At 71.2% G+C, this 344,981-nt stretch carries 295 protein-coding genes, 4 tRNA genes and 3 pseudogenes; 131 read left to right on the top strand and 171 right to left on the bottom strand.

Annotated features, from left to right (window positions below):
* The 9 genes from HT134_RS26165 to HT134_RS26125 form a co-directional block, all read right to left on the bottom strand.
* The coding region (locus tag HT134_RS26165) for a type IV secretion system protein (RefSeq protein ID WP_175603077.1) at window positions 1-1,948 on the bottom strand (1,948 nt) is incomplete at its 3' end.
* A complete protein-coding gene (locus HT134_RS26160) occupies window positions 1,945-4,419 on the bottom strand; it encodes an ATP-binding protein (RefSeq protein ID WP_175603076.1) in 2,475 nt (824 codons plus the stop codon). The genes HT134_RS26165 and HT134_RS26160, both read right to left, overlap by 4 nt.
* Window positions 4,420-4,466: 47 nt before the next feature.
* Window positions 4,467-8,063: a TcpE family conjugal transfer membrane protein gene (locus tag HT134_RS26155; RefSeq protein WP_175603075.1), complete on the bottom strand. Its 3,597-nt coding sequence runs from the start codon at window positions 8,061-8,063 to the stop codon at window positions 4,467-4,469.
* A 55-nt stretch (window positions 8,064-8,118) separates the two neighbouring features.
* The gene (locus HT134_RS26150) at window positions 8,119-8,364 is read right to left on the bottom strand and encodes a hypothetical protein (RefSeq protein WP_205303807.1); all 246 of its coding nucleotides are present in this window, start codon (window positions 8,362-8,364) and stop codon (window positions 8,119-8,121) included.
* An 81-nt stretch (window positions 8,365-8,445) separates the two neighbouring features.
* Entirely contained in the window at window positions 8,446-9,162 is a 717-nt protein-coding gene (locus tag HT134_RS26145) for a conjugal transfer protein (RefSeq protein ID WP_246365318.1), read from the bottom strand.
* A gap of 747 nt (window positions 9,163-9,909) precedes the next feature.
* The gene (locus HT134_RS26140) at window positions 9,910-10,275 is read right to left on the bottom strand and encodes a hypothetical protein (protein WP_175603073.1); all 366 of its coding nucleotides are present in this window, start codon (window positions 10,273-10,275) and stop codon (window positions 9,910-9,912) included.
* A gap of 96 nt (window positions 10,276-10,371) precedes the next feature.
* Window positions 10,372-11,022, bottom strand: a complete 651-nt coding sequence (locus HT134_RS26135) for a flavin reductase family protein (protein WP_175603072.1) — start codon at window positions 11,020-11,022, stop codon at window positions 10,372-10,374.
* A gap of 128 nt (window positions 11,023-11,150) precedes the next feature.
* Window positions 11,151-12,227 carry a redox-regulated ATPase YchF gene (gene ychF / locus HT134_RS26130; RefSeq protein WP_175603071.1) on the bottom strand — a complete coding sequence of 359 codons (1,077 nt, stop codon included), beginning with the start codon at window positions 12,225-12,227 and terminating at the stop codon, window positions 11,151-11,153.
* 82 nt (window positions 12,228-12,309) lie between these two features.
* Complete coding sequence (locus HT134_RS26125) at window positions 12,310-13,044, bottom strand: hypothetical protein (RefSeq protein ID WP_175603070.1); 735 nt, start codon at window positions 13,042-13,044, stop codon at window positions 12,310-12,312.
* 81 nt (window positions 13,045-13,125) lie between these two features.
* On the opposite strand from HT134_RS26125, the gene HT134_RS26120 reads away from it, so the two are divergent.
* Window positions 13,126-14,382: a DNA recombination protein RmuC gene (locus HT134_RS26120; protein WP_175603069.1), complete on the top strand. Its 1,257-nt coding sequence runs from the start codon at window positions 13,126-13,128 to the stop codon at window positions 14,380-14,382.
* Window positions 14,383-14,426: 44 nt separating this feature from the next.
* The gene (locus HT134_RS26115) at window positions 14,427-14,918 is read left to right on the top strand and encodes a DUF6542 domain-containing protein (RefSeq protein WP_175603123.1); all 492 of its coding nucleotides are present in this window, start codon (window positions 14,427-14,429) and stop codon (window positions 14,916-14,918) included.
* 52 nt (window positions 14,919-14,970) lie between these two features.
* Here the strand turns inward: HT134_RS26115 and HT134_RS26110 are convergent, their stop codons facing one another.
* Window positions 14,971-15,930 (bottom strand): 4-hydroxy-3-methylbut-2-enyl diphosphate reductase, encoded by a 960-nt coding sequence (locus HT134_RS26110; protein ID WP_175603068.1) that lies wholly within the window; start codon window positions 15,928-15,930, stop codon window positions 14,971-14,973.
* A gap of 100 nt (window positions 15,931-16,030) precedes the next feature.
* Here HT134_RS26110 and HT134_RS26105 point away from each other — a divergent pair, with 100 nt between their 5' ends.
* Window positions 16,031-17,323, top strand: coding sequence for a DUF8129 domain-containing protein (locus tag HT134_RS26105; RefSeq protein WP_175603067.1), 1,293 nt, complete (start codon window positions 16,031-16,033; stop codon window positions 17,321-17,323).
* A 26-nt stretch (window positions 17,324-17,349) separates the two neighbouring features.
* Window positions 17,350-18,645 carry an exodeoxyribonuclease VII large subunit gene (gene xseA / locus HT134_RS26100; RefSeq protein ID WP_246365313.1) on the top strand — a complete coding sequence of 432 codons (1,296 nt, stop codon included), beginning with the start codon at window positions 17,350-17,352 and terminating at the stop codon, window positions 18,643-18,645.
* An 82-nt stretch (window positions 18,646-18,727) separates the two neighbouring features.
* On the opposite strand, the gene HT134_RS26095 is transcribed toward xseA, so the two are convergent.
* Window positions 18,728-19,357, bottom strand: a complete 630-nt coding sequence (locus HT134_RS26095; RefSeq protein ID WP_312888430.1) for a TetR/AcrR family transcriptional regulator — start codon at window positions 19,355-19,357, stop codon at window positions 18,728-18,730.
* A gap of 111 nt (window positions 19,358-19,468) precedes the next feature.
* Here HT134_RS26095 and HT134_RS26090 point away from each other — a divergent pair, with 111 nt between their 5' ends.
* Window positions 19,469-19,882, top strand: a complete 414-nt coding sequence (locus HT134_RS26090; RefSeq protein ID WP_175603065.1) for a nitroreductase family deazaflavin-dependent oxidoreductase — start codon at window positions 19,469-19,471, stop codon at window positions 19,880-19,882.
* A 122-nt stretch (window positions 19,883-20,004) separates the two neighbouring features.
* On the opposite strand, the gene HT134_RS26085 is transcribed toward HT134_RS26090, so the two are convergent.
* The 3 genes from HT134_RS26085 to HT134_RS26075 all read right to left on the bottom strand — a co-directional run bounded on the left by HT134_RS26085 (window position 20,005) and on the right by HT134_RS26075 (window position 21,467).
* Window positions 20,005-20,241, bottom strand: a complete 237-nt coding sequence (locus tag HT134_RS26085) for an exodeoxyribonuclease VII small subunit (RefSeq protein WP_175603064.1) — start codon at window positions 20,239-20,241, stop codon at window positions 20,005-20,007.
* Between the two features lie 72 nt (window positions 20,242-20,313).
* Entirely contained in the window at window positions 20,314-20,844 is a 531-nt protein-coding gene (locus tag HT134_RS26080; protein WP_175603063.1) for a DUF4245 domain-containing protein, read from the bottom strand.
* Between the two features lie 11 nt (window positions 20,845-20,855).
* Window positions 20,856-21,467, bottom strand: a complete 612-nt coding sequence (locus HT134_RS26075) for a TetR/AcrR family transcriptional regulator (protein WP_175603062.1) — start codon at window positions 21,465-21,467, stop codon at window positions 20,856-20,858.
* A gap of 234 nt (window positions 21,468-21,701) precedes the next feature.
* Between HT134_RS26075 and glpX the strand changes: the two genes are divergently transcribed.
* Window positions 21,702-22,736: a class II fructose-bisphosphatase gene (gene glpX / locus HT134_RS26070; protein WP_175603061.1), complete on the top strand. Its 1,035-nt coding sequence runs from the start codon at window positions 21,702-21,704 to the stop codon at window positions 22,734-22,736.
* 97 nt (window positions 22,737-22,833) lie between these two features.
* Here the strand turns inward: glpX and HT134_RS26065 are convergent, their stop codons facing one another.
* Window positions 22,834-23,481: a DUF1707 SHOCT-like domain-containing protein gene (locus HT134_RS26065; protein WP_175603060.1), complete on the bottom strand. Its 648-nt coding sequence runs from the start codon at window positions 23,479-23,481 to the stop codon at window positions 22,834-22,836.
* A gap of 184 nt (window positions 23,482-23,665) precedes the next feature.
* Between HT134_RS26065 and HT134_RS26060 the strand changes: the two genes are divergently transcribed.
* A complete protein-coding gene (locus tag HT134_RS26060) occupies window positions 23,666-24,298 on the top strand; it encodes a DUF998 domain-containing protein (protein ID WP_175603059.1) in 633 nt (210 codons plus the stop codon).
* A 102-nt stretch (window positions 24,299-24,400) separates the two neighbouring features.
* The gene (locus tag HT134_RS26055) at window positions 24,401-25,558 is read left to right on the top strand and encodes an MFS transporter (protein ID WP_175603058.1); all 1,158 of its coding nucleotides are present in this window, start codon (window positions 24,401-24,403) and stop codon (window positions 25,556-25,558) included.
* A 54-nt stretch (window positions 25,559-25,612) separates the two neighbouring features.
* On the opposite strand, the gene HT134_RS26050 is transcribed toward HT134_RS26055, so the two are convergent.
* Window positions 25,613-27,127, bottom strand: a complete 1,515-nt coding sequence (locus tag HT134_RS26050; protein WP_175603057.1) for an aminotransferase-like domain-containing protein — start codon at window positions 27,125-27,127, stop codon at window positions 25,613-25,615.
* Between the two features lie 69 nt (window positions 27,128-27,196).
* Here HT134_RS26050 and HT134_RS26045 point away from each other — a divergent pair, with 69 nt between their 5' ends.
* Window positions 27,197-28,102 (top strand): DMT family transporter, encoded by a 906-nt coding sequence (locus tag HT134_RS26045; protein ID WP_175603056.1) that lies wholly within the window; start codon window positions 27,197-27,199, stop codon window positions 28,100-28,102.
* A gap of 59 nt (window positions 28,103-28,161) precedes the next feature.
* Window positions 28,162-29,814, top strand: coding sequence for a fumarate hydratase (locus HT134_RS26040; protein WP_175603055.1), 1,653 nt, complete (start codon window positions 28,162-28,164; stop codon window positions 29,812-29,814).
* A gap of 129 nt (window positions 29,815-29,943) precedes the next feature.
* Here HT134_RS26040 and HT134_RS26035 read toward each other — a convergent pair whose 3' ends face one another.
* Window positions 29,944-30,132: a DUF5999 family protein gene (locus HT134_RS26035; protein ID WP_175603054.1), complete on the bottom strand. Its 189-nt coding sequence runs from the start codon at window positions 30,130-30,132 to the stop codon at window positions 29,944-29,946.
* Window positions 30,133-30,825: 693 nt separating this feature from the next.
* Between HT134_RS26035 and HT134_RS26030 the strand changes: the two genes are divergently transcribed.
* The 3 genes from HT134_RS26030 to HT134_RS26020 all read left to right on the top strand — a co-directional run bounded on the left by HT134_RS26030 (window position 30,826) and on the right by HT134_RS26020 (window position 35,099).
* Entirely contained in the window at window positions 30,826-31,971 is a 1,146-nt protein-coding gene (locus HT134_RS26030) for a serine/threonine-protein kinase (protein ID WP_175603053.1), read from the top strand.
* A gap of 34 nt (window positions 31,972-32,005) precedes the next feature.
* Window positions 32,006-33,634: a serine/threonine-protein kinase gene (locus tag HT134_RS26025; protein ID WP_175603052.1), complete on the top strand. Its 1,629-nt coding sequence runs from the start codon at window positions 32,006-32,008 to the stop codon at window positions 33,632-33,634.
* A 67-nt stretch (window positions 33,635-33,701) separates the two neighbouring features.
* A complete protein-coding gene (locus HT134_RS26020) occupies window positions 33,702-35,099 on the top strand; it encodes a class II fumarate hydratase (protein WP_175603051.1) in 1,398 nt (465 codons plus the stop codon).
* Window positions 35,100-35,111: 12 nt separating this feature from the next.
* On the opposite strand, the gene trpD is transcribed toward HT134_RS26020, so the two are convergent.
* On the bottom strand, window positions 35,112-36,143 hold the full coding sequence (trpD, locus tag HT134_RS26015) for an anthranilate phosphoribosyltransferase (RefSeq protein ID WP_175603050.1): 1,032 nt from the start codon (window positions 36,141-36,143) through the stop codon (window positions 35,112-35,114).
* A 244-nt stretch (window positions 36,144-36,387) separates the two neighbouring features.
* Here trpD and HT134_RS26010 point away from each other — a divergent pair, with 244 nt between their 5' ends.
* From HT134_RS26010 to HT134_RS25990, 5 genes are read left to right on the top strand one after another with little or no spacing between them, the layout of a single operon-like run.
* Window positions 36,388-37,149, top strand: a complete 762-nt coding sequence (locus HT134_RS26010) for an SDR family oxidoreductase (RefSeq protein WP_175603049.1) — start codon at window positions 36,388-36,390, stop codon at window positions 37,147-37,149.
* A gap of 7 nt (window positions 37,150-37,156) precedes the next feature.
* Window positions 37,157-39,085, top strand: coding sequence for a helix-turn-helix domain-containing protein (locus HT134_RS26005; RefSeq protein ID WP_175603048.1), 1,929 nt, complete (start codon window positions 37,157-37,159; stop codon window positions 39,083-39,085).
* A 54-nt stretch (window positions 39,086-39,139) separates the two neighbouring features.
* Window positions 39,140-40,411 carry an MFS transporter gene (locus HT134_RS26000; RefSeq protein WP_175603047.1) on the top strand — a complete coding sequence of 424 codons (1,272 nt, stop codon included), beginning with the start codon at window positions 39,140-39,142 and terminating at the stop codon, window positions 40,409-40,411.
* A complete protein-coding gene (locus HT134_RS25995; RefSeq protein ID WP_175603046.1) occupies window positions 40,408-41,430 on the top strand; it encodes an alpha/beta fold hydrolase in 1,023 nt (340 codons plus the stop codon). The genes HT134_RS26000 and HT134_RS25995 overlap by 4 nt, the downstream gene beginning before the upstream one ends.
* Entirely contained in the window at window positions 41,430-42,593 is a 1,164-nt protein-coding gene (locus HT134_RS25990) for an alpha/beta hydrolase family protein (protein WP_175603045.1), read from the top strand. The genes HT134_RS25995 and HT134_RS25990 overlap by 1 nt, the downstream gene beginning before the upstream one ends.
* A 24-nt stretch (window positions 42,594-42,617) precedes the next feature.
* Here HT134_RS25990 and HT134_RS25985 read toward each other — a convergent pair whose 3' ends face one another.
* Both HT134_RS25985 and HT134_RS25980 read right to left on the bottom strand, forming a co-directional pair.
* The gene (locus HT134_RS25985; RefSeq protein WP_175603044.1) at window positions 42,618-44,615 is read right to left on the bottom strand and encodes a glycosyltransferase family 2 protein; all 1,998 of its coding nucleotides are present in this window, start codon (window positions 44,613-44,615) and stop codon (window positions 42,618-42,620) included.
* A gap of 70 nt (window positions 44,616-44,685) precedes the next feature.
* Window positions 44,686-45,333 (bottom strand): aggregation-promoting factor C-terminal-like domain-containing protein, encoded by a 648-nt coding sequence (locus HT134_RS25980; protein WP_312888429.1) that lies wholly within the window; start codon window positions 45,331-45,333, stop codon window positions 44,686-44,688.
* Between the two features lie 336 nt (window positions 45,334-45,669).
* Between HT134_RS25980 and HT134_RS25975 the strand changes: the two genes are divergently transcribed.
* Genes HT134_RS25975 through HT134_RS25965 form a run of 3 tightly spaced genes read left to right on the top strand, consistent with a single transcriptional unit; the run spans window position 45,670 to window position 48,319 of the window.
* Window positions 45,670-46,344, top strand: a complete 675-nt coding sequence (locus HT134_RS25975; protein WP_175603042.1) for a response regulator — start codon at window positions 45,670-45,672, stop codon at window positions 46,342-46,344.
* Window positions 46,341-47,777, top strand: a complete 1,437-nt coding sequence (locus HT134_RS25970; protein WP_217708331.1) for an ATP-binding protein — start codon at window positions 46,341-46,343, stop codon at window positions 47,775-47,777. The genes HT134_RS25975 and HT134_RS25970 overlap by 4 nt, the downstream gene beginning before the upstream one ends.
* Window positions 47,774-48,319, top strand: coding sequence for a hypothetical protein (locus HT134_RS25965; protein WP_175603041.1), 546 nt, complete (start codon window positions 47,774-47,776; stop codon window positions 48,317-48,319). The genes HT134_RS25970 and HT134_RS25965 overlap by 4 nt, the downstream gene beginning before the upstream one ends.
* Before the next feature lie 6 nt (window positions 48,320-48,325).
* Here HT134_RS25965 and phoH2 read toward each other — a convergent pair whose 3' ends face one another.
* The 9 genes from phoH2 to HT134_RS25920 all read right to left on the bottom strand — a co-directional run bounded on the left by phoH2 (window position 48,326) and on the right by HT134_RS25920 (window position 57,300).
* Window positions 48,326-49,645: an RNA 5'-3' helicase PhoH2 gene (gene phoH2, locus HT134_RS25960; RefSeq protein WP_376768110.1), complete on the bottom strand. Its 1,320-nt coding sequence runs from the start codon at window positions 49,643-49,645 to the stop codon at window positions 48,326-48,328.
* A gap of 207 nt (window positions 49,646-49,852) precedes the next feature.
* Window positions 49,853-50,614, bottom strand: coding sequence for an isoprenyl transferase (locus HT134_RS25955; protein WP_175603040.1), 762 nt, complete (start codon window positions 50,612-50,614; stop codon window positions 49,853-49,855).
* 55 nt (window positions 50,615-50,669) lie between these two features.
* Entirely contained in the window at window positions 50,670-51,146 is a 477-nt protein-coding gene (locus HT134_RS25950) for a hypothetical protein (protein ID WP_217708330.1), read from the bottom strand.
* 142 nt (window positions 51,147-51,288) lie between these two features.
* The gene (locus tag HT134_RS25945) at window positions 51,289-52,116 is read right to left on the bottom strand and encodes an amidohydrolase family protein (protein WP_175603038.1); all 828 of its coding nucleotides are present in this window, start codon (window positions 52,114-52,116) and stop codon (window positions 51,289-51,291) included.
* A gap of 116 nt (window positions 52,117-52,232) precedes the next feature.
* Window positions 52,233-54,026, bottom strand: coding sequence for a phosphoenolpyruvate carboxykinase (GTP) (locus tag HT134_RS25940; protein ID WP_175603037.1), 1,794 nt, complete (start codon window positions 54,024-54,026; stop codon window positions 52,233-52,235).
* A 250-nt stretch (window positions 54,027-54,276) separates the two neighbouring features.
* Window positions 54,277-54,798 (bottom strand): ATP-binding transcription factor AbmR, encoded by a 522-nt coding sequence (gene abmR, locus HT134_RS25935; RefSeq protein WP_175603036.1) that lies wholly within the window; start codon window positions 54,796-54,798, stop codon window positions 54,277-54,279.
* Window positions 54,799-54,866: 68 nt separating this feature from the next.
* Window positions 54,867-56,015, bottom strand: coding sequence for a C40 family peptidase (locus HT134_RS47750; protein ID WP_312888428.1), 1,149 nt, complete (start codon window positions 56,013-56,015; stop codon window positions 54,867-54,869).
* A 260-nt stretch (window positions 56,016-56,275) separates the two neighbouring features.
* Window positions 56,276-56,776, bottom strand: coding sequence for a transcription elongation factor GreA (greA, locus tag HT134_RS25925; RefSeq protein ID WP_113704807.1), 501 nt, complete (start codon window positions 56,774-56,776; stop codon window positions 56,276-56,278).
* Window positions 56,777-56,880: 104 nt separating this feature from the next.
* Complete coding sequence (locus tag HT134_RS25920; RefSeq protein WP_175603035.1) at window positions 56,881-57,300, bottom strand: DUF4307 domain-containing protein; 420 nt, start codon at window positions 57,298-57,300, stop codon at window positions 56,881-56,883.
* 134 nt (window positions 57,301-57,434) lie between these two features.
* On the opposite strand from HT134_RS25920, the gene mca reads away from it, so the two are divergent.
* From mca to HT134_RS25905, 3 genes are all read left to right on the top strand, one after another.
* Window positions 57,435-58,319 carry a mycothiol conjugate amidase Mca gene (gene mca, locus HT134_RS25915; RefSeq protein ID WP_175603034.1) on the top strand — a complete coding sequence of 295 codons (885 nt, stop codon included), beginning with the start codon at window positions 57,435-57,437 and terminating at the stop codon, window positions 58,317-58,319.
* Window positions 58,320-58,413: 94 nt separating this feature from the next.
* Window positions 58,414-58,578: a hypothetical protein gene (locus HT134_RS25910; protein ID WP_175603033.1), complete on the top strand. Its 165-nt coding sequence runs from the start codon at window positions 58,414-58,416 to the stop codon at window positions 58,576-58,578.
* Complete coding sequence (locus tag HT134_RS25905) at window positions 58,579-58,869, top strand: GNAT family N-acetyltransferase (RefSeq protein WP_175603032.1); 291 nt, start codon at window positions 58,579-58,581, stop codon at window positions 58,867-58,869.
* Between the two features lie 6 nt (window positions 58,870-58,875).
* On the opposite strand, the gene HT134_RS25900 is transcribed toward HT134_RS25905, so the two are convergent.
* The gene (locus tag HT134_RS25900; protein WP_175603031.1) at window positions 58,876-60,036 is read right to left on the bottom strand and encodes a hypothetical protein; all 1,161 of its coding nucleotides are present in this window, start codon (window positions 60,034-60,036) and stop codon (window positions 58,876-58,878) included.
* Between the two features lie 104 nt (window positions 60,037-60,140).
* On the opposite strand from HT134_RS25900, the gene HT134_RS25895 reads away from it, so the two are divergent.
* Entirely contained in the window at window positions 60,141-62,108 is a 1,968-nt protein-coding gene (locus HT134_RS25895; protein WP_246365302.1) for a thioredoxin domain-containing protein, read from the top strand.
* Window positions 62,109-62,183: 75 nt separating this feature from the next.
* Here HT134_RS25895 and HT134_RS25890 read toward each other — a convergent pair whose 3' ends face one another.
* Window positions 62,184-64,307: a transglycosylase domain-containing protein gene (locus HT134_RS25890; protein WP_175603029.1), complete on the bottom strand. Its 2,124-nt coding sequence runs from the start codon at window positions 64,305-64,307 to the stop codon at window positions 62,184-62,186.
* Window positions 64,308-64,388: 81 nt separating this feature from the next.
* Window positions 64,389-64,886 carry an Lrp/AsnC family transcriptional regulator gene (locus HT134_RS25885; protein ID WP_175603028.1) on the bottom strand — a complete coding sequence of 166 codons (498 nt, stop codon included), beginning with the start codon at window positions 64,884-64,886 and terminating at the stop codon, window positions 64,389-64,391.
* Window positions 64,887-64,989: 103 nt separating this feature from the next.
* Here HT134_RS25885 and hppD point away from each other — a divergent pair, with 103 nt between their 5' ends.
* Entirely contained in the window at window positions 64,990-66,099 is a 1,110-nt protein-coding gene (gene hppD / locus HT134_RS25880; RefSeq protein WP_175603027.1) for a 4-hydroxyphenylpyruvate dioxygenase, read from the top strand.
* Between the two features lie 99 nt (window positions 66,100-66,198).
* Complete coding sequence (locus tag HT134_RS25875; protein WP_175603026.1) at window positions 66,199-67,629, top strand: M1 family metallopeptidase; 1,431 nt, start codon at window positions 66,199-66,201, stop codon at window positions 67,627-67,629.
* 12 nt (window positions 67,630-67,641) lie between these two features.
* Here HT134_RS25875 and HT134_RS25870 read toward each other — a convergent pair whose 3' ends face one another.
* Together HT134_RS25870 and HT134_RS25865 are read right to left on the bottom strand one after the other, a co-directional pair.
* A complete protein-coding gene (locus HT134_RS25870; RefSeq protein WP_175603025.1) occupies window positions 67,642-68,265 on the bottom strand; it encodes a hypothetical protein in 624 nt (207 codons plus the stop codon).
* Window positions 68,262-68,813 (bottom strand): RNA polymerase sigma factor, encoded by a 552-nt coding sequence (locus tag HT134_RS25865; protein WP_175603024.1) that lies wholly within the window; start codon window positions 68,811-68,813, stop codon window positions 68,262-68,264. The genes HT134_RS25870 and HT134_RS25865 overlap by 4 nt, the downstream gene beginning before the upstream one ends.
* Window positions 68,814-68,998: 185 nt before the next feature.
* Here HT134_RS25865 and HT134_RS25860 point away from each other — a divergent pair, with 185 nt between their 5' ends.
* Window positions 68,999-70,174 (top strand): hypothetical protein, encoded by a 1,176-nt coding sequence (locus HT134_RS25860; RefSeq protein WP_175603023.1) that lies wholly within the window; start codon window positions 68,999-69,001, stop codon window positions 70,172-70,174.
* Here HT134_RS25860 and HT134_RS45970 read toward each other — a convergent pair.
* Together HT134_RS45970 and HT134_RS25845 are read right to left on the bottom strand one after the other, a co-directional pair.
* Window positions 70,111-71,601, bottom strand: coding sequence for an ROK family protein (locus HT134_RS45970; protein ID WP_312888426.1), 1,491 nt, complete (start codon window positions 71,599-71,601; stop codon window positions 70,111-70,113). The genes HT134_RS25860 and HT134_RS45970 overlap by 64 nt on opposite strands.
* Window positions 71,598-72,776, bottom strand: a complete 1,179-nt coding sequence (locus tag HT134_RS25845; RefSeq protein ID WP_175603119.1) for an FIST signal transduction protein — start codon at window positions 72,774-72,776, stop codon at window positions 71,598-71,600. Before HT134_RS25845 ends, HT134_RS45970 begins: the two co-directional genes overlap by 4 nt.
* A 141-nt stretch (window positions 72,777-72,917) precedes the next feature.
* Here HT134_RS25845 and HT134_RS25840 point away from each other — a divergent pair, with 141 nt between their 5' ends.
* From HT134_RS25840 to HT134_RS25830, 3 genes are all read left to right on the top strand, one after another.
* A complete protein-coding gene (locus HT134_RS25840) occupies window positions 72,918-74,339 on the top strand; it encodes a sigma 54-interacting transcriptional regulator (RefSeq protein ID WP_376768111.1) in 1,422 nt (473 codons plus the stop codon).
* A gap of 63 nt (window positions 74,340-74,402) precedes the next feature.
* Window positions 74,403-75,152, top strand: coding sequence for a hypothetical protein (locus tag HT134_RS25835; protein WP_175603021.1), 750 nt, complete (start codon window positions 74,403-74,405; stop codon window positions 75,150-75,152).
* 30 nt (window positions 75,153-75,182) lie between these two features.
* Entirely contained in the window at window positions 75,183-77,150 is a 1,968-nt protein-coding gene (locus HT134_RS25830) for a vWA domain-containing protein (RefSeq protein ID WP_175603020.1), read from the top strand.
* 23 nt (window positions 77,151-77,173) lie between these two features.
* Here the strand turns inward: HT134_RS25830 and HT134_RS25825 are convergent, their stop codons facing one another.
* A complete protein-coding gene (locus HT134_RS25825) occupies window positions 77,174-77,596 on the bottom strand; it encodes a DUF6292 family protein (protein WP_312888425.1) in 423 nt (140 codons plus the stop codon).
* Between the two features lie 140 nt (window positions 77,597-77,736).
* Here HT134_RS25825 and HT134_RS25820 point away from each other — a divergent pair, with 140 nt between their 5' ends.
* Both HT134_RS25820 and HT134_RS25815 read left to right on the top strand, forming a co-directional pair.
* Window positions 77,737-77,880: a hypothetical protein gene (locus tag HT134_RS25820; protein WP_175603019.1), complete on the top strand. Its 144-nt coding sequence runs from the start codon at window positions 77,737-77,739 to the stop codon at window positions 77,878-77,880.
* A 10-nt stretch (window positions 77,881-77,890) separates the two neighbouring features.
* Window positions 77,891-78,322 carry a DUF2269 family protein gene (locus HT134_RS25815; RefSeq protein WP_175603018.1) on the top strand — a complete coding sequence of 144 codons (432 nt, stop codon included), beginning with the start codon at window positions 77,891-77,893 and terminating at the stop codon, window positions 78,320-78,322.
* A 25-nt stretch (window positions 78,323-78,347) separates the two neighbouring features.
* On the opposite strand, the gene HT134_RS25810 is transcribed toward HT134_RS25815, so the two are convergent.
* Both HT134_RS25810 and HT134_RS25805 read right to left on the bottom strand, forming a co-directional pair.
* A complete protein-coding gene (locus HT134_RS25810) occupies window positions 78,348-79,487 on the bottom strand; it encodes a cystathionine gamma-synthase (protein WP_175603017.1) in 1,140 nt (379 codons plus the stop codon).
* A 27-nt stretch (window positions 79,488-79,514) separates the two neighbouring features.
* The gene (locus tag HT134_RS25805) at window positions 79,515-79,724 is read right to left on the bottom strand and encodes a hypothetical protein (protein ID WP_175603016.1); all 210 of its coding nucleotides are present in this window, start codon (window positions 79,722-79,724) and stop codon (window positions 79,515-79,517) included.
* A gap of 212 nt (window positions 79,725-79,936) precedes the next feature.
* Here HT134_RS25805 and HT134_RS48150 point away from each other — a divergent pair.
* Window positions 79,937-80,941, top strand: a pseudogene (locus tag HT134_RS48150) (sensor histidine kinase); the annotation flags it as partial.
* On the opposite strand, the gene HT134_RS25800 reads toward HT134_RS48150, so the two are convergent.
* A complete protein-coding gene (locus HT134_RS25800) occupies window positions 80,858-84,136 on the bottom strand; it encodes an AfsR/SARP family transcriptional regulator (protein ID WP_175603117.1) in 3,279 nt (1,092 codons plus the stop codon). The pseudogene HT134_RS48150 and the gene HT134_RS25800 sit on opposite strands and share 84 nt — an antisense overlap.
* A gap of 67 nt (window positions 84,137-84,203) precedes the next feature.
* Here HT134_RS25800 and HT134_RS25795 point away from each other — a divergent pair, with 67 nt between their 5' ends.
* Together HT134_RS25795 and HT134_RS25790 are read left to right on the top strand one after the other, a co-directional pair.
* Window positions 84,204-85,067, top strand: a complete 864-nt coding sequence (locus HT134_RS25795; protein ID WP_175603015.1) for an NAD(P)-dependent oxidoreductase — start codon at window positions 84,204-84,206, stop codon at window positions 85,065-85,067.
* A 37-nt stretch (window positions 85,068-85,104) separates the two neighbouring features.
* The gene (locus HT134_RS25790) at window positions 85,105-85,839 is read left to right on the top strand and encodes a dienelactone hydrolase family protein (protein WP_175603014.1); all 735 of its coding nucleotides are present in this window, start codon (window positions 85,105-85,107) and stop codon (window positions 85,837-85,839) included.
* A gap of 113 nt (window positions 85,840-85,952) precedes the next feature.
* On the opposite strand, the gene HT134_RS25785 is transcribed toward HT134_RS25790, so the two are convergent.
* Entirely contained in the window at window positions 85,953-87,323 is a 1,371-nt protein-coding gene (locus tag HT134_RS25785; RefSeq protein ID WP_175603013.1) for a cystathionine beta-synthase, read from the bottom strand.
* A 128-nt stretch (window positions 87,324-87,451) separates the two neighbouring features.
* Here HT134_RS25785 and HT134_RS25780 point away from each other — a divergent pair, with 128 nt between their 5' ends.
* The 3 genes from HT134_RS25780 to HT134_RS25770 all read left to right on the top strand — a co-directional run bounded on the left by HT134_RS25780 (window position 87,452) and on the right by HT134_RS25770 (window position 91,194).
* Window positions 87,452-88,435, top strand: coding sequence for an SGNH/GDSL hydrolase family protein (locus tag HT134_RS25780; protein ID WP_175603012.1), 984 nt, complete (start codon window positions 87,452-87,454; stop codon window positions 88,433-88,435).
* Between the two features lie 59 nt (window positions 88,436-88,494).
* On the top strand, window positions 88,495-89,862 hold the full coding sequence (locus HT134_RS25775) for an outer membrane protein assembly factor BamB family protein (protein WP_175603011.1): 1,368 nt from the start codon (window positions 88,495-88,497) through the stop codon (window positions 89,860-89,862).
* Window positions 89,863-89,976: 114 nt separating this feature from the next.
* The gene (locus HT134_RS25770; protein WP_175603010.1) at window positions 89,977-91,194 is read left to right on the top strand and encodes an acetyl-CoA C-acetyltransferase; all 1,218 of its coding nucleotides are present in this window, start codon (window positions 89,977-89,979) and stop codon (window positions 91,192-91,194) included.
* A gap of 122 nt (window positions 91,195-91,316) precedes the next feature.
* Here HT134_RS25770 and HT134_RS25765 read toward each other — a convergent pair whose 3' ends face one another.
* The 19 genes from HT134_RS25765 to HT134_RS25675 all read right to left on the bottom strand — a co-directional run bounded on the left by HT134_RS25765 (window position 91,317) and on the right by HT134_RS25675 (window position 110,972).
* Window positions 91,317-91,727 (bottom strand): PPOX class F420-dependent oxidoreductase, encoded by a 411-nt coding sequence (locus HT134_RS25765; RefSeq protein ID WP_175603009.1) that lies wholly within the window; start codon window positions 91,725-91,727, stop codon window positions 91,317-91,319.
* A gap of 53 nt (window positions 91,728-91,780) precedes the next feature.
* The gene (locus HT134_RS25760; protein ID WP_175592802.1) at window positions 91,781-92,014 is read right to left on the bottom strand and encodes a DUF4287 domain-containing protein; all 234 of its coding nucleotides are present in this window, start codon (window positions 92,012-92,014) and stop codon (window positions 91,781-91,783) included.
* A 174-nt stretch (window positions 92,015-92,188) separates the two neighbouring features.
* Window positions 92,189-92,980, bottom strand: a complete 792-nt coding sequence (locus HT134_RS25755; RefSeq protein ID WP_175603008.1) for a Bax inhibitor-1/YccA family protein — start codon at window positions 92,978-92,980, stop codon at window positions 92,189-92,191.
* Between the two features lie 179 nt (window positions 92,981-93,159).
* Window positions 93,160-93,232, bottom strand: a tRNA-Leu gene (locus tag HT134_RS25750).
* Between the two features lie 261 nt (window positions 93,233-93,493).
* Window positions 93,494-94,006: a glycine cleavage system transcriptional repressor gene (locus HT134_RS47740; RefSeq protein ID WP_175603007.1), complete on the bottom strand. Its 513-nt coding sequence runs from the start codon at window positions 94,004-94,006 to the stop codon at window positions 93,494-93,496.
* An 82-nt stretch (window positions 94,007-94,088) separates the two neighbouring features.
* Window positions 94,089-95,405, bottom strand: coding sequence for an NAD(P)/FAD-dependent oxidoreductase (locus HT134_RS25740; RefSeq protein ID WP_175603006.1), 1,317 nt, complete (start codon window positions 95,403-95,405; stop codon window positions 94,089-94,091).
* 92 nt (window positions 95,406-95,497) lie between these two features.
* On the bottom strand, window positions 95,498-96,292 hold the full coding sequence (locus tag HT134_RS25735; protein ID WP_175603005.1) for a uracil-DNA glycosylase: 795 nt from the start codon (window positions 96,290-96,292) through the stop codon (window positions 95,498-95,500).
* A gap of 18 nt (window positions 96,293-96,310) precedes the next feature.
* Entirely contained in the window at window positions 96,311-97,333 is a 1,023-nt protein-coding gene (locus HT134_RS25730) for a hypothetical protein (protein ID WP_175603004.1), read from the bottom strand.
* Entirely contained in the window at window positions 97,330-97,656 is a 327-nt protein-coding gene (locus HT134_RS25725; RefSeq protein WP_175592808.1) for a PadR family transcriptional regulator, read from the bottom strand. Before HT134_RS25725 ends, HT134_RS25730 begins: the two co-directional genes overlap by 4 nt.
* Window positions 97,657-97,758: 102 nt before the next feature.
* A complete protein-coding gene (locus HT134_RS25720; protein WP_175603003.1) occupies window positions 97,759-99,210 on the bottom strand; it encodes a hypothetical protein in 1,452 nt (483 codons plus the stop codon).
* 174 nt (window positions 99,211-99,384) lie between these two features.
* The gene (locus HT134_RS25715; RefSeq protein ID WP_175603002.1) at window positions 99,385-100,329 is read right to left on the bottom strand and encodes a Ppx/GppA phosphatase family protein; all 945 of its coding nucleotides are present in this window, start codon (window positions 100,327-100,329) and stop codon (window positions 99,385-99,387) included.
* Window positions 100,320-100,844 (bottom strand): DUF501 domain-containing protein, encoded by a 525-nt coding sequence (locus HT134_RS25710; protein WP_175603001.1) that lies wholly within the window; start codon window positions 100,842-100,844, stop codon window positions 100,320-100,322. Before HT134_RS25710 ends, HT134_RS25715 begins: the two co-directional genes overlap by 10 nt.
* Window positions 100,831-101,277, bottom strand: coding sequence for an FtsB family cell division protein (locus tag HT134_RS25705; protein ID WP_175603000.1), 447 nt, complete (start codon window positions 101,275-101,277; stop codon window positions 100,831-100,833). Before HT134_RS25705 ends, HT134_RS25710 begins: the two co-directional genes overlap by 14 nt.
* An 82-nt stretch (window positions 101,278-101,359) precedes the next feature.
* Entirely contained in the window at window positions 101,360-102,637 is a 1,278-nt protein-coding gene (gene eno, locus HT134_RS25700; protein WP_175602999.1) for a phosphopyruvate hydratase, read from the bottom strand.
* A 53-nt stretch (window positions 102,638-102,690) separates the two neighbouring features.
* On the bottom strand, window positions 102,691-105,276 hold the full coding sequence (locus HT134_RS45960) for a WD40 repeat domain-containing serine/threonine protein kinase (RefSeq protein ID WP_312888424.1): 2,586 nt from the start codon (window positions 105,274-105,276) through the stop codon (window positions 102,691-102,693).
* Between the two features lie 90 nt (window positions 105,277-105,366).
* Window positions 105,367-106,311, bottom strand: coding sequence for a nucleoside triphosphate pyrophosphohydrolase (locus tag HT134_RS25690; RefSeq protein WP_175602998.1), 945 nt, complete (start codon window positions 106,309-106,311; stop codon window positions 105,367-105,369).
* Between the two features lie 3 nt (window positions 106,312-106,314).
* Entirely contained in the window at window positions 106,315-106,953 is a 639-nt protein-coding gene (locus HT134_RS25685; RefSeq protein ID WP_175602997.1) for a SurA N-terminal domain-containing protein, read from the bottom strand.
* Between the two features lie 29 nt (window positions 106,954-106,982).
* Window positions 106,983-110,471 carry a transcription-repair coupling factor gene (mfd, locus tag HT134_RS25680; RefSeq protein WP_175602996.1) on the bottom strand — a complete coding sequence of 1,163 codons (3,489 nt, stop codon included), beginning with the start codon at window positions 110,469-110,471 and terminating at the stop codon, window positions 106,983-106,985.
* 72 nt (window positions 110,472-110,543) lie between these two features.
* The gene (locus tag HT134_RS25675) at window positions 110,544-110,972 is read right to left on the bottom strand and encodes a signal peptidase I (protein ID WP_175602995.1); all 429 of its coding nucleotides are present in this window, start codon (window positions 110,970-110,972) and stop codon (window positions 110,544-110,546) included.
* 75 nt (window positions 110,973-111,047) lie between these two features.
* On the opposite strand from HT134_RS25675, the gene HT134_RS25670 reads away from it, so the two are divergent.
* The 3 genes from HT134_RS25670 (at window position 111,048) to HT134_RS25660 (ending at window position 113,917) form a co-directional block, all read left to right on the top strand.
* Complete coding sequence (locus HT134_RS25670; RefSeq protein ID WP_312888423.1) at window positions 111,048-111,749, top strand: methyltransferase domain-containing protein; 702 nt, start codon at window positions 111,048-111,050, stop codon at window positions 111,747-111,749.
* Between the two features lie 69 nt (window positions 111,750-111,818).
* Window positions 111,819-113,039: an adenylyl-sulfate kinase gene (gene cysC, locus HT134_RS25665; RefSeq protein WP_175602993.1), complete on the top strand. Its 1,221-nt coding sequence runs from the start codon at window positions 111,819-111,821 to the stop codon at window positions 113,037-113,039.
* Window positions 113,036-113,917: a sulfite exporter TauE/SafE family protein gene (locus HT134_RS25660; protein ID WP_246365300.1), complete on the top strand. Its 882-nt coding sequence runs from the start codon at window positions 113,036-113,038 to the stop codon at window positions 113,915-113,917. The genes cysC and HT134_RS25660 overlap by 4 nt, the downstream gene beginning before the upstream one ends.
* On the opposite strand, the gene HT134_RS25655 is transcribed toward HT134_RS25660, so the two are convergent.
* A complete protein-coding gene (locus HT134_RS25655) occupies window positions 113,862-114,785 on the bottom strand; it encodes a glycoside hydrolase family 26 protein (RefSeq protein ID WP_312888422.1) in 924 nt (307 codons plus the stop codon). The two genes, HT134_RS25660 and HT134_RS25655, sit on opposite strands and share 56 nt — an antisense overlap.
* Before the next feature lie 660 nt (window positions 114,786-115,445).
* Between HT134_RS25655 and HT134_RS25650 the strand changes: the two genes are divergently transcribed.
* Genes HT134_RS25650 through HT134_RS25625 form a run of 6 tightly spaced genes read left to right on the top strand, consistent with a single transcriptional unit; the run spans window position 115,446 to window position 123,282 of the window.
* On the top strand, window positions 115,446-118,055 hold the full coding sequence (locus tag HT134_RS25650) for a Wzz/FepE/Etk N-terminal domain-containing protein (RefSeq protein WP_175602991.1): 2,610 nt from the start codon (window positions 115,446-115,448) through the stop codon (window positions 118,053-118,055).
* Complete coding sequence (locus HT134_RS25645; RefSeq protein WP_175602990.1) at window positions 118,052-119,320, top strand: hypothetical protein; 1,269 nt, start codon at window positions 118,052-118,054, stop codon at window positions 119,318-119,320. Before HT134_RS25650 ends, HT134_RS25645 begins: the two co-directional genes overlap by 4 nt.
* A complete protein-coding gene (locus HT134_RS25640; RefSeq protein ID WP_175602989.1) occupies window positions 119,317-120,240 on the top strand; it encodes a hypothetical protein in 924 nt (307 codons plus the stop codon). The genes HT134_RS25645 and HT134_RS25640 overlap by 4 nt, the downstream gene beginning before the upstream one ends.
* Complete coding sequence (locus tag HT134_RS25635) at window positions 120,237-121,091, top strand: sulfotransferase family protein (RefSeq protein WP_312888421.1); 855 nt, start codon at window positions 120,237-120,239, stop codon at window positions 121,089-121,091. Before HT134_RS25640 ends, HT134_RS25635 begins: the two co-directional genes overlap by 4 nt.
* The gene (locus HT134_RS25630) at window positions 121,079-122,383 is read left to right on the top strand and encodes a lipopolysaccharide biosynthesis protein (protein ID WP_175602988.1); all 1,305 of its coding nucleotides are present in this window, start codon (window positions 121,079-121,081) and stop codon (window positions 122,381-122,383) included. The genes HT134_RS25635 and HT134_RS25630 overlap by 13 nt, the downstream gene beginning before the upstream one ends.
* Entirely contained in the window at window positions 122,380-123,282 is a 903-nt protein-coding gene (locus tag HT134_RS25625) for a sulfotransferase (RefSeq protein WP_175602987.1), read from the top strand. The genes HT134_RS25630 and HT134_RS25625 overlap by 4 nt, the downstream gene beginning before the upstream one ends.
* A gap of 1 nt (window position 123,283) precedes the next feature.
* Here HT134_RS25625 and HT134_RS25620 read toward each other — a convergent pair whose 3' ends face one another.
* From HT134_RS25620 to HT134_RS25565, 12 genes are all read right to left on the bottom strand, one after another.
* The gene (locus HT134_RS25620; RefSeq protein ID WP_312888420.1) at window positions 123,284-124,249 is read right to left on the bottom strand and encodes a WecB/TagA/CpsF family glycosyltransferase; all 966 of its coding nucleotides are present in this window, start codon (window positions 124,247-124,249) and stop codon (window positions 123,284-123,286) included.
* 525 nt (window positions 124,250-124,774) lie between these two features.
* Window positions 124,775-125,704, bottom strand: a complete 930-nt coding sequence (locus HT134_RS25615) for a glycosyltransferase family 2 protein (protein WP_175602986.1) — start codon at window positions 125,702-125,704, stop codon at window positions 124,775-124,777.
* 90 nt (window positions 125,705-125,794) lie between these two features.
* Complete coding sequence (locus tag HT134_RS25610; RefSeq protein WP_175602985.1) at window positions 125,795-126,712, bottom strand: sulfotransferase family protein; 918 nt, start codon at window positions 126,710-126,712, stop codon at window positions 125,795-125,797.
* 289 nt (window positions 126,713-127,001) lie between these two features.
* A complete protein-coding gene (gene cysN, locus HT134_RS25605) occupies window positions 127,002-128,264 on the bottom strand; it encodes a sulfate adenylyltransferase subunit CysN (RefSeq protein WP_175602984.1) in 1,263 nt (420 codons plus the stop codon).
* A 4-nt stretch (window positions 128,265-128,268) separates the two neighbouring features.
* On the bottom strand, window positions 128,269-129,183 hold the full coding sequence (cysD, locus tag HT134_RS25600) for a sulfate adenylyltransferase subunit CysD (protein WP_175602983.1): 915 nt from the start codon (window positions 129,181-129,183) through the stop codon (window positions 128,269-128,271).
* An 18-nt stretch (window positions 129,184-129,201) separates the two neighbouring features.
* The gene (locus HT134_RS25595; RefSeq protein ID WP_175602982.1) at window positions 129,202-129,963 is read right to left on the bottom strand and encodes a 3'(2'),5'-bisphosphate nucleotidase CysQ; all 762 of its coding nucleotides are present in this window, start codon (window positions 129,961-129,963) and stop codon (window positions 129,202-129,204) included.
* Window positions 129,963-131,423, bottom strand: coding sequence for a sugar transferase (locus HT134_RS25590; RefSeq protein WP_312888418.1), 1,461 nt, complete (start codon window positions 131,421-131,423; stop codon window positions 129,963-129,965). The genes HT134_RS25595 and HT134_RS25590 overlap by 1 nt, the downstream gene beginning before the upstream one ends.
* A gap of 92 nt (window positions 131,424-131,515) precedes the next feature.
* Complete coding sequence (pth, locus tag HT134_RS25585; RefSeq protein ID WP_175602981.1) at window positions 131,516-132,100, bottom strand: aminoacyl-tRNA hydrolase; 585 nt, start codon at window positions 132,098-132,100, stop codon at window positions 131,516-131,518.
* 78 nt (window positions 132,101-132,178) lie between these two features.
* Window positions 132,179-132,802 (bottom strand): 50S ribosomal protein L25/general stress protein Ctc, encoded by a 624-nt coding sequence (locus tag HT134_RS25580; protein ID WP_175602980.1) that lies wholly within the window; start codon window positions 132,800-132,802, stop codon window positions 132,179-132,181.
* 99 nt (window positions 132,803-132,901) lie between these two features.
* A complete protein-coding gene (locus tag HT134_RS25575; RefSeq protein ID WP_175592834.1) occupies window positions 132,902-133,879 on the bottom strand; it encodes a ribose-phosphate diphosphokinase in 978 nt (325 codons plus the stop codon).
* A complete protein-coding gene (glmU, locus tag HT134_RS25570; protein ID WP_175602979.1) occupies window positions 133,876-135,342 on the bottom strand; it encodes a bifunctional UDP-N-acetylglucosamine diphosphorylase/glucosamine-1-phosphate N-acetyltransferase GlmU in 1,467 nt (488 codons plus the stop codon). Before glmU ends, HT134_RS25575 begins: the two co-directional genes overlap by 4 nt.
* A gap of 123 nt (window positions 135,343-135,465) precedes the next feature.
* Window positions 135,466-135,537 (bottom strand) — tRNA-Gln (locus tag HT134_RS25565).
* Window positions 135,538-135,830: 293 nt separating this feature from the next.
* Between HT134_RS25565 and HT134_RS25560 the strand changes: the two genes are divergently transcribed.
* The 4 genes from HT134_RS25560 (at window position 135,831) to HT134_RS25545 (ending at window position 140,790) form a co-directional block, all read left to right on the top strand.
* Complete coding sequence (locus HT134_RS25560) at window positions 135,831-136,769, top strand: acyl-CoA desaturase (RefSeq protein WP_175602978.1); 939 nt, start codon at window positions 135,831-135,833, stop codon at window positions 136,767-136,769.
* 79 nt (window positions 136,770-136,848) lie between these two features.
* Window positions 136,849-137,775, top strand: coding sequence for a TetR/AcrR family transcriptional regulator (locus HT134_RS25555; RefSeq protein ID WP_246365298.1), 927 nt, complete (start codon window positions 136,849-136,851; stop codon window positions 137,773-137,775).
* A 53-nt stretch (window positions 137,776-137,828) separates the two neighbouring features.
* Window positions 137,829-139,889, top strand: a complete 2,061-nt coding sequence (locus HT134_RS25550; protein ID WP_175602977.1) for an RNA degradosome polyphosphate kinase — start codon at window positions 137,829-137,831, stop codon at window positions 139,887-139,889.
* Window positions 139,879-140,790: an NUDIX hydrolase gene (locus tag HT134_RS25545; RefSeq protein ID WP_175602976.1), complete on the top strand. Its 912-nt coding sequence runs from the start codon at window positions 139,879-139,881 to the stop codon at window positions 140,788-140,790. Before HT134_RS25550 ends, HT134_RS25545 begins: the two co-directional genes overlap by 11 nt.
* A gap of 6 nt (window positions 140,791-140,796) precedes the next feature.
* On the opposite strand, the gene HT134_RS25540 is transcribed toward HT134_RS25545, so the two are convergent.
* Together HT134_RS25540 and HT134_RS25535 are read right to left on the bottom strand one after the other, a co-directional pair.
* Window positions 140,797-142,287, bottom strand: a complete 1,491-nt coding sequence (locus HT134_RS25540) for a CYTH and CHAD domain-containing protein (RefSeq protein WP_175602975.1) — start codon at window positions 142,285-142,287, stop codon at window positions 140,797-140,799.
* 73 nt (window positions 142,288-142,360) lie between these two features.
* A complete protein-coding gene (locus HT134_RS25535; RefSeq protein WP_217708323.1) occupies window positions 142,361-143,143 on the bottom strand; it encodes a trans-aconitate 2-methyltransferase in 783 nt (260 codons plus the stop codon).
* A gap of 56 nt (window positions 143,144-143,199) precedes the next feature.
* Between HT134_RS25535 and HT134_RS25530 the strand changes: the two genes are divergently transcribed.
* Window positions 143,200-143,700, top strand: a complete 501-nt coding sequence (locus tag HT134_RS25530) for a MarR family winged helix-turn-helix transcriptional regulator (RefSeq protein ID WP_175602974.1) — start codon at window positions 143,200-143,202, stop codon at window positions 143,698-143,700.
* A gap of 21 nt (window positions 143,701-143,721) precedes the next feature.
* On the opposite strand, the gene HT134_RS25525 is transcribed toward HT134_RS25530, so the two are convergent.
* Both HT134_RS25525 and HT134_RS25520 read right to left on the bottom strand, forming a co-directional pair.
* Complete coding sequence (locus tag HT134_RS25525) at window positions 143,722-145,548, bottom strand: ABC-F family ATP-binding cassette domain-containing protein (protein ID WP_175602973.1); 1,827 nt, start codon at window positions 145,546-145,548, stop codon at window positions 143,722-143,724.
* 273 nt (window positions 145,549-145,821) lie between these two features.
* Window positions 145,822-146,724 (bottom strand): 4-(cytidine 5'-diphospho)-2-C-methyl-D-erythritol kinase, encoded by a 903-nt coding sequence (locus tag HT134_RS25520; protein ID WP_175602972.1) that lies wholly within the window; start codon window positions 146,722-146,724, stop codon window positions 145,822-145,824.
* A 212-nt stretch (window positions 146,725-146,936) separates the two neighbouring features.
* Here HT134_RS25520 and HT134_RS25515 point away from each other — a divergent pair, with 212 nt between their 5' ends.
* Entirely contained in the window at window positions 146,937-147,761 is an 825-nt protein-coding gene (locus HT134_RS25515; protein ID WP_217708322.1) for an arginase family protein, read from the top strand.
* Between the two features lie 118 nt (window positions 147,762-147,879).
* Here HT134_RS25515 and HT134_RS25510 read toward each other — a convergent pair whose 3' ends face one another.
* On the bottom strand, window positions 147,880-148,449 hold the full coding sequence (locus HT134_RS25510; protein ID WP_312888417.1) for a GNAT family N-acetyltransferase: 570 nt from the start codon (window positions 148,447-148,449) through the stop codon (window positions 147,880-147,882).
* 581 nt (window positions 148,450-149,030) lie between these two features.
* On the opposite strand from HT134_RS25510, the gene HT134_RS25505 reads away from it, so the two are divergent.
* Complete coding sequence (locus tag HT134_RS25505) at window positions 149,031-149,432, top strand: hypothetical protein (protein WP_175602971.1); 402 nt, start codon at window positions 149,031-149,033, stop codon at window positions 149,430-149,432.
* A gap of 213 nt (window positions 149,433-149,645) precedes the next feature.
* Window positions 149,646-150,950 carry a serine hydrolase domain-containing protein gene (locus tag HT134_RS25500; protein WP_175602970.1) on the top strand — a complete coding sequence of 435 codons (1,305 nt, stop codon included), beginning with the start codon at window positions 149,646-149,648 and terminating at the stop codon, window positions 150,948-150,950.
* Window positions 150,951-151,407: 457 nt separating this feature from the next.
* Here the strand turns inward: HT134_RS25500 and HT134_RS25495 are convergent, their stop codons facing one another.
* From HT134_RS25495 to rsmA, 3 genes are all read right to left on the bottom strand, one after another.
* The gene (locus HT134_RS25495; protein ID WP_175602969.1) at window positions 151,408-151,932 is read right to left on the bottom strand and encodes a GNAT family N-acetyltransferase; all 525 of its coding nucleotides are present in this window, start codon (window positions 151,930-151,932) and stop codon (window positions 151,408-151,410) included.
* Window positions 151,933-152,203: 271 nt separating this feature from the next.
* Window positions 152,204-153,286 (bottom strand): C40 family peptidase, encoded by a 1,083-nt coding sequence (locus HT134_RS25490; protein ID WP_175602968.1) that lies wholly within the window; start codon window positions 153,284-153,286, stop codon window positions 152,204-152,206.
* Between the two features lie 408 nt (window positions 153,287-153,694).
* The gene (gene rsmA / locus HT134_RS25485; RefSeq protein WP_175602967.1) at window positions 153,695-154,579 is read right to left on the bottom strand and encodes a 16S rRNA (adenine(1518)-N(6)/adenine(1519)-N(6))-dimethyltransferase RsmA; all 885 of its coding nucleotides are present in this window, start codon (window positions 154,577-154,579) and stop codon (window positions 153,695-153,697) included.
* A gap of 46 nt (window positions 154,580-154,625) precedes the next feature.
* Here rsmA and HT134_RS25480 point away from each other — a divergent pair, with 46 nt between their 5' ends.
* Both HT134_RS25480 and HT134_RS25475 read left to right on the top strand, forming a co-directional pair.
* Entirely contained in the window at window positions 154,626-156,569 is a 1,944-nt protein-coding gene (locus HT134_RS25480; protein WP_312888416.1) for a serine/threonine-protein kinase, read from the top strand.
* Complete coding sequence (locus HT134_RS25475; RefSeq protein ID WP_175602966.1) at window positions 156,569-157,786, top strand: FG-GAP repeat protein; 1,218 nt, start codon at window positions 156,569-156,571, stop codon at window positions 157,784-157,786. The genes HT134_RS25480 and HT134_RS25475 overlap by 1 nt, the downstream gene beginning before the upstream one ends.
* Before the next feature lie 7 nt (window positions 157,787-157,793).
* Here the strand turns inward: HT134_RS25475 and HT134_RS25470 are convergent, their stop codons facing one another.
* Genes HT134_RS25470 through HT134_RS25460 form a run of 3 tightly spaced genes read right to left on the bottom strand, consistent with a single transcriptional unit; the run spans window position 157,794 to window position 161,773 of the window.
* Window positions 157,794-158,660, bottom strand: coding sequence for a TatD family hydrolase (locus HT134_RS25470; protein WP_312888415.1), 867 nt, complete (start codon window positions 158,658-158,660; stop codon window positions 157,794-157,796).
* A gap of 2 nt (window positions 158,661-158,662) precedes the next feature.
* On the bottom strand, window positions 158,663-160,444 hold the full coding sequence (gene metG / locus HT134_RS25465; RefSeq protein WP_175602964.1) for a methionine--tRNA ligase: 1,782 nt from the start codon (window positions 160,442-160,444) through the stop codon (window positions 158,663-158,665).
* A gap of 57 nt (window positions 160,445-160,501) precedes the next feature.
* Window positions 160,502-161,773: a glycosyltransferase family 2 protein gene (locus HT134_RS25460; protein ID WP_175602963.1), complete on the bottom strand. Its 1,272-nt coding sequence runs from the start codon at window positions 161,771-161,773 to the stop codon at window positions 160,502-160,504.
* 98 nt (window positions 161,774-161,871) lie between these two features.
* Here HT134_RS25460 and HT134_RS25455 point away from each other — a divergent pair, with 98 nt between their 5' ends.
* Window positions 161,872-163,413: a hypothetical protein gene (locus HT134_RS25455; protein ID WP_217708321.1), complete on the top strand. Its 1,542-nt coding sequence runs from the start codon at window positions 161,872-161,874 to the stop codon at window positions 163,411-163,413.
* Here HT134_RS25455 and HT134_RS25450 read toward each other — a convergent pair.
* Window positions 163,349-164,929, bottom strand: a complete 1,581-nt coding sequence (locus HT134_RS25450) for a dolichyl-phosphate-mannose--protein mannosyltransferase (RefSeq protein ID WP_312888412.1) — start codon at window positions 164,927-164,929, stop codon at window positions 163,349-163,351. The two genes, HT134_RS25455 and HT134_RS25450, sit on opposite strands and share 65 nt — an antisense overlap.
* A gap of 25 nt (window positions 164,930-164,954) precedes the next feature.
* On the bottom strand, window positions 164,955-165,788 hold the full coding sequence (gene rsmI / locus HT134_RS25445; protein WP_312888410.1) for a 16S rRNA (cytidine(1402)-2'-O)-methyltransferase: 834 nt from the start codon (window positions 165,786-165,788) through the stop codon (window positions 164,955-164,957).
* Window positions 165,789-165,865: 77 nt separating this feature from the next.
* Between rsmI and HT134_RS25440 the strand changes: the two genes are divergently transcribed.
* Both HT134_RS25440 and HT134_RS25435 read left to right on the top strand, forming a co-directional pair.
* A complete protein-coding gene (locus HT134_RS25440; RefSeq protein ID WP_175602961.1) occupies window positions 165,866-167,497 on the top strand; it encodes a dolichyl-phosphate-mannose--protein mannosyltransferase in 1,632 nt (543 codons plus the stop codon).
* A 110-nt stretch (window positions 167,498-167,607) separates the two neighbouring features.
* Entirely contained in the window at window positions 167,608-168,795 is a 1,188-nt protein-coding gene (locus HT134_RS25435; RefSeq protein WP_175602960.1) for a hypothetical protein, read from the top strand.
* Between the two features lie 12 nt (window positions 168,796-168,807).
* Here HT134_RS25435 and HT134_RS25430 read toward each other — a convergent pair whose 3' ends face one another.
* The gene (locus HT134_RS25430) at window positions 168,808-169,242 is read right to left on the bottom strand and encodes a MerR family transcriptional regulator (RefSeq protein WP_175602959.1); all 435 of its coding nucleotides are present in this window, start codon (window positions 169,240-169,242) and stop codon (window positions 168,808-168,810) included.
* A gap of 89 nt (window positions 169,243-169,331) precedes the next feature.
* Here HT134_RS25430 and HT134_RS25425 point away from each other — a divergent pair, with 89 nt between their 5' ends.
* Window positions 169,332-170,120: an MBL fold metallo-hydrolase gene (locus HT134_RS25425; RefSeq protein ID WP_175602958.1), complete on the top strand. Its 789-nt coding sequence runs from the start codon at window positions 169,332-169,334 to the stop codon at window positions 170,118-170,120.
* Here the strand turns inward: HT134_RS25425 and HT134_RS25420 are convergent.
* The 4 genes from HT134_RS25420 to HT134_RS25405 all read right to left on the bottom strand — a co-directional run bounded on the left by HT134_RS25420 (window position 170,117) and on the right by HT134_RS25405 (window position 176,786).
* Entirely contained in the window at window positions 170,117-172,720 is a 2,604-nt protein-coding gene (locus tag HT134_RS25420) for a DUF7824 domain-containing protein (protein ID WP_175602957.1), read from the bottom strand. The genes HT134_RS25425 and HT134_RS25420 overlap by 4 nt on opposite strands.
* 53 nt (window positions 172,721-172,773) lie before the next feature.
* The gene (locus HT134_RS25415; protein ID WP_175602956.1) at window positions 172,774-173,580 is read right to left on the bottom strand and encodes an SAM-dependent methyltransferase; all 807 of its coding nucleotides are present in this window, start codon (window positions 173,578-173,580) and stop codon (window positions 172,774-172,776) included.
* 19 nt (window positions 173,581-173,599) lie between these two features.
* Window positions 173,600-174,436, bottom strand: coding sequence for an SAM-dependent methyltransferase (locus HT134_RS25410; protein WP_312888408.1), 837 nt, complete (start codon window positions 174,434-174,436; stop codon window positions 173,600-173,602).
* Window positions 174,437-174,575: 139 nt separating this feature from the next.
* The gene (locus HT134_RS25405; protein WP_246365295.1) at window positions 174,576-176,786 is read right to left on the bottom strand and encodes a sensor histidine kinase; all 2,211 of its coding nucleotides are present in this window, start codon (window positions 176,784-176,786) and stop codon (window positions 174,576-174,578) included.
* A gap of 335 nt (window positions 176,787-177,121) precedes the next feature.
* On the opposite strand from HT134_RS25405, the gene HT134_RS25400 reads away from it, so the two are divergent.
* Together HT134_RS25400 and HT134_RS25395 are read left to right on the top strand one after the other, a co-directional pair.
* Entirely contained in the window at window positions 177,122-177,655 is a 534-nt protein-coding gene (locus HT134_RS25400; protein ID WP_175602954.1) for an ATP-binding protein, read from the top strand.
* A gap of 311 nt (window positions 177,656-177,966) precedes the next feature.
* Window positions 177,967-180,228: a polysaccharide lyase 8 family protein gene (locus HT134_RS25395; RefSeq protein WP_175602953.1), complete on the top strand. Its 2,262-nt coding sequence runs from the start codon at window positions 177,967-177,969 to the stop codon at window positions 180,226-180,228.
* Here HT134_RS25395 and HT134_RS25390 read toward each other — a convergent pair.
* A pseudogene (locus HT134_RS25390) lies at window positions 180,220-181,020 on the bottom strand (GlxA family transcriptional regulator); the annotation flags it as partial. The gene HT134_RS25395 and the pseudogene HT134_RS25390 sit on opposite strands and share 9 nt — an antisense overlap.
* A gap of 301 nt (window positions 181,021-181,321) precedes the next feature.
* On the opposite strand from HT134_RS25390, the gene HT134_RS25385 reads away from it, so the two are divergent.
* Window positions 181,322-181,969 (top strand): maleylpyruvate isomerase N-terminal domain-containing protein, encoded by a 648-nt coding sequence (locus HT134_RS25385; RefSeq protein ID WP_175602952.1) that lies wholly within the window; start codon window positions 181,322-181,324, stop codon window positions 181,967-181,969.
* Here the strand turns inward: HT134_RS25385 and HT134_RS25380 are convergent.
* Entirely contained in the window at window positions 181,915-182,325 is a 411-nt protein-coding gene (locus HT134_RS25380) for a MerR family transcriptional regulator (RefSeq protein ID WP_175602951.1), read from the bottom strand. The genes HT134_RS25385 and HT134_RS25380 overlap by 55 nt on opposite strands.
* A 55-nt stretch (window positions 182,326-182,380) precedes the next feature.
* Here HT134_RS25380 and HT134_RS25375 point away from each other — a divergent pair, with 55 nt between their 5' ends.
* Window positions 182,381-183,334 (top strand): oxidoreductase, encoded by a 954-nt coding sequence (locus tag HT134_RS25375; protein WP_175602950.1) that lies wholly within the window; start codon window positions 182,381-182,383, stop codon window positions 183,332-183,334.
* Window positions 183,335-183,346: 12 nt separating this feature from the next.
* On the opposite strand, the gene leuA is transcribed toward HT134_RS25375, so the two are convergent.
* Window positions 183,347-185,059: a 2-isopropylmalate synthase gene (gene leuA / locus HT134_RS25370; protein WP_217708358.1), complete on the bottom strand. Its 1,713-nt coding sequence runs from the start codon at window positions 185,057-185,059 to the stop codon at window positions 183,347-183,349.
* Between the two features lie 273 nt (window positions 185,060-185,332).
* On the opposite strand from leuA, the gene HT134_RS25365 reads away from it, so the two are divergent.
* Window positions 185,333-186,034, top strand: coding sequence for a FadR/GntR family transcriptional regulator (locus HT134_RS25365; RefSeq protein ID WP_175602948.1), 702 nt, complete (start codon window positions 185,333-185,335; stop codon window positions 186,032-186,034).
* Between the two features lie 10 nt (window positions 186,035-186,044).
* On the opposite strand, the gene HT134_RS25360 is transcribed toward HT134_RS25365, so the two are convergent.
* The gene (locus tag HT134_RS25360; RefSeq protein ID WP_175602947.1) at window positions 186,045-186,671 is read right to left on the bottom strand and encodes an NAD(P)-dependent oxidoreductase; all 627 of its coding nucleotides are present in this window, start codon (window positions 186,669-186,671) and stop codon (window positions 186,045-186,047) included.
* 34 nt (window positions 186,672-186,705) lie between these two features.
* The gene (locus HT134_RS25355; RefSeq protein WP_175602946.1) at window positions 186,706-187,161 is read right to left on the bottom strand and encodes an SgcJ/EcaC family oxidoreductase; all 456 of its coding nucleotides are present in this window, start codon (window positions 187,159-187,161) and stop codon (window positions 186,706-186,708) included.
* An 85-nt stretch (window positions 187,162-187,246) separates the two neighbouring features.
* Between HT134_RS25355 and HT134_RS25350 the strand changes: the two genes are divergently transcribed.
* Window positions 187,247-187,702, top strand: coding sequence for a MarR family winged helix-turn-helix transcriptional regulator (locus tag HT134_RS25350; RefSeq protein ID WP_246365294.1), 456 nt, complete (start codon window positions 187,247-187,249; stop codon window positions 187,700-187,702).
* Between the two features lie 140 nt (window positions 187,703-187,842).
* Here the strand turns inward: HT134_RS25350 and HT134_RS25345 are convergent, their stop codons facing one another.
* Window positions 187,843-188,043 carry a hypothetical protein gene (locus tag HT134_RS25345; RefSeq protein WP_175602945.1) on the bottom strand — a complete coding sequence of 67 codons (201 nt, stop codon included), beginning with the start codon at window positions 188,041-188,043 and terminating at the stop codon, window positions 187,843-187,845.
* A gap of 102 nt (window positions 188,044-188,145) precedes the next feature.
* On the opposite strand from HT134_RS25345, the gene HT134_RS25340 reads away from it, so the two are divergent.
* Window positions 188,146-188,856: a 2OG-Fe(II) oxygenase gene (locus HT134_RS25340; protein WP_175602944.1), complete on the top strand. Its 711-nt coding sequence runs from the start codon at window positions 188,146-188,148 to the stop codon at window positions 188,854-188,856.
* 21 nt (window positions 188,857-188,877) lie between these two features.
* Here the strand turns inward: HT134_RS25340 and HT134_RS25335 are convergent, their stop codons facing one another.
* Both HT134_RS25335 and HT134_RS25330 read right to left on the bottom strand, forming a co-directional pair.
* Window positions 188,878-189,525, bottom strand: a complete 648-nt coding sequence (locus tag HT134_RS25335) for a response regulator (protein WP_175602943.1) — start codon at window positions 189,523-189,525, stop codon at window positions 188,878-188,880.
* A 5-nt stretch (window positions 189,526-189,530) separates the two neighbouring features.
* Entirely contained in the window at window positions 189,531-190,904 is a 1,374-nt protein-coding gene (locus HT134_RS25330) for a sensor histidine kinase (RefSeq protein WP_175602942.1), read from the bottom strand.
* Window positions 190,905-190,992: 88 nt separating this feature from the next.
* Between HT134_RS25330 and HT134_RS25325 the strand changes: the two genes are divergently transcribed.
* Genes HT134_RS25325 through HT134_RS25315 form a run of 3 tightly spaced genes read left to right on the top strand, consistent with a single transcriptional unit; the run spans window position 190,993 to window position 193,523 of the window.
* A complete protein-coding gene (locus HT134_RS25325) occupies window positions 190,993-192,147 on the top strand; it encodes a hypothetical protein (RefSeq protein WP_217708320.1) in 1,155 nt (384 codons plus the stop codon).
* Between the two features lie 13 nt (window positions 192,148-192,160).
* A complete protein-coding gene (locus tag HT134_RS25320; protein WP_175602941.1) occupies window positions 192,161-192,763 on the top strand; it encodes a DinB family protein in 603 nt (200 codons plus the stop codon).
* 10 nt (window positions 192,764-192,773) lie between these two features.
* Complete coding sequence (locus HT134_RS25315; protein WP_217708319.1) at window positions 192,774-193,523, top strand: MBL fold metallo-hydrolase; 750 nt, start codon at window positions 192,774-192,776, stop codon at window positions 193,521-193,523.
* On the opposite strand, the gene HT134_RS25310 is transcribed toward HT134_RS25315, so the two are convergent.
* Window positions 193,520-193,696, bottom strand: coding sequence for a hypothetical protein (locus HT134_RS25310; RefSeq protein WP_175602940.1), 177 nt, complete (start codon window positions 193,694-193,696; stop codon window positions 193,520-193,522). The genes HT134_RS25315 and HT134_RS25310 overlap by 4 nt on opposite strands.
* Before the next feature lie 61 nt (window positions 193,697-193,757).
* Here HT134_RS25310 and HT134_RS25305 point away from each other — a divergent pair, with 61 nt between their 5' ends.
* From HT134_RS25305 to HT134_RS25295, 3 genes are all read left to right on the top strand, one after another.
* Window positions 193,758-194,318, top strand: a complete 561-nt coding sequence (locus HT134_RS25305; RefSeq protein ID WP_175602939.1) for a CGNR zinc finger domain-containing protein — start codon at window positions 193,758-193,760, stop codon at window positions 194,316-194,318.
* Window positions 194,319-194,372: 54 nt separating this feature from the next.
* A complete protein-coding gene (locus HT134_RS25300) occupies window positions 194,373-195,587 on the top strand; it encodes an MFS transporter (protein WP_175602938.1) in 1,215 nt (404 codons plus the stop codon).
* Window positions 195,588-195,658: 71 nt separating this feature from the next.
* Window positions 195,659-196,237: a 3'-5' exonuclease gene (locus HT134_RS25295; RefSeq protein WP_175602937.1), complete on the top strand. Its 579-nt coding sequence runs from the start codon at window positions 195,659-195,661 to the stop codon at window positions 196,235-196,237.
* Window positions 196,238-196,249: 12 nt separating this feature from the next.
* On the opposite strand, the gene HT134_RS25290 is transcribed toward HT134_RS25295, so the two are convergent.
* A complete protein-coding gene (locus tag HT134_RS25290; RefSeq protein WP_175602936.1) occupies window positions 196,250-197,434 on the bottom strand; it encodes an MFS transporter in 1,185 nt (394 codons plus the stop codon).
* 157 nt (window positions 197,435-197,591) lie between these two features.
* On the opposite strand from HT134_RS25290, the gene HT134_RS25285 reads away from it, so the two are divergent.
* Complete coding sequence (locus HT134_RS25285; RefSeq protein ID WP_175602935.1) at window positions 197,592-198,710, top strand: winged helix DNA-binding domain-containing protein; 1,119 nt, start codon at window positions 197,592-197,594, stop codon at window positions 198,708-198,710.
* A 34-nt stretch (window positions 198,711-198,744) separates the two neighbouring features.
* On the top strand, window positions 198,745-199,773 hold the full coding sequence (locus tag HT134_RS25280; RefSeq protein ID WP_246365293.1) for an ankyrin repeat domain-containing protein: 1,029 nt from the start codon (window positions 198,745-198,747) through the stop codon (window positions 199,771-199,773).
* 39 nt (window positions 199,774-199,812) lie between these two features.
* Here HT134_RS25280 and HT134_RS25275 read toward each other — a convergent pair whose 3' ends face one another.
* The 6 genes from HT134_RS25275 to HT134_RS25250 form a co-directional block, all read right to left on the bottom strand.
* Window positions 199,813-200,658, bottom strand: coding sequence for an NAD(P)H-binding protein (locus HT134_RS25275; RefSeq protein WP_175602934.1), 846 nt, complete (start codon window positions 200,656-200,658; stop codon window positions 199,813-199,815).
* Window positions 200,659-200,866: 208 nt separating this feature from the next.
* Window positions 200,867-201,322, bottom strand: a complete 456-nt coding sequence (locus tag HT134_RS25270; RefSeq protein ID WP_175602933.1) for a carboxymuconolactone decarboxylase family protein — start codon at window positions 201,320-201,322, stop codon at window positions 200,867-200,869.
* A 78-nt stretch (window positions 201,323-201,400) separates the two neighbouring features.
* Window positions 201,401-201,889, bottom strand: a complete 489-nt coding sequence (locus tag HT134_RS25265; protein WP_175602932.1) for an RrF2 family transcriptional regulator — start codon at window positions 201,887-201,889, stop codon at window positions 201,401-201,403.
* Window positions 201,876-202,130, bottom strand: a complete 255-nt coding sequence (locus HT134_RS25260) for a hypothetical protein (RefSeq protein ID WP_175602931.1) — start codon at window positions 202,128-202,130, stop codon at window positions 201,876-201,878. Before HT134_RS25260 ends, HT134_RS25265 begins: the two co-directional genes overlap by 14 nt.
* Window positions 202,131-202,442: 312 nt before the next feature.
* Window positions 202,443-202,823, bottom strand: coding sequence for a GntR family transcriptional regulator (locus HT134_RS25255; protein ID WP_175602930.1), 381 nt, complete (start codon window positions 202,821-202,823; stop codon window positions 202,443-202,445).
* Entirely contained in the window at window positions 202,820-203,614 is a 795-nt protein-coding gene (locus HT134_RS25250; protein WP_312888404.1) for a hypothetical protein, read from the bottom strand. Before HT134_RS25250 ends, HT134_RS25255 begins: the two co-directional genes overlap by 4 nt.
* A 260-nt stretch (window positions 203,615-203,874) precedes the next feature.
* Here HT134_RS25250 and HT134_RS25245 point away from each other — a divergent pair, with 260 nt between their 5' ends.
* The 3 genes from HT134_RS25245 to HT134_RS25235 all read left to right on the top strand — a co-directional run bounded on the left by HT134_RS25245 (window position 203,875) and on the right by HT134_RS25235 (window position 206,225).
* The gene (locus tag HT134_RS25245; RefSeq protein WP_175602928.1) at window positions 203,875-204,432 is read left to right on the top strand and encodes a dihydrofolate reductase family protein; all 558 of its coding nucleotides are present in this window, start codon (window positions 203,875-203,877) and stop codon (window positions 204,430-204,432) included.
* 135 nt (window positions 204,433-204,567) lie between these two features.
* Window positions 204,568-205,149: an HAD family hydrolase gene (locus HT134_RS47735; protein WP_217708318.1), complete on the top strand. Its 582-nt coding sequence runs from the start codon at window positions 204,568-204,570 to the stop codon at window positions 205,147-205,149.
* A gap of 281 nt (window positions 205,150-205,430) precedes the next feature.
* Window positions 205,431-206,225 carry an SDR family NAD(P)-dependent oxidoreductase gene (locus HT134_RS25235; protein ID WP_175602926.1) on the top strand — a complete coding sequence of 265 codons (795 nt, stop codon included), beginning with the start codon at window positions 205,431-205,433 and terminating at the stop codon, window positions 206,223-206,225.
* 157 nt (window positions 206,226-206,382) lie between these two features.
* Here HT134_RS25235 and HT134_RS25230 read toward each other — a convergent pair whose 3' ends face one another.
* Window positions 206,383-207,150: an alpha/beta fold hydrolase gene (locus HT134_RS25230; protein WP_175602925.1), complete on the bottom strand. Its 768-nt coding sequence runs from the start codon at window positions 207,148-207,150 to the stop codon at window positions 206,383-206,385.
* A 113-nt stretch (window positions 207,151-207,263) separates the two neighbouring features.
* Here HT134_RS25230 and HT134_RS25225 point away from each other — a divergent pair, with 113 nt between their 5' ends.
* A complete protein-coding gene (locus HT134_RS25225) occupies window positions 207,264-207,674 on the top strand; it encodes a winged helix-turn-helix transcriptional regulator (protein WP_175602924.1) in 411 nt (136 codons plus the stop codon).
* 245 nt (window positions 207,675-207,919) lie between these two features.
* On the opposite strand, the gene HT134_RS25220 is transcribed toward HT134_RS25225, so the two are convergent.
* Both HT134_RS25220 and HT134_RS25215 read right to left on the bottom strand, forming a co-directional pair.
* Entirely contained in the window at window positions 207,920-208,711 is a 792-nt protein-coding gene (locus tag HT134_RS25220) for a hypothetical protein (protein WP_175602923.1), read from the bottom strand.
* Between the two features lie 120 nt (window positions 208,712-208,831).
* Window positions 208,832-210,142, bottom strand: a complete 1,311-nt coding sequence (locus tag HT134_RS25215; RefSeq protein WP_175602922.1) for an MFS transporter — start codon at window positions 210,140-210,142, stop codon at window positions 208,832-208,834.
* Between the two features lie 282 nt (window positions 210,143-210,424).
* Between HT134_RS25215 and HT134_RS25210 the strand changes: the two genes are divergently transcribed.
* Complete coding sequence (locus HT134_RS25210; protein WP_175602921.1) at window positions 210,425-210,931, top strand: hypothetical protein; 507 nt, start codon at window positions 210,425-210,427, stop codon at window positions 210,929-210,931.
* A 367-nt stretch (window positions 210,932-211,298) separates the two neighbouring features.
* A complete protein-coding gene (locus HT134_RS25205; protein WP_312888403.1) occupies window positions 211,299-213,332 on the top strand; it encodes a bifunctional polysaccharide deacetylase/glycosyltransferase family 2 protein in 2,034 nt (677 codons plus the stop codon).
* A gap of 13 nt (window positions 213,333-213,345) precedes the next feature.
* Here the strand turns inward: HT134_RS25205 and HT134_RS25200 are convergent, their stop codons facing one another.
* Together HT134_RS25200 and HT134_RS25195 are read right to left on the bottom strand one after the other, a co-directional pair.
* Window positions 213,346-215,472: an alpha/beta hydrolase-fold protein gene (locus HT134_RS25200; RefSeq protein WP_175602920.1), complete on the bottom strand. Its 2,127-nt coding sequence runs from the start codon at window positions 215,470-215,472 to the stop codon at window positions 213,346-213,348.
* Between the two features lie 74 nt (window positions 215,473-215,546).
* Complete coding sequence (locus HT134_RS25195) at window positions 215,547-216,554, bottom strand: helix-turn-helix transcriptional regulator (protein WP_175602919.1); 1,008 nt, start codon at window positions 216,552-216,554, stop codon at window positions 215,547-215,549.
* A gap of 63 nt (window positions 216,555-216,617) precedes the next feature.
* Here HT134_RS25195 and HT134_RS25190 point away from each other — a divergent pair, with 63 nt between their 5' ends.
* On the top strand, window positions 216,618-217,766 hold the full coding sequence (locus HT134_RS25190; RefSeq protein WP_175602918.1) for an epoxide hydrolase family protein: 1,149 nt from the start codon (window positions 216,618-216,620) through the stop codon (window positions 217,764-217,766).
* Between the two features lie 13 nt (window positions 217,767-217,779).
* On the opposite strand, the gene HT134_RS25185 is transcribed toward HT134_RS25190, so the two are convergent.
* Window positions 217,780-218,013: an ABC transporter permease family protein gene (locus HT134_RS25185; RefSeq protein ID WP_175602917.1), complete on the bottom strand. Its 234-nt coding sequence runs from the start codon at window positions 218,011-218,013 to the stop codon at window positions 217,780-217,782.
* A gap of 23 nt (window positions 218,014-218,036) precedes the next feature.
* Here HT134_RS25185 and HT134_RS25180 point away from each other — a divergent pair, with 23 nt between their 5' ends.
* Window positions 218,037-218,381: a hypothetical protein gene (locus HT134_RS25180; protein ID WP_175602916.1), complete on the top strand. Its 345-nt coding sequence runs from the start codon at window positions 218,037-218,039 to the stop codon at window positions 218,379-218,381.
* A 52-nt stretch (window positions 218,382-218,433) separates the two neighbouring features.
* Window positions 218,434-219,432 (top strand): VOC family protein, encoded by a 999-nt coding sequence (locus tag HT134_RS25175; RefSeq protein ID WP_175602915.1) that lies wholly within the window; start codon window positions 218,434-218,436, stop codon window positions 219,430-219,432.
* Between the two features lie 6 nt (window positions 219,433-219,438).
* On the opposite strand, the gene HT134_RS25170 is transcribed toward HT134_RS25175, so the two are convergent.
* Together HT134_RS25170 and HT134_RS25165 are read right to left on the bottom strand one after the other, a co-directional pair.
* Window positions 219,439-219,888, bottom strand: a complete 450-nt coding sequence (locus HT134_RS25170) for a GNAT family N-acetyltransferase (RefSeq protein ID WP_175602914.1) — start codon at window positions 219,886-219,888, stop codon at window positions 219,439-219,441.
* Window positions 219,889-219,925: 37 nt separating this feature from the next.
* A complete protein-coding gene (locus HT134_RS25165) occupies window positions 219,926-220,873 on the bottom strand; it encodes a DUF2218 domain-containing protein (RefSeq protein WP_217708316.1) in 948 nt (315 codons plus the stop codon).
* A gap of 128 nt (window positions 220,874-221,001) precedes the next feature.
* Here HT134_RS25165 and HT134_RS25155 point away from each other — a divergent pair, with 128 nt between their 5' ends.
* A complete protein-coding gene (locus tag HT134_RS25155; protein ID WP_175602913.1) occupies window positions 221,002-221,520 on the top strand; it encodes an ArsR family transcriptional regulator in 519 nt (172 codons plus the stop codon).
* A gap of 51 nt (window positions 221,521-221,571) precedes the next feature.
* On the opposite strand, the gene HT134_RS25150 is transcribed toward HT134_RS25155, so the two are convergent.
* Both HT134_RS25150 and HT134_RS25145 read right to left on the bottom strand, forming a co-directional pair.
* The gene (locus HT134_RS25150) at window positions 221,572-222,087 is read right to left on the bottom strand and encodes a hypothetical protein (protein WP_175602912.1); all 516 of its coding nucleotides are present in this window, start codon (window positions 222,085-222,087) and stop codon (window positions 221,572-221,574) included.
* Window positions 222,088-222,116: 29 nt separating this feature from the next.
* Window positions 222,117-223,064 carry an NAD-dependent epimerase/dehydratase family protein gene (locus HT134_RS25145; protein ID WP_175602911.1) on the bottom strand — a complete coding sequence of 316 codons (948 nt, stop codon included), beginning with the start codon at window positions 223,062-223,064 and terminating at the stop codon, window positions 222,117-222,119.
* A gap of 98 nt (window positions 223,065-223,162) precedes the next feature.
* On the opposite strand from HT134_RS25145, the gene HT134_RS25140 reads away from it, so the two are divergent.
* Complete coding sequence (locus HT134_RS25140; RefSeq protein WP_175602910.1) at window positions 223,163-224,125, top strand: GlxA family transcriptional regulator; 963 nt, start codon at window positions 223,163-223,165, stop codon at window positions 224,123-224,125.
* Between the two features lies 1 nt (window position 224,126).
* Here the strand turns inward: HT134_RS25140 and HT134_RS25135 are convergent, their stop codons facing one another.
* Complete coding sequence (locus HT134_RS25135) at window positions 224,127-225,548, bottom strand: MFS transporter (protein WP_175602909.1); 1,422 nt, start codon at window positions 225,546-225,548, stop codon at window positions 224,127-224,129.
* A 119-nt stretch (window positions 225,549-225,667) separates the two neighbouring features.
* Between HT134_RS25135 and HT134_RS25130 the strand changes: the two genes are divergently transcribed.
* Entirely contained in the window at window positions 225,668-225,997 is a 330-nt protein-coding gene (locus tag HT134_RS25130) for an ArsR/SmtB family transcription factor (protein ID WP_175602908.1), read from the top strand.
* A 21-nt stretch (window positions 225,998-226,018) separates the two neighbouring features.
* Here the strand turns inward: HT134_RS25130 and HT134_RS25125 are convergent, their stop codons facing one another.
* Window positions 226,019-226,546, bottom strand: coding sequence for a MarR family winged helix-turn-helix transcriptional regulator (locus HT134_RS25125; RefSeq protein WP_312888401.1), 528 nt, complete (start codon window positions 226,544-226,546; stop codon window positions 226,019-226,021).
* Between the two features lie 122 nt (window positions 226,547-226,668).
* Between HT134_RS25125 and HT134_RS25120 the strand changes: the two genes are divergently transcribed.
* A complete protein-coding gene (locus tag HT134_RS25120; protein WP_175602907.1) occupies window positions 226,669-227,544 on the top strand; it encodes an NAD-dependent epimerase/dehydratase family protein in 876 nt (291 codons plus the stop codon).
* Between the two features lie 249 nt (window positions 227,545-227,793).
* Here the strand turns inward: HT134_RS25120 and HT134_RS25115 are convergent, their stop codons facing one another.
* Window positions 227,794-228,423 (bottom strand): TMEM175 family protein, encoded by a 630-nt coding sequence (locus HT134_RS25115; protein ID WP_175602906.1) that lies wholly within the window; start codon window positions 228,421-228,423, stop codon window positions 227,794-227,796.
* 40 nt (window positions 228,424-228,463) lie between these two features.
* Window positions 228,464-229,897, bottom strand: coding sequence for an aminotransferase-like domain-containing protein (locus HT134_RS25110; protein WP_175602905.1), 1,434 nt, complete (start codon window positions 229,895-229,897; stop codon window positions 228,464-228,466).
* Window positions 229,898-229,974: 77 nt separating this feature from the next.
* On the opposite strand from HT134_RS25110, the gene HT134_RS25105 reads away from it, so the two are divergent.
* Together HT134_RS25105 and HT134_RS25100 are read left to right on the top strand one after the other, a co-directional pair.
* A complete protein-coding gene (locus HT134_RS25105) occupies window positions 229,975-230,835 on the top strand; it encodes an SCO6745 family protein (RefSeq protein ID WP_175602904.1) in 861 nt (286 codons plus the stop codon).
* Window positions 230,832-231,602: a crotonase/enoyl-CoA hydratase family protein gene (locus HT134_RS25100; protein WP_175602903.1), complete on the top strand. Its 771-nt coding sequence runs from the start codon at window positions 230,832-230,834 to the stop codon at window positions 231,600-231,602. The genes HT134_RS25105 and HT134_RS25100 overlap by 4 nt, the downstream gene beginning before the upstream one ends.
* A 31-nt stretch (window positions 231,603-231,633) precedes the next feature.
* Here the strand turns inward: HT134_RS25100 and HT134_RS25095 are convergent, their stop codons facing one another.
* Both HT134_RS25095 and HT134_RS25090 read right to left on the bottom strand, forming a co-directional pair.
* Complete coding sequence (locus HT134_RS25095; protein ID WP_175602902.1) at window positions 231,634-233,133, bottom strand: sensor histidine kinase; 1,500 nt, start codon at window positions 233,131-233,133, stop codon at window positions 231,634-231,636.
* A gap of 8 nt (window positions 233,134-233,141) precedes the next feature.
* Window positions 233,142-233,861: a response regulator transcription factor gene (locus HT134_RS25090; protein WP_175602901.1), complete on the bottom strand. Its 720-nt coding sequence runs from the start codon at window positions 233,859-233,861 to the stop codon at window positions 233,142-233,144.
* Between the two features lie 105 nt (window positions 233,862-233,966).
* Here HT134_RS25090 and HT134_RS25085 point away from each other — a divergent pair, with 105 nt between their 5' ends.
* Window positions 233,967-234,860, top strand: coding sequence for a CE1 family esterase (locus HT134_RS25085; protein ID WP_175602900.1), 894 nt, complete (start codon window positions 233,967-233,969; stop codon window positions 234,858-234,860).
* Window positions 234,861-234,876: 16 nt separating this feature from the next.
* Here HT134_RS25085 and HT134_RS25080 read toward each other — a convergent pair whose 3' ends face one another.
* Window positions 234,877-235,569 (bottom strand): helix-turn-helix transcriptional regulator, encoded by a 693-nt coding sequence (locus tag HT134_RS25080; protein WP_175602899.1) that lies wholly within the window; start codon window positions 235,567-235,569, stop codon window positions 234,877-234,879.
* A 108-nt stretch (window positions 235,570-235,677) separates the two neighbouring features.
* On the opposite strand from HT134_RS25080, the gene folE reads away from it, so the two are divergent.
* Window positions 235,678-236,256, top strand: a complete 579-nt coding sequence (folE, locus tag HT134_RS25075) for a GTP cyclohydrolase I FolE (RefSeq protein ID WP_175602898.1) — start codon at window positions 235,678-235,680, stop codon at window positions 236,254-236,256.
* Window positions 236,257-236,281: 25 nt separating this feature from the next.
* The gene (locus tag HT134_RS25070; protein WP_175602897.1) at window positions 236,282-236,779 is read left to right on the top strand and encodes a hypothetical protein; all 498 of its coding nucleotides are present in this window, start codon (window positions 236,282-236,284) and stop codon (window positions 236,777-236,779) included.
* A gap of 239 nt (window positions 236,780-237,018) precedes the next feature.
* On the opposite strand, the gene HT134_RS25065 is transcribed toward HT134_RS25070, so the two are convergent.
* The 10 genes from HT134_RS25065 to HT134_RS25020 form a co-directional block, all read right to left on the bottom strand.
* Window positions 237,019-239,133 (bottom strand): TerD family protein, encoded by a 2,115-nt coding sequence (locus tag HT134_RS25065; protein ID WP_312888400.1) that lies wholly within the window; start codon window positions 239,131-239,133, stop codon window positions 237,019-237,021.
* A gap of 117 nt (window positions 239,134-239,250) precedes the next feature.
* On the bottom strand, window positions 239,251-239,712 hold the full coding sequence (locus HT134_RS25060; protein ID WP_175602895.1) for a hypothetical protein: 462 nt from the start codon (window positions 239,710-239,712) through the stop codon (window positions 239,251-239,253).
* Between the two features lie 96 nt (window positions 239,713-239,808).
* On the bottom strand, window positions 239,809-241,017 hold the full coding sequence (locus HT134_RS25055) for a cytochrome P450 (RefSeq protein ID WP_175602894.1): 1,209 nt from the start codon (window positions 241,015-241,017) through the stop codon (window positions 239,809-239,811).
* Window positions 241,018-241,051: 34 nt separating this feature from the next.
* Complete coding sequence (locus HT134_RS25050; RefSeq protein WP_175602893.1) at window positions 241,052-241,813, bottom strand: ABC transporter permease; 762 nt, start codon at window positions 241,811-241,813, stop codon at window positions 241,052-241,054.
* 27 nt (window positions 241,814-241,840) lie between these two features.
* Entirely contained in the window at window positions 241,841-242,605 is a 765-nt protein-coding gene (locus tag HT134_RS25045; protein WP_175602892.1) for an ABC transporter ATP-binding protein, read from the bottom strand.
* Between the two features lie 337 nt (window positions 242,606-242,942).
* Complete coding sequence (locus HT134_RS25040) at window positions 242,943-243,269, bottom strand: DUF1048 domain-containing protein (protein ID WP_175602891.1); 327 nt, start codon at window positions 243,267-243,269, stop codon at window positions 242,943-242,945.
* 1 nt (window position 243,270) lies between these two features.
* The gene (locus HT134_RS25035; protein WP_175602890.1) at window positions 243,271-243,627 is read right to left on the bottom strand and encodes a DUF1048 domain-containing protein; all 357 of its coding nucleotides are present in this window, start codon (window positions 243,625-243,627) and stop codon (window positions 243,271-243,273) included.
* Window positions 243,624-243,950 carry a PadR family transcriptional regulator gene (locus tag HT134_RS25030; protein WP_175602889.1) on the bottom strand — a complete coding sequence of 109 codons (327 nt, stop codon included), beginning with the start codon at window positions 243,948-243,950 and terminating at the stop codon, window positions 243,624-243,626. Before HT134_RS25030 ends, HT134_RS25035 begins: the two co-directional genes overlap by 4 nt.
* Window positions 243,951-244,100: 150 nt before the next feature.
* On the bottom strand, window positions 244,101-245,525 hold the full coding sequence (gene rox / locus HT134_RS25025; protein ID WP_312888433.1) for a rifampin monooxygenase: 1,425 nt from the start codon (window positions 245,523-245,525) through the stop codon (window positions 244,101-244,103).
* A gap of 280 nt (window positions 245,526-245,805) precedes the next feature.
* Window positions 245,806-246,288 (bottom strand): NUDIX hydrolase, encoded by a 483-nt coding sequence (locus tag HT134_RS25020; protein ID WP_217708315.1) that lies wholly within the window; start codon window positions 246,286-246,288, stop codon window positions 245,806-245,808.
* Here HT134_RS25020 and HT134_RS25015 point away from each other — a divergent pair.
* Window positions 246,247-246,558, top strand: coding sequence for a hypothetical protein (locus HT134_RS25015; protein ID WP_175602716.1), 312 nt, complete (start codon window positions 246,247-246,249; stop codon window positions 246,556-246,558). The genes HT134_RS25020 and HT134_RS25015 overlap by 42 nt on opposite strands.
* A gap of 62 nt (window positions 246,559-246,620) precedes the next feature.
* Complete coding sequence (locus tag HT134_RS25010; protein ID WP_175602886.1) at window positions 246,621-247,646, top strand: hypothetical protein; 1,026 nt, start codon at window positions 246,621-246,623, stop codon at window positions 247,644-247,646.
* Window positions 247,647-247,682: 36 nt separating this feature from the next.
* Here HT134_RS25010 and HT134_RS25005 read toward each other — a convergent pair whose 3' ends face one another.
* The gene (locus HT134_RS25005) at window positions 247,683-248,606 is read right to left on the bottom strand and encodes an endonuclease/exonuclease/phosphatase family protein (protein ID WP_175602885.1); all 924 of its coding nucleotides are present in this window, start codon (window positions 248,604-248,606) and stop codon (window positions 247,683-247,685) included.
* A gap of 191 nt (window positions 248,607-248,797) precedes the next feature.
* Between HT134_RS25005 and HT134_RS25000 the strand changes: the two genes are divergently transcribed.
* Window positions 248,798-251,074, top strand: coding sequence for a DMT family transporter (locus HT134_RS25000; protein WP_175602884.1), 2,277 nt, complete (start codon window positions 248,798-248,800; stop codon window positions 251,072-251,074).
* 745 nt (window positions 251,075-251,819) lie between these two features.
* Window positions 251,820-253,739, top strand: coding sequence for an ABC transporter ATP-binding protein (locus HT134_RS24995; protein WP_175602883.1), 1,920 nt, complete (start codon window positions 251,820-251,822; stop codon window positions 253,737-253,739).
* Between the two features lie 44 nt (window positions 253,740-253,783).
* Here HT134_RS24995 and HT134_RS24990 read toward each other — a convergent pair whose 3' ends face one another.
* Window positions 253,784-254,359, bottom strand: coding sequence for a DoxX family protein (locus HT134_RS24990; protein WP_175602882.1), 576 nt, complete (start codon window positions 254,357-254,359; stop codon window positions 253,784-253,786).
* 85 nt (window positions 254,360-254,444) lie between these two features.
* Complete coding sequence (locus tag HT134_RS24985) at window positions 254,445-254,801, bottom strand: VOC family protein (RefSeq protein ID WP_175602881.1); 357 nt, start codon at window positions 254,799-254,801, stop codon at window positions 254,445-254,447.
* Between the two features lie 111 nt (window positions 254,802-254,912).
* Here HT134_RS24985 and HT134_RS24980 point away from each other — a divergent pair, with 111 nt between their 5' ends.
* Together HT134_RS24980 and HT134_RS48145 are read left to right on the top strand one after the other, a co-directional pair.
* Window positions 254,913-257,723, top strand: coding sequence for an ATP-binding protein (locus tag HT134_RS24980; protein ID WP_175602880.1), 2,811 nt, complete (start codon window positions 254,913-254,915; stop codon window positions 257,721-257,723).
* A 31-nt stretch (window positions 257,724-257,754) separates the two neighbouring features.
* Complete coding sequence (locus HT134_RS48145; protein WP_175602879.1) at window positions 257,755-257,955, top strand: DUF2716 domain-containing protein; 201 nt, start codon at window positions 257,755-257,757, stop codon at window positions 257,953-257,955.
* 341 nt (window positions 257,956-258,296) lie between these two features.
* Here HT134_RS48145 and HT134_RS24970 read toward each other — a convergent pair whose 3' ends face one another.
* Together HT134_RS24970 and HT134_RS24965 are read right to left on the bottom strand one after the other, a co-directional pair.
* Window positions 258,297-258,656 carry a hypothetical protein gene (locus tag HT134_RS24970; RefSeq protein ID WP_175602878.1) on the bottom strand — a complete coding sequence of 120 codons (360 nt, stop codon included), beginning with the start codon at window positions 258,654-258,656 and terminating at the stop codon, window positions 258,297-258,299.
* Between the two features lie 228 nt (window positions 258,657-258,884).
* Complete coding sequence (locus tag HT134_RS24965) at window positions 258,885-259,769, bottom strand: tetratricopeptide repeat protein (RefSeq protein WP_175602877.1); 885 nt, start codon at window positions 259,767-259,769, stop codon at window positions 258,885-258,887.
* 179 nt (window positions 259,770-259,948) lie between these two features.
* Here HT134_RS24965 and HT134_RS24960 point away from each other — a divergent pair, with 179 nt between their 5' ends.
* On the top strand, window positions 259,949-260,329 hold the full coding sequence (locus HT134_RS24960; protein WP_175602876.1) for a hypothetical protein: 381 nt from the start codon (window positions 259,949-259,951) through the stop codon (window positions 260,327-260,329).
* Between the two features lie 79 nt (window positions 260,330-260,408).
* Here the strand turns inward: HT134_RS24960 and HT134_RS24955 are convergent, their stop codons facing one another.
* On the bottom strand, window positions 260,409-260,816 hold the full coding sequence (locus HT134_RS24955; RefSeq protein WP_175602875.1) for a hypothetical protein: 408 nt from the start codon (window positions 260,814-260,816) through the stop codon (window positions 260,409-260,411).
* A 294-nt stretch (window positions 260,817-261,110) separates the two neighbouring features.
* Between HT134_RS24955 and HT134_RS24950 the strand changes: the two genes are divergently transcribed.
* From HT134_RS24950 to HT134_RS24930, 5 genes are all read left to right on the top strand, one after another.
* On the top strand, window positions 261,111-262,604 hold the full coding sequence (locus tag HT134_RS24950; RefSeq protein WP_175602874.1) for a dihydrolipoyl dehydrogenase family protein: 1,494 nt from the start codon (window positions 261,111-261,113) through the stop codon (window positions 262,602-262,604).
* 120 nt (window positions 262,605-262,724) lie between these two features.
* Window positions 262,725-263,258 carry a hypothetical protein gene (locus HT134_RS24945; RefSeq protein WP_175602873.1) on the top strand — a complete coding sequence of 178 codons (534 nt, stop codon included), beginning with the start codon at window positions 262,725-262,727 and terminating at the stop codon, window positions 263,256-263,258.
* Between the two features lie 31 nt (window positions 263,259-263,289).
* Window positions 263,290-264,309, top strand: coding sequence for a hypothetical protein (locus HT134_RS24940; protein WP_175602872.1), 1,020 nt, complete (start codon window positions 263,290-263,292; stop codon window positions 264,307-264,309).
* Between the two features lie 22 nt (window positions 264,310-264,331).
* Complete coding sequence (locus HT134_RS24935; protein WP_175602871.1) at window positions 264,332-265,669, top strand: Dyp-type peroxidase; 1,338 nt, start codon at window positions 264,332-264,334, stop codon at window positions 265,667-265,669.
* Between the two features lie 53 nt (window positions 265,670-265,722).
* Window positions 265,723-266,607, top strand: coding sequence for a bile acid:sodium symporter family protein (locus HT134_RS24930; protein WP_175602870.1), 885 nt, complete (start codon window positions 265,723-265,725; stop codon window positions 266,605-266,607).
* Window positions 266,608-266,736: 129 nt separating this feature from the next.
* Here HT134_RS24930 and HT134_RS45940 read toward each other — a convergent pair whose 3' ends face one another.
* From HT134_RS45940 to HT134_RS24900, 6 genes are all read right to left on the bottom strand, one after another.
* Window positions 266,737-267,558 (bottom strand): carbohydrate ABC transporter permease, encoded by an 822-nt coding sequence (locus HT134_RS45940; RefSeq protein ID WP_217708314.1) that lies wholly within the window; start codon window positions 267,556-267,558, stop codon window positions 266,737-266,739.
* Window positions 267,555-268,454: a carbohydrate ABC transporter permease gene (locus HT134_RS24920; RefSeq protein WP_175602869.1), complete on the bottom strand. Its 900-nt coding sequence runs from the start codon at window positions 268,452-268,454 to the stop codon at window positions 267,555-267,557. The genes HT134_RS45940 and HT134_RS24920 overlap by 4 nt, the downstream gene beginning before the upstream one ends.
* Before the next feature lie 7 nt (window positions 268,455-268,461).
* Window positions 268,462-269,778, bottom strand: coding sequence for an ABC transporter substrate-binding protein (locus HT134_RS24915; protein WP_175602868.1), 1,317 nt, complete (start codon window positions 269,776-269,778; stop codon window positions 268,462-268,464).
* A 43-nt stretch (window positions 269,779-269,821) separates the two neighbouring features.
* The gene (locus tag HT134_RS24910; protein ID WP_217708313.1) at window positions 269,822-271,945 is read right to left on the bottom strand and encodes a glycoside hydrolase family 36 protein; all 2,124 of its coding nucleotides are present in this window, start codon (window positions 271,943-271,945) and stop codon (window positions 269,822-269,824) included.
* 111 nt (window positions 271,946-272,056) lie between these two features.
* Entirely contained in the window at window positions 272,057-273,070 is a 1,014-nt protein-coding gene (locus tag HT134_RS24905) for a LacI family DNA-binding transcriptional regulator (protein WP_217708312.1), read from the bottom strand.
* Between the two features lie 422 nt (window positions 273,071-273,492).
* Window positions 273,493-275,637: a helix-turn-helix transcriptional regulator gene (locus HT134_RS24900; protein ID WP_175602867.1), complete on the bottom strand. Its 2,145-nt coding sequence runs from the start codon at window positions 275,635-275,637 to the stop codon at window positions 273,493-273,495.
* Between the two features lie 66 nt (window positions 275,638-275,703).
* Between HT134_RS24900 and HT134_RS24895 the strand changes: the two genes are divergently transcribed.
* Window positions 275,704-276,771, top strand: a complete 1,068-nt coding sequence (locus HT134_RS24895) for an alkene reductase (protein ID WP_175602866.1) — start codon at window positions 275,704-275,706, stop codon at window positions 276,769-276,771.
* Window position 276,772: 1 nt separating this feature from the next.
* Window positions 276,773-277,204, top strand: coding sequence for a hemerythrin domain-containing protein (locus tag HT134_RS24890; protein ID WP_175602865.1), 432 nt, complete (start codon window positions 276,773-276,775; stop codon window positions 277,202-277,204).
* 162 nt (window positions 277,205-277,366) lie between these two features.
* Here the strand turns inward: HT134_RS24890 and HT134_RS24885 are convergent, their stop codons facing one another.
* On the bottom strand, window positions 277,367-277,894 hold the full coding sequence (locus tag HT134_RS24885) for an NUDIX hydrolase (RefSeq protein WP_175602864.1): 528 nt from the start codon (window positions 277,892-277,894) through the stop codon (window positions 277,367-277,369).
* Window positions 277,895-278,302: 408 nt separating this feature from the next.
* Between HT134_RS24885 and HT134_RS24880 the strand changes: the two genes are divergently transcribed.
* Together HT134_RS24880 and HT134_RS24875 are read left to right on the top strand one after the other, a co-directional pair.
* A complete protein-coding gene (locus tag HT134_RS24880) occupies window positions 278,303-278,509 on the top strand; it encodes a hypothetical protein (RefSeq protein ID WP_175602863.1) in 207 nt (68 codons plus the stop codon).
* A gap of 593 nt (window positions 278,510-279,102) precedes the next feature.
* Window positions 279,103-279,516, top strand: a complete 414-nt coding sequence (locus tag HT134_RS24875) for a hypothetical protein (RefSeq protein ID WP_175602862.1) — start codon at window positions 279,103-279,105, stop codon at window positions 279,514-279,516.
* Between the two features lie 42 nt (window positions 279,517-279,558).
* On the opposite strand, the gene HT134_RS24870 is transcribed toward HT134_RS24875, so the two are convergent.
* Together HT134_RS24870 and HT134_RS24865 are read right to left on the bottom strand one after the other, a co-directional pair.
* Window positions 279,559-280,026 (bottom strand): DUF6461 domain-containing protein, encoded by a 468-nt coding sequence (locus HT134_RS24870; RefSeq protein WP_175602861.1) that lies wholly within the window; start codon window positions 280,024-280,026, stop codon window positions 279,559-279,561.
* Between the two features lie 209 nt (window positions 280,027-280,235).
* Window positions 280,236-280,814 carry a TetR/AcrR family transcriptional regulator gene (locus tag HT134_RS24865; RefSeq protein WP_175602860.1) on the bottom strand — a complete coding sequence of 193 codons (579 nt, stop codon included), beginning with the start codon at window positions 280,812-280,814 and terminating at the stop codon, window positions 280,236-280,238.
* Between the two features lie 112 nt (window positions 280,815-280,926).
* Between HT134_RS24865 and HT134_RS24860 the strand changes: the two genes are divergently transcribed.
* Complete coding sequence (locus HT134_RS24860; protein WP_217708311.1) at window positions 280,927-282,006, top strand: amidohydrolase family protein; 1,080 nt, start codon at window positions 280,927-280,929, stop codon at window positions 282,004-282,006.
* Window positions 282,007-282,180: 174 nt separating this feature from the next.
* On the opposite strand, the gene HT134_RS24855 is transcribed toward HT134_RS24860, so the two are convergent.
* Window positions 282,181-282,552 (bottom strand): MerR family transcriptional regulator, encoded by a 372-nt coding sequence (locus HT134_RS24855; RefSeq protein ID WP_175602858.1) that lies wholly within the window; start codon window positions 282,550-282,552, stop codon window positions 282,181-282,183.
* Window positions 282,553-282,692: 140 nt separating this feature from the next.
* Between HT134_RS24855 and HT134_RS24850 the strand changes: the two genes are divergently transcribed.
* Complete coding sequence (locus HT134_RS24850; protein ID WP_175602857.1) at window positions 282,693-283,028, top strand: EthD domain-containing protein; 336 nt, start codon at window positions 282,693-282,695, stop codon at window positions 283,026-283,028.
* Window positions 283,029-283,308: 280 nt separating this feature from the next.
* Here HT134_RS24850 and HT134_RS24845 read toward each other — a convergent pair whose 3' ends face one another.
* Both HT134_RS24845 and HT134_RS24840 read right to left on the bottom strand, forming a co-directional pair.
* A complete protein-coding gene (locus tag HT134_RS24845; protein ID WP_175602856.1) occupies window positions 283,309-284,199 on the bottom strand; it encodes an alpha/beta hydrolase in 891 nt (296 codons plus the stop codon).
* A 61-nt stretch (window positions 284,200-284,260) separates the two neighbouring features.
* On the bottom strand, window positions 284,261-285,121 hold the full coding sequence (locus HT134_RS24840; protein ID WP_175603094.1) for an alpha/beta fold hydrolase: 861 nt from the start codon (window positions 285,119-285,121) through the stop codon (window positions 284,261-284,263).
* 62 nt (window positions 285,122-285,183) lie between these two features.
* On the opposite strand from HT134_RS24840, the gene HT134_RS24835 reads away from it, so the two are divergent.
* Entirely contained in the window at window positions 285,184-285,621 is a 438-nt protein-coding gene (locus HT134_RS24835; RefSeq protein ID WP_175602855.1) for a winged helix-turn-helix transcriptional regulator, read from the top strand.
* A gap of 142 nt (window positions 285,622-285,763) precedes the next feature.
* On the opposite strand, the pseudogene HT134_RS24830 reads toward HT134_RS24835, so the two are convergent.
* The 8 genes and pseudogenes from HT134_RS24830 to galU form a co-directional block, all read right to left on the bottom strand.
* Window positions 285,764-285,865, bottom strand: a pseudogene (locus HT134_RS24830) (IS5/IS1182 family transposase); the annotation flags it as partial.
* Window positions 285,866-285,939: 74 nt separating this feature from the next.
* A tRNA-Ala gene (locus HT134_RS24825) sits at window positions 285,940-286,013 on the bottom strand.
* 67 nt (window positions 286,014-286,080) lie between these two features.
* Window positions 286,081-286,743, bottom strand: a complete 663-nt coding sequence (sepX, locus tag HT134_RS24820) for a divisome protein SepX/GlpR (RefSeq protein WP_175602854.1) — start codon at window positions 286,741-286,743, stop codon at window positions 286,081-286,083.
* 124 nt (window positions 286,744-286,867) lie between these two features.
* Window positions 286,868-287,512: a GNAT family N-acetyltransferase gene (locus HT134_RS24815; RefSeq protein ID WP_175602853.1), complete on the bottom strand. Its 645-nt coding sequence runs from the start codon at window positions 287,510-287,512 to the stop codon at window positions 286,868-286,870.
* A 40-nt stretch (window positions 287,513-287,552) separates the two neighbouring features.
* A complete protein-coding gene (locus HT134_RS24810) occupies window positions 287,553-288,077 on the bottom strand; it encodes a MogA/MoaB family molybdenum cofactor biosynthesis protein (RefSeq protein WP_175602852.1) in 525 nt (174 codons plus the stop codon).
* Complete coding sequence (moaC, locus tag HT134_RS24805) at window positions 288,074-288,547, bottom strand: cyclic pyranopterin monophosphate synthase MoaC (protein WP_217708309.1); 474 nt, start codon at window positions 288,545-288,547, stop codon at window positions 288,074-288,076. Before moaC ends, HT134_RS24810 begins: the two co-directional genes overlap by 4 nt.
* Before the next feature lie 11 nt (window positions 288,548-288,558).
* Window positions 288,559-289,746, bottom strand: a complete 1,188-nt coding sequence (glp, locus tag HT134_RS24800; RefSeq protein WP_175602851.1) for a molybdotransferase-like divisome protein Glp — start codon at window positions 289,744-289,746, stop codon at window positions 288,559-288,561.
* A gap of 71 nt (window positions 289,747-289,817) precedes the next feature.
* Window positions 289,818-290,720 (bottom strand): UTP--glucose-1-phosphate uridylyltransferase GalU, encoded by a 903-nt coding sequence (gene galU, locus HT134_RS24795; RefSeq protein WP_175602850.1) that lies wholly within the window; start codon window positions 290,718-290,720, stop codon window positions 289,818-289,820.
* Window positions 290,721-290,744: 24 nt separating this feature from the next.
* Here galU and HT134_RS24790 point away from each other — a divergent pair, with 24 nt between their 5' ends.
* The 5 genes from HT134_RS24790 to HT134_RS24770 all read left to right on the top strand — a co-directional run bounded on the left by HT134_RS24790 (window position 290,745) and on the right by HT134_RS24770 (window position 295,152).
* Window positions 290,745-291,314, top strand: coding sequence for a 5-formyltetrahydrofolate cyclo-ligase (locus tag HT134_RS24790; protein ID WP_175602849.1), 570 nt, complete (start codon window positions 290,745-290,747; stop codon window positions 291,312-291,314).
* Between the two features lie 23 nt (window positions 291,315-291,337).
* The gene (locus HT134_RS24785; protein WP_175602848.1) at window positions 291,338-292,843 is read left to right on the top strand and encodes a potassium/proton antiporter; all 1,506 of its coding nucleotides are present in this window, start codon (window positions 291,338-291,340) and stop codon (window positions 292,841-292,843) included.
* A gap of 119 nt (window positions 292,844-292,962) precedes the next feature.
* Window positions 292,963-293,265, top strand: a complete 303-nt coding sequence (locus tag HT134_RS24780) for an FmdB family zinc ribbon protein (protein ID WP_175602847.1) — start codon at window positions 292,963-292,965, stop codon at window positions 293,263-293,265.
* Between the two features lie 598 nt (window positions 293,266-293,863).
* The gene (locus HT134_RS24775) at window positions 293,864-294,130 is read left to right on the top strand and encodes a hypothetical protein (RefSeq protein WP_175602846.1); all 267 of its coding nucleotides are present in this window, start codon (window positions 293,864-293,866) and stop codon (window positions 294,128-294,130) included.
* Window positions 294,131-294,846: 716 nt separating this feature from the next.
* Complete coding sequence (locus HT134_RS24770; RefSeq protein WP_175602845.1) at window positions 294,847-295,152, top strand: P-loop NTPase family protein; 306 nt, start codon at window positions 294,847-294,849, stop codon at window positions 295,150-295,152.
* Window positions 295,153-295,410: 258 nt separating this feature from the next.
* Here HT134_RS24770 and HT134_RS24765 read toward each other — a convergent pair whose 3' ends face one another.
* Complete coding sequence (locus HT134_RS24765) at window positions 295,411-297,378, bottom strand: MFS transporter (protein WP_175602844.1); 1,968 nt, start codon at window positions 297,376-297,378, stop codon at window positions 295,411-295,413.
* Window positions 297,379-297,521: 143 nt separating this feature from the next.
* Here HT134_RS24765 and HT134_RS24760 point away from each other — a divergent pair, with 143 nt between their 5' ends.
* Together HT134_RS24760 and HT134_RS24755 are read left to right on the top strand one after the other, a co-directional pair.
* Window positions 297,522-298,328, top strand: a complete 807-nt coding sequence (locus HT134_RS24760) for an S-methyl-5'-thioadenosine phosphorylase (protein WP_175602843.1) — start codon at window positions 297,522-297,524, stop codon at window positions 298,326-298,328.
* Complete coding sequence (locus HT134_RS24755) at window positions 298,325-299,101, top strand: SAF domain-containing protein (protein ID WP_246365283.1); 777 nt, start codon at window positions 298,325-298,327, stop codon at window positions 299,099-299,101. The genes HT134_RS24760 and HT134_RS24755 overlap by 4 nt, the downstream gene beginning before the upstream one ends.
* Before the next feature lie 221 nt (window positions 299,102-299,322).
* Here the strand turns inward: HT134_RS24755 and HT134_RS24750 are convergent, their stop codons facing one another.
* Entirely contained in the window at window positions 299,323-300,369 is a 1,047-nt protein-coding gene (locus HT134_RS24750) for a M15 family metallopeptidase (RefSeq protein ID WP_246365280.1), read from the bottom strand.
* Window positions 300,370-301,615: 1,246 nt separating this feature from the next.
* Between HT134_RS24750 and HT134_RS24745 the strand changes: the two genes are divergently transcribed.
* A tRNA-Arg gene (locus HT134_RS24745) sits at window positions 301,616-301,688 on the top strand.
* Window positions 301,689-302,038: 350 nt separating this feature from the next.
* Here the strand turns inward: HT134_RS24745 and HT134_RS24740 are convergent.
* Both HT134_RS24740 and HT134_RS48335 read right to left on the bottom strand, forming a co-directional pair.
* On the bottom strand, window positions 302,039-304,738 hold the full coding sequence (locus tag HT134_RS24740; RefSeq protein ID WP_175602842.1) for an AAA domain-containing protein: 2,700 nt from the start codon (window positions 304,736-304,738) through the stop codon (window positions 302,039-302,041).
* 684 nt (window positions 304,739-305,422) lie between these two features.
* Entirely contained in the window at window positions 305,423-306,760 is a 1,338-nt protein-coding gene (locus HT134_RS48335; protein WP_175602841.1) for a J domain-containing protein, read from the bottom strand.
* 799 nt (window positions 306,761-307,559) lie between these two features.
* On the opposite strand from HT134_RS48335, the gene HT134_RS24730 reads away from it, so the two are divergent.
* The 4 genes from HT134_RS24730 to HT134_RS24715 all read left to right on the top strand — a co-directional run bounded on the left by HT134_RS24730 (window position 307,560) and on the right by HT134_RS24715 (window position 309,440).
* Window positions 307,560-307,832 (top strand): hypothetical protein, encoded by a 273-nt coding sequence (locus HT134_RS24730; protein ID WP_217708308.1) that lies wholly within the window; start codon window positions 307,560-307,562, stop codon window positions 307,830-307,832.
* Between the two features lie 107 nt (window positions 307,833-307,939).
* The gene (locus tag HT134_RS24725; RefSeq protein ID WP_175602840.1) at window positions 307,940-308,620 is read left to right on the top strand and encodes an HAD family hydrolase; all 681 of its coding nucleotides are present in this window, start codon (window positions 307,940-307,942) and stop codon (window positions 308,618-308,620) included.
* Between the two features lie 57 nt (window positions 308,621-308,677).
* On the top strand, window positions 308,678-308,947 hold the full coding sequence (locus HT134_RS24720) for a GntR family transcriptional regulator (RefSeq protein ID WP_312888397.1): 270 nt from the start codon (window positions 308,678-308,680) through the stop codon (window positions 308,945-308,947).
* A gap of 10 nt (window positions 308,948-308,957) precedes the next feature.
* Window positions 308,958-309,440 carry an NUDIX hydrolase gene (locus HT134_RS24715; RefSeq protein WP_175602839.1) on the top strand — a complete coding sequence of 161 codons (483 nt, stop codon included), beginning with the start codon at window positions 308,958-308,960 and terminating at the stop codon, window positions 309,438-309,440.
* 251 nt (window positions 309,441-309,691) lie between these two features.
* On the opposite strand, the gene HT134_RS24710 is transcribed toward HT134_RS24715, so the two are convergent.
* From HT134_RS24710 to HT134_RS24700, 3 genes are all read right to left on the bottom strand, one after another.
* A complete protein-coding gene (locus tag HT134_RS24710; RefSeq protein ID WP_175602838.1) occupies window positions 309,692-311,050 on the bottom strand; it encodes an IS481 family transposase in 1,359 nt (452 codons plus the stop codon).
* A 2,066-nt stretch (window positions 311,051-313,116) separates the two neighbouring features.
* On the bottom strand, window positions 313,117-313,656 hold the full coding sequence (locus HT134_RS24705) for a hypothetical protein (protein WP_175602837.1): 540 nt from the start codon (window positions 313,654-313,656) through the stop codon (window positions 313,117-313,119).
* Window positions 313,653-314,756, bottom strand: a complete 1,104-nt coding sequence (locus HT134_RS24700) for a helix-turn-helix domain-containing protein (protein ID WP_217708307.1) — start codon at window positions 314,754-314,756, stop codon at window positions 313,653-313,655. Before HT134_RS24700 ends, HT134_RS24705 begins: the two co-directional genes overlap by 4 nt.
* Window positions 314,757-314,844: 88 nt before the next feature.
* On the opposite strand from HT134_RS24700, the gene drmD reads away from it, so the two are divergent.
* From drmD to drmC, 5 genes are read left to right on the top strand one after another with little or no spacing between them, the layout of a single operon-like run.
* Window positions 314,845-318,033 carry a DISARM system SNF2-like helicase DrmD gene (gene drmD / locus HT134_RS24695; RefSeq protein WP_175602836.1) on the top strand — a complete coding sequence of 1,063 codons (3,189 nt, stop codon included), beginning with the start codon at window positions 314,845-314,847 and terminating at the stop codon, window positions 318,031-318,033.
* Window positions 318,030-322,079 carry an Eco57I restriction-modification methylase domain-containing protein gene (locus HT134_RS24690; protein ID WP_175602835.1) on the top strand — a complete coding sequence of 1,350 codons (4,050 nt, stop codon included), beginning with the start codon at window positions 318,030-318,032 and terminating at the stop codon, window positions 322,077-322,079. The genes drmD and HT134_RS24690 overlap by 4 nt, the downstream gene beginning before the upstream one ends.
* On the top strand, window positions 322,076-325,795 hold the full coding sequence (gene drmA, locus HT134_RS24685) for a DISARM system helicase DrmA (protein WP_217708306.1): 3,720 nt from the start codon (window positions 322,076-322,078) through the stop codon (window positions 325,793-325,795). Before HT134_RS24690 ends, drmA begins: the two co-directional genes overlap by 4 nt.
* Window positions 325,785-327,809 (top strand): MrfA Zn-binding domain-containing protein, encoded by a 2,025-nt coding sequence (drmB, locus tag HT134_RS24680; protein WP_175602834.1) that lies wholly within the window; start codon window positions 325,785-325,787, stop codon window positions 327,807-327,809. Before drmA ends, drmB begins: the two co-directional genes overlap by 11 nt.
* A complete protein-coding gene (gene drmC, locus HT134_RS24675) occupies window positions 327,799-328,524 on the top strand; it encodes a DISARM system phospholipase D-like protein DrmC (protein ID WP_217708305.1) in 726 nt (241 codons plus the stop codon). Before drmB ends, drmC begins: the two co-directional genes overlap by 11 nt.
* A gap of 143 nt (window positions 328,525-328,667) precedes the next feature.
* Here the strand turns inward: drmC and HT134_RS24670 are convergent, their stop codons facing one another.
* The 4 genes from HT134_RS24670 to HT134_RS24655 all read right to left on the bottom strand — a co-directional run bounded on the left by HT134_RS24670 (window position 328,668) and on the right by HT134_RS24655 (window position 344,970).
* Entirely contained in the window at window positions 328,668-329,768 is a 1,101-nt protein-coding gene (locus HT134_RS24670; RefSeq protein ID WP_175602833.1) for a hypothetical protein, read from the bottom strand.
* Between the two features lie 320 nt (window positions 329,769-330,088).
* Window positions 330,089-333,457 (bottom strand): AAA family ATPase, encoded by a 3,369-nt coding sequence (locus tag HT134_RS24665; RefSeq protein WP_175602832.1) that lies wholly within the window; start codon window positions 333,455-333,457, stop codon window positions 330,089-330,091.
* 1,092 nt (window positions 333,458-334,549) lie between these two features.
* Window positions 334,550-335,842 (bottom strand): WD40 repeat domain-containing protein, encoded by a 1,293-nt coding sequence (locus tag HT134_RS24660; RefSeq protein ID WP_175602831.1) that lies wholly within the window; start codon window positions 335,840-335,842, stop codon window positions 334,550-334,552.
* 41 nt (window positions 335,843-335,883) lie between these two features.
* Entirely contained in the window at window positions 335,884-344,970 is a 9,087-nt protein-coding gene (locus tag HT134_RS24655) for an RHS repeat-associated core domain-containing protein (protein WP_175602830.1), read from the bottom strand.
* Between the last annotated feature and the right edge of the window lie 11 nt (window positions 344,971-344,981).

Here is a 344,981-nt window from a genome sequence, read left to right as displayed (position 1 = left end):
TGGAGAGCATGTCCGCATCCTGGATTCTGGCGCCGTGGTGGTCACCACCCCCTAGCAGGGCCGGGTGATCTTCGCCAGGAGGGCTTGGGAGCAGCAGTGGCTGAGGCCGCCCAAGCGGCCGGCGAGCGATATCTGTTCCGGCCGCGCCGCCCGCCGCCCGGGGACCACCGGCCGCCCCGGCGCCGCGCGCGCGGGCCGGAGTGCCGCCGAGGTTGAGCGGCGGCGCCGACCCCGGACGCGGCGCGGGCACCTGCCGGGACGCCGCCTTGCCGCCCTGCTGGTCGGTGCCGAGCGGAGCCGCCGTGGCGGGCACCCGCGTGCCCTGCTGCGTCGCGCCGGCCGCCGCCTCCTCGGCGCGGACCCGGCCCTGCGCGACCGCGCTCGCCGCGGCCGTCCCCGCCGCCGCGCCGGTCGCCGCGGCCTGGATGAGCGGCTCCGCCTTGCGCACGCCCCAGCGCCCGATACGGGCCGAGGCCACCGGCGGCAGCGCCACGGCCGACCGCTCCAGCGTGCGGGAGCTGGCCGCCTCGCCGAGCATCCGGGTGGCCAGCGTGTGGCCGTTCATGGACGCGAACAGGTGCTGGAACGGCCTGCGGTAGAAGAACACCGCGATCGTCAGCAGCGCCATGAACAGGATCTGCAGCCCCCACGGCATCGCCGTCGAGATGATCAGCGCGTAGCCGTACACGAGCACACCCAGCACCAGCGCCAGCACGGCCTGCCGGAGCAGCGTGCCGACGAGCATCTCCACCCAGCGCATCGCGATGATGCGCCCGCTGCCCGGGTGCACGCCGATCAGCAGGAACACCGGGCCGAGGATCAGCAGGAGCAGGAACCCGACCTTGAGCACCAGCAGCGAGACCGCCACCAGGAAGATCAGCACGCCCGCGACCAGGGCCGCGATGAGCGCGCCGATGGCCACGCCGAGCCGGGAGGTCCAGTCCTTGCCCTGGAAGATGGCGAAGCGCGGGTCGTTCTTGAGCTGTTCGGCGATCTCGGCGTACTTGGCCTGGTGCGCCGCCGCGTCGGCGGCCTGCTGGCCGGCCTGCGGCGCGGGGATCGCCTGCGTCTCCAGCATGAGCCGGCCGTAGTCGCGCACCACCGGCGCGTTCGGGTCGGCCGTGCCGAACAGGCCCACCAGCCACGGCTTGCAGACGAGCGTGGACCACAGGGCGTCGGCGTTCTGGTCGACGCCCGGCGTGCCGGTCTGGCCGTACCCGCCGGCCTTCACCACGGGGTTGGTCTGGCCGGGGCCGGGCAGGCAGGAGGCGCCGCCCGCGCCGGGCAGGCCGGAGAAGGCGGAGTTGACCACCTCGCCGGTCTTGTCCGTGACGACCTTGCCGAGGCCCGTGAAGTCACCCGGGCGGCTGAAGAACCAGGTGGCGACCGTGACCGCCAGCACCATCCAGATGACGCCCTCGGCCGTGGTCGTGGCCCGCTTCCGGATCAGCCCGTACCAGGCCAGCCAGATCGCGCCGAGGATCACGATCGGGCGGAGGAACGGCCAGTACATCGCCTCCGACAGGTTCGTCACGATGTCGTCCACCACGTCCTTGATGGACTGGAGCGGACCCTCCGTGGCGGCGGCCTGGTAGGTGGTGATCGTCACCCGGTCGATCGCCTTGGCCCACAGGAAGACCGTGTTGGCCCAGCCGTTGCCGAGGACGGCGACGATGTCGGAGCAGCCCAGGCCGTAGGTGTGCCAGAACTGGCCGCTCATGCCGAACTGCGCGTAGTTGGTCGGCGCCGCCGGAGCCGTGCCCTCGGGCTTCGGCGGCTGGATCATGCCGTCGACGCCGCTGCCGATCACCTCGGGGGTGAGCGCGGGCGACAGGTCGCACGGGCCCGCCGCGGCCGGCGACATGCCGCCCACCACGATCGGGACCACGAGAATGCCCGCGATCAGGGCCAGCGCGAGCGCGAGCCGCCTGGGTAGCCGGACCTTCATGACCGTACCTCCTGCGCTCGGCCCACTCCCCCTTGAAGATCATGCCCGCTGTCGCCGGGTTTGTCGTGGGTCGGATTCGTGTCGAGCCAGCGCAGCAGTTCCTCCGAGATCAGGTCCACTGCGATGCGGCCGGCCCGGCCGTCCAGATCACGGAAGATGCACTCGCCGTTGCCGAGCGAGCGCAGCACCGCCTTGTGCTCCTCCGACGGCTCCACCCCGAGCAGGGACATGACGTGGTCCACCTCGACGCGCTCGGTGGACCGGAACGCGAACACCGACGACAGGCAGTTGGTCACCTGTTCGTTGAGCAGGTCGCCGGCGTTCTGCGACACGAGGACGAGCGCGGTGTTGCGGGACCGGCCCATCCGGCTGACCTCGGGCACCAGCTTGGCGCCCTCCGGCGTGGACGTGATCGCCCACGCCTCGTCCAGGAAGATCGCCTTCGGGGCGCGGCGGTCGAGCCCGTTCATCAGCCGCCGCGCGAACTGTGACACCAGGTAGAGCAGCGCCACCGACAGCCGCTGCTCGTAGGAGTAGTCGTCGCGGCCGGTCGCCGCGTCCGGCAACGTCAGCCCGCCCAGCGTGAACACCGTCGTCCAGCCCTCGCTGTCGACCTGCTCGCCGCCCGACGGGTCGAAGCACAGCCTCGCCAGATGCATCTCCGACATGGAGCGCAGCACCGCGCCGAGGTTCTTGGAGGCCGCGTCGTCCGACTGCTCCAGGAACTCGACGACCTTGCCCAGCGACGGGTCCGGCTGGTTGGACACGGCGGCGACGGCCTGGATCATCGCCGACTCCCGCTCCTCCGACATGCGCGGCAGCAGCAGCCGCAGCGTCTCCGTGGCCATCGTCTTCTTGGCCGCGATGTCGTCGCCGAACGAGAACGGGTCCAGCAGCCCCGGCGCGGCCGAGCCGAGCGGGATGACGCGTGCCCTGCGACCCCGCTTCTGCAGCAGCTCCACCAGCGACTCGGCGTCGCCCTTCGGGTCGATCACCGCGACCGTCACGCCGCGCAGCGCCATCTGATAGATCATCAGCAGCGCGAGCGTGGTCTTGCCGCCGCCCGGCTCGCCGGTGATCGCGATGGCCGTCGGCCGGTTGCGGGTCGCCGCCACCAGCGGGTCGAAGTGCACGATGCTGCGCGCCCGGCCCACGGTCTCGCCGATGTACGGGCCGTGCCAGCCCTCGCTGCCCTCGCCGAGCCGGTCACCGAGATCGACCGTGGCCGTGGCCATGCCGCCCGCGATCGTGCGCAGCGGCTGGCGCTGGGCGTAGGCGTTGACCCGTACCTTCTCGCCCGGCAGCGCCTCGCAGAACAGCGAGAACTGGTCGCCGGTCGAGTTCACCACGTCGATGCCCATGTCGCGGTAGTGCTCGACGACCGCCTCCACCCGCTGCACGCAGATGTCCTCGGTCGGGGCCGCCACGATGAGCCGGTGCCAGCCGTATACGAAGGGCAGCCGCTCCTTGGTGATGCCATGCTCCAGCATGCGGGCGGCGTCGATCTGCTCGGCCAGCGCGATCGGCGCCTCGGCGCCGGCCTCGCGGATGTGGATGTCCATGTCGCGGGCGTGCGCCAGCTTGCGCGCGACGTCCTTGGACGCCTTCACCGGCGGGATCAGCCGCATCCGCGACGAGATCTCCACCGGGAACGGGAGCTGGTCGGCGAAGTGCAGCCACGGCTCGCCGTCCGGGAACGGCATGAGGTCGGGGAAACGGGCGAACGACAGGTGCGCCACGTACGAGTCGCCCTGCGGCTGCACGATGCGCAGCAGCGACCGGCCGTTGTGGATCTCCCCCTCCACCAGCGACTCGATCTCGCCCCTGCCCCAGCGCCGCTTCGGGCTCGCCGACGGCGGCGGGTCGCCGATGCCGCCGGCCGCCGCGTGCTGGAACAACCACGCCACCTCGACCGAGGTGGCGTGCCGGGCGTACAGGGCGCTGGAGGCCAGCGCCCTGCCGAGCCGCTCGGCCTGCTCGGTCCAGCGGGCGATCTCGCCGTCGGGCACGTGGTCGTCGTCGATGCCGAGCACCTTCTCGGTGCGCTGGTAGAAGCCGAACAGCTGCGACAGCACGCCGCCGCCGATCTGCCGGCCGCGCGGGCCCAGCCGTACGCCGAGGTAGACCTCCTTCGTCCAGAAGTCCTTCGCCCAGACGTGGCGGTACATCTCCTCCAGGTAGTCGCGCCAGCCCGGCCCCTCGTCGGAGGTGCCGTTCAGCGCCATCGCCCATTCGGCCGCCGGGTACGTGCGGTGCGCCACCCGCAGGTGGACCTCGGCGTCGGGCATCCGGATCGCGGCCAGCGCGATCGTGATGTTGGTGGCCAGCGCCTCGCGTTCGTCGGGGGTGACGAACTCGTAGCTGACCGTCGGCAGGCGGAAGTACGCCCATGCGCTGGTGTCGGTGAGCAGGATGCGGTCGTCGAAGTAGCGGACCGCGAGGCGCTGGTGCGCTCTGGACGCCCGGCTCATGCCACCCCCTCGGCGCATGAGCCGGGCGTCCCCGCTCGCTCGTTCACTTAACGTTCACCGATTCTCGTGCCCGGGGGGTCACTCGCCAACTCCTCTTCGCTCACTCGGACGGACTGTGCCGCGAAGCCCGCGACCACCACGCCGGCGAGGGCCAGGTAGGCCCGGCGCCCGGCCGCGCGCAACTGCCCCGGGTCGACGAGCTCGGCGCCCCCCGGCGCCAGGTCGTCCTCCCAGGGGACCCGGACGATGGCCCGGCACCTGCCACGGGCCACCGCCTCCGCCTGCTCGACGTCGGACATCGAGCGCCTGCTCACCCCGTTGACCACCATGACCGCCCGCCTGCGCAGGTCGGCGCAGCCGTGCCCGTCCAGCCACTCGAACGTCATCGCCACCGCCTCCGCCGCCTCCTCGCTCGCCGGGACCACGAGGACGAGCTGGTCCGCGTACGGCAGGACACGGGCGGCCAGCGCGGCGGCCGGGTCGATGACGGTCAGCTTGTAGTGGCGGTCGAGCAGGTGGATGACCTGGCCGAGGCGGTGGTCGGAGAAGAGCGTGCGGTCCGACAGGCGCCGCTCGGCGTCGGCGTCGTTGTCGGCCCCGATCACCTCCAGGCCGGAGGCGGTGCGGGTGGTGTAGCCCCGCATCGACAGGTAGCCGCCGACGTGGTCGAGCCCGGCCAGCAGCGAGGCCAGGGTCTCGGGGGTCTCGGGGGCCACCCTGCTGGTCAGGGTCTCGCCGCCGGTGTTGGCGTCGACGGCGATCACCTTGTCGTCGCGGTACCTCGCCAGGGTGTGGCCCAGCATCAGGGCCGTCGTGCTCTGGCCGGCGCCGCCGGTGCAGCCGAGGACCACGATCCTGCGGCTGCCGTTGAAGACGCCCCTCGCCCGGGCCTCGTCGATCTCGGACCCGTCGCTGCGCACCCCACCGCCGCCGACGACGACCTGGGCGATGCGCCGCCACCCGCCGGAGTCGCGCCCGACCACGGACTCGACCCTGCGCACGCGCCCCTCACGGGACCCGCCCCCGCCGACCCGCTGCACCGGCCGCCCACCGGACTGCCCGGCACCGCCGGCTCCCTCGACCGGCGCGACGGACGCCCGAGGACCACCCTCCCGAGACGTGGCGACCGTCTCACGCTCACCGGACGGGGGTGCGGCCTGCTCCCGGTCACCCGGCGCGGGGACAGTCTGCTCACGGTCACCTGCGGCAGGAGCGGCCCGCTCGCTGTCGCCGGGCGTGCGCGGATCCCCGTGCTCGCCCGTCGCGGGCGCCCTACGGTCTTCGGCCGCGGACGCGTCGCGGCTTTCACGCGCGGACGCGTCACGGCTTTCATGTGCGGACGCGTCACGGCTTTCATGTGCGGGGACATCGCGGCTTTCACGCGCGGACGCGTCACGGCTTTCACGCGCGGGGCCGTCGCGGTCCACGCGTACGGAGGCGTCGCGGTTCTCCGCCGCGGGCTGGTCGCGGTCCTCGGGCGGGGAGAGGTCGCGATCTCCGGGCGCGGGGGCGTCACTGCCGCCGGACGTCGGCGTCACGTCCTGGTCGTCGCCCGGCGCGGGGGTGACAGAGTCGCGGGCGTCCGGCTGCTTGGCGTCGGGGCCGCCGAGGACGGACGGGACGAGACGTACGGGCTTGGCGCCAGACCCCTGCGGTGGCCACACCTGCTGAGTGCCGGGCATCGGCGGCACCTGCCGGGGCGGCTGCCCCTTGCGGTGCTGCATGCGCGCCACCTCGTCGTCACGCGGCTCCGCGCTTCCCGACCGCCCTCCGGGGTGCCCGGCCGCCCCACCGGACGCGCCCGGAGCCACCGCGCCCGAGACCGACCCGCCCGGAGCAGCCGCCCCGCGAGCCTCGCCGCCTTCGGGAGACGGGATGACGTCGGGAGAGGGGGTGACGTCGGGAGAGGGGGTGACATTGGGAGACGGGGTGATCTCAGCAGAGGTGGAGGCGTCAGCGGGGCTGGAGACGTCGGCAGGCGCGGAGGCGTCCGCGGGCGGGGAAAGCTCATCAGGCGCGGAGACGTGGGCAGGTGCCGAGGCGTCCGCGGCCGAGGAGAGGTCAGCAAGCGAGGAGGCGTCGCCACGGGACCCCTCAGGCTCCGCCGACCCTCCGGGTGCACCGACGGACCCCGACACCTCCTGTGGCGCGGACGATGCGGGCGCGTCGGCTCGCGGGCCGGGCAGAGCGGACGAGCCCTGACCAGGCAGCGTGGACGTACCCTCACCAGGCAACGTGGACGTGCCCTCACCAGGCAACGTCGGCGAGCCCTCACCGGGCGGAGTGGACGCACCGGGGCCGGGCGGCGTGGGCGAGTCCGGGCCGGGCAGCGCCGGTGATCCGCCGCGTGAGGTCGAGCGCTGCGGGTCGGCGCTGGCCGCGAGCTTGCGCAGGCGGCGGAGGGCCTCCGTGTCGATGGGCTTGCCCACCACGGGCTCCTGACGGGCTCCGGAACGCTCGTCACGCCGCCCGGCACGCCCGCGCTCCCCGTCCCCAAGGACTCCGCCTCGCTCGCCTCCAGAGACCTCGACTCGCTCGCCTCCAGGGACCCCGACTCGCTCGTCCCCGGCGACTCCGCCTCGCTCATCGGCCCCCTGCGGAGCCCCAGGTCGGCGATTCCCGTCCTCGGCGAGCTCTCGGCGCCCCGACCGGCCACTGCCCTCTGCGGCGGGCTCCGGGCGTCCCGACGCACGGCCGCCCTCTCCCGCGACGTCCCGATCCTCCGACCGTCGGCCGCTTCCCGATCGGGTCGCTTCCCGGCGCTTCGACGGCCGGTCGCTTCCCTCCCCGGGCGCGCCGCCGTCCGCGAAGGGCACGTGCTCGTCCGAAGACCCAGAAGGCGCCGAGGACCTGGAAGACTCCACACCCTCCTCGCCGTACAGCTCGCCCCACCGCACCGGCGCGGACGTCTCCCCCCGTACGGTGACCTCGCCCTCCACGTGGACGTCGCCCCGTACCGTCACGTCCCCCCCGACCGTGACGTCGCCCCGGAGGGTGACCGTCGACGCCTCGCCCTGCACGGTCACCGGCTCGTCCCGGTGGCCGAGAGCGGGGGCCGTGCCGCGCCGGGCGGTGACGCCGCGGCCCGCGCGGCCCGCGGAGACGGCGGTGACGGGGGTGGGCTCGGCCACCGGAGCCTGTGCGGCGGCCGCGGCGGCGGCAGCGACGGCGGGGCGCACGGCGCGCGGCCCGGAGGGCGTCTCGACGGCCCGCGACCTGCGCTGCGCGGCGCCGGCCTTGCGGGCCTTCTTCGGGCGCTTCACGCGTACGGGAGCGGGCGCGGTGTGCCAGATGCGGCCGGAGAAGCTGACGGTCTCGGGCTCGGACATCGGCGAAAGGCGGTACCAGGCGCGCGGCTGCCCGAGGTAGCGAAGCTGGGACTCCAGCAGCTCGGTGAGCCGCTTACCCTCGATGACGGGGCGGGTGGACAGCCAGGTCACGATGCCCGGCGGCACCAGGAACAGCACGTGCCACGGCATCGCCACGGGCACGCCGATCAGCACGAGCAGGAGCGACCACGGGACGAAGACCCCGACGAACACGCCTATCCAGACGATCGGCAACGGCATCGGCAGCCGTAGGTCGTACAGCTTGTAGAGCCGCTTCTCGATGCGCCAGATGTTCGTGTACGTGGGCAGGTCCACGCGGTCCTCCTCTCCACCCGCTCGTTCATGACCGCCGTGGAGCGGTCTCAATCCTTTACTTGATGCCCAGCGCGCCCGCGATCGCCTTTGCCGTCACCTCGATGATGTTGGGCACGTAGAAGATCACACCGATGGCCACGGCCAGGATCAGGAACTGCACGAATCTGGTGATCTCGCGGGTGAAGAGGAAGAACAGCGCGACCACCGACACGACGACCAGGAACAGCGGAGCGAAGAAGGCGCGCAGGAAGTCGGCGAGCCCCTCGGTGTTGACGCCGGTCGGCGCGGGCGACGGCGTCATCTGGATCAGGTTGAGCACTATGGTCTTCAAGATCACTTCTTGTCCTCCCGGGGGGTGCCGATCAGCAGCGCGGTCGTGCGTCTATCCAACGGCCCGACCGGCGCCGCGGATGTCCTTGACGTACCACTTGTCGCCCTGCTTCTCGACGGTGAGGCGGTAGGCCTGCTCGATGCGGCCGCCCGTCGCGCTCGCGTCGGCGCCGGCGTCGGCCGACGGCGAGGCGCCGGGCACGACCCACACCACCACTGCCTCGACCTCTCGGGTGGCACCCCCCACAGGCACCACGAGATCCTGCAACCCGCCGAAGGTGAACGCGCCGCCGAAGCTCGGCACGCTCGCGCCGACGGCGAGGTAACGCTGCAACCCCGCGGCGTCCCCCGAGGCGTAGTCCTTGAAGAAGCCCTCCATCTGAGGCTTGAGCTCCGCCTCGGCGACGTCGTCGGTCTCGGCCGCGGCGACCTGGGGCAGGTCGGCGGGCGCGGGCGCGGGCAGGATCGCGGGCCTGCCCGAGACGACGAAGCGGCCGCCGGCGTCGTCGCCGGAGTAGTAGATCGGCACGGACAGCAGCATCCTGCGCGTGCCCGACTGGAAGGCGACCGAGACGACGGCGTTGTTGGCGTCGTCGGCCTTGATGTCGTACGGCTGGATGGCGACGGCGGCGAACTTGCCGTTGCCGTCCCATCCGAGCTGGGGCGCCATGCCCTCGGCCAGGAACGCGGCGAGCTTGCCCTGCCTGCTCGTGGCGTCGGCCGGGCTGAAATTCAGATAGACGCCGGCGAACTGGGCGGCGAACGCCATGCCACGCTGGGTGGGGAATCCGGTGCCCGTCGCGGGTGACGCATTGGGCGCTGGGGCGTTTTGCTGGGTAAACCGCTCAAATGGTGCACGGACCCCATTGACCACGATTACTACGATAAGCGCCCAGAGAATGGCGCGGCCCATCCAGACCAGCCAGCGCCCGCCGCCACCCGACCAGCGCCCGCGACGCGGACGCCGCGAGGGTGGCAGGTCGTAGTCGGAGAGCTCAGGGCGCGCCGAAAGCTCGGGGTCGCCAGCGATCCGAGGACCGTGCTGGACGGTTGACCTACGAGCCATCACGCCTCCGCTCGCGCCAATCCCCCCGGCTGGCGCGGTGTCGTCCGTTGCCGATCCCCATCATCCGTGGTGAAGCAGTCACCCTATCCGGTCTCCGCCATTGTTCCAGGAAAGCCACGCCCATGCTGCAGGCATCGCCGTCCGGGAGCAAACCGAGTACGCATGACTCCCCGGAGTGTTGGTTCTTGCGCCGAACGCGCGGAATAGGCATTTGACCAGGCCAGACGCCCTTTGTCGCATTACCCGGCGGCCAGAGGTTCCTGTCCAAATGGCGTAGGGACTGTCGCGACCTGCGCATTTGGTATAAGACGGGCAGGCCGCACGCCGCTGTGGGCGTGCGGCCTGGTCAGCGCCTCTACCGCGGGAGCAGAGCCGCCCGCAGGCGTTACGCGCTCCGCGTACGCGCCGCGTGCCGTCCCCTCCGCGAGTCGCGTCCCCTGACGGAACGGTTCAGGCGGCCGGCTCGGAGTCGCCCGCGGCGGACGAGCGCCGCACGGCGCGCACGTCCCGGGCCGGACTCGGCAGGTCACGCCCGGCCGCGGCCGGCAGGTCGCGGCCGACCGGAGCGGGCAGGTCGCGCCGGGGGACGGTGCGCTCCAGGGCGCCGCGCAGCTCGGCGAGCATGGCGGCGGCGTCGCGCTCGCGCACCCACGTCGCCAGCTCCTCCCGCTCGTCCGCCTTCCTGCGCAGGTACGCCTCGCGGTTCACGCGCAGGCCGTACATCAGCTCGACCCTGAGCAGGGCGAGCTCCTCCTCAAGGGTGATCCCCGTGAGCGAGGGTGCGGGACGTCGTTTCCGGATGATGCGACGGATCATGAGGGCCCTCCCGAGTCAGCGTGAACGCCGTGACGATTCGACGCCCAGGTGCCCAAAGTGGTTGACGCATCATCCTTTTCCCGGGTGGGGGAACCCTCAACCGCGCGCGGCGCCCTCCTCCGACTCCAGCCGGTGCGGCATCCGCCAGCCCTTGGCCAGACGCGACGGGCGCAGGTTGGACCCGCCGCCGAAGAACTCGCAGAACTTCATGATCAGCGGGTCCCAGCCCACCGGGTCCACGTAGTGCGTGCCGGGGATGATCAGCTCCTCGTCCACGTGCGCGCGCACCACCTTGACCTGGAAGGCTGTCGCGTTCCCGTCCGGGCCGCCGAACGGACGGCTCTCCTCCACGACGCATTCGAGCTGCACCGGGCACTCCAGCACCCTCGGCGCCTTCACCAGCTCGGCCGCCTGCTCGGTCAGCCCCGCCACCGCGAACTTGTTCCGCTCGTGCCGGTAGCCCTGCTCCACCCGGCGCTCGTTGATCACCGTGTTCGCGGTCAGCAACGCCAGCCGGTCCACGGCGTCCACCAGGGACGACGGCACCAGGTTGAGCACGCACTCCCGTTCACGGGCCAGGTTGGCCGAGGTCTGGGAGCTGTTGCCCACACCGAGCATGGCGTGCTCGCCCAGCCACCAGGCCGACGACATCGGCATGAGGTTGGCCGAGCCGTCCTCGTTGCGCGAGCCGATCAGCACCACCGGCGTGCCGAAGTACAGCACCTTCAGGTCGGAGATCGTGTGCATTACCGCTGGTCCTCAACTTCCGCATAGGGGTCGGTCGTGACGACTCTCCCCGATCCGGACGCGGGACGCCGGTGGAAATCGGACCTCGCGTACGCGCTCCGAGCGAAGCCTCGTGATCGTGTGCGGCCTCAGACGTTGAAGCGGAACTCCACCACGTCGCCGTCGCGCATGACGTAGTCCTTGCCCTCGATGCGCGCCTTGCCCAGCGAGCGGGCCTTGGCGATCGAGCCGGCCTCCATCAGGTCGTCGAACGAGACGACCTCGGCCTTGATGAAGCCACGCTGGAAGTCGGTGTGGATGACCCCGGCCGCCTCCGGCGCGGTCGCGCCCTTGCGGATCGTCCAGGCCCTGGTCTCCTTGGGCCCGGCCGTCAGGTAGGTCTGCAGGCCGAGCGTCTCGAAACCGACCCGGGCGAGCTGGGACAGGCCGGACTCCTCCTGGCCGACGGACTGGAGCAGTTCCAGCGCCTCCTCGTCGTCGAGCTCGACCAGCTCCGACTCGATCTTGGCGTCGAGGAACACCGCCTCGGCCGGGGCCACCAGGTCGGCGAGCTGGCCCCGCAGGTCGGCGTCCGTCAGCTCGTCGGCGTCGAGGTTGAAGACGTACAGGAACGGCTTGGCCGTCAGCAGGTGGAGCTCGCGCAGCCCCTCGCCGTCGAGCCCGCTCTCGAAGATGGTCTTGCCGGTCTCCAGGACCTTCAGCGCGCTCTCGGCGGCCTCCAGCGCGGCCTTCTTGTCCTTGTTGTTGCGCGCCTCCTTCTGCAGGCGCGGGATGGCCTTCTCGACCGTCTGCAGGTCGGCCATGATCAGCTCGGTGTTGATCGTCTCGATGTCGCGCTTGGGCGAGATCTCACCGTCGACGTGGGTCACGTCGGGGTCGCCGAAGACCCGGATCACCTGGCAGATCGCGTCGGTGTCGCGGATGTTGGCGAGGAACTGGTTGCCCCGGCCCTGGCCCTCGGAGGCGCCCTTGACCAGGCCGGCGATGTCGACGAACTCCACCTTGGCGGGCAGGATGCGCGCCGAGCCGAAGATCTCGGCCAGCTTGGGCAGCCGGTCGTCGGGCACGCCGACGATGCCCACGTTGGGCTCGATGGTGGCGAACGGGTAGTTGGCGGCCAGCGCGTTGCCGGTCTTGGTCAGCGCGTTGAACAGCGTGGACTTGCCCACGTTGGGCAGGCCGACGATGCCGATGGACAGGCTCATGCGTGCTCCTTGACCGGCCGCACGAGCCTCCGGCCGCTGCTGGTGGTGGTTGCCTGGCTGCGCTCGCTCACGTCCAGCGAGTCTACTTGCTGACGAGACGCAGGCAGGTCACCGGCCGGTAGGCCCCACGGGCCCGCAGGTAGCGCTGCGAGCCCTTCGGGCAGCTCTCCGGCCTGGTCTCGAACGAGGTCACCCGCGCCCACGCGCCGCGCGAGCGGCACCCCACCCGGGTGATCGCGGCCCGGTCCACCGTGTCGCCGGCCGGTCTGGCCACGCACATGCCGCGGTCCAGCACCTGGCCGCCCGGCCCCAGACAGGCGACGGGGCCGGTGCCGACCGTGTCCAGCGTGCCGGAGGGGCAGGCCGAGGCCCGCGTCTCGATGGCCAGGGCCCTGCCGTACCAGCCGCGCTGCGCGCAGGGCCGCTCGCGGCCGTCGAGCGTGACGCAGTCGCCCGCCCTGAGCATGCCCCCGCCGGCGCCCGGCGCGCCCAGGTGCGGGTCGAGGTAGGCGCGGACGCAGGCCGTGCGGCCGTCGCCGATCCGCACCACGTCGTCGGTGTCGTCGGGACAGCCGCCGTGGCCGGGCGGGTCGGCGGCGATGGCCAGCACCTCGTACTGCCCCCCGTTGCACGGCGTGAGGACGTATCCGGCGTCCGAGCCGTTCACGCAGGCGCCCGGCTCCCAGTGGAGCGGCGCTCTGGTCGCGTCAGGAGCGGTCGGCCCCGTGCGGACGGCCGTCCCCGCCAGCACGACCACGCCCGCCACCCCGAAGGCCGCCACGGCGAGCGACAGCGCCGCGCGCAAACCAGTAGTCATGTGGGTACTCTGCGTGACGGCCGGTGCCCGCGCAAGCGTGTCTGGCGGATCGGGCGGGGTGATCCTGCCATCATCGCTGTGATGGACGTCGTCTCGCTTCTCCTCGGACTCGCCGCCGGTCTCGCCATCGGCTTCATGATCGCCCGGACGAGGGCGGCGGTGCGGGTGGCCGAGGCGGAGGCGCGGGCCAGGACCGCGGGCGACAAGCTCGCCTACGTCGAGGAACAGCTCACCGAGCGCTTCCAGGCCCTGTCCACGCGCGCCCTCGACGTCAACAACCTGCGCTTCCTCGAACTCGCCGAGACCCGGCTGGCCGCCACCCGGGCCGAGGCCGCGGGCGACCTCGACCAGCGCAGGCAGGCGGTCGAGCACCTGGTCGAGCCGCTGAAGGACGCGCTCGCCCGGGTCGAGGCGCAGCTGCGCGACACCGAGGCGGGCCAGCGCGCCGCCCGCGCCGAGCTGGCCAAGCAGATGGAGTTCGTCCGGCAGAGCAGCCAGGAGCTGCGCGCCCAGACCACGGCCCTGGTCCGCGCCCTGCAGCGGCCCGAGGCGCGCGGCCGGTGGGGCGAGCTGCAGTTGCGCCGGGTCGCCGAGATCGCCGGCATGCAGCGCCACTGCGACTTCGACGAGCAGGTCACCGAGGGTTCCATGCGCCCCGACATGGTGGTGCGGCTGGCCGGGGGCAAGAACATCGTCGTCGACTCCAAGGTGTCGCTGGCCGCCTACCTGGAGGCCGCGGAGGCGTCCGACGAGTCGCTGGCCTCCGTGCGCCTCGACGCGCACGCCCGGCACGTCCGCGAGCACATCGACCGGCTGGCGAGCAAGTCCTACTGGCAGGCGTTCAACCCGTCGCCGGAGTTCGTCGTCCTGTTCATCCCCGGGGAGGCGTTCCTCGCCCCGGCGCTGGAGCGCGATCCCGGGCTGCTGGAGTACGCGATGACCCGGCGCGTGCACATCGCCACCCCGACCACGCTCATCACCATGCTGCGGACCGCGCACTACGCCTGGCAGCAGGCCGCGCTCAGCGAGAACGCCCGTGCCGTGTTCGAGCTGGGCAAGGAGCTGTACGAGCGGCTGGCGTCGCTGGGCAGGAACGTCGACACCCTCGGTAAGTCGCTCACCCGGGCCGTCGAGGCGTACAACAAGACCGTGGGATCCCTGGAGAGCCGCGTGCTGGTCAGCGCGCGCAAACTGCACGATCTGGGCGTCGTGGACGGCGAGCTGGGCTCGCCCGAGATGCTGGAGGGCCTGCCGAGGCCCCTCGCCTCACCCGAACTGCTGGAAACCCCGTCTCTGATTTCCCCGGTCAACGGTAAGTTGGCCAACGGATCGCAGTAAGGGGGCGGGGGCCAGTGAGTGAGAAGGGCAGGCGCTCGGGCGTGATGTTGACCGCCCGCGGCGCCATCGTGCTCGCCCTGGCCGTCACCGTGGCCGCCTACGCGCTGGCCGGGCAGCTCGACCTGGGCTTCCTGGTGGGCGCGGCGTTCGTGGCCGCCAGCCTGGTCGGCGTGCTGCTGGTCAACCCGCGCGACCTGCTGTCGCTGGTGGTGACGCCGCCGCTGGTGTTCTTCGCGGCGACGCTCGTCGTCGAGTTCGTCCGCGCGCTCGGCTCCCCCAACCTGGGGCAGTCGCTGGCGATCGGGCTGTACACGTCGCTCTCGGCGGGCGCGCCCTGGCTGTTCGCGGGCTCGGCCGTGGTGCTCGGCGTGGCCCTGCGGCGCGGGCTGCGCGACAACGTGCGCGAGCTGCGCGAGGAGTTGCGGGCGGGCGCCGAGGCGGCCCGCCCGTCACGCAAGCAGGCGTACGAGCCGGAACCCGAGGGCTACTTCGAGCCCCGGGTCTACGGCACGCCCCGGACGCAGACCGAGGACTGACCCCCAGGGGGACGGTCCGGTCGTCCGGGGGACGGTCCGGTCGCGAGCCGGGTCAGGAGACGCGCAGGTCCTTGCGCAGCTCGTGGGGCAGCGCGAAGCGCATGCTCTCCTGCACCGACTCGACCTGCTCCACGTCGCCGAACCCGTGGCGGGCCAGGTGGGCGAGCACCTCGTCCACCAGCTCCTCGGGCACCGAGGCGCCGCTGGTCAGGCCGACCGTGGTGACGCCCTCCAGCCACTCGTCGCGGATGAACGAGGCGTTGTCGACGAGGTAGGCGGCGTCGGCGCCGTGGTCCTTGGCCACCTCGACCAGGCGCTTGGAGTTGGAGGAGTTGTCGGAGCCGACGACGATGACCAGCTCGGCCTGCGCGGCGATCTCCTTCACCGCGACCTGGCGGTTCTGGGTGGCGTAGCAGATGTCGTCGCTCGGCGGGTCGATCAGCGTCGGGAAGCGCTCCTTGAGGCGGGCGACCGTCTCGGTGGTCTCGTCGACCGACAGCGTCGTCTGCGACAGCCAGACCAGCTTGGACGGGTCCTTCACCTGGACCTTGCCGACCGCGTCGAGGCCGTCGACGAGCTGGATGTGGTCGGGCGCCTCGCCGGAGGTGCCCTCCACCTCCTCGTGGCCCTCGTGGCCGATCAGCAGGATGTCGTAGTCCTGGGCGGCGAACCGTCTGGCCTCGTTGTGCACCTTGGTGACCAGCGGGCAGGTGGCGTCGATGGTGCGCAGCCCGCGCTGCCGGGCCTCACCGTGCACGGCCGGGGAGACGCCGTGGGCGGAGAACACCACGATCTCGCCCTCGGGCACCTCCTCGGTCTCCTCGACGAAGATGGCGCCCTTGGCCTCCAGCGTCTTGACGACGTGGGTGTTGTGGACGATCTGCTTACGGACGTAGATCGGCGCGCCGTACTGCTCCAGAGCCTTCTCGACCGCGACCACGGCCCGATCGACGCCGGCACAGTAGCCGCGGGGCTTGGCTACGAGGACTCTGCGGGAAGTACGGGGCTCCATACTTGGTAATGCTACGTGGAGGACGGGCAGGACCGCGCGTGCACGCCCGCTCGCCGTTTGCCACACTGGCCCTCCGATACAGACCTCCCAGGGAGACGTCATGTCCCTCAGCGACGTGATACGCAACATCGCCAAGACCGTCACCGACAAGGAGAAGGCCAAGGAGCTTCCTCTCATGGTCGTCCAGTCCACGTTGAGCGCCGCCGGGCAGGCGTTGCTGCTGGTGGACCGGGTGAAGAACTCCATCAAGGGGCTGGGCTCCAAGGAGGACGAGACCGAGACGCGGTCCCCGGCGGCGGCCGACGCCACGGCCGCGCCGGCCGAGGAGGAGCGGCCCGCCCGCAAGGAGCCCGTCATCTTCGCGCCGCGCCCGTCCGGAGCCGCCGAGAAGACCGGGGAGCAGAACGGCTCCGCCGCCAAGGCCAGGCCCGAGCCGGTGATCTTCACCCCGGCCAAGCCCGCCGCGGAGACCACGGCCGCGCCCGCCACCCCCGAGCCCGCCGCTGCCGAGCCCGCGGCCCCGGCCGCCGAGCCCGCGACTCCGAAGTCGAGCGCCGCCGAGCCCGTCACCGCCCCTGAGCCCGCCGCGGCGCCTGAGCCCGTCGCCGCGGCCGAGCCGGCGGCGGGCGCGGAGCCCGCCGAGCCCGCCAAGCCGGTCGCCGTGGAGCCCGAGCCCGCTCCCGCCGCCGAGGCCGAGCCGGAGGTCAAGCCGGAGACCGCCGCCGAGGCCAAGCCGGAGGCCGAAGCCGAGACGAAGACCGAGGCCGCGCCCGCGGTTGAGGTTGAGACGAAGGCCGCGGCCGCGCCCGAGGCTGAGGCCGAAGCCGCAACCGAGGCTGAGACGAAGGCGGAGGCCGCAACCGACGCGGAGGCCGCGCCCGCCGCCCCCGAGGCGGAGGCGAAGCCGAAGGCCGCCGCGAAGCGCACCGCCAAGCCCAAGGCAGAGGCCGAGCCCAAGACGGAAGCCAAGCCCAAGGCAGAGGCCACGCCGAAGGCAGACGCGAAGGCAGAGGCCAAGCCGAAGGCAGACGCGAAGGCGGAGGCCAAGCCGAAGGCCGCCGCCAAGGCCGCGAAGCCGGCGAAGGCCGCCAAGCCCGCCGCCGAGCCCGCGGCCCCGGCCGCCGAGCCGGCCGGCGCGCTCGCGGAGGCCGTCGCCGCGACCCCGGAGGCCGCCGCGATCGCCGAGGCCGACGCCGCCGCCGGCGCGACCACCCTCGCCGAGCCGCTGCCCGGCTACGCCGACCTGACCGTGGCCTCCCTGCGCGCCAGGATGCGCGGCAAGTCCGCCGAGCAGATCAGCGGTCTGCTGACGTACGAGCAGGCCACGGCCGGCCGCCCCGAGGTGATCAAGATGTTCGAGAACCGCCTGGCCAAGCTCCAGGCCGGGGAATAGCCGCCGCGGCCCCGTAGTCTTCCGGCATGACCACGAAGACCTCGCCCGAGTCCCCGCTGCCGATCCGCACCGTCCTGCAGATGGTGGGCGGCTGGATCGGCAAGCTGGGCACGGTCTGGGTGGAGGGCCAGATCACCGACCTGAGCGCGCGGGGCGGCACGGTGTTCCTGACGCTGCGCGACCCGGTGGCCAACGTCTCGGCCCGGGTCACCGCGCCACGCGGCGTGTACGAGGCGGCCGTGCCGCGTCCGGCCGACGGCGCCCGCGTGGTGGTCCACGTCAAACCCGACTTCTGGGTCAACCGGGGGTCTTTCGCCTTCACCGCGCTGGAGATCAGGCCGGTCGGGGTGGGCGAGCTGCTGGCCCGGCTGGAGCGGCTGCGCCAGTTGCTGGCCGCCGAGGGGCTGTTCAACACCGACCGCAAGCGGCGGCTGCCGTTCCTGCCGGGCACGGTGGGCCTGATCTGCGGGCGCGACTCGGCGGCGGAGCGCGACGTGCTGGAGAACTCCCGGCGCCGCTGGCCCGCCGTGCGCTTCAAGGTCGAGGAGGTCGCGGTCCAGGGGCCGTATGCCGTGGGCGAGGTCACCGAGGCGCTGCGGAAGCTGGACGCCGACTCCTCGGTGGACGTGATCGTCATCGCCCGGGGCGGCGGCTCGCTGGAGGACCTGCTGCCGTTCTCGGACGAGACGCTGGTACGGGCCGTGGCCGGCTGCCGTACCCCCGTGGTGAGCGCGATCGGCCACGAGCAGGACAGCCCGCTGCTGGACCTGGTGGCCGACGTGCGGGCCTCCACGCCCACCGACGCCGCGAAGAAGGTGGTGCCGGACGTCGGCGAGCAGCTCACGCTGGTGCGCCAGCTCCGCGACCGGGGGCGGCGGGTGCTGGGCGGCTGGCTCGACCGGGAGATGTCGTGGCTCACCTCGGCCCGCTCGCGGCCGTCGCTGGCCGACCCGGTGCGCGAGCTCGAACGGCGCGCGGAGCAGGTGGACGCGCTGCGCGACCGGGCCCGGCGCTCGCTGACGGGCTCGCTCGACCGGGCGGGTGACTCGCTGACGCATCTGCGCGCCCGGCTGGTGGCGCTGTCGCCGGCCGCCACGCTCGAACGCGGCTACGCCATCGTCCAGGACCCCTCGGGCGACGTCGTACGGCTGGCCAAGGACGTCTCGCCGGGGGCGCTGCTGACGATCCGGCTCACCGACGACCGGCTCTCGGTCCGGGCCCTGGGCCCGGACGCGGAGGACTCCCCCGAGAGCCCGCAGGACCCGCCGAAGCCCGCCAGAGCCCGCAAGCCCCGCGCCAAGCCCGCCGCCGACGAGGGCTGACGCCGACCAGAACGGGCGCCGACCAGAACGGGCGCCGACCGCCACTGGCAGGGACCGCCACTGGCGCAGACCGCGGCTTCCGCTACGCCTCGCCGGGACGCCCGCCCCGCGGGGCGTGGAGGACGGCCGTGATCAGGGCGTCGAGCCCGGCCTTGAACTCGTCGAGCGACCTGCCGCGCTCGACGAGCTGGGAGTGGATCAGGCGGGCGTTGACGGGGGCGAGCAGGGCGTTCGCGAAGAAGCCCGCGTCGAGATCGGGGCGCGCCTCGGCGAGCAGCGCCGCCACGTGCGTGTGGTGGATCCAGTACGGCCCGCTGTATCCCGCCTTGGACGCCCCCAGTTCGAGCTGCAGGTAGATGTCCTGCTGTGCCACCATCCGGTCCACCCGTGCCCGCAGGAAGGCGCGCAGGCGCGCGTCCGGGGGCGCGCCGGGGCCGACCGGCGGCGGCCCGGTCATGAACGCGGCCTGGAAGCGCCGCTCGTGCTCGTCGATGAGCGCCCACACCAGCCCGGTCCGGTGGCCGAAGCGGCGGTAGACCGTGCCGACGCCGACGCCGGCCTCGCGGGCGACCTCGTCCAGGGAGAGCTGGTGGGCGCCGCGCTCGGCGATGAGCCTGGAGGCGACGTCGAGGATGCGCCGGCGGTTACGGGCGGCGTCGGCGCGTTCGGGCTGGGGTTGCCCGAGGACGGGCAGGGGCTCGCGTCCGCACACGTCGCAGAGCATACCTCCGCCTTCTCCGCGGAACGGCTTGTAAGCGGAATTTTCTCCGCTTAGGCTGTGCTCCACTCAAGCGGAGAAGTTTCCGGTTCAAGGAGCGTGGTCATGGCCAACGATTTCAACCAGCAGGTGATCGACGAGTTCCGCGCCAACGGCGGCAAGGTCGGCGGGATGTTCGAGGGCGCCCCCCTGGTGCTGCTGACCACCACGGGCAGGAAGAGCGGCAAGCAGGTCACCACGCCGGTGATGTACCTGAAGGACGGCGAGCGGGTGATCGTGATCGCGTCCTACGCGGGCGCCGACCATCACCCCGCCTGGTACCACAACCTGGTCGCCAACCCCGAGGTCACGGCCGAGGTCGGCACCGAGACGTACCGCGCCAGGGCGGAGGTCGTGGAGGGCGAGGAGCGCGACCGGCTCTTCGCCCGGATGGTGGAGCAGGCACCGGGCTTCGCCGAGTACCAGAACAAGACCGAGCGCCGCATCCCCGTCGTCGCCCTGGACCTGCAGCCCGCCTGACGACCGGTGCATCGCCCGAAGCGGACAGCCCGCCTGACGACCGGTGCGCCACCCGAAGCGGACAGCCCGCCTGACGACCGGTGCGTCGCCCGCAACGGACAGGGCGCCGGGAGGGCGGGAGTCTAGAACGGGGCGTCGTCGTCGCGGGCGGCGCCCGCCTCGGTGCGGCGGGCCATCGCGGCGGCGAGCTTGACCCTGGCCCCCTGCAGCCACTCCTCGCAGATCGCGGCCAGCTTCTCGCCCCGCTCCCACAGCTCGATCGACTGCTCCAGGGTGAGCCCGCCGGTCTCCAGGCGGCGCACCACCTCGGTCAGCTCCTCGCGGGCCTGCTCGTATGAGGGCGTCTTGTCGTCTGCCACGTCACCACCCTAGAGTCACGGGCGCGCGGGCGCGCCCAGCCCCGCCGCCCGGCCCGGACCGGACGACGGCGGTCAGCTCTTGGGGCGCTGCTGGAGCGTGGCCGCCAGCTCGCCGAGCTCGGGCCAGTCGGCCGTGCCCGTGACCACCAGCGTCACGTCCGGCAGGACGCGCACCAGCGACCGCTGCTTCTTGTCCTCGCGGAAGCGGCGCTCCCACGTCTGCCCGGCCACCTGCTGGCCGCCGATCGCCTTGTCGGTGTTGGCCATGCGGCTGGCGAACCCGGCCGCCGGCTTCTCGTCGCTCTGCGCCAGCATGGCGTGCTCACGCTTGGCCGTAGCGTAGCCGATGGACAGGACCTGGGCGCCGTTCTCGCCCTTGGCGATGCGGTTGCTGTTGGGGATCCAGCCGGCCGGGTCCTGCTTGGGGGCCCACACCTGGTACGGCACGGTGCGGGCGAAGTTGGCGACGGTGATCGAGTAGTCGCGCCGGGGGATGTGCTCCTGGCGGCCCTGCGGTGCGACCAGCAGGAACAGGCCCGCCGCCCCCAGGCAGACGAACAGCGCTACCGCGTAGCCGTAGAACCCCTCAGTGAACCGTCGCACACCTGGCGAGATTACCCGCTGGCCGCGCCGGTCGCCGAAGCGGCCGGTCGGATCTGGCCGATGATGGCGAGCACGTCCTCGGCCAGGTCGCGGTCGCCGGTGCGCACGACCTCCGACACCGCCGCCGCGAGCGCGCCCGTGATCACCACGACCAGGGCGCCCTCGTCGTCGTCGAACAGGGCCGCGTTGCGCTCGGCCCACTTGCGCAGCCGGTCGCGCATGACCACCTCGAAGCCGGGCGGCCCGTCGCCGCGCAGGAACAGCGCGGCCACCTCCCGCTCCTCCAGGCACCCGTCGAGGTAGGCCCGGGCCGCGCGGATGAACACCTTCATCGGGTCGCTCTCACCCTCGGCCCGCGCCTCGCGCGCGGCCTGGCTGGTGCGCTGGGCCTGCTTGGCCTGGAACTCCTCGAACAGCGTGAGATAGAGGTCGGCCTTGCCGGAGAAGTGATGGTAGAGGCTGCCCACGCTGGCCTCGGCCCGGCCCACGACGTCGGTGACGCCGGCCTCGGCGAAGCCCTTGGAGACGAAGACCTCCTTGGCGGCCTTGAGTAGCGCGGTGCGCGTGGCAGCGCCCCGCTCGGAGGTGCGGGCTGTGACCGGCTGTTCCACATCGCTGCTCATGGCAGGCACATTATCCTCCGCTGTCCGGGGATACATGGGCAACCGGCATCCACCTGGCGGGGGTACACGGACGTGGCTTCCGGGACGGCTCGGCGCCGTCACCAGTGATCGTTCAGCGGGCGATCCGGGCACACGGGCCGGGCCCACCCGAGAACGGCCGCGCACCCATTTCTCGGTTGACCTTGGGTACGCAACTACCATCGAGTCAGTTGTCCACGAGGAGGGCCCGCCATCATGTCCGATCAGACGTCCGTACCCCCAGCGCTGGCGACGGGCGAGCACGCCCCCGACCGCAACCTCGCCCTGGAGCTGGTACGCGTCACCGAGGCGGCCGCGATGGCCGCCGCCCGCTGGGTCGGGCGGGGGGACAAGAACGGGGCGGACGGCGCCGCGGTCAACGCGATGCGCCAGCTGATCAACACGGTGTCCATGAACGGCGTGGTCGTCATCGGCGAGGGCGAGAAGGACGACGCCCCCATGCTGTTCAACGGCGAGCACGTCGGCGACGGCAGCGGGCCCGACTGCGACGTGGCGGTCGACCCCATCGACGGCACCCGGCTGACGGCGCTCGGCATGCCCGACGCCGTGTCGGTGATCGCGGTGAGCGAGCGCGGCTCGATGTACGACCCGTCGGCCGTCTTCTACATGGAGAAGCTGGTCACCGGGCCGGAGGCGGCCGACGTGGTGGACATCGAGGCGCCGGTCGCGGCCAACATCGCGGCGGTGGCCCGGGCCAAGGGCTGCTCGGCCTCCGACGTCACCGTCGTGGTGCTCGACCGGCCCCGGCACGAGCAGCTGGTCAAGGAGATCAGGGAGACCGGGGCGCGCATCAAGTTCATCGTGGACGGCGACGTGGCGGGGGCCATCATGGCCGGCCGCGTCGGCACGGGCATCGACCTCATGATGGGCATCGGCGGCACCCCCGAGGGCATCGTCGCGGCGTGCGCGCTCAAGTGCCTGGGCGGGGTCATCCAGGGCAAGCTGTGGCCGCGCGACGACGCCGAGCGCGGGCGGGCCGTCGACGCCGGGCACGACCTCGACAAGGTGCTCACCACCAACGACCTGGTCCGCTCCGACGACGTGTTCTTCGCCGCGACCGGCATCACGCAGGGTGAGCTGATGCAGGGCGTGCGCTACGGCAAGGGCGTGGCGATGACCAGCTCGCTGGTCATGCGCGGGCGCTCGGGCACGATTCGCAAGGTCGACAGCGAGCACCAGCTCTGGAAGCTGCGGGCCTACAGCGCGATCAACTTCGACACCGCGGGCTGAGGCACCGCGGGCTGGGACACCACGGGCTGGGACACCACGGGCTGAGGCACCGCGGTCCAGGCACCGCGGGTCCGGGGACCAGGGGCGGGCGGCCCCGTCAGCGGCGGCGCTTGCGGCGGGGTGGCTCCTTGACCTTGACGTCGCCGGCGAAGTTGGTGGTGCGCACCTCGACCACGGGCGCGCCCGGCTCGGTGGGCTGCTTGGTCAGCCGCACGGTCTTGTCCTTGGTCACCCGGATGACCTCCAGGTCCTCCGGCACGTGGATCTCCAGCCCGCCGAAGACGAGCGTGGCGTTGATCACGATGCGCCGGTTCTGGAGGATGGCGTCGCGCAGGTCGAGCTTGGTCGTGCCGAACATGGCGGTCACGTCCAGCTCGGCCGGCACCACCCAGCGCCCGCCGCGCTGCTCCTGCTTGAAGAACGCCGACACCGGCCGGCCGTCGAGCCGCAGCGGCTGCTCGTCGGCCGGGAGCAGGTCCTCGGTGAGGTGCGCGAGGTCGCCGAGGGTGCGGGCGGAGTAGAGGGTCCCGAGCCGCTCCTCCAGCTCCTCCAGGGTGATCCGGCCGTCGGCGTGGGCGTCCTGGAGCACCTGCGCGACGCGTTCGCGGTCGTCGTCGGAGGCGCGCAGCTCCTGCGGCTGGGGGGTGTCGGGCCGGGCGGGGCGCCGGGCACTGATCCACTCCTCGGCCAGTCGCTCGCCGACCTCCTGCAGGCGGGGCAGCCACGCTCCCGGGCGCTCGTTCACATCTCGACGATATCCGGCGCACGGCCCGCGTGCTCGCCTCCGCGGGTCCGGCCAAGGTGACGAGTCCGTACGAGTCCTGGTTTCGTACGGTCATGGGGTGCCAAGGGCGGAATCCGGCGCCGGGCCCGCCCGTTGACCGGAGCGGGGCCCGCCCGTACGGCGGCGGCCCGGAGGGAGGCGGCTGGTGCGGCACGCGGCGCGGTGGGGGCTCGGCGCGGTGGGCGCCGGCGTGGCGGTGGTCGCCGGGCTGGACCTGGCCGGCGCCGGGACGGGCGAGCTCAACCCGCTGCGCAGGACCATCAGCGAGCACGGCCTCGGCGCGTACGGCTGGGTCTTCGGCCTCGGCGTCGCGCTGCTCGCGGCGGGCTCGGCGGCGATCGGGGTCGCGCTGGCCCGCACGCGGCTCGCGGGGGTGTTCGGCACGCTGGCGCTGATGGCGTGGAGCGCGGGGCTGCTGGTGACGGCCTGGTTCCCCAAGCACGACTGGTCGGTCGGCCCGAGCCTGAGCGGCAGCATCCACCGGGTGGGGAGCCTGGTGGCCTTCCTCAGCCTGCCGGTGGCGGCGCTGGTCATCGCCCGTCCCTGGCGGCACGCCGGGCGGCGCGGTCCGGCGCTGGCCGCCTTCGGCCTGGGCCTGGGCTCGGTGCTGTGGGTCGCGGGGATCGTCGCGGTGGTGCTGGTGGGGGCGCGCAGCGGCCTGGCGTGGTGGCAGGTCATGCCGCTCGGCCTGGTGGAACGCGGTCTGGCGGTCACGGAGGTGGCCGCCGTGGTGGCGCTGGGTGTGTGCGCCCTGGCGAAAGGGCCGGTCGACCGCTAACCTGACCGCGCCTCACGTTTGCCGAACCTCCCCCGCTGAACCCCCACGCTTGAACCCCCACGCTTGAACCCCCCACGCTGAACCCCCCACCTGGAGGCCGCCGTGCCGACCCCCCGTGATTTCCAGGCCCGCATCGCCGCGTACGTCGCCTACGCCGTGCAGGGACTGTCGTTCGCGACCCTGCTCACCCAGGTCGCCAACCTGCAGAACCGGCACGGCCTCGACGAGGGCACGCTGACCCTGATCCTGCTGGTCGTGCCGGTCTTCGCGGGCGTCGGCAGCGTGGCCGCCGGCTCCTACGCCGCGCGGCGGGGCAGCAAGCCGCTGCTGCGGGCCGCGCAGCCGACCGTGGCCGCGGGCGTGGTGCTCGCCGGGCTCGCCCCGAACGTACCGGTACTGCTCGTCGCGCTGCTGGTGTTCGGGCTGGCGGTCGGCGCGGTCGACGCGGGCATCAACATGCAGGGCGTGGCGGTCGAGCGCCGGTACGGCCGCGCCGTGCTCAACGGCTTCCACTGCGTGTGGAGCGTGTTCAGCCTGTTCGGCGCGCTGTGGGCGTCGGCCGCGTCGGGGCTCGACCTCGGGGTGGTCATGAGCGTGCCGATGGTGCTGGCCGTGGCGGCCTCGCTCTACGCCGGGCCGCGGCTGTGCACGGCCGAGGAGGAGAAGGTCGAGCACGCGGAGGCGGCGCCCGGCGCGCGGTTCCCATGGCGGCCGATCATCCCGCTCTGCCTGGCGATGGGCTTCCTGTACGTCGGCGACGCCGCGGTCTCCAACTTCAGCACGGTCTTCATGAAGGACGTCCTGTCCGCCTCGCCCGGCGTGGTCCCGCTGGCCTACGCCGCCTACCAGGCCACGACGCTGGCCGTACGGCTCGGCGGCGACCTCGCGGTGCGCCGGTACGGCTCGGCGGCCATCGTGCGCATCGGCGGGGCCATCGCGACGCTCGGCTTCGTCGGCATCGTGGCCGCGCCCAGCCAGCCGCTGGCCATCGTGGCGTTCGGGCTGACCGGCGTGGGTCTGTCGGTGGTGGCGCCGCAGTCGTTCTCGGCGGCGGGCCGGCTGGACCCGGCGGGCACGGGGGTGGCCATCGCCCGGGTCAACCTGTTCAACTACGTGGGCTTCATCGTCGGCGCCGCGCTGGTGGGCGCGCTGGCCGACTCCTTCGACATGCGGATCGCGTTCGCCGCGCCGCTCGTGCTGGCCGGCGTGATCATCGTGCTGGCGAGGGGGTTCGAGCCCGCGGTCAAGACGGCGGCCTGACGCCGCACCCGCGGTCAGGACGGCGGCCCGGCTCCTCCCCCGCCGCCAAGGCGGTCAGCCCGCGTCGCCTCCCGACATGCGCAGCTTCAGCCCTCGTACGGCTTCCGCCGCCCGGTGGACCGGCAGCCGGGAGAAGCCCACCGCCACCGCCGGGCGGCCCGGCGCGAAGCGCATCGGGCCCACGGCCTCCATCGCGAGGCCCAGCTCCCGCGCCACCGCGACCACCCGTTCCTCGTCCCAGCCGGCCGGCAGGTCGAGATAGGCGTGCAGGCCCGCCTCGATGCCCCGGACGCGGACCTCGGGCAGGTGCTCGGCCAGCGCCCTGACCAGCGCGTCGCGGCGCCCCCGGTACTCCCGGCGCATGCGGCGCAGGTGCCGGTCGTAGCCGCCGGTGCGCAGGAAGGAGGCCAGCGCGTACTGCTCGATCACCGGCGAGCCGAGGTCGAACTCGCCGCGCGCCAGCCGGACCGCCCCGGCCAGCGCGGGCGGGGCCACGACCCAGCCGAGCCGCAGCCCCGGCGCCAGCGCCTTGCTCACGCTGCCCACCAGCACCACGCGGTCGGGAGCGAGCCCCTGCAGGCAGCCCACCGGGTCGCGGTCGTAGCGGAACTCGGCGTCGTAGTCGTCCTCCAGCACGATCGCGTCGGCCTCGCGGGCCCACTCCACGAGCGCGGCCCGCCTGCCGGGCGAGAGCACCACGCCCGTCGGGTACTGATGGGCGGGCGTGACCAGCACGGCCCGGGCCGGGAGGTCGCGCAGCGCCGCCACGTCGAGGCCCCGCCCGTCCACCGGCACCGGCAGCACGTCGGCCCCGGCGCGGCGCAGCAGGGGCACCTGCCGCTGGCTGGTCGGATCCTCCACGGCCAGCCCGAGCCGGCCACCGCGCCCGCCCGGCCTGATCCGGCCGTCCCGTCCGGCCGCCCCCGGACCACTCTCCCGTCGGGCCGTCCCCGGATCGCCGTCCCGCCGGGCTGTCCCGTGGCCACCGTCCCGTCGGGCCGCCCTGAGCCGGCTGTCGCGTTCGGCCAGCACGTGCAGCACCAGGCTGAGGCCCTGGGCGACGCCGCCCACGATGACGAGGTTCGCCGGGTCCACGTCGGCGGCGCGCACCCGCCGCAGGTAGCCGGCCAGCTCCTCGCGCAGCTCCGGGATGCCGGCCGGGTCGCCGTAGTCCAGGGCGTCGGAGGGGATGATGGCCAGGGCGTCGCGCAGCGCCGCCAGCCAGCGCTCGCGCGGGAAGTGGCCGAGGTCGGGCGAGGTCGCCCGGCTCTGGTAGTCGCAGTACGACTCCGGGAGCTCGGCCGTGACCGCGCGGCCACGGGTGGCGGCGGGGGCCACGCGGGTGCCCGAGCCGACCCGCGAGACGAGGAAGCCCTCCGCGACGAGCTGCTCGTACGCCTCGACCACCACCCCGCGCGACACCCCCAGGTCTGCCGCCAGGTCACGGCTGGACGGCAGGCGGTCGCCGGGGGCCAGGCGACCCGAGCAGACCGCGTCGCGCAGGCCGGAGGCCACCTGCGCGGCCACGCCGCCCCGCGCGTGGTCCAGCGGGACGTACAGATCGCCCATATTGGCCCCCATTCACAGCCGAGGATTGGACTGTTTGCGTGGACCATTGTCTCCCTAGCATCCTCGAACATGAGAAACGGTGTGCTCGGCGCCGCGTGCGCGATGTTCCTGGTGGGAACGCTGGCCGGGGTGTCCGGCCTGGTCAAGGACTATCCGGTGTACGGCGGGCAGGCGGTGCGCTACCTGGTCGCCGCGGTCGTGCTGCTGGCCATGGTCCGGGTCATGGGGCAGCGGTTCGTCCGGCTGATGCCGCGGGAGTGGGCGCTGCTCGCCGCGCTGTCGTTCACCGGCCTGGCGCTGTTCAACGTGTGCGTGACCGAGTCGGCCCGCGCCGCCGGGCCCGCGCTGGTCGGCACCGTGCTCGGCGCCGTGCCGCTGGCGCTCGCGCTGGCCGGCGGCCGGCCCGCGCCCCGGCTGCTCGCGGGCTCGGCGGTCGTGGTGGCGGGCGCGACGCTGGCCACCGGGCTCGGCAGCGGCAACCTGACCGGGCTGCTGTGGGCGCTCGGGGCGTTCGCCGGGGAGATCGCCTTCTCGCTGCTGGCCATCCCGCTGCTGCCGCGGCTGGGGGCGCTGCGGGTGAGCGCGTACTCGACCACGCTGGCCGTGCCCATGCTGGCCGCGATCGGGCTGGTCAAGGAGGGGCCCGGCATGCTGCGGGCGCCGAGCCTCGCGGAGGCGGCCGGGTTCGCCTACCTGGCGCTCGTGGTGACCGTGGTGGCGTTCTTCCTGTGGTACTCGGCGCTGCCGCGGCTCGGGCCGGGGCGGGCGGGGCTGTTCGCGGGGCTCATCCCGGTGGGGGCCATCGTGACGGGGGCGGTGCTGGGCATCGCGACGCCGTCCCGCTACGACCTGCTCGGCGCGGGGCTGGTCGTGGGCGGGATCGTCATCGGTCTCACCGCCCGCCGTCCCGCTCCGCCCGCCGCGTCGCCGGGCTCGCCGCGCTCCACGCCGCGCGTGGTCGCCGAGCGCACCTGACGGCCGGGCGGGAGCGCGCCTCGCGTGGGCGTACGCTTTGGGGGATCGAAAGGATGGGCATGGCCGAGTTCGACTACACCGATCTTCTCCCGTTGGGCGCCGACGACACCACGTACCGGCTGATCACATCGGAGGGGGTGCGGAGGGTCGAGGCGGCAGGCCGTACGTTCCTGGAGGTCGACCCCGAGGCGTTGCGGCTGCTCACCGAGACGGCCGTGCACGACATCTCCCACTTCCTGCGCTCGTCGCACCTGGCCCAGCTCCGCAAGATCATCGATGATCCGGAGGCCAGCGGCAACGACCGGTTCGTGGCGCTCGACCTGCTGAAGAACGCCTCCATCTCGGCCGGCGGCGTGCTGCCCATGTGCCAGGACACCGGCACCGCGATCGTCATGGGCAAGCGCGGCCGCCACGTGCTGACCGACGGCCGCGACGCCGAGCACATAGCCAAAGGCGTGTACGACGCCTACACCCGGCTCAACCTGCGCTACTCCCAGATGGCCCCGCTGACCATGTGGGAGGAGAAGAACACGGGCAGCAACCTGCCCGCCCAGATCGAGCTGTACGCCGAGGACCCCCACGGCCACCCCGACGAGTACAAGCTGCTGTTCATGGCCAAGGGCGGCGGGTCGGCCAACAAGTCGTTCCTGTACCAGGAGACCAAGGCGGTCCTCAACGAGAAGCGCATGCTGGCCTTCCTGGAGGAGAAGATCCGCTCCCTGGGCACCGCCGCGTGCCCGCCGTACCACCTGGCGATCGTCGTCGGCGGCACGTCGGCGGAGTACGCCCTGAAGACGGCCAAGTACGCCAGCGCCCGCTACCTCGACTCGATCCCCACCGAGGGCTCGCCCTCCGGGCACGGCTTCCGCGACCTGGAGATGGAGGCGAAGGTCTTCGAGCTGACCCAGAAGCTCGGCATCGGCGCCCAGTTCGGCGGCAAGTACTTCTGCCACGACGTGCGCGTCATCCGCCTGCCCCGCCACGGCGCCTCCTGCCCGGTGGCCATCGCCGTCTCCTGCTCGGCCGACCGGCAGGCACTGGCCAAGATCACGCCGGAGGGCGTCTTCCTGGAGCAGCTGGAGACCGACCCGGCCCGCTTCCTGCCGGAGACGACCGACGAGCACCTCTCCGACGACGTGGTCAGGATCGACCTCAACCGGCCCATGCCGGAGGTCCTCGCCGAGCTGACGAAGTACCCGGTGAAGACGCGGCTCTCGCTCACGGGCCCCCTCGTCGTGGCCCGCGACATCGCCCACGCCAAGATCGCCGAGCTGCTCGACAACGGCGGCGAGATGCCGCAGTACCTGAAGGACCACGCCGTCTACTACGCGGGTCCGGCCAAGACGCCCGAGGGCTACGCGTCGGGCTCCTTCGGGCCGACCACGGCCGGGCGGATGGACTCGTACGTGGAGCGCTTCCAGGCGGCCGGCGGGTCGATGGTCATGCTGGCCAAGGGCAACCGGTCGCGGCAGGTGACCGAGGCGTGCCAGAAGTACGGCGGCTTCTACCTGGGCTCCATCGGCGGCCCCGCGGCCCGGCTGGCGCAGGACTGCATCAAGAAGGTGGAGGTCCTGGAGTATCCCGAGCTGGGGATGGAGGCGGTGTGGAAGATCGAGGTGGAGGACTTCCCCGCGTTCATCGTGGTGGACGACAAGGGCGACGACTTCTTCACCGACCGCACCGGCCCGGTGCTGTCGATCGGCCGCCGCTGAGCCGGGCGCTCGGGCCGCTCCGAGCGCGCCGGTCCGAGCCGGCCGGCCTCACCTGAGCCGTGATGCCGTGATCAGGCCCCGCCGGCCCGCCGGCCGGGGCCTCACGGCCGCGTGCCCCCGGTAGGTCGTTCAGGCGAGCGCGGGGGCGCGGTGGGGCGCCACGACGGTGCCGTCGGGCAGCAGGAGGCCGGTGTCCTCGAAGAGCACGACGCCGTTGCAGAGCAGGCTCCAGCCCTGGTCGGGGTGGGCCGAGACCACGTGGGCCGCCTCACGGTCGGCCGATCCGGCCGCGGGGCAGGCGGGGAAGTGACTGCACATCGTGCACCTCTCAGAGGACGCTCCTGCGATGGGGGTTTTCAGAAGGGCAGCTTGCGCCCCGACGGCGTGCGAAGGTCGAGGGAGGGGCCGGCCGGCTTCCTCGGCCGGGGGCGAACCTGGGTCTGGCGCATCCTCATCACGTCCTTCGGGTGAAGCCGTCATGGTCGCTGACTTGGTCGTACCTCCGACGCGTGCTCCCCATTCTGCCGATCGTGGCGCACACTTTCCGGATTCTTGAGGAGTCGCCTCGTAAGTAGCTTCACTCTGCCCCCACCCCCTTACGACACCCTTACAACCGGCCTACCTCACCCCAGAGTTCCCCGCGTAACCCTGGCCCCCGCGGCACGACACCCTTTATCGGCGTAATAAGCATTTCTCCGCAGCCGGACGAGTCACCGCGAAACGGGCCCGGGACCTGGGCGAACGCCATTCCGCTCCGCCCGGGAAGGGACGGGAGCCCCGGCGGCGCCGGAGGGGACGGGCGGCGGGCGCGGAGGATCGGGGTGACGCGCGTCTCTTGCGGCGAGGCCACCCGGACCCCCACCATGTGGACGGGCACGACAGTTCGCGTGCCCGTGGGCGCGCTGAGCAGGCTCGCTGACCCGGCGAGTCAGACGGGTTGACTTGGATTCGCAACATTTTATCGGCCGGGCCTCTACTGGTCGGTTTACACAAATAGGTAAGCTGCCAGGCATGCGTGCGCCCTCCGGTTACCTTCTCGCCGCGCGCTACCGGCTCCTCGAACCTGTCGGACGCGGCGGCATGGGCACCGTGTGGCGGGCGCACGACGAGCTGCTCGACCGCTACGTCGCGGTCAAGGAGGTGCGCCTTCCGGCGGTGCTCGACGAGGAGCTGCGGGCCGAGTTGTGCGCCCGCACCGAGCGCGAGGGCCGGGCCACGGCGATGGTGGCGCACCCGTCGGTCATCACGGTGTTCGACGTGGTGACCGAGGACGACCGGCCGTGGATCGTCATGGAGCTGCTGAACGCGAGGTCCCTGGAGCAGCTGATCCAGCAGGAAGGACCGCTCCATCCCCGCCGCGTCGCGGAGATCGGCCGGCAGATCCTGGGCGCGCTGCGCGCCGTCCACGCCAAGGGCATCCTGCACCGCGACGTGAAGCCGAGCAACGTGCTCGTCACCGACGACCGGGCGGTGCTCACCGACTTCGGGCTGGCGGCCCTGGAGGGCGACGTCTCGATCACGCAGGCGGGCATCGTGCTGGGCTCGGCCGGCTACATCGCGCCGGAGCGGGTCCTCGGCGCCAAGGCCAGCCCTGCCGCCGACCTGTGGTCGCTCGGCGCGACCCTCTACACCGCCGTCGAGGGCCGCGGCCTGCACGGCAGGCGTACGGCAGCCGCCGCCCTGGCCGCGCTGACCAGCGGCGAGCCCATCCCCATGACCAAGGCCGGCCCGCTCGCGCCGGTGCTCGACGCGCTGCTCCGCATCGACCCGCAGACCCGCCTCGACTCCGTGCGCGCCTCGCTCATGCTGGCGCGCGTCGCGGCGGGCGGCTCGGCCGAGGAGCCGCTGGCCTCCCGCCGGCCCGCCCGGCAGACCCAGACCCGGCAGGCGCAGGCGGTGACCGTGCCGTCTTTTCCACGCCGGCCCGCGCACCGCGGGCTGCACCGGGCCGACGCCATGGGCCGCGCCGACACGATGGCGGCGCCGGTCCCGGTGCCCTCGCCCCGGCAGGAGCGCAGGTCCGGCGAGGGCGTCCATCGCCGGCGCGTGGAGCCCCGGCCGGCGGTTCCCTCGATTCCTGCCCGCTTCATGACGACGGTGATAAAGTTGTTCCTTCCTCGGCGGTTCTGGCCAAGAGAACTTCGCAAGCGAGGCTAAAGCACTTTCCAAGCGAAATAGATATCTTCTTCTCATGCCGGAACCACAGACACGTGTGCTCGCCGAGCGCTACGAGCTGATCTCGCCGCTCGGGCGGGGGACGATGGGCACGGTGTGGCGTGCCAGGGACCGCGCCCTGGGCCGCGAGGTGGCGGTCAAGGAGATCCGGCAGGACCCGGGCCTCACCGAGGAGCAGCGGGCCGAGCTGCGCGAACGCATGGTCCGCGAAGGTCGCATCGCCGCGCGCATCAGCCACCCGGCCGTCGCCGCCATCCACGACGTGCTCATCCACGACGACAGCCCCTGGATCATCATGGAGCTGGTCGAGGCGCGGTCCCTGGAGCAGGTCATCGACGAGGAGGGGCCGCTGCCGCCCCGGCTGGTCGCCGAGATCGGCGTCGACCTGCTCGGCGCGCTGCGCGCCGCGCACGCCCAGGGCATCACGCACCGCGACGTCAAGCCGGGCAACGTGCTCATCACCGAGACCGGCCGCGTGGTGCTGACCGACTTCGGCATCGCCAAGGCCGAGGGCGACCCCAAGCTCACCAAGACCGGCATGGTCATCGGCTCTCCCGGCTACACCGCGCCGGAGCGAGCGCGGGGCGAGTACACCGGCCCCGAGTCCGACATCTGGTCGCTGGGGGCGACGCTGTACTTCGCGGTCGAGGGGCGCCCCGCCTACGAGCGGGCCTCGATCGCCGAGACGCTCGCGGCGCTGCTGAGCGAGAACGCCGACCCGCCCACCCAGGCGGGACAGCTCGGGCCCGTGCTGACCGGGCTGCTGCACAAGGACCACAAGAAGCGGCTGAACGCGGCCAAGGCCGAGACCATGCTGCGGATGGTCGCCGACACGCCCACCCACGAGATACCGGTCATCACCGCCGAGAGCCTGACCGGTCAGGAGACCTCCGTGCCCGACGCCACCGATCCCGCCAGCGGCTCCAGGACGCCAGGGGCGTCCGGCCCCCAGCAGGGAGCGGGTGCGCGTCCTCAGGGCGGACGGCCGGCCGGCGCACCGGGCTCCGGCCCGCGGGGCGCCGCACCGCACACGGCACCGGGTTCCGGTCCGCAGAGCGCCGCACCGCACGGCGCGCCCGGCTCCGGCCCCCAGCGCGCCACACCGTACGGCGCGCCGGCGTCCGGCCCGCAGGGCGGCCCGGGCGGGCGCCCCGCCGCGCAGGGCCCCGGCGGTGAGGGCGGTCAGGCCGGGCTCGACCCCGAGCGCACCGTGAGCCTGAAGCGGCCCAAGACGCCGCTCCCGGGCCGCCCGCAGCCGGGCCCGCCCGTGGACGAGGGCGCCATGGCCACCCAGCGCGTCCAGACGCCACGGCCCTACAACGCACCCGGCCACCAGGTCTACCCGCCGGCGCAGCAGCCCGGACGTCCCGTTCCCCCGGGCGGCCCGCCCCCGAGGCCGGTGCCCGCCGGGCACGGCATGTCCCGCCCGGGGCCCGGCCAGGGGCTTCCGCCGGGCCCTCAGGGGCCGCAGGGCATGGCCATGGAACGACCGGACTCCAAGGGGCTCGGCACCGACCTGTTCGCCATCGCGGGGCCCGAGGAGCGCCCCACGGGCAACCGCACGGGCATGCTCATCCTCATGGGGGTGGCCGCGGCGGCCGCCGTCATGATCGCCATCCTCATCGTGGCCGTCCTGCAGGGCTGAGCACGCGCCGGGCCGGCCACGCGCGCCGGGCCCGCTTGAGCCGGACCTCGTGGGACAGACTGGGGGCATGAGCGAGTTCCGTATCGAAACAGACTCGATGGGCGAGGTGCGCGTGCCCGCCGGAGCCAGGTGGCGCGCGCAGACCCAGCGGGCGGTCGAGAACTTCCCGATCTCAGGACGGCCGCTGGAGCCGTCGCACATCGCCGCGCTCGGCCTCATCAAGGCCGTGGCCGCCGAGGTGAACGCCGAGCTGGGCGTCCTGGACAAGGACCTGGCCGAGGCGATCGCGCAGGCCGCGGCCGACGTCGCCGAGAACGAGCACGACGACCACTTCCCGATCGACGTCTTCCAGACGGGCTCCGGCACCTCGTCCAACATGAACGCCAACGAGGTGATCGCCCACCTGGCCCAGGAGCGGCTGGGCCGGCCGGTCCACCCCAACGACCACGTCAACGCCTCGCAGTCGTCCAACGACGTCTTCCCCACCTCCATCCACGTGGCGGCGGCGACCGAGGTGACCTACCACCTGCTGCCGTCGCTGGAGCACCTGGCGGCGAGCCTGCGGGCCAAGGCGCTCCAGTTCGACCAGGTGGTGAAGTCCGGACGGACCCACCTGATGGACGCGACGCCGGTGACGCTCGGACAGGAGTTCGGCGGCTACGCCTCGCAGATCGAGCACGGGCTGGTGCGGGTGAAGTCGGCGCTCGGCCACGTGCTGGAGCTGCCCCTCGGCGGCACGGCCGTGGGCACCGGCATCAACACCCCGCCCGGGTTCGCCGAGAAGGCCATCGCCAAGCTGCGCGAGGCGACCGGCATCCCGTTCCGCGAGGCGCTGGACCACTTCGAGGCGCAGAGCGCGCAGGACTCGATCGTCGAGCTGTCGGGCCAGCTCAAGGTGGTGGCGGTCGCCCTCAACAAGATCGCCAACGACCTGCGCTGGATGGGCTCCGGGCCGCGCGCCGGCCTGGGCGAGATCAACCTGCCCGACCTGCAGCCCGGCTCGTCCATCATGCCGGGCAAGGTCAACCCGGTGATCCCCGAGGCCACGACCATGGTCGCGGCGCAGGTCATCGGCAACGACGCCGCCATCACGTTCGCGGGCGCCTCGGGGACGTTCGAGCTGAACGTGCAGCTCCCGGTGATCGCGCGCAACATCCTGGAGTCGATCCGGCTGCTCGCCAACGTCTCCCGGCTGCTCGCCGACCGCTGCGTGGCGGGCATCACGGCCAACGTCGAGCGGATGCGCGAGTACGCGGAGTCCTCGCCGTCGATCGTCACGCCGCTCAACCGGTACGTCGGCTACGAGGAGGCAGCGAAGATCGCCAAGCAGGCGCTGGCCGAGCGCAAGACCATCCGCGAGGTGGTCGTCGAGCGCGGCCACGTGGCGTCCGGGAAGATCTCCGAGGAGCAGCTCGACGCGGTCCTCGACGTGCTGGCGATGACGAACTCCGCCGGGGAGGACTGACCGGGCCGGGGCTCAGCGGGTGGCGCGGGCCCAGCGGGTGAGGAGCGTGGCGGCGGCCCCCGACTCGACCGCGTCGGCCGCGCGCTTGCGGGCGGCCGCCAGGACCGGCGTCAGCTCGGCGGCCGGCGGTGTTCCGTCGGCGGCCACCAGCGCGGCGGCGGCGTTCAGCAGCACGATGTCGAGCACCGGCCCCGGCTCGCCCGCCAGGACCGCGCGGGCCACCGCGGCGTTGTGCTCGGCGTCGCCGCCGCGCAGGTCCTCCGTACGGGCCCGCGGGACGCCGAGGTGGGCCGGGTCGAACGGGGTCGCGGTGACCGTGCCCCGCCGTACCACCCAGATCGTGGACGGGCCGGTGGTGGTCAGCTCGTCGAGGCCGTCGTCGCCGCGGAAGACGAGCGAGGAGCAGCCGCGCTCGGCGAGCACGCCCGCGATCACCGGCGCCATGCGGGCGTCGGCCACGCCGACGGCCTGGGCGGCGGGCAGCGCCGGGTTGGTGATCGGGCCGAGGAAGTTGAAGAACGTGGGCACGCCGAGCTGGCGCCGTACGGGCGAGGCGTGTCTCATCGCCGGGTGGAAGGTCCCGGCGAAGCAGAAGGTGATGCCCACCTCCTCCGCGACCCGCACGACCTCGGCGGGCGGCAGCTCCACGCGTACGCCGAGCGCCTCCAGCACGTCGGCCGCGCCCGTCGTCGAGGAGGAGGCCCGGCCGCCGTGCTTGACCACCCGGGCCCCGGCCGCCGCGGCCACGACGGCCGCCATGGTGGAGATGTTCACCGTGCCCGCCCGGTCGCCGCCGGTGCCGACGAGGTCCACGGTCTCGCCCGGCACCCTGATCGCGTACGAGCGGGCCAGCATGCCGTCGGCCAGGCCGGTCACCTCGGCCACCGTCTCGCCCTTGGCGCGCAGGGCCACGGCGAAGGCCGCGATCTGGGCCTCGGTCGCCGCGCCGGACATGATCTGCTCCATCGCCCAGGCGCTCTCGTGCGCGCGCAGGGACGAGCCGTCGAGGAGCGTGCCGAGCAGGGAGGCCCAAGTGATCGTCATGTGAACGCCCTTTCGCTGGTCGAGGTGCTCGACGGGGGGCGTCCCGGACACGCGGGCGGCCGCCTCGTCGAGGCGGCCGGGATGCGTATGCGCGTGCGGGTCCGCCTAGGAGGCGGGCCACCACTGGTGCGAATACGCGGTCATGCCGCAGATCGTACCATCCGGCTTCACCCACATACCTGGATCATGATCTGTGTGGCCCGGCCCCATGCTGCGGGTCGAGCCCCGGGCTTAGGGTCGAGACATGGCGAACGAAGTGACCGGTGGGCTGTCGGGGCGGACCGCGCTGGTGACCGGGGCCGGCGGCGGCATCGGGGCCGCCTGCGCGCGGCGGCTGGCCGCCGCCGGGGCGCACGTGCTCGTCGTGGACCGTGACGGCGACGCCGCCGGGAAGGTGGCGGCCGGGATCGGCGGCACGGCCGTGGTCGCGGACCTGGGCGAGCCGGGCTTCGCCGAGCGGCTGCCCGCCGACGTGGACATCGTGGTCAACAACGCCGGGTTCCAGCACGTGGCGCCCATCGAGGAGTTCCCGCCCGAGGTGTTCTCCACCATGCTGCGGGTCATGGTCGAGGCGCCGTTCCTCATCGCGCGGCGGGTGCTGCCCGGCATGTACGCCCGGGAGTGGGGCCGGTTCGTCAACATCTCGTCGGTCCACGGGCTGCGCGCCTCGCCGTACAAGTCGGCCTACACGACGGCCAAGCACGCCCTGGAGGGGCTGTCCAAGACCATCGCGCTGGAGGGCGGCCCGCACGGGGTGACCTCGACCTGCGTCAACCCCGGGTACGTGCGCACCCGGCTCGTCGAGGACCAGATCGCCGACCAGGCCAGGGCGCACGGCATCGACCCCGGTAAGGTCGTCGAGGACATCATGCTGAGGCCCGCGGCGATCAAGCGCCTCATCGAGCCGGAGGAGGTGGCCGAGCTGGTCGCGTACCTGTGCGGGCCGGGCGGCTCGTTCATCACCGGCGTCTCGCTGCCCGTGGACGGCGGCTGGACGGCCCGATGACGCGCCTATGATCACCCGCTACCTGGAGCTGCTGGGGCGTGAGGCCTCGGCGGTGGAGTTCGAGGGGCCGATCATCGAGGCGCGGGCGGCCGGGGCCGACGCGGCGACGATCGAGGAGCTCGAACGCGCCAAGGTCGAGGCGCTCAAGGTGCGCGCGCTGCTGAGGCGGCGGGCCAGGCGCGAGGCGGAGCTGTCCGCCCTGTACGACACGGCCGGCGACCTGGCCGCGCTGCGCGACCTCGACGCGGTGCTGGAGGCGATCGTCCACCGGGCCAGGCAGCTCCTGGCCACCGACACGGCGTACATGACCCTGCACGACCCCGAGCGGGGCGACACCTACATGCGGGTCACCGACGGGTCGATCTCGGCGAAGTTCCGGGCGCTGCGGCTGGCCATGGGCGCCGGGCTCGGCGGGCTGGTGGCGCAGTCGGCCACCCCGTACGCGACGGCCGACTACTTCGCCGACGCCAGGTTCCGCCACAAGGACCACATCGACGAGGCCGTCCAGGAGGAGGGGCTCGTCGCGATCCTCGGCGTTCCGCTGCGGCTGGGGCAACGGGTGATCGGCGTGCTGATGGCCGCCGACCGCAGCGCCCGGCCGTTCCACCAGGAGGAGGTGTCGCTGCTGGCGAGCCTGGCGGCGCACGCGGCGGTCGCCATCGACAACGCCCGGCTGCTCCAGGAGACGCGCAACGCGCTGGAGGAGCTGTCCACCGCCCACCGCACCGCCCGCGCGCACGCCGAGGCGGTGGAGCGGGCCGCGCTCGCGCACGACCGGATGACCTCGGTGGTGCTGCGGGGCGGCGGCATCGAGGACGTGGCGGCCGTCGTGACCGACGTGCTGGGCGGGTCGCTGGCCGTGCTCGACGACCTGGGCCGGCCCATCGCCGGGCCGCTCGACGGCGCGGTGGGCGAGCTGGACGCGGGCGTGTTCGAGGCCGCGCAGGCGTCGCGGGCGCTGGGCCGTACGGTGCGCAGGGGCGATCTGCGGATCGCGTCGGTGGACGTCGGCGGGGAGCCGCTGTGCACGCTGGTGCTGCGCAGCGACGACGCCGACGAGCGGATCCTGGAGCGGGCGGCGCTGGTGTGCGCGCTGCTGCTGCTGTTCCGCCGGAGCGTGGCCGAGGCCGAGGGACGGGTGCGGGGCGAGCTGCTGGACGACCTGATCTCCCGCCCGGAGACGCCCGGCCTCGCGGACCGCGCGCGGCGGCTGGGCGTCGACCTGAGGGCGCCGCACGTGGTCGTGGTGGCGCGGCACGACGGGCAGCGGGAGCGGGCCGCGTTCTGGGCGTCGTCGCAGGCCGCGGTGCGGCGCGGGCTGGCCGCCGGCCGGGCGGGCGAGGTCGTGCTGCTGCTGCCCGGCGAGGACGCGGGGGCGCTCGCGCAGCGCGTCGCCGCCGAGCTGAGCGCCTCGCTGGGCTCCCCCGCCACGGCCGGCGCCTCCCGCGCCGACGGCACGGGAGCGGACGGCGGCACGGGAGCGGGCGGCGGCACGGGAGCGGACGGAGCGGGCGGCGGGGCCGTGCGGGCGGGCGTCGTCGCGGCGGCCTACCGGGAGGCGCGGCGGTGCGCGGAGGCGCTGGTCGCGCTGGGCCGGGCCGGCGACGGCGCGAGCGCCGCCGAGCTGGGCTTCGTCGGCCTGCTCATCGGCGAGGGCCGCGACGTGCGCGGCTTCGTCGGCTCGGTGCTCGGCCCGGTCGTCGACTACGACGCCCGCCGGGGCACCGCGCTGGCCGCCACGCTCGCCGCCTACTTCGGCACCGGCGGCTCACCCTCCCGTACGGCCGAGGCCATGCACATCCACGTCAACACGGTCACCCAGCGCCTCGACCGCATCGGCAAGCTCCTCGGCGAGGGCTGGTCCGACCCGGAGCGGGCCCTGGAGATCCAGCTCGCGCTCCGCCTGCACCGCCTCGGCCACACATCACAGCCGTAGACTGTGGGCTTCGCCCCCATATGAGTGACCCCCGTCACTCCCTAGCGTGACGGCATGGCCACTTCCATCAAGAAGGTCGTCGGCGCCAGCCTGATCGGCACCACCATCGAGTGGTACGACTTCTTCCTGTACGGCTCGGCAGCCGCCCTCGTGTTCAACAAGCTGTTCTTCCCCGAGGCCGATCCGCTGACCGGCACCCTCCTCGCGTTCCTCACCTACGCCGTCGGGTTCGTCGCCCGCCCCCTCGGCGGCCTGGTCTTCGGTCACTTCGGCGACCGGGTCGGCCGCAAGACCCTCCTGGTGGTCAGCCTGCTCATGATGGGCGCGGCCACGTTCCTCATCGGCTGCCTGCCCACGTACGTGAGCGTCGGCGCCGCCGCGCCGCTGCTGCTCACGACGCTGCGGCTGGTGCAGGGCTTCGCGCTCGGCGGCGAGTGGGGCGGCGCGGTCCTGATCGTCTCCGAGCACGGCGACGCCGAACGCCGCGGCTTCTGGGCCTCCTGGCCGCAGGCGGGCGCGCCCGGCGGCAACCTGCTGGCGACCGGCGTGCTGGCGATCCTGGCCGCCACGCAGTCGGACGCGGCGTTCCTGAGCTGGGGCTGGCGGGTGCCGTTCCTGCTGTCGGGCGTGCTGGTGCTGATCGGGCTGTGGATCCGGCTGTCGATCACCGAGTCGCCGGTCTTCCAGCAGGCCGAGCCCGAGCCGACCGCGCCGATCGTCGGCGTGCTGCGCCACCACTGGCGCGACGTGCTCATCGCCATCGGCGCGCGGCTGGCGGAGAACATCTCCTTCTACCTGCTCACGGTCTTCGTCATCACCTACGCCAAGACCACCGGCCTCGCGAACTCGACCGTGCTCAACGCGGTGCTGATCGCCTCGGCCATCCACTTCGTCACGATCCCGATGTGGGGCGCGCTGTCGGACCGGCTGGGCCGCCGCCCGATCTACCTGGCCGGCGCGGCCGGGATCGGGGTGTGGATCTTCGCGTTCTTCCCGCTCGTGGACACCGGCAACTTCCTGGCGATCACGCTGGCCGTCACGGTCGGGCTGCTCTTCCACGGCATGATGTACGGCCCGCAGGCGGCCTTCTTCTCCGAGCTGTTCGGCACGCGGATGAGGTACACGGGCGTGTCGATCGGCGCGCAGCTCTCGGCGATCGTGGCCGGCGCGCTGGCCCCGATCATCGCGGTGGCCCTGCTCAAGGACTTCGGCAGCAGCCTGCCGATCTCCGTCTACCTCGGCGCGGCGGCCGTCCTCACCCTCGTCGCCGTCTTCGCCGCCCGCGAGACCCAGGGCCGCGACCTCGCCGAGAAGGTGCGCGCGTGAGCACCCCGCCGGCGTTCGTCTCCACGCGGATCACCACGCCGCGGCTCACCCAGCACGTCGTCACCGTCGAGGGCCGCGGCGGCGCGCCGGTGCTGTTCGTCCACGGCAACGTCTCCTCCTCGGCGTTCTGGCACACGAGCATGGCCGCGCTGCCGGACGGCCTGCGCCCGATCGCGGTGGACCTGCGCGGCTTCGGCGGGACCGACCCGGAGCCGATCGACGCCACCCGGGGCCTGCGGGACTTCTCCGACGACCTGCTGGAGCTGGTGGACGCCCTGGAGCTGCCCGCCGTCCACCTCGTCGGCTGGAGCATGGGCGGCGGGATCGTGCTGCAGATGCTGCGCGAGCGGCCCGCGGCCGTGCGGTCCGTCACGCTGGTCAACCCCGTCTCGCCGTACGGCTTCGGCGGCACCGAGGGCCCGGACGGCCGGCTGACCCATCCGGACGGTGCCGGGTCGGGCGCGGGCGCGGTCAACCCGGAGTTCGTGGCCCGGCTGAAGGGCGGCGACCTGTCGGACGAGGACCCGGCCTCGCCGCGCTCGGTGTTCCGCTCCACGTACGTGGTGAGCCCGGTGGACGACGAGGACCGCTACGTCGCCGCCATGCTCACCACCCGGGTCGGCGACGACCACTACCCGGGCGACGCCGCCACCTCGCCCGCCTGGCCCGGCGTCGCGCCCGGCCGGCGCGGCGTGCTCAACGCGCTGGCGCCGACCCGCTTCCGCCTGGACGACCTGCACGAGATCACCCCCAAGCCGCCCGTCCTGTGGATCCGCGGCGCCGACGACGTGATCGTCTCCGACACGTCCCTGTTCGACCTGGCCCACCTGGGCGCCATCGGCGTGGTGCCCGGCTCCCCCGGCACCCCCGCGCAGCCCATGGTCGCCCAGACCCGGGCCGTGCTGGACCGCTACGGCCCGTACCACGAGGCGGTGCTGGACAAGTGCGGCCACAGCCCCCACCTGGAACGCCCCGACGACTTCCGGCGCCTGCTGGCCCGGCACCTCCTGGAGAACTGATGCTCGTCGCCCTCACCCTCGTCGCGAGCCTGCTCACGCCCTTACCCGCCGCGGCCCAGGCCGGGCCGCTGACCGTGCCGGGCGCCGAGCGCGCCGTCACGGCCGAGCTGGACGACCTCACCACCGCCGGCACCGCCCGCACCGGGCACACCGACCCGGCCGACTGGGCCGGCCTGCACTCGGCCGCCACGGTGAACCCCACCGGTGTCCCCGGCGTCCAGATCGACGGCTACTTCCCCGACACCTCCACCACCAACGCCACCCACGGCTGGAACCACGACGCCCAGTTCGTCATCAGGCTCCCCGAGCACTGGAACGGCGGCCTCGTCGTCGCCGGCACGCCGGGCAACCGGGAGCAGTACGCCAACGACTTCACGATCTCGGACTGGGTGCTGGCCAAGGGCTACGCCTTCGCCTCCACCGACAAAGGCAACACCGGCCTGAACTTCCACACCGACGGCCGGCGCCCCGGCGACGCCATCGCCGAGTGGAACGAGCGGGTCACCCAGCTCACCATCGCCGCCAAGGCCGTCGCCGCCCAGCGGTACGGCCGGGCCCCGAGGCGCACGTACATGGCCGGCATCTCCAACGGCGGCTACCTGGTCAGGTGGCAGCTGGAGAACCGCGGATGGCTCTACGACGGCGGCGTGGACTGGGAGGGCACGCTCTGGCGGGTCAAGGGCGACAACCTGCTGAACTACCTGCCGCAGGCGCTCAAGGCGTACCCGGACGAGGCCGGCGTGCGGCAGGCGGGCTTCGCGGCCGGGTCGGAGTTCCTGTGGCCGTTCCACCGGCAGTACTACTGGGAGCTCACCCAGCAGCTCTACCAGAAGGAGCTCGACCCGTCCTACGACGGCGCCGCGGCCGACTACGACTACGACGCGCGCCGTCCCTACGCGGCGGTCGCGAGGATCGCGCTGACCGGACGCATCACGAAGCCGCTGATCACGCTGCACGGCACGCTCGACTCGCTGCTGCCCATCGAGCGCGACTCCGACGTGTACGCGCGGATGGTCGGCCCGCACCGGCCCTTCCGCTACCACCGGGTGGAGGGCGGCAACCACCTCGACAGCCTGGTGGACGTCTACCCGGACCGGCTCAGGCCGATGCTGCCGGCCTTCCGCGACGCCTTCGCCGAGCTGGAGGAGTGGACCGGCCGGTAGGCGCCGGTCCTCCCGGTACCGGCGTCAGTCCTTCAGGTAGCGGTGCCTGCCCGCGCGTGCCAGCCGTACGAGGTGGCGGGCGCCCGGCAGGCGCCGGCCGATCCGGTGCAGGGCCGTGTCGCGGCCGAGCGGCGAGCGGCGGGCCGGGTCCACGGCGGCGGTGGGGCGCACCATGACGGCGCCCCGCCGGATCTCCAGCCCGAACCGCAGCCCCACCTCCTCCTCGGCGGTGCGCAGCGACGGCAGCCACCGGCCCGGCCCGAGCACGTCCGGCGGCGCGAACATCCGCCGGATCGGCAGCTTGGCCACGAGCTGGCCGGCGATGCGGCCGGCCAGGCCCGGCTCGACGAGGGCGGGCGCGCTCACCTCGCGCTCCCGGCGCCCGGTGCCGCGCAGCACCAGCTCCAGCGGCGGCCCGCCGCTCGGCGGCACGTACGGCACCGGCAGCACGACGTACAGGTGGCCTTCCTGCCGTCTGACGGTGACGCCCGGCGAGACCAGCGCGATGGACTCGGCGAACGAGCGCGGCTCGACGGCCAGGCCCAGCTCGCCCTCGTCGGTCCAGCAGGGCACCACCAGGCGCGTCCTCGGCCGCTCGGCCAGCACGCCCAGGCAGTTGAGCGGGCCCTCGGAGCGGCGCACGCGGCTGCGGGCCTGGTGCGCGCCGCCGTACATGCGGACGTGGACCTCCCACTGGCCGGAGCGCAGCGGCCGGCCCATGGCGGCCTCGGTGGCGTCCACGCGGGCCTCGCCGACGATGCGCACCCGGATGTGGCGGCGCCCGTCCTGGACGCGCTCCACCCGGTACGCCACGGGCAGGAAGTGGATGACGCCCGTCTCCGAGTGCCGGACGTAGACCTCGATGCGGGCCCGCTCGACCGCCTGGGTGACGTCGGTGACGCCGTCCGGCAGCAGCGTGGTGTCGAGCGAGCGGGGCGGGATCCAGTGCAGCCGGTCGCCGTCGGCGCGGAAGACGGTGGGCCGGCCGTCGCCGCTCAGCACCTCCACGGTGAGCCCGAGCACGAGCACCTGCCCGTCCCAGCGGACCTCGGTCAGATCGGCGCCCAGGCCCGCGCGGCGGGTGGAGTTGGCGAGCAGGACGAGCTGGTCGAGCCGGCCGGCCCGCAGCAGCGCCGCCACGGCGCGCAGGTGGACCGGCAGGTAGCGGTCGAGCCGCTCCGGGAAGCGCTCCAGCACCAGCTCCCTGAGCAGCGTGAAGTGCATGCCGCGGTCGATGGAGGAGCCGGCGAACCTGCTGGTGAGGAACGGGCGCAGCGCGGTCGAACGGAACCAGTAGGCGTACATGCGGTCGCGGTGGCGGCCCTCGCCGATGCGGGCGTCGATGCCGTCGAGCAGCTCGCGCAGCTCCGCCACGACCGTGGCGGGGTCCTCGTCGGGCTCGGGCCGCTCGCCCAGGTGACAGCAGACCTGCTCGGCCAGGACGGCGACGACCTTGGCCTCCAGGTAGGCGCGCACGGAGAACGCCTGCTCGGCGAGCTGGCCGCCGGGCACGGCGAAGGCGAGGGTGTGCTGCTCCAGGAACGCGCGCCGGTAGAGCTTGTGCGGGGTGAGGAGCGAGAAGAGCCGGTCGCGCAGGATGTCGGCGCGGGCCCGGCTCTGCTGGAAGGCGCCCATGGGCGGCCCGGTGTCGCGCGCGAGCCGCCCGACCAGGACGTCGGCGTCCGTCTCCACGGCCCGGTCGTACATGCGCTCCAGCGCCTCGCGGGCCAGCCGGTCGCCCTGGGACATCAGGTAGACGTACTCGCCCTTGGCCGCCGCGATGCCGACGTTGCGTCCCCTCATGGGCGAGCCGCTGTGCGGCAGGTGCAGGACGCGGACGTTGCGGCGTACGGCGGCGACGGTGTCGAGCCGTTCGGCGATCCCGTCGGTGGACCCGTCGTCCACGAAGATCACTTCGTAGTCGTCGGCGGGCAGCGTCTGGTCCAGGACGGACCGCAGGCACGCGTCGGCCGAATCACCCGGGTTGTGGACATCGACGATCACACTGACCTTCACAGCCATGGGCCCAGCGTGCGCCCGCCCGCGTGGACGGACGCGACGGCTTGCCGATTGCTGAGGGAAAGATGACCTGTCAGTACCAACCCGTGGACTGGGAGTGTCCCCAGGCCCCGCACGGCGTGCCGTAGCGGCCCTTGATGTAGCCGAGGCCCCACTTGATCTGGGTGGCCGCGTTGGTCTGCCAGTCGGCGCCGGCCGAGGCCATCTTGCTGCCGGGCAGGGACTGCGGGATGCCGTACGCGCCGGAGTAGCGGTTCATGGCCCGCTCGTTCCAGCCGCTCTCCTTCTGCCAGAGCCGTTCGAGGCAGCCCCACTGGTCGGCGCCGAAGCCGGCGCTGGCCAGCATGCTCCGGGCGATGGCCTTGTTGCTGCCCGGCGACGGGGTGCTGCCCGGCGGGAAGTTGGCGGGCGGGAAGCCGTTGCCGCCCGGGGCCTTCTTCTTGACCTCGACCCAGTCGAACCCGGTCTTCGCCCCGGAACGCGACGCCTTGAGCTTGTCGGCCCGGTACGCCTGGACCGCGGCCTCCTTGAGCTTGTCGGTCTTGGGGTCGGCGGCGGCGCTGAAGTCACCACCGGCCAGGGCGCCCATCTCGGGGAGCGACAGAGGCTCGGCCGCCTTGGGCGCGTTGGCGTTCTGGACGGCGCGGTAGGCGGTGAAGCCTCCGCCGCCGAGCACGACGACGGCCGCCAGGCCGATGCCGAGCACCCGCTTCGGGCTCACGCGCGAGGAACGGGCCGGTCGGCTTGCCGAGCGGGGGGTTTCGGGGGCGCGGCGCTCACTCAACTGCGGACCTGGGCTCACGAGCAATGAGCTTGCCCTGTCTTGGGGGGTGGTCCGCAACCGAAACGGGACATTCGGCAGGACAACACTGGCCCCACCAGCCACCTGGCGTGGAGTTTCCCATACGATGTGATTTTCGTCACACCTGACGCTGCCTTTTCCCGGGGCTGGGGCGGCCCTGACAGTGCCCCGTCTTTTTTGTGGTCGTGTGAGTGAGATGTCACAGTTCTATGACGCTCGTCTGATGCATCCCTCACCTGGGCGAATAATGTGCAGGTGGCCGGCATCCTCCTCATCGAAGACGACGCCTCCGTGCGCACAGCCCTGGAGCTGGCGCTGACACGGCAGGGGCACTCCGTCACCTCCTACGCCACCGGCGAGGAGGGCCTGGACCACATCAGGTCGCGCCGGCCCGAGATCGCCATCCTCGACGTCATGCTCCCGGGCATCGACGGGGTCGAGGTGTGCCGCCGCATCCGCCGGCTCGACCAGCTCCCCGTCATCCTGCTCACCGCCCGCGGCGACGACCTCGACATCGTGGTGGGCCTGGAGGCGGGGGCCGACGACTACGTGGTCAAGCCCGTCGAGCCGCGCGTGCTGGACGCCCGCATCCGCGCGATCCTGCGCCGCGCCGAGTCGGCGGCCTCCGACCGCATCACCTTCGGCGACCTCGTGATCGACCGGGGCGCGCTGAAGGTCACGCTGGCCGGCAAGGAGATCCACCTGACGCCGACCGAGCTGCGGCTGCTGCTGGAGCTGGTCCGCCACCCCGGCCAGGTGCTCAACCGGCGCTACCTGCTGCGGGAGGTGTGGGACCACACGCACGTCGCGGACTCCCGTCTGGTGGACGCCTGCGTGCAGCGCGTGCGCGCGAAGATCGAGCCGAAGCCGGCCGAGCCCGTGTTCATCCACACCGTGCGCGGATTCGGCTACCGGTTCAGCCCTCCATGATCAAGAAGTTGCTCGGACGCGTGGTCCGGCTGCCCACCGGGCTGCGCGCGCGGCTCGTCATCACGTTCACGCTGGTCGCCGTCACCGCCTCGGTCCTCGTCGCGACCATCGGCTTCGAGCTGGCCAAGACCGCGCTGGTCGAGCGGGCCGAGGACACCGCCGTGGACGTGGTCGAGCGCGAGCTGGACCGCATCGCGTTCCCGATCGGCCGGCTGCGGCCCGGCGAGGCGCCGCCCACCGCGAAGAACCTGGAGGAGCTCGGCCAGTCACTCGACGGCCCCGGCCGCGGCGTCGTCGTCGAGTACCGCGGCCTCCTCTACGCCGACGGCCCCATGACCATGGAGGACGTGCCCAACGAGCTGTACGGCCGGGCCAAGCAGAACATCGTCACCCAGCGCAGGGTCATCCACAACGAGCTGTGGCTCATCGTCGGCGCCGAGGTCTACCGGCGCGCCGGCACCGTCGCCGAGCCCACCGGGCTGCGCACGTTCGTCTTCTTCCCGCTGCGCGACGAGCAGAGCCGGCTCGCCACCCTGCGCAGCAAGCTGACCCAGGGCGGCGCCAGCATCGTCGCCATCGCCCTCGTCGTGGCGCTGCTGTCGGCCCGGCAGGTGCTGCTGCCGGTGCGCCGGCTGAGCGCGGCGGCCCAGGCGCTCGGCCAGGGCCGGCTCGACACCCGGCTGCCGGTCCACGGGCAGGACGAGCTGGCCGAGCTGACCGCCCGGTTCAACGACGCGGCGGCGGCGCTGGAGCTGAGCGTGTCGGAGCTGCGGGCGCTGGAGGCCATGTCGCGCCGGTTCGTCGCCGACGTCTCCCACGAGCTGCGCACCCCGCTGACCGCGATGACCGCCGTGGCGGACGTGCTCAACGACGACCTCGAACGGCTGCCCGACGACACGGCGCAGGCCGTCCGGCTCGTGCTCAGGGAGGTCGAGCGGCTGCGCGAGCTGATCGAGCACCTCATCGAGATCAGCCGCTTCGACGCCGGCACGGCCACGCTCAACCTGGAGCCGGTCAACGTCGCCGAGGCCATCCACGGCTGCCTGGACGTGCGGGGCTGGGGCGAGGAGGTGGGGGTGAGCGCCTCACCGGGCCTGACCGCCAGCCTGGACCCGCGCAGGTTCGACGTCATCGTGGCCAACCTCGTCGGCAACGCGCTCAAGCACGGCGGTGCGCCGGTCACGGTGAGCGCCAGGGGCACCGAGAACGGCCTGGAGGTGAAGGTGCGCGACCACGGCAGGGGCATACCGCCCGAGGCTCTTCCCCACGTCTTCGACCGCTTCTTCAAGGCGGGGGCCGGGCGCACCCGCAGCCAGGGCAGCGGCCTCGGCCTGGCCATCGCCCGGGCCAACGCCCAGCTCCACGGCGGCACGATCTCGGTGCGCCCGCAGACTCCGGGCACGCTGTTCACGGTCTGGCTGCCGCGCGCATGAGGGGCCGCGCGAGGAGGAAGTGCCACGGCCGGCGCGCGAGGGGCGCCCTGGTCCTGCTGACGGGGGTCATGCCGGTGGTGGCGGGCTGCGGCATCGCGCCGACCGACGCGCGGGAGGTGGCCAAGCCGCCGACCGTCCAGGTGCCGCCGCCGTCCAAGACCATCTACCTGCTCAAGGACGGCAGGCTGACCAAGGAGCCGGCCGACGTCGAGTCCGACACCGTGGAGAGCCTGCTGACGGCCCTGTTCGCGGCCTCCACGCAGCCGCTCCAGGACGGCCGTGACACCGCGCTGCGCGGCTTCACGCTGGAGGGCATCAAGGACTCCCTCAACCCGATCCGGCGCGACGAGGTGCAGCTCCCCCGCACCTCGACGCTCACGGTCATCGTCAAGGGCGAGGGCACGCTCTCGCGGCCCGCCAAGGCCCAGATCGTGTGCACGGCGCAGCAGGAGGCCGCGTTCGAGCAGGTCAAGATCGTCCACAGGTACGAGAACCGTCCCTCCACGGTGGAGGGACGGTTCATCTGCGGCGACCTGAAGTGAGTCCCGCTAGAGGGTGATGTCCTCCAGCATCTCGGTCACCAGGGCGGCGATCGGCGAGCGCTCGGAGCGCGTCAGCGTCACGTGGGCGAACAGCGGATGGCCCTTGAGCTTCTCCACCACGGCCACGACGCCGTCGTGCCGGCCGACGCGCAGGTTGTCGCGCTGGGCGATGTCGTGGGTGAGCACCACGCGGGAGTTGGCGCCGATGCGGCTCAGCACGGTCAGCAGCACCCCGCGCTCCAGCGACTGGGCCTCGTCCACGATCACGAACGCGTCGTGCAGCGACCGGCCGCGGATGTGGGTGAGCGGCAGCACCTCCAGCATGCCGCGGTCGTGCACCTCCTCGATCACCTCGGGCGTGGTGATCGCGCCCAGGGTGTCGTAGACCGCCTGACCCCACGGGCCCATCTTCTCGCCCTCGGTGCCGGGCAGGTAGCCGAGCTCCTGGCCGCCGACCGCGTAGATCGGCCGGAAGACGATCACCTTGCGGTGCTGGCGGCGCTCCAGCACCGCCTCCAGGCCCGCGCACAGCGCCAGCGCGGACTTGCCGGTGCCGGCCCGGCCGCCGAGCGAGACGATGCCGATGTCCGGGTCCATGAGCAGGTCCAGCGCGATCCGCTGCTCCGCCGAGCGGCCGTGCAGGCCGAACACCTCACGGTCGCCGCGCACCAGGCGCACCGACTTGTCGGGGAGCACGCGGCCGAGCGCCGAGCCCTTGCTCGACAGCAGCCGCAGACCCGTGTGGGTGGGCAGGTCCCTGGTCTCGTCGAGCTCGGCCGAGCCGTGCTCGAACAGGCTCTGGACGCCCTCGTCGGTCACCTGGACCTCGGCCATGCCGGTCCAGCCCGACTCCACGACCAGCTCCGCGCGGTACTCCTCGGCGGCCAGGCCGATCGAGGCAGCCTTGACCCGCATGGGCAGGTCCTTGGAGACCAGCACGACGTCGCAGCCCTCGGCGGCCAGGGCACGGGCCACCGTGAGGATGCGCGTGTCGTTGTCGCCCAGACGGAAGCCCACGGGCAGGATGGACGGGTCACTGTGGTTGAGCTCCACCCGGAGGGTGCCGTCCCCGGCCGGCATGGGCTCGTCCAGCCGGCCGTGTCTGACGCGCAGGTCGTCGAGGTAACGCAGAGCCTTGCGCGCGAAGTAGCCCAGTTCGGGGTGGTGCCGCTTCGCCTCCAGCTCGGTGATGACGACGATCGGGAGGACGACCTCGTGCTCGGCGAACCGGGTCATCGCCGCCGGGTCGGCGAGCAGGACCGAGGTGTCGAGCACGTACGTGCGCTTACCGGGCTGAGTGGACGGGTTGCTCGAGGACACTGCCACACGTTCTCCCCCGGGCGCCCCTGGCGGGGGGCACCCTGCAGACGAGGTGGGAATCGGACCGGACCCGTGTCCCCGGCCGCGACGTGCCGGCGACGCCGGATTCCGGCCCCCTCGGCAGGTGTCGGCGCAAGGATGGGGCCCTCTCCGGAGTGTCCGGCCTGTGGCCGGACACTTCCAACGTTACGTCTTGGATACCCAGATGTCGGGTCAGGAACCGTAACGCCGGTGCCTCGCGGCGTAGTCGCGCAGCGCCCGCAGGAAGTCGACCCTGCGGAAGTCAGGCCAGTAAGCCTCGTGGAAGTAGAACTCGGAGTGAGCGCTCTGCCAGAGCATGAAGCCGGACAGCCGCTGCTCGCCCGAGGTCCGGATGAGAAGGTCCGGGTCGGGCTGGCCGCGAGTGTAGAGATGCTCCGCGATGTGCTCCACATCGAGTACCTCGACGAGGTCCTCGATGCTGGCCCCCTTGCTGGCTTGCTCCTGGAGGAGTGAGCGCACCGCATCGGCAATCTCACGTCTTCCTCCATACCCAACTGCAACGTTCACAATCAGGCCAGGACGGTGCGATGTTGCTTCTTTCGCGTTTTTCAGGACATTGGCCGTCCGGTCGGGGAGCAGATCGAGCGCTCCGACCGGGCTGATGCGCCAGCCCTGGTCCACGAGCTCCTGCGTGACGTCCTCGATGATCCGCAGGAGCGGCTCCAGCTCCTCGCTGGGCCGGTTGAGGTTGTCGTTGGACAGCATCCACACCGTGACCACCTCGACGCCGCTCTCGCGGCACCAGGTCAGCAGCTCGGAGATCTTGTCCGCGCCCTTGCGGTGCCCGCGGGACACGTCGCGCATGCCCATCGCGCGGGCCCAGCGGCGGTTGCCGTCGATGATGACCCCGACATGCCGGGGGACGCTGTCCTTCGACAGCTTGGCCTCCAACCGGCGCTCGTACAGCCGGTAGACCAGGTCGCGCAGGCCCACGGAGTCCCTCCCCAGCGGTGCTGTGCCTCAGGTCGAATGACCTAACAGGCAATTATCACCGCGTTTCACGTGTGTCCGCGCCCTCATGGGATTTCCCGGGGCCGCCCAGACAGCCGTCGGCCTCGTCGACGAGCGTGTGCACGAAGCGCGCGAGCTCCGCTGAGGTGAGCACCGCCCGCATGCCGACGCCTTCCACGCCCCACGCCTCGACGATGGCGCGGCGCGTCAGCCGCCATCGCCCGGGCCGGTCACGCCCGGGGACCCAGAGCGGGATCGTGCGCAGGCAGCAGCGCAGCTCGCCGCCTCCCACCAGGGCCGACCTCGTACGGTACCGGAAGGCGAACAGCTCGCTGTCCGGCTCCTCCTCGGGGAACCTGTCGTCCGGATCGGGCCAGCGCGCGGCCTCGCCACGCCCGGCGCGGGCCTCGTCCACGCCGTGCGCCAGGCGCCGCAGCAGCCAGCCGCACCGCTCGCCCACGGTGCCGTACGGCGTGCCGTCGCGCGACAGCTCCAGGGTGATCTCGTACGGCATGCCGACGCTGTCCGTGCACGCGACGGGCGTGACGGTCAGGAAAGATCCATCGACACAGCGTAGTCCCCCCACACCGGCAGCTTTTCCATCCCAAACTTCCCTAAACCCAGGAAAACGCCTAGCCATAATCCCTGGGCCAAGATCACCCGATTCCGTAAAAACGCCGCGCGGTTTCCCCCAGGACCAGGTCCCGGTCCGTGCCTCCCAGCAGGGAGGACGTCACCTCCCAGACCGTCCGGTAGTCGGCGGCGAGCAGCGCCACCGGCCAGTCGCTGCCGGCCATCAGCCGCTCGGGGCCGAACGCCCCCACCGCGTGGTCCACGTACGGCCGCAGGTCCTCCACGGTCCAGTCGGCGTGGTCGGCCTCGGTCACCAGCCCCGACACCTTGGCGTACACGTTGGGCAGGGCCGCCACGCGCGTGATCTGCGAGGCCCACGGCTCCCACACGTGCTCCCTGACGCGCGGCTTGGACAGGTGGTCCACGACGACGCGCAGCCCGGGGTGGCGCTCGGCCAGCGTGACGACGTGGTCGAGGTGCCGGGGCAGCAGCGAGACCACGTCGAAGGTCAGCCCGGCCTCCGCCAGCAGGCCCAGCGACTCCAGCACGGTGTCCTGGACCAGCCAGTCGGGGTCCGGCTCGTCATGGATGAGGTGCCGGACCCCGCGAAACTTCGGATGTCTGACGTAGCGCTCGATGGCGCGGGCCGTCTCCTCCGGACGGGTGAGCGGCACCCAGCCGACCACCGCCGCCACGAAGTCGTGGGCATCGGCCAGGGCCAGCAGGGCGTCGGTCTCCGCGTACGAGTCGGCCGCCTGCACCAGCACCGTGGCCTCGACCCCGGTCACGGCCAGCTCGGGCGCCAGGTCGGCCGGCCGGTAGCTGCGGTACAGCACGCCCTGGTCCGGGGTCAGCCACGGGTAGGAGCCGGTCTCGAGGTCCCAGAAGTGCTGGTGCGCATCCACGATCACGCAGCAAAACCTAGGATGTCTGGCTCGCTCCGGCAAGACCTCCGAAGGCCACGCGGCCGGCCCGGCGCCGTTGACGGGCCGGCCGCGGAAGGCCGGGGGGTGGCTCTGGACGCGCGCTAGGACAGGCGGTCGAGCAGCGCGTTGTACTCGTCCCACAGCTCCTTGGGCAGATGGTCGCCGAAGGTGTCGAAGTGGGCGCGGATCTGCGCGGCCTCGTCCCGCCACACCTCCGGCTCCACCGACAGGAGCATGCGCAGGTCCTCCTCGGGCAGGTCGAGGCCCTCGGTGTCGAGCGTCTCGGGCACCAGGCCGATCGGCGTCTCGACGGCCGTCGCCTCACCGTTGAGGCGCTCGACGATCCACTTGAGCACCCGGCTGTTCTCGCCGAAGCCCGGCCAGACGAAGCGGCCGTCGGCGTCCTTGCGGAACCAGTTGACGTAGTAGATGCGCGGCAGCTTCGCGCCCTGGCGGCGGCCGATCTCCAGCCAGTGGCCGAAGTAGTCGCCCATGTTGTAACCGCAGAACGGCAGCATGGCGAACGGGTCGTAGCGCAGCTCGCCGACCTTGCCCTCGGCCGCGGCGGTCTTCTCGGAGGCGACGTTGGCTCCGAGGAAGACGCCGTGGTCCCAGCTCAGCGACTCCGTCACGAGCGGCACCGCGGTGGCGCGGCGCCCGCCGAACAGGATCGCCGAGATGGGCACGCCCTCGGGGTCCTGCCACTCCGGCGCGATGGTCGGGCATTGGGAGGCGGGCGTGGTGAAGCGGGCGTTGGGGTGGGCGGCCGGCTCGGCGCTGTCGGGCGTCCAGGAACGGCCCTTCCAGTCGGTGAGGTGCGCCGGCGGCTCGTCGGTGAGCCCCTCCCACCACACGTCGCCGTCGTCGGTCAGCGCGACGTTGGTGAAGATGCTGTTGCCCCAGAGCGTCCGGACCGCGTTGGCGTTGGTGATCTCGCCGGTGCCGGGGGCCACGCCGAAGAACCCGGCCTCCGGGTTGATCGCGCGCAGCGTGCCGTCCTTGCCGAACCGCATCCAGGCGATGTCGTCGCCGACGGTCTCGACCTTCCAGCCCGGGATCGTCGGCTGGAGCATGGCGAGGTTGGTCTTGCCGCAGGCGCTCGGGAAGGCCGCGGCGATGTAACGCGCCTCGCCGGAGGGCGGCGTGAGCTTGAGGATGAGCATGTGCTCGGCCATCCAGCCCTCGTCGCGGGCCATCGTGCTGGCGATGCGCAGCGCGTAGCACTTCTTGCCGAGCAGCGCGTTGCCGCCGTAGCCGGAGCCGTACGACCAGATCTCACGCGTCTCGGGGAAGTGGCTGATGTACTTGGTGGAGCTGCACGGCCAGGGCACGTCCTGCTGTCCCGGCTCCAGCGGCGCGCCGACGCTGTGGACGCAGCGCACGAACTCGCCGCGCTCCTCGATGAGCCGCAGCGCCCGCTCCCCCATCCGGGTCATGATCCGCATCGAGACGGCGACGTACGGCGAGTCGGTGATCTCCACGCCGAGCTGGGAGATCTCGCCGCCGAGCGGGCCCATGCAGAAGGGCACCACGTACATCGTCCGGCCGCGCATGCAGCCCTTGAACAGCTCGCCGAAGGTCGCGCGCATCTCCGCGGGCGCGATCCAGTTGTTCGTCGGCCCGGCGTCCTCCTCGCGCTCGGAGCAGATGAACGTGCGGTCCTCGACCCGCGCGACGTCGCTCGGGTCGGACTTGGCGTAGAAGCTGTTGGGCCGCTTGGCCAGACGGGTGAAGGCGCCCTGCTCGACGAGCAGGTTGGTCAGGCGGGTCCACTCCGCCTCCGAGCCGTCGCACCACTCGATCCGGTCGGGCTGGGTCAAGGCGGCGATCTCGTTCACCCAGGCAACCAATTCGGCATTGCTCGTCGGGGCGGGTACTTCGACGGAAAGCGACACGGCTACGGCTCCTCCACGGTGTTCAGGGCCCAGTCATCATTAACGACGAAGCCGTGTGAAAGCCAATTGGCATAGACCTTTTCACGTCGGCGTCGCCGCAGGCAGGGGCCTTGACGATTGGGGGAGCCTACCCATCACGAACGGTTTTAAAAGAAATTCCTCCGGCACCTCCACCGGCCTCCGAAGCATGGTCTAAACCAATTCCCGGAGTGGTATAAACCATTTCCCGATTCGTTTTCGCTGCGTGCTCTCAGTTCTGGACGTCGGGCCCGGAGGAGCGGACGCGGTCGACGTGGCTCAGGGCGTCGCGCAGATCCGCCAGCCACGTGTCGGTGTGCCGGCCGACCAGGCGTACGCACCAGGCGAGCGCGTCGCTGCGGCTGCGGGCCACGCCGGCGGCCACGAGCGTGTCGAGGACCTGCCGCTCCGACTGCCGCAGCCGGGTCATCACCGGCACGGAGAGAGTGGTGAACATCACAGTCTGCTCGCCGCAGGAGACGCCCCAGGACACCTTCTGCCGGAACCTGCGCTCGGCCTCGCGCGCGATCTCGATGCGGCGCTCCCGGGTCTCCTCCCTGAAGCGCAGGACGAGCCCCTCGACGAGGGCCGCCCGCTCCTCCTCCGGCGTCTCGCCGGACGGCTCGGGCAGCGTGCCGATGACCGCGATCTCCTCGCGGTCGCGGACGATCTCGGGCGCCCCGGTGAACCAGTCCTCGGGCAGGCGGCCGGTGAACCAGGCGCGTACCTGTGCGGTGCTTTCTACGCTTTCCATGTAATCAGAATTACACCATTGCTCGGCGTACGCACCCACCGGAGGGTATGAAGCGGATGACCGCGGGGTTACCTGACCCTGGCCGCGAGGGCAGGGCTGATCCGGACGACGCCGGCGAGGTTGCGCGTGTGCACCGGGCTGATCTTGACCACGTCGCCCGTGCGCGGCGCCTGGATCATCTTGCCGCCACCCCAGTAGATGGCCACGTGGGAGATGTAGCCGGGGTTGGTCGGGTCGCTGCGCCAGAAGATGAGGTCGCCGGGTTGCGCCTGTGACAGCGGCACCTGGGGGCCGGTCACCCACTGCTGGTGCGTGACACGCGGCATCTTGACCCCCGCCTGCGCGTAGGCCCACTGCACGAGGCCCGAGCAGTCGAACGTGTCGGGCCCCTCGGCGCCCCACACGTACGGCCGGCCGAGCTTCGAGGCCGCCGCCTTCAACGCCACGGTGATCTGCGCGGCCGAGACGAGCGCGCCGGCGGCCCACACCCGGGCCTGCTTCTTGGCCGGCGGCAGCACCGGGTTGACCATGGCCACCTGCGTGCCCTTGGGCAGCACCTTGAGCAGGGAGTCGCGCAGCTTCGCCGAGTTGGCCCTAGGCGCGCTGACGATCAGCGCGTTGTCGCGGGGCAGGCCGAGCCGCCGCCCGGTCTGCCGGGAGACGACGGCGTCCACCGCGCCGAAGCCCGTCGTGGCGTACGCGCCGATGCGCAGCGGACCGGCCGGGCCGTTCACGCGGCTGTGCAGCGACAGGCCGCCGTCGTTGCCGAGCACGAACGAGACCGCGACGTCACCCGCCGCCACGTTCTTCCACAGCGCGTCGGAGGCGGCCGTCACCTTCGGCGTGTAGGCCCGGAACGTGGAGGGATCGACCGCGAGAGTCTGCACCCGTTTGCCGTCGAGCGTGATGGAGGCCGCGTCGGCCAGCTCCAGCGCGCGCACGCCGCGTAAGCGGGCCACCTTCTCCAGCAGCTTCGTGGTGAACGGCTTGCGCGTGACAACGAACAGGTTGGGCTTGTGCAGCGTGCCCAGTGGCTTGACCTCGGGGGCCGGGCCGGACTCGGCGACCAGCGTCTGCCGGGGCGACGGCCTGTCCTGCGCGGGCGCCGTCGCCGCGGCCTGCCCCTGCCTCGGCGGCTGCTTCGGGGCGCGGGGCTGCGCCAGCAGCAGCACGTCGGCGGTCAGCACCGCGACCAGCGCCACCACGATGACCGGCACCAGCCGCGAGTGGTCACGCCGGCGGCGCGGAGGCGGCCCGTACGGGCCCTGCGGGTGGCCGTACGGGCCGTGCGGGCCATGTGGGCCGTAGGGCGGGTGCGGGCCGTACGGGCCCGGCGGATGGCCCTGTGGGTTCCGGGGCGCCGGGGACCGCAGCAGGTAGCTCAGGTCCTGCTTGATGGCCGAGCCGCGGCGCGGCCCCAGGGCAGCGGAAGACGCCGCCGGGCCGTCGTGGGCCCGGCGGTGCGTTTCTCCGGGAGTCAGTTCCCGATGTACGGCACGGCCTCGAGGATCTCGACCGTGTTCTGACGGCCGTTGGGCATGCTGTACGTGGCCTTCTCGCCGATCTTCTTGCCGTTGATCGCCGCCCCGAGCGGGGACTTGGGCGAGTACACGTCGATCGGGGCGCCGCTCTCCTCGCGGGAGGCGAGCAGGAAGGTCACCTCGTCGTCGTCGCCGACGAACCGGATCGTCACGGTCATGCCCGGGCCGACGATGCCCTCGGTCTTGGGAGCCTCCCCCACCTGCGCGTTGTCGAGGATCTGGCGGAGGTGGAAGATGCGGGCCTCCATCTTGCCCTGCTCGTCCTTGGCGGCGTGGTAGCCGCCGTTCTCCCGCAGATCACCCTCTTCGCGGGCGGCCTCGATCTTCTTGGCGATGTCGACGCGCCCTGGGCCCGAGAGATATTCGTACTCCGCCTTCAGGCGGTCGTACGCCTCCTGCGTCAGCCATGTGACGTTCTCATCGCGAGAGTCGGCCACGGGTTCTCCTTGCTTGCCTAGGGGCCCTGGAACACTGAGGACGCCTGTGCGGTCGAATTGCGAAAGGCTAACAAGCCGGCCGCGCCAACGCTTCCCCAAACGTCTTATTCTATGAGATTGCAGTACTGGATGTGGACTGAAGCGGCCTCGGCGGTGGTGTCCAGCCGCTCCTTGAGCTGCTTACTACCCTCTCCCGGCCCGATTCTTACGTCCTTGGTGCCCACCTCGGCATGCCCGGCGTCCAGGGCCCTGAGCTGACAGACCGCCGCGCGGTCGTCCGGCTTCGCCACGGTGAAGACGATCTCGGCCTGCCCGGGCTGCACGGTGAACGACACGACCTGCGCCACGGCGCCGGACGTGCTGCCGGTCATCGACCACATCACGTAGCCCCATCCGCCCGCGATGATGGCCACCAGCACGCCGATGACGACGTGCACGACGAGACGGCCGCCTCGCTTGGGACGGTCCGGGTAGTCGTCGGGCGTGCCGAGAACCGGCCCGTTCCCGACATCTCTCGTGGCCATGGCGGAATCTCCCTGCACTCCCTCAGCGTTATCCGAGACAATTGTCGCCCGCGGGGGCAGTGCCCTCGCGACCGCCCAGCAGAAAGTAACCTCTCTGGGCGCCTGTTCGGTCCGACTGAGGAGACATCGAGCCCGTGAGTGCACCGCTGAGGCTGATGGCCGTCCACGCCCACCCTGACGACGAGTCCAGCAAGGGCGCCGCGACGATGGCCCGCTATGTCCGCGAAGGCGTTGAGGTGCTGGTCTGTACCCTCACGGGCGGTGAGCGGGGCTCGGTGCTCAACCCGAAGATGGACCGGCCCGAGATCGTGGCCAACATCGCCGAGGTGCGCAAGGCCGAGATGGACCGGGCGCGCGAGATCCTCGGCGTGCGGCAGCAGTTCCTCGGCTTCGTCGACTCCGGCCTGCCGGAGAACGAGGACGAGGCGCTGCCCGAGGGCTGCTTCGCCCTGCAGAAGCTGGAGGACGCCTCCCGGCCGCTGGTCGCCGCCGTGCGCGAGTTCCGCCCGCACGTGATCATCACCTACGACGACGACGGCGGCTACCCGCACCCCGACCACATCATGACCAACAAGGTCTCGGTGGAGGCGTTCGACGCCGCGGGCGACCCCGACCGCTACCCGGGCACGGGCCAGCCGTGGCAGCCGCTGAAGCTCTACTACCAGATGGGCTTCACCAAGGAGCGGTTCGAGGCGCTGCACGAGGCCATGACCTCGCGCGGCATGGGCTCCCCGTACGCCGACTGGATCGCGCGCTGGGAGGACCGCCCGGCCAAGTGGCCGGTGACGACCCGCGTGCCGTGCGGCGACTACTTCGACATCCGCGACGAGGCGCTCAAGGCGCACGCCACCCAGATCGACCCCGACAGCTGGTGGTTCGTCTGCCCGCGCGAGCTGCAGCAGGAGATCTGGCCGACCGAGGACTACCACCTGGCCCGCTCGCTGGTCGACACCGACCTGCCCGAGGACGACCTGTTCACCGGCATCCACGCCGACGAGGTCTCGCCCGCCTGCCAGTGAGCCCGCCTGCCCGTGAGCCCGCCTGCCCGTGAGCCCGCCTGCTCGCTGACCGGCCCCTGGGCCGACCACGGCACCCCGGTGGCACACTGGAACGGTGACAGTTCTCGCAGCCGGTGACGTGAGCCCGGGCCTGCTCGGTTTCGTCGTCGTCGCCCTCATCGGGCTGGCCCTGTACTTCCTCATCAAGTCGATGAACAAGCAGATGTCGAAGATCAAGGTCCCGCACGAGGGCGACACGGACGACAGGAAAGCCGAGTAGATGGCCATCGAAGTAGTCGACGACCCGGCGCGGAGCCGGTTCGAGGTTCTCGTGGACGGCGAGGTGGCCGGGTTCGCCGACTACCGTCTGCTGCCCCAGAAGATCGTCTTCACCCACACCGAGGTGCGGCCCGAGCACGAGGGCCAGGGCCTGGCGGGCCGGCTGGTCGGCCACGCGCTCGACCTGAGCCGCGACACCGGCCTGCGGGTCGTCCCGCTCTGCCCGTACGTCGCGAAGTACATCGAGCGTCACCCCGAGTACAAGGACCTCCTGGCCCCCGAAGGGTCCTGAAGCCGGTCAGTACTCCTTCGGCGACCAGGCCCGCTCCAGGGCCAGCGGGAGCCCCCACCACCCGAGGGGCGTGAGCACGTCGTCGGCGTCCACGATGCCCAGCTGCCCCCACAGCGTCACCACGGGCGTGAAGAGCCGCTCGCTGCCGCGCAGCTCGTCGGGGTCGCTCATGTCGACCTCGGTCGTGATGTCCGGCGACTCGGCGATGAGCCGCGCGATCCGCTCCGGGGAGGCCAGCACGCCCGGGCCGAGCCGGACCAGCGCGGCGACCGCCGCGAGCCAGTCGGCGTACTGGATCTCGCACAGGGCGGCGAGCACCTGGTCCTCGTGGCTCACCTCGCCGTCCAGGTCGGTGAACTCCTCGACGGTGTCGTCCTCCTCCGACAAGTCGGAGATGGGCCCCGCGATGCCCGCGGCCACCGACAGCCACAGCTCCATGTCGTCGTCGGGCATCGGCCGGTCCTCGAACCCGGCGCAGGCCCGCAGCACGTTGGCCGGGTAGCCGGGCTGGCCGAGCAGCACCCGCAGCCGCGCCGCGACCCCCTCCAGGTCGGCGACCGGCAGCTCCGGCTGCCTGGGCAGGCCGGCGACGATGCGGCGCAGCTCGCTGAGCGCCGTCGCCTCCTGCTCCTCGAAGACGGCCATCAGCTCCTCGTTCTGCTCGTCGGCGACCGCGAAGCCCGGCACCCGGCCGTCGGGCAGCGGCGTGTTCAGCCACCGGTCCTGCAGCTCCTCGTACGCCCGCCGGGCCCGCTGGTCGCCCCGCAGCAGCGCGTCGGAGTCGATCTCGCCGGCCCGCACGCGCTCCTCCAGGTGACGCACGAGCCGCGAGAACATCTCCTCGCCCACCGGCCCGCGCTCGTCCTCCTCCGGCCAGATGAAGAAGCCCGGGGTCAGCAGGATGGGCTCGGTGCCGGTGGACTCGACCCAGCGCTGCACCTCGCCCACGGTGGCTACGCACGCCTCGATGAGCAGCAGGATCTCCTTGGCGGAGTCCCAGAAGACCGGCGACAGCGGGTTGCCCGCGGCGGCCATCGCGCGCCGCAGGTCGGGCAGCGCCACCAGCGCCATGCCCGACGGCACGGACAGCAGCGCCCGCGCCACGTCCCTGCGGGTCAGGTCCGTGACGCGGCGCCCGGCGTGGGCGCGCACGTACTCGAGGTCCACTCTCCGTAACCTACGCCTCCACGCCCGGGTACGCGCGCGAAGCCGGTATGTGGCCGGGAGCCGCGGGCAGGTAGGCCCCGTAGGGTGACCCCGGGGAGGTCATGATGAACCGCTTGAAGGACTCGACGAGCCCGTACCTGCTCCAGCACGCGGACAATCCGGTCGACTGGCATCCGTGGGGCGAGGAGGCGTTCGCCGAGGCGCGGCGGCGTGACGTGCCGCTGCTGGTCAGCGTCGGTTACTCGGCGTGCCACTGGTGCCATGTCATGGCGCACGAGAGTTTCGAGGACGCCGAGACGGCCCGGCTGATGAACGCGAACTTCGTCAACGTCAAGGTGGACCGCGAGGAGCGGCCCGACGTCGACGCCGTCTACATGGGCGCCACCCAGGCCATGACGGGCCAGGGCGGCTGGCCCATGACCGTGTTCGCCACCCCTGACGGCCATCCGTTCTACTGCGGCACGTACTTCCCGCGGCGCGACTTCCAGCGGCTGCTGGCGGCCGTGCACGAGGCGTGGACCGGCAAGCGCGAAGCGGTGCTGCGGCAGGGCTCCCAGGTGGTCTCGGCGCTCACCTCGCAGACGACGCTGCCCAGCGGGCCGCTGCCCACGGCCGAGACGCTGGAGCGGGCCATGGACGACCTGCGGGCCTCGTTCGACCCGGCGCACGGCGGCTTCGGCGGGGCGCCCAAGTTCCCGCCGTCGATGGTGCTGGAGTTCCTGCTGCGTTCGGGCGAGCGGGGGATGAGCGGCAAGACGCTCGACGCGATGGCGCGGGGCGGCATCTACGACCAGCTCGGCGGGGGGTTCGCCCGCTACAGCGTGGACGCGCGGTGGGTCGTGCCGCACTTCGAGAAGATGCTCTACGACAACGCCCTGCTCCTGCGGGTCTACACCCACTGGTGGAAGGCCGGCGGGGGCGAGCAGGCCCGGCGGGTCGCGCTGGAGACCGCCGAGTGGCTGCTGCGGGAGATGCGCACGCCCGAGGGCGGCTTCGCCTCGGCGCTCGACGCCGACAGCGAGGGCGAGGAGGGCAGGTTCTACGTCTGGACGCCGGAGCAGCTCGCCGAGGTGCTCGGCGCGGACGACGGCGCCTGGGCGGCCCGGGTCTTCTCCGTCACCGGCACGTTCGAGCACGGCACGTCGGTGCTCCAGCTCCTGGAGGACCCGGACGACGCCGAGCGCCTCGCGTCCGTGCGCGCCCGGCTGCTCGCCGCCCGGGAGAGACGGGTGCGCCCCGGGCGCGACGACAAGGTCGTGGCCTCCTGGAACGGCCTGGCCGTCGCGGCGCTGGCCGAGACCGGCGCGGTGTTCGACCGGCCCGACCTGGTCGAGGCCGCGGTGGGCGCGGCCACGCTGCTCGACCGCGTCCACCTGCGCGACGGCAGGCTGCTGCGCACCTCGCGCGACGGCCGGGCCGGGACGAACGCGGGGGTGCTGGAGGACTACGCGAACGTCGCCGAGGGTCTGATCGCGCTGCACGGCGTCACCGGCGACACCCGCTGGTTCCGGGCGGCCGGCACACTGCTCGACGCCGTGCTGGCCCGCTTCGCCGACGGGACCGGCGGGTTCTTCGACACCGCCGACGACGCCGAGCGGCTGTTCCAGCGACCCCAGGACCCCACGGACAACGCCACGCCGTCGGGGCAGTACGCCGCCGCGGGGGCGCTGCTGTCGTACGCGGCGCTGACCGGGTCGGAGCGGCACAGGGAGGCCGCGCACGCGGCGCTCGGCACCGTGTCGGTGCTGGCCGGCGCGCACGCGCGCTTCGCCGGTTGGGGGCTCGCGGTGGCCCGGGCGGCGCTGGACGGGCCGGTGGAGGTGGCGGTCGTGGGGCCGCCGGACGACGCGCGCACGCGGGCGCTGCACCACGAGGCGCTGCTGGCGGACGCGCCCGGCCTCGTCGTGGCCCTGGGGAGCCCCGGGGCCGACGCCGCGCAGGACGGCCCCGCCCTGCTGGAGGGGCGCGGGCTCGTGGGCGGGGCGCCCGCGGCGTACGTGTGCCGGGGGTTCACCTGCCGCATGCCGGTCACCACCCCCGAGGAGCTGCGCCGCGAGCTGTCCGGAAGCTGACCCCGGGGCCGCAGGCCTGTGCGAAGGAGACCTCAGGGCCGCCGGTCGGCCGCGGGATGGCCTCGAGGCCGCCGGCTAGCCGAAGGGGGTCCTCGCGGGGCCGCCCTGGTCGTCGGGCGGCCCGTCGGGGGTCTGCGGCTCCTGGGTGAAGCCGCCGCCGTCGTCCGGCAGGTCCGGCGGGCCCTGCTCGTCCGGCCGCCGCGTCTGCGGCGGCTCGGTGAACTCGGGCTGCGTGGTCTCGGGGGGCCCGCTCGGCTGGGGGGCGGGCGAGTCCCCGTTGTCGTCGGGGACGCGCGGGTCGCGCTGCCCGTACGGGTCGGCGTACGGCGAGGTGTAGGGGTCGCGGTAGCCGTAGTCGGACGGCTCCGGGAACTCCTCGACGGGCTTGCCGCGCATGGCCTCGGTCATGAACGCCCGCCACACCTGCGCCGGGAGCTGCCCGCCGAACTGCACGCCGTACCCGGGGATGGTGACCGTCTTGTTGTCGGAGCGGAACATGTCGACGGCGACCGCGAGCTGCGGCGTGAAGCCGTTGAACCAGACCGACTTCGACTCGTCGGTGGTGCCCGTCTTGCCGGCGACCGGGCGGTCGTCGAGCCGGGCCCCGGTGCCGGTGCCGTACTTGACGACCTGCTGGAGGGCGTAGGTGGTGTCGGCGGCGGCCTGCTCGCCGATCACCTGCCGGGACGCGGGCTTGACGACGTTCTTGACGCCCTTGCCGTCGGTGACGGACTTGACCACGTGCGCCTCCACGTGGACGCCCTTGTTGGCGAAGGTGGAGAAGCCCGACGCGTTCTGCACGGCGCTCACCGAGGCGACGCCCAGCGGGAACGTGGCCGCGGCCTGGTGCGGCTGGAGCTGCGCGGCGGGGATGCCGGCCGCCTCGGCGGTGGCGGCCACCTTGTCCAGGCCGACCTTCTGGCCGAGGTCCACGAACGCCGTGTTGACGGAGTTCTGGGCGGCCCGCACCAGGTCGATCGTGCCGTACGAGCGGCCGCCGTCGTTGGGGATCGGGTGCGTGGGGTCGGAGGCCACGCGCATCGGCGAGTTGCCGTTGACCTGGGTGGACAGGTCGTAGCCGTTGTTGAGCGCGGCGGCCAGCGTGTACGCCTTGAACGTGGAGCCGGCGGGCACCTTGGCCGAGAAGGCGTTGTCGTACCCGGTGAGCTTGGGGTTGCCGCCGTAGAAGGCGACGATCTCGCCCGTGGCCGGGTCGACGGCCGCGAGACCGGTGCGCACGGCCTTCGGGGTGGCGGCGGGCACGGTGTCCTTGACGGCCCGTTCGGCGGCCTGCATGAGCTTCTTGTCGAAGGTGGTGACGACCCGCAGGCCGCCGCTGTTGATGTCCTCGTCGCTGTAGCCGCGCCGGTTGAGCTCGGCGGTGACCTGGTCGAGCATGTACTGCGCCTGGCCCCTGAGCACGAACGGCTTCTTCGGCGCCTTCAGCGTGGGGAACGTCTGGGCCGCCGCCTCCTGGGCGCCGAGCGTGCCGGTCTGGCGCATCGCCTCGATCACGGCCCGCCAGCGGGTCTGAGCGGCCTCCAGGTCGGCGCCCTTGGGGTCGGCGAAACGGCTGGGCTGCTGGATCACCGAGGCGAGGTAGGCCCCCTCGGCCACGGTGAGCTTGCCGACGTCCTTGCCGAAGTACGCCTGGGCGGCCGCCTGGATGCCGTTGGCGCCGCGGCCGAAGTAGATGGTGTTGAGGTACTGCTCCAGCACCCAGTCCTTGGGCTTGGACTGGTCCACCTTGATCGAGATCATGATCTCTTTGATCTTGCGGGTGATGGAGCGTTCCTGGCTGAGCCCGCTGTAGTAGTTGCGCACGAGCTGCTGGGTGATGGTGGAGCCGCCCTGGAGCTGCTGGCCGGTGAGCGTGGACCACAGGGCGCGGCCGGTGCCCTTGACCGAGACGCCGGCGTCCTCGTAGAAGGAGCGGTTCTCGGCCGCGATGACCGCGTCGCGCACGTGCTGGGGCACCTGGGCCAGCTCGACGAGGCGGCGGTCCACGCCCTGCCGGGCGAGGACGCTCTTGCCGTCGCGGTAGTAGATGACCGAGCCCTGGGCCGTGGCCTGTTTCTGGGTGCTGTCGGGGATCGGCGTCATGGCGTACGCGATGCCGAACGCGACGATCGCGAGAAGGAGTCCGGCACCCCCGGCGATCAGCAACCGCTTGAGGATCCGACGTCTCCGCTTGACCATCCCACCACCGCTCCGCACCTCGCAAACCCCCGTATGCTGGGCGAACGTCAAGGTTAGACGACGGGCGACGATGCCTCGTCCCTACGGGGATCGTACGTACTGGTGCCCGCCGTGGCGCGGGACATCCTCCACCAGCGGGAGCACCCGGTAGGGAACGGGCGTGTCCAGGGCGATGACGGACGAGGTCCGGCGCACGCCCCGCACGTCCACGATCTGGTCGATGACCCGCTGGAGATCGGCGTTGGTGCGGGCCACGACCCGGCAGAGCAGGTCGCTGCCGCCGGTGATCGTGTGGACCTCCAGCACCTCGGGGATGCGCGCGAGGCCGTGCGACACCGGATCGTGCCCGGCCTCCTGCCTGATCTCCAGCGTGACGAACGCCGTGACGGTGTAGCCGAGGGCCGCGGGCGACACGTCGGGCCCGAACCCCGTGATCACTCCCCTGGCCAGCAGGCGGTCGAGCCGGGCCTGGACGGTGCCCCGGGCCACGCCGAGGCGGCGCGAGCACTCCAGCACGCCGAGGCGCGGCTCGGCGGCGAGCAGCCCGATGAGGCGGGCGTCGAGATCGTCGATCGTCATGGTGTACAGGAACTCCGGCGTTTTCGCTGACTCACTGGGCAGATTGTCCACTGATCCAAGCAACTCTTGCACAACCAGACCAGATAAGTCGAGATTTAATGGCATGACTGATGTCTTTCCGGTTAACGGCATGGACGCCGTGGTGTTCGCCGTCGGCAACGCCAAGCAGGCCGCTCACTACTACTCGACCGCCTTCGGCATGCGGCTGGTGGCCTACCGCGGGCCGGAGAACGGCAGCCGCGACGAGGTCGCCTACGTCCTGACCTCGGGCTCGGCCCGGTTCGAGCTGCGCTCCTCGATCCGGCCGGGCACCGACCTGGCCCGGCACGTGGCCGAGCACGGCGACGGCGTGATCGACCTCGCCCTGGACGTGCCCGACGTGGAGTCCGCCTACGCCCACGCCGTACGGCACGGCGCGCGGGGGCTCGTCGAGCCGTACACGGTGGAGGACGAGCGCGGCAAGGTGACGCTGGCCGCCATCGCCGCCTACGGCGAGACCCGCCACACGCTCGTGGACAGGTCCAACTACGGCGGCGTCTACCTGCCCGGCTACGAGCCCGCCGAGCCGCTCGTCGCGGCGCCCGCGGTCAAGAACGGCCGCCTGTTCCAGGCCGTGGACCACTGCGTGGGCAACGTCGAGCTCGGCAAGATGGACGAGTGGGTGGAGTTCTACCGCCGCGTCATGGGCTTCACCAACATGGCCGAGTTCGTCGGCGACGACATCGCCACCGAGTACTCCGCGCTCATGTCCAAGGTCGTGGCCGACGGCACCCGCAAGGTCAAGTTCCCGCTGAACGAGCCGGCCGTCAGCCGCAAGAAGTCGCAGATCGACGAGTACCTGGAGTTCTACGGCGGCCCCGGCGTCCAGCACATCGCGCTGGCCACCAACGACATCCTCACCACGGTCGACCACATGCGCGCGGCCGGCGTGCAGTTCCTCGACACGCCCGACTCGTACTACGACGACCCGGAGCTGCGGGCCCGGATCGGTCAGGTGCGGGCGCCCATCGAGGAGCTCAAGAAGCGCCGGATCCTGGTGGACCGCGACGAGGACGGCTACCTGCTGCAGATCTTCACCAAGCCGGTGCAGGACCGGCCGACCGTGTTCTTCGAGCTGATCGAGCGGCACGGCTCGCTGGGCTTCGGCAAGGGCAACTTCAAGGCGCTGTTCGAAGCCATCGAGCGCGAGCAGGACCGCCGGGGTAACCTCTGAGAGGTCCGAGCGTGACCGCGCCGAGGCCGCGGGGCTCCCCGCGCGCTCGTGACACCGCGTAAGCTACGTGTCACGCTACGAAGGGGGAGCGCGACTCCGATGAGGTTCACCCGCCAGGCGACCGCCGCGCTGGTCGCGCTCCTGACCCTGCCCGCCTGCGCGCCGAGCGACGGCGCCGCCGCCACCCCGGCGGCCTCCGGCAAGGGCAGACCCGCCCCCGTCGCCGACACCGGCGCGGGGGCGCCCGGCATCGGCGACGCCGACTTCCCGCTCGACGGCAACGGCGGCTACGACGTCGGCCACTACGGCGTCACGATCGGCTACACGCCCGCCACCAAGCACCTCGACGGCGTGACGACGATCGACGCCACGGCCACCCAGGCGCTGTCGCGCTTCAACCTCGACCTGCGCGGCCTGGAGGTCAGCGAGGTCACCGTCGACGGCGCCAAGGCCGCCTTCGACCGTCAGCGCGACGAGCTGGTCATCACCCCGGCCACGGCGCTCGTCAAGGGCGCCCGCTTCACGGTCAAGGTCACCTACGCCGGCGAGCCCAAGCCGGTCAAGGACCCGGCCAACCTCGGCACCTACGGCTTCATCCCGACGACCGACGGCGCGTTCGTGGCCTCCGAGCCGTCCGGCTCCAAGACCTGGTTCCCCAACAACGACCACCCGGCCGACAAGGCCACCTTCGACTTCCGGATCACCGTGCCGAAGGGCCTGACCGCCCTGGCCAACGGCGAGCTGACCGGCAAGACGGCCGCACCGGGCGGGCGCACCACGTTCACGTGGCGCGAGACCCACCCGATGGTCACCTACCTCGCCACGGCGACGCTCGGCAAGTTCGAGCTGCGCCAGGGCAGGACCCCGGGCGGCATCCCCAACGTCGCCGCCGTCGACCCCACCTACCACGACGCGCTGGGCAAGCTCTACCGCGTCTCCGGCGAGGTCACCGACTACTGGAGCAAGGTCTTCGGCCCCTACCCGTTCTCCGCGACCGGCGGCGTCGTCGACAACTTCTCCGCGGGCTACGCCCTGGAGAACCAGACCAAGCCGATGTACGGCGGCTTCGACCCCGACACCAGCATCATCGCCCACGAGCTGGCCCACCAGTGGTTCGGCGACAGCGTCAGCATCGAGCGCTGGAAGGACCTCTGGCTCAACGAGGGCTTCGCCACCTACGCCGAGTGGCTGTGGTCGGAGCACACCGGCGGGGCCACGGCCGAGGCGCTGTTCCGCCGGCAGTACGCCGTGAAGAACGACCCGATCTGGAAGTACCCGCCGGGACGGGCCAAGCCCGGCGACCTGTTCAACCAGTCCGTCTACCGGCGCGGTGCCATGACGCTGCAGGTGCTGCGCCGCGCCATCGGCGACGAGACGTTCTTCCGGCTGCTGCGCACCTGGGTGGCCGACCACAAGTACGGCAACGCCACCACGCCCGAGTTCGTCGCGCTGGCCGAGCGGCTGTCGGGCAAGCAGCTCGACACGCTGTTCGACGCCTGGCTCTTCCAGTCCAGCCGTCCCGAGACGTGACGGCGCGCGGGGTCAGCTGCCGGCCGGCGGCTGACCCCCGCCGTCGACGTCGTCCCAGCTCGGGTCCTTCACCACGACGCAAGGCTTGACCGGGCCCTCGATCACCAGGCCGGCGTACTGCCAGAGCGCCCGCGGCTTCTCCGGCCCGGAGGTCTGGTCCTCGTTCTCGGTGTACATGAGCACCAGCGTGCGGCCCTTCCCGATGTACCTGGGGTCGATGTCCACTCCCGCCTTGCGGTGGCGCACGGCCCGGCCGGAGATCGACTTGTCCCAGTCCTCGGGCTTCTTGGCCTCGCCTCCCGCGACGTGGCCCCTGTCCGCCTTGCACCAGGTGCCGGGCTTGAGATAGGTCACGTCGGCCGTGACGCCCATGCGCGCCAGGTCCGCCTCCAGCTTGTCGGCGTCCCTGAACTCCTTGATCTGGACCCGGATCGTGCCGTCGGTGTTCTTGGTCACCGCGTACGCGGGCGACTCGGTGCCGGTCAGCAGCGGCACGGCCACGGCCGCGGCGGCGGCCAGCCCGGCCACCGCCGTCCCCGCGAACAGCCGGCGGACGGTCACCCGGCGGCGGTGCTCCGCCCCGCGGGCGGCGACTTCGGCTTTCAGCTCCATCAGCAGGCGCTCCTCGAAACTCATCCTGTGGTTCCTTCCATGACGAGGGGGACGTCGCGCAGCACGCGGCGAGCGCGGTGCAGCCTGACCCGGGCGGTCCCCTGCCGGATGCCGAGGGCCTGCGCGGCCTCCGTGACGGTGAGCTGGTCGATGGCGACCAGCTCCAGCACGGCGCGCTCCCCTTCCGGCAGCCCGGCTATGGCCTCGAAGGCCCGCCTGGCCCTGCTCTCCGCGTCGATCCGCTCCTCCAGGCGGGCCACGTCGTCGGAGTCCAGCAGCCGCCGCCCGCTCACGCGGTCGGCCAGCCTCGACTCCCTGAACGCGCGGCGCCGCTCGGCCGAGAGCGTGTTCCGCGCCACGCCGTACAGCCACGCGATCTCGCTGCCCCGGCTCTCCCGGTAGGTGTGGGCGGAGTCGAGCACCGCCACGAACACCTCGGCGACCAGGTCGGCGACCGTGTGCGGGTCCTCCACCCGGCGGGCGAGGAAGCGAGTGATCGCGTCGACGTGCCGCCGGTAGAAGGCTTCGAAGGCCACGGGATCCGTGGCGATCTCCGCCTGTTTGCGACGCACCGGCCATGCTCCCTTCGTCGATCTACACCCCTGCTTGGAAGGAGCCCGCGGAAGCGTTACAAGCCTGACAGGAGTGACGTATGCCACGAATCACCCGCCGGTGGGCCGCCGTCACGTGCGCCTGCGGCTCACACACGCGGTTCGCGCGGGATCCGCCGGGCGCGGGAGCCTCTACCCTGGCCGTCATGCGCAAGATCGTGGCCCTCCTGGGCGTCGCTGTCGCGGGCGTCGTGGCGACCGGGTGCGGCGTGCCGGCCCCGCCTCCGGCGCCGGGCGTGCTGGGGCGGCAGCAGCAGGTCATGGCCGCGTGCATGAAGGGGCGGGGGCTGGCGTACACGCCGGCCGCGCCGGGGACCCCCGCGCCGCCGGCCGCCGACGAGCTGCGGCGCCGCTCGGGCGACTACGCGGCCATGCGCGAGTACCGGGCGCGGTACGGCTTCGGGGTCTTCGCCGCGCTCGTCCACCCGGAGGACCCGCTGGCGTACGTCCCGGAGACGCCTCCGCCGCCGGCGGCCCTCCCGGGCGCCGACCCGCTGCTCGCGACCGACCCCTCCGAACGGCCCGCCGTCTCCACCGCCGCGCCCGCGCCCACCCGCGCACCGGAGCCGCCCGCCATCGGCACCCCCACCATGGAGGCGCACGTGCCCGACAGCCCGGCGGGCACGCCCCCGGCCGTCGGGACGCCCGTCGCCGTCGAGCCCGGCACTCCCCCCGCGCGCGAGCGGGGGACGGACGGCAGCTCCGCCGACGCGTACGCCGCGGCCGGCGCCGAGTGCTACGTCAGCACCATCAGGCAGACCCTCGGCCGGGACGTCACCGACGCGGCCCACCTGCGCAGGAAGTACCTCCGGGCGCTCCGGCTGGCCTGGAAGAACGAGCTGGACACCGACCCGCAGCTGATGGGCCTGGCGGGGTCGTACGCCACCTGCCTGACCGGCAAGGGGTACAAGATCGACACCACGGCGCCGACCGAGCTGGCCACCCTGGAGCTCGACCGGTTCACCGCCCTCAAGGACACCCTGGAGGAGGCCGCGGCGCGCCGCCACAAGGACGGCCAGGGCGAGCGCGAGGTCGGCCGGGGCGACCTGCGGGGCAGCCGCGACGACCTCAAGGGCCGCCGCGACGCCACCAGGACCGGCCGCGGCACCGTCGAAGCGGGGGGACGGCCGTCCGCCGTCGTGGACGTGTCGGCCGAGGCGCCCCCGGCGCTCCCCGCGCGCCTCGCGAAGCCGTACCTGCGCCGGGAGATCGCCGCCGCCCTGGACGACCTGGAGTGCGGCAGGCGGTTCTTCGCCGTCTACCGGCCCAGGCAGGAGGCCGTGGCCGAGCGGCTGGCCGCGACCTGGGGGCTCGACCAGTAACGGTCGCCCGCGAGGACGAGCGCCGCCGCGCCGACCAGCCCGGCGTCCTGCCCGAGCGCGGCGGGCGTCACCCTGACCCGCCGGGCGAACCCCATCCGGGCGTGCGCGCGCAACGCCTCCTCCAGCGGCCCGAACAGCGGCTCACCGGCCTGCGCCACGCCGCCGCCGACCGTGACGAGGTCGAGGTCGCACAGGTGCGTGGCGGAGGCGATCGCGACGCCGAGGGCGTGCCCGGCGCGCCGCATGGCCGCCATCGCCACCTCGTCGCCCGCCCGCGCGTCCGCGGCGAGCGTCCGCGCGGTCACCTCGCGCTCCTCCCGGTACGCCCTCCCCGGGACGTCCTGAGGACGTCTCGGCAGGTCCCGGGGACGTCCCCCGAGGCGTCCCGGACGTCCTTCACCGTCTCCCCGACGTCCTCCGCGTCCCCAAGGACGTCCCGCGACGTCCTCAGGACGTCCCCCTCGACGTCCAGGAGGTCCGCCCACGTCCTCAAGACGTCCCCCTCGGCGTCCGGGACGTTCGCCCACGTCCTCAGGAGGTCCCCCTCGGTGTCCGGGACGTTCGCCCACGTGCTCAGGAGGTCCCTCTCGGCGTCCCCGGGGTCCCGCGACGTCCTCAGGACGTTCTCCGGGACGTCCGAGACGTCCCGGCCGCTCCCCGGGCGGTCCCTCCACGTCCGCGGGACGTCTCTTCCCGTCCCCCAGACGTCCCGGGAGGTCCGCCGGTACGCCGCCGCCCGGGACCCAGCCGCGGGCCAGCGCCCACGCCGTCAGCGCCGGTCCACGGGCCACCGCCTCCAGGCAGCCCCGCCCCCCGCACCCGCACGGCGGGCCGTCCACGGGCTGCACGACCACGTGGCCGATGTGCCCGGCGTTGCCGGTGCCGCCGTCCATGAGCCGGCCGCCCAGCACGAGCCCGCCGCCCACCCCGGTCGAGACGACCATCCCCAGCATGTCGCGCGTACCCTGGCCGGCGCCCCGCCAGTGCTCGGCCACGGCCACGCAGACCGCGTCGTTGTGGAGGCGTACCGGCACCCCGGGGAACCGTTCGGCCAGCCGGGCGCGCAACGGGAACCCCCGCCACCCCGGGATGTTGAGCGGCGAGACCTCGCCCGCGGGCCACCGCATCGGCCCGCCGCACCCGACCCCGACCCCCTCGACCGGCCCGGGAAACCCCACGGCCCCGACCCCCTCGACCGGCCCGGTGAACTCCACCGACCCGTCGAACGCACCCGTCAGAGGGCCGCGCGCGCTCACGAGGGCGCCCGGCGCGACCAGCGACTCCACGAGGCCGGAGAGCGTCTTCCACAGCGTCTCGGCGTCCGCCCCCTGCGGGGTCGCGACGCGCCGCGCCGCCAGCACCGCCCCGTCGTGACCGACCAACCCGGCGGCCAGCTTGGTGCCGCCGACGTCGATCGCGAGGATCACGCGCCGCCCGCCGCCCCCGACGAGAAGACGAGCACCGACGCGGTGAAGCCGTGCACGTGGTTGTGGCCGCCGACCGGTCCCACCTCCCCCGCCGCGAAGAAGCCGGCCATGCCGATCGGGCCGAGCGTCTCGCGCAGCGCCACCGGGTCGTGGTCGGCGCTGCCGAACATGGCCGAGCCCCGCCCGTTGCAGGAGAACAGCAGCGCGCCGTCCGCCTGCCCGAACTCGGCCTTGTGCGCGTCGAGCAGGTCGTACAGGTCCTCGTCGGCGGTGGCGGCGTCGCGCACCTGGAAGCGGACGGTACGCCCGACCTCCACGATGTCGCCGATGGCCACGGCCTCGTGCTCCGGGTCGATGCCGATCACGCCCCGGATGAGGAAGTCGCCGCGCTCGTGGCGCTCGGCGTACTCGTCGATCGCGATCCCGATCTGCAGGCCGGCGGCCACCAGCTCGCGGTCGTCCTCGTCCAGCTCGCTGACGATGTCCTCCAGGCGGGCCAGGGCGGGCTGCCCGGCGAGCTCCAGCAGGAGGTTGTCCTCGGCGCGGGTGACGACCATGGACGGACCGATGGGACGGCAGCCCTGGCTGACCACGGTGCGGATCCGCACGGGGCCGCTGAGCACGACGCCGATCGCGCCCTCGGTGTAGACCTCGCCGTCGGCGAACAGCCGGACGGAGCCGCGCCCGCCGACGCCGTTGGCCAGGCCGCCGATCAGCGGGAGGTCGCCGAGCACGTCGGCCGAGCGCTCGACGAACGCGTCGGTCGGGAACGAGTAGGGGTCGGCGAGCAGGATCGCCACGTGGTCGTCGGGGTTGCGGTCCGGCAGGCCGACCACCACGAACCGGTCCTCGGCGTTCAGGGTCTCCAGCGCGAAGGTCGTCAGCCGCGCCTCGCCGAGCGTGGCCGCCCAGGCGCTGACGGAGGGCGTCAGCTCGACCCCCTGCCCGCCGCCGATCACTCCCGTGGCGCTGCAGCCGATCACGTGGGCGTCGGGGGCGAGCGCCATCGCCCGCTGCCCGGCTCTCGCGACGTCGTCGGGGTCGTCGCCGCAGATGAAGAAACAGACCAGGTCGGCCTGCTCGCCGAGTCGTGACAGCGCCTGCCCGACGGCGCGCTCGGCGATCTCCTCAAGGTCCGCACCCACGGCGAGGCCGTCCGCGAAGCGGCTCGTCATCAGGGCCACGCTTCCCGCCTCCCTCGGCAGCTCCAAGTTCCCTAGGCTCCGATTCTCCCCACTAAAGGAACAAGCACGCACACAACGCGTCACTCAATCCTCAAGATCCGTAATCTGCGCCGGACGCGAAACCTCTGCCGCATTCGTGCCGGGGGACGTAGTCTCGATCCCGTGCATCAGCCTCTAAATCTCCGCGAGTTGCGAGAAAGCGGTCACGTTCATCGCACCGTGAAAGCAGAGGTCCGCGAGAACCTGCTGGCCAGGCTGAGGGCGGGCGAGCCCCGCTTTCCAGGCATCGTGGGCTTCGACGACACCGTCCTGCCCCACCTCGAGCGGGCGCTGCTCGCCGGGCACGACCTGGTCCTCCTCGGTGAGCGCGGCCAGGGCAAGACCCGGCTGATCCGCACGGTGACCGGGCTGCTCGACGAGTGGACCCCGGTCGTCGAGGGCTGTGAGATCAACGACCATCCGTACGCGCCGGTCTGCACGCGCTGCCGCGCCCTCGCCGAGGAGCTGGGCGACGAGCTGCCCGTCGCGTGGAAGCACCGGGACGAGCGCTACGGCGAGAAGCTGGCGACGCCCGACACGTCCGTGGGCGACCTGATCGGCGACGTCGACCCCATCAAGATCGCCGAGGGGCGGCGGCTGGGCGACCCGGAGACCGTCCACTACGGGCTGGTCCCGCGCACCAACCGGGGCGTCTTCTCCGTCAACGAGCTGCCCGACCTGGCCGAGCGCATCCAGGTCGCCCTGCTCAACGTGCTGGAAGAGCGCGACATCCAGGTACGCGGCTACAACCTGCGGCTCCCGCTGGACGTCCTGCTCATCGCCAGCGCCAACCCGGAGGACTACACCAACCGCGGCCGGATCATCACGCCGCTGAAGGACCGGTTCGGGGCGGAGGTGCGCACCCACTACCCGCTGACGGTCGAGGACGAGCTGGCGCTGATCCGGCAGGAGTCGACGCCCGACATCGGGGCCGACGTGCCGGAGCACCTGGTCGAGACCATCGCCCGGTTCACCCGCCTGGTCCGCGAGTCCACCTCCGTCGACGCCCGTTCGGGCGTCTCGGCGCGCTTCTCCATCGCCGCCGCCGAGACCGCGGCCGCCTCCGCCGTGCGCAGGGCCGCGATCACCGGCGAGGAGCGGCCGGTCACCCGGGTGTGCGACCTGCCCTGCGTGGTCCACAGCCTGCGCGGCAAGGTGGAGTTCGAGGTCAGCGAGGAGGGCCGGGAGACCGAAATCCTCGCCCACCTGCTGCGCCGGGCCACGGCCGAGACGTTCCGGAGCCGGCTGGGCGGGATGGACCTGTCGGCGCTGACCGACAAGTTCGCCCAGGGCAACCAGGTGGAGTCCGGCGCGCTGGTGCCGGCCGGCGAGCTGCTGCGCCGCATCGGCCCGGTCGAGGGCCTCGCCAAGATCATGTCGCGGCTGGGCATGGGCGAGGGCGAGGAGTCGCCGGGGCACGCGGCGGCGGCGCTGGAGTTCGCCCTGGAGGGCCTTTACCTCATGCGCCGGCTGTCCAAGGACGACCTCGACGGGATGACCGTCTACCGCACGTGAACATCGGGGGCCTCTCCCGCGTCAGAGTGGATGATCCAGCACTCTGACCGGGGGGACCCGCCCATGCGCCTGCTCGCCCACGCCACAGCCCTCGCCCTGTGCGCTCTCCTGTGCGCGCCCGCGGCGCCCGCCGCCGCCGCCACCACGACCGGACGGACGGAGGCGGTGTACGGCTACGCCTGGGCCGACGGCGCCGGCACGCTGCGCCTCACGCCCCGCGCCGCCAAGTACCGCCGGCCGCTGCACCGCTTCACGGCCCTCGCCGGCGCCCGGCCGCTCCGGCTCGCCTACACCGGGGCCGCCTACCGCCGCGTCACCGTGGCCTGCGACCTCAAGGAGACCGAGGGCCGGGTCGCGATCGACGGCAAGGGCCGCGGCACCACCCGGTGCACCCCCGACGACCTGGCCGACAGCCTCCGGCGCGGCCCGGTGCCGGTGCGCGTCGAGCACCGCGACGGACGGGCGGTCACGGTCAGCGAGGTCCTCGCCCAGCCGTCGCCGTCCCGGGTCGAACGGGGCACGCTCCGGTGGGCCGGGGACTCGGCCGTGCTGTTCACCCGCGCCGGCCGTACCGTGTGGCTCGGCCACACCGGGGCGGTGTCGTTCAGCCGCGTGACGCGCGGGTGCGGCGACAAGTGGCTGGCCGGCGCCCCCGTCAACGCCGGCCGGAACGGTCTCGGCCGCAAGAGCTGCACGGCGGCCGACCTGGTCAGGGCGCTCAAGGGCGCCCGGCACCCGGTGGCGGTCCAGATCGACTACGTGCCCGTCACCGAGGAGGTCCAGCAGGTCTGGGAGGTCTACGGGGACGCGTGAGCGGGCCCGTGGGGTTAGCGTGGGTCCGTGATGGCCTACCGCTATGGCGAGTACCACGACGGCCCCGACCCCCTGGCCCCGCCGTACGACGTGCGGGCGGCGCTGGACGAGATGGGCGACGCCATCCTGTCCGGCTCCACCCCCGTCCACGCCCTGCGTGACCTGCTCAAGCGCGGCCTGCCCGGCGCGCACGACCGCAAGGGCCTCGACGACATGCTGCGCGAGGTGCGCCGCCGCCGCCGCGAGCTGCGCGAGAGCGGCCGCCTCGACGGCACCCTCGAACATGCCCGCGCCCTGCTCGACAAGGCCATCGGCCAGGAGCGGGCCGAGCTGTTCCCCGACCCGTCCGACGACGCGCGGCTGCGCGAGAGCGAGCTCGACGCGCTGCCCGACGACACGGCGAGCGCCATCCAGGAGCTGAGCTCGTACGAGTGGCGCTCGGCCGCCGCCAGGCGGACGTTCGAGGAGCTGCGCGACCTGCTGCGGCGCGAGGTGCTCGACAGCCAGTTCCGGGGGCTGCGCGACGCGCTGGCCGACCCCGACCCGGCGGCCATGGAGCGGGTCCGGCAGATGATGGCCGACCTCAACGACATGCTCGACAAGGACGCCAGGGGCGAGCACACGCCAGACGACTTCGCCGCTTTCATGGACAAGTACGGCGACCTGTTCCCCGAGCACCCGCGCGACCTGGAGGAGCTCGTCGACATCCTGGCCCGCCGCGCCGCCGCCACGCAGCGCATGCTGGCCTCGATGACGCCCGCCCAGCGCGAGGAGCTCAACAACCTCATCAACCAGACGCTCGACCAGGCGGGGCTGTCCGACCAGATGCGCCGGCTCGGCGAGTCGCTCTACGCCCGCCGCCCCGACCTGGCCTGGAACACCCCCGAACGGCTCAGCGGCGAGGAGCCGCTGGGCATGGGCGACGCGGTCTCGGCGCTGGAGGAGCTGGCCGACCTGACCCGGCTGGAGTCGGCGCTGCGCCAGGACTACCCGGGGGCCCGGCTCGACGACATCGACGAGGCCGCGGTCCGCCGGGCCCTCGGCCGTTCGGCGGTGGACGACCTGGAGGCGCTGCGCCGGATCGAGCGCGAGCTGGAGGAGCAGGGCTACCTGCTGCGCCGCAGGGGAAAGCTGGAGCTCACCCCCAAGGCGGTGCGGCGGCTCGGCGAGACCGCGCTGCGCCGGGTGTTCTCCTCGCTGGACGCGGGACGGCGCGGCGACCACGACCAGCGCGACGCGGGCGCGGCGGGTGAGCTGACCGGCTCGTCGCGGCCGTGGCGCTTCGGCGACGAGCAGCCCATCGACGTGGTGCGCACGCTGGTCAACGGCGTCCGCAACGGCGGCCTGCGCCAGGCCCGGGGGACCGCGGGTTCCGCGGTGCGGCTGTCGGTGGACGACTTCGAGGTGGCCGAGACCGAGCGGCGCAGCGCAGCGGCCGTCTGCCTGCTGGTCGACCTGTCGTACTCGATGGCGTTGCGCGGCACCTGGGCGGCGGCCAAGCAGACCGCGCTGGCCCTGCAGGCGCTGGTGGCCTCGAAGTTCCCGCAGGACGCCGTGCAGATCATCGGGTTCTCCAACTACGCGCGCGTGCTGCAGCCGGACGAGCTGGCGGGCCTCGACTGGGACATGGTCCAGGGCACCAACCTGCACCACGCGCTGCTCATCGCGGGCCGCCACCTCGACCGGCACCCCGACTTCGAGCCGGTGGTGCTGGTGGTCACGGACGGCGAGCCGACGGCGCACCTGATGCGCAACGGGCACTCGGCGTTCGAGTGGCCGCCCTCGGCCGAGACGCTGGAGCTGACGCTGGCCGAGGTCGACAAGATGACCAGGCGGCGGGCGACGCTCAACGTCTTCATGCTGGCGGCCGACGAGCGGCTGAAGGAGTTCGTGGACGAGGTGGCCCGCAGGAACGGCGGGCGGGTCTTCTCCCCCAGCGCCGAGCGGCTCGGCGAGTACGTGGTCAGCGACTTCCTGCGGCTGCGCCGGGCCCGCTGACCTGGTCCGCCGGACCGGGACGGTCAGGCGTCGACGAGCCGGGTGTAGAAGTCGAGGGCGACGTCGAAGCCGTCGCGGCAGTTGCGGTGGGAGCGGTAGCAGGGGCGCCAGGCGGTGCTGGAGCCCACGCCCTCGCGGGCGTCGGTGAGCGCCGCCGGCACCCGCTCCGGCCGGGGCAGCAGCCCGCCGCCCAGGTAGCGGACGCCCGACAGCTCGGTGTGCCGGCCGGAGCCGCCGCCGACGTAGCGGCCGAGTCGCCAGCCGCTCTCCTCGTCCCACACCAGGGCGGTGCCGTCGGCGAGCCGCACGGTGACGGCGCGGGGGTCGCACGGACCCTCCCACCAGTCGGAGACCTCGGTGCCGAGCTGTTCGACGACGAGGCGCGCGTAGCAGGCCGGCTGCTTCAGCCATTCGTCGGTGTACGGCTCGACATGCCTGATGGCCACGGAAGACACCCCCATGTGTCCAAAGGGTGAGAAAAGTGGGACGGTCCCCAACCATACCCGGGCCGAACTTATTCCGTTGCCACACCGTCTAGTCATTACGGACGATATTTACGTCCGCGGCGGGGAAGGAGGGGAGCCAAATGTTCGCCATGATCGTATTGATCGTTCTCATGGTGGTGGCCGTGGTCGCCACCGAACTCGTCACGCGCTGCTCCCCCGACGGCAAAGACTGCGCCGAGGCGCCGCTGGGTGTCGAGCCCACGGTCGAGATCGCCGGGGACTAGTCTCAGCGACATGTCGTCCCTGCTTCTCTGGCTGCACATCGGCTTCGCGATCTTCACCGTGGGCCCGCTCACCGCGGTCACCATGGCCGCGCCCCGCGCCATCCGGGCCAAGAACGTGCCCGTCCTGCAGAACATCCAGCGCACGACCCGCATCTACGGCGTCGCGTCGCTGGGTGTCCTGGTGTTCGGCATCGCGCTCGGCGCGGCCGTGGGCGGCGCGATCCTCGGCAAGTGGTACATGACGGCGTCGATGACGCTGTTCATCGTGGCCATCGTGCTCATCGTGCTCATCGACCGCGACCTGCGCGCCGCCGTACGGGTGCTCGCCAGCCCCGACGCGCAGGACGACGCGAAGGTGCAGAACGGCCGGATCGCCGCCATCAGCGGGCTGCTGGCGGTGATCTGGCTCGTCATCCTCTTCCTGATGGTGGTGCCCAGGTAGGCGCCGGCCGCCCCGGGCGCCCGGGTCAGCCCAGCGCCCGGGTCAGGTCGGCGAGCAGGTCGTCGATCGTCTCGATGCCGACCGACAGCCGCACCAGGTCGGCGGGCACCTCCAGCGGCGAGCCGGCCGCGGACGCGTGCGTCATGCGGCCGGGGTGCTCGATCAGCGACTCGACGCCGCCCAGCGACTCGCCCAGCGTGAACAGCTCGGCCCGGTTGCACACCTCGACCGCCGCCTCCTCGCCGCCCTCGACGCGGAAGGACACCATGCCGCCGAACCGCTTCATCTGCTTGGCCGCCGCCTCGTGCCCCGGGTGCTCCTCCAGCCCCGGGTAGAGCACCTGGGTGACCCGCGGGTGGGCGAGCAGGAGGTCGACCACGCGCTCGGCGTTGTCGCAGTGGCGGTCCATGCGCACGCCGAGCGTCTTCAGCCCGCGCAGCGTGAGCCAGGAGTCGAACGGCCCGGCGACCGCGCCCATGGCGTTCTGGTGGTAGGCCAGCTCGTCGCCGAGCCCGCGGTCGGCCGCGATCAGGGCGCCGCCGACCACGTCGGAGTGGCCGCCGACGTACTTGGTGGTGGAGTGGACGACCACGTCGGCGCCCAGCGCCAGCGGCTGCTGGAGGTACGGCGAGGCGAAGGTGTTGTCCACGACCAGCAGCGACCCGTTGTCGTGGGCGAGCTGGGCCAGGGCCGCGATGTCGGCGATGCCGAGCAGCGGGTTGGTCGGCGTCTCCACCCACACGACGCGGGTCTTCTGCGTCATCGCCGACGCCACCGCGTCGAGGTCGCCGAGCGGCACCGGGTCGAAGTGGAGGTCCCAGCGGGAGTTGACCTTGGCGAACAGCCGGTAGGTGCCGCCGTAGGCGTCGTTGGGGATGATGACGTGGTCCTGCGGCTTGCACACCGTGCGCAGCAGGGTGTCCTCGGCCGCCAGGCCCGAGGCGAAGGCCAGCCCGCGCGCCCCGCCCTCGACCGCCGCCAGCGCCTCCTCCAGCGCCGTGCGCGTGGGGTTGGCCGAGCGACTGTACTCGTATCCGGAGCGCAGGCCGCCGACGCCGTCCTGCTTGTACGTGGACGTCGCGTAGATGGGCGGCACGACCGCGCCGGTCAGCGGGTCGGGCTCCTGACCTGCGTGGATCGCCAGGGTTTCGAAACCGTTCGTCATAGGCCCCACGGTAACGGACACCCGGCGTCAGGCGGCGGCGGGCTCGTGCCGGTCGTCGCGGTCCCGCTTCGCCAGCCGCAGCACCCGGGCCTCCTCGCGCGGCACCTCGATGTGGCGGCCGCTGCCGCCCTCCGCGTGCTCCCCGTTGATCCGCGAGAGCAGCACCGGGTCGGCCAGCGCGAGCAGCAGCGCGACACCCAGCCCGACACCCAGCAACGTGAATCCGATGACCACCATGGCCTCGTCCCCCTTTCGGACTCCTCCAGCATCCGCCGCCGGCCCCGGCCGCCGCCTCCGCTGAAGGGCCGGTCCTGGCCCGCGGCGCTCGGCCGAACGGCCGATACGGGCACTCCGACTTCCGGCCTAGGCTCCAGGGCGTGGCCGACGGCAAGCGCATCGTGTACTGGATCAGACGGCTGAGCGAGATCGCCGTGCTCGGCTGGCTGGGCATGATGCTGCTGCTGGACCTCGTCCTCGCGGCCAAGGACGGCGGGCCGCAGTGGCTCGTGCCCCTCGCGGGCGCCGCGGGCATGGTGGCGGTGGCGCTGCGCCGCCGGTGGCGGCTGGAGGGGTTCGCGGCGATGGCGGGCATGTCCGTCGCCGTCACGCTGGTCTTCGCGGCCACCTCCACGCCCGGCGCGCCCGGGTCGGCCGAGGCCGGCGCGCTGCTCGTCCTCACCATCGGCGTGCTGCGCCACGTGGAGCCGATCCGGCGGGCGGCCGTGCTGTGCGTCGTCACGCTGGTCGTGCTCATGGCCGAGGGCATCTGGCGCCTGGCCGACGGGAACGGGATCGCGTTCTCGTTCCTGCTGTTCGCCGGCTGGTCCACCGCCGCCGGCATCGGCGGCTACCTGCGTTTCCAGCAGGAACGCCGCAACGAGGCCGTCCACGCCGTACGCCGGTCGGAGCGCTTGGAGCTGGCCCGGGAGCTGCACGACCTCGTCGCCCACCACATCACCGGCATCGTGGTCCAGGCGCAGGCGGCCCGCACGGTCGCCGAGACGAAACCCGAAGCCGTGGTGCCCGCCCTCGACGCCATCGCCGGGGCCGGCGGCGACGCGCTCAGCGCCATGCGGCGCCTGGTCACGGTCCTGCGGGCGGAGGACGAGGCGGCCCGCACCCCCGGCACGTCGCTGACCGACCTGCGCGAGCTGACCGAGCGGTTCTCGGCGAACGGGCCGAGGGTGGCGTTCGAGATCGGGCAGGGCATCGACGACCGCACGCTGCCGCCCGAGGTGATGACCACGCTGCACCGGGTGCTGCGCGAGGCGCTGACCAACATCCGCAAGCACGCGCCGGGGGCGTCGTGGATCGAGGCGGGCCTGCGGCTGGCCGGCCAGGTAGCGGTCCTGCGGGTCAGCAACTTCGGGTCAGCGTCGGATCCGCGGCTCGCGCGGCTGGGCGGCGGGTTCGGCCTGGTCGGGATGGCCGAGCGGGTGGAGGCGCTCGGCGGCAGGCTGTACGCCGGGCCGACCCCCGAGGGCGCCTGGGAGGTGGTGGCCGAGTTCCCCCTCCCCTGAGCCGCGCCGTCCCGAGGCGTAGGCGTCCCACCACGCCGCCTCTCCGAGCGCTTCCCGTACCCGGGTGGTGATCCGGTCCACGTCGAGCCGCTCGGCGGCGGGCAGCGGCGCCCCCGCCTCCTCCCGCGCGGCCGCCGCCGCGCCCAGCAGGCGCGCCGCCTCGGCGTGGTCCCCCGCGAGGGACACCGCGCCCGCGAGCCCCTCCAGGGCCAGCGCCATCGCACGGGGGTCGCCGCTGGCCAGGGCGGCCTCGTGCCCGGCCCGCTGCCGGGCCAGCGCCGTCGCGGCGTCGCCGCGCTGCTCGGCGGCGAAGCCCAGCTCCGCCATGACGAACGCGATGCCGGGCGTCCCGCGCACCTCCCGCAGCCAGCCGAGCCACGGGGTGAGCAGCGCCTCCGCCTCCGCGTACCTGCCCTGCCGCCGGGCGCTCACCGCCAGGCCGAGCACGGCGTACTCCTCGGCCGACTTGTACGACTGCGCCACGGCCAGCCGCCGGGCCCGCTCGTGCCGCTCGTCGGCGGCGGCGTAGTCGCCGGCCAGCAGGGCGATCCGGCCCAGCGCCGACAGCTTGAAGGGCACCTCGAAGCCGAGCCGCTCGGCCAGGCGCAGCCCCTCCTCGCGCAGCCGGGCCGCCTCCGCGTGGTCGCCGCGGGCCTCGGCGAGCCGGTCGAGGGCGTCCATGGCCTCCATCCGGCCCCAGTCGTCGCCCAGCTCGGTGAACAGCGCGAGGCCGCGCTCGCTGTCGCGCCGCATCGCGTCCAGGTCGCCCCGGACCAGGGCCAGCTTGGCCCGCAGGGTCAGCGTGGCGGCGACGCCCCACCGGTCGCCCATCCCTTCGAACACGGCCAGCGCCCGGTCGGCGGCGGCCCGGTGCTCCTCCTGGTCGCCGTACGCCCACCGGACATGGCTGAGGAACCACGAGGCGAGGGCGTCGGCGTGGGCGTCGAGACCGGCGCACAGGACCTCGGGCGGGGTCTCGCCGCTGAGCAGCGTCATCCCGGCCAGCCACACGGACGCCACGGCGGCCTCGGCCGCCTGGCCGGACGAGCCGCCGCGAGCGGGCGCGGCCGACGTCCCGCCGGGGACGGTGGCGAGGGCGGCGGTCAGGGAACGGCGGGCCTCCCCCAGCCGGCCGCGCAGGTACCAGTACCAGGCCAGCGCGTTGACCAGGCGCAACGGCTCGGGCCCGGCCAGCGCGAGCCGCAGGTTGGCGGTTTCCAGGTCGAGCCGTTCCAGCCACTCCACCTGGCGCGGCCCGCGCAGCTCCGCCCGTACCGCCAGCTCCGTGTAGTGGCGGGCGTGCCGTTCCCTGATCGCGTCCAGCTCGCCCGCCTCGGCGAGCCGCTCGGCGCAGTACGCGGACACCGACTCCAGCAGCCGGTAACGCGGCCCCGGCGTGACCACGACCAGCGACCGGTCCACGAGCCGGGCCACGGCGTCCAGCACGTCCACGCCGGGCTCGGCGCAGACCTCCTCGGCGGCCTCCAGCGTGCAGCCGTCGGCGTGGACGGACAGCCGGCGCAGGACCACCCGCTCCGGCTCGGTCAGCAGCTCCCAGCTCCAGTCGATCGCGGCCCGGAGCGTCCGCTGCCGCGCGGGCGCGTCGCGCATGCCGGCGCTGAGCAGCCTGAACCGGTCGTCGAGCCGCTCGGCCACGCCCCGCACGCCCAGCGCGCGCACCCGCGTCGCCGCCAGCTCCAGGGCGAGCGGGATGCCGTCCAGGCGGCGGCAGATGGTGGCGACGGCGTCGTCCGGCTCGACGCCGGCGCGGGCCGCGAACAGCCGCACGGCCTCGGGCTCCGGCAGCGGCGCCACGGACAGCAGGCGCTCTCCCGTCACGCCCAGCGGCTCCTGGCTGGTGGCGAGGGCGCGCAGCCCGGGCGCCGCCTTCAGCAGCCGCGCCACCAGGCCGGCCGCGTCGGCCACGACGTGCTCGCAGTTGTCGAGCACGAGCAGGGCCCGCTTGCCGGCCAGGGCCCGCGCCAGGCGGGGCGGCAGCGGGCCGGCGCCGTCGTCGCGCACGCCCAGCACGGCCGCCACCGCCTCCGCGACGTCCCCGGCCCCCGCCAGCTCGACCAGCCACACCCCGTCGGGGAACTCCTCCGGGCCCGTGCGGGCCCGGGCCGCTTCGAGGGCGAGGCGGGTCTTGCCCACGCCGCCCGGCCCGGTCAGCGTCACCAGCCGGCTCGCGGCCAGCAGGTCCCGGACGGCGGCCAGCTCATCGCCCCGGCCGACGAGGTCGCTGAGAGCCGCGGGCAGGTTCGTGCCCGACGGGTGCTGCGTGCTGGTCAGGCGCGGCCGGTCGGAGGCGGTCGTGGGCGGGACGGGGACGGGCGCCGTCAGGACGGGCGCGGAGAGCCCCCTGAAGGGCCCCGCGAGGGCGCCGGCGGACAGGGCGGGGTCCTGGCGCAGGATGGCCGCGTGCAGCGCCCTGAGCTCCGGTGACGGGTCCAGCCCCAGCTCCTCGGCCAGGAGGTCGCGCAGCTCGCCGTAGCTGGCCAGGGCCTCGCTCTGCCGTCCGCGCCGGTAGAGCGCGAGGATGTGGAGCGCGCGCAGCCGTTCGCGCAGGGGGTGGAGGGCCACGAGACCCGCCAGGTCGGCGTCCTCGCCGAGCGCCAGCCGCGCCTCCGCCCGCTCTTCGAGGGCCGCCAGCCGCGCCTCCTCCAGGCGGGCGACCTCCGGCCGGGCGAAGCCCAGGTCGGCGAACTCCGCGTACGCGGGCCCGCGCCACAGCGCCAGCGCCTCCTCCAGCCGTGCCAGCCGCTCCCTCAGCGCCACGGCCTGCGCCTTCCCCGGCTCCGCCCGCGACGGGGAGCGGCCGACGAGGTCGAGGAAGCGGGACGCGTCGGTGTCCGCCGGCGCCAGGCGGTAACCCGCCGGCCCGTAGGTGATCAGCCCCGGCACCCCGAGCGCCCGCCGGAGCTGCGAGACCCGCGCCTGGAGCGTGCCCGCCGGGTTGCGCGGCAGCCGCTCGCCCCACAGGTCGTCGATGAGCCGGTCGACCGGCACCGGCCCGCCGCCGTGCGCCAGCAGGTCGGCCAGCAGGGCACGCACCTTCGGCTCGGCCACCCGGACCGGGCCGCCGTCGTCCGCCCACACCGCCAGCGGGCCGAGCACACCGAAACGCACCACGATGATTGCCAACCCGTAGCGGGCCCGAAGGAATTCCGTAGCGCCCGGGCGCAGGCTGGGCCGCATGAATGATGTGACGGTGATCGGCCTCGGGCCGATGGGTTCGACGATGGCGGCGACCTTCCTCGCCGCCGGCCACGACGTGACGGTGTGGAACCGCACGGCGAGCAAGGCCGAGCCGCTGGTGGCCAGGGGCGCCAGGCTCGCCGCCTCCCCCGGTGACTCGGGCGAGCTGCTGGTGATCAGCCAGCTCGACTACCAGGCGATGTACGACAGCCTCGGCGATCTGCGGCTGGACGGGAAGGTGCTGGTGAACCTCAGCTCCGGCACCCCGGAGGAGCTGAGGTCGGCGGCCCGGTGGGTGGCCGAGCGCGGCGGCACGCTGGTCACGGCCGGGATCATGGTGCCGCCTCCCGGCATCGGGCAGCCCGGCGCGTACGTCTTCTACAGCGGCCCCGAGGACGCCGTGGACCGGCACGCCGCGACGCTTAAGGCCCTGGGCGACGTCCACTACATGGGCGCCGACGAGGGTTTGGCGATGATGTTCTACCAGGCCCAGCTCCTGGTCTTCTGGTCGAGCCTGACCAGCTACATGCACGCGCTCGCGCTGCTCGGCACGGCCGGGGTCGAGCCCGCGGTGTTCCTGCCGTACGCCCGGGAGATGTTCACCCAGCTCGGCGGCGAGGGCCCGATGGGCTTCGCGAAGATCCTGGCCGAGGAGGTCGAGGCCGGGGTGTACCCGGGCGAGCTCAACAGCCTCACCATGCAGGCCGTCGGCATGGGCCACGTCGTCCACGCGCTGCGGGACGCGGGGGTGGAGACCACGGTGCCCGGCGCGCTGAAGGCGCTGTTCGAGCGGGCCGCCTTCGCGGAGGGGCGCGGCCACGAGGGTCTGGGCACCGTGTTCGAGTCCATCAAGAAGCCGTAACCGTCGCCGGGCGGCAGGCCTGTTACGTTACGTCCCGATGAGACACCAGGTGCGTGTTCCCCTGCCGGACGGCGGCTCCCTGACCGCGATGGTGGCGCTGCCCGACGGGGAGGCGCCGGCGGGAGGATGGCCGGGCGCCGTGGTCGTGCACGAGATCTACGGCGTCGAACCCGACATGCTCGACGTGGTGGACCTGTTCGCCGCGCACGGGTACGCGGCGGTGCTGCCCGACCTGTACAGCCACGGCAGCAGGGCCGGATGCCTGGCCCGGGCCATGCATCAGCTCACGACCGGCAGACCCGGCCGGCCGGCCGCCGACATCGACGCGACCCGGCGCTGGCTGGCCGGCCGCGACGACGTGGACGGCGACCGGCTCGGCGTGATCGGGTTCTGCATGGGCGGCGGGTTCGCCCTGGCGTACGCGGCGAGCGCGCCGCCCGGGGTGCGCGCCGCCTCGGTGAACTACGGCATGGTCCCCCGCGACCCGGAGGAGCTGCGGCCGGTGTGTCCGGTCGTGGGCTCCTACGGCGGTCGCGACCGGGGGTTCCGCTCGCACGGCGCCCGCCTGCGCGCGCACATGCGGGCGCTCGGCATCGAGCACGACGTCGAGATCTACCCGGCCGCCGGGCATTCCTTCATGACCGACGGCCACCACCCCGTCGCGCGGCTCGCGCTGTTCCCGCTGAGCCACGGCCACGTGGCCGCGGCGGCGGACGACGCGTGGCGGCGCACGTTCGCCTTCTTCGACGAACATGTCGCCGGCCACGCGTAGCGCCGCCGGGGAGCCGTCCCCGTGGCCGGCTCAGAGGTCGGCCCAGCGGGTCGGCCAGTGGTCGGCCAGCGGTCGGCCCAGCGGGTCGTCCAGCGGTCGGCCCCGTGGTCGGCTCAGTGGTTGGCGAGGAAGGCGAGCAGGTCCTGGCGGGTGATGAGCCCGGAGGGCTTGCCGTCCTCCAGCACCACCGCGGCGTCGGCCTTCTCCAGCGCCTCGACGGCCCGCGCCACCGGCTCGCCGCTGCCCAGCGTCGGCAGCGGCGCCGACATGTGCTCGGCGATCGGGTCGTCGGACGACAGCTTGCCGTGGTAGAGCGCCTCCAGCAGGTCGCGCTCGACGATCGAGCCGACGACCTCGGCGGCCATGACCGGCGGCTCCTCCTTCATGACCGGGAGCTGCGAGACGGAGTACTCGCGCATGATCGCGATGGCCGTGCCGACCGACTCGTGCGGGTGGGCGTGCACGAACTCGGGCATGTGCGCGCCCTTGCGCGCCAGCACGTCGCCGACCAGGCCCTCGTCCGAGGTCTCGGTCAGGAAGCCGTAGTCGGCCATCCAGTCGTCGTTGAAGATCTTGGACAGGTAGCCGCGCCCGCCGTCGGGCAGCAGCACGACCACGACGTCGTCGGGCCCGGCCTTGGCCGCGACCTGGAGGGCCGCGACCACGGCCATGCCGCACGAGCCGCCCACGAGCAGCCCCTCCTCGCGGGCGAGGCGGCGGGTCATGGTGAAGGAGTCCTTGTCGGACACCGCGATGATCTCGTCGCAGATCCCGGTGTCGTAGGTGGCGGGCCAGATGTCCTCGCCGACGCCCTCCACGAGGTACGGCCGGCCGGAGCCGCCGGAGTAGACCGAGCCCTCGGGGTCAGCCCCGATGATCTTCACTCGGCCGCCGGAGACCTCCTTGAGGTAACGCCCCGTGCCGCTGATCGTGCCGCCCGTGCCGATGCCGGCCACGAAGTGGGTGATCCTGCCCTCGGTCTGCTCCCACAGCTCGGGCCCCGTCGAGTGGTAGTGGGAGTCGGGGTTGTTGACGTTGGAGTACTGGTCGGGCTTCCAGGCGTTGGGCGTCTCCCGGGCGAGCCGGTCGGAGACCGAGTAGTAGGACTCGGGGTGGTCCGGGGCGACGGCGGTCGGGCAGACCACGACCTCGGCGCCGTAGGCCCGCAGCACCGCGATCTTGTCCTGGGCGACCTTGTCCGGCACCACGAACAGGCACCGGTAGCCCTGCTGCTGGGCCACGATGGCCAGGCCGACGCCCGTGTTGCCCGAGGTCGGCTCGACGATGACACCCCCGGGCCGCAGCTGGCCGGACGCCTCCGCGGCCTCGATCATGCGGACGGCGATCCGGTCCTTGACCGAACCACCGGGGTTGAAGTACTCGACCTTGGCGAGCACCTGGGCGGGCACCCCCGCGGAGACCTTGTGCAGCCTGACGAGCGGCGTGTTGCCCATGAGCTCGACCAGGGAATCGTGTACGCGCACCGAGGTGTTCACCTTCTTTGCCAAAGCTTGATCAGCTTGCCCGTCGCCGAGGACCCGTGGGGGTGGCGGGCGCTCGGCTAGTTTTCAAGCAAACGCTACCGCCGAGTTCGGATGAGGGGAGAACCCACATGGTCTGGGCAGCGGGGGTGGCGAGGGCCGCCCGGAAGATCGCCATCGCGGCGGCCCTCGGAGGCGGCGGCCTGACGGCCCTGGGAGCCACGGCGTACGGGCTGCTGCTCGTGGAGGGCCTGGTCGCGCGCAAGGCCATCGGCCGGCCGCACGGGCTGGACGGGCCGCCCTCCGACGGCCTCTACGGCGCCTACACCGGCCCGCCGGTGCGGCTGGTGATGCTGGGCGACTCCACCTCCATCGGGCTCGGCGTGAGCACTCCCGGCAGGACGCCGGGCGTGCTCATCGCGGAGGGCCTGGCGCACGTGGCCGAGCGGCCGGTGCGGCTGGACGTGCTCGGCAAGTCGGGCGCGCCGTCGGCGGCGCTGGCCGAACAGGTGGACCGGGCACTGCGCCTGGACCCGGACGTGGCGGTCATCTTCGTCGGCGCGAACGACGTGGTGACGCAGACGCCGCCCGCGATGGCCGTGCGCCACCTGGTCAAGGCCGTGCGGCGGCTGCGGGAGGCGGGCGCCGAGGTGGTCGTGGGCACCTGCCCGGACCTCGGCACCGTACGTCCCATCGCGCAGCCCCTGCGCTGGGTGACGCGGCGCTGGAGCCGCCAGCTCGCCGCGGCGCAGACCGTGGCCGTCGTGGACGCGGGCGGCCGGACGGTGGCGTTCGCCGACCTCCTGGGCCCGGAATTCGACACGAATCCGGGCGAGATGTTCGGACCGGATCGTTTCCATCCATCTGACCGAGGTTACGCCTCGGCCGCTTACGCGGTGCTACCTTCTGTATGCACTGCGTTGGGGTTGTGGCCCGAACCGCGACCCGCGCGCGGCGAAGGACTGCAACCGATTTACCTCGCGGCGGCCACGGCCGCGGAGGAGTCCGGCACCGAGGTTTCCGCGACCCGGGTCGCGGGGCGGGCGACGGGTCCCTATGGCAGATGGGTGACGTTGTTCCGCCGCCGCCCCGGCGAGATGGTCAACGACGCCTGACACCGGTCACCCTCCGCTCCTGGGCCGTCACCCCTCGTCCCCTTTGGAGTGGATGGACCGTGCTCCGGCCTCTCAAGCAACCCGCCCTCGCTCTCGCCGGCGCCCTCGCCGCGACCACGACCCTGGCCGGCTGCTCAGGCAGCGACGCGGCCACGGCGGCCTTCCCGGCCTGGCACGACGCCCAGGTCAACGTCGTCAGCCGGATGGTCACCGCCGGCGGGGTGGTCGCGGCCACGTCGATGAAGCCCGACGGCACGCTGGAGACCGTCGCCACCGGCCTGTCCGACGGCAAGCGGCTGTGGGCGCAGCCGGCCACGATGGCGGGCCGGCTGCCGGGCATGGGCGTCTCCGCCCCGGCCCTCGTGGACTTCCCCGGACAGGGCGGCGGGCGCGAGGCCGTGGTGGTGGCGCTCGACCCCGCGCACAAGGGCCGCTGGACCGCCACGCTCGTCGCCCGCGACGCCCGCACCGGCCGGCAGCGCTGGTCGCGGCCGATCCACTCGACCTTCGGCCCGCAGCGCTGCGGCCCGTACGTGTGCCTGGCCGAGAACACCGCCCTGGCCTCGGCGCGCGTGGTCGTGCTCGACCCGGCCACGGGGACGGTCAAGTGGAAGCTGCCGGGCATCGCCGAGGTCGAGTGGTCCGACGACGAGCGGGTGCTCATGCTGCGCCTCGCCGCCGAGCCGACGATCGAGTCGTACGAGCTGAAGACCGGCAAGCCGCAGTGGCAGCAGCCGATCGAGCAGGCGCTCGGCCCGGGCATCGACCTGTCGGGCGGCTGGGCGTTCGGCGCGGCCGGCCCCGACCTGGTCGGCTACCTCGCCCCCTACACCAACCCGCGCACGAAGAAGATGTCCACGTTCGGCCTGTTCTCGGTGAAGATCGCCGACGGCACGGTCAACTGGATGCGGCCGTCGGTGGTGCGCGTCTACCCGAGCGGCAGCCCCGGCTTCGCGCCGGTGGTGCGCCCGGTCGACCAGCGGGGCGGCTACGGCGGCTTCGCCCGGCTCGACGCCGGCACGGGGCGGGTGGTCGGCCAGATCACCGCCGCCGAGGTGCCCGGCTCGGGGTGGTGGCTGGCCTTCCCCGACCGCATGGACAAGCTGGGCTTCCTCAAGCACGGCGCGAAGGGCACGGTCTTCGACCTGGCCGCCGGCCGTCCGGTGCCGGTCGAGGAGGAGCGCGGCTGGTCGTTCTGCGTGACCGACCCCAAGCCGCTGCCGCTGCGCGGGCAGCCGGCCGGGTTCTACTCGGTGGCGTCCCTGTGCGAGTACGACCTCGCGACGGGCAAGCGGGTCTCCGGGGAGCAGCCCCCGCCGTCGTGGTTCACCGGCAGCCAGAACGGCTGGCGGCTGTGGCGCGACGAGAAGGGCGGCATGCGCGCCGTCAACGACAACACCGCCCCGGCGCCCGGCATGTACGGCTGACCGAAGTTCGCAGAGCGGCAAGAAGAGGCGGACATCTCATCACCGACGGGTCCCTGGCCCCTCCGCAGCGCTGGAATATAGTTCTGGTTAGAGTGCTGACAAAGGAGGGGCCACATGCCCGAGGCAGTCATCGTCGCCACCGCCCGCTCGCCCATCGGGCGTGCCTTCAAGGGGTCACTCAAGGACCTGCGGCCCGACGACATCACGGTGCAGATGATCCAGGCGGCGCTGGCCAAGGTGCCGCAGCTCGACCCCACGACGATCGACGACATCATGCTGGGCTGCGGACTGCCGGGCGGCGAGCAGGGCTTCAACATGGCCCGCGTGGTCGCCGTGCTGCTGGGGCTGGACAACGTGCCCGGCACCACGGTCACCCGCTACTGCTCGTCCTCGCTCCAGACCACGCGCATGGCCTTCCACGCGATCAAGGCGGGCGAGGGCGACGTGTTCGTCTCGGCCGGCGTGGAGATGGTCTCGCGGTTCGTCAAGGGCAACTCCGACTCGCTGCCCGAGACCCAGAACCCGGTCTTCGGTGAGGCCGTCGCGCGGACGAAGGCGTTCGGCGAGGGCGGCCACACCTGGCACGACCCGCGCGAGGACGGCCAGGTGCCCGACATCTACATCGCCATGGGCCAGACCGCCGAGAACCTCGCCCAGCTCAAGGGCGTCACCCGCCGCGAGCAGGACGAGTTCGGCGTCCGCTCCCAGAACCTCGCCGAGAAGGCGCTGGCCGACGGCTTCTGGCAGAAGGACATCACCCCGGTGACGCTGCCCGACGGCACCGTGGTGAGCAAGGACGACGGCCCGCGGCCCGGCACCACCTACGAGGGCGTGGCGGGGCTCAAGCCGGCCTTCCGCCCCGACGGCACGGTCACGGCCGGCAACTGCTGCCCGCTCAACGACGGCGCCGCCGCGGTGGTCGTCATGAGCGACGTGAAGGCGGCCGAGCTGGGCATCACCCCGCTGGCCCGCATCGTCTCGACCGGCGTGACGGGCCTGTCGCCGGAGATCATGGGGCTCGGGCCGGTGGAGGCGTCGCGGCAGGCGCTGGCCCGCGCCGGGATGGCGATCGAGGACGTGGACCTCGTGGAGATCAACGAGGCGTTCGCCGCCCAGGTCATCCCGTCGTACCGGGACCTCGGGATCGACCTCGACCGGCTGAACGTCAACGGCGGCGCCATCGCCGTGGGCCACCCGTTCGGCATGACCGGGGCCCGCATCACCTCCACGCTGATCAACAGCCTCCAGCACCACGACAAGACGATCGGCCTGGAGACGATGTGCGTGGGCGGCGGCCAGGGCATGGCGATGATCCTGGAGCGCCTCTCCTGAGCGCGTGACGGGCCCTGGCGGGCCCCCGGCCGCCCGGTGCTCACCGGGGCGGCCGGGGCCGTCCACCGTCCGACAGCGGGCCGCTCAGCCGTGGAGGCGCCGGGCGGGCGGGCGCGGGCCGGTCAGCCGTGGACGTCCGGGCCGGCGTGGGTGGGCGTGACGAGCAGGACGACCCGCCGCTCGCGCTCCATGGCGGCGCGGTAGTCGTCCCAGTCGGGATGCTCGCCCGAGACGTCCCGGTAGTAGGAGACCAGGTGGTCCATGGCCTCCGGCAGGCTGACGACGCGGGCCGTGCCGTCCACCTGCACCCACTCGCCGAAGAAGCCGTCGGTGAACGCGCAGATCGAGACCTGCGGGTCGCGGCGGGCATTCCGTGTCTTGACCGCCGTCTCCCGCGTGCTGATCACGATCCGCCCCTCGGCGTCCACTCCCACCAGCACCGGTGAGAGCTGCGGACGTCCGTCGGCGTGCCGGGTGTGCAGAACGGCGCGGTGGGCGCGCCGCAGGAAGTCGCGTGCCTTGTCCAGATCCATCTGTCCATGATGACGCGCCCGAGCCGGCGGCACGGGCGCGTCAGCGGGAGCCTCTAGATGAAGCCCATGCGGTTACGGCGGTGGCGCTCGTGCTCGTGGACGATGGCCGCGGCGTAACCGTGTGTCAGCCCGTGCTCCTGGGCGAGCCAGTTGGCCCGTTCGTCACACCTGAGGAACGATGGGCCGTTGTCGATGGCTTGGAACCACTCGGGGAGTTCGCGTCCCGTTATCGATGGGACCCTTGCGATCAGCTTCGTCTGCGTCTCCGGTGAGTGGTTCAAGGACATGGGCACCTCCACGGAATAAGGTCCTTTGCTTGACACTGCAACACTCAACCCGTGATCGCAACCCCCAAGTCGCCACCACTTCGTTACGCGGGGTTCATCATCGAGCGCTAAGCGAAGGGGCCCCGCCGGATCGGCGGGGCCCCTTCGAGGATCCGTGCGCGGCTGAGCCGGGGCTCAGTCGCTGTTGGTGAAGTAGCTGATGAAGCGCAGCACCTCGAGGTAGATCCAGACGAGGGTCAGCGTGAGGCCGAACGCGCACTGCCAGGCGAACTTCTCCGGAGCGCCCTGGCGGACGCCCTGCTCGACGGCGTCGAAGTCGAGCAGGAGGAAGAAGCAGCCGAGCAGGATCATCGCGATGCTGAAGACCCAGCCGATCGGGCTGTCGGTGCGCAGGCCGAGGCCGGTGCCGTTGAAGATGACGATCAGCCAGTTGACCAGCATGAGGCCGAGGGCCGCGACGCCCGCGGCGACGACGTACTTCACCAGCTTCGACGTGACGCGCACGATGCGCAGCGCGTAGACCGTCAGGACGGCGCCGAAGGCCAGCGCCGTGCCGAGGACCGCCGAGATCACGATGCCGGGGAAGTACCCCTCGAACACCCGGCTGATCGCCCCGAGGAACACGCCCTCGAAGAGCGCGTAACTCAGGATCAGGGCGGGGTTGGTGCTCTGCTTGAAGGAGGCGACCAGGCCGAGGACCAGGGCCACGATGGCCGCGCCCACGGCGACGCCCGTCGGCACGTTGAAGTACCAGGCGGCGGCCGCTCCCACGACGAGCGTGCCGAGGGTCATGAACCCGCGGACCACGACGTCGTCGAGCGTCATCGTGCGGAAGGCCGGCCGGGCCGGAGGCGCGTACGAGGGCGACTCGTACATGTCCTGCAACTGCGCGGGGGTCGGGGTGGGCGCGCCCCACCCGGCTGACTGCTGTCGTGTCCTGCTGAAAACCGGGTTCTTGCTCTCCATCGCTGCCCTCCTGTGCGCCGAGCCTAGGGGACGGGTCTCCGGCCGGGCCGGCTCGCGCTCAGATCTATGTGGTTTCGAGACTTCAACGCGATGACAACGAACGCGGGCTCCGGTGAGTTCCCGTGAGTTCCCGGATACCGTTCGTGAACGAAAAAGGCATTTCCCGTGGTAGAAGCAGGTGCCCCCGGCGGGATTCGAACCCGCACGTCAACCCTTTTAAGGGGTTTGCCTCTGCCATTGGGCTACGGGGGCGCCGCAATCATACGAAACGGACCATGCTTCCGTTGAGCACAACTTCGCATCATGAGTCACAATTGTGAAGTCTGCTGTGAAGGGATAGGGCTCCTGGCGCTGTGTCCAGGAAGGGCAGCCCCATCGCATGGTCCCGTAAGTGCGGAATACCCCCGGCCAAGGAGGCATCGGCTTCGATGGTGACGGGATCTCTCGTTCCTCGCAAGCAGTGCAGGTGAGGGCATCGAAGGCCGGTGCCGCCGGAGTTGACCGGCCCGCCTGTCACGGCCGGGCCGGTTCGACGGGACGGAAGGTGATCTCGGAGTCGAGGCCGGATCCGATGACCGCGAGATCACGCTCGAGCGCGCCGGTGTCGACCGCCCGGGGCAGTTCGACGTCGGCGATGAGCACGTACAGGTGCCCGGTCAGGCGGGTGCTCATGCCGGTGATGTTGCCGCCGACGGCGGCGAGCACGGTGCTGACGGCGGAGATGATGCCCGGCCGGTCGGGGCCGTGGAGGGTCAGCACGTAGCCGTGGCCGTTGGAGGCGCAGCCGAAGTGGCGGCGGGCCTCGACGGCGGCCGCGGTGACCACGAGGTCGTGGGCCCGCAGCCGTTTGGCGATCTCCTCGGCGTCGAGGTCGCCGGAGACCAGGAACATCATCGCGATGTGGCCGCCGAGCAGCGTCATCGTCGAGTCGGTGATGTTGGCACCGCACTCGGCCAGCGAGCCGGTGACCGCGGCGATGACTCCGGGCCGGTCGATCCCGAGCACGGTCACCGCTGAGAGCGCCACCCGCGCATCCCCTTTCGTTCGGCAGGACGCGGGCGCCGGAACGCCCCGGCGTGAGGACGCCGGGGCGCTGCCGTACGTGTGCTCAGTGACGCATCGTCGCGACGGCGGCGCGGAATCCGTCACGCGGGTGCTCGACCTCGCCGAGCGAGATCGTCTCCCGCTTGAAGAACAACGCCAGGGTCCAGTCGACGACGACGCGGACCTTGCGGTTCAGCGTCGGCACCCGCGACAGATGGTAGGTGCGGTGCATGAACCACGCAGGGAATCCGCGAAGCTTCACTCCGTAGACGTTGGCCACACCCTGGTGCAGGCCGAGACCGGCGACCGATCCCACATACTTGTGGCGGTAGTCGACCAGTTGCTCCCCGCGGAGATAGCGGATGATGTTGTCCGCGAGCACCTTCGCCTGCCGCACCGCGTGCTGGGCGTTGGGGGCGCAGTACTGACCGGGGTTGGTGACGTCGGGCACTCCCGCGACGTCGCCGGCGGCGAAGGCGTCGCGGGTGCCGGCCACGGTCAGCGCGGCGGTGGTCTTGATCCGGCCGCGCTCGTCGAGCGGCAGGTCGCTGGCGTTGACGACCACGCTCGGCTTGACGCCGGCGGTCCAGACGAGGGTGTCGGCCTCGAACTCCGAGCCGTCGGAGAGCACGACGTGGCCGTCGACGCACGACTCCAGGCGCGTGTCGAGCTTGACCTCGATGCCGCGCTCGCGCAGCTGCTCCAGCGTCCACCTGCCCATCTCGGGCCCGACCTCGGGCAGCACCCGGTTGGTGGCCTCGACCAGCACCCAGCGCAGGTCGGCGGGGGTGATGTTGCGGTAGTAGCGGGTGGAGTCCTTGGCCATGTCCTCCAGCTCGGCCAGCGCCTCGACGCCCGCGAAGCCGGCGCCGACCACGACGAAGGTGAGCGCCCGGCGGCGCACCTCGGGGTCGTCGGTGGACTCGGCCACGTCGAGCAGGTGCAGGACGCGGTTGCGCAGTGCGATGGCCTCGCCGACGGTCTTGAAGCCGATGCCGATGTCGGTGAGGCCGGGGATCGGCAGCGTCCGCGAGATGGAGCCGGCGGCCATCACGATGACGTCGTAGGAGACCTTGCGCGCCTCGCCCTCGGCGGGCTGGAAGGTCACCACGCGGGCGGCGTGGTCCACCTCCGTCACCGTGCCGTTGAGGATCCGCACCTTGGGCAGCACCCGGCGCAGGGGCGCGACCATGTGCCGGGGCGACAGGTTGCCCGCCGCGGCCTCCGGCAGGAACGGCTGGTAGGTCATGTAGGACTGGGGGTCGATGATCGTGATGCTGGCCTCGCCGTTGCGCAGTTCGTGGCCGAGCTTGCGCTGGAGGCGCAGAGCGGTGTACAGGCCGACGTAACCACCGCCGACGATCAAGATGTGCTTGTTCATCGTGAGGCCCATCCCTCGAAGAGCTTGTGAAAGCATTCACAAGCTTATGTCAGGGTGCCCCGAAAACTCCAATCCGTGACCAATGCAACGCGTCACATCGACAGCTCGCGGGCCCGCAGGAAGACGTCGTCGAGCATCCGGGCGGTCACGCGGCCGGTGAACGTGTTCTGCTGGCTGGGGTGGTAGCAGCCGAGCAGCGTCACCGGCGTGCCGTCGTACGCGATCTCGACCTCCGCCCCGTGCCCGAACGGCGGCCTGACCCGCGGCAGGGTGTACCCGGCCTCCTTCAGCGCGGGCCACCCGGCCTGCCAGGCGTAGCCGCCGAGCGCCACGATCACCCGCACCGACGGCGCGGTCAGCCGGATCTCCCGCGTCAGCCACGGGAAGCAGGCGGCCTTCTCCTCGGGGGTCGGCTTGTTGGCGGGCGGCGCGCACCGCACCGAGGCCACCACCCGCGTGCCGATCAGCCGCTGTCCGTCGCCCGCGTGCGTGCTCGTCTCCTGGGCGGCCAGGCCGCACCGGTGCAGCGAGGCGAACAGCCAGTCGCCGCTGCGGTCTCCGGTGAAGATGCGGCCGGTCCGGTTGCCCCCGTGGGCGGCGGGGGCGAGCCCGGTGACGAGGATCCGCGGGTGCTCGTCACCCCATCCCGGGACCGGCCGCCCCCAGTACGTCTCGTCCGCGAACGCGCGCCGCCTCACCCGGGCGACCTCTTCGCGCCACTCCACCAGGCGGGGACAGGCGCGGCAGACGGACTGCCGGGCCGTGAGCTCCGCGAGGGTGCTGCTGGTGGCGGCGAGGCGGCGCACGTCCGCGGGGTCCTGGGCGACCGGTGTGTCAGCGGTCGCCGGGTCGCCGGGCCATCCGGTGCCGGGAGGTACGAAGCTCATGCCTCCGATGGTGCCCGATCAGTGGGACCGCTTCGGCGTGGGCGTGGCGGCGGGCTTGCCGGTGGGGTCGTCGGTGGGGGTCTCGTCGGCGGGGTTCTCCTCGGCGGGGGTCGGCGTGGCCGTGACGTCGGCCGTCGTCTCCGGCCGCGTCGGCGGCACGCTCGGCATCGGCGAGGCCGGCGAGACCGAGGGGCACGGGGCAGCGCGGGTGACGCCGGACTCCCCGGTGGTGCCCTCGTCGGCGACCAGCGGCAGCGGGTAACGGTTGAGGATGACCTCGCCGCAGGACCGGTCGACGCTGTAGCCGTAGTTCTCGGGGTGGGTGACGACCGGGTTGCCGTCCTGGTCGTAGAGGTAGACGTCGGTCAGCGGAGTGCCGTCCTTGGCGTACGGCTTGATGTTGTAGACCTCGCCGTCCACCCCCGAGGCGGTCTCCATGATGACGCGGGGGTCCGCCCGGATGCTCTGCAGTTCCTCCTGGTAGCCGGCGAGATGCCCGGCGGTCACGAAGCCGCCGAACAGCCCCAGCCCGGCCACCACGTTGACGGCGACGGCCAGCAGGCGCGCCGCCCGGTCGCGGGCCCGCCTGCCGAACCACACCGACGCGCAGACGATCGCGACGACCACCACCCACTCGCCGGGGTTCACGGGAGCGATGTGGTCATGGCCGCCGCCCGCGAGGTTGAGCACCAGCAGGGCGACGACGTAGCCGCGCAGCAGCCACCAGCCCGGCCGTAAGTCGGGCAGGAAGCCCACCAGAGCGCGGTAGGGCGCCTGCCGGAGCAGCGTGGCGTGGAGGTCGCCCAGCCGCCTGCGGAGGTCCAGGCGGCGTCTCTGGCGGCCCGCCGGCCGGCCCCCGTAGGCGGCCGCGAGCTCCTCCGCGTAGGCGGCCGGCGGGCCCAGTCGCTCCTCCAGCGGCACGTCCGACTCGGCCGCGATCTCCGTCAGGTGGTCGTCCAGGTCCTCCAGCAGCTCCTCCCGGTCCGGGTGGCCGGCCAGGGCATCCCGTACGGCCTGCGCGTACGCTGCGATGCTTGTCATGCGTGTCCCTCCTTGACCAGGGAAGCCATGGTGGCGGCGAACGAGGCCCAGATCCCGGCGTAGGAGGCGTACATGCGCCTGCCGGTGTCGTTCAGCCCGTAGTACTTGCGGTGCGGCCCCTCGTCGGAGGCCACCACGTAGGAGTTGAGCGCGCCCGCCTTGAAGAGCCTGCGGAGCGTGCCGTAGACGGAGGCGTCGCCCACTTCCTCCAGCCCCGCCTCGCGCAGCCGGCGTACGACGTCGTAGCCGTAGCCGTCGCGCTCCGCCAGGACCGCGAGGACGGCCAGGTCGAGGACGCCCTTGAGGAGCTGGGTGCTATCCACGCATCGCACACTACTGTGGTTTGCGCAGTACTGCCAACAAGAGAAAACCGGATGGCGTCACGGGACGCCATCCGGTTCAGGTCAACCGGTGTGCCGAGCGGTTCAGCCGGCGACCGGCTTCGGGCAGACCGCCGAGAAGGCGGCGTTGCCGGAGGTGGCCGAGTTCGGGCTCACGACGACGAGCTCGATGTTGCCCTTGGTCTCGGTGGCACTGTGCGTGCCGCCGATGCCCCAGGTCACGTCGAGGCTGCCGTTCACCTCACGGGTGAGGTCGCCGCCGTCCTTCTGGCCGTTGACCAGCCAGTAGTACTTGACGGTGGTGGGACCCGTGCTGGTGAGGGTGGCCTTGAAGTCCACGCCGGGGCCGCGCTTGTCGGCGCACATGTCGTTGCGCTGGCCGGTCTGGGAGACCGCCGACACCGACACGGTGGGCTTCGGAGCCTGGCAGGCGGCGTACGACTGCGTGATCGAGTCGTGGCTGCCCGCGCCGGACACCATCAGCGTGATCTTGCCGCCCTTGGAGGCGTCACCCCGCTCCGCGAGCGTGACGGTCCGCGAACCGGCGGCGGAGAAGTACTCGTAACCGCTGTCCACGGCCTTGCCGTCGACCAGCCACGTGTACTCGACGCGCGCGCGGCCGGTGGAGCTCACCGTGGCGTGGGCGCCGACCTTGCAGTTGTTGTTGTTGGTCGCGGTCACCAGGTCGGTGGCCGAGACCCGGGTGGCCGGGGCCTCGTCCTCGCACAGGACCTTGTAGTAGGCCCGGTTGGAGGAGGTGCGGTCCGGACCGAGGATCTCCAGCTGCGCGTAGCCGCGCTGGCTCTCGCGCGGGGAGATGCCGAAGCCGACCCGCTTGCTGTCGTAGACCTTGGTCCGGCCGTAGTCGACGACCCGGCCGTTCAGCACCCAGCGGTACCGCACCCAGGCGGGGTCGCTGACCCGGATGACACCGGTGAAGTCGACCTTGTCACTGGAGGTGGCGCAGGTGCCGACGTAGCGGCTCGGGCTCGCCCAGACGCGCGCCTCGACCTCGGGGCCCTGCTCCTCCTCGATGACGATCGGCTTCTGGCAGCTGACCGAGAAGTAGCCCTTCTTGGAGATCGCCTTGCGCGGGCCGAGGACCTGGACGGCCTCCCAGCCCTTGACGTTCTCCTCGAACTTCAGCTTCTCGGAGACCTTGACGTACTTGGCCCCGTGGCCCTTGAGCTTGACCGTCTTGATCTTGCCCTTGGACCCGTCCCCGTGCAGCCAGCGGTAGGCCAGCGTGGTCTTGCCGTCGACGGCGACCTTGATCTTGGAGGACACGGTCACGTTGACGGGGCAGGACCCCTCGTAGTCGCCCGTGGAGGCCTTCGGCGTGGAGATCGAGACCTTGGGCGCCTTCGAGGCGGTCGCGGCGGCGGCCAGGGCCGCCTTGCCGGCGGCTGGCGCCGGAGCGGCGGCCGGGGTGGCGGCCTGGGCCGGGCTGGCGACCAGCGCCGCGACCATGCCCGCCAGCACGGTGGCGGAGGCGCCGAACGCCGCAGCCTTACGTGCTAAGGGAGAGGACTTCATGTGAGAGTGCTCCATTCCGTGAGGGAAAAGATGCGCTCGGGAACGGTCGCCACGCCGGCACCACCTGTGCACAGCAATATGGCAAAGCCCCCGTTTTGCCCCTTTACCTAAGCACAAAACTGATTGCACGCTCAACACGAACGCGAAGATGAAATGTCCGGATTTACCGGGTTTTCAGATCAGGGACCAGGCAATTCCATCCAAGATGTCGTGTTCACTGACCACGACCTGCGAAAACGCGAAACGCCGCACGATCCGATCCAGGATGAGCGCCCCCACGCCGATGACGTCCACCCGGCCGGGATGCATGACTGCAATCGCCGCCCGCTCACCATGGGTCATCGCCAGCAGCCGCCGCGTCACCTCGTGGACCTGCTCGGCGTCGATCCGCGCGTGGTGGATGCGGGCCGGGTCGTACTCCGGAAGGTCCAGGGCGATGCCCGCGACCGTCGTGACCGAGCCCGCCAGACCCACGAGCGTGTGCGCCCGCTCCACCGGCACCGCCTCGGTCACCTTGTCCAGCGCGTCGTCGATGTCGGCCAGCACGGCCTCCAGCGCGGCCTCGGACGGCGGGTCGCCGGCCTCGCGCAGGTGCCGCTCCGTCAGCCGCACGCAGCCGATGTCGACCGACAGGGCGGCCTCGGCGTGCGCCGAGCCGAGCACGAACTCGGTCGAGCCGCCGCCGATGTCCACCACGAGGTACGGCGGCATCGGCCCCTGGGGATGCTCGGTCTCGGGCGACAGGCGCACCAGCCCCCTGGTCGCGCCCGTGAACGACAGCTCCGCCTCCTCCGAGCCGGTCACCACCTCCGGGTCCACACCGAAGATCTCACGCACTCCGGCCGCGAACTCGTCGCGGTTGGCCGCGTCACGCGTCGCGCTCGTCGCCACGACCCTCGTGCGCACGGCACCGTGCTGGTCGATCAGCTTGCGGTACCCGCGCATCGCGCCGAACGTGCGCTCCAGCGCGTCGGCGGCCAGCCGGCCGGTCCGGTCGACGCCCTGCCCCAGGCGCACGATCTCCATCCGCCGCTCCACCTCGTGGAGCGTGTCGTCGGAGACGTCCGCGATGAGCAGGCGTACGGAGTTGGTGCCGCAGTCGATGGCGGCTACACGCATGGTCCGTCACTCCACCAGTCGGGGAGGGCATCGAGCGCCTCCCTGCCGAACGGGTTGCTCCCGGGGACCGCCAGCTCGTGCGCGACGAGCGCGTGCAGGCACTTGACCCGCAGCGGCATGCCCCCCGTGCTCTGCATGCCACGAGGAAGCGGTTCCATGCCCTCGTCCTCGGCCGCCTTGTCGCGCCTGGCGACGTAGTCGTCGTGCGCGGCCTGGTAGGCGGCGGCCAGCTCCGGGTCGTCGCCCAGCCTGGCCTGCATCTCCCGCATCAGGCCCGAGCCCTCCAGCGTGCCGATCGCCGAGGCCGCCCGCGGGCAGGTCAGGTAGTACAGGGTCGGGAACGGCGAGCCGTCCGGCAGGCGCGGCGCGGTCTCGACCACGTCGGGGTTGCCGCACGGGCAGCGGTGCGCCACCGCGCGCAGCCCCCGCGGCGGCCGGCCGAGCTGCCGGCGCACCGCCTCCACGTCCCGCTCGGCGACCCGGCCCTCGCCGGCCTCGTTCTCAGGGCTTTCCAACGCTCTCCTTCTCCCCCATCCCCGCCTCGCGGTTCGCCCCTGTGCCCACCTGGTGGCCCTTGCCCGAGTCGGCGGCCTCGACCGACCGCCAGAGCGTCTGGTACCACGGCGGCGGCGCGGCGGGCTGCTTGACCGTCGCGGGCGTCCTGCCCTCGTCGGCGTCCATCACCACGTAGCACTTCTCGCCGGCGCCGCAGTAGTGCAGCCGCTCCTTGGCCGTGCGCTTGATCCAGTTGGGGTCGCGGATCTGCTGCACCCGCGCCTCCAGCGTCCGCCGGTCCGCCTCGACCCGCGCCTTCTCCGCCTGCAGCGCCGCGATGGCGCGGCGCTGGGCGATGTACTCGCGCACAGGGTAGGCGAGGCTCATCGCGATCGCGCACACCACGACCGCGAGAATGGCGGCCCGGCCGGTCAGCTGCGGTCTCCTGGCCATGCTCCCCCTCACATCGAGCCCGCGTGGCGGGCCCGGGCACGGGCCCGCGGTCGATCGGCGGCCGCGGGGACCGTACCCGAAACTAGCGGCGGAAACGCGGGAAGGCCGCGCGACCCGCGTAACGGGCGGCGTCGTCGAGCAGTTCCTCGATGCGCAGGAGCTGGTTGTACTTGGCCACGCGGTCGGAGCGGGCCGGGGCGCCGGTCTTGATCTGGCCGCAGTTGACCGCGACCGCGAGGTCGGCGATCGTCGTGTCCTCGGTCTCGCCCGAGCGGTGGCTCATCATGCAGCGGTAGCCGTTGCGGTGGGCCAGGTCGACGGCGTCGAGCGTCTCGGACAGGGTGCCGATCTGGTTGACCTTGACCAGCAGGGCGTTGGCGGTGCCGCTGCCGATGCCGCGCTCCAGCCGCTCGGGGTTGGTCACGAACAGGTCGTCGCCGACGAGCTGGACCTTGTCGCCGAGGGCGTCGGTGATGGCCTTCCAGCCCTCCCAGTCCTCCTCGTCGAGCGGGTCCTCGATGGAGACGAGCGGGTAGTTGTCGACCAGCTCGGTGTAGAAGGCGATCAGCTCCTCGGCCGACATGCCCTTGCCGTCGATCGTGTAGACGCCGTCCTTGTGGAACTCGGAGGCCGCCACGTCGAGGGCCAGCGCGACGTCCTCGCCCGGGGTGTAGCCGGCCTTCTCGATGGCGACCAGGATGAGGTCGAGCGCGTCGCGGTTGGACGGCAGGTTGGGGGCGAAGCCGCCCTCGTCGCCGAGGCCCGTGGCGTAGCCCTTCTCCTTCAGCACGCTCTTGAGCGCGTGGTAGACCTCGGTGCCCATGCGCACCGCCTCGCGGAACGTCCCGGCGCCGATCGGCGCGATCATGAACTCCTGGATGTCCACGTTGGTGTCGGCGTGGGCGCCGCCGTTCAGGATGTTCATCATCGGCACGGGCAGGACGTGCGCGTTCGGGCCGCCGAGGTAGCGGAACAGCGGCAGCTCGGCGCTGTCGGCGGCGGCCTTGGCCACGGCCAGCGAGACGCCGAGGATGGCGTTGGCGCCCAGCTTGGACTTGTTGGGCGTCGCGTCCAGGTCGATCATGATCTGGTCGATGATGCGCTGGTCCTCGGCCTCGACGCCGTGGATCTCGTCGAAGATCTCGTCGGTGACGGCGAGCACGGCCTTCTCCACGCCCTTGCCGCCGTAGCGCTCGTCGCCGTCGCGCAGCTCCACGGCCTCGAACTGACCGGTGGAGGCGCCGCTCGGCACGGCCGCGCGGCCGCTGCTGCCGTCGTCGAGGACGACCTCGACCTCCACCGTGGGGTTGCCCCGGGAGTCGAGGATCTCGCGGGCGTAAACGACCTCGATGGTAGCCACGGGATGCGCTCCTAAGTCGAAAGGCAATATGCCTTCAGAGCCTATCGGTACCCCTACCTGTCGCCCCGCAGGGTCCACGCGCGCACGGCGCCCCCGACGGCCGCGACCAGGCCCGGACGCCCGTCCACCGGGCCCGCCGCCAGGGCCGTGACCGCGCCTCCCCCGGCTCCCGCGGACGTGCCGCCTCCAGGCTCGTCTCCTGGCGGCAGCAGGGTGGCGAGTTGTTCGCACGTGCGCGCGTCCCACACGCGCAGCCCGCCGCCGTCCGGCGCCGCGGCGAGGAGGGGGCGGCCGTCGGCCTCCGTGAGCGCCAGGGCGGCCGGGCTCGGCGCGTCCTCCGCCGGGACCCGGCACACCTGCCGCCCGGTCCGCGCGTCGTACACCGCGGCGCCCCCCTCTCCCTTGACGCTCACCGCGACGAGCGCGCCGTGGCTCACGATGCGGGAGACCGGGCCGCCCACCGGGACACTGACCGGCTCCGGGCGGTTCCACAGGTCGACGATCGTGAACGCCGTCGCCCCGGTGCCGAACGCCACCCGCGACCCGCTGCCCGGCCAGGCCACCCCGGTCACCCCGGCGGCGCCGGCGAAGAACCGGCCGGACTTGCGCCCGCTGAGCAGGTCCCACGCCTGCACCCTGCCGTCGGCGCAGCCGACCGCCGCCGCCGGGCCCTCCTCGCGGCTCACCACGGCCATCACGGCCGTCGCGACGGGGGGTCGTTCGCTCGCGCACGCCTCGAACGCCCGCACCGCCCCGTCCGCCGTCCGTCCGGCGTCGCTTGTGGCGGCACGGCGCGTCTCCGTGGTGAGGGTGTACGCGGCGGACTTGGCGGGCGCGCTGTCCTCACCCGTGGATGCGGCGGGCGTCATGACCGTGCCGGCGGTCGCGGCGGCGAGTGACGGGCTCCAGCGGGAGACGCGGCCGTCCACGCTCGCCCACACCACCGCGGGCGCCCCGCCCACCTCGGCGAACGCCAGCGAGGTGACGCCTCCGCCGTCCTCCGGCGCGGTGGTGGCCACCTTCCTGCCCGTGGCGACGTCCCAAAGCTCGACGGAGCCCGCCTCGGGAGCGACGGCCACGACGGTCCGGTCGCCGATCCGCCCGACCGCGAGCGCGGCGGCCACCTGACCGCTCAGGGGGATGCCTTCCTTCGGGCCGTACGCCTCGGCGACGCCCGTGCCCCCCGTGCCGCCTGACCGTCCGCTCCCCGACGCGGCCGGACGCTTCGGCGAGTCCGCGCCGCCCCAGTTCAGGCCCAGGGCCACGCCCCCGAGCACGAGCACGGCCAGCCCGCCCGCGGCCAGCGCCCGCCCCCGCCCGGTCACCGAGATCCCGCCCCGCTCCGCGCCCCGGCGGCCCGTCGGGTCCCACCGGTCCCGCCTCCCGCGCACGTCGAAGCGCCCGGCCCCTCCCCGCGGCGCCTCCGAACGCGCGTCCGCCCCTCCGCGTGCCCTGGAGGAGCGCCCGCCTCCCTCCCCAGGCACCTCGGCAGACCGCCCGTCCACCAACCACGACGCCTGAGAAGACCACCCGTCCACCAACCCGAGTGCCTCGTCAGGGCCCGTCATCCAGGAGCGCCGCCCGGCCCTCTCGGGCGTGCTCGTCCCGGAGGAGGCCGCCCGCCCGCGCCCGGCCTCCACCCGCCGCCCCTCTCCGGGCACGCCATCCCCCGACGAGCCGTCCCGCAGCGGGTCGTCCCGCAGCGGGTCGTCCCGGATCAGGCCGTCCCTCGACAGGCCATCCCCCAGCAGGTCCCCCGACAGGTCGTCTCTCAACGGGTCGTCCCCCAACGGGCCGTCCGCGAGGAGGTCGTCCGTCGCCCCCGACCGCGCGAGCCCGCCCTCCATCAGCGCCGACAGCACGTCGGCGGCCGAGGGCCGGGCGGCGGGCCGTTTGTCCAGGCAGGCCGCCAGCAGCGGGCGCAGCGGCTCGTCGATCCCCGACAGGTCGGGCTCCTCGGTGAGGACCCGGTGCATCACCGCGGGGATGGACTCCCCCGCGAACAGCGACCGCCCCGTGGCGGCGTACGCGATCGTGGCGGCCCAGCCGAACATGTCCGAGGCCGGCGTGGCCGGTTCGCCCGCGATCTGCTCGGGCGACATGTACCCGGGCGTGCCCACCACCGTGCTCGCCGAGGTGGTCGCCTCCATGACCTTGGCGATGCCGAAGTCGATCACACGGGGCCCGTCCGGCCCGCACAGGACGTTGGCCGGCTTGAAGTCGCGGTGGACGATCCCGGCCCGGTGGACGGCGCCCAGGGCGGCCACGGTGCCGACGGCCAGCCGGTCCAGCGCCCCGCCCGTCCGCGGCCCCTCGTCCTCCACCAGCTCGCGCAGCGACGGCCCGGGCACGTACTCGCTCACGATGTACGGCCGCCCGTCCAGCAGCCCCGAGTCGATGACCCTGGCGGTGCAGAACGCGGCGACCCTGCCCGCGATGACGCATTCCTGGAGGAAGCGCCGCGTGGCCCGGTCGTGGCCCATGAGCCGCGCGTGCAGCACCTTGACCGCGACCTGCCGGCCGTCGGCGTCCTCCCCCAGGTAGACGGTCCCCTGACCGCCGTCGCCGAGGCCGCCCAGGACGCGGTAGCCGCCGATCTCGCGTGGCTCCCCGGCGTGCAGGCCGCGTGGCTGAGGCACCCTTGATCACCCCCGTAACCCCGCGATCCTGACATTCCACCGCCGCCCGGCGCCACCGGATCAGCCGATCCGGGCGGGCGGCGGGGCGTGTCAGGACGGCGAGGAGGGGCCGGCCTCCCAGGCGAGCACCCGGTCGCGGTAGGCGCGGGCCGCCGCGCGCAGCTCCGCCTCGGGGTCCACCCCCGCCGCCTGCGCCCGGCGTACCAGGTCGAACAGCTCATGCCCGAGGCCCTGGCCGATCCCCGCGGCCAGCGCGTCGGGGGCGCCCCCGCGCCCGGCGCGCCGCAGGAGCTGGGCCGCGAGCGACAGCGCCGGCTGGCCCAGCGGCACCCCGTCCAGCACGGACGGCTCCTCGTTCCTGGCGGCCCGCTCGGCGGCCTTGATGGCCTCCCAGTTGTCGTTGACCTCGTCGGCGCTGTCGGCCCGCACCGCGCCGAAGACGTGCGGATGCCGCCGCACCAGCTTCTCGACGATGCCGGCGGCCACGTCGTCCACGTCGAAGCCCTCGGCCACCCGCGCGTGGAACACCACCTGGAGCAGCAGGTCGCCCAGCTCCTCGCGCAGCGCCGCGTCGTCCCCCTGCTCGATGGTCTCCAGCACCTCGTACGCCTCTTCGAGCAGGTACGGCACCAGCGACTCGTGGGTCTGCTTGCGGTCCCAGGGGCACTCGGTCCGCAGCCGGTCCATCACCGCGACGAGGTCGAGCACCCGGGCGCCCGGCAGGTCGTACGAGCCGGGCACGACCTCGATCACCGGCGGCTCGTCCAGGGCGATCGCGGCGTGCCCGACCGCCCGCATGAAGTCCTCGTCGTCCTCGGCCAGCCACACCACGGTGCCGGCGACGGCCTCGCGGGCCAGCCGCGCGGCGTCGGGCTCGACGAGCGTCACCTCGATCCCGGCCTCGGCGAGGTACGGGAGCTGGGGGTGGGACGCGGAGCCGGCCAGCACGCGGCCGGAGCGCAGCGCCTGCCACGCCTGGTGGCTGAGCAGCCCCGGGGCGACCCGGGGCGAGCTGGTGACGACGATCAGCGGCACGGGCTAGCCCTGCTGCTGCGCGGCGCCCTGCGTCGCGGCCTTGCCGAAGCGGCCGGCGTCGGCGAACAGGCCGGGGCTCTGCTGCGAGCGCTGCGTGTTGACCACCCCGTAGCGCGGGCTGTAAGTGATCTTGATGGCGCCGGCCTCCTTCTGGATCCGCTCGCTGCCGCGCTGCTGCGCCGCCTGGTCGGTGCCGCCGCCGTACTGGGCCATCAGCTTCTGCAGCCCCACCGAGACGCGCATGAAGCGGCGGCCGTTGCTGGGGGCCATGCCCTGGGAGACCATGTACTGCTCGAAGCTGCCGCCCTGCGCGGTGGCGCCGCTGATGGCCTGGTCCACCTCGGCGTCGGTGACGTTGACCTTGGCCTTCTCGATGAGCTGCTCGGCCTGCTCGATGTTGGCGAGCTGGTAGAGGACCACCTCGGTGGTGGAGCCCGGGATGCCGAGCGCCTGGGTGGTGAGCCCGGTCCTGGTCAGCGCGGCGTCGTACTCCTTGACGTTGCGCTTGAGGTCGCCCGCCGAGATGCGCTCGTTCCCGACGACGGCCGCGGCGCCGGCCTCCACGGGCGCGGAGCAGGCGGTCAGCGCGACGAGGCTCGCCCCTGCCGCGGCGGCGGCCACAGCCATTCGAATCGACTTCACTTACGTCCCTTTCCGACAAAAACCCGGCGCTAGCTTACCCGCATGGGCTCCAGGAACAGCGCCTCGACGAGATCACCACACCACTTGAGCAGGTCCAGGTCACGCAGCGGCTGCCCGCCGAGCGGCTTGGTCTTGGGCATGGGCACGAGCAGCGTCTCGGCCGCGTGCTTGTAGACGGCCTTCTTGTAGAGCCGGTCGAGCCGCACCTGCTGCGACTCGCGCAGGCTGACCGGGCCGAACTTGATGTTCTGGCCCTGCAGCGTGACGTCGGTGAGCCCGGCCTGGCGGGCCTTGAGCCGGAAGCGGGCGACCTCCAGCAGGTTGTCCACCTCGACGGGCGGCCGGCCGTAGCGGTCCGTGAGCTCCTCGCGCACCTCGTGGATGTGGATCTCCGTGGCGATCGCGGCGATCCGCTTGTACGCCTCCAGCCTCAGCCGCTCGGAGGTGACGTAGTCGTGCGGGATGTGCGCGTTGATCGGCAGCTCGACCTTGACGTCGTGGATCTCCTCCCGGGCCTCGACGCCGGACAGCTTCGCCTTCTGCTCCTCGACCGCCTCGGCCATCAGACGGACGTACAGGTCGAAGCCGACGCCCGCGATGAAGCCGGACTGCTCGGCGCCCAGCACGTTGCCCGCGCCGCGGATCTCCAGGTCCTTCATCGCGACGTACATGCCGGCGCCCATCTCGGTGTGCTGCGCGATGGTCGCCAGGCGCTCGTGGGCGGTCTCGGTGAGCGGCTTCTCCGGCGGGTACAGGAAGTACGCGTAGCCGCGCTCCCGGCCCCGGCCGACCCGGCCGCGGATCTGGTGGAGCTGCGACAGGCCGTAGTTGTCGGCCCGATCGACGATCAGGGTGTTGGCGTTGGGCACGTCGAGCCCCGACTCCACGATCGTGGTGGAGACGAGCAGGTCGTACTCCCGCTCCCAGAAGCCCACCATGATCTTCTCCAGCTGGTGCTCGTTCATCTGCCCGTGGGCCACGGCGACGCGCGCCTCGGGCACCAGCTCGCGCAGCCGCGCGGCCACCTTGTTGATGGAGGCCACGCGGTTGTGCACGAAGAAGATCTGGCCGTCGCGCATCAGCTCGCGCCGGATCGCCGCGGTGATCTGCTTCTCGTCGTACGGCCCGACGAAGGTGAGGATCGGGTGCCGCTCCTCCGGCGGCGTGAGGATGGTCGACATCTCGCGGATGCCGGTCAGGCCCATCTCCAGCGTGCGCGGGATCGGCGTGGCGGACATCGCCAGCACGTCGACCTGGGTGCGCAGGTGCTTCATGGCCTCCTTGTGCTCGACGCCGAAGCGCTGCTCCTCGTCGATGATGAGCAGGCCGAGGTCCTTGAAGCGCACCTCGGGGCTGAGCAGCCGGTGGGTGCCGATGACGACGTCCACGGACCCCGCGCGGAGCCCTTCGAGGGTGCCCTTGACCTCGGCGTCGGTCTGGAAGCGGGAGACCGGCTTGATGCTGATCGGGAAGCCCGAGAACCGCTCGGTGAACGTCGACAGGTGCTGCTGCACCAGCAGCGTGGTCGGCACGAGCACCGCCACCTGCTTGCCGTCCTGCACCGCCTTGAACGCGGCGCGCACGGCGATCTCGGTCTTGCCGTAGCCGACGTCGCCGCAGATCAGCCGGTCCATCGGGACGCCGCGCTCCATGTCGCGCTTGACCTCGTCGATGGCTTCGAGCTGGTCGCCCGTCTCGGCGTAGGGGAAGGCGTCCTCCATCTCGCGCTGCCACGGCGTGTCGGCGCCGAAGGCGTGGCCGGGCGAGGCCATGCGCGCGGAGTAGAGGCGGATCAGCTCGCCGGCGATCTCCTTGACGGCCTTCTTGGCCCGGGACTTGGCCTTGGCCCAGTCGGCGCCGCCCATCCGGTTGAGGGTGGGCGCCTCGCCGCCGACGTAGCGGGTGACCTCGTCGAGCTGGTCCGTGGGCACGTACAGGCGGTCGCCCTTGGCGTACTCGATGACGAGGTACTCGCGGGTGGCGCCCTGGACGGTGCGCTGCACCATCTCGACGTAGCGGCCGACGCCGTGCTGCTCGTGCACGACGTGGTCGCCGACCTTGAGCTGGAGCGGGTCGACCATGTTGCGCCGCCGGGACGGCAGGCGCCGCATGTCCTTGGTGGACGCCTTCTGGCCCACCAGGTCGAGGTGGGTGAGCACGGCCAGGCCGGGCGTGACGAAGCCGTGCTCGACGAGCCCGGTGGTGACGTGCACGACCTTGGGCTCCGGCGGCCGGTCGAGGTGGGTGTGCAGCCGGGCCGGCACGTCCACGCCCTTGAGCATCTCCACCAGGCGCTCGGCCGGGCCGTGGCCCTCGCTGATGAGCACGACCGCCTTGCCCTCGGCGAGCCAGCCCTTCACGTCGGCCAGCGCCCGCGCGGTGTCGCCCCGGTACGCCTCGGAGTCGTGCGCGTCGAGCTCGACGCCCTCGCCGAACGGCGCCAGCGACCACCACGGCTGCCCCAGCACGTCGGCGTGCAGGCGGATCTCCTCCAGCGTGCGGAACGCCGCCGCGCCGAGGTCGATCGGCGCCTCCCCGCCGGCCGCCGCGTTGATCCAGGACGCCTCCAGGAACTCCTGCGAGGTGTGCACGAGCTCCTCGGCACGTCCCCTGATGCGCTCGGGGTCGCACACGAACACCGCGGAGCGCGCGGGCAGGTGGTCGATCAGCAGGTCCATCTCGCCCGCCAGGACCGGCGCGAACGCCTCCATGCCCTCGACCGGCACGCCCTCGGCGAGCTGGTCGAGCACCTCGGCCAGCGCGGGGTACTGCCCGGCCAGCTCCCTGGCCCGCGCCCGCACCTCGCCGGTCAGCAGCAGCTCGCGGCAGGGCGGCGCGAAGAGCCCGCCCTCGGCCGCCTCCAGCGAGCGCTGGTCGGCCACCTTGAACCAGCGGACCTCCTCGACCGTGTCGCCCCAGAACTCCAGGCGCAGCGGGTGCTCCTCGGTCGGCGGGAAGACGTCGAGCAGGCCGCCGCGCACCGCGACCTCGCCGCGCCGCTCCACCATGTCGACGCGGTGGTAGCCGTTGTCGACCAGCCGCGCCACGACGTCCTCGAGGTCGGCGTCGTCGCCCGCCCGCAGCCGGATGGGCTCCAGGTCGCCGAGCCCCTTCATGATCGGCTGGAGCAGGGCGCGGACGGGCGCCACGACCACGCTGAGCGGCCCGGCCGCCGGGTCGTCCTTGACCGGGTGCGCCAGCCGTCTGAGCACCGCGAGCCGCTGGCCCACGGTGTCGCTGCGGGGCGAGAGCCGCTCGTGCGGCAAGGTCTCCCAGCCGGGGAAGACGGCGACGGCCGAGGGGTCGATGAGGCTGGTCAGCGCGGCGGCGAGGTCCTCGGCCTCGCGGCCGGTCGCGGTGATCGCGAGCACGGTGCGCTGGTCGTGGCCGGACAGCGCGGCCACGGCGAACGGGCGCAGCGCGGCGGGAGCGACCAGCGCGACGTCGCCGCCCTCTTCGAGAGCGGCGGCCAGCCCAGGGTCGGCGGCAACAAGGTCAAGCAGCCCGGTAAGACTCATCAGATACGCCCACAGCCCCACGACGGCAACACGACTACCCCCGGCCGGGTCTGGTCGCGGGGGTCTCAGCCATCAAGGGTACTTGGCGGCGTCGTCGCCCGGTGACCGCGCACCGGGACGCGCAAGGGGCTCCTCGGCCTCGGTGACCGCGTACCCGGGCACGGACGGCCAGCGCACGGTCAGGACCACCGACTCCTCCTCGGCCAGCCACGAGTGGTCCACCCCCGGCCCCCACACCACGTAGTCGCCGCGCCGCTCCAGCAGGACGCTGCGGCCGGGCAGCTCGACCCGGAACCGGCCCCTGATCAGGACGAGCAGCGCCGTGCGGCGCTCGCCGGTCACCCAGGCGGCCCGCTCCTCACCGGCCGGGTGGACGCCCCACTTGATCTCGACGTCCTCGCTGTGGCGAGGGTCGCCGTACGGCTTGAAGTGCCCGAGCAGCCAGCCGGCGTCGGCCGCGCCGTCGGCTCCGGCGTTCCCCACGTACACGGATTCCCCCATGTGGGGGCAGGCTAGCCCATCGCCGCGCGGGGCGCGCCGCCGAGCCCGTGCACGGAACGTCATATGATGACGACTGTGAGTAGCACGTCTGACTTGCGACCGGTCGCCGCGCCGCGCGACCTCTTCGCCCAGCGCCTTCGCGAGCAGTGGGCCGAGCAGCTCGGCCGCCGCCTCGACGTGCTGGTCGCCGGCTGCCTGCACGACGAGCCGCGGGTCCTCGACCGGATCGACACGCGCCTGACCGGCGTCGACGAGGATCTGCCGGCAACCAGGGCCGCGACCGCGGCGCGGGCCGATCTGCCCAGGTGCCTGCTGGGCGACCTGCGCTCGGCGCCGCTCCGGCCGCGGTCGTTCGACGTCGTGCAGGTGTCGTTCCTGCTGGAGCGCGTCCACCACGCCGAGCTGGTGCTCGACCGGCTGCTCCAGGCGCTGCGGCCGGGCGGGCTGGTCCTGCTGCGCATGCGCGACCGGCGCTCGGCGTACGGGCTGTGCGAGCGGCTGGCCCCGCGGTGGCTGCGCCGCCGGCTGACGGGGAACGACCTGCCGGCCGTGTATGAGCCGCTGATCTCGCGCGACGGCATCCACGCCTTCTGTCTGAGCCGCGGCCTGATGATCACCGACGACGACACCGCGGCGAGCGCGCCGGCGCCGGCCCCGCTGGGGCGCACCGCCATGACGCTGGCCGACCGGCTGACCCGCGGCCGTTGCCCCGCGACGCACGACGAGATCACCATGGTCATCAGGAAGCCGCAGAACCACTTCGCCCGGCTCATCTAGCGACACCCGCGGCACACCCGCTAGACTCCTTTCCTACCAATTCAATCGGAATAGTTGGGATGGCGAGACGTGGAGTGGACCCCCGAGGCGCGGGAGCTGGCCGACCTTGAGCTGCTGCTGTCCGGGGCGTTCGAGCCGCTGACGGGTTTCCTCGGCCACGACGACCTGCACGCGGTCCACGAGCGCGGCACGCTCGCCGACGGCACGCCGTGGCCGGTGCCCGTGACGCTGCACCTGCCCGAGGAGGCCGCTCCCGGCGACGAGGTCACGCTGCTCGACCCCGAGGGCGTCCCGCTCGCCGCGCTCACCGTGACCGAGCGCGGCCACGACGGCCTGGCCGCCGGTCCCGTCCGCGGTCTCGGCGCGGCCGAGCACGGGCCGTTCGCCCGGCTGCGGCGCACGCCCGCCGAGGTCCGCGCCCTGCTCGGCGACCGCCCCGCCCTGGTCGTCACGATGCGCGGCCCGCTGGACGAGCCCGCCCTCACCGAGGTGACGGCCACCGCCAAGGAGCTCGACGCGGTCGTCGTGCTCCTGCCCCTGTCGTACGGCGAGCCCGGCCCCGCCGTGGTCCGCGCCGCGCTGAAGGCCAAGGACCGGCTTCCCGAGGACACCCTGGTCGTGCCCGTGCCGCTCGCGCCGCGCGAGGAGCCCGAGCTCGACCTGGAGCTGCGCGAGCACGTCGCCACGGCCTACGGCGCGGCCGAGCACCTGGCCGGTCCCGAGCCGGTCAGCATCCCCGGGCCGCCGCACCGGCGCGGGCTCGTGGTGTTCTTCACCGGCCTGTCCGGCTCCGGCAAGTCCACGATCGCGCGCGGCCTGCGTGACGCGCTGCTGGAGCTGGGCAGCCGCACCGTCACCCATCTCGACGGCGACGTGGTGCGCGCCCTGCTGTCGAAGGGGCTGACGTTCTCCAAGGCCGACCGCGACCTCAACATCCGGCGCATCGGCTTCGTCGCCGCCGAGGCGGCCCGCCACGGCGGCCTGGCCATCTGCGCGCCCATCGCGCCCTACGCGGCCACCCGCGCGGAGGTGCGGGAGATGGCCGAGTCGGTGGGCGCCGACTTCCTCCTGGTCCACGTCGCCACCCCGCTGGAGGAGTGCGAGCGGCGTGACCGCAAGGGCCTGTACGCCAAGGCCCGCGCGGGGCTCATCCCCGAGTTCACCGGCGTCTCCGACCCCTACGAGGAGCCGGACGACGCCGACCTGGTCATCGACACCACGCACATCTCGATCGAGGCGGCCGTCTCCCAGGTGCTGGGGGCGCTGCGGAGCGGAGGATGGGTCCGTTGATCGACCTTCCCCTGATCGCCGGTTCGTTTCTCGTCGCCGTCGTCGTCGGCCTGACCGGCATGGGCGGCGGCGCCCTCATGACCCCGATGATGATGCTGTTCTTCAACGTGCCGCCGCTCGCGGCGGTCTCCAGCGACCTGGTGGCCTCGGCGGTGATGAAGCCCGTCGGCAGCGTCGTCCACCTGCGGCGCGGCACGGTCAACCTGCGGCTGGTCGGCTGGCTGTGCGCGGGGTCGGTGCCGGCGGCGTTCTGCGGGGTGTTCGTGGCGCGGGCGTTCGCGGTGGGCGACGGCGTGAAGTACGCCCTCGGCGTCGCGCTGCTGCTGGCGGTGGCGGGCCTGGCCGCGAAGGCCCTGCTGGGCGGGCGGGGCGGCACGGCGGAGGCGAGCGAGATCGTCGTACGCCCGATCCCGACCCTACTGGTCGGTACGGTAGGTGGCTTGATCGTCGGCGTGTCGTCCGTCGGGTCCGGCTCGCTCATCATCGTCGCGCTCATCGCGCTCTACCCCATGCTCAAGGCCAACCAGCTCGTCGGCACCGACCTCGTGCAGGCCGTGCCGCTGGTCACCTCGGCCGCCCTCGGCCACCTGCTCTTCGGCGACTTCCAGCTGCACCTCACGGTGTCGCTGCTCATCGGCTCGATCCCCGGCGTCTACCTCGGCGCCCGGATCTCCTCCCGGGCGCCCGGCGGTCTCATCAGGGCCGTGCTCGCGGTCGTGCTGCTCGCCTCCGCGCTCAAGCTGCTGAACGTCGGCAACACGCCCACCCTCTGGGCGCTGGCCGGGGCCGTCGCCGTCATCGCGGCCGGCCGGGTGTGGCAGGTCAGGGCAGCGGCACGGGCGTCGAGCGGAAGTGCGGATCTCGTGCGAGCGCGGTGAAGGCCCGGCCGGCCGCGGGTTCGGCGTCGAAGCGGGTGTCGCCGCGCGGCGCCCGTGGCGAGTCGAAGTACACCAGCGCCTTGATCTGCGGGTAGCGGCCCACCTGGGCGCGTACGGACTCGAAGAAGGCCCGCTGGAACGCCCGGTCCTCGCCCCGCAGGAACGCCCCCCACTCGGCCACCATGACCGGCTTGCCGGGGAAGCGGAGCTGCGTCCAGCGGTAGAAGCCCGGCCAGCGGGGGTAGTCGGGGCGGGTCTTGTTGACCAGGCCGTCGAAGTCGCGCACCCGGTCGTCGGCGTACGGGTCCATGGCGACCCAGTCGACCACGTCGTCCCCCGGGTAGAGCTTCTCGAACCACGGCTTCGACGCCCAGTTCGGGGCTCCCATGTACGTCATGACCGTGACCGCGTTGCGCACCCCCTTCTCGCGCAGCCGCAGCACCACGTGCCGGTACATCGCCGCGTAGTCGGCCGCCTCCATGCCCGAGCCGGGACCCGGCCGCACGTCGTCCTCGGGCTCGTGGTGGATCGTCAGGAAGAACCGGTCGGGGAACACGCGCCGGACGTGCTCCGCCAGGCGGTCGATCCGGCCGTCGACGGCGCCGTCGGCGATCTCGGCCCACGTACGGTCCACCGACGGCTTCCAGTTGACCAGCAGCAGCCGGGGATGGGCCGGGTCGCGGGCCACGTCGATCTCCCGGCGGGTCGGGAACAGCTCCTTGCCCCGGTGGTAGACGTGGACCACGTCGGCCCGCGCGCCCATGCGGGTCTCCGCGCGGTGCAGCGCCTTGTCGACGGGGGCGCCGGTGAAGATCTCAGGCGCCACGCCCCACCAGGCGCCGCAGGACGGGATGAGCTTGTCGGTCACGGCACAGGCGGGGGCCGTCGTGCCGCCTGGCCCGGACGGGGCCCCTGCCCCCCTCCCGGCCTCCTCTCCCCCGGCCCCGTCTTCCCCGGCCCCGTCTCGCCCGGGCGCGCCCGCTCCGGGCGTACGCGCGTCCGCGCCTTCTCCGGACGTACGCGTGGCCGCACCTGCCCGCGGGCCCATCGCCCCGCCGACGCCCCCGCAGCCCGTCGCGGCGACGAGGGCCGCCGCGACCACGAGCGCCACGGCCGCGGCCGCGCGGGCGGGACCCGCTCCCGCCTTCGGCTTCGTTCTTCGCATCCCACGCCGCATTTCATGTCGCATTTCATGTCACATTCTGGATGAATGACGTGAATTGTCAGATGGCGGCCCGACCGCCAGCCCCTCTCACCGGAAGACCTCCGGCACGTCAAAACTGAACCATGCCACGGGATTCTCGCGAACGTCAGCCGGTGTCGGTGTTCCCGCTGGTGGCCCCAGGTGCAAGCCCGCCGTTTCGCACCGAAATTTCGGTTTATGGGAGGGCAAACCACTGGCCTTAGCGCAGAAAATCTCGCGTATGCGGCTTGGGCGATATCCGTCCCGCCTATAGTGGACACACCTTCCGTCCGTGACGCACCGTCGCCGCTCGGCGACGCAACGCACACACCCCCAGGGAGCCTCATGAGCCTGCCGCCGGATCTCCCGGCCCGCCGGTCCGGCGCCGACCTGGGTGACCACCTGTCCCTGCTGAGCCGGCGCCGGCTCATCTTCGCCGGGTTCGTGCTGGCCGGCGGCGCGGCCGGGCTGGGCCTCATGCGGCTGACGCCGCCCGCCTACACCGCCACCACGCAGGTGCTCGTCGCCGCCGTGGGCGGCCAGGAGCAGGGCAACCAGGTGACCAACCGGCAGCGCGAGCCGCTCAACCTCGACACCGAGGCGCAGGTAGCCGCCTCGGCCGTCGTCGCCGCCCGGGCCGCCCGGCTGCTGAAGACCTCCGCGCTGGAGCCCGTCGAGGTGACCGTGCCGCCCAACTCCGCCGTGCTGTCGCTGTCCGTCACCGCCGCCACCCCCGACTCGGCGGCGGCCCAGTCGCGCGCCTACGCCGAGGCGTACCTGGCCAACCGCTCCGCCACCGCGCAGGCCGCGCTGGCGCTCCAGCAGAAGGCCCTGCTCGCCAAGCTCAAGCAGGTCAACGCCACGCTCGCCACCGTCACCCGGGAGCTGGAGACGCTCCGCAAGGGCACCGCCGAGCACATCCTGGCGACCCACCGGCAGAGCGTGCTCAACCGGCAGGTCTACAGCCTGACGCTCAAGTACGACGCGCTGAAGACCACGACCGTGACGCCCGGCTCGGTGATCAGCGACGCCGTGCCGCCCACCGATCCGGCGTCGCCCAGCCTGCCGCTGTTCCTGGGCACGGGCCTCATGCTGGGGCTCCTGCTGGGCGCGGGGGCCGCCATGCTCCGCGACCGCCTCGACACGCGGCTGCGCACCCCTGCCGACGTCGAGCGCCTGACGGGCCTCCCGGTCCTCGCCACCCTGCCCCGCGGCGACCGCGGCCCTGGTTCGGGCTCTGGCTCTGGCTCTGGCTCTGGCTCTGGCTCGGGGGACCCGGGTGTCGGCCGGGCAGCGCGCTCTGGAGGCGCGGGGTTCGCGATCACGGGCGGGGACGGCCCGGGATCACCGGCCACGGGCAGCCCGATCGCGGGCTCGCCGGCCGTCGACCTGTCGATCGCGGGCTCCTCGATCACCGGCTCTCCGGTCGCGGGCTTCTCGATCAGGAGTCGCTTCTCGGGCGCGGGTGACTTCTCGACCGCGGATGCGGAGGGCATGGGGTCTCCGACCGCGGGCGGCTTCTCCCTCGTGGATGCGGAGGGCACGGGAGCTCAGGCCGCGAGTGGCTTCTCCCTCGCGGGTGCGGAGGGCGCGGGGTCTCCGGTCGCGGATGGGTGGCGGTGCGCTGGGACGCCTCATGACGCGGATGGGGACGGCGCGTGGCATGCGGGCACGTCCCATGTCGCGAACGCCGGGGGCGGACCGCTCACGGACGTTGCTTATGGCGCGAGCGGCGCGAGCGGCTTGGGCGGTGTGGGCGGACGGCTCTTGGGCTCGGGCCCGGCTGCCGGGTCGGGTGGAGAGGGCGGACGGCTCTCGGGTCCGGGCCCGGCCGCGGCCACGAGCGGTGTGGGCGGACGGCTCGCTGGTCCGAGTCCGGGCGCGGCGACGAGCGGTGTGGGCGGGCGGCGCGCGGGCGCGGCTCGGGGAGGCGACAGGCAGGGCGGACGGCGCGCGAGTGCCTGGCGTGCGGGCGCCAAGGGCGCGCGCGGCGATCGGGCGGGAGGCGGGCAGGCCGGTGCGGCGCTCGCCGACGCGCTGCACGAGCTGGCCGGCGCGGCGATCGCGGCGTGTCCGGGCAAGCGGCTGCTGGTCCGCGCCGTGCCCGCCGACCTCGCCACGAGCACGGTGACGTCCTCACTGTCGGCGGGCACGCTGCTGTCGGTCCTGGACGGGTCCGACACGACCGACCTGGCCCGCGCGGACGCCGCGCTGCTGATGGTGGAGCTGGGCCGGGCGACGTCCACGGACGTGCTGGCCGCCGCACGCCACCTGAGCAGGCACGGGGTGCCCGTCATCGGCGTGGTGACCACGTACGGGGAGCCCGCGTCGCCATCCCTCACGCCGGGGCCCTCGCAGGCGGGGCTCGGAAAGCTGGTGGCCGGCTCCAGGCGTGACCCCGGGGCGTTCACCGACGGCGGCCCCCCGACCGACCCGAACGCGACCTTCCTGCGGCATCCCATGACGACCCCCTCCGACCCGACCGGATCCCGGGGCCGCGGAACGACCGCCCCCGTCCCGGCAGGCTTCGGCCACCCCGGCACGACGGGGCCGGGGACGCGAGCCGAGCAGACGGCGGAGACGACGAACGGGCGGACCTCGGACACGCGGAACAGGCGGACGTCCGAGGCACGGGACGGGCAGGCGTACCGGACGCGAAACAGGCAGACGTCCGAGACACGAGACGCCCGTGAGTTCGAGACACGAAACGGGCAGACGTCCGGGACGCGAGACGGGCGTGGGTTCGAGACACGAAACGGGCAGACGTCCGAGATACGAGACGGGCAGACGTCCGAGGCACCAGGCGGGCAGGCGTCCGGGACGAGGCCCAGGCATGCGGCGGAGCCGGAGGCCGGGCGCGGCGCGAGCCGCGGGCGGGAACGCGACACCGCAAGGGACCCCGGCCCCCTGCGGCCCGGAGCCCGGTGGCCCCGCCCTCCCGGCACCCCCTCGTGAGAGGACCCGCGTGGCCCGTCGGCGCGCTGCTCCTCGGCTATCCCGTGTGGTGGGCGCTCGGGTTCGGCGGGCTGGCGGTGGTCGTGCTGGCCGTGCCGATGGCGGTCATCCTGTGGCGGCGCAGGCCGATCCGGGTGCCACGCGGGTTCGGGCTGTGGCTGCTGCTGCTCGCCGGCTACGGCCTGAGCGCGCTCATGCTGTCGGAGTCGCCCCCCGGCACCTACGGCGAGCTGGGCGCGGGCCGGATCGTCGGCTACGCGATGCGGCTGGCCCTCTACGTCTCCCTGCTGATCCTCGTGCTCTACCTGGGCAACCTGACCGATCGCGAACTGCCGCAGCTCACGCTGGTGCGGATGCTCGGCGTGCTGTTCGTGGTGACCGTGGCGGGCGGGCTGCTGGGCGTGCTCGCCCCCGGTTTCTCGTTCACCTCGCCGGTGGAGCTGCTGCTGCCCGACTGGATCGGCGGCAACGCGTTCGTCCAGAACCTCGTCCACCCGACCGCCGCCCAGACCCAGAAGGTCCTCGGCTACGCCTCGCCCCGCCCGGAGGCGCCGTTCGAGTGGGCCAACGCCTGGGGCAGCAACGTGTCGGTGCTGCTGGTCTGGTTCGTGATCGGGTGGTGGGTGTACGGCGGGCGGGCGCGCAGGGCGGCGGCCGTGGCGCTGGCGGCGCTGGCGGCGGTCCCCATCGTGTACTCGCTCAATCGCGGCCTGTGGATCGGGCTCGGCCTGAGCGCCCTGTACGTGGTCCTGCGGGTGGGTGGCCGGGCCCGCCCGGCGTTGTGCGGGGTGGCGGTGGCCGGGGCCCTGGTGTTCGCGCTGAGCCCGCTGGCGGCGTTGGTCGGGCAGCGGCTGGACAATCCCCACTCCAACGACATCCGGGCCTTCACGGTGACGGCGACGATCAAGGCCGCCGCCCACTCCCCCGTGATCGGCTACGGCAACACCCGCAACGCCCTGGGCAACCACCGCACGATCACCACCGGCAAGACCGCCTGGTGCTCCGGCTGCGGCCACCCGCCGCTGGGCAGCGACGGCCAGCTCTGGCTGCTCGTCATCACGCAGGGCTTCACCGGGGCGGCCCTGTACGTCGCGTTCTTCGTCGGCGCGATCCGCCGCCACTGGTCCGACCGCAGCCCCGTCGGGCTGGCCGGCGTGCTGGTGATGGCCCTCGTGCTGCTCTACATGCTCGTCTACGACGGCCTGGTCACCCCCCTCATCCTCTATCTCATCTCCTTCGCCCTGCTGTGGAGGAACAGCTCGTGAACGACGCCAAGATCCGCCTGGGCTACCTCGACGACACGGTCCGGCTGCTCTACCCCGGCCCGGGCTCGCCCCGGGCCCACAGCCTGCTGCCGCATCCGCTGCTGCCGCGCCGGCTGGCGCCGCGCCGCTGGTGGCACGTCGGCCGCCGGCTCGTGGTGCCGGTCGAGGGGTCCATCTCGGCCCATCTGGGGGAGCTGTTCGGCGTCCCCGTCGAGACCGTCCTGCATGTGCGGCCCGCCCGGCGGGCCAACCGCAAACCGGTCCTGGAGGCGCGCTCCGGCGGGGAACTGCTCGCGTACGTGAAGATCGGCGACACCGAGCGGACCGCCGCGCTGGTCGCCAACGAGGCCGCGGCGCTGCGCAAGCTCGCCACCCTGACGCTCACGACCGTGATCGCGCCGGCCGTGCTGCACCACGGCCGCTGGCGCAGCCTGGAGCTCCTCGCCGTCTCGCCCCTGCCCGTGCGCCGGAGCCGGACGCTGCGTCCCGGCCGGTCCCGGGTGCCCGCCGAGCTGCTGACGGCCGCCGTGCGGGAGATCGCCGGCACCGGAGAGCCCGGCAAGGCGGCCTGGCACGGTGACCTGTCGCCGTGGAACATCGCGCCGTCCTCCGACGGGCGGCTCCTGGTCTGGGACTGGGAGCGGTACGAGGTGGGCGTGCCCTACGGGTTCGACGCGGTCCACCACTTCTTCCAGCGGGCGCTGCGCCGGATGGACCCGGCGACCGCCGCGCGGGCGTGCCTGGCGCAGGCCGTACGGCTGCTGGCGCCGCTCGGCGTGTCGGGCGCGCAGGCGCGGCGGACGGCGCTGCTGTACCTCATCAAGCTGGCCGACCGGCACGCCGCCGACGGCCACAGTCCGCTGGGCCCGCCGGACGTGTGGCTCAGCCCCCTCGTCGACCACCAGGAGCTGCTGCCGTGAGAACCGGGAAGCAGGCGGTGCTGGCCATGTCGCGCACCGCCGGCAGGCTGACGTCCGGGGCGCGGCTGCTGCCGTCGTTCCTGATCATGGGCGCTCAGCGGTGCGGCACCACGTCGCTCTACCGGGCGCTGGCCCAGCACCCGGCGCTGTTCAAGCCGGTGCTGCACAAGGGCGTCCACTACTTCGACGTCGGCTACGAGCGCGGGCTGTCGTGGTACCGGGCGCACTTCCCGCTGCGGGCCGCCGCGTCGCTGCCGGCGAGCCGGTACGGCGCCCGGCCGCAGGCGTTCGAGTCGTCGCCGTACTACCTGTTCCATCCGCTGGCCGGTGAGCGCATCGCCGCCGACCTGCCCGGCGTGAAGCTGCTGGTCCTGGTGCGCGACCCGGTCGAGCGGGCCTGCTCGGCGCACGCGCACGAGCTGGCGCGGGGGTTCGAGACGGAGTCGCACTTCGAGTACGCGGTGGAGCTGGAGGCCGCGCGGCTGGCCGGGGCCGAGGAGAGCCTGCGGGCGCGCCCGTACTCCCTGCACCACTCCCACCGCCACCACGCCTACCTGGCCCGGGGCCGCTACGCCGAGCAGCTCGACCGGCTGGAGCCGCTGTTCGGTCGCGAGCGCATCCTGGTGCTCGACAGCCACGCGTTCTTCGCCGAGCCGGAGGGCGTCTACGACCGGGTCCTGGAGTTCCTGGGGGTGCCGCACCTGGGCCATCCGGTCTTCGAACGGCACAACGGCCGGCCGCGGCCCAAGACGCTGCCCGAGTCGGTGCGGCGGCGGCTGAGCGACCACTTCGAGGTGTCCGACGCGCAGCTCGTGCGCTGGCTCGGAGGTGAGCCGTCGTGGCGTCGCTGACCCAGGCCGTGCTCCGGCGCCCGCTCCTCGGCGCGGCGTCGCCCCTGGGGCAGGTGGCGCGGGCGGGCGCCGCCGGGCTGGCCGGGGCGGCCGCCGGAGCACTCGCCCAGTTCCTCCTCGTGGTGGTCGTCACCAGGGCGTTCACCGCCGAACAGGCCGGGGCGTTCTTCACCACGACCGCGCTGGCGCTCATGGCCGCCGGGGTGGCCAAGCTGGACGCGGGCAACGGGCTGGTGTTCTTCATCGCCCGGGGCGCCACCTACGATTACCGCGGCATATCCGGATATATCCGGGCGGCGTTGGTGCCGTGCGCGGTGGTCTCCGTGGCCGCCGCCGCGCTGCTGTTCCCCCGGCTGGGGCTGCTGTCCCTGGCGCTGCCGGTCATCGTCGCCGGTGACGTGCTGCTGGCCGCCACCCGCGGGTTCGGCGCGATGCGGCCCACCGTGCTGCTCGACGGGCTGCTGCTGCCGGTGGCCCAGCTCGCGCTGGTGACCGCCGCCGCCCTCGCCGCGGCCCCCGCGTGGCTGCCGTTCGCCTGGGCGGCGCCGTACCTGCCGGTGCTCGTCCTCGCGGCCTACGGCGTGCGGGGACGCGCGCCGCGCACGCCCTACCTGCCCGGCACGGCCCACGACCTGTGGCGGCACACGGCGCCGCGGTCGGTGGCCGGGGCGGTCCAGGCGGTGTTCCAGCGGCTCGACATCGTGGTCGTCGCCCTGCTCGGCGGGCCCGCCCAGGCGGCCGTCTACACGGCGGCCACCCGGTTCAAGGTCGTCGGCCAGCTCGCCGGGCAGGGCATGGCGCAGGCCGTACAGGCTCGGCTCGTACGGGCGCTGGCCGACGGCGAGCACGCGCGCGCCCGGGAGCTGTACCAGGTGACGACGGCGTGGCTGGTGCTGGTGACGTGGCCGGTCTGGCTCGGGTACGCCGCGCTCGCGCCGTGGGCGCTCGGCCTGTTCGGGCCCGGCTACCCTGCGGCGGTCCCCGTGGCGCTGGTGCTGGCGGCCACGATGATGGTGGCGACGGCCTGCGGCCTGGTGGACGTGGTCCTGACCGCCGCCGGGCACACCACGGCCAGCCTGGCCAACCTCGTCGCCGCCACGGCCGTGACGATCGCGCTCGACGTGGCGCTGATCCCCGGCCATGGGGCGCTGGGAGCCGCGCTCGGGTGGTCGGGCGGCACGCTGGTGAAGAACCTGCTCCCGCTGTGGCGGCTGCACCGCCGCTACGGGCTGCGCCCGTTCGGCCGCCACACGCTGACCGCCTTCCGCGTCCGCTCCTGGTCCGCCGCATGACGGCCGGTCCGCCCGTTCTCGTCACGGGTCTGCCCAGGAGCGGTACGAGCTGGACCGGCAAGATGCTCACGGCCGGCCGCGAGGCCGTCTACGTCAACGAGCCGCTCAACCCCCAGCGCCCGCCCGGCCGCTCCCCCGGCGTCCTGCGGGCGACCGTCACGCACCGTTTCCAGTACATCTGCGACGACAACACCCAGGCCTGGCTGCCCGCCTTCCGCGACACGGTCGCCCTGCGCTACCGGTTCGGCGCCGAGCTGCGCGCCAACCGCTCGCCGCACGACCTGGCGCGGATGCTCAAGTACGGCACGTCGTTCACGCTGGGCCGCCTGACGGGACGGCGGGCGCTGCTCGACGACCCGTTCGCGGTGCTGTCGGCCGGCTGGTTCGCCCGCCGGCTCGGCTGCACAGTCATAGCGCTCGAACGCGACCCGGTCTCCTTCGTGGCGAGCTGGCAGCGGCTCGGCTGGACCGTCTCCTTCGACGAGCTCCTCGACCAGCCGCTGCTGGTCCGCGACCATCCGGAGGTGCTGGAGCTGCACCCGCTCGCCGACTCCACCGACCGGGTCGCCAAGGCGGCGGCGCTGTGGCGGGTGACGCACCGGATCCTGGCCCGCACGCCGGGGATCCTGGTCGTGCGGTACGAGTGGCTGGCGGCCGACCCGCTGGCCGGGTTCCGGCACCTGTACGGGCACGCGGGGCTGACCTGGTCGCGGGCCGTGGAGCGCGGGGTGCTGCGGGCGTGCACGGGCGGCGGGGGCGAGGGGCGTGGGGGGTTCGCCTGGTCGGGGCTGTCGCGGACGGCGTACCGGCGGATGGACTCCCGTCAGGCTCTGACCAGGGCCGCCCGCGGGCTCACGCCCGAGGACGTCACCCGCGTCCGCGCCCTCACCACCCCCTGACCTACGGCGAGGGCAGGGTGGGGTGGCGGGTCAGCAGGCTGGTGGCGAGGAGGCGGACGGCGAAGGGCAGGTCGTCCACGAGGTAGCGGCGCGCCAGCCGTCCCGGCTCCGTCGCCAGGCGGAACGCCCACTCCAGCCCGGCCCGCCGCATCCAATGGGGCGCCCGGGGCACCGTACCGGCGGCGAACGCGAGAGCCGCACCGCAGCCCACGAACCACGCGTCCGGAAGCCGCTCGCGCAGCACGGCCACGAGCCGGTCCTGGCGCGGGAACCCGAGCCCCACGAACACGATCCTGGGCCGGGCCGCCACCACCCGGCGCAGCACCCGCGCCATCCCCGCGGCGGTGCGGTCGAAGGCGTACGGCGGGGACTCGACCCCGCAGACCCTCAGCCCGGGAAGGCGGCGGACGAGCGCCCGGGCCGCCGACACGGCCACCCCCGGCGGCCCTCCGAGCAGGTACACCGGCCATCCGCGCTCGGCCGCCCGGCCGCTCAGCGACCAGATCAGGTCGGCCCCGGTGACGCGCTCGGGCAGCGGCACGCCCAGCAACCGCGACGCCCACACCAGCGGCATCCCGTCGGCCACGACCAGGTCGGCGGTGTTGACCAGGTCCCTGAGGGCGGGGTCGGCGGCGGCGGAGCGGCAGATGTCGACGTTGGGGGTGACGATGCGCCCGCCGCGACCGGCCGCCAGCGCGGCCACCACGCGCGCCACCACCTGCGCCTCGCTCAACGCGTCGACGGTCACCCCTCCGACGAGGACGCGGCGGGGCGCCTGAAGCACCTGACCGACCCCTCCCACCAGCGCCGACTCCTCCACCGCGCGGCCAACTCTCCTCAGGGGGAACACCTCCTCCACCCGGTCACCTTCTCTCGGGGCGGACACCTCCTCCGCCCGGTCACCCTCTCCGAGGGCGGACACCTCCTCCACCCGGTCACCCTCTCCCAGGGCGGACACCTCCTCCACCCGGTCACTCTCTCCCAGGGCGGACGCCTCCTCCGCCTGGTCACTTTCTCCAAGGGCGGACGCCTCCTCCGCCTGGTCACTTTCTCCAAGGGCGGGCACCTCCTCGGCGCTGCGACCGCCTCCGGCCCCCGAGTCCTCCCCCGCGCCGCCACTCTCTGCCAGCCGGAACGCCCCCTCCGCACCGCGACCGCCTGCCAACCCGCTCCCCACGCCGCCCCTCCCTCAGCCGGAACGCCTCCTCCGGCCGGCCAGCCTCTCCCCGGCCGAACACCTCCTCCGCACCGCCCGCCTGCCTCAGTCCTTCCTCCGCGTTGCCGCCCCCGGCGCGGGCGCCCGTCCCGCGTGGCTCGCGAGCCCTGCCGATCGAGGTCGGCCCGCCGCGGTGCGTGCCCCTACCGGCGAGAACGGCCCGCCGCGGGCCCTACCGGCGGGAAAGGGTCGGGCCGGACCGCCCGTGCCCCGCCCGCAAGGCAGGATCGGCCCCGACCGCCCGCACCTCACCCCGCGAGACAGGATCGGGCCGGGTCAAATGCCGTGTCCCCGGTCGTGGAGCAGCGACAGCACCCTCGCCGCCGGGATGAGCCCGGCCGCCACCGCGAGCGCGATGGGTGCGCGCGGCTCCGAGCGCCGGGTGGCGAACGCGCGCAGCGCCCAGCGTCCCGCCTCGCGCCGATGGCCCAGCGCGGCGTGGTGGAAGGCGAGCTGGCCGTAGACGCGGGCGGCGCCGCGCGGGTCGGTGGCCAGGCCGGCGTGCCGGGCCAGCATCCACTCCAGCCCGGCGATGCGCTCGCCCCACCGCGCCGCGTAGTGGGAGGAGCCCCAGCGGACGCGTACGAGGGGGCGGTCGACGTTCGCGAGCGGGTGGCGGCGGGCGGCGCGCAGCGCGAGGTCCCAGTCCTCGTTCTGGCCGCAGGGGGCGCTCTCGTCCACCCACAGCGTTCCCCGCCGGAACAGGAACGTCGACGAGTGCACCATCACCATGCGTGAGCGCAGCAGGTCGGCCTCGGTCACGGTGGTGGCGCCGGCCAGTCGCGGCACCCGCCGCCCGCCGTGTTCGACCTCGATCCCGCAGCTCGCGAACTCGGCGCCCGTCTCGGCCAGCGCGGCGATCTGGGCGGCGAGCTTACCGGGCAGCCACTGGTCGTCGTCGTCGCAGAACGCGATCAGGTCGGTGTGGGAGGCGGCGATCCCGGTGTTGCGTGCCCCTGGGAGGCCGGGGGTGAGGCAGTTGGGCAGCACGCGGACGTCGCGGCCCGCCCGCGTCGGGACCGCGGCGAGCCGGTCGGTCACCGTCTCGTAGGGCGTGCCGTCGGCCACCACGACCACGGAGATCCGGCCCGGGTGTTCCTGCGCCAGCGCGGCGCGTACGGCGGTGGCGAGGTGGGCGGGCCGGTCTCCTCGTGTGGGGATCACCACGCCGACCGACGGCGCCGCCCCTGGGGCCGGGCGGATCATGCCGTCGCCCCTCGACGGCCGTACCGGAACCGCAGCCGCCGGCTCATGCCGTCACTCCGTCGCGGCCGTACCGGAACGGCAGCCGCCGGGTCATGCCGTCACCCCGTGGTAGCCGTACCGGGAGCGCAGCGGCCAGGTGAGGGCGGCGACCAGGCCGCGATGGGCGCCGGAGCGCCACGACTCGTCGAGCGCCAGCCCGACCGGTCCCACCGCGAACCGCATGGGGTTGCCCGACACCGTGTGGGCCGTGGTGATGTGCGCCGTCGAGCCGGTCACGAACGGGAACTCGGCGCGCAGCCCGAGCCGGTGCGCGAGATCGGTCAGCGTGGCCTCCGGTGCGGCGATGAGGTCCTCGTAGCGCAGCCGGGTGACCTGGACGTCCGCTGCGCCGCGTCGGTCACGGCGGGCGAGGAGGTCGAGGGCGGCGTTCTGGGCGCTCCAGTGGAGCGCGGTGCGGGCGGGACCCCAGCGGGTCATCGGCCGCCCGTCCTCGGGCCGGCGCACGGCCTTGCGCCAGGAGTGGGCGACGGCCCGCGGGTCGCGCACCACGTGGACGACGTGGATGCTCGCCCCGCCCTCGGCCAGGCAGTGGGCCAGGGAGGCGTGCTTGCTGGAGTCGATGACGACGGACGCTCCCGCGACCCGCGCGGCGGCGTCGTGGACGCGGCGGTAGGCGCGGACGTACTCGTCGAGGTCGGGGTGGCGGATGCGCAGGACGCGGCGGGTGCGGTCGACGCGGCGGCGCAGGGCGAGGACCCGCTCGGCCAGCGGCTGGGTCCATCCGCCGAACGCGTGCTCGCCGACGGCCGACCAGAACGGGCACGCGCCGAACGGCCTTCCGCAGCCGCACGGCTCACCGGCCAGGACGCCGCGGGCCCACAGGTGTACGACCTCACCGAGGGGCGCCACGCCGGGCAGCTCCCCCAGCAGCCTCTCCAGCAGCGTGGTGCCGCTACGGCCGAGGCCGCCCAGGAAGACCACCCGGGTGGCTGTCGAAGGGTGAGTCACGGGGGAATGGGCTTTCCTGTGCTAGTCGTTACACGGAACGTGATGAGACTAGCGCGGAGAGTAATGGGCGCGTCGGTGAAACCCCAAAAGATCTAACCGAAAAGCCGACCGGCCCCGCCCCGGAGAGGATGAAGGCCGGCGATGACGCGGGCCGGCGTCCTGAGGAGGACGTCCTGAGGAGGGAGGCGGGTGACAACCCGGCCCCGCCCCGGGGTCCCGAAGGCGGAGGCCGGTGACGACGCGGCCCCCGTCCCGGAGGGGACGAGGGCCGGGGCGGAGAGGGCGGAGGTCAGCGGGCTTCGAGGATCATGCCCGCGGCGACCGTGCCGTTGGTGGCCTCGTCCACCAGGATGAAGCCGCCCGTGAGCCGGTTGCGCGCGTAGTCGTCGACGAACAGCGGCTGCGTGACCCGCAGCGACACGCGCCCGATCTCGTTGAGGCCGAGCGAGGTGGCCTCCTCGTCGCGGTGCAGCGTGTTGACGTCGAGCCGGTAGTGCAGGTCGCGCACGAGCGCCCGCGCCGTACGGGTGGTGTGCTTGATGGTGAGCTTGGTCCGGGGCGCCAGCTTGGCGCCGTCGGCCATCCAGCAGACCATGGCGTCGAGGTCCTGGGCCACGTGCGGCCGGTTGTTGGGCCGGGCGATCATGTCGCCGCGGGAGATGTCGAGGTCGTCCTCGAAGCGGAGGGTGACCGACATCGGGGGGAATGCCTCCTCGACGGGGCCGTCGAAGGTGTCGATGGAGGCGATCCGGGTGTTCAGGCCCGAGGGCAGGTGGACGACCTCGTCGCCCGGCTTGAGCACGCCGCCCGCGACCTGCCCGGCGTAGCCGCGGTAGTCATGGAAGGCGTGGTCGTTGGCCTTCTGCGGGCGGATCACGTACTGGACGGGGAAGCGCACGTCGACGAGGTTGCGGTCGGAGGCGATGTGCACGTTCTCCAGATGGTGCAGCAGCGAGGAGCCGTTGTACCAGGGCATGTTCTCCGACCGGGAGACGACGTTGTCGCCGTTGAGCGCGGAGATCGGGATGAACGTCAGGTCGCCCACGTTGAGCTTGGAGGCGAACGCCGTGAACTCCTCGCGGATCTCCTCGAAGCGTTCCTGGGAGTAGTCGACCAGGTCCATCTTGTTGACGGCGAGCACCAGGTGCGGCACCCGCAGCAGCGAGGTGAGGAACGCGTGGCGGCGCGACTGCTCCAGCACGCCCTTGCGGGCGTCGATGAGGATGATCGCCAGGTCGGCGGTGGAGGCGCCGGTGACCATGTTCCGGGTGTACTGGATGTGCCCGGGGGTGTCGGCGATGATGAACTTGCGGCGTGGCGTGGCGAAGTACCGGTAGGCCACGTCGATCGTGATGCCCTGCTCCCGCTCGGCCCGCAGGCCGTCGGTGAGCAGCGACAGGTCGGTGTACTCGGTGCCGCGGTCGCGCGAGGTGCGCTCGACCGCCTCCAGCTGGTCCTCGAAGATGGCCTTGGAGTCGAAGAGCAGGCGCCCGATCAGGGTGGACTTGCCGTCGTCGACGCTTCCCGCCGTGGCGAAACGCAGAATGTCCATCGGTCTAGAAGTAGCCTTCCCGCTTGCGGTCCTCCATGGCGGCCTCCGAGGCGCGGTCGTCGGCCCTGGTGGCCCCGCGCTCGGTGATCCGGGTGGCCGCGATCTCCTCGATGATCTCCTCGACCGTGACGGCCGTGGACTGCACCGCTCCGGTGCAGGTCATGTCGCCGACGGTGCGGTAGCGCACCACGGCCTCGAACAGCGGCTCGTCGTCGCCGCGCTGGACGACCTCGGAGTCGGGCAGCAGCATGCCGTCGCGCTCGAACACCTTGCGGGTGTGGGCGAAGTAGATCGACGGGATCTCGATGCCCTCGCGCCGGATGTAGTCCCAGACGTCGAGCTCGGTCCAGTTGGACAGCGGGAAGACGCGGATGTGCTCGCCCTTGCGGATGCGGGAGTTGTAGAGGTTCCACAGCTCCGGACGCTGGTTCTTCGGGTCCCACTGGCCGAAGTCGTCGCGGAAGGAGAACACCCGCTCCTTGGCCCGCGCCTTCTCCTCGTCGCGCCGGGCGCCGCCGAAGACCGCGTCGAACTCGTGCTCCTCGATGGCGTCGAGCAGCGTGGTGGTCTGCAGGCGGTTGCGCGAGGCGCGCCGGCCGGTGTCCTCGACCACGCGGCCCTGGTCGATCGAGTCCTGGACGCTGGCCACGATGAGCCGCGCGCCGAGCTCCTGGGAGCGGCGGTCGCGGAACTCGATGACCTCGTCGAAGTTGTGACCGGTGTCGACGTGCATGAGGGGGAAGGGGATCGCCGCGGGCCAGAACGCCTTCTCGGCGATGCGCAGCATGACGATGGAGTCCTTGCCGCCGGAGAAAAGCAGACAGGGACGCTCGAACTCCGCCGCGACTTCGCGCATGATGTGAATGGCTTCGGCCTCGAGCACGTCGAGCTGCGACGTCGTGTAGTCGCGCTGGAGCATGGGAGCTTCCTCCGGCGGTTAGCGGTGCAGGTCCCGGATCCCGGCGAGCAGGGTAGACGCCAAGTCCGGTAGGGAAACAAGGATATCCGGTAGCGAGGGATCCGGTCTGTTGTAGGTGAGCGGCGTGCCGTCGATGCGACTGGTGTGGGCTCCCGCGGCCTGTGCGACGGCCACCGGCGCGGCGGAGTCCCACTCGTACTGGCCGCCGGCGTGGACGTATGCCTCGACCTCGCCGGTGAGCACCGCGGAGATCTTCGCTCCGGCCGAGCCGATGGGCACGAGGTCGGCGCCGACGAGGTAGGCGAGCTTCTGGACGAACTCCGGCGGGCGGGTGCGGCTGACCGCGATGCGGAACCTGCCGCGGTGGGCCGGCAGCTTGGGCGGCTCGCCGGTGCTGAGCGTGCGGCCCTGGGCGGGCAGCGCCACGGCTCCGGCGGTGAGCCGGTCGCCCTCCCACAGCGCGACGTGGACGGCCCAGTCGGACCTGCCCTCCTCGGCGAACTCCCGGGTGCCGTCGAGCGGATCGACGATCCACACGCGGGGAGCGCTCAGCCGGCGCGGGTCGAGGCGGTCCTCGCGGCTCGACTCCTCCGACAGCACGCAGTCGCTCGGGCGCAGGCGCGACAGCGACTCCATGAGGAACACGTGGGAGGCCCGGTCGCCGAGGGCGCGCAGCCCGGCCGGGTCGGCGAAACCCTCGCGGGCGCGGAGCGCGAGCAGCCGCTCGCCCGCCTCCGTGGCGAGGTCGGCAGCGAGGGCGTGGTCGTCGCGAATCGTCATCAGTAAGCTCCTTGCCCGCGGGCGACGGCCGACCAAGTCTTCCACAGGATCTGCAGGTCGAGCATGAGGGACCAGTTCTCCACGTAACGCAGGTCGAGGCGGACGGATTCCTCCCACGACAGGTCCGATCTGCCGCTCACCTGCCACAGGCCGGTCAGACCGGGGCGTACGAGCAGGCGGCGGCGCACGTCGTCGCCGTACCGGTCGACCTCTTCGGGGAGGGGCGGACGGGGGCCCACGAGCGACATGTGCCCGAGGACCACGTTGACGAGCTGCGGCAGCTCGTCGAGGGAGTGGCGGCGCATGAGGGAGCCGAGCGGGGTGACCCGCGGATCGTTGCGGATCTTGAACAGCACCCCGTCGGCGTCGCTGACGAGAGTGATCTTCTGGTGCTCGGCGCCGCGCCGCATCGTGCGGAACTTCAGGATCGTGAACGGCCTGCCGTCCCGGCCGACGCGGGTCTGCCGGAACAGGGCCGGGCCCGGGCTGGTCGCGCGCACCGCCACGGCCAGCGTGAGCAGCAGCGGGGCCAGCAGGACCAGCAGGGCGGCGGCCACGACCCGGTCGAAGGCGTTCTTGACGAGCTGGCGGGCGCCGGTGAGCTCGGGGTGCTCGACGTGCAGCAGCGGGAGCCCGGCGGCGGGCCTGATCGTGGTGCGCGGCCCGGCCACCTCCATCAGCGCGGGCGCGACCACCAGCTCGGTGTGGGTGCGCTCCAGGCGCCAGGCGAGCCGGCGCAGCGCCACGCCGTCCATCTCGGGGCAGGCCAGCACGGCCACGGTGTCGGCGCGCGCCTGGTCGACGACGATCGGCACGTCGCTGAAGTCGCCGCCGACGGGCACACCGGCCACCTGACCGCCGGCGGCCTCGGCAGGCAGGCAGGCGGCGACGATCTCCATGCCGTGGTACCGCTCGCGCCGGAAGAGCTGCACCAGCTCGGCCACCGAGGCGGCGTGACCCACGGCGACGACCCTGCGCATGCAGGCGCCGCGGGCCCGGCGGCGGTGCAGCGAGCGGCGCAACGCGTACCTGAGCAGCAGCGTGATGAGCGTCACCAGCGGCAACGCCAGGACGACGTAGCCGCGCGCGACGTCGGTCTTGGTGAGGTAGGAGCCGATGGCGGTGGCGGCGGTCAGCGCGACGCCGCACTGCACGACGCGGCGGAACTCGTCGGAGCCGATGCCGATCATGCGCGGCTGGTAGGCGCGGTTGAGCGCGACCGCGATGATCCACACCACCGGCAGCAGGGCGCTGACCAGCAGGTACGGCGCGGCGTAGGGCGTCAGCTCGCCGAAGCGCAGGAAGAACGCCCCGGCGGAGCCGGCGGCGGCGCCGAGCAGGTCGGCCGCGAAGGCGCGCACCCGGTAGGCCCGCACCCATCCGGGCAGCCGTGGCCGCACGGTCCACGAGGAGCCGGGACCGAAACCGACGACGGTCAGCAGGCCCTCGCCGTCGCTCACCGCAACGCCCCCTGTGATCAGTTCGTAACCGACAGTCACCAGATAGTAGCGTCAGCCACCTCGGCGTGGTCGCGAACGGACCTATGCGGGGATCAGCGTGGAGGGCCGGAAATCTTGAGATCTGCCCGGTGGAACTCGTTCTGGGTTACTTCGAGCCCGTGCTCCATGAGCGACTCGACCACGTCGGCGGCGCGGTCCACGAGGAAGGGCAGGTCCTTGCGCTCGGCGGTGGCGAAGTCGCGCAGCACGAAGGCGGCCGGGTCCATGCGGCCCGGCGGGCGCCCGATGCCGAAGCGGACGCGCAGGTAGTCGCGGGTGCCCAGCGACTTGGTGATCGACTTGAGGCCGTTGTGGCCGTTGTCGCCGCCGCCGAGCTTGGCGCGCAGCGCGCCGTAGGGCACGTCCAGCTCGTCGTGGACGACGATCAGGCGGTCGGGGCCGATCTTGTAGAAGTCGGACAGGGCCTTGAGCGGGCCGCCCGACAGGTTCATGTACGTGAGCGGCTTGGCGAGGATCGCGGCGCGGGTCTCCAGCACCTCGGCCCTGCTCTTGTGCGCCTTGAACCGGCCGCCGGCCCGCGCGGCCAGCTCGTCGAGCACCATGAAGCCGGCGTTGTGCCGGTGGCCGGCGTATTCGGCGCCGGGGTTGCCCAGCCCGGCGATGAGCCAGCGGTCCATGAAGTCTCCTCAGGCTGGAGCGGCCAAGACGCGGGGACGGGGCGGCCGGACGTCGCCGGCCGCCCCGTCGTCCGGTGACTACTCGGCGGCGGCCTCGGCGCTCTCGCCCTCGGTGGCGGCCTCGGCGGCCTCGCCCTCGGCGCCCTCCTCCTCGGCGGGGGCCTCGGTCGGCTTGGCGCTGACCTGGAGGATGACGGCCTCCGGGTCGGCGGTCAGCGTGGCGCCCTGCGGCAGCTTCAGCTCGCCGGCGGTGATGGCGACGCCCACCTCCAGGCCCTCGACGTCGACCTCGACGCCGGTGGGGATGTGGGTGGCCTCGGCCTCGACGGCGACGGAGGTCATCTGGAGGTCCAGGATGCCCTCGGAGTTGACGTCGCCGACCGTGGTGACCGGGATCTCGACGGTGACCTTCTCGCCCCGCTTGACCAGCAGCAGGTCGACGTGCTCGACGAAGCCCTTGATCGGGTCGCGCTGGACGCCCTTGGGCAGGGCCAGCTCGTCGACGCCGTCGCCCTGGAGGCGGATCAGCACGTTGGGCGTGCGCAGGGCGAGGAGGACCTCGTGACCCGGCAGCGTCAGGTGCTTGGGCTCGATGCCGTGCCCGTAGAGGACGGCCGGCACCTTGTCGGAGCGGCGGATCTTGCGGGCGGCGCCCTTGCCGAACGTGGTGCGCGACTCGGCGGCGATACGTACTTCGGACACGACATCTCCTAGGGATGCTCAGCGAACGGGATCTGTGGCGCTCTCCCTCACCCGCCCTAGCGGAAGGCGTTACGAGCGCGACCAACAAAGCTTACCGGCTCAGGTGTCGCCCTCGAACAGGCTCGTGACCGAGCCGTCGGTGAAGACCTCGGTGATGGCGCGGGCGATGAGCGGCGCGATGGACAGCACGGTGAGCTTGTCGAAGCGGGCCTCCTGCGACAGCGGCAGCGTGTTGGTCACGATGACCTCGCTGATGCGGGAGTTCTTCAGCCGGTCGACGGCCGGGTCGGAGAAGACCGCGTGGGTGGCGGCGACGATCACGTTGGTCGCGCCCTGCTCGTACAGGGCGTCGGCCGCCTTGCAGATCGTGCCGGCCGTGTCGATCATGTCGTCGATGAGCACGCAGGTACGGCCGCGCACCTTGCCGACGACCTCGTTGACCTTCACCTGGTTGGCCACGTCGAGGTCGCGCCGCTTGTGGATGAAGGCGAGCGGCGTGCCCAGCGTGTCGGCCCAGCGCTCCGACAGCCGGACGCGGCCGGTGTCGGGCGAGACGACCGTGGTGGTGGCCAGGTCGAGCTTGTTCTTCAGGTAGCTCTCCAGGACCGGCATGGCGAACAGGTGGTCCACCGGGCCGTCGAAGAAGCCCTGGATCTGCGAGGTGTGCAGGTCGATCGACATGAGCCGGTCGGCGCCCGCGGTCTTGAACAGGTCGGCCATGAGCCGGGCGGTGATGGGCTCGCGCCCGCGCCCCTTCTTGTCCTGGCGCGCGTAGCCGAAGAACGGCATGACCACGGTGATGCGCTTGGCGGAGGCCCGCTTGAGCGCGTCCACCATGATGAGCTGCTCCATGATCCACTGGTTGATCGGCGAGGTGTGGCTCTGGATCACGAAGGCGTCGCAGCCGCGGACGGATTCGAGGTAGCGGGCGTAGATCTCGCCGTTGGCGAAGTCGACCAGCTTGGTCGGGGTGAGCGAGACGCCGACGTGCTCGGCGACCTCCTCGGCCAGCTCGGGGTAGGCCCGGCCGGAGAAGAGCATGAGGTTCTTCTCGCCCGGCTGCTTGATGCTCGTCACGTCGTGCTCCCCTGCTGGTGCTGGTCCGCCGCCTCCTGCTCGGCCAGGGCGCGCTGAGCCGCCGCGGCCGACTTGGTGCCCGCGCGCCTGCGCAGCACCCATCCCTCGATGTTGCGCTGGCGGGCGCGGGCCACGCCGATCGCGCCCGCGGGCACGTCGCCGTCGATCACCGAGCCCGCCGCCGTGTAGGCGCCGTCGCCGACGGTCACCGGCGCGACGATCATGCTGTCGCAGCCGACGAACGCGCCGTCGCGCACGGTGCTGCGGTGCTTGTTGACGCCGTCGTAGTTGACGAACACGACCGCCGCGCCGATGTTGACGTCGTCGCCGATGGTGGCGTCGCCCGCGTACGACAGGTGGGGCACCTTGGAGCGCTCACCGACCTGCGTGTTCTTCATCTCGACGAACGTGCCCGCCTTGGAGCCGCGGCCGAGGACCGTGCCGGGGCGCAGGTAGGCGTACGGGCCGACGCTCGCGCCGGGACCCACCTCGGCGGAGTCGCAGACGGCGTTGCGCACGACGGCCCCCGCGCCGACCCGGGTGGAGGTCAGCGTGGTGGCGGGACCGACCTCGGCGCCGGACTCGATGACGGTGCGGCCGTGGAGCTGGGTGCCGGGGTGGACGACGGCGTCGGGGCCGATCTCCACGTCCACGTCGATCCAGGTGCTGGCCGGGTCGACGACGGTGACGCCGGCGCGCATGTGGCGCTCCAGGATCCGCCGGTTGAGCACCTGGCGGGCCTGGGCGAGCTGGACCCGGTCGTTGACGCCCTCGACCTCGGCGAAGTCGGCGGCGGTGTGGGCGCCCACCCGGTGGCCGTCCTCGCGCAGGATGGACAGCACGTCGGTGAGGTACTCCTCGCCCTGGGCGTTGTCGGTGGACACCCGCTTGACGGCGTCGGCCAGCAGGGCGCCGTCGAAGGCGTAGATGCCGGAGTTCATCTCCCTGATGGCGCGCTGCTCGTCGGTGGCGTCCTTCTCCTCGACGATGGCCAGGACGGCGCCGGCCGCGTCGCGGACGATGCGGCCGTAGCCGGTCGGGTCGGGCACCTCGGCGGTGAGGACGGTGACGGCGTTGCGGTCGGCGGCGTGGCGGGCCAGCAGCGCCGAGAGGGTCTCGGAGCGCAGCAGCGGCACGTCGCCGTAGGTGACGAGGACGGTGCCGTCGACGGCGCCGGCCTCGTCGAGCACGGTGCGGACGGCGTGGCCGGTGCCCCGTTGCTCACGCTGGACGACGACCTGCGCGTCGGGGCTGGTCTCGGCGAGGTGGGCGCCGACGCGCTCGCGGGCGTGGCCGATGACGACGATCAGCCGCTCGGGGCCGAGGTCGCGGGCGGCGGCGAGCATGTGGTCGAGCAGGGCTCGGCCGCACACCTCGTGCAGGACTTTGGGGGTCTGGCTCTTCATCCGGGTGCCCTCGCCTGCGGCGAGGACGATGACGGCTGCCGGGCGCGGCACACTCACGGACTGAGGCTCCCTGTGGCTGGACGGATCAGGGCCGGATGCGGGCCACCGCACCGCAACCCTCCCGACACCGCGAGGATACCTGTCCCGCCCCGCTTCTCCCCGCAGGGGCATGCCTCAAGGCTCCCGGAAGAGGACTCGAACCCCTACAAAGTGGACCAAAACCACTTGTCCTGCCGATTAGACGATCCGGGATTAATCAGACACGCGTGGCATCCGACACACCTACGATACCGAGCCCGCACCCCGTCGCGCGCCCGCATCGGCAACGCGGTGGGCGTCGCGCCGGATTGACGACATCCCGCCCGGGTAGGGCGAGCCAGTAGCAGATACACCTAAATCCCGCAAGATACGGAATCCACTCAGGTCCGGCGGCGAACCGTTGCTCAATCCCCATTCGAGGCTTAGGGCTTCCTTACTTACGATGGCGTAGGTTACGGTTGCGTAGCTCGGACATTCATCCTCATACACGACGAGAGAGGTAGCCCATGACCGTTGTCGCCGAACGCCCCACTCCGGGTCCGAAGCCCGAGGCCGACCCTGAACCGCGCACCAAGGCGGAGCTCGTCACCTTCGCACTGGTGGTCGGCCTTCCGCTGATCGCGTTCGTGGCCGCCGTGCCGCTCGCGTGGGGATGGGGGCTCGGCTGGACGGACGTCGTCATCATGTTCGTCTTCTACGTCGTCTCCGGCCTCGGCGTCACCGTCGGGCTGCACCGCTACTTCACGCACGGCTCCTTCAAGGCCAAGCGGCCCCTGAAGATCGCCCTCGGCATCGCCGGCAGCCTGTCGCTGGAGATGTCCGTGCTGGACTGGGTGGCCACCCACCGCAAGCACCACAAGTTCTCCGACAAGGAGGGCGACCCGCACTCGCCGTGGCGCTTCGGCCCCGGTTTCAAGTCGATGGCCAAGGGCCTGCTGTACGCCCACATGGGCTGGATGTTCGACGCCGAGCGCACCAACCGCGAGAAGTACGCCCCGGACCTGTGCAAGGACCCGGACGTGGTGAAGCTGCACAAGTGGTTCGGCGCGCTCGCCCTCACCTCGATCTTCCTGCCCGGCGTGCTCGGCGGCCTGCTCACCTGGTCCTGGCAGGGCGCGCTGACCGCGCTGTTCTGGGGCTCGCTGGTCCGCATCGGCCTGCTGCACCACGTGACCTGGTCGATCAACTCGATCTGCCACGTCTTCGGCGAGGAGGAGTTCCAGGTCCGCGACAAGTCGCGCAACGTCTGGTGGCTGGCCATCCCGTCCTTCGGCGAGTCCTGGCACAACCTGCACCACTCCGACCCCACCTGCGCCCGCCACGGCGCGCTGAAGGGCCAGATCGATCTGAGCGCCGAGGTCATCCGCGGCTTCGAGCGCCTGGGCTGGGTCTCCGACGTGCGCTGGCCGACGCCCGAGCGGCTGGCGGCGAAGAGGGTTGCCTGACAGCGACATCATGGTGACCGGTCTCGCGCCCGGCACCGCCATTATGGAAACCGTGACCGAACCCCGATCTCGCAGGCGCATGACCGGAAGAGAGCGACGCGAACAGCTGATCCGGATCAGCCGCACGCTGTTCGCCGAGAAGGGGTTCGACGGGACCTCCATCGAGGAGATCGCGGCGACCGCCCAGGTCTCCAAGCCCGTCGTGTACGAGCACTTCGGCGGCAAGGAAGGCGTCTACGCCGTCGTCGTGGACCGCGAGATGCAGAAGCTGCTCTCCATGATCACCGGGGCGCTGTCCGCCTCGCACTCGCTGATCAAGCTGGAGCGGGCCGCCCTGGCGCTGCTCCAGTACATCGAGGAGAGCAGCGAGGGCTTCCGCATCCTCGTGCGCGACTCCCACGCCGCGTCGGGCACGGGCACGTTCGCGAGCCTGATCAGCGAGATCGCCAGCCAGGTCGAGGACGTGCTCGCCGACGAGTTCTCCGCGCGCGGCTACGACCCGAAACTCGCCCCCATGTACGCCCAGATGCTGGTCGGCATGGTGGCCCTGACCGGCCAGTGGTGGCTGGACGTGCGCAAGCCCGGCCGGGAGGAGGTCGCGGCGCACCTGGTCAACCTCGCCTGGAACGGCCTGACCGGGCTCAACCCGCAGCCCGCGATCACGGTGACGACCCGCGCGCACCCGAGCGTGGCCAAGGCGTCCCGGCCCAGCGACAGGGAGCTGCGCGAGCTGGAGAAGGCCCGCGAGAAGGAGCTCAAGGAGGCCGAGAAGGCGCGCCAGAAGGAGCTGCGCGAGGCCGAGAAGGCCCGCGTCCGCGAGCTGAAGGAGCGCGAGCGCCTGCTCAAGGAGGCCGAGAAGGAGCGGGAGCGGCTGCTGAAGGAGGCGGAGAAGGCCCGCGAGCGCGAGGAGAAGCTGCGCCAGCGCGAGGCCCGGCTCGCCGAGCGCGCCGCCCGGTTGGGTCAGGGCGAGGAGATCCGGCCCAACAGTCTTGACCAGGCAGAATAGGTCGTTGCCGAGTAGTTAACGTTCTGTTCAGATAAATAGGGCATATTTCACATATGTCCGTGGAACCGCTGCGTCCGGAAAGCGATCTGCCCCTGCCTCAGGAGAGGTTCCTCAACCGCGAGGAAAGCTGGCTCCAGTTCAACGAGCGAGTGCTGGAGCTGGCCGAGGACTCCTCGCTCCCGCTCCTGGAACGGGTGCGCTTCCTCGCCATCTTCGCGAGCAACCTCGACGAGTTCTTCCGGGTACGGGTCGCCGGGCTGAAACGGCGCATGGCCACGGGCCTGCTGCTGCGGACCAAGAGCGGGCTCAAGCCGCGCGAGGAGCTGGTCCGCATCTCCACCATCGCCGGCGACCTGGCCGGCCGGCACGCGGCCCTCTTCCACGACACGATCGTGCCGCGGCTGGCGGCCGAGGGCATCGAGATCGCCCGCTGGGAGGGCCTCGGCCGCGAGGAGCGGACCGAGCTGCGCAAGCTGTTCAGGGAACGGATCAGGCCGGTCCTCACGCCGCTGGCCGTGGACCCCGCCCACCCCTTCCCCTACATCTCGGGCCTCAGCCTCAACCTGGCCGTCGTGGTGCGCAACCCGGCGACCGACCACACCGTCTTCGCCCGGGTCAAGGTGCCCTCGCAGCTCCCCCGGTTCGTGCAGGCGTCGCCGAACCGGTTCGTACCGCTGGAGGACGTGATCGCGGCCCACCTCGGGCAGCTCTTCAAGGGCATGGAGATCGTCCAGCACCACGTCTTCCGCGTCACCAGGAACGAGGACCTCGACGTCGACGAGGACGTCACCGAGAACCTCATGCAGGCCCTGGAGAAGGAGCTGATCAAGCGCCGCTTCGGCCCGCCCGTGCGGCTGGAGGTCGAGGACACGATCACGCCCGAGGTGCTGGAGCTGCTCGTGGACGAGCTGGGCGTGGCGCCGCACGAGATCTACCGCATCGCCGGGCCGCTGGACCTGACCGGCCTGCACGCCATCGCCGACCTCGACCGGGGCGAGCTCAGCTACCGGCCCTTCGTGCCCGCCGAGGTCATCAGCGCCGACGACGACATCTTCAGCGTGCTGCGCGAGCGCGACGTGCTGCTGCACCACCCGTACGACTCGTTCTCCACCAGCGTGCAGCGCTTCATCGAGATGGCGGCGGCCGACCCGAGGGTGCTGGCCATCAAGCAGACCCTCTACCGCACCAGCGGCGACTCCCCCATCGTGGACGCCCTCATCGACGCCGCCGAGGCCGGCAAGCAGGTCGTCGTCGTGGTCGAGATCAAGGCCCGCTTCGACGAGCACGCCAACATCACCTGGGCCCGCAAGCTGGAGCGCGCCGGCTGCCACGTGGTCTACGGCGTCGTCGGGCTCAAGACCCACTGCAAGCTCGCCCTCGTCGTCCGCCAGGAGCCCTCCGGGGAACTGCGCCGTTACTGCCACATCGGCACCGGCAACTACAACCCCAAGACCGCCCGGCAGTACGAGGACTTCGGGCTGCTCACCGCCGACCCGCTGGTCGGCGAGGACGTCACCGACCTGTTCATCCACCTGACCGGCTACTCCAACCACTCGGCCTATCGCAGGCTGCTGGTCGCCCCGCACTCGCTGCGCGGCGGGCTGCTGGCCAGGATCGAGCGGGAGATCGCCCACCAGCGGGCCGGCCGCCCCGCGCGCATCAGGATCAAGACGAACTCCCTGGTGGACGAGCCGATCATCGACGCCCTCTACCGCGCCTCGCGCGAGGGCGTGCCGGTGGACCTGTGGGTGCGCGGCGTGTGCATCCTGCGGCCCGGCGTCCCCGACCTGTCCGAGAACATCCGGGTCCGGTCGATCCTGGGCAGGTTCCTGGAGCACTCGCGTGTGTACGAGTTCGGGCTGGGCAGGCGACCCGAGGTGTGGATCGGCAGCGCCGACCTGATGCGCCGCAACCTGGACCGCCGGGTCGAGGCGCTGGTCAAGGTCACCTCCTCGCAGCACAAGGCGTACCTGATCGACCTCATGGACCGGGCCATGGCCGAGACCACCAACGCCTGGTGGCTCGACGGCGACGGCAAGTGGGTCCACCACCCCGGCGAGGACCTGCAGACCCAGCTCATCGCCTCGCGCCGCTGGAGGACCGTTGACGACTGACGGGGGCCTGCACGCGGCCGGGGCCGTCGTCTGGCGGGGCGACCCGGCCGCGCCCGAGGTCGCCGTCGTCCACCGCCCCCGCTACGAGGACTGGACGTTCCCCAAGGGCAAGCTCAAGCCCGGCGAGCATCCCGTCGCCGCCGCCCTGCGCGAGGTGCGCGAGGAGACGTGCCTGACGGTCGTGCTCGGCCGCGCCCTGCCGACGGTCCACTACCTGATCGGGGGCCGGATCAAGCGGGTGGACTACTGGACGGCCCGGGTCGTCGGGCAGGAGGCGTTCGAGCCGGGCGACGAGGTGGACGAGCTGCGGTGGGTGCCGGCGGGCGAGGCGCGCTCGCTGCTCACCTACGCGTGGGACACCGGCCTGCCGGACGCGCTCACGGCCGCGCCGCTCGACACCACGCCCCTCGTCCTCATCCGGCACGCCACCGCCGGGTCCCGGCGGGAATGGGACGGCGACGACGCCCTGCGCCCCCTGGACGCCGGGGGCCGGGCCCAGGCGGCGACGCTGGCCGGGGTGCTGGCCGCCTACCGGCCGGAGGAGGTGCTCAGCTCGCCGAGCCTGCGCTGCGTGCAGACGGTCGAGCCGTACGGGGCTCCGGCACGGCTGGAGCCGCTGCTGAGCGAGGAGGGCCAGGACCCGGACAAGACGGCGGCGCTGGTGGCCGCGCTGCGCGGGCCGGCGGTCGTGTGCAGCCACGGCAAAGTGCTGCCGGAGCTGATCCGGCGCCTCGGCGGCGAGGAGGCGGAGCCCGCGGAGCAGGGGAAGGGCTCGACGGCGGAGCCCGCGGAGCAGGGGAAGGGCTCGACGGCGGGGCTCGTCGAGCTGGAGAAGGGCGAGCTGGCCGTGCTGCACCGCGCGGACGGGCAGGTGGTGGCCATGGAGCGCCACATCACCTGACGCCGGTCAGGGCGCGAGCTGCTTGAGTGCCTTGCGCACCTCTTCGGACGTGCCGGCCCACACCTGCGGGAAGTCCTCCAGAGCCCGCTCGGCGCGGGTGCGCTCCAGGCCGATCAGCACGCCGTAGGTGAAGGTGTCCTCCCCCGCCTCGCGCGCGCTCCGCGCCTCCTTGGCCAGGGTCTGCTGCGCGACCACCCCGTCCTGGTGCTCGCCCAGCGCGTCCTGGACGCCCTCGGCCAGCTTGCCCAGCCGCGCCGCGCCGGGGCCGAGGACGTCCTGGAGCGCCTCGGCGGTGTAGCGGGCGCGCTTGGCCGCCTTGCGCACGTCGTGCATGGCGGTCTCATGGCGCTCCGGCTCGGTGATCTCCTGCGCCGCGTCGTACCGGCGCTCCACCCGCTCCCAGTTGGCGGCGGCCACGGCGGGCAGTTCCTCGGCCGCCGGCCGGGCCGCGCGCTTGCCCAGCTCGGGCGCCGCCGTCAGCTCGTCCAGGGCGTCGAGCAGCCGGTAGTAGCGGCCGCCGCTCAGCGCCTCGCGGATCCGCCCGTACGCCTGCGTCTCGCGCTCGCGCAGGCCGTCGCCGAGCCTGGCCCGGATCGGGCCGGTGACCAGTTCGGGCGGGAGCCCCAACAGCTCCCCGGCGAACCTCTCCCGGATCACCTCCAGGTCGCGGGCCTCGCCGAGGACCAGGCCGAGCCACTTGAGCTCGTCCTGGAGGTGGACGGTGTTCCGGACGATCTTCTTGAACGCCTTGAGCGCGCTGCGCAGCCGCCGGGAGGCGACCCGCATCTGGTGGACGGCGTCCTCCTCGGCGCGGCGTACCCGGGGATCCTGCGCGAGCAGCGCGCCGACCTGGGAGGCCAGGTAGCCGGCCACCACCTCGCCGGCGCTGCCGGGGTCGGTCGCGGCCCGGCGCGGGGCGGGCACGTCGAGGAGTCTCAGGAGCTTGCTGGACGCGCCGGCCGGGGTGGCGCCCGCCTTGCGGAGCCGCTTGCCGACCTTGGCCAGCACCTGCTCGTCACCGTCGATCAGTTCGGCCTCGACCTCGCGCCAGCGGACGATTCGCGGCACCTCGCCGAACACCGTGCCCTTGACGCGGTCGTCGGCGACCTCCACCAGACGCCGTTCGCCGTCGCGCACGACCGTGACGCTCCTGCGGGTCTCCAGCTCGGCGACCGCCTGGAGCGGGGCTCCCCTCGTGTAGGCGCGGACCAGCTCGCCCAGCTCGTCCGGCACGACCCTGACGCTGCGGGTGAGGGGGTGATGGATCTCCTGGCGGGCGCCCTTGGCCTTGGGCAGCTTGAGGTGCCATCCGGCGTCGTCGCCGCCCCTGCGGCGTCTGAGGGTGACGCCGTGCGCGGCCAGCCGCAGGTCGGGGGTGTCGTAGTAGAGCGCCACGAGCGTGTGGGTCTTCGGCCCCGCCACCTCGCCGACCCGGCTCAGGTCCGGAATCGTGTAGTCGGGGGGTACGTCGAACTTGTCCTCGATCTCGATGCCCACCGCACCTCGCAAAGGTCCTGATTTATAACAATCATGCCACTGTGGGGTGCAGAATCACATGAGTCCAGATCGGCTACTGCTCGGCGGCCCTGTGGGCCACCACGAAGATCCGGCGGAACGGGAACGGCGTGCCGTAGTCCCGGGCCGGATAGGCCTCGACGAGCCGCGGCGCGAGGTCGTTGGTGAAGGCGGTGTGCTCGCTCGGGTCCAGCCGGTCGAAGACGGGCCGCAGAGCGGTGCCGGAGATCCAGGTGAGCACGGCGTCCTCACCCTGGAGCACGTGCGTGTAGGTGGTCTCCCAGGCGTCGACCCGGAGCCCGAACCCCGACAGCAGGTCCAGGTACTCGACCGGCTCGCCCACCTCGACGTCGCGGCCCAGGTCGCCGAGCCGTTCCGCCCATCGCGGGGAGGCACAGACCTCGCGGATCGCCACGTGGCTGGGCGCGTCGAAGTTCCCCGGCACCTGGAAGGCCAGCCAGCCGTCCTCGTCGAGCGCGTCCACCCAGTGTCCGAGCACGTCACGGTGCTCGGGCACCCACTGGAGCACGGCGTTGGACAGCAGGACGTCCACCGGCCGGTCCGGCCGCCACATGGTCACGTCCGCGACGGCGAACCTCGGGGCGCCGTCCAGCTCCCGCGCCTTGGAGATCATCGCCGGGGACGAGTCGAAGCCCTCCACGGTCGCGCCGGGCCAGCGGCGGGCCAGCTCAAGGGTGAGCTCGCCGCTGCCGCAGCCCGCGTCCACGACGTAGTCGGGCTGCTCGGCGCCCACGCGGGCGAGCAGGTCACGGAACGGGCGTGAGCGCTCGTCGGCGAACCTGGCGTAGGTCGCGGGATCCCAGATATCTCTTGACATAAAGATAATTGATATCGAGACACATATCTCGATGTCAAGACAGTACACTCGATGTCATGACGCAGGATGCGCAGGACGAGGTGGACCGGCTCGTCGCGGCCTGGCGGGCCGAACGGCCCGACCTCGACGTCGAGCCCCTCCAGGTGCTCTCCCGCGTATCGAGGCTGGCCAAACACCTCGACCGGGCAAGACGTGCCGCGTTCGCCGAGCACGGCCTCGAACCGTGGGAGTTCGACGTGCTGACGGCGCTGCGCCGGGCCGGCAAGCCGTACGAGCTGAGCCCGGGGGCGCTGCTGCGCGCCACGCTGGTCACCTCCGGCACGATGACCAACCGGATCGACCGCCTGGCGCAGGCCGGGCTCGTGGTGCGCCGGCCCGACCCGGAGGACCGGCGCGGGGTGCTCGTGTCGCTCACGCCGGCCGGGCTCGACCGGGTCGACGCCGCGTTCGCCGGGCTGCTGCGCAGGGAGCACGAGCTGCTGGCCGGGCTGGGCGCGGCGGAGCAGCGGGCGCTGGCCGGGCTGCTCCGGACCCTCCTGGCCCCGTTCGACTCCTGACCCGCCGCGTTCGGGCGCGGGTCAGTCGCCGAGGCGGTCGGCGACCTCCAGCCAGGCCGCCTCGACCTCGTCCTTCTGGGCCAGCACGTCGCGCAGCTCCGCGTCCAGGGAGCCGAGCCGTTCGTAGTCGGCCGCCGCCTCGGCCATGGCCGCGTGCAGCTTGGCCTCCTGCTCGCCCAGCTTGTCGAGCTGCCGTTCGAGGCGGTTGAGCTCCTTGCGCAGCTCCCGTTCCTCCTTGGCCGACAGCCCCGCGGGTGCTTCGGCCGGGCCGCTGACCGCGTCCGTCGCGTCCTTCGCGTTCTTCGCGTCCGAGGTGGTCGCGCCGAGGCCGGTGCGGGCCGTCAGCGCGGCGCCCGCCGCCCGCCGTTCGAGGTACTCGTCCACCCCGCCGGGCAGCAGCGACAGCCGCCCGTCGCCCAGCAGGGCCACCGAGCGGTCGGTGACGCGCTCCAGGAAGTAGCGGTCGTGGCTGACCAGGATCAGTGTGCCCGGCCAGCCGTCGAGCAGGTCCTCCAGCTCGTTCAGCGTCTCGATGTCGAGGTCGTTGGTCGGCTCGTCGAGCAGCAGCACGTTCGGGTCGTCCATGAGCAGCCGCAGCAGCTGCAGCCGCCGCCGCTCGCCGCCCGACAGGTCGCCGACGACCTTCCACTGCGCGTCGCCCTTGAACCCGAGGCGTTCGAGGAGCTGGGAGGCCGTCCACTCCTTCTTGCCGACCTGGATGTACTTGCGGATCTCCTCGACCGTCTCCAGCACGCGCCGCGTGGGGTCGAGCTCGGCCAACTCCTGCGACAGGTGTGCCAGCCGCACCGTCCGGCCGCGCACGACCCGGCCCGAGTCGGCCTCCACCGTGCCGGCCAGCAGGCGCAGCACCGAGGACTTGCCGGAGCCGTTCACGCCGATCAGACCGATGCGGTCGCCCGGCCCGAACTGCCACGTGGTGCGGTCGAGGACCAGCGGCCCCGCGCCGGGGCCGCCGGCGTGCAGCGTGACGTCCTCCAGGTCGTACACCGTCTTGCCGAGCCGCGCCGTGGCGAACTTCACCAGCTCGACGCTCTCGCGCGGCGGCGGCTCGTTCGCGATGAGCGCCTGGGCCGCCTCGATGCGGAACTTCGGCTTTGAGGTGCGGGCGGGCGGGCCGCGCCGCAGCCAGGCGATCTCCTTGCGCATGAGGTTCTGCCGGCGCTCCTCGGCGGCCTGGGCGATCCGCGCCCGCTCGGCCTTGGCCAGCACGTACGCGGCGTACCCGCCCTCGTAGCGCTCGACCCGGCCGTCCACGACCTCCCAGGTGCGGGTGGACACGGCGTCGAGGAACCACCGGTCGTGGGTCACCACCACCAGCGCGCTCTTGCGCCCGGACAGGTGCGCCGCGAGCCAGGCGATCGCCTCGATGTCGAGGTGGTTGGTGGGCTCGTCCAGCATGATCAGGTCGTGCTCGTCGATGAGCAGCCGGGCCAGCGCCGTGCGCCGCCGCTCGCCGCCGGACAGCTCGCCCGCCCTGGCGTCGAGGTCCAGGTCGCCGATGAGGTTGGCGAGGATCTCGCGGACGGCCTGGTCTCCGGCCCACTCGTGCTCAGCGCGGCCGCCGAGCACGATCTCGCGCACCGGCAGGTCCGGGTCGAGGTCGTCGCGCTGGGAGAGATGGCCCACGCGCAGGCCCCGTGTGTGGGTGACGCGGCCGCTGTCGGGCTTCACGACACCGGCGATGACCGACATCAGCGTGGTCTTGCCGCCGCCGTTGCGGCCGACGACGCCGATGCGCTCACCGGCGCCGACGCCGAGGGAGACGTCGTCGAGGAGCGGCTTGGGGCCGTAGGCGTGGGAGACGGACTCGAGATTGACCAGATTCATGGCCCCACCAGCGTATCGGCCCCCACGGGGGTGACGGTCCCGTGGGCGGGTGGCCGGGGGTGCGCGCCCGGGCCTCAGCCGAGGCCGCGGACACGATCCGTGGCCGTTCTCAGGAGGGGCCGCACAGGCCGGGACGGGACCCCCGCCTCGGGAGGGACCGCAGGCGGGGACGGGATCGCGGGCGCCCTCGTGAGCGGCCTCAGGAAGGACCGCAGGCCGGGGACGGGAGCGCGGGCGCCCTTGTGAGCGGCCTCAGGGGGGTCGTGGGCCGCCTCAGGAGGGCCGTGGGCCCGGGACGGGGCCGTGGGCGGCGAGGGCCGTGCGGCAGGTCGGCAGGTGCGACAGCGTGTCGGCCAGGTGCTCGGCGTGGTCGGCGTCGCCGGCCAGGAAGGCGCAGGTGGGGCCGGAGCCGGACACGAGGGCGCCCAGGGCGCCGGCCCGGCGGCCCGCCTCCAGGGTGTCGCTCAGGTCGGGGCGCAGGGAGAGTGCGGCGGCCTGGAGATCGTTGCTGAGCTCCGCGCCCAGCGCCTCGGCGTCGCCGGTGCGCAGCGCCGCCAGCAGCGGCTCGCTCAGCTGGGGCCACGGCACCTCTACGCCCGCCGTCTCGCGCAGCCGGTCGCACTCCGCGTACACCTTGGCGGTGGACAGGCCCCCCTGAGCCACGGCGAACGCCCAGTGGAACTGCCCGCCCGTCGGCACGTCGCTCAGCCGCTCACCTCGCCCGGTGCCGACCGCCGTCCCTCCCAGCAGCGAGAACGGCACGTCGCTGCCCAGGTCGGCGGCGATCTCCATGAGGTCCTCCAGCGGCAGGCCGAGACCCCACAGCTCGTTGCACGCCACCAGCGCGCCCGCCGCGTCGGCGCTGCCCCCGGCCATGCCGCCGGCGACCGGGATGGACTTGTGGATGACGAGCTCGGCCCCGTAGGTGCGTCCGGCGTGCTTGGCGAGGGCGCGGGCGGCCTGGATGGCGAGGTTGCCGTCGTCCACCGGCACCTGGTCGGCCCAGTCGCCGGCCACCGACACCGTGATGGACTCGGACTCCTTGGCGACGACCTCGTCGAAGACGGACACGGCGTGGAAGACGTTGACCAGGTCGTGATAGCCGTCCTCGCGCAGCGGCCCCACGGACAACTGGACGTTGACCTTCGCGGGCACCCGTACGGTCACCGAACTCATGAATCTTCTGCCACTCTCATCGCCTGCCGGGAAGGACACCCGATGGTATACGGGCGCGTAGCCCGGTCACGCGGTTCTCCGGGAAGTGACCAGGGGATCCCCCCTCGGGAGTGTGCGCCATTGTACGGTTATGTGCTGAACTGGGGTTTTGCCGTCCAGGGTGGAGTAGGTGCGCTGCCCTGTGGCATCGGGGAGTTCGGTGAGGAGGCACAGTGGGGCAGACGGTCGCGACCAGGTCCGATGTGACGGTCGTCGAGGTGCCGCAGTGGCGTGGCTCCGGCGCGCCCACGGCCGAGCGGCTGCGCGAGGGCGCGAAGCTGCTGGCCGACATGGTGCCCGCCGATCACCACGTACGCGTGGAGGTCGATGACGACGACCTGCCGGAGACGGCGGCGCGGGTACGGTCGGCGGTGGCGGCGGCCACCGGCTTCGTGGTCACGGCGGGAGGCGACTGCGGGGTCGAGCTGGAGCCCGTGGCGGAGGCGATGCGGCGTCACGGCGACCGGCTGGTGGTCGTGTGGTTCGACGCGCACGGAGACCTCAACACCCCCGCCACGTCGCCGTCGGGCGCCTTCCACGGCATGGTCCTGCGCGCGCTGACGGGCGAGGGCCCCGCCGGCCTGGTGGCCGACACCCCATTGGACCCGCGCCGGATCGTGCTCGCCGCCGTCCGCGACCTGGACCCGGGCGAGACCGCGTTCATCGAGGCCACCGGCATCCGGCGGGTCACCGGCCCGGACCCGGCCGCCCTGACGGAGACCATCGCGTCGGCGACGCCTCCCGGCCGGAGCCCGGCCGTCTACATCCACATCGACCTGGACGTGCTGGACCCCGGCACCTTCGCCGCCGTCGGCTCCCCCGCCCCCGGCGGCCTGCAGCCGGACCAGCTCCTCGCCATGGTGAAGGCGACGGCGGACCGCTTCGAGGTGACCGGACTCGGCGTCACCGAGTACGAGCCGTCCCGGCCCGAGGATCAAGCTCTGCTCGCGTCCCTGGTCCCGAACCTGGTGGAGGCGTGCGCCCGCCCGCGGACCTGAGGCGCGAGGCCGCACGCCACCAGAAGACCCGGGACACGAGGCCGCACGCCACCAGAAGACCCGGGACACGAGGCCGCACGCCACCCACAAGGCCCGCGCCGCGGGGCGCCTCCGGTCGCTAATCGGTGTCGAGGCGGGCGTGCATGTGCATGTCGTGCCAGCCGTCGGCGTGCAGCGCCTCGCGGCGTTTGAGGCCCTCCAGGGCGAACCCGGCCGCCTCCGCCACCCGGCACGACGCCGCGTTGGCCGTGGAGTGGTTCAGCTCCATGCGGTGCAGGCCGAGCGCGGCGAAGGACCACGCGGTCACGGCTGACAGGGCCCGCGGGGCGATCCGACGGCCGCGCGCCGCCGGCAGCACCCAGTACGACACCTCGGCCACCCCGTCGCGGAAGTTCAACCGGCGCAGGCTCACCTGGCCGACGACCTCCCCCGCGTCCACCACGGCCCACCCGGCGCCGGTCTCCTGACGCCAGCGCCCGGGCCAGGAGTGGATCCAGTCGTCGGCCTCCTCGTCGGTCATGGACCGGCAGTGCCAGCGCTGGATGGCCGGATCGGCGTATCCCGTCAGGACAGCGGGCCGGTCGGACTGCTGCCAGGGCCGAAGGAGGACCCCTCGGGCGTCGATCGTGGGCTGCGCGAGCGTCGCCATCCTGCCGGCCGGCAACGAGGGTCGAACGAGCAAGGGCACGCGCCGATTATCCCGACGAACGGCCTGTCCCGGGAGTGTGGTCAACGGACCAGCCCGGAAGCAGGCGCGCCCTCGAAGCAGGCGCGCCCTCGAAGCAGGTGTCCGCACCCCAGGCCACGCCACGCAGGCCGCTGACGAGGCACGGCCCACGCCTCGTCCGACAGCTCTGCCCAGCACAGCGCGAATGCCGGCGGCTCCGGCACTCCTTCCGACCTGCCAGCCCTGTCGCCACCTCGACCTCGTCGGCGACGACCCTGGTGGAGACCTGGGACCACCGCCGCTCCACCAGCCCCGCCGCCCCCTCACCCTCAGGGACATCAAGACCCTGCTGACCGGCCTCGCGCTCACCCCGCTGTGTCGTGTCAGCCGCCGCGTCAGCGCGGTGACGGCTCGGCGTCAGAGCGGTCGGGGATCGTCAATGCCATGAACGGAACAGCGACTGCGGCCCCAAGGCCGGGTGCGATCCGCTCGGGCGACCAGACCTGAGCGATCTCGACGAAACCCGGCGCTATCAGGACCGCATTCCACCAACGGTCCGTTCGATCTGAGTCTTGTGACAACTCTTGAAGGAGCACACCACCATGTCCATCACCCTCACCGACCAGAACACCCAGACCCTCCGGACCGCCGCGTGGGGCGTCGTCTCGCTGATGGCCGCCGCCGGTGCTGACGGTTCGGCCCACAAGGTCGCCACCGCCGCCTCCATCGCTCTGACCTCCGCGACCGGGCCGGTCGGGCACGTGGTCACCAAGGCGCCGAAGGGCCTGAACGGCAAGACCACCGCCGCGCTCGCCGACGAGGTGCTGCCGGCCCTGACGGCGTCGATGAGCCTGCTCAACGAGCAGGACCTGGCGGAGGCCGACAACTTCCGCCGCACCGTCCTCGTCGCCGTCGAAGCAGCCGTCCAGGCCCGGAAGGGCGCGCCCAGCCCCATCCTCGCTGAGATGGTCCGCAAGATCACCCAGGCCCTCGACGCCGCCTGATGGATGTCGAACTGCCCAGCCACCGCTCGTGTCACAGGGGTCCTGTCCGGACCCCTGTGACGTGGCGGAGTGGCGGCGTCGCGGCGCAAGCGGCGTGGAGGGCCAGGAAATGACGCTCGCGTACGCAGCCCCGTGGTCATGCCCGGCCCGGCTTCACTCCCGAATCGCTCGGCGAGCCATCCGCCCGAGCGCGACACCCGAGACGAGGAAACCATGAAAGCCCCCTCCCCAGCAGCGACCACGGCGACCCGGGCGCGCATCTTCGGCACATACCTGCGCCCGGCCACCAGCGGCAAGGCCGTCCGGCGCGTGGCGGTCACGGCGCTGGCGGCCGCGCTGCTGGCCGGGGCTGCCGCACCGGCACCGGCCACCGCGGACAGCACGCCGACGCCGAAGGCCGCCGCCGGGCAGGATCGCCCGGAACTGCGGGAAGCCGTTCAGGCGTTCATCGATGCGGGTTTCGCCGGGATGCAGGTGCGCGTGCACGACGAGCGGGGCGACTGGGTCGGCAGTGCCGGGGTGAGCAAGCTGGGCCAGAACGCCAAGCCGCCGACGAACGGGCGGTTCCCCACGGGAAGCGTCAGCAAGCCCTTCACCGCGACCCTGGTGCTGCAACTGGTGGCCGAGGGCAAGGTCAAGCTCGATGACCCGGTGGCCGGCTACCTGCCTGAGCTGGGCCTGGACCCGCGGATCACCGTCCGGATGATGCTGCAGCACACCAGTGGCTTGTTCAACTACACCGGCGACTACGACGCCGACGGGACGTTCGTGCCGGGGATTCCCGCCACGGGTGACGAGTGGCTGGCCAATCGGTTCCACACGTACCAGCCCGAGGAGCTGGTACGGCTGGCGTTGTCCAAGCCGCCGCGGTTCGACCCGGGGACCGACCAGAGGTACGCCAACACCAACTACACGCTGGCCCTGCTGCTGATCGAGAAGGTCACCGGCCGCTCGTACGCCGAGGAACTGCGGCGACGCATCCTGCGGCCGCTCGGGATGACGGGCACCATGGTGCCGGGCGCCCGGACGCAGCTTCCCGGGCCGCACGCCCACGGCTACTACCGCTACCAGGACGCGGGTCAGGAGAAGGTGGTCGACATCAGCCGCCAGAACCTCTCCCTGCTGGCCGGCGCCGGTGACCTGATCTCCACCACCAAGGATCTGCAGACGTTCATCTCCGCGCTGAACGGCGGCAGGCTCCTGCCGCCCGCGTTGCTGGCCGAGATGCGCAAGCCGCATGGGGCGCTCGGCTACGGCCTCGGGCTGTTCGCGCAGGACCTGGGTCCGAACTGCGGCATCGTCTACCAGCACAACGGCAGCCCTCCGCACGGCTTCGGGGCGCTGATGTACAGCTCGCCAGACGGCAGCAGGACTCTGACCGCCTCGGTGACCTATGTGGACGACGCCGCGAGGTCCCTGGGGACGAAGCAGTTCCCGAAGGTGGTGGACAAGCTGATCAAGGAGGTGTTCTGCGACGGACCGGACGGGACGGTCAAGGACACCGATCCGGCCCAGTGAACGGGGCGGCTGAGGGACGCCGAGTCGGCCCAGTGGACGGGACGGCCGAGGAGACCGATCCGGCTCAGTAGAGGGGCGGCCAAGGGGCGCCATGTCGGCCCGGTAGACAGGGCGGGCCGGTGCGGACCCGTTCGTCGCCCGGAGGCGGACTGCTTGCGGTCGCGCGTCACGACTTGGTGCTCGTGCTTCTAGCGTCACGATTTGGTGCTCATGCTTCTAGCGTCACGAATTGGTGCTCGTGCATCTAGCGTCACGACTTGGTGCTCGTGCATCTAGTCGTATGTGCTCGCGATCGTGTCCCGTCGGACGGGCCGGGCGGGTTGGTGCCGGCGCACGAGGTGATCTTGCTTCGACACGTACGTCGATCCCTTTCCGTGTGTGCCGAGGCTCGTGCGGACATCGCGGTAATGCCCGAACGCAAGCGCTACCAGCGGCCCGATGCCGTTCCTCGCACAGGTCAGTGATCGGGTGCAGGCATCGATGACGCTTCCGTCTGGTCGTCTCCAGGCTGCACCGGCTTGCTCAGGCGTACCTCCTCCTCCGCATATCCCAGTGCCCGGTAGAAGCTCCTGGCGCGGGCATTGGCCGCGCCGGTCTCCAACGTGATGTGTCGCAGACCACGGTCGCGTGCCCACGATTCGGCGGCGCCCACCAGAGAGCGCCCGACGCCCATGCGCTCGACCTCGGCGGAGACGACGAGCTCGCCGATGTAGGCGTCCACCGCGCCGGTGAAGTGCCGGCGGGTGGTCACGGTGACGAAGCCCGCGATGCGGCCGTCACGGACCGCCACCAGCACACCCAGGCCATCACTGCCGCTCTGGTCGAGGGAGCCGGTGACCCAGTCGTGCGCGGCGACGGCGACGGCGCCGGCATCCCGCCACGCCGCGACTCCCTCGGTCAGGCGCGGCGCCAACTTGATGACCGCATCACGGTCCTCGTCTCGGTAGGGGCGGATCGTGATGCGGTGCTGTTCACCACTCATGATCGGCAGTCTGACATCCGACACGTCCCTGAAAAAACCGCTGAAGGCCCACGAATTCGGCTTCCGTTCGCGTCGTAGAGGGAGTGGATGATGACTCGTCTTGACGTCGCGCGGGAAGCGATGCACTTCTTTCGGTCTCGTGCGGGATGCGGGCACCGACCCGTTTTGACGTCGTACCGAAGCCGGCTCCCGCTCGCCTAGGCAGCCGCGCAGTCCGCGAGAGCTGCTGGCGGCGCGGCCCTGGCGCACCGATGGGCTTGGGCGTCGCAGGTCAGGCCGGGCGTATGGCGCCTCGGTAGCGGGGGCGGTAGTGGGGTGAGTCGAGGAAGCTGGTCTTGCGTACCACGTCTCCGGTCTTCGGGGCGTGGATCATGATGCCGTCGCCGAGGTAGAGGCCCACGTGGGTGGGGTCTCCTGTGCCTCCGCCGAAGAACACCAGGTCGCCCTTGCGCAGGGCGGTCACCGGGACGCGGCGGCCTTGGCGGAATTGGGAGCCGGTGTAGTGGCCCAGTTTCACCCCCGCCTTCGACCAGGCGTACAGGGTGAGGCCGCTGCAGTCGAAGCCTGTGGTGCCGGCGCCCCTGCCGACGCCTCTGGTCGGGCCTGTTGAAGCGCCGCCGCCCCAGGAGAACGGGGTGCCGAGTTGGTCCAGGGCTGCCGCTACGGCGATTTCGCCGCTGGTGCGGGTCTCTTCGTGGTTGGCCTCTCCTCCGTTTTCCGGCTTGGCTCGGCGCTCTGGCTTGGTGTCCTGGTCGTGGGTGTCTGTGGGGGGTTCGGGAGGTGTCGGTGCGTGCGTGCGAGGCTTCTGGCTTGGCGAGGTGGTCGGCAGGCCGGTGATGGGCATCGGAAGGGTGGGGGATGCGTCCTTCTGGAAGTCCTGCCATCGAGGTTGCGGGCTCAGGAGGGCTGCTCCGGGTGCGGCCTGGTAGGGCCACAGCGGCCACCACGTGGGGAGGACCGGTGTTGTCGCGGTGGCGTGGGTGATGGTGATGCCTGCTCGGTCGAGGGCCGTCGTCAGAGGGGGGCTTCCCGCGCACGCCTGAGGAGGAAGGGTCACCACCAGGCGTATCTCTCTCTTGGCGAGGCTGCCGGGGCGGGCTGCGAAGAGGATCGGGCGGGCGGTGCCGTTGAGGGGGCGGGGTCTGTTGGACAGGGCGTCCAGGTGGGTGAGGTGCTGGTCGTTCAGGAGCCTTGCGTACGTCTTGGAGATCGTGACCGTGCCGAAGCAGGGAGCGGTCGCGGGCGTGGCGGATGCCGCGCCCGGCAGGGCGGTGAGGCCGGCGAGCAGGCCGCCGGTGATCGCCGCTGAGGCGCGGCAGAGCTGGGAGAGGGTGAGGGCGGGGCGGGGGGACATGGGGGCCTCCGGTGCCGGTGAAGGATGGAGGCCCCAGGATCGTCTGGGCGCTGATCGGGGCGGGGGGCCGAGCGGGGTTCTGGGGATGAGGGGCGAGGGTGGGGGCGGGTTGTGGAAAAGCGCCCTCGAAAAGCGCCCTCGGCGTGTGTCGAGCGGGGCGCTGCCGGTGCCGGTGGAGCGCGAGGTCGAGCACGGCTACCGGATCACGGTCGGCGCGAATGTCCGCTCGCGCACTGCCTCTCCGGGCGACTGGGCGACTGAGCGACTGGGCGACTGGGTGTCGGGTTCGTCGGCTGTGGGCGGCGATCGCTCCGGGCGTCGGGGATGCGCGCTGTACGCTCTGGTCGCCGCGGCCGAGCCCGGGTACCGCGTTCCCGCAGCGCTCTCGGTCCCACGACGAGGGCAAGGTCACCGATCAGGGGACGCGGCCGGCTCCGGCTTCTGCTCCGCGATGCGGGCGAAGGCGTGGATGTCCAGTTGCTCGCCGCGTGCCGACGGGTCCACGCCCGCCCCCCGCAGCGCCTCCTCCGCCGCCGGTGGGCCGCCGGCCCAGGACGACAGGGCCGCCCGCAGTGTCTTGCGGCGCTGGGCGAACGCGGCGTCGATCACCGCGAACACCTCCTCCCGCGTCGCCTTCGTCTCCGGCGGGTCGCGGCGCACCAGCGAGACCAGGCCCGAGTCCACGTTGGGCACCGGCCAGAAGACCGTGCGGCCCACCGGTCCGGCCCGGCGGACGTCCGCGTACCAGGCCGCCTTCACCGACGGCACCCCGTACACCTTGGAGCCCGGCCCCGCCGCGAGCCGGTCGGCCACCTCGGACTGGACCATGACCAGGCCCTTCTCCAGCGACGGCAGCGCCTCCAGCAGGTGCAGCACCACCGGGACCGCCACGTTGTACGGCAGGTTGGCCACCAGCGCCGTGGGCGTGTGGCCGCCCAGGTCGGCGAGCGAGACGCGCATGGCGTCGGCCGCGACCACGGTCAGCTTGTCGCCGAGGCCGCGCTCCCCCACCGTGAGCGGCAACTGGGTCGCCAGCACGGGATCGATCTCGACGGCCACCACGTGCCGCGCCGTCGGCAGCAACGCCAGGGTGAGCGACCCGAGGCCGGGCCCCACTTCGATCACCACGTCTTCCGGCGACAGGTCCGCTGCCCGTACGATGCGCCGGACGGTCCCTCCGTCGATGACGAAGTTCTGTCCCAGCCGTTTCGTGGGACGAAGATCTAGCTTGTCCGCCAAAATACGTATTTCTGTTGGGCCCAACAGCCTCATCATCCAACCAGTCTCCCGCATCGAAGAACGTGCGATGGCGTACGGGGGGACCACAGGGGAGGATGGCGTGGAACAGGAAGGGACGACCCTGATGGAGCCAACGGGCGCCGCACCCCTTCGCCCGACGGATCTGCGCGAGATCGGGCCCTACCGGTTACTCGGCCGCCTCGGCGAGGGCGGCATGGGCACCGTGTTCCTGGCCCGCGCTCCGACGGGGCGGTTCGTGGCGGTCAAGGTGGTGAAGGCGGAGTTCGCCAACCAGGAGGGGTTCGCGGTCCGCTTCCACGCCGAGGTGGAGAACGCGCGCAGGGTCGCCTCGTTCTGCACCGCCCAGGTCCTCGACAACGGCAACACCGGCGACGGCCGGCCGTACATGGTGACCGAGTACATCGCGGGCACCCCCCTGTCGGCCCAGATCTCCCAGTACGGCGCGCTCGACCCCGGTCCGCTGCACGGCGTGGCGCTCGGCGTCGCGGCGGCGCTGGCCGCCATCCACGTGGCGGGGCTGGTCCACCGCGACCTCAAGCCGGCCAACGTCATCCTCTCCCTGTCCGGGCCGCGCGTGATCGACTTCGGCATCGCGCGGGCGCTGGACCGCGAGACCGGGTTCACGCTCTCGGGCGAGTTGCTCGGCAGTCCGGGCTGGTGGGCTCCCGAGCAGGTACGCGGCGAGACGATCACCCCGGCCGTGGACATCTTCGCCTGGGGCTGCCTGGTCGCCTACTCGGGCAACGGCCGCCATCCGTTCGGCCGGGGTGACGTCATCACGCTGGCCTCGCGGGTGCTGCACTCGGCCCCGGAGCTGGGCACGCTCCCCGCCCCGCTCAACGATCTCGTACGCCGGGCGACTGCCATGGACCCCGCCCAGCGGCCCTCGGCGCAGGAACTCGTGATCGCCCTGGTCGGCGGCGGGCTCCCCGGCACGGGGGCGACGGCCCCGGCCGCCGACCCGCCCACGCTGGTGGCCACCGAGCTGCTGAGCGAGTGGCAGGCGCCGCAGAACGTGGTGGACGAGCCCGACATCACCGCCACCTTCGCCACCCCGCCACCGGCCGACACCCTGGCGACGCCCGGTTCGTCACCGTCGAGGTCCGCTTCCTCTCCGTCTTCTCCTTCGTCTTCCTCTTCGCTCTCTTCCGCGGCTGTTCCGCCGACGTCGGCATCCGGCTCTCCTTCTACGCCCCCGTCAGGCCCGCCCGCCGCGGACGCCCACACCCGGGTGGAGAAGCCGGCCGCCCTGTCCGAGGAGGAGCTGGCGCGGCGCGAGGAGCTGGCCGCCCGCGAGCAGCTGGCCCAGTGGGACATCAAAGCCCAGGCCCTGTCACAGGCCCAGGCCCAGGCACAGCTTCAGGCGCAGGTGGGGAGTCGGCCGCGGTCACAGGACGCATCCCGGGCCGGGAGCGAAGGCGTCCAGCCGGCCCGCGGCCAGCCGCAGGCACCACGCCCTCTGGAGACCTCCGACACCATCCCGCCCCAGGACCAGCAGGCCCGGCGTCCCCGCGGCACCCGCTGGCTCATCGCCGCGGCCGCCGCCGTCCTCGCCATCGCCGTCACCGCGGCCGTCCTCGTCACCACCTCGCCCCGCGACGTCGCCTCCCCCGTCCGCACCCGCAGCGCCTCCCCGGCGGCGCAGCGGCAGCCGGTCGACCTCGGCCGCAGGTTCCCGCTCGGCACGTCGTTCGACGATCCCGTGCTGGTGGTCGCGACGGCGCCGACCTGCGGGCTGAAGGAGTACGAGGGCACGCGGCAGACCCAGGGGCAGCTCTGCGTCGTGCGCTGGTCGATGATCAACCCGGGTGGTGTCCTGCGGGAGATCGGCAGCCCGGCCGTGTCGCTGGTGGACGACCAGGGCGGCCGGCACGACCCCGCGCCGGTCCAGCTTCCCGACGTGATCGCGCCGGGTGGCCGCCTCGACCGGGCCTACGTCTTCGACCTGCCGCTCTACCGCACCCCCGTCCGGCTCACGGCGACCCTGCTCAAGGGGGGCCGCCAGGTGGAGGTCAGGCTGTGATGACCCTGCGCGCGGCCCTCCTCACCGCGGTGCTGCTGTCCACGGCGGCCACGGGCCTGGCGAGTCCCGCGACCGCCACGGCCCGCGCGAGGACGGCCGCCTGCGCCGGTCCGAACGACTTCGACGGTGACGGCGTGGACGACGTGGCCGTGGGCGACCCCTTCGCCGACGACGACACGGGCGCCGTTCACGTGATCTCCGGGCAGAAGGTCGTGCCCGTCCCGGTGCCCGGTCTGGCGCGAGGGGACGGGTTCGGCTGGTCGGTGCGGCTGGCCAAGGTCAACGCCGACGCCTGCGCCGACCTGGTCGTCGGCGCGCCGTTCACGGACGTGCGCAGCAGCGCGGACGCGGGCGCCGCCTACGTCGTGTACGGCGGGGGCGCGGCGCCGCCCCGGCGGCTCACCGCGTCCGAGCCGCAGCGCGACGCCCACTTCGGCTGGTCCGTGGCCGGCAAGGGCGACCTGGTCGCGATCGGCGCACCGTACGAGGACGAGGCGCGGCTGGCCGACACCGGCGCCGTCTACGTGGCCAAGGGCGAGGGCCGGCCGCGCCGGATCAGCCAGGAGTCGCAGGAGGTGCCGGGCAACGGCGAGGTGGGCGACCAGTTCGGCTGGGCGCTGGCCTTCGGCGCGGGCAACCAGCTCGTCGTGGGCGTGCCGTACGAGAACGACGACGGCGCGGGCCGCCAGGTCGGCACCGGGAAGATCGACTCGGGGGCGGTGGTCGTCATCGCCGACGCGCTCGCGCCCAGGCTGTCGGGTGTCAAGCTCGACTCCCCCACCGACGCCGACGGCGACCGGTACGGCTACGCGGTGGCGTACGCCGACGGTGCGGGCCTGGCGGTCGGCGCGCCCGGCCCCGGCTACGTGCAGCTCCTGGACCCGAAGCTCGCACCGCTCAGGACCGTCCGGCAGGGCGGCGAGCAGGCGTTCGGCTTCTCCCTGGCCGCCTCGGCCGACGGCCGGCTGGCCGTCGGGGCTCCGTACGGCGGCGGTGTCCGCGTGCTGTCCTTCCGCGACCCGGCCGACGAGCGCGTGCTCCCCTCCGCGGACGGCCTCGCCGGCTACGCCGTGGCCTTCAGCGGCAACAAGCTGTACGTGGGCCGGCCCGACGCCGCCCCGTACGGGAGGGTCGCGGTGGCCGGCCGCAACGCCGAGGAGCCGCAGGACGTGCAGCCCGTGAAGGGCGCCGACTTCGGGACGTCCCTGGGAGGCTGAGCCGAGGTCACCACGCGCCGAAGACGGCCACCCCGTTGGCGTCGATCGCCTCGCACAGCGCGCCCGGCTCGACGCCCTTGACCTCCGCCAGGCAGCGCAGCGTCAGCGGGATCAGGTAGGGCGCGTTGGGCTTGCCGCGGTGGGGCACCGGCGGCAGGTAGGGGGCGTCGGTCTCGACGAGCATGAGCTCCACCGGCGCCACCCGGGCCGCCTCGCGCAGGTAGCCGGCGTTCTTGTACGTGACGGGCCCGGAGAACGACAGGTAGTAGCCCGCCGCCGCGCACTCGGCGGCCATCTCGGCGTCGCCCGAGAAGCTGTGGAACACCACGACCGGCGGCGCCCCCTCCTCGGCCAGCACCTTGAGCACGTCGGCGTGGGCGTCGCGGTCGTGGATGACCAGCGCCTTGCCGGTGCGCTTGGCGATCTCGATGTGCGCCCGGAACGAGGCGTGCTGGTCGTCGCGGCTCGCCCAGTCGCGGAAGTAGTCGAGGCCGGTCTCGCCCACCGCGCGCACCTCGGGCCGGCCGGCCAGCGCCTCGATCTCGGCCAGCGTCTCGGGGGTGGCGGCGTGCGCCTCGTTGGGGTGGATCGCCACCCCGGCGTACACGTCGGCGTGCCCGGCCGCCACCTCGGCGTTCCAGCGCGACGACGGCAGGTCGTAGCCGATCGTGACGAGCCGGGTCACCCCGACGGCGCGGGCGGCGTCGAGGATGCCGGTCACGGTGGCCGACGCGGCCTGCGCCGCAAGGGCGACCGGGTCGCCCGAGGACGCCTGCCGGTCGCCCACCATGATGTCGAGGTGGCAGTGGCTGTCGAACACCGGAGCCGGCAGCGGCTCCGGCGCGACGGGAGGCGCGGCGGGGGGCTTGCTCACGGTCACTCGCCCAGCCGGGCCAGCTCCTCGTCGACCACCTTGGGGTCGAGCTTCTTGAACAGCGGCACCGGCGGCGCGAGCGGGGTGCCCGGCTGGATCGGCCGGTGCTCCCAGCGGGCCCCGTCGGCGTAGTCGCCGGTGATCACCGGGTAGGGGGAGCCGCCGTCCTCGTCGACCTCGCGGATCTCCGGCATGCCGGACCACACGCCCTCGCCGCCCAGCATGGCGTGGACCTTGTTGGACGAGCTCGGCAGGAACGGCGTGAGCATGGTCTTGGCGTCGTCGACGACCTGGAGGGCGACGTGCAGGATCGACTTCTGCCGCTCCGGGTCGTCCTTGAGCTTCCACGGCTCCTGCTCGGCGAGGTAGCGGTTGGCGTCGCGGACCACGTCGAGGGCCTCGGTGATGGCGTTCTTGAACCGCGAGCGGCCCAGCTCGGCGCCCACGGGGCCGAACGCCTCGCGCGAGCGCTGGAGCAGCGCCCGGTCGGCGTCGGTGAGGTCGCCGGGCTCGGGGATCTGGCCGAAGTTCTTGGCGGCCATCGAGATCGACCGGTTGACCAGGTTGCCCCAGGCGGCGACCAGCTCGCCGTTGTTGCGGTTGACGAACTCCTGCCAGGTGAAGTCGGTGTCCTGGGTCTCCGGGCCGGCCACGGCGATGTAGTAGCGCAGGGCGTCGGCGTCGTAGCGGGCGAGGAAGTCGCGCACGTAGATGACGACCTGGCGCGAGGAGGAGAACTTGCGGCCCTCCATGGTCAGGAACTCGCTGGAGACCACCTCGGACGGCACGTCGAGCTTGCCCAGCGACCCGGGCCGGCCGTCGCGCGCCCCCTGGCCGTTGTAGCCGAACAGCATCGCCGGCCAGATCTCGGCGTGGAAGACGATGTTGTCCTTGCCCATGAAGTAGTAGCCGCGGGCGTCGGGGTTCTGCCACCACTGGCGCCAGGCGTCGGGGTCGCCGGAGCGCCTGGCCCACTCGATCGAGGCCGACAGGTAGCCGACGACCGCGTCGAACCACACGTACAGCCGCTTGTTGGGCTGGTCGCGCCAGCCGTCGAGCGGGATGGGCACGCCCCAGTCGAGGTCGCGGCTGATGGCCCGCGGCTGGAGGTCGCCGAGCAGGTTGAGCGCGAACTTCAGCACGTTGGGCCGCCAGTCGCCCTGCTTGGACTGCAGGTAGGAGCCGAGCACCTCGGCGAAGGCGGGCAGGTCGAGCATGAAGTGCTCGGTCTCGGTGAAGACCGGGGTCTCGCCGTTGATCCGGCTCTTGGGGTTGATGAGCTGGATCGGGTCGAGCTGGTTGCCGCAGTTGTCGCACTGGTCGCCGCGCGCGCCGTCGTAGCCGCAGATGGGGCAGGTGCCCTCGATGTAGCGGTCGGGCAGGGTGCGCCCGGTGGACGGCGAGATCGCCCCCATCGTGGTCTTGGGGAAGATGTAGCCGTTGTCGTACAGGCCCTTGAAGATCTCCTGCGTGACCGCGTAGTGGTTGCGGGTCGAGGTGCGCGTGAACAGGTCGTAGGACAGCCCCAGGCCGGTCAGGTCCTCGGCGATGACCCGGTTGTAGCGGTCGGCGAGCTCCTTGGCGGTCACGCCCTCCTTGTCGGCCTGGACCTGGATGGGCGTGCCGTGCTCGTCGGTGCCGGAGACCATCAGCACCTTGTTGCCCGCCATCCGCTGGTAGCGGCTGAAGACGTCGGACGGCACGCCGAATCCGGAGACGTGCCCGATGTGGCGAGGGCCGTTGGCGTACGGCCACGCGACGGCGGTCAAGATGTGCTGGGACATGGTTCCAAGCCTACGGGGCGGGGGCGGGCACCTCGAACCGGTTTCCGCCCCGCCGGGTCAACGGGTGGTGGTGTCCTCGCGCGGCGTCTGCTCGGCCTGCTCGCCGGCCGTCTTCGCGGCCTGCTCGCGGGAGACGATCTCGGCGGCCTCCTCGGCGGCCTTGGCGGCCACGTCGGCGGGCGTCTCGCGGGTGCGGCGGATGCCGAGGATGCTGACGAACAGCGCGGCGAAGATGGTCTGGAAGCTCATGACGAGCGCCGTGGCGGAGGGCACGACGATGCGCAGCGACTCGCGCGGGTCGAGCTCGCCGAAGCTGCGGATCTGCCAGTGGACCAGCGACATCACCAGGCCGACGAGACCGGCGAGGGCCAGCAGGCCGCCGGCCACGAGCCCCTTCTCCAGGGTGACGATGTCGATGAGCTTGCGGATGCGCGGCGACTCCGGCAGGAAGCCCTCCTCGGCCGCGTAGACCTTGGTGAAGACCGCGAACAGCACCGCCTGGAAGCCGATCACCACCGCGGCCGACGCGCCGACCAGGGTGTCGACGTCGAAGGCCAGCTCGCCGATCTCGACCGGGCCGAAGGTCAGGGCGGTGCCGGCGACCAGGCCGATCGCCATCATGACCAGGCCGGGGTAGAAGAACAGCCACTTGGGGCTGTAGAGCAGCAGGAAGCGCAGGTGGCGCCAGCCGTCGCGCCAGGAGCGCAGGTGCGGCGGGCGGGAGCGGCCGTCGGGCGACAGCGTGGTGGGCACCTCGCGCACGTCCAGGCCGGACAGCGTGGAGCGGACCACCATCTCGGAGGCGAACTCCATGCCGCCGGTCTGCAGCTGCAGGCGCAGGATCGAGTCGCGCCGGAAGCCGCGCAGGCCGCAGTGGAAGTCGCCGATGGCCGAGGGGAAGAACAGCCGGCCGATGAACGACAGCACCGGGTTGCCGAGGTAGCGGTGGAGCGGGGGCATGGCGCCCGGCGCGATGCCGCCCCGGAACCGGTTGCCCATCACCAGGTCGGCGCCGTCGCGCAACTGCTCGACGAACGGCAGCAGGGCGGTGAAGTCGTAGGAGTCGTCGGCGTCACCCATGATGACGTACTTGCCGCGGGCGGCCCTGATGCCGCCCATGAGGGCGTTGCCGTAGCCCTTCTCGTCGACGTGGACCACACGGGCGCCGGCGTCGCGGGCGATCTGCTGAGAGCCGTCCGTGCTGCCGTTGTCGGCGATCAGCACCTCGCCCTCGATGCCGTGCTCCTCCATGCACGCCAATGCCTTGCGCACACAGACTTCCACGGTCTCGGCCTCGTTGAGGCAGGGCATGACCACCGTCAGTTCCACGTCTCAACCCTTCAGTTAGGACACTTCAGCACACCATCATGCCCTCTGCCCAGACTTGGTCGCGGCAAGTCCTAGAAACGGCTGGCATTCTTTACAGCATGGTGAGCGTCGCGGAGATTACCCCTGTGGACCACTCCGCCCCAGGCCGGACGGCGCGCGCGCTGGCCTTCCTGCGCCGTCATCAGGTGTTCGCCGTGGCCTTCGCCCTGGGCGGGGTGCTGCGGCTTGTCACCATGCTCGGATACGGGCCGGCGATGTGGTTCAACGACTCCTACGAGTACGTCTCGGTGGCGCTGCACCCCCGGCCGCACCCGATCAGGCCGAGCGGCTACGGGTTCTGGATGATGATCCTGAAGCCGTTCCACAGCTTCTCCCTGGTGGTGTTCACCCAGCACCTGATGGGGCTGGCCACGGCCGCGCTGATCTACGCGCTGCTGCGGCGCAGGTTCGCGCTGCCGAAGTGGGGGGCGACGCTCGCCGCGGCGCCGGTGCTGTTCGACGCCTACCAGATCCAGCTCGAACAGCTCATCATGTCCGACACGATGTTCATGCTGCTGGTCGTGGGCGTGGTCACCATGGTGCTGTGGCACCGGCGGATGTCGTGGAAGATCGGGGCGGTGGTGGGCCTGCTGCTCGCCCTGACCTGGCTGACCCGCTCGATCGGGCTGCCGATCCTCGCGCTCGTGGTGGCCTACCTGGTGATCAAGCGGACGAGCTGGAAGGCGGTCGTGGCGGTCGTCGTGGCCTGCGCGGTGCCGATCCTCAGCTACATGGGGTGGTTCGCCGCCAGCATGGGCAAGTTCGCCATGACCAACAGCGACGGGCTGATCCTCTACATGCGCACGGCCATCTTCGCCGACTGCTCGAAGATGCACATCGACAAGTACAAGGAGATCCAGCTCCTCCTGCTGTGCATCAACGACCCGGTCGACCAGCGCAAGGACTACGCCCAGTGGTACCTGTGGGGCCAGGGCGGCGGCGGCACGGGCACCGGCGAGGTGCTGCACCGGTGGGGCGCCGGGAAGAAGTTCACCGAGATCACCAACGAGGCGGCGAGCGCGTTCGCCACGCGGGCGATCCTGTCGCAGCCCGGCGACTACCTGAAGGTGGTGGGGCGTGACTTCTTCCGCGCCTTCAGCTGGGGCCGGCCGCAGTTCCCGGACGCGGCGACGTACAACATGTACGAGTTCCGCCCGTACTACGACCTCGACACCAACGGGCGCCCGAAGCGGCTGCCCAACTGGCCGGCCTACCAGGGGCGCACCGACACCGACGCGTTCTCCTACGAGCAGGGCCCGCCCGAGACGCGCATCGTCTCGCCCTTCGCGGAGATCATGAGCAGCTACCAGGACGTGTTCTACCTGCGCGGCATCATGCTGGGCGGCATCATGCTGGTCGGCCTGTACGGCGTGGCGGTGCGCTGGCGCAGCGTCGGCGGGCCGGTGGCGCTGCCGTGGCTGGGGGCGTTCGGGCTGCTGCTCGCGCCGGCGGCGACGGCGGAGTTCGACTACCGGTACGTGCTGCCCGCGGTGCCGCTGGCCTGCATCGCGGCGGGCATCACGCTGCGCCGCGGCATCATTTCGGGGCGGCCTCGACCCACGAGCGCATCAGCATCCGAGCCCACCACTGTGCCTGCGTGATGACCTCGCCAGTCAGCACGGGATACAGCCACCAGAAGTCGATCAGCACGACGAGGGCGAGCGCGCCGGCGACGGCGGCGCCGGCCGCGCGCCGCCCGGGCCGGGCGTCCTGCCGCCCGAGCGCCAGCCCGGCGACCAGGGTGAGCCCGAGCACCATGAACGGCACGACGGGGATCATGTAGAACAGGTACATCGTGCGGTCGTCGGCGACGGCGTAGTAGAACCACGGCAGCCAGCCCGCGGCCACGGCGAGCAGCACCGCGCCGGCCCGCCAGTCGCGGGCGGAGGAGTACCAGACGACGCACCCGAGCAGGGCCAGCCAGGCGGCGAACCATAGGGCGGGCGTGCCGGCGCCGATCACGGTCTCGGTGCACTCGCGGGCGCCGCAGCCGCTCTTCCCGGTCTCGTGGGCGAACAGGACCGGCCGGAACAGCACCGGCCACGTCCACGGCTCCGACATGTACGGGTGGTAGAGGTCGAGCCCGGTGTGGTAGCCGAGCACCTGCACCTGGTACTTCAGCCACGACCGCACCGAGTCGACGACGAAGAACAGCGGCCCGGACGAGGTGGCCTGCGCCCAGCCGCGCCCGTAGCCGCCGTCGTGGGCGAACCAGCTCGCCCACGACGCGACGAAGGTGATCGCGGGGGCGAGCCCCATCGCGGCGGCGGCCCGCGGCAGGTCCAGCGCGAAGGCCCCCTTGTACGGCTCGCGCAGCCCGACGGCGCGCCTGGCCCCCATGTCCCACGCGAAGGTGAGCACGGCGAACGCGACGAGGAAGAAGATCCCGGACCACTTGACCGCGCAGGCGGCGCCCAGGCAGACGCCCGCGGCGACGCGCCACGGCCGTAGGCCGAGCCGGGGGCCGTACGAGGTGAGCGGGTGGGTCTCGCACCAGGCGGCGAGCCGCTCCCGCGCCCGGTCGCGGTCGGCGACGAGGCAGGCGAAGGCGGCCAGCACCCAGAACATGAGGAAGATGTCGAGCAGCGCCGTGCGCGACAGCACCAGGTGCAGGCCGTCGAGCGCGAGCAGCAGGCCGGCGAAGCAGCCGAGCAGGGTCGAGCGGGTCATCCGCCGCGCCACCCGGGCGACGATCAGGATCGACAGGGTGCCGGCGACCGCGGCGGCGAAGCGCCAGCCGAACGGGTTCATGCCGAACATCCACTCGCCGGCGCCGATCATCCACTTGCCGAGCGGCGGGTGCGCGACGAACGCGGCGCAGTCGGAGGGCTCCGGGCAGTGCTTCCAGATGTCGAGGTTGCCGGCCAGGATGCGCCGGTCGGCGATCGGGTCCTTGACGTCGCCGAGGGTGTGGCGCTCGACCCCGAAGGTGAGCAGGGAGTAGGCGTCCTTGATGTAGAAGGTCTCGTCGAAGACGACGGCGCGGGGCTCGCCGAGACGGGCGAAGCGCAGGATCCCGCCGAAGACGGCGACCAGGACGGGGCCCAGCCACCCCCACAGGGGGGTGCCCTGCATCGGCGGCACGAGCCGGCGCGGCGAAACCCCCCAGTTCTTCACGAGCTGCACCCTAAAGGGTGCGAGATCACCTGTGCACGGCGTCGTAGAGCTCGCGCTTGGGCATGCCGGCGGCCTTGGCGACCTCGGCGACGGCGGCCTTGCGCTGCTCGCCGGCGGCCACCCGGCGCTCCACCTCGGCGACCAGCGCCTCCAGGTCGGGCGGCCCCTCGTCGGGCACGTGGCCGGCCACCACGACGGTGATCTCGCCCTTGACGCCGCCGGCCGCCCACGCGGCCAGCTCGGCCAGGCCGCCGCGGCGCACCTCCTCGTAGGTCTTGGTCAGCTCGCGGCAGACGGCCGCGGGCCGCTCGGCGCCGAACGCCTCGGCCATCGCCTCCAGCGACTCGGCCAGCCGGTGCGGCGCCTCGAAGAACACCATCGTGCGCTCCTCGCCGGACAGCGCCGACAGGCGGCGGGCGCGCTCGCCCGTCTTGCGCGGCGGGAACCCCTCGAAGCAGAAGCGGTCGCTGGGCAGCCCGGACACGGCCAGGGCGGTGGTGACGGCGCTGGGGCCGGGCAGCGCGGTGACCGTGACGCCCTCCTCGACCGCGAGGCGGGTCAGCCGGTAACCGGGGTCCGACACGCCCGGCATCCCGGCGTCCGTGATGACGACGACCGTGCGGCCCTCCTTGAGGGTCTCGATGAGCTCCTGGGCGCGGCCGGCCTCGTTGGCGTCGTAGTACGAGACGACCCGGCCGCCGATCTCGACGCCGAGGTCGGCGGCCAGCCTGCGCAGCCGCCGCGTGTCCTCGGCGGCGACCACGTCGGCGCTGCGCAGCGCCTCGCGAAGCCGTGGCGAGACGTCTCCCGCCTGGCCTATCGGGGCCCCCGCCAGCACCAGCCTGCCGTCTTCTCTCACCCGGCCATTGTGGCAGGACGTCCCGATCGGACGGTGTTCACGGGTGAACATCGCCTTCAGGCCCGTACGATGTCCGAATGGCGGTGACCGATTTCGCGTACCACGCCTTTGGTGAGCCGAAGGCCGACGAGAGCAGTCCCCGGGCACGTTCCGTGCGCGAGCGGATGGTCCCGCCCATGCCCTCCAACCCGCTGTGGGGGTGGCTCGGGCCGCTGCTCGTCGCCGCCTTCGGCGGGATCCTGCGCTTCATCGACCTGGCGCATCCGCGGGCCGTGGTCTTCGACGAGACCTACTACGCCAAGGACGCCTACTCGCTGATCACCTGGATGGTGGAGCGGGTCACGATCAAGGACGCCGACAAGGCGATCCTGGCCGGCAACCTCGACATCTGGCAGAAGTGCGCGCCCGACCAGCTCGACAAGTGCGCCTCCTACGTCGTCCACCCGCCGCTCGGCAAGTGGATGATCGGCGTCGGCGAGTGGATGTTCGGCATGAACCCGTTCGGCTGGCGCTTCGCCGCCGCGGTCGTCGGCACCCTGTCGATCCTGATCGTCGCCCGGGTGGCGCGGCGGATGACCCGCTCGACCGTGCTGGGCTGCTTCGCGGGTCTGCTGCTGGCGCTCGACGGCCTGCACTTCGTCCTGTCGCGCACGGCGCTGCTGGACATCTTCCTCATGTTCTGGGTGCTGGCCGGGTTCGCCTGCCTCGTCGCCGACCGCGACTGGGCGCGGCGGCGGCTGGTGGAGTGGTACGAGACCGGTCCGCTGTCGCCCGAGGGCCCGTCGCTGGGCCTGCGGCCCTGGCGGATCGGCGCGGCGCTGTGCCTGGCCGCGGCCTGTTCGGTGAAGTGGTCGGGGATCTTCTTCCTGGCCGCGTTCGCCGTCATGTCGGTGATGTGGGACTTCGGGGCGCGACGGGCGGTCGGGCTGCGCCGGCCGTACGCGGGGGCTCTGGCCAAGGACGTGCCGCCCGCGGTGGCGGCCTACGGCGTGGTGTGGTTCGTCGCGTACATGGCGACCTGGACCGGCTGGTTCGCCACGGCGACGGGCTACGGCCGCAACTGGGCGCAGGCCACGTCGTCGGGGCCGTTCTACTTCGTCTTCGACTCGATGCGGTCGTGGGTGAAGTACCAGTGGCAGGTCTTCACCTTCCACAGCGGGCTGGAGACCTCCCACCCGTACATGTCGGAGCCGTGGCAGTGGCCGCTGCTGCTGCGCCCGGTCGCGTTCTTCTACGAGGGCAAGCAGAACGCCTGCGGCGCGCGCGACTGCTCGGAGGCGGTGCTCGGCGTGGGCACGCCGGTGATCTGGTTCGGGTCGCTGCTCGCGCTGGTGGCGCTCATCGCCTGGTACGTCGCCTCGCGCGACTGGCGGGCCGGGGCGGTGCTGCTGTCGTACGCGGTGGGCTGGCTGCCCTGGTTCTACTTCGCCATCACCGACAACCGGACGATGTTCCTGTTCTACGCGATCCCCATGGTGCCGTTCATGGTGCTGGCGATCACGCTGTGCGCGGGCTGGCTGATCGGGCCGGCGAGACGCACCGAGGGCGGCGCGCTGCCGATGCGGCGCACGATCGGCGCGGCGGTGGTCGGGGCGTTCGCGCTGCTGGCGTTGATCAATTTCTGGTGGTTGTACCCGATCCTCACGGCTGAGCTCATCCCCTACACCGAATGGAAGGCCCGCATGCTCTTCGACAAACGGTGGATCTGACAGTGCCGGTCCACTTATCAGTTGTTTCGTAGGGTAGATCCGTGCAAGACCCAATACGCACCGGTTTCGGGCATCGTCAGGCCCGGGGTCGATACGGCAAACTTCGAGGCATGAGTGCACCAGACGTCACCGCGCTCCTCGCCGAGCTGGAGCGCTCCGAACCGGACCTGGCCGAGGAGGCCAGGACGGCCGTCGAGTGGCTGACCGGCGGCGACCCGCTGGAGACGGTGACGCAGCTCGACGTCTGCGAGTTCCTCTGGTACACGCTCCCGATGAAGGTCGGCGGCGACCACGAGCGGCTGGCCCGCTCGCTCGGCCGCCTGCTCCACCTCGGCGGCCTGCGCCGGTACGCCGCGCTGTGCGTCTCCCCCACCACCCTGCAGATCCTGCGCACGTACGCCCGCGAGGGCGAGGACGCGGGCACCGCCGCCTACCAGGAGGCCCTGGAGGCCACGGGGGTGCTGCCGCCCGACGTGCCGGAGCTCCAGTGGAGCACCATCATGGGGCCGGAGGAGCTCGGCGCGCACGTGGCCTGCTCCGCGGCCCTGGAGCTGGCCATCCTCGCCGGTGACGACGAGCTCGACCGGGTCGCCCTGACCCGGCGCTGGCTCACCGAGCCCCGCACCGACCTGGGCGGCGACAGCTGGCTCAACCGCGTCCACGGCGAGCGGCTCAACCGCTGGGTGCTGGGCCGCGGCCCCGCCCGCAGGGAGCTGGCCCAGCCGTTCGAGGTCCGGCTGCACGCGCCGGTGCCCGCCCAGCCGGTCCCCCCGCTGCACGGGCTGCTGTCGCTGGCGGCCTCGGAGGAGAGCCTGCCCCTGCGCCTCGCGCCCTCTCCGGAGGCGCTGCGGCTGCGCGACCTGGCCGAACGGGAGCTCAACGCGCTGCGCCGCGACGGCGCCCGGCTGACCATCACCGCCGTGGGCAGGCGGCTGCTGCTGTCGCCCGAGGCGATGTGGGAGGCGGTGACCCGGCTGCTGCTGCCCAAGGGTGAGCAGGAGTTCGAGCTGGCGGCCCGCGAGGCGGCGCTCATGCTGCTGGCCGACGGGTCGCTCATCTCGCCGGGCGAGCTGCGGCGCCGCGTCGCCGAGGTGGTCGGCGACGAGGGCTGGCATCCCGCCACGGAGCCGGGCGACGTCGCCAAGCCGGTGGACGACCTGGTGGGGCGGCTGACGGCGCTCGGGCTCGCGTTCGGCGACGAGCTGGCGGTGCGCATGTCGCGGGTGGGCCACTTCGCGGCCCTGGCCGCGTTGCGCGCCCACGCGCTGCGGCCCCGGCAGTACGTCAGCGCCGGCTGAGGCCGGCGCGCTTCACGACGTGGCCATGGGCGCGTCGTCCGGGACGCTGACGTTCCGGATGGCGCGCTTGAAGTCGGGGCACTCCACGAGCGGGTCGTGGTCGCAGACGGCGGCGTGACGCAGGCTGTCGCGCAGCCGGGTGAGCTGCCGCACCCGCGCGTCCACCTCGCGCTCCTTGGCCGCCATGCGCTCGCGCACCGTCGTGTCGGACGGCCGGGCCCCCAGGAACGCGCCGATCTCCGCCAGCGTGAAGCCCGCGTCGCGGGCGCAGCCGATCATCGCGAGCCGGTCGAGCGTCTCCGGCCGGTACGCGCGGCGCAGGCCGTTGCGCGCGGCCGGCTCGATGAGGCCCTTGCGCTCGTAGAAGCGCAGCGCCGAGGGGGCCAGGCCGGATCGCCGGGCCACCTCCCCGATGTCCAGCAGCGCCTCGTCCGCTTCCCCGGTCATGACGCCTCTCCTCCCGCTCGACGTGAACCGCTCGCTTGACATGGACCGCGCTTGACTTGAACCGCGGTTCAAGTCGCATTGTAGGCCGCATGAAGATTCACCACCTCAACCTCGGCTCGATGCGTGAGATCGAGTCCACCACCGGCCTGTCCACCGCCCCGGCGGTCTGCCACGCCCTGCTCCTGGAGACGCCGTCCTCGGGCCTCGTGCTCGTCGAGGCGGGTCTCGGCCTCGACGACGTCGCGCGTCCCGGCGAACTGCTCGACACCGAGTGGGTGGAGCAGGTGATGCCCGCGCTCGCCCCCGCCGAGACCGCGGCCCGCCGGCTTCCCGCGCTCGGGTTCGACCCCGCCGACGTGCGGCACGTCGTGCTGACCCACCTGGACGTGGACCACACCGGCGGGCTGCCCGACTTCCCCGGCGCCGCCGTCCACGTCATGGCGGCCGAGCTGGAGGCCGCCGCGGCCGAGGCGCCGAGCCGGCGTTACCGGCCCGGCCACTGGGCGCACGGCCCGCGCTGGGTCACCTACGGCCAGGGCGGCGAGACCTGGTTCGGCATGGAGGGCGCGCGGCCCCTGGAGGGGCTGGACGACGTGCTGCTCGTGCCGCTCGGCGGGCACTCGCGGGGACACGCGGGCGTGGCCGTCAGGGACGGCGACCGCTGGCTGCTGCACGCGGGCGACGCCTACTTCTACCACCGCGAGCTCGAACCGGAGCCCGTCGCGCACCCGCTGATGGACGTCGTCCAGCAACTGGCGCAGGTGGACGCCGAGCTCCGGATCGCCAACCAGGCCCGGCTGCGGACGCTGGCCCACGAGCACGGGGTGGACGTGTTCTCCGCCCACGACCCGTGGGAGTTCGCCCGGCGGGCGGGCTAGGCGGTGAGGACGGCGTGCAGGCGGCGGGCCTCGCGGACCAGACCGGTCACCCGGCCGCGGCCGGCCAGCTCGGCGACCGGCTCCAGCGCCCCCCGCGCGCCCGCCCAGCCGGCCACGTCGGCGGCCAGCCTCATCATCCGGGTGTGCGTGCTCGTGGCCCGCCCGCCGGGGCCCGGCAGGTACACGGTCAGCAGCCCCGCCATCACCTCCCACACCTCCCGGTGCGCGCCGCGCCGGGCGAGCTCCTCCAGCGCCCGCAGCACCCCGGCCGGGCTGTAGGAGCGGTACTCCCACCGGGTCTCGTCGTCACGGAGCAGCGCGGCGAGCTGCCGGCCCGTCTCCTCGCCGAGCCCGCCGGAGGCGGCCAACTCCAGCAGGCGCGGCACCGCCTCCTCCCGGCCGAGGCACAGGGTTTCGGCCGCGAGAAGCCCCATGCCCGGCCCGGCGGGCCCCTGGGCGGTCACGAGCGCGGTCAGGGCGTCGGCTTCGGGCGTGCTGTACGGGGCGCACGACCGCAAGGTGTCGACGGTGAGCGAGGCGGCCACGTCCCGATGGGCGGCCAGGACCGGTAGGAGCGGGCCGAGCGTCTCCCTGGGCCTGGTGGGCGGCATCTCCCCTTCGAGCACGGTGATGCCCGTGCCGTCCCAGGACACGACGGGCCTGACGCGCGGGCCGTTGGGACCCTCCTCCCACCGCAGCTCCACGCGCGGCTCGGCGCGCTCGCCGGACAGCAGGCGGGCGACCGCGCGGCCCGCCTCACTGGTCAGCCGGGCGGCGCGCGCGGCCACCTCGGCGGGCGCGGTCCGGGACAGCCGCAGCAGCGCCTGCTCCAGGTCCACGGGCAACGGCTCGCCGCCGTCGCGCTCGTAGCCCTCCAGGCGCTCCACCAGCTCGCCCGCGTCGAGCCGGCCGCTCAGGTGGGTGGGCGTGGCCAGCAGGTACGGCGGGAGCGCGCCGTCGATCAGCGCCTGGTAGACCTCCGCGTAGCGGCGCAGCGGCATGCGCAGGCTCAGCTTCGTGTGCCCGGCCTCGGGGATCCGTTCCTCGACGGTGGCGGGCCGGTCACCGTCGAGGACGGACTCCGCGGTCCTGCGCTCGATGCCGGGATCTCCGAGCTCCTTGGCCATGGCCGTCGCCCAGAGCTCGGGATGCCACCAGGGGCGCCGCCAGTAATCCCGGACGCGGAGGAGGCCGGCGGCGGTGACGAGGGCCTCGGTCAGGGCCTGCCGGACGCCGGCGGCCAGCCGGACGAACCCGTCCAGCCAGCGCTCCGTGGAGAGCCAGTCGGCGTCGGACGGGCGCAGGCGGAGCAGCTCGGCGGGCGTGGCGACCGGTGCGGGCATCGGGGCGGGCTCGGGGACCGGCGGCAGCGGGTCCGAGGCGAAGCGGCTCTCCGGCGCGGCGGGGACCGGGTCGCCGCCGAACGCCTCCGCGAGCGCGACGCCCTCGCCCGGCGGCAGCAGCGCGACGGCGTCGCGGATCGCCGCCGCCCCGTCCGGGGTGAAGCGGGCCGCGTGCTTGAGCGCCAGCCGCGCGGCCCGGTCACGCGCCTCACCCGTCTCGCACATCAGCGCCGTGGCCAGCGCCGGGGCGTAGCCGTCGAGGTCGCCCGGATGGTCGCGGACGAGCCGCTCCAGCCAGATCAGCCCGGCGCGCACCAGCTTCCCCTCGGCGCGGAACAGCAGCCCCTCCACCGCCTCGCGGGCCTCCTCGGGCTCCGGCCCGCCGAGCGCGCGCAGCCGCTTGAGCGCGAGCTCGGCGACGTTGGCGGGGGCGGCGGGCAGCAGCGCCGCGTAGTCGCGCCGCCGTTCGGCCACCTCGCCGGCCGACGGTGCGAGGGCCTCGTGGAGGCGGACGAAGAAGCGCAGGTCGGCGGCCGTGCCGCCGCGCAGGAACCGGCTGACGCAGCCGTCGAGGAGGAGCGCGCGGGAGATCCGGCCGCTCGCCGCCAGGGCGGCCAGCCGGGCCGGGCGCTCCTCGTCGCCGCGCAGCAGCCGGCCCACGCCCTCGGCCGAGAACACGCGCGGCAGCATGGTGTCCAGCAGCGGCGCGTCGCCCGGGTCGGCCGGCCAGGCGGCGATCCAGGCCAGGGTGAGCGGGTCGTGCGCGGGCGGCTCGGTCCCGGTGCGGCGCAGCAGCTCCACCGCCAGCCGTACGGACCGGGACGAGTCGTCGTCGGTGCCGCGCAGCCGCAGAGCGAGGCGGACGGCGAGGTCGGCCTGCCACTCCGCGGGACGTCCGGCGACCACCTGGAGGATGTACGGGACGTCGTCGGGCTCCTGCCAGAAGCGCCGGAAGTCGCGGCGGCACAGCCACGCGGCCACCGCGGCGGCCCCGGCGATCGTGCCCGCGCCGGCGATCCGCATCGCCTCGGTCCAGCCCAGGTTCGCGTCGGCCGACCAGATCGACCGGCCGCGGCCGGGGTCCCTGAGCCGGGCCAGGTGTCCGGGCAGTTCGCGGGCCACCTCGCGGCGTTCCTCGTCGGTGAGCCGCGCCACCAGGGCCGCCGTGGCGGCGGCGTCCTCCTGCTGGACGGCGGCGCGCACCGCGTCCCAGGCCCCGCTCGGCGCGGCGGGGCGTCCTGACACCGGGATCTTCATGATCGGGGACCATAGCGGCGGCCACCGACAAGGACCGGGGAAGAACGCGTGGGTCAGGGCTTGCGGCCCACCCCGCAGACGGCGCTGACGGGGCCGGACGGGTCGGGGGCCTCGGGTCCGGGTCGCCACCGCGGCGTCGGCACCACGCCCGGCTCCACCAGTTCCAGGCCCTCGAAGAACGTGGCGATGCGCTCGGGGGCGCGCAGGTGGTAGGGGTAGGCGGCCCGGGAGTTGTAGCTCTCGACGGCCGCGACGAGCGCCGGGTTGACGTTCGTGCCGTCGCTGAGCGCGAGATGGCTACCGGAGGGCAGCCGGTCGAGCAGCCGGGTCACGATGCCGTTCGGGTCCTCGGCGTCGCTCACCTGGCCCATGATGCTCAGCATGGTCAGGCCGACCGGGCGGCTGAGGTCCAGCACCTTGGCCGCGCCCTCCAGGATGCGGTCCGGGTCGCGGACGTCGGCGTCGAGGTACTCGGTGACGCCCTCGGGCGTGCTGGTGAGCAGGGCGCGCGCGTGGACCAGCACGAGCGGGTCGTTGTCGACGTACACGATGCGCGACTCCGGGGCGACCGACTGGGCCACCTCGTGGGTGTTGTTGGCCGTGGGCAGGCCCGTGCCGATGTCGAGGAACTGGCGGATGCCCACCTCCCCGGCCAGGAAGCGCACCGCGCGGTTGAGGAAGCGCCGCTGGAGGCGGGCGACCTCGGCGAAGGCCGGGAACAGGTTCAGGATCGTGTCGCCGGCCTCCTTGTCGACGGCGTAGTTGTTCTTGCCGCCGAGCAGGTAGTCCCACACGCGGGCCGAGTGCGGCTTGGTGGTGTCGACCCGCTCCCAGGCGGAGTGGGCGCTCTGGTTGTCCATCGGTCTCCGATCGGAGGGGTCAGTCGCCGGCGGGCACGCGGCCGACACCGGCCAGGATGCCCGGGCGGTCGAGGTCGAGGTCGGGTCCCGGCTCCACGTGGGGGTCCCAGGCGTCCACCGGCACGATGCCGGGCGGCAGCGGCTCCAGTCCCTCGAAGTACGCGGCGATCTGGTCGTAGCCGCGCCTCGCCAGGCCGCCCGACGTGGTGCCCGCGTAGACGCTCTGGCCGGCGTGGGCCATGTCGTCGGTGGCGTTGCCCTCGTACAGGTGCGACAGCACGAGGTAGGAGCCGGGGGCCAGCCGCTCGCGGATCCGCGCCACGATCTTGGCGGCCTCGGCGTCGTCGGTGATGAAGTGCAGCACGGCGACGAGCAGGACGGCGCACGGTCGCGAGAGGTCGACGTGCGCGGCGACCTGGGGGTCGTCGAAGATCGCGTCAGGGTCTCTGAGGTCGCCAGCGAGGGCGAGGACGTCGGGGTCGCGGGCGAGCAGGGCCCGGGCGTGGGTCAGCACGATGGGGTCGTTGTCCACGTAGACGACGCGCGATCCCGAGGCGTGGCGCTGGGCGACCTGGTGGACGTTGTCCTGGGTCGGCAGGCCCGCGCCGATGTCGACGAACTGGGTGATCCCGTTCTCGGCGAGCAGGCGGACGGCCCGGCCGAGGAAGCCGCGGTTGGCCTGGGCGATCTGGCGCGCGTCGTTGCCCATGGCGCGGCCCAGCTCGATCATCTTCTCGGCCGCCTCGCGGTCGGCCGCGAAGTTGTCCTTGCCGCCGAGGTAGTAGTCGTACATGCGGGCGACGCTCGGGACACGGGTGTCGACTCCGGGCGGTGGCACGCGGTCCAGGTCGCTCACGCGACCCCCTCTCCGGGTGATCAATTTGAGCCCGATTCTAGGAAAGATCCCGGCGCCTGCCACAAGATCCGCCCATCTCACCGAGTGGGATTCGGCACAGATCGCCGCGCACGGCATCGATCACCGTGCGTGACATCGATCACCGGACGGAGGAGCCCAGCCCGTCCTCGCGCGCGGGCTCCGGCCCGGCCACGGCTCCGGGGGTGTCCAGGGCCGCAGCCGGGAGGGGCAGCGTGGCCTCCACGCGGGTGCCGCCGCCGGGCTCGGGGCCGACGACGCACACGCCGCCGAGCTCGGCCGCGCGCTCGCGCATCGAGCCGAGCCCGACGCCCGCCCGGTGCCCGTCGGGCAGGCCCCGGCCGTCGTCGCTGATCCGCACCCGCAACGCCGCCGGCTCCCGCCGCAGCACCACGCGGGCGCGCCGGGCGTCGGCGTGCCGCCGCACGTTCGTCAGGGCCTCCTGGACGATCCGGTAGACGGCCACCTCCGTTGCCGCCGGCAGGCCGCTCAGGTCGCCGTCCGCCTCCACCTCGATCACGGTCTCCGGCGAGGACTGGCCGGCCAGCTCCCGTACGGCCCGGGCCAGGCCGAGGTCGTCGAGCGCCGGGGGCCGCAGGCCGTACACCAGCTCGCGGATGTCCCCCGCGACGGCGTCCATGCCCGAGCGCAGGTCCTGGAGCAGCGCGTCGGCGGCGTCCGGGGAGTTCTTGAGCCGGCTGCGGGCGATGTTGATCGTCATGGCCATGGCCGACAGCGTCTGGCCGAGGCCGTCGTGCAGGTCCCGGCGCAGGCGGCGGCGCTCCTCCTCGCGGGTGGTGAGGATGCGTTCCCTCGACCGTTGCAGGTCGGCGGCCATGCGGACGGCGTGGGCCACGTCGGCGACGTACGGCGTGAGCGTGGCCAGCACCCGCTCGTCGTGGGCGGCCGGGAAGCGCCGCGGGCCGGGCGGCCCGACGAGCAGCCGGCCGACCCGCTCGCCGTGCCAGACGAGCGGCACCTCGCGCGGGCGGTCGCCGACCCGGCCGCTCTCGACGTGGCGGGGCTCGCCGTCGGCCACCTCCACCGCGGCGCCCTCGACCGCGAGGCCGTCGCGCAGCACCCCCACCACCGAGTTCAGCGCCTCGGCCGGGTCGGCCCGGCGCACCTCCTGGGTGAGCCGCTCGGCCAGCAGCCGCGGGTCGCCGACCTCGCCGTAGAGCATGCGGTCCACGGCGCGCTGCAGCGCCCGCCGCAGCGGCTGGAAGAACGCCCCGGCGAACAGGGCGGCGGCCAGGCCCGCGATCTGGTCGTACCCGGAGACCACCAGCCCGGCCAGTGCTCCGGCGCCGAAGTACACGGCGCTGACCACGGCCAGCAGACCCGCCGCCACGAACGTCCGGCTGATCACGGTGTCGATCCCGTACAGCCGGTAACGCGTCACCGCGAAGGCGACCGCGACCGGGATCAGCGCCGCCCAGGTGATCGACAGCCAGGCCAGCCCGGGCTCGAACGCGCCCGCGACCAGGAAGACGATGTAGCCCGCGTAGGCGAACAGCGGCCAGCCGATCTGCCGCCTGCCGACGGGGTCCGCCCGGCGCATCCGCACCAGCAGCGACAGCGCCGACAGGGCCATCGAGGTGTAGATGGCGGTCCAGGCGACCGCGGAGATCAGGTCGTTGTACGGCGCGAGCTCCGGGACCTGGAGCGGGTTGGGGATCACCGCCGGGTACGGGTACCGCTCCAGCGGCGGATCCGGGCGCAGCACGGTTCTGAGCAGTTCGGCGGACAGGGCGGCCGCGCCCAGCGCGAGGACCGGGCGCCAGCGCGGCGAGGGCAGGCGGCCGTCGGGCGAGTACAGGGGCAGCAGCGTGGTCAGCGTCACGCCGCACACCGCCCAGCCGACGGCGCCGGCGATGCGCAGGTGACCGGCCGCGACCAGGTCGCCGTCGGCGGCCACCCGGAACATCAGCGCCGACGCGAAGTCGCTGATCCCGGCTGCCAGCCCGCCCACGCACATGAGCCAGGCCAGCTTCAGGCCCGGCCGGTGATGGATCATGAACGCCCCGACCACGGGGAAGGTGAGGGCGGCGGCCGACTGGGGGGTGGAGGTGAGCGAGGGGTGCCAGGCGTCCGGGAGGTGCGCGAGGATCAGCAGCGCGGTGATCTCCAGGACGGGACCGAGGGCGGCCATCACGGCGGCCCCCGCCTGGGCGAGCACGGCCCGCGGGTCGTGGTGCGCGCCTGCGGGGGCCTCGGAGGCGTCGGCGCTCCCCGGGGTCTCGGAGGCGTCGGCGGTCCCGGCGGTCCCGGCGGTCCCGGAGGTCTCGGAGGCGTCGCCGGTCGTGCCGTCCGTACCGGTCAGTCCGGCCATCCTGTCCCCGCTCCCTCGCCCGGCGTGCCACCGCTGGACAGGATTATGACCTCTACAAGGTGACATTTCGCCCGTCGTGGCCAGGCCGTTACGGCCCGCCGGACGAAGGGCAGTGTGGCGGGGGCCACTACGTAGGCGCACCCCTACTCAGGAAATAGGTACCTATATCGGGATTTCTCACGTCCCTCTGGCCGAAGAGGTGAGGGACGCTTAAGACCTGAGCAAACCGCTCGGGGGAAGCAAGGAGCGAGGGTCCCAACCATGAGTCACCACCGGACCGCAGGCCCGTCAGTGGACCTCCACGGCGGCGACGACACCCGTCGGGGAGGCACGTCATGAACGCGCGTCCCTGGATCTCTCTGATCGCCGCCATCAGCGGCGCCGCCACCGCGGGATGCCGGGTCGCCTCATGGCGCTTCCCGTCCCGTCCCGACCAGGTCGGCAGGGCACGCCGCCTGGTCCGCAGGAAGCTGGCCGCCTGGGGCCACTCCGCGCAGAGCGAGATCGCCGAACTGCTCGTCAGCGAGCTGGTGAGCAACGCGATGGAGCACGCGTACGGGCCGGTCGGCGTCAGCCTCACCGAGGAGGACGGCCTGCTGCGCGTGGAGGTCGAGGACTCCGACCCGGAGCTCCCGCAGGTCCGGCTCTCGCGCCGCCACGACGAGCGCGGACGCGGCCTGCAACTGGTCGACATGCTCGCCTGCTGCTGGGGCGGCGACCACACCCCACGAGGGAAGGTGGTCTGGTTCGAGCTGCCGGCTCCCGTCCAGGAGCCCGCGCCGGAAGGCCCCGACGGCGCGGGCTCCGCCCAGTACGCCGGGCGCGGCCACTCCTGGGGACTGGCCGCCATGAGCGCGAAGCCATTCTGAGGTCCCCCACGGGACGCCGGGGCCGTGCAGGTCACCGGGTTAAGGACGGCCCCGGCGTCCCGACATCTCCGTGATCCGCAAGCCCACGGTCCCCTCCCCGTGGTCCCCCTTCCCCCCGGGGCCGCGGTCCTCGCACCTCTCCTGCGGACCGCGGCCCCCTCGGTCGTCCCCCTCCCCGGGGCCGCGGCGCTCCCGCCCTCCCCTTGGCGTCGCGGCCCCCGTCCCCTCCCCTCGGCGCCCCGTCGCCTCCCCTCGGCGCCCCGTCCCCTCCTCGTGCGCGAGGCGGGTCTCCGTTCCCGGATAATCTGCCCGTGCGCGGATACACCCGGCGATCTCTCCTGCTGCTGGGCGGAGCAGCGGCGGCCGGGGCGGTGGTCCCGGTGGCCGCCACCGGGCTGTGGGGTGAGGCGTTCGACCTCCTGCGCCGCCGATGGACCGCGCTGACCACCGACCCGGTGTCCCGGGTGGCCGCGCTGACGCCGTACCGGGAACGGCTCGCCGAGCTGGGACGCGCGGCGGCCCGGCACCGCGACACCATGGCCCCGGACCGCACGTCGCTCTGGCCCGGCCTGCCCTACCCGTCCTTCACCGACACGCCGGAGCGGCTGCGCGCGATGGCCCGCGCGTACGCGCTGCCCGGCACCGGGCTGACCGGCGACCCGCGTCTCGCCGCGGCCGTGGCCGCCGGCGTCGACCACTACCGTCGCCACGTGTACGCTGCCGGGGCGCGCCCGGAGGGCAACTGGTGGAACTGGCGGATCGGCGTGCCCAAGGTCCTGCTCGACACGGCCGTGCTGATCGCCCCGCACCTCACGGCCGAGCAGGCGGGCGGGCTGCGCGACGCCGTGGACCACTTCGTGCCGCCGAGGCGCCTGCACCGCTACGGCGGCCTCAGCACCGGCGCCAACCGGGTGGACCTGTGCACGGTCATGCTGCTGCGCGCGATCCTCGGGGCCGACCCCGTCCGGGCCGAGCTGGCCGCCTCCGCGCTGACGCCCGTCCTGCGGTACGTCGAGCAGGGCGACGGGTTCTACCGGGACGGCTCCTTCATCCAGCACACGTACGTGCCGTACCAGGGCGGGTACGGCATGGTGGCCCTGACCGGGCTCGCGGCGCTGTTCACGGTGCTGCGCGGCACGCCGTGGGAGATCCCCGAGCACCTGCGGCGGGTGGTCCACGACAGCGTGGAGCGCTCGTTCGCGCCGGTGATCCACGACGGGTTCTGCATGGACCTGGCCGGCGGGCGCGGCATCGTGCGCCGGCCGTTCGGTGACCACCGCCGGGGACGCCTGATCGCCGCGTCGATCCTCCTGCTCGCCGAGACCGCGCCGGAGGCCGAGCGGGCGCGCTGGCAGGCGATGGTCAAGGGCTGGGCGGCGCGCGACACGGCGCGGCCGATGCTCGACGCGGCGGAGAGCGAGGGCGAGCTGGGGTTCCACGCCCGGCTGGCGGCCGTCGCGGCCGACGCGCGCGTACCGGCGGCCCCCGAACCGGCCGGGCACCGGCTGCTGCCGATGAGCGCCCGTGCCGTCCACCGCGCGCCGGGCTGGTGCGCGGGGCTCAGCATGGCGTCGTACCGGATCGGCCACTACGAGCACGGCAACGGCGAGAACCTGCGCGGGTGGCACACCGGCTCCGGGATGCTCTACTGGTGGGCCGAGGGGCACGGCGACCAGTACTCCGACGGCTTCTGGGCGACCGTGGACCCGTACCGGCTGCCCGGCACCACGGTCTCCACCAAGCGGCTGCCCGACGGGGCCGGCCCGGGATGGGGCGACACGTGCCCGCCCGGGCGGTGGGTGGGGGGCGCGACCGACGGCGCGTACGCGGCGGTCGGGCAGCACCTCAACGGGCTGGAGAGCACGATGGAGGCGTTCAAGTCGTGGTTCTTCCTGGACGACGCCGTCGTGTGCCTGGGGGCGGGCATCACCTCCCGCGACGGCGTCCCGGTCGAGACCGTCGTCGACAACCGGCGCACCGGCGCGCCGCTCAGAGTCGGGGCGACGTGGGCGCACCTGGAGGGGCACGGCGGCTACGTCCTGCCCGCGGGCCCGCCCCCGCGCACCCTCCAGGAGCGGCGCACCGGCCCGGGCGGCATGGCGCGTGACTACACGACGCTCTGGCTGGACCACGGCACCGACCCGCGCGAGGCCGCCTACGTCTACCTGCTGCTGCCCGGCGCCACCGAGGAGCGCACCCGGGCCCGCGCCGCCGACCCCGGCCGGGTCCGCGCCCTCAGCAACACCCGGCGTCAGCAGGGCGTCCATGTCCCGTCACTCGGGCTGACCGCCGTCAACTTCTGGAACCCCGGCACGGCCGGCCCCCTCACCGCCTCCGCGCCCTGCGCGGTCCTCGTCCGGGAACTGCCGGACGGCGCGGCCACGCTCACCGTGGCCGACCCGCGCTGCGAGCTGGACGAGCTGACCGTCACCTGGCGCCGCCCGGTGACGGCCCTGGCCCACGGCCATCCGCTGCTGTCCGGAGCCACGACGGGCCCGGCGCTCACGGCCCGCTTCGGCGGCCTCGCCGACCGGCTCGGCGGCTCCTGCACGATCACGCTGCGCCTGCGCTGACCCGCGGGGGAATGCCCGGCGGTAGTCGCCCGGGGAGACGCCGACCTGCTTGAGGAAGTGGTGGCGCAGGTTGTTGGCGGTGCCGAGGCCGCTCAGCTGCCCCACCTTCTCGATCGGCAGGCCGGTCGACTCCAGGAGGCTCTGCGCCAGGCCCAGCCGCTGGTTGAGCAGCCACCGCAGCGGCGTGGTGCCCGTCGCGGCCTTGAGGCGCCGGTAGAAGGTGCGCGGGCTCATCGCCGCCCGCCGGGCCAGGTCCTCGACGGTGATCGGCTGGTCCAGGCGGCCCCGCGCCCACTCCAGCACCGGCCCGAGCCCCTCGTCGTCGGTGACCGGCACGGACAGGTCCACGAACTGCGCCTGCCCGCCGGGCCGGTGCGCGGGCACGACCATGCGCCTGGCGAGCTGGTTGGCGACGTGCGCGCCAAGGTCGCGGCGCACCAGGTGCAGGCACAGGTCGAGGCCGGCGGTGACGCCGGCGCTGGTGAGCACGTCGCCGTCGTCCACGTACAGCACCGAGTCGTCCACCTCGACCTTCGGGTAACGCGCGGCGAGCTGCGCCGTGTGCATCCAGTGGGCGGTGGCGCGCCGCCCGTCGAGCAGGCCCGCCTCGGCGAGCGCGAAGGCGCCGGTGCACAGCGACACCATGCGGGCGCCCGCGTCGTGGGCGTGGCGCAGCGCGGCGACGAGGCCGGCCGGCAGCGGCGCGCCGTCCTCGACGCAGGCGTCGGGCACGGAGGTCACGATGACGGTGTCCGCGCCGGCCAGGCCGTCGAGGCCGTGGCGGGTCCGCACGGTCAGCTCGTACGGCGAACCGGCGCCGCCCGCGTCCATGGCGCACAGCCGCAGGTCGTACCAGGGGTCGGCGAGGTCGGGCTGCGGCTTGCCGAAGACCGTGCACGGGATGCTCAGCTCGTACAGGTCCCAGGAGGGGATGTGGATGCCCTCGGGCACGACCAGGGCCACGGTGCCGGCGCTCACCCGGTCGAGGATATGGCAGGTATTTGTGGCAAGGCGTCACCGCTGTCACTGTCCGGACGCTTCTCGTCCTGCCAGCGTGGTTCCGCCCACCGGCACCCGTACGAGGAGAACAGGCATGAACCCCGCACCGACCACCCCCGACGAGCTGCTGACCGCCACCGCGCGGGAGTGCCTGGCGGTCCTCGGCAAGGGGGCGGACCAGGACTGGTCGCGTCCCGCCGGCGACCTCGACTGGTCCTGCCGGACGACGCTGGACCACCTCGCCCTCGGCCTGGTGGGGTACGCGGGGCTGCTCGTGGCCCGGCCCGCCGACCGCTACATCACGCTGTTCGCCTCGCTCGACCCGCAGGCGCCCGTCGCGGCCTGCCTGGAGGGCGTCGGCATCGCGGCCACCCTGCTCGCCACCACCGTCCGGTCCACGCCCGCCGAGGCGCGGGCCTGGCACGCGTGGGGGCACTCCGACGTCACGGGGTTCGCCGCCATGGGCGTGGTCGAGCTGGCCGTCCACACCTACGACATCACCCGCACGCTCGGCCTGACCTGGACGCCGCCGGACGCCCCGAGCGCGGCGGCCGTCGCCCGGCTCTTCCCGGAGGCGCCGTCGGGGCACGGGCCGGCCGAGACGCTGCTGTGGTGCGCGGGCCGCGTCGCCCTCCCCGGGCTGCCCCGCCGTACCGGCTGGCAGTGGGACGGCACGCCGCGCGGCGCTCAGGAGGAGGGGAGCGGGGCCCAGAGGCCGGCGGCGGTGCCGTCCTCGACGTGACGCTCGTAGACGGTCACCTTGCCGTGGATGACCTCCAGGCAGGCGGTCAGCTCGGCGATCCGGGCGCGGACGCCCCGCTCGTGCTCGCGCAGCAGCTCCAGGCGCTCGGGCTCGTTGCCCGGGCCGGAGCGCACCAGCGCGGCGAACCTCTTCAGCGTCGCGATCGGCATGCCCGACTCGCGCAGCCGGTTGCACAGCAGCAGCCACTCCACGTCCGCGGCGTCGTAGAGCCGGTGCCCGCCGGCCGAGCGCGGGATGCCGCGCAGGAACAGGCCCTCCCGCTCGAAGAAGCGCAGCGCGTGGACGCTCAGGCCGGTGGCCGCCGCCACGTCGCCGATGGACAGGCTCGCCGCCATCCGCACCTCCGCCGGGTTTGACCTAGAGCGAAGTCTAGATTCTACGGTCGGACCCATGACGAACAGGCAACACAAGATCGGCAGTGGGTTCGGGGCGTGGAGCACGGCACAGGAGGTGCTGGCCGGCGTCGACCTGACAGGGCGGACCGCCGTGGTCACCGGCGGCTACTCGGGGCTCGGCCTGGAGATCGTCCGGGCGTTCGCCGGGGCGGGCGCGCGGGTGCTCGTCCCCGCCCGCCGCCCGGACGCGGCCCGCGCGGCTTTGCGCGGGATCCCCCGGACGGAGGTGCGCCCGCTCGACCTGACGGACCAGGCGGACGTGCGCCGCTTCTCCGGGCGGGTGGTGGCGGACGGCGCGGCGATCGACGTGGTCGTCGCCAACGCGGGGGTCATGGCCTGCCCCGAGACGCGCGTCGGCCCCGGCTGGGAGGCGCACTTCGCGCTCCACCTCGGCCATCACGCGCTGGTCAACCACCTGCGGCCGGCGTTCGCCCCCGGCGGGGCGCGGGTGGTGGCGCTCTCCTCCTCCGGGCACTTCCTGTCCGGCATGCGGTGGGACGACCTCCACTTCCGCGCCGGCTACGACGGGTGGCTCGCCTACGCGCAGGCCAAGACCGCGGCCGCCCTGTTCGCGGTCCACCTCGACCGGCTGGGCGGCCCGTCCGGGGTGCGCGCGTACGCCGTGCACCCCGGCAGCATCCTGACGCCGCTGCAGCGGCACGTCCCCCTGGAGCAGCAGTCCGCGCTGGGCTGGATCACGGAGGACGGCACGCCGCCCGCCGGCTTCAAGACCCCGGCACAGGGCGCGGCCACCGCCACGTGGGCGGCGACCTCGCCCCTGCTCGACGACCTCGGCGGCGTCTACTGCCAGGACTGCGACGTCGCCGAGCCGGCCACGACCGACGACATGCTCGTCGGCGGGGTCAAGCCGTGGGCGGTCGATCCCGCCGAGGCGGCCCGGCTCTGGGCTCTGTCCGCCGAGCTCACCGGGGTGGACGCGTTCTCCTGACCGGTCTCCCGGTCAGTCCAGGGTGAGGGCGTGGTTGACGGCGGAGACGACGGCGTCCACGGCGGCGGTCAGGACCGAGGCGGCCAGGCCCACCCCCCACGCGCTCACGCCCGCCACCCGGCACTCCACGTACGCCGCCGCCAGGCTCTCCTCGCCGGCCGCCGCGCGGCCCGCCGCCGGGACGGCGTGCTCCGTGTAGCCGACGATCTCCACGTCGCGGCCCAGTCCGCGCAGCGCCGCGGTGAGCGCGGCCAGCGGGCCCACGCCCGTCCCCTCGCCGCGCGTCTCGACGCGCGCCTCACCCGCGCCGAGGAGCGCGAAGTCGCCGGTGAAGGCGTGCCGGCCGTCCGCGTCGTCCACCTTCCAGCGCAGCAGCTCCACCGGGCCGGTCCGGCCGACGTACGCGGCCCGGAACAGCTCCCACAGCCGCTCCCCCGTCACCTCGCCGCCGCTCGCCTCGGCCTCGGCCTGCACCGCGCGGGAGAAGTCGATCTGCAGGCCGCGCGGCAGGTCCAGGCCGTGCTCGGCGCCCAGCACGTACGCCACCCCGCCCTTGCCCGACTGGCTGTTGACCCGGATGACGGCCTCGTAGTCGCGTCCCACGTCGCGGGGGTCGATCGGCAGGTACGGCACCGCCCAGGGCGCCCGGTCCGGCGTCACGCCCAGCTCCGCGGCCCGCCGCTCGTGGTGGGCGAAGCCCTTCTTGATGGCGTCCTGGTGGGTGCCGGAGAAGGCCGTGTAGACGAGGTCGCCCCCGTACGGGTGCCGGGGGTGCACCGGGATCCGGTTGCAGTGCTCGACCGTCGCGCGGACGACGTCGATGTCCGAGAAGTCGATCATCGGGTCGACGCCCTGGGCGTGCAGGTTGAGGGCCAGCGTGACCAGGTCCACGTTGCCGGTGCGCTCGCCGTTGCCGAACAGGCAGCCCTCCACCCGCTGCGCCCCGGCCAGCACGGCCAGTTCGGCGCAGGCCACGCCGGTGCCGCGGTCGTTGTGCGGGTGGACCGACAGGATGACGCCGTCGCGCCGGTCGAGGTGACGGTGCATGTACTCGATCTGGTCGGCGTACACGTTGGGCGTGGCGACCTCGACCGTCGCCGGCAGGTTGTGGATCACCGGCCGGTCGGGGCTCGCGTCCCACAGCGCCGACAGCCCGTTGCAGATCTCCAGGACGTAGTCGGGCTCGGTGAGGTTGAACACCTCCGGCGAGAACTCGAACCGCACCCCGGGCCGGCCCTCGGCCAGCCGGGCCACGTGCCCGGCGGCCCGCGTGACGAACCCGCGCAGCTCGTCGCGGTCCTGCCCAAGGACGACGTCCCGCCAGGTGGGGGCGGTCGAGGTGTACAGGTGGACGACGGCGCGCGGCAGCCCCTCGATCGAGGCGTACGTCCGCTCGATCAGGTCGCGCCGCGCGGCCGTGAAGACCACGGGGGTGACGTCGTCCGGCACCAGGTCGCGCTCGGCCAGCAGACGGACGAAGTCGAAGTCGGTCCGGCTGGCCGACGGGTAGCCGACCTCGATCTCCTTGAACCCCATGGCGAGGAACAGCTCGAACATGCGGCGCTTGCGCTCCGGGTCCATGGGGTCGGCCAGGGCCTGGTTGCCGTCGCGCAGGTCGACCGGCACCCACAGCGGGGCGGCCGTGATGGTGCGCGAGGGCCACCGGCGGTGGTGCGCGGGGACCTCGACCCGCTCGTGGACGGGCCGGTAGCGGTGGGAGGGCATCGAGCCGGGCCGCTGGGGGTTCCAGTGGGGCTGTCCGGCGGGGATCGGCCCGGAGGGGGTGCGCAGCGTGGGGAACGGGGTGGACATGCGGGGTCCCTCTTCTCTGACGTGCTGTCTGGGTCGTGGCTGGGCAGGGCGACCGGCAGCACGGGGTCCCGCGGCGGGGTGCCGATCGCGTCAGGCCCCGCCGCGGCGGCCGAGAAGCAGACCGGGCAGCGTCATGGGCGGTAGACTAACCACACCTCAGCTCCTCAGACAACCTGAGAGGTACGGATGACATCGCTCGGCCCCCTGAGCCGCAGCCCTCTCGTGGACCAGGCCACCCGGCTGCTGCGCGAGCAGATCGCCGGCGGGCACTGGCCGGTCGGCACGAGACTCCCCGGGGAGACCACCCTGGCCAAGGAGCTGGGCGTGGGCCGCTCCACGGTCCGCGAGGCGATCCGCGCGCTGAGCGGGGCCGGCCTGCTCGCGGCCCGGCAGGGCTCGGGCGTGTACGTGATCGCCACCGAGCCGGCGGAGGACTGGCCCGCGCGGCTGCGCCGCGCCGCCGTGGTGGACCTGTACGAGGTGCGGACCATGGTGGAGGTGCGGGCGGCGCGGATCGCCGCGGCCCGCCGTACCGACGACGATCTGGACGCGATGGACCTGGCGCTGGCCCGGCGGCGGCGGGCGGCGAGGGAGGCGGGCGACGCGGAGTTCGTGGACGCCGACATCGCGCTGCACACGGCGGTGGTGGCGGCGGGAGGCAATCCGCTGCTCACGGACCTGTTCGCGGACTTCGCCCCGGTGCTGCGGCGGGGCCTGATCGACCTGATGGCCCTGGTGGACCTGCGGGCCCACGACCCGGCGCTCGGCGACGACGCCCACGCCGCGCTGGTGGAGGCCGTCCGCGCGGGCGATCCCGACCGGGCGGGCCAGATCATCGAACGCGAGCTGGAGGGGACCCTGCGCCTCCTCCGGCGGGAGAGCTCCTGAGCGGCCCGCTTCAGGAGGAGACGGCCACCGCCGTGCGGTAGGTCGCCGGGTCGTCGAGGTGGCCGAGGACGAAGGCCGCCAGCTCGGCGCGGGAGGTGCGGTCGCCGACGCGCTCGGTGGCGCCGATGCTGACGCGCGGCCGGCCCGTGGCGGGCGCGTCGGTCAGGCGGGTGGGCCGCACCGCGGTCCAGTCGAGGTCCGTGCCGGCCAGCAGTCGTTCCATGCGCAGCATGTCGGCGTACGGGTGGCGCATGACGTGGTGCAGCAGCCGTCCGACGAGGCGTGTCGCGAGCCCGGCGCCGGGCGGCGTCTCCAGCCCGGCCGAGGACACGACGACCAGCCGGCGGCAGCTTCCCATGGCCTCGACGACGGCGGCCGTGCCAGCCGAGTAGACGGTGGTGGGCCCGCGTCCGGTCGAGCCGACGGCCGAGACGACGGCGTCGTGGCCGGGCAGCGCGGCGGCGAGGTCGCCGGGGCGCAGCACGTCGGCCGCGTGCGGGGTGAGGCGGGCGTGGCGCAGGCCCAGGGTCTCGGGGCGGCGGGCGACCGCGGTGACCTCGTGCCCGAGCTCCAGTGCCCGCTCGACGAGGGCGCGTCCGGTGCGTCCGGTGGCGCCGATGACGGCGATGGTCGCCATGGGGGTGTCCTGCTCTCGTGGGGGGTCGGCGTGGTCAGCGGGTGCGCGGCTTGGTGGCCGGCTGGAACCTGAAGGAGACGGCCTCCATCAGGCCCTGCCGCTTGGTCTTCTGGATGGCGGCGATGCGCCAGCGGCCGTCCTCGCAGCGCACGACCGTGTACGTCTGGAGCTTGCCGAGCTTCTTCGGCTTGTTCTTGTAGGTGTCGCCGCGGCTGACGACCACGGCCGTGTCGCGCCCGTAGAAGCGGATGTCGATGATCTCCATAGCCAGGCGGGTGCCCTTGAGGAAGCTGTCGAACAGCGCCTGGTGGGCCCGGCCGATCTCCTCGCCGCCCCGGTAGACGGTGCCGACGAAGGTGACGTCGGTGGCGTCGTCGGTGAACTGCGCGCCGTAGGCGGCGCCGTCGCCCCGGCCCCACGCCTCGACGGTCTCCTGGAGCAGGGCGCGGACGGCGGCGGTGTCGGCCTCGGTGGTGTGCTGGTGGTTCATGTCATGCCCCTTCCATGATAGCTTCGCCGAAGAAGTTTCTTCTTTGAAGATTTCTCTTCTCTGAGGAAGAGATTATGCGGGAGGCATGACGATGTCAACACGCGGGATGCGCCCCGACGCGGGCGCGGTCTACCGGCGGTACCTGAGCGCCGTGCTGCTGCACGGCCAGGCCAGCGCGCGGGCCTGCGACCTCGGGGCGACCGACCTGTACGCGCTCAACATCCTGGAGCTGCACGGCGCGATGACCCCGGGCGAGCTGGGCGAGCGCACCGGACTGACGACGGGGCCCACCACGCGCCTCATCGACCGGCTGGAGCAGGCCGGCTACGTGCGCCGCTCCCCGTCGCCCGACGACCGGCGCAAGGTGATCGTGGAGGTCGTCGGCAAGCCGGCCCGGCTGGACGAGGTCATGGCCCCGGCCCGCGAGAGGGTCGGCGAGATCCTCCGGGGATACACACCGGAGCAGCTCGACGTGCTGTTCGACTACTTCGGCCGCGCCGCGACGGCCTACCAGGAGGCCACGGACGACCTGCGCCCGTGACCCGGGCTCACTTCCGCAGCACGACCTGCCGCGTGGAGGTCCCGGGGCTGCCGCTTTCGATCACGTCACATTCCCCTGACGTGCCTCGGCGCCCCCGCGCACGGGGACGCGGGGACGCCGGGGCATCAGGGAGGGGGTGGTCAGTGGCGCCGCACGCACCTGTCCCAGCGGTCGCTCCAGTACCAGCCCATCGGGCACCTGGGACCGGCGGCGGTGATCGCCGGTTGTGTCGTGGTCGTGGTCTGCGCGCCGGCCGCGCCCGCCGACACGACGAGCGTGGCGGCCAGGCTCAGCGAGCCCAGCAGGACGGCGCATGCCTTGCGGATGAAGGTTCTGTCCATGGCCTCATCATCGAAGACGTGCCGTGACCGCAGCGTGACGTCCGAAAACCGCCACCCTTCGACGGTCCGCCCGGTGTTGGAAGGAGGGAAGGGAGAACACCCATGCTGAAACCACAGGAACGCGTCGCCCGGGCCGACTGGGAAGGCATCGCCCGGGACATGGACGCCCATGGCTGCGCGCCGGCCGGCCCGCTGCTCACGGCCGAGGAGTGCCGCCGGATCTCCGGCCTGTACGACGAGGCCGGGCTGTTCCGCTCGACGGTCGACATGGAACGGCACCGCTTCGGGCGCGGCCAGTACCGCTACTTCGACCGGCCGTTCCCCGACCTGGTCGAGGAGTTGCGCCAGGCGCTGTACCCCCGGCTGCTGCCGATCGCCCGGGACTGGGCCGCCCGGCTAGGCCGGCCCGCGCCCTGGCCGGACACCCTCGACGAGTGGCTGGCCAGGTGCCACGAGGCCGGCCAGACCAAGTCCACGCAGATCCTGCTGCGCTACCGCGAGGGCGACTGGAACGCCCTGCACCGCGACCTGTACGGCGACCTGGTCTTCCCGATGCAGGTGGTGATCGGCCTGGACGAGCCGGGCGCCGACTACGGCGGCGGGGAGTTCCTGCTGGTCGAGCAGCGGCCCCGGGCCCAGTCGCGCGGCACGGTGACGCTGCTGCCGCAGGGCCACGGGCTGGTGTTCACCACCCGCGACCGGCCGGTGCCCTCGGCGCGCGGCTGGTCGGCCGCACCGGTGCGGCACGGCGTGAGCACGGTACGGCACGGCCTGCGGCACACCCTCGGCCTGGTCTTCCACGACGCCGCCTGACGCCCGCCCCGGGACCGGCGACTACGGCGGGGAGGCGGCGGCGCGGCCGGTGCTCCAGGCCCACGCGGCGATACCGACCCGGTTGCGGGCGCCGAGCTTGCGCTGGACGGCCGCGATGTGGTTCTTGACCGTGCCGGGCGACAGGAACAGCTCCTCGGCGATCTCGGCGTTCGTCCTGGCCTGGGCGACGAGCCGGACGACCTCCTCCTCGCGGGCGGTCAGGCCCGGGTCCGGGGCGCCGCTCCCGTCGGGCTCGGGGGCGTCCCGGCGCAGCAGGCCGACGGTGAGCTGCGGGCTGATGAGCACGTCGCCGCTCACCGCCGCCCGTACCGCCTCGACGAGCAGCGCGGGCCCGGAGCGCTTGAGCACGAACCCGGACGCGCCGTGCCGCAGCGCGGCCCGCACGTACTCCTCCAGCCCGAACGTCGTCACCACCACGACGTGGACGTCCGTGTCCGCGAGCGCCCGGGTGACCTCGATGCCGTCGGCCAGCGGCATCCTGACGTCGGCGAGCACCACGTCGGGACGCAGGCGGCGGGCCTCCTCGATGGCCGCGAGGCCGTCGGCGGCCTCGGCGACGACGGTCATGTCCGGCTGCGCGTCCAGGATGAGCCGGAAGGCGCTGCGGATGCCCTCCTGGTCGTCGGCGATCAGGATGCGGATCGGCATGTCGCTCATGGTGTCAGCACCCGCCGCGCCAGCGGGATCCGGGCCGACAGACGCCACCCGCCGGGCACCGGGCCCGCGCTCAGGTCGCCGCCGAGCGACGCGACGTGCTCGGCCAGCCCGGGCAGCCCGAACCCGCCCCGCCCGCCGGAGGTCCCGCCGCAGGTGACGCCGTCGTTCTCCACGGTGACCTGGAGGGCGCCGGCCCGGGTCGTGGCGGAGATCTCGACGCGGGCGGCGCCCGGAGCGTGCCGGCGGACGTTCGTCAGCGCCTCGGCCACGACCCGGTACGCCGCCGCGCTCACCCGGCCCGGCACGTCGAGGCTGTCGTCCACGCTCAGGTGGACGCGGGCGGGCCCGGCGGAGGAGTAACGCGTCGCCATGTCGGACAGCCGCGCGGCCAGCGCCTCCTGCTCGTCGTCGCGGTCCTCGCCGCTCTCGCCCTCCTCGTCGTTCAGGTGGAGGACGGTGCGGTCGAGGGTCGCCATGGCGCGCAGCCCCGCCTCCTCCACCCGGCGCAGCGCCAGCATGGCCTGGGCGGGGTCGGCGACCCCGGCCACCTGTCCCGCCTGCGCCTGGGCCAGCATCTCGCTGACGTCGTGGGCGACGAAGTCGTGCAGGTCGCGGGCCAGCCTGCGGCGCTGCGCCGCGCGGGCCGCGGCCACCGCGGCGGCGCGGCGCTCGTCCAGCGTGCGCAGGTAGAGGCCGACGCCGACGGCGCACAGGACGCCGGCGGACCAGAACGCGCAGATGCCCACCGCCTCCAGCGCGGAGACGGGCGGGTAGAAGCGGAACATCCAGGTGGAGGCGGCGATCCCGGCCGGGACGCCGGCGGCCACCGCCCGCCGTGCCGGTGACCGGCGGGCGAGCAGACCGGCCAGGGCGATGAGCGCCAGGCCCTCGGCCATCCCCCAGACGTCCGCCCCGCGACCCGCCCCCCGGCCGGTGAGCTGGACGAGCGTGGCCGCGAGGGAGACCGCCGCCGCGCCCGCCGTCACCGCCGGCAACCCCGCCTCCTCGCCCCTCAGGAGCCGCAGGCCGCTCAGGCGCGCGGTGCCCGGGGACCCGGTCGTGCCGCCCGCCCGGGGCGGCCTCCCGCCTCCCGGCCGCGGGGTGAGCGCCCACACCAGGGCGGCCACGGCCGCCGCCAGCGGCGCCATCGCGGCCACCCCGTAACGCGGCACGCCGCAGGCCGCCGCCAGGACCACGGCGCCGATCCCGGACCACCGCATGCGCTCTCCCACTCCCACGACCCCGACGATACGCACCCCCGGCGGCGCGGCACCCCTGCCGAACGGCACGGTCACGGCCTGCGCGAGCGGCCAGGACCTGCCGATCGGCATCTCGTGGCCGCCCGGGCACCGCTCCGAGACTGGCCGCATGACAACGAATGGCCGCAGGACAACCGATGGCGGCGTGACAGCCGTCGGCGGCACGACGACCGATGGCGGCATGACGGCCGATAGCGGCATGACGACCGATGGCGGCGTGACGGCGATGACCGGTCGCATGACGGCGATCACGCGCGCACCCGCTCTGGCCGCCGCCGTCTGGTCGGCCGTGTACCTCGTGCTGGGCGCCGCCTGGGCCCTCGGCGTGCCCGGCTTCCCGTGGGGCACCGGCGACCCGGACCCGGACGGCGCGCTGTCACTGCTCGCCGGGCTCGACCCCGGCCCCGACGCCTGGTGGGTGGCCGCCTTCGCCGCGCTGGCCCTGGCCGTCTCCCTCACTCTCGCCGCGACGCCGCGACCCGGCGGGCGCCCCGACGGGCTGGCCGGCGGGTGGGGCGGCCGGGTCGCCGTGGGGTTCGCCTGGGTGCTGGCCGCGGCCCTGGTGCTGGCGATCCCCGACTCGCGGCTCATGATGGGCGTCGCGTACACGCCGCTCCTGGTGTTCTCGGGCTTCTTCGACGGGCCGTTCGGCCAGGTCGGGCTGGCGGACGCCTGGCCGTGGCCGGTGCTCAACCAGTTGCTGTGCCTGCTCGGCGGGCTCCTGCTGGCCCGGGCGGCCGTGATCCACCGGCGGCGGGCCCGCGCGGCCTGCGCCGCCTGCGGCCGGGACGAGGAGGACAGCGGATGGACCTCTCGGGAGGCGGCGGCCCGCTGGGGACGCCGCGCGGTCGCCGTGGCCGTCGCCACGCCCCTGGTGTACTGCCTGACCCGGTGGGCGTGGGTCCTCGGCATCCCGCTGGGGGTGAGCAGGGAGTTCCTGGAGGAGGGCGCGCGCGACACCCCGGGCATCTGGCTGGCGGGCGCGTACCTGGCCACCTTCGGCGCCCTCGGCGGCCTGCTGACGCTGGGACTGGTCCAGCGCTGGGGCGAGGTGTTCCCGCGCTGGATCCCCGGCCTGCGCGGCCGGAGGGTGCCGCCGCCGCTCGCCGTCGTCCCGGCGTCGTTCGTGGCGATCATCATCACGGTCGCCGGCCTGACGTACCTGCGCTGGACCTTCGCCGGCCGCTTCTCGATGGCGGAGTGGGGCGCGTGGCTGCCCGAGTGCTTCTGGCCGGTGTGGGGCGCCGCCCTGGGCGCCGCCGCCCTGGCCTACCACCTGCGCAGGCGGCCGGCCTGCCGCCGCTGCGGGCGCGGTTCGGCCGCTCTCGTCACCACGGATGTCGGCGCGGGCTGACACAATGCCCGGCATGACCGGACCGGACCCCAAGACGTTCCTTCGCCGCTACCTCCAGACCGCCCGCGACGCCATGCTGTGGAAGCTCGACGGGCTCTCCGAGTACGACGTCCGCCGTCCCCTGACCCCCACCGGCACCAATCTGCTGGGCCTGGTCAAGCACCTGGCGAGCGTCGAGCTCGGCTACTTCGGCGAGACGTTCGGCCGCCCGTCGGGCGAGCCGCAGCCGTGGTACGAGGAGGGCGCCGAGCCCAACGCCGACATGTGGGCCACCGCCGACGAGTCCCGCGAGGACATCGTGGGGCTCTACCACCGGGCGTGGGCGCACGCCGACGCCACGATCGACGCGCTCGACCTGGACGCGACGGGGCGCGTGCCGTGGTGGCCGGAGGAACGGGCCGAGGCCACGCTGCACCTGCTGCTCGTCCACGTGATCGCCGAGACCAACCGGCACGCCGGCCACGCCGACATCGTCCGCGAGCTGATCGACGGCGCCGCGGGCCTGCGCGCCGAGGCGAGCAACATCCCGTCGGCCGACGAGACGTGGTGGGCGGAGTACCGGAACAGGCTGGAGCGGGTGGCCGCGGAAGCCGCCGGGGGCCAGCCCCGCGTCTAGACTCGTGACCATGGACGCCCCTGTGCGAGTGACGATGGCGGGGGCGGGCAACGCCTTCGGCGACGGGGGCATGCTGCAGACCTGCGTGCACGTCCAGGCGGCGGGCGGCGACGGCGCGCTGCTCGTCGACTGCGGCGCCACCGCGCTGACCGGGCTCAAGCGGCTCGGCCTGGACCCCGGCGACGTCTCGGTCGTGGCGGTGTCGCACCTGCACGGCGACCACTTCGGCGGGTTGCCGTTCCTGATCCTGGACGGCCAGTTCACGCGGCGGGTCCGGCCGTTGCACCTGGTCGGGCCGCCCGGGCTGGAGGAACGGCTGGGTCAGGCGATGGAGGTGCTCTTCCCCGGCTCCTCCTCGGTGAGCAGGCGGTTCGAGGTGCGGGTCCACGAGGTGGCGCCCGGGTCCTGCGCGCGGGTGGAGGGCGTCGGGGTGCGGGCGTTCGAGGCCGACCACGCGGCCGGGGCCGTCGCGCTGGCGCTGCGGGTGGAGGTGGCCGGGCGCACGATCGCCTACAGCGGCGACACCGCCTGGACCGACACGCTGGTCGACGTCGCCGACGGGGCCGACCTGTTCCTCTGCGAGGGCTACACGTACGAGCGGGCCGTGCGCTACCACCTGCACGTGCCGGAACTGCTGGCCCGGCTCGACCGGCTCGGCTGCCGCCGGCTCCTGCTCACCCACGCCGGGCCGCAGGTCCTGGCGCGGCGGGCCGAGCTGGGCCTCGACCTGGCCGAGGACGGCATGGTCCTGGAGATCTAGGAGCCGGCCCGGAGCTCCACGATGGCCGCCGCCACGTCGTACGTGATCAACTGCACGCCCATGCCGCCGCATCCGCACCGGACGTAGACGACCCGCCCGAGCGAGGTCGAGTGACCGGACAGGATCTCCAGCTCCGCCGCGGAGCCGCAGACTTCGCACGCCTTCAGGTCCATGACCCCACCTTCACCGAAGGGCGTAATGTCATTCTTGACGAATTGAGATTACGATGGATTCATGGCGAGAACCAGCCCCACCGAGGTGACCGGCTACCGCAACGACGGCGTGGGCACGGCCGTCGCCCTGGTCAACGCGGTCACGGCCGACTCCGGTGACCCCTCCCCCGAGGCCCTGGGCGCGCTGCTGGCCTCGTACAACTTCAAGGTCGACGGCCCGGTGAGCGACGACGAGGCCGAGGCCCTGCGCCGGTGGGCGCGGCGGCTGCGGCCCGTCTTCGCCGAGAGCGACGAGGCGCGGGCCATCGACCTGCTCAACGCCGTGATGGCCGAGGTGCCCATGCACCCGCACATCTCCGACCACGGCGAGGGCCCGCACCTGCACTACGGCCCGCCCGGCGCCGTGCTCGTGGACCGGGTCCGGGCCAACACCGCGGTCGGGCTGGCGTTCGTGATCTGCGAGTTCGGCGCCGCCCGGCTCGGCGTCTGCCTCGACGCCGCGTGCGAGCGCGTCTACGCCGACGTCTCGCGCGGGCCGCGCCGGCGCTACTGCTCCAAGACCTGCCTCAACCGCAACACGGTCGCCGCCTACCGGGCACGCCGGGCGTCGGCCCCCGCCTGACCGCTCATCGCCGGCGTCCGCTCGGGACGCCTCGCCGCAGAAGGGACCGGTCCCGTGGCCCGTCCGGACGCCCGCCGCAACCTGCTCGTCCTCGCGGGGACGCTGCTGCTGCTGAAGTCGACCTGGTTCTCCGCGACCGCGGTCATCCCGCAGGTGCGGCAGGAGTGGCAGCTCACGCCCGACCTCGCGGCCTGGCTCACCATCTCCGTGCAGTGGGGGTTCGTGGCGGGGGCCGTGCTGTCGGCGGTGCTCGTCGTGTCCGACGCGCTGCCGCCGATCCGGCTGATCTTCCTGAGCTCGATCGGCGCCGCCGTCGCCAACCTGGCGCTGCTGCTGACGCACGACGCGCTCACCGGCAGCCTGGCCCGCTTCGCCACCGGCCTGTTCATCGCCGGCGTCTACCCGCCGTCGCTGAAGCTCGTCCCCACCTGGTACCGCGACGGCCGCGGGGCGGCGATGGGGCTGCTGGTCGGGGCGCTGACCGTGAGCTCCGGCGTCCCGCACCTGATCAACGGGCTCGGCGGGCTGAACTGGCGCACCGTCATCGTGGCCACCTCGGTGCTCACCCTGGCCGGTGGGCTCATCACGCTGACCGTGGTCAAGGAGGGGCCGTACCCGTTCCCCGCCGCGGTGCTCGACCCGCGCCAGTCCCGGCGCATCCTGCGCGACCGCGGCACCCGGCTGGCCGTGGTCGGCTACCTGTGCCACATGTGGGAGCTGTACGCCATGTGGACGTGGTTCCTGCTGTTCTTCTCGGCGGCGCTGCGCCGCCACGGCATGGAGGGCTCGCCCCTCGGGGTGTACGTCACGTTCGCCGTCTTCGCCGTCGGCGGCCTGGCCAACTACACCGGCGGCGCGCTCGGCGACCGCTTCGGCCGCGAGCGCACCGCGATCGTCATGATGGGCGCCTCGGCCGCGTGCGCCGCCTTCATCGGGCTGCTCCTGGGGGCGCCCCTCTGGCTGCTCGTGGTCGTCAGCCTGGTGTGGGGGTACGCGGTCGTGGGCGACTCGGTGCAGTTCTCGGCGCTGGTCACGGAGCTGGCCGACCAGAGCTACGTGGGCACGGCGCTGACCCTGCAGATGGCGTTCGGGTTCCTGCTGACCGGGGCGACGATCTGGCTGGTTCCCGCCGCCGAGCAGGCCGTGGGGTGGACCTGGGCGTTCGCGGTGCTCGCGGTGGGGCCGCTGGCGGGCATCGTCGCGATGCTCCGCCTGCTGCGGGTACGCGGCGCGCGCGTGCCGGCCTCAGCGGGAGCCGGGACGTCCTGACCTCGTTCCGGCATCGTGGACATGGAGCAATCCAGGTGCCGGAACCGGGCGCGCATCCCTACCCTGGGCCCATGCGCCGCGAATCCTCCCTGCTGAACGTCATCGACGTGGAAGCCACCTGCTGGGACGGACAGCCGCCGCCCGGCTCGGTCAACGAGATCATCGAGATCGGGCTCACCGTCGTGGACGTATCGGCACGGCGCCGCCTGTCCCGGCACCGGGTCCTGGTCCGCCCCGTCCGATCGGCGGTGAGCGGTTTCTGCACCGAACTGACCGGGCTGACGCAAGCCGAGGTGGACCGGGGCGTCACCTTCGCCGAGGCTTGCCGGCTCCTCGTCGAGGAACACGCGGCCGGGGAACGCCCCTGGGCGAGCTGGGGCGAGTACGACCGGCGGCAGTTCGCTCGACAGAGCCGAGCCGACGGGGTGGCCTACCCGTTCGGCCATCCGACCGAGCGTACCCACACCAACGCCAAGGCTGTGTTCGCCGAGGCGTACGGGCTGCGGAAGAAACCCGGCATGCACCACGCGCTGCAGATCGCCGGGCTGCCGCTCGAGGGGCGCCATCACCGCGGCGAGGACGACGCGTGGAACATCGCGGCGCTCGTCCTCGATCTGCTGGACCGCGGGGCATGGCCGGTCACGGCGTGAGCGGCCGGGACGTCACGGGCTCGACGGGGAGCGGCCGAGGCGGGCCAGTGACGCCGCCATGAGCAGCGCCGCGATCCCCCCGCACACCATGGCCGCCGAGACGGAGACGGCGTCCACGACGACCCCGCCGAGCAGCGCCCCGAGCGCGAAGGTGGCCTGGAACGACGAGGTGAACACCACCGTGGCCGCCTCCGGCGCGTGCGGCGCGGCCCGCGCGAACCACGCCTGGGAGCAGACCGGCACCGCCCCGTACGCCAGCCCCCACACCACGAGCAGGGCGAACGCGCCGATGGCCCGCGTGCCGGCCACGGGCAGCAGCAGCGTCGCGGCGGCGATCAGGCAACCGGCGGCGGCGAAGGTCGCGCGCGGGGCCTTCGCGACGGTCCGGCCCGCCAGGAAGTTGCCCGCGATGCCCGCCACCCCGTACGCCAGGAGCGCCGCGCTGACGGCCGCGGGGTCGAGCCCCGTGACGTCCCGGAGGAACGGCGTCACGTAGGTGTAGGTGCCGAAGTGGGCCAGCACGACCAGGGCCGTGGCCAGGAGCGCCACCCTCGTGTCCCGGCCGCGCAGCAGGTCACGCAGCACCCGGGCGCTGGTGACCTGCCGGGCGGGCAGCGGCGGCACCACCACGAGCAGCGCGGCCAGGACTCCCGCCGACAGGACGGCCAGCACCACGAAGGCCGTCCGCCACCCCGCGACGTGGCCGACGAACGTGCCGGCCGGCACGCCGAGCACCGATCCCAGCGGCACGGCCGAGAAGATCAGGGCCGTGGCCGTGCCGACCGACGCCGGCGGCACCAGGCGGGCGGCCAGCCCGGCGCCGATGGACCAGAACCCGCCGATCGTGAGTCCCACCAGGACCCGGGAGACCAGCATGACCTCGTACGCGGTCGCGACCGCCGCGAGGACGTCGGCCACGGCGAGGATCCCCATGAGGACGCCCAGCATCACCCGGCGGTCCAGGCGCGCGGTGGCCAGGGTGACGGCGGGGGCGGCGACGGCGGCCACGGCGCCGGGCAGCGTCATGGTCAGGCCGGCGGTGCCGTCGGACACGCGGAAGTCCGCGCCGATGGTGGTCAGCAGGCCGATGGGCAGGATCTCGCTGGTCACGATCGCGAAGATGCCGAGCGCGATCGAGGCGACCGCGAGCCAGGCGGTGAGCGGCGGGCGCGTGCGGGGCTGGAGTGCGGTGGGCATGGGGTTCCGTTCGAGGACTGGGCTTGGGTGCTCAGGACTGGGCTTGGGTGCTCAGCCAAGCAGCGGCGCCGGCACGGGCACCGGCGCCTTTCAGACCTCACCAATCGCCCCGCCATCACGGAACGAAGCTTTCCGCGATGGCTGTCATGCTCGCGGTATGAACGACACATCCACCGGGGCGAGGGTGGGCCGCCGGACGCTCAACCGGGCCGCGCTCGCCCGGCAGTCGCTGACGGCGCGGGCGGACGTGCCCGCCCTCGACATGGTCAGGCACCTCGTCGGGTTACAGGCGCAGGCCGCCGACCCGCCGTACCTCGGCCTGTGGACGCGGCTGTCCGGCTTCACCCACGACGACCTGACCACGCTCCTGTACGACAGGAGCGTGGTGCGCTCGTCGGTGCTGCGCGGCACCCAGCACATCGTCACCGCCGCCGACTTCCCCTGGCTGCGCCCGCTCATGCGAGCGCCGCTGGCGCGGGGCCGGCAGGCCGCGTTCGGACGGGCCACGGCCGGCATGGACCTCGACGAGCTGGCCGCCGCCGGACGCGACCTGCTCGTGGGCCGCACGCTCACCCGGCCCCGGCTGCGCGACCTGCTGGCCGAGCGGTGGCCGGACCGCGACCCCGAGGCGCTGGCCTGGTCGGTGCAGATGCTCGTGCCGGTGATCCACCGGCCGCCCAGCGGCACCTGGGGCAAGGGTGGGGCGACGCCGTTCACGCTGGCCGAGGAGTGGCTCGGCGTCCCCATGGCCGCCGAACCGCGCGTGGACGAGCTGGTGCCGCGCTACCTGGCGGCGTTCGGGCCGGCCGGCGTGCGGGACCTCCAGATGCGGTCGGGGCTGCGCGGGCTGGAGGCCGACCTGGAACGGCTCCGGCCCCGGCTGCGGGTCTACCGGGACGAGACGGGCAATGAGCTGTTCGACGTGCCGGAGGCCGAGCTGCCCGACCCGGGGACGCCGGTCCCGGTGCGGTTCCTGCCCGCGTTCGACAACCTCGTGGTCGCCTACGCCGACCGTACGCGGATCATGACGGACGAGCACCGCAGGCGCGTCTGCGTCGGCGCCATGGTCGCCCCGACGGTGCTCGTGGACGGCTTCGTCCGTGGCACCTGGAAGATCTCGAAGGACCGGGACACGGCGGTGCTGGAGGTGGAGCTGTTCGAGCCGGTGACCGACGGGGAGACGATGACGGAGCTGCTGGAGGAGGGGGAACGCCTCCTGAGCTTCGCCGCGGCGGGCCGCACCCACGACGTCCGGGTCACCACTGCGCGGAACTGACCGCCTGCGCCGCCCCGGCGTGATGATCGCGGAAATGTCGGTCCCGCTCGCCATGATGGCGACGCATCGTGCCGACGACGCCGTCATCGTGAGGAGTTCCGTGGTCTACCAGCAGACCGAGTGGTCAGCCATCGGGTGGGACGACTGGAAGGACGTCGGAGCCGTCCGGGCCCGGCTCGACGCGGGCGCCGACCCGCACGGGGGCGTGCACTACTTCGGGACGCCGCTGTTCGCCGCCGCGCAGGTCGGCTCCCCCGAGGTCGTCGCCGAGCTGTGCCGGCACGTGGACGACGTGGACGCCGAGCACGAAGGGCGCACCGCGCTCTGGGAGGCGGTCTTCCACCAGCGTCCCGGCAACGCCCGTGCCCTCGTCGCCGCCGGCGCCGACCCGTGGCGGCCGATGATGAACGGCTGGTCACCCGGACGGCTGGCGTCGGCCGGTCCCACGCCCGACCTGTTCCCCGCACCCCCGGGCGAGCCGGGCCTGTCCGCCGCCGAGACCGCCGCCGCCACGGAAGCGCGACGTCTGATCGCCGCGCTGGGCGAGTTCGACTCCGACGGCCTGGGCCTGGCGTGCGTGGCCGGGATCAGCGCCGCCGAGGCCGTCCGCCGCCTGGAGGCCGTTCCCGCCGACGAGGAGAAGGTGGCGGAGCTCCTGGAGGATCCGTTCTCCGACTTCGACGGCGGCCTCCTCATCGTCGGCGTGACCGACGTGCCCGGCGGCTGCGTGGTCACCCAGCCCTGGGGCTACGCCGCCGACTGCCCCGGCGTCATCCGGCGGCTGTCGGCCGGCACGGTCTGCTACGGGCTGTTCGACAACCCCAAGAGCGGCAATCAGGGCAGTTTCGCCCGTGACGGCGTCATCGAGGACTGGGACTCGCATCCGGGCGGCGGCAGCACCTCGCCCCATGAATCGCCGGAGGAGATCCTCTCCGCGTTCCTCTACCACGGCCACGCGATCGCCGACCGGTGCGCCGCCGCCGGCCTGCGCCTGACGGACGCCCGCGCGGTGATCGGCCCACCGGACGCGTGGCTGCGGCTCCCCGAAGCCCTGATCCGCTGACGCTCAAGGCAGAGGCCGCCGCCGGGGTGGTCCGGAGGCTCAGCGGAAGTCATCGGCGTGGTCGGCGGCCCACTGGCCGAAGGTGCGCGCCGGGGCGCCCGTGAGCTGCTCGACCGTGGAGGTGACCAGGCCGGAACGCGCACGGGTCCCGGCGGCGGCCAGGAGCGCCTCCACCAGCGCGGGCGGGCGGCCGTCGGCCAGCATGCGGGCCCGCGCCTCCTCCACGGGCACGCTCTCGAAGCGTACCGGCCGCCCGAGAGCCTCCCCGATCGCGCGCACCTGATCGGCTCTGCCGATCACCTCCGGCCCGGTCAGCACATACGTCGCACCCTTGTGCCCGTCCTCGGTGAGAACCCGCGCCGCCACGGCCGCGACGTCACGCGGGTCCACCACCGCCGTCGGTGCGATCTCGGGGCCGCGCACGACGCCCGCGGCCCGGATCTGGGCGGCCCACCCGCGCGCGTTGGAGGCGATCGTGTCGGCCCGCAGCACGGTCCACTCCAGGCCGGACCCGGTGATCAGGGCCTCCATGTCGGCGTGGAGCTGGTTGATCGGGTCCGTCTGCCGCTCGGCCTGGTCGTCCACGCCGGACGACGAGAGGTAGACGACCCGCCGGACGTGGCGTCCCAGGGCGTCGAGAACGGGCGGGGCGTTCTCGGCGGTGAGGAACGGCCAGATCAGGAACGCCGTGTCCACGCCGGCCAGCGCGGGCTCCAGCGTGCCCGGCTCGGCCAGGTCGCCTCGCGCCGCCTCGACGCCTTCGGGGAGCCGAGTCCCGTCCGGGTCCCGCACGAGGGCTCGTACGGGGGCTCCGGCGTCCAGGAGCCGGGCGACGACGTGGTGGCCGACGTTGCCGGTCGCGCCGATCACGAGAATCTTGCTCATGACACAGGGCAGCGGAGCCCCGAACCCGGATATTCCTGACGGGGTGAGCTCGGAGGCGGGACCACCGTTCCGCAGGACGCGGAACGCCCGGAGCACGGGTGCCCCAAGCCGCGGGACTCCCAGGAAGAGAGATCCCCAAAGGTGAGATCACCGGAAGGCGGCCCCACCGAGAGGCGGGCCCGACGGTGGAATCACCGGGAGGGCCGGTTCACCGGAAGGAGCCGGCGATCTGGCGGGTGGCCACGTTGATCCGGTTCCAGGAGTTGATCGAGGCGATGGCCATCAGCAGCGCCGCCAGCGCCGCCTCGTCGAACTGCGCCGCCGCCTCCTCCCACACCTCGTCCGCCACACCCTCCGGCCGGTCGGCGATGCGGGTGACCGACTCGGCCAGGGCGAGCGCCGCGCGTTCGGCGTCCGTGTAGAACGGCGCCTCCCGCCAGGCGGCGACGGCCCACAGCCGCTCGTCCGTGATCCCGGCCTCGCGGCCGTCGCGCGCGTGCATGTCCACGCACAGGGCGCAGCCGTTGATCTGGCTGACCCGCAGCCGGACCAGGTCCAGCGTCTCGCGCGGCACGCCGCTGCCCGCCACGAACGACTCCATCGCCGTCAGCGCCTGGTAACCGCCGGAGGCGAGCTTGTACACGTTCGGCATCCGAGCCTGCATCGTCTGATCTCCCCTACTTGGATATGCAATAACCAGAATTAGCCCACACGTACGTGCGGCCCTCGCGCACGACGTCCCCTACAGCTCGCGCAGCTCGCGGAACCGCTGCCGGGTCACGGCAGGAGTGCGCGGCAACCTGCTCTCCACCCGCGCCTGAAGATCGGCCAGCGTCTGCGCCGCCAGCTCCTTGCGCCAGGCCAGCTCCGCGCCGCGCATCGTCTGCGACACCACACAGGCCTTGCGGTAGTCGATCGACTCGCTGCCGTCGGGCCCGCGCCGCAGGATCTCCTGGCACCGGAACGCCTCCTGCGGCCCCTCGATGGCCGTCACCACGTCCAGCACCGTGATCTCCTCCGGAGCCCGCGCCAACCGGAACCCGCCGCGCGGCCCCGAGACCGACGTCACGATCCCGGCCCGCGCCAGCGCCTGCAACTGCTTGTTCAGGTACGCCGGGGGGAGGTCGTAGAAGGCCGCCAGCCTGGCCGCCGGGACCGCCTCGCCGGGCTCTGCCCAGGCCAGGTTGAGGCAGCTGTGCAGCGCCCACTCCACGCCCTCACCCATCTGCATATCCTGGATAGTACACGTCCAGGATTGCTCGTGCGAGTCGCGGGCCGGACCAGCCGGCCGTCACGAGGCGGTAGCCCACGTCGAGGGCGTCGGCGTCCAGCAGGTCCTGATGGCGGTCGCGCCGGCGGCCGCCGGCCAGGTCGTCCGCGAGTGGCGCGTGCCGCCGTGTCCGGCCTGCGCGTCCCACGGCCTGCCGCACGCGGTCCTGGTCGAGGCCGCCGGTGACGGGAGCAGCCCACACCTGTCGTCTGGTACGGATCGGCGTTCACGAGGTCCGGCCACCTTTCCTCCTCGGCTCCTCCACCCTCGCCCTCGCGCGGTCGGGCGCCGCCCGGCGCGAGGCCCTCCAGAGCGGCGGGTCTCCTGACGCGCGGCCCTTCAGCGGCGGCCCCCCGACCCTCGCCCCTCCCGAGCGGCGCCCGCTCGTCAGGAGAGTCGCCGACTCACCCAGCCGCCCCGCCCCGGCGTCGGGAGCCCGGCCCCGAGCCGCCCGACGCCGAGGGCGTTTACCAGCCGCAGGACGACCGCTGAAGACCACGACGCGAACGAGTCGCTACGGGAACGACGAAGCCGCCGCCGTGCCCGCTCCCAGCGCCGCCTGCACGATGCGGATCGCCTCGCTCGTGTCGATGCCGACGCTGGCGATCACGGCCGCGTACTCGGCGGCGGCCCGCCGGGCCCGTTCGCGGCCCTCCTCCCCCGCCGCCGACACGAACGAGCCCGCCCGCCCGCGCGTCTCGATCAGCCCCGCCTCCTCCAGCCCCCGGTACGCCCGGCCGACCGTGTTGACGGCCAGGCCGAGGTCGGCCGCCAGGTGCCGGATCGTCGGCAGCCGGGACCCCACGGGCAGCGCGCCGTCCTGGATCTGGCGGGCGAGCTGGGCACGTAGCTGCTCGAACGGCGGAACCGGCGAGCCCGAGTCGATGACGATCATCGGATGCCCATCACCCGCCGGGCCACCGTCGCGCTCGACGGGGTCCTGGCCTGGATCGCGACGCATGCGGCCAGGCCCACGAACATGAACAGGAGCGAGGCGACGTTCCACCATGCGGGCGCGAATCCGAACAGCAGCACCACGGGCAGCACCCACAGCACGGTCGGGACGGCGACCTCGCGCGCGTCCTCGATCCGCATGATGACGTCGGCCGTCAGCGAGACCTCGTCCTCGGCCACGACCGGGCGCGCCAGCAGGTCACGCAGGTGCACGACGACGCCCGCGCCGACACCGGCCAGCCCGATCAGCAGAACCCAGGCCGCGTGGCGCACGACGGCGTCCTGCACCGTCAGGGCGCTCACCGCCAGCACCAGCGCGCCGGCGAAGGTGGCGAGCGCGAAGGCCGCGAAGGGCCGGCCCAGCACGGTGCGCCAGCCGGGCTGGACGGGGTGGGCGGCCCGGCGCGACAGCGCCACCCCGGCACGCCGGTCGACGCGCCGCACCCACCAGTCGAGCATCGACCGCAGGAGGAGCAGCCCGGCCATCGCCGCCGCCAGGACCAGCAGCGGCGCGGACGGCTGCGGCTGGGACCGGCCGAAGGCGGGCGCGGAGAGCCAGTACGCCTGCGCGAGCGCGGCCCCCATGATGAGCACGGCGACGGCGATCTGATCTGCGAGCCGTGCCCGCCGCCGCACCGCGAGCCGTGCGGCCAGCAGCGGCGTCGGGGAGGCGTCGGGCAGGCCGTGCCGGGCCAGCCACGCGCCGGCCCGCCGCAGCTCGGCCGCACTCACCGCCGCTCCCGGGCTTACCGCCGGACCGGCACCCGGCGACGAGGTGTCCGCCATGACCCCCTCCTTATGTCGCAAGTATTGTCTCAACATGATGCGTCATTGCTTGCGACAAAGTCAACGAATCCGGCGCGCGGATCGGATGACCGACGCCATAAGGACCGAGGAAGAAAACGGTAAGAACCCTCCGCCAGTGTGGAGTCATCGGAAGCGAACACCGCCGACACCCGAAGCCGGCACCCGAATCCGGAAGGAAGCACCCCATGCGCAGGCTCATCCTCCAGGTCCAGACCACCGCCGACGGCTACATGGCCGGCCCGGACGGCGAGATGGACTGGCTGACGTTCCCCTGGACCGACGACATCGCCACCTACATCACCGGCCTCACCCGGCCGGTCGACCGCATCGTGCTGGGCCGCAAGCTCGCCGAGGGCTTCATCCCGCACTGGGCCTCGCAGCCGGCGGGCGAGAGCCAGGAGGCCATCGACTGGATGAACGACACGCCCAAGGTCGTGATCTCCAACAGCCTCACGGAGTCGCCCTGGGAGAACACCGTCGTCGCGGGCGGCGACCTCGCCGAGACCATCGCCGAGCTCAAGGCCCAGCCGGGCGGCGACATGATCGTCTATGGAGGCGGCACACTCGTGTCGAGCCTGATCGCCGCCGGCCTGATCGACGACCTGCACCTGTTCGTCAATCCGACCGCGATCGGCTCCGGCATGCCCGTCTTCCCCGGCGGGGCGTACCGGCGGCTGCGCCTCGTGGACGCGCAGCCGTTCGACTGCGGCATCGCGATGCTCCACTTCGAGCCGAAGCGCTGAGGCTCGCGGGCGCGGCGGGCCGGCTGGCCCCGCAGGCACACAGGCTCGCGGGCGCGGCGGGCCGGCTGACCCCGCCGGCACGGAGGCTCGCGGGCGTGGCGGGGTCAGCGGACCCCGCACGGCACAATGGCGGCTGTGACCCCCTTCGACGCAGTGCTCTGTGATCTCGACGGCGTGCTTCGCCAGTTCGACCACGCCGTGCAGGCCGACATCGAGGCCCGTTACGGCCTGCCCCTGATGCGCACGGCCTTCGACCCCGCCCTCATCAAGCCGGCCATCCTCGGCGAGACGACCGAACGGGAGTGGGCCGACGCGATCGCCGTGGCGCTCGGCGGCGACGAGCGGGCCCGGCAGGCGGTGGCCGAGTTCATGGAGGTGCCGTTCTGGGTGGACGAGGAGGTCAGGGCGCTGCTGGCGAAGGCGCAGGAGCACGTGCCGGTGATCCTGGTCACCAACGCCATGGACACCGTGGAGGAGCATCTCGACCGGCTGGGACTGACCTACTTCGCCGACGCCCTGGTCAGCAGCGCGCGGGTCGGCGTGGTCAAGCCGGACCGCCGCATCTACGAGCTCGCGGCGGAGCTGGCCGGGGCCGCGCCTGAACGGTGCCTGTTCGTGGACGACCGGCTGGAGAACGTGGAGGGCGCCAGGTCGCTCGGCATGACCGGCGTCCACTTCCGCACACCGGCCGACCTCGCGGCCGCCCTGCCCTGGTAGTGCCGCCCGCCTCGTTGGGCGGCGCCCGGCGCCGAGCGCGGGTGTGCCCGAGGGCGGCGCACGGCGCCGAGCACGGGTGTGCCCGAGGGCGGCGCACGGCGCCGAGCGCGGGTGTGCCGGCCCGGCTGCGATGTGGTCGCGGGCGGTGACCGCGCCCTTCGCGGAAAGGCGCTCCGGGAACGCCTTCGCGAGCTGGGACTCATGGGGGTGGGCGGGCGCGGGCACAGCACCGCTCGGCGTCCCGCATGGGTGCTCCCCCCGGTAACGGGAAGGAGTCCCCTGTGCTCATCGATCTCACCGGTAGGACAGCGCTGGTCACGGGGTCAACCCAAGGCATCGGGGCGGCCATCGCGACCGGCCTGGCCAGGGCGGGGGCCCGGGTGGCCGTCAACGGCCGTACGGCCTCGACCGTCGAGGAGGCCGCCGACCGGATCCGAAGTGACGTGCGGCGGGCCGACGTGGTGCCGCTGGCGGCCGACGTGGCCACCGAGGACGGCGCCGCCCACGTCGCCGAGGTCCTTCCCGAACTGGACATCCTGGTCAACAATCTCGGCGTCTTCGGCTCGCGGCCGGCGCTGGAGATCACCGATGCGGAGTGGCGGCGCTACTTCGAGGTGAACGTGCTGGCCGCCGTCCGGCTCACCCGCGCCTACCTGCCGGGGATGAAGGCCCGGTCGTGGGGACGCGTGCAGTACGTCGCCAGCGACTCCGCGATCGTCACCCCGGTCGAGATGATCCACTACGGCATGACGAAGACCGCGCTGCTGGCCGTGTCGCGCGGGTTCGCGAAGGAGGCGGCCGGTAGCGGCGTCACCGTCAACTCCGTCATCGCCGGCCCGACCCACACCGGCGGCGTCGAGGACTTCGTGTACGAACTCGTCGACCGTGACCTGCCCTGGCCGGAGGCCCAGCGCGAGTTCATGCGGCGGCACCGGCCGCAGTCGCTGATCCAGCGGCTGATCGAGCCCGAGGAGATCGCCAACATGGTCGTCTACCTCAGCTCCCCGTACGCCTCTGCCACGACGGGAGGAGCGATCCGCGTCGACGGCGGGTACGTGGACGCGATCCTCCCCTAGGCGGCCATGTCGCTGTCGCAACCCCCAGGCGGCCATGTCGCCTCCGGACTCCCGAGGAGCCTCACCTCAGATTCTCGCGCCGAGAAAGAACAGCGGCACGGTAGAGAACCAAGCCTGGCCACAGGTCAGCTGAGCGCCGCCAGAGGCATGGTCTCGCTCAAGGCATGCCAGCGTTGGCAGCCAGGAACGACAGCACTGTCGGCAGAACGTCGGTCGATCTGTCCCAGCAGCCCTTGTGATCTGCGTCGGAGATGGACGAGAAGCTCGCGCCTGAGCGCTCGGCGAAGGCCCGCATCGGCTCGTGCCAAGGGTCGGCCGTGCCCGCGTACAGCAGCATCGGCACGCCGGAATCGGCGAGTTCCCGCTGGAGTCCAGGCTCGCGAGAGAACGCCTCATAATTGGCGCGGAAACCGGCAGGATCACCCGCCTCAATCAGGGCGGCCTGATAGGGATCGGCAGCAGCGCCTTGCTTCATCAGCTGGTACGCATCGGTGTCGGCAGGTAGGCCGAGGAGGCTCAGCGTAGGACCGATCACGGAGCGGAAACCGTCGACAGGATCAAAACCACCGGCCACCAGACAGGTCAGACGGTCAGGCGCATGCGCGGCGACCGCGTACCCCGTCATGGCACCGAGCGAGTACCCCCACAACGCGGCCCGTTCGACGCCTACCTCGTCCAGCACCGCCGTGACAGAGTCCACCCGCCGTTCCAGCGAATAGTCCTCGGCCCGGTGCGGGGCGTCGCTGCCGCCCAAGCCGAGCGGGTCGACGGCGATCACGGTGTAGGTGGACGTAAGTGCGGAGGTGTAGCCGCTGTGCGTCCAATGTGCCCCGTCCTGGAACATGCCTGGATGAAGCATCAGCGCGGGACCATCGCCGGAAACCTCGTAGGAAATCTTGAAACCATTGCTGCGCGCGATGGGCACGTGTTGTTTCCCTCATCTGTCACGAGATCCTGCGGCTGCACGCAGGATCGTTACGATTGATAACAAGGTCAATCGTGGCGCATGCTTAGAAAGCTCTGGAAGAAGGCACTTTCTTGTCGCAACGGAACACCGCGGTAACAAACCAGCTCACGCCCGCGACGACGGCACCCGCCCCCGACGATTGCCCGCTGCCCGAGGTCCTGGCCTTGATCGGCGGCAAGTGGAGCGCTCAGGTACTAGTCGAACTGGGCAACGGTCCGCGCCGCTTCACCCAGCTGGAGCGCGCGATCACGGGCATCAGCCGTCGCATGCTGACCGTGAGCTTGCGCGATCTCGAACGCAACGGGCTCATCACCCGAACCGTGTACCCGGATTCACCGCCGCGAGTCGAGTACGCCACTACTCCATTGATCGAAGACATACGCGAGCCTCTGGAAGCACTTACGGACTGGGCCCGCCTCGCAGCCCCTGCCATCACCGCAGCCCGCCGAGCCTACGACTGTTCAGCCGATTCGCATCCCTGATGCGCTGTCATTCCTCACCGACATCACTGGCGGGTACTGGGATCCGACGCTGCCGGAACTGACCGACAGACGCTGCTACCCGTCACCGACAAAACCACGCGAGAAGGCTCGGCTCACCTCGTACCTGCACACCACCGGTACAAGCCCCACACCGGCCTCTGGCCTCTCTCGTGCGAACTCGCGGTGTGCCCCGTAGATCGTCACGGACCCAGGGGAAGCGGCCGGGCGGTGAGGGGCGCGGCGCATCAGTCCCCAGGGGTGGTGGGCGCGCCGGGTGAGGGAGGCTCGGCCGAAGGAGTGGAAGCCGTGCTCGTCTCCGACGCGAAGGACCCGCCCGCGTTGAGCCGTTCGATCAAGGACAGGAGCCCCTGGCGGTCGCCGTGGGACCGCAGCCAGCGGTGCACCTGGCACGCGGACTTCGCGTACGTGGTGGCGTCCTTGCCGGCCGCCGCCAGCCATTCCTCCAGCGTCACGGGCAGCGGCCCCGCCGGCGGAGTCGTGCAGCGGTCACCGGCGGTCTCGGGACGCAGGTAACGAGGGTCGTCCGAGACCACCACCGCCAGCCCCTCGTCGAACCACTGCGGCACCTCCACGCCGGAGGTGAGGCGGGCGTGCAGCTCGACGTGGGACATCTCGTGTGACGCGATCACGGTGTCCAGCCCTCGGGGCGACAGCATGACGGACCGGTTGAGGATCGCGATGCCGCGCTCCTTCTTGCCGCCGATGCGGGCATAGCAGGCATCGGTCGCGCAGACCAGCAGGCGGGGCGAGCTGACCGGTGGGCCGTAGAAGCCCTCGATCCGGGCGCGGGCGGCCGCCACGGTGCGGTGGATCCGCTCCCGCTGCTCGGCGGACAGGCCCTTCTCCGCGTAGACGCCGGGTTCCAGCTCGGTGAGGCCGTAGCAGCCGGGACAGGTGGTCGCCGCGACGGAGGGGTAGGCCACGGCCACCCCGGCCACGGCGGCGACGAGCAGCGTCGCCAGCGCCACGGCGGCCCGTGCCCACATCCTGCGGGGTCTCTTGCGCGGGGCGTGCACTCCGCCCTCCTCCCATTCGACTCGGGGGGCCGGACACCGGCCGGCCGGTCACACTCTCGCGTATTTCCTCGGCCCGGCACATCAGACCGTGGGCTGACATACCTCGGGCTGACATGAGGCTCAGCGCGAGGGCGTCTCCGCCTCCGCCTCCGCCTCCGCGGTTTCCCCCGGAACCTCGTCCGATAGATCGTCCCGCACCTTCCACACCGCCGGGACCAGCAGCGTGGCGAGCGTGAAGACGACGAGCAGCCCCGCGCTCAGCGCGAGCACCGTGTCGGCGCCCCAGGCCGCCGCCAACGGCCCGGACATGCCCATGCCGAGCGGCGCGGCCACCAGCGCCCCCAGCATGACCACCGAGCCGGCCCGCGCCACGAGCTCCTCGGGCAGGCGGCGCTGGAGGGTCGTCGTCTGCAGCACGTTGTAGACCACGAGCTGCAGCCCCGCCAGGCTCGCCGCCGGCGCCAGCAGCCAGGTCGCGGCGGGCACGGCGAGCAGGGCCGGCAGCGGCGCCATCAGCAGGAAGAAGGCCAACGCGGCGGCCATCGGCCGGGCCGGTCTCCATCGCGCGCCGACCACGCCTCCGGCGAGCCCGCCGACGGCGTAGCCGATGCCGATCGCCGACCAGGCGGGCGCCCCGCCGAGGTGCTCGTCGGCCACGTACGGCCCGAGCACCACCACGGGAGCCACGGCGATCATGTTCGTGAGCGCGACGTGGACGATCCAGATCCACAGCCAGGGCCGTCCGGCCACCTCTCGCACTCCTTCGCCGATGCTCGCCAGCAGCCCGGCACGGTGCGGCGGCCGCTCGGTGGCGACCGCCCGGGGCAGCCGCCAGAGGAACACCGCGCTCACCAGGAACGTCAGCGCGTCCACGAGGACGGCCCACCCGGACCCCACCGTCGCCACCAGCGCGCCGCCGGCGCCGAGCGCGGCGATCGAGGTGGCGCTGCGCGAGATCGACAGCAGGGAGTTGGCCTCCTGCAGGCGTTCCTTGCCCGCCAGCGACATCACCAGCCCCACGGCGGCCGGGTTGAAGAGCGCCGATCCCGTGCCCGCCACGAGCTGGAGGGCCACCAGCGTCCACAGGTGGGCCGTGCCCGTGAGCAGCAGCACCGCCGTGAGCCCGTGCGCCAGGAACCGGACGACGTCGGCGAGCAGCATGACGCCGCGGCGCGGGAACCGGTCACCGAACGCGCCTCCCACCAGGGTGAGCGCGATGATCGGGACGCGGGTGCTCAGCACGACGATCCCCAGGTCCGCCGGGGAGCCTGTGAGATCGAGCACGGCGAACGCGAGGGCCAGCGGCGTCAGCGCGTCCCCGAAGGCCGAGGCGGTCTGGCCGAGGTAGTAGTGGCGGAAGCCCCGTACCGCGAGGGGAGCCGCCATCGTCCGCAGCGACCTACGGCCGGACTCGGTCACGAAGCGCCTCATCTCCCCCGGGGACGCGGGGCGAGCGCCGGGTCAGGACCTGGAATCGGAGTACAGCGACGGCATCGTGACAGGCCCCACCGACAGTTCTCGGCGGTCGGCGTCGCGGGTCCCTGACGCCTGACACGGACCGTCATAACCGCCATCGAGCCGCATAGCAGGACATCCGCCCGTCCAGCAGGACATGATCGGGCATCGTCGGCAGCGCTCCGTCAGATGAGGATCGCTCCTCGTTAAAGCCTAAATTTCCCCACAAGTTATCGGGGGCCACTACCATCACTCACCGTGTCACCAGAGCAGCACTCCACCACCGCCGTCTTCGTCGACCAGAGCGGCCGTCGCCGACGGCTGGTCATGCTGGCCGGGATCGTGTCCAGCGTGCTGGCCATCGGGGTGCTGGCCGTCGTGATCGGCGGCGCGTTCTCCCGTACGACACTGTCGGTCAGCGGATGGCCGGGCAACCAGCCGGACGGCGTCGGCGCCACCGCTTCGCCCCACCGCTCGCCGACCCCCCGCACGGACCCGACCAGGCGCCCGACGCCCTCCCCCGTCCAGACGCGGCCCACCCCCGCGGTCACGAGGAGCGCGACGCCCTCCCGGCGGCCGACCCCCAAGCCGAGCGAGACGCGGCGCCCCACGCCCAGCCAGGAGCCGACCGATCGGACGGAGCCCTCGGAGGAGCCCACCACCGAGCCGTCGCCCACACCCGGCGAGACGACGGCCGACCCGACGCCCACCAGGCGGGTCCCGCCGGGCCTCGACCCGGACCGGACGAAGGGCCCCAGGAAGTGACCGCCCAGGATCTGCGCGTCTGGCCCCCGCCGCCCGTCCCCGCCTGGCAGGACCCGGCCGCGGGCCGGCGCCCCGAGCAGCCACCCGCCACCCGCCCCGAGCCGGCCATCGTAGGTCCCGAGCTCGCCGCCGGACCGCACGCGCCCGCCACCGGACGTCCCGAGTCCGCCGCCGGACCGCACGCGCCCGCCACCGGACCGCACGCGCCCGCCACCGGCCCCCACGCGCCCGCCGCCCGGCATTCCGGGCAGCACCCGTCACCATCCCCGAGCGCGCCGCCAGGCGTCCCGCCGACCCGCGCGGACACTGGTTCCTGCTCGCCGTCGGCCTGCTGCTCGTCGCCGCCGCGCTCACGCTCAACGGGTACGTGACCGGCGTCACCGGCGAGACCCACGCCGCGCCGCCCGCCACCGGCCGCCCCTCGGCCGAGCTGGCCAAGGCCCGGCGCGGCGGCCCCGTGCTGAACCTGACCGCCGGCGCCCCCTCCAGCGCCCGCCCGGCCGCCCGGACGATCGCGCTCACCTTCGACGACGGCCCCGACCCCATCTGGACCCCGCGCGTCCTGGACGTGCTCAAGAAGCACGGGGCCAAGGCGACGTTCTTCACCGTCGGCTCGAAGGTCGCCCAGTACCCCGAACTGGCCCGGCGCATCGTCGCCGAGGGCCACGAGCTGGGCAACCACACCTACACGCACGCGGATCTCGCCTCCGTGCCCGGCTGGCGGCTCAGGCTGGAGCTGTCGCTGACGCAGAAGGCGCTCGCGGGCGCCACCGGCCTGCACACGACGCTGGCCCGCCCGCCGTACTCCTCGACGCCCTCCGCGATCACCGCGCCGCAGTGGGACGGCATGCGGTCGCTGGCCGCCGAGGGGTACCTGGTCGCGCTGACCGACCTCGACACCCGCGACTGGGCCCGGCCGGGAACGGACCGGATCGCCGCGTCGGCGCTGCCCTCCCGGGGACGCGGGGCGATCGTCATGATGCACGACTCGGGCGGCGACCGGCGGCAGACCGTCGAGGGGCTCGACCGGGTCCTGACCGAGCTGTCCGGCAAGGGCTACCGGGCGGTCACGGTGACGGGCGCGCTCGGCATGCCCTCCGCCCACCGGCAGGCCGACGGCACGGACCGGTTCGGCGGCGCCGTCCTGAACGCCGCCCAGCGCGCCGCCGGCGCCTTCACCGGGGTGCTGTCGTGGGTGCTGTTCGCCGCCGGCGCGCTGACGCTGGCGCGGCTGATCTTCTTCGCCGTCCTGGCGTGGGTGCACGCCCGCCGTACGCGCGGCGGGAAGCGGCGGAAGGGACGCGCCCCCATGTGGTCCGCCCCGCCGCCCGTCACGGTGATCGTGCCCGCGTACAACGAGGCGGCCGGCATCCAGGCGACCGTGCGCTCGCTGGTGGAGACCCACTACGAGGGCGAGGTGGAGGTGCTCGTCGTCGACGACGGCTCCACCGACGACACCGCCGACCTCGCCGCCGCCCTCGGGTACGCCAACGTACGGGTCATCCGGCGGCCCAACGGCGGCAAGCCCGCCGCCCTCAACACCGGCATCACGCAGGCCCGGCACGAGCTGATCATCATGGTGGACGGCGACACCGTCTTCGAGCCCGCCACCATCGGCCGGCTGATCCGCCAGCTCGCCGACCCGTCGGTCGGCGCGGTCAGCGGCAACACCAAGGTCGGCAACCGGCGCGGCATGATCGGGCGCTGGCAGCACATGGAGTACGTCATCGGGTTCAACCTCGACCGGCGGGCGTTCGAACTGCTCGACTGCATGGCGACCGTGCCCGGCGCGATCGGCGCGTTCCGCCGCTCGGCGCTGGTGGCGCTCGGCGGCGTCAGCACCGACACGCTGGCCGAGGACACCGACCTCACCATGGCGCTGTGCCGGTTCGGGTGGCGCGTGGTCTACGAGGAGCGGGCGCTGGCCTGGACGGAGGCCCCCACGTCGCTCGGCCAGCTCTGGAAGCAGCGCTACCGCTGGTGCTACGGAACGCTCCAGGCCATGTGGAAGCACCGGCGGGCCGTGCTGGAGCGCGGGCCGTTCGGCCGGCGCTGCCTGGGCTACCTGGCGATGTTCCAGGTGGTGCTGCCGCTGCTGGCCCCCGTCGTCGACCTCATGGCGGTCTACCAGACCGTTCTGGGCGATCCGCTGCCGGTGGTGGCGGTGTGGGCGGGGTTCGTGGTGGCCCAGGCGCTGACCGGCTGGTACGCGCTGCGGCTCGACGGTGAGCGCGTCTCCGCGCTGTGGGTGCTGCCGTTGCAGCAGTTCGTCTACCGGCAGCTCATGTACCTGGTGGTGATCCAGTCGGTGGCGACCGCGGTGCTGGGCGTACGGCTGCGCTGGCACACCATCCGCCGCGAGGGCACCTTCGGCTCGGCCCCGTCCGTCCCCCAGGTCTGACCCGGCGGGCCGGTCAGGGGACGGGCAGGCCGGTGGACGGATCGACCACGGCCACGAAGACGTCGCCGTTGCCCGGCGCGGCGCCGTCCGCCGGGGCGCCGTAGGTCAGGCCGGAGACGGCCACCTTCCCCGAGGGGGTGGCCGCGGCGTACAGGTCGGGCTCGGAGAACGGGTCGGCCGCGTCGTCCCGCGCCGTGCCGAACTGCGCGGCGGCCCGCCGCTGCCCCTTGCCGTCCAGGCGCACCGTCAGGACGTCGGCGCCACCAGCCATCACGCCCACCCGGCCCCTGGTGTAGCCGACGACCTCGACCTCGCCGCCGGGCAGGGGCGCCACGGCGGCGCCCTCGTCGGCGGCGGGGGTGGCGACGGCGGCGGTCCAGCGCTGCCGGCCCGTGCCGGTGTAGGCGGTGGCCAGCAGGTCACCGCCGCTGGCGCCGGTGGCGACGGCCAGGCCCGCGGTCGTGACCGCCACGGCGTTCAGCCGGTCGTCACCCGGGCCGCCGGCGCTCGTGGCCCACCGCCTGGCGCCGTCGGGCGCGTACCCGGCGATCCAGCCGTCGAGGCCGCCCAGCGCGCTCGTGCCGGGCAGGGAGGCGGTGGTGCTGCCGGTGACGTAGACGCCGGAGGCGTCCGCGGCCACGCCGTACGCCTTGTCCTCTCCGGCGCCGCCGTACTGGCGGACCCAGGAGAGCCGGCCGTCGGGGGTGAGGCGGGCGAGCAGGGCGTCCTTGTCGCCGCTGTTCGGGCCGTCGAGCGTGCCCTTGGTGTAGCCGGCCGCGTACGCGCCGCCGTCGGGCGCGGCGGTCAGGCCGTAGAGCCGGTCGGCCGCGGCGGGGTCGCCGAACTGGGTGATCCACCAGACGGACCCGTCCGCGGCGAGCCGGGCCACGAACGCGTCGTCGGCGGCGTTGCCGGGGTGACGGCCGTCCAGGTCGCCCTTGGTGTACCCGGCGGCGAGCACGCCGCCGTCGGGCAGGGCCGCGACGCCGTACAGGCGCTCGTCGGCGGCGGTGCCGAGCTGCCGCGTCCAGCTCCGCGTCCCCGTGCTGGCGAGCACCGCGTCGAGGCGGCCACCGTACGGCTGGCCCGCCACCGGCCCGCCGGCCGCGAACCCGGTGGTGAGCGTGCCGTCGGCGTGGGCCGCGACGCCGCCGGCCCAGTCGGCGGCGGCCGTGCCGAGCAGCGGGCCGGGCAGGCCCGCCGGGGGCGTGACGCTCAGCGCCGGGCCGAGCTCGGCCATGGCCTGTTCGAAGGCGGGCGACCAGACGGTCCAGTCGTGGCCGCCGTCGAGGACGCGGAACTGCGCGGAGAGCGCCGGTGACCTGCGGGCGGCGTTGTAGAGGGCGGCCGACTCGAAGTCCAGGTCGTGGTGCGCGTCGGCCGGCGCCGGGTTGGCGTACTCGTCGTCGCCGACGGCCACGAAGAGCCGTACGGGCCGGTCGGGGTCGAGCTTCGGCAGCAGTGCCGGGTAGTTGAGGTCCTGGTACACCTCGTCGGCGAACTTCTCGCCGTCCCGTCCGAACGCCCCGTAGTCGCGCGCGGAGGAGTCGGAGGGCGGCAGCGGCGTGTAGACGGCGGGGCTGAGCACCATGGCCGAGCCGAACAGGTCCTGGTGGGCCAGGGCGAGGCGCAGCGCCCCGGCGCCGCCCATCGAGTAGCCGCCGACCAGGCGGGCCTCGCGGATGGGCGCCGTGCGGTAGGTGGCGTCCACGTACGCCACCAGGTCGCGCGTCAGGGCCGTCTCCACCGGGCGTCCCGGCAGGTCGGAGCCGGTGTACCGGCTGTCGACGTACCAGCTTCCGCGCTCGCTCCACGGGGCGTCCGGCATGACGGCGATGACGGGCGGTATCCGCCTGGTCCGGATCATCTGGTCGAGGGTGTCCTTGACCCGGGTCCATGCCTGCATGGTGTCGCCCCGGCCGTGGAGCAGGTACAGCACGGGGTGGCGCTCGCCGCCGGTGTCGTAGCCGTACGGCAGGTAGAGGTTGAAGGCGATGTCCTCGCCCAGGGCCTTGGACGGCGCGGACCCCGTGGTCAGGGTCCCGCCCTTCGGCGCCGTCACGTCGGCCTCGCCTGGCACGGCCAGCAGGAGGACCAACGCGAGGGCGGCCAGTATCCCGGCGCCGCTCCACCTGGGCATGGCAGCTCCCGTAAACGTTTACAGCATGGGCGTTGACTGTTGCAGGAGAGTTTCATGGTGCGGGAGGTACCGTGTCAACGTCGTGGATCGTCCGGCTCGCGGCTCAGCCCGGAACCCCGGTCCGACGCGGCCGCGGCGCGGCCGAGGCGGTCGCCGACCTCGCGCAGCACCGGGACCAGCTCCGGCGGGTCCAGCACCTCGAAGTCGAACCCCTTCACCGCCACGTGCACCGCCAGCTCGCGCAGCGAGTTGGAGCCGGCCGTGAACAGGCAGGTACGCGCGTCCACGGCCGCGAGCCGCCCCGCGGCGGGCGACGTGCGCGGCGCCACCGCCTCCAGCGGGGCGTGGAAGAGGACCCGGGCCTGGTACCTGTACGGCGCCGAGGTGATGGCGTGCGCGACGTGGGCGGCGGCGTCCTCCCCGGGCGGCGTCCGCGGCGTGAAGCGCGCCCCCGGCGGCCCGAGCGGCTCCTCGATCCGGTCCACCCGGAAGGTGCGCCAGTCGTCCTTGGCCACGTCCCACGCCCGCAGATACCACCGGCGCGGCGTGTGCACCAGCCGATCCGGCTCCACCTCGCGGGCGGTCACACCGTCGCGCCCCCGGTACCGCAGCCTCAGCCGGCGCCGATCGCGGCACGCCGCGGCGATCGCGGCCAGCAGGTCGGCGCTCACCTCCGGAGCGGCCTCCCCGGGCAGCGGCACCGTCGCCGCGCGCAACGCCTCCACCCGGTGCCTCAGCCGTGCGGGCAGGAGCTGCTGGAGCTTGGCCAGCGCCCGCACCGCCACCTCCTCCAGGCCGGCGACGCTGCCGGTCGCGGCCGTGCGCAGGCTGATCGCCACGGCCACGGCCTCCTCGTCGTCGAGCAGCAGCGGCGGCAGCGCGGCCCCCACCCCGAGCCGGTACCCGCCGGCCACGCCCGGGGTGGCGTCCACCGGATAGCCGAGCTCGCGGAGCCGTTCGACGTCGCGGCGCACGGTGCGCAGGCCGACCCGCAGCCGGTCGGCGAGTTCGGCGCCGGTCCAGTCCGTACGCGCCTGCAGGAGCGACAGCAGGCGCAGCAGCCGCGCCGAGGTCTCCACCATGGATCTCATTGTGGCCGCCATTGGTGCCCGAACCTGACACCAATGGCTCATACCGTGGCCGACATGACGAACACCGAGATCCACCCGTACCGTGTCGAGATCCCGCAGGCCGACCTCGACGACCTGCGTGAGCGGCTGCTCCGTACCCGCTGGGCCCCGGAGGTGCCCGGCACCGGCTGGGAGCGCGGCGTTCCCACCGGATACCTGCGGGAACTCGCCGCCTACTGGGCCGACGGCTTCGACTGGCGCGCCCAGGAGGCGGCGCTCAACGCGTACCCGCAGTTCACCACCACCGTGGACGGCGCGCAGGTGCACTTCCTGCACGTACGCTCCCCCGAGCCCGGCGCGACCCCGCTGCTGCTCCTGCACGGCTGGCCCGGCTCGGTCGTCGAGTTCCTCGACCTCATCGGCCCGCTCACCGACCCCGTGGCCCACGGCGGCGAGGCCGCCGACGCCTTCCATCTGGTGATCCCGTCGCTGCCGGGGTACGGCTTCTCCGGCCCGCTCCCCGGCACCGGCTGGACGGACGGCCGCACCGCCGCGGCGCTGGCGGAGCTGATGTCCAGGCTCGGCTACGCCGGATACGGCGTGCAGGGCGGCGACGTCAGCGCGTTCATCGCGCCGCTGGTGGGCCGCGCCGCGCCGGACGAGGTCATCGGCGTGCACGTCAACGGCCTGCTCACGTTCCCGAACGGCGATCCGGCCATCATGGGCTCGCTGACCGACGGCGAGCGGCGGCGGCTGGCCGGGATGAAGGAGTGGCAGGCGAAGCTGGGCGCGTACATGCAGGTCCAGGGCACGCGCCCGCAGACGCTCGCGGCCGCGCTGCACGACTCCCCCGCCGGCCAGCTCGCCTGGATCGTGGAGAAGTTCAAGGACTGGACGGACCCGGCCGCCGAGCTCCCCGAGCAAGCCGTGGACCGGGACCGGATCCTCACCGACGTGAGCATCTACTGGTTCACCGGCACGGCGGGCTCGGCGGCGCACACCTACTACGAGCGGTTCAACGACGTCACCATGTGGGCGCCCAGGGAGCGCGGGACGGTGCCGACCGCGGTGGCGGTCTTCCCCACGGACTTCTCGGTCCGCCCGCTGGCCGACCAGGCGCACGACGTGGTCCGCTGGACGGAGTTCGACCGGGGCGGCCACTTCGCGGCCCTGGAGACCCCCGACCTGCTGATCGGTGACCTCCGGGCGTTCTTCCGCGCCTAGCCCTCGGTGCCGGTCAGGAGGGCTCCCGCCGTGCCCCGCGCGTGGAGACGAGCCCTCCCGCCAGGCCGCTCACGGCGCAGACCACCACCAGCCCGGCGTACTGCGGCAAGGAGTACGCGAACCACGGCTCCCCGGTCAGCGCCTCGCCCAGCGCGGTGAGGGACGCGGCGGCGATGCCCGTTCCGAGCAGCGCCCCGGCGGCCGTCGCGATCAGCGTCTCCCAGCACACCATCCTGACGAGCTGCACCGGCCCGATCCCGACCGAACCTCATGCGCCGGCACGTGCGGACCGAGGGGCGGCAGCTACGCCTCGTGGAGCGCACCGGCGTCGACCCGGTGATGACGTCGTTCACCGACCGCAGCGACGAGCGGATGGTGCCCGAAGGGCCGGTCGAGGTCCTGGTGTGCGGGATCGACGGGAGCGGACGGCCGCCGCGCCGCCTGGAACACGGCACGGAGCAAGCCCGTGACCTGGCCGCCGCGCTGAACGCGCCGGCCGCCGAGCCGGGCGGGGACACCCTGCCCGCCCTGCGCAACGAGCTCCTCCCGGCCGACCTCGACGACGACGTCCGCGATCGGCTGGCCCGGCTCGCCCCGCCGCAACCAATAAAATGATAGTAGACTTTCAAAATAAAGTACGCTCTCATATCTCTGGAGGTGGCCCGGCATGGGTGACGACGTGACCGGCCTGCATCATGTGGGGCACATCGTGCGGGACATGAGCAAGGCGACGGAGCTGTACCGCCGGCTCGGCTTCATCGTGTCGGCGCCCGCCTACCCCGTCCTGCCGCGGGTCGCGGGAGGCCCCGCCGAACCGTTCGGGGTGGCCAACAGCCACGTGCGCTTCCCCCGCGCCTTCGTCGAGCTCGTGGCCGCCGTCGACGACGCCGGGGCCATGCCGGGCGACGCCCGCCCGATCCCGCTGCGGGTGCCCGACGACAAGCTGCCAGGGCTGAGGGCGGCCATCCACGCCACCGCCGGCAGCATCAGGTCCTTCCTCCAGCGCTTCCAGGGCCTCCACATCATGATCGCCGACACGCCGGACATCGACGGCGTCGCCGCGCGGCTGACCGCGGCCGGCGTCGGCCACGGCGGCGTGCACGCCGTCCAGCGCCCTGTCGAGACCGCGACGGGGACCGCGACGGAGCCCGCCCGCTACCTGGAGATCTCCGATCCCGATCTGCCCGCGGGGCGCGTACCGGAAGGCCGGCTCGGATTCGCCCAGAACGCGCCCGCCGCCGCGGTCCAGGACCGGCGGCACACCGAGCATCCCAACGGCGCCACCGGGCTGGCGGCATGCCTGCTCTGCGTCGCCGACCCGGAGCTGCCGGAGCTGGAGCGCCGGTACGGCACGTACTTCGGCCCGCCGCGAGACAGCCCGACGCGAGACGGCCGGACACCGGACGGCCGGGTGACCTGCTTCGATCGGGCGAACGTCACCGTCGTGGCCGCGTCGGCGCTCGCCGAACTGCTGCCGGGCGAACGTCCGGCGGCTCTGCCGGCGTTCGCCGGCTACGCGGTGTCCGTACGGGACATCAAGCTCACCGAGCGGCTTCTGCGCGACAACGACGTCCCGATCGCCCGTACCGGGCCAGGAGAGCTGTTCGTGCCGGCTGACGCGGCGCTCGGCACCGCGATCGTCTTCCGCCAGGAGATGTCCGGCTGACCCGGATCACCCGGCTCCCGCGGGGCCGCGCACCATGAAGACGTCCACCGGGTCCTCGGCCTCGACCGTGAACCCGTGCCGCTCGTACAGCCGGCGGGCCGGGCTGCCCTGCAGCACGTTCAGCCGGACCACGGCGTTCTCGCGGTCGCACCGCTCCAGCAGCCGGCTCATCACGGCGGAGCCGATGCCCCTGCCGTGCAGGGCCGGGTCCAGGTAGAAGTGCTCCAGCCAGTAGGCGTCCTTCGCCGGACGCAGCGCCACGCAGCCGGCGAAGGCGCCGCCCAGCTCGATCATCCAGGTGTGCCCCGGCACGAACGCGTCCCGCAGCCGCTGCCGTACGCGGTGCTCGTCGTACCGCCCGAGCCGTTCGAGATCCGGCCGCATCACCACGGCCCGCAGCTCGGCCACCGCCTCGACGTCCGCCGCCGAAGCCGGACGAAGCTCCCAATCAGCCATGATCGCGATGATATCGCCCCGCCCGATCGGGCCCTGTTCAGCGCTTGCGGGCCAGCGTGACGCCGTCACGGACGGGCAGCATCACGCAGTCCATCCGGTCGTCACGGGCCAGGGCGTCGTTCACCCGGCGCATCGCCAGCTGGTCCTGCTCCTGGACGGCCGGGTCGAGCACCGTGCCCCCGAGGAAGACGTTGTCGAGGACGAGCAGGCCGCCGGGGACGAGCCGCGGGACGATCTCCTCGTAATAGGCGGGGTAGTTGACCTTGTCCGCGTCGACGAAGGCGAAGTCGAAGGCCGGCTCCTCGGGCAGCGCCCGCAGGGTGTCGAGGGCCGGGCCGATCCTGAGGTCGATGCGGTCCTGGACGCCCGCGCGTTCCCAGAAGGGCCGGCCGATGCCGGTCCACTCGGTGCTCACGTCGCAGGCGAGCAGGTAGCCGTCGGCCGGCAGCGCGCGGGCGATGCACAGAGCCGAGTAGCCGGTGAACACGCCGACCTCGATGGCCCGGCGGGCGCCGGCGAGCCGGACCAGCATCTCCAGCAGAGCACCCTCGTCGGGCGAGACCTGCATCCCCGCGGAGCGGCCGGTCTCCTCCCGCGTGGCAACGGCAAGCTCGGTCAGCACCTGGTCGGCCGGGGTGCAGTGCGCGAGCAGGTAGTCCTGGACGGCCGGGGGGACGATCTCCAGGGCCTCGCCGTCGGCCGGGGCGCTCCACTCGACGCGGACCTCCTCCTGAGTGGCGAAGCGCACCAGGTGCCGGGTGACGACGTCCTGCACGCCGGCCAGGGAGTCGAGATCCGCGGCGGCGGCGACCAGGACCAGCTCGTCCCGGCCGGAGGCCAGCGCGCAGGTGCCGTCGCGGAAGGTGATGCTGCCCCGGCCGGCGCCGGTCAGCTCCGCGGTGGCCTTGTGGCCCATGTGGGAGATCAGCTGCTTGACGTAGCGCGCCGGGCGGTCGGTCGCGACATGGGCCGTGGACAGGGGCATGCGGGGGTCCTTCCTCAGGCGTCGGGCGCCAAAGCGTAGAGAAAGCTAGACGCTTTGGTCGCGACGGGCAGTCTGCCCCCGGGCTCCTTGGTTTGTCAAAAGCGTCGAGGTTCCTAGACACTTACGTCATGGGAGACCCCCTGACGTTGAGCTCGCCCGCGCAGTTCAAGGCACTCGGGCACCCGCTGCGCCACCGCGTGGTGAACCTGCTGCGCCAGCGCCCCGCCACGCTCGGCGAGCTGACCGCGGCACTCGGTTCGACCAAGGGAACGGTCGGCTACCACGTGCGCATCCTGCGCGAGGCCGGGCTCGTCCGCCTCGCCGGCACGCGGCAGGTGCGCGGCGGCACCGAACAACGCTTCGAGCTGGTCAGCAAGGGGTTCCGGCTGGGCGAGGAGGCCGGGGTCGGGGCCGAGTTCCTGCTCGGCGCCGCCCTGGCCGAGATGCTGCCGGCCCGCTCCGGACCCGGTGACCACACCTCGCTGCGCCACCTGTGGCTCACTCCCGACGAGGCCCGCGCCCTGGCCGAACGGCTGGAGGCGCTGGACCCCGGACGGCACGAGACCGCGAACCCCGGCGCGGAGGCGTACGGCCTGCTCCTCAGCCTCTATCGCGCCGACATCCCCCGCCTTCCTCCGGAGGAGTGAGCCGGATGCGCCGGGTCGGCAGCCCGCGCGGCCGGCCCACGGGACGGGCGGTCACTTGACCACCCGTTTCGTCATCTTCTGGCCGTCCAGGCGCATGGCCAGGCAGTACACGGTCCGGTACCGCGGCCAGTCGCTCTCCGCCGGGCCGAGTCCCCACAGACCGATCACGTCCCGTTTCGACTCCTTGATGCGCATCCTGGGAAAGCACCCGTTCTCCATGAGCCGGGTCAGGTCCGCTCCCGGATACGGGCCGTCCGCCAGGACGTACGTGGTGGCGAACTCCGCCGAGTGCGGCACGTCGCAGGGGACGACGGTCACCATGAACGTCTCGGGCAAGGGCTCGATGCAGTCGCCGGGCCGCAGCTCGGTGGCGTGGAACTGGTGCGCGCCGGGGACGGCGCCCTGCTGGGACGGCGTCTGCGGGGACGGCGTCTGCTGGGACGGCGTCTGCGGGGCGGCGGCCGGTGTCGGCTCGGCGGGCGCCGACGGCGCCGGTCCGGCGGGCTGCCCGGCGCAGCCGGCGAGCGCGAGCAGCACCCCCAACGCCGCCGATGATGGACGGATCATGGGAACGAGGATGACGCCTCGAGATCACTTCAAGGTCGCGAACCGGCTGCCGGCGCGGGACGGTCGGCCGCGGCGGCCATCTCCTCCAGCACGTCGTCGATCGGGGTGGGCGTGACGCCGAGCGCCTCACGGGTCGCGGAGTCGTCGAGGAGGTTCGGCCGGTCGTACAGGTACAGCATCTCCGGGAACTCGGCCATGACCGAGTCGGTGCGGGCGATCTCCTCCAGCTCGCGCGACGGCATGTGCCGCAGCCGGGGAGCGGGGGCGCTGGCGGCCGCGGCGAGGCGGGCGGCCAGCAGGCGTACCGGCAGGTCCGAGGTGGACGGCACGTGCCAGGCGCGTCCCCAGGAACGCTCGGAGCGGGCGGCGGCGACCAGCGTGCGGGCCGCGTCGCCGGTGTAGGTCCAGCTGTGCGGCACGTCCAGGTCGCCCGGGTAGGCGGCCGGCGCGCCGGCCAGCACCTGGGCCCCCACCATGAGCGTGAACGGCGAGTACGCCCCCGCCCCGAGGAAGTCACTGGCCCGCACTTCGGTCACCCGCACGCGGCCGGCCTCGTGAGCGGCTCGGGCCTCGCGCCACATCCGCGCCCTGACCTGGCCCTTGCGGCTGCTCGGCGCCATCGGCGCCCCTTCGGCGACCGGCCCCTCGGCCGGGCCGTACCCGTAGGTGTTGCCGAGCATGACGTAATCCGCGGCGCCGCGTTCGGCCGCGGCCAGCAGCGCCGCGGCCAGCGGCGGCCATTCGGCGGGCCAGCGGTCGTAGGGCGGCATGGCGCAGTTGAACAGGACCTCCGCCCCGGCGACCAGCTCCGTCAGCCGGTCCGCGTCGCCGGCGTCGGCCGCCACCCGCTCGATCCGCGGATGGACCGGGCCGCCGCCGCGCCGGGTGACCAGGCGGACCTGTCGCCCGGATTCGGCCAGCAGGCGCGCGGCGGCCGATCCGGTGGCTCCGGCGCCGACGATGACGTGCAAGGACATCACTACCTCCGAGGTACGAGGGGGGTGCGGCTCCACCCTCCACCGAGGCCGATCGTTAAGGTAGTGGCCCGAATGCCAGACATCCGGAGGTTCGGGCCATGCATCGGGTCGCCGTCATCGCCGTGCCGCCGGTCACCACGTTCGACCTGTCCATCCCGGAACTGGTCCTCGGCTCGACGACCGTGGACGGCCGGCCCGGCTACGCGGTGCGCGTCTGCACCGCCGAGCCCGGCCCCGTCGCCACCGGCGGAAGCCTCCAGCTCACGGTCCCGTACGGGCTGGAGATCGTCGATGACAGCGACACCGTCATCGTCACCGGGACCGGCGCCCGCGACGACGTCGATCCGCGCGTGCTGGAGGCCCTGCGCGGCGCCGCGGACGCGGGCAGGCGCGTCGCCTCGATCTGCACCGGGGCCTTCGTCCTCGCCGAGGCGGGCCTGCTGGAAGGCCGCAGCGCCACCACCTTCTGGGCCAGGTCGGAGGAGTTCCGCCGCCGCTTCCCGTCGGTCGACCTGCGGCCGGACGTGCTCTACGTCGAGGACCGCGGCATCCTGACCTCCGCCGGCCTGTCCGCCGGCATCGACCTGTGCCTCCACCTGGTACGCGGTGACTACGGCGCCGCCACGGCCAACGCGGTGGCCCGTCTCGTCGTGGCCGCGCCGGTGCGCCCGGGCGGGCAGGCCCAGTTCATCGCGTCCCCGTTGCCGCCGGAGACCGGCACCTCGCTCGCCGCCACCCGGGCATGGGCACTGGAACGGCTGCGCGAACCCCTCACCCGGACCGCCCTGGCCGCCCACGCCCGCACCAGCGTCCGCACCCTGACCCGCCGCTTCCTCGCCGAGACCGGTCTCAGCCCGCTGCAATGGCTGCTCCATCAGCGGATCGAGCTGGCCAGGGAACTGCTGGAGAGCACGGACCTGCCCATGGACCAGGTGGCGCACCTCAGCGGACTGGTGACCACGGACTCCCTGCGCCGGCACCTCTCACGCCGGACCGGCCTCACGCCCAGCGCCTACCGGGCGGCCTTCACGCGGCGGCATCCGGCGCGCCCGAGCGCCTGACTCAGGACGGCGTCGTGGCCGTCGCCGAGCCGGCGGGCCGCGTCCCCGGCGCGGCGACCTCCGCGGACCTGGACCTCACCAGCCACAGCCCGGTGAGCACGGCGCCCGCCAAGGTCACCACGCCGGCCACGACGAAGGCGCTGTCGAGGCCCGCCTCGAACGACGCGCCACCCGCCTCCCGGGTGCGGACCACGGCACCGAGCACCGCCACGCCGAGCACCGCGCCGATCTGCCGGGTGGTGCTGCTGACGCCCGACGCCAGGCCGCCCTCCTGCGGGCTGACCGCCTGGATGGCGGCGCCGGTCAGCGGGGACATGGTCAGGGCGAAACCGATGCCGATGATCGCCAGCCGCCACCACACGTTCGCGTAGCCGGTGTCCGCGTGCGTGAGGCCCAGCGTCAGCAGCCCCACCCCGGCCAGCGCCAGGCCGATGGTGACGACGATCCGGAAGCCGTACCTGGCGGCGAACCGGCCCGCGAACGGGCTGACGACCACCATGGCGAGGGTGGCGGGCAGGGTCTGCAGGCCGGCCAGCAGGACCGAGCTGCCCTGGACGTACACGAAGAACTGGGAGAAGAAGAACGACGACCCCATGAGCGCGAAACCCACCACGACCATCGCCGTGTTGGACACCGTGAACAGCCGCTGCCGGAACAGCCGCAGCGGCAGCATCGGCGCCGGACGACGCCGTTCGACGACCACGAAGACGGCCAGGACCAGCACCGCGGCGGCGAAGGTGCCCAGGATCACCGGCGACGTCCAGCCGCGGGACCCGCCCTCGATCAGCCCGTACGTCAGCGCCCCCACACCGAGCACGGACAGGACCGTCCCTGGGACGTCGATCGCCGGCGCGCCCGGATTGCGCGACTCGCCCAGGACCCGCAGACCGGCCAGCAGCAGCAGCACGCCGATGGGCGCGTTGACGAGGAAGATGGCGGGCCAGCCGAAGGTCTCCACCAGAACGCCTCCGGCCAGCGGTCCGGCGGCCAGGCCGATGCCGCTGAACCCGGCCCACAACCCGATCGCCTTGACGCGTTCCTGCGCGACGGGATACGCGGCGGCGAGCAGGGCCAGCGAGGCGGGGCTGAGCGCCGCCGCCCCGACGCCCTGCGCCACCCGTCCGGCGATCAGCCAGCCGATCGAGGGCGCCACGGCGCACAGCACGGAGGCGGCGGTGAACACCGCGACGCCGGCCAGGAACACCCGTTTGCGGCCGAACCGGTCGGCGAAGACGCCGCCGGACAGCAACAGCATGGCGACCAGCAGCACGTAGGCGTCGACGATCCATTGCAGGCCCGTGAGCCCGGTGTGCAGGCGCCGCTGCATGTCGGGCAACGCCGCGCCGACGATGGTGCTGTCGAGCAGCACCATGAACTGGCCCAGGCAGGCCACTGCGAGCAGCACTGCACGGTTCGGGCGCATGCCTGCGGCACTCGTCGTGCTCTGGTGTGCGGTCACCGCTGTTCCCTCTCGTCAGGCGGATGCTGCCGCACAACATAGTTCGATAATACCGAACTGTCGAACAATGGTATCGTCGAGGCATGCGACGGCTGCCCGAGCCCGCCCGCGAGTCGCTGACGCTCGCGCCGGTGCTGCACGCGCTCAGCGATCCCGTGCGCCTGGAACTGGTGCGGCGGTCCTGGGCCACCCCCGACTCGACCTGCGCCGTGCTCGCCGAGGGCATGGACGTGCCGATGTCGACGCTCACCAATCACTGGCGGATCATGCGCGAGGCCGGAGTGATCAGCATGACCGCGGACGGCCGGCACCGGCGGATCCGGGTCCGCGCCGACGACCTGCGCGAGCGCCTCCCGGGCCTGCTCGACCTGGTCCTGAGCCTCGCCGCGGCGGAGCAGCAGGTGCCGGCCTGACGCTTCCGAGCCCGCCGCGTCTCAGGTGCCGGCCTGACCCCGGCCGTTGTCGCCGAGGGAGATGAGCAGACGGCGCAGCAGCGCGGCCAGCTGATCGCGTTCGGCGGCGGGCAGGTCCTCGAGGAGCCGGCGCTCGTTGGCCAGGTGATGCTCGACGACCTCGTTGACGAGGCGCAGCCCCTGGTCGGTCAGGGAGATCAGCACACGTCGCCGATGGCCGGGGTCCACCGCCCGGTCGACCAGCCCCTTGCCCACCAGCCGGTCCACCCGGTTGGTCAGCGCCGCCGAGCTCACCATGGCCGCCGCGCTCAGGTCTCCGGCGCTGAGGACGTGCGGCGGACCGGAGCGCAGCAGCGTGGCCAGCACGTCGAACTCCCACGACTCGAGCCCATGCCGGGCGAACTCCTCCTTGACCGCGCGTTCGAGCAGCCGCGACGCCCGGGACAGGCGGCCGATGACCGCCATGGGCGAACTGTCGAGGTCGGGCCGCACCGCCCGCCACTCCTCGATGATCACATCGACTCCGTCCTGCTGGATCGCGTCGGTCACGCTGACCCCTTCCGATGAGGCGGCTTCGCCCCGCAGTCTAATCTCTCGACATCGAAATGTTTGACATGTGGAGGACTCTCGCTCTAACGTTTCGACATCGAAATTTTTGAGGGAGAGATGACATGCGTATCCTGATCGTCGGTGCTCGCGGCTACCTCGGCTCGGCCGTCGCCGAAAGACTCTCGGCCGCGGGACACCAGGTGGTGGAACTCGTCCGCCCAGGTGGCGCCCATCCCGAAGGCCCGTACGAGCGGCGCGTCGGCGACCTGACCGATCCCGGCTCGCTCACCGCGGCGGTCACGCCCGACATCGACGCCGTGATCAACCTGGCGACGCCCACCGGCGACGCCGACGCCGACGCCGCGGCCGTGGCGGCGCTGACCGGCCCGCTGCGCGGCACCGGGCGCGCGTTCGTCTACACCAGCGGCGTCTGGGTGCTGGGCGCCACCGGATCGGCGACCGCCCATGAGGACTCGCCGACCGACCCGATCGCGATCGTGGGCTACCGGCCCGGCATCGAACGCCAGGTGCTCGCCGCCGCCGAGGACGGCGTCCGCGCCACCGTGGTGCGTCCGGGCATCGTGTACGGCCGCGGCGGCGGCATCCCCGCGCTGCTGGTCGGCCTGGCGCGCAGGCACGGCGCCCCTGCGGTGGTGGCGGACCCGGCGGTGCGCTGGCCGATGGTGCACGTCGACGACCTGGCGGAGCTCTTCGCCAAGGTGGTGGAGCAGGCGCCGGCGGGAACACTGTGGCACGGCGTGAGCCAGCCGGCCGTCCCGGTGCGGGAGCTGGCGGCCGCCGCCGGCCAGGCCGCGGGGGTCGCCGGCGAGCCGCGGGTCTGGCCGCTGGAGCAGGCGCGGGCGGAGCTCGGCGAGCTGTTCGCCGACGCCCTGGCGCTCGACCAGTCGGTCAGCGGCCAGGCGGCGCGCGACCGGCTGGGGTGGGAGCCGCGCCACCCCGAGGCCGTCGCCGACCTTCGCGACGGCTCCTACCGCTGAACCCGCCGCGATCCCGCCGCCGTGCTGTCATGATCTTGATGACGCCTCACCGATGGGATCCGCGATGCCCGCTCGCTCGCTCGCGCTGCTGGTCGCCTCGCTCTGCGCGGGCGGCCTCGCGGCCGAGTTCGGTGGAGATCCGGGTGACCGACGGGCGCACGTTCGCCGTGGCCCTGGACCCCCGCCTCGGGCCGCCCCCGGACCACCGCCACCCTCAATTGCTGAAGGGCGCCCCGCCGTGGAACGACGTCACACGGCCTGGCGTCTTCTCGGCCGCATGTCGAAGAAGAAGAAGATCATCAGGAACACGTAGCAGCAGAGCGCGGCCACCGCGCTGAAGGCGCCGATCACGGTCGGCACCAGGTAGGAGACCGGGCCCATGCCCCAGCGCAGGCGCAGGGCGCGCGCCTCCTGCGGGGTGATGTGCGGGCCCAGGTGACGGTGGCCGAGCGAGGCGTACCACCACACGGCGTTGTAGAAGATCCCGCCGACCACCAGCACGAGCCCGTAGAAGACGGCTGCCACCCGCTGTGCCCCGCCGTCGCCGCTGTGCAGCGCCTCCGCCAGCACATGCGTGGGGAACGGCAGGAAGGCCACGTCCATCAGCAGCAGCACGTTGAGCCCGAGCAGCATGCCGTCGGTTCTGCGGATGAAGTGGAACATCCGGTGGTGGTTCATCCACACCATGCCCACCAGCAGGAACGTGATGGCGTAGGCCACGTACGACGGCCACAGGCCGACCAGAGCGCCCCGCAGGTCGTGCTCCCAGCCCTCGGGCAGATGGATCTCGATGACCAGCAGGGTGATGGCGATGGCGAAGACGCCGTCACTGAACGCTTCCAGGCGAGATGTACTAATTGCGGGGGATTGCTCCGTCACGGCGCAGATCGTATCTTGACGGCTCACCGTCCTGACCAGGTCATCGCCCGACGGCAAGCCGGCGGGAGTGCTCCTCCCACGCGGCGACGAGCCGGTCGACCGCGGACTCCAGCGTCCGCGGGGACTCGGCGAAGGAGAGCCGGACTCCGTGGTGGTGCCTGCCGTCCACGCAGGCAGCGGCTCCCGGGGCGACGATGACGCCGTAGCGGGCCGCCAGGTGGGCGAAGGTCTCGCTCTCGGTGACCGGCAGGGAGACCCAGGCCGACAGCCCGGCCCGCGGGACCTCCGGCCGCCAGGCGGGCAGTTGCCGCCTCAGCAGCCCCAGCAGCAGATCACGCCGGTCACGCAGGGAGCGGCGCAGCTCGTCCTGCCAGGTCGCGCCGGCCGCCCCGAGCAGGCGGGCGGCGATGAGCTGGGCCGGCACGCCCGGGGCCAGATCACTCGCGGAAGCCAGCAGCAGCAGGACGTCGCGCAACCACTCGGGTGCTCGGATCCAGCCGACCCGCAGCCCTGCCCAGAACATCTTCGACAGGGATCCGAGGGCGATCACGGAGTCGTCGCGTGCCGCCAGCGGGATCACCGGCTGTCCTTCCCGCTCCAGGTCCAGCCCCGCCTGGGCCAGGTCCTCCACGAGCAGCGCGCCGCCTCGCCGTACCAGGGCGAGCAGCGAGTCGCGGCGTGAGGCGCTGAGGACCGCGCCGGTGGGGTCGTGGGCCGCGGAGTCCACGTAGACCACCGGCGTGCGGACGGCCAGGCGCCGTACGGCCTGCGCGTCGATCCCGAACGCGTCCACCGGCACCGCGATCGGGCGCTCTCCCCGGACGGCCGACGCGAGCCCCGGATGGGTCGGGCAGCCCGTGATCACGGAACGCGCTGGAGAGTCCAGCGCGGCGAGCACCAGCGACAGCGCGTGCCGGGCACCGGAGGTCACGATCAGCTGATCCGGCGTGGTCGGCAGGCGCAGTCGCGCCGTGAGGTGCGTGGCGAGCGCGGCACGCAGCGCGGGCAGCCCGGCCGGGTGCAGCCCGTGGCCGCGCAGCTCCCGCGGCGGGATGCCGCCGTCGAAGGGCGGCAGGTGATCGACGCCCGCGGGCACCGACAGGGACAGATCGATGATCTCCTTGGAGCCGGCGGAGCCGTCCTGGGCCAGCCGGCGACGCAGCAGCGCGGACGCCGCGCTCTCCACCGGCGCGTGCGCGGAGAGGGGACGCGGGCGGACGAAGGTGCCGGCGCCCTGACGGCGTTCCACCCAGCCCGCGTCCGCGAGCTCGCCGTACGCGCGGACGAGCGTGCCACGGCTGACCCCGAGCGCGTCCGCCAGCGTCCGCTCGGCCGGCAGCCGCTCCTCCGCGGCCACCAGCCTCCGCTCCATCGCGTCGGCGATCCCCTCCGCGATCCGCCGATAGTGAGGCCCGCTACGGCGCCGCCACCCGTCAAGGGCGATGCGCACCCACCACCCCAGATCATGGTCCATTTCCCAAAATTGGCACTGTCTCGTGCGTTCGGCAACGGACATGCTTGCCGTCGGCATTCTCGACCCAGGGAGACGTCATGGATCCGAGCCCCACGCTGGCCCGGCGGTTCTGGGAGGCGATCGAGCCCATCCACGCCGTCGCCTACTTCACCCCCGAACCGGCGCAGGCCGCCGAGACGGTCGGGCTCACCGGCTGGTGGACGGGCTACTTCGCGGGCCGGGCCGCCCCGGTCGGGCCGGTCGGCGAGGCCGCCGGGGCCGCGCTGTTCTTCGCGTTCGCACCGGCGAAGGTGGCCCGCGCGCTGCCCGCGGCGTGGCAGAGCGCCGACCCGGCGAAGGTGCTCGACAGCCGGCTCGCGGCGGTGCGGACGGCGCTCGGCCGGGTCCTCCCGCCCACCGCGTCCGGCTCCCTGCGACGCCTCGTCGACCTGCTCGAACGGGCGGCCGAAGGGTGCGCCTACGAGGGGCGGGCGCTGGCCGCCGCCTGGTCCCGGGTGCCCCGCCCGGCCGACGTGGCCGGGCGGCTCTGGCTCGCCACCACGATCCTGCGCGAGCATCGCGGCGACGGCCATGTCGTCGCCGTCGTCCACGGCGGGCTCACCGGACTCGAAGCGTCCCTCACCCATGTGGCGACCGGCAACGTCTCCAGGGAGCTCATCCAGCGGAGCCGCGGCTGGATCGACGCCGAGTGGGAGGAGGCGCGACGCAGGCTGGTGGCCCGCGGCCTGCTCGACCGGCACTCCCGGCTCACCAGGACCGGCGGGGTGCTGCGGCGCGAGATCGAGAACGCCACCGACCGGCTCGCCGCCGGTCCGGTCGTCACCCTCGGCGAGACCGGCGTCGAGGAGGCGATCCGGCTCGCCGCGCCGATCAGCCGGCATCTCGTCGACACGAACGTCATCCCGGTGCCCAACCCGATCGGAGCGCCCCGCCCATGACCACCATCACGTGCTCGCACCGGGACGCCGTGACGACGATCACCATCGACCGCCCGGCCAAGCTCAACGCCCTGGACTACGCCACCATCGACGAGCTGATGGCCGTGCTCGCCAGGGTGGAGACCGACGAGGCGGTCCGGGCCGTCGTCCTCACGGGTGCCGGACGGCGCGCCTTCAGCGCGGGCGCCGACATCGGCGATCTCGCCGAGAGCATCGCCGGAGGCGTCGACCGGGCTCTGCGGGACGTCGTACGGAGGGGGCAGGGGCTCACCCGCCGGATCGAGACCTTCCCCAAACCCGTCGTCGTCGCCGTCAACGGCCTCGCCTACGGCGGCGGCTGCGAGATCACCGAAGCGGCGCCGCTCGCCGTCGCGGCCGCCCACGCCACCTTCGCCAAGCCGGAGATCACGCTCGGCTTCCCGCCTCCCTTCGGGGGCTCGCAGCGGCTGCCGCGGCTCGTCGGCCGTAAGCGCGCGCTGGAGATGATCCTCACCGGTGACCCCATCGACGCGCGGCGCGCCATGGACCTCGGCCTGGTGAACAGGGTGGTCCCGGGAGAGGACCTGCTCGACGAGGCGCACGACCTGGCGGCGCGCGTCATCCGCCACTCTGCCCCGGCCGTGACGGCGTGCCTGGCCGCGGTGACCCGCGGGATCAACGTGCCGATCGACGAGGGCCTCGCCGTCGAGGCGTCCTGGTTCGCGGTGACCGTGCCCACGGAGGGCGTCGCCGCCGGCCTGCGGCGCTTCCTCGCTCGCGACAGGTGAGAGCGGGTTCCAGGGCGGGGGCGCGGCGGGGCTAGAGCCAGGAGCCGGGATCGGGCCGCTGCGGCGGGCCGCCCGCCACCGGCAGCCGCACCTCGATCCGCGTGCCGACGTCGTGACCGCCCTGGCCGTCCTGACCGCCCTGGTCGCCCTGACCGCGCTGGTCGCCCTGACCGCGCTGGTCGCCCTGACCGCCCTGGTCGGCCTGGTCGGCCACGACGACGTCGCCGCCGTGCAGCGTCGCCTGCTGGCGGACGAGGGTGAGCCCGAGCCCGGAGCCGGGACTGCCGGTGCGGCGGTGGAAGCGCGCGAAGACCGTCTCCCGGTCGGCGGGCGAGATGCCGGGGCCGGCGTCCCGCACGGAAAGGACGGCCGCGTCACCGCGCGCGGACAGCTCCACGGTGACCACGGCCCGGCCCTGATCGCCGTTGCCGTGGATCGCGGCGTTGTCCAGCAGATTGTCCACGATCATCTGCAGTCCGTCCGCCCATCCGCGTACGGGCAGGCTCTCCGGGACCGAGGCGCGGATCGTGGCGTGCGGGTGGCGGCGGCGGGCGTCCTCGATCGACGTGCTGACGACCTCGGCCAGGTCGACCTCGGCGAAGGCCGCCCGGTCGAGCAGCTCCCCGCGGGCCAGCCCGCTCAGCATGGTGATCAGCCGCAGGATCCGGGCGTGTTCGGCGGTCAGGTCCGCGACGGTCTCCGTCCGCTCCGCCGGGTCCAGGCCCGGATGGTCGAGCAGGCTCAGGTTGGCGCCCATGCTGGTCAACGGCGTGCGCAGCTCGTGCGCGGCCGTGGCGGCGAAGGCGCGCGCCGTCTCCAGCGCCTCCCCCGTACGCGCCACCGCCGCGTCGCGCCGGTCCAGCAGGTCGTTGACCAGCCCGGCCAGCTCGTCCACCTCGACGGCTCCCGAGGTGGCGGTCAGCCGGGCCGCCGCGCGCGACGGCAGGTCGATCGCCCGCGTCTGCCGGTGCAGCAGCGACACCGGCCGTACGGCGAGCCGCCCGAGAGCCAGGCCCGCCGCCACGCCCACCCCGGCCGCGACCAGCGTGGACAGCACCACACGCCGGGCGAGCTGCCAGCGTTGCCCGTTCACGTGCGCCGCCGGCTCGAACAGCCACAGCCGGGCCGGTCCGCCCTGCCCGAGGTCCGCCCGCACGAACCGCCACCGCCGCTTGTCCCGCACGAGATCGGCGGGCCGCCCGGCCACACCCGCCGGGTACGGCCCGCGGGGCACTTCTCCCACGGCGAGCGGCCCGGCCCCGGGGACCTCCAGATACACCCCGCCCGGGCCGCCTCCGGTCGCCGCCGCGGCCAGCCACCGTTCAAGCGCGTCGCGCGTCATGCCCGGATCGGTACGTGACGCGTACAGAGAGGCCACCGGTGTGAGCGCGTGCAGCCGCGCCACGAGTTGCCGGTCGCGCTCGGCGTACAGGTCCTCGGACACCAGACGCAGCAGGAACAGCCCGGACAGCAGGACCAGCAGCGGGACCAGGACGGCGAAGCAGACGGCGAACCGGGTCGACAGCCTCATCCCGTGGCTCACGGCGCCGACACGGATGCCGACGCGGATGCCGACGGGAGCGGTGCCCGTAACACGAACCCGACCCCGCGGACCGTGTGCACCATCCGGGGCCCGCCGCCGGCCTCCAGCTTGCGACGCAGGTAGCCGATGAAGGTGTCGACGGCGTTGCCGGTCACCTCGAAGTCGTAGCCCCAGACCCGTTCCAGCAGCACCTGCCGGGACAGCACGATGCCGGCGTTCCTCGCCAGGGTCTCCAGCAGGTCGAACTCGCGCCGCGTCAGCTCGACCGCGCGGCCGTCGAGGGCGACCCGGCGAGCGGCCGGGGCGATCGTCAGCGGGCCCACCCGGATCGTCGGGCCGGGAGCGCGCCCGGCCCTGCGCAGCAGCGCGCGCAGCCGCAACACCAGCTCCTCCAGCGCGAACGGCTTGACCACGTAGTCGTCCGCGCCCGCGGCCAGCCCGGCCACCCGGTCGGCGACCTCGTCCATGGCCGAGAGCATCAGCACGGGCACGTCCGAAGCGCGGCCGCGCAGCCGCGAGCACACCTCGATCCCGGACAGGCCAGGCATCGACACGTCCAGCACGACCGCGTCCGGAGGCGCGTCGCCGGCCAGTTCGAGGGCCTGCCGCCCGGATGCGGCGGTCGTCACGTCGAAGCCCTCCAGCCGCAGCCCGCGGCGCAGGGAGCGGAGGATCGCCGCGTCGTCGTCGACGGCGAGTATCCGGGGCGCGGTCATCGGTGCTCCTTGGGGATCGGCGGGTCTCATGAATTTGCCAGAGAGGTCCTGTTCACTGCCGGAGGTCGTGCACCGAGGGACACCCGAGGGAGAGGAGATTCGCGCATGCGGAGGATCCGTACAAGTGTGGCGGTGTTACTCGCCGTCCTGGCCACAGCGTACGCAGCCGGAAGCGGTGTCGCGGCGAACGCGGCGGCTTCCGGCAGGACCACCGTCCACACGATCACCGTGGACGGGCGGGAGCGGAGCTACCGGCTCCACCGGCCCGCGTCGCTTCCGGCGAAGGCGCCGCTGGTGGTGATGGCGCACGGCGGTTTCGGCTCGGCGAGGCAGGCGGAGAGGTCGTACGGCTGGGACGCCGAGGCGGACCGGCGGCACTTCGCCGTCGCCTACCCCGACGGGCCGATGGCGTGGAACGTCGGCGACGGCTGCTGCGGCAGGCCGGGCCGGGAGCAGGTGGACGACGTCGCCTTCGTCACCCGGATGATCGCCGACGTCGGCCGCCGGCTGGGGATCGACCCCAGGCGGGTGTACGCCGCCGGCATCTCCAACGGCGGCATGCTGGCCTACCGGCTGGCCTGCGACACCAGGATCTTCGCCGCCATCGGCGCGGTGGCCACGACCCGGCTCGGCGACTGCCCCGGGCCCGCGCCGTTGTCGGTCATCCACATCCATGGCCTGGCCGACGAGACGGTCCGCTTCGACGGCGCCCCGGGCACCGGAGCCGCCGAGATCGACGGGCCGCCGGTGTCGGAGGTCATCGCCGGCTGGCGGGCCGTCGACCACTGCGGCCGGCCCACCGTCACCACGTCGGGACCGGTCACCACCCGGCCGGCCCGCTGCGCGCGGGGCCGCGCCGTCACTCTGATCACCATCGAGGGAGCCGGACACCAGTGGCCGGGCGGAGAGGTCGTCCGCGAGCGGGCCGACCCTCCGTCCAGGGCCCTCGACGCCACCGCGGTCATCTGGGAGTTCTTCGCCGCCCACGCCAAGCCCTGACACCCGCCGATCCGTCTTACGGCGCCGTCGAGCCGAGCTCGACGCAGCAGGCCCCCGGCCGGGGGGCCAGCGTCGCCTGGACGGTGGTCGCCCTGAGTCCTTCGCAGTAGGCGGCGAGGAAGGCGTGGTTGATGCCGCACACCAGGTCGGGGTCCTTGGCGGCGAGGGGGTGGAAGGGGCAGTTGTCGAGTCGCAGGCGGGTCGGCGCGACGCGGGCCGGCTCGAAGCCGTGGTCCTCCAGCATGCGGGCGATGTAGGTGAGGGCCCGTTCGGTGCCGAGCCGGCCGGGCTTGAGCCGGTCGTGCTCCGCCTTCCCGAGCGCGCGCCCCCGGTCGGCGGCGACGCGCACGGCGGCCTGCGGCCCGCTCTCCTCGAGCCGCTGGTGCCGTACCGCCTCCAGCAGGATCTCGGCGAGCAGGCCGTGGTCGCGCGGCGGGATGCTGACCTGTACCTGCAGGTCGGTCGGCTGGTACAGCTTCGGGGCGCGGCCGACCCTGCGGATGCCGTCCGGTTGGGCGTACGTGGCCTTGAGCAGCCCCACCTCGACCAGCTTGTCGAGGTGGAAGGCCGCCAGCTTGCGGGAGATGCCGGCGCTCCGTGCGGCCTCGTCACGGCTCACGGGAGCCGGCGACTGCCGGATGAATGCGTACATGCGGCGCCGCAGCTCGTCGTCGAGCGCCGCCACGGCGCGCACCGCGTCGTCCGTCACCCCTTCACGATAACACTCGCCTTCCGTGGGGAAACCCCTTCACCTGCTGCGTGTCCGCATGATAAAGCTAAGAATTGTTAGCGAAATACGTCGTGTCGGGAGGCTGACATGCTCAACGGATCGACTGTCCCCACGAGAGGCGTCGACCTGGCCGCGGCCGAGCTGGCCGCCAGCCAGTTCCTCGAGGCCCTGGGCGTCCGCCTGGACAACGAGAGCCTGCGCGGCACCCCCGGGCGGATGGCGCGCGCCTACGCCGAGCTGTTCTCGCCGCGCCCCTTCGAGCTGACCACCTTTCCCAACGACGAGGAGTACGACGAGCTGGTCCTGGTCCGCGACATCCCGCTCCGGTCGGTGTGCGAGCACCACCTGCTGCCGTTCACCGGCGTCGCCCACGTCGGCTACCTGCCGGGGCCGCGCATCGTCGGACTGTCCAAGCTCGCCCGCATCGTGGAGCACTTCTCCTGCCGGCCGCAGGTCCAGGAGCGCCTGACCAAGCAGGTCGCCGACTGGCTGCAGAACAACCTGCGGCCCCGCGGGGTCGGCGTGGTCGTCAGGGCCGACCACACGTGCATGACGCTACGCGGCGCGCAGTCCCCGGGGGCTCAGACCATCACCTCCACCCTGCTCGGCGTGCTGCGCGACGACGCCCGCTCACGGGCCGAGTTCCTCTCCCTGGTCCACCCCTGACCGCTCGCGCTGCCGTTGCCTGCCGGTGGCCGCGCCGTATCCCGTACGCGTACTGAAGGCCAAGCTGGTTCCCGGGCACGGCGTGCACGCCATCTACGAGCTGCCCAAGGGCAAGACCTGGTACGCGACCGGGGGCGGCGCGCTGCCCAACCTCTACGGTCAGATCCTCAACCCGGCCGAGCTCACGACGTTGTCGGCGCTGCTCAAGAAGGGCGCCAAGGCCGGCAACAAGATCACCGGAAAGATCACTTTCGCGGACCTCGCCAAGGTCTCGCCGTGGTTCTCCCGCTCGGTCCTCAGCGACTGGGCCGACGAGACGGAGATCTCCTACACGCTGACGCTCAGCTCGGCGGGCCTGGTGACCAAGCTGTCGAGCTCGTACCGCGCCAAGGACGTCACGGAGGACTTCTCCGAGTTCGAGGGCGGCATCATCGCCGTCGACACCCGCTACTCCGGCTGGGGCAGCAAGGTGTCGGTCAAGGCTCCGGCCCCCAAGACCGTGACCCGCACGCTGCCCGAATGAGGAGTTGATCGACTGGCCGGGAGGAAGGCTCGGCGGCTGAATCACCCAGCAGGCCCATGGGGCCTGCCTGGAGTCGAACCAGGAGAAGGAAGCCGCCGAATGGCCTCACGGCCAGAGTGCGAGGAGAGCGGAAGGACTGGAGATTCTTTTATCAAAAGAGGAGAAGGAAGCCCTCCCATAGCCTCGCGATCTTCACTGTATCAGGGAGCCGTATCAGGGGGCCGTATCAGACAGCCGGATCAGGCGGGGATCAGCTCGTGCAGCGTCGCCGGCGTGTACACCCGCGCGCCCTCCGGCAGATCGGCCGGCGCCTGGAAGCCGATGTAGGTGGTGTGCCCGCTCGCCGAACCCTTGCTCCGCAGCAGGCCGGCCAGGTACCCGACGCGCAGCTGGTCGCGTTCGACGATCGAGCGCACCAGCAGAGATGACGTGACGCGGCTGCCCTCCACCTGGTTGAAGCCGGGGTGCCCCTTCAGGTAGAGGTGCAGCCACTTCACCCGCCAGGCGCCGTCGTCGCCGCGCAGGAAGGCGAGCGGCAGCGCGACCCGGCCCGCGCCGCGCAGGTCGGACTTCATCCGCACGGTACGCGGCTCGAAGGGCATGCCCTCCTGCTCGGCCTCCCTGGTCATGTACCCGAAGAACGCCTCCGCCGCCTCATCGAACGCCTCACCGGCGTAGATGTGGACCTGCGGGATGATGATCGGCCGGGTCGCCCGCGCGAGGCGGATGTCGATGAACTCGCTCGCGCCGCCGGCGGCCTCGGTGAGGTCGCCGGAGTACTCGGCGAAGTCGTTGCCGTAGTTCGTCCACGAGACGTGCTCGGCATCGCCGTAAGAGGCGTCCAGCATCAGCGCCGACAGGTCGTAGTCGGTGCGTCGCGCCGCCTGGCGCCAGTGGACGAAGAAGCGCAGCAGTTCACCGTCCACCCTCGACAGCGAGCCGCGCGGCAGCATGCCGAGGCCGGGCGCGACGGGCTTGCCGGACAGCGGCAGGGCGACGTCCAGCACCTCGGGATCGACGACCAGCGCGCCCGGGTCGGGCAGGCGCCGGGTGATCTCCTCGTCCAGGACGGCCGTGGCCCGCGCCACGACGTCCTCCTCCAGCCGCGTGCGGGTGTCGGCCGTCGTCCAGGCCCGGCCGCGGCGGTTGACGAAGACGCGTCCGGGGGCGAGGGCGAGCCGGTTCTGCAGGTGCTCCCGCAGGGACAGCAGGACGCGGCCGGAGGCGGTCGCCGCGGCCCTCTCGGCGGCGTCGAGCACCCCGCCGGGGTCGGTGCCGGTCCGCAGCAGGTGGTCGAGCCGGCGCAGCAGTGCGCCGGGTGCCCTCTCCAGCAGTTCCACCGCGTCGCCGGTACGGCCGGCCGACAGGGCCGCCTCGACCCGGCTGTCGAGGCTGGGCGCCCGGCGTACGCCTCGCGCGACCTCGAAGACCTGCGCCGCCCGCGGGAACTGCGGGTACTCGTGCGGGTGCAGCCGCTCACCGAGCCGCTTCCACTGCTCCCGGTGGCGCGGCACGTCGGCCAGCTTGGCCGGCGCCGCGACCCTGTCCAGGGCCTGCAGAAGGGCGCGGCGCTCAGGCCGCCGGAACGAGCGGAACCTGGTGGGAGCGGTCAGCGTGACATCGCCGCCGGAGGCGCCGCAGGCGAGCCGGAGCACGTCGGTCACCGTGTCCACGAGCAGCGGCCGGCCCGCGGCCAGGCGTACCTGGTTGATGACCGCGCGGTTCTCGCGTACCGGGACGCGTTCGGGCTCGTCGGCGCAGAAGGCGGCCAGCGTGTGCAGCGCCTCCAGGTCCTCGGCCGCCAGGGGCGCCTCCGAGCCGGCCAGGGAGAAGTAGAGCGCGCGCGCCTCCGACTCCAGGTCCGCTCCCAGCTCCAGCACGGTCACCCGGTCGCCGGCCAGCGGGATCAGCTCGGCGTGCGCGGCCAGCAGGTCGGCATAGGTGTGCTGGTAACGGCCGTAGCCGGGGAGAGCGAGCAGGTTGAGCGTCGTCGGCGGGACGTGCGCGGCGGCGACCGGGTCGAGCAGCGCCTCCCGCAGCAGGCCGACCCAGAACTCCATCGTGTCGGGCACGTTGCGGGGGAAGTCGATGAAGTAGGCGTTGTGCCGCACGTGATCGCCGACGAGGTGGCGGACGGCGGCCAGGACGCGCACGCCGAGATCGACCACGGTCTCTCCGCGCAGCTTGCCCAGGCGGTCGAGCAGGGCCGGCGAGCACGTGAAGCCGACGCTCAGCAGTGCGGCGTCGAGCTGGCGGGCGGCGACCTCTCCCCAGCCCGGGTGTGACCCGGTGGGGGCGTCGCCGATGGGGACACGCAGCCGTCGGGCGATGACGAGGCCTTCAAGATTGTCCACGGACCGCACCCTATAGCCGGAGCTTCCCGGCATGCCGCGCCTTTTCCGGCGTGGCCGACCTGCGGCTGCGAACCCGCCCGCCGTGACCGACGATCACCAACCTGTCAGCGTCACCCCCTATGAGGGAAGCCATGAAGGCCACCATGGCAGGACGCAGTCACCAGGCGTGCCTTCGGTGGCCACGTCGTACAGAACCATCGCCACCGGCCCGGCCACCGAGACCCCGATGGTGAGAGCGAGCAGGACAGGCACCGGCCACACGCGCCCGGCCAGCCAGGGAAGCCGGGCCAGCAGGTGGAACGGCAACGAGACGATCGCCGACAGAGCCGAGACCATCGGGATGACGACGATCCGGCTCAGCAGCCAGAACACGTCGGCGAACTTCTCTCCCGAGCTCGGATCCCCCTGGCAGTGGACCTGGGCGCGAGTCACCAGGAGGATGTCGAAGAAGGTCGCGGCCGTCGCGCACGTCGCCGCGATGACGACGGTGAGGCCGCATCCGAACGCCCAAGAGGCATCACCGGCCTTCGTCCGTCCTCGATTGATCACGCCGCCATCGAAGCAGACGCGTATGCGCACGTCGCGCAGCAGAGGTGAGGGTTCAGTGCAGGAACGGATCACGAGCGATCGCGGTCGAGGGACGCACCCGGCCGCCGCCCTCACACCGTCGTCCCGTCACACGTCCCAGGCGACCGGGAGGCTCTTCACCCCGTAGATGTCCGCGGTCTCCGGACGCAGGCCGACCTCCTCGGCGGGTACCGCGAGGCGCAGCGTGGGGAAGCGGTCGAACAGCGCGGGGAAGGCGACCCGCATCTCGACGCGGGCGAGCTGCTGGCCCAGGCACTGGTGGATGCCGTGGCTGAAGGCCAGGTGGCCGCCGTCCTGCCGGCGCAGGTCGAGCCGGTGGGGGTCGGGGAAGCGTTCGGGGTCGCGGTTGGCGGTGTTGAGGGACAGGATGACCGTCGTGCCGGCCTTGATGGTCTGGCCGCCCAGCTCGACGTCCTCCAGCGCGACCCGGTGGAACTGCTTGGCGACGCTGAGGTACCGCAGCAGCTCCTCCACCGCCTGGTCGGCGAGCGCCGGGTCGGCGCGCAGCGCGGCGGCCTGCTCCGGGTTCCGCAGGAGGGCGAAGGTGCCCAGTGCCAGCATGTTGGCGGTGGTGTCGAAGCCGGCCGAGAGCAGGATCAGGGCCATGCCCTTCAGCTCCTCATCGGTCAGGTCGCTGTCGAGCAGGTCGCTGAGCACGTCGTCGGTGGGGTGGGCGCGCTTGGCGGCCACCAGCTGCGCGAGGTAGTCCTGGGTCGCGAGGTAGGCGGCGATCAGCTCCTCGTCGCCGGCCTCCCCGCCGAGGAACTTGTCGATGTTGTCCTGGAAGAAGCCCCGGTCCTCGTACGGCACGCCCAGCAGTTCGCAGATCACGATGGCGGGGATGGGCTTGGCGAACGCGGTCACCAGGTCGACCGGCGGGCCGGCCTTCTCCATGGCGTCCAGGTGGTCGGCGGTGATCTGCTGGACGCGCTCGGTGAGCAGCCGCATCCGCCGGACGGTGAACTTGCCCACCAGCGGTTTCCGGTAGCGGCTGTGCTGCGGGTCGTCCATGAGCAGGAACTCGCCGGGCGGCGCCGGCGGGACCTCGATGTCGCCGTAGTCGATCAGCGGGTGCTGGAGCATCAGCTCCTTGCGCGAGCTGAACCGCGAGTCGGCCAGGACGGACCGGACCAGGTCGTATCCGGTGACCAGCCAGCCCTGGTGGCCGCTGGGGAAGGGGAAGCGGCTGATCGGGCCGTGCTCGCGCGCCTCGATCAGCTCCTTGGGCGGGTCGAAGGGACAGCCGGCCTGACGCGCCGTCGGCATCGCCGTGAGGGTGTGGACGGAGTCGTTCATGATCTTTCCTTTCCGGGTGCGGACAGGTGACGGACTAGGAGATCTTGCGGCGGTAGGTCCTCATGGCGAAGGCGTACGCGACGACGAGGATGCCGACGCACCAGGCGAGGGCGACCCAGATGTCGGTGCCGACCGGCTGCCCGGCGAACAGGGCGCGGATGGCGTTGACGATGGAGGTCACCGGCTGGTTCTCGGCGAAGGCGCGCACGGGGCCGGGCATGCTGGCGGTGGGCACGAAGGCCGAGCTGAGGAAGGGCAGGAAGATCAGCGGATAGGAGAACGCGCTCGCGCCCTCCATGGTCTTGGCGGACAGGCCGGGGATGACGGCGATCCAGGTCAACGCCACGGTGAACAGGAGCAGGATGCCCGCCACGGACAGCCACGCCAGCACCCCGGCCCCCGAGCGAAAGCCCATGAGCAGGGCCACGAGCATCACGACCCCGAGCGAGATCAGGTTGGCGACCAGCGAGGTCAGCACGTGCGCCCACAGCACCGACGACCGCGCGGTCGGCATCGACTGGAAGCGCTCGAAGATCCCGCCCTTCATGTCCATGAACAGCCGGTACGCGGTGTAGGCGATGCCCGAGGCGACCGTGATGAGCAGGATGCCGGGCAGCATGTAGTTCACATACGAGTCCGACCCCGTTCTGATCGCGCCGCCGAACACGTAGACGAACATCAGCATCATGGCGATCGGCATGATCGCGGTGGTGATGATGGTGTCGGGGCTGCGCGTTATGTGGCGCAGGGACCGTCCCAGCAGGACGGTGGTGTCGCCGAAGAAGTGCTTGCTCATCGTTGCTCCATATGCCTTTGTGGTCCGTCAGGCCTTCGTGCCGACAAGGGTGAGGAAGATGTCCTCGAGGGTGGGCTGCTTCTCGACGTACTCGACCTTGGCGGGCGGAAGCAGCTGCTTGAGCTCGGCCAGGGTGCCGTTGACGATGATCCGGCCCTCGTGGAGGATCGCGATCCGGTCGGCGAGTTGTTCGGCCTCGTCCAGGTACTGCGTGGTGAGCAGCACCGTCGTGCCCCGGTCGGCGAGCTCCTTGACGGCCTGCCACACCTCGATGCGGGCCTGCGGGTCGAGCCCGGTCGTCGGCTCGTCGAGGAAGATGATCGGCGGATCGCCGATCAGGCTCATGGCGATGTCGAGGCGGCGGCGCATGCCTCCCGAGTACGTGGCCGCCTTCCGCCCGCCCGCGTCGGTCAGCGAGAACCGCTCCAGCAGGTCGTCGGCGATCTTGCCCGGGTTCTTGAGGTGCCGCAGCCGGGCGACCAGCACGAGGTTCTCCCGCCCGCTGAGGATCTCGTCCACGGCGGCGAACTGCCCGGTGAGGCTGATCGACTCGCGCACGTCCGCGGCCTGCGTGGCGACGTCGAAGCCGTTCACGCGGGCCGTGCCCGCGTCGGCCTTGAGCAGCGTGGACAGGATCTTCACGGCGGTGGTCTTGCCCGCTCCGTTGGAGCCGAGCAGGGCGAAGATGCTGCCCCGCGCCACCTCGAAGGTCACGCCGCGCAGCACGCGCAGCTCCTTGTACGACTTCTCCAGGCCGTTCACCTGGATCGCCGGGGCTTGCTGGGTCGTCATCACTCTGTCCTGTCCTGTGGTGGGGTGGTGTCGCCGGTGGCGCGGGATGGGTGGCGGCCTTGGTCGCAGTCCGGGAGCGAGTCCGTCATCCCTCAGGACAAGGCGGACTCCGTCGGCTCACTGGAGAGTGCGATCGCTGAACTGTTCATGGCGTCCACGATCGCCGGAGGCGCTGATACCGCCCTGTCGCCGTGCTGACACGGCCGCTGACACGACAGGGCAGCAGGCTCAGACGCGCCGGAGATCCTCGCCGGCGTCGAGGGGCACACGTGAAAGTCGGGGGGCTCGCCCGTGAAAGTCGAGGGGCTCGCCCGTGAAAGGGGTGCTCGAAAGGGTGTTACTTCTCGGCCGTGCCGGATTTCCCGTTGATGGACTCCTGGTAGATGTCCGCGTAGGTGCGCGAGTCCTTGATCAGATCGTCGCAGAAAGCGGCGACGTCATTGCCGATGAGTTCCAGAACTCCCCTGCCGGCCGCGACGCCCTCCTCGAAGAAGTCGACGATCCCTGAGAGCAGGGACCCGCCGAGCAGGTCGACCGGCCCGACCTTGAAGAGGTACCTCTGCATCTCCTTGTAGACGATCTGATAGTCCGGCGGGAGCGCCTTGACCCGCGCCATGTGCGCCCGCCACTGCTTCTTGCCCTCGATGATGTCCTGGATGCCCACGTCAGCCTCCCAGCCGGCCCAGTTTCTTCGCGACGTTCCTGTTCAGCTGCTCGCGCCATCGGTCGCGATGGCTCCGCGCCCCTTCTCCGCCGGCCAGCGCCGCGCAGAAGCCCTTGATGTCGTCGCCCAGCACCTCGTGAATGCTCTGCCCATCGGACGCCGTCTCTTCGAGCAGCCCCAGAGCACTGTCGAGAATCGGCATCAGGTTTCGGCCCGTGAAGTCCCCGTAGGGAAAGAGATGGCCTTTGATCTCTTCCCACGCCGCCCGATGGTCGGCCGGCAATTTAGCGGCCCGGGCTTCGAACGCCTTCCATTCCCTGGTGAGATCGCTGCCTGTCACGGTCTCCCACAGATTCATCTGCCGCCCTCCTTGAGCTTGTCGATCCGTGATGTGACGTACTCCCATTTGGCCCAGAACTTCGCGAGTTCTTCGCGCCCCGCGTCGTTGAGCGCATAGAACTTGCGCGGCGGGCCCACCCCGGACGGCCGTTTCGTCGCCTGGACGAGTCCGTTCTTCTCCAGCCGCAGCAGGATGGTGTAAACCGTCCCTTCGACGACGTCGGCGAAGCCGAGCTCGTTCAGCCGACGCGTGATGGCGTACCCGTAGGTCTCCTCGCTGCCGATGATTTGGAGCACGCAGCCCTCGAGCGTGCCCTTCAGCATCTCCGTCAGGTCGTCCACCGTGGATCCCTCTTCGTTCGCTCGGTACTTTGTCGTACCGAGTACCACTACACAGTACCACCGAGTAGTGGACGAAGTGAATGCCCGGCGAGCGGCGAAAGGGCCGCCCCACACGACTCCGGCCCCGCCTTTCCCGACGCACGGGCGAGATCAGCCGGCGGGCTCGCCGAACCAGCGGGAGAGGTGGTCGTCCAGGTCCCGCTGATCGTCGCCAATCCAGGCGACGTGGCCGTCGGGGCGCAGCAGGACGCACGGAGCATCCAGTGCCGCAGTGGGATCCGCGAGGTGGTCGACCCGGTCCGACCAGCCGCCGACGGTCAGGCGTTCGGTGCGGTCCAGCAGCAGGCCGCGGCCCCGATGCAGCAGGCTGTAGAGGTGGCCCTGTGCCACGTCGATGTCGCGCAGGCGGCGGCCGAGCAGGTCGGGGCCGTCCCCGAAGTCGTAGCGGACGCCGATCGCGGTGATCTTCTCGATCAGGTGGCGGTTCACCTCCTCGAAGTCCATCAGTTCGGTGAGCAGCCTGCGCACGGCCCGCGGGCCCGGTTCGGTGGACAGCAGTTCCATCTGGGCGCGGGTGTTGTCGAGTACGTCCTCGGCGACCGGACGACGTTCGGCCTGGTAGCTGTCCAGCAGCGGCTCCGGCGCCCAACCGCGGATCTGCGCGGCCAGTTTCCAGCCGAGGTTGAACGCGTCCTGAACGCCCAGGTTGAGGCCCTGTCCGCCGATGGGTGGATGGATGTGCGCCGCATCGCCGGCCAGCAGCACCCGCCCGACCCGATAGCGTTCGGCCAGCCGGGTGGCGTCCCCGAAGCGGGACAACCAGCGCGGGGAGTGCACGCCGAAATCGGTTCCGGCGATGGCGCGCAGCGCCTGTTCGAAGTCCTCGAGGGTGGGTGGTTCCGCGCGATCGCCGACTCCCGCGGCGGGGACGACGACGCTGTAGATTCCTCCGCCGAAGGGCCGGAGCCAGAACGACCTGGTGGTCTCCTGGATCTCGGCCACCTTGGCGGCGATCTCCTCCTGCGGCACGCCCACTTCCATCTCACCCATCAGCGTCTCGGTCCGCGAGGGCTCGCCGGGGAAGCCGACGCCGAGGAGTTTGCGCACCGTACTGCGCCCGCCGTCACAGCCGACGAGATAGCGCGAACGCAGCCGTTCCCCGTCGGCCAGCTCGACGGTCACACCCTCGTCGTCCTGCGCGAGACCGGTCACCGCGCTACCGCGCCGGACCTGCGCGCCCAGTTCGACCGCACGTTCTTCGAGGAGGCGTTCGATGACCGGCTGCGGGATGCCCACCAGATAGGGGTGCGCGGAATCCAGGCCCTTGGGCGCGGGTTTGGGGATGGCGGCGAAGAAACCGCCGGCCGGACGCTGTCGTCCATGTCGCAGAACGCGATCCAGCAGTCCGCGCATCGCCATCAGCTCGAGACTGCGCATGTGCAGCCCGACTATGCGCACGAACGACTTGGGCGCGGTCTCCTTCTCCAGAACGAGTACCCGCACGTCGTGCAGCCGCAGTTCGGCGGCCAGCATCGCGCCGGTCGGCCCGCACCCGGCAATGATCACGTCGAACACGAGGGGCGCGCGCCCGGCCGTGTCGTTCGACGACGACGGCTCGGCGGTGAACGGCGAAGAGTCCATAGGTGTTGCCTTTCGGGAGTGCCTTGTCGGCGAGGCGCTCCCGGCGACACCTACGTCAATCGCCCGACCGTGACCGGAAGGGGGAGCACCCACATCGCTACAGCGTTCATGGGTCTCACCTCCTCGGGCGGTGTCACGGTCAGCTGCAAGCTACAAGCACGCGCGTCACCCCGTCCAACCCTTTTCCCCGGGTGACTCCAGCAGGACAGGGCTCCTACACGCGCAGGGCCCGCGGCTCACCCGACGGTCGTCCCCCTACGGCCAGCACCTCGGCCAACAGCCCCGGAAGTCCCACGGGCCGCAGAGTCTCCGTGGCCTCGGCCGCGACAAGCTCAGCCAAGGACCACCATCGATGCTCCACGATCGCCTGCCGTTCATCCGGCTCCAGGTGGGCGCGGGTGACGGCCTCCGCGCCGCGCGCCCGCGCGAGGAAGTACCGCTCGTGCACCCGCAGGGGTTCGTCACCCCACCGAACGTCCGCGTCGAGGGTCCACAGACACGGCCCCCACTCGACCTCCGTCAGCCCGGTCTCCTCCAGCAGCTCCCTGCGAGCGGCCTGGAAGAAGTCCTCGTCTCCCTCGAGCCCTCCACCTGGGGGCACCCAGAACAGCTCCCGGACCTGCGAACCGGTAACGACGATGACACCGTCGTACCGGTGCTGGACCAGCAGAATCCGATCGTCCTGATCCAGCAGCACGATCCGGGCACCTCGTCGGGTCCGCACCATCGACCTCCATCCGGAACGGTCAAGCCGAGTGCCATCGTCTCCCAGAAAGGCCCGGCGCGGACATCGACATCGCCGCTCTGGCGCCCTGCACGCCGTGCCTTCGCCGGGTTCCTCGACCTCGCCCGGCAATGGGCGGCGACCACCACCCCCGGACTGACCGACCGGCTCGTCTCAGCCCTCGACCGACACTTCATGATCACCGAAGCCCTCCCGTCCCCAGACGGCCTCGCGCCGCGGTGACCCTGGAGGCTCCCGAACGAGTTGTGTCACCATGATCGCGCCGTTCCCACCAAGGAGGCTGCTTGGTCGTTTTCGCCTGTGCGGAGTGCGGCGCCGTGATGACCGCGAGGGTGACGCGGGTGGCGCTTCCCGACCACGCTCACCAGAAGTACGGCCATGATCTGCTCCCCGGTCTTCTGGAGCCGGGGACGTACGCGGTGGACCCCGGAGACGGCCGGCCCTGGGAACCGTTGAGGCCCGAGCCGGAGGAGCGAGGCGTCCGACTGCTGACGTACTGCGTCTCGGGCCCCCCGGACAGGATCGCGATCGCGCCGGGCGACGTCCGCGGAACCGTCTTCATCCCGGAGCGGTTGGGCGGCTGCTGTTGCGGCTGGGACGGCCAGTACGGCCCCAACCTGGCGTGCGCCGAGTGCGGCCGCCCGGTCGCGACCCGCGTCGACGACTGCGGGTTCTGGCAGGTGGTGTGGCTGGAGCCGGAAGCCGTGCGCCCTGTCGCCGTCGCCGGCCCCGTCCAACGGGTGATCGACTGGACGGAACTGCCGAGCACACCGCCCGTCGATCCGCGTGGTTACTGGAGCCCGCTGTGGAGGGCCGCGGTCGCGGTGGCACTGGCGCACCTGCTGACGGTCTCGGGCGGTAAGCGGGTGTCCGTCCCGGAGGGGCCTGTGGCGGAGGTGTTCCGCCGGGCGATCGACGGCCTGCTCCCTCCAGGGCCAGCGGAACGCCACCTCGTCCTGGCCGGGCCCGGCCTGCCCGCCGAGACCCCGGACATCGCCCTGGTGCCGCGGCACCCGCAGACCGGTGAGGTATGGCCGTGCGACGCGGAAGCGGTGGTGCCCCTGGCCGCGGACGTGTGGACGTACCTGGCGTTCCACGATGACCGGCGGCTCGCGCCGGCGGCGTACGGGATGCCTGCCGTCGTTCGCCGCGACGACCCGCCCCCGCTGCTGCCGCACAGTCTTTTCCGTCCCGACGGGCGAGTGTTCCTCAGCACGCTGGAGCGCCTGGCGGCAGACGCGACGCAGCCGTGGCTGCGCCGCATCCATGACCGGGTGAAAGACCGTCCCTCCATGGGCCCGTTCGCGTAGCCGCCCAAGCAGGACGACGGCTCTGGCGGCGGCTGTTCACGGGAGCCTGACCTCGGCGAAGACCGGCCGGTGATCGGTGTGCCGCAACTCCAGCACGCGGAAGTCGCGCACCGCCATCCGCGAGTCCGCCAGCACGTGGTCGATCGTCACGCCTGGCAGCCGCCACGTACGGCCCAGCGCCCGCGGCCAAGTGGCCGTGAATCCGCGGCCCATGACGTCGGCCGCGTCCCGATATCCGGACGCCAGCAGCTCACGCATCGGCAGGTGGTCGAGCGTGGCGTTGAAGTCCCCCGCCAGCAGCCGCAACTGCCCGCGGCCGCGCGGCAGCGCCTGGAGGCCACCCTGCCAGCACGGTTGCCGGCCGACGCGTCTGGGCGCGCACGGGTGCACGGAGACGATCTCCACGCGGTCCCCACCGGGATGGGCGAGCCATGCCCTGGCCTGCCCGAACGCACCCAGCTTGATCGTCTCTCCGGCCGTCAGCGGATGCCTCGCGTACACGGCGGACCCGCCCACCCCGGGCAACGGGCGCGTGACGGCGTGCGGCAACCGCTCGCGCACCCCCGCCTCCTCCAGCCGCCGCAGGGCGTCCGGGGTGAGCTCCTGCAACGTCAGCACGTCCGGCCGCACCTGGCCGACCAGGGCCATCAGCTGGTCCGTGTCCGCCTGGCCCACCATCAGGTTGGCCGACAGCACCCGCAGCACCGGCCCGTCCGCCGCCGGGTTGCCGTCGGCGACGGCCCGGGGCACGACGGCGATCCCCAATGCCGTCACGGCCGCGATCCCCACCACCCCCGCCGCCCGGCGCCTCAGCAGCCACGCCAGCGCCGCGCCGACCACCGCCCCGGCCGCCGCGTACGGCGTGTACGCCACCACCGGCACCCACGGCCAGTCCGGCTCGAACCCGCTCAGCCGCACCAGCGCCCACCCGGCGAAGGGGACGACGGCGATCCAGCTCATCCATGTACGCACACCTCTGTATCGCCGCGAAGCGCGATAGGCGTTCACGAGCGGGCGCGAAGCGCTATGCGCCAAGGCGCTCAGGTGAGGAAAACCGTGGACTCATCACGGCCCTTGATCGTTTCGGTGGCGGCTCGTTAGGGTTGGGCGCCTTTGTTCGGACCCTGTCCGCTCGTGCCCGAGGATCTTTCGTGCGCCGCTATCGTTTCGGCAGAATCGCCGCACTGTTCGCCGCCATCTACGTGGCCGCGGTCATCGTGTCCGGCGTCCGCGCGCTGGCCACCGGCGACCCCGCCCTGCTGCGCGAGATCGTCACCGGCGGGTGGGACCCGGACTTCATGCCCTACACCTGGTGGGTGGAGCTCCTCATGGTCGCGGGAGGAGTCCTGCAGGGCTGGGCCTACTGGCAGGTACTGCGCGGGCGGCCGGCCGGCACGGCAGCGGCCGACGACAGGCCCGTCCGGCTGTTACGGGCAGCCCTGTACCTCAGCGTCGCCTGCACGCTGCTGTACCGGCTTCCGATTCCGTACCTGTGGTGGTTGGGCCTGCCGTCCGACCTGCTCAACCTCGCCGTCGTCGGGCTGTTCTTCGTGGTCCTCGCCGGGGCCCTGCCTCGATGGCTGCGGCTGCTCGGGCTCGTGGCCGGGCTGGCGAGCGCCGCCATGGGCGTGGCCTCCACCGTCGCCTACGGCCTCGGCCAGTACTCCGTCGTGCAGTTCGTCGCTCCGTACCAGCTCGGCAACGCCGTCTACCTGCTGTGGCTGGTGCCGGTCCTGGCCGGCCAGGCCAGGGACGGGCGCTGGAGGCGAGGCACCGTGCGGATGGGCGGCGCCTGGGCGGCGCTGTCGCTGCTGTCGTCGGGAAGTCATTCGATCGTCGCGTTCGGCGGTTGGGGCGTCGACTACGACCTGGTGCTGCTCATGGTCCTGAGCGTCCTGGACGTCTTCGGGACGGTGTGGCAGGCCCGCTCCGCCCACGACCTGGGCGGCCCGCCCCCGGTGCCGTCTCCGGCTCCTCCGGTACGGCTCGCACCCGCGCGGGCGTGGCCCCTCGCCGCCGTGGCCGTGGTGGTCCCGCTGATCCCCGCGGCCGTCAACCTCGCGGACGGCATGCCTGTGTGGACCGGCCCCAGGGGCGCGGTCGACGACTTCTTCCACGGGTACGTCAGCTACCCGGCGACGGTGCTCTGGGTCGCCGGGGACATGCTCATCGGAGTCGGCGCCCCCGCCGTACTGGTCCTGATCGCCGTCGTCCGCAGGACCAGGCGGCTGCTGCGTGCCACGATGCTGATCCTGACCCTCGCCGCGGCGGCCGGCGTCGTCACCTCGCTCACCACGAACCCCGAGGCGGACCGGCAACTCATCCCCGAGACGGTCGACCAGCGGCTGGCCTTGTACCCGGACGGGCTGTTCGACCGGAACGAGAACGGCGACATCCTCTTCGGGCTCTCCCCGCTGTGGTACAGCGCCGCGCTCGCCGCCTCCGCCCTCATCCTGCTCGCCCTGTACGGCGCCCCACCCGCCGCCCGCCTGCGCCACCACGTGCTCGTGACGGCGCTGGCCACCTCCGTCGCCCTGTGCTTCGTGCCGGCCGCCGACCAGTCACGCGGCCCGGTCACCACGGCCGAGGACTGCTCGCCTCCCGAGCGCTGGGACACGGACGGCCGGCCCGTGGAACCTCCGCCGCGGACCGGCTCGCTCGCCTTCATCTGCGCCGTACGCCAGCAGAACGTGCTCACGTTCGCCGCCACCACGCCTGACCAGGTGCTGCTCGCCCACGGCCGTCGCCTCTGCGCCGTCTACACCCGCAAGGACCCACGCGAACTGGCCCGCCTGCGAGAGGTGGAAGGGGTGAACGTCGGGAACCTGAGCGGGGTGCTCGCCGGGATCTGCCCGGCCGCGAAGGCAGAGGTCTCGGCGAGGGCAGCCGCCGACAATCGCGAATTCGAGGAGTTCCTGGCCGAGGAGCAGCGCAAATGCGACGCCACCCCGCGCCACCATCCGCTCATCAAGCCCGCCAAGGCGATCCGCCTCAAGGAGCCGGAGTGGCCGGAGGCGGGGTTGGGGCTGTACGAGGATGTCGCCGGCGAGGGCAGGAGCGCCTCCGCCGGCCCGGTCACCGCCGGGCCGGGCCGCGTGACGGTGGACACGCATTCCGACTTCCACGTCTGTGTCACGCTGGAGACCTACCCGCGCCGCCCACCGGTCGAGACCAAGGGCTGGGACGACGTCGTCGAGGTCGGCTACGCCAACCAGAGCGGCAGGATGAGCTTCATGGACGGTCTGAGCGGCATCGAACTGCCCGACCTGTCGCTCAACGGCCGCAAGGGCCACTACCGCATCCGCGTGCACTTCGCCTGGTTTCCCTGGAAGGGCGAGGAGTACGGCACCCAGCGGCTGCTGATCATGGCGTACCCGGGACCGGGCGACGAAGTCGTCACCTATCGCAGGCCGACCAGGCGACGTTGACGAAGTTCGAACCTGGTTGAGACCGCCATCAACGGATCTGGCCGATGACGGCCTCACCTGGGCTGCATTAGCCGACGATGCACGGCCCGCACACGGTGTACAGGTAAGAGCCGTTGGTGCAGTCCTCGTACACCGTGCATACCTTGACGCCCGTGCCAGGACACCCGGAGTTCGTACGGTATGTACTCCTCACGCATTTCCCTATGGCCGACGCGTTCAGCTTCGGCACGACCGACGCGAGGACCCGATCAGCGATGCGGCCGATGACGGAGGTCATTTCGATCACTTCCCCTCGATACAATTACTGTCTGTACGTTTACGTACTTCGGCGGCGAGTGGATTGACCTGATTGTGACGCTTGGACTTTAAGCAAGGCAATGACAGGGCGTCAAGAGCGGCCAGAGTGGGCGAAACGCTACTAGCGGTGATCCGCGCAGCTCCTCCTGGCCACAACGGCCTTGTCCTGCGCTTGCACGTGCGCGATCTCGCGATACGGGCGACAGCGCCGCTTCGCCATCATTTGACAACCTTCATCCGCGAAAGCCTTGCCGCAGATGCCGTCGCCGCGCTCCCTGACGAGCGCATGGTTGCAGCCGAGGATTGTCACGATATCGGGACAAAATCACTACATGATTCCGCGGGCTATATCGTAGGCGTTATATGAACAACTCAGATGGGATGCTCCTCATGGGTTATCTCGCCGCCGTTCTCGTCGTCGGCCTGCTCGTCGAACGGGCCGGCACCCATGCAGCCTGAGGCCGCGGAGGAGCTTTCCGGCCTGCCGCGGGCGACGACGCAGGACGAGGGCGCCCCGGCGCTGCCGCGGACCGGGCTGGGCGCCTCGCTGGCCGAGATCGTACGGATCTCGGCGCAGGCCGCGCCGGGGATGATGACGGTGCACGCCTTCGTGGTCGTGGTGCAGGGTCTGGCCCCCGTGGCGTCGGCGTGGGCGATGAAGCTGCTCGTGGACGGGATCCCCGACCCGGCGGTCGCCCCTGCCGCGCTGGCCTGGCGTGTGGGCCTGTTCGGCGCGCTCGCGGTGGCGACCGCCGGGCTGCCGCATCTGTCGCAGTATCTGGGTGACTGTCTGGGGCGGGCGTTCGCCGTGCGGGCGGCGGCCGACCTGTTCTCGGCGACCTTACGGTTCGCTGGGCTGGCGCGGTTCGAGGATCCGGGCGTGCTGGACCGGCTCAGGCTGGGGCAGCAGGCGGCGGATGCCGGTCAGACGCTGGTCACGGGCGGGTTCATGGCTGTGCAGTCGATGATCAGCCTGATCGGGTTCGCCGCCGCCCTGTGGGTGGTGTCGCCGGTGATGACGCTGGTGGCCGCGGTGGCCGCGGTACCTGGCCTGGTCGTGCAGGTGAGGCTGTCCAGGCGGCGCAACGCGATGATGATGCACATGTCCCCCCATGAACGGCGGCAGATCTTCTACGGCGGGCTGCTGGCCGATGGCCAGGCGGCCAAGGAGATCCGGCTGTTCGGCATCGGTGGCTGGCTGCGGGACCGGCTGCTGGGCGAACTCACGCTGGTCAACGAGGAGCGGCGGCGGATGGACGGCCGGGAGCTGCGCGCCGAGGGGCTGCTCGGCGCGCTGGGCGCGGTCGTGTCAGCGGGAGGTCTGGCGTGGGCGACGTTCGCCGCCCGCGCCGGGGCCCTGTCGGTGGGAGATGTGTCGATGTTCGCCGTGGCGGTCGCTTCCACGTTCGGCGGGGCCGCTACGTTGATCTCCACGGCGAGCAGGGTGTACAGCGGGTTGCTCATGTTCGGCCACCACGTGGCGATCGTCCGTGCCGCCCCCGACCTGCCGGTGCCGGCCGTGCCGACGCCGGTGCGACCGCTCGCCGGCGGGCTGGAGCTGCACGACGTCTGGTTCCGGTACTCGCCGGACCACCCGTGGATCCTGCGCGGGGTCTCGCTGCGGATCCCGCACGGGGCCACGGTCGGCGTGGTCGGGGCGAACGGAGCGGGAAAGTCCACGCTGGTCAAGCTGCTGCTGCGGTTCTACGATCCGCAACAGGGTTCGATCACGTGGGACGGGGTGGACCTGCGGGACATGGATCCGGCCGCGCTGCGGGAGCGGATCAGCGGCGTCTTCCAGGACCACATGACCTACGACCTGACCGCCCGGGAGAACGTCGGCCTTGGCTCCCTCGACGCCCTGCAGGACCTCGATCGGATTCGCGTGGCCGCCCGGCGGGCCGGGATAGACGACGTCCTGTCCGCCCTGCCGCGCGGCTACGAGACGCAGCTGTCGCGAATGTTCACCTCCGAGGCCGACAAGGAGGACCCGGAGACCGGCGTGGTGCTCTCCGGCGGTCAGTGGCAACGCACCGCGCTGGCCAGGGCGTTCCTGCGCGCCGACCGCGACTTGATGATCCTCGACGAGCCGTCGTCCGGGCTGGACCCCGAGTCCGAGGCCGATGTCCACTCCCGCATGCGCGCGCACCGTGCCGGACGTACGAGCCTGCTCATCTCCCACCGGCTCAACACGGTCCGCGACGCGGATCTCATCGTCGTCCTTCGTGACGGAGTCGTCGCCGAACAGGGCACCCACGACCAGCTCATGGCCGCGGGCGGCACGTACGCCCACCTGTTCCGCCTGCAGTCCGCCGGCTACACCGACGCCGCGGGGGGTGCCGCTCTCACCGTGGAAGGGAGCCGATGAGGCGCCCGCGCGTGTGACGCCGGGCGGCGGCTTCACCGGAGGGATCAGAAGTGGACGTTGGTCATCGTGTACCACGTCGGGACGAAGGTCAGCAGGGCCAGTGCGACGAGGACCCCGAACGACGTGAGTGCGCGTGAGGTGGTGAGGGGCGCGGGTGCGACGGGCCGTAGCCTCCCTCGTCCGACCGCGACGACCGCCGTGGCGGCACCCAGCAGGATGTTCGCGGGCACCAGCTCGTACTCGCCCCGCGTGATGTGAAAACCGGCGGCGAGGACCATCGTCAGTGTCAGGCCGGCGGCGGCGAGCGGCGTGAGCATCGGTTTGACCTTCGCCATCGCTGGCAGGATCAGGCCGACGCCGCCGAGTACCTCACAGACCCCGATGAAGACGATCAGAGGCTGCGACACCGCGGCGTACCAAGCCACGGCCCGGGGCGCCGCCGCGTACAAAGCTGCGTCGTACAACAGCACTTTGCCGAAACCGCTGCCGGCGAAGAAGAAGCCGAACAACGCTTGCAGCGACCAGAGTGCACCGTTGAGCGTGAACCTCATTCCGCGCCTCTTGGGTTGCTGCTCGATGTTCTCGACGCCGAGCAGGTCGGCGCTGACATGCCCGTTCATGCTTCGTCACTGCCTTTCTCATCGGGTTGGCCGGGGAAGGAGCTTGTGGGCGAGCCGGTGCTCGGTGTCGCGGCGGCGTCGGCGTTCATCGGTCTTGAATCAGTCCGAGGACGTTGCCGTCGGGGTCGGTGACGGTGGCCACGAGGCGGCCACCGCCGACGTCGTGCGCGGCCTCCTTCACGGTGGCCCCCGCGGCGATCACCTCGGCCAGCTTCGCCTCGATGTCCGGCACGTGCCAGTAGGCCACCGGCGAGGTCATGCCCTGCGGCCCACCGTCCGGCACCAGCCCGATGTGCTGCCCACCGGCCTCGAAGCCGACGTAGTAGGACGAGTCGGTCTGTGGCGCGACACCGAGGAGGGCCGCGTACACCGCCTTGGCCTTGGCCAGATCGGACACGGGATGGAGCACGGTCTTGATTTCCTGGGAGGAAGAGCCGGTCATGGTCACTCCTGTCGTCGTGGGCTGTTTGCGTGTGCTCAGCTTTCCGCCCGGCTTGGCCGCTGCGCATCCGTGGTGACCACGGATCGCCGGCACGGATGGTTTACGGAAGGCATGCGGCAAACTGGGGCGGTGGTGACGGGAGCGGAGATTTCCCCTCGGGAAGCCGAGGTGCTGGAACTGATCGGGGCCCATCTCAGCAATGCCGAGATCGCGGCCCGGCTGTTCATCTCGGTGCGTACCGTGGAGAGCCATGTCTCCTCGCTGCTGCGCAAGCTGGAGGTGCCGGATCGGCGGGCGCTCGCCCAGCGTGCGCCCACGCCGGCCGGCGCCGGCCCGGCACCGGTTCTGCCGACCCCGCTGACCTCGTTCATCGGCCGGGTGAGCGAGCGGGCCGAGCTGACCGAGATGACCAAGGCGCACCGGCAGGTGACCGCGGTCGGTCCCGGCGGAGTGGGCAAGACCCGGTTGGCGTTGGCGGTGGCCGCGGAGGTGAGCGGCGCGTACGCCGACGGCATGTGGTTCGTCGACCTGGTCCCGGTCACCGATCCGGGCCTGATCGCGACCGCGGTCGCGGGAGCGCTCGGCCTCGGTGAGCAGCCCGGCCGCGACATGACCGAGTCCGTGCTCGCCGCGCTGGCCGACCGTCATGCGCTGCTGGTGCTCGACAACTGCGAGCACGTGGCGGACGGGGTGACGCTGTTCCTCGAACGGCTGCTGGCGGCGTGCCCGCGGGTGACGGTGCTGGCGACCAGCCGGGCCCGGCTGATGGTGCCGTTCGAACGGGTGTATCCGGTCCCGCCGCTGTCGCTGGCCGCCGATGGCGCGTCGGACGCGGTCGCGTTGTTCATGGAACGGGCGGCGGCGGTCGGCTGGCCGCTGGATCCGCCGTCGCGCGACCAGGTGGCCGCGATCTGTGAGCGGCTGGACGGCATGGCGCTGGCCATCGAGCTGGCCGCCGCCCGCTGTCCCATGCTCGGGTTCGATGGCATCACCGCCGCCCTGTCCCACCCTCTGCGGATGCTCACCGGCGGCTCCCGCGCCGACGACCGGCACCGCTCGGTGCGGGCGGCGCTGGACTGGAGCCACACCCTGCTGGAGCCGGCCGACCGGGCGCTGCTGCGCCGGGTGTCGGTGTTCGTGGCGCCGTTCACCGCCGCGGCGGCGGCGCAGGTGACCGGGGATGAGGACGAGGAAGGCCTGGTCGCCGACGGCCTGGCCCGGCTCGCCGAACAGAGTCTGCTGACGGTGACGACATCCCTGGGCAGGACCGCGTACCGGGCGCTGGAGACCATCCGCCAGTACGGACTGGAGCGGCTGTCCGAGGCCGGCGAGCTGATCGACGCTCGATCCCGGCACCTTCGCTGGTGCCTGGCGCAGGCGGCCGGCTTGGCAGTGGTAGGCCAAGATTGGCGGGCCCGGTTCGACCTGGTGGCCGACGACCTCCGCGCCGCCCTGGCGTGGGCGGCCAACCGTCCGGAGCTGCGCGTCGAGGCGTTCGAGCTCGCCCGGTGCCTGGCGGAGCTGACCTTCACCCGTCACCTGACCGGCGAGTCCCAGCAGCGCTATGAGCAGGCCGCCGCACTCGCGACCGACCCGGCCGCCGCCGCGTCGATGCTCCGGCAGGCCGCAGCCGTAGCCGGGTGCCGGACAGCCGGCGATGACATGTACCGCCTGCGCCGCGCCGCCGCGGACGCCGCCCGCACGTGCAGCGCCGCTGCCGCCGCCGCCGACCTGGCGACCGCCGCCACCATCGCGTTCCGGTTCTCGACCACATTCGTGCGGCGCCCGTCCCAAGAGGAGGCGCTCCAGCTGATCACCGAGGCGCGGGAGCAGGCCGGCGACGATCCGGCCGCGCAGGCGGCGGTGGCCCTGGCCGAGGCCGCGGTGCTCACCGACGCGTTCGGCGCCGTCCAGGGGCCGCCCGGCAACGCCGTACCGGAGACGCGTGAGCGCGCCGAGCACGCGGTCGAACTCGCCCGCCGGACCGGCGACCCGCTCGCCGAGTCGGCCGCACTCGACGCGCTCACCGGCGCTCAGAGCTGGGCCGGCGACACGTTCGCCGCCGCGGCCACGGCCCGGCGCCGGATCATGCTCCTGTCGTCCCTGCCGATCTCGCCGGCCGGCACCCACGAGCTGATCGACGCGCTCGGCATGGTCGCCGAGGCCGGCCTCGGGGCGGGAGACGTGCAGGGCGCCCGCCGATGGGCACGGCAACTGGCCGACCATCCATCGCTGGCGGAGGTGGGTCACCGCGCCACGTGTCGGCTGCTCATGGTCGCCGCGCTGGCGGGCGACGTCGACGAGGTGCTCACCGGCAGCGTCCGGTTCCTCGACGCGTGGCAGCGGGCAGGCAGCCCCGCCCGGTCCATCCTCGCCCCGGCGGTGGCCGGTGTGGCGATGATCCACGGCCTGCGCGACGACCATGACGCCAGGCGCGCCTGGCAGGAGATCCTGGGCCGGCTCGGCAGCTCACCGGAGCACACCTACGGCTACGGGGCGGTCTTCGACGCGATGCTCCTGCTGCACCGCGGGCAGGCACCGGAGGCGCTGGAGCGGATGGCCCCCGAGCCCCGGCAGATGTGGAAGTGGATCACCTGGATCTGGCACCACTGGTACGTCGCGCTGCGCAGCGAGACCGCCGTGCTCGCCGAAAGCCGCGACGCCCGCGACATCGTGGCCGAGGCCCGCACCGTCGTGGCCGGCAACCCGGTCGCCGCCGCCATCGTGGAACGGGCTGGCGCCCTGCTCGACGGCGACCAGGAAGCGCTGCTCGCCACGACGGACGCGTTCGACGCCGCCGGCTGCCGCTACCAGCTCGCGCGGACCCTCGTGCTCGCCGGCGGCGACCACGCCGAGCGCGGCGCCGCCGCCCTCGCCGCCCTCGGTCTCGCCCCGATGACACCAACCGGCCGAAGATGGTGACCTCGTTAGTCAACGGACCTGACAGCCCTGTATGTGTCGAACCCTCGCCCCGGCCGAGTGGCGCTCCTCAGGGGTCGTCACGAAGCTGCCCCTGCCGTGCTCGGTACGGATCAAGCCGTCAGAACGCCTGCTCGTACTCGACTGGCAGCACCCCAGTTGGTGGTTCCGGCTCCACCGCCACGCCCTCGCCGACACCCCCGGCCGGCCCGTCGAGATCTTCCCCCCACGGTGACCACCACGTCTTCCTGTCCGAGGACGCGACCAACGGCACCTCACCTCATGGATGACGGGTCAACCGGGCCGCTCCTGGCATCTGCCTACGTCGAACAGCGCCGAGGACGTTCGCCGACTTTTCGCTGACTCCGTGTCCGCCCTTTGGGCGGATGCTCCGCCACCGATCGAGATCACTGATCACCGGCATAGCCTCTGACCAGCGCCCGGTTCCGAAGCTGGAACCGAGCCTTTGACCTTGTGGGGTGTTCACGAGCGGGCCAAGATCGATCTCCGAGATCGGCATGATCGCTTCCCAGATTGGACGGGGCGCTGGTCTCGGCGCAGCAGGCTCGACCGCGGCTACGGGGTTCGAAGTCGATTTTCCTGGGGGTCGAAGTAGTGCAGGCCGAGTTGGGCTGCAACGTGGACTGCGTACGCTGAGGTCTCCTCCGCGCGGCTCCACGCCATCGGGACGTAGACGTAGGGGCCCGCGGCCCCCATGATCAGCGGAGATGCCGCCCATGGGACATCATCCTCATCCACCTCGCCGTCCTCTGGCCAGCGCCGCAGGAGCCGCTGCACGAATTCCACGATCAGAGGTGTCGGCGGAACCTTCACCTCTGCCTCGAGGTATTGGTCGTACAGGGTGGCATGCATCTCTCCGGCCTCTCGATCGTTTGCGGGACGCTCGCCCTCCCAGACTGCAAGGTCATAGCTCATGCGGAGATGATGTCATTTCGAAACGAATCACACCGAGAAGGCTGAAGGTGCCAGCACCTTCGTACATGACCCATAAACCCCAGCACCCCGCTTCCCGCAGATCCCGCCCTGCCGGGCTCAAGAACGCCGCCTCATGGGGTGTTTGCGAGTAGGTTCGATCTGGCTGGAGCGAGCGCCGTAAAGATCGTTTCTCATGCCGAGATGATCTCGCATGTGGAAACAACGTTGCTACTTCAGCGCCTGAAGTGTCCGCTCCTGAGCCAGCGCGCTGATCAGCAGGCGTTCCTTGGCATTGCCGAGCAGCCGGCGGGTCCACGTGGTGAAGCCGCCGTCCCCGACCTCAAGGCCGCCGAGCCGCAGCTTGAAACAGGCGGCGACATAGTAGCCGCGCCCGCTCTCGCGGGAGTTGTCCAGACCGATCGACGCATTCGGATAACGCTCGGCCAGTGGACCTATCACCTGTTCGTCCAGGTCTTTTTTCCGTGGCCCGTCCGGGAGCTCCGTCAACTCGACGCGCAGTCCCTCGACGAGGCGGAGATAGGCGTCAAGATGCTCTGCCAGCGCAGCGAGCTCAAAGCACTTGGAGCCGCGGTCTCGCCCCGCCGTTGCCAGCGCCAGCAGACGAAAATGCGGCAACGCTCCAGGCTGGTCAAACATCTGCGCGCGTACGACGCGATGAGATGCAGCCAGACGGACCACTTCCTGGGTGCGCCGCCGCACGGCGGCCTCCAGGGCGAGCACGTTGGTCGGGTCGGCCACCACTTCACCGTTACGCGCAGTTGTCACCACGTTGTTCTGGTTCACGGTGGCCACGGTGGAGACCGTGCCGAGGGGGCACACCGGAGACAGTTCCACGGCGGTGAAGCCCAACTCCGCCAGGACAGTGAATGCCCGCAGGTCGAAGGCCGTAAGTGCCCTCGGATCAGACGCGGGCATAACGGAGAACCGGTCTTGTTGGTAGCGGCGTAGGACTTGCGCCGGCTGCAGGTTGTCGGCCCGCCGCCGGTAAACGCTCAGCAAGACCGACTGGAGGTCCGACGGGGGGAGCGCAGCGAGAATGTCGACCAGGCCTGAGACGCCAGCGTCCCGGTCAATGCGTTCGAACATGCCCACGGTCACATGATGTCAGCAGTGGATCTAGACAGACGTGCGGGATTGCGCCTGCGACCGCAGGAAGCGGCCTGTATTGAGCGGGTTCGCGAGTGCGATGTGGGGCGGTCCATGAGGTGTTCCCTTCGCTGGATGTCGCCGCCCTGCGTAACGGCAGGTTGTTCTGCCGCCATGGGTGGGGTGTGACCCTTGACGCAGAAACCTCGGCCACGATCATCGGCTACCGGCCGCAGAACGCTCCGCCGGAATGGGACCGAATCTGCGGGCACGTGCGCATGCTGGTCGCCGGCAGCATCGACCGCTCCCACCGGGGCGGAAGCGTGGCTGCGGCACGAGACAATCGATGTGTTCGTCCTGACCGGCTGTACCGACCGAACACCGGGCTGGGCGCCGACCTATCGGTCCTGGCTGCGGCACATGCGCGCCACGCTGACCTGGCTGGAACGCGGCGAACAGGCCCCGCCGTCGATGAAAGCCCCCAAGAAGGTCAGCCCGCCATACTCGCCGGCTTCCAGCACGGCCGCCTGCGCGGCTGGGCCGAACATCTGTCCGGCCAGGCCTGAGGCGACGCGTTGGCGTTGATGGCGCTCGCCTTCGGTTGCGGTCTGACCTCTGGCGAGGTGGCGCCCTCCTCGGGACGGATCAGTCGCCGTCCATCGCCTTCCCCTGCCGCTGACGAATACGGCGGATGCGCCTCCGGCCGGCTCCAGGATCGTCGATGCCCTCCCTCACCCGACGCTCGATACGCCCCTGCAAGATCTCGCCAAGGGGTGCGTCACGCAACTTCCTCCAGCGCTTGGGCCGCCTGACGTATAGACGCACTTCGACGGCTCCGCTCGACTGCTCGTCGGCGGCGCCCCGGGCGGCTTCGAGAAGCTGGTGATCACGATGGCGGTTGGCCCGATGAGGCATCCGCTTGTTGCGCCGGATGTTCTTGCGGGAACTCTTGTCGTTCTCGCCATAGATGTTGCGATGATCTTTTGCGTAGCTCAGCCGCTTCTTCTCCTGCGGAGTCTTCCTGCGCTTCCCCAGGGGCGCGTTCCGGCTCATGATTCCTTCTCCGGTCGTCATCCAGGGATCAACGGTGCCAGGCATTCCCTCAGGTCAGCAAGGCGTTATCGTCCACGCCCAGCCTGAACGCCCAATGCGCTGCCTGATGATCTCCCCAGAGGTGGCTCCCGAGGGGCGACGATCATGCTGCTTCTGTCTCCAGCGGTCCCCCGACGTCCGCAGGTCAGTCACTCACCACCCGGTCGGCGTCGCCGTCCGCAGCGCCATGTTCGTAAGCCACGACCGGGCTCGATGCCGCCTGTAGTCGACCGATTACAGTGGATGGACAGAGCGGTGGACGGTCTCGGCCGCGTCGGCCCGTGCCCTGGGCCGCGTGGCCGCCTGCCACCTTCCGCTTCGACCACAGGACTCGACATGACCGATGTCCTCGTCATCGGCGCCGGACCGGCAGGTGTCTTCGCCGCGCATCGCGCCGCGGACCTCGGCGCTCGTACCACTCTGGTGACTCGCGAGCAGTTCGGTGGGATGGCGGCCAACGACGGCCCTGTACCCGTCCGTACCCTCGCGCATGCGGCCCGTCTGATGCGGGAGGCCCGGCAACTCGGCCGGTACGGCATCACCACCGACGACGTCCGGCTGGACTATCCGCGGCTTCTCGACCGCGTGCGCGAGGTCGTTCACGACATCGGGACCCATACGGCTCTGCGCGCCCGCGTCGACGGCATGGGGGTGGCGGTCCACGAGCATGCGGGCACTGCGCGCTTCGTCGATCCGCACACGGTCGAGACCAGCCACGGGCTGCGGTTCCGGGGCGAGAACGTCATCCTGTGCACCGGGGGTGTCAGCCGGCCACTCGCCGTCCCGGGCGCCGAGCTGACCCATACCCACAGCGACGCCTGGTCGCTGCGCGAGATCCCTCCGTCCATGCTCGTGATCGGCGGTGGCGCGACAGGGGTGCAGGTGGCCTCCGTCTTCGCCGCCTTCGGTTCGCGTGTCCAGCTTGTCGAAGCCGGACCTCGCATCCTTCCGTCGGAGGACGAAGACGTGTCCGCGGTCGTGGCGGAGGCCTTCCGTGAGCGCGGCATGGTGATCATCGACCACCTGGACGCCGTCGAGTCCTTCGAGAAGACACCGGACGGCGTGCGCATGCGTTTCTCGCGGAACGGGGAAGCCGGCAGCGCCGAGGCGGCCATGGCCGTTGTGGCGATCGGCTGGTCCGCGGACACCGCGGGGCTGAACCTGCCGGCGGCGGGTGTCGAGACCGACGAGCGTGGTTTCGTGCGCGTCGACGCCTACCAGCGGACGTCCGTGCCGCACGTCTTCGCCGCGGGCGACGTCACCGGCCGGCTCATGCTGGTTCCGCAGGCGGCTCAGTCCGGATTCGTGGCGGCGACCAACGCGGTACGAGGTCCGGAACTCCCCCTGTGGGACCAGATCAGCCCCGTCGGCAGTTTCACTGACCCCGAGTACGCGCAGGTGGGACTGACGGAGATGAAGGCCCGCCGAGAACACGACGTGGTCGTGACCAGCGTCCGCTTCGACGCGGCCGCACGCCCCGTCATCGACGGCCGGACCGTCGGGTTCTGCAAGCTCATCGTCGACCGGACGAGTCATCGCATCCTCGGCTGCCATGTCGTGGGAGAGCGTGCCGTGGAGACCACCCAGGTGGCCGCCGTGGCGATGACGGCTCAGCTGCGGGTCCAGGACCTCGCCCGGATCCCCCTCTCCTTTCCCACTTACGCCGCCGTCGTGGGCCGGGCCGCCTACATCGCCACCCGCCGCCTGGGGCTGGACGCGGCCGGACCTCGGTACGAGCTGCCCTGTTGAAGCCGTCCGACTGCGGTGACCTGCGGTTTCGGCTGCCACTCAGCGCCGCGTTGTGGGAGAATTACCGCAGTCAGGCGGCTTCAGTCCCCCCCGCGAGCAGGACGAGGGAGAGGGACAAGTATGGAGATCAGGCCGCAGGCGGTCGTCATCCCGAAGGAGACCGACCACCTGGAGCAGGGCAAGTACGGTCCTGTCTATCCGCGGACCCCGGCCTGCTACGGGTTCACCATCATCGCCGACGTCAAACCCGGCCGCGCCGAGGCCATCCGCGGCTACGGCTACACGCTCGCCAAGGCCCTGGAAAGCGATCCGCATCTTCTCGCGCCGCTCAAGCTTCACTACCTGCGCTGGGTGCTGTTCGACGACGACAAGCGTTTCATGTACCAGGGGATCTTCGACACCGACTTCGACAAGTACACCGAGGATGCCATCGCCCTGTTCACCAGGGCGGGGGTGAACACGGTCTTCGAGAATCTCGAAGGTTTCCCCGAGGACTGGAAGACCAACCCTGAGGCGTTCGTCAGGTTCGTCCGCGAACACCACTGCCCGAGCTTCATCGAGTACGGCGAGTACCCGTACGTCTCCGCCGACGAGATCAAGAAGGCTCTGAAGGTCAAGAGCGCTCTGTCGGAGATGCTCGACCAATTGCAGTGACACCCACTCGCGCCCGCCACAGGGAGATGAGATGAACGAGCCCAGAACCGCGCGCACCTACAACCAGAACCATGTGCCGCGCCCGTACGACCCGGGCCGGCGCCGGTTGAGCATCTACGTGGCCTGGAGCTTCCCCGCCGAGGCGGGCCGGAACCCGGCCGAGCTGGACAACCGGTTCTCCACGATGACCGAGGTGCGGCGCGTGACGTGGCCCGCCTACGAGGACGCGAAGTGGTCGGACCCGCTGCGCTTCCAGCAAGGCATCGCGGGCGGGCTGGAGCTGTTCTTCTGGGGCTGGCTGCCCTTCCAGCAGTTCGTCCAGGAGACCACCGGATACCAGGTCCCCGTGTACCAGCGCGTCGACCAGGCGGGCTTCCACACCCCGTTGGACGAGCGCGTGCTGGCGGACACGGACACCCTGTTCGTGTGGGGACTGGACCACATGATCACCGGTCAGGACGCCACGCCCGCGGAGATCGAGGCGGTGCGGGACTTCCTCACCCGCGAGGGGACCTGCCTGGCCCTGGGACCGCATCACGACGTCGGCGCATCGGACGACATGACTGTCCGCAACATGGAATATCACCATCACGGCGACGCGCTGGTCCCCCGCCAGCAACGTTTCGGCAGGTACACCCGATCGCTGATGGAGGGTCTGGGGATCCCCGTCGAGAACCGCTACGGGCTGCGGCCCGCCGTGACGGACGGGAACAAGAGCGCACCCCTGTCCATCGCCAGGGACCTGGACACCAAGGGGTGGCTGGAAGGCGTGTCCAGCTTCAACTTCCACATGCACCTGCCGCACTACGCCGTGACCACCGACGACCCGGACGTCATCCACGTACTGGGCAGGCAGCCCATCGACATGTCCAGACCGCCGCATCCGTTCACCGAGGCCGGCAACACCGAGTTCAACATGTTCCTGTGGATGCCGCCCGCCGGCGACCGGGCGGGGGACGTCATCTTCGCCGACACCACGATCTTCAGCTCGCTGTTCGGCGTGGACGAGAGCCTGCGCACCTTCTGGCACAACCTCGTCTCGGCGAAGTAGCACGGCGGGAAGGCGGGTTCCGGTGAGTGAGCACACCCAGGCCCAGGTCAAGCTCGACCTCGACGACATCCAGCGCGGCGTTCTCAGCCCCAGGCCGACACCGTACGCGGCGACCTACATCCTGTTCCGCATCGACGACCGCGAGCACGGACGGGAGCTGATGCGCCGGGTGAGCGCCGTGGTGACCTCGGCCGCCGACACTGTCAGCCCGTTGGGTGAGACCTGGGTCAGCGTCGCGCTCACCTACCAGGGGCTCAAGGCGCTCGGCGTCCCTCACGAGTCATTGGCCACCTTCGCCTGGGAGTTCCGGCAGGGCATGGCGGCACGGGCTGCCGCCCTGAGCGACATCGGTGAGAGCAGCCCCGAGAACTGGGAGCCGCCGCTCGGCACGCCGGACGTGCACGTGGTACTGGTGGCGCTCGCACCCGACAGCGCGCGGCTGGAAGCCGCCATCGACCGCGCCCGGTCCGCCTACGACGCGCTGACCGGTGTGACGGCGATCTGGCGGCAGAACTGCCACGCGCTGCCCACCGAGACCGAACCCTTCGGCTACCGCGACGGCATCAGCCATCCCGCCGTCGAGGGCAGCGGCATCGCCGGATCCAACCGGCTGGAGGCCCCGCTCAAGGCCGGCGAGTTCGTGCTCGGATACCCCGACGAGCTCGGCGGCGTCCAGACCCCTCAGCCGGACGTACTGGGACGCAACGGCACCTACGTGGCCTTCCGCAAGCTCCACCAGCGCGTCGGCGCCTTCCGGCGCTACCTGAGGGACAACGCCACCGACCCCGAGGACGAGGAACTGCTGGCAGCGAAGATCATGGGGCGCTGGCGCAGCGGCGCACCCCTGGCCCTCAGCCCATCGCACGACGATCCCGGCCTCGACGCCGACCCGTACCGCAACAGCTTCCTCTATCAGCAGGAGGACCCGGCGGGATTCATCACTCCCGGCGGCAGTCACATCCGCCGGGGCAACCCCCGGGACGCGGCGGTGGCGGGCGTGCCGAGGCTGCACCGGATGATCAGGCGCGGCACCGTCTACGGCCCGCCGCTGCCCGAAGGCGTCCTCGAAGACGACGGAGCCGACCGCGGGCTGATGTTCGCCTTCATCGGAGCGCACCTGGGGCGGCAGTTCGAGTTCGTCCAGTCCGAATGGATGAACGACGGCGTCTTCTTCGGCTCAGGCGACGCGAAGGACCCGATCCTCGGATCCCACGAGGGCTCCGGCGACTTCATCGTTCCCCGGCGGCCGGTACGGCGACGCCTGTGCTCGCTGCCGCGGTTCGTCGTCACGCGCGGCGGCGAATACTGCTTCATGCCAGGTCTCACCGCACTGCGCTGGCTCGGCGACCTCTCCGACTGACCATGGCGACTGACCATGGCGACGCTGCTCTGGCACGATGACCGGAGATCCACATGGACACGCTCCACCTGCTGTTCAACGCCGTCACCGTCATCTTCATAGCGGCCACCATGCTCACCGCCGGCCTCGGCGCGACGCTGCCGGCGCTGCTGGCCGTCCTCGGGAACCTTCCGCTGCTCCTGCTGGTACTGCTGGCCAACCTGGTGGTGATCCCGCTTCTGGGCTGGGGCGCCGCCGCGCTGTTCGGCTTGCCCACGGCAGCGTTCGTCGCGCTCCTCCTGGTCGCGTCCTCGCCCGGCGGGCCGTTCGGGGCGAAACTCGCCATGGTCCAACAGGGGGACGTGGTCGCGGGTGCGGCGATGCAGGCGCTGCTGGCCGCGATCGGCAGCATCACCTTCGGCCCGACGGCGAACGTCATGCTCGAAGCCGCGAACGTCGGCGGCGGGATCTCCCTCGATGTCGCGACCCTGATGCTGACCGTGGCGGTCCTCCAACTCGTACCGTTCGCCGTCGGACTGATCGTGCGCCAGTTCGCTCCGTCCACCGCGCAGTCATGGCATCCCGTGGCCGGCGCGGTGTCCAACGTGACGTTCCTCGTCGTGCTGGTGGGCATGCTCGCCGGCAACTGGCGTGACGTCGTCGCGTTGGTCGGCTCGCTCAGCCTGCTCGCGGGCTTCGTCTTCGCCGTCGCCGCATTCGCTCTCGGCACGTTCCTGGCCACCGGGCCATGGGGACGCCGCAGCACCATGGGCGGCGTCGCGGCCGTGCGCAACGTGGGACCGGCGCTCGCCGCCGTCGGCATCGCCTTCGGCAACCAGCCGGCCGTCCTGGGAGCACTGGCGGCCGTCCTGCTGAGCGGCCTGGCAGGCAGCATCCTCATCGCGGCGGCACTGAGCCGCCATCGCACGGCTGAACGCCGTCGGCAGGAGAACGCGTGAACAGAGCAGGGAGCGGGGGCCCGATGGCGCCCAGGCCGCCTTACGCGATCAAGCGGCGATCTTGTTGTGGCGGGCGGTGGGCGTAGATCTGGGCCGGCAACGGGCAGCCCGACCAGCAGCGGACCACCGTCACTTGACGGCTCCTCCAGTGATGCCGGAGATGATCCGTCTTTGGGCGATGACGAAGACGACGACCAGCGGCAGGCTCATGAGCACGACGTAGGCGAAAACGAGGTTCCAGTTGTTCTGGTACAGGTTGCTGCTCGCCACCGAGTACAGGTTCAGCGGGAGCGTCGAGTACGTCCCGCCGCCGAGCACGAAGAAGGCGTAGAAGACGTCGTTCCAGATGTAGAGGCAGATGAAGATCGTGGCGGTCGCGATGACCGGGCGCAGCAGCGGCAGCACGACCTTGATGAAGATGCCGAGCGGCCGTGCGCCGTCCATGCGGGCCGCTTCCTCCACCTCGACCGGTATGGTCCGCACGAAACCGGTGACGAAGAAGATCACCAGCGACATGTACATCCCCATGTAGACCAGCATCATCCCGATCGGTGTGCTGGCCAGGTGGAGTTGCCGTAGCAGCAGCACGATCGTGACGACGGCGGGCGGCAGGATGATCCCGCTGATCGCGGCCGCGTAGAGCACGGCCATGGCGCGCCCCGCCCGCCGGGCGAGCACCCAGGAGGCCAGCGAGCCGAAGATCAGCACCCCGGCCACGGACGGCACCATCACCAGCAGGCTGCCGAACAGCCCCCACACCACGCGGCCCTGCGTGAACGCCTGGGAGTAGTTCTCCCACAGGTGCCACACCCGCGGGAGCGACAGGTCGGGCAGGTTCGCCTCACCCTGCGACTTGGCCGAGGTCACCAGGGCCAGCCACAGCGGGATCCCGATGACCACGGCGGCCAGGACGAGGACGACGGCCGGGTGGACGAAGCGAGAGATCCTCACAGGACGCGCTCCCTCTTGCGCAGGTATCCGATGACGGGGAAGGCCAGCAGGGTGACCAGGAGGAGGAGCGCGAGGCTCATCGTGGTCGCCTGGGCGAACAGGCCGTTGCCGTAGACGCGGAAGATGTAGATGTCGAGCACCTCGGTCTGCTGGGCGGGCCCTCCCCCGGTGGTGGCCAGGATCGTGTCGAACCCGTTGAAGGAGCCCAGCAGCGCGGTCGCGACGTTGAAGGTCACAGCGGGGGCGATCAGCGGGAACCTGACCGACCGGAAGGTCCTCCACCTGCCGGCCCCGTCGATCCTGGCCGCCTCCAGCACGTCGGCGGGGATCGTCTTGAGACCGGCGAGGAAGATCACCATCGCCAGCCCCATCCACTTCCAGGAGTTCACGAAGGCCACCGTCACCACCGTCCAGGTGGTGCTGCCGAGCCACGGGATCGTCACGTCCTGGCCGGCGAGCGCGCCGAGGAAGCCGTTGACCGGACCGTCGGGCTTGAGGAGCGCCTGGAAGGTGTACCCCACCGCCAGAGCCGACATCAGCACCGGGATGAAGAAGACGACCCTGGCGAACCGGTTGATCCGGGTGTCGCGCTCCAGCAGCAGGGCGAGCCCGAGCCCGAACCCGGTCTGCATGATCGCGACCAGGAAGGCGTAGACGATGGTGATCCGCAGCGACGACAGCAGGGCGCCGTTGGACAGCACGGCCTCGACGTTCGCCAGCCCCACCGGGCGGATGTCGTTGTGGAAGGCCGACCAGTCGGTGAACGCATAGACGAAGTTGAATACGGTCGGCAGGAAGAAGAAGACGGCCAGCACGGCGAACGCCGGGGCCAGGAACCAGCTCGGGTACAGCACCGCTCGCCGCGGCGGGCGACCGGTCGAGAGAGAGGAGATCATGCGGCCGTCAGAAGCCCTTGATCCCAAGTGCCTGCGCGAGCTGGGCGAACTGGGACTGCGTCGTGGAGGTCACCTGTTCGGGGGTCATGGTTCCGTTGACCATGTTCGCCAGGTTCACGTAGAAGTCCGGGTTCACCGCCGCGTTCTGCTGCATCGAACCGGCCGCGTCGTCCAGCGCGGCCGTGGCCTGCTTCACGACCTCCGGCACCCCGTCAGGAGCCGGTACGGCGGGCTCGATCGACACGGTGCCCGCCGACTTCACGTACTCGGGGTAGTAGGTCTCCAGCCAGAACCGCAGGAACTGCCGGGCGCCCGCCTCCCGCTTGGCATCTCCGCTCTTGAAGGCGACCAGCGCGTTGTCGCCGCCGGGCACCGACGTGGCGAGGTTGCCGTCCTTGGAGATGGGGAACCAGCCGATCTCCCGGTCGATGGTCGCCGTGTCCGCCGTCGACTGCATCAGCGACGCGAACGAGGTGAGCTGCAGCACCATCGCCGCCTTGCCCTTGAGCAGGGCCGGGCCCGACTCGGTGTACTTGGAGGTCTTGTCGTCCTTGTTGAACAGACCCTGCTTCACCATGTCCTGGAACTGCTCGACGGCGCCGAGGATCGTCGGATCGGTGAACTTCTCCTTGTTCTGGCTGACCCGCTCCCACAGGCCGCTCTTCGACGCCTCGGCCAGCAGGACCTGCGGCCACCACTGGGTCGGCCACTGATCGCCGGCTGCGCCGAAGAACGGCGCCACCCCCGTCGCCTTGATCTTCTGAGCGTCGGCAAGCAACTCCTGGAAGTTCGTCGGTGTGTCCGTGATGCCCGCCTTCTGGAACACGGCCTTGTTGTAGAAGATCCCGAGGACCGAGGGAACGTTGACGAAGGCCGCGTAGTGGCGGCCGTCGACCAGGCCCAGTTTCTGGATGGCCGGCGTCTGCTTGGCCAGCCACGGCGCGCCGTCCAGGCTCTGCAGGTCGGTGGCGGGCTTGAGGAGCGCGAGCATGCTGCCGGTCGGCTGCCAGGTGGCCAGATCCGGCTTGGCGCCCGTGGCCAGCTTGGTCGGCGCGTTGGTCTCGTAGACGTCGGGGATGACGACCTTGTTGACCTTCGCTCCGGTCTTGGCCTCGAACGCCTTGATGACGTCGTCGGCCATCGAGGCGGTCTGCGTCGACATCCACAGGGTGAGCGTCACCCCCTGCAGGGACGCGCCCGGGTCGGGCCACGCGGTCGCTGCGGCTGGAGCGGAGGACGTCTCGGGGTTGCCCGCAGAACAGCCGGCCAGCAACAGCGCGCCGCACATGACGGCAGCCGTACGGGAAAGACCTCGCGTCTTCATGATTCTCCTCGGTTGGGGGGTGTGAGCGTTAACACTGAAGGGTTCAATCTGTCGGCTGGAGGCGGAGCAGGCGTGCGGTCGCTCCGGGTACGGCGGGGCGGAGCGTGAGCCGCGCGGCGGGGGCCTCCCAGCGCTGCTGCCAGCTGGGCAGTGCAGCCGGGTATTCGGTCTCCACGCGGAGGCCGCGCCCGCGCAGGCCGGGCAGGTCGAGCTGGATGTCGTGCGGCCCGCCGTCTCGCTGCCACACGGCCAGGAGCACCGTCTCGCCGGTGCGCAGGCCCAGCGCGACCACGTCGTCGGACCACGCGGGCAGCCCCAGCGGCCAGAACGGCTCGGCCGCGGCGATCTCGGCCCTGATGCGCTTGTGCACTGCCACCCCGTCCGCGACGAGCTCGCGCTCGGCGGGGCTCATCCCGTCGAGGTGACCGGAAAGGTAGAGCCGCCCCGCCAGGCCGTTGACCATGGTGAAGGCCAGCTCCTCCGCGGGCATCCCGGGCTGCGGGTAGGCCCAGTTGCCCGCCTGCTCGGGGAGCACCGAGGCGGGCGCGGAGGCCGCGATGGCGGCGTAGAGGCGAGAATCCTGCTGATCCGAGGTCGACTGCAGCTGGAGGCGGGACAGCAGGGCGTAGTCGGCCCGCATCGCGCCCGAGGCGCAGTTCTCGAAGATCACCTCCGGGTGCCGGTCGAGCAGGTCGTCGAGCCATTCCAGATGGGCGCGGTTGAGTGCGAGCAGTCCCTCGCCCGGCTGGAGCGCGTCCCTGTCGGTGCCCGGTCCCGGGGTGACGTTGTAGTCGAGCTTGAAGTATCCGGCTCCGTAGCCGTGTACCAGCCGGTCGATCACCTCGTCCAGGTGCTTCCTGGCCGAGGAGTGGCGCAAGTCGAGGAAGTACCTGCCGTGCTCGACGACGCGCTCGCCGTTCCGGCTCAGAAACGCCTCGTCGGGCAGCAGCGCGGCGACCGGGCTGCGCACGCCGACGACCTCCGGCTCCAGCCACAGGCCGGGGCGCATGCCCCTGGCCCTGACGTGGTCGAAGACCCGGGCGAGCCCGCCGTCGGGGAAGCGGCCGGCCGAGGAGCGCCACTCACCCACGCTGTCCCACCAGTTCCCGCCGTCGTCGTACCAGCCCGCGTCGACGCAGAAGTACTCCGCGCCTGCCTCGGCGGCGGCGTCGACGAGCGGCAGCAGGCGCTCGGTGGTCGGGTCTCCCATCAGGGTGTTCATGTAGTCGTTGAAGACGACTGGCAGCGCGTCCCCCGCGGAATGCGCGCGGCGGATCGCCCTGCGCTGCCGGGTGAGGGCGGCCAGCGCTCCCTGGTGGCCCTCGTCGGACACGGCGACGGACACGGGAACGGTGACGAACCGCTCGCCCGGGGCCAGACGGGTGCTCCACTGGTGGTCGAGGTCCGTGGGACCGCTCAGTACGAGGGCGACGGCGTTGGCCCCGCCGCGGCGGCGGTCCACTTCCCAGCGCCAGGCGCCGTTGTGCTCGATCTGCCAGCCCCAGGCCCGGCCGGTGCGGGCGTCGGCCAGGACGCCGGTCGGCAGGTACTCGCCCGAGGACCAGGTGCTCTTGCTCACCGTGACGAGCGCGCCCCGACCGTCGTGCCCGTGCAGTTCGCTGTTGATGTCCGCCAGCCCGTCCGGACCCGACAACGGGATGCCCGCCCACCTGCCCTCGGCGCACCAGTCAGTACGCGCCCGCCACAGGACCAGGTCGCCGTCGTCCGGCGTCTCGGCCAGCGCGCCGGAGGCGAAGGACGAGACCATCTGCAGCACGCGGGGAAGCGGCCCGGTGTTGGTGACCTCGGTCCAGGTCTGGACGGCCGGGACGTCCGTCCTGGCGCGGAAGACGCTGGTGGCCTCCAGTCCGGTCATCTCGTCACGCTGCCTCACGCGCAGCTCGCGCCAGTCGCCGTCCGCGCGCTCGACGGCGTCCGCGAAGCGGAGCCGCGATCCCGCGGCGGTGTCGCTGAACCGGGTGTTGGACAGCGCCCGGCCCTCCCCCAGAACCATCAGCTCGACCAGCGGCTGCACCCGGGAGAGGAGCACCTCGCCCGGTGCGGGTGACGCGGTCCCGAGCCTCGCGATGCGGATCGGAGCGTCCTCGGGTCGATCGAGGACCAGCTCCAGGGAGCCGGGACGCCACTGGATGGTTCTGCTCGTCATCACGTTCCTTAAGCCGGACATATAGTGCGGTTCAGTCATGAAAGCGTTTATCAAGGAAGGCCGCAAGGGTGCCAGGGGAAATGCTCTGATAACGCTTTCGAAACGTGAGCCTCAGCGGGCGGGGGGAGCCGCGCTCTTGCGCATGACGAGGCGCGGGGTTGAGTGCGGCGCCTCGACGGGCACGCCGGCCAGCCGACCGAGCAGGAAGTCGACCGCCATGCGTCCCAGTTCGGCGAAGTCCTGGCGCATCGTGGTCAGCGACGGCGTCCAGATCTCCGCCAGCGGGTGGTCGTCGAAGCCGACGACGCTGACGTCCTCGGGGACCCGGAGTCCCTCGTCCTGGAACGCCTTGATCACGCCGAAGGCGATCTCATCGTTCCCGCACAGCACCGCGGTCACGTCGCCGCGCCTGGCGAGGTACGCACCGGCCTGGAGGCCCGAGCGAGGGGTCTCGTCGCTCTCCACGATCTCCGGAACCGGAGCTCCCGCCGCCTCCAGGGCCTCCCGCCAGCCCAGCAGCCGCCCGCTCGGCCTGCCGGACGCCGGTATCCCCACGTGGTGCACGGTGCGATGGCCCAGGCCGAGCAGGTAGTTGGTCGCGTCACGGGCGCCCGCGTGGTCGTCGAACAGGGCCCGCGGGACGCTCCTCCCCTGCCCTGCGGAGGAGACCGCCGCCACGGGGATCGTCTCGGGCAGGGCGGCCAGCGCCCGGCTGCCCTGGATGTCGAACTCGAGCACGATCACCCCGGCGAGCGGCTGGCCGAGCGCGAGGTCCACGGCGACCCGCGCCGACTCCTCGTCGTCGCCGTCCAGCAGCGTGAGGGCGACCACCAGGCCGACCGCGCGGGCGGCCTCCTCGATCCCGCGAATCGCGCTGGCGTAGCCGTACCTGGTGGTGTCGCTGGTCAGCACGCTGATGATCGAGCGTTTGCCGGTCGCCAGGGCACGCGCCGCGGCGTTGGGACGGTATCCCAGCTCCTGGATCGCGCGCAGGACCTGCCTGCGCTTATCGGCGCTCACCGGCGCGGACCCGCTCAGCACCCGAGACACCGTGGGGACGGACACGCCGGCCGCCCTCGCCACGTCCGCGAGGACGGGAGGACGGGTGTGCGAGCGGCGGGTCACATCGGTAAGCGTACATACCAGGAGGTGAAGGCTTAGACGGGCGGCTCCTGCGGCGTCCGAAGAGGCCCTGACGATCACCCGGGAGGTCGAACAGGACTGAACGACCCTGCCTCCCGTACGGGTGATCAGCCTCACCACCGGCATCCGCACCGAGGAGACCCGCACATCGCGGCGCACGCTGGAACTGCCCAAGCCGGCGGCTGAGGCTCTCAGGCAGCACCACGTGAGCCAAGCCGCACAGAATCACCGAGGGAGCCCAGACCGTGAACACCGTCCTCGGCGACAGCCGACACGGGTGGAGAATCCGACTGAGATCGCTTCCCGCCTGCCGAATGATCGCTTCCCGTAGGTCGGACGCCGGTAGCACCGTCGATGTGCTTGCGTGCTGGGTCGGACAGCACGCAAGCTGCACCTCTTTCTGCTCAAGAACTTCGCCGGGAGATCTTCCGGCGAAGATCTTGGCGCGAGTTGACGCCGAGCTTGGGGTAGGCGCGGTAGAGGTGGTATTCAACCGTGCGGGTGCTGAGGAAGAGCTGCGCAGCGATCTCGCGGTTGCTGACACCTGCTGCGGCCAGCCGGACGATCCGGCGCTCCTGCGGAGTCAGCCCACCGAGCGGGTCCTCGTCCGGCGAGACGGCGGTCATGGCCGGCGCTCCTGCCGCGCGCAGTTCACCGCGGGCACGCTCGGCCCACGGCGTGGCGCCGAGGCGGGCGAACTGTTCCGCGGCCAACTGCAGGGGCTGCCTCGAGTCGGCCTTGCGTCCCGCTCGTCGCAACCACTGGCCGAACAGCAGCGCCGTCCGTGCCCGCTCGAACGGTCGGCCTGCCCCTTCGTGCAGGTGGACGGCTCTCGCCAGGAGCTCCCCCGCCTCCTCCGCGGGGGACACCAGAGCGCGGGCACGAAGCGCGACAGCCTGGGCCCAGGGCCGGCCTCCAGCCCGGGCCCAGGCAGTGAGCCGGTCCAGCGGTTCGGCGGCGAGTTCCGGCCGGCCCGCCCGGACCGCGGCCTCCACCAGGTCGGCGGCGACCGTCATGGCCTCGGGCCGTGCCCGCCAGGCCGCCTGCAGGTGTGGGAGCGCCTCCTCGTAGCGGCCCCGCCCCAGCGCCAGTAGCCCCGGCTGTCCCGAGGCGTCTCCCTGGATGGCGGCGATCTCCGCCAGCAGCTCGGCGGACGGCTCGCTCCCACCAGTGGCGCCGGCGATCTCGGCCGCCTCGTCGAGGGCGGCCCGGGCCTCGCCGTACTGGCCGGCCGCGATCTGGGCCTGTGCGAGCAGGCCCAGGATGCCGGGCAACTCGCCCAGCGTGCCGCGCTCGCGCAGCTGGTCGATCTGGTTGGTCGCCAGGGCCAGGGCGGCCTGCTCGTCTCCGGCGAGCAGGGCGTCGCGGACGCTGGCGCGCCCGGCCAAGCGCGGCAACGCGCGCTCGTAGTCGTCGGAGCGCAGCAAGTTCCTCGCCGCCTCGCTGCTGCGCCGGGTCCGCTCCGCCGGAACCGGGCTGATCTGCGCCGCGTGGTCGAGCATGCAGGCCGCGAGTGCCGGATCGGCGCGCCGTGCAAGATCTTCCAGCTCGGCCGCGACCTGCTCGTCGGGGGTGAGCGTGGCAGCGGTGAGGTGTCCGAGGCGGCGGATCGGATCCGCGCTCATCTCCGCCAGCACGCGATGAACCCGCAGCCGGTCGGTCAGCGGGACCAGGTAGTAGGCCGCGCTGCGCTCCAAGGGATGGCGGAAAGCGAGCCGTATCCCGCTCACCCTCAGCGCCCCTTCGGCTCCGGCCAGGTCGCGTTCCGACAAGCCGAGCGCCGCCGCGGCGGACATGACGGTCGCCAGGTCGCCGTCCCGCTCGGCGGCGGCCAGGGTCAGCAACAACCGGCTCTCGTACGGCACGGCCGTGGCGAGGCGATGTCCGAACCTGGCCAGCACGGCGTTGCTCGCGGGCAGCACAGACACGGGCAAGACCTGGCCGAGGCGTTGCTCGGCAGTGAGCGCGCGGGCGAACTCCAGCAGCGCCAACGGATTGCCGTCCGCCTCCTGCAGGAGCCTGACTTTCACCTGCGGATTCAGCTCGATGCCGTCCAGCAGGCCCGCCGCGCGCGCCGAGCGATCCACGGCGAGTGCGCGCAGACCGGGCGCGTCGCAACCGTGCTCGGCGGCGAAGATCATGGCGATGCCATCGGCATCCAGCCGTCTCGCGGCAAACAGCAGCGCCTCGGTCGACTGCCGGTCGAGCCGATGCGCGTCGTCGATCACGACCGTCACGGGGGCCAGGCCCGACAGCAGAGTGACGATCGCGAGGCCGACCAGGTACGGGTCTTCCTCCGGCCGGGTCACCAGATCCCGCAGGACGTGCGGCAGTGCCTCGATCCGCGCGAGGCGCAGCAGCCTGTCCAGCGCCGCGTACGGCAGGGCCGCCTCTGCCTCGATCCCGCCGATCCGTATCGTCGCCGGCACGCCGTTCAGCAGCGTGGTCTTGCCGATGCCCGGCTCGCCGTACACGATGACGGCGGTGCTGGCACCGGCTGCCGTACGCTCGGCGACGGCCAGGAGCTCTGCCCTCTCCTCCTCATGCACATCGGTAACGCTATCCAGTGGCGCTACGGAATCGGCCCCAGTAGTCCCGTTCGTAGCGTCGGCGCCATGACGAAGAGCCTTTTCGACAGCGTCACCCTGGGCAAGCTGGACCTGCCCAACCGCCTGGCCATGTCGCCCATGACCCGCAGCCGCGCCTACGACGGCCTGGCCTCCGAGCTGACGGTGGAGTACTACGCCCAGCGCGCGGGCGCTGGATTGATCATCACCGAGGGCATCCAGCCGTCGGTCATCGGCCAGGGTGCCATCAACACACCCGGCCTGCACACCGACGAGCAGGTGGCTTCATGGCGGAAGGTGACCGACGCCGTGCACGATCGTGGCAGCCGTATCTTCGCCCAGCTCTGGCACAGCGGCCGGGTCGCCCATTCCAGCCTCTACCCGGATGGGCGGCTACCCGTGGCCCCGTCGGCCGTGCCCTCCGGCGGCCACATGATCAGCCACACCGGGGAGCAGCTCGACCACCCCACCCCGCACGCGCTGACGCTGCAGGAGATCGCCGAGACGATCGCCGACTTCGTCGCCGCGGCACGCAACGCGATGGCTGCCGGGTTCGACGGGGTCGAGCTGCACGCCGCCAACGGGTACCTGATCCACCAGTTCCTGTCCGACAACGTCAACCTGCGTGACGACGAGTACGGCGAGCGGACCCGCTTCGCCCTCGACGTCACCCACGCGGTGGCCGACGCCATCGGGCCCGAGCGGACCGGCATCCACCTGTCACCGGGCAACCCCTACAACGGCATCGAGGAGCGCGACCCGTCGGCGTTGTACACCTCGCTCCTCGGCGCCCTGCGGCCTGACCTGGCCTACGTCCACCTCCTGGAGATCGGCAACCGGCCCCTGACCGAGCACCTGCGATCGGTCTGGCCGGGTACGCTCATGCTCAATCCGCACACCGGGATCAAGCCCGTAGCGGGGATGTTCGCCTCCGCCGAGGAGGCCGAGGCGGCGCTGCCCGTCGCCGACGTCATCGCCCTCGGCGGACTGTGGCTGGCCAACCCCGACCTGCCCACCCGCATCCGGGCCGGCGGGCCGTACAACGAGCCGGACCCCGAAACCTTCTACGGCGGCGATCGTCGCGGCTACACCGACTACCCGCCGCTGGCCCGCTGACGTGGCCGACGACCTCCAGCGCGCCCTCGCCGTGGGCAACGAGCTGATCGCCGTCCACGCCCGCTTCCGCGGCCAGCTCGCCACCTTGCGTGCCCAGGCCGCCGGCCACCCGCCGCAGCTGGACATGGACCTCAAAACCCACTGCCTCACCTTCTGCGAAGCCCTCCACGAGCATCACCAGGGTGAGGACCACATCGGCTTTCCCCTGCTCGAACAGCACTTCCCCACGCTGCGGCCCGTTCTGGAGAAGCTGAGAGATGAGCATGTCGTAGTGGCACGCATCTACCGCGACCTGACCGAGGCCCTCAGGCGGGACGATCTCCGGCAGCTCCGGGCCGATCTCGACCGTCTGACCGCTGAGCTGGAAAGCCACTTCGACTACGAGGAGGAGCAGCTTGTGGCCGCGCTCAACCAACTGCCAGGTCCGCCTTGACGTGACGCGGGAATCCCTGAAACGACGAAATCCCGCCTGATCTCGACGATCAGACGGGATCCCGTTGGGGCGCTGAGGGTATGTCGAAGATCGCTTCCCGAGGCGCCGAAGATCGCTTCCCGCAGCATATCCAGCGAGGGCCCGGGCGGACGGGTGAGGCGTTCACGGAGGTCGGGGGCCGTCACCTGCCACTGCCTCGTCCAGAGCACGGAAGGAAACCCGGGTCGCGGCCAGGTCGGGATCGCGGACGAATTTCTTCGCCTCGGACTCGGGAATCACCCGCCGATGCCATATCTCGAACTCCGGCTGCCATTCCTGAAGCCGGACCTCCGCGCGCCAGTAAGAGCGGATGAGGACCAGGCCGAACTCGCGCCCGCGCACGCATTCGCTGCGGGAATATCCAAGCAGGCGGCTACTGATGACAGTGACGCACGCTTCTTCGAGCATTTCCCGGCGAAGGGTCTCCTCGATCGTCTCTGTTCCTGCAGGACGTCCGGCCGGGAAACCCCAGTGCTCGCCGTCATGGCTGATCAGGACCATCTCATCGGCAGCCGTCACGCAGATGCCGGCGGCTCCATGAGGCTTGCCTTCCTGTGGGTCGTCGACAGGGTGCCAGGACACAAGCCAATCCTGGCCATGCGAATGCGTCAGCATCCGCTCCCCGTCCCGGGCAGGGACGATAGGTGTCATGTGGCCCTCCCATTGAGGTTTGTGGGCAGAGGGACTGGCCACGTCCGGCTGCCGGATGACTCCGGCATCATGACAGCGACCGACAGAACTCGGCCCACGCCCTGGACCGGCGGGAGTGCCGATCCCGGCGGTGCTCGTCTGCCTGATGGTCTCGATCCACCACAGCGGCAAAGCCATCCCGACCGAAGCCTGGCCGCCTTCGGCATGTCTTCAGTCACCACATCAGCTCGGACTAACGAATACAGCTCGCCGGATGGCCTGACGGTCGACCCCGGAGCGGCGGCCAGCGCGCGCAGACTCGGACGGGGCCCGGGTACTCGCTCGCCCTCCGACCATCGCAAGCTTCTCCTATCGGTGCATGTCATCCAACAGCACGACGGCTGCTTGTCCAGCCGGTATGGATGGTGCATGACGCTCGATCCGGAAACCTCGGCCAAGATCACCGGATATCGGCCGCGGCAAGCGCCGCCGGAATGGGATCTGGTGGCCGATCAGGTGCGGATGCTGGTGGCGGCCAGCGCGACCATGAGCAACTACAGCGTCGGACGACTGCTGCACGCCACCGCCCGGTTCGCGATCTGGTGCCACCGCCAAGGACTCCCGCACGAGCCGTAGCTTTGGCTGCGGCACGAGACCATCGACGCCTTCGTCCTGACCGGCTGCACGGACCTCAAGCCCAGCGCGGCACAGACCTACCGATCCTGGCTGCGTCACATGCGCGACGTCCTGGCCTGGGCCGAACGCGGCGAGCACATCCCGCCGCCGATGAAGGCCCCGGTCACCCGTTCGGCCCCTACTCCCCGACGCAGCTGAGCCGGCTGCGCGAATGGGCCGAGAGTCTGACCGGACAAACCCGCGCCGACGCCTTGGCCTTGATGGCCCTGGCCGGCGGGTGCGGTCTGGCGCCCGGCAACCTGCCGGCAGTCCGTGGAGAGCATGTCCGCATCCTGGATTCTGGCGCCGTGGTGGTCACCACCCCCTAGCAGGGCCGGGTGATCGTCGCCAGGAGGGCTTGGGAGCAGCAGTGGCTGAGGCCGCCCAAGCGGCCGGCGAGCGATATCTGTTCCGGCCGCGCCGCACCACCGCCCAGGCCAAGAACCTCATCAGCTCCTGGTGCGTCGATCACCGACCGACCGGGGGTCTGCCCGCCCTGTCGGGATGGAGGCTGCGCGCCAGCTGGATCGTCGAGCTGTTGTCCGACCGCAGCGATGTCAGAGCGGTGGCGTTCGCGGCCGGCCTTCCGGCAGCGCACCACGCGGGCGGTGGCCTGCCGCCCGCGCCCGCTCACCGACACCCCGTTGCAGGTGCCGGACGCGATCACCGGCCAGCTGACCGCGCATCTGCTGGACCGCAGCGGCGTCGTCGATCTGATCGAGGCCGAGATCGGCACTCGTCCCGGCCCGCCCGGCGTTCCGGTGCGCACCGTGCTGCTGGCGGTCCTGCTGGACGCCTACTACAACGGCAAAACCGTCCTGGCCGAGGCCTGGCGGCTGGTCACCTTCCGCCTCGCCCCCGCCCTGCAGGAGCGCCTGGGCCTGATACCGATCACCGCTGGCGACCCGCACCAGGAGTCGGCTTCGTCCCGGCGTTTCTACCGCGGCTTCGACCGGAGAAGAGAATGATCGCTTCCCGCGTACGCAGCCCAGGCGCTGACCCTCCAGGGGTCAGCTGGTCGCGTCGGGCATGCGGACCGTCATGTAGGGATGCGGCTGCTCCAGCCACTCGCCGGTCAGCCGGGCCCCGGTGCTGTGGTCGATGACTGCCAGACAGGCGGCCCTCCAGTCGTAGTCGGCGCGGTCATCGAGGTCGTCCTCTTCCTCGTTGAGGTCCTCGGACGCGGGCGCGGCGAAGAAGTCCGTCATCGCGTGCAGCTCGGGCCATCGAGTCAGGCCGGCATGGTGTTCCTGCCGCCCGGGGAAGAGCGCGTCGATCGCGAGGATGTGCTCGCCTCCGGCCGCGAAGCTCAGCAGATTGTTGGCGTTGACGTTCCACCAGGCGCTGTAGACGTGCGCTCCCTCACTGAGCCGCCGGAGCACGGCGGGGCCTGCCCCGAGGTAGTCCCACTCGAAGAGAACGGTGGTCGAGCCGTACTGGTCGACAAGGATGGGGTAGGCGTCGTGTTCGTCCAGCACATGCCTACGCCGAGCCACTGCGTGCTGCTGATCAGTCGCCGGTAATGCTCGCGCAGGCCGGCGGTCGGCGGCTGCCCGGTGTTCAACCAGTGCCCCTTTGCTCGGCGGGAACGGATCGTCGAGATCATCCCAGGGAGCGGTACAAACGGCGACTCACAACGTGCACCTTTCGTCGCGCACTGCCGCCCTGCGGGATGCCGGCCAGGGGGTCATGGCCTGGTCAGCGGAATGAGCACCTCATCGACGATGGAGGCGATCTCGCCGGAGTCCACGAGACCGCCCTCCCATGCCTGGAAGAGGATCAGGCGTGGCCCGACTGAGACAACGCGCGGGGTGAGGCTGCCGGGTGCGGCTTCGCCGCGTTCGACCGCCTGGCGCAGGACGGACAGCAGTACTTCCTGGTGCGGGCGGACCACCAGCCGGTGGACCTGCTCGAACAGCTCGGGATGGCGGTGGCGGTGGGCGATGAGCGGGAGCAGCGCGCGGCCGCGTGGCTCGTCGAGCGCCCGTACGAAGTGCTCGAGCAGGGCTATCAGGTCATCGCGCAGTGCGCCCGTGCCGGGCGGCGCCGGCGGGTCGCCGAAGCCGGTCGCGGGGTCGCTCAGAGCGGCGAGGACGAGTTCGGCCGGGGTGGACCAGCGCCGGTACAGGGCCGCTTTCCCGGTCCCGGCCGCGGAGGCGATCTTGTCGAACGTCAGCTCCTCGAAGCTGCTCCCGGCCAGTTCGCTCAGGACGGCCTGGAAGATCGCGGTGGTGAGGGCGTCTCCGCGGCGGCGGGTAGGACTCATGAGGACGGATTATCACGCACTTCGCCGTGCTAGCCTCCGCTAGTGAACAAAGTTGTTCTCTATTTGAGGCGGGTGGCCCATGTCCACTGACGGCAGGACAGCCTTGCGCAATGTGCGGGTCTTCGATGGCAAACGGCTCGGCGAGCCCCGTACCGTCGTCATCGACGGTACGCTGATCGGCGACGATCCCGCAGGCGCGGAGGAGATCGACGCGGCGGGGGCGGCACTGCTGCCCGGGCTGATCGACGCGCATGTCCACCTGCACGACCCCGGGAACCTGGCCGCCATGGCCGCCTGGGGAGTGACGACCGGGCTCGACATGGCCTGCTGGCCGGCCGAGCGGGTGGCCTCGCTGCGCGAGGCCGGGGGGGCAGCCGACTTCCGTACTGCCGGACTGCCCGCCATCGGGCCGGGCGGCCACCACGCCCGCATGCCGGGAATGCCGCCGGAAGCCGTCATCCTGACGGCAGCCGATGCCCGGCGGCACGTCGAGGCGCGGGCGGCGGAGGGGGTCGACTACATCAAGGGAGTCGCCGAGGCCCCCGGCGAGGGCGGGCCGCCCGCGGACGCGCTGCGCGCGCTGGTGGAGGCGGCACGCGAGTACGGGCTCAAGACGATCGTGCACGCCGCCACCCCGGGCGCCTACACGATGGCCGTGGAGTCGGGAGCGGAGTTCGTCACGCACACGCCGATCGCCGGCGGGGTCCGGGCGCACGACGTGGCCGCGATGAGGAGCGCCGGCCAGAGGGCCATCCCGACGATCACCATGATGGAGGCGTTGCTCACCGCCTTCATGACCTCCGGCCCGCCGCCTGGGCGGGCCGACCACCTGGCGGAGGTGCTGGGCGACGTCGGCCGGCTGCACCGGGCCGGTGTCGAGATCCTCGCCGGGACGGACGCGAACGCCGAGCCGTCCGCGCCGCTGCCCGTGCCCCACGGCGAGAGCCTGCATCACGAATTCGAGCTGATGGCGCGGGCCGGAATGACGCCGGTGGAGATCCTGCGCTCGGCGACCGTGCTGCCCGCCCGCGCCTTCGGCCTGGTCGACCGGGGCGCCGTCCGGCCGGGTATGCGGGCCGACCTGTTGCTGGTCAATGGCGACCCGACCCGGGACATCACGGCCACCCGCGACATCCGCGCCGTATGGTGCGCCGGTCACCCCGTCACTCCGGTCGCCGCTCGCGAACTCTGAACCTGAGCGGCTGCACGAGCGGAGGTTCCCGTAACCGCGGCGGTGTCGAGCTGGTCGAGGCAGTACCGCCACAGGCCGGCGACGGCCCCGCAGCCAACAACGGCGCGCCTCGACGGGACGGATCGACCGGCTTCCCGAAGGCCACGTCACGTCACCGCTGCCGCCCACCGTCACTCAAGCAGCATCCGCCGTATTCGCCAGGAAAGACCGGTTGACCTCGATCAGGTGATCAAGCGCTTCCCTTGCGGCCGTGAGGCTGTCGATCGTCGATGTAAGGCGGGCTCGCTCATGATTCATGACGGCCATGGCCTGCAGGGCCTTGGCCGTGGTGGGCTCCGCCATGCAGGGGACCATCTGAGCGATGCTCATGGTGGACATGCCGGCGGCCAGAAATGTCTGAATCAGCGCCACCCGCTGGACGTGATCGTCGTTGTAGCACCGCTGGCCGCTGGGCGATCTCGTGCTGACCAGCAGGCCCTGCTGCTCGTAGTAGCGCAGCGATCGACGGCTTGCTCCTGTCCGGGCGGACAGCTCACCGATCCGCATCTCAACTCCTCGTGTGCATCGGGTCACAATGCCTTGCCCATGACATCGATGTGAGCGTTTAGCGTAACCCCGTAGCTCGCAACCCGACGCCGGGGCAGGCGGCCGCCTTCCCCGTGCCGCGAGGACGAAGGAAGCAAATCATGATCAAGTTCGCTTACATGATCAACCGTGCCGGGGGGATGACCCTCGAGGAATTCGTTGATTATCACCGAAACCACCACGCCCCATTGTTCGCCTCGATCCCGGAGGCGCGACGGTACGTGAAGAGGTACACCGTCTCTCACCCGGTTCCCGCCGACGGCTACCCGAGCCCCGGCTACGACGGCCTCACTGAGATCTGGTTCGAAACCTGGGCGGACCATGACGCCTTCTTCGGATCGAAGAACTACAAGGAGCTGCTGAACCCGGACGAAAGCAAGTTCATCGATGTGGATTCGGTGGTGGTCATGGTCACCGAAGAAAAGGTCGTGATCTGATACGGGCTGCCGGGGGAGCTGGACGACGAGGCGGAGCCTGTCGTCCAGCTCCGCAGCGAACGGCTCAGGACGCGACCGTCATGCTTCTTCTCTGCTTGATCGCCTTGGTGGTTCCGGTGGTCAGCCTGTTGCACCTCCCGACGAATCGGCCACATCGACGCGCTCCACAGCCTCGCCGACCAGGTCGCCGGCGACCGCTACAGCCGGGCCGGAATGAGCGCCGTCAACCACTGACCGCTCACCCGGCGCGGACGCCGACGCCGGGCGGGTGGCTTGCTGCTCACGGCTTCACCATCGTGCGGACGAATGTGGCCGCGCGGGTCATCGCCGCGTCGGCCTCGTCCCACGAGGCGGCGAATGACTGGAAGACGTGTGTCGCCTGCGCGGTGACGTCCAGCGTCACCGACACGTCGGCCGCCACGAGCCTTGCCGCGAGCCGGGTGGAGTCGTCCAGCAGCACCTCGTCAGAGCCGACCTGGATCAACGTGGGCGGCAGACCGTGCAGGTCCGCGAACAACGGGCTGTGCTGTTCTGCCGCGGATGCGTCGCCGAGGTAGTCACGCACGCGGCGTTCGAGGGCGGTGCGGTTCACGATGAAGTCCGCCTCGGCCCTGACCGTCATCGAATCGCCGCTGAGTGTGAGGTCAACCCACGGCGAGAACAGCAACGCCGCGGCGGGCATCGGCTCGTCGGCGGCGGAAAGAGCCGCCAGCAGGCCGAGCGCCACCCCGCCGCCGGCCGACTCGCCGGCGACCGCCACCCGTTGCGGATCGACGCCGGAGGCGATCAGGGCGCGATAAGCGCGTACCGCGTCGTCGGTGGCGGCAGGGGCGGGATGCTCGGGTGCCAAGCGGTAGTCGATGGTGATCACCCGTGTCTGTGACCTGCGGGCGAGATCTGCGACGATCCCCAGCGAGCTGCGCGCCGACCCGAAGACATACGCCCCGCCGTGGAAGTACAGGACGGTGCCGACGCAGGGCTCTTCCGCGAGTTCGACCAAGAGGCCAGGGATCGTGTCGTAGTGGGCTTCGGTGACGATGACGTCCTCAGGGACAGGATGGTGGGACAACAGCTGCTCGAACAGGGCACGCTGTTCGTGGACCGCACCGCCGAGGTCGAGGGGGGACGACGCGCGAAACTGCCGGATGGCCTCTCGCTGCTCACGGCTCATCTCTGCTCCTTGCTGTGGGGTTCGGTCGGCTCTGTTCCGGACGGGTCTTGAAGGTGTGAGCTCAGACGGCCCGGGCGTGCTCAATGAGAAGGTCGGCGAAGGCGTCCGGCTGGTCGATCGGGGTGATGTGACCGCAGTCCTCAAGCAGGTGCTGGGTGAGGCAGCCGGTGATCGGTTCGAGCTGGCGGGCGGTGGCCGCGCCGATCGCGCCACCGCCGATGGCGAGGGTCGGCGTCGTCAGCCGCTGGTCCTGCGCCCAGTTCCCGATCCATTCCGCGGTGGCCGGCATCGCGCGGTAGTGGTCGAAGGCATTGCCGAGACTCGTTTTGCCCCGATATGCCTCGACGATCACCCGTGTAAGGTCTGCCGGCAGACCTCGGCGACTGCCGGCGGAGAGGAAGAAGCGGACGTAGCGCTCCGCCGAGTTCTCCAGGACGTCCTCAGCCAGACCACCGGGCGCTTGGTGGAAGCCGAACCACCACGGCGGCCCCTGCCGTAGGAATGCCTCGGCGCCGGGCAGCAGTCCGATCAACCCTTCGGACAGGGTCAGGCTGATTACGCGCTCGGGCGACGATGCTGCCAGGGCGAATGCCGGAGTGACACCTAGATCGGTGCCGACGACGTGGGCCTCGCGGTCACCTAGGACGTCCAACATTCGGAGCAGGTCCGTGGCGATCGCGGATGCCTGGTAGCCGCGGACGGCGGGTGTGCTGTCGCCCAGCCCGTGCAGGTCGGGCGCGAGGGCCCGGAAACCTGCCGCTGCCAGCCGGGGTGCGACATCGCGCCAGATCGCGCGGGTGTGCGGGAAGCCGTGCAGCAGCAGCACGGCCGGCCCCTGCCCGAGAGTCTCCACGGCGAGTTCGACCCCGTCGATCGGTATCCGGTGCACGGTCGCGCCGGGAAGGTGGGGAGAAAGAGTCATCTGGCGCACGGCTGCCCTCCTTGATTACGCTTAGGAACGTGGTAACCGTAAGAGACCGTTCAATGAACGGGGAAGAAGGCACTTTTCCGACACCAGGTGACCCCGAGGTAACTGCCTCGCAGCAGGGGAACTTGTTCGATCCTCTGTGCCCGACACGGCTCCTGCTCGACCGGGTGGGGTCGCGATGGACGACCATGGCGGTGCTGTCGCTTGCCGCCGCCGAGGGCGAGCTGCGGTTCACCGAGTTGAAGCGCGAGATGGCCGGTGTGTCGCAGAAGATGCTGGCGCAAACCCTCAGGGCGCTGGAACGAGACGGACTTGTCGATCGTCGTGTCGAGGCGAGCAAGCCCCCACGGGTGTACTACCGTCTGACCGACCTGGGCGCCACGCTCGTCGAGCCGCTGCGAAGCCTGCGAGCCTGGGCTGAGCAGTACATGCCCCTGATCCAGCACAACTGCGATATGTTCGACGCCGCCGACCGCCCGGACGGCCACGGCTAGGCAGCCACGAGCCGACGAAGGACTCCTCCAAGCTGCGTGATACCGCGTTGGCATGGATTTCAAAAGGCGGGTGGAACTGCCGTTGCCCCGTCCCACGAGAGGGGCTTCTCCGCTCGAACCCGAGTACTGAGTCATCGCCGGGCTCAACCGCGATCAGAGCACGTCGGCAGCCGGCCGGCCATGAGACGGTCCGCTCCACGACCCAGCGATGTCGTCCCAACCGTTGGCTGGACTCGACCCCTCTCGCCTGGTCGGGCACCGTCACTCAGCAACGCAGAAGGCCGCTCCCGATCACTCGGAAGCGGCCTTTGACCTGGGTGGAGATGAGGGGATTCGAACCCCTGACCCCTTCGATGCGAACGAAGTGCGCTACCGGACTGCGCTACATCCCCAAGAACCTCGACCAGATTAGCAAACCTTCAGAGGTCCTCGCGCCATCCTCCACCTCCACACCCCGAGTCAGTCCCCCACCGCGCGCCGTGGAGGCTCCGCGTACTGGTCGAACAGGACATCCTCCTGCCGCGCCGACAGGTCGATGATCTCGGCCCGTTCCTGCTCGGCCACCATACGGGCGGCGCGTTCGCGCTGCTCGCGGAGGCGGCGGGCGCGTTCCGCGCGGGCCCGGTCGGCGCGCTCGCGCCGTTCCCGATCCACCTGTACGGCGATGCGCAGAAAACCCATGTACGACAGCGCGATGACCACCGAGGGCGCGACCCCCCACCACGGCATCATCTTGACCGCCGCCGTCACCACCGAGGCGATCACCAGCAGCCCGGTGAAGAACAGCAGCCGGCGGCGCCGGGCGACGATGATGGCGCGGCGCTTGGCCCGGAACTGCCGCGGGTCCACCCGCTCGCCCTCCACCACGCCGGGCGGCGGGGTGAAGGAGGCACCCAAGGAGGCGCCCAACGAAGTACCCAGGGAGATGCCCGAGGAAGCGCCCGAGGCCGCCCCCTCCTGGGCCTCCAGACGTTCGAGATCGGGCAACTGGTGCTCGCCGGTGTAGTACTCTTCGAGCTCCGCCAGTTCGGCCAGATTGGTCTTGTCGCGGCGCAGCCACATGGGCACGAGCACGCACAGCCACATGACGACGATGGCGAGATAGAGGAGGACGCTGCTCACGGCCACCTCCGGGCACGACGAAGACACCCGTGTGTCGTCGGCGTCTTCGATGTGCTCACGTCACGCACCGTAAGACCGCGTGTCACTGATTGACGAGCATTCGGTGCGGTGTGTCGCGAGATCGTCAAACCTCTTCTACCGGAGACCCGCCGTGAGAGGCCGACTCGCGAGCGCGCCGCCACTGCACGAGCAGGCCGCCGGGACAGTCCTCGACGGTCAACGCGTAACAGATGTGGTCGCGCCAGGCTCCGTTGATGTGGAGCTGGCGGCGACGAATGCCTTCTTCCCGGAATCCGAGCTTCTCAACCACCCTGCGGCTGGCCTGGTTCTCGGGGCGGATGTTGGCCTCCAGGCGGTGCAGGCCGGTGGTGAAGAAGCAGTGGTCGACGGCCATGGCCAGCGCCGTGGGCGTGATGCCCTGGCCGGCGAGGGCGCCGTCGATCCAGTACCCCACCTGGGCCGAGCGGGCCGAGCCCCAGACGATGGCGCCGACGGTCAGCTGTCCGGCGAACCGGCCACCGTACGTGATCACCCACGGTAGCGCCAGGCCCTGCCTCGCCTCGCGGCGGAGGGTGCCGACCATGGAGACGTACGGGCCCAGACCGGTACGGAACAGCGGCGTCTCCGGGTTGCTGGGCTCCCACGGGCGCAGCCAGTCGGCGTTGCGCACCCGCGTGTCCCGCCACACGCGCACATCGGCCAGCCGCAGCGGCCGGAGGCCTACGGGCCCCTCTTCCAGGGTCGCCGGCCAGCCACGAAGTCGATCCACCCCCTCATCATCCCCCCATCAGGGACGCCGCCGCCACGGATCAGGGCGAGCCCGGTTGATCGCCGCCGGAGCGCGGGTGGTCGTCGCCGGAGCGCGGGTGATCGCCGCCGTTGATCTGCTCCACCGCGTGCCGGAGAACGGGAGCGAGGACGGCGACGCCGTCGCGTACGCCTCCGGTCGAGCCGGGGAGATTGACGATCAGCGTACGTCCGGCCTGGCCGGCGAGGCCGCGAGAAAGAATGGAGGTGGGAACTCTGTCGCGGTTCGCCTGCCTGATCGCTTCGGCTATGCCGGGAATCTCCCGAGAAATCACTCGGGCGGTCATCTCCGGCGTGAGGTCGGTCGGCGTCAGTCCCGTCCCGCCCGTCGTCACGATCACGTCGTACGACGCCGCGACCCCGTCACGCAGCGCCGCCTCCACGGGCTCGCCGTCCGGCACCACCACGGGCCCGTCCACGGCGCACCCGGCCTCCACCAGCAGGGACGCCAGCAGCGGCCCCGACCGGTCCTCGTACACCCCGGCCGAGGCCCGGTTCGACACCGTGACCACCAGAACGCGGGTCACGGCCGCGTCCAGTGGCCGGTCTTGCCGCCCGTCTTCTCCTCCACCCGCACGTCGGTGATCACCGCCGCCGGGTCCACGGCCTTCACCATGTCGATCAGCGCCAGCGCGGCCACCGACACCGCGGTCAGCGCCTCCATCTCCACGCCGGTACGGTCGGCCGTCTTCACCCGGCAGGTGATCGCGACGCCCTCGTCCTCGACGTCGAGCGTCACCTTCACGCCGTGCAACGCGATCGGGTGGCAGAGCGGGATGAGGTCAGGTGTCCGCTTCGCCCCCATGATGCCGGCGATGCGGGCCACGCCCAGCGCGTCCCCCTTGGGCACCTCGCCCGACCGCAGCAGCGCCACGGCCTCCGCCGACAGCAGCACGCGTCCCGTGGCCACGGCCGCGCGCGCCCCGACGTCCTTGCCCGACACGTCCACCATGCGTGCCGCACCTGTCTCGTCCAGGTGCGTGAACTCACTGGCCAAAAGTCACCTTCTCACAGGGGGATCACCTCGACGGCCGTGCCCGCCGGCACCTCCGTCACGTCCTCGGGGACCACGATGAGCGCGTTGGCCGCGGCCAGCGCCGCGAGCTGGTGCGACCCCTGTCCGCGAACCGGCGTCACGGTGCCGTCCTCGTCCAGCACGCCGCGCAGGAACGAGCGCCGTCCCGCCGGCGACCTCAGCGCGCCGACGACGTACGCGGTCCCGGTCTTCGGCGGCCCGGCCTCCAGGCCGCGCATCTTCCGCAACGCCGGCCGTACGAACAGCATGAACGACACGAACGACGAGACCGGATTGCCGGGCAGCGCGAAGATCGGCACCTGGTCCTCGCCCACGACGCCGAACCCCTGCGGCATGCCCGGCTGCATCGCGACCTTCTCGAACCGGACCGTGCCCAGCGGCGAGAGGGCCTCCTTGACCGGCTCGTACGCGCCCATGGAGACGCCGCCGCTGGTGATGACCGCGTCGGCGCGCAGGAGCTGCGCGTCGAGCTGGTCGATGAACGCCCCCGGGTCGTCGCCCACGGTGGGCGCCCGGAAGCCCTCGCCGCCGGCGGCGCGTACGGCGGCGGTGAGGGTGAAGCTGTTGGAGTCCCAGATCTGGCCGGGCTGGAGCTGGGTGCCCGGCTCGGCCAGTTCGGCGCCCGTGGACAGCACGACGACCCGCGGCAGCGGGCGCGCCAGCACGCGCCGGCGGCCCACCCCGGCGATGATGCCGAGCTGGGCCGGGCCGATCACGGTGCCCGGCTCCAGGACGACCTCGCCGGCGTTCACGTCCTCGCCGGCCCGGCGGATCGCGTTGCCCTCCGGAGCCGTGCGCCCGATCGTGACCGTGACCGTGCCGCCGTCGGTCCACTCCACCGGCACGACGGTGTCGGCGCCGGCGGGCACGGGCGCGCCCGTCATGATCCGTACGGCGTGCCCGGGCCCGACCGCCCGTAGCTGGTCGGAACCGGCGGCCACGTCGTCGATCACCGGCAGCGTGACCGGCACCTCGGCGATGTCGGCGGCCCGCACGGCGTAGCCGTCCATGGCCGAGTTGTCGAACGGCGGCAGCGGCACCGGCGCGACCACCTCCTCGGCCAGCGTCGCCCCCAGCGCCCGTTCGAGCTCCAGCTCCAGGGGCGCCAGTGGGCGTACGGTGGCCAGGATCTCGGCCAGATGCGCGTCAACCGACTTCACCGAGTTCCCCCACTCCGGTTCATCGACACTCCATTGCTTCAGCCGACCTTTGAGGTCAGCGACCTTTGAGGTCAGCCGACTTCGTTGAGGAACTCACGCAGCCACGGCACGAACTCCGGCGCCAGGTCCTCCCGATCGGCAGCGAACTTCACCACGGTGCGCAGATAGTCCAGCTTGTCGCCGGTGTCGTAACGGCGCCCGCGGAACAGCACGCCGTGAACCGGACCGCCCTCCCCGGAGCCGCGGCCGGCCAGCGTGCGCAGCGCGTCGGTGAGCTGGATCTCGTTGCCGCGTCCGGGCGGGGTGTTCTCCAGCACCTCGAACACGGCCGGGTCGATGACGTACCGGCCGATGATCGCCCAGTTGGACGGCGCCTCGTCCACCGGCGGCTTCTCCACCAGGTCCGTCACGCGTACCACGTCGGACTCGTCGGTCGCCTCGATCGTCGCCACGCCGTACAGCGAGACCTGCTCCTTCGGCACCTCCATCAGCGCGATCACGCTGCCGCCATAGGTGTCACGCACCTCGATCATGCGCTTGAGCAGCGGGTCACGGTAGTCGATCAAGTCGTCGCCGAGCAGGCAGGCGAACGGGTGGTCGCCCACGTGCTGCTTGGCGCACAACACCGCGTGACCGAGGCCCTTCGGCTCGCCCTGCCGCACGTAGTGCAGCGTGGCGAGTGAGGCGGGCTCGCGAACCTGGGACAACCGGTGCTCGTCGCCCTTGGCCTCGAGCACCTCCTCCAGCTCGAACGCGCGGTCGAAGTGATCCTCGATCGACCGCTTGTTCTTGCCCGTCACCATGAGGACGTCGAGCAGCCCGGCGGAGGCGGCCTCCTCGACGACATACTGGATAGCGGGCTTGTCGACGATGGGCAACATCTCCTTGGGTGTCGCCTTGGTCGCCGGAAGGAACCGGGTGCCCAGACCCGCGGCGGGCACGACGGCTTTCGTCACAGGGTCGAAGTCAGCCATGAGTAGACCCTAGTGGAGGGACCTGTGGACAAGCTGAACCTGCGTCGCGAACTGATGTCGTCACGCGCCTCACTCTCCCCCGAACAGCTACGGACGAACGCCTCCAAAGTACGCGAAACACTGCTCGACCAGCCGTGGGTCCAGATGGCCGGGCTCGTCGCCTGCTACTGGTCGACGGGCACGGAGCCGGAGACGCACGGGCTGGTGTTCGCACTGTGGAAGCACGGGGCGACCGTGATCCTGCCGGTGCTGAAGGAGGACAACGACCTGGACTGGGCGGTGTACGACGGCCCCGACACCCTGGCTCCGGGGCGGTATGGGGTGATGGAGCCGGTCGACACCCGCCGCGGCGTCGACGCCATCCGCACCGCCGCGCTGGTCATCGTCCCGGCGCTGGCCGTGGACCGGCTGACCGGGGTACGGCTGGGCCGCGGCGGCGGTTCGTACGACCGCGCCCTGGCCCGGGTCGGCCCCAACGTGCCCACCGTGGCGCTGCTCCACCCCGGCGAACTCGTCGAGGACGTCCCCGCCGAGCCGCACGACCAGCGGGTGCGCTGGGCGATCACCCCTCAGGAACTCACTAGGCTTATGTGACCGAACGTACGAGAGGGGGCCAGATGCCACTGGATGTCTGGCTCCTGATCGGTGCGGCGATCGTCATCGCCGCCATCGGGTCCGTACGGGTCGCGCACCGCAGCGGGCTGCCCAGCCTGCTGCTGTTCCTGGGCTTCGGGCTGGCCCTGGGCGAGGCCGGGGTCGGCATCCCGTTCGACAACCCCGACCTGGCCAAGCAGATCGGCATGATCGCCCTGGCCGTGATCCTGGCCGAGGGCGGTCTGACCACGAGCTGGACCCACGTGCGGCGGGCGGTGCCGCTGGCGCTGATCCTGGCCACCGTGGGTGTCGCGGTCAGCATCGTGGTGCTGGCGCTGGCCGTCCACCTGCTGCTCGGGTTCGAGCCGATCACGGCGCTCATCCTCGGCGCGGTGCTGGCGCCCACCGACGCCGCCGCCGTCTTCTCCGTGCTGCGCCGGCTGCCGCTGCCGCCGCGGCTGGCGGGCGTGCTGGAGGCCGAGTCCGGCTTCAACGACGCCCCGACCGTGATCGCCGTCGTCCTGCTGAGCGCGACGGCCCACACGGAGCCGTCGATCGGCACGTTCCTGCTGCAGACCGGGATCGAGCTGGTCATCGGCGCCGCCGTCGGCCTGGCCGTGGGACCCGCCGGCGCGTACGCGCTGCGCCGGGTGGCCCTGCCCGCCTCCGGCCTGTACCCGATCGCGGTGCTGGCGCTGACCTTCGTCTCGTACGGCGGCGCCGTGCTGCTGCACGGCTCCGGCTTCCTGGCGATCTACCTGACCGCGCTGATCCTCGGCAACTCCCGGCTGCCGCACCGGGCGGCGACCAGGGGTTTCGCCGAGGGAGCGGCGTGGCTGGCGCAGATCGGGCTGTTCGTCATGCTCGGACTGCTGGCCAGTCCCTCGGAGATGCCGTCGTCGATCGTCCCCGGCCTGATCGCCGGTACCGCGCTGGTGCTGCTGGCCCGGCCGGCGTCCGTGCTGGTCAGCTCGGCGCTGGCGCGGCTGGTGCGGGTGGCGAAGGTGAGCCTGCGCGAGCAGGCGTTCCTGTCCTGGGCGGGGCTGCGCGGCGCCATCCCGATCGTGCTGGCCACCATCCCGTGGGCCGAGGGCGTTTACGGGTCGAAGGACATCTTCAACGAGGTGTTCATCATCGTGATCGTGTTCACGCTGGTGGGAGGGCCGACGCTGCCGTTCGTGGCCCGGAAACTGGGCGTGGCCGCCCCGGGCGAGGCGCACGACCTGGAGGTCGAGTCGGCGCCGCTGGAGGAGCTCCAGGCCGACCTGCTGCAGGTACGGATCCCGCCCGGCTCGGGGCTGCACGGTGTGGAGGTGTTCGAGCTCCGGCTCCCGGCCGGGGCCCAGGTGACGCTCGTGGTGCGGGACGGCAAGTCGTTCGTCCCGTCGGACACGACCCGGGTCCGAACCGACGACCAACTGCTGGTGGTGACCACGGCGGCCTGCCGGGACCAGGTGGAGCGGCGTCTGCGGGCGGTCAGCCGCAGAGGCAAGCTGGCCGGCTGGTACGGGGAACGCGGCCTCGAGTAAGCGTTGCCCGGTCGCCGGGCAACGCTCAGGTACAGGTACTGGAATAGCTGATTGACCGGATCGGTTACCATTAGCAGTCGCACAGCTCGAGTGCCAAAGCAAGCCTGAAGGAGGAGCGCGTGCCGACCTACCAGTACGCCTGCAACGACTGCGGTGAGCAGCTCGAGGTCGTCCAGAAGTTCACCGATGACGCGCTGACCGTCTGCCCCGCCTGCCAGGGCAACCTGCGCAAGGTGTTCTCGGCGGTGGGCATCGTGTTCAAGGGCTCGGGGTTCTACCGTACGGACAGCCGCTCGTCGTCGTCCTCTTCCCCCGCCTCTTCGTCGTCGTCCTCGTCCTCTTCCTCGTCTTCGAGCAAGAGCGAGTCGTCGTCCTCGTCCTCCTCCAGCTCGACCCCGGCAGCAGCCGCCGCCACGAACTGACCGAAGTTCTCCCCCCAGCGGCCGCCACGGCGAACCGAACCAGTTCTCCCGCAGCGGCCGCCAGGTCCTGCCGAGTCCGTCTCACAACGGCCGCCCCGGCGGCCCGATCCCCGCGACCGCCGCCACAAACGGCGTTCACCGTGCACCGACAGGGTCAGATGATGCGCGCCAAGGCGGCCCTGACCCCTGCCTCAAGCCGGCTCAACCTCAGCCGAGACCACGTCCCATCGGGACCCGGCGCCCAGTCGACATCCACGAGATCTCCGCGCCGGCCGGTCATACCGACCTGGGACCCCTCGCCTGTGTCGCGAGAAACGCGCGTAAACACTGCCTCCCACCGCGCCCACATCCAGACCCTCAGCGGCCCGAGCAACCCTCTATGCATCGTCACGGACCCGGATGCACCTCCTAGCGCGCTGGCACGAAATCTTCTCCCATGGGTGGAAGAACCTGAGCTGCGACACAAAGAACCACACCCTTTCCATGGGCTTTGCCTGACACGAGCGCCCACCATCTGTCACTGTGCGCTCACAGTGGGTCCCAGGGTTGGTCCCCAACCGCAGCAGACCCTTCCTCGTTTCTGCAAAGGCAGGAATGCATGGACGCAGAAGCACGTCTCCGCGACCTGACGTCGCGCGTGCGGGCACTCGAAGCAGGCGCACTCATCACTGACATGACGACGACGCTCGGCATCATCCACGTGGCCGACGATGTCGCTCAGCTCCGCAACGAGGTCCTGCAGGATCTCGCAGCCCTCGGCGACGAGGTGACGGCCCTTCGACGGCACGTGGCCGCGCTGTCAAGCTCCATCCACCGCGACAAACCCCGCATATCCGGCTCACCCTCACCCGGATCAACCATCTGACAGACGGGAGCCGGCCCCCTCGATCTCGGGCTCAGCCGAAGCACACAAGCTCAGGCTGAGCCCGACTTCTAAGCCCGTCTCAGCCCGCCTCCGCATCGCTCCTGATGAGCCCAGGTGCGACCCGATGGCTACATGATCGCCGCCATGAGTCGACCGACGCTGCGCGGAGACGTCTTCTGCTGGCTGAATGACTCCTGACAAACAATCTTTGTCGATTCGACCATCGTGCGAGTCCGTCAGCACAGCGCAAGCGTTCACAAAGCGAGAAGCAGGCAGACACCGAACCAACTCGTAGGTACCAAGACGGACAGGCGTTCGAGCGCTCACGAACTGAACTGGCCACCGAGCTGCCCCTGACCGCTGACGGCTACCCGTTCGACGCAGCCCGTTACAAACGTCGCAGCGCCGGCGAACAGCGTTTCAACCGCAAGCTCGCCGTCCATCACCGGCAACCGTCACCATCACGTACATCCTGCCCAGTCTCCGATGATCCACAAAACGGCCCGCAGGGCGCGGACACACTCGCACCCTTCACCTCGCAGAAATCTTGTCCCAGGGAAGAAAGAAACCGACCTGCGGGACAAAGAACTACACCTACAGCCAGGAGCGACGCCAGCCACGAGGGCCAACTATCTGTCACTGTGCGCTCACGGCCGGATCCCGAAGTGGTTCACCGCTGCGGAGACCCTTCCTCATTTCTGCAAAGGCAGGAATTCATGGACATAGAAGCACAACTCCTTCACCTGACGTCGCGCGTGGAGGTCCTCGAAACAGGCGTACGCATCACCGACGGCATCATGGCAACGATGATCGGCATCACCCAGGTGACGGACGACGTCACTCAGCTCCGGAACGAGATCAGGCAAGATCTCGCAGCCCTCAGGGACGAGGTCGCCGGGCTACGGCGTCATATGGCAGAGCAATACTGCCGCATTCAGCTCAAGCTGCCGCGCACCCTCAACTCAAGCGAGACCGAGACACCACGCGCTCCCGGCTCGCCCTCACCGGAAACACTCACCTGACAGTCCCGAGCCGATCGATCTCCACCGCCGGAGAGCGCCATAACTCCCAGCGGCCGAAGAGTTGTCTCCCCCTCCTCGTCCACCGAAGAGGTCATCACTCTCTCGACCGTCGAGGGGCCCAGCCGAAGCCACCGAAGATTCACACGCCCAGCACTCCAGACTGAGCCCAACCCTTGTCCACAAGCCCCACATGCCCCACAAGCCCGAAGACCCGAAAACGACCAAGACTCGAACGGCCCCAAGAGTCCCTGACCGACATCATGGCGGCCGATCGACATGGGCCCCCAGCAGCTCAGGCGTGATCCGCTCACACAACTGCTCCAACTGCGGACTATGCCCCCAATCCGCCACCAACCGCCGCAAGCTCTCCAGCGACGACCGCATGAGCCGCACACCCGCCACCCGCCCCTCATCCGTCAGCCGCAGCTGATCGCCATCCGCCGACCGCTCCACGAGCCCGCGTTCGATGAGCTGATCCGCGTACGGCCGCCCACTGGCCCTGCTGACGTTGGCACGTCTGGCCAACTCCTCGGCCGGCACCCAGTCCTCCCCGTCGAGCCTGGCGATGATCCACACTCCTTGCGGTGCGATTCCGCTCAGCCCGGCCGCCGCCCCGAGCCGGGCGTAGAAGCCCCGGCGCAGGTCGGCATCCGCGAGCCGTACCAGCCCTCGCTCCACCTCGGCCAGCGACGAGCGCTCCGCGGACGTGGCGCCGAGCCCCTCCCCCAGGTCGGCGGCCTTGGTGGTCTCCCTGAGCCGCTGCTGCGGGATGAACCACGTGAGGAGGAAGGCCACCAACATGATGGGCGCCGCGACTCTGAACACCGTGGCGATCGCGTCGGCGTACACGTGCAGGAAGTCGGCCGCGAGCTGCGGCGGCAAGCGCTGGATGACCGTCGGGTCCTGCTGCACCTGCGCGGGCTCGAACCCCGGCGGGAGCCGCGTTGTGGCGAGCACCTTGGACAGGTCCTCGTTCAGCCGGGCGGCGAACACCGCCCCCAGGGTGGCGACACCGAACGCGCCGCCGATCGACCGGAAGAAGGTCGCGCCGGACGTGGCCACACCGAGATCCTTGAAGTCGACGGCGTTCTGCACGATGATCACCAGCACCTGCATGGTCATGCCGAGCCCCATGCCGAGCACCAGCAGCTCGAAGCCCATCGTCGTCAGGCTGCTGTGCTCCGTCAGCGTGGACAGCATGAGCAGGCCGACCGCGGCCAACGCGGTGCCGGTGATGGGCAGGTAGCGGTACTTGCCGGTCCTGCTGATGATCTGCCCCGAGATGACGGACATGGTGAGCATGCCGGCCATCATCGGCAGCAGGTGGACACCCGAGAGGGTCGGGCTGACCCCGTGGACCGCCTGCAGGTAGAGGGGAAAGTACGTGAGCGCGCCGAACATCGCGAAGCCGACGACGAACCCCACCATCGACGCCATCGTGAACGCCCTGAGCCGGAACAGCTCCAGCGGCAGCACCGGCTCCCGCGCCCTCCGCTCGGCCACCGCCCACAGGGCGAGCAGACCGGCCGCCGCCGCCCCGAGCCCAAGGATGACCGGATCGATCCAGGCGAACGTGGTGCCGCCCCAGGTCGTCACCAGGACCAGGCACGAGGTGGCGCCGCCGAGCAGCACCACTCCCGCGAAGTCGACCGTGTGCCGGGTCCGCGACTTGTCGTTGGGCAGGACGGCGACGATCACGACCAGCGCGACGGCGCCCAGAGGCAGGTTGATGTAGAAGACCCAGTGCCAGGACAGATGGTCGACGAAGAGCCCGCCGAGCAGCGGCCCGATCACACTCGCGACGGCGAAGACGCCGCCGAACCACCCCTGGTACCTGCCCCGCTCACGCACCGAGACGACGTCGCCCACGATCGCCTGTGCCAGCACCATCAGCCCGCCGCCGCCGAGTCCCTGAAGAGAGCGGAACGCGATGAGCTCCCCCATGCTCTGACTGAGCCCGCACAGAGCCGAGCCGACGAGGAAGATGACGATCGCCGCCACGAACAGGTACTTGCGCCCGAACTGATCACCCAGCTTGCCCCACAGCGGCGTGGAAACGGTCGAGGCCAGCAGATAGGCCGTCACGACCCAGGACAGCTCCTCCAGGCCGCCCAGATCGCTCACGATCGTCGGCAGGGCCGTGGACACGATCGTCTGATCGAGCGCCGCGAGCAGCATGCCGAGCATGAGCGCGATGATGATGATCGCGATACCTCTTCGCCGCATGCGCCGATCCTACTGACCGTAATTTCATGATCACTCCTCGCTACGGCACTTATCCACAGCGCTCCCTCCCGCCGCTCCCTTCATCCACAGAACGCCATTCCACCCACCTCCCCCACCCACCAACCCCGGCTACTCTCAGCGCCATGCTCACTCGCGCAGACATCGGCGTCATCGGCGGTTCCGGCTTCTACTCCCTGCTGGACGACGCTGAGGAGATCCAGCTCTCCACCCCCTACGGCCCGCCGAGCGACGTCGTCACCGTCGGACGGATCGGGTCGCGTTCCGTCGCCTTCATCCCCAGGCACGGCCGCGACCACCGCTTCCCACCTCACCGCATCCCCTACCGGGCCAACCTGTGGGCACTCCGCTCACTGGGCGTGCGGCAGGTGCTCGCCCCCAGCGCGGTGGGTTCCCTGCGCGTCGAGCACGGCCCGGGCGCGATCGTCATCCCCGACCAGCTCGTCGACCGCACGTCCGGCAGGGTGCAGACCTATTACGACACGAGCGGCGCGGTCCACGTCTCCTTCTCCGATCCGTACTGTCCCTCGGGCCGCGCGGTCGCCGTGGATGCGGCCAGGTCCGGCGGCTGGGACACGGTCGACGGCGGCACCCTCGTGGTCATCGAAGGGCCCCGGTTCTCGACGCGGGCGGAGTCGCGCTGGTTCGCCTCCAACGGCTGGACGATCGTCGGCATGACCGGCTTCCCCGAAGCCGTCCTGGCCCGGGAGCTGGCGCTCTGCTACACGTCCCTGTCGCTGGTGACCGACCTCGACGCGGGTGTCGAGGCCGGCGAGGGCGTGACGCACGAGGAGGTGATGAAGTTCTTCGCGCAGAACGTGGCCCGCATGCGCACCCTGGTGGCCGACGCCGTCGAAGCCCTGCCCACGGAACGCACCTGCTCCTGCGGCTCCGCCCTGGACGGCCTCAAACTCCCCTTCGAACTGCCATGACCACCGCCTTCACCGGCCACTCCGCCACGCGATCGGACGAGCGCGGCGGCGCAGGACGCCCACAAGCCGACGCATGGGAGCGGAAGCCCAGCAGACGGAGCCTCGAAACCGACGACCGAGACCGGAACACCGGCGGCCAGCGCTCCAAGAGCCACGGGTGGAGCCAGCAGACCGACGGAGAGGGCCGGAAGGCCAACAGATCGGGCGGATTCGGCGGATGGGGCAGGCGCAGCCGGCGTCGCCTCATCGCCGCCGCCCTGGCCGGCCTCGCCGTCCTTCTCGGCTACGCCGGCACGCGCACCGAGACGTCGCCTCCCATCCTGGTCGCCGCCCGCGACCTGCGGCCCGGGGTGCTTCGTCCAGGTGACGTACGCGCCGTGCCCCTCACGCCGGCACCGGACGGAGCACTGAGAACGGGTGCGGTGGGCCGCGTCCTGGCCGGCCCCATGCGCCGCGGCGAACCTCTCACCGACGCCCGTCTGCTCCACTCCCTCCGGCTCCCGACGGGCACGGTGGCGACCCCGGTCCGCATCGCCGACGCCGACGTGGCCGGCCTGGTCTCCCCCGGCTCGACCATCGGCGTGCTGGTGGCCTGGGAGAGCCAGCCGGCCCAACTGGTGGCGGACGACGTCATGGTCATCACCGTCCCCAAGACGACGGACGACCACGACGCCCTACTGGTCCTGGCCACCACCGCCGACCAGGCGGGCCGCCTCGCAGCAGCCCAGGCGTCCGGCCGCCTCTCCATCACCATCAAACCGCCGCCGGAATAACTCCCCCGTCCGAACCGACCGGGCCGGCTTAAGAGGCAACGTCCCGCCCCTAGGAAAGGGGACGCCCACCAACCACCGACAGACCGCACCGATTCACCGACGACCGCCGTCCAGCAGGACCATAACCCGCCCCGACACTCGAAACGACAGCAATCGCAACACGCACAACGTCACCCGGGCAGCGCGCCGCACAAGGGAGCGCCACAACCCGAGAGGAACACCTACAACAGAGAGTCGATCTTCGGGTCGTACTCCCAGTGCCACGGCTCGAACGGGCTGCTGTAGGCCCAGGCCGGATGGAACCACCCGTACTTCTTGGAGTTCTGCTCCATCCACACGAACTCCACCGACTTGTACCTCTCGACCCCACCACAGAGATCAACGGCCAAGCCAAGCCCATGATTACTACGCCCAGGCACCGCCGCGAACCCGGGACGCCGGTAGTACACCGACTGCTGCGCCGCCAGACTCCGGTAGGCGTCGGTCACGCACATCTGCTTGCCGAACCGCCGCCGATACGCCTCGTTCAGGCTGACGAACGCGATCGCGGCGTCGGCCCGCAGGCTGTGCCCCTTCTGCTGCAACGGGCACAGCATGGCCTTGGGGATCAGCCCGTTCGGGAAGGAGTTCGCCGTCGCCGCCCGCAACGGATTGCAACTCAGGGCCGCCCGCCCCACCTTGTCAATCTTGATGCCCAGCTTGACCAGCGCGGCGGTCAGCGACTTCACGATCTTGTCGGAGCGCTGCCGCAACATGTCCACCTCAGCTGCCATCTGCGCCTCGGCCAGCAGGTTGTTCGCCCTGATCTCCTGCGCCTCGGCCGCCAGCCGTTGCGCCTCCCTGGCGAGCACAGCGGTCTTCTCCACCGTCTGCTGCTTGATCTCCACCATGTACGTCGCGTACGTCATGGCCCGCAGAGTGTTCGGACTGGCGTCGCCCGACAGGAACGGCATGACCCCGTCCCCGCCCACAGGCTGCTGGTACAGCGACTCCGCCATCTGCGCGACCGGCTGCCTGATCCGCGCGAGGTTCCGGTCGGCCTCCTGGAGCTTGTCCAGCTTGGCCCTCAGGTCCTTCTCGGCCGCGGCGATGTCGGCCCGCCGCTTCTCCAGGGCCTTCGTAGCGTCCTCGAGCTCCTTGGCCGACTTCTCGGCCTCTTTGCGCAGCGCGGTGAGATCGGCCGGGTCCTTCTTCTCCACCCGTTCCGTACGGCCGGCGCGCTCGGCGGCTTCGGCCTGGGCGGAAGACGTCGCGGTCAGAGAAGCCATCACCATGACGACCGCGATCAGACCCGCTGATCGAGGGGATGGCACGTCCGACTCCTCCGTTTGCGAACTCGTTACCCGGGTCAGGCACGCACGTTACTACAGCCCCTGGAGTGCCCGGACCGAACTCCTACGACCCGCTATGTCACAAAAGCGCCCTTTGTGCGCCCACCCTGCCCGGACCGGCGCGAACACCGCCCACCGAGATCAACACCCGTATCCCGAACTACGCTCACGACGCCCACACGGTTCACGTCCCACCAAGCACGCGCCACCACCGCCGGCCAACGCCCTATGCCCGCGCGGGAGCCGGCGCCGCGTCTGAACCACAGAACCCGCAGGCGTACCCCCAGCGGCAGGATCGAACGACACGACAACGAACCCACAACCACGGACCGCACAGCGGGCGACACCATAAGGCCGCCTCCAACGAACGAGCGCGATCACGACGCGTCCGTGGGGGCTCCGTCCTCGCCGCCCTCAGCCGCCACCGCCCGCTCCTGCTCCCGTTCGCGGCAGACCTCCCACAACCAGGTGTCCACCCACTCACCCGGACATTCCTCCCCCTGAGCCGCGGCGACACCGTCGTCAGCCTCCCCAGAGCTCCGCCGCTCAGCGATCCCCGGAGACATGGCCTCCGCCCCGACCGCATCCGCCCGCGCCCCACGCGAGGAACGCCCCACAACACCCAGATCCGGCACAGAGGAGACGGACACGACCTCCGGGACGGGAGCAGTCTCCTCCTTGGAACGAGCCCGCTCCCGGACGACAGGAGGCGGCGGAACAACCCGCGCATACCGCCGCTCAGCGCGCGCAGGAGCCGGCATCAAGACCGCTTCCATCGCCACGTCACCACCGTCAGCGACTGTCCTCATCTCCCGCCGCACCCCGGCGTGCTCGTACCCAGTGAGCTCGCCGACCAATAACCCGCCCGCCAAGATCATCGGCGCCACCAACGCCGCCCCCAACACCACGGGCCGTCGATGCACGTCCCGCCGCCGCCTTCTGGTCACCCGCCCGACGTTAGCCAGCCCCGCCCCCACCCGACCCGATCACCGCCATCCCTTTACGCCTCCCCACACCACCCATGACCCCGCACCCGACCCACCTCGAAGCGGACCGCCGGGACGGCCACCCCCGAACAACACACCGGAGACAGCTCCGGACCCACAGCGCAGCCCACGCCCGCAAAGTCACCCGCCCCCAGGGCCCACACAGTGCCGGAGTTTCGCTAGGCTTACGGGAGTCCGCCTCCGTAGCTCAGGGGATAGAGCACCGCTCTCCTAAAGCGGGTGCCGCAGGTTCGAATCCTGCCGGGGGCACTCATCTCCACTAGGCATTTCGCCCTCTGACCTGCGGCTTCTCAGCCGCAGGTCTTTGCTGTCCACACCCTTGATAGGCCGCCGAGGGTACCCGTATGCAGCCGTAGGGCCATGATCTGGGGACATATGGGGGATGATCTTGATGGGATCTCCCCAGGTCACGCATCGGTTCTCATACCTTGTTAAGGGTCATGGCCGCCCGGGCAGGAAAACAATGATCGCTTGCCGTGTAGCCGAGCGTTACGGCAGGTTAATCAGCAGAATCACGCGGCTCCCCCAACGGCTGACGTTGCTCGAAAGGGACGAGCTAAGGAGCTAGACACCCCTCATCACGGGTTTACGCCCTCCGGTCAAGCACCGTCTGCCGGAAGCCAGCGTTGGATGAGGTGGCGAGGGACCGAGGCATCGATGTGCCACATCTTCCGAATCTTGTCGAAGTCGTACCGCACCCCAGCGGCGCGCATCGCCTCCTTGAACGCCTCCTTGTCGTGGTAATCGACACGCAAGTACCGGCGCCCGCCCAGGGTACCGCCGGACTCCACGTCAGCACCGTCTGCCAGTCCCTGGCGTCCTGTAGGTCCCGGGCGCCACGGCCGGGCAGGACGTTCCATTCGGGCGCGCTCGACGATATGGCGTACCCGCTGACAGGCCGTCGGATCTGTGATCCGCATCATCAGCTCAGTGGGCCCAATATTGGCCAAGAGGTTGAGCGAGCCGTGCCACAGCACGTTGTCGTCGATGATGAGGACCTTTTCGTGCATACGGTCCCGTACGACGACCCGGCATCCGGCCATCTCCAGATCACGAACGAGACTCTGCCTCCTCGGATCCTCCGATTGGTCACGGGTATGGACGGTGACCTGCACACCGGCCTGGATTCGCGGGGTGAGGCGGTCGAGCCATCTCCGTACGGGCCGCGGGTCGAGAAAGGCGCAGAAGATGTCGATGCTGCTGCGCGCGCGGACGATGTCCCACTCAACGGCGCGGGGCACCTCGTCGGCGGGAAAGAAGGCCGGTCGGGACAGCTCATCCTCGGACAGGTCCGCCAGCTCCCCCGCTGCGCGGAACGGTACGAGGTCGTCGACCGACAGTCTGTGAGCGTGGTGCTCCAGGTGGTCAAGCATGCGACCGGCCTCACTGCCTGGGCTCAACCTCGAGCGTAGGAACTGGGTGTCCGCGACAACTACCAGATGATCCTGGGCTCTGCTGAGAGCCACATTGAGCAGGCGGCAGGTATGGGAGGCCAGGCCCAGGTGCTCGTAAAAGTAGCCGAGCTTGCTGCCTGCCCCTGCAACCGTGTCGATCACCACGAGGGGGCGTTGACTGCCCTGGAATCGGTGGACGGTGTCGACCAGGCCCTCGTAGCTCTGGCCGAACCGATACTTAAGACTGTCGCGGAGTGCCCTCACCTGATCCCTGTAAGGAGCGATGACGGCCATTCGGTCAGTTGGCCGCCGGTCTGTCCATTTGCGGGCTGGAAGGACGTCGTCATACTGCAGGCCACGTATGAGCTCGTGAATGACCGCTTCGTGGACAGCATTGGTGGTGTGCGCACCGTATCGGTGTTGGGGGTTCGGGAGGCGGCGCGGGGTGGTGTCGATGAGGATCAGCGGGCCGCTTAGCAGCGGTGATGACGGGAGCCTGCTGAGGTCGTCGCGGCCAGGGCGGAGCGGCGCGTCCGGGTAGGCGACGACGTTGACGACATCGCAGATGGCTGGCCGCATACGGTACTGAGTGTCCAAGCACACCATGCGGGGGTCGTTGCGACGAGCCGAGCCCGCGCCGTCTACCAGGCCCGCTGTCGCGAAGGCATCGCGGTCCATCCAGAGCTTCGCGTGGTCCCTGTCCTGAGGCGTCGCATCCCGGTGTCCGGAGGCACGAGTCACCGCGGGGAGCTGACGGAAATCGCCAGCGATGACCACACGACGGCTCGCCAGGCCCGCGGCGCACCAGGCCGATGGAAGATTCACCATGCCGGCCTCGTCAATGATCACCACGTCCGGCGAATCGAGGAGGCTGCGGGATTGCACTGCCTTCGCAACCGTGGTGCCCATCACACGGCAGTTCCTACGCACAGCCTCAGTGATCTTCTGCAGGTCTTGCTCCAGTGCCGTGAGGTCCCTTTGCAGTCGCTCGACGGCCCGGCGAACAGGTCCTGCGGCTGGGATCGAGCGGAGTTGGTCGCTTAGAACAGCGAATTCCCGTTCCAAAGCGCCGAATGCGACCGCGTAATGCTGCTGAGCGGAACGCGCGTCGCTCAGCTTCTTGTCAAGCTCGGCCAGGGCGTTCCGGCGTTCCCAGTGGGCGCGCCCCAGTTCGTCCAGTTGGGCCTGTCTTCTCTTCGCAAACAGCCCCGATGGGGTACCGATGTCCCGGATCCGCTGCTCAAGGTCGGCGATGACAGCCCGGTTGGACCGGAGCTCTTCTTGGAGGGTGGCGATGAGCCGACTGTTGTCGTCCCGTTGAGCGGATGCGATTCGCAGCTCTTCACCGATGCGTTCCACCTCGGCATGGACGGCGAGGAGTCTTCGGTTGGCTTCCAACTGTTCACGGACGCCGGCGATCCGACCGGTCACTGACGCCGCAAGCCGCTCAGCGATCTTGCCCGGATCGATCTGATCCCCGAACCTGGCAGCCAGCGAGGACAGCTCTATCTCCCCAGCACGCTGCACGAGGCCTTCACCAAAGGCCTCCTCGTCTGACAAGAGGTCGCAGATACGTTCCAGCGCCTGGTCCACGGCCACCTTCGTGGGGGCGACGAACAGGACCCGCAGCTGTTGGCGGAAGCAGCCCTCTGCGATGGCGGCGACCACATCGGTCTTGCCGGTTCCCGGTGGGCCCCAGATGAAGGTCGCCTCGCTGCCGAGGGCCTGCTCGATCGCCTGTCGCTGCTTGGAATTGAGAAGTCGGTCCCGGTAGTTCCGGACGAAATGTTCAGGAGTGGTGCAGCGCCCATCACGTGGATTCCCCTGACCGAGCAGCCAACCGGCGGTCGTGAGGTTGACGGTGCTGTTCTCCTCGTCGCTCGCACCCTCAAGCCGGTCGAGCATGGACTCGAGTCCTACCGTCTCGTCCTTGCGCAGTTGAGCATTGGCGGGGTGGTTCCCCAGATTCGCCGTGGTCCTGACTGTGACATTACCGTCAGGCATCCGAGTCGCCTCAGCGCGCTCCCAGGGAGTCCGGGAGCGGGACAGCCGGATCAGAAGCTTCTCTCCAGAGAATGCGTCCTTCCAGGATCTGCACTTGAATAGATACTCGTGTCTCTCTCCGGTGCCACCGACCCGCCGCCCGTCGGACAAGGAGACCTTCTCGCCGTCGCCGTCCGCCTGCAGCTCAGCGGCGATCTCCAAGCGGACGGCTCGCGACAGCTCATCGACTGGAAAGGGCCTCTGCCGCGGGCTTTGACCATTCATCGTGCTCCTGGGGTGAGAAGTTGCCGTCCATCGAATCGGAATAAGTGTGGGCGATTCAGCGGATCGTCGCATGCGGGAACCGTATTCTGGGCGGTACATCTGTAGCGGACTCGCGATATCGGCCCAGCCAAATAGCCTGATTCACGCGGGCCGCCACTGCACTCTCACATGAGAGTATCGATGGTGCCACATCGAGGCGATGGAAGGCCGAACTGTCATGAGTTAGAGATTCCTCACCGGCTCCGCACAAGAAGACTCGCCATACCCTCCCCATGGCTGCAAGACCATCCTGCATGGTCGCTGTCATGCGGGGGAAGGACATCACCGCTTACGGGGCGCCGACCATCCGTCGATGTTCCGGCCGTCTGCTCCCTTGAAGTCAGCGACCAGTCGTCCGTCTCGAACAGTGAGCGACCAGATCCCCTGGCGCCTACAGCTATTCCCACCGACAGTCAAGATCGCACTGTCGTCGCCAGCGGCTATGGGCACAAGAATGCATCTATCCGCCTCCCAGCCTACGGTTCCGGCCAGCCCGGTGGTCTTGTTGTCGAGGATGAAGTCCATCCCGTCGGCAGCCCATTTTCCGACGAGGGATTCGGGGAGTCGGAAGGACCCTTCTGCGGGCTCTCGATTCAGCGTGATGACCTCACCGTCACGAGAAAGGCTCAATCTGCCATCGTCACGTATGCTGAGTTCCATATCTCGATCCGCACATGAGTTGGGCTGCGCGAACCGCTGCCCGACGGAGAGACCTCCGTTGCTCAACCTCCTGGGTATGATCGTCCCCCTGCAGAAATGCAGCGGATATTCTACTTCGCCGCTCCTGCGCCCGCCCTGCAGCGAGATCCGAACCGTATACAGCTGGCTGGTGCCGGGATAAACGCCGGACCCGATCCAGCTACCCGAGAATTCCACTGGAATCGACGCCCGAAAGGCATAATTGGCTGCAGCGATCAAGAGGACTGCAAGGTAGCACACAAACAGGGTCACGCTCAGTGCCGTCGCCCACAGGCAGCCGTTGCGTGAAACCATACGCCTAGGCGGCCGGATCAGATACGGAGAGGCTGGGAAAGGCCGACTCCACGGTGGGGCCTGTGGAGATCGGGGTGGGGGCGCGTACCTGTTGCGGGTCGGCCTGATGCGCCGGCCCTCCTCCATGGGGGACCGGAACGAACCGTGCCGCCGAGGAACCTCGCCCCATACAGGAGGGTGATGGTGCGGAGGGACCCATGGGGGCACTCTGTCACCACCAGGCTCGGTCCAGGGACGCTCCGCCGGCCCCTTTCCCGAGGGCCGTGCGCCAGCTCCGGTGTCCTCATTGGAACCGGCCTCCGAGAACACGTCAGTCCGGGCCTCATCCCACGGGTCATACCAGGTACCGTCCTGCGGATCATCAGTGAGTTCCTCCAGTGCGGAACCCCGTCTCTGATAAAGGTCGTATTCGGCCCGACGATTCAGCAGGACGTCCCTCGCGGCGTTGAGCAGACGCATCCTCCGTTCGGCATCGGCCCGGGCATCGGGGCACTGGTTCTTGTCCGGATGCCAGTCACGTGCCTGCCTGCGGAAGGCCTGGTTGATCGCTCTGTCGGAGCAGCCTCCGGCCACACCGAGAAGTTCGTAGGCGTCATGCCCCTCAAGGTCCCTGAACCCCTTGTCCACTCCTATCTCCCGATACGGCGGACCACGGACCCCCGGTAGCACGTCAGGGACCAATGGGCCGTCCCTGGCGTGTGACCCACGGGGACGACTCGCTGTCCGACTGCCACTGTCACGTCTCGATGTCCGGCGAGGTAGAGCACGAACACTTTCAGATGGTGCTCAGAGCCTTCGTAGTGCCATCCGCAGTCCTGTACCCGCCCGCCTCTGAGGAAGGGAGCCTGAAGCAGTTCCTGGGCCTTGCGCGGCAGATTTCCTAACATCGCCAGCGCCGTCGTGGTCAACCCTGAGATCGACTCCCGTCCCCCGGGACCACCGGGAGCCTCGGAAGGGTTCGGAGCCGCACCGCGAGCCGGGGCCGGCCTATAGTCGATCGCCATGCTTCGAAGGCTCGTCGGATCGAGCAGGTAGCCGGTGATTGCATACACCGGTCGGTGCTCGGTGTCGATACGGGGCTCCGCGGCACACAGTCCCTGTTCGCCGAAGACAACCGCCTTGCAACGGCCAGCCGGATCGGAGTGGTCTTCCGCCGCATACCAGCCCAACGTCCGGCCCGTGAGTTCCTCCAACCTCGCCCTCACACGCTCGCCGAGGGACCTCCAGCACTCCTCCCGCAAGCGGGCGCCGTGGTCGAATCTCATCGGCCCCGCGGAAAGCGTGGGGAGGGGAGGAACGGTACGATTCGGCGTGTTCAGCTGCGCCGATTGCAGCGAACCCTCTTCAGAGGTCACAGCAGGCAGGCGATCCACGGGTCTGGGCCTCCGATATCCGATACCGGGAGAATGCAGACCGCAATTCTGGTATGAACTTGATCACTTCGCTACCTGTTCCTGATATGTCCTGGTGCTCAGCCGATCCTCTGTGCGTCGAGTCGGATACGAGCGGAACAGACAACCTCAACCGTGCCGCATGTCATGCGTGCGTACTGCTGCCCGAGACCAGCTGCGAGGAGATCAATACCCTGCTGGACCGCGCTCTCCTCATCGGCACGCCCGATCAACCCGACCTGGGTTTCTTCAGTGAGATCCTCGAGAAGGCCGGCCCTTCGCCGATGTCGATGCCCTCCTGCCAGTGACCGGCGGAGTATCGGCGCTCCACGCCGATCTACAGGCTTCAAGGTAGGGCCCCTCTCCTGAGCAGCACTGTCTTTAAGGTGACGTAGTGCAGCTTTAAGGTGACGTAGTGCAGCGTCTCGCTCTCTTCGATCTCGACCGGACTCTCATCGACCTCGACGCCGCCTTCCTCCGGTGGGCCGACGAGTTCGCCAAGCAACACCGATTAGGCCCCGATGGTGTCCCATGGTTGGCCGCCTTGGACCGAGCAGGCCACCCACACCGGGACGTCTTCTTCAGCAAGGTACGCGAGCACTTCGGCCTCGCCGAGGTTGCCGAAGAACTGTGGGCGGCCTACCGCCAGCGGATGCCGCACCTCGTGCGGTGCTACCCGGGCGTTGTGGACGGACTGATCGAGTTACGGACGTCGGGGTGGCGTGTGGGCATCGTCACCAACGGCACGGCGGACGACCAGCTCGGCAAGCTCCGCCGCACCGGCCTGGCCGACGCCGTGGACGGCTACGCGGTGTCCGGCGTCGAGGGTGTCCGCAAGCCCGACAGCCGTCTGTTTCACCTGCTGCGCTCGCAGCAGTGCCACGAGGGACACGTAATCGTCGGCGCTAACCGTTTGCTCAAGCCCCGCATCGATCTCCGCGTTGCGAAGCGGAGTGCCTTGCCTGGTCGCGTAGAGGGCACCCGCATCGCTACGGAAGAAGGACCAGCCGGGGAAGGTGGCGCGAAGCGCGTCGAGGTCGCAACCGGGGAGTGCCATGGGGCCAGCGTAAGCAAAGCTCGGAAGGGTTGTCTATAGGGCTCCATAGGGCCATCCGGAAAACGATGGGGCGTTACGGTTTCCTACAGTGACGTCGTGATCGAATTCCGCCAGGACCGGCCTCGCTGGGAGCAGGTCGCCGACGTGATCCGTGAGCGCATCGCCGCCGGCGTTTACCGCCCGGGCTCACGAGTGCCGAGCGAGAACGATCTGATGCAGGAGTTCGGCATCGCCCGCATGACTGCCCACAAGGTGATGCGAGCTCTCCGCGAAGAAGGCACCATCTACACCGTCCGCGGCCTCGGCAGCTTCGTCAGCCAGCCAAGCGACGCCAACCCACCGGAAGACGAGGCGTCCAGCAAGTAGGCTCTGGACCGTGACTCGCAGGATCGACTTCTACAACGACCCGCAAGCGCCAGCCGTGAACAGCCCCGTCCCCTCGGTCAACGTCGTCGTCACCAACGAAGCCGGCCACATCCTCATGATCCGCTGCTCCGACAACGACAACTGGGCCCTCCCGGGCGGCGCCATCGATCTCGGCGAGTCCATCCCGGCAGCAGCCGTGCGCGAGACGCTGGAAGAAACGGGCATCACATGCGAGGTCACCGGGCTCGTCGGGACCTACAGCGATCCCAACCACGTCATCCTCTACACGAGCAACGGCGAGGTGCGACAGGAGTTCTCCATCGTCCTCACTGCCCGAGCCGTTGCTGGTGAGCCGACAACCAGCGCCGAGTCCCGCGAAGTCAGCTGGGTTCCGCGGGATGAGATGACGAACTACCGGATGGATCGCTCTATGAGCCTGCGCATCAGCCACTACCTCCAGTCGGACGGGAGCCGCGGTCCACACATCGGCTGAACGCAGTCAGCCGCCCCAATCTAGCGCCAAGCAGTGATCGGCCCAGACCGACAGCGACGGACAAAGCCCAGGCCACAGCCATGATCGCCGTTGTCAGGTCTCAGCACCCGTGCGACAGATCCGGCTCGGGAGGTGGGTGACACTCCAGCTAGATGATCTTTGGCATGTCCTGTGGATGACAGTACCGCGGGTTGGCGCGAGCAGGGATGTTAACGGCCCGGGCCTCAGCAGAGCCAAACGGTTAAGGCAGGTCATAGACCGTGACCGAGATACACCTCGACCGCCTGATGGGGGCCGGGGCGGGCCGGTTTGGGTGCGGGCTGGATGCGGGTGCCGCCTTCGGCCAGCAGCTGGCGCAGATGCTGAGGCATCAGCCGGGACGGGACCTTCTTGATCCTGACACCGGCGGCCAGCAGTTCGACGGTGCCGGTATCGGCCCGCAGGGTGATCGTGAGGCCGGCCCGGTGGGTGCCGAGCCAGAACTGCTGTCCGCAGACGGCCAGGTTGCCTGAGGCGGGGACGATTCGGGTGAACTCGACGGCCAGGTCGACCGGGTCGATCCCGTCAGCCGGCATCACCAGTTGGGCTGGCTCGGCCTGCACTGGTGACTCCACCGCTGGTTCGGGCTCCGGTTCGGCGTGCGGATCGGGGAAGCCATGGAGGGCTGGTGGAAGCCGCAGCGGCAGGTGGTCGTCGTGGCGGGGGTGGAACCGGTCGGCGGGGCGGTCCATGTCCAGGCTCTGGTGGGGCCGGTGGGTGTTGTAGTCGGCGACGAAGGCGTCCAGGACCTGCTGGGCATGCTCGATGCTGGTGAACGGGCCGTGCTCGTCCAGGAGTTCGCGCCGCAGGGTTTGGTGGAAGCGTTCGACTTTGCCGGTGGTTGTGGGTGAGTGGGGTCGGGTGAGCCGGTGAGTGATGCCGTTCTCGCGGCAGATCCGGTCGAACAGCACTTCCCCGCCGCGGCCGAACCGGGCGGTGAACTGCTTGCCGTTGTCGGTGAGCAGTTCTTCGGGGATTCCGTAGCGGCGCATGGCCGTGGCGAGGGCCGAGCAGACGGCCCGGCCGGTGGGGCGAGCCACCACGGTGGCGGCGACGCAGTATCGGGAATAGTCGTCAACCCCGGTGACGACCTTGCACTCGGTGCCATCGGCCAGCATGATCCCGCCGACGATGTCCATCTGCCACAGCTGCATCGGCTCGGAGCGCTGCCAGCGCTTGTAGTCCTCCCGCCGCCGTCCCCGAGGGGTGACCTGCACGAGGCCATGGCGCACCAGCACCCGATGCACCGTCGCCCGCGACGGCACCGGCCCGGGGCAGCCTCGGCGGGTCAGTTCCCACACCAGCCGGCGAGCACCCCAACGCGGGTGATTACGCCGCAGCTCGCAGATCAGCGCCTCCACCTGGGCCGGTGTCCGGGTCGGTGAGGTGCGTGGGCGGGATGAACGGTCTGCCAGCCCGGCCAGGCCCTGATCGCGGTATCGGCCAAGCCATCGATGCACCGCCTGACGTGAGACCCCGAACCTGCGGGCGACCTCGGTGACACTCGCCCCTGATAACACCTGCAGCACGGCTTGGTACCGCTGCTCGACCACGCTCAACTCCACCAGCACTCGGCGAAGTGTTACGCACGTCCTGAGCACGGTGTGTCACACGGGTCATGAGACCCGACAGCACCATAAGTGCAATATACACTCCTGCCTGATGGGCGATCAGGCTACAGTCTCGTTACCAGATAGGACGCTCTACTCGATCCGGATAGTTTCATACTGTCATCTGCACGCTCCTGACGGGAGTCTCTACCTCTGCGATCCTAGGTGCCGGGCACTTGGCAACAGATGTTCGGGCCACCGCTCTGACTGCCTTGCGAAACAGGCCAAAGGGCAAGACGGTCGTGTCGGCCTGTAGGGCGAGGCGGGCTGCTCTGCAAACAGCCGAGATCCCTAGATGTCGTACCTCGCTGTAGGGTTGTGGCCGTGAATTATTCTCTGGCGCGTGAACGTCTGGCCGGTTTACTTGCACTTATTTACCGTTGGGGCGAGCTGTACGAACGGCGGTGGGGTAAGCAAGCGCCGTATCAGGAGCAGCCTGGGCTTGCTCTACAAGTGGAGGCGCTAATCGACGAGGTCCGAACAAGGACGAAGCTAGCCCACGATGTGATCACAGTGATGGGACAGAAGGACCTAGCGGCGAAGGTCGTCGAACACGAAGAGGGCCTGCATGGAGGCCCATCCGTTCACACAAGCTCGCGTCGCGATCGTCGAGGCGATTGCCATCTTGGCTCAGCGAGAGGAATTGGCTGAGATAGTGGGTCCTGTCGGTCCCCAGTTGTAGCGTCTGAACGACATCCGAACATCTGGAGTGCGGCTGGGAAGCTGTGGGACGACGGCCATATCCGTCCAGTGGTCCAGACCGCGGCTACGGCACTGGAAGCGCTTCTACAGCGCATAGCTGGATCCAGTTCGTCGGGTGAGAATCTCGCCATTCTGTTCTTGATCAACGAGCTCACAAGAGGATCACCCCGCCTTCGGCTTCGTGATGTCGACCCGGCATCGAAGACGTGGAAGTCAGCTCATGAAGATGCCGCCTACCCACCATGCCAGCACTGGGCCTTTTCCGGGAGGTTCTCCATGAGAAGCTCTCTGACGGCCAGCTTCGCTGGGCAGATAACGATCTCATCGACATGATGTACCTGACCGCAGCCGCCGGCTACTGCCACTACGTCGTAGGCGAGCGCGCGCATACTGCCCACATCGCGAACGCATCGCAACGGCTAGGCAGAGTCAATAAGCTTCATCGCGACCTTCAATCACTCATGAAACAGCTCTAAGCTGCGCTGAGAACGCTGAGCTGCCGACAAGATCGGACACCATATGTGCTCAAAGGGCGAACGTGAGCTGTCTTCTAGCCCAGGCACCAGGTGCTCGAGTTGGAGGTTTCGCTTAGCTTAACAAGCGGGAAGTCAGGCTGCCGCGGGGCTTCCGTTCCTCGGGCCTGGCGGCCCTGCGGTACGGGTCCCCTTGCCATCGAATGAGTAGAGCTGATCATCTGCCGGGGTTCTGTACAGCAGCGGGATACAGCAACCCGCCTCACAGGTTCACCTGGCACTGATCGACATCTGCCGTCTGACCAGGAGAACGAACGGGCCACGTCGTGAACGGCCCCCGTTTGCAACGAAAGCAGGCAGTCGCTCGCCGGCCTTTTGTATGGCACCCAGGTGCGGGATGCAGGCCAAGACTGTGACGATCACCGACTTCGGTGCTCGCCGTACGGGGCTGGAGGCGATCGGCTGCTGCGGACCGACTCCGTCGGCCCTTGCCACCGGGCACGCCGGGTTGCTGTAAAGGCAACCTCGGCTATCAGCCATGTACGGAATGCATCACTGTCAACCTTGGAAGCTTGGAGACAGTTGTATGCCACAGCGGTCCTTAGCAGAGCCGGTGAGACCGTCCTCTTCTCGATCATGTGACGTTCGAATGTGATGTGATCTTCCCCCAAGGCCGGCAGTTAACATTCTCTCGGTTTCGACGAGGGGACCGATGGTTGTGCTGCAGCGGTGTAGCGGCCAGGGTGGATTTTGGAGATGAGATCGCGCGTGAGCTGGCGGTATATGGTGTCGAGGGTGATACCGCGCCTGTCCCTCCAGTCTCACTGGGTTTGATGGAGGCGCTCTTTGCCCTCACCCTCCCAAATCCTGCCAAGAACAGGGCATGCGGAGGCGACGGCCATGCGACTCCATTTTCTGCATGAGGGTGAAGCCATCCTTGGCCTCGATATCCCCGTTGACTACGGCCATGGTCATGATGTCGAGCGTCTCGCGTGTGGTGATGCTCTGAAAGTGGGCATACCGTAGGGACTCTCGATCGTCGGAGATCCACCAGGAGCCGGTGAGCTCAGCCCAGTTCTTGATGACGTAGCAGGACTGGGCCTCACCCAGGTGCTTGAGGGGGAATAGGTCGTCACCGCCGAAGACCACGCGGCGGATAGACTCGATCTTGTGGGCGTCGTCCGGGTCGTCGATCTCGATGGGCTCGCCGAGCCATCCGTTCGCGTCCAGGCATGCGAGAGCGGGGAGGTGCACAGCCGACTGGGATGCCTCATAGGCGACGGCCTCGGTCCACCGTCCACGGCCGTTGAGCGTTACCTCCAGCAGGTCCAGCCGGTCAACGCAGGCGAAGTTGCACAGGACGGTGTTGTCGGGGAAGAGGTAAGTGGTCATAAGGCGGCCGGCGTCCCCTCGTCGGACTCCAGCGCGGCTCGCAGGCTGTCCACATCCTCACCGAGGAGGTTCGCGTACGGCCGGAGCGTCGCCTGACCGGTCTCATATGCGGAATAGGCGTCGCGAAGCAGGAGGCCAGGCGGGCGCGGTGTGCCCGTTTCGGTCACCCAGCGGGCATACCACTCACCCTTACCCGCGAGCCGGGCGGCGTCAGCGCCGGTCATGCGCTTGTACCGGTCGGCTCCGCCAGAGTCGATTATCCGGAGCTGGGACAGCCGGATGGCGAGGCTGGATGGGCTCACCCGCAGGTCACAAGCCAGTTCGGCGAAGGTCTTTTCGGAGAGTCCGCCTTGTTTGAGACGCTCACGGAGGAGCGCTTCGGGCATGAGGAGGGCTGAGGCGAAGGCGTTCGCCTGTAGCTCGCTCGGTTCACGCGACTGTGCTTTGTCGAAGACATCGCGATCGACGTGCACCGCCTGATCATCCCCGGCCATCAGGTGGCCCAGTTCGTGGGCGAGGGTGAAGCGCTGCCGCGCGGGCACGCGGGTGGTCGCCAGCACGATGAGCTTCACCTCCTCTGAGGACACCGCCAGACCGTCGAAACCTGTGCCGAGTTCAACCACGGCAACATCGACACCGAAAACATTTTCCGCCAAGTCGAGGAGATCTCGGCCAAGAATCGAAAGATTCTCCTCGCGGAGTCTGGCTTGGGCAAAGTCAGCGAGGCGTCGCGCCCGGTCGAGGTAGCTCCCGAATCTCAGGTCGGCATCCGGCGGCACCCAGGGTGGCTGGTAGCCGAGCGCGGCAAGGTCGGTGCGCATTGTGCTATACCGCCGAGCTATATCCAGGGCTTCGGCGGCCCGCCCGGTGGTCGTCCTGGCGGCCACTGCCAGAGGTGGCTCCTCGCCGGTGATGAGCCAGTCGACGCTTACCTTGAACTCGTCGGCGATGCGAGCCAGGTCGAGAGAGGAGAACCGGCGGGTGCCGCCGAGCGACTTGGACAACTTGGAATCATCGAGCCCGATCCGCCGACCGAAGACATGCTGGCTGAGGCCAGAGGTCTCGATCAGCTGCCGGACACGGTCGGCGATGCTAGACACATCGGCAGACTACCAAGCGTCTTGCGATTTTCGAAAAGGATCGCCAAGATAGGCGCACCGGGTGGCCCACGGGGACAAGGAGACGGACATGGCGGTCGACACTGGCGTTCGGGGATCACTCGACCGGATGCCGCCGCTGCCGGTCGCCGGCCAGGTGGTCAACGTGCGCGGGTCGATGTGGGCAGTGACCTCCGTCCAGCAACAGGGACTGCCCCGCAGCCCCGCTGATGAGGGTACGGCAGGTCTCACGCATGTCGTGGGCCTCCAATCGCTGGAAGAGGACCGACTCGGCGAAGAACTCGCAGTCGTCTGGGAGCTGGAGGTCGGCCACACTGTCGCCCCTGACCAGGGTCTCCCTGAGAAGATCAGCCTGGATGCCTTCGACGACCCCAACACCCTGGCCGCATTCGTGGACGCGGTCCGATGGGGCGCGGTCACCTCGGCCGACACCAACTCCTACCAGGCGCCCTTCCGCAGCGGCGCCAACGTCGAGGCCTACCAGCTCGAACCGCTCCGCCGTGCCCTGCAGTCGGCCCGCACCAACCTACTCCTCGCCGACGACGTCGGCCTCGGCAAAACGATCGAGGCCGGCCTGGTGGTCCAGGAGCTGCTGCTGCGCCACCGGGCCCGCTCGGTCATCATCGTCTGCCCGCCAAGTCTGGCCCTGAAGTGGCAAGACGAGATGCGGGAGAAGTTCGGCCTGGACTTCGTCATCGTCAACAGCGACCTGATGGCCGACGTCAAACGCACCCACGGCCTGCACGCGAACCCGTTCCGGCTCTTCCCCCGCGTCATCGTCAGCATGGCTTGGCTCCCGTCCCTGCGCGCGCAACGACTCCTGCGTGACCTGTTCGCCGATGTGCGAGACACGGGAACAGCACGGCGGTTTGCCTTCGACGTTCTCGTCGTGGACGAGGCCCACCATGTCGCCCCGGCCGGTCCCACTGCCGTGACTGGTGGCCGGGGGTACGCGGTGGACAGTCAGCGGACATTGGCTACCAAGGCCCTGGCCGAAAAGTGCGAGCACCGCCTCTTCCTCTCGGCCACCCCGCACAACGGTTACCCGGAGTCCTTCACTGCGCTCCTGGAGATGATCGACGGCCGCCGCTTCACCCGCGGCGCGAACCTGGACGAACAGGCACTGCGCGAGGTCACCGTCCGCCGTCTCAAGACCGACCTGAAGGACAAGGACTTCAAACGCCGCCAGCTCAAGAAGATCCCCTTCACCCCCGGCAAAGAGGAGCAGCGGCACTTCGCGCTGCTGGACGACATCCTCACCAAGAGCGCCCGAGCCAACGGCAAGGGCCGCTCCGGCGACATCGTCGCCATGCTGCTGAAGAAGCGTTTTATCTCCAGTCCCTGGTCATTCGCCCTAACCCTGGAGCAGTACGAGAGCTCCGGCGCCACCGGCCGACCGCTCAACCTGGACGAGGACGACGACTCTTACTACCAGGAAGTGCTGGGCAGCGGGCAGTCCGACGAGGAAGAGGGCCGGATCGAGCAGCCGGAGTTCACCACGCTGCGCCGGAGCAAGGGCTCCGACCCGCTGATTGCGGCGAGCGCTGGAGAGATCGAGAGCCTGATCGAGTGGGGTCAGCGTTATGAGCACCGGCCCGACTCCCGACTCGAAGCCTTGCTCACTTTCCTGGACGGTGTCTGTCGCCCCGATGGCAAGTGGGGCAACGAGCGGGTGGTGGTCTTCACTGAGTACGCGGCCACCCTGGGGTGGATCGCGCGGGTCCTCATCCAGCGCGGCTATAAGGACGTCCTCGAGATCATCCAGGGGTCCACGCCCGCCGAGGAGCGGGAGCTGATCCGCGCACGCTTCACCGCGCCTCCGACTCCAGAGCACAAGGTCCGGGTCCTGCTCGCCACCGACTCTGCGGGCGAGGGCATCGACCTACAGGACCACTGCCATCGGCTGGTCAACTTCGACATCCCGTTCAATCCCTCCCGGCTGGAGCAGCGGATCGGCAGGATCGACCGGTACGGTCAGCACCACACACCGGAGATCTACCACTTCGCCCCGACAGCGGACTCCACCACCTATGCCGCCGATATGGACTTCATGCGGCGGATCGCGGAGAAGGTCGGCAACGTCGCCCAGGACCTCGGCTCAGTCAATCAGGTCATCGACGCCGAGATCCAGAACCACTTCAGCCCGACCGGTGCTTCGCGGAAGAAGCGGCAGGTCGCCCCGGAAGACGGTAACGCCATCATCAACCGGGCCCTGGCCGGCGGCATGGAGCTGAACCGGCAGCTCACCCAGCTGTCCAGCACCTACGAGGAGCGCAAGGCCGAGATGCACCTAACGCCGGCCAATGCCCGCCGGGTCGTCGACGCCGCCTTCGCGATCACCGCGCAGCCGCCTCTGAAGGAAATCGGCGACGTTGATACCGACGCGCAGGTCTTCCAGGTCCCCATACTTGGCCGGGCCTGGCAGCCCGCGCTCCGTGGCCTGGACACCCGGCTGAAGCCGGGCGAGCTCCGCCCGATCACCTTCGACGACCAGGCCGCAAAGGACCGTTCCGATCTCGTCCACATCCACCTTGGCCACGCCCTCATGCAGCGCTCTGCCCGGGTCCTGCGCAGCACTCTGTTCAGCGTCGACTCACCCGTCCACCGGGTGACCGCGGTCATCGTGGACGACCTGGAGCAGTCCTGCGTGGCCGCGGTCTCCCGGCTCGTCCTGGTCGGCCGCGGCGGACTGCGCCTGCACGAAGAGGTCTTCCTCACCGGTATCCGGGTCCGCGGCCAGGCCCTGTCCGAGGAAAAGGTCGAGAACGTCCTCGACGGTGCCTTGGATGCCGAGAACCTCACTCTCGCTGACGAGCCGGTCCGTGCCACCCTCACCGAGTTCTGGAACGCCGACGAAGGCCATCTGCGTACTCGGCTGCTGCGGGCCATGGAACGTAAGGCCGAGTCCCGGCAGGTGAAGGTCACCGAGGCGCTCCAGTCCCGCCGCGACGCCGACATCTCCCGGGTCCGCGAGATCTTCACCGCCTTCCGCGTCAACCTGCGTGAATCCCGGGACAGGCTCGCAGCCGAGATCCTCCGCCAGGATGAGGACCAGCTCTTCACCGACGACCAGCAGCGGCAGCGCCGCATCGACCTGCGGGCCATGGAGGACCGACTGGCCAGCCTGGATGATGAGGAGCAGCGCGAGATTACCTCGATCGAGGAGCGCTACGCCGACATCAAACCGCACGTATCGGCCGCCGCCATCGTGTTCGCCCTCACCCCGCAGGACGCCGAGGCCGGAAGGATCCACACATGAGGCGCAAGCACATCCCCACCACGGCCGACCTGCACCGGTCCTGGTTGGAGCTGGTCGACACCGACGGCCCGTTCCTGGCGGTGCCGCCGCTCAAGCGGGTCTGGCCACAGGGCATCCCACAGCCGAGCCCGGACGCCCTGGCCGCACTCAAGGACGCCAAACCCGCCTTCGAGAAGGCGTGGGAGAACTGGGACCGCAACCGGGACGACGCCTCACTCGACCTGTATCGGAGAGAGCGGGACTCCTGGGTGGAGACCGTCCTGCGTGACGTGCTGGGCTGGGGTGACACATACCTCGTCGGACCGACCGGGCCTGAGGTCCGCTCCCCTGACCACACGATCACCATCCGGGCCACGGGAGCACTCGTCCAGGGGGAGGTGACCGGGGCGCTCGTCCTGGTCGTCGACCCAGTCGACTTCCTCCGCGACCCCATGGGCGACGGCTGGGCGACCAGCCCCATCGACCGAATGGAGGAGCTGCTCCGTACGGCAGGCGTGCCGATCGGCGTTGTGACCGACGGTCGCTGGTGGGCGATCGCCAGCGCCCGCGAGAAGACCATGCTCGCCTCCGGCATCGTCGACGCCCACGACTGGGTTAGTCAGCCCGAGGTCCGCAACGCCTTCATCGAGCTTCTCCAGCGGCGCCGTCTGCTTGCGGGCAAGCCAGAGGACCGGCTGAGCGAACTGTTCGGCGAGTCCGTCGCTGCAGCCGAAGAGATCACGGAGGCGCTGGGCACGCAGGTACGGCGAGCCGTCGAGCTCCTGGTGCAAGCGATGTCCGAGGCGGCGCTTGACGCCAAGCGTCGCGGCGTCCCCGATCCGCTGCCCGCCAAGCGCGCCGATGTCTACGAGGCGGCAGTCACCGTCATGATGCGGGTCGTCTTCCTCCTCTTCGCTGAGGAGCGTGGCCTGCTCCCGCAGAGCCGCCTTTTCACGATGGGTTACGGCATTAGCGACGAACTGGACATCCTCGATGACCGGGCCCGCGACGAAGGCACCGAGCCTCTCGACGCCACCCACTTGGCGTGGCATCGGCTGCTGGCTACCGGGCAGGCGCTCTACCAAGGCGCGTCCTTCGAGGACCTGCGCCTGCCTGCCTACGGTGGGTCGCTCTTCGACCCTAAGCGTTATTCCTTCCTCACTAAGCGCACCGAGCAGGGACCCCTCGCGATTACGGTCAGCGACCGGGTCATGCTGGAGGTGCTGCGCGCCGTCCAGATCGCGCATATCAAGGGCCAGCCAGCGCGGCGGATCTCGTTCCGAGACATCGACGTCGAGCAGATCGGCTACATCTACGAGGGCCTGCTCGGCTATTCTTGCGAAGAAGCGGCCGAGACCACGGTCGGCTTGATCGGAAGCCCGGGTGAGGAGCCGGAGATCCCGCTGGCCGTCCTGGAGTCGCTCGCCGCGACCACGACGACCGACACCGCCCTGGCCGACGCTCTCCTGGCTTGGGTCAAGGAGAACCAGCCCGCCGCCAAGCCGCCCACCAAGGCCGCCCTGGCCAAGGCGATCCGCACCGGCGACCAGGTCGAGGACGCCGAGAACGCGCTGCGCGACCTCACCAAGGACGAGGGCCTGCGGGAGCGGCTCCGCCCGTTCATCGGCCTCATCCGTCGCGACCTGCGCAACCGGCCGTTCGTCGTCCAGCCAGGCGGCATGCTTGTCATCGAGACCCCCTCACGAGCCTCGACGGGCGCGCACTACACCCCGCGCACCCTCGCCGAGGACGTGGTGAGGTACGCCCTAGAGCCGCTGGTCTTCGAGCCGGGACCGCACCAGACCGCCGACCAGGGCCAGTGGCGTCCGGTCTCCTCCGACCGGATCCTTGACCTAAAGGTCGCCGACATCGCCTGCGGCTCCGGCGCGTTCCTCGTGGCCGCCGCGCGCTACCTGGCCAAGCACCTGATCGAGGCCTGGCAGCGTGAGGGTGTCGCGTACGGCTCGCCGCACGTGCTGCAGACTCACGCGATCCGTACAGTGGTCGCGACCTGCCTGTACGGCGCGGACATCAACGCGATGGCCGTGGAGATGTGCAAGCTCTCGCTCTGGCTCGTCTCACTCGATCCGAAGCTGCCGTTCTCCTTCGTCGACGACAAGGTCCTGCACGGCAACTCGCTGCTCGGACTGACCGACGTCCGCCAGCTCAAGCTCCTGCACATCGACCCCGATGCCGCCAACAAGCAGATGTCGCTCTTCGGCATTAATGTCGACGACGTGCTCGCCAAGGCCACCCGCCTCCGCCGCCAGCTTGCCACCGAGGTCAACGACGCCGACCCCCAGCGCTCGGCGGCCACCAAACGGCGGCAGTGGAATGACTACCAGAAGCTGGTCGCCGACCTCACCGACATCGCCAACGGCGTAGTCGCCGCCGGCCTGCGCTGGGGCGGCAAACCGGGCAGGCAGCTCCGCGAGGCATACGAAAATCTACGCATCGCGGTCGAGCAGGCCTATCCAGGCGGTCCTAGAGACTCCGGCACGCTCTTCGCCGCAGGTAACGAGCAACCGGATTACCGTATGCTCCACACGATCATCGAGGCCGGGCTCACCCCGACCGTCCAGACCGACTACGAGCGCTGGAAGCCCCTCCACTGGATCCTCGCCGTCCCCGACGTCATGGAACGCGGTGGCTTCGACGCCATCATCGGCAACCCACCGTTCTTGGGGGGCCAGAAGCTTACTGGGGCGATGGGGACCAACATCCGGGACTGGTTTGTGAGCGTGCTGGCCTACGGCGCGAAGGGGAGCGCCGACCTAGTTGCCTACTTCTTTCTACGGACTGCTTCGCTTCTGACCAGTAGTGGCAATATTGGACTCATTGCCACTAACACAGTTGCCCAGAATGTCACACGCGAGGTTGGACTAGATCAGCTGGTCGCGCGGGGATTTTTCATCACACGGGCGATCCAAAGCAAGAAGTGGCCGGTCTCCTCTGCAAGCCTCCAATATTCTGCAGTTTGGGGCACTTGGCAACGCATTCCAGATAACATCCCTAGGAATGCGGATGGCATTGACGCAAAGTCAATATCAACACTTCTTGAGCCTGCAGGGCGCATTAATGACTCCCCTAACCGTCTATCTGAGAACCTGCATAGGTCATTTCAGGGATGCATTGTCCTTGGCTCTGGATTTGTACTATCAAAGAACGAAGCCAAAGAATGGATGCACACCAATCCAGAAACGAAGGACGTCCTCTTCCCCTACCTTGGAGGCAAGGATCTAAATACTTGGCCGGACTCTCATGCATCGCGGTGGATCATCGACTTCAATGACCGCTCAGAGGAAGATTCCAAGCTTTACACCCTTCCATACAACCGCGCCCTGACCCAGGTAAAGGAAGAGCGAGCCAAGAATAGCCGAAAGGTCTACAGAGACTACTGGTGGCAATTTGCCGAGAAGCGCCCCGCAATGCGGAAGGCCATGCGAGGCCTGGGCAAGGTTATCGTACTGGCCCAAGCCAGTTCCACTCAGATCCCCCTTCTTGTAGATGCTCGCCAAGTTTTTGACCAGCAACTTGTCGTGTTTACATCGGACAAGCATGACTTGCTAGCCGTTCTCACCTCGTCGGCCCATAGATTCTGGGCGATGGTATGGGGTTCAACGAGAACTGGTGATCCTGTCTACACACCCTCGGGAGTATTCCAGACTTTTCCGCAACCAAGGCCAACTAAGGGACTGGCCGATATCGGCAGGGTGCTTGACACCGAACGGCGGGAGATTATGCTACGGCGCGATCTCGGGCTAACCAAGCTCTATAACATGGTCAACGACCCGGACATTTCCGATGCCGCCGACCGAGATGTAGCTCGGATGCGGGAAATCCATGTCGCGCTCGATCAAATGGTAATGGACGCATATGGCTGGGCCGACCTGCCGCTGAACCACGGGTTCCACACCTACCGGCGGATGACGCGGTGGACGGTCAGTTCTGCGGCGCGAGTGGAGATCCTGGATAGGCTGCTGGAGGAGAATCTTCGCCGTGTCGCGCTCCAGGGTGAGGTTCCTCTTCCGCCCGAGGATGAGGACGAGGGGGTCGACGACCAGTGAGCGAGCAAGCCATTGGGCGCAGCAGCATAATCCAGCTCCCAGATTCCGAGCAGAAGGCCTGCCGGCTGGCGCACGAGCCAGACGGCCGGTCATGGACGGTGCGGGAGAACCTGGTCGACATCCTGGAGCGAGAAATCCTCGGCCCGGCGGGCGGGCCCGAGGAGATCCTTGAGGGGGTCCCGGACTCGGCCTATCTGATCGGCCGGATCGCTCCCGTCAAGCTGCTCAAGGGCGCGGACGACCCCCAGGACGCCGACTCCGGCAAGGCCGGGACCGATGTAGGAAACGCGCTGGACGCCGAGGAGAGCCGGGGCGTGCCGGTGACCGCAGTGGACGACAGCAGCGCCGGGTCGGGAGAGGACGACGTCGATGATCAGCCGCAGCAGCGCGGGCTGATGATTCCAGCATCGATGGGGTTGCGCTGTCAGGTCCCATTCGACTTGGAGGCGTTCACAGTTACGACCTCGTGGGGCGTCTACGAGCCGATCAAGAACGCGGAAGACGACAAGACCAACCTCCGCCGCTTCAAGCGGACCCCTATCGAGATCACGAACGTCATCAAGGTCGATTGTCTCGATCCGAAGCAGACAACGACGATCGTCCTCAAGGACAAAGTGGTCCTCCGGATCGACCGGTATGACGATCCGGAGGAAGGCCGCCGCCTTATCGAGATCGCCCTCTGCAATGACAAGGTGACACCGCGCAAGATCCCGGTGAACGCCTGGCTCTACCAGACCCAGATCTCCGTCCACGCGGACGGCGCCGAGGTCTTCCTACCGGTCCGCGACGTACTGACCGACACCAGGCCCGAACCGGACGACGAGCTCCGGCGGCTCAATCTGCAATACCGCAACCGGCTCGAATTCGCCGTGGGCCGTACATGCTCGGTGGACTGGAAGGTCGCAAAAGGTGCCAGACGCGCCAGCAAAGTCTGGACGACCTGGCTGCCTTCCTGTGAGACTCCACAGGTCACCGCCGAGGAGGTCGGCGACGCCCTGCTAGGCATGGAGGACCTGGCCATCGCCAGCGTCGACAAATTGCGTGCCGGGCTCGAACCCATCGTCCGCGGATACGCCGAGTGGCTGGATCGCGAGCAGCGCCGTACCGAAACCGACCTCCCGGAGCACCTGCGCGATGAGGCGCTGGACGCGGTCAGCGAAGCGCGGAAGGTTCAGCGCCAGCTTGCCGATGGCCTTGAGCACCTGCTCTCCGACGCTGAGGCGTTGCGCTGCTTCCGGTTCATGAACCAGGTCATGGCCGATCAGCGCATCCAATCCCAGGTGGCCGCAGATCGTGCCGCGAACCCGAGGCTCAGTTTTGAGAGCGCCCGCGAAGCCGTACGAGCCCGAGAGAAGTATGCACACTGGCGCACCTTTCAGCTCGCCTTCATCCTCATGCAGCTCCCTCTGCTGACTGACCCGGCGGCAGAGCGGCGCTCGGGTGACCTGGCCAAGGCGCAACTGCTGTTCTTCCCGACCGGTGGTGGCAAGACCGAGGCATACCTGGGCCTGGCCGCTTACACATTCGCGGTGCGCAGGCGGCAGGGGCTGCTCGTCACCCCAGACGGGCAGCTGGACGGGAGCGCGGGCATCGCGGTGCTCATGCGTTACACGCTCCGGCTGCTGACCGCCCAGCAGTTCCAGCGGGCGACCGCACTAATGTGCGCCGCAGAGATGGCCCGCGCCAAAGACCCTGCCTCCTGGGGCCACGAGCCGTTCCGGATCGGTCTGTGGGTCGGCACCGACGTCAGCCCCAAGCGCTTCGACGAGGCCGAATACCAGCTGAAGAAGTCCAACGAGGGCCACGGCTACCGGCTCACCGTGCTGCAGATCCAGCGCTGTCCGTGGTGCGGCAGCAAGATCAGCGCACGGAATGTGCGGGCCAACGCGGCCACCCGGCGTGTCTACGTGTACTGCGGGGACGACCTGTCCGGTTGCCCGTTCGCCGAGGGTGGCGAGATGGGCGACGGGCTGCCGGTGCTCACTATTGATGAAGAAATTTACAGGCTCGCCCCGGCCTTCGTTATCGCCACAGTCGACAAGTTTGCCCGGCTGGCCCGCGAGGGCGAGGCCGGGTCGCTCTTCGGCTACGTTTCGCGCCGCTGCGACCGGCACGGTTTCGTCCACCCCGACTATCCGCACTGCGACATCAAGGACGGTAGCAAGCACCCGAAGAAGGACGGGCTTCCGGCCGCCGCAGTCCGGCCAGTGCCCCGGCTGCGGCCACCGGATTTGATCATTCAGGATGAGCTCCATCTCATCACCGGGGCACTCGGCACTACGGTGGGCCTGTTCGAGGCAGCCATCGATGTTCTGATGAGCTGGCGGACTCCGGATGGGCGAGCCGTGCGGCCGCTAGTCGTGGCCTCGACCGCAACTGCCCGGAACGCCCCGGATCAGGTCCGTGCCCTGTACGGGCGGGATCTCACGATCTTTCCGCCGCAGGTGCTGGACGCAGGCGACACATTCTTCTCCAAGGAAGCGGAGATCTCCGAAAAGCACCCTGGCCGCCGCTACGTCGGGTTGAGCACCACCGGGATCCGGCTGACCACGGCGGAGATCCGGGTGGCCGAAGTGCTGATGGCCGCCGGACAGCTACTTCTGGACCGGTCCGGTGAGGCGGCTGACCCGTACATGACGCTGGTCGGATACTTCAGCGCCACCCGAGAACTGGCCGGCATGGCCCGCTACATGGGCGACGACGTGCAGACCGCGCTGGCCAAGGGGCGACCCTGGTCGCTGTTGCCACGCCGTACCGGGACGAACTTCGGGGCACTGCATATCGCCGAGCTAACCGCCCGGGTGGCCAGCTCGAACATCACCTCGACCCTGGACCAGATGGCGCTGACCTTCAACCCGACCTTTGATTCAACCGCCGGAAAACGTGAACTGCGGCAGTTCCGGGAAGCGGGCAAGCCGACCCCGAAACGGGAGCTCGCGCCCTTCGATGCGGTGCTGGCGACCTCGATGCTCCAGGTCGGGGTGGACGTGACCCGGCTGGGGCTGATGATGGTGGTCGGCCAGCCAAAAAATACCGCCGAGTACATCCAGGCGTCATCGCGTGTCGGCCGGGATCCGAAGCGACCGGGGCTGGTGGTCACCCTGGGCAACTGGGCTCGTCCCCGGGACTTGGCGCACTACGAGCAGTTCCGCCACTATCACGAGACCTTCTACGCGCAGGTTGAGGCTCTATCGGTCACGCCGTTCTCGATCACCTCGATGGAGCGCGGGCTGGACGGCGTACTAGTGAGCGCGGTACGCGTCCTCCAGGCGCCGCAGCCGTCCGGGCTTTCTCCCGAGGACGGCGCGACCCGCATTGAGAGCCACCGGGATTTTGTGGACAACCTGATTGACATTCTGGTTGCCCGAATCCGGCTGGCCAGTGGCGAGGACCGGGCGGAGCTGGCGAGGAATCGGCTGGGCAACCGTCTCTCTCAGTGGATCGATCGCCGGAAGTATCTGGCCGACCTGCGCAAAACGCTTGTCTATGAGCGAGTCTTCGACGACGCCCGGCACGGGCCACTGATGATCGGCGCGGAGAACACCCAGTCGGTCGCCGATAGCCGGGACGCTGCGCCATTCGTGGTGGCCAACTCGATGCGTGAGGTTCAGCCGGAGATCAACCTGCTCGTCAGCCCGATTAAGGAGAACCTCTTCTATATTCCGCCGTTTGACGCGCCGCAATGGGACATGCCCGGAGACAGCGATGACGACTAACACCTCATTCATCTACGACGCTGCCTCTGCGGTCGATCCGCTCGGCGACGCGGAGCGGGAGAAAGAGAAGGGGATCAAGCACAACCGGGCCAAGGTCGGCTCGGGGCGACCCTCCTCGCTGATATACACCTATGGGCCAGGCTCGATCATGGACTTGCCGCAGTTCACGATTATGCCTACCGGGTTGGACGACTGGGATCGGATCTGGAGACGGCGAGACGGAATCCCGGAGATCCGCGCCCCGCGGCTGCGCGAGGTGGTGCGCATGCTGTTGCGTTCTCCCAACGTGCAGCTCCGGCCTTTCCCATGGCAGCCCAAGAAGCTCAGCATGTCCAACGAGGGCAACGACCTGGGCGTGCCAGCCCGCGTCTTCCCACAGTGGCTGCGGTGCACCGGCTGTGACATGCTCGCACCGCTGACCTCATTTTCCTACACCAACACCCACCCCTACCGGACCGACCTGGCCTGCTTCGAACACGGCAAATGCACCGGTCGCAAGGGTGACAAGAGCCGCCAGGCGACGCGGCGGCCGGCTGTACCGGCCCGTTATCTGCTCGCCTGCGTAGACGGGCACCTGGATGAATTCCCTTATGACCTGTGGGTACATCGCGGCAAGCCGTGTGCCGAGGCGGAGTTCCCCGCGCTAAAGATGATCGATCGGACGGCGGGTCGGGGTGCCACCGCGACCATCCGGTGCGCCTCCTGTGGGCTGAGCCGTCCCATGAACGAGGCTCAGGGCGAACAGGGGGCGTTGAACTTGCCGAGGTGCCGCGGACGCCACCCGCATCTCGATGCTTTCCAGCCGGGCGGCTGCCGCAATGAGACACGCCTGCTTCTCGTCGGTGCCTCCAACTTGTGGTTCCCCGCCACACAGTCGATCATCGTCATGCCGGAATCCCCGGAAGAGCAGGAAGGCGATCTCGCCGACCGAGTCCGTATCGCCCTCGGCGACAAGCTTCTGAAATATCGCGACAACCTCGATATTCTCCGCGATGTCCTCGACGGAAAGGTCGACGTCACCGATCTCAACGACGACATGCTCGCACAGGTCGTCGCCCTGGCCACAGAACCGCCCGCCACTGCCGAGCAGCAGGAGGAGCAGCTCCGGACCTGGGACCCGGTGGACCTTCTCGTCCCTGAATGGCGCTACCTTCAGAAGGACCCGCTTGGAGCGGGCCATGAGGACCCCGTCAGCGGCCTGGCACTCTCCAGACGAGACCTCGACCCCGAGCTGCGGCTTGAGATCACCCGCGTCCTCGCCGTCGAACGACTCCGCAAGGTCAACGCCCTCGTCGGCTTCACCCGGATCGACGCAATGGATCGCGTTGGGGACTTGCCCCGCAGGCTTGTCCCACTCACCCGCGCACCCCGCCCGGAATGGACCGTCGCCACCGAAGACCGCGGTGAAGGCATCTTCCTCCAGCTCGACGAGGCGGCGGTCGCCGGATGGGAGGAGCAGATCTACAAGGCCGCCGAGTGGGCAGCGCACCGGGAAGCCCATCGCCGGAACTTCTACCGCCGATTCTCCGAAACCGCGGAGGACATCGATCCGGACAGCCGATTGAAACCGCCGCGATACTGGCTGGTCCATACCCTGGCCCACGTCCTCATCCGCGAGCTGGCCCTCACCTGTGGCTACTCGGCCGCCAGCCTCAGCGAGCGGCTATACGCCTGGCCGGAAGCCGAAGGTCGCGCCGCTGCCGCCGGCTTGCTGATCTGCACAACGGCGTCCGACAGCGATGGAACTCTGGGCGGCCTGGTCCAGTTGAGCGAACCGGCCCGGCTCGCTCGCGTCGTCCGCGACGCACTGTTTCGGGCCACCCGGTGCTCCTCTGACCCCATCTGCGCCACGCGCACTCCCCAGGACCCGGAAGACTTCCTACACGGAGCTGCCTGCCACTGCTGCGTGATGGCATCGGAGACCTCCTGCGAACGGGCCAACCGCTTCCTCGACCGTAGGTTCCTTGTGAACTTGCGGGGAAGCGACCTTGGCTTCTTCGGCCGTGGGTACTGACGGTGGCGCGGCGCGGAACTTGGGACAAAAGCTCACCGCCACCGAGGCCAAAGGCATCGCCGACCGGCTGAATGATGGCGACACCATGACCGCCGCGCTCCGTGTGCTCCCGCCGGCCCACCGCGCTGAGATCCGGGCTCTTCTGCAGCGGATCGGCCCGGATTCGGCGGTAGCTGCGCTACGGGCCATCGAGGGCGCCCGGTCGGCGGCCACCAGCGTCGCCCCGGTGTGGACGATGCCGGGTCACTTGGCCCGTTCGGGACCGCTCACCAGCTCGGCTACCCACTTAGTCGACGGCGCCCGGCAGTCCGTCACCTGTTCGACCTTCAACTTCCAGCGCTCTTCCCGACTGTGGGAAGCACTCCGCCGGGCGGCTCAGCGGCCCGAGATCAGCCTGCGGGTCTATCTCGATACCCAGGCAGCCAAGCAGGGGCTCCGCCGGGGACCGACGACAGCCCAGGTCGCTGCACACCTGCGGCCCGGGCTCGTGTTCAGCACCAAGGAGTTCGACGGCGGCTACGTACGCAACCACGCCAAGTTCATCATCGTCGACCATCGGTTCCTGCTTACGACCAGTGCCAACTTCTCATGGAGCGCCGAATACTCCAACATCGAGTTCGGTGTTCTCATCGACAACCGGAACCTCGCCGAAACTGTGGAACGCGAGCTATTTCGAGCGGAGGATTTTCTCTTTGAGCGGATTAACTTACCCTGATCCCCGCGTCAGGTAGTCAAATATAGGGCGCGCTGCTTGCTCACCAATGCCAAACGAGACACCTCCATTCGGGAAGACCGACACTAAGATCTCGACCTAACGGGGCCGTTAAGGACCGCTTCTGCCATTATAGGAAGGTCCACCTACAACAACATCCCTTGTCGGCGTTCCTGCGTTCGCTCAGCTCTTTTCTTATCCTCACCTGTAACGGCGGCGAATACGATCTCACGTTTACCCTCTCGACTGGCTTTAATCTGCCTCTCGATCAGGTCGCTTCCTGTCCCACTACTGCCAATCCATCCGTCAGCCACGAGTTGACCGAAGGTCGTGTTGTCAAGGTATCGCGGGACTGTCTTGTAACCGAATCGAATACCCTTACGACTCCCGTCGAGAACCCCAGAGGAATTCCGGAGTCGCTCGAAGTAGGCCCTAGTCAGATACATTCCCTGAACCAGCTCGTCAGTGCGCGGGATAGTCGTCTCGCTACGGCAAAGCTTGATCCAGCATGGGCCACTATTCAGGCGATAGTCGTCCCCCTCCCTTACGTTTGCGCACGTGGCATCAACGGCCCGCATGCGATCCAGTTCCCTATCCAGGCTTCGGTCACGAGAGGGATAATATGACCAATCGCCATCAGCTCGTTCCAGTCGCTTATATTGGACCAGAACGAAACTTCGTCTCGTCTCATGGAAGTATATGAGGTCGACTCCCATGGCCGTTTCGTCTGCTTGACGATTACAGTTACCGATGATGAGACGTTGCCCACCTCTACGGAATGCCCTCCACTCCACGTCAGGGGACTCTTCTCTAAGCCACCCCACGAACCGTTCAGCATCTCGAATGATCAATGGGTCTTCTCGAGCCCTCCCCTCGGGAAGTTGGCTAAGAAATCCCTCGCGGCTCACCTCTAGATCCACTGGCGGGGACCACTCGCCTAGTAGCTCTTTCCCGAAGCCTGCCATCTGGAGTGCGTTACCTACAGCATCACGCACCTGAACGAGCGCGCGACCGACGGGCCCTCTGACTTGAACAGGCTTATCAGGCTCCTCAAGTTCGGTAACGATGTCCTTGAGTGCCGGGCGCAGAAGGAAAAGCACGCTCGTGAGCGTCTGCCCGGCCTTATCGGGGAGACAAACGGCACTATTCAGGTACCGCTGCACGAAGGGCGGCACATTGTCATGGAGCTGCGACATGGGGAGCGGCTCGCCGAGGAGTCGAACGCTCGTGATCTCGACTTCTCGCACGAGGGTACCCTTCCATCGGCCGAGAGCTGACCGGCCAATGTGCGTTATCCTGGGCGCTCCACTAGATGACCGAGTCACCAGTAACGTCAGCCGTTTTCCCGTGCGCCACTTCGCGGCCGGCTGAGGCGAGGTCCATCTCTCCGCCAGGCGGTCAGGGTACGGCTCGCGCTCACGGAGGCGCTTCTGCTCATCGGCGGTGCAATAGATGATCGCAACCACGCGCGGTTCTCCTGTCTCCAAGCTATCCAGTTGGCAAGAGCCTGCTCGTCATGAGCTACGCGGAACTGATAACTCCTGCACCCCTACAGGAAGCCAATCAGTCAATTCGATGGTGGGATCTCGAAAACCTGTCGCGCCAGAGCCTCTATCTCCTGGGCGTTGATCCCTTCAAGACCAACGCCCTCGGTGGACCACACGAGGGTTCCCTCTGGACCACCTCCATCGGTCCACGGTTTGATCCCGTGGTCGGCGTACCACCGACGCTTGGCCTCCCAGTTAGCCCGATAGCTGCTCTTATCCAGCATGCCGAGATGCTCCCAATAGATGGGCGGGCGTCCCGCTCGAGAAACGGTGAAGTCCGGAAGCCTTCGTGAGGCGTCTGCCATGACCAGGGGTTGTTCGTAAACGTAGGGCACGTCTAGGTTCGCAAGGATGTTCGCGACGATCACCTCCGACTTGGAGGTGACCAGTTCCCCCCTGACGGTCAAGTGGATATGCGCTCCGTCCAAGGTCCGTCCGTTGGGTGCCTTGAACGGATCGGGCGCGTGGAACAGGCGGGTCAGTCTCCGCCCTGTGTCTGACTGCAGTGGTCCGGCAACTCTCCGCAGCTCGGCCGGATCGCCCTGAATGAACAGGACGCAACGCCCGCGGTGACGGGTCAAAGCTGTATAGAGCAGCTCAGGCGACAACAAGGGGCAGGGGTTGGGGATAATAACGAAGGTGGTCTTGAACTGGGACCCTTGCGACTTGTGAACCGTGATCGCGTACGCGAGCTCCAGGATCTCCCGCCCTAGGTCCTTGTCCTCACCGTTGAGCAAGCCCTCCCAGAAGGTGAAAACAAGATCCTCCTGCGTTGCCAGTTCCACCTTGATACCTGTGGGCTTCTGGCCCACTCGTCCTGCCGAGTTTACAACGAGACCAATCTCGCCGTTGGCAAGATCCCCCTTGATCCTTTCCCGGACGCCTGTGCGCGCAACATCATCATGAGTCCGGTTGTAACCGATCATCACTTTGTCGAAGAGGAGTATCTGGTCCGCTCCCATGGGCTTTGGCAAGTTGTTGTTGCTTCGGGCACGGCGTTGGCCCCCCTCGCGCCAGACACGCCTGATGAGCCGGTTGAGACCGACGATTCCCCCTTGCTGCGCACGGACAGGCGAGAGCAACTGCCAGTTCTCCGCGCCTCGTCCGCCATCAGGGAAGCGGGGAAACCTTTCTTCGATCACTGCGCCAAAGGACCGACATAGAGCATAGGCGTTCTTGTCCTCCAGGCTCAGCTCGGGCATTCCCACAAGGCATTCCACGATCGATTTGTGCAGATCCGTCTCGGTAGTCCACCGCCGGATCTCCAGCGTCCCATCGCCCTCTCCAGCCAGCACGCGAGCCATTGCCTCGTCCGCTGCCACCTGTGAACCATCGACGGAGAACCACGATGCCACGGCCAGATCGTCCCGACCACCCTGCGACCCATGAGGAGCGTTCTCGTCTTTCTGCCTTCGAGCGACGGTCAGCTCAGCCAAGCCGCCTCCAGACAGAGCTGTCTCGTTCCCGTTCTCGGCGCCCTCAGAGTCCCGAAGATATTGGACAAGGTCAGCGAACGGGCGTCCGGCGCCGATCGGCGGAAGCTGCCGGTGGTCGCCGCAGAGAACAAGGCGGTCCACATGCCCTAATGTGGCAATCAGCGCGGCAAGCGCCTCCTCGGGAAGCATGGACGCCTCGTCCACGATCACGGCCGTGTAGGCGTTGTTATCCTTCCTGCCGTTGGGGTGTATGTCGTACGTATTGGTCTGTGCATTCCATCGGTTGAACGGACGTAGATACTGCGCCAGCGTCCTGGCACGTGAGCCAGCTTTCTCTCCCAGCTGCACCCGCGCCTTCCCGGTCGGCGCGAGCAACAGGACCCGCCCGGAGACCGTCGGGTGGGAGCACAGCGCTTGCAGCATGGTGGTCTTGCCTGTGCCCGCCGGCCCGACCAGAACGCTTATGCGCGACCGCATCAGCGTCTCAAGCGCACGGGCCTTCTCCTGACGAGCCTCATGCTCATCCGCGTCATCAGGGTGCGCGGCTCCCTTTATCACAGCGTCGATCAACGCTCGCCAGTCACCCGTCACGTCTATCGGTCCAGCCTCAACACGGTGAAGGACCTCGTCGGTGATGAGGTCACTCGCGGCCGCAAGACGCTCAAGCTGCCAGCCCTGGCCTTTGTTGCCAGCCAGAGCCGTGGAACGAAGGACGGGTGCGAACTCGTCGGCCACAATGCGGAAGGCATCACTGGTTGGGTCACACACCGGTTCTAGAGACATGGCGCCTAGCCGGTCCCGCAACCCCGACCCGTCAAGCAAGGTATGACCATCCTCAGCCGCACGCTCCAGAATCGAGACACATGCGGCTCTGATCCGCCGGTCATCGATGGCCTCCTCGACCGGGTCAGGAAGGGGACTGCGGAGTAGAACCGCAGCCGCTCCCGCGTCTCGCGGGAACAGTCCGCGGTCGATGGAGTGCAGGCTGATGGAGTCCTTGCTGCCACGGTCCAACTCGTAAATCCGATAGGGGTTTTCAAGCAGTTCGCTGTCGGTAACCGTTATGCCGCTCCTTTTACGTGCCTCCCGATCAAAGATTCTCTTGGACTGATCAGCTGTGAGTGAGAAGCGCGCGAGCAGGCGCAGCAGTTCAAAGCGCTCGGGATCAGCCAGCAGACCCTTCCATATCTTCTGGACCATCCTTTGCGCCAGCCCCCGAGCCGCTCCCCGGCCCTGTGCAGCCTCGGACATAGCTTTCTCCAGCGCAGCCCACGGATTAGCCTCCGCGTTAGGATCGGAGGCGAATACACGGTGGGCGATCAGAGCCCCCGTCGGAATCCCCGCCGCCAGCAACGCCGACCCGAGCCCTGGATACGCCCCTCGATGGATCCAGATGTCAGCCATACGCTGGGATATCCATGAGGTGACAACATCCCAAGGGCCGTTGGCCACGCCGGTGAGCCGTTCCACGACCCTTGCGATCTCCACCAGAGCCGCCAAGGCACTGTCGTGACTCACAAGCTCCGACACGTAGGAGAACTCGTTGAAGAGCTCTGGAGCCGTGCGAGCGATGAACGGCGTCAGGTCCTCCCCAACAAGGTCGGGATTGGCCATGAGCTGCTGATATGGGAGGAGGAATCCATCACTGAACGAGGGCGCGCGAATCGAGTGGCTGACTGACCGCTCCCACATGACCGGGTCAAGCGGCCCGGGCCGAGATTTTTCCCACGGGACATGGTTGCCAACATGAGTGACCATACCTGCGCCGATGAGGATCCGGCTTCCAGGAACACGCTGTTCCAGTAGGGGAATATCCTTGGCGTAGATAAGGGCCAACGAGCTGCCTGGGCGGAGAGCTGAGAAAAAGGAGTCAAGCAGCGCGAGCTGGTTGCGACCATCTTGCACCCAAGTGCGAGCCTGTCCAATGTGCTTGTCAGCATCCTCCTCGGCCATTGCATCATAGGATATGCCCCATTCCGCCTGCATTTTTGCTGCATTTTCACGCATCAACCAACCGAAAGGCAGAGCCTCTAGACTGTATGCAGGCATTCTGAGCGACGTTTCCGCCAAATGACTGTGCGACCGCTGCTTTGCGTAAGGGTGGGTCCTCAGAACTGAGAACTCTGAGTTTCGCATGAACCCGCCGCGCTCCGTGACGCATGGCGGTACAGCCGGCTCAGGTGCCCCGTTCCTCCAACTTTGCCCTCGAACCTCCTCTTCTCGCTCTACCTGCTTACGTTTCTTAATGTTCGTCAACATCGTGCACGAGTTGTTCAGCGCGGGATCCACGCAGACCCGACCGGTCCAATCCGTGTCATGCCATGGCACACGAACAGACAGATGTGCCGGGGGAAGCAGCACTGAACCTGGCGCCATGGACATATGCACTCCAATCCAGACCGTCCAGCGTCGCACCGATGCGCTGCGCCGCAGGTTAGGTAATGGTATGCACATACTTCCATGGCCAACATCAGGCGCTCCCGAGTCGTTGCCACGTTGGCTGTGATGTATCGCGAGAAGCCTTGGACCTCGCAAGCGGCCCTCCGACGTGCGCGGGACATGCGCGGGATGATCAAGCGAAGGGCAAGTGCTCCGTAGAATGTTCCTGCAGGTCCGTCCTAGTAAGAGCGCAGTACCGGCCTCTCTCTCCTAAAGCGGGTGCCGCAGGTACGAATCCTGCCGGGGGCACTCATCTCCACCAGGCGTTCTTGCCTCTGGCCTGCGGTTTCTTAGCCGCAGGTCTTTTGCTTCCCATACCCTCGATGGGTCGCCATGGGCACCCGCATGCAGCCGTAGGACCTTGATCACGGGATATATGCGGGATGATCTCCGATGCCGATCCTCAGGTCATCCCCCACAGGGGTCACTTCGAGGGCTGAGTGATGCTCCGGGAAGGACTGCGGCCCCTGGCTCTCTTCGGAAGGACGCTCGCCCTTCGCATGGCCGCCTACATGCGATCTGGATCGACCGAGGCGCGCAAGCGACCCTGGGGACCAAGCCGACGAGGGAGGGACAGGTCAACACCGTTAGAACTTTTCGTAGCCGTCAAGCACACGGTTCGAACGAGTCCCGGTCGCCGAACGAGTCCGGCCACGGCTTGCTCTTGGTGAAGTGACTCCACCAGGCGCGAGTGATCGATAGTCCAGTCCTGCCGCCTCCGCACAGGTCATGGAAGGGATCTCCGCTGAGGCCGGTCAGGTCCCAGGAGAAGACCCCCCACTTAGGAGTGCCGATCAGGGCAATGTTCCCATCCGCATTCAGCGCGACCTCGTCCACCTGGGTGACAGGTGCTTTGAGTACGGCTATCCGGGACGGTCGAGCGCGGTCCCGCAAATCCCACACGACCGTCCTGCCGCCGGCCTCGCCGGTCATGGCGAAGCCGCCATTCGAGGTCAGCGCCGCACTGACCACCATGTGCTCGACATCTGGCAGCGAGGTGAGGCGCTGAGGGCGCGTGGGATTGCTCACGTCCCACAGCGCGCTCCCGACTAGGGCGGTGCGGCCGTCGGCGGTCAGCGCTGCAGCCGCCGACGCGGTGTCGGCCGTGTCCAGCCCACCACCCTGGATCGGCCGTGCCAAGTCAGACAAGTCCCACACCGTCGACGCCCGTTCCCTCACGGTCACTGCGATCCGTCCATCGGCGCTCAATCCCAAACTCCGCAAGACTGAGCGGTGAGTGGCCAAGGCCGCCACCCTGACTGGGCGGCTGGGCTGGGCGAGATCCCACACCGCGACGTTCCCGTCATCGTGCCCGATCAACGCCGTCTTCCCATTGCCGCTGAGGGCCACGTGGCGTACTGAGCCGCCTTCCAGAGTGGCCAGTCTTGCGGGGTGCTCGCGATCGGTCGTGTTCCACAGGGTCGCGAAGCCCTCGCCAGCACTGACCAATGCGACGCGCCCGTCGAGGCTCAACGCCACCGCCCGCACTTCGCCGCCCTGGCTTTCGAGCACGCCGGCGCGTATCGCATCGAGCCGGCCGTCGGGGCGCCCGGAAGGCGACAACGTCCACAGGGCGACGCCCTGGTTTTGGTCGGCGACGAGGGCGGTCCGCCCGTCAGCGCTTATCGCTATGGCCGCGACGATATCGGTGCCACGAAATATTGCTTGGCGTTCGGAGACCATGGTGTCAACAAGCGCAGTACGGGTCTGGTCATCGGCGTGGATCCTCACGGCGGCGACGCCTAAGGCGACGGCCGCATACGGCTCCGTTACCCGGGACGCCACACCTAGAAGCGCCAATTCGCGAGCCTCGGCAACACGCTCGGCCTCCCGCGCGGTGAGGTGCTGGTGCACGGCCATGCCAGTGGCCGCGGCTGCGATGGCGATCAGGGCAACCATGGCGCCAACGAGCGCCCATGCGCGAGGGCGCGGGATCGCCGTCACCCCCATCTGCCCTGATGTCCGTAGACCTTGGATTCAAAGTCCCACGCAACCTCAACGCGGGTGTATGGCGGGGTATTGGGGAATCTCACCGCGATCCATTGGCCTGGATTATTCTTGACGGTTTCCTTCCATTGCTGGTTAAGAGACTCCGCTTCTTTTTGGTTAGTCAGATTCATTATGGAACCAAGATAGGTGCAGGCGGTTTCCGCGATTGCAGCCGCACCTTGTATGGGTTTGACGAATTCGGCGATTACAGGGATGGCCGCACAGGGCGCACTATAATCGGCGTCCGGGTCCTCCATAAGCTTTCCTTTTCGCTTCAGCCATGCCTGCGCGGGAGAGTAGACGTCCGAACAGCGCTTCCCCTTGCTGATGTCGCCCTGAACCCTGTCCTTAAAGTCTTCGCATATATGTTCTGGCTTGTCTCCACAGCCATTCGCTTTGGGATGAGCGACACAGTGGTAGAAGAAGTCCGCCAAGTTATTACACCCTGCGGCTTTGGCTTTCGGCTCCATAAGACAGTTGAGGTGGATGATGCCCACAGAGAAGCACACGCCTCCCGGCGCACCCCGCTGCACGCATTTGCTGGCGTCGCCGGCGACCTTCCCGCATGTACCGGCCGACTGGTCGTATCCATGTCTCCCCTGGGCTGAATAGCCATCATACGCGCACTGTGCGTAGAGTTCCCGGACTGCCGCACATCTACTGGTGGTTGGCTGTGGACTGGCTGACCGGCAGCCCTCGTAGACCTTGGCCGCTCCCGAGCAAACGTTGTTCTGACCGCGCTGCACGGGATAAAGCTCATCACACAGCATGTACTGCTGGTTGCCTTCCACGCACACACTGCGCTTCGTGCCCTTGTTGGCGCGGCAGGCGTCGTAGACGGGGTTCGCGAGGTCGCATCTGTCGCCACCGCCAAAGTTCCGGCACGCGGTGTTGACGCCCCTGGTCTCGCAAGATTTCGCACTCTTCCCGCTCAACCGGCATTGGGTGTACGTCTGCGCACCCTGCTTACAGGCTGACTCCTCTTCGAAACTGTGGTAGCCAGTGACGCAATCCTTCTTGAAGCCTTTCTGGGCGATGTAAATCTTCTTGTCGTCAGCGCACCCCTTGCCCTTGAACCCGTTCTTCACGCAGGCGTTGTATTCCTTCTGCTTGGCCGTCTGGCACTTCTTCTTGCAGGAGGCGTGGCCATCAGGGTCGGTGTTGGTAAGTGGGTTGGCGTTGGCGTAGGTGTAGCGGTTGAGCTGAACAGACGGGTCAGCGGCCTGGGCGAGGGTGTCACGGGAGACGAAGCTGCCAGTGGTGGGCTGATACCAGCGGGCGGCCATGTTGATCTTGCCGGAGTCCGGATCGGTGTAGCCGCCCTGATAGCCCAGCGTGTGCGCGTTCCCCGTGCGCGTGGTCACTTCACCGAACGGGTCGTACGCCACAGAATCGGCCAGCGTGGCGCCGTCGGTGGTGAACGTGCCGATCAGGTCTCCATGCTGGTCAGAGAAGGCGAGTTGGGCGCCCGCGCCGTCGCTGATGCCCAGCGTGCGGCCCAGTGCGTCACGTCCGAAGGAAGCCGTCCTAGCGCCGCCCGCGTCGGTCACAGCGACCAGGTTGTTGCTGAGCCCGTCGTAGGTCATTCGGGTAGCCTTGTCACCTGAGGCGCGGCTCTCGACCCTGTCCAGGGCGTCGTAGTCGTAGGTTACGGCGCCATCGCGCACCATGCGGTCGAAAGCGTCGAACTTGGTCATGCGGACGGCGCCGCCGTCCTCCTCTTTCAGGGTTCCGCGCGCGCTGTAGGTGTAAGTGCGGCCGTCGCCCGAGGTCAGCCGGTTGCGTTCATCGTAGGTGTAGGTCTTGGCACCGGCCCTGATGCGGTTGCCTGCGGCGTCCCAGCCGTACTCGGTCTTCGTACCGTCAGGCGATGTCCAGGAGGTGAGCCGGTTGGACCAGTCGTAGGTGTAGGTGTTGGCGCCCGCGCCTGCCGTCCCCGTGGTGGTCTTGGCAGTCATGTTGCCGTCGCGGTCGTAGCCGTACTCGAGAGAGGCGATAGCCCCGCCGGCCGACGTGGTCAGTTGGTCCTTGGTCAGCCGATTCATCGCGTCGTAGGTGTAGCTGCGACGAGTTCCGGAGGCGCCGTAAGCCATTGAGGTCAGGCGGTTAGCCTTGTCGTAGCCGTAGTCGATGGTGGTGGCGCTGACGGGATCCACCGCCTGGGTAAGGCGGTCGGCGTCGTCCCAGGCGAAGGTGGAGGCGCCGGCGGCGTCCACGCGCTGGATGAGCCGGTTGTTGGCGTCGTAGGCGTAGACGTTGAGGTCTCCGCCTGGACCTGCGCTCTTCAGCAGCAGGCCTCGGTCGTTCAGCGTGAAGGTCAGGTCGTTCGCCGCAATCAGCCGGCCGACGGGGTCGTAACCGAATGTCTTGTCTTCTGTCGCCGCCTCCGCACCGGTACCCGACTCCTTGACCAGTCGACTCAGCTCGTCGAAGACCCGGTCCACCCGCACTCCGCCGGGGATCAGGCTGGTGACAGGATTGCCGGCCGCGTCGTAGAGCGTCGTCCAGGTACGGTCAGCCAGGCTTGGATGCGCGACTGTGCTCGGCTCGAGCACCGATTCGGTCAGGCCCAGGCTGTTGTAGGTGATGAAGGTGGCGTTTCCTCGCCCATCGGTAGAGCGCGTCTGCGCGCCCGCCGCGTCGTAGCCGAAGCTCGTAGTGATCGTCTCGGTGGCCGATACTGGTTCCTTGCGTTCGATCAGACGGTTCCCGGCGTCGAACGCTTGGGTGGTGGTGTGCCCCTCGGCCGAGGTCTTGCTGGTTGGGTTGCCGGCGAAGTCGTAGCCGTACTTCAAGGTCCGCAGGACCGTACCCTGGGCATCGAGTTCCTCGGTCTGGGTTTTGCGTCCGGCTCGGTCGTAGGTCGCAGTGCTGGCGTTACCAAGCGGGTTAGTCGTCTTCACCGGTCGCCCTGCAAGATCGTAGGCGAACGTGGTGGTGTTGCCCAGCGCGTCAGTCTGAGAGGTGAGCGCGCCGGTGGCGTCGTAGGTGCGCGTGGAGGCATCGCCGGTCGGTCGGATCGTCTTGGTAACCCGATCGGCGTCGTCGTACTCCATGCTCGTGACATAGGCCGCTTGGGACGGTTTGCGCTCGATCGTGGTCAGCGTGATCTGGCGGCCGAGGTCGTCGTAGGTGGACTCCGAGCGGGCGCCTATGGGGTCGGTCTGCCACAGGGTCTCGCCGAGGAGGTCGTAGCCGTAGTTCCAAACGCCCGCCTTGGGCGTGGTGACCTGGACTTTGCGGCCGAGGGCGTCATAGACCGCCTTGGTGATCTGCCCTCGGGTGTTGCTGAAGCTGATGAGGTCCCCCGCGGCATCGTAAGTGGCGGTGGACTTGGGGGTGATCGACTGGCCGCCGGGCGGGGTGTAGACGGGGAGGATCTGCTCGACCATTCGGCCGATCCGGTCCAGCACCATGGTCAGCGTTCTGCCTTCGGCGTCGACCTGATGTGTCTGCTCGCCGTAGGTGTTGTATCCCAGGCGCGTGGTCGGCCGCTGGTTGGCCGGTACCGCACCAGCGTGCTCCACCGTCACCGCCGGGAGCTGGATCTGCGTGGCGAGCCCCGCAGCGTTGTAGTGGATAGTGGTGGTGTAGGCCGAAGGATCGGCGTTCGGGACGTTGCCTCGCGGGTCGGTCATAGCCGTGACCAGGCCGCGGTCGTCTACGGTGAGCGTGGAAACCAGGTCCTGACCATCGTTGTGCACGGTCTGGCGCACAGGTCGGTCACCGGCGTCATAGGCGTACTCGGTGATCTCGACGCGGTCGGTGCCCCCCGCGCTCTGCTTGATCTTGACCAGGTTGTCGTTAGCGTCGTAGGCCGCGGTGGTGACTCGGTTCAGCCGTTCGGGATCCACTGCCTGGGAGATCACGCGTCCCGCCGCATCATGGCTCATGTCTACCCGTAACGCGCCGTTGTCGCTGGTACGGCGGGTGAGATGCCCGGCGGCGTCGTATGTGAGGGACTCCAGCACCACATCCCGCGGTGTGGTGGAGCCGTTCAGCCGCGCTCCCTTTGCGATCTTCTCGGCTGGCAGGTTGTCGTTGTAGTAGGTGAACGCGGTTGTGCGGCCCATGGCATCCGTCTGTGATGCCAACCGCCCGGCCGGGTCGTAGGCGATAGAGGTCAGCACCACATCCGCCGTCGGGTCGGGCGTAATGGGACTGCCCGTCCAGCCCTTCAGTGTGCTTGTCACCAGCTCACCGCGCGACGTGTAGCCGTAGTGGTAGGTCGTCCCGCGCTCGTCGGTGAAGTCGGTCTTCTGTCCCATGTGGTCGTAGGCGTAGCGCTGCACGCCGCCTTCGGGATCGGTGACAGTCTCCGTCCGGCCGTAGGCGTCGTAGGTGTATGTGACGGTCCGCGTGATGTCGCCGCCCGTCAGGTCCTCCTGTGTCTCTGTCAGTGGCAGGCCGTCGGGGTCGTAGGTGCCGCTCCACCTCAAGGTGTGCGTGGCCCCGGTGACCTCGTTTTTGACGCCGGAGCCCGTACGTGAGGTGACCTTGCCCAGTGCGTCGTAGGCGATGGTCGTGGTGACCCCGCTCGGGAACGCCTGCGAGATTTCGGTCTGCTTGACGACCCGGCCCAGCGCGTCGTGCTCATACTTCTTGACCAGCCCGGTCGGGCTGGTCTCGGTCGCCAGGTCGCCCGCTGCGGTGTAGGCGTAGATGGTCTCGTTGCCCTTGTAGTCCTTGACCGACTTCAGTAGGCCCGCCGGCGTCAGCCCGCCACCGACGGCGGGCTCAGTGCCTCCGGTGTAAATCTTCGCCGTAGAACGCCCCTCGGGGAAATCCGGAGTCACCGGGGTGGTCTGCTTGGTCTCCTCGCCATAGGGACTGAGGGTCCACGAGGCCATGTACGTCTCATCGGTCGCTGAGGCCGATCTGCCGTCCCGGTACACGGTCTTCAGGTCGTTTCGCGGGTCGAATGGATCATCGACGTTCAGGAAGTAGCTGTAGTACTCACTGGAGCAGTTGTCCGCAGTCCTGCACATCCTCTTGGAGAGCATGTTGCCGCGGGAGTTGAATGCCGTCTCGACCACGTTTCCGTTGGGGTCGATGACCTTGGCAGGGAAGCCACCGGTGTCATAGGTGTACCGGGTCACTTTGCCGAGCTGGTCGGTTTGCGAGACGGACCGGTACCCCCGTAGGGCGTCGTCAGTGTAGGTGAGTGTTCCGCCGTCTGGGTCAGTCACCGTGGTCATGGAGACGGTAAGGGCGGTTGTTTCCTTGACGTAGGCCGGTGACGCGAGCTTCCAGATACCGCCATTGGCGTCAGTATGCGTATTCAGTCGTCCTCCGTCGGCCGCGTAGGCGTTTTCCGCCTCTACGCGGCCCGAGGGGGCAACGGTCTTGGTCATCTGCGGCTGCGGCAGGCGGGCGGCGTAGTGTGCCTGTACGACCTTCGCGCCGAGCGGCTTGCCGTACACGGCGACCTCATCGATGTCGCCCGCGAATGGAAAGACGGCCATGGTGCTGGTGGTGGCCGGCCACGCGGAGGAGCCGTAGCCGGAGCCGATGCGGGTTGCCCACTGGTCCACATGCGTGATCTTCCCGGCGAGCGTGCCGACGCTTTGGCCGTCCAGGAAGAGCGCCTGGGTGTCCTCCGCGCCCGAAAGGACCACGTGGTGCCAGATTCCGTCGTTGACGGGGGTGGCTGAGGTGATCGGTGCGGGGGTGCCGGTGTAGAACTGGCCGCGCAGCTTGCCGTCCGTGCCGACGTACACGACGGGGGTGAAGGCGGACGGTCCGCCGCTGAAGGTGCCGGTGAAATTCTGGTAGCCGATCACAGTGCCAGATCCGGTGGTCTTGAACCACGCCTCTACCGCGAGATTGCCGCCCTGACCGCTGATGGTCGCTGGAGGTAGCTCCACGTAGGTGGAATTAGTCGTTCCCTTGAAGCGCATCGCGGTATCGGGGGTACCGCTGAGGGGTCCGGAGACGGCGGCCGTGAGGTCGGCCGCGGTCCCGGTGAGCTCGGCCTGGTCGGCGGAGATGTTCCAGCCCGCCGAGTTGGCGGTCTTTGTTCCGATGGCGGTGGCGGTCTCGTTCAGCCGCCAGTAGCCGCTGGGGCCAGCGTCCAGGACGATGCTGCGGTAGCGCGAGGCATCGGCGTAGGTGTAGGTGGTGCAAGCCTGACCGGTGTTGGGGGCGCAGACCTTGCTCAGCTTGTCGCCATCGTAGCTGTAGGTCCAGGTGAGCGGGCTACCGTTGACGGGGTCGGTGGACACGCTCGTCACGTGGCTGCCGGTCCAGGTGAAGCTCAGGGATCTGCCACCAGTGCCGGTCGCCTTGGCAAGCTTGCCGTCGGAACCATAGGTCAGATCCTGGGTGCGGTTACGACGGTCACTAATCTTGGTGAGTCGCCCGCTGCCGTCGAACCAGTAGGAGGTGGCGGACTTGTCCATCAAGCGCCAGCCACCTTCCGGGAGGCTGGCAAGTGTGGCAAACGTGCCCGCGGGCGAGGCGTAGGTGCCGTCGCCTTTGGCGGCGAAGCGCAGTTGCTCACCGCTCGGGTAGGTCACCAGAAGGTTCGTCGTCTCGGTCTCGCGGTCGACGCGCATGTCCCAGCGCGTCGACCAGCCTGCCCCGAAGACTCCGTCCGTCCGGGGGTCGAGGCTGTTGTACGTCCGCGTCACGGACAGCGGTGGACCAGCCACAGCTACCGATGCATCCGTCTCCGTGTTCGTGTAATTGCCGGACACATGGTTGAAGTCACGGTCGTCAGTACCCGAGCCCAGAAGCGAATTGAGCGTTCCCTGCTCCGGAGTGGGGATGAAGGTGCGCCAGGAGGAAGTGACGGTGTTGTTGACGGTCGCCGCCTTGGCGTACCACCAATAGGTCTCTCCCCACTTCAGCTTCCTCTCCGGGACGGTCCAGGTGCCGGACTTATCCCACGTTGAGCTCTCGCACCACGTCCAGTTCGGCTGTGTGCCCGCGCACACCTGGAACCAGTACTTGACTTCCGCTTCGTTCAGCGGGCGTGCATGTGCTGACAGAGTGGGTGTCAGGGTGCCGACCTGGGTGTTGTTGGCCGGAGAGAAGGTTTCGAACGGAAGGGCGCTTACTCTGGCGGAGATCCAGTCCGTCCACGGGCTATGGGCGCCCGAGGTCGTGGTGGCCCGCACTCTCCAGCGAACCAGCCACCCGTCCGAGAGCTTGCCTGAAGGCACCTCCATCCACGCGTTCGTGCCCGAGGTATAGGAGGTCGTCGCCGTGCCCGCGTAGATCTGGCCGGTGCCCTGGTCTGGGACGGCCGGGTCGTGTTCCATCTCAATGCTGAGGAACGAGGCGCGGTTCTCCGGGTCGGTTGCCTTCGCGTAGAGCGATGGAGTCAGCGTTGTCGCCGTCCACGACGCCGCGCCACGAATCCCCGGACTCAGGCCGGGCCCCTCAACCGAAGGCTTGTTCAGAGCCACCTTCGCAGATTGCCACTCCGACCAAGGTCCCTTGATACCGGATGACGTAATGCCCTGCACGCGCCAGCGCACCAGCCAGCCATCGCTCAGCTTCGCGGCCGGGACCTGCACCCAGGCGTTCGAACCCGACGCTGCGGGCTTCGTCCCCGTGCCGGCATAGATCAGCCCACTGCCCTGATCGGTCACGGACGGGTCGTGCTCGAACTCGACGCTCAGTGAGGAAACGCGGTTCTCCGGGTCAGTGACCTTCGCGAACACCCATGGGGTGACAGAGGACAACATCCACTGGCCAGGTCCCTCTGTACCCGGGGTTACCCCCAACCCGTCGACCGTCGGCTTCTTGAGATCCACCATCGCGGACTGCCACTCGGACCATGCACCCTCGGTGCCGCTGATGGTGACACCGCGTACGCGCCAGCGGATCCTCCAGCCATCGTTCAGCTTCTCCGCGGGTACCTGCACCCAGGCGTTCGAGCCCGAGGCGTACGAGGTCGTGCCCCTGCCAGCCCAGATCAACCCGGTCCCCTGGCTGGGCAATGATGGATCATGCTCGATCTCCGCAGCCAAGTAGGAGGCGGCGCCAGCGGGATCGATCACCTTTGTGTAGAGCCAGGGCGCCAACGAGGAGACGGTCCACAGGCCCGCCGCCTGCGTGGCAGGAACGGCGCCCAGCCCTGTGCCGGCGGGTTTGTTCGCCTCCACCTTGCCGATTTGCCATTCGGACCAGGGCCCCTTGACGGCGTTGTTGGCAGTAAGACCACGCACCCGCCAGCGGATCAACCAACCGTCTCGGAGAGAACCGCTCGACACCAGCCCGGAGGTCAACCTGGTGCCCGAGGTGTAGGTCGTGGACGAATAGTCAGACCAGATCAGCCCACTACCCTGACCCGGCACGGACGGATCATGCTCCACCTCCACAGCCAAACCAACCCCACGGCCCTCCGGATCGGAAACCACCGCCGAGAACCACGGCCTATCGCTCGAAAAGGTCCAAAGGCCGGAACTCAAGGTGCCCAGGGCTGTAGGGGAGGAAACAGCGGGCTTGCTGACGTCAACCTTGCCTGCCTGCCATTCGGACCAGGGACCCTTGACGGCGTTGCTGGCAGTAAGACCACGCACCCGCCAACGGATCAACCAACCGTCTCGGAGAGAACCGCTCGACACCAGCCCGGAAGTCAACCTGGTGCCCGAGATGTAGGTCGTCGACGAATAGTCAGACCAGATCAGCCCACTACCCTGACCCGGCACGGACGGATCATGCTCCACCTCCACAGCCAAACCAACCGCACGCCGCTCCGGATCGGAAACCACCGCCGAGAACCACGGCCTATCGCTCGAAAAGACCCACACGCCCGAACTCAGCGTCCCGAGCGCCGTTGACGCCGACACCGAGGGCTTGCTGATGTCGACTCTTCCCGACAGCCATTCGGACCAGGGACCCTTGACGGCGTTGCTGGCAGTAAGACCACGCACCCGCCAACGGATCAACCAACCGTCTCGGAGAGAACCGCTCGACACCAGCCCGGAAGTCAACCTGGTGCCCGAGATGTAGGTCGTCGACGAATAGTCAGACCAGATCAGCCCACTACCCTGACCCGGCACGGACGGATCATGCTCCACCTCCACAGCCAAACCTA

The sequence above is a fragment of the Nonomuraea rhodomycinica genome (assembly GCF_013363995.1).
Lineage (GTDB): Bacteria > Actinomycetota > Actinomycetes > Streptosporangiales > Streptosporangiaceae > Nonomuraea > Nonomuraea rhodomycinica.
This window is presented reverse-complemented; position numbering and strand designations above follow the sequence as displayed.

Bases quoted from the DNA above. Each gene is read 5' to 3' on its own strand.
- HT134_RS26160 (WP_175603076.1), bottom strand. From the start codon at position 4,419: ATGAGCCGGGCGTCCAGAGCGCACCAGCGCCTCGCGGTCCGCTACTTC.
- HT134_RS26150 (WP_205303807.1), bottom strand. From the start codon at position 8,364: ATGACGCCGTCGCCCGCGCCGACCGGCGTCAACACCGAGGGGCTCGCC.
- HT134_RS26145 (WP_246365318.1), bottom strand. From the start codon at position 9,162: ATGGCGTTCGCCGCCCAGTTCGCCGGCGTCTATCTGAATTTCAGCCCG.
- HT134_RS26140 (WP_175603073.1), bottom strand. From the start codon at position 10,275: ATGATCCGTCGCATCATCCGGAAACGACGTCCCGCACCCTCGCTCACG.
- HT134_RS26135 (WP_175603072.1), bottom strand. From the start codon at position 11,022: ATGCACACGATCTCCGACCTGAAGGTGCTGTACTTCGGCACGCCGGTG.
- ychF (WP_175603071.1), bottom strand. From the start codon at position 12,227: ATGAGCCTGTCCATCGGCATCGTCGGCCTGCCCAACGTGGGCAAGTCC.
- HT134_RS26125 (WP_175603070.1), bottom strand. From the start codon at position 13,044: ATGACTACTGGTTTGCGCGCGGCGCTGTCGCTCGCCGTGGCGGCCTTC.
- HT134_RS26120 (WP_175603069.1), top strand. From the start codon at position 13,126: ATGGACGTCGTCTCGCTTCTCCTCGGACTCGCCGCCGGTCTCGCCATC.
- HT134_RS26115 (WP_175603123.1), top strand. From the start codon at position 14,427: ATGTTGACCGCCCGCGGCGCCATCGTGCTCGCCCTGGCCGTCACCGTG.
- HT134_RS26110 (WP_175603068.1), bottom strand. From the start codon at position 15,930: ATGGAGCCCCGTACTTCCCGCAGAGTCCTCGTAGCCAAGCCCCGCGGC.
- HT134_RS26105 (WP_175603067.1), top strand. From the start codon at position 16,031: ATGTCCCTCAGCGACGTGATACGCAACATCGCCAAGACCGTCACCGAC.
- xseA (WP_246365313.1), top strand. From the start codon at position 17,350: ATGACCACGAAGACCTCGCCCGAGTCCCCGCTGCCGATCCGCACCGTC.
- HT134_RS26090 (WP_175603065.1), top strand. From the start codon at position 19,469: ATGGCCAACGATTTCAACCAGCAGGTGATCGACGAGTTCCGCGCCAAC.
- HT134_RS26075 (WP_175603062.1), bottom strand. From the start codon at position 21,467: ATGAGCAGCGATGTGGAACAGCCGGTCACAGCCCGCACCTCCGAGCGG.
- glpX (WP_175603061.1), top strand. From the start codon at position 21,702: ATGTCCGATCAGACGTCCGTACCCCCAGCGCTGGCGACGGGCGAGCAC.
- HT134_RS26050 (WP_175603057.1), bottom strand. From the start codon at position 27,127: ATGGGCGATCTGTACGTCCCGCTGGACCACGCGCGGGGCGGCGTGGCC.
- HT134_RS26045 (WP_175603056.1), top strand. From the start codon at position 27,197: ATGAGAAACGGTGTGCTCGGCGCCGCGTGCGCGATGTTCCTGGTGGGA.
- HT134_RS26040 (WP_175603055.1), top strand. From the start codon at position 28,162: ATGGCCGAGTTCGACTACACCGATCTTCTCCCGTTGGGCGCCGACGAC.
- HT134_RS26035 (WP_175603054.1), bottom strand. From the start codon at position 30,132: ATGTGCAGTCACTTCCCCGCCTGCCCCGCGGCCGGATCGGCCGACCGT.
- HT134_RS26030 (WP_175603053.1), top strand. From the start codon at position 30,826: ATGCGTGCGCCCTCCGGTTACCTTCTCGCCGCGCGCTACCGGCTCCTC.
- HT134_RS26025 (WP_175603052.1), top strand. From the start codon at position 32,006: ATGCCGGAACCACAGACACGTGTGCTCGCCGAGCGCTACGAGCTGATC.
- HT134_RS26020 (WP_175603051.1), top strand. From the start codon at position 33,702: ATGAGCGAGTTCCGTATCGAAACAGACTCGATGGGCGAGGTGCGCGTG.
- trpD (WP_175603050.1), bottom strand. From the start codon at position 36,143: ATGACGATCACTTGGGCCTCCCTGCTCGGCACGCTCCTCGACGGCTCG.
- HT134_RS26010 (WP_175603049.1), top strand. From the start codon at position 36,388: ATGGCGAACGAAGTGACCGGTGGGCTGTCGGGGCGGACCGCGCTGGTG.
- HT134_RS26005 (WP_175603048.1), top strand. From the start codon at position 37,157: ATGATCACCCGCTACCTGGAGCTGCTGGGGCGTGAGGCCTCGGCGGTG.
- HT134_RS26000 (WP_175603047.1), top strand. From the start codon at position 39,140: ATGGCCACTTCCATCAAGAAGGTCGTCGGCGCCAGCCTGATCGGCACC.
- HT134_RS25990 (WP_175603045.1), top strand. From the start codon at position 41,430: ATGCTCGTCGCCCTCACCCTCGTCGCGAGCCTGCTCACGCCCTTACCC.
- HT134_RS25985 (WP_175603044.1), bottom strand. From the start codon at position 44,615: ATGGCTGTGAAGGTCAGTGTGATCGTCGATGTCCACAACCCGGGTGAT.
- HT134_RS25970 (WP_217708331.1), top strand. From the start codon at position 46,341: ATGATCAAGAAGTTGCTCGGACGCGTGGTCCGGCTGCCCACCGGGCTG.
- HT134_RS25965 (WP_175603041.1), top strand. From the start codon at position 47,774: ATGAGGGGCCGCGCGAGGAGGAAGTGCCACGGCCGGCGCGCGAGGGGC.
- HT134_RS25950 (WP_217708330.1), bottom strand. From the start codon at position 51,146: ATGCCGTACGAGATCACCCTGGAGCTGTCGCGCGACGGCACGCCGTAC.
- abmR (WP_175603036.1), bottom strand. From the start codon at position 54,798: ATGGAAAGCGTAGAAAGCACCGCACAGGTACGCGCCTGGTTCACCGGC.
- HT134_RS25920 (WP_175603035.1), bottom strand. From the start codon at position 57,300: ATGGCCACGAGAGATGTCGGGAACGGGCCGGTTCTCGGCACGCCCGAC.
- HT134_RS25905 (WP_175603032.1), top strand. From the start codon at position 58,579: ATGGCCATCGAAGTAGTCGACGACCCGGCGCGGAGCCGGTTCGAGGTT.
- HT134_RS25895 (WP_246365302.1), top strand. From the start codon at position 60,141: ATGAACCGCTTGAAGGACTCGACGAGCCCGTACCTGCTCCAGCACGCG.
- HT134_RS25890 (WP_175603029.1), bottom strand. From the start codon at position 64,307: ATGGTCAAGCGGAGACGTCGGATCCTCAAGCGGTTGCTGATCGCCGGG.
- HT134_RS25885 (WP_175603028.1), bottom strand. From the start codon at position 64,886: ATGACGATCGACGATCTCGACGCCCGCCTCATCGGGCTGCTCGCCGCC.
- hppD (WP_175603027.1), top strand. From the start codon at position 64,990: ATGACTGATGTCTTTCCGGTTAACGGCATGGACGCCGTGGTGTTCGCC.
- HT134_RS25875 (WP_175603026.1), top strand. From the start codon at position 66,199: ATGAGGTTCACCCGCCAGGCGACCGCCGCGCTGGTCGCGCTCCTGACC.
- HT134_RS25870 (WP_175603025.1), bottom strand. From the start codon at position 68,265: ATGAGTTTCGAGGAGCGCCTGCTGATGGAGCTGAAAGCCGAAGTCGCC.
- HT134_RS25860 (WP_175603023.1), top strand. From the start codon at position 68,999: ATGCGCAAGATCGTGGCCCTCCTGGGCGTCGCTGTCGCGGGCGTCGTG.
- HT134_RS25845 (WP_175603119.1), bottom strand. From the start codon at position 72,776: ATGACGAGCCGCTTCGCGGACGGCCTCGCCGTGGGTGCGGACCTTGAG.
- HT134_RS25835 (WP_175603021.1), top strand. From the start codon at position 74,403: ATGCGCCTGCTCGCCCACGCCACAGCCCTCGCCCTGTGCGCTCTCCTG.
- HT134_RS25830 (WP_175603020.1), top strand. From the start codon at position 75,183: ATGGCCTACCGCTATGGCGAGTACCACGACGGCCCCGACCCCCTGGCC.
- HT134_RS25820 (WP_175603019.1), top strand. From the start codon at position 77,737: ATGTTCGCCATGATCGTATTGATCGTTCTCATGGTGGTGGCCGTGGTC.
- HT134_RS25815 (WP_175603018.1), top strand. From the start codon at position 77,891: ATGTCGTCCCTGCTTCTCTGGCTGCACATCGGCTTCGCGATCTTCACC.
- HT134_RS25810 (WP_175603017.1), bottom strand. From the start codon at position 79,487: ATGACGAACGGTTTCGAAACCCTGGCGATCCACGCAGGTCAGGAGCCC.
- HT134_RS25805 (WP_175603016.1), bottom strand. From the start codon at position 79,724: ATGGTGGTCATCGGATTCACGTTGCTGGGTGTCGGGCTGGGTGTCGCG.
- HT134_RS25795 (WP_175603015.1), top strand. From the start codon at position 84,204: ATGAATGATGTGACGGTGATCGGCCTCGGGCCGATGGGTTCGACGATG.
- HT134_RS25790 (WP_175603014.1), top strand. From the start codon at position 85,105: ATGAGACACCAGGTGCGTGTTCCCCTGCCGGACGGCGGCTCCCTGACC.
- HT134_RS25780 (WP_175603012.1), top strand. From the start codon at position 87,452: ATGGTCTGGGCAGCGGGGGTGGCGAGGGCCGCCCGGAAGATCGCCATC.
- HT134_RS25770 (WP_175603010.1), top strand. From the start codon at position 89,977: ATGCCCGAGGCAGTCATCGTCGCCACCGCCCGCTCGCCCATCGGGCGT.
- HT134_RS25765 (WP_175603009.1), bottom strand. From the start codon at position 91,727: ATGGATCTGGACAAGGCACGCGACTTCCTGCGGCGCGCCCACCGCGCC.
- HT134_RS25760 (WP_175592802.1), bottom strand. From the start codon at position 92,014: ATGTCCTTGAACCACTCACCGGAGACGCAGACGAAGCTGATCGCAAGG.
- HT134_RS25755 (WP_175603008.1), bottom strand. From the start codon at position 92,980: ATGGAGAGCAAGAACCCGGTTTTCAGCAGGACACGACAGCAGTCAGCC.
- HT134_RS25740 (WP_175603006.1), bottom strand. From the start codon at position 95,405: ATGAACAAGCACATCTTGATCGTCGGCGGTGGTTACGTCGGCCTGTAC.
- HT134_RS25735 (WP_175603005.1), bottom strand. From the start codon at position 96,292: ATGAGCTTCGTACCTCCCGGCACCGGATGGCCCGGCGACCCGGCGACC.
- HT134_RS25730 (WP_175603004.1), bottom strand. From the start codon at position 97,333: ATGACAAGCATCGCAGCGTACGCGCAGGCCGTACGGGATGCCCTGGCC.
- HT134_RS25720 (WP_175603003.1), bottom strand. From the start codon at position 99,210: ATGAAGTCCTCTCCCTTAGCACGTAAGGCTGCGGCGTTCGGCGCCTCC.
- HT134_RS25715 (WP_175603002.1), bottom strand. From the start codon at position 100,329: ATGCGTGTAGCCGCCATCGACTGCGGCACCAACTCCGTACGCCTGCTC.
- HT134_RS25705 (WP_175603000.1), bottom strand. From the start codon at position 101,277: ATGGCCAGGAGACCGCAGCTGACCGGCCGGGCCGCCATTCTCGCGGTC.
- mfd (WP_175602996.1), bottom strand. From the start codon at position 110,471: ATGAGTCTTACCGGGCTGCTTGACCTTGTTGCCGCCGACCCTGGGCTG.
- HT134_RS25675 (WP_175602995.1), bottom strand. From the start codon at position 110,972: ATGGGGGAATCCGTGTACGTGGGGAACGCCGGAGCCGACGGCGCGGCC.
- HT134_RS25650 (WP_175602991.1), top strand. From the start codon at position 115,446: ATGAGCCTGCCGCCGGATCTCCCGGCCCGCCGGTCCGGCGCCGACCTG.
- HT134_RS25625 (WP_175602987.1), top strand. From the start codon at position 122,380: ATGACGGCCGGTCCGCCCGTTCTCGTCACGGGTCTGCCCAGGAGCGGT.
- HT134_RS25615 (WP_175602986.1), bottom strand. From the start codon at position 125,704: ATGATCCGCCCGGCCCCAGGGGCGGCGCCGTCGGTCGGCGTGGTGATC.
- cysN (WP_175602984.1), bottom strand. From the start codon at position 128,264: ATGGACATTCTGCGTTTCGCCACGGCGGGAAGCGTCGACGACGGCAAG.
- cysD (WP_175602983.1), bottom strand. From the start codon at position 129,183: ATGCTCCAGCGCGACTACACGACGTCGCAGCTCGACGTGCTCGAGGCC.
- HT134_RS25595 (WP_175602982.1), bottom strand. From the start codon at position 129,963: ATGACGATTCGCGACGACCACGCCCTCGCTGCCGACCTCGCCACGGAG.
- pth (WP_175602981.1), bottom strand. From the start codon at position 132,100: ATGGACCGCTGGCTCATCGCCGGGCTGGGCAACCCCGGCGCCGAATAC.
- HT134_RS25560 (WP_175602978.1), top strand. From the start codon at position 135,831: ATGACCGTTGTCGCCGAACGCCCCACTCCGGGTCCGAAGCCCGAGGCC.
- HT134_RS25555 (WP_246365298.1), top strand. From the start codon at position 136,849: ATGACCGGAAGAGAGCGACGCGAACAGCTGATCCGGATCAGCCGCACG.
- HT134_RS25550 (WP_175602977.1), top strand. From the start codon at position 137,829: ATGTCCGTGGAACCGCTGCGTCCGGAAAGCGATCTGCCCCTGCCTCAG.
- HT134_RS25535 (WP_217708323.1), bottom strand. From the start codon at position 143,143: ATGTCAAGAGATATCTGGGATCCCGCGACCTACGCCAGGTTCGCCGAC.
- HT134_RS25530 (WP_175602974.1), top strand. From the start codon at position 143,200: ATGACGCAGGATGCGCAGGACGAGGTGGACCGGCTCGTCGCGGCCTGG.
- HT134_RS25525 (WP_175602973.1), bottom strand. From the start codon at position 145,548: ATGAATCTGGTCAATCTCGAGTCCGTCTCCCACGCCTACGGCCCCAAG.
- HT134_RS25520 (WP_175602972.1), bottom strand. From the start codon at position 146,724: ATGAGTTCGGTGACCGTACGGGTGCCCGCGAAGGTCAACGTCCAGTTG.
- HT134_RS25505 (WP_175602971.1), top strand. From the start codon at position 149,031: ATGTCCATCACCCTCACCGACCAGAACACCCAGACCCTCCGGACCGCC.
- HT134_RS25500 (WP_175602970.1), top strand. From the start codon at position 149,646: ATGAAAGCCCCCTCCCCAGCAGCGACCACGGCGACCCGGGCGCGCATC.
- HT134_RS25495 (WP_175602969.1), bottom strand. From the start codon at position 151,932: ATGAGTGGTGAACAGCACCGCATCACGATCCGCCCCTACCGAGACGAG.
- HT134_RS25490 (WP_175602968.1), bottom strand. From the start codon at position 153,286: ATGTCCCCCCGCCCCGCCCTCACCCTCTCCCAGCTCTGCCGCGCCTCA.
- rsmA (WP_175602967.1), bottom strand. From the start codon at position 154,579: ATGCGGGAGACTGGTTGGATGATGAGGCTGTTGGGCCCAACAGAAATA.
- HT134_RS25475 (WP_175602966.1), top strand. From the start codon at position 156,569: ATGACCCTGCGCGCGGCCCTCCTCACCGCGGTGCTGCTGTCCACGGCG.
- metG (WP_175602964.1), bottom strand. From the start codon at position 160,444: ATGTCCCAGCACATCTTGACCGCCGTCGCGTGGCCGTACGCCAACGGC.
- HT134_RS25455 (WP_217708321.1), top strand. From the start codon at position 161,872: ATGGTGAGCGTCGCGGAGATTACCCCTGTGGACCACTCCGCCCCAGGC.
- HT134_RS25440 (WP_175602961.1), top strand. From the start codon at position 165,866: ATGGCGGTGACCGATTTCGCGTACCACGCCTTTGGTGAGCCGAAGGCC.
- HT134_RS25435 (WP_175602960.1), top strand. From the start codon at position 167,608: ATGAGTGCACCAGACGTCACCGCGCTCCTCGCCGAGCTGGAGCGCTCC.
- HT134_RS25430 (WP_175602959.1), bottom strand. From the start codon at position 169,242: ATGACCGGGGAAGCGGACGAGGCGCTGCTGGACATCGGGGAGGTGGCC.
- HT134_RS25425 (WP_175602958.1), top strand. From the start codon at position 169,332: ATGAAGATTCACCACCTCAACCTCGGCTCGATGCGTGAGATCGAGTCC.
- HT134_RS25420 (WP_175602957.1), bottom strand. From the start codon at position 172,720: ATGAAGATCCCGGTGTCAGGACGCCCCGCCGCGCCGAGCGGGGCCTGG.
- HT134_RS25415 (WP_175602956.1), bottom strand. From the start codon at position 173,580: ATGGACAACCAGAGCGCCCACTCCGCCTGGGAGCGGGTCGACACCACC.
- HT134_RS25405 (WP_246365295.1), bottom strand. From the start codon at position 176,786: ATGGCCGGACTGACCGGTACGGACGGCACGACCGGCGACGCCTCCGAG.
- HT134_RS25400 (WP_175602954.1), top strand. From the start codon at position 177,122: ATGAACGCGCGTCCCTGGATCTCTCTGATCGCCGCCATCAGCGGCGCC.
- HT134_RS25385 (WP_175602952.1), top strand. From the start codon at position 181,322: ATGAACCCCGCACCGACCACCCCCGACGAGCTGCTGACCGCCACCGCG.
- HT134_RS25380 (WP_175602951.1), bottom strand. From the start codon at position 182,325: ATGGCGGCGAGCCTGTCCATCGGCGACGTGGCGGCGGCCACCGGCCTG.
- HT134_RS25375 (WP_175602950.1), top strand. From the start codon at position 182,381: ATGACGAACAGGCAACACAAGATCGGCAGTGGGTTCGGGGCGTGGAGC.
- leuA (WP_217708358.1), bottom strand. From the start codon at position 185,059: ATGCCCTCCCACCGCTACCGGCCCGTCCACGAGCGGGTCGAGGTCCCC.
- HT134_RS25365 (WP_175602948.1), top strand. From the start codon at position 185,333: ATGACATCGCTCGGCCCCCTGAGCCGCAGCCCTCTCGTGGACCAGGCC.
- HT134_RS25360 (WP_175602947.1), bottom strand. From the start codon at position 186,671: ATGGCGACCATCGCCGTCATCGGCGCCACCGGACGCACCGGACGCGCC.
- HT134_RS25355 (WP_175602946.1), bottom strand. From the start codon at position 187,161: ATGAACCACCAGCACACCACCGAGGCCGACACCGCCGCCGTCCGCGCC.
- HT134_RS25350 (WP_246365294.1), top strand. From the start codon at position 187,247: ATGACGATGTCAACACGCGGGATGCGCCCCGACGCGGGCGCGGTCTAC.
- HT134_RS25345 (WP_175602945.1), bottom strand. From the start codon at position 188,043: ATGGACAGAACCTTCATCCGCAAGGCATGCGCCGTCCTGCTGGGCTCG.
- HT134_RS25340 (WP_175602944.1), top strand. From the start codon at position 188,146: ATGCTGAAACCACAGGAACGCGTCGCCCGGGCCGACTGGGAAGGCATC.
- HT134_RS25335 (WP_175602943.1), bottom strand. From the start codon at position 189,525: ATGCCGATCCGCATCCTGATCGCCGACGACCAGGAGGGCATCCGCAGC.
- HT134_RS25330 (WP_175602942.1), bottom strand. From the start codon at position 190,904: ATGCGGCCAGTCTCGGAGCGGTGCCCGGGCGGCCACGAGATGCCGATC.
- HT134_RS25325 (WP_217708320.1), top strand. From the start codon at position 190,993: ATGACGACCGATGGCGGCGTGACGGCGATGACCGGTCGCATGACGGCG.
- HT134_RS25320 (WP_175602941.1), top strand. From the start codon at position 192,161: ATGACCGGACCGGACCCCAAGACGTTCCTTCGCCGCTACCTCCAGACC.
- HT134_RS25315 (WP_217708319.1), top strand. From the start codon at position 192,774: ATGGACGCCCCTGTGCGAGTGACGATGGCGGGGGCGGGCAACGCCTTC.
- HT134_RS25310 (WP_175602940.1), bottom strand. From the start codon at position 193,696: ATGGACCTGAAGGCGTGCGAAGTCTGCGGCTCCGCGGCGGAGCTGGAG.
- HT134_RS25305 (WP_175602939.1), top strand. From the start codon at position 193,758: ATGGCGAGAACCAGCCCCACCGAGGTGACCGGCTACCGCAACGACGGC.
- HT134_RS25295 (WP_175602937.1), top strand. From the start codon at position 195,659: ATGCGCCGCGAATCCTCCCTGCTGAACGTCATCGACGTGGAAGCCACC.
- HT134_RS25290 (WP_175602936.1), bottom strand. From the start codon at position 197,434: ATGCCCACCGCACTCCAGCCCCGCACGCGCCCGCCGCTCACCGCCTGG.
- HT134_RS25285 (WP_175602935.1), top strand. From the start codon at position 197,592: ATGAACGACACATCCACCGGGGCGAGGGTGGGCCGCCGGACGCTCAAC.
- HT134_RS25280 (WP_246365293.1), top strand. From the start codon at position 198,745: ATGTCGGTCCCGCTCGCCATGATGGCGACGCATCGTGCCGACGACGCC.
- HT134_RS25275 (WP_175602934.1), bottom strand. From the start codon at position 200,658: ATGAGCAAGATTCTCGTGATCGGCGCGACCGGCAACGTCGGCCACCAC.
- HT134_RS25270 (WP_175602933.1), bottom strand. From the start codon at position 201,322: ATGCAGGCTCGGATGCCGAACGTGTACAAGCTCGCCTCCGGCGGTTAC.
- HT134_RS25265 (WP_175602932.1), bottom strand. From the start codon at position 201,889: ATGCAGATGGGTGAGGGCGTGGAGTGGGCGCTGCACAGCTGCCTCAAC.
- HT134_RS25255 (WP_175602930.1), bottom strand. From the start codon at position 202,823: ATGATCGTCATCGACTCGGGCTCGCCGGTTCCGCCGTTCGAGCAGCTA.
- HT134_RS25245 (WP_175602928.1), top strand. From the start codon at position 203,875: ATGCGCAGGCTCATCCTCCAGGTCCAGACCACCGCCGACGGCTACATG.
- HT134_RS25215 (WP_175602922.1), bottom strand. From the start codon at position 210,142: ATGAGGCGCTTCGTGACCGAGTCCGGCCGTAGGTCGCTGCGGACGATG.
- HT134_RS25200 (WP_175602920.1), bottom strand. From the start codon at position 215,472: ATGCCCAGGTGGAGCGGCGCCGGGATACTGGCCGCCCTCGCGTTGGTC.
- HT134_RS25195 (WP_175602919.1), bottom strand. From the start codon at position 216,554: ATGGTGGAGACCTCGGCGCGGCTGCTGCGCCTGCTGTCGCTCCTGCAG.
- HT134_RS25190 (WP_175602918.1), top strand. From the start codon at position 216,618: ATGACGAACACCGAGATCCACCCGTACCGTGTCGAGATCCCGCAGGCC.
- HT134_RS25180 (WP_175602916.1), top strand. From the start codon at position 218,037: ATGCGCCGGCACGTGCGGACCGAGGGGCGGCAGCTACGCCTCGTGGAG.
- HT134_RS25175 (WP_175602915.1), top strand. From the start codon at position 218,434: ATGGGTGACGACGTGACCGGCCTGCATCATGTGGGGCACATCGTGCGG.
- HT134_RS25170 (WP_175602914.1), bottom strand. From the start codon at position 219,888: ATGGCTGATTGGGAGCTTCGTCCGGCTTCGGCGGCGGACGTCGAGGCG.
- HT134_RS25165 (WP_217708316.1), bottom strand. From the start codon at position 220,873: ATGCCCCTGTCCACGGCCCATGTCGCGACCGACCGCCCGGCGCGCTAC.
- HT134_RS25155 (WP_175602913.1), top strand. From the start codon at position 221,002: ATGGGAGACCCCCTGACGTTGAGCTCGCCCGCGCAGTTCAAGGCACTC.
- HT134_RS25150 (WP_175602912.1), bottom strand. From the start codon at position 222,087: ATGATCCGTCCATCATCGGCGGCGTTGGGGGTGCTGCTCGCGCTCGCC.
- HT134_RS25145 (WP_175602911.1), bottom strand. From the start codon at position 223,064: ATGTCCTTGCACGTCATCGTCGGCGCCGGAGCCACCGGATCGGCCGCC.
- HT134_RS25140 (WP_175602910.1), top strand. From the start codon at position 223,163: ATGCATCGGGTCGCCGTCATCGCCGTGCCGCCGGTCACCACGTTCGAC.
- HT134_RS25135 (WP_175602909.1), bottom strand. From the start codon at position 225,548: ATGCGCCCGAACCGTGCAGTGCTGCTCGCAGTGGCCTGCCTGGGCCAG.
- HT134_RS25130 (WP_175602908.1), top strand. From the start codon at position 225,668: ATGCGACGGCTGCCCGAGCCCGCCCGCGAGTCGCTGACGCTCGCGCCG.
- HT134_RS25120 (WP_175602907.1), top strand. From the start codon at position 226,669: ATGCGTATCCTGATCGTCGGTGCTCGCGGCTACCTCGGCTCGGCCGTC.
- HT134_RS25110 (WP_175602905.1), bottom strand. From the start codon at position 229,897: ATGGACCATGATCTGGGGTGGTGGGTGCGCATCGCCCTTGACGGGTGG.
- HT134_RS25105 (WP_175602904.1), top strand. From the start codon at position 229,975: ATGGATCCGAGCCCCACGCTGGCCCGGCGGTTCTGGGAGGCGATCGAG.
- HT134_RS25100 (WP_175602903.1), top strand. From the start codon at position 230,832: ATGACCACCATCACGTGCTCGCACCGGGACGCCGTGACGACGATCACC.
- HT134_RS25095 (WP_175602902.1), bottom strand. From the start codon at position 233,133: ATGAGGCTGTCGACCCGGTTCGCCGTCTGCTTCGCCGTCCTGGTCCCG.
- HT134_RS25090 (WP_175602901.1), bottom strand. From the start codon at position 233,861: ATGACCGCGCCCCGGATACTCGCCGTCGACGACGACGCGGCGATCCTC.
- HT134_RS25085 (WP_175602900.1), top strand. From the start codon at position 233,967: ATGCGGAGGATCCGTACAAGTGTGGCGGTGTTACTCGCCGTCCTGGCC.
- folE (WP_175602898.1), top strand. From the start codon at position 235,678: ATGCTCAACGGATCGACTGTCCCCACGAGAGGCGTCGACCTGGCCGCG.
- HT134_RS25055 (WP_175602894.1), bottom strand. From the start codon at position 241,017: ATGAACGACTCCGTCCACACCCTCACGGCGATGCCGACGGCGCGTCAG.
- HT134_RS25050 (WP_175602893.1), bottom strand. From the start codon at position 241,813: ATGAGCAAGCACTTCTTCGGCGACACCACCGTCCTGCTGGGACGGTCC.
- HT134_RS25045 (WP_175602892.1), bottom strand. From the start codon at position 242,605: ATGACGACCCAGCAAGCCCCGGCGATCCAGGTGAACGGCCTGGAGAAG.
- HT134_RS25035 (WP_175602890.1), bottom strand. From the start codon at position 243,627: ATGAATCTGTGGGAGACCGTGACAGGCAGCGATCTCACCAGGGAATGG.
- HT134_RS25005 (WP_175602885.1), bottom strand. From the start codon at position 248,606: ATGAGCTGGATCGCCGTCGTCCCCTTCGCCGGGTGGGCGCTGGTGCGG.
- HT134_RS24995 (WP_175602883.1), top strand. From the start codon at position 251,820: ATGCAGCCTGAGGCCGCGGAGGAGCTTTCCGGCCTGCCGCGGGCGACG.
- HT134_RS24990 (WP_175602882.1), bottom strand. From the start codon at position 254,359: ATGAACGGGCATGTCAGCGCCGACCTGCTCGGCGTCGAGAACATCGAG.
- HT134_RS24985 (WP_175602881.1), bottom strand. From the start codon at position 254,801: ATGACCGGCTCTTCCTCCCAGGAAATCAAGACCGTGCTCCATCCCGTG.
- HT134_RS24980 (WP_175602880.1), top strand. From the start codon at position 254,913: ATGCGGCAAACTGGGGCGGTGGTGACGGGAGCGGAGATTTCCCCTCGG.
- HT134_RS48145 (WP_175602879.1), top strand. From the start codon at position 257,755: ATGTGTCGAACCCTCGCCCCGGCCGAGTGGCGCTCCTCAGGGGTCGTC.
- HT134_RS24970 (WP_175602878.1), bottom strand. From the start codon at position 258,656: ATGAGCTATGACCTTGCAGTCTGGGAGGGCGAGCGTCCCGCAAACGAT.
- HT134_RS24955 (WP_175602875.1), bottom strand. From the start codon at position 260,816: ATGAGCCGGAACGCGCCCCTGGGGAAGCGCAGGAAGACTCCGCAGGAG.
- HT134_RS24945 (WP_175602873.1), top strand. From the start codon at position 262,725: ATGGAGATCAGGCCGCAGGCGGTCGTCATCCCGAAGGAGACCGACCAC.
- HT134_RS24940 (WP_175602872.1), top strand. From the start codon at position 263,290: ATGAACGAGCCCAGAACCGCGCGCACCTACAACCAGAACCATGTGCCG.
- HT134_RS24930 (WP_175602870.1), top strand. From the start codon at position 265,723: ATGGACACGCTCCACCTGCTGTTCAACGCCGTCACCGTCATCTTCATA.
- HT134_RS24920 (WP_175602869.1), bottom strand. From the start codon at position 268,454: ATGATCTCCTCTCTCTCGACCGGTCGCCCGCCGCGGCGAGCGGTGCTG.
- HT134_RS24915 (WP_175602868.1), bottom strand. From the start codon at position 269,778: ATGAAGACGCGAGGTCTTTCCCGTACGGCTGCCGTCATGTGCGGCGCG.
- HT134_RS24910 (WP_217708313.1), bottom strand. From the start codon at position 271,945: ATGACGAGCAGAACCATCCAGTGGCGTCCCGGCTCCCTGGAGCTGGTC.
- HT134_RS24895 (WP_175602866.1), top strand. From the start codon at position 275,704: ATGACGAAGAGCCTTTTCGACAGCGTCACCCTGGGCAAGCTGGACCTG.
- HT134_RS24885 (WP_175602864.1), bottom strand. From the start codon at position 277,894: ATGACACCTATCGTCCCTGCCCGGGACGGGGAGCGGATGCTGACGCAT.
- HT134_RS24880 (WP_175602863.1), top strand. From the start codon at position 278,303: ATGACGCTCGATCCGGAAACCTCGGCCAAGATCACCGGATATCGGCCG.
- HT134_RS24875 (WP_175602862.1), top strand. From the start codon at position 279,103: ATGTCAGAGCGGTGGCGTTCGCGGCCGGCCTTCCGGCAGCGCACCACG.
- HT134_RS24865 (WP_175602860.1), bottom strand. From the start codon at position 280,814: ATGAGTCCTACCCGCCGCCGCGGAGACGCCCTCACCACCGCGATCTTC.
- HT134_RS24855 (WP_175602858.1), bottom strand. From the start codon at position 282,552: ATGCGGATCGGTGAGCTGTCCGCCCGGACAGGAGCAAGCCGTCGATCG.
- HT134_RS24850 (WP_175602857.1), top strand. From the start codon at position 282,693: ATGATCAAGTTCGCTTACATGATCAACCGTGCCGGGGGGATGACCCTC.
- HT134_RS24845 (WP_175602856.1), bottom strand. From the start codon at position 284,199: ATGAGCCGTGAGCAGCGAGAGGCCATCCGGCAGTTTCGCGCGTCGTCC.
- HT134_RS24840 (WP_175603094.1), bottom strand. From the start codon at position 285,121: ATGACTCTTTCTCCCCACCTTCCCGGCGCGACCGTGCACCGGATACCG.
- HT134_RS24835 (WP_175602855.1), top strand. From the start codon at position 285,184: ATGAACGGGGAAGAAGGCACTTTTCCGACACCAGGTGACCCCGAGGTA.
- galU (WP_175602850.1), bottom strand. From the start codon at position 290,720: ATGGCTGACTTCGACCCTGTGACGAAAGCCGTCGTGCCCGCCGCGGGT.
- HT134_RS24785 (WP_175602848.1), top strand. From the start codon at position 291,338: ATGCCACTGGATGTCTGGCTCCTGATCGGTGCGGCGATCGTCATCGCC.
- HT134_RS24775 (WP_175602846.1), top strand. From the start codon at position 293,864: ATGGACGCAGAAGCACGTCTCCGCGACCTGACGTCGCGCGTGCGGGCA.
- HT134_RS24770 (WP_175602845.1), top strand. From the start codon at position 294,847: ATGGACATAGAAGCACAACTCCTTCACCTGACGTCGCGCGTGGAGGTC.
- HT134_RS24765 (WP_175602844.1), bottom strand. From the start codon at position 297,378: ATGCGGCGAAGAGGTATCGCGATCATCATCATCGCGCTCATGCTCGGC.
- HT134_RS24760 (WP_175602843.1), top strand. From the start codon at position 297,522: ATGCTCACTCGCGCAGACATCGGCGTCATCGGCGGTTCCGGCTTCTAC.
- HT134_RS24755 (WP_246365283.1), top strand. From the start codon at position 298,325: ATGACCACCGCCTTCACCGGCCACTCCGCCACGCGATCGGACGAGCGC.
- HT134_RS24750 (WP_246365280.1), bottom strand. From the start codon at position 300,369: ATGGCTTCTCTGACCGCGACGTCTTCCGCCCAGGCCGAAGCCGCCGAG.
- HT134_RS24740 (WP_175602842.1), bottom strand. From the start codon at position 304,738: ATGCTCGACCGGCTTGAGGGTGCGAGCGACGAGGAGAACAGCACCGTC.
- HT134_RS24730 (WP_217708308.1), top strand. From the start codon at position 307,560: ATGAACTTGATCACTTCGCTACCTGTTCCTGATATGTCCTGGTGCTCA.
- HT134_RS24705 (WP_175602837.1), bottom strand. From the start codon at position 313,656: ATGACCACTTACCTCTTCCCCGACAACACCGTCCTGTGCAACTTCGCC.
- drmD (WP_175602836.1), top strand. From the start codon at position 314,845: ATGGCGGTCGACACTGGCGTTCGGGGATCACTCGACCGGATGCCGCCG.
- HT134_RS24690 (WP_175602835.1), top strand. From the start codon at position 318,030: ATGAGGCGCAAGCACATCCCCACCACGGCCGACCTGCACCGGTCCTGG.
- drmB (WP_175602834.1), top strand. From the start codon at position 325,785: ATGACGACTAACACCTCATTCATCTACGACGCTGCCTCTGCGGTCGAT.
- HT134_RS24665 (WP_175602832.1), bottom strand. From the start codon at position 333,457: ATGGCCGAGGAGGATGCTGACAAGCACATTGGACAGGCTCGCACTTGG.
- HT134_RS24660 (WP_175602831.1), bottom strand. From the start codon at position 335,842: ATGGTTGCCCTGATCGCCATCGCAGCCGCGGCCACTGGCATGGCCGTG.